The 461373-nt window shown below is 38.9% G+C and carries 409 protein-coding genes, 3 tRNA genes, 4 riboswitches and 2 other annotated features (2 of these 418 only partly in view); of the genes, 245 read left to right on the plus strand and 167 right to left on the minus strand.

Annotated elements, in window-relative coordinates; all coding sequences use genetic code 11:
• The 15 genes from F8M42_RS04330 to F8M42_RS04400 form a co-directional block, all read right to left on the minus strand.
• Positions 1 to 304, minus strand: partial view of a TadE/TadG family type IV pilus assembly protein gene (locus F8M42_RS04330; protein WP_182188127.1) — the 5' portion only. 122 nt of this gene lie to the left of the window's left edge; the window shows 304 of its 426 coding nt (coding positions 1-304); it begins with the start codon at positions 302 to 304; the stop codon falls past the left edge of the window.
• 71 nt (positions 305 to 375) lie between these two features.
• The gene (locus F8M42_RS04335) at positions 376 to 555 is read right to left on the minus strand and encodes a Flp family type IVb pilin (protein WP_182188128.1); all 180 of its coding nucleotides are present in this window, start codon (positions 553 to 555) and stop codon (positions 376 to 378) included.
• 47 nt (positions 556 to 602) lie between these two features.
• Positions 603 to 1559, minus strand: coding sequence for a type II secretion system F family protein (locus F8M42_RS04340; protein ID WP_182188129.1), 957 nt, complete (start codon positions 1557 to 1559; stop codon positions 603 to 605).
• On the minus strand, positions 1556 to 2689 hold the full coding sequence (locus F8M42_RS04345; protein ID WP_182188130.1) for an AAA family ATPase: 1134 nt from the start codon (positions 2687 to 2689) through the stop codon (positions 1556 to 1558). The genes F8M42_RS04340 and F8M42_RS04345 overlap by 4 nt, the downstream gene beginning before the upstream one ends.
• Before the next feature lie 11 nt (positions 2690 to 2700).
• The gene (locus F8M42_RS04350) at positions 2701 to 3525 is read right to left on the minus strand and encodes an AAA family ATPase (RefSeq protein WP_182188131.1); all 825 of its coding nucleotides are present in this window, start codon (positions 3523 to 3525) and stop codon (positions 2701 to 2703) included.
• 44 nt (positions 3526 to 3569) lie between these two features.
• Positions 3570 to 5000: a type II and III secretion system protein family protein gene (locus F8M42_RS04355; RefSeq protein ID WP_182188132.1), complete on the minus strand. Its 1431-nt coding sequence runs from the start codon at positions 4998 to 5000 to the stop codon at positions 3570 to 3572.
• A 2-nt stretch (positions 5001 to 5002) separates the two neighbouring features.
• Entirely contained in the window at positions 5003 to 5983 is a 981-nt protein-coding gene (gene cpaB, locus F8M42_RS04360) for a Flp pilus assembly protein CpaB (protein ID WP_182188133.1), read from the minus strand.
• Positions 5984 to 6341: 358 nt separating this feature from the next.
• Positions 6342 to 7919, minus strand: a complete 1578-nt coding sequence (locus F8M42_RS04365; RefSeq protein WP_182188134.1) for an NAD(P)/FAD-dependent oxidoreductase — start codon at positions 7917 to 7919, stop codon at positions 6342 to 6344.
• 1 nt (position 7920) lies between these two features.
• Positions 7921 to 8352, minus strand: a complete 432-nt coding sequence (locus F8M42_RS04370; protein ID WP_182188135.1) for a GtrA family protein — start codon at positions 8350 to 8352, stop codon at positions 7921 to 7923.
• A gap of 32 nt (positions 8353 to 8384) precedes the next feature.
• Positions 8385 to 10076, minus strand: coding sequence for a hypothetical protein (locus tag F8M42_RS04375; protein WP_182188136.1), 1692 nt, complete (start codon positions 10074 to 10076; stop codon positions 8385 to 8387).
• Positions 10077 to 10410: 334 nt separating this feature from the next.
• Positions 10411 to 11538, minus strand: coding sequence for a DUF362 domain-containing protein (locus F8M42_RS04380; RefSeq protein WP_182188137.1), 1128 nt, complete (start codon positions 11536 to 11538; stop codon positions 10411 to 10413).
• A gap of 124 nt (positions 11539 to 11662) precedes the next feature.
• A complete protein-coding gene (gene nirJ2, locus F8M42_RS04385) occupies positions 11663 to 12661 on the minus strand; it encodes a putative heme d1 biosynthesis radical SAM protein NirJ2 (protein ID WP_182188138.1) in 999 nt (332 codons plus the stop codon).
• A gap of 51 nt (positions 12662 to 12712) precedes the next feature.
• Positions 12713 to 13891, minus strand: coding sequence for a putative heme d1 biosynthesis radical SAM protein NirJ1 (nirJ1, locus tag F8M42_RS04390; RefSeq protein ID WP_182188139.1), 1179 nt, complete (start codon positions 13889 to 13891; stop codon positions 12713 to 12715).
• 115 nt (positions 13892 to 14006) lie between these two features.
• On the minus strand, positions 14007 to 15023 hold the full coding sequence (gene tsaD / locus F8M42_RS04395) for a tRNA (adenosine(37)-N6)-threonylcarbamoyltransferase complex transferase subunit TsaD (protein ID WP_229711458.1): 1017 nt from the start codon (positions 15021 to 15023) through the stop codon (positions 14007 to 14009).
• Positions 15024 to 15172: 149 nt separating this feature from the next.
• Entirely contained in the window at positions 15173 to 16111 is a 939-nt protein-coding gene (locus F8M42_RS04400) for a 2-hydroxyacid dehydrogenase (protein ID WP_182188140.1), read from the minus strand.
• A gap of 205 nt (positions 16112 to 16316) precedes the next feature.
• On the opposite strand from F8M42_RS04400, the gene F8M42_RS04405 reads away from it, so the two are divergent.
• On the plus strand, positions 16317 to 18161 hold the full coding sequence (locus tag F8M42_RS04405; protein WP_182188141.1) for a carbon starvation CstA family protein: 1845 nt from the start codon (positions 16317 to 16319) through the stop codon (positions 18159 to 18161).
• Positions 18162 to 18270: 109 nt separating this feature from the next.
• Here F8M42_RS04405 and gpmA read toward each other — a convergent pair whose 3' ends face one another.
• Entirely contained in the window at positions 18271 to 19011 is a 741-nt protein-coding gene (gene gpmA / locus F8M42_RS04410) for a 2,3-diphosphoglycerate-dependent phosphoglycerate mutase (protein WP_182188142.1), read from the minus strand.
• 358 nt (positions 19012 to 19369) lie between these two features.
• On the opposite strand from gpmA, the gene larA reads away from it, so the two are divergent.
• Positions 19370 to 20647 carry a nickel-dependent lactate racemase gene (gene larA, locus F8M42_RS04415; RefSeq protein ID WP_229711460.1) on the plus strand — a complete coding sequence of 426 codons (1278 nt, stop codon included), beginning with the start codon at positions 19370 to 19372 and terminating at the stop codon, positions 20645 to 20647.
• An 89-nt stretch (positions 20648 to 20736) separates the two neighbouring features.
• Here larA and namA read toward each other — a convergent pair whose 3' ends face one another.
• Both namA and F8M42_RS04425 read right to left on the minus strand, forming a co-directional pair.
• A complete protein-coding gene (gene namA / locus F8M42_RS04420) occupies positions 20737 to 21753 on the minus strand; it encodes an NADPH dehydrogenase NamA (protein ID WP_182188144.1) in 1017 nt (338 codons plus the stop codon).
• 182 nt (positions 21754 to 21935) lie between these two features.
• Complete coding sequence (locus F8M42_RS04425; protein WP_182188145.1) at positions 21936 to 22598, minus strand: flavodoxin family protein; 663 nt, start codon at positions 22596 to 22598, stop codon at positions 21936 to 21938.
• Positions 22599 to 22726: 128 nt separating this feature from the next.
• Here F8M42_RS04425 and F8M42_RS04430 point away from each other — a divergent pair, with 128 nt between their 5' ends.
• Positions 22727 to 23071 (plus strand): winged helix-turn-helix transcriptional regulator, encoded by a 345-nt coding sequence (locus F8M42_RS04430; protein ID WP_182188146.1) that lies wholly within the window; start codon positions 22727 to 22729, stop codon positions 23069 to 23071.
• A gap of 94 nt (positions 23072 to 23165) precedes the next feature.
• On the opposite strand, the gene F8M42_RS04435 is transcribed toward F8M42_RS04430, so the two are convergent.
• Both F8M42_RS04435 and F8M42_RS04440 read right to left on the minus strand, forming a co-directional pair.
• Positions 23166 to 24017, minus strand: coding sequence for a PHP domain-containing protein (locus F8M42_RS04435; protein WP_182188147.1), 852 nt, complete (start codon positions 24015 to 24017; stop codon positions 23166 to 23168).
• Positions 24018 to 24033: 16 nt separating this feature from the next.
• Positions 24034 to 24828, minus strand: coding sequence for an HAD family hydrolase (locus tag F8M42_RS04440; protein ID WP_182188148.1), 795 nt, complete (start codon positions 24826 to 24828; stop codon positions 24034 to 24036).
• A 207-nt stretch (positions 24829 to 25035) separates the two neighbouring features.
• On the opposite strand from F8M42_RS04440, the gene clpX reads away from it, so the two are divergent.
• The 3 genes from clpX to F8M42_RS04455 all read left to right on the plus strand — a co-directional run bounded on the left by clpX (position 25036) and on the right by F8M42_RS04455 (position 29594).
• Entirely contained in the window at positions 25036 to 26364 is a 1329-nt protein-coding gene (gene clpX / locus F8M42_RS04445) for an ATP-dependent Clp protease ATP-binding subunit ClpX (RefSeq protein ID WP_182188149.1), read from the plus strand.
• 4 nt (positions 26365 to 26368) lie between these two features.
• The gene (locus F8M42_RS04450; protein ID WP_182188150.1) at positions 26369 to 26851 is read left to right on the plus strand and encodes a peptide deformylase; all 483 of its coding nucleotides are present in this window, start codon (positions 26369 to 26371) and stop codon (positions 26849 to 26851) included.
• 256 nt (positions 26852 to 27107) lie between these two features.
• Positions 27108 to 29594 (plus strand): FAD-dependent oxidoreductase, encoded by a 2487-nt coding sequence (locus tag F8M42_RS04455; RefSeq protein WP_182188151.1) that lies wholly within the window; start codon positions 27108 to 27110, stop codon positions 29592 to 29594.
• Here F8M42_RS04455 and F8M42_RS04460 read toward each other — a convergent pair.
• Together F8M42_RS04460 and F8M42_RS04465 are read right to left on the minus strand one after the other, a co-directional pair.
• On the minus strand, positions 29591 to 30259 hold the full coding sequence (locus F8M42_RS04460) for a Crp/Fnr family transcriptional regulator (RefSeq protein ID WP_182188152.1): 669 nt from the start codon (positions 30257 to 30259) through the stop codon (positions 29591 to 29593). The genes F8M42_RS04455 and F8M42_RS04460 overlap by 4 nt on opposite strands.
• Positions 30260 to 30287: 28 nt before the next feature.
• A complete protein-coding gene (locus F8M42_RS04465; RefSeq protein ID WP_229711463.1) occupies positions 30288 to 32003 on the minus strand; it encodes a phosphoethanolamine transferase in 1716 nt (571 codons plus the stop codon).
• 450 nt (positions 32004 to 32453) lie between these two features.
• Here F8M42_RS04465 and F8M42_RS04470 point away from each other — a divergent pair, with 450 nt between their 5' ends.
• From F8M42_RS04470 to F8M42_RS04535, 14 genes are all read left to right on the plus strand, one after another.
• On the plus strand, positions 32454 to 35108 hold the full coding sequence (locus F8M42_RS04470) for a valine--tRNA ligase (protein ID WP_182188153.1): 2655 nt from the start codon (positions 32454 to 32456) through the stop codon (positions 35106 to 35108).
• 8 nt (positions 35109 to 35116) lie between these two features.
• Entirely contained in the window at positions 35117 to 36439 is a 1323-nt protein-coding gene (locus F8M42_RS04475) for a bifunctional folylpolyglutamate synthase/dihydrofolate synthase (RefSeq protein ID WP_182188154.1), read from the plus strand.
• Between the two features lie 103 nt (positions 36440 to 36542).
• Positions 36543 to 37871 carry an O-antigen ligase family protein gene (locus F8M42_RS04480; protein ID WP_182188155.1) on the plus strand — a complete coding sequence of 443 codons (1329 nt, stop codon included), beginning with the start codon at positions 36543 to 36545 and terminating at the stop codon, positions 37869 to 37871.
• A gap of 80 nt (positions 37872 to 37951) precedes the next feature.
• Complete coding sequence (locus F8M42_RS04485; RefSeq protein WP_182188156.1) at positions 37952 to 38578, plus strand: redox-sensing transcriptional repressor Rex; 627 nt, start codon at positions 37952 to 37954, stop codon at positions 38576 to 38578.
• A gap of 293 nt (positions 38579 to 38871) precedes the next feature.
• Positions 38872 to 40374, plus strand: coding sequence for an acetyl-CoA hydrolase/transferase family protein (locus tag F8M42_RS04490; RefSeq protein ID WP_182188157.1), 1503 nt, complete (start codon positions 38872 to 38874; stop codon positions 40372 to 40374).
• Positions 40375 to 40487: 113 nt separating this feature from the next.
• Complete coding sequence (locus F8M42_RS04495; protein ID WP_182188158.1) at positions 40488 to 42140, plus strand: acyl-CoA mutase large subunit family protein; 1653 nt, start codon at positions 40488 to 40490, stop codon at positions 42138 to 42140.
• Positions 42141 to 42166: 26 nt separating this feature from the next.
• The gene (locus tag F8M42_RS04500) at positions 42167 to 42562 is read left to right on the plus strand and encodes a cobalamin B12-binding domain-containing protein (RefSeq protein WP_182188633.1); all 396 of its coding nucleotides are present in this window, start codon (positions 42167 to 42169) and stop codon (positions 42560 to 42562) included.
• Between the two features lie 69 nt (positions 42563 to 42631).
• Positions 42632 to 43573 (plus strand): methylmalonyl Co-A mutase-associated GTPase MeaB, encoded by a 942-nt coding sequence (meaB, locus tag F8M42_RS04505; protein ID WP_182188634.1) that lies wholly within the window; start codon positions 42632 to 42634, stop codon positions 43571 to 43573.
• 25 nt (positions 43574 to 43598) lie between these two features.
• Positions 43599 to 44012: a methylmalonyl-CoA epimerase gene (mce, locus tag F8M42_RS04510; RefSeq protein WP_182188159.1), complete on the plus strand. Its 414-nt coding sequence runs from the start codon at positions 43599 to 43601 to the stop codon at positions 44010 to 44012.
• A gap of 90 nt (positions 44013 to 44102) precedes the next feature.
• Entirely contained in the window at positions 44103 to 45632 is a 1530-nt protein-coding gene (gene mmdA, locus F8M42_RS04515) for a methylmalonyl-CoA decarboxylase subunit alpha (RefSeq protein WP_182188160.1), read from the plus strand.
• Between the two features lie 18 nt (positions 45633 to 45650).
• On the plus strand, positions 45651 to 45794 hold the full coding sequence (locus tag F8M42_RS04520; RefSeq protein WP_182188161.1) for a hypothetical protein: 144 nt from the start codon (positions 45651 to 45653) through the stop codon (positions 45792 to 45794).
• Between the two features lie 49 nt (positions 45795 to 45843).
• Positions 45844 to 46224, plus strand: coding sequence for a biotin/lipoyl-containing protein (locus F8M42_RS04525; protein WP_182188162.1), 381 nt, complete (start codon positions 45844 to 45846; stop codon positions 46222 to 46224).
• 195 nt (positions 46225 to 46419) lie between these two features.
• Complete coding sequence (locus F8M42_RS04530) at positions 46420 to 46608, plus strand: hypothetical protein (protein ID WP_182188163.1); 189 nt, start codon at positions 46420 to 46422, stop codon at positions 46606 to 46608.
• On the plus strand, positions 46601 to 47173 hold the full coding sequence (locus F8M42_RS04535) for a zeta toxin family protein (protein WP_196591180.1): 573 nt from the start codon (positions 46601 to 46603) through the stop codon (positions 47171 to 47173). Before F8M42_RS04530 ends, F8M42_RS04535 begins: the two co-directional genes overlap by 8 nt.
• A gap of 20 nt (positions 47174 to 47193) precedes the next feature.
• Here F8M42_RS04535 and F8M42_RS04540 read toward each other — a convergent pair whose 3' ends face one another.
• Together F8M42_RS04540 and F8M42_RS04545 are read right to left on the minus strand one after the other, a co-directional pair.
• Positions 47194 to 47811: a phospholipase D family nuclease gene (locus tag F8M42_RS04540; RefSeq protein ID WP_182188165.1), complete on the minus strand. Its 618-nt coding sequence runs from the start codon at positions 47809 to 47811 to the stop codon at positions 47194 to 47196.
• A gap of 308 nt (positions 47812 to 48119) precedes the next feature.
• A complete protein-coding gene (locus F8M42_RS04545) occupies positions 48120 to 49226 on the minus strand; it encodes a tyrosine-type recombinase/integrase (RefSeq protein ID WP_182188166.1) in 1107 nt (368 codons plus the stop codon).
• 766 nt (positions 49227 to 49992) lie between these two features.
• Between F8M42_RS04545 and F8M42_RS04550 the strand changes: the two genes are divergently transcribed.
• The 5 genes from F8M42_RS04550 to F8M42_RS04570 all read left to right on the plus strand — a co-directional run bounded on the left by F8M42_RS04550 (position 49993) and on the right by F8M42_RS04570 (position 53155).
• Complete coding sequence (locus tag F8M42_RS04550; protein ID WP_182188167.1) at positions 49993 to 50727, plus strand: hypothetical protein; 735 nt, start codon at positions 49993 to 49995, stop codon at positions 50725 to 50727.
• Between the two features lie 222 nt (positions 50728 to 50949).
• A complete protein-coding gene (locus tag F8M42_RS04555; protein ID WP_182188168.1) occupies positions 50950 to 51150 on the plus strand; it encodes a hypothetical protein in 201 nt (66 codons plus the stop codon).
• A 154-nt stretch (positions 51151 to 51304) separates the two neighbouring features.
• Positions 51305 to 51484 (plus strand): type II toxin-antitoxin system HicA family toxin, encoded by a 180-nt coding sequence (locus F8M42_RS04560; protein WP_182188169.1) that lies wholly within the window; start codon positions 51305 to 51307, stop codon positions 51482 to 51484.
• A gap of 23 nt (positions 51485 to 51507) precedes the next feature.
• Positions 51508 to 51885, plus strand: coding sequence for a type II toxin-antitoxin system HicB family antitoxin (locus F8M42_RS04565; RefSeq protein ID WP_182188170.1), 378 nt, complete (start codon positions 51508 to 51510; stop codon positions 51883 to 51885).
• Between the two features lie 70 nt (positions 51886 to 51955).
• Positions 51956 to 53155 (plus strand): terminase small subunit, encoded by a 1200-nt coding sequence (locus tag F8M42_RS04570; RefSeq protein WP_182188171.1) that lies wholly within the window; start codon positions 51956 to 51958, stop codon positions 53153 to 53155.
• A 253-nt stretch (positions 53156 to 53408) separates the two neighbouring features.
• Here F8M42_RS04570 and F8M42_RS04575 read toward each other — a convergent pair whose 3' ends face one another.
• Positions 53409 to 53882, minus strand: coding sequence for a DUF7014 domain-containing protein (locus F8M42_RS04575; RefSeq protein WP_182188172.1), 474 nt, complete (start codon positions 53880 to 53882; stop codon positions 53409 to 53411).
• An 840-nt stretch (positions 53883 to 54722) separates the two neighbouring features.
• Between F8M42_RS04575 and F8M42_RS04580 the strand changes: the two genes are divergently transcribed.
• Both F8M42_RS04580 and F8M42_RS13830 read left to right on the plus strand, forming a co-directional pair.
• Positions 54723 to 55211 carry a DUF2798 domain-containing protein gene (locus F8M42_RS04580; RefSeq protein WP_182188173.1) on the plus strand — a complete coding sequence of 163 codons (489 nt, stop codon included), beginning with the start codon at positions 54723 to 54725 and terminating at the stop codon, positions 55209 to 55211.
• 108 nt (positions 55212 to 55319) lie between these two features.
• Positions 55320 to 55523, plus strand: coding sequence for a DUF4405 domain-containing protein (locus F8M42_RS13830; protein ID WP_182188174.1), 204 nt, complete (start codon positions 55320 to 55322; stop codon positions 55521 to 55523).
• Positions 55524 to 55715: 192 nt separating this feature from the next.
• Here F8M42_RS13830 and F8M42_RS04590 read toward each other — a convergent pair.
• The 4 genes from F8M42_RS04590 to F8M42_RS04605 form a co-directional block, all read right to left on the minus strand.
• Positions 55716 to 55790 (minus strand) — tRNA-Val (locus F8M42_RS04590).
• A 397-nt stretch (positions 55791 to 56187) separates the two neighbouring features.
• Positions 56188 to 56264, minus strand: a tRNA-Arg gene (locus F8M42_RS04595).
• Positions 56265 to 56348: 84 nt separating this feature from the next.
• Positions 56349 to 57107, minus strand: coding sequence for a TIGR03915 family putative DNA repair protein (locus F8M42_RS04600; RefSeq protein WP_182188175.1), 759 nt, complete (start codon positions 57105 to 57107; stop codon positions 56349 to 56351).
• Between the two features lie 2 nt (positions 57108 to 57109).
• Positions 57110 to 58357: a putative DNA modification/repair radical SAM protein gene (locus tag F8M42_RS04605; protein WP_182188176.1), complete on the minus strand. Its 1248-nt coding sequence runs from the start codon at positions 58355 to 58357 to the stop codon at positions 57110 to 57112.
• 198 nt (positions 58358 to 58555) lie between these two features.
• Here F8M42_RS04605 and F8M42_RS04610 point away from each other — a divergent pair, with 198 nt between their 5' ends.
• Positions 58556 to 58903: a DsrE family protein gene (locus F8M42_RS04610; protein ID WP_182188177.1), complete on the plus strand. Its 348-nt coding sequence runs from the start codon at positions 58556 to 58558 to the stop codon at positions 58901 to 58903.
• A 271-nt stretch (positions 58904 to 59174) separates the two neighbouring features.
• On the opposite strand, the gene F8M42_RS04615 is transcribed toward F8M42_RS04610, so the two are convergent.
• Positions 59175 to 60128 (minus strand): AEC family transporter, encoded by a 954-nt coding sequence (locus tag F8M42_RS04615; protein ID WP_182188178.1) that lies wholly within the window; start codon positions 60126 to 60128, stop codon positions 59175 to 59177.
• 307 nt (positions 60129 to 60435) lie between these two features.
• On the opposite strand from F8M42_RS04615, the gene F8M42_RS04620 reads away from it, so the two are divergent.
• Positions 60436 to 63186: a sigma-54-dependent transcriptional regulator gene (locus tag F8M42_RS04620; RefSeq protein WP_182188179.1), complete on the plus strand. Its 2751-nt coding sequence runs from the start codon at positions 60436 to 60438 to the stop codon at positions 63184 to 63186.
• A 169-nt stretch (positions 63187 to 63355) separates the two neighbouring features.
• Here F8M42_RS04620 and F8M42_RS04625 read toward each other — a convergent pair whose 3' ends face one another.
• From F8M42_RS04625 to obgE, 19 genes are all read right to left on the minus strand, one after another.
• A complete protein-coding gene (locus F8M42_RS04625; protein ID WP_182188180.1) occupies positions 63356 to 65533 on the minus strand; it encodes a glycosyltransferase family 4 protein in 2178 nt (725 codons plus the stop codon).
• A gap of 184 nt (positions 65534 to 65717) precedes the next feature.
• Positions 65718 to 66749, minus strand: coding sequence for a sugar phosphate nucleotidyltransferase (locus tag F8M42_RS04630; RefSeq protein WP_182188181.1), 1032 nt, complete (start codon positions 66747 to 66749; stop codon positions 65718 to 65720).
• A 99-nt stretch (positions 66750 to 66848) separates the two neighbouring features.
• Positions 66849 to 67826, minus strand: a complete 978-nt coding sequence (locus tag F8M42_RS04635; RefSeq protein WP_182188182.1) for a glycoside hydrolase family 130 protein — start codon at positions 67824 to 67826, stop codon at positions 66849 to 66851.
• A gap of 452 nt (positions 67827 to 68278) precedes the next feature.
• On the minus strand, positions 68279 to 68833 hold the full coding sequence (pyrR, locus tag F8M42_RS04640) for a bifunctional pyr operon transcriptional regulator/uracil phosphoribosyltransferase PyrR (RefSeq protein ID WP_182188635.1): 555 nt from the start codon (positions 68831 to 68833) through the stop codon (positions 68279 to 68281).
• Positions 68817 to 69761 (minus strand): RluA family pseudouridine synthase, encoded by a 945-nt coding sequence (locus tag F8M42_RS04645; RefSeq protein WP_182188183.1) that lies wholly within the window; start codon positions 69759 to 69761, stop codon positions 68817 to 68819. The genes pyrR and F8M42_RS04645 overlap by 17 nt, the downstream gene beginning before the upstream one ends.
• Positions 69761 to 70198, minus strand: a complete 438-nt coding sequence (gene lspA / locus F8M42_RS04650) for a signal peptidase II (RefSeq protein WP_182188184.1) — start codon at positions 70196 to 70198, stop codon at positions 69761 to 69763. The genes F8M42_RS04645 and lspA overlap by 1 nt, the downstream gene beginning before the upstream one ends.
• 17 nt (positions 70199 to 70215) lie before the next feature.
• A complete protein-coding gene (locus tag F8M42_RS04655; RefSeq protein ID WP_182188185.1) occupies positions 70216 to 71001 on the minus strand; it encodes a YlmH family RNA-binding protein in 786 nt (261 codons plus the stop codon).
• A complete protein-coding gene (gene proC, locus F8M42_RS04660; RefSeq protein WP_182188186.1) occupies positions 71001 to 71801 on the minus strand; it encodes a pyrroline-5-carboxylate reductase in 801 nt (266 codons plus the stop codon). The genes F8M42_RS04655 and proC overlap by 1 nt, the downstream gene beginning before the upstream one ends.
• Positions 71802 to 71831: 30 nt before the next feature.
• Entirely contained in the window at positions 71832 to 72314 is a 483-nt protein-coding gene (locus F8M42_RS04665) for a cell division protein SepF (protein ID WP_182188187.1), read from the minus strand.
• A gap of 11 nt (positions 72315 to 72325) precedes the next feature.
• The gene (locus F8M42_RS04670) at positions 72326 to 73015 is read right to left on the minus strand and encodes a YggS family pyridoxal phosphate-dependent enzyme (protein WP_182188188.1); all 690 of its coding nucleotides are present in this window, start codon (positions 73013 to 73015) and stop codon (positions 72326 to 72328) included.
• Positions 73016 to 73159: 144 nt separating this feature from the next.
• Positions 73160 to 73984, minus strand: coding sequence for a peptidoglycan editing factor PgeF (gene pgeF, locus F8M42_RS04675; protein ID WP_182188189.1), 825 nt, complete (start codon positions 73982 to 73984; stop codon positions 73160 to 73162).
• A 12-nt stretch (positions 73985 to 73996) separates the two neighbouring features.
• Entirely contained in the window at positions 73997 to 75718 is a 1722-nt protein-coding gene (locus tag F8M42_RS04680) for a TIGR03960 family B12-binding radical SAM protein (RefSeq protein WP_182188190.1), read from the minus strand.
• A gap of 126 nt (positions 75719 to 75844) precedes the next feature.
• Positions 75845 to 76309: a transcriptional regulator NrdR gene (nrdR, locus tag F8M42_RS04685; protein ID WP_182188191.1), complete on the minus strand. Its 465-nt coding sequence runs from the start codon at positions 76307 to 76309 to the stop codon at positions 75845 to 75847.
• 13 nt (positions 76310 to 76322) lie between these two features.
• Positions 76323 to 77114 carry a helix-turn-helix domain-containing protein gene (locus tag F8M42_RS04690; protein WP_182188192.1) on the minus strand — a complete coding sequence of 264 codons (792 nt, stop codon included), beginning with the start codon at positions 77112 to 77114 and terminating at the stop codon, positions 76323 to 76325.
• A 79-nt stretch (positions 77115 to 77193) separates the two neighbouring features.
• On the minus strand, positions 77194 to 77799 hold the full coding sequence (nadD, locus tag F8M42_RS04695; protein ID WP_182188193.1) for a nicotinate-nucleotide adenylyltransferase: 606 nt from the start codon (positions 77797 to 77799) through the stop codon (positions 77194 to 77196).
• Between the two features lie 157 nt (positions 77800 to 77956).
• Positions 77957 to 79210 (minus strand): glutamate-5-semialdehyde dehydrogenase, encoded by a 1254-nt coding sequence (locus tag F8M42_RS04700; RefSeq protein WP_182188194.1) that lies wholly within the window; start codon positions 79208 to 79210, stop codon positions 77957 to 77959.
• A 31-nt stretch (positions 79211 to 79241) separates the two neighbouring features.
• On the minus strand, positions 79242 to 80369 hold the full coding sequence (gene proB / locus F8M42_RS04705; RefSeq protein WP_182188195.1) for a glutamate 5-kinase: 1128 nt from the start codon (positions 80367 to 80369) through the stop codon (positions 79242 to 79244).
• Positions 80370 to 80469: 100 nt separating this feature from the next.
• Positions 80470 to 80775 (minus strand): ribosome assembly RNA-binding protein YhbY, encoded by a 306-nt coding sequence (gene yhbY / locus F8M42_RS04710; RefSeq protein ID WP_182188196.1) that lies wholly within the window; start codon positions 80773 to 80775, stop codon positions 80470 to 80472.
• 19 nt (positions 80776 to 80794) lie between these two features.
• On the minus strand, positions 80795 to 82075 hold the full coding sequence (obgE, locus tag F8M42_RS04715; protein ID WP_182188197.1) for a GTPase ObgE: 1281 nt from the start codon (positions 82073 to 82075) through the stop codon (positions 80795 to 80797).
• Between the two features lie 243 nt (positions 82076 to 82318).
• Here obgE and F8M42_RS04720 point away from each other — a divergent pair, with 243 nt between their 5' ends.
• The 15 genes from F8M42_RS04720 to F8M42_RS04790 all read left to right on the plus strand — a co-directional run bounded on the left by F8M42_RS04720 (position 82319) and on the right by F8M42_RS04790 (position 96589).
• Entirely contained in the window at positions 82319 to 83056 is a 738-nt protein-coding gene (locus F8M42_RS04720) for a WecB/TagA/CpsF family glycosyltransferase (RefSeq protein WP_229711465.1), read from the plus strand.
• Between the two features lie 151 nt (positions 83057 to 83207).
• Positions 83208 to 83837 carry a phosphatidylserine decarboxylase family protein gene (locus F8M42_RS04725; RefSeq protein ID WP_196591153.1) on the plus strand — a complete coding sequence of 210 codons (630 nt, stop codon included), beginning with the start codon at positions 83208 to 83210 and terminating at the stop codon, positions 83835 to 83837.
• The gene (locus F8M42_RS04730) at positions 83834 to 84601 is read left to right on the plus strand and encodes a CDP-alcohol phosphatidyltransferase family protein (RefSeq protein WP_182188637.1); all 768 of its coding nucleotides are present in this window, start codon (positions 83834 to 83836) and stop codon (positions 84599 to 84601) included. The genes F8M42_RS04725 and F8M42_RS04730 overlap by 4 nt, the downstream gene beginning before the upstream one ends.
• 63 nt (positions 84602 to 84664) lie before the next feature.
• Entirely contained in the window at positions 84665 to 85897 is a 1233-nt protein-coding gene (locus F8M42_RS04735; protein ID WP_182188199.1) for a glycosyltransferase family 2 protein, read from the plus strand.
• Between the two features lie 81 nt (positions 85898 to 85978).
• Positions 85979 to 86911: a sugar-binding transcriptional regulator gene (locus F8M42_RS04740; protein WP_182188200.1), complete on the plus strand. Its 933-nt coding sequence runs from the start codon at positions 85979 to 85981 to the stop codon at positions 86909 to 86911.
• Between the two features lie 269 nt (positions 86912 to 87180).
• Positions 87181 to 87825, plus strand: coding sequence for a deoxyribose-phosphate aldolase (gene deoC, locus F8M42_RS04745; protein WP_182188201.1), 645 nt, complete (start codon positions 87181 to 87183; stop codon positions 87823 to 87825).
• 69 nt (positions 87826 to 87894) lie between these two features.
• Positions 87895 to 89202 (plus strand): L-fucose:H+ symporter permease, encoded by a 1308-nt coding sequence (gene fucP / locus F8M42_RS04750; protein WP_182188202.1) that lies wholly within the window; start codon positions 87895 to 87897, stop codon positions 89200 to 89202.
• Between the two features lie 21 nt (positions 89203 to 89223).
• Entirely contained in the window at positions 89224 to 90246 is a 1023-nt protein-coding gene (locus tag F8M42_RS04755) for an aldose 1-epimerase family protein (protein WP_182188203.1), read from the plus strand.
• 11 nt (positions 90247 to 90257) lie between these two features.
• Complete coding sequence (gene rbsK / locus F8M42_RS04760) at positions 90258 to 91172, plus strand: ribokinase (RefSeq protein WP_182188204.1); 915 nt, start codon at positions 90258 to 90260, stop codon at positions 91170 to 91172.
• Positions 91173 to 91434: 262 nt separating this feature from the next.
• A complete protein-coding gene (gene queD, locus F8M42_RS04765; RefSeq protein WP_182188205.1) occupies positions 91435 to 91818 on the plus strand; it encodes a 6-carboxytetrahydropterin synthase QueD in 384 nt (127 codons plus the stop codon).
• Positions 91815 to 92522 (plus strand): 7-carboxy-7-deazaguanine synthase QueE, encoded by a 708-nt coding sequence (locus F8M42_RS04770; protein WP_182188206.1) that lies wholly within the window; start codon positions 91815 to 91817, stop codon positions 92520 to 92522. Before queD ends, F8M42_RS04770 begins: the two co-directional genes overlap by 4 nt.
• Positions 92523 to 92526: 4 nt before the next feature.
• Entirely contained in the window at positions 92527 to 93273 is a 747-nt protein-coding gene (gene surE / locus F8M42_RS04775) for a 5'/3'-nucleotidase SurE (RefSeq protein ID WP_182188207.1), read from the plus strand.
• A 122-nt stretch (positions 93274 to 93395) separates the two neighbouring features.
• Positions 93396 to 94637, plus strand: a complete 1242-nt coding sequence (locus F8M42_RS04780; protein WP_182188208.1) for an adenosylhomocysteinase — start codon at positions 93396 to 93398, stop codon at positions 94635 to 94637.
• A 36-nt stretch (positions 94638 to 94673) separates the two neighbouring features.
• Positions 94674 to 95963, plus strand: a complete 1290-nt coding sequence (locus tag F8M42_RS04785) for an amidohydrolase (RefSeq protein WP_182188209.1) — start codon at positions 94674 to 94676, stop codon at positions 95961 to 95963.
• Between the two features lie 35 nt (positions 95964 to 95998).
• On the plus strand, positions 95999 to 96589 hold the full coding sequence (locus tag F8M42_RS04790; RefSeq protein WP_182188210.1) for a ribonuclease H1 domain-containing protein: 591 nt from the start codon (positions 95999 to 96001) through the stop codon (positions 96587 to 96589).
• Positions 96590 to 96755: 166 nt separating this feature from the next.
• Here the strand turns inward: F8M42_RS04790 and F8M42_RS04795 are convergent, their stop codons facing one another.
• Positions 96756 to 97685, minus strand: a complete 930-nt coding sequence (locus tag F8M42_RS04795; RefSeq protein ID WP_182188211.1) for a hypothetical protein — start codon at positions 97683 to 97685, stop codon at positions 96756 to 96758.
• Positions 97686 to 97714: 29 nt separating this feature from the next.
• Positions 97715 to 98740: a hypothetical protein gene (locus F8M42_RS04800; protein WP_182188212.1), complete on the minus strand. Its 1026-nt coding sequence runs from the start codon at positions 98738 to 98740 to the stop codon at positions 97715 to 97717.
• A 266-nt stretch (positions 98741 to 99006) separates the two neighbouring features.
• Between F8M42_RS04800 and F8M42_RS04805 the strand changes: the two genes are divergently transcribed.
• The 3 genes from F8M42_RS04805 to F8M42_RS04815 all read left to right on the plus strand — a co-directional run bounded on the left by F8M42_RS04805 (position 99007) and on the right by F8M42_RS04815 (position 102971).
• Positions 99007 to 101037 carry an LTA synthase family protein gene (locus F8M42_RS04805; protein WP_182188213.1) on the plus strand — a complete coding sequence of 677 codons (2031 nt, stop codon included), beginning with the start codon at positions 99007 to 99009 and terminating at the stop codon, positions 101035 to 101037.
• A gap of 83 nt (positions 101038 to 101120) precedes the next feature.
• Complete coding sequence (gene ychF / locus F8M42_RS04810; protein ID WP_182188214.1) at positions 101121 to 102227, plus strand: redox-regulated ATPase YchF; 1107 nt, start codon at positions 101121 to 101123, stop codon at positions 102225 to 102227.
• A gap of 36 nt (positions 102228 to 102263) precedes the next feature.
• Entirely contained in the window at positions 102264 to 102971 is a 708-nt protein-coding gene (locus F8M42_RS04815; protein WP_182188215.1) for an SIMPL domain-containing protein, read from the plus strand.
• A 52-nt stretch (positions 102972 to 103023) separates the two neighbouring features.
• Here the strand turns inward: F8M42_RS04815 and F8M42_RS04820 are convergent, their stop codons facing one another.
• From F8M42_RS04820 to F8M42_RS04830, 3 genes are all read right to left on the minus strand, one after another.
• Positions 103024 to 104103 (minus strand): iron-containing alcohol dehydrogenase family protein, encoded by a 1080-nt coding sequence (locus F8M42_RS04820; protein ID WP_182188216.1) that lies wholly within the window; start codon positions 104101 to 104103, stop codon positions 103024 to 103026.
• A 6-nt stretch (positions 104104 to 104109) separates the two neighbouring features.
• Positions 104110 to 104949 (minus strand): 2-amino-4-hydroxy-6-hydroxymethyldihydropteridine diphosphokinase, encoded by an 840-nt coding sequence (gene folK, locus F8M42_RS04825; protein ID WP_182188217.1) that lies wholly within the window; start codon positions 104947 to 104949, stop codon positions 104110 to 104112.
• 78 nt (positions 104950 to 105027) lie between these two features.
• Complete coding sequence (locus F8M42_RS04830) at positions 105028 to 105525, minus strand: HD domain-containing protein (RefSeq protein WP_182188218.1); 498 nt, start codon at positions 105523 to 105525, stop codon at positions 105028 to 105030.
• A gap of 287 nt (positions 105526 to 105812) precedes the next feature.
• Here F8M42_RS04830 and F8M42_RS04835 point away from each other — a divergent pair, with 287 nt between their 5' ends.
• The 12 genes from F8M42_RS04835 to F8M42_RS04890 all read left to right on the plus strand — a co-directional run bounded on the left by F8M42_RS04835 (position 105813) and on the right by F8M42_RS04890 (position 125329).
• Positions 105813 to 107501: a tetratricopeptide repeat protein gene (locus F8M42_RS04835; RefSeq protein WP_229711467.1), complete on the plus strand. Its 1689-nt coding sequence runs from the start codon at positions 105813 to 105815 to the stop codon at positions 107499 to 107501.
• Positions 107502 to 107537: 36 nt separating this feature from the next.
• On the plus strand, positions 107538 to 109253 hold the full coding sequence (locus F8M42_RS04840) for a diguanylate cyclase (RefSeq protein ID WP_182188220.1): 1716 nt from the start codon (positions 107538 to 107540) through the stop codon (positions 109251 to 109253).
• A gap of 367 nt (positions 109254 to 109620) precedes the next feature.
• Positions 109621 to 109803, plus strand: a riboswitch (cobalamin riboswitch).
• Positions 109804 to 110052: 249 nt separating this feature from the next.
• Positions 110053 to 111753, plus strand: coding sequence for a ShlB/FhaC/HecB family hemolysin secretion/activation protein (locus tag F8M42_RS04845; RefSeq protein ID WP_182188221.1), 1701 nt, complete (start codon positions 110053 to 110055; stop codon positions 111751 to 111753).
• 11 nt (positions 111754 to 111764) lie between these two features.
• Positions 111765 to 119444, plus strand: a complete 7680-nt coding sequence (locus F8M42_RS04850; protein WP_182188222.1) for a two-partner secretion domain-containing protein — start codon at positions 111765 to 111767, stop codon at positions 119442 to 119444.
• A gap of 11 nt (positions 119445 to 119455) precedes the next feature.
• Positions 119456 to 119986 carry a hypothetical protein gene (locus tag F8M42_RS04855; RefSeq protein ID WP_182188223.1) on the plus strand — a complete coding sequence of 177 codons (531 nt, stop codon included), beginning with the start codon at positions 119456 to 119458 and terminating at the stop codon, positions 119984 to 119986.
• Between the two features lie 149 nt (positions 119987 to 120135).
• On the plus strand, positions 120136 to 121419 hold the full coding sequence (locus F8M42_RS04860) for a hypothetical protein (RefSeq protein ID WP_182188224.1): 1284 nt from the start codon (positions 120136 to 120138) through the stop codon (positions 121417 to 121419).
• Complete coding sequence (locus tag F8M42_RS04865; RefSeq protein ID WP_182188225.1) at positions 121416 to 121808, plus strand: hypothetical protein; 393 nt, start codon at positions 121416 to 121418, stop codon at positions 121806 to 121808. Before F8M42_RS04860 ends, F8M42_RS04865 begins: the two co-directional genes overlap by 4 nt.
• Positions 121809 to 121938: 130 nt before the next feature.
• Positions 121939 to 122460, plus strand: a complete 522-nt coding sequence (locus tag F8M42_RS04870) for a DUF6883 domain-containing protein (RefSeq protein WP_182188226.1) — start codon at positions 121939 to 121941, stop codon at positions 122458 to 122460.
• A 16-nt stretch (positions 122461 to 122476) separates the two neighbouring features.
• On the plus strand, positions 122477 to 122671 hold the full coding sequence (locus F8M42_RS04875) for a DUF4926 domain-containing protein (protein ID WP_182188227.1): 195 nt from the start codon (positions 122477 to 122479) through the stop codon (positions 122669 to 122671).
• Between the two features lie 339 nt (positions 122672 to 123010).
• Positions 123011 to 123199: a hypothetical protein gene (locus tag F8M42_RS04880; RefSeq protein WP_182188228.1), complete on the plus strand. Its 189-nt coding sequence runs from the start codon at positions 123011 to 123013 to the stop codon at positions 123197 to 123199.
• Positions 123200 to 123686: 487 nt separating this feature from the next.
• A complete protein-coding gene (locus tag F8M42_RS04885; protein WP_182188229.1) occupies positions 123687 to 123905 on the plus strand; it encodes a hypothetical protein in 219 nt (72 codons plus the stop codon).
• A gap of 182 nt (positions 123906 to 124087) precedes the next feature.
• The gene (locus F8M42_RS04890; protein WP_182185656.1) at positions 124088 to 125329 is read left to right on the plus strand and encodes an IS256 family transposase; all 1242 of its coding nucleotides are present in this window, start codon (positions 124088 to 124090) and stop codon (positions 125327 to 125329) included.
• A gap of 104 nt (positions 125330 to 125433) precedes the next feature.
• Here the strand turns inward: F8M42_RS04890 and F8M42_RS04895 are convergent, their stop codons facing one another.
• Positions 125434 to 126654: an IS256 family transposase gene (locus F8M42_RS04895; RefSeq protein ID WP_182188230.1), complete on the minus strand. Its 1221-nt coding sequence runs from the start codon at positions 126652 to 126654 to the stop codon at positions 125434 to 125436.
• A 388-nt stretch (positions 126655 to 127042) separates the two neighbouring features.
• Between F8M42_RS04895 and F8M42_RS04900 the strand changes: the two genes are divergently transcribed.
• The 11 genes from F8M42_RS04900 to F8M42_RS04950 all read left to right on the plus strand — a co-directional run bounded on the left by F8M42_RS04900 (position 127043) and on the right by F8M42_RS04950 (position 140939).
• On the plus strand, positions 127043 to 128488 hold the full coding sequence (locus F8M42_RS04900; RefSeq protein WP_182188231.1) for a sigma-54 interaction domain-containing protein: 1446 nt from the start codon (positions 127043 to 127045) through the stop codon (positions 128486 to 128488).
• Between the two features lie 516 nt (positions 128489 to 129004).
• The gene (gene caiB, locus F8M42_RS04905) at positions 129005 to 130219 is read left to right on the plus strand and encodes an L-carnitine CoA-transferase (RefSeq protein ID WP_196595191.1); all 1215 of its coding nucleotides are present in this window, start codon (positions 129005 to 129007) and stop codon (positions 130217 to 130219) included.
• A 90-nt stretch (positions 130220 to 130309) separates the two neighbouring features.
• The gene (locus tag F8M42_RS04910) at positions 130310 to 131872 is read left to right on the plus strand and encodes an AMP-binding protein (protein ID WP_182188232.1); all 1563 of its coding nucleotides are present in this window, start codon (positions 130310 to 130312) and stop codon (positions 131870 to 131872) included.
• An 85-nt stretch (positions 131873 to 131957) separates the two neighbouring features.
• Positions 131958 to 133511, plus strand: a complete 1554-nt coding sequence (gene caiT / locus F8M42_RS04915; protein WP_182188233.1) for an L-carnitine/gamma-butyrobetaine antiporter — start codon at positions 131958 to 131960, stop codon at positions 133509 to 133511.
• Between the two features lie 99 nt (positions 133512 to 133610).
• The gene (locus F8M42_RS04920; protein ID WP_182188234.1) at positions 133611 to 134600 is read left to right on the plus strand and encodes an MBL fold metallo-hydrolase; all 990 of its coding nucleotides are present in this window, start codon (positions 133611 to 133613) and stop codon (positions 134598 to 134600) included.
• A gap of 18 nt (positions 134601 to 134618) precedes the next feature.
• Complete coding sequence (locus tag F8M42_RS04925; protein WP_182188235.1) at positions 134619 to 135908, plus strand: FAD-dependent oxidoreductase; 1290 nt, start codon at positions 134619 to 134621, stop codon at positions 135906 to 135908.
• Complete coding sequence (locus F8M42_RS04930) at positions 135905 to 136189, plus strand: ferredoxin family protein (protein ID WP_268233960.1); 285 nt, start codon at positions 135905 to 135907, stop codon at positions 136187 to 136189. Before F8M42_RS04925 ends, F8M42_RS04930 begins: the two co-directional genes overlap by 4 nt.
• Before the next feature lie 223 nt (positions 136190 to 136412).
• A complete protein-coding gene (locus tag F8M42_RS04935; protein WP_182188236.1) occupies positions 136413 to 137555 on the plus strand; it encodes an acyl-CoA dehydrogenase family protein in 1143 nt (380 codons plus the stop codon).
• A gap of 107 nt (positions 137556 to 137662) precedes the next feature.
• Complete coding sequence (fixA, locus tag F8M42_RS04940; protein WP_196598289.1) at positions 137663 to 138442, plus strand: putative electron transfer flavoprotein FixA; 780 nt, start codon at positions 137663 to 137665, stop codon at positions 138440 to 138442.
• A gap of 17 nt (positions 138443 to 138459) precedes the next feature.
• Positions 138460 to 139386 (plus strand): FAD-binding protein, encoded by a 927-nt coding sequence (locus F8M42_RS04945; RefSeq protein WP_182188237.1) that lies wholly within the window; start codon positions 138460 to 138462, stop codon positions 139384 to 139386.
• Positions 139387 to 139607: 221 nt separating this feature from the next.
• Positions 139608 to 140939 (plus strand): MFS transporter, encoded by a 1332-nt coding sequence (locus F8M42_RS04950; protein ID WP_182188238.1) that lies wholly within the window; start codon positions 139608 to 139610, stop codon positions 140937 to 140939.
• Between the two features lie 483 nt (positions 140940 to 141422).
• On the opposite strand, the gene F8M42_RS04955 is transcribed toward F8M42_RS04950, so the two are convergent.
• On the minus strand, positions 141423 to 142628 hold the full coding sequence (locus F8M42_RS04955; protein ID WP_182188239.1) for an alpha/beta hydrolase family protein: 1206 nt from the start codon (positions 142626 to 142628) through the stop codon (positions 141423 to 141425).
• Between the two features lie 142 nt (positions 142629 to 142770).
• On the opposite strand from F8M42_RS04955, the gene F8M42_RS04960 reads away from it, so the two are divergent.
• Complete coding sequence (locus tag F8M42_RS04960; RefSeq protein WP_182188240.1) at positions 142771 to 143319, plus strand: TetR/AcrR family transcriptional regulator; 549 nt, start codon at positions 142771 to 142773, stop codon at positions 143317 to 143319.
• Positions 143320 to 143485: 166 nt separating this feature from the next.
• On the opposite strand, the gene cobT is transcribed toward F8M42_RS04960, so the two are convergent.
• From cobT to brnQ, 7 genes are all read right to left on the minus strand, one after another.
• Positions 143486 to 144919 carry a nicotinate-nucleotide--dimethylbenzimidazole phosphoribosyltransferase gene (gene cobT, locus F8M42_RS04965; RefSeq protein ID WP_182188241.1) on the minus strand — a complete coding sequence of 478 codons (1434 nt, stop codon included), beginning with the start codon at positions 144917 to 144919 and terminating at the stop codon, positions 143486 to 143488.
• The gene (locus F8M42_RS04970; RefSeq protein ID WP_182188242.1) at positions 144919 to 147102 is read right to left on the minus strand and encodes a Tex family protein; all 2184 of its coding nucleotides are present in this window, start codon (positions 147100 to 147102) and stop codon (positions 144919 to 144921) included. The genes cobT and F8M42_RS04970 overlap by 1 nt, the downstream gene beginning before the upstream one ends.
• Positions 147103 to 147181: 79 nt before the next feature.
• Positions 147182 to 148255 (minus strand): DUF871 domain-containing protein, encoded by a 1074-nt coding sequence (locus tag F8M42_RS04975; protein WP_182188243.1) that lies wholly within the window; start codon positions 148253 to 148255, stop codon positions 147182 to 147184.
• Positions 148256 to 148347: 92 nt separating this feature from the next.
• Complete coding sequence (locus tag F8M42_RS04980; RefSeq protein ID WP_182188244.1) at positions 148348 to 149682, minus strand: PTS transporter subunit EIIC; 1335 nt, start codon at positions 149680 to 149682, stop codon at positions 148348 to 148350.
• A complete protein-coding gene (gene murQ / locus F8M42_RS04985) occupies positions 149670 to 150593 on the minus strand; it encodes an N-acetylmuramic acid 6-phosphate etherase (RefSeq protein ID WP_182188245.1) in 924 nt (307 codons plus the stop codon). The genes F8M42_RS04980 and murQ overlap by 13 nt, the downstream gene beginning before the upstream one ends.
• A gap of 177 nt (positions 150594 to 150770) precedes the next feature.
• Positions 150771 to 151331, minus strand: coding sequence for a hypothetical protein (locus tag F8M42_RS04990; RefSeq protein ID WP_182188246.1), 561 nt, complete (start codon positions 151329 to 151331; stop codon positions 150771 to 150773).
• Positions 151332 to 151438: 107 nt separating this feature from the next.
• A complete protein-coding gene (gene brnQ / locus F8M42_RS04995) occupies positions 151439 to 152803 on the minus strand; it encodes a branched-chain amino acid transport system II carrier protein (RefSeq protein WP_229711473.1) in 1365 nt (454 codons plus the stop codon).
• A 367-nt stretch (positions 152804 to 153170) separates the two neighbouring features.
• Between brnQ and F8M42_RS05000 the strand changes: the two genes are divergently transcribed.
• On the plus strand, positions 153171 to 154445 hold the full coding sequence (locus F8M42_RS05000) for a dicarboxylate/amino acid:cation symporter (protein ID WP_182188642.1): 1275 nt from the start codon (positions 153171 to 153173) through the stop codon (positions 154443 to 154445).
• Between the two features lie 151 nt (positions 154446 to 154596).
• Here F8M42_RS05000 and F8M42_RS05005 read toward each other — a convergent pair whose 3' ends face one another.
• Complete coding sequence (locus F8M42_RS05005; RefSeq protein ID WP_182188247.1) at positions 154597 to 156330, minus strand: ABC transporter substrate binding protein; 1734 nt, start codon at positions 156328 to 156330, stop codon at positions 154597 to 154599.
• Between the two features lie 284 nt (positions 156331 to 156614).
• On the opposite strand from F8M42_RS05005, the gene rfbD reads away from it, so the two are divergent.
• Genes rfbD through ygiD form a run of 3 tightly spaced genes read left to right on the plus strand, consistent with a single transcriptional unit; the run spans position 156615 to position 159691 of the window.
• Positions 156615 to 157472 carry a dTDP-4-dehydrorhamnose reductase gene (rfbD, locus tag F8M42_RS05010; RefSeq protein ID WP_182188248.1) on the plus strand — a complete coding sequence of 286 codons (858 nt, stop codon included), beginning with the start codon at positions 156615 to 156617 and terminating at the stop codon, positions 157470 to 157472.
• A gap of 26 nt (positions 157473 to 157498) precedes the next feature.
• On the plus strand, positions 157499 to 158890 hold the full coding sequence (locus tag F8M42_RS05015; protein WP_182188249.1) for a mannose-1-phosphate guanylyltransferase/mannose-6-phosphate isomerase: 1392 nt from the start codon (positions 157499 to 157501) through the stop codon (positions 158888 to 158890).
• A 21-nt stretch (positions 158891 to 158911) separates the two neighbouring features.
• On the plus strand, positions 158912 to 159691 hold the full coding sequence (gene ygiD / locus F8M42_RS05020) for a 4,5-DOPA-extradiol-dioxygenase (protein ID WP_182188250.1): 780 nt from the start codon (positions 158912 to 158914) through the stop codon (positions 159689 to 159691).
• 22 nt (positions 159692 to 159713) lie between these two features.
• Here ygiD and F8M42_RS05025 read toward each other — a convergent pair whose 3' ends face one another.
• Positions 159714 to 160472 (minus strand): YdcF family protein, encoded by a 759-nt coding sequence (locus F8M42_RS05025; protein ID WP_182188251.1) that lies wholly within the window; start codon positions 160470 to 160472, stop codon positions 159714 to 159716.
• A gap of 209 nt (positions 160473 to 160681) precedes the next feature.
• On the opposite strand from F8M42_RS05025, the gene F8M42_RS05030 reads away from it, so the two are divergent.
• On the plus strand, positions 160682 to 161023 hold the full coding sequence (locus tag F8M42_RS05030; protein WP_196591680.1) for a cupin domain-containing protein: 342 nt from the start codon (positions 160682 to 160684) through the stop codon (positions 161021 to 161023).
• Between the two features lie 106 nt (positions 161024 to 161129).
• Here F8M42_RS05030 and F8M42_RS05035 read toward each other — a convergent pair whose 3' ends face one another.
• Positions 161130 to 162320, minus strand: a complete 1191-nt coding sequence (locus tag F8M42_RS05035) for an MFS transporter (RefSeq protein ID WP_182188253.1) — start codon at positions 162318 to 162320, stop codon at positions 161130 to 161132.
• A gap of 208 nt (positions 162321 to 162528) precedes the next feature.
• Between F8M42_RS05035 and F8M42_RS05040 the strand changes: the two genes are divergently transcribed.
• The 4 genes from F8M42_RS05040 to F8M42_RS05055 all read left to right on the plus strand — a co-directional run bounded on the left by F8M42_RS05040 (position 162529) and on the right by F8M42_RS05055 (position 167855).
• A complete protein-coding gene (locus tag F8M42_RS05040) occupies positions 162529 to 163875 on the plus strand; it encodes an MATE family efflux transporter (RefSeq protein ID WP_182188254.1) in 1347 nt (448 codons plus the stop codon).
• Positions 163876 to 164090: 215 nt separating this feature from the next.
• Entirely contained in the window at positions 164091 to 165443 is a 1353-nt protein-coding gene (locus F8M42_RS05045; protein ID WP_182188255.1) for a phosphohexomutase domain-containing protein, read from the plus strand.
• A 43-nt stretch (positions 165444 to 165486) separates the two neighbouring features.
• A complete protein-coding gene (gene galU / locus F8M42_RS05050) occupies positions 165487 to 166377 on the plus strand; it encodes a UTP--glucose-1-phosphate uridylyltransferase GalU (protein ID WP_407672853.1) in 891 nt (296 codons plus the stop codon).
• Between the two features lie 14 nt (positions 166378 to 166391).
• Complete coding sequence (locus F8M42_RS05055; RefSeq protein ID WP_182188256.1) at positions 166392 to 167855, plus strand: glucose-6-phosphate isomerase; 1464 nt, start codon at positions 166392 to 166394, stop codon at positions 167853 to 167855.
• Positions 167856 to 168057: 202 nt separating this feature from the next.
• Here F8M42_RS05055 and pckA read toward each other — a convergent pair whose 3' ends face one another.
• On the minus strand, positions 168058 to 169629 hold the full coding sequence (pckA, locus tag F8M42_RS05060) for a phosphoenolpyruvate carboxykinase (ATP) (protein ID WP_182188257.1): 1572 nt from the start codon (positions 169627 to 169629) through the stop codon (positions 168058 to 168060).
• Between the two features lie 291 nt (positions 169630 to 169920).
• Between pckA and alaS the strand changes: the two genes are divergently transcribed.
• From alaS to ruvX, 3 genes are read left to right on the plus strand one after another with little or no spacing between them, the layout of a single operon-like run.
• The gene (alaS, locus tag F8M42_RS05065; protein WP_182188258.1) at positions 169921 to 172542 is read left to right on the plus strand and encodes an alanine--tRNA ligase; all 2622 of its coding nucleotides are present in this window, start codon (positions 169921 to 169923) and stop codon (positions 172540 to 172542) included.
• A 31-nt stretch (positions 172543 to 172573) separates the two neighbouring features.
• Positions 172574 to 172831 carry an IreB family regulatory phosphoprotein gene (locus tag F8M42_RS05070; protein WP_182188259.1) on the plus strand — a complete coding sequence of 86 codons (258 nt, stop codon included), beginning with the start codon at positions 172574 to 172576 and terminating at the stop codon, positions 172829 to 172831.
• Between the two features lie 15 nt (positions 172832 to 172846).
• Positions 172847 to 173263, plus strand: coding sequence for a Holliday junction resolvase RuvX (gene ruvX, locus F8M42_RS05075; RefSeq protein ID WP_182188260.1), 417 nt, complete (start codon positions 172847 to 172849; stop codon positions 173261 to 173263).
• 422 nt (positions 173264 to 173685) lie between these two features.
• On the opposite strand, the gene F8M42_RS05080 is transcribed toward ruvX, so the two are convergent.
• From F8M42_RS05080 to F8M42_RS05090, 3 genes are read right to left on the minus strand one after another with little or no spacing between them, the layout of a single operon-like run.
• Entirely contained in the window at positions 173686 to 174120 is a 435-nt protein-coding gene (locus F8M42_RS05080) for a Fur family transcriptional regulator (protein WP_182188261.1), read from the minus strand.
• Positions 174121 to 174161: 41 nt separating this feature from the next.
• Positions 174162 to 174968: a metal ABC transporter permease gene (locus F8M42_RS05085; RefSeq protein ID WP_182188262.1), complete on the minus strand. Its 807-nt coding sequence runs from the start codon at positions 174966 to 174968 to the stop codon at positions 174162 to 174164.
• On the minus strand, positions 174968 to 175636 hold the full coding sequence (locus F8M42_RS05090; protein ID WP_182188263.1) for a metal ABC transporter ATP-binding protein: 669 nt from the start codon (positions 175634 to 175636) through the stop codon (positions 174968 to 174970). Before F8M42_RS05090 ends, F8M42_RS05085 begins: the two co-directional genes overlap by 1 nt.
• 125 nt (positions 175637 to 175761) lie before the next feature.
• Here F8M42_RS05090 and F8M42_RS05095 point away from each other — a divergent pair, with 125 nt between their 5' ends.
• Positions 175762 to 176676, plus strand: coding sequence for a metal ABC transporter solute-binding protein, Zn/Mn family (locus tag F8M42_RS05095; RefSeq protein WP_182188264.1), 915 nt, complete (start codon positions 175762 to 175764; stop codon positions 176674 to 176676).
• 89 nt (positions 176677 to 176765) lie between these two features.
• On the opposite strand, the gene rpoC is transcribed toward F8M42_RS05095, so the two are convergent.
• The 9 genes from rpoC to F8M42_RS05140 all read right to left on the minus strand — a co-directional run bounded on the left by rpoC (position 176766) and on the right by F8M42_RS05140 (position 190633).
• A complete protein-coding gene (gene rpoC, locus F8M42_RS05100; protein ID WP_182188265.1) occupies positions 176766 to 180731 on the minus strand; it encodes a DNA-directed RNA polymerase subunit beta' in 3966 nt (1321 codons plus the stop codon).
• Positions 180732 to 180749: 18 nt separating this feature from the next.
• Positions 180750 to 184478 (minus strand): DNA-directed RNA polymerase subunit beta, encoded by a 3729-nt coding sequence (gene rpoB / locus F8M42_RS05105; RefSeq protein ID WP_182188266.1) that lies wholly within the window; start codon positions 184476 to 184478, stop codon positions 180750 to 180752.
• Between the two features lie 311 nt (positions 184479 to 184789).
• On the minus strand, positions 184790 to 186331 hold the full coding sequence (locus F8M42_RS05110) for an NAD(P)H-hydrate dehydratase (RefSeq protein WP_182188267.1): 1542 nt from the start codon (positions 186329 to 186331) through the stop codon (positions 184790 to 184792).
• A gap of 65 nt (positions 186332 to 186396) precedes the next feature.
• Entirely contained in the window at positions 186397 to 187167 is a 771-nt protein-coding gene (locus tag F8M42_RS05115) for a flagellar motor protein MotB (RefSeq protein WP_182188268.1), read from the minus strand.
• A 1-nt stretch (position 187168) separates the two neighbouring features.
• Positions 187169 to 187954: a flagellar motor stator protein MotA gene (gene motA, locus F8M42_RS05120; protein ID WP_182188269.1), complete on the minus strand. Its 786-nt coding sequence runs from the start codon at positions 187952 to 187954 to the stop codon at positions 187169 to 187171.
• 188 nt (positions 187955 to 188142) lie between these two features.
• A complete protein-coding gene (locus tag F8M42_RS05125; protein WP_182188270.1) occupies positions 188143 to 189087 on the minus strand; it encodes a nitronate monooxygenase in 945 nt (314 codons plus the stop codon).
• 52 nt (positions 189088 to 189139) lie between these two features.
• Positions 189140 to 189406 carry a GIY-YIG nuclease family protein gene (locus F8M42_RS05130; RefSeq protein ID WP_182188271.1) on the minus strand — a complete coding sequence of 89 codons (267 nt, stop codon included), beginning with the start codon at positions 189404 to 189406 and terminating at the stop codon, positions 189140 to 189142.
• 3 nt (positions 189407 to 189409) lie between these two features.
• A complete protein-coding gene (locus F8M42_RS05135; protein ID WP_182188272.1) occupies positions 189410 to 189880 on the minus strand; it encodes a peptidylprolyl isomerase in 471 nt (156 codons plus the stop codon).
• A 39-nt stretch (positions 189881 to 189919) separates the two neighbouring features.
• Positions 189920 to 190633, minus strand: coding sequence for an MBL fold metallo-hydrolase (locus F8M42_RS05140; protein WP_182188273.1), 714 nt, complete (start codon positions 190631 to 190633; stop codon positions 189920 to 189922).
• 300 nt (positions 190634 to 190933) lie between these two features.
• Here F8M42_RS05140 and cdaA point away from each other — a divergent pair, with 300 nt between their 5' ends.
• The 4 genes from cdaA to glmM are packed head-to-tail and all read left to right on the plus strand — an operon-like array spanning position 190934 to position 195698.
• Positions 190934 to 191758, plus strand: coding sequence for a diadenylate cyclase CdaA (cdaA, locus tag F8M42_RS05145; RefSeq protein WP_182188274.1), 825 nt, complete (start codon positions 190934 to 190936; stop codon positions 191756 to 191758).
• Positions 191755 to 192687, plus strand: a complete 933-nt coding sequence (locus F8M42_RS05150) for a CdaR family protein (RefSeq protein ID WP_182188275.1) — start codon at positions 191755 to 191757, stop codon at positions 192685 to 192687. Before cdaA ends, F8M42_RS05150 begins: the two co-directional genes overlap by 4 nt.
• Before the next feature lie 13 nt (positions 192688 to 192700).
• The gene (locus F8M42_RS05155) at positions 192701 to 194329 is read left to right on the plus strand and encodes an NAD(P)/FAD-dependent oxidoreductase (RefSeq protein ID WP_182188276.1); all 1629 of its coding nucleotides are present in this window, start codon (positions 192701 to 192703) and stop codon (positions 194327 to 194329) included.
• A 22-nt stretch (positions 194330 to 194351) separates the two neighbouring features.
• Positions 194352 to 195698, plus strand: coding sequence for a phosphoglucosamine mutase (glmM, locus tag F8M42_RS05160; protein WP_182188277.1), 1347 nt, complete (start codon positions 194352 to 194354; stop codon positions 195696 to 195698).
• A 54-nt stretch (positions 195699 to 195752) separates the two neighbouring features.
• Here the strand turns inward: glmM and F8M42_RS05165 are convergent, their stop codons facing one another.
• From F8M42_RS05165 to F8M42_RS05250, 18 genes are all read right to left on the minus strand, one after another.
• Entirely contained in the window at positions 195753 to 197339 is a 1587-nt protein-coding gene (locus F8M42_RS05165; RefSeq protein WP_182188644.1) for a DEAD/DEAH box helicase, read from the minus strand.
• 74 nt (positions 197340 to 197413) lie between these two features.
• On the minus strand, positions 197414 to 198664 hold the full coding sequence (locus tag F8M42_RS05170; RefSeq protein ID WP_182188278.1) for a competence/damage-inducible protein A: 1251 nt from the start codon (positions 198662 to 198664) through the stop codon (positions 197414 to 197416).
• 13 nt (positions 198665 to 198677) lie between these two features.
• Positions 198678 to 200006: a 30S ribosomal protein S12 methylthiotransferase RimO gene (gene rimO, locus F8M42_RS05175; protein WP_182188279.1), complete on the minus strand. Its 1329-nt coding sequence runs from the start codon at positions 200004 to 200006 to the stop codon at positions 198678 to 198680.
• A gap of 40 nt (positions 200007 to 200046) precedes the next feature.
• Entirely contained in the window at positions 200047 to 201090 is a 1044-nt protein-coding gene (locus tag F8M42_RS05180) for an extracellular solute-binding protein (protein ID WP_182188280.1), read from the minus strand.
• Positions 201091 to 201223: 133 nt separating this feature from the next.
• A complete protein-coding gene (gene ftsZ / locus F8M42_RS05185) occupies positions 201224 to 202303 on the minus strand; it encodes a cell division protein FtsZ (protein ID WP_182188281.1) in 1080 nt (359 codons plus the stop codon).
• Positions 202304 to 202422: 119 nt separating this feature from the next.
• Positions 202423 to 202752, minus strand: coding sequence for a small basic family protein (locus F8M42_RS05190; protein ID WP_182188282.1), 330 nt, complete (start codon positions 202750 to 202752; stop codon positions 202423 to 202425).
• On the minus strand, positions 202749 to 203435 hold the full coding sequence (locus F8M42_RS05195) for a DUF881 domain-containing protein (RefSeq protein ID WP_182188283.1): 687 nt from the start codon (positions 203433 to 203435) through the stop codon (positions 202749 to 202751). The genes F8M42_RS05190 and F8M42_RS05195 overlap by 4 nt, the downstream gene beginning before the upstream one ends.
• Positions 203436 to 203450: 15 nt before the next feature.
• A complete protein-coding gene (locus F8M42_RS05200; RefSeq protein ID WP_182188284.1) occupies positions 203451 to 204173 on the minus strand; it encodes a cell division protein FtsQ/DivIB in 723 nt (240 codons plus the stop codon).
• A 48-nt stretch (positions 204174 to 204221) separates the two neighbouring features.
• Entirely contained in the window at positions 204222 to 205151 is a 930-nt protein-coding gene (locus F8M42_RS05205; RefSeq protein ID WP_182188285.1) for a D-alanine--D-alanine ligase family protein, read from the minus strand.
• Positions 205152 to 205175: 24 nt separating this feature from the next.
• A complete protein-coding gene (murC, locus tag F8M42_RS05210) occupies positions 205176 to 206540 on the minus strand; it encodes a UDP-N-acetylmuramate--L-alanine ligase (RefSeq protein ID WP_182188286.1) in 1365 nt (454 codons plus the stop codon).
• Between the two features lie 21 nt (positions 206541 to 206561).
• Positions 206562 to 207677 (minus strand): undecaprenyldiphospho-muramoylpentapeptide beta-N-acetylglucosaminyltransferase, encoded by a 1116-nt coding sequence (gene murG / locus F8M42_RS05215; RefSeq protein WP_182188287.1) that lies wholly within the window; start codon positions 207675 to 207677, stop codon positions 206562 to 206564.
• Between the two features lie 24 nt (positions 207678 to 207701).
• Positions 207702 to 209063, minus strand: coding sequence for a UDP-N-acetylmuramoyl-L-alanine--D-glutamate ligase (gene murD, locus F8M42_RS05220; protein WP_182188288.1), 1362 nt, complete (start codon positions 209061 to 209063; stop codon positions 207702 to 207704).
• Between the two features lie 16 nt (positions 209064 to 209079).
• On the minus strand, positions 209080 to 210051 hold the full coding sequence (gene mraY / locus F8M42_RS05225) for a phospho-N-acetylmuramoyl-pentapeptide-transferase (protein ID WP_182188289.1): 972 nt from the start codon (positions 210049 to 210051) through the stop codon (positions 209080 to 209082).
• Between the two features lie 3 nt (positions 210052 to 210054).
• Positions 210055 to 211428, minus strand: a complete 1374-nt coding sequence (locus F8M42_RS05230) for a UDP-N-acetylmuramoyl-tripeptide--D-alanyl-D-alanine ligase (protein ID WP_182188290.1) — start codon at positions 211426 to 211428, stop codon at positions 210055 to 210057.
• A complete protein-coding gene (locus tag F8M42_RS05235) occupies positions 211429 to 212937 on the minus strand; it encodes a UDP-N-acetylmuramoyl-L-alanyl-D-glutamate--2,6-diaminopimelate ligase (protein ID WP_182188291.1) in 1509 nt (502 codons plus the stop codon). It abuts the gene before it with no gap.
• Positions 212938 to 213033: 96 nt separating this feature from the next.
• Entirely contained in the window at positions 213034 to 213417 is a 384-nt protein-coding gene (gene ftsL, locus F8M42_RS05240) for a cell division protein FtsL (protein ID WP_182188292.1), read from the minus strand.
• Positions 213418 to 213507: 90 nt separating this feature from the next.
• Positions 213508 to 214443, minus strand: a complete 936-nt coding sequence (gene rsmH / locus F8M42_RS05245) for a 16S rRNA (cytosine(1402)-N(4))-methyltransferase RsmH (protein WP_182188293.1) — start codon at positions 214441 to 214443, stop codon at positions 213508 to 213510.
• Between the two features lie 152 nt (positions 214444 to 214595).
• Positions 214596 to 215255, minus strand: coding sequence for a hypothetical protein (locus tag F8M42_RS05250; protein ID WP_182188294.1), 660 nt, complete (start codon positions 215253 to 215255; stop codon positions 214596 to 214598).
• Between the two features lie 105 nt (positions 215256 to 215360).
• Between F8M42_RS05250 and F8M42_RS05255 the strand changes: the two genes are divergently transcribed.
• The 10 genes from F8M42_RS05255 (at position 215361) to rbr (ending at position 230866) form a co-directional block, all read left to right on the plus strand.
• Positions 215361 to 217082: an ABC transporter ATP-binding protein/permease gene (locus F8M42_RS05255; protein ID WP_407672854.1), complete on the plus strand. Its 1722-nt coding sequence runs from the start codon at positions 215361 to 215363 to the stop codon at positions 217080 to 217082.
• 14 nt (positions 217083 to 217096) lie between these two features.
• Positions 217097 to 217441 carry a hypothetical protein gene (locus F8M42_RS05260; protein ID WP_182188295.1) on the plus strand — a complete coding sequence of 115 codons (345 nt, stop codon included), beginning with the start codon at positions 217097 to 217099 and terminating at the stop codon, positions 217439 to 217441.
• A gap of 92 nt (positions 217442 to 217533) precedes the next feature.
• Positions 217534 to 218163, plus strand: coding sequence for a CYTH domain-containing protein (locus F8M42_RS05265; RefSeq protein ID WP_182188296.1), 630 nt, complete (start codon positions 217534 to 217536; stop codon positions 218161 to 218163).
• A gap of 149 nt (positions 218164 to 218312) precedes the next feature.
• Positions 218313 to 219470 carry a glucose-1-phosphate adenylyltransferase gene (locus F8M42_RS05270; RefSeq protein WP_182188297.1) on the plus strand — a complete coding sequence of 386 codons (1158 nt, stop codon included), beginning with the start codon at positions 218313 to 218315 and terminating at the stop codon, positions 219468 to 219470.
• Between the two features lie 19 nt (positions 219471 to 219489).
• A complete protein-coding gene (gene glgD, locus F8M42_RS05275) occupies positions 219490 to 220596 on the plus strand; it encodes a glucose-1-phosphate adenylyltransferase subunit GlgD (protein ID WP_182188298.1) in 1107 nt (368 codons plus the stop codon).
• A 74-nt stretch (positions 220597 to 220670) separates the two neighbouring features.
• The gene (locus F8M42_RS05280) at positions 220671 to 223121 is read left to right on the plus strand and encodes a glycogen/starch/alpha-glucan phosphorylase (protein WP_182188299.1); all 2451 of its coding nucleotides are present in this window, start codon (positions 220671 to 220673) and stop codon (positions 223119 to 223121) included.
• A gap of 30 nt (positions 223122 to 223151) precedes the next feature.
• The gene (gene glgB, locus F8M42_RS05285; protein WP_182188300.1) at positions 223152 to 225245 is read left to right on the plus strand and encodes a 1,4-alpha-glucan branching protein GlgB; all 2094 of its coding nucleotides are present in this window, start codon (positions 223152 to 223154) and stop codon (positions 225243 to 225245) included.
• Positions 225239 to 226687: a glycogen synthase GlgA gene (gene glgA / locus F8M42_RS05290; protein ID WP_182188301.1), complete on the plus strand. Its 1449-nt coding sequence runs from the start codon at positions 225239 to 225241 to the stop codon at positions 226685 to 226687. Before glgB ends, glgA begins: the two co-directional genes overlap by 7 nt.
• 92 nt (positions 226688 to 226779) lie before the next feature.
• Positions 226780 to 230202: a 4-alpha-glucanotransferase gene (malQ, locus tag F8M42_RS05295; RefSeq protein ID WP_182188302.1), complete on the plus strand. Its 3423-nt coding sequence runs from the start codon at positions 226780 to 226782 to the stop codon at positions 230200 to 230202.
• Positions 230203 to 230329: 127 nt separating this feature from the next.
• Complete coding sequence (rbr, locus tag F8M42_RS05300) at positions 230330 to 230866, plus strand: rubrerythrin (protein ID WP_182188303.1); 537 nt, start codon at positions 230330 to 230332, stop codon at positions 230864 to 230866.
• 248 nt (positions 230867 to 231114) lie between these two features.
• Here the strand turns inward: rbr and F8M42_RS05305 are convergent, their stop codons facing one another.
• From F8M42_RS05305 to F8M42_RS05360, 12 genes are all read right to left on the minus strand, one after another.
• Entirely contained in the window at positions 231115 to 232101 is a 987-nt protein-coding gene (locus F8M42_RS05305; protein ID WP_182188304.1) for a bile acid:sodium symporter family protein, read from the minus strand.
• 41 nt (positions 232102 to 232142) lie between these two features.
• Positions 232143 to 232379, minus strand: a binding site (T-box leader).
• Between the two features lie 82 nt (positions 232380 to 232461).
• Positions 232462 to 233361 (minus strand): GGDEF domain-containing protein, encoded by a 900-nt coding sequence (locus F8M42_RS05310; RefSeq protein ID WP_182188305.1) that lies wholly within the window; start codon positions 233359 to 233361, stop codon positions 232462 to 232464.
• Positions 233362 to 233432: 71 nt separating this feature from the next.
• Entirely contained in the window at positions 233433 to 234482 is a 1050-nt protein-coding gene (rlmN, locus tag F8M42_RS05315; protein WP_182188306.1) for a 23S rRNA (adenine(2503)-C(2))-methyltransferase RlmN, read from the minus strand.
• Between the two features lie 51 nt (positions 234483 to 234533).
• Positions 234534 to 235868, minus strand: a complete 1335-nt coding sequence (rsmB, locus tag F8M42_RS05320) for a 16S rRNA (cytosine(967)-C(5))-methyltransferase RsmB (protein WP_182188307.1) — start codon at positions 235866 to 235868, stop codon at positions 234534 to 234536.
• Positions 235865 to 236635, minus strand: a complete 771-nt coding sequence (locus F8M42_RS05325; protein WP_182188308.1) for a DUF116 domain-containing protein — start codon at positions 236633 to 236635, stop codon at positions 235865 to 235867. The genes rsmB and F8M42_RS05325 overlap by 4 nt, the downstream gene beginning before the upstream one ends.
• 95 nt (positions 236636 to 236730) lie before the next feature.
• Complete coding sequence (locus F8M42_RS05330; RefSeq protein WP_182188309.1) at positions 236731 to 238479, minus strand: ABC transporter ATP-binding protein; 1749 nt, start codon at positions 238477 to 238479, stop codon at positions 236731 to 236733.
• Between the two features lie 19 nt (positions 238480 to 238498).
• Positions 238499 to 239176, minus strand: a complete 678-nt coding sequence (locus F8M42_RS05335) for a 3'-5' exonuclease (protein WP_182188310.1) — start codon at positions 239174 to 239176, stop codon at positions 238499 to 238501.
• Between the two features lie 215 nt (positions 239177 to 239391).
• A complete protein-coding gene (locus F8M42_RS05340; RefSeq protein ID WP_182188311.1) occupies positions 239392 to 240516 on the minus strand; it encodes a sodium ion-translocating decarboxylase subunit beta in 1125 nt (374 codons plus the stop codon).
• Positions 240517 to 240537: 21 nt separating this feature from the next.
• Positions 240538 to 240687, minus strand: coding sequence for a hypothetical protein (locus tag F8M42_RS05345; protein WP_182188312.1), 150 nt, complete (start codon positions 240685 to 240687; stop codon positions 240538 to 240540).
• Positions 240688 to 240692: 5 nt separating this feature from the next.
• A complete protein-coding gene (locus F8M42_RS05350) occupies positions 240693 to 241136 on the minus strand; it encodes a thioesterase family protein (RefSeq protein ID WP_182188313.1) in 444 nt (147 codons plus the stop codon).
• A 362-nt stretch (positions 241137 to 241498) separates the two neighbouring features.
• Positions 241499 to 242113 carry an energy-coupled thiamine transporter ThiT gene (thiT, locus tag F8M42_RS05355; RefSeq protein ID WP_182188314.1) on the minus strand — a complete coding sequence of 205 codons (615 nt, stop codon included), beginning with the start codon at positions 242111 to 242113 and terminating at the stop codon, positions 241499 to 241501.
• A 50-nt stretch (positions 242114 to 242163) separates the two neighbouring features.
• A riboswitch (TPP riboswitch) is annotated at positions 242164 to 242258 on the minus strand.
• A 64-nt stretch (positions 242259 to 242322) separates the two neighbouring features.
• Entirely contained in the window at positions 242323 to 244284 is a 1962-nt protein-coding gene (locus tag F8M42_RS05360) for a methyl-accepting chemotaxis protein (protein WP_182188315.1), read from the minus strand.
• Between the two features lie 473 nt (positions 244285 to 244757).
• On the opposite strand from F8M42_RS05360, the gene F8M42_RS05365 reads away from it, so the two are divergent.
• From F8M42_RS05365 to F8M42_RS13835, 6 genes are all read left to right on the plus strand, one after another.
• Positions 244758 to 244832 (plus strand) — tRNA-Cys (locus tag F8M42_RS05365).
• Positions 244833 to 245165: 333 nt separating this feature from the next.
• Entirely contained in the window at positions 245166 to 245888 is a 723-nt protein-coding gene (locus F8M42_RS05370) for an amino acid ABC transporter ATP-binding protein (protein ID WP_182188316.1), read from the plus strand.
• Between the two features lie 38 nt (positions 245889 to 245926).
• Positions 245927 to 246760, plus strand: a complete 834-nt coding sequence (locus F8M42_RS05375) for a transporter substrate-binding domain-containing protein (protein WP_182188317.1) — start codon at positions 245927 to 245929, stop codon at positions 246758 to 246760.
• Positions 246760 to 247431 (plus strand): amino acid ABC transporter permease, encoded by a 672-nt coding sequence (locus tag F8M42_RS05380; protein WP_182188318.1) that lies wholly within the window; start codon positions 246760 to 246762, stop codon positions 247429 to 247431. Before F8M42_RS05375 ends, F8M42_RS05380 begins: the two co-directional genes overlap by 1 nt.
• Positions 247432 to 247434: 3 nt before the next feature.
• Positions 247435 to 248082: an amino acid ABC transporter permease gene (locus F8M42_RS05385; protein ID WP_182188319.1), complete on the plus strand. Its 648-nt coding sequence runs from the start codon at positions 247435 to 247437 to the stop codon at positions 248080 to 248082.
• Positions 248083 to 248384: 302 nt separating this feature from the next.
• The gene (locus F8M42_RS13835; protein WP_407672855.1) at positions 248385 to 248495 is read left to right on the plus strand and encodes a hypothetical protein; all 111 of its coding nucleotides are present in this window, start codon (positions 248385 to 248387) and stop codon (positions 248493 to 248495) included.
• A 121-nt stretch (positions 248496 to 248616) separates the two neighbouring features.
• Here F8M42_RS13835 and smpB read toward each other — a convergent pair whose 3' ends face one another.
• The 6 genes from smpB to secG all read right to left on the minus strand — a co-directional run bounded on the left by smpB (position 248617) and on the right by secG (position 254469).
• Entirely contained in the window at positions 248617 to 249090 is a 474-nt protein-coding gene (gene smpB / locus F8M42_RS05390) for an SsrA-binding protein SmpB (RefSeq protein WP_182188320.1), read from the minus strand.
• 87 nt (positions 249091 to 249177) lie between these two features.
• Entirely contained in the window at positions 249178 to 251526 is a 2349-nt protein-coding gene (gene rnr / locus F8M42_RS05395) for a ribonuclease R (protein WP_182188321.1), read from the minus strand.
• Between the two features lie 41 nt (positions 251527 to 251567).
• Positions 251568 to 252305, minus strand: a complete 738-nt coding sequence (locus tag F8M42_RS05400) for an alpha/beta hydrolase (RefSeq protein WP_182188322.1) — start codon at positions 252303 to 252305, stop codon at positions 251568 to 251570.
• Positions 252306 to 252563: 258 nt separating this feature from the next.
• The gene (locus tag F8M42_RS05405) at positions 252564 to 253763 is read right to left on the minus strand and encodes a transposase (protein ID WP_229711477.1); all 1200 of its coding nucleotides are present in this window, start codon (positions 253761 to 253763) and stop codon (positions 252564 to 252566) included.
• Entirely contained in the window at positions 253679 to 254074 is a 396-nt protein-coding gene (gene tnpA / locus F8M42_RS05410; RefSeq protein ID WP_182188323.1) for an IS200/IS605 family transposase, read from the minus strand. Before tnpA ends, F8M42_RS05405 begins: the two co-directional genes overlap by 85 nt.
• Positions 254075 to 254256: 182 nt before the next feature.
• A complete protein-coding gene (secG, locus tag F8M42_RS05415; protein WP_182188647.1) occupies positions 254257 to 254469 on the minus strand; it encodes a preprotein translocase subunit SecG in 213 nt (70 codons plus the stop codon).
• A 189-nt stretch (positions 254470 to 254658) separates the two neighbouring features.
• Here secG and F8M42_RS05420 point away from each other — a divergent pair, with 189 nt between their 5' ends.
• The 6 genes from F8M42_RS05420 to F8M42_RS05445 all read left to right on the plus strand — a co-directional run bounded on the left by F8M42_RS05420 (position 254659) and on the right by F8M42_RS05445 (position 260801).
• Positions 254659 to 255894, plus strand: a complete 1236-nt coding sequence (locus F8M42_RS05420; protein WP_182188324.1) for a DUF445 domain-containing protein — start codon at positions 254659 to 254661, stop codon at positions 255892 to 255894.
• The gene (locus tag F8M42_RS05425; protein ID WP_182188325.1) at positions 255894 to 257153 is read left to right on the plus strand and encodes a DUF445 family protein; all 1260 of its coding nucleotides are present in this window, start codon (positions 255894 to 255896) and stop codon (positions 257151 to 257153) included. The genes F8M42_RS05420 and F8M42_RS05425 overlap by 1 nt, the downstream gene beginning before the upstream one ends.
• A gap of 112 nt (positions 257154 to 257265) precedes the next feature.
• Positions 257266 to 258465 carry a saccharopine dehydrogenase family protein gene (locus F8M42_RS05430; protein ID WP_182188326.1) on the plus strand — a complete coding sequence of 400 codons (1200 nt, stop codon included), beginning with the start codon at positions 257266 to 257268 and terminating at the stop codon, positions 258463 to 258465.
• 102 nt (positions 258466 to 258567) lie between these two features.
• Positions 258568 to 259710, plus strand: coding sequence for a carboxynorspermidine decarboxylase (gene nspC, locus F8M42_RS05435; RefSeq protein WP_182188327.1), 1143 nt, complete (start codon positions 258568 to 258570; stop codon positions 259708 to 259710).
• Positions 259682 to 260494 carry a hypothetical protein gene (locus F8M42_RS05440; protein ID WP_182188328.1) on the plus strand — a complete coding sequence of 271 codons (813 nt, stop codon included), beginning with the start codon at positions 259682 to 259684 and terminating at the stop codon, positions 260492 to 260494. Before nspC ends, F8M42_RS05440 begins: the two co-directional genes overlap by 29 nt.
• Position 260495: 1 nt before the next feature.
• On the plus strand, positions 260496 to 260801 hold the full coding sequence (locus tag F8M42_RS05445; protein ID WP_182188329.1) for a hypothetical protein: 306 nt from the start codon (positions 260496 to 260498) through the stop codon (positions 260799 to 260801).
• A gap of 4 nt (positions 260802 to 260805) precedes the next feature.
• On the opposite strand, the gene F8M42_RS05450 is transcribed toward F8M42_RS05445, so the two are convergent.
• Positions 260806 to 260949: a hypothetical protein gene (locus F8M42_RS05450; protein WP_182188330.1), complete on the minus strand. Its 144-nt coding sequence runs from the start codon at positions 260947 to 260949 to the stop codon at positions 260806 to 260808.
• Between the two features lie 192 nt (positions 260950 to 261141).
• On the opposite strand from F8M42_RS05450, the gene lexA reads away from it, so the two are divergent.
• The 3 genes from lexA to F8M42_RS05465 all read left to right on the plus strand — a co-directional run bounded on the left by lexA (position 261142) and on the right by F8M42_RS05465 (position 262938).
• Positions 261142 to 261756, plus strand: a complete 615-nt coding sequence (gene lexA / locus F8M42_RS05455) for a transcriptional repressor LexA (RefSeq protein ID WP_182188331.1) — start codon at positions 261142 to 261144, stop codon at positions 261754 to 261756.
• A 157-nt stretch (positions 261757 to 261913) separates the two neighbouring features.
• Positions 261914 to 262258: a hypothetical protein gene (locus F8M42_RS05460; RefSeq protein WP_182188332.1), complete on the plus strand. Its 345-nt coding sequence runs from the start codon at positions 261914 to 261916 to the stop codon at positions 262256 to 262258.
• A gap of 71 nt (positions 262259 to 262329) precedes the next feature.
• Entirely contained in the window at positions 262330 to 262938 is a 609-nt protein-coding gene (locus tag F8M42_RS05465; RefSeq protein WP_182188333.1) for a TetR/AcrR family transcriptional regulator, read from the plus strand.
• A 309-nt stretch (positions 262939 to 263247) separates the two neighbouring features.
• On the opposite strand, the gene F8M42_RS05470 is transcribed toward F8M42_RS05465, so the two are convergent.
• Genes F8M42_RS05470 through F8M42_RS05490 form a run of 5 tightly spaced genes read right to left on the minus strand, consistent with a single transcriptional unit; the run spans position 263248 to position 268223 of the window.
• Positions 263248 to 265122 carry a PTS fructose transporter subunit IIABC gene (locus F8M42_RS05470; RefSeq protein ID WP_182188334.1) on the minus strand — a complete coding sequence of 625 codons (1875 nt, stop codon included), beginning with the start codon at positions 265120 to 265122 and terminating at the stop codon, positions 263248 to 263250.
• 18 nt (positions 265123 to 265140) lie between these two features.
• Entirely contained in the window at positions 265141 to 266052 is a 912-nt protein-coding gene (pfkB, locus tag F8M42_RS05475) for a 1-phosphofructokinase (protein ID WP_182188335.1), read from the minus strand.
• A gap of 57 nt (positions 266053 to 266109) precedes the next feature.
• A complete protein-coding gene (locus F8M42_RS05480) occupies positions 266110 to 266601 on the minus strand; it encodes a DeoR/GlpR family DNA-binding transcription regulator (protein ID WP_182188336.1) in 492 nt (163 codons plus the stop codon).
• A complete protein-coding gene (locus F8M42_RS05485; RefSeq protein ID WP_182185656.1) occupies positions 266552 to 267793 on the minus strand; it encodes an IS256 family transposase in 1242 nt (413 codons plus the stop codon). The genes F8M42_RS05480 and F8M42_RS05485 overlap by 50 nt, the downstream gene beginning before the upstream one ends.
• 49 nt (positions 267794 to 267842) lie before the next feature.
• Positions 267843 to 268223, minus strand: a complete 381-nt coding sequence (locus F8M42_RS05490) for a DeoR family transcriptional regulator (protein WP_182188337.1) — start codon at positions 268221 to 268223, stop codon at positions 267843 to 267845.
• 343 nt (positions 268224 to 268566) lie between these two features.
• On the opposite strand from F8M42_RS05490, the gene F8M42_RS05495 reads away from it, so the two are divergent.
• The 3 genes from F8M42_RS05495 to F8M42_RS05505 all read left to right on the plus strand — a co-directional run bounded on the left by F8M42_RS05495 (position 268567) and on the right by F8M42_RS05505 (position 271544).
• Positions 268567 to 268806, plus strand: coding sequence for a hypothetical protein (locus tag F8M42_RS05495; protein ID WP_182188338.1), 240 nt, complete (start codon positions 268567 to 268569; stop codon positions 268804 to 268806).
• A 122-nt stretch (positions 268807 to 268928) separates the two neighbouring features.
• A complete protein-coding gene (locus tag F8M42_RS05500; protein WP_229711480.1) occupies positions 268929 to 269738 on the plus strand; it encodes an HD domain-containing protein in 810 nt (269 codons plus the stop codon).
• Positions 269739 to 269873: 135 nt separating this feature from the next.
• Complete coding sequence (locus tag F8M42_RS05505; RefSeq protein ID WP_182188339.1) at positions 269874 to 271544, plus strand: glutamine--tRNA ligase/YqeY domain fusion protein; 1671 nt, start codon at positions 269874 to 269876, stop codon at positions 271542 to 271544.
• A 67-nt stretch (positions 271545 to 271611) separates the two neighbouring features.
• On the opposite strand, the gene F8M42_RS05510 is transcribed toward F8M42_RS05505, so the two are convergent.
• The 4 genes from F8M42_RS05510 to cobU form a co-directional block, all read right to left on the minus strand.
• Positions 271612 to 275370, minus strand: a complete 3759-nt coding sequence (locus tag F8M42_RS05510; RefSeq protein ID WP_182188340.1) for a PolC-type DNA polymerase III — start codon at positions 275368 to 275370, stop codon at positions 271612 to 271614.
• Between the two features lie 88 nt (positions 275371 to 275458).
• Complete coding sequence (locus F8M42_RS05515) at positions 275459 to 276073, minus strand: histidine phosphatase family protein (protein ID WP_182188341.1); 615 nt, start codon at positions 276071 to 276073, stop codon at positions 275459 to 275461.
• Positions 276074 to 276114: 41 nt separating this feature from the next.
• Entirely contained in the window at positions 276115 to 276900 is a 786-nt protein-coding gene (gene cobS / locus F8M42_RS05520; protein WP_182188342.1) for an adenosylcobinamide-GDP ribazoletransferase, read from the minus strand.
• A 27-nt stretch (positions 276901 to 276927) separates the two neighbouring features.
• Positions 276928 to 277467: a bifunctional adenosylcobinamide kinase/adenosylcobinamide-phosphate guanylyltransferase gene (cobU, locus tag F8M42_RS05525; RefSeq protein WP_182188343.1), complete on the minus strand. Its 540-nt coding sequence runs from the start codon at positions 277465 to 277467 to the stop codon at positions 276928 to 276930.
• Between the two features lie 94 nt (positions 277468 to 277561).
• On the opposite strand from cobU, the gene F8M42_RS05530 reads away from it, so the two are divergent.
• Positions 277562 to 278503, plus strand: a complete 942-nt coding sequence (locus F8M42_RS05530; protein WP_182188344.1) for a bifunctional riboflavin kinase/FAD synthetase — start codon at positions 277562 to 277564, stop codon at positions 278501 to 278503.
• Between the two features lie 92 nt (positions 278504 to 278595).
• Here the strand turns inward: F8M42_RS05530 and F8M42_RS05535 are convergent, their stop codons facing one another.
• Positions 278596 to 279216, minus strand: a complete 621-nt coding sequence (locus F8M42_RS05535) for a hypothetical protein (RefSeq protein WP_182188345.1) — start codon at positions 279214 to 279216, stop codon at positions 278596 to 278598.
• Positions 279217 to 279314: 98 nt separating this feature from the next.
• Between F8M42_RS05535 and F8M42_RS05540 the strand changes: the two genes are divergently transcribed.
• From F8M42_RS05540 to F8M42_RS05595, 12 genes are all read left to right on the plus strand, one after another.
• Complete coding sequence (locus tag F8M42_RS05540; RefSeq protein ID WP_182188346.1) at positions 279315 to 280283, plus strand: glycosyltransferase; 969 nt, start codon at positions 279315 to 279317, stop codon at positions 280281 to 280283.
• A gap of 63 nt (positions 280284 to 280346) precedes the next feature.
• Positions 280347 to 281549: an HD-GYP domain-containing protein gene (locus tag F8M42_RS05545; protein WP_182188347.1), complete on the plus strand. Its 1203-nt coding sequence runs from the start codon at positions 280347 to 280349 to the stop codon at positions 281547 to 281549.
• Between the two features lie 36 nt (positions 281550 to 281585).
• The gene (locus tag F8M42_RS05550; RefSeq protein ID WP_229711482.1) at positions 281586 to 284180 is read left to right on the plus strand and encodes a 3'-5' exonuclease; all 2595 of its coding nucleotides are present in this window, start codon (positions 281586 to 281588) and stop codon (positions 284178 to 284180) included.
• A gap of 78 nt (positions 284181 to 284258) precedes the next feature.
• Positions 284259 to 284759, plus strand: a complete 501-nt coding sequence (locus tag F8M42_RS05555) for a hypothetical protein (protein WP_182188348.1) — start codon at positions 284259 to 284261, stop codon at positions 284757 to 284759.
• A gap of 187 nt (positions 284760 to 284946) precedes the next feature.
• On the plus strand, positions 284947 to 286011 hold the full coding sequence (mltG, locus tag F8M42_RS05560; protein ID WP_182188349.1) for an endolytic transglycosylase MltG: 1065 nt from the start codon (positions 284947 to 284949) through the stop codon (positions 286009 to 286011).
• Complete coding sequence (locus F8M42_RS05565) at positions 286001 to 286624, plus strand: O-methyltransferase (protein WP_229711484.1); 624 nt, start codon at positions 286001 to 286003, stop codon at positions 286622 to 286624. Before mltG ends, F8M42_RS05565 begins: the two co-directional genes overlap by 11 nt.
• Positions 286625 to 286626: 2 nt before the next feature.
• Complete coding sequence (locus F8M42_RS05570; RefSeq protein WP_182188651.1) at positions 286627 to 287853, plus strand: peptidase U32 family protein; 1227 nt, start codon at positions 286627 to 286629, stop codon at positions 287851 to 287853.
• Between the two features lie 37 nt (positions 287854 to 287890).
• Entirely contained in the window at positions 287891 to 288163 is a 273-nt protein-coding gene (locus tag F8M42_RS05575; RefSeq protein WP_229711486.1) for an acylphosphatase, read from the plus strand.
• Between the two features lie 33 nt (positions 288164 to 288196).
• The gene (gene aroQ, locus F8M42_RS05580; RefSeq protein WP_182188351.1) at positions 288197 to 288649 is read left to right on the plus strand and encodes a type II 3-dehydroquinate dehydratase; all 453 of its coding nucleotides are present in this window, start codon (positions 288197 to 288199) and stop codon (positions 288647 to 288649) included.
• The gene (locus F8M42_RS05585) at positions 288639 to 289703 is read left to right on the plus strand and encodes a M24 family metallopeptidase (protein WP_182188352.1); all 1065 of its coding nucleotides are present in this window, start codon (positions 288639 to 288641) and stop codon (positions 289701 to 289703) included. The genes aroQ and F8M42_RS05585 overlap by 11 nt, the downstream gene beginning before the upstream one ends.
• 88 nt (positions 289704 to 289791) lie before the next feature.
• On the plus strand, positions 289792 to 290349 hold the full coding sequence (gene efp, locus F8M42_RS05590; protein WP_182188353.1) for an elongation factor P: 558 nt from the start codon (positions 289792 to 289794) through the stop codon (positions 290347 to 290349).
• 234 nt (positions 290350 to 290583) lie between these two features.
• Positions 290584 to 291654 (plus strand): branched-chain amino acid aminotransferase, encoded by a 1071-nt coding sequence (locus F8M42_RS05595; RefSeq protein ID WP_182188354.1) that lies wholly within the window; start codon positions 290584 to 290586, stop codon positions 291652 to 291654.
• Between the two features lie 98 nt (positions 291655 to 291752).
• Here F8M42_RS05595 and rpmA read toward each other — a convergent pair whose 3' ends face one another.
• From rpmA to F8M42_RS05625, 6 genes are all read right to left on the minus strand, one after another.
• Positions 291753 to 292034, minus strand: coding sequence for a 50S ribosomal protein L27 (gene rpmA / locus F8M42_RS05600; RefSeq protein WP_182188355.1), 282 nt, complete (start codon positions 292032 to 292034; stop codon positions 291753 to 291755).
• A 5-nt stretch (positions 292035 to 292039) separates the two neighbouring features.
• Complete coding sequence (locus F8M42_RS05605; protein WP_182188356.1) at positions 292040 to 292357, minus strand: ribosomal-processing cysteine protease Prp; 318 nt, start codon at positions 292355 to 292357, stop codon at positions 292040 to 292042.
• Positions 292357 to 292668, minus strand: coding sequence for a 50S ribosomal protein L21 (gene rplU / locus F8M42_RS05610; protein WP_182188357.1), 312 nt, complete (start codon positions 292666 to 292668; stop codon positions 292357 to 292359). The genes F8M42_RS05605 and rplU overlap by 1 nt, the downstream gene beginning before the upstream one ends.
• Before the next feature lie 135 nt (positions 292669 to 292803).
• A complete protein-coding gene (locus tag F8M42_RS05615) occupies positions 292804 to 293703 on the minus strand; it encodes a YitT family protein (RefSeq protein ID WP_182188358.1) in 900 nt (299 codons plus the stop codon).
• 149 nt (positions 293704 to 293852) lie between these two features.
• Positions 293853 to 295262 carry an MFS transporter gene (locus tag F8M42_RS05620; RefSeq protein WP_182188359.1) on the minus strand — a complete coding sequence of 470 codons (1410 nt, stop codon included), beginning with the start codon at positions 295260 to 295262 and terminating at the stop codon, positions 293853 to 293855.
• A gap of 47 nt (positions 295263 to 295309) precedes the next feature.
• Positions 295310 to 296107 (minus strand): YdcF family protein, encoded by a 798-nt coding sequence (locus tag F8M42_RS05625; RefSeq protein ID WP_182188360.1) that lies wholly within the window; start codon positions 296105 to 296107, stop codon positions 295310 to 295312.
• A gap of 548 nt (positions 296108 to 296655) precedes the next feature.
• Here F8M42_RS05625 and F8M42_RS05630 point away from each other — a divergent pair.
• The 3 genes from F8M42_RS05630 to F8M42_RS05640 all read left to right on the plus strand — a co-directional run bounded on the left by F8M42_RS05630 (position 296656) and on the right by F8M42_RS05640 (position 299934).
• Positions 296656 to 298026, plus strand: a complete 1371-nt coding sequence (locus F8M42_RS05630) for an ammonium transporter (protein ID WP_182188361.1) — start codon at positions 296656 to 296658, stop codon at positions 298024 to 298026.
• A gap of 81 nt (positions 298027 to 298107) precedes the next feature.
• Positions 298108 to 298470 carry a P-II family nitrogen regulator gene (locus tag F8M42_RS05635; protein ID WP_182188362.1) on the plus strand — a complete coding sequence of 121 codons (363 nt, stop codon included), beginning with the start codon at positions 298108 to 298110 and terminating at the stop codon, positions 298468 to 298470.
• Positions 298471 to 298644: 174 nt separating this feature from the next.
• Positions 298645 to 299934, plus strand: coding sequence for a globin-coupled sensor protein (locus F8M42_RS05640; protein WP_182188363.1), 1290 nt, complete (start codon positions 298645 to 298647; stop codon positions 299932 to 299934).
• Positions 299935 to 300000: 66 nt separating this feature from the next.
• On the opposite strand, the gene ftsY is transcribed toward F8M42_RS05640, so the two are convergent.
• From ftsY to F8M42_RS05680, 8 genes are all read right to left on the minus strand, one after another.
• Positions 300001 to 300915 (minus strand): signal recognition particle-docking protein FtsY, encoded by a 915-nt coding sequence (gene ftsY, locus F8M42_RS05645; RefSeq protein ID WP_182188364.1) that lies wholly within the window; start codon positions 300913 to 300915, stop codon positions 300001 to 300003.
• A 2-nt stretch (positions 300916 to 300917) separates the two neighbouring features.
• Entirely contained in the window at positions 300918 to 304469 is a 3552-nt protein-coding gene (gene smc / locus F8M42_RS05650; protein ID WP_182188365.1) for a chromosome segregation protein SMC, read from the minus strand.
• Positions 304470 to 304517: 48 nt separating this feature from the next.
• Complete coding sequence (locus F8M42_RS05655) at positions 304518 to 305528, minus strand: HlyD family secretion protein (protein WP_182188366.1); 1011 nt, start codon at positions 305526 to 305528, stop codon at positions 304518 to 304520.
• A 36-nt stretch (positions 305529 to 305564) separates the two neighbouring features.
• Positions 305565 to 307187 carry a nucleoside kinase gene (locus tag F8M42_RS05660; protein ID WP_182188367.1) on the minus strand — a complete coding sequence of 541 codons (1623 nt, stop codon included), beginning with the start codon at positions 307185 to 307187 and terminating at the stop codon, positions 305565 to 305567.
• Positions 307188 to 307274: 87 nt separating this feature from the next.
• Positions 307275 to 308270, minus strand: coding sequence for an inorganic phosphate transporter (locus tag F8M42_RS05665; protein ID WP_182188368.1), 996 nt, complete (start codon positions 308268 to 308270; stop codon positions 307275 to 307277).
• Positions 308263 to 308886, minus strand: a complete 624-nt coding sequence (locus F8M42_RS05670) for a DUF47 domain-containing protein (RefSeq protein WP_182188369.1) — start codon at positions 308884 to 308886, stop codon at positions 308263 to 308265. Before F8M42_RS05670 ends, F8M42_RS05665 begins: the two co-directional genes overlap by 8 nt.
• Before the next feature lie 138 nt (positions 308887 to 309024).
• Positions 309025 to 310512, minus strand: a complete 1488-nt coding sequence (gene thrC, locus F8M42_RS05675; RefSeq protein ID WP_182188370.1) for a threonine synthase — start codon at positions 310510 to 310512, stop codon at positions 309025 to 309027.
• 102 nt (positions 310513 to 310614) lie between these two features.
• Positions 310615 to 311844 (minus strand): aspartate kinase, encoded by a 1230-nt coding sequence (locus tag F8M42_RS05680; RefSeq protein ID WP_182188371.1) that lies wholly within the window; start codon positions 311842 to 311844, stop codon positions 310615 to 310617.
• 322 nt (positions 311845 to 312166) lie between these two features.
• On the opposite strand from F8M42_RS05680, the gene purE reads away from it, so the two are divergent.
• The 7 genes from purE to purD all read left to right on the plus strand — a co-directional run bounded on the left by purE (position 312167) and on the right by purD (position 318637).
• Positions 312167 to 312655, plus strand: a complete 489-nt coding sequence (purE, locus tag F8M42_RS05685) for a 5-(carboxyamino)imidazole ribonucleotide mutase (protein ID WP_182188372.1) — start codon at positions 312167 to 312169, stop codon at positions 312653 to 312655.
• A 29-nt stretch (positions 312656 to 312684) separates the two neighbouring features.
• A complete protein-coding gene (purC, locus tag F8M42_RS05690) occupies positions 312685 to 313395 on the plus strand; it encodes a phosphoribosylaminoimidazolesuccinocarboxamide synthase (RefSeq protein ID WP_231035404.1) in 711 nt (236 codons plus the stop codon).
• Positions 313396 to 313436: 41 nt separating this feature from the next.
• Entirely contained in the window at positions 313437 to 314873 is a 1437-nt protein-coding gene (gene purF / locus F8M42_RS05695; protein ID WP_182188373.1) for an amidophosphoribosyltransferase, read from the plus strand.
• A gap of 30 nt (positions 314874 to 314903) precedes the next feature.
• Positions 314904 to 315965, plus strand: a complete 1062-nt coding sequence (gene purM, locus F8M42_RS05700) for a phosphoribosylformylglycinamidine cyclo-ligase (RefSeq protein ID WP_182188374.1) — start codon at positions 314904 to 314906, stop codon at positions 315963 to 315965.
• Positions 315958 to 316590, plus strand: a complete 633-nt coding sequence (gene purN, locus F8M42_RS05705; RefSeq protein ID WP_182188375.1) for a phosphoribosylglycinamide formyltransferase — start codon at positions 315958 to 315960, stop codon at positions 316588 to 316590. The genes purM and purN overlap by 8 nt, the downstream gene beginning before the upstream one ends.
• Positions 316587 to 317180 carry an IMP cyclohydrolase gene (locus F8M42_RS05710; protein ID WP_182188376.1) on the plus strand — a complete coding sequence of 198 codons (594 nt, stop codon included), beginning with the start codon at positions 316587 to 316589 and terminating at the stop codon, positions 317178 to 317180. Before purN ends, F8M42_RS05710 begins: the two co-directional genes overlap by 4 nt.
• A 173-nt stretch (positions 317181 to 317353) precedes the next feature.
• Positions 317354 to 318637, plus strand: coding sequence for a phosphoribosylamine--glycine ligase (purD, locus tag F8M42_RS05715; protein WP_182188377.1), 1284 nt, complete (start codon positions 317354 to 317356; stop codon positions 318635 to 318637).
• 65 nt (positions 318638 to 318702) lie between these two features.
• On the opposite strand, the gene F8M42_RS05720 is transcribed toward purD, so the two are convergent.
• Positions 318703 to 319680: a YeiH family protein gene (locus F8M42_RS05720; protein ID WP_182188378.1), complete on the minus strand. Its 978-nt coding sequence runs from the start codon at positions 319678 to 319680 to the stop codon at positions 318703 to 318705.
• A gap of 254 nt (positions 319681 to 319934) precedes the next feature.
• Between F8M42_RS05720 and F8M42_RS05725 the strand changes: the two genes are divergently transcribed.
• Complete coding sequence (locus tag F8M42_RS05725; protein ID WP_182188379.1) at positions 319935 to 320138, plus strand: hypothetical protein; 204 nt, start codon at positions 319935 to 319937, stop codon at positions 320136 to 320138.
• A gap of 212 nt (positions 320139 to 320350) precedes the next feature.
• Here the strand turns inward: F8M42_RS05725 and F8M42_RS05730 are convergent, their stop codons facing one another.
• Positions 320351 to 321223 (minus strand): LysR family transcriptional regulator, encoded by an 873-nt coding sequence (locus tag F8M42_RS05730; RefSeq protein ID WP_182188380.1) that lies wholly within the window; start codon positions 321221 to 321223, stop codon positions 320351 to 320353.
• A 444-nt stretch (positions 321224 to 321667) separates the two neighbouring features.
• On the opposite strand from F8M42_RS05730, the gene infC reads away from it, so the two are divergent.
• The 8 genes from infC to F8M42_RS05770 all read left to right on the plus strand — a co-directional run bounded on the left by infC (position 321668) and on the right by F8M42_RS05770 (position 329469).
• Positions 321668 to 322180: a translation initiation factor IF-3 gene (gene infC / locus F8M42_RS05735; protein ID WP_182188381.1), complete on the plus strand. Its 513-nt coding sequence runs from the start codon at positions 321668 to 321670 to the stop codon at positions 322178 to 322180.
• 2 nt (positions 322181 to 322182) lie between these two features.
• Positions 322183 to 322380, plus strand: coding sequence for a 50S ribosomal protein L35 (gene rpmI, locus F8M42_RS05740; RefSeq protein ID WP_182188382.1), 198 nt, complete (start codon positions 322183 to 322185; stop codon positions 322378 to 322380).
• Positions 322381 to 322405: 25 nt separating this feature from the next.
• The gene (gene rplT / locus F8M42_RS05745) at positions 322406 to 322759 is read left to right on the plus strand and encodes a 50S ribosomal protein L20 (RefSeq protein ID WP_182188383.1); all 354 of its coding nucleotides are present in this window, start codon (positions 322406 to 322408) and stop codon (positions 322757 to 322759) included.
• A 93-nt stretch (positions 322760 to 322852) separates the two neighbouring features.
• Positions 322853 to 324091, plus strand: coding sequence for an LL-diaminopimelate aminotransferase (locus tag F8M42_RS05750; RefSeq protein ID WP_182188384.1), 1239 nt, complete (start codon positions 322853 to 322855; stop codon positions 324089 to 324091).
• A 142-nt stretch (positions 324092 to 324233) separates the two neighbouring features.
• Positions 324234 to 324402: riboswitch (M-box (ykoK) riboswitch) on the plus strand.
• Between the two features lie 146 nt (positions 324403 to 324548).
• Positions 324549 to 326291, plus strand: coding sequence for an ABC transporter permease (locus F8M42_RS05755; protein WP_182188385.1), 1743 nt, complete (start codon positions 324549 to 324551; stop codon positions 326289 to 326291).
• 16 nt (positions 326292 to 326307) lie between these two features.
• Positions 326308 to 327582, plus strand: coding sequence for an ABC transporter ATP-binding protein (locus tag F8M42_RS05760; RefSeq protein ID WP_182188386.1), 1275 nt, complete (start codon positions 326308 to 326310; stop codon positions 327580 to 327582).
• Between the two features lie 87 nt (positions 327583 to 327669).
• Positions 327670 to 328650, plus strand: a complete 981-nt coding sequence (locus F8M42_RS05765) for an asparaginase (protein WP_182188387.1) — start codon at positions 327670 to 327672, stop codon at positions 328648 to 328650.
• 81 nt (positions 328651 to 328731) lie between these two features.
• Positions 328732 to 329469: a GNAT family N-acetyltransferase gene (locus F8M42_RS05770; protein ID WP_182188388.1), complete on the plus strand. Its 738-nt coding sequence runs from the start codon at positions 328732 to 328734 to the stop codon at positions 329467 to 329469.
• A gap of 78 nt (positions 329470 to 329547) precedes the next feature.
• Here F8M42_RS05770 and leuS read toward each other — a convergent pair whose 3' ends face one another.
• Complete coding sequence (gene leuS / locus F8M42_RS05775) at positions 329548 to 332016, minus strand: leucine--tRNA ligase (protein WP_182188389.1); 2469 nt, start codon at positions 332014 to 332016, stop codon at positions 329548 to 329550.
• A 38-nt stretch (positions 332017 to 332054) separates the two neighbouring features.
• Positions 332055 to 332244: a binding site (T-box leader), on the minus strand.
• A gap of 159 nt (positions 332245 to 332403) precedes the next feature.
• Here leuS and F8M42_RS05780 point away from each other — a divergent pair.
• The 3 genes from F8M42_RS05780 to F8M42_RS05790 all read left to right on the plus strand — a co-directional run bounded on the left by F8M42_RS05780 (position 332404) and on the right by F8M42_RS05790 (position 337857).
• The gene (locus F8M42_RS05780; RefSeq protein ID WP_182188390.1) at positions 332404 to 335820 is read left to right on the plus strand and encodes a DNA polymerase III subunit alpha; all 3417 of its coding nucleotides are present in this window, start codon (positions 332404 to 332406) and stop codon (positions 335818 to 335820) included.
• A gap of 72 nt (positions 335821 to 335892) precedes the next feature.
• On the plus strand, positions 335893 to 337509 hold the full coding sequence (locus F8M42_RS05785; protein WP_182188391.1) for an MBL fold metallo-hydrolase RNA specificity domain-containing protein: 1617 nt from the start codon (positions 335893 to 335895) through the stop codon (positions 337507 to 337509).
• Between the two features lie 12 nt (positions 337510 to 337521).
• The gene (locus F8M42_RS05790) at positions 337522 to 337857 is read left to right on the plus strand and encodes a DUF1292 domain-containing protein (RefSeq protein WP_182188392.1); all 336 of its coding nucleotides are present in this window, start codon (positions 337522 to 337524) and stop codon (positions 337855 to 337857) included.
• Positions 337858 to 337922: 65 nt separating this feature from the next.
• Here F8M42_RS05790 and F8M42_RS05795 read toward each other — a convergent pair whose 3' ends face one another.
• Positions 337923 to 339161, minus strand: a complete 1239-nt coding sequence (locus tag F8M42_RS05795) for a nucleotidyltransferase (protein WP_182188393.1) — start codon at positions 339159 to 339161, stop codon at positions 337923 to 337925.
• Positions 339162 to 339324: 163 nt separating this feature from the next.
• Between F8M42_RS05795 and F8M42_RS05800 the strand changes: the two genes are divergently transcribed.
• The 11 genes from F8M42_RS05800 (at position 339325) to rnc (ending at position 348366) form a co-directional block, all read left to right on the plus strand.
• Positions 339325 to 339834, plus strand: a complete 510-nt coding sequence (locus tag F8M42_RS05800) for a YceD family protein (protein ID WP_182188394.1) — start codon at positions 339325 to 339327, stop codon at positions 339832 to 339834.
• A gap of 27 nt (positions 339835 to 339861) precedes the next feature.
• Positions 339862 to 340038, plus strand: coding sequence for a 50S ribosomal protein L32 (rpmF, locus tag F8M42_RS05805; protein WP_182188395.1), 177 nt, complete (start codon positions 339862 to 339864; stop codon positions 340036 to 340038).
• 339 nt (positions 340039 to 340377) lie between these two features.
• Positions 340378 to 341403, plus strand: a complete 1026-nt coding sequence (plsX, locus tag F8M42_RS05810) for a phosphate acyltransferase PlsX (RefSeq protein WP_182188396.1) — start codon at positions 340378 to 340380, stop codon at positions 341401 to 341403.
• On the plus strand, positions 341390 to 342388 hold the full coding sequence (locus tag F8M42_RS05815) for a beta-ketoacyl-ACP synthase III (RefSeq protein WP_326832821.1): 999 nt from the start codon (positions 341390 to 341392) through the stop codon (positions 342386 to 342388). Before plsX ends, F8M42_RS05815 begins: the two co-directional genes overlap by 14 nt.
• A gap of 1 nt (position 342389) precedes the next feature.
• Positions 342390 to 343337, plus strand: coding sequence for an enoyl-[acyl-carrier-protein] reductase FabK (gene fabK, locus F8M42_RS05820; protein WP_182188398.1), 948 nt, complete (start codon positions 342390 to 342392; stop codon positions 343335 to 343337).
• Between the two features lie 54 nt (positions 343338 to 343391).
• Positions 343392 to 344336 carry an ACP S-malonyltransferase gene (gene fabD / locus F8M42_RS05825; RefSeq protein WP_182188399.1) on the plus strand — a complete coding sequence of 315 codons (945 nt, stop codon included), beginning with the start codon at positions 343392 to 343394 and terminating at the stop codon, positions 344334 to 344336.
• 1 nt (position 344337) lies between these two features.
• Complete coding sequence (gene fabG, locus F8M42_RS05830; protein ID WP_182188400.1) at positions 344338 to 345081, plus strand: 3-oxoacyl-[acyl-carrier-protein] reductase; 744 nt, start codon at positions 344338 to 344340, stop codon at positions 345079 to 345081.
• 50 nt (positions 345082 to 345131) lie between these two features.
• A complete protein-coding gene (locus tag F8M42_RS05835; protein ID WP_182188401.1) occupies positions 345132 to 345362 on the plus strand; it encodes an acyl carrier protein in 231 nt (76 codons plus the stop codon).
• 76 nt (positions 345363 to 345438) lie between these two features.
• The gene (locus F8M42_RS05840) at positions 345439 to 346383 is read left to right on the plus strand and encodes an NAD(P)H-dependent flavin oxidoreductase (RefSeq protein ID WP_182188402.1); all 945 of its coding nucleotides are present in this window, start codon (positions 345439 to 345441) and stop codon (positions 346381 to 346383) included.
• A gap of 20 nt (positions 346384 to 346403) precedes the next feature.
• Complete coding sequence (gene fabF / locus F8M42_RS05845; protein ID WP_182188403.1) at positions 346404 to 347645, plus strand: beta-ketoacyl-ACP synthase II; 1242 nt, start codon at positions 346404 to 346406, stop codon at positions 347643 to 347645.
• A 13-nt stretch (positions 347646 to 347658) separates the two neighbouring features.
• Entirely contained in the window at positions 347659 to 348366 is a 708-nt protein-coding gene (gene rnc, locus F8M42_RS05850) for a ribonuclease III (protein WP_182188404.1), read from the plus strand.
• Positions 348367 to 348835: 469 nt separating this feature from the next.
• On the opposite strand, the gene nifJ is transcribed toward rnc, so the two are convergent.
• From nifJ to F8M42_RS05865, 3 genes are all read right to left on the minus strand, one after another.
• Positions 348836 to 352360, minus strand: coding sequence for a pyruvate:ferredoxin (flavodoxin) oxidoreductase (gene nifJ, locus F8M42_RS05855; protein WP_182188405.1), 3525 nt, complete (start codon positions 352358 to 352360; stop codon positions 348836 to 348838).
• A 94-nt stretch (positions 352361 to 352454) separates the two neighbouring features.
• Complete coding sequence (locus tag F8M42_RS05860) at positions 352455 to 353408, minus strand: TIGR01212 family radical SAM protein (RefSeq protein WP_182188406.1); 954 nt, start codon at positions 353406 to 353408, stop codon at positions 352455 to 352457.
• A 1-nt stretch (position 353409) separates the two neighbouring features.
• Positions 353410 to 355149 carry a B12-binding domain-containing radical SAM protein gene (locus tag F8M42_RS05865; RefSeq protein WP_182188407.1) on the minus strand — a complete coding sequence of 580 codons (1740 nt, stop codon included), beginning with the start codon at positions 355147 to 355149 and terminating at the stop codon, positions 353410 to 353412.
• A 233-nt stretch (positions 355150 to 355382) separates the two neighbouring features.
• Here F8M42_RS05865 and F8M42_RS05870 point away from each other — a divergent pair, with 233 nt between their 5' ends.
• Complete coding sequence (locus tag F8M42_RS05870) at positions 355383 to 357047, plus strand: DUF4127 family protein (RefSeq protein ID WP_182188408.1); 1665 nt, start codon at positions 355383 to 355385, stop codon at positions 357045 to 357047.
• 174 nt (positions 357048 to 357221) lie between these two features.
• Here the strand turns inward: F8M42_RS05870 and arsA are convergent, their stop codons facing one another.
• The 3 genes from arsA to F8M42_RS05885 all read right to left on the minus strand — a co-directional run bounded on the left by arsA (position 357222) and on the right by F8M42_RS05885 (position 359724).
• Positions 357222 to 358958 carry an arsenical pump-driving ATPase gene (arsA, locus tag F8M42_RS05875; protein ID WP_182188409.1) on the minus strand — a complete coding sequence of 579 codons (1737 nt, stop codon included), beginning with the start codon at positions 358956 to 358958 and terminating at the stop codon, positions 357222 to 357224.
• A gap of 1 nt (position 358959) precedes the next feature.
• Positions 358960 to 359331: an arsenite efflux transporter metallochaperone ArsD gene (gene arsD, locus F8M42_RS05880; RefSeq protein ID WP_182188410.1), complete on the minus strand. Its 372-nt coding sequence runs from the start codon at positions 359329 to 359331 to the stop codon at positions 358960 to 358962.
• A gap of 63 nt (positions 359332 to 359394) precedes the next feature.
• Complete coding sequence (locus F8M42_RS05885) at positions 359395 to 359724, minus strand: ArsR/SmtB family transcription factor (protein WP_182188411.1); 330 nt, start codon at positions 359722 to 359724, stop codon at positions 359395 to 359397.
• 331 nt (positions 359725 to 360055) lie between these two features.
• On the opposite strand from F8M42_RS05885, the gene F8M42_RS05890 reads away from it, so the two are divergent.
• From F8M42_RS05890 to speB, 20 genes are all read left to right on the plus strand, one after another.
• Positions 360056 to 362326, plus strand: a complete 2271-nt coding sequence (locus tag F8M42_RS05890) for a DNA topoisomerase 3 (RefSeq protein ID WP_182188412.1) — start codon at positions 360056 to 360058, stop codon at positions 362324 to 362326.
• Positions 362327 to 362473: 147 nt separating this feature from the next.
• Entirely contained in the window at positions 362474 to 363823 is a 1350-nt protein-coding gene (locus F8M42_RS05895; RefSeq protein ID WP_182188413.1) for a hemolysin family protein, read from the plus strand.
• A gap of 136 nt (positions 363824 to 363959) precedes the next feature.
• On the plus strand, positions 363960 to 364925 hold the full coding sequence (gene pfkA / locus F8M42_RS05900) for a 6-phosphofructokinase (RefSeq protein ID WP_182188414.1): 966 nt from the start codon (positions 363960 to 363962) through the stop codon (positions 364923 to 364925).
• A 200-nt stretch (positions 364926 to 365125) separates the two neighbouring features.
• Positions 365126 to 365533, plus strand: a complete 408-nt coding sequence (locus F8M42_RS05905) for an acyl-CoA thioesterase (RefSeq protein WP_182188415.1) — start codon at positions 365126 to 365128, stop codon at positions 365531 to 365533.
• A 29-nt stretch (positions 365534 to 365562) separates the two neighbouring features.
• Entirely contained in the window at positions 365563 to 366372 is an 810-nt protein-coding gene (gene murI, locus F8M42_RS05910) for a glutamate racemase (protein ID WP_182188416.1), read from the plus strand.
• A 16-nt stretch (positions 366373 to 366388) separates the two neighbouring features.
• Entirely contained in the window at positions 366389 to 366907 is a 519-nt protein-coding gene (locus F8M42_RS05915) for a hypothetical protein (RefSeq protein ID WP_182188417.1), read from the plus strand.
• A 21-nt stretch (positions 366908 to 366928) separates the two neighbouring features.
• On the plus strand, positions 366929 to 367585 hold the full coding sequence (locus tag F8M42_RS05920; RefSeq protein ID WP_182188418.1) for a coenzyme F420-0:L-glutamate ligase: 657 nt from the start codon (positions 366929 to 366931) through the stop codon (positions 367583 to 367585).
• A gap of 97 nt (positions 367586 to 367682) precedes the next feature.
• Positions 367683 to 368825, plus strand: coding sequence for a metallophosphoesterase (locus F8M42_RS05925; RefSeq protein ID WP_182188419.1), 1143 nt, complete (start codon positions 367683 to 367685; stop codon positions 368823 to 368825).
• Between the two features lie 36 nt (positions 368826 to 368861).
• A complete protein-coding gene (gene rph / locus F8M42_RS05930) occupies positions 368862 to 369608 on the plus strand; it encodes a ribonuclease PH (protein ID WP_231035406.1) in 747 nt (248 codons plus the stop codon).
• 1 nt (position 369609) lies between these two features.
• Positions 369610 to 370206 (plus strand): RdgB/HAM1 family non-canonical purine NTP pyrophosphatase, encoded by a 597-nt coding sequence (gene rdgB / locus F8M42_RS05935; RefSeq protein ID WP_326832819.1) that lies wholly within the window; start codon positions 369610 to 369612, stop codon positions 370204 to 370206.
• On the plus strand, positions 370203 to 370685 hold the full coding sequence (locus F8M42_RS05940) for a metallophosphoesterase family protein (protein WP_182188420.1): 483 nt from the start codon (positions 370203 to 370205) through the stop codon (positions 370683 to 370685). The genes rdgB and F8M42_RS05940 overlap by 4 nt, the downstream gene beginning before the upstream one ends.
• Before the next feature lie 172 nt (positions 370686 to 370857).
• Positions 370858 to 371700 carry a fumarate hydratase gene (locus F8M42_RS05945; RefSeq protein WP_182188421.1) on the plus strand — a complete coding sequence of 281 codons (843 nt, stop codon included), beginning with the start codon at positions 370858 to 370860 and terminating at the stop codon, positions 371698 to 371700.
• 21 nt (positions 371701 to 371721) lie between these two features.
• A complete protein-coding gene (locus tag F8M42_RS05950; protein WP_182188422.1) occupies positions 371722 to 372279 on the plus strand; it encodes a Fe-S-containing hydro-lyase in 558 nt (185 codons plus the stop codon).
• Between the two features lie 84 nt (positions 372280 to 372363).
• Positions 372364 to 372984, plus strand: coding sequence for a succinate dehydrogenase (locus tag F8M42_RS05955; RefSeq protein ID WP_182188423.1), 621 nt, complete (start codon positions 372364 to 372366; stop codon positions 372982 to 372984).
• Positions 372985 to 373066: 82 nt separating this feature from the next.
• Positions 373067 to 374776, plus strand: a complete 1710-nt coding sequence (sdhA, locus tag F8M42_RS05960) for a succinate dehydrogenase flavoprotein subunit (protein WP_229711530.1) — start codon at positions 373067 to 373069, stop codon at positions 374774 to 374776.
• A gap of 5 nt (positions 374777 to 374781) precedes the next feature.
• Complete coding sequence (gene sdhB / locus F8M42_RS05965; protein ID WP_182188425.1) at positions 374782 to 375534, plus strand: succinate dehydrogenase iron-sulfur subunit; 753 nt, start codon at positions 374782 to 374784, stop codon at positions 375532 to 375534.
• A 470-nt stretch (positions 375535 to 376004) separates the two neighbouring features.
• Positions 376005 to 376796: an adenosylmethionine decarboxylase gene (gene speD / locus F8M42_RS05970; protein ID WP_182188426.1), complete on the plus strand. Its 792-nt coding sequence runs from the start codon at positions 376005 to 376007 to the stop codon at positions 376794 to 376796.
• 73 nt (positions 376797 to 376869) lie between these two features.
• The gene (locus F8M42_RS05975) at positions 376870 to 378270 is read left to right on the plus strand and encodes an aminotransferase class I/II-fold pyridoxal phosphate-dependent enzyme (protein WP_182188655.1); all 1401 of its coding nucleotides are present in this window, start codon (positions 376870 to 376872) and stop codon (positions 378268 to 378270) included.
• Between the two features lie 6 nt (positions 378271 to 378276).
• Entirely contained in the window at positions 378277 to 379128 is an 852-nt protein-coding gene (speE, locus tag F8M42_RS05980) for a polyamine aminopropyltransferase (RefSeq protein WP_182188427.1), read from the plus strand.
• Entirely contained in the window at positions 379115 to 379990 is an 876-nt protein-coding gene (speB, locus tag F8M42_RS05985; protein ID WP_229711488.1) for an agmatinase, read from the plus strand. Before speE ends, speB begins: the two co-directional genes overlap by 14 nt.
• A gap of 164 nt (positions 379991 to 380154) precedes the next feature.
• Here the strand turns inward: speB and F8M42_RS05990 are convergent, their stop codons facing one another.
• Positions 380155 to 380802 (minus strand): TetR family transcriptional regulator, encoded by a 648-nt coding sequence (locus tag F8M42_RS05990; protein WP_182188428.1) that lies wholly within the window; start codon positions 380800 to 380802, stop codon positions 380155 to 380157.
• A 152-nt stretch (positions 380803 to 380954) separates the two neighbouring features.
• Between F8M42_RS05990 and F8M42_RS05995 the strand changes: the two genes are divergently transcribed.
• The gene (locus F8M42_RS05995) at positions 380955 to 382436 is read left to right on the plus strand and encodes an aldehyde dehydrogenase family protein (RefSeq protein WP_182188429.1); all 1482 of its coding nucleotides are present in this window, start codon (positions 380955 to 380957) and stop codon (positions 382434 to 382436) included.
• Between the two features lie 169 nt (positions 382437 to 382605).
• On the opposite strand, the gene F8M42_RS06000 is transcribed toward F8M42_RS05995, so the two are convergent.
• A complete protein-coding gene (locus F8M42_RS06000; protein ID WP_182188430.1) occupies positions 382606 to 383544 on the minus strand; it encodes a GGDEF domain-containing protein in 939 nt (312 codons plus the stop codon).
• Positions 383545 to 383768: 224 nt separating this feature from the next.
• Here F8M42_RS06000 and F8M42_RS06005 point away from each other — a divergent pair, with 224 nt between their 5' ends.
• Positions 383769 to 384503: a Bax inhibitor-1/YccA family protein gene (locus F8M42_RS06005; RefSeq protein WP_182188431.1), complete on the plus strand. Its 735-nt coding sequence runs from the start codon at positions 383769 to 383771 to the stop codon at positions 384501 to 384503.
• 480 nt (positions 384504 to 384983) lie between these two features.
• Here F8M42_RS06005 and fmt read toward each other — a convergent pair whose 3' ends face one another.
• From fmt to hisD, 11 genes are all read right to left on the minus strand, one after another.
• Complete coding sequence (gene fmt / locus F8M42_RS06010; RefSeq protein WP_182188657.1) at positions 384984 to 385922, minus strand: methionyl-tRNA formyltransferase; 939 nt, start codon at positions 385920 to 385922, stop codon at positions 384984 to 384986.
• The gene (gene def, locus F8M42_RS06015; protein WP_182188432.1) at positions 385915 to 386385 is read right to left on the minus strand and encodes a peptide deformylase; all 471 of its coding nucleotides are present in this window, start codon (positions 386383 to 386385) and stop codon (positions 385915 to 385917) included. Before def ends, fmt begins: the two co-directional genes overlap by 8 nt.
• Before the next feature lie 98 nt (positions 386386 to 386483).
• Entirely contained in the window at positions 386484 to 388883 is a 2400-nt protein-coding gene (gene priA, locus F8M42_RS06020; protein ID WP_182188433.1) for a primosomal protein N', read from the minus strand.
• A gap of 239 nt (positions 388884 to 389122) precedes the next feature.
• The gene (gene metK, locus F8M42_RS06025; RefSeq protein WP_182188434.1) at positions 389123 to 390313 is read right to left on the minus strand and encodes a methionine adenosyltransferase; all 1191 of its coding nucleotides are present in this window, start codon (positions 390311 to 390313) and stop codon (positions 389123 to 389125) included.
• Between the two features lie 68 nt (positions 390314 to 390381).
• Positions 390382 to 390484: riboswitch (SAM riboswitch) on the minus strand.
• A 56-nt stretch (positions 390485 to 390540) separates the two neighbouring features.
• Positions 390541 to 391740 carry a bifunctional phosphopantothenoylcysteine decarboxylase/phosphopantothenate--cysteine ligase CoaBC gene (gene coaBC, locus F8M42_RS06030; RefSeq protein WP_182188659.1) on the minus strand — a complete coding sequence of 400 codons (1200 nt, stop codon included), beginning with the start codon at positions 391738 to 391740 and terminating at the stop codon, positions 390541 to 390543.
• The gene (rpoZ, locus tag F8M42_RS06035; protein WP_231038328.1) at positions 391740 to 391952 is read right to left on the minus strand and encodes a DNA-directed RNA polymerase subunit omega; all 213 of its coding nucleotides are present in this window, start codon (positions 391950 to 391952) and stop codon (positions 391740 to 391742) included. The genes coaBC and rpoZ overlap by 1 nt, the downstream gene beginning before the upstream one ends.
• A gap of 2 nt (positions 391953 to 391954) precedes the next feature.
• Positions 391955 to 392569: a guanylate kinase gene (gene gmk, locus F8M42_RS06040; protein WP_182188435.1), complete on the minus strand. Its 615-nt coding sequence runs from the start codon at positions 392567 to 392569 to the stop codon at positions 391955 to 391957.
• Between the two features lies 1 nt (position 392570).
• The gene (gene remA, locus F8M42_RS06045) at positions 392571 to 392843 is read right to left on the minus strand and encodes an extracellular matrix/biofilm regulator RemA (RefSeq protein ID WP_182188436.1); all 273 of its coding nucleotides are present in this window, start codon (positions 392841 to 392843) and stop codon (positions 392571 to 392573) included.
• Between the two features lie 49 nt (positions 392844 to 392892).
• Complete coding sequence (locus F8M42_RS06050; RefSeq protein WP_182188437.1) at positions 392893 to 393813, minus strand: YicC/YloC family endoribonuclease; 921 nt, start codon at positions 393811 to 393813, stop codon at positions 392893 to 392895.
• The gene (dapF, locus tag F8M42_RS06055) at positions 393806 to 394651 is read right to left on the minus strand and encodes a diaminopimelate epimerase (RefSeq protein WP_182188438.1); all 846 of its coding nucleotides are present in this window, start codon (positions 394649 to 394651) and stop codon (positions 393806 to 393808) included. The genes F8M42_RS06050 and dapF overlap by 8 nt, the downstream gene beginning before the upstream one ends.
• Positions 394652 to 394747: 96 nt before the next feature.
• On the minus strand, positions 394748 to 396010 hold the full coding sequence (gene hisD / locus F8M42_RS06060; RefSeq protein ID WP_182188439.1) for a histidinol dehydrogenase: 1263 nt from the start codon (positions 396008 to 396010) through the stop codon (positions 394748 to 394750).
• 175 nt (positions 396011 to 396185) lie between these two features.
• On the opposite strand from hisD, the gene F8M42_RS06065 reads away from it, so the two are divergent.
• Positions 396186 to 397937 (plus strand): Rqc2 family fibronectin-binding protein, encoded by a 1752-nt coding sequence (locus tag F8M42_RS06065; protein WP_182188440.1) that lies wholly within the window; start codon positions 396186 to 396188, stop codon positions 397935 to 397937.
• Here F8M42_RS06065 and F8M42_RS06070 read toward each other — a convergent pair.
• Entirely contained in the window at positions 397924 to 398700 is a 777-nt protein-coding gene (locus tag F8M42_RS06070) for a tRNA 2-thiocytidine biosynthesis TtcA family protein (RefSeq protein WP_182188441.1), read from the minus strand. The two genes, F8M42_RS06065 and F8M42_RS06070, sit on opposite strands and share 14 nt — an antisense overlap.
• Before the next feature lie 281 nt (positions 398701 to 398981).
• On the opposite strand from F8M42_RS06070, the gene F8M42_RS06075 reads away from it, so the two are divergent.
• From F8M42_RS06075 to plsY, 59 genes are all read left to right on the plus strand, one after another.
• Positions 398982 to 400631, plus strand: coding sequence for a putative manganese-dependent inorganic diphosphatase (locus tag F8M42_RS06075; RefSeq protein WP_182188442.1), 1650 nt, complete (start codon positions 398982 to 398984; stop codon positions 400629 to 400631).
• Positions 400632 to 400715: 84 nt separating this feature from the next.
• A complete protein-coding gene (gene pcrA / locus F8M42_RS06080) occupies positions 400716 to 402935 on the plus strand; it encodes a DNA helicase PcrA (RefSeq protein WP_182188443.1) in 2220 nt (739 codons plus the stop codon).
• Positions 402936 to 402968: 33 nt separating this feature from the next.
• The gene (gene ligA / locus F8M42_RS06085) at positions 402969 to 404969 is read left to right on the plus strand and encodes an NAD-dependent DNA ligase LigA (RefSeq protein ID WP_182188444.1); all 2001 of its coding nucleotides are present in this window, start codon (positions 402969 to 402971) and stop codon (positions 404967 to 404969) included.
• Between the two features lie 82 nt (positions 404970 to 405051).
• Entirely contained in the window at positions 405052 to 405339 is a 288-nt protein-coding gene (gatC, locus tag F8M42_RS06090) for an Asp-tRNA(Asn)/Glu-tRNA(Gln) amidotransferase subunit GatC (protein ID WP_182188445.1), read from the plus strand.
• Positions 405340 to 405365: 26 nt separating this feature from the next.
• On the plus strand, positions 405366 to 406829 hold the full coding sequence (gene gatA / locus F8M42_RS06095; protein WP_182188446.1) for an Asp-tRNA(Asn)/Glu-tRNA(Gln) amidotransferase subunit GatA: 1464 nt from the start codon (positions 405366 to 405368) through the stop codon (positions 406827 to 406829).
• Positions 406829 to 408271, plus strand: coding sequence for an Asp-tRNA(Asn)/Glu-tRNA(Gln) amidotransferase subunit GatB (gatB, locus tag F8M42_RS06100; protein WP_182188447.1), 1443 nt, complete (start codon positions 406829 to 406831; stop codon positions 408269 to 408271). The genes gatA and gatB overlap by 1 nt, the downstream gene beginning before the upstream one ends.
• 191 nt (positions 408272 to 408462) lie before the next feature.
• Positions 408463 to 409548 (plus strand): DNA-processing protein DprA, encoded by a 1086-nt coding sequence (dprA, locus tag F8M42_RS06105; RefSeq protein ID WP_182188448.1) that lies wholly within the window; start codon positions 408463 to 408465, stop codon positions 409546 to 409548.
• Positions 409548 to 411758 carry a type I DNA topoisomerase gene (gene topA, locus F8M42_RS06110; protein ID WP_182188449.1) on the plus strand — a complete coding sequence of 737 codons (2211 nt, stop codon included), beginning with the start codon at positions 409548 to 409550 and terminating at the stop codon, positions 411756 to 411758. Before dprA ends, topA begins: the two co-directional genes overlap by 1 nt.
• A gap of 37 nt (positions 411759 to 411795) precedes the next feature.
• Complete coding sequence (trmFO, locus tag F8M42_RS06115; RefSeq protein ID WP_182188450.1) at positions 411796 to 413136, plus strand: methylenetetrahydrofolate--tRNA-(uracil(54)-C(5))-methyltransferase (FADH(2)-oxidizing) TrmFO; 1341 nt, start codon at positions 411796 to 411798, stop codon at positions 413134 to 413136.
• Positions 413129 to 413662: an ATP-dependent protease subunit HslV gene (hslV, locus tag F8M42_RS06120; RefSeq protein WP_182188451.1), complete on the plus strand. Its 534-nt coding sequence runs from the start codon at positions 413129 to 413131 to the stop codon at positions 413660 to 413662. The genes trmFO and hslV overlap by 8 nt, the downstream gene beginning before the upstream one ends.
• Positions 413663 to 413674: 12 nt before the next feature.
• Positions 413675 to 415066: an ATP-dependent protease ATPase subunit HslU gene (gene hslU / locus F8M42_RS06125; RefSeq protein ID WP_182188452.1), complete on the plus strand. Its 1392-nt coding sequence runs from the start codon at positions 413675 to 413677 to the stop codon at positions 415064 to 415066.
• 245 nt (positions 415067 to 415311) lie between these two features.
• Positions 415312 to 416088 (plus strand): GTP-sensing pleiotropic transcriptional regulator CodY, encoded by a 777-nt coding sequence (gene codY, locus F8M42_RS06130; RefSeq protein ID WP_182188453.1) that lies wholly within the window; start codon positions 415312 to 415314, stop codon positions 416086 to 416088.
• Between the two features lie 307 nt (positions 416089 to 416395).
• Positions 416396 to 416815, plus strand: coding sequence for a flagellar basal body rod protein FlgB (flgB, locus tag F8M42_RS06135; RefSeq protein ID WP_182188454.1), 420 nt, complete (start codon positions 416396 to 416398; stop codon positions 416813 to 416815).
• 15 nt (positions 416816 to 416830) lie between these two features.
• Positions 416831 to 417277, plus strand: a complete 447-nt coding sequence (gene flgC / locus F8M42_RS06140) for a flagellar basal body rod protein FlgC (protein WP_182188455.1) — start codon at positions 416831 to 416833, stop codon at positions 417275 to 417277.
• 15 nt (positions 417278 to 417292) lie between these two features.
• Positions 417293 to 417604, plus strand: coding sequence for a flagellar hook-basal body complex protein FliE (gene fliE / locus F8M42_RS06145; RefSeq protein WP_182188456.1), 312 nt, complete (start codon positions 417293 to 417295; stop codon positions 417602 to 417604).
• Between the two features lie 54 nt (positions 417605 to 417658).
• Positions 417659 to 419245 (plus strand): flagellar basal-body MS-ring/collar protein FliF, encoded by a 1587-nt coding sequence (gene fliF, locus F8M42_RS06150; RefSeq protein WP_182188457.1) that lies wholly within the window; start codon positions 417659 to 417661, stop codon positions 419243 to 419245.
• Positions 419246 to 419268: 23 nt separating this feature from the next.
• On the plus strand, positions 419269 to 420285 hold the full coding sequence (gene fliG / locus F8M42_RS06155) for a flagellar motor switch protein FliG (RefSeq protein WP_182188458.1): 1017 nt from the start codon (positions 419269 to 419271) through the stop codon (positions 420283 to 420285).
• Positions 420278 to 421183, plus strand: a complete 906-nt coding sequence (locus tag F8M42_RS06160) for a FliH/SctL family protein (protein WP_182188459.1) — start codon at positions 420278 to 420280, stop codon at positions 421181 to 421183. Before fliG ends, F8M42_RS06160 begins: the two co-directional genes overlap by 8 nt.
• Positions 421164 to 422498, plus strand: a complete 1335-nt coding sequence (gene fliI / locus F8M42_RS06165; RefSeq protein ID WP_182188460.1) for a flagellar protein export ATPase FliI — start codon at positions 421164 to 421166, stop codon at positions 422496 to 422498. The genes F8M42_RS06160 and fliI overlap by 20 nt, the downstream gene beginning before the upstream one ends.
• Before the next feature lie 13 nt (positions 422499 to 422511).
• Complete coding sequence (locus F8M42_RS06170) at positions 422512 to 422958, plus strand: flagellar export protein FliJ (RefSeq protein WP_182188461.1); 447 nt, start codon at positions 422512 to 422514, stop codon at positions 422956 to 422958.
• 16 nt (positions 422959 to 422974) lie between these two features.
• The gene (locus tag F8M42_RS06175; protein ID WP_182188462.1) at positions 422975 to 423604 is read left to right on the plus strand and encodes a lytic transglycosylase domain-containing protein; all 630 of its coding nucleotides are present in this window, start codon (positions 422975 to 422977) and stop codon (positions 423602 to 423604) included.
• Positions 423605 to 423685: 81 nt separating this feature from the next.
• The gene (locus F8M42_RS06180; protein ID WP_182188463.1) at positions 423686 to 424384 is read left to right on the plus strand and encodes a MotE family protein; all 699 of its coding nucleotides are present in this window, start codon (positions 423686 to 423688) and stop codon (positions 424382 to 424384) included.
• Between the two features lie 55 nt (positions 424385 to 424439).
• Entirely contained in the window at positions 424440 to 425996 is a 1557-nt protein-coding gene (locus F8M42_RS06185) for a flagellar hook-length control protein FliK (RefSeq protein ID WP_182188464.1), read from the plus strand.
• Between the two features lie 16 nt (positions 425997 to 426012).
• Positions 426013 to 426522, plus strand: coding sequence for a flagellar hook assembly protein FlgD (locus tag F8M42_RS06190; protein WP_182188465.1), 510 nt, complete (start codon positions 426013 to 426015; stop codon positions 426520 to 426522).
• 26 nt (positions 426523 to 426548) lie between these two features.
• Positions 426549 to 426932 carry a TIGR02530 family flagellar biosynthesis protein gene (locus F8M42_RS06195; protein ID WP_182188466.1) on the plus strand — a complete coding sequence of 128 codons (384 nt, stop codon included), beginning with the start codon at positions 426549 to 426551 and terminating at the stop codon, positions 426930 to 426932.
• A gap of 76 nt (positions 426933 to 427008) precedes the next feature.
• Entirely contained in the window at positions 427009 to 429006 is a 1998-nt protein-coding gene (locus F8M42_RS06200; protein ID WP_182188467.1) for a flagellar hook protein FlgE, read from the plus strand.
• A 98-nt stretch (positions 429007 to 429104) separates the two neighbouring features.
• A complete protein-coding gene (locus F8M42_RS06205) occupies positions 429105 to 429305 on the plus strand; it encodes a flagellar FlbD family protein (protein WP_182188468.1) in 201 nt (66 codons plus the stop codon).
• A gap of 77 nt (positions 429306 to 429382) precedes the next feature.
• Complete coding sequence (locus F8M42_RS06210; RefSeq protein ID WP_182188469.1) at positions 429383 to 429895, plus strand: flagellar basal body-associated FliL family protein; 513 nt, start codon at positions 429383 to 429385, stop codon at positions 429893 to 429895.
• Between the two features lie 80 nt (positions 429896 to 429975).
• Entirely contained in the window at positions 429976 to 430986 is a 1011-nt protein-coding gene (gene fliM / locus F8M42_RS06215; RefSeq protein WP_182188470.1) for a flagellar motor switch protein FliM, read from the plus strand.
• A complete protein-coding gene (gene fliY / locus F8M42_RS06220; protein ID WP_182188471.1) occupies positions 430979 to 432205 on the plus strand; it encodes a flagellar motor switch phosphatase FliY in 1227 nt (408 codons plus the stop codon). Before fliM ends, fliY begins: the two co-directional genes overlap by 8 nt.
• Positions 432206 to 432247: 42 nt before the next feature.
• Positions 432248 to 432610, plus strand: coding sequence for a response regulator (locus F8M42_RS06225; RefSeq protein WP_182188472.1), 363 nt, complete (start codon positions 432248 to 432250; stop codon positions 432608 to 432610).
• Complete coding sequence (locus F8M42_RS06230) at positions 432610 to 433161, plus strand: FliO/MopB family protein (protein WP_182188473.1); 552 nt, start codon at positions 432610 to 432612, stop codon at positions 433159 to 433161. The genes F8M42_RS06225 and F8M42_RS06230 overlap by 1 nt, the downstream gene beginning before the upstream one ends.
• A 41-nt stretch (positions 433162 to 433202) precedes the next feature.
• Entirely contained in the window at positions 433203 to 433934 is a 732-nt protein-coding gene (fliP, locus tag F8M42_RS06235) for a flagellar type III secretion system pore protein FliP (RefSeq protein ID WP_229711532.1), read from the plus strand.
• Between the two features lie 8 nt (positions 433935 to 433942).
• A complete protein-coding gene (fliQ, locus tag F8M42_RS06240; protein WP_182188474.1) occupies positions 433943 to 434212 on the plus strand; it encodes a flagellar biosynthesis protein FliQ in 270 nt (89 codons plus the stop codon).
• A 54-nt stretch (positions 434213 to 434266) separates the two neighbouring features.
• Positions 434267 to 435049 (plus strand): flagellar biosynthetic protein FliR, encoded by a 783-nt coding sequence (gene fliR, locus F8M42_RS06245; RefSeq protein WP_182188475.1) that lies wholly within the window; start codon positions 434267 to 434269, stop codon positions 435047 to 435049.
• Entirely contained in the window at positions 435003 to 436136 is a 1134-nt protein-coding gene (gene flhB, locus F8M42_RS06250; protein WP_182188476.1) for a flagellar biosynthesis protein FlhB, read from the plus strand. The genes fliR and flhB overlap by 47 nt, the downstream gene beginning before the upstream one ends.
• Positions 436137 to 436173: 37 nt before the next feature.
• Positions 436174 to 438240 (plus strand): flagellar biosynthesis protein FlhA, encoded by a 2067-nt coding sequence (flhA, locus tag F8M42_RS06255; RefSeq protein ID WP_182188477.1) that lies wholly within the window; start codon positions 436174 to 436176, stop codon positions 438238 to 438240.
• Entirely contained in the window at positions 438241 to 439551 is a 1311-nt protein-coding gene (gene flhF / locus F8M42_RS06260; RefSeq protein ID WP_182188478.1) for a flagellar biosynthesis protein FlhF, read from the plus strand. It abuts the gene before it with no gap.
• Positions 439552 to 439558: 7 nt separating this feature from the next.
• Positions 439559 to 440458, plus strand: a complete 900-nt coding sequence (locus F8M42_RS06265; RefSeq protein WP_182188479.1) for a MinD/ParA family protein — start codon at positions 439559 to 439561, stop codon at positions 440456 to 440458.
• 19 nt (positions 440459 to 440477) lie between these two features.
• Entirely contained in the window at positions 440478 to 441158 is a 681-nt protein-coding gene (locus tag F8M42_RS06270; protein WP_182188480.1) for a flagellar brake protein, read from the plus strand.
• Positions 441159 to 441221: 63 nt separating this feature from the next.
• Entirely contained in the window at positions 441222 to 442238 is a 1017-nt protein-coding gene (locus F8M42_RS06275) for a protein-glutamate methylesterase/protein-glutamine glutaminase (RefSeq protein ID WP_407672858.1), read from the plus strand.
• Between the two features lie 19 nt (positions 442239 to 442257).
• Positions 442258 to 444309: a chemotaxis protein CheA gene (locus F8M42_RS06280; RefSeq protein ID WP_182188482.1), complete on the plus strand. Its 2052-nt coding sequence runs from the start codon at positions 442258 to 442260 to the stop codon at positions 444307 to 444309.
• 19 nt (positions 444310 to 444328) lie between these two features.
• Complete coding sequence (locus F8M42_RS06285) at positions 444329 to 444805, plus strand: chemotaxis protein CheW (RefSeq protein ID WP_182188483.1); 477 nt, start codon at positions 444329 to 444331, stop codon at positions 444803 to 444805.
• Positions 444806 to 444814: 9 nt separating this feature from the next.
• Positions 444815 to 445432, plus strand: a complete 618-nt coding sequence (locus F8M42_RS06290; RefSeq protein ID WP_182188484.1) for a chemotaxis protein CheC — start codon at positions 444815 to 444817, stop codon at positions 445430 to 445432.
• A 1-nt stretch (position 445433) separates the two neighbouring features.
• Positions 445434 to 445919: a chemotaxis protein CheD gene (locus tag F8M42_RS06295; protein WP_182188485.1), complete on the plus strand. Its 486-nt coding sequence runs from the start codon at positions 445434 to 445436 to the stop codon at positions 445917 to 445919.
• Positions 445920 to 446022: 103 nt separating this feature from the next.
• Positions 446023 to 446784 (plus strand): FliA/WhiG family RNA polymerase sigma factor, encoded by a 762-nt coding sequence (locus F8M42_RS06300; protein WP_182188486.1) that lies wholly within the window; start codon positions 446023 to 446025, stop codon positions 446782 to 446784.
• A 198-nt stretch (positions 446785 to 446982) separates the two neighbouring features.
• Complete coding sequence (locus F8M42_RS06305; RefSeq protein WP_182188487.1) at positions 446983 to 448590, plus strand: DUF342 domain-containing protein; 1608 nt, start codon at positions 446983 to 446985, stop codon at positions 448588 to 448590.
• Positions 448591 to 448606: 16 nt separating this feature from the next.
• The gene (locus tag F8M42_RS06310) at positions 448607 to 448939 is read left to right on the plus strand and encodes a hypothetical protein (RefSeq protein WP_182188488.1); all 333 of its coding nucleotides are present in this window, start codon (positions 448607 to 448609) and stop codon (positions 448937 to 448939) included.
• Between the two features lie 19 nt (positions 448940 to 448958).
• Positions 448959 to 449540, plus strand: coding sequence for a hypothetical protein (locus F8M42_RS06315; RefSeq protein ID WP_182188489.1), 582 nt, complete (start codon positions 448959 to 448961; stop codon positions 449538 to 449540).
• A 115-nt stretch (positions 449541 to 449655) separates the two neighbouring features.
• Entirely contained in the window at positions 449656 to 450387 is a 732-nt protein-coding gene (locus F8M42_RS06320; RefSeq protein WP_326832822.1) for a pseudouridine synthase, read from the plus strand.
• 5 nt (positions 450388 to 450392) lie between these two features.
• Positions 450393 to 451634, plus strand: coding sequence for a BaiN/RdsA family NAD(P)/FAD-dependent oxidoreductase (locus tag F8M42_RS06325; protein WP_182188491.1), 1242 nt, complete (start codon positions 450393 to 450395; stop codon positions 451632 to 451634).
• Positions 451635 to 451732: 98 nt separating this feature from the next.
• Positions 451733 to 453025, plus strand: a complete 1293-nt coding sequence (gene aroA / locus F8M42_RS06330) for a 3-phosphoshikimate 1-carboxyvinyltransferase (RefSeq protein ID WP_407672859.1) — start codon at positions 451733 to 451735, stop codon at positions 453023 to 453025.
• 24 nt (positions 453026 to 453049) lie between these two features.
• Positions 453050 to 453712 (plus strand): (d)CMP kinase, encoded by a 663-nt coding sequence (gene cmk, locus F8M42_RS06335; protein WP_182188493.1) that lies wholly within the window; start codon positions 453050 to 453052, stop codon positions 453710 to 453712.
• Positions 453713 to 453816: 104 nt separating this feature from the next.
• Positions 453817 to 454335 carry a lysophospholipid acyltransferase family protein gene (locus tag F8M42_RS06340; protein ID WP_229711534.1) on the plus strand — a complete coding sequence of 173 codons (519 nt, stop codon included), beginning with the start codon at positions 453817 to 453819 and terminating at the stop codon, positions 454333 to 454335.
• Between the two features lie 51 nt (positions 454336 to 454386).
• Positions 454387 to 455217: a 4-hydroxy-3-methylbut-2-enyl diphosphate reductase gene (locus F8M42_RS06345; RefSeq protein ID WP_182188495.1), complete on the plus strand. Its 831-nt coding sequence runs from the start codon at positions 454387 to 454389 to the stop codon at positions 455215 to 455217.
• Complete coding sequence (gene rpsA / locus F8M42_RS06350) at positions 455214 to 456350, plus strand: 30S ribosomal protein S1 (protein ID WP_182188661.1); 1137 nt, start codon at positions 455214 to 455216, stop codon at positions 456348 to 456350. Before F8M42_RS06345 ends, rpsA begins: the two co-directional genes overlap by 4 nt.
• Before the next feature lie 125 nt (positions 456351 to 456475).
• Positions 456476 to 457858 carry a DUF512 domain-containing protein gene (locus tag F8M42_RS06355; RefSeq protein ID WP_182188496.1) on the plus strand — a complete coding sequence of 461 codons (1383 nt, stop codon included), beginning with the start codon at positions 456476 to 456478 and terminating at the stop codon, positions 457856 to 457858.
• Between the two features lie 14 nt (positions 457859 to 457872).
• Entirely contained in the window at positions 457873 to 459201 is a 1329-nt protein-coding gene (der, locus tag F8M42_RS06360) for a ribosome biogenesis GTPase Der (RefSeq protein ID WP_182188497.1), read from the plus strand.
• Positions 459198 to 459800, plus strand: coding sequence for a glycerol-3-phosphate 1-O-acyltransferase PlsY (plsY, locus tag F8M42_RS06365; RefSeq protein ID WP_182188498.1), 603 nt, complete (start codon positions 459198 to 459200; stop codon positions 459798 to 459800). The genes der and plsY overlap by 4 nt, the downstream gene beginning before the upstream one ends.
• An 86-nt stretch (positions 459801 to 459886) precedes the next feature.
• Here plsY and hfq read toward each other — a convergent pair whose 3' ends face one another.
• The 3 genes in view from hfq to F8M42_RS06380 are tightly spaced (at most 52 nt apart) and all read right to left on the minus strand, a layout consistent with a single transcriptional unit that may run on beyond the window.
• Positions 459887 to 460141 carry an RNA chaperone Hfq gene (gene hfq, locus F8M42_RS06370; RefSeq protein WP_229711492.1) on the minus strand — a complete coding sequence of 85 codons (255 nt, stop codon included), beginning with the start codon at positions 460139 to 460141 and terminating at the stop codon, positions 459887 to 459889.
• Positions 460142 to 460193: 52 nt separating this feature from the next.
• A complete protein-coding gene (gene miaA, locus F8M42_RS06375) occupies positions 460194 to 461147 on the minus strand; it encodes a tRNA (adenosine(37)-N6)-dimethylallyltransferase MiaA (protein ID WP_182188499.1) in 954 nt (317 codons plus the stop codon).
• Positions 461141 to 461373 carry the final stretch of a metal-dependent hydrolase gene (locus F8M42_RS06380; RefSeq protein WP_182188500.1) on the minus strand. Its footprint extends 445 nt past the window's final position, so only the last 233 of its 678 coding nucleotides appear in the window; its start codon lies beyond the right edge, outside the window; its stop codon occupies positions 461141 to 461143. The genes miaA and F8M42_RS06380 overlap by 7 nt, the downstream gene beginning before the upstream one ends.

The raw sequence follows: 461373 nt of genomic DNA on the forward strand, positions 1-461373 counted from the left end.
GATCACCGTCAGACTGGTTGACGGCAATATTGAAATCATTGGCATCGTTCTGGTTCCATGTATAAATGGATGATATCAATGAAGGGTTATTGTTTTGATTGTATTTAGTGCGTATCTGTTCGCCGGTAGTAGTGCTGTCGGCTGCGACCGCGGCATAGCGGGCACTGTCACGGGCGATGGAAGATAAGGTAAGATAATCGGCAAATACCATACTGAGATAGATTATTGCCAGCAATAACATGGTTAATATGGGCAATACTAAGGCAAATTCGACGATTGCCTGACCTGTCTGCTGTCGTTTCATAATGTTATTCTCCTAAAAAGTACATAAAAGGTCTTCATTAGAAGACCTTTTATGTAAACTAAGCTAGATGATTACTTTAAAGCGCCAATGACGTTATTAAATGTTTCTTGTACAGCTTGGCCAAGTGCCCCTTTTGAACCTAAAAATCCGGCCAATACTACAACAGCTGCCAGAATTAAGGCATATTCGACGATCCCCTGGCCTTTTTCGTTTGAATAATGAAACTTTAAGTAATTGATTATTGCTAGCATATAAACTCCTCCTTAAGAATATAAATATATATGTGAAAGCATATAGCTTAAACATCGATATCAACAAGCCGCTGGATGATTATAAAACCGATTATTTCCATTATGACGGCGGCACCAATAGCCATTCGGCCGGTGGGATCGGTAATGAGTGGTTCCAGATAATTGGGATTGATAATGGAAAGAAGCAAAGATAAGGCAATGGGCAGTGCGGCAAGTATCCAGCCCGACAAGCGGCCTTGTGCCGTTAAAGTTTTAACTTCCCGTTTCATACGAATACGGGCATTGATAGTGCCGCTGATAGTATCAAAAATATAGGCTAAATTGCCGCCAACCTGTCTTTGAATCAAAACGGCGGCAACTATCAGGTCGAAGTCGCGGCTGTCGACGCGTCGGGCCATCGATTGGAGAGCTTGTTCCATGGAAGACCCCATGCGGGTTTCTGCCATTAACCGGGTGAATTCATCGCCAATCGGTGCACCCATTTCCCGGGCGGCCAGATCTATTGACTGAATAAAACTGAACCCGGCCCGCATTGAGTCGGCGACCATCGACAGCATATCACCAAGCTGGTTGGTAAAAGCTTGTTTTCTGCGAGCGATGATTATGTTTATGTATAAACGGCAAAAGATAGCCGTCAGCAGCGCTGTCAGTAAAGCTGCTGTTCCTTTTAAAATCAGGCTGAAGGCAATAATGCCGGCAATCAAACTTAATAGAACCGTTATTACTATAAATTCAGATCCCAGTATAGGGAGTCCGGCCTGCTGCATTTTGCGGTCAAGATCCGCATAGTGGCGAATTTGTTCTAGCAGTTTAGCAATGGCGCGGATGAAGGCCAAAAAACTCTGACGCCATGTTTGGTCTTGCCGGACATCTGGCTGTGGTGCACTGCCGGCAACATAATTAAGTAAATGCCGGGAGACTTTGGTTCGTTTGTAAAACAGGCAGATAATTAAAATATATAATAGAAAAAACAGTAAAAAACCACATAATAAAGCTATCATCATAATGTTTCCCACCTGAGATCCGACTGACCGCGCATGACATCGGCAAGCCGGTCGATGCTGGCGGCAAATTCCGAGTCGGGAGCAAGGTCAACGGCCATACGTCCGTTGTTGGCGGCAGCCGATACTAACGCATATTCATTGGGAATAGCGGCATCGAGCGGTCGGTGCAGAACATTTTCAATATATCCCTTGACACTGGAAGTAATCGGCAGCCGGGTAAAAGCAATATGGAGCCGTTTTTGGAAATTATCCGGCCAGGCATCGTGAAATATCGTCAAGGCGCGCTGCATATGCTGCAGTTCGGTGCCGCCGTTATTCATAGCGACTATATAAGTCTTGTCGGCTGATTCGGCGGCAGTTATGGAAATGGGGTTGAAGGCCGGCGGTAAGTCTATAAGTATGTAACGGAAAAGATGGCGGGCCATGCGTATCATTTCAGAAAAAGGCTGCATGGTAACATGTTCGGCAAATTCGGGGCGTTTGGTACCGCATAATAAGGAAATATTTTTATTAATGGGTATGAAATAGGAATTCAATGTACTCGGTGATAAAAATTTGATGTCACGGACTGCTTCCACAATCGTGCTTTGCGGTTTAAGGTTGAAGAAAACGGCCATATCGCCAAACTGCAGATCGGCGTCGATGATGCCCACTTTTTCATTGGTTTTACGGGCCAGACTTAGTGCCAGATTGGCAATCAGTGTTGTTTTGCCGCTTTTGCCTTTAGGACTGAAAAAGGCTGTTACTTCAGAGTAGGCTCCAACGTTATTTACATTAAAACTTTCAACAGCTTTAGTGAGCTCGCTGCCGGAAAAAGGTTTGATAATATATCCAATGGCACCGGCATGAACCATTTGGCTGGCATCCTGGGCATTCCAATGGGCACCGCAGCACAATAGGGAGGCGGCAGGAAATTGTTTGCGGATAATGGGGATATAGGATATATTTCCATCGGCATCAGTGTCTAAAATGATCAAACTGGGATCAAATACGGCAGACTGATCCAATGCTTCCTGGGGGGATGTATAACGTGCCATCAGATCAAAGTTCCTGGCATTGCGTACGACACTGGAAAGACGTTCAAGCATCAGAGATTTTTCTTCAATTAAAATGACACGGTACGAAATCATGTTGACTCCTTTCAGTTAAATAAGTGTTTCATCCAACCGTGCAGGCTGCTGTCGTTTTTAGTAGGAGATGGCCGCTGGTCGGTGCATTTATTAATCAGCTGACGGATACTCTTGCCAAGATCACTGCTTTTATCGGATGCCAGAAGCGGAATACCGCTGCGTAATGAGTTTTGTGCCTGCTGGAAATTATTTGGGATGATATGATAAAAATCATCTTTCAGAAGCTGCCGGACGTCATTGAGCTCAATATTGGTTTTGGAGTCGCTGCGGTTCAGTATCAGATGTATTTTCTGGTTGTCATAACCGATGCTGTGCATGGTATCATAGCCGATTTTCATATTTTTTATTGTCGGTATGAAATCAACGATGCCGATGAAAGCTATGATGGTGCTCATATCCATTACTGACAGATTTATTTCACTGAATGCCGAAGTTGTATCGACTATAAGGTAGTCAAAACATGTTTGCAATTCATTAAGGCAGCGATTGATGCCGGCAGTGAAAATATTGCAGGCTTGTTCCAGTTTGTCGGGCGGCAGCAGTGTAAAAAATTGCAGATCATCGTGTATGTAGGGAGTTAAATAATCGAAGAGGTTAATATCTGAAGGTACAGCCGTTTTTTGCAGTTGTGTTACCAGATCAAACAGGTTGTGCCTGGGTTTAAGATGGAGATAATAAGCAACATCACCAAACTGAAGATCAAGGTCGATAAGGCATACTTTATAACCGGAAGCGGCAAGACCTGCTGCCATGTTAACGGCTAAGAAGGTTTTGCCGACAGCCGAGGCTGTGCTGAATAATGTTATTATCTTGCCGTTTGGCTGGTCATTTTCCATTTATGCTGTGCCTCCTTTAGCTTGCAGCCGTCAATAAACCAAGTTCATTTTATTTGTGCGGTAACCGGTTTATTGAGTATTCCTGATAGCTTGATATTTGCAGGTTTATCCGAAGCTTTGGGTTGAACAGAGGAGGGTTCGTCTGTTTCCGACGTATGGGACTGTCCAGACAGAGCATCGTCGGTGTGCTTATTTATCGCAGAGCCTTCGGTTATGACTGTTTCCCGGCGCTGGTCAATTTGTTTATCTTTGTAGAGATTTTCTAAATCCTGGGTCATATTTACCGGGGTATTTTGGTCGACCAGCACAGGTGTTATTAAAATGATAAGCTCGCGTTTATCACGTGTTTTGGCCGAGTGTTTAAAGAATTCACCGATTATGGGAATATCTCCCAAAAGCGGTACTTTAGTAATGGTTTTGCTTTCCTCAGAGTTTAATAATCCGCCTATCGCCATAGTGCCGCCGGACTTCACGGTGACATCGGTGGAGGCTTCACGTGATGCCAGGGCAGGAATGAGAAAATTATTGTTCTTTAATTGGTGGGCATAATCAAGTGTACTGACTTCGGCTTTTATTTTAGCGGTGATATTATTGCTATTGTCTACAATAGGGTCAATATCGAGTTTGATACCATAGTCGCGCCATTCAATACTGATATCTCCATTATTGTTACTGGTAGGTATTGGAATTTTACCACCAATCAGGATACTGGCTTTTTCACCGCTCAAAGTTGTAATATTGGGTTTTGAAAGTATCTTGGCAAGGCCTTTTTGTTCCAAGGCCTGCAAAGTGGCATTCAGGTCGGCATAGCTGCGGTTGAAAGATTGACCGATGGAAAAACTACCGGTAGTGCCCATGGTAACAGTGGTGCTGCCATTACTGTTGACAGTTATCGAAGAAGGGTTGGAATAGAGAAAACCGAGATCCCGTTCATTATTGGCAGAAATTTCTACGATTTGGGCTTCAATACGGACCTGGGAGGGAGCGGACATCTGTATCATGTTTACGACTTTGCTGCCGTACAGATTGGCAATTTTTTCGGCAGTGTCCCGCTCATATTGGTTCTTGACCGTGCCGCGCAGCAAAATGTTATCACCGGATTTTTGTGCATATATATTAACGTCACTGCCCAGTACATTTTTTATGGCAGTTACCAGGGCGGAATTATTGGCTGTTACATTTACGGAAAAGTTTTGCTGCATACCGTCTGATGTTTTTATTAATAAGGTTGTCGATCCGACTTTTTTTGCGACGATGACAATTTTGTTTGAGGTTATTATTGCTATATCGGCAATTGCAGGATCGGCAATTGCTACTTTGGTTATGGTGCCTCCGGTATCAAGCGGATAATATTGGCTGATTTCAACAGTCAGTGGTGTCGGAGGTGCATCAGCGAAAACACGGACATTAATAAAAGTAGTGAAAAGTAAACAAATTATTGCTGTTTTTTTCCAAAAAGAAAGTTGTATTTGCATTATTATTGCCCCTCTTCATCTTGCTTGGTACCGCGGATGACGGTAATTGTGCTACTGTTGGATAAGCTTCCTGATGACTGTTGTACGGCAGTTGATGCGGATGCCTGCTGCGGTATTGGCGGTGAATAAGCAGGTAAAGGCAAATTAGCCGGCGCACCGGCAGTTGGCATATTATTGGCGGCAGGTTCGCTGTATTGGAAAACGGTATAGTCGATGTCAGGAACGAAATAATCACGTGGATTGAGCGGCCGTAATTCTAAGAAAACGGTACCTTCAGATTGGGCGACGGCAAGCTTTAAGGCATCGGCCGGCTGTACAGCTAAGGTAGCGGTAGCAGGTGATTCCTTGGCTTTAGTATCGGCTGCTTTGGCGGGTGTTTTGTCATCATTTCCATTAGTAGAATCGGCTTGTTCAAATGATTTATTGATACCCAGAAGTAAAATATTCTGCAGCAGTATCCTGCCGGTTAATTCATTTTTATTATTTTTTCCGGAAACCAAGATCACATCAACATAATCACCTGGCTTAGCAAATCCGGATATGCCGGTTACATCGGATATTTTTAACGAAATTGCCCGACAATCAGCCGGGATAGTTCCGGTGAATCCCGATGATCTTATATCTGAAAATAATTTGGGTACGGTGATCATGTCTCCAGCCATTATGGGTACTTGTGAAACTTTACCGATGACGTCATGTGTATCATTTATGAACTGCACGGGCAGAACATCTTTGGGGACCGTGATGACTTTCACCATGTCATCAGCTATTGCCGTACGGGCGGGGATGTCTTTGACGGCAACGACAACGGAAGTCATATTGTCTGATTTTTGCTTGGCGGTATTACGGGAAGCTGTGGACAGGTAAACATACAATATTACGGTAAACAATATGCTAATGGCCAAAGCTGCAATGATAAGCTGACGTTGTGACAGTTTTTCCATCTTTGATGTAAGACCATCAAATAATTTAAAAAATCGCAATAAAATCATTCCTTAATTGTTTTATGATAGACACTCCGGATTTCTATGTAAATGTAAATACATAATAATTATTTTTGCGTACTAAAAAAGGGCGCAGGGATGCAATAAAAATATATTAAAAAAATACATTATTGCATCCCTACCACCCACCATAATTTATTAAGTTTTAAAATATCGGATAATCGACCATTTAATATAATGACCTGTTTAATTAAATAAAAATAATATCTTATTTATATTTAAAACATTATTTATTTTAAATATAACATATCTTTTTGTGATAGGCAATATTTTTACAGAAAAAAAACAATTTTATAAAAAAGCAATTTTTGTTTGATTTTGTGTATTTTATGAATGCCTAACTTTGGTCCTCTTGATAACACTGGTCGGCATTTATTGACCAAATATTGGTCTTGTCAGAAATATTATGGGTAATATTTTTAACGGCAGCCATGGCGGTTAACATTGAATGGTCCATATTGTTATAGCGATGCATACCGTTTCTGCCTATTAAATACAGGTTATTGAATTTGTCAATAAATTCACGGATTATCGGTAATTTATCATAAGTTCCAAAATATGCCGGATAAGCTTTGGGAACTTTGACCACGATGCTGTCTAATATGTCATCGCTATTTACTATGGCAATTTTTTCTAATTCTTTGATGGCAAAAGTGGTAAAATCTGTTTTTGTTTTTGACCATAGTTCATCACCTTCAGTGCAAAAGTATTCCAACCCCAGCCAAATATTGGTGTCATCATTCACCAAATAGGGACTCCAATTATTAAATATTTGCAATCGACCGAGTTTTACTGATTTTTCCTGGATATAAATCCAATTGTCAGGAATAAGACCGTGTCGGGTTTTAAGTTTGGTTTTATTTTTTAGTTTTATTTTTTTGCACAGTAAACCTACTGTTATAAAGTCGCGGTATATAAGACCGGCAGCAACAGCGGTGACTATCGGGGGAACAGCTGGCGGCATTGCTTTGATAAGATCACGGATGGGCATGGATGACAAGAAAAAATCAGCTGAATAAAAAGTAGTTTTATGTTCAATAGTATTTTTTATCCAGACGCCATTAATTTTATTAGAATTCCAAGATAATTTTTTTACTGGGCAGCGCAGTTTTATTATACCGCCGTGCTGGGTAATTTTTGCAGCGACTTCTTCCCACAGCTGGCCGGGACCGTATTTAGGATACATGAATTGTTCGATGAGAGAGGTTTCAATATTTTTTTGTGTCAGGGAATAGTTGTTGACGAAAAGATTCTGCAGGGCATGTTTAATGAGTTTCCAAATGGATAGTCCCTTTACACGCTGTACCCCCCAGTCCGGGCGTATTTTACAGCAGGGTAGACCCCAGACTTTTTCTGTGTAGTCTTTGAAAAAAGTATTGTATAATTCCCGACCAAAGTGATTGATAAAAAAATCTTCCAGGGTTTTTACCGATTTAATGGGGAACAGCGAAATATATAAATAACTTAAAATGATTTTTATGGTACGTGATAGTCCCAGATTGGCAAAGGTACGCCATTTAATACTCAATGGATAATCAAAGAATTTTTTTAAAAAGAAGATGCGGGATAGGCGAGAGCGCACAAGCATGACATTATCGGTTTGTTCTGGGTCAACAGGAAAGTTTTGATTATCAGGCAATTCGGCAGATTGTCCGGTAAAATTATAACCACGGTTTTTTTTTGTCTGCAGCGGTAGTATGTCTGTCCACCATTTATTAATTATTTCGGATTTGGAAAAAAAGCGGTGTCCGCCGATATCCATGCGGTTGCCTTTGTAATTTATTGTTCGGGAAAGTCCACCGACACTGTCGGAAGATTCGAATATTATGGGAGTGATGTCGGTATTTTTCAATAATTCATAAGCTGCAGTTAATCCGGCCGGACCGGCACCAATAATGATAGCAGTTTTTTTCATCCTAATTGTCTCCAGTTTTTTTTCGGAATAATAATAGTTTTCTGCTGCCAAAGTTCCAAAAAAATACTATTATGGCTGTGTAAATTTTAGAAATAAGATAATAATTATTACAGACAGCAGTGAAAAACCAAATGAAAAGTTCATTAAATCCCAGTCCGACTATTCCAATTAAAGTAAAAATAGAAAATTCGGCAGGGCGGTTGTTTAAAATATGATCGGTGAAAATAAAGTGCACACTAAGCATATAGTTTAAAATCAAACCGGCTATAAAAGCAAAAACGGCAGAAATCCAATAGTAAAAATTGAAAAAGGTAGTAAGAATATAAAGCAGGGAAAAATCCAGTAAAAAGGAAATACCACCTGCTAAGATGTAATAAATTAATTCATGGATGACAGAAGATTTTTTTGCCAAATCAGCAGTCGATACCGCCATAAGTTTCACCACCAAATAAAATGTAATGAGTATCAAGGTGTGACTGATTTATAGAGGCGGTAGTTTTTGTCAGAATAAATCAGTTTATAGGCAGGGTCATTGTATAGGTCAGTGTACAATGCGTCATCGTGATAAGTTAGAAAATGCGTGAAGTGATAGTGCTTGATAAAATCTTTATAATATATATGGGAAGTTTCGAGTTGGAAATATTCGTGCAGGATATCCGTTTGCCAGTTGTTGCGCGGCAGGAAAACATCGGCACGGGTATCCAGATAGCAGCGTATACCCTTGTACTCAGCATAATTGCCGGTGTTATAGTTGGTCCAAAGTCTGATATCATCAGTAGATGCATCCTGCAGCAAACAGTTTACAGCAGGTTCGGTTTCAGAGACAAAATCCGGATTTTGGTAATGATCATTTTCATGGATGATAAATATCGTGAAAACAAGTAATAAGATAAAATAAGCGATTTGTCTGGTAATCAGTTCAAAGGAAAGCTGCCGATGAGACTTTTTTAGGAAACGGAAAAATTCAATGGAAAAAAGTAAGCCGGCAGTAAGCAGTATAATATCGGCTGCCATGGGTAAAGCAAACAGCTTTGACAGCAATATAGTCCATTGCTTATAGAAAATAAAAGACATGGTGAACAGCAGTAAGGTAATCAGTCCGCAGCGCAGTCGATAAGATGCTTTATAAGCAGGAGTAATATAAGGTGTATCAAAAGTTAACAGTTTGTAATTTTTGAAAACATACGCAAGGGGAAAAACACCCAGTAAAAATAACAGGAATACACTGCGATTTGCCGATAAGGCCATGCAGGCGGTTCCGCCTGTCAGCAGAATATAGCGCAGTGGTGGTATTTTTCGTGCATAAACTATTGTGATATATAACAACATTGGGAAGAGAAGTTTACCCAATAAACTGGTGATAACAACGGGATGCATTTCGCTTACCAATAAGTTGATTTCAGAGTAGCCGTAGGAACGTGACAGGTAACTCATACTTTCCCAGCCATATGGATTGCAAAAACCGACTGCAAAAGAGACACATAGGCAGATCAGCAGCGGACTGAGCGGGAAGTGCATGGTAGAATGGGGAAAATGCTGTTTTAATCTGCGTAATTTTCCTAATAAAGCATCGGCAATAAATGGCAGCATCAATACAAAAAGCATTGGCCATAAGGCTGCATGCAGATTAATTAACAGTACAGAGAGAAAAGGCAATATCAATAGGTACTTTTTTTGCTGGGTGAGGCTATATTTTTCCAAGAAAAATATTTCAATTAACAATAGTAAACCAGAAAAAATCTGCGGTCGGGTACGGATGAATAAAGGAATGAATATGACTCCTATAACAGTGGTGATAATAGTGGCAATCTGCCAGTTCCTGCTGCTTACAAGCATACACAGGCGAAACAATATGTAAGTTATGAATATATCGACTATATGTAACAGAATTATCAAACCGTAAGGACCAAATGAAGCATAAACTTTCCAGAAAATAACGGCACTAAGCCATTGCTGCATAACAAAATGAAAATCCTGGTGGATAGTAAATGGCTCCATGTGTGGAATACCGTGTATTAATATATAACGGCCGCTGTTGAGAAGAAACCAGATATCATTATCCAGAGTGTAAGGAATAAATAACAGTCCGATAAATATGGAAGAGCAAAAAAGTAATTTTTTAAATTCTTTTTTTTCAGTCAGACACTTTTTCAGCAAAGAGTTCATTCCTTATATAAAGAATAATGATAAATATTATCATTTGATAGATAAAAAAGCATAAAAGGTAATTAATTGAAGCCTTTTCGGTTAATATTTATGCCTAAATAAAATATAATTTAATAAAATAAATGATATTACTTATTTAAAATATAACATATTTTTTATTTAAGGGCAATATTTTGCTCTTGATAAAATAAAAAAGGCTACCGCATGCAAACATTTTTATTCATAATATGCAATATTCTTATCCACTTATCGTATAGCAGCAGTGGTGTAGATTGCACATTATGAGGTCAATGTTGTTTATGCGGCAGCCTCGTTAATATTGTAATTAAATTTTTATCAATTCATATTGGCGTGTTCCCATGCCAAGTTTGGCACAATGGTCAAGGCAGGACTGCCATTCCGTGTCGGGATGGTTATTATGGAAATGGTCATGTTTTTGTGCCTCATTAGGATCTTTTGTGACATTTTCACCTAATATGGAATTAGTGATGACCGGAGCTTGATTGACAAGATCGGCACAGGCCTGATCGATAGCAACCGGGTCGAAAGAAGCCAGCATGCCAATATTGGGCACGATAGCGGCATCATTTTCAGCATGGCAGTCACAGTTTGGTGATACATCAACAATGAGACTGACATGGAATTGCGGGCGATCATGTAAAATAGCGCAGGCATATTCAGCCATTTTCAGATTAACCATTTTGCCGGCATTCCAATTGGTGGGAATGATGGCATTGGTCGGACATACACCGATACAACGGCCGCAGCCAACACATTTGTCTTCATCAATATGACATTTTTTATTTTCGATCAACGGAGCGGCATAAGCACATGTTTTTCTGCACATACCACAGCCAATACATTTATCTTCTTCTACCTTAGGTTTGCCATCGCAGTGCATTTCCATTTTACCGGCACGCGAGCCGCCACCCATGCCAATGTTTTTTATGGCACCACCGAAACCAGTCATTTCATGGCCTTTGAAATGGGTAAGTGTGATTACGACATCGGCATCCATCAAGGCATGGCCGATTTTGGCTTCTTTTACATATTCACCGTCAGGTACAGGTACGTAGGTTTCATCAGTACCTTTAAGGCCATCGGCAATAATATTCTGGCAGCCGGTTGACAGGGGGCTGAACCCATTGATATTTGCGGTATCAAGGTGTTCAAGAGCATCTTTCCTTGTACCAACATAAAGTGTATTGCAGTCGGTAAGAAATGGTTTGCCACCACATTTTTTTACAGCATCGGCAACTACTTTAGCGTAATTGGGGCGAAGAAATGATAAATTACCAAGCTCACCAAAATGAATTTTTATAGCGGCAAATTTATTTTGGAAATCAATGTTCTGGATACCTGCTTTAGTCAGCAGTTTATCCAGTTTTTGTAATAAATTGGGTTTACCCGGATAAACACGCATGTCGGTGAAATAAACTTTTGATTTTTCCATAAAATACTCCTTTTAAACGCCAATAATCATGTTAGTAATATATATTTATTACTTTTTCTCTATGTTTTATATTATAACAATAAAATAATTATGTTTACAAGTGAGATTTCAGATATTGACAATATTAATATTGTCCTTCGCGGCCGTGGTATAGGCACCATGGTTCTTCGGCCATATAATCGCCATCGTGGTAGTAAGCGGCTCTTGCCCGACAACCACCGCAGGATTTTTTATATTCACATTTGCCGCAGCCGCCTTTGAAATTAAATGTTCGGAGTTTATTCAAGACGGGACTGTTTTTCCATATTTCATCAAAAGGGGTTTTTCGTACATCGCCTAATTCCATATTCAAATAAGCACAAGGTTGGACTTTACCACGCGGACTTATTATACAGTAAGAGTTTCCTGCCAGACAGCCACGGCGGAAGCGTGTTTTTACGCCCATTTGGGCAGCAATACGGACAAATTGCGGAGCACAGGTCGGCTTAAGTTCAATGTCCACTTCCTGCTGCTTTTTCATGATACGTGTCAGTACATCTTCATAAGAACGGGCCCTTAATGATTCGATTTCAATTGTTTTAGCGCGTCCCGTTGGTACGAGAAAGAAGAAGTGGTGTGCCACAGCTCCTTCCGCCACAGCAAAATCAGTTATAGCTTCGATTTCATGTTGATTCCAATCCATGATGGTAGTATGGATTTGAAAGGGCAGACCAACTTTGCGGCAGTTGCGCATGCCGCGGACGGCACCGTCCCAGCCGCCGGGGAATCTACGGAATTTATCATGTTTTTCTTTATTCATAGAATCGAGTGAGATACCCATTCCCATGGCGCCGGCATCTTTTAATTTTTGAGCTAGTTGTTCAGTTAGAAGTGTTCCGTTAGTACCAAAGACTGAGCGTAAGCCGACATGGGTGGCATGAGCTACAAGCTCGACAATATCGGGGCGCAATAACGGCTCTCCCCCGGAGAATATCATTATTTTAAAACTGGCTTTGGCTATTTGATCGAGCAGTGTTTTGGCTTCGCTGGTGTTTAGTTCTTCATCGGCCTTGCAGCCGGCATCACGATAACAATGTTCGCAATACATATTGCAGGCATTGGTGGTATTCCAGGAAATTATCATTTATGTTCTCCTTACAGATTTTATACGATATTAAAAGCAATTATTGCCTGGCTAATCGGCGGTAATTTCTTCATCAGTCAGGTAACAGGATGGATCGTCACCCCAGAAATCATTATTGCGGGCTTCTGCTCTGGTGCGGAAATTACCGTTGCAGACATCGAGAAATTGACAATGACGGCAGCGTCCTTTAAGTAAAGGTTTGCGATTTTTGAGACCGGCCATTATCGGATGGGAAGTGTCCTGCCAGATATCACCAAATTTTCTTTCCCGTACATTACCAAAAGTGTAATATTGGGTAAATTGATCGGGATGTACATAGCCCATTGGGTCAACTTCACCAAAGGCAATGCCGGAGCGGTTGCCGCCATTGTAGAAAGCGTATTTCTTTATCTGGGCAGCGAGCTGTTCGTTGCCCTCCCGCAGTGCTGTCAAGTACATATAAACACTGTCACAGTGGTTGTCTACAGTAAGGATCTCTTTTTTTAGCCCACGGCGTTCAAAGTCACGAGTACGTTTGATTATGATATCCATTGCCTGACGTGATTGCTCCGGCAGCACATCTTCGTCCATCATCTGGGTACCGCGACCGGAGTACACAAGATGATAAAAACAAACCCGGTTGATATTTTCCCGTTCAATGAAGTCAAAAATATTTTCCAGTTCTTGCAGATTATGCTGATTTATGGTAAATCGCAATCCAACACGCTGGCCGACGGCAACACAATTTTCTATTCCCTGCATAGCAGCAGCAAAAGCGCCATCCTTGCCGCGAAATTTATCATTCACATCTTTTAGCCCGTCAAGTGAAATGCCGACATAACCAACGCCGATATCTTTGATACGCCGGGCATATTCACGGGTTATAAGTGTGCCATTGGTAGAAAGTGTCGGTCGGATATCTTTTTTTGCAGCGTAGTCCGCCAGCTGCAAAAAATCAGGACGAATCAGTGGTTCTCCACCAGAAAAAAGTAAGACGGGTACTTTGAAATCAGCTAAGTCATCAATGAATTTTAATGCTTCAGTGGTATTTAATTCATTTTTGTATTTTTCTGCATTGGAATCCATATAACAATGACGGCATTTTAAGTTGCAGGTGCGGGTGCAGTTCCAGACTACTACCGGTCCGGCTCCTTCGTGAACACCATTTTTGGCATCACGGGCATTTTTGGTGTAACGCAGGCTGTCGCCAAAGTAATCAGTGGCAAATAATAATTTTGTAACGCTAATCATAAAGTATAATCTCCTATATATTATCATCATAAATATGAATTGTATTCATATTTATGATAGCAGTAAGAGCCGTAAAAATCAATCCTGAAAAATAAATCATGGTATATAAATACTACTAAGTATTTATATCGGTTAGTTCAAGATATGGAACGGCATTGAGTCTCATATCGGCGTATTTACCATGTAATGATTGATAATAACCACGACAGGCAATCATAGCTGCATTGTCGGTGCAAAGAATTTTGTCGGGGAAATAAAATTTGCAGTCGTGTTCACGGCAGCCTGCTGTGAGTTTTTGTTCCAACAGGCTGTTAGCAGCTACTCCACCGGCTAACACGATGGATTTCATATGTGCGGCGTGCGCTGCTGCAATTGTTTTATATACTAGTACGTCAATGACTGCCTGTTGGAAAGAAGCAGCAACATCGGCTTTATTTATTGATTGTTTTTTTTGTTCGGCATTATGAATATAGTTGATGACTGCTGATTTTAGTCCGCTGAAACTGAATTCATAGTTTTGTTTGTCCATTAATGCATGAGGAAAGTTAATAGCAGAGGGATTACCGGTCTTGGCAAGTTTGTCGATTTGCGGACCGCCCGGATAGGGAAGCCCTAATAGCCGGGCAACTTTGTCAAATGCTTCACCGGCAGCGTCATCACGTGTTTGTCCAATTAAAGAAAAAGAATTAAAATCTTTCATGTTTACGAGTGCTGTGTGTCCACCGGATACTACAAGAGCTATGAAGGGCGGCTGCAGTTCAGGGTGTGACAAAAAATTAGCAAATATATGACCTTCCAGATGATTTACGGCAAGCAGAGGAATGCCAAGAGAAAAGGCCAATGCTTTAGCCGCCGATACACCGACAAGGAGAGCTCCGACCAGCCCCGGGCCATAGGCAACGGCTATTTGATCAATGTCGGATAATTGCACTTGGGCTTTTTTTAAAGCTTCATCGAGTACCGGCATGATATTTATGATATGTTTGCGTGATGCTATTTCTGGTACGACACCGCCAAACTTTTGATGTATTGGAATCTGAGTGGAAATGATATTGGATAAAATTTTGCGGCCATCTTCAAGTATGGCTATAGATGTTTCATCACAGCTTGATTCTATTCCTAAAGTGAGCATAATTCCTCCTAAAACAAATGAAGGATCGCCGCACGTAATCATTTCCATTCATAAATATGCAATATTCGGCTCTTGGAAGGGTGGCTGATTGCAGCTTTATGAGGTCAATGCCGTTCGTGTGACAGACCCAACAAAAAGTATTTCATTAATTATAATATATCTGTGCAATTTTGTATAATTTTTTCAAAACAGATATGATAAACATTACGCATGGCATCCTGAGTACCGGCGCCAATATGCGGTGTGGCAATGACGTTGGGCAGTTCAAGAAGTTGGTTGGCGGCATCAAAAGGTTCTTTTGACCAGACATCAATTCCGGCACCCAGAAAACGACCGTTTTTCATTTCGGTATACAGAGCGGTTTCGTTGATGACCCCGCCTCTGCCGACATTCACCAGGACAGCAGTATCTTTCATTAATTTTAATTGGTCGGTGTCTATGAAATTTGTTGTCTGTTCAGTCAGCGGCAGATGGATGCTGACAATGTCAGACGTTTGCAGCAACTTGTTTAATGGTGCGTATGTGACAGCGTATGTATTTTCAATGTCATCGGTCTGACGGGTACGATTGTAGTAAATGACATTGGCACCAAAGGCATTGGCAAGTTGTGCGGTACGTTTGCCAATGTTGCCAAAACCGATAATGCCATAGGTTTTACCCTTGATATCAAATGAAGTATCACGGTACTGCCACATACCCCATTGTCTTGTTTGGCTCATAGTTTCCAGTGGTATAATATGACGATAAATATCCAGGATAAAAGCAATAGTCAGTTCAGCAACACTTTCAGCATTGCCACCGGGAACATTATCTACTATTATTCCCAGTTTTTTAGCGGCAGCTTTATCAATATTATCGGTACCGACACCTGTTTTTTGCACTGTCTTCAACTTGATCGCTTGTTTCATTAAAGCAGCGTCGACAATATAAGTAGCAGTCAACAGGGCATCTGCACGTTTTATATACTCTTCCTGCTGCATGGCAGATAATTTGCTCCAAAAAAATATTTGTATATTTTTAGGTGCTGCGGCACGAATAAGATTTTCTGTATTGGAATCGATTTTATCTAAAAAAATACAGGTAAGCACACAAATCCCCCCCATTTAATTCTACATTATTATATAATTCTTTATTTATTAGGTAAATACTTTTTTATTTATAAATTGTCATAATTTACCGTAAAATAATAATTATTAATTATCCTATAATAACCGACATAATATTTACATTATTATTGATAATTTAGAATTTTTGTGATAAATTAATAGTATCTTATCAAGGGAGGGTGTTTTAATGAATGGTGTCTATCTTGTTATTATTACAGCTTGTTTTCTTATGCTGGCATATCGTTTTTATGGAGCATTTATTGCAGCAAAGGTCTTAACTCTTAATGAGTTTAGGACACCGCCGTCAATTCGTCTTGAAGATGGTCATGATTATGTTCCTACTAATAAATGGGTGGTGTTTGGTCATCATTTTGCGGCCATCGCCGGTGCAGGACCATTAGTTGGTCCGGTTATAGCTGCTCAATTTGGTTATCTGCCGGGAGCATTGTGGATTTTGCTCGGGTCAGTTTTTGCCGGAGCTGTTCATGATATGGTAATATTACTGGCTTCAGTGCGGCATAATGGAAAATCTATAGCTGAAATAGCTAAGGCGGAAATCAGTAAATTGGCTGGAACCAGCGCTTTGTGGGCTACGCTGTTTTTGTTGATCATTACCGAGGCCGGAATGGCTGTTGTTGTTGCTAACTCTTTATTTAATAGTCCATGGGGAACATTTACTGTAGGATCTACTATTCCCATTGCTATTTTTATTGGAATTTATATTAAATATTTACGTCCTGGTAAAATAAAAGAAGCGACGATCCTGGGGGTAACTTTGATACTGCTGGCTGTTGGATTAGGCCCATATATACGGGATTCGGCAACATTGGCACCATTTTTTACCTTTAGTGTCGTACAGATAGAAATTGGGATTGCAATTTATGGTTTTTTTGCGTCAGTACTGCCGGTGTGGTTGTTATTGGCACCGCGTGATTATCTTAGCACTTATATGAAAATAGGTACAATAGCTGCACTGGCTATTGGTATCCTTATAGTGGCACCGGCTATTCGGATGCCGGCTACATCACCGTTTCTTTGGGGCGGTGGTCCTGTGATAAAAGGATCGGTTATTCCCTTTGTCTTTATTACGATTGCCTGTGGTGCATTATCGGGTTTCCACAGTATCATAGCCACTGGTACGACGCCAAAAATGCTGACTAATGAACGGCAGATACTGCCGATTGGCTATGGGGCAATGCTTACTGAAGCTTTCATTTCAATGATGGCTTTGATTGCAGCCACCAGTCTGCATCCATCAGATTATTTTGCGATAAATTCCACGCAGCAGGCATTTAATGCCTTGGGGATACATGTACAGGATCTGCCGATGCTGTCGAATATGGTCGGTGAAAATCTCATGCACAGACCAGGTGGGGCAGTATCATTGGCTGTAGGGATGGCTGATGTTTTTTCTAAGATTCCCTTTATGGATCAGTTTATGGGTTTTTGGTATCATTTTTGTATTATGTTTGAAGCTTTATTCATATTAACCTTAATTGATGCCGGCTCGCGTGTCGGCCGTTATCTGCTGCAGGAACTTTTAGGCAGAGTGTATAAACCGTTTGGTAATACCGAATGGTGGCCGGGTATTATTATCTGCAGTGCAACGATAAGTTTATGCTGGGGTTATTTGGTATTGCAGGGTAATATCGGGGAAATATGGCCGTTGTTTGGTGTATCAAATCAGCTTTTAGGTACAATTACTCTGGCTATTGGTACGTCATATATATATCGTACCGGACGGGGCCGTTACGTATGGGTGACGATGATACCATGTTTATTTATGGCAGTGATTACTTATTATGCCGACTATCTCAATATTTTTGATAGTTATATTCCCAGTGGTAAATGGCTGCTTGTAGCAATAAGTGCTATTATGTTTGTGCTTGTGACGTTGGTTATGATTGAATCGGTCCGCAGCTGGCTGCGTTATGCCAAGACTGTACCGCAGGACTATAGGACAAGAGAAGAGATAGAGGCTGAAACAAAAGCTGAATTAGAAAAAGAAGGCCGGCCTTTGCCGGTAGAATAAAAGCTTATATTAAAAAATGGGGTTTTGGTTAAACTGGCTAATATTTAACTGAAACAAAAAACCGGCTGATCAGCCGGTTTTTTGTTTCAAAAATAAGCAAGATTGCAGATTATGCCTTTCCCTGCGAGGCAACGCTGTTGATTTTTGCCTGAATGGCAGCAGCATCACCAAGATAATATTTATTGGTGACACTCCAATTGTCATCAAATTCGTATACTAAGGGAACACCAGTTGGTATATTTACATTGACAATTTCCTCGGAAGAAAGTCCGTCGAGCATTTTCACCAGGGCACGCAATGAATTGCCGTGAGCAGCAATAATGACGCGTTTACCGGCTTTCATATCTTGCAGTATATGTTCTTGATAATAAGGTACGACGCGGGCAATGGTATCTTTTAAACTTTCACTGAGGGGAAGCTCATTTTTTATAACATTTTTGTAGGCAGGCAGTAAGGCAGGATTGCGTTTGTCGGTTTGGGATAAAAGCGGTGGGCAGACATCAAAGGAACGGCGCCATATTTTAACTTGTTCTTCACCATATTTTACAGCAGTTTCTGATTTGTTGAGACCCTGTAAAGCTCCATAGTGGCGCTCATTGAGTTTCCAGGTTTTTATCACGGGCAGCCATACTCTGTCAAGTTCACTTAAAATGATGTCAAGTGTGTGGATAGCACGCTTAAGATAGGAGGTATAGCATATGTCAAAATCAAAGCCTTTTTCTTTAAGAGCATTTCCGGCCGTGTGTGCTTCATTTCTACCTTTTTCTGTCAGATCGACATCTGTCCAACCGGTAAATAGATTTTTTTGATTCCATTCACTTTCACCATGTCTTATTAATACTAATTTCATTTGATACACCTCTTTTAAAAATATCGTAAGTCGCGAATAACAGGCAGTAAAATATGAAAAAAGCCGACTGTGACCGAGCCGACTTTCTTTATAGCAATCATTGATGAGGAAAGCCAAGCGAGCGGGCATCAACTATCCTTTTTCTAAAATTCATTATAGCATAAGAATAATAATCTGCAATAGGGTGTTATAAATGGATAAAAAATTAAAGGTGAGTGTTTCCAAAAAATCTATTTAGTAGTAATATATATAATATAATATTAATAAAATTTGCAATTCAGAAATTTATCTATAAATCAGTTTTGGCGTTTTATGCTAAAAATATGTAATAACATTATATTGTCAGGAGATGAACGGATTGGTAAAATGTATTGATCTTCCTTATCATAAGGGAGTCGTAACGGCAAAAATACCGCAGGATAATCTGGCAGGTATTCTTGTCTCCAAAGCAGCTGCATTTCATACGGATTTGACAGAAAAACAGATAGTTGAAAATTCACTTAACTGTCCTATTGCATCATCGAAATTGGAGGAACTGGTCAAGGGTAAAAAAAATATTGTTCTAATAAGTTCTGATCATACAAGACCTGTTCCTTCTAAAATAATAACACCTATTATATTGAAACACATACGAGATGCCGAGCCGGAAGCCAATATTACTATATTAGTGGCCACCGGATTTCACCGCCCTTCCACCAGGCAGGAATTGATTGATAAATATGGTGAAGAGATTGTTCGTAATGAAAAAATAGTGATACATGCAGCCAGTGATGATTCGGCTATGGTTAAAATCGGTACATTGCCTTCCGGCGGACCATGTATTATTAATAAAATTGCTATGGAAGCCGATTTGCTGCTGGCAGAAGGGTTTATTGAATCACATTTTTTTGCAGGTTTTTCTGGCGGACGTAAAGCTGTTTTACCGGGGATTGCTTCTTACAAAACAATAATGGCCAATCATTGTGGTGAATTTATTGATTCTGACAGGGCTCGTACCGGTAACATGCAGCATAATCCGATTCATGAGGATATGATTTATGCTGCTAAAGCTGCTGGTTTAAAATTTATTTTGAATGTGGTTCTTGATGAAGATAAAAAAATTATTGCCTCTTTTGCCGGTGATTCTGAAAAGGCACATTTAAAGGGCTGTGAGTTTGTAAAACAGCTGGCTGAAGTAAAAAAAATTCCTTGTGATATAGCAATTACGAGTAATGGCGGTTATCCGCTTGATCAAAATATTTATCAGGCAGTAAAGGGAATGACCGCAGCGGAAGCAACAAATAAAGAGGGTGGTGTAATAATAATTGCTGCGGGTTGTTGCGACGGCCATGGCGGGGTTGGTTTTTATAATAATATCGCTGATGTTCGAACACCTGAAGAATTTTTGGAAAGGGCGATTAAGACACCACGGCAGGAAACTGTTCCAGAACAATGGACGTCACAGATCCTTGCCAGAATATTGGTGCACCATCATGTGATATTGGTATCGGATTTAGTTGATAAAAAATTTGTCCATGGTCTGCATATGGAGGCTGCTGACAGTATCGAGCAGGCTCTGGAAAGAGCATTTCAGTTAAAGGGAGAAAAGGCAACGGTTACGGTTATTCCTGATGGATTATCGGTCATTGTAAAATAAAAAATAATAATGCACCTTACTAAAAAGTTTATCTTTTTAGTAAGGTGCATTTGTGTAAATAGGTAAATTATAAAATTTACAGTCGGCAGTCAATCATAAGCACGTTCGTATTGCTTAGGTATATAGCCGACAACGCCGTATTTTTGGGCGGCCTGTATTGCAAAATAAGGATGGCGCAGTAATTCCCGTCCAAATGCAGTAAGGTCTGCCCGTTCGGTCTGTAAAAGGGCTTCAGCAATTTCCGGGTTAGTTAAAAGTCCTACAGCAATGACAGGAATATGACATTTACGGCGGATGGCATCAGCTAATGGCGCCTGATATCCGGGATAAGAGTTTACTGGTGTAGGTAATAAACCGCCTGAACTTACGTGTACCATATCTATCAATGACCGCACATCGTTAATTATCTCTACCATCATGGCAGCATCAATTCCGACGGAATCATAGTCAGAGGCTGATACACGTATCCAAACCGGTTTATCGGCAGGCCATACAGTATGTACTTGCTGCAGGACCTGTTCTAAAAAGCGGGTGCGGTTTTTTAGGCTGCCACCATATTCGTCGGTTCGTTTATTAGTTAATGGTGATAAAAATTCATGTAATAGATAACCGTGGGCAGCGTGAATTTCCAAGGCATCGAAACCGGCTGCATCGGCCCGACTGGCCGCCTGTTTAAAGGCATCAATTATTTCATTGATTTCAGGTCTGGTCAGTTCGGCAGGCGTGCGATATTTATCACTAAATGTAAGAGCACTGGGGGCGACAGGATGACCTGAAGCTGATTGACTTTTACGACCGGCATGGTTTATTTGCAGTGCTGTTTTCGAACCATAACGATGGCAGGCATCGACTATTTTTTTTAATCCAGGGATTTGTTCGTCTTCCCATAGACCTAAATCATTGTCCGATATTCTGCCTATCGGTTTAATACCGGTCGCTTCAACTATTATGAGTCCAACACCGCCGACAGCCCTGGAAGCATAATGGGTTAAGTGAAAATCATTGGCTTGGCCGTCATCGGCTGCTGAATACATACACATAGGTGGCATTACTATGCGGTTTCGTAAAGTCATATTTTTTATAGTGAACTTTTCAAATAGTTTCATTAATAATCACCACTTTCATATTGTTAAGATTAAATATATTTCATAACAATCTTTGATTTTGAAAAGCAATATCAACATCATTTATTATATAAGTACTATGAAAAAAATTCAATGTTTGCCAATATTATTTAGAATAATAGAAAACAGACAAATTTTATCTATGCTGTTTTTGGCAGATAATGTCAGTCATCGAGATTTTTCCTGGTGAGAAGTTCTAATTTTTTTTCAATTTCTTCATTTTTAATAAAATTGGTCATTATTCTTTTTTCTAATAACGGCGAAAAGTTTTTGGTCATGTTTTTAAGTAACCAGACCATGTTATGTCCTAAAAGACGCATTGTTTGGAGTCCTTCAAGATCTTTTCTCACATCATCAGGGGTAAAACCATGTACAGAGTTCCAGTATTGGGAGGTTACTAATGGCATTTGATTGATGGTGAAATATTTGTTTAATCGGTCGAAAGAAGCACTAGCACCGCCACGTCGGCAACTAAGCACTGCGGCTGATGGTTTGCCGATAAGAAAATTACTGCCGGAACAAAAAATGCGATCCAGAAGAGCACATAATGCACCATTGGGACCGGCATAATATACTGGTGAACCGACAATTATACCATCAGCCGTTTTCATTTTTTCCAAGATGACATTAGCGGTATCATCATCAAATACGCATTTTTTCAGTGAGCTGCAGCGCCCACAGGCAATACAGCCATGAACCGCGCGGTTACCAATATGAAATATTTTTGTTTCTACATCTTCTTTATTTAGTTGTGCAGCAACTTCAGTCAAGGCTGTATAGACACAGCCTTCTTTGTGCGGACTCCCATTGAGCATGAAAACTTTCATAATAAAACTCTCCTTTTAATATGGTATTGTATATTTAAATAGTGTATATTAATATAATATATAGTAATTTTCTTTTTATCAAGAATACACTTTTTTGTAACATACTATCTAAAAAGGAAGTAATAATATTGAGAACAGCAAAAAGTTTTAGTTGTCCGGTTGAAGCTGTAGTAAATTTAATCGGCGGTAAATATAAGACGGTAATCCTTTGGCATCTGATAAATAACACTTTGCGGTTCAATCAGTTGCAAAAACAAATACCGCAGGCTACTCCTAAAATGCTGACACAGCAATTGCGCGAACTTGAGCACGACGGAATAGTGAATCGTAAAGTTTATCCGGTAGTACCGCCCAAGACTGAATACAGCCTTTCCCAGTTTGGCCTTAGTCTTATTCCCGTGTTAGATTCTATGCGTAAATGGGGTGTCGAATATATAAAAAGTGCAGGGAAACAGATATTAAGTGAAAAATAGTCATTATGAAATAAAAAATTGTTTAGTAAAACCCCTGGGGATAGATGGTAAATCTAACCCCCAGGGGTAAGTTTATAATGTAAGATAGTTAATATTAATCAATAGGAATAAATTCACGGTTTCTGTTGGTAAATTTGACGCGTTGGGTATATCCGAAGGATTTGGCATAGGCGACAGCTTCATCAATGTAAGCACCGCAGTCTTCTGGTTTGTGGGCATCAGAGGAAGTAATGACAGGAAGTTTGTATTTAGCAGCGATTTTCATGAATGCGGGGAAAGGAGATATTTCTTTTATCGGATAGCGATAGCGTGTTCCGGTGTTAATATCAACGACCATGTTGGCTTTTTTCATAGCTTCGGCCACACGGATAAGATAGGGTGTTACATCAAAATCAGGTAAAAATTTAAACAGACGGATATTAAAAGGATGTCCTAATATATCATAGATTTTTGCAGTGCATAATTTTTCGACCTCTTGAGTATACCATTCATAAATTTCTTTTAAATCATGGTTTTTCCATTCAGCACGTATTTGTGATGAGTCATAGGCCCAGCCATGGAGAAAATGAACTGACCCGATTATATAATCAAATGGTTGTCGGTCTAAAATTTGTTTTACTGTGGTCTGATCTTGAAAATTGCATACTTCAATACCGGTTTTTACCGGGGAACCCTTAGCTTTGAGCATATCCATGAATTTTATATAGTCAGACAAGGGGCATTTAAATTTGTTGGTTTGCAGCCATTTTTTCTGAAACTTTCCGATGAAGGAATCATCGTGGATAACATCTTTATAATACAGTGTTTTGAAATCAGTGAAACCATGTGTATGTTCAGAAATGCCTATTTCACCGATATGGCGCTTGGCAGCACTGTCAAAAAAGCCCTGTACCCATGAAAGATCATAAGAACCGTATTCAAAATGCATATGATAGTCTATTTTCATAGGAAATGTCTCCTCACTAGTTTTTTTGCAAATATTCGCGGATAACTTTTATTACACCGCCTTGGGAATTGGTCGGGGCGATATGTTTGGCCACTGCTTTAAGTTCGGGAATAGCATTTTCCATAGCGTAGCTTTCACCGACTGATTCAAGCATTTCCAGGTCGTTGTAAAAATCACCGAAAGCCATACATTCTTCTGGTTTTATATGGAGTTTTTTTTGCATTTTTTGGATAGCTATTCCTTTGTTCATACCTTTTGGCATAATGTCAAGCCAGATGTGAGTGGCCATTACTAACTGGACTTTGTCCTGATAAGCAGCCAGCTGGGCATGGGCTGTATCAAGCATATTACGGTTATCACAATCACAGATGGAAATTTTTATGATAGGATCTTTTATAGAGTAAAAATCGTTAATTATTTTATAATTGGTATAATATTTACCCATTTCAGCAAAAAAGGCAGCATTTTCGCTGATGACATAACTGCCGCTGCAAGTGCAGACAACAACATAGACGCCCTTGAGTGAAGTAGCTGTTGCAATAAGTTTGGCAGTCAAATTATCAGGAAGGCTGGTATAGGATAAAAGTTCATTACCATGGACAACCATGGTTCCGTTTTCAGCAATAAATAACCAATCATCTTTGTAGCGGGAAAACTGTCTGGTAAGTGCATAATACTGTCGGCCGCTGGCAGGTGAAAATATTATGCCGCGCTTTTTTAATTCAATAATGGTATCATCAAAATTGACCGGTAGTTGTCCGTTGTCATCAAGCAGTGTGCCATCCATATCGGAAATAATCCATTTTATCATATGCTTTGCCCCTTTATTGATATTGATTTTATTATAACATATGAAAAGCAATTTATCAGTACGAAAGGAAGCGTATATATATTTGACAAATGATGTTTACATGATTATATTTATTTTGGTATACTATATGTTAGGATATTTATATTATAGTGTATTTATGTTCTGATCATAGCTATAATAGTCCTGCCATAGAAAGAAGGAATATATATGCCTCAAAACGACTTACACCATGTATGTAGTTTTTGCAAGCGTGACATAAAAATAACCAGTCAATATGATCTGCCGATATTTGATCCACAGACGGGGTTTGCTATTTGTAAAAACTGCATAAAAGAGATATATCAATTAATAGCTGAAAATGAAGAGGAAACAGCAAAGATTGTGCGGCGTAAATTTATTAATAATTTAGATTCTGTGCTGGATAAAAACAGACCGCATATTATAAAAAAATATTTAGACGAATATATCATCAATCAGGATAGGGCTAAAAAGATTCTGTCAGTGGCTGTTTATAATCATTATAAACGTATGAAATGTATGGAGGGCCATGATGATGTGGAAATTGAAAAATCGAATGTGATAATGATGGGGCCATCCGGCTGCGGTAAGACGGCAATGTTGTCACATCTTGCCAAATTACTTGATATACCATTTGCAGTGACTGATGCATCAAGTCTTACTGAGGCAGGTTTTGTCGGCGCCGATGTTGAAGTTGCTGTGCGTAATCTTTATTATGCCGCTGACAAAAATGTGGAAAAAACAGAACATGGCATAATTTATCTGGATGAATTTGATAAAATTGCCAGAAAGTCTGGTGAAAATAATTCTATAACAGCCGACCCAGGTCACGAAGGGGTGCAGCAGGCTCTTTTAAAAATGCTGGAAGGCAGTGTAGTGGAATTCACTGCACGGGGACAAAGAAAACATCCGGAAGCACCGACTACCAAGATAGATACAACGAATATATTGTTTATTGTCGGTGGAGCTTTTGTCGGCATAGAGAAAATAGTGGAAAGACGATTGAAAAAAAATACGGCCGCTATTGGATTTGGTGTTGATGTAAAGGATAATAATAAAGATACAAAATATGATGAATTGATACGTCAGGTCAGACCAGAGGACCTTATGAAGTTTGGTATTATTCCCGAAATTATTGGCCGGCTGCCAATAATCTGTACTTTGGAAACATTAGATGAGAATGCGTTACTGCGTATATTGACTGAGCCGAAAAATGCTCCGGTGAAGCAGTATAAAAAATTGATGGCAGTGGATAACATAGAACTGGAATTCACTGATGAGGCGCTTCGTGCAGTGGCCCGGAAAGCAATAGAAAGAAAAACCGGCGCACGCAGTCTGAAAGGAATATTGGAAGATGCCATGCTTGACACGATGTATGAACTGCCAAAATCGAAAAAACCGCGTAAAGTCATTATTACACAGGAATGTATCGAAAAAGATGCTGAGCCTGAGATACAGATATTAGATAATACTGAAACAGATGAGTCAAAAGAGGCGGCAAGTAATTTTGCCGGATGAATAAATGATAAAAAAGCTTTTATTATTGGGAAATACTGACTTATATGAAGTTAGCCAGCCAGTGATGGCAAGTGAAGATATTACCGGGATAGTAACTGATTTACATGATACATTATTTGACTGGCGGGAAAAACATCATGCCGGCAGGGCAATAGCAGCACCGCAAATTGGTGTGCGAAAACGTATTATTTATATGTATATTGATGAACCGGTGGTATTTATTAATCCCCGGCTGGAGTTTCCTACCCCTGAAATGATAGAGCTGTGGGACGATTGTATGTCACTGCCCGGGCTTTATGTAAAAGTGAGACGTTATGTGCAGTGCCGTGTATATTTTACCGATATGCAAGGAGAGGCAAAGGTCTTTTATCTGCAGGGAAGTATGTCTGAATTGCTGCAGCATGAATATGATCATTTGGAGGGCGTCCTTGCCACTATGCGGGCAATAGATAACAAGTCTTTTAGTTTGTGCAAAGATAATGTTTAGTGTATATGATGAAACGGCCGGATGCATGATTTTTCTCCGGAGATGCTGATGCGGTGGTTTAAAGGGCAGATTAATGCGTTTATTAATGGATCCTTATAAAAAGTTTGCTAGCTAAAAGTATGTTTTGGACAAAAACCGGACTATGCGGATCAATCGCATTAGTCCGGTTTTTTCATAAGTTTTGTGACTAACTCACAGATAAAAAATTATATATGTTATATAATTGATTTATCAAATGTAAGGGAGGCTGTCCATAATGAAGACAGTTATTATTGGCGGGGTTGCCGGGGGCGCCACCACGGCAGCACGGCTTAGAAGAAGAGACGAATCAATGGAAATTGTAGTTTTGGAAAAAGGTGGTTATATATCTTATGCTAACTGCGGTTTGCCTTATTATATCGGAAATGTGATAAAAGAACGGGAAAAACTTTTAGTACAGACACCGGAAGGAATGAAAAATAAATTTAATGTGGATGTCCGTATTTTTAATGAAGCGGAAAAGATTTTACCGGATAAAAGATGTGTTTTGGTGAAAGATCTTCAGACTGGTGCAAAATACGAAGAAAGTTATGATAAACTGGTAATTGCCACCGGATCATCACCACTCAGACCACCTATCAAGGGTATCGATGCAAAAAAAATTATGACTTTATGGTCGGTCGATGATACTGACAAAATCAAAAAAACTATTGATGAGCTGCAGCCCAAGCGGGCAGTAGTGGTTGGTGGCGGATTTATTGGGTTGGAAATGGCAGAAAATCTTCATAAAAAAGGTATACATGTAACTATAATTGAAGCATTAGATCAGGTAATGGCACCGCTTGATAAAGAAATGGCCCAGCTGCTGCATGAAAATATAATCGATAATGATGTCGAATTATTTTTAGGCGATAAGGTAACTGAATTTGAAGAAAAGAATGAAACAGTGCTGATTCATTTAAGCAGTGGTAAAAAAGTCCCGGCTGATGTGGTTATATTATCCATAGGCGTCAGACCAAACAGTTTTTTGGCGCGGGATGCAGGATTAAAACTGAATCAGCGCGGCGGGATAGTTGTGAATAATAAATTGCAGACTTCTGATGAGAATATTTATGCTGTCGGTGATGTTATTGAAGTAGAAAATCCGTTGACTGGTGATAAGACGATGATACCATTGGCAGGACCGGCTAATAAGCAAGCCCGTATTTGTGCGGACAATATCGTCGGAGATGATAAAATTTATCAGGGAACCTATGGAACGGCAATAGCACAGGTTTTTGACCTTGATGCTGCTTCTGTGGGGCTTAATGAAAAAACTTTAAAATTTAATGGGAAAAAGAAAAACAGTGATTATTATACTGTAGTAATAAATCAGAAATCGCACGCCGGTTATTATCCTGATGCAGCAGATTTATATATGAAATTGATTTTTACGGCGGAAGGAAAGATTTTGGGTGCACAGATTGTCGGACAGTCTGGTGTGGACAAACGGATTGATACACTTGCTGCCGTTATGCAGATGAATGGTGATATTTATGATTTACAGCGGATGGAATTTGCTTATGCCCCACCGTTTTCTGCAGCTAAGGATCCAATCAATATGATGGGATTTGTGGCAGAAAATATACTTACGGGATTGGTTAGTTTTATCAGTGTCGAAGAATTTGATAACAGTCAGAATGATAATATAACGATTCTTGATATCAGAGAAGACATAGAATTTATGGTTTATCATCTGCCTGATGCATATCATATCCCGTTGGGCCAGCTGCGCAGTCGTTTTACAGAACTGGATAAACACAAAACAATTATTGTATATTGCGCAGTCGGCGTACGTTCGTATAATGCCGCAAGAATATTGATGCAAAATGGTTTTGAACATGTCATGGTATTGGAGGGTGGTACTAATTTTTATAAGGCTGTACACTTTCAAGATAAACAAAAGGATGATTTAAAGCCGACTGCTTCAGAGCAGCCGGCTGCAACAGACAAATCTGCAAATATGAAAATAGTGGATGAATTTAACATTCAGGCACTTGACTGCAATGGATTACAATGCCCGGGTCCGATACTAAAGGTTAATCAGGCTGTGCGGAAAATGAATGACGGTGAAGTAATAAAAGTATCGGCGACAGATATGGGATTTATTCGTGATATCAGAGCATGGTGTGAAAAAACAGGAAATACCCTGGTTAAAACTGATAAAACCGGGCATCAATACATCGCCTATGTCGGAAAAGGTGTCAATAGCGCTGCCATACAGTCGTCTCATGTATCAAAAGACAGCAGTATGGCTGTGGGTAAAACGATGGTAGTTTTCAGCGATGATCTTGACAGAGCTATGGCATCGTTGGTAATTGCCAATGGGGCAGCTGCTATGGGAAGGCCGGTTACGATGTTCTTTACTTTCTGGGGGTTGAATATTCTGCGTAAAAATAATGCACCGGCGGTAAAGAAATCATTTATAGCTAAAATGTTTGGTTCAATGATGCCGCGCGGTACGGAAAATCTCACGATATCCAAAATGAATATGGGAGGCATAGGTACTAAAATGATGAAAAAAATCATGAAGGATAAAAATGTGGCATCTTTAGACGAACTTTTAAAATCAGCGCGGGAAAATGGTGTAAAAATGATTGCCTGCACTATGTCGATGGATGTCATGGGGATAACTAAAGAGGAATTGATCGATGGTATTGATTTTGGCGGTGTAACGTCATATCTTGGGGCGGCAGAAGAAGCCAATGTAAATTTATTCATTTAACGGGTCAATTTTTCCAAACCTTTGAGGCTGGTTATATTCACTTTACCGCGAGACAGTGTAACCAGCCCTTCCGTTGAAAAATATTTAAGCATTCTGGTAACTACTTCGCGGGCGCTGCCAAGAAAACGGGCAATTTGTTCATGTGTCATATTGATCGTAAGTGAATTGGATGTCTTACTTTCGTGCAGCAAAAATAATGCCAGACGCTTGTCAAAACTCAGAAATAATATTTGTTGCAATGCCCATACGGCATCAGAAAAACGATCGACAGCTTCCCGATAAGTGAACGCTTCGAGATAGACATTTTTCTTCATAACGGAAGAAAAGGCAGAGGCATTTGTTCTCACTATTTCACAATCGGTTACTGCATCTATATAAACGTCAAAAGTGATACTTTTAAGTATGCAGGTAGCTGCCAGCAGACATATATTACCAGTTTGCAAGCGGTATAATGTTACTTCCCGTCCGTCCGGGGAATTGATATATATACGTAATGTTCCGGACAATACGATTAGTACACCAAAGCAATCCATCGCGACATTGTGAATTGATTCTTTACGATGGTAATGAATTGCGGCAGTATTTTCAATGAGCGTTTCCTGTTGGGCCTCGGTTAACTTATCCCAACAAGCAATATTGTCCTTTAGGGCAGCTTTAATTTTCATGATGATATCTCTTTAAAATAAATTATTATTAATGGGCCGGTTCAAAACGTATATCAGTGTCGTAATTGCGTCCCTGGACCATACGGGGACGGCTGGCGTCAAAGGCTGGATTGATGACGCTTTTGGCCGGGTCATATTCAGTCGTTTTTATATCGGCAATATCAAGGACAGTATGAATCATATCATCAGTCATATAAGGGCGGTTTACTGCCGCATTGATAGCTGACCATTTTTGTGGATACATCTGCTTGAACTGTTCTGATGCCCAAATGATCATCGGGACTTCGAGCATGTAATGGTTGGGATTTTCTTCTACATGCCCGGCAAAATTACTGCCATCATCATAAACTGTTTCACCATGGTCCGGTAGGTATATGACAATGGTATTTGAGTCCCTGAATCTGTCAATGATGCCGCTTACGATATAGTCATTGTAATAAATGGCATTAGCATATTGTGCCAGTACAATTTTTTTATCATCGGTGACATTTCGGATAATATCATTTTGAGTGAATTTGGAAAAAGCATAAGGGAAACGTTTGTAATAAAGACTATGACCACCCATTAGATGAAGTACATAAAAATTTTTGGCAGCGGCATTTTGTCGGGCACTGTCTAAAAGCGGGAATAAGGCTTCATCTAAGGTGCCAAAATCCTCGTGCGACTCTCTCATGCTGGTAAATTCGTGGACGGTACTGCGATTGGCAAATAATAAGGCAACGTTGCCCCAGATGCCGGAACTTTCCTGGTTGGATAACCAGTGCGTTTTGTAGCCGGCGTCATTCATGACGTCAATTAAATTGTTATAAGTATACCAAGGTTGATCTGATTCATAATCGCAGAATGTAAATAAAACGCGTAATACCGATACAGTTGTTGAATGGGGACTGATGCAGTCGTTGAACACGGCAATCTCGCCTTTTTGTTTTAAACGGTCAAGGTTGGGAGTATTATCCAGATGATAGCCATAAAGATGCATATGATTACGATTAGTAGCCTCACCCAAGATAAAAACGATATTGGGAATGGTGCTGTTATTTTGTGTAATGTCATCGGTAGCAGCCATTTCTTTATCAAGATCCTGGTAGGATTTCATATTGCGCACAGCCATTTGTGCAGCGGCGTATACACGTATGGCGGGTATATCGAGAGAATCACTTAAAATAAATGATTTATAATTGGAAAGTAAAGTAGTTCCGGCAATGATACCGGCAAGCAGCATTAATGGAGCGGCGTAGCGTATGATACGATTGGAAAGATGATTTTCCTGCCGCAGACTTTTATTGAGAAATAGATTCTTTTTTAAAGTTACAGCAGCGGCAAGGAATAAGAGTATAGCTGCAATCCAACTCCATCCCACATACATCTTGAAAAATTCGTCGGCTTCATTGCTGTTTGTTTCCAGGAGAGCAGTAATGATACCTGCGCCCATGACAGCATTGTAGTTATAAATAGAGAACAGTTCCATTAAACATAACAGTGCACTGATATAAAATAATAAATTAAAAAGGATTTTTCTGATGGTTCGTATAGGAATGGCTGTTAATAAAATTGTGCATAGACAAACAGCAGCGAATAAAAATATGGCATCAATAACCATCACGGTTAGCTGACCGGTAGTCCATAAGGTCCAGGCAATAGACAAATAGTTGAATATGAATAATCCAATAGTGAATCCCAAGTGCCTTTTTATCGTTTGACCGACAAATTCAGTTAGCCGGAAGAATAAATTTTTTTTCTGCACGATTATAATACCTCAATAGCTACATTATTTATTGAAATTTTTTAATATAAATTATAGTAAAAAAATTTCTTTACATATTATACCACAATAAATATTCTATAAAAATGTTATTGTGTATTATTGTGATAGAAAAATGCCGAAAGTCTGTCTATGTTGTATTTTGTATTATTTTATGATAATATAATGCGTGAAACATGACAATAGTGATGATGAAGAGGGCACAGATAAATCCGGTGCAGAGATAAAATCCTTTGGCTGAAAGATTTTTCCGTAGAGATCTGCTGCTGTAGCTTCAGAACTTTTTCAGTGAATTAAGTAGCTGTGAACGCAGACGCAGCGTTATGCGATTGGAGCCCTGCCGGGGAGCAGGGAAAATTAGGTGGTACCACGAAAGCATACTCTTTCGTCCTATTAAGGACGGAGGAGTTTTTATTTTTAGGAGGAAAAGATTTGCAAGATACTAATATACCGAAGGTTTATGACCCTCAAAGTTTTGAAAAAAAATGGTATGAGTTTTGGGAACAAAATAAGTTGTTTCATGCCGAGGTGGAAAAAGGTAAGAAACCTTACAGCATAGTTATACCACCGCCGAATGTTACCGGACAGCTGCATATGGGACATGCTATGGATAATACCTTGCAGGATATATTAATAAGATTTCGCCGCATGCAGGGTTATAATACTTTGTGGATGCCGGGATGCGATCATGCCGGTATTGCCACACAGGCCAAGGTCGATGCAGCATTGCGTGAAGAAGGAACATCGCGTTATGAAATAGGCCGTGAAAAATTTATTGAACGAGCTTGGGCATGGAAGGAAAAGTTTGGCAGTCGGATAATGTATCAGCTGCGTTCACTGGGGTCTTCTTGTGATTGGGACAGGGAAAGATTTACAATGGATGAAGGATGCTCGAAGGCTGTCAGGGAAGTTTTTGTCAGCTTATATGAAGAAGGACTTATATATCAGGGAACGCGCATTACTAATTGGTGTCCACAATGTAATACGGCACTTAGTGACATTGAAGTAGAACATGAAAATGAAATGGGGCATTTGTACCATATCCGTTATCAGGTAAAGGATACTGACCAATATGTGGAAATTGCCACTACCCGACCGGAAACGATGTTCGGCGATACCGGTGTGGCTGTTCATCCTGATGATATCCGGTACAAGGCTTTAGTGGGGAAAACATTGATTTTGCCGATAGTTGGTCGACAGATTCCAGTGTTCGCTGATAGTTATGTTGATCCGCAGTTTGGTACGGGCGCTGTGAAAGTGACACCGGCGCATGATCCCAATGATTTTGATATGGGACAGCGGCATGGACTGGAACAAATACTCATTATGGATAATGATGGGACTATGGCTGAAAATACCGGTAAATATTCTGGCATGGATCGTTATGAATGCCGCCGTAAATTGGTTGAAGAATTAAGGGAAAAAGGGTTTTTACTTAGTATTGAAGAACATGAACATGCTGTAGGCCATTGCTCACGCTGTGGAACTACAGTTGAGCCGATGGTTTCTAAGCAATGGTTCGTAAAAATGCAGTCTTTGGCTGAACCAGCTATTGAAGCGGTAAAAAGTGGTAAAATAAAATTTGTGCCGGAAAGATTTACAAAAATTTATTGCAACTGGCTGGAAAATATACGTGACTGGTGTATTTCGCGGCAATTATGGTGGGGACATCAAATACCGGCATGGTATTGTGAAGAATGCGGAGCCACGATTGTCTCCCGTGAAGACGTTGTCATTTGTCCGAAATGTGGCAGTCATAATCTAAAAAGAGATGAAGATGTACTTGATACGTGGTTTAGCTCGGCATTATGGCCTTTTGAAACGATGGGCTGGCCGGAGCAGACTGCAGAATTGAGGCAATTTTATCCGACAAGTGTTCTTGTAACAGGTTATGATATTATCTTTTTCTGGGTTGCCCGTATGGTGATGATGGGACTGAAGTTTGGTAAAGATATTCCATTTAAACATGTCTTTATTCATGGATTGGTACGGGATTCGCAGGGAAGGAAGATGAGCAAATCACTTGGCAACGGTATTGATCCTGTTGATGTTATAGAAAAATATGGAGCCGATACATTAAGATTTATGTTGATAACAGGAAATACTCCGGGTAATGATATGCGGTTTTACTGGGAACGTGTTGAAAGTGCGCGCAACTTTGCTAATAAACTTTGGAATGCATCACGATTTATGCTAATGAATCTGGAAGGATTTGATGCGAAATTTGTACCGGCTGAGGCAGATTACACGTTGGCTGATAAATGGATTTTGAGTCGTTATGCCCATACGGTTCAAAATGTGACGCAGAATCTGGAAAATTTTGAACTGGGAGAAGCGGCTCGTTCCATTTACGAATTTATTTGGAATGAATTGTGTGATTGGTATATTGAACTAAGTAAGGCCAGGCTTTATGATAAGGAAAACAGTACAGCAAGAAAAGTAGCCCAATATGTGCTGGGATATGTGCTGGAACATACTTTGCGGCTGCTGCATCCATTTATGCCTTTTATCACGGAAGAAATATGGCAGCATATACCGCATGACGGCAAAAGTATAATGCTTAGTCCGTGGCCAGACAATGAGTCGGCTAAATTAGATGCAGACTCTGAAAAAGTCATGACTGCAATTATGGATGCAATAAAGGCTATTCGTAATATACGTGCACAAGTAAATGCTGTTCCCGGGAAAAAGAGTGAAGTTATACTGCATTTTAGTGATGCTGGACTTATCGGTGAATTTGAAAAAAATCAAAGTTATTTGACAACTCTTGCAGCTGCTGAACCGGTAACTATTTGGAAAAATTCTGCTGATAAACCAGGAAATGCAATGACCGCCGTTGTTGACGGTGTTGAAATATATCTGCCGATGGCAGGGCTGATCGATGTGCAAAAAGAAACGGCACGGCTTAATAAGGAGATTGAACATCTCAATAAAGAGATTGAACGATTGTCAAAAAAATTGTCTAATAGGGGTTTTTTGGCTAAAGCACCAGCTGAAATTGTAGAAAAGGAGCGGGAAAAACAAAAAGGCTATACGGAAAAAAAGAACGCTGTTGAAGAACGGCTGTCTTATTTAGCGGATTTGTGATAAAAACTATGAATTATCAAGAAGCATTGGAATATCTCAATGAACTTAATAAGTTTGGCACAAAACTGGGGTTGGACAGGATTAAACGATTAGTTGAACTTCTGGATGAACCGCAGTTGAAATATAAAACTGTTCATGTGACTGGTACAAATGGTAAGGGTTCGGTATGTGCTATGGTCAGTGAAATCCTGCATCAATCAGGAATAAGGACAGGATTGTATATTTCACCGCACTTGGTATCGTATACTGAACGTATTCAAATAGACGGTGTAGCTATATCTGAAGAAGAATTTGCCAGCTGTATCGGGGCTGTTAAGACCTTTGCTGATCAAATGGTTGATGAAGGGATGGAATCACCAACGCAGTTCGAAGTACTCACCGCAACAGCATTCTTATATTTTGCATTTAAAAATGTGGAATATGCAGTAATAGAGGTGGGCGTAGGAGGTCTTTTAGATTCCACGAATGTCATTGTACCGGAAGTGTCAGTGATAACCAATGTGGCGTTTGAACATGCTGATTTATGCGGTGGAACACTTGAAGGAATCGCTCACCATAAGGCCGGCATAATAAAAGACGGTGTTCCTGTGGTTACTGATGCCAAGGGAACACCACTGGAAATTTTGCAGCAGGAGGCAGTGGAAAAAAATACGGATCTGTTTATTGAGGATACTGATTTTGAGGCAAAATTTGTCAGCTGCGATGGGAAAAGGCAGGTACTTTTATTTTCGTCGGAAATAGTTGGTGTATCGCTGGAATTTTCATTAAGTCTTTTGGGTGATCATCAGATTAGAAATTGCGCATTGGCTTTGATGACGATATATTTATTGTCAAGTGATGAAAAACGAATAAATTTCGAGGCGACAAAAGCTGCGTTGGCGAATGTTAAATGGCCGGGGCGATTTGAACGTTTCGATACCGCGGGGAAAATGATAATTATTGACGGTGCCCATAACCCGGCGGGAATGCTTGTATTGCGGCAAAATCTTGATAAATATTTTCATGATAATCAACGTATATTTTTACTGGGAATGTTAAGGGATAAGGCCATTGATGTAATGAGAAATACATTGCTGCGGCCGGATGACATTGTCATTGCTACTGAACCTGATTCAAAACGTATGGCAGAACCAGCCTCATGGGCAGGTAAACTGAATGTAAAATATGTTGAGATTGAGCCAAATCGAAAAATGGCTTTGGACAGGGCTATGCGTCTTACTTCGGGAGAAAGTTTGCTGTGTATCACCGGATCGCTCTATTTGATCGGAGAAATAAGGGAAATGCTTCGCCATATTCGTAATGGTGAAGCGGAGATATTAAACGATAACTGATAAATTTGTTATAAGTTTTATAATGTATTATGGCAAAAGGCATAATTGCAGAATATGCATCTAATGTCCATTAATTATTTATATAATATTGTTTAGGAGCTATATGAATATTTTTACAAGAAAAAAATATGCCCGTGATTGTTCTGCAATGATGTTTTATGCATTGTTGGCGGTGATATTTTTCCTGCCATTCAGCAATGACGCGGCAACGTATGCATTATTGCTGGGATGGTTTTTTTATTTATTAAGGACACGTTTTACCGGTTGGACATGGAAACGGACTAAACTTGATTTCCCTTTAGCAGTTTTCATTGTAATGAGTTTCTTGTCGATTTTCAATTCACCGGAAAAGGTATTTAGTTTTTATAACTGCTACCATCTTGTCGGTAAATATGTGCTGGTATATTATTTGGCAATACAAAGTGTTGAAGATGAACAACAGATAAAAAAAATAGTATTTGTCCTGGGCAGCGCGGCATTGATAGTCATATTATATGGTTTTGTACAATATATTGCCGGTATTAATACGACAGCAATGGATTGGACAGACAATAGTGCTTTTCCAGGAATGACAACAAGGGTTTTTTCAACTTGGAAAAATCCTAATCTTTTGGCAGGATATTTGGACATAATATTGTCTTTGGCTTTTGGATTGTTTTTTTACACTAAAAATAGAAAATTTAGAATTATTATTGGAGGGTTATTCCTTCTGGCATTAATCTGCATGGGAATGACATATGCACGTGGTGCGTTATTCAGTATTGCCATTGTTATAATATTATATGCACTTTGTTATAATAAAAGAATAATATTGCCATTTATTGTTTTGGCCTTTGTCCTGCTTTATGCAGATCCGATTCTTATTGACAGAATGATGTCTGTTTTTACGTCGATGGATACCTCCTCCGAATTACGAATTGCATTATGGGAAAGTACCATAGAAATGATACTGGATCATCCTTTACTGGGGATAGGATGGGGAGCATATTATTTTGTTTATCCATCGTATGATTTTTATATGCAGGGGAATTTTATAAAAATTGTCCATGCTCATAATATGTATTTAAATATTGCTGCAGAAGTTGGTTTAATTGGTTTTGCCGGATTTATCAGCTGCTTTATCGGCAGCCTTTGGCGTTCACTGAAAAATTTTAAATTCATGCCGTCGTTTTTTTTGCAGGGGACGTTGCTTGGTTGTGGTTTGGCTCTTGTAACGGTAATGCTCAATGGTTTTACTGATTATGTATTATTTAATACAAATATGTCAATGTTGTTTTGGTTTATAATGGCATTGAGTACCATTTTACTGAGTAATAAATCTTTGCAGAAGGCAAAGAAAATATTAAAAAGCAAGTACCCTGGGCTCACTTCTATTCCAGAATTATCTGATGAAGAGATTAAAAAAAATAAAGAGTTTAATTTTCCTATTTAAGATGTTATAAATTTGGCAGTGTTTTGATGGACAGGGTATTACGATAACAGTTTATCAATTGGCGAAGGGAGGTGAAAATAATGAAGGATATATCAAAAGCCACTATTGATAGGTTACCGTTGTATTTGCGGACTTTGCGCGTTGCACAAGATGAAGGCCGTGATGTTATTTCATCGGAAGAACTTGGCCGCAGACTGGAAATTACCCCTGAACAAATTCGTAAGGATTTAGCTTCATTTGGTCAGTTTGGTAAAAAAGGTGTCGGTTATTATGTAAATGAATTGAAACACAGTGTTAATAATATATTGGGATTAGATAATCACTGGAATATAGCTATCATTGGCATAGGACATCTGGGATCGGCCTTGGCCAACTATCATAATTTCGTTTCTTTGGGATTTAATTTAGTAGCTCTTTTTGATAGTGATCCGACAGTGGTAGGGCGGACAGTTAATCATGTTAAAATAATGGATATCGATACATTGGAAGAAACTATAAAAGAACTGGATATTCATATTGGCATAATTACTGTACCTGGGCAATTTGCCCAGGAAATAGCCAATCGCCTTGTAAAAGCAAAAATCAAGGGTATTTGGAATTTTGCCCCAATAAAAATGAAAGTGCCCGATGGGATGCATATCGTGAATGAAGATTTATCGATAGGTTTATCCTGCTTATCATATCATATAACAAGAAAACCGCGTTGAAGGTGGTTATGGAATTTTTAGGGAGCTGTCAGCTATTATGTAAAATTTTTCACAAATATACACAATAGAGGCTGTTTTTTGTCCAAATTGCTTGACGCCTTTGACAACAGGTGGTATTCTAACAGTTGTAGAAATGTGGTCGTTTTGTTGTGCAAATAGCTATAAATGAAGTACATCGTTACCATTTAGTTTAATTATAGTTATAAACGGCTATCAGACCATATACAGCGCTGTCAGTAGTTGATTTTCAACAGTGTAATTTGAGTTTTGATTTACGGGGAGGAGAATAATTAATGATTGACATTCTCGATCGAGTACGCAACAAGGATTTGCGGTCTAGGATCGTTAGTGCCGAGGAAGCTGCTGAGTATATTAAGCCAGGTATGAACGTGGCTACTAGTGGATTTACATCAGCAGGCTATACAAAGGCAGTTACTACAGCTTTAGCTAAGCGCATGGAAAAGGACCCTTTCAAGATTAATTTATGGACTGGTGCTTCAACTGGTTTGGAAGAAGATGGTGTTTTAGCCAAGGTGGATGGCATTGATAAACGTATGCCGTATCAGACTGATAAAGCACTGAGAAATCGTATTAATAGTGGAGATGTAGACTATCTTGATATGCATTTGAGTGAATCTGCTCAATTCGCCCGTTATGGTTATATGGGCGGAGGCATTGATGTGGCAATTGTCGAAGCTTGCGCGATAACTAAAGAGGGAAATCTTATTCCCACGACTTCATTAGGCAATACGGCTTCTTACGTACAACAGGCCGATGTTGTAATAGTTGAGCTTAATGTAACTCAGCCTTTGGAACTTGAAGGAATGCATGATGTGTATGTACCGCTTGACCCACCACATCGTTTACCTATTCCTATTGTAAAATGTGATGATCGTATAGGAACAACATATATACCGTGTAATCCCGCTAAAATAAAATATATAGTTCCTTGTGAAACCAAAGACCATACTCGTCCTTTGGGACAGATAGATGAAAATTCACAAGTAATGTCGCGTCATATTCTTGATTTATTTGATAAGGAAATAAAGGCCGGGCGCATGCCTAAAAATTTATTACCGCTGCAATCAGGCGTTGGTAAAGTAGCTAATGCGGTAATACATGGTTTTGTGAAATCCAATTTGGAAAATTTATCTGTTTATACTGAAGTGGTTCAAGATGGAATGTTTGACCTGATTGATGCCGGAAAACTGCTCATTGCCTCTGGTACTGCATTAGCACCATCACCAGAAGGTTTGGACCGTTTTTATAAAAATATCAAGGAATATAGAAAACATATTATATTCCGTCCTGAAGAAATATCCAATAGTCCTGAAGTTGCTCGTCGCCTTGGCGTTATTGCAATGAATACAGCTATTGAATGTGATATTTACGGTAATGTAAATTCAACTCATATCATGGGCTCAAAAATGATGAATGGGATCGGCGGTTCAGGCGATTTTGCCCGTAATGCTTATCTGACTATTTTCTGTACTGGTTCTACTGCTAAAGATGGTAAGATATCGTCAATAGTTCCATTCTGTTCACATGTGGATCATACTGAACATGATGTTGATATAATAGTGACTGAACAAGGTTTAGCTGACTTACGCGGTCTTTCACCACGCAAACGGGCCAGAGAAATTATTGAAAAATGTGCGCATCCTGATTTCAAACCAATGCTGCTTGATTATTTTGAAAGAGCTGATGCGTCTACTAAGCATGCCCAAACGCCTCATTTGCTGAATGAAGCTTTGTCATGGCACCAAAAATTTCTTGAAACAGGATCAATGAAATAACAGTCTTTAGATAAATATATAAAAACTGATGATTTTAGTTTATAAATCGGATAACAGAAAAGTTTTTATAAATATATATCCGAATAAATAAAAATCCAGGAGGAAAAATAACTATGAGTACTGAAAAAGAAAAGATTCAAGCTGAATTAGACGCCTATAATGCCAGCGTAGAAAAAGCAACTGCAAAATTTCCGGAACGCGCGCATTTACCTGAACAACGCCTTTACACACCACTTGATATAAAAGATACTGATTACGCTGATGATATCAGCTTTCCTGGTGTATATCCTTATACTCGTGGTGTTCAGCCGACGATGTATCGCGGTCGTTTCTGGACTATGCGTATGTATGCCGGATTTTCTACTGCTGAAGAATCAAATAAACGCTATCGCTATTTGATTGAATCAGGTGCTTCGGGACTTTCATGCGCATTTGATTTACCTACACAGATAGGTTATGATTCCGATGATCCTATTTCTGAAGGTGAAGTAGGTAAAGTCGGTGTTGCTATCGACTCTTTGGCTGATATGGAAGTTTTGTTTGATAAAATTGACCTTGGTAAAGTGTCAACATCAATGACAATTAATGCACCAGCATCAGTACTTTTGGCTATGTACATTGCTGTTGGTGAAAAACAAGGTGTAAGTCCTGATCAACTCAAAGGTACAATCCAAAATGATATATTAAAAGAATATTCGGCCCGTGGAACATATATTTTCCCACCACGTCCTTCCATGCGTCTTATTACTAATATTTTTGAATATTGCTCGAAAAATGTACCGAAATGGAATACAATTTCTATTTCCGGTTACCATATTCGTGAAGCAGGTTCAACAGCATCCCAGGAAATTGCTTTTACTATCAGCGATGGCATAGCTTATGTTGAAGCTGCCATAAAAGCAGGTCTTGATGTTGACGCTTTTGCCGGTCGTTTGTCCTTCTTCTGGAATGCCCATAATAATCTTCTTGAAGAAGTTGCTAAATTCCGTGCTTCGCGCCGCATTTGGGCAAAAGTCATGAAAGAACGTTTCCATGCAAAAAAAGAAAAATCAATGAAATTGCGTTTCCATACACAGACAGCAGGATCCATGCTCACTGCACAACAGCCAAACAATAACATTGTCCGTGTTGCTTTGCAGACAGCTGCTGCCGTGATGGGTGGTACACAATCATTGCATACCAATTCCCGTGATGAAGCATTGGCACTGCCAACGGAAGAATCAGTTATGGTTGCTCTTCGTACGCAGCAGATTGTTGCATATGAAAGTGGTTTAGCTGATGTTATTGATCCGTTAGCTGGTTCATATTATGTTGAAGCAATGACTAATAAAATTGAAGCAGAAGCGTGGGATTACATCAAGAAAATTGATGAAATCGGCGGTGCTGTTTCGGCTATCGAACAAGGTTATATTCAAAAAGAAATCCAGGACAGCGCTTACAAATGGCAGATGGATGTTGAATCTGGTGCCAAAACTATCGTCGGAGTCAATAAATTCCAGGTTGAAGAAAAACCTGTTGAAGGTCTCTTAAGAGTAGATGCTTCTGTAGGTGAAAAGCAAAAAGGCAAATTGGCTGCAATGAAAGCAAAACGTGATAATGATGCTGTTAAAAAGGCACTTGCTGATTTGGAAGCTGCTTGTGACGATACGAATGAAAATCTTATGCCTCATATTCTCAATGCAGTTCGAGTTTACGCTACTTTAGGTGAAATCTGCGGCGTAATGCGTAAAGTATTCGGTGAATACGAAGCACATACAAACTTATAATATAGAGATTGTCGGAGGGAATAATGATGGAAAAACATATAAGAGTATTAGTTGCAAAACCTGGACTTGACGGACATGATCGTGGTGCAAAAGTAGTAGCACGGGCGCTGCGTGATGCCGGTTTTGAAGTTATTTATACAGGACTTCGCCAGACACCTGAACAAATTGCTGAAGCTGCTCTGCAGGAAGACGTCGATGTTGTTGCTATGAGTATTTTGTCAGGCGCACATCCGCATCTTTTCCCAAAAGTAGTTGAACTTGTCCGTGCTAACGGCATGAAAGATACACTGATTATCGGCGGTGGTGTAATTCCTGAAGGTGATATACCGGCTTTGAAAAAGGCTGGCATCGCTGAAGTATTTACCCCTGGCACGCCGACCGGAGATATTGTAGAGTTTATTAAAACACACGTGAAAAAATAATAGTGTGCCGTCTTGCCCTCTTGCCCATTAGGAGAGGGCAAGATGTTTATATCAAAGGTGGTGTTAGGTATAGATACGGTAAAGGAACTTTTAACCGGGTCGCGCTTGGCGTTATCTCGGACAATAACGGCGATAGAAAATGAATATGAAGAAGCTTCGGCAATTATGAGAGAGCTTTATCCTCATACAGGACATGCATTTGTTCTTGGTATTACAGGTCCTCCCGGTGCTGGAAAATCGACCTTGACTGACAAGCTTGCCCGTGAATATAGAAAAATGGGGAAAACAGTTGGCATTATTGCGGTTGATCCGACAAGCCCGTTTTCCGGTGGTGCTATATTGGGTGATCGAATCAGAATGAATGGGCTCACTTTGGATAAGGGGGTTTTCATTCGCAGTATGGGAACTCGTGGCAGCCTGGGTGGTTTATCTCATAAAACCGCTGATGCTGTGAAAGCTCTTGATGCTTTTGGTAAAGATATTATTTTTGTGGAAACAGTTGGAGTAGGACAATCAGAAGTCGATATTGTAAAGGCTGCTGATACTACGATGGTAGTACTCATACCAGGCATGGGAGATGATATCCAGGCGATAAAAGCGGGCATACTGGAAATTGGAGATGTATTTGCCATCAATAAGGCTGATCATGAAGGTGCTGATAAGCTGCAGGCTGAACTTAATATGATGCTTGATCTTGATGGCAGCATGCTTGAATGGCGTCCACCAATTCAAAAAGTAATTGCTAATCAAGGTGAAGGCATCAATGAACTGATAGCGTTAATTGATAAGCATTATACACATATAAAAGAAACAGGATTGTTAGTGCGGCGGCGTCATGAAAGAATCAGAACAGAGCTTTTGGAGCTTCTTAAATCATCCATTGGCAGCTATATAACTAAAAATATAGTAGATAGCGGCAGACTGGATAATTACTTAAATGATATCGAATTGCGAAAAAACGATCCGTATACCATCGTTCGTGAATTACTGAACGAGTTGTTAAAAAAATGAGTTAAGTTTACTGGAGGTCATTTTAATGTTTAAAGTTGAATGCGTTGATCATATTGGTATAGCTGTGCCAAACTTAGAAACAGCAAAGAAATTTTATACTGATGTGCTTGGTTTGAAATGCACCGGTGAAGAAGAAGTAGCTGAACAAAAAGTAAAAACTGCATTTATTCCAACAGGAGAAGCTGAAATAGAACTTTTGGAATCTACAGCTCCAGATGGCCCAATTGCTAAGTTTATAGAAAAAAATGGTGGCCGTCAGGGTATTCAGCATATTGCGCTTCGTGTAGATAATATTGAAAAGGCTATTGCCGACCTCAAAGCTAAAGGTGTTCGCATGATTGATGAAAAACCCCGCTATGGTGCAGGTGGTTCATCTATCGCTTTTATTCATCCTAAGGCCAGTGGCGTTTTACTTGAACTTTGTCAGCGCAAAGGTTGATTTTATTATAGCAATACACACTATTTTGTGATTAATATAAGTAAGTGCCTGATAATATGGCATAATTGAGTAATTAAAGGAGGTATAATTTTGGCCACAGTTCAAGAAAGAATCGACCTCATGAATGCTAAAAAAGAACATATCATGCAGGGTGGCGGTCCAAAACGTATTGAAAAGCAGCATGCTAAAGGCAAAATGACAGCCCGCGAACGTATAAATCTTTTGTTCGATGAAGGGACTTTTGTCGAATTGGATCAGTTTGTAAAACATCGCTGCACTAATTTCGGGCAGGAAAAGAAAGATCTGCCGGGTGAAGGTGTTGTTACAGGGTATGGTACTATTGATGGGCGCTTAGTATATGCTTTTGCTGAAGATTTTACCGTTGAAGGTGGATCACTTGGTGAAATGCATGCAAAGAAGATTTGGAAAGTACAAGATCTTGCTATAAAAATGGGTGCACCATTTATTGGTATTAATGACTCGGGTGGTGCACGTATACAAGAAGCCGTGGATGCTTTAAGCGGATATGGTGGAATCTTCCTCAGAAATACAATGGCTTCAGGTGTAATCCCACAGATTTCTGTAATCATGGGACCATGTGCCGGTGGTGCTGTATATTCACCAGCGTTGACTGATTTTGTCTTTATGGTAAAAAAGACCAGTCAAATGTTTATAACCGGTCCTGCCGTAATAAAGTCGGTAACTGCTGAAGAAGTAACTGCTGAACAGCTCGGCGGGGCTATGACTCATAATACCACATCTGGTGTAGCTCATTTTGCTGCTGAAAATGAACAGGACTGTATAAACCAGATTCGTTATCTGCTCAGTTTTCTGCCGAGTAATAATATGGATGATGCTCCGACGGTTGATACGGGAGATGATCCATCCCGCATGGATGAATCTTTAGATACAGTTGTTCCGGATAATCCTAATATGCCATATGATATGAAGGATGTAATCCGCTCATTGGTGGATAATGGTGAATTCTATGAATCACAGGCACATTATGCAAAAAATATTATAACCTGTTTTGCTCATTTTGATGGGCGCAGCGTTGGCATAATAGCCAATCAGCCAAATGTTATGGCAGGATGTCTTGATATTAATGCATCAGATAAATCAGCAAGATTTATTCGTTTTTGTGATGCGTTCAATCTTCCTATTGTAAACTTAGTTGATGTACCGGGCTTTTTACCGGGAACTGACCAAGAATACGGCGGAATCATTCGCCATGGTGCAAAAATGCTTTATGCATACAGCGAAGCCACAGTTCCAAAGGTAACCGTCATTACACGTAAAGCATATGGTGGATCTTACCTCGCCATGTGTTCACGTGACTTAGGTGCAGATCAGGTAATGGCATGGCCAACAGCTGAAATAGCTGTTATGGGACCGGCTGGTGCTGCTAATATCATTTTCCGCAGAGATCCTGACGTCAAGCAGAAAACAGCTGAATATATTGAAGAATTTGCTACACCATATAAGGCAGCTGAACGTGGTTATGTCGATATGGTTATTGAACCATCAGAAACGAGACCGCGCATTATTACTGCGTTAAACATGCTTGCTAGCAAATGTGAAAGCCGTCCGGCTAAAAAACATGGCAATGTACCATTATAATAAAAGGATGTGCGATTGATGGAAAAGAATAGTAAGGTAAGTGAAGAAATCGTTGCGGTAATAACCGCAGCAATTGAAGCAGCTACTGGACAGAAAGTCAGAGCGATAAGTATTAAGCGCAGTGACATCTGGACTATGGCAGGGCGTCGGGCAGCTGTCTGACTGCTTAATATTATAAAAAAGAAATCTACATTTTATGGGGGAATATCTTGTGAAAAAGTTTAATATTACTGTAAATGGCGCTTCTTATGAAGTTGAAGTTGAAGAAGTTAAAAATACAGCAGCATCTGCTCCTAAAGCAGCTGCTGCACCGGCAGCTCCAGCGGCAGCACCTGCTCCTAAAGCAGCAGCTCCGGCTCCGACAGCAGCTCCGGCAGGTGGAACTACAATAGCAGCTCCAATGCCAGGTAAAATCGTTAAAGTTATGGCTTCGGTAGGTCAGACTGTAAAAGCCGGCGATGTTATTCTCATTCTCGAAGCTATGAAAATGCAGAATGAAATAACTGCACCGTCTGCAGGTACAGTGAAAGCTGTAAATGTTGAATCAGGACAAAGTGTAAAAGTTGGCGAACCAATGGTAGTACTTGGCTGATTAGGTTAAATTACCAGATATGATAGGAACTTTTGTACCGGGGAAATTTCCTTGGGTACAGAAGTTCCTATTTTTTATAATTAGAAGTTATGATAAATATATAATACATTTTAAGACAATCAGACGTATCCGTGACGAAATTTTATGTAAAAAAATCAGTAAATGATATATAATAATAAAAGGGAGGATATTATTATGGAAAATACAAATGAACTTGATTTTACCTGTGGTTTATCTGATGATGAACTTACGGTCAGATTTCGGGAAGCAGTACGTATTGGTAATGAAATAAAGAAAATAAAAGGTCAACCCATTGCAAAATATGACCATGAAAAGAATGTACCTTATATCGAGTACCCTGATGGAAGAAAAGAATATGCTTAAAAAACCTGAAATAATAGTAGTGGCAGGGCCTAATGGCAGTGGTAAGAGCACTGTTATACAAATGGTCAATATAATACAGCCTTATATAAATGCTGATGATATAAAAGCGGCTTTGCAGTGTACTGCACTGCAGGCAGCGCAAAAAGCTGAAAAATTGAGGAATACATTAATAAACCGTCAGATGAGTTTCACCTTTGAAACGGTATTATCAACGTCAAGAAATATAGAACTTTTAAAACGGGCAAGAAAAGCAGGATTTTTTATACGCTGCATATATGTGCTTACTATCGACCCCCAAATTAATATCATACGGGTACGTGTGCGTAAGGCAGCCGGTGGACATGATGTTCCGCAGGATAAAATCATCAGCCGTTACAAAAAGGCATTAGCACAAATACCGCAGTTACTAGAGGTATGCGATATTTGTCATATTTATGATAATTCTGATGAAATTCCGTTTCGTATTTTCAAAAAACGAAAAGATGAATATTTTTATTGGGAAGATTCATTTTGGAATAAAAATAAAATAGAAAAATTAATCAATAATAAATCCTGCTGCAACTGATATCAGCCGCAGCAGGATTTTTATTGATAACTTTGCGTATTTTCCCAGCGCCATTGCCAATTTTCATTATAATAATCAGCTAACTTTTTATTGCCGCGAATTATTAAAACGTTTTCGGCATTGTTCTTTTCGGCAGCCTTAGTAAAATTAAACGATCCTGTGATAATCGTACTGTCATCTATTATCATAACTTTGCTATGAGCTATAGCAAAATCGTGATCAATTTTGACAGGGATTTTATTATCAATAAAAAATTTGGCAGCAGAATATTTTTCTGTTTCATTACTTTTATCCAAAATTATTTTTACAATGACACCACGCTTTTGAGCATTCAACAGAGCTTTTGCGATAGGTGTGGAAGTAAAAAGATAAGCCTGTACCTTAATAGTGCTATGGGCTTCATTTATTGCTTTTATTACGGTATCTGTCGCACCGCCATTGGGACTAAAGGCAAATTCGATTGTTCCGGCAGCATTTACGATATTGGGATGGTCTATTTCACCCGGCAGGACTGCTTGTGCAGAGGCTGTTTTGTTTACAAGGGCATTTTCATGCGAAATTGTCTTATTACTGCAGCCAAGTAAAAATCCGGCGAAAAATATTGAGAGAACAACAATAGCAGATACTAATTTTTTCAAATATTACATCTCCTTAAAAATTTGTAATAAAATAACCGGCGAAAAAACTCTGCCGGTTTACATCAAATTCCTAATTTCGTGTTTCGATTATGCTGATACCTTTATAAATAGTGATTTTACTGGTAGGGCATGGTGGTTTCGAACCACCGGCCTCTTGAATGTGAATCTCATGTATTTAAGTACCTTGCGCCCTTTATTTATATAGGTTATAGCCTTGAATTATCTGATTTAAACCGATTTTCATGTTGTTGATATTAAAGGATTTTTAGTGTTTATATAACACTAATTGTTGCCAGTTTGTTGCCGCTTTATAAGTTATAAATCTTACTAATTTTATCACTGATTTTTTCATCATAGCCTTTTATGGACTGCCCATACAAATCCAATGTATGAGCTATTTTGCTATGCCCTAACCTTCTGGACACTTCAACTATAGGTATACCTTCGGCTAAAAGCGTTGTAGCGTGCGTATGGCGTAGTGCATGAAATTTTCTATAAGGTACTTTAGCATTATATAAAATACGTTCCCATGAACGTTCAAGAGTGCGCCTATCTATCAGAGTATCATTGCGTGTCTTGAAAATAAAAGTTTCCTGTTTGATATCCATATTTGCTACATTGTTTTTTAATTTTCTTAACACATTCGCCATTTCCAGCGGAATAGATATTTTACGGATAGATGCTTTTGTTTTTGGCGTGGTAAGCTGTTTGCCAAGCATTGATTTAGATAATGTGTGCCGGATAAATATTTCATTTTTTGATAGATCAACATCACACCATCTTAAGCCTAAAATCTCTCCCATTCTCATACCTGTTGTTACATCGAGCAGAACAATAGGATACCTGTTAGGAAATTTAGCTTTTGCAGTTTCCAGTATAGATTTTATCTCTTCCTTATCAAATATTTCAACCGGTTTTTTCTCAAATTTAGGGGCCGGTATCAATTCCATAATGTCTTTTTGAACCATATCCATGCTGTAAGCTGTCTTATATGTTGAACGTAAAAATGCATGGACTTTATGAACAGTCGTTTTTGATAAGCCTCTTTTTAAAAGGCCATTATATAATTTTTGTATTTTGTAAGGCTGCAAGTCCTGAAGCTTTATGTCACCAATAGGCGCTATATATTTGCTGATATAAACATAATACTCATAAGTAGTTCGTTTAACTGAATTTTTCTTATAAGTTTCTATCCATTCTATAACCCATTGCCCAACAGTTAATTCAGATGGAGCAACAAAGCAGCCATGGTTGATATTGTTGAGCTGTTCTATTAGGTATGCGTTGGCAACACCTTCATCATCAAAACGTTTGTAATGTCTTTTGCCATCACTGCCGTAAAAAGCCACCTGCCATTTTTGGCGAGTGTTATCGTACGATACAGAGCCTTCGCCATGTTTACGATTCTTAGGCATATTGATCACTTCTTTATGTTGTAACTTAAAGAGACCTTGCATCTATAAAAGATACAAGGCCTCAATTGTAATGTGGGTTAACCACTGAGTCTTAATTGTAGTGCGGGTAAACCGCTTTGTTTTCTTGTATCATTATTGTATCACACTATGACTAATTGTCAATATAGGCGTCACTTATAAATGTAAAATTCCTTTAGCTTATTATCAATACTAGTCTTTAGGATGTTGTGTTCTCATATGAGTTATATTGCTGTCACCTAAATAAATTGGTGTATTTTCTTGACAATTTAAGGATAAAATATTAATGATTTTTTGTGTTATAACTGCAACTTGTCTTTTACTCATTATTTTTTTCCTTACTGCTAATCTATTCTATCGCTTTTTGCATGACCATGATTTATATCATTAGCATTATCATATTTATTGCATTGTTAAAGGCTTGAATTGTAGATGCTTAATTATTTCCATATTCTTTTTGTTTTTCGCATGTATTCATTTACTTTTGCTTTGTAATGATACCGAAATAATAAAGCAGCCAGAAAAATGGCTGCAAGTTATTGAAGCTACATATAATCATTATTCGGAAGGAATTGTGATAGATTTGTTGAAACATAGATATAGTAATGAACCATACCAGCAAACCTGCATGGATTTGCATATAAGCAGCAGTACATACTATCAAATGATTACAGAGGTGCAACAGTACGCTTTGGCTTGCGCTTGCCAGGTGGGATTGGTGAAAGTATTTTAGGGAGGATTGAGAGACATGAATGGAAATGATAATAATGAGCTTAGTACAGTTGAAAAGATACTTGGAGATATATCAGAAAGTAAGATAGGCAAAGTTTTTAAATTGTTTTTAGAAGGTACGCCATATGTAAATACTGTATGTAATGGAATTATTGGAAACATAGAAAAGAAAAAACTAATAGTATATTTTCAAGAATGGACCAATAAAAAACTTGATGATAAATTACAGGAAAGTAATGAAAGACAGATAGAAGTAGTTACACATTCAATTTTAAAATCAATTCGCTGTAGTAGAGACGGTCAGGTCAGGCAAATTATTGCTATTTTAAAGGGAACATTTGATGGTAATATAAATTCATTTGATGAAGCTGAAGATTTGATAAATATAGTTAGCGAACTCAGCCAAAATGAAGCAATAGTATTAAAAAAAATTTATGAATTAGTCCCTAAGGGAAAATTAGTTGATTATATGGAACCAGCAGAAAATAGCATAAATACATCACAGATGGATAAAAATGGTCAAATTAATTGTGACATGCCATGTTTTGTAACTTTGCAACCTCAAACAATTAGTATAAAACAAATTTTAAAGGTTCTTTCAGAATTTAGCAGTTCTCTTGCTTTTTATTTAGGACGATTAGTTGGTAAAGGACTTTTAAGGGAAGCATCTATAGAAACATTTGATGATATAGGAGATAAAAAATATCAGTATACATATATGGGGAAAAAGCTTTTTGAATCGATATATTAAAAATAATTTTTATTCCAGGAATAACTACCCTATCATATATGCTATACTATAGAAAAGTGAAGAGTAACACAAAGCCGCTGCCGAAAGGTGAGCGGCTTTTACTCGATTATGTATATATCGTTTGGCTTAATTAATAATTATTTTCTAAAAATAAATATTTTATATACTTTTTATTCAGTTCATGGTATGCTAAGGAAGTAGTACAGAAAGGAATAATATCACATGAATGAAAAATATAATAAAGATACTAGTGAAATTTTAGAAGAATTATATAAAAAGGGATTTAAGGGAAATCTTTGCTCTGCTTGCAATGATAATTATATATTAGCAACTAAAGTTAATAAAAATCTTAAGCTTACATGCAGAAAATGTGGAAATACTAAGCTATTGAATATTAAAAAGATATTCAGCACTAAAGCTTAATTAAACAACACAAGAAATTATTTTATATAATGGAACCGCTACCGAAAGGTGAGCGGTTTTTTAATGCCTTTATTTCGATGTTTTTTTATAAATTCTCTTTACTAATACGTAAAATGCGTATATAATAAAATTAATGAGAGAGGATGAGTACTAAATGACGGGGAAAGATATGCTGAAATTACTGAAACAGAATGGCTGGGAACTTGATAGAATAGCTGGGAGCCATCATGTTATGATAAAAAGCAGCCAGACAATAGTTGTCCCAGTACATGCTAACAGGGATTTGAGCAAAGGTACTCAGGAAAAGATATTGAAAGATGCAGGACTGAAATAGGTCATGCGAGGAGGCAAAAGATTATGAAAAATATTTTTCCAGCAATTTTCAGAGTTGATGAAGATAATATTTATACTGTAGAATTTCCAGACTTAAAAGGTTGTGTTTCTGATGGTGAAAATTTACAGGATGCGATGGATATGGCAGCAGAAGCATTAAGTGGATATTTAGCAAGCTTACTTGACCGTGGTATTGATATTCCTGAACCGTCAGATATTAAAGCAGTTAAAGCCACAAATGGTTTTTGCAGTTATATCAAAGGGAATCCAGAGCAATACCAAAGAAGGAATAGAGCAGTAAAAAAGACTCTTTCAATTCCTGAATGGTTGAATGACGCAGCAGAAAAAAAACATGTCAACTTTTCGTCAGTGCTTAAAGAAGCGTTGATTGAAAAAATCTAAATTTATCAAAGCATCCTTCGGGGTGCTTTTTTAATACCCAAATTTAAAAACAAAGGTTGGTGGTGATTATGTGAAACATGAAGATGCATATCAAGATTATTGTGCAGGTATGAAATATAAAGAGATTGCCGAGAAATATAATATAAAATCTGTGTCCACTGTTAAGAGTTGGGCAACCAGATATTGGAAAGTTGCAACCACCAATAAAGAAGTTGCAACCGAGCGTAAGAGTTGCAACCATAAAAAAGTGATCAAAAAGAAGCTGTTGGATTCGGTAAATAATAACAATGATCTTACCGAAAAGCAACGGCTTTTTTGCGTATTCTATGCTACTTCCAATAATGCGACTCAATCATATTTAAAAGCATATCAGTGTAATAAGACAACTGCAATGGTAGAAGGTTGCAACCACCTAAAAAATATTAAGATTAAAGCAGAGATACAGCGGCTTAAAGAGATACTGCGGGCTACTCTTAATATTGATGTGTCAGATATGATTCAGTATTGTCTGAAAGTCGTTGGAGCTGATATTGGTGAGTATGTAACTTTTGGTCGCAGAAAAGTACCTGTAATGGGCGCATTTGGCCCAATCATTGATAAGAAAACAAAGAAACCTATTATGCATGAGATCAACTATATTGATGCCAATGAAAGTTGCAAACTGGATACGTCATTACTGCAAGAGATTAAGCAGGGGCGTGACGGTATTTCCATTAAGATGGCTGATATTTATAATGCGGCCCTTTCAAATGACTCTCAAAAAGCTATTAACTTAAGTATGCTCGAAGATGCTGACGATATTACCAAAGGTCGTGCATTTATACGAGTCAATGGCGACATAGACAAAGCAATCAAAGCATTTCCAGTATCACCAATCCAAAGCTGGACTTTTAACCTGATAACCTATCTTGACAGTGAAAAAGAAAATCGTACAGGAATTACAAAATATAACCAAGGCTTAGATTCTAACACGTTAAACAAGACAGCCACAGGCATAAATATAATCACTCAGCAGGCTAATCAGCGTTTAGAACTAATAGCTCGTATATTTGCCGAAACAGGATTATATGATATGTTTCGCTATCTTATCAAGATGAATCAGTTATTCATTAATGAACCGACAGTAATAAGGCTTACAAGCGGTCCCATAACAATAGATCCAACTGACTTAGACGGTGAGTTTGACCTTGTTGTCAACGCCGGTATGGGTGCAGGTGCAAAACAAACTAATCTACAAAATTTACAAATGCTGCAACGCTCCAGACTTTAACAGCTACTAATCAGGCAGTAACTTATACTGTATCTGAAAAAGTCAGTAAGAGCGGGCATTATATAGGCGTGACTACTGGTTATAATTATAAGGATCATGATTGCGTGGCAGGGATTTCCTATACCTGGTAAAAATAAATATAGTTATAAATCAAGCCCCGGTATTGGTATAAAACTACCGGGGCTTTTTGTTATGTCCTATGTTGTTGGCATATTTTTGTTATTTTTGAATTTCCAACATTAATTTATGAAGTTTACACAGAATGGGTTACACTCTCAGCATAATATTTGTTGCTGTCTTCAAAAGCATTCATTAAAAAAATAATATTTGTAATTGTTGACTGTAATGCAAAAGCAGCAAAATATTCAGGAATATCACTTGAAGGTTTCAATTCTCCATTTTTTCTTAATGAAGTAAGATCTATTTTCAATATATTAGATAAAGATGTGTATTGAGTTTGTAGGTACCCTGGAATTAATTTACTGTTACAAATTATATTAATAAGTCTCGTTGATGAATTTAAGCTAACAATCCATTTTTTACTTACACAAATATACCTCATTGTATCATTAATAGCCAATAATGAATTGCTAATAGTTTTCTGATAATTTTTGCCATAATAATCTTCTTGTGCTTTGAGAAGACTGGTTATTACATCATTAAATTTATGTTTTGTTAAAATTTTAATGGCTGTAGCCATAAAAGTGTATTGTAAGTCATTTGTCATTATGTTCACCTGTAATTTTTAATAATGTTATAATCACTTATCCATTAAATAATTATTTAAGTGGTTTATAGCATAAAAAAAAGACCCCTTAACAAAAAAGGGCTCTCACGCATTTTTCTATATAATAAGATTACTTTTAATGTAAATTAAGCATAACATCACATCTCAATAATGTCAAACGTTTTATTAAATTAAATATTACAAGGTTTAAACAATTTTATTTTTTTCATTTTTGACGATAAAGCTACAATGGTAAAATTAGAATTATATATAGTAAGGAAAAATCCTCAACATTAGCATAAAACCAGTGTCAAGCTTTTTTATTATGAAGCTTTAGTCTGTTGAGTACGTTTTATGTACGGAATGAAAAACCACCTGCTATGCGTCTGGGCAGTAAAAAGTTATACCCAAAATCACCTTTCGTAAGATAATAATAGTGTTCAGGTCGCCGTTAAAGAAAGGAAAGATAATCATATGATAAATCAAACGTACAACGTAATTATAAAAAAAGCTAACATTCAATTAATTTGACAATGAGATTATTCTTTATTATAATAGAAAATATTAATAAGATTTGTTTGAGTTAATATATAATTTAAACTTATTATAATTTGCCGAGTAGCTAAGTGCGTAAATCCAGGTAATGGATTTACGCATTTTTTTGTATAAAAAAACCACGAAGGATAGCGTGGTTTAAAAAAGCGTAAGCAATTAGTCTTGTCGAAACAATAAAATAATAACATATATATTCTAGCATACAAAAAAATGAAATCATATCTATAATATATTATATCAAATACAATTCATATTATTAATTATCTACGTAGGAGAAATTCAATTATGCCAAAAACTATGTCACAAAAAATTATTTTCAGTATATTAATGGCTATTTTCATGGTATATGGTATGGAAACTTATAATAAGTTTATTTCTGATCAAATAGTATCATATACACTTTTTATAATTCCATGGCGAGAATTGTTCGGTTTATCACTATGTGTAATGGTATTGCAGACTTTTATCGGCGAGCCGCTTGCTACTCGTTTGGTTTTTTATATTGTTAATCATAAAAAAAATGTTCCTGGTTTGATGATAAATTTATTTCCATTTGCTATGGTAGCTTGCATGTGCCCAATGATGAGTCTTGTTGCTACATTACTGTTCAAATCTTACAGTAATAACAGTATACAATTTTTAACAATATGGTTTGAAACAATTATAATAAATCTACCTATGGCTTTAATATGGCAAATTTTTGTCGCTGGGCCTGGAGTTCGTTTCATATTTAAAAAAATTTTTGTAAATATTTCTGTCCAACATAAAATATAATAGTTGCTATATTCAGTCAGATATATTATAACGTATTCAATAAAAAACCAGAATTAATTGCTTAGTTTGCAGGGTACCATTAATAATTAATTTATGAAAGGATTTTTTATGAGAAAATTAGTTTTATGTATTTTATTTGGTTCATTTGTAATTGTTTCAGTGACTGGAGTTTTTCTTTCACTAAGGTTTCCACGATTTTTTAATTATAAAGCGATTCATGAGATGTTTAGTTATATTTTTCTTATTAGTAGTTTTATGCATATCTATTTTAATAGAAAAGCTATAACACATTATTTAATGCGCAGACGTTAATAAATGTATTGAATATTTTCCATCAAAAAGTGGAATATTTCTTAAGTAAAAATCAAAACGTAAATATTTACTTACAATAAAAAACCGGCAGAAAATTCTACCGGTTATCATTTAATTTCTAAATTTGTTGCCAATTTGTTGCCAAAGACCACTTGACAAATTATTATAAAACCTCAAACGTGCTGATTTTATTGGTAGGGCATGGTGGTTTCGAACCACCGACCTCTTGAATGTGAATCAAGCGCTCTCCCCCTGAGCTAATACCCCGAATACCCTATAAATATCACAACGTGTATTATTATAGCATAAATTGTTATTTAATTCTATATATGGAAAAATAAAATATTTGGTCAGATATATTTCTTTTCCTAAAATCTAAAAATCAAGGAAGAATAATGATACTAAAACCAGCTATGAAGTCAATAATCAGGTAAAACAGGGTCGCTTATTAATTAACTTTTCTACAATGACCATGTCCAAGTCTAAGAAATTCAATATATTCGACTATTGATCGATATTTTTAAAGGTAAAACATTGCAGCATATCCATTCTACATGGCATGTTGATTGAGAAAAAGGTTTTTGTTTTGATAGTATCAGGAGTGAAAAATATTCGAGTGAGACATAACAAAAAGCCCTCTGAGAAATCAGAAGGCTTATTTAGCTGGTGCGATTGGCCAGAGTCGAACTGGCTACCTGCCGCTTAGGAGGCGGCCGCTCTATCCATGTGAGCTACAACCGCAATTAACATGCCTATCTATTATAACAACTCTCTTTTATATCTGCAAGCACAAAACCAACTTTTTCTACTGAAGGGTAAATAAATTTAATTTTGCAGTGTCTGATCAGCAGTCATTTCTGTCAAATAAGGCCAATATTTTTCCGGCATGAATGAACGGCGCAGCCTGGGATTTTCTCTTTCTTTGATGGCAATACTGCGGTAATATTGGCACCACATTTGACGAAATTTTTGTTCGTCCTTACTGTAGTCAAGATTATGTTTAGGTTCGGTAATCTCAGTTATGAGTAAAGTTTTTTTATCATAATAAGCCGCTATATGGCGGTGAATATCATGAATGGCCCATTCCTCTGCGGGTAAACGATTGGTAAAGTGTCCGGCGATGAGTGGGACAATATTGTAATCTGGTTTGATGATGGCATAAAGCATTCCGGCGGCAAGTTCGTTAAAGCGGAGTAATCCCAGTATACGCTGGCATTCATTACTGGTTTTCAGCGACCATTTTTCGACCTGTTGTATCCAGGGATCACGTCGGCAGACTGATAGTGTTCCGATATGACGGAAGGCTGTACAAATATAATAAAATAAAATCATTTCCCGTTCCGGCTGTTCTGCCATAAAAGCATAGTATAGTGTATGGGCGGCTATTGAACCACATTTTTGGTGAAAGGAATTAATCACTGAACTGGCATGATCTATATTGCTGGTTATTATTTTTTCATTACCGAATAAAGAAGAACCGGCGCGTTTATTTTCTATTTTTTCCACATGGCTGGTTCCATCATGATATGCTTGATAAACAACGGATAAAAAACCGGGAAAGGAGCCATCGTATTGATAATACATGTTTACACCTGACCTTCGAAAAGACTAAACTGTTTAAATATTATCTGGCTTTTTTGTGAGAGCAGTATTTTTTTTATGAGCAGCGGGTCATCACGGCGAAGTCCGTAATATTTCCCTGAGCAGGTAATAAAGTGCCGGGCCCGTTTCCAGACGATACCGATATGGCGTAATTCATCATAAGAAAGATTGCCAAAACGACGCAATGTGCGTATGCGCATTGCTGAACGAACTCCTATCCCCGGAACACGCAGCAGCATCTCATAAGGAGCCCGGTTTATTTCAACCGGAAATATATGCCAGTTTTGTAAAGCCCAATTTGTTTTTGGATCGACAGATAAATCGAAATTAGGCCTGTCAGCAGTTAAAATTTCATCTGCAGAGAAATGATAGTAACGCAGCAGCCAATCAGCCTGGTAAAGACGATTTTCCCGCAGCAGCGGCGGAACTTGCAGTGCCGGCAGGTTTTTACCAGTCATTACCGGTACATAAGCGGAATAATAAACTCGCTTTAATGAAACTTTTTTATATAAAGCTTCACTGAGTTTTAAAATATGGCGGTCATTTTCACCACTGGCGCCGATTATCATTTGTGTAGTTTGGCCGGCGGGAATAAAGCTGGGAACATATTTTACCAAATGTTTTTCTTCTTGGCGTTCGGTCAGTTTATTTTTTATAAATTGCATGGGAGTTATGATTGCTGATCTGGTTTTTTGCGGAGCCAGCAACTTTAATGAACTTTCCGAAGGCAATTCCATGTTTATACTCATGCGGTCAACATATTTACCCAGTTCATAAATTAACATGGAATCAGTTCCGGGAATACCTTTCATGTGTATGTAACCATTAAAATTTTCTTTTAAACGGAGTGTCTTGGCTATTTTTATTAGTAATTCGGTTGTATAATCCGGAGATTTTATTATACCTGAGCTTAAAAACAGTCCTTCAATATAATTGCGGCGGTAAAATTGTACGGTCAGTCCGACAACTTCCTCCGGGGAAAGATGGGTGCGCACTATGTCATTGCTATGACGGTTGACGCAGTATTCACAATCATAGATGCAGTAATTGGTCATGAGTATTTTAAGTAAAGAAATGCACCGCCCATCAGCTGCCCAGCTGTGACAAATGCCGCTGGGAGCCGCATTACCAAGGCCATTGATTCTGTTTTTTCGTTTTGAGCCGCTGGAGGAGCAAGAAACATCATATTTGGCAGCATCAGATAAAATTTTTAATTTTTCCATGATTTCCATGGCAGTTATCTCCACAATACAAAATTAAATTTATAAAATAATTGAATTGCTTAGAGTATAACATTATAATTAAGTAAAGTAAATAATAAAATTAAGTAAACTGAATGAGAAGGAGATGCTAAAATATTATTGAATATAGAAATTAAGGTGGTATCTGTTGTATTGTAGAGACATATATAAAGATTAAGGGAGAATAAGATGGATGTATTAAAAGTCGTATTTCATATTGATGAAATGGCAAAATGGCAGATGGTCATTGGCAATGTAAAAAATTTTATAGCCGATGTCGGAATGGACAGATATGATATTAAAATAGTGGTCAATGGTGATGCTGTGAATTTATTTAACACAGCGGATAATTCTGCTGTCTTGCATGATATGGAATGTTTGACGCATGAAAGCGTTGAAGTTTTTGTCTGCCGCAATGCTTTGCGCGGTAATGAAATAAACGAGTCTGAACTGCCACCGTACATATTTATTGCTTCTGCAGGAGTGACTAAATTAGTAAAGCTGCAATTGGCAGGGTATGCATATATAAAACCATAGCGAAGTTGTTAAATATATTATCGGTCATTTTCAGGCAGCCGTTTATCTGGTTGTATTGATAAAATTTCAGGACAGCTTTTAGATAGAAATATCACAGTTTACCATTTGCATTCATGAATACGCAATATGTACCACTGACCTTATTTTGTATGGCAGATGTGTACCTTTATGGTCAAATACTAATTGTGTGACAGTCTATTGTTTTCCTGATTATAATGGTATATTTTTGGGGTTATAATTGTTAATCGTAGCAAGGATGCCAGGCTTTGTTTTATAGATAAATAAATATATAATAGACAGGAAATACAATGATGAAGAAGATGGCTGTGGTTATCATAAAAATAGCTGTAGCCATGTTTGTATTTAATTTGTAAAGCTGACTTATTGCAATAGAATTTATAGCAGCAGGTGCAGCACCTATTAAAGTCATTGTGTTGATGAAAAGTGAATCAGTACTTATCAAGGAAAAAACTGTATAAGTCAGTAATGGCAGGATAATGAATTTTATTGGCAGCATCATTAAAGATTCCCGCAGATAAAATTTTAAAGCTGAAAATTTTAATAGAAAACCAATTGGCAGCATGCCTATCCATGCACCAATATGGACGAATGAATCGAATATCACAGGAAATATTGTTGGTCTGGGTACATGATTTATAGATAATAGAAAACCCGCCAGTACACCGATGAGAGCCAATTGATTCCAGCTGATGAATATATCGCGCCATTGCGGTTTAAAAGAAGCTTTGAAAGAACGAGCCTGGGATAACTGTTTATAATAACCGGCTAAAGGAATGCAAAACAGCAATGTAAATATATTTTGAAATATAGCAACTGCCTGTACATACGCAAAGCCAATCTCACCATATAAAACGAAGCAGCATAAGCCGACGAGAGTGCCGATGTTTGAAAGATATCCGGTTAGTAAAAAAGAACCTTCAGCGCGTGGATTTTTAAGATGCCTGCTTAAAGGATATGAAAGAAGTCCAGGGATAATGCATACCAAAATCCCATAAAGTAGTATACTTAGGAATTTACTGTTGATATCCATCAGCCAAAAACTGCCCAAGGCCAATACTGTGGCAATAAATCTTATATTCAACTTCAGCAGCAGATTACAGGTCGTAATGCCCATCCATTTCTTTTTATGCAGTATATACCCAATAATGAGTGGTAAAATCAAGTCAATAAAAATGTAAATTATGCGTGTGTTTGATTGTTCCATTTGACATACCCTTCGAAATTTTACTTTTCTTCTATTACCATAGATAAAGATAATGTTAATGTCAACAGTTTGCATGTATTTTTTGTTATCCGGATAAAATCAAGCGATAAAAACGGGTTTAGATTCGGCCCCTTGTAAACCTGCCGTATATCTGCGATAATATATATTATAAAATAATATGTGTCGGCATTTATCTATTGTTGCAATATGAAATGTAAAAAAATTTAGAAGTTTTAATCAACATATTTGCAAAAATAGATTGGAACTAATAGGACAAGCTGATTATATTTACTGGGAGTTTTATTTTATGAAACGTATTGACCGTATATATGCATATATAAAAGGAATATATAACGATAGCAAAGTAAGAGAAAAGGGTGTCACGGCTGCGGCAATAGCTCAGCAGCTGGATATACTGCGCAGTAATGTCAGCCGTGAGCTCAATGAGCTTTATCGTCAAAAGAAGATATGTAAATCAACCGGGCGACCTGTATTATATTTTTATGATGATGGCAAAGTTAAGAATACCGTCAGGCAGAAAAAGACTGATAATTTGTCGGATAATATTCATGATACGCACTCTAATACAGCTTTTTGCAAGTTCGTTGGATCTAGTTTAAAACCGCAAATTGATCAGGCGAAAGCAGCAATAATTTACCCGCCTGATGGTCTTCATACGCTTATTTTGGGTCAAACCGGTGTCGGAAAGACGCTGTTTGCCCATATGATGTTTGATTATGGTTGTGAAGTAGGACGATTTAAAAAAGATGCGCCGTTTATAACATTCAACTGCGCTGATTATTATAATAATCCACAGCTTTTGATATCACATATATTTGGGCATATGCGCGGTGCTTTCACCGGAGCTGACACAAATTCAATCGGATTGATCGAATCAGCTGATGAGGGAGTCTTATTCCTTGATGAAGTTCATCGCCTGCCGCCGGAAGGCCAGGAAATGATTTTTTACTTTATGGATACCGGAACTTTTAATCGCTTGGGAGAAACCAAACGGGAACGAAAAGCACGTGTTTTGATCATCTGCGCTACTACCGAAGATCCTGAATCTGTTTTGACAAAAACATTTCAGCGACGTATTCCCAATATTATTCAAATTCCACCATTGACAGAGCGCCCAATCGAGGAAAAGCTGGAGATAACGAAATTATTATTTTTAAAGGAAGCCCATTTTATCAAACGTCCGATAAAAGTCAGCGGTGATGCCATAAAGGCACTTATTGGCAGCATCGGGCCGGGAAATGTAGGTCAATTAGAGTCTAATATACGATTGCTGTGTGCCCAGGGATTGCTGAATATAAAAAATCGTAAATATATAGAAATAGACTATCATATATTGCCCCAGCAGATAAAATCAGGAATCTTGGCAATGAGCACTAAACGGCAGGACATGGCGGCCATTTCTGCTACGATTGGCAATGAATTTTATGTTACGCCAAATAGTAAGGGAAAACTGCCTAAAGAAGTTGAAGATGAAAAATTTAATCTTTACCAAATGGTTGAAAATAAAGTAAAAATTTTGCGAAGTGAAGGCATTGCTGATGATGTTATCCAGCAAGTGATGATTGCCGATGTGAATGCATATTTAAAAGATTTTTACATAAAACAAAAGCAAAATGTTAAATTATCGGTTCATGATAGATTGTTAAAAATTATTGATGCCGATATGGTAGATTTTACTCAACAAGTGGCCGATGTTGTGGCCCGGCGGATTAATCTGGTGTCCAAGGAAAGATTTTTATATGCTTTTGGATTGCATTTAAGCTCGCTATTTGCCAGAATAAAAGAAAAAAAACAGCTGCGCAGTTCTTCTTTATCCGGTATGGTGGATACAACTACCATTGAGTTTGAACTGGCGCAGGAAATAAAAAAAATTATTGAGCAGCATTATGACCTGGTTATTGCAGATTCTGAAACCGAATATTTTGCCATGCTGCTACAGTCATTAAAGGAAGAAGATATCACTGATAAAATAGTGATAGCGGTCGCTATGCATGGTAATTATACGGCAAGTTCGGTTTGTGATGTTGCCCGCAAACTTTTTAGCGCGACAAAAGTACAGCTGATACCATTTGATATGCCACTGGAATGTAAACCTAATGAAATGCTGGGAAAAATAACCGATAAATTAAGGACGATAAATTGCAGCCAGGGCGTTCTGCTAATGGCTGATATGGGATCGTTATGTAATTTTGGGGCGCTTATTGAGGAACAGCTTAATATTCCGGTCATGACAATAAATATGGTTACGACACCATTGGTTTTAGAGGCAATGCGCAAGGTGGATATGGCGGGAATAACTCTGCCGGCAGTATATGATTCATTAAAAAGTTTTGGCGGATATGATGACAGTACGATCTTACCTGATACTAAAAAAGCAGAAAAAAGTGATGCAATTATCACTATCTGTAGTTCGGGTGAAGGTACAGCTGAAAAACTGAAACAGATAATTTTTGATATTTTAATCAATGCGGGGATACTTAATATAAAAATTATTCCGTTGAGCCTTTATGATATGAAGGAAAATATAAAAAAATTATCGGAAAAATATAACATCGTAGCTTCAGTAGGTGTTGTCAATCCCCAGATAGATGCTCCGTTTATACCACTGGAAACCTTGTTGGGCGGCAGAGAAAATGCTTTGTTGTGTCATCTGCCAATGGTAGGAAATCATGTTGCAGCGGGTAAAAAGGATAATAATGTTGTACTGCGACATTTATGCAGGGATGCGCTGCATGACATGCTGTTGTATCTTAATCCTGATAAAGTAATTAATTTATTGTTAGAGTTTACGGAAAGATTAGAAAAACTTTTTGACAGTGATTTTTCCAATGCGCAGAAGTTAAAAATAATAGTCCATACCGGCTGTGCCTTGGAACGTCAGGTAATACATAATACCATAAAATATAATAGCAAATTAGCCGGAAAAATTGATGCCGACAAATTGTCTAAAGTCGCCGAAGCTGCCAGTGTGTTTGAAAAAATTTTGCAGTTAAAACTGAATAAAGATGAATTGTGCTATATTGCCGCAATGGTTTGATTATAACGATATTGAGAACATAAAGGACTGTCACACATAGACATTTAATTCATAAATATGCAACTTCCGTTTATCCGTTTTTAGAAGGGAAAACGGCCGTGTAACAACGGTAGCATCTTTATGAGGTCAATGCTGTTCGTGCGTCAGTCCTTTATATTGGTTATTTTATTTAATTACTGCCGCTTGTCATGATGGTTGCAGCCAGTATCCATGCTATAAGGCTTTCTGAGCCTTCATTTTTGTTTAGCCCAGTGGAAGTGATTCCATCAATGCAGCCGCCGGAATGGGTGTCAATGGTAGAACGGCCGGCAATATTTTTACCAAGATACCATTGATAGCAACTATGGGCACGCTGCAGATAGATCGGTTCATGAGTTATTTTATAGGCTTTTACACATGCTAATAAAGTTGAACATGCTTCGACGGGCTGCTCATCATATATAGCAGGGGATTGTCCTTTCATTAACCAACCCTTGCATCCGATCGGATGAAAAATATCATCGATAAAAGTTTTTTTCAATAAAAAATCCAGACTTTTTATACCGATTGATTTATACGTATCTTTAGTGGTCACTGAATAAGCATGGAGCATTGCCGCCGGTAAAACAGCATTGCAATAGGTAATCTGTGTGTCAAACCAATGCCAGTCCGGTTCGTCATACTTATCATAAGCTAGAGCAAGTTCGGAAGCTAATTTATTAACAATTGTGAAATTTTCCGGGTCGTGCAGCAAAGAAAGGCCAACAATCGAGTAAGCTTTGGCCCGTATAAATGAAAGTGATTTATAATGGGGCAATGTATTTTGCAATAATTTGGCCGCAGTATTGCGAATATCGGCAGGTAAACAATTAAGTGATGCCGTAAAACCAAGTGACCAAACACATCGGCCAAAACAGTCTTCAGATCCTTTTTCTTCTATAAAACGGCGGCTGTAATCCATAAAATTACGAAACCAGCCGTTGGACTGAGCGTAAATTAAAAAACGCAGATAAATTACAAGCAGCTCAAGATATTTATCATTTCTGGTGGTTTTAAATAACCAGCCGGCCATTATCATTGCACGGGCATTATCATCACTTGTGTAGCCCTCAGAAGGATCAGGAACGGAATTTAGGGCATGCTGAAATATACCAGTATCATCGGTCAGGCGAAATATATAAGTGTCATCAGGCAATTCACTTTTAATGATAATATTTGAAGTATGGCAAACCGTCTGAAATATTTTAGCATAATGCTGGGCGACCGACTGCCAGCGTAAATCTTTGCCTAACAATAATGTCTTTTCTTCCATTAATTTTTTTTCATCAGGATGTTCAATTATATAATTTATACAATTGCTTAAAGACATGCTGTCCTCAAATTTTGCCAGAAGGCCGCGGCCTTCTGCAAGCATTTCCTGTGCGTAAGGATAAGGCGTGGAGACGATTACCCGACCGCAGCCGGTGGCGTAAGCTAAAGTGCCACTTACAGCTTGTTCTTGTCCGAGATATGGGGTCATATAAATATCGGAAAGCTTGAGCCAGCGCACTATCTCTTGCTTAGTAAGATATTTGTTGACAAAGGAAACATTGTTTTGCAAATCGTAATCGCGAACTAATTTTTTTAATAAATTACGATAACTTTCCCCATATGATTTACGAATGACCGGATGTGTCTGACCTAAAATTAAATAAAGAATATCAGGATGTTTTTGTGTTGATTGTCTGATGGCATCAATGCCATAATCTATTCCTTTGCTTGGACTTAAAAGACCAAATGTGGATATAATTGTGCGCGATTCGAACCCAAACTCTTGTTTTAGTGTCTCACGGCTGGGAAAATTAAAATAAGGAACACCATGATGTATTTTTTCTATTTTTTCAGGAACAGCTCCATATATTTCCTGTAATAATTTACGGGAATTTTCGGCCATAATGATTATTTTTTTACTTTTTTCGCATAAACATGCCAAAATTTTTTGTTGAATTTTTTCAGGTTTTGGTAAAACAGTATGCAGGGTTGTTAATAATGGCTTTTGTAATTTATTCACAAAATCCAGCAGATATTCACCACTGTCACCACCAAAAATACCATACTCGTGTTCAATTACTACGGCATCTATATCAGACAGATTTATTTTGTCAGCAATAACGGTATAGCTTTGTCGGTCCTGCTGAGGAATACTGAATATAACATCGGAGTCATATTTATAATAATCATCTCGTACCGCTATGACTACAGGGGTTATTTGAGGAAGTTTTTTCAGCTCACGGATAAGATCCTGGGTAAAGGTGGCAATACCGCATTTTTGTGGGGGATAGGTACTTAAAAAAGCAATTTTGAAAGTAGAATTATTAATGATAAACACTTCCTTACAATATGCAATAATGTTTAATAATTCAATAAATTAGATTGAATTTTTTGGAAATAATATTGGAAATATTAAAAAAATATTTGTCGAAAAATCGGTATTACTAACTGGCAAATGGGATTAGTACTTATTCACTGGTGTGGGTATGTCTGATATTATGTCATATTCTATCAAAAAATTTTTATATAAATTTTTTTAATCTGGGTGTTATTATATTTTTTTGAAATGTATCGCTTATGATGCTTTTGTCAGTGATAATGCAGCGATCTATCCGGGCGTGGTTTTTCACAGTAATTTTATTCCATAAAATACTGTTGGCAATAACACTTCTTTCTCCAATTATACTGTTGTTGCCGATTATTACGCGCGGGCCGACTACCGCACCAGCTTTGATCTGGACATTTTTTCCAATGTATATTGGTCCACGCAGTATGGCAGACCGGCTTATTTGAGTATTAACATCACTATAGACAGCGCGATGATGAAAATCGGTTTCTGCCAGACAGAATTTCCCTTCGAAGCTGTCGCGATTAGCCCGGACATATTTTTCCGGTGTACCAATATCAAGCCAGTAATTGCAGCCCCTGTATACAGCAATTTTTTTGCCATCCTGTAGAAGCTGTGGGAATATTTCCTTTTCAACAGAAACAGCGTGACCGGTTGGTATGTGCTCCAAAACCTCCGGTTCAAAGATATACACACCGGCATTTATAAAATGGGAGACTATTTCATTAGGATCCGGTTTTTCGCAGAAGGATAATGCATAACCATTCTTGTCATATTCAATGACACCGTAAGCAGAGGGATCTTCTACACGCGTTACGGCAATAGTCACAGCGGCATGCTGACGCTTGTGATAACGCAGCATTTCGCTGAAATTTATATTGCTCAGGATATCAGCATTAAAGACAAAAAAAGTATCATTAAGTAATTTTGCACAGTTTTTTATAGCACCGCCGGTTCCCAGTGGGGAGTTTTCCGATATATAGCGGATATTTAATCCGAAAGCTGAGCCATTGCCAAAATATTGCTCGATACACTCAGGTTTATAGCAAATACTTAAAATAATATCGTGTATACCATGTAATTTTAAAAGATTCATGTTATGTTCAAGTAATGGTTTGCCCATAATCGGAACCATTGGTTTGGGAATTTCATAGGTCAGAGGATAAAGACGAGTACCCTTACCACCAGCTAAAAATAATGCCTGCATGTTCAATTCCTTCTTTCATTTCATGCACAACAAGCGAAATATAAACTGCTATTGATAAGATTGAGATTAATTTACGGCAATTACGAGATATAAACCTGATTATGAATTTTCTGGTGTGGGACAACTTTCGATATAAGATAGAATTTCATCTAATGAAGCTGTAGCAAGGGCGATACAAGTATCAGCGGCACCGTAATACATTTTAATTTTATTGTCATTCGGATTTAGCAGCCAGCCGCACGGAAATACGATATCCCGGACATCGCCTTCTTTTTCATAATATTCCTGTGGTCCAAATACCCATTCGTCACTGCGATGTAAAACTTTTAATGGGTTTTCGAGATCAAGCAGAGCAAACCCAAGACGATAAATTGCTCCTGAAGCAGTTTCACGTACGCCATGGTACAATATTAACCAGCCGCGGTCTGTTTTTAAAGGTTGGGCACTTATGCCGACTTTGCTGCCATCCCACCAGCTGCCGCCGCGAGCATTGATGAGGACTTTATGATTGCCCCAGTATTTTAAATTTTCTGAGCAGGAAACCCAGATATGGGCACCGTGTTCTATAGGACGATGAATCAGTATCCAGTGTGAATTAAACCGGCAGGGAAATAATACGGCATCCTTGTCTTCCGGTGGCATAATTGGCCCCATGCGTTCAAAATCAACAAAATCATCAGTAAGCGCCAGGCTGACTACCGGTCCGCACGATGAGTATGCAGTATATGTAACAGCATATTTTTTTAATTCATCAATATAGGTGATACGTGGATCTTCAATACCCCAGGCTTCTTCAGGATGTTCATTACTGGAAGAAAGAGTAGGAGTTCTGTCAATTGTCCAATTGCTTATTCCATCATCACTGATTGCTTTAGTAAGATGGGAAAAACCCCGCCGATCTTCTACTCGGGCTAATAATAAAACTTTATTGTCAAAAAAAGTAGCAGCTGGGTTAAGAACTACATTTACCGGGTATGGCCAATCCTTTGCTGTAAGAATTGGGTTATACGGATAACGATGAAAAAGTTCCTTAAAAGTATTATCACCGGCGTTTAAACGTGTTTCAAAATAATTCAATTTATCGTGCTCCCTTATGAAAAAATGCTGGCATCAGAAGATTTCTGATGCCAGCACTAAGAATATTGGTATTATGTCAACACTTTAGCCCATATATTAATACAATTTATTGCTGTATTAAATTATCAAGAATAGACAGCTGAAGTGTTATTTATTTGATATCGTGCAATTAAGGCAAATAAATGAAATCTCCTGTGTTTGTTAAATATAGTTGCTGCAATAATAGTAAAAAAACACCCATATTACTAAAACAGTAATCGTCCATAACTCTAATTTATACCTTTATGACATCAATGTCAACTTTTTAAATAATGCAAAAATTTTGTTATTTGGTGATTTCCAGGAAATATCATAAGAAAAACAGGCTCTAATCTTATTTTTATACAAGTTAGAGCCTGTTTTAATACGTCAATAATAGTATTTGTTTACAATGGATATAATTATATCAGAAATTAAGTAGTTTTTGATTCCCTGATAATTACTTGTTCATTATTATCAATGCTATCAAGCTGGACACTGATTATTTCAGCAGCCGCTGTAGGGACGTTTTTTCCGACGTAATCGGCCCGTATAGGCAGTTCACGATGTCCTCGATCTATTAAGACAGCCAGCTGAATAGCATGTGGCCGACCCAGATCAGTAAGTGCATTTAATGCGGCTCGAATAGTGCGTCCGGTATAAAGAACATCATCAACAAGAATGATGGTTTTTTTTGTGATATCACAAGGCAGCTTTGTTTCTTTGACTAACGGCTGATAAGCAAGTGTTGATAAGTCATCACGGTATAATGTTATATCCAATGTACCTACCGGTACTGTTGCCGGTTCAATATTGGCAATTTCGTCAGATAATCGTTTGGCTAAGGGAACACCTCTGGTGCGTATACCAACGAGAATCAAATTTTGTACGCCCTTATTTTTTTCAATTATCTCATGGGCAATACGAGTTAAAGCACGATGGATGCCCTGTTTATCCATTAAAACTGTTTTATCAATAAGCTGAGTCATTTTTGCCACATCCAATCTCGTTGTGTAATATATTGATTAAATGGTTCATATCGTCCGGAATAGGAGCGGTGAAAAGCATTTCCCGACCGGTGACAGGATGGTGCAGCTGCAGAGTGTAGGAATGCAGTGCCTGTCCCATTATGAGTTTATCAAGCGGTTTTTTACATTTTGAATAAGTCGGATCACCAAGCAGCGGGTGGCCGATATATGCCATATGTACACGAATTTGATGAGTACGACCTGTTAACAGCCGGCATTTTACCAGTGTATACTGGCGAAAATGTTCCAGAGTTTTAAATAAAGTTGTGGCAGGTTTACCTTTATCGATTAATACAGCCATTTTCTTTCTGTCCACCGGGTGGCGGCCGATATTGCCATTTATTTGTCCGGCAGCTTCACTGATATTACCGTTGACTATAGCGAGATAGCAGCGTGTTGCAGTTTTACTGCTGATTTGTTTGGCAAGGCTTAAATGAGCTGCATCAGTTTTTGCAGCAACCATGACTCCGGATGTATCCTTGTCAAGTCGATGCACAATTCCGGGTCTGATAATGCCGTTTATACCCGATAGATCATGGCAGTGATATAAAAGAGCATTGACTAGTGTTCCGCTGTATACACCCGGTGCGGGATGAACAATCATGCCCCGGCATTTATTTATAACGATGATATCAGAATCCTCATATAATATATCGAGCGGAATATTTTCTGGGTTGATGGTAAGTGGCTGCGGAGCAGGGATGCTGACGCGGATCAAGTCACTGTACTTTATGCAGTGATTGGCCTTGACATTTTTCCCATTGACAGATACATTTCCTGTTGCAATCAATTTTTGGATATTGGAGCGGGACAATTTATCAAGTTGTGCAGCCACAAATAAATCAAGCCGCTGTCCGTCCTGTTCAGAGCGATATTCATATGTTTTCATTACTCGGGCAATCCTTTTGTTAAAATATAATACATTATTATTATAACGCCGCTGACGATTGCTATATCAGCTATATTAAAAATCGGCCAGATATGAAAATCAAAAAAATCTACAACAATACCTAACCGTATGCGGTCAATCAGGTTTCCGACAGCACCGCCAAGCAATAATGCACAGCCCAGTCGGATAGATGACGGTTGTTTTTTGAGATAAGGATAAAAATAAACACTACCAAAAAGTATGAACAGTGTGGCGACAATAAAGAAGAAGCGTTGATGTTCGAGAATGCCGAAAGCAGCGCCGGCATTTTGGATGTAAGTGATGCTGAATATATTTTTAATAACGGGAAATGACATTCCCGGCAGCATTGTTGCCTGCACATAAAATTTAACCAACTGGTCAACAATAATTATAGCTGCGATACATGCTATAAACATAATAATATCTCCAAGTTTTATATATATCGTTTCAGTAATATACCGGTACGGCCCTTTTTAGTTTTTCCCTTTATCGCGGTGACTTCCAGTCTGCCGCGACCACGCATAGAAATAATGTCACCCGCTTTTACAGTGCGTGAAGGACTTGTTACCGGCTGCCAGTTTAATTTCAATTTGTCCGATTCGATATCCGCAGCCATTTTGCTGCGGGAAGCACCGTAACCGGCAGCAGCAATGGAATCAATGCGCAGTGAAGCGACTGTAGCTGAAATTTCCTTGCAGCGTTCTTCTCTGGCCGGGATGGTCATCAGGCTGCCAGAAGAGCAGGATACAGCAGCGGCACCTATTTGTGTAAGATTGTTGATAATAAAGTCACCTATTTGAGCGGTGCAGATTATTTTAGCACTGCCGGCGGTAATGAGCAGGTCACCGATATGGCGCCGGTCTATACCCAGACCAAGCAAAGCGCCAAGTACATCACGATGGGAAAGATGATAAAATTTATCATTCCAGGCAGCCTCAATTACTTTAAGGTCAACGTTTATTTTTCCGGGAAAGTCTGAATGAATAAAAATAGCACATTGACGTTCAGCACCATCATAACCACCATTGAATTCAACGCGGATGTCAGGATAATTTGCCGCAATAGTCTCAGCGATTTCCTGTCCGTAAGGATCTAAAAAATCACTTGTGCGGAATTTTTGTGTTTTTTTTACAGCTTCAGCATTGTCGAGGAGATGAACAGCATAAATTTCACCCTCGGTACCTTTATAAAAACGGATTATTTTTTCACGATCAGCCATTAGATTTTCCCCATTGATCTGGATTTGGCAACAGCTGCTGTTACAGTGTCGATTAAAGCACCGCGAACACCATGTTCTTCCATTACCTGGACACCTTCGATGGTTGTTCCGCCGGGAGATGTTACTTGATCACGCAATTGCGCAGGATGAAGTCCTGTTTCAAGCACCATTTTTGCTGAACCGAGAACGGTCTGGGCAGCGAGTTTTATTGCGGCATCACGTTTTAGCCCGGCTTTTACACCAGCGTCTGATAAGGCATCAATAATAATAAATATAAAAGCAGGACCGCTTCCGGATAAACCGGCAACAGCATCCATCAGTTTTTCCTCAACAATTATTGCGGCACCTGCAGCAGCAAATATTTTTTCAGCAGTAACACTGTTGGTTTCATTTACATGCGAGCCAAGTGAAATAGCTGACATGCCGGCTCCCACAGCCATTGGTGTATTGGGCATAACCCGAACAACCGGATTTTGCGGGAATGATTTTTCTAAGACGGACAAAGTTAATCCGGTTACAATTGAAATTATCATTGTGGTCGGATTGACAGTATTTTTTATCTCATCAATTGCTTTTTTTGCCGTTTGCGGTTTTATGGCCAATATAAGAACATCAACGTTTTTAATAAAATTGTCGGAACCAACATAAGCATTTATATTATATTTATTTTTTAAGTATTCACAGCGGGAGGCTTTGTGATCGGAAACAAAGACGTTTTTTTCCGGCAGTAAATTTTGGGAGGTAATGCCGCATACTATGGCCTCAGCCATGGCGCCGCCACCGATAAATCCTATTTTCATTAAAATCACTCCAGTATTATTAATATAAAATTATTCCCAGGGAAGTTTATCATCCTGAGATGGTTGCGAACGACGGGATGGCGGATCGGAAAAAGTCACATTTACATTGTTAGGGGCACATAAAAATATATGTTGACCTACTTTTTTTATATCGCCGGCTAAAGCATATGTGGCACCGCTAATAAAATCGATGATCCTTTTAGTAGTATCATCATTGGTATTTTCAAAATTCAGAACTACCGGTTTACGTGCCTTAATATGGTCGGCAATTTGCTGGGCGTCATCGAAGGAAACCGGTTCGATAATAATAACTTTCATTTGTCGATTTGTTCCGGCTGAACCACTGTTGGCAGAATAGGCTGCTGACTGAAAATCCACAATATTATCCTGATTATTCATGTCATTGTATTCGGACGGATCACCGTCAAAATCTCTGTCTTGCATATTATCGGAATTCTTGTTTTTATCGTCGTTAAGGCCTATTTTGCTGCCAAACTTATCGAACAAACTCATAATAATCCTCCTTAATATTGGCGTGGGCCAAATATTGCGGTGCCTACACGCACAATGTTGGCTCCTTCTTCTACAGCAATTTTATAATCATGTGTCATTCCCATAGAAAGATAACGGATATCGGCATTATGGAAATGCAAATGTTTTACTTTTTCAAATAATGTGTACATCTTTTTAAACATTGGCCGGACTTGCTCCAAATTATCCAAATTTGGAGCAATAAACATAAGACCCTGCAGTTTTAATGATGACAGATTATCTACATCCTGAAGCAATGCATTTAAATCTTCTATATATATTCCAGTCTTGCTCAATTCTTTTGCTAAATTGACTTGGATCAGTATATTTTGTATCTTATTCAGTTTAGCAGCTTCTTTATTTATGGTTTCAGCAAGTTTAATACTGTCGACCGATTCAATGAAATCAAATATTTTTACAGCATGCTTTACCTTATTAGTTTGCAAATGTCCGATTAAATGCCAGGCAACCTGACGGTCAAGCTGTCCGTATTTTTCCCAAGCTTCCTGAACACGATTTTCACCGATTGTATCAGCTCCGGCATCAATAGCTTCACGCATTTCAGCAACGGTATGATTTTTGGTTACCGCAATTAACTTGACTTTTTTTGACATTGCCGCCTGACGTTTTTTAGCAGCTTCAATAATGCATTGTTCCACGGATAATAGATTTTCTTTAATCATCAATATATACTCCTTTAAAGACAGAATAATTCGCCTGTACGATAAGATTACGGCCAATAATCATCGTCTTTAATGTTAACTATAATAAATTCCCCTTAAACAAAAGGTTTTCCTGCAATAATTATACCCTTTTAACAATAAAATTTAAATGTTATTTAAACAAATTACAGCAGCATGACGGCCAGTTTTTCCCTTATCGGCTCTATATGAATAAAAAAGTGAGGAATTACAGCTGGTGCATGGACTTTCAGCAGCAATGTTGCAAGATAAAAGGCCATGTATTGTGAGCAGTGCCTTATTGGCTTCATAAAGTGAAAGATGATAACGGTCATTTTGTTTAACTAGTATGTGGTCAAGGGTAAAATGAGTGGAATCATTAAATAAAGCAGCAAACTTGTCAGCAACTTCATCACCTATTTCGTAACAACACTGTCCGATGCAAGGACCAATACCGGCAATACAGTCTTGTGGATTGGTTTTATAAGCCCTGTGCATTGTGTGCAATGTACTGGCGGCGATATCGCCAACAGTCCCGCGCCAGCCAGCGTGAGAAAGACCAACTGCTTTATGTACCGGATCATATATCAAAAGTGGTGCACAATCGGCAAAAAAAAGCATTAATGGAGTATTGGGAACATCGGTTACTAATCCGTCGGTATCGGCAATAGTGTCATTAAGACTAAGTGTACCCTTGCCGCGATCAGCCTTGGTCACAATATGGACATGAGTACCATGTATTTGTTCGCAACACACAGTATTTTGTAGGGAAAGATTCAGCTGTGAACAAAAAATATGCCTGTTTTCAATTACCTTATCAGGAACATCAGCAACATGCAGACCCAGATTTAATGATTTGTAATAAGAGTCGCTGACCCCGCCAATGCGGGTAGAGATGCCATGAATAAAATTTTTTCGATATTTGTTAAGTAAATCAATTGTATATACAGATGGAAAACTATTATTGTACATTTGCAGCTCCTTTCAGCAAACACCGCAGCGCCAGCAATTTTCAAAACATTTCAAGGTAGGTTTTTCTTGTTTTGCCATTTCTAATTCATGAATAAAATAGGATTTTTTTACTCCCATATCCAAAGTGTCCCATGGAAGAATTTCATCAGTGCAGCGCTGCCGATAAAGATAAAAATCTTCATCGATATGGTGCTGTTTCATTACTTTAGGCAATAATTTCAAACTGCCGGATCTATATGTCTCAAGCAGAATTTGTGAAATGCGCCGGTCACCACGGGCCAGAATGCCTTGCAGGCATGATTCTCTCGAAGATTCTGTCAGTACTTCAATACGTCGATCTTTTTTCAAAGTATTTTTGATATGTTTTAATATGATAGAGGTCGATTTGATATCAGCCATTGGCAGCCATTGGAAAGGAGTGAATGGCTTTGGCACAAAAGGATTTATACTCAAAGTCAATTTACCATGGGCATTGTGATCGTCCATATAAGTTCGCAGTTTATATGCCATAGTAATTATTGCTTCTGTGTCTTCAAAGGTTTCTTCCGGCAGTCCCACCATTATATACAAACGGAAATTTTTAATACCGGCTTTTATTCCCATATCCATTGCACTATATAAGTGTTTATCTTCAATGCCTTTGTTGATAATGCGGCGAATCTTATCACTACCGGCTTCAGGAGCTAAAGTCAAGGTTTTTTGACCACTGGCTGCAAGAGAGTCAACTAACAGCTGCGTGACTGAATCGGCACGAAAAGAAGCTACGGACATAGGATGGTGGGTTTCATTGATAAATTGACAAATAGTATCTATTTGGGGATGATCTGAAACCGCCGCACCCATCAGGCCAATTTTTTTTTGTGACGGGACGGCTAAAATCATTTTTTTAATAGAAGCTATGCTTCTGTTGCGAGGTTTCCTGAAACAATAACCTGCCATACAAAAGCGACAGTGGCGGCCGCAGCCACGTGCTGTTTCGATAAGATAAAAATTGAACTCAGTGTTATTACTGCTGATTACAGTATGTGCCGGATATGCATCAATATTTTTTATCCACTGCCGCGAAACTTTGCATGGAACATTATTTTGTGGTTCGATAGCCGATAATAAACCGGATTCACTGTAAAAGTGGTGATAAAAACATGGAACATATACGCCGGGAATATGGGCAAGTTTCAGCAAAATATCATGACGTGAAATATTTTTACTGCGGCAGTCAAGATAGGCATCAAGAAGATTATTTATTGTTTCTTCTCCCTCACCAATGATAAAGGCATCGATAAATAATGACAATGGTTCGGGATTGAAAGTGGAACAGGGACCGCCGGCAATAACCAGTGGATCATGATCTTTCCGTTCACTGGATAAAAGCGAGACTTTTCCCAACTCCAGCATAGACAAAACATTGAAATAATCAAGTTCAAATGATATGGCAAAGCCGATAATGGCAAATTCATATAAAGCAGTCTGTGATTCAAGACTTAAAAGAGGGGTATTAGTCTGATCATACTGTTTTTGCAGATGTTTATCGGGCACGAAAAAACGTTCAGCGGCAGTATCAGGGCGGGAATTGATTTGATTGTAAATTATATGCATACCCAAATTGGACATACCAACGTTGTATTGATTGGGATAACATAATGCAAAACGTGTGCGGATACCGGTGGGAAAGATGCTGTATCCGGTTTCATCACGCAATATACTTTGCAGGTAACTTTTAATTTTCCATGACAAAATTTATGCCTCCAGCGATAAAATATAAACAATTAAAAATAAAAAAGACCATTGCCAGAACTTTAAGTATCAATAGCATAATATCTATTATGCCGATTAACAACAGTTTTGGCAACAGTCTTTTTATTATTTATTTCCCTTGGCAGCACGCAATTCTTTTAATTCTTGGGCAAAGTTATCGATATCAGTAAATTTGCGATAGACTGATGCAAAACGTATATATGCGACTTCATCAAAGCCTTTGAGACGCGCCATTACTAATTCACCAATTTTTTTGCTGGGAATTTCTGTTGACATCATATTGCGCAATTCTTTTTCAATATTGTCAGCAAAACGAATGATTGTTTCAGTTGGAATGTCCCTTTTATAGCAGGAACTGATAATTCCGTTGCGCAGCTTGTTGCGGTCGAATACAGCCCGGCGCCCGTCATTTTTTATTACGAACAGTGGAATGGTTTCTACTGTCTCATATGTAGTAAAACGCTTGCCGCATGCAGAACATTCTCGGCGGCGGCGTATTGATTTTCCGTCATCGACAGAGCGTGAATCAATTACGCGGCTGTCAATAGTTCCGCAAAATGGACACTTCATGGATACACCTGCTTTATTTTTTGATATCTTCCACTTTATTATCGGCAAATTTTTTAGTTACGACAGCACCGACAGCACCAAGGTTATCAATAGATTTGCCGTTGAAGGTAACTTTTGCTGCACCGGCATTGCCTAAAGTCATAGTAATATCTTTTTGTCCGTCCCAGTTAAATGAACTACCCTTATCGACTGTCTTGCTGAAGACAGTTTTTCCATCTATAGTCACGTCTACCCAGCATTTATCATTAAAGACGGCATTTATATGCACACCGCTTGGTTTTTCAACAGGAGGTGCAGTCGGTGGAGCAGCTGTGGTCTGTGAAGATGGATTGGCAGGTGCCGGATTAGGTGATGTTGGCGTGGAAAATGAGGAGAAAATAAAATAAGCTGCACAGGCAATTATTATTATTATGATGATTCCGCCAAAGACGATGTTGGAAAAGTTTCTTTTTTTCCGACGATATTTTATACGCTGATCAAGAGAGACAGCAGGTTTTTGCGAAACTGTCTCAGTGGTGGTTGCCTGAGGTGTTCTATCAGGAGCAGCGTTAGGTACACCAGCTGCCGGTTGTTCGGCAGGCTGCCTTTCAGCATAATACTTGTTTAGCATTTCATCTTGATCAAGCCCTAAATACTTAGCATATGTTCTGATAAATCCCTTGAGGTATACTTCACCTCGAATTGTTTTGTAGTTACCCTTTTCTATGGCATCTAAATATAAAGTTCGTATATTTGTTTCACTTTCGACGTCCTTCAAAGTGAGCTGCTTTTTTTCTCGTTCTTGTCGAAAAATATCGCCAATCATGCCATTTTCTCCCTTCATAAAAGTACATTGTATTAATTATAGCGTATATCAGATTTTTTGACAAACTATAGAATTACAACTAGGTAAGGTATAAATGTTCCTTGCGAATGTATTGCTCAACAGTTTCGGGCAATATATACTTTATAGAATAGCCCTTTCGCAGACGATTGCGTATGTCGGTGGAAGATATTTCCAGTTCAGGTGTGGCGAGCTTGTGAATACGCTTTTCGCCCAATTCACCAAAATGTTTTTTTATGGCATCAACATCAGGTATACAGCCTTGTCGCGTAGCTGCAATAAACTGACACATATCCAGTAATTCTTCAATACGATCCCATGTGGGCAGTTCCTGGACAGCGTCAGCACCGGTAATAAAATAAAATTCGGTGTCCTGTGGATATGTTTTGATCAATTCCCCAACAGTATCAATAGTATAGGATGGGCCCGAACGACGCATTTCAATATCAGAAACTTCGAAATAAGGATTGGAACATGTTGCAAGTAAAGTCATATTAAAACGATGAATAGCAGGAGTGATAGTAAGACCTGCCTTGTGGGGTGGATTGGCTGCCGGTATAAAAATAACCTGTTCCATTTTATATTCATCACGTACTGCCTCGGCAGTCATTAAGTGACCGTAGTGTATGGGATCAAAAGTACCGCCCATAATACCAATTTTTCTCATTGAAATGCTCCTGCTAAAGATTTTAGTAAAAAATATATTACCAGCATGATAATAAGCATAAATAAGATTGCCCTCAAGTAATCAAGACAATCATGTTGTCCCTTTGGTGTATGAAGATATTGCTGTATAGTGCGCAGATAGCCGCATAGTTTATTCATCAGCGGATCTGCCCGTTCCCATCAATCAAATATTTCATAGTAGTTAAAGCGTTGAGACCCATAGGACCTCTGGCGTGCAGTTTTTGCGTGCTGATGCCTATTTCAGCGCCAAAACCAAATTCAAAGCCATCAGTAAAACGGGTGGAAGCATTTACATAAACGGCAGCGGCATCAACGGCTTTTTGGAATAAACGGGCATTATTATAATTGTTGGTGATTATGACTTCCGAGTGGCCAGTATTATATTTATTAATGTGTTCTATAGCGGCATCGACATTATCGACGACTTTTATTGATAATATCAAATCGTGATATTCAGTGGACCAATCTTCTTGTGAGGCGGCAGTCATACCAGGATAAATAGCCTGCGTACGGGGACAACCTCTCAGTTCAACTTTATATTCGGCAAGTTTACCGGCGATAATGGGAATGAATTTGTCAGCAATATTTTTATGAACCAATAGTGTTTCTATAGTATTGCAGACAGCCGGCCGGGAAGTTTTAGCATTTATTATGATGTTTTGAGCCATATTGAAGTCAGCATCCTCATCAACAAAAGCATGGCAGATACCGGCGCCGGTTTCAATTACCGGAACGGTACTGTTTTTAACAACATAATTTATCAGGCCGTTACCGCCACGGGGAATTATTACATCAATATGTTCGCGCAAATGAAGCATTTGGTTTACGATACTTCGGTCAGTTGAATCAATGAACTGAATGGCACCTTCCGGAATACCGGCTTGGTAGGCAGCCAATGCTAACATAGAACTTATTATCCTATTGGAATTTATTGCTTCGGAGCCACCGCGCAATATAATAGCATTGCCGGATTTTATGCATAGTCCGATAACATCGGCAGTAACATTAGGTCTGGCTTCATAAATTACGCCGACAACTCCGAGAGGTACACGCACTGCTCTTATGTCCAATCCGTTAGGACGGCGCATTTCCATTATGCCGCCGCCGATAGGATCGGGCAATGCCGCTATTTGACGCAGACCATCGGCAATTTGGTGAAGTCGTTCTTCATTGAGCATGAGACGGTCAAGTAAAGCTGGACTGAGATTTTCATTACGTCCGGCTGATAAATCTAATTGATTTTCCGTTAAAATAAGTTTTTGTCGATGTTCGAGGCAATCGGCCATAGCTGACAAGGCATTATTTTTTTCCCGTGTTGACAAAGCTGCTAATTTGTGCGACGCATCATCGGCAGCTGCAGCCTGTTTGTTTAAAGCTGCCATCATTTCCATAAAGAAAACCCCCTTCTATAAAATAAATACTCTAAGTCATTAAAACCATATTATCACGATGGATAACTTCATCATACATTTTTCCTGTAATCAAGGAGGAAAATTCACCCGTGTTATGGCCCTTGATTTTAGCTAATACAGCAGAATCATAATTTATTATACCACGGGCGATTTCCCGTGAGTCCGGTGTCAATACCCGTACAGTGTTTCCTGCTGCAAATTCACCATCAAAATCTGTTATACCGGCTGCCAGAATACTTGAACCGTTGTTGACCAGGGCAAGTTCACAACCATGATCGACAGTAATACTGCCGGCAATATTTTTACCAAATGCCAGCCAGCTTTTCCGGCGTTTTAGATGTATTTCACGAGCCGGGAAAATCGTTCCAACATTCCTTCCGGCAATTATATCAGTTAAGATATTTTCACGACTGCCATTGGCAATGACCATAGTGACACCGGAACTGGTAGCAATTTTTGCTGCCTGTATTTTAGTGTACATTCCGCCTGTGCCGAGTTTTGTACCGGCGCCACCGGCAGCCCGTTCAATTTTCGGAGTTATATTAGTTATTTTTTCAATGAATTTGGCATCCGGATATAGCTGAGGATTCTTATCATAAAGACCATCAATATCGGTCAGCAATATTAGTGCATCAGCATCGACTATACTGGCAACAATTGCTGATAAAGTATCATTGTCACCAATTTTTAGCTGGTCAACAGCTACAACGTCATTTTCATTGATTATGGGGATGACCTGCATTTGCAATAAAGCTAAAAGTGCATTGCGGGAATTTATATATTGAGAATAGCGCACAGAATTTTCTTTTGTTAAAAGTACCTGGGCAACGGTTTGACCATATTCATTGAATAATTTTTCATAAATATGCATTAAAATGCCCTGACCGATTGCAGCCAATGCCTGTTTTTCCGGGACATTGTCAGGTTTATGTTTTTTATTCATCCGTGCCAAACCGGCACCGACGGCACCGGACGTGACCAATAGTATTTCTTTGCCCCTATTGTTCAAATCTGCCAATTGCCGTACAAGACATTCAATGCGTTGAATATTGAGTTTGCCTGTGGGATAATTCAGGGTGCTGGTCCCAATTTTAACGATGATGCGGCCGGCATTTTTAAGCCCGATTCTATCCGTCATAATACTTACCTTCATTCATTAGTGACTGTCAGTCTTTTTAAACAGGCGGACAGCCTGATTCAATAAATCATTCCGTAATAATGCTGATGTAATAGTTTATTTACTTAGGCAGTTCTACTTTGGGCTTTTTGAAATTCCTGCGGAATAAAAGTGCATTGCGGCCAATTATCTGCACCAGATCACAATTAGTTCGTTCAGCCAGCAGTTTTATAGAATCATCAGGTTCCTGCGGACAATTCTGCAAAACGCGTATTTTTATTATTTCACGTTTAGTTATGGCATCGTCGGTGCTTTTTACTACTGCAGGTGTAATACCTTCTTTGCCTACTTGTACGACCGGTTCAAGTTTTGTTCCCATAGCGCGCAAAAATCTTTTTTGTTTTCCTGTTAATGTGTTGCGAATCAAAATATATCCTCCAAATAGGTTATTCCTTAAATTCAAATTCCATGGCACCGATGTGGACCGTATCGCCCTCTTTTATACCTTTTTGTTTAAGTTTGTTATCAATTTGCTTCATTCTCCAGATATATTGAAAACGGCGTAGTGCCTCATCATTAGCAAAATTAGTCATAGCGACAAGCTTCTCTATTGCTTTGCCGGAAACAACAAAATCACCGGTCATATCACGGGAAATTTTTACTTCATCGGCTGTATCTTTGGTGACATCGTACAATTTGACTGAGTCTTCTGTTTCCGGTACAGCGGTATAATTAAGCAGCATCGTATAAACATGCTTGATAAGATCAGACAAACCTTGCTTAGTAGCAGCTGAAATAGGGAACAATGCCATTTTTTCCTGTTTCGCAAGAGCTATAAGGCGCGGCAGATTTTCCTGCGCCTGAGGCAGGTCGATTTTGTTAGCTGCGATAACCTGGGGCATTTTTGTTAATTTATCAGCGTACAAGCCAAGTTCTTTATTTATTTTATGAAAATCATCCACAGGATCACGGCCTTCAATACCAGAAGCATCAATTACATGAATTAATATTTTGGTACGTTCAATATGGCGCAGAAAATCGTGCCCAAGGCCGACACCTTCGGCAGCGCCGTCAATCAGACCGGGAATGTCAGCCATAACAAAACTTTGCTCTGGACCAACATTTACGACGCCAAGAATAGGTGATAACGTGGTAAAATGATATTCGGCAATTTCAGGGCGGGCTGCTGATACTGCAGCAATCAGACTGGATTTACCGACGCTGGGGTAACCAATAAGCCCTACGTCTGCTAAAACCTTCAATTCTAAAAGTAAATTTTTGCTTTCGCCGGGTTCACCGAGCTCGGCAAAAGTAGGTGCACGATTGGCACTGTTGGAAAAACGGGCATTACCGCGTCCACCACGTCCACCAGAGCAGATGAGAGCAGTTTCATTTTCAGCTGTCAGATCAGCAAGAACAGCACCAGTATCCTCATCTTTAATAATAGTTCCTGCTGGTACTTTTATCAATAAATCGGGAGCATTTTTACCAAACTGATTTTTTATATCACCATTGCCGCCATTTTTACCGACAAACTTGCGATTATAGCGAAAATCGAGTAAAGTATTTATATTGCGGTCAACGATAAATACAATGTTGGCACCTTTACCGCCGTCACCACCGCTGGGACCGCCTTTAGGAACAAATTTTTCGCGGCGGAAGGCAGATTTACCGTTGCCACCGTCACCGGCTTTTACTGTGACTTTAGTTCTATCTATGAATTTCATTTTTAATCTCCTGGTTGTAATGGTTTATAATGAGTTGACCAAATGAATAATTGTAAAAAAAGGCCTATCTATCAAACAATATCAGAAAATACTATATTTGTAAAGACAGCAGAAAAAACATAGATACTTTTTGAATTATTTCCTAATAAATAGTTTACCATACTTTGACTAATATGATAAAATATTTTACTAGCCCGTGTGGGACTAAGAAAAATAAAAGATTTAACTAAAAGGAGAAATACATTGTTTACAACAGTCAATATATTAGGAGTGACGGTGGCATCGCTGACGATGCAGGAAGCTGTGCAGACAGCAGGGCACTTTATTGAAGGAAACAGTAAAGCAATGATAGCCACAGCTAATGCAGAAATGATCATGCGGGCAGCACATGATGAAAAACTGAAAGAAATACTCAATAAAGCTGATTTAGTAGTACCGGATGGAGCAGGTACGGTATGGGCTTCTAATTATTTGGGCGTGTCTATGCCAGAACGTGTTGCAGGGTTTGATTTAGTGCAGAATTTATTAAAGATGGCCCCAGAAAAAAACTGGCGGATTTTTTTCTTCGGTTCGGCACCGGGAGTCGCCGAAAAAGCTAAGGCTAAGGCAGAACAGGATTATCCGGGAATAAATATTGTCGGGACCAGAAATGGTTTCTTTACTGATGCCGATACCGCTGCTATAATCAATCGGATAAATGACACTGCTCCGCATATATTATTGGCGGCATTGGGGGTTCCAAAACAAGAAAAATGGCTGTATGCAAATTTGGGAAAATTAAACTGCCCGCTTTCCATTGGAGTGGGGGGAACTCTTGATGTGATGGCTGGAGTGATGAAACGGGCGCCATTATGGATGCAAAAGGCAAAGTTAGAATGGTTGTTTCGCGGAATAATGCAGCCGCAGCGGGCTGGCCGCTTATTGGCACTGCCTAAATTTGTCGGAGCCGTTCATTTATGGAAAAAGCACCATAATCAGTAGACAAAAAAACCTTATTATACTATAATTAGTGTGTTATAGAGGAATAGTAACTATACATGAATAATTATTTAGTTTTTAGGAAAGCGCTGGTTAATAAGTCTGTGAATTGGTCAGTTAAATGCTTTCTCAAATATATAAAGAGGTAATAAAAATGAATATTGTCAAGGAAGGATATAAATTCATCGGCGCTGCCACGGTTTTGGCAGCAGCTGCATATGTGTTTGTAAGTCCTTATGCAGCAATAGTTCCAGGTGTTTTGGCTGCTTTTTTTACATTCTTCTTTAGAAATCCGAAAAGAATAATACCTGACGATGACACCGCTATCGTTTCACCGGCGGACGGCAAGGTCATGAGTGTATCGGATGTAGAAGATGACGATTTTGTTAAAGGCCGCTGCAAGAAAGTAGTAATATTCTTATCGGTTTTTAACGTACATGTGAACCGCAGTCCTATGAGAGGCGAAATCAAACTACAACAATATACCTGCGGTCGTTTTCGTCCGGCATATAAAAATAGTGTCGGATTTGAAAATGAACGTCATATGATTGGTATAGATAACGGCAAAATGCGGATAACTGTCACGCAGATTGCCGGCATTTTAGCCCGGCGCATTGTATCATGGGTTACATTGAACGATACATTGACAAGGGGTGAATTATACGGCCTGATAAAATTTGGTTCCTGTACAGAGGTCGTAGTGCCGAACAATGTCGATATCACTGTAAAAAAGGGTGATAAAGTCGTTGGCGGAGAAACAATAATTGGGAGGATAAAAAAATAATGAGTAAAGCATGGATACCGAATATCTGTACATCGTTAAATTTGGTATTTGGTATACTGGCCATATTTATGATGATTATGGGGGGCGTCAAATTTGGACCTTTGATCGATGGCCCTATATGTATTCTGCTGGCGCTGGCAGCAGACGGACTTGACGGACGTTTAGCCCGTTATCTGGGAACGGCAAATGAACTTGGAAAGGAAATGGATTCACTGTGTGATGTAGTTTCATTTGGCACAGCACCTGGCGTTATGTCGGTACTGTTTACATTGTCGGTTGTTAGTATGGCGGCAATGAAAGCAGGAATACCACCGGCAAATCTGCAATACTTTTTGTATTTCAGTATAGCTGCCGGTGTTATTTATGCTGTCTGTGGTATGTGGCGTCTGGCACGGTTCAATATTAATGCTGCCGTCGTTCATGGTTATTTTATGGGTCTGCCTATTCCGGCAGGTGGCTGCATAATAGCAACAGCAACTATGTTGATTGCCAATTTACCGTTTATACCGCCAATGGCGGTTGGTTATGCTGCACCGGTAGTTGTCATTATTCTTGGTTTGTTGATGGTCAGCCGTATACATTACCCTGATTTTAAGGGAACCGGTGAACGAATAAATGTTATAGCACTTATTATATCTTTACTGTTTGCATTGGGTGTTATCTATTTGTGCCGCTCTGCGTTTCCGTTTGCAGTGTTGTTTGCTATCTTTTCCACATATGCCGTATTGGGTATTTTAAATACTATCTTCAATAAAATCGCATGAGGCGGCTTTATTTATTAGCGGCAAAATATATTTTAAGATATACGGCCAAAGGGGAAACTGCTGATGACATACGTTCTTGATGGCATTATGCTGCCAATTCAAGTGATTATCTTCTTGTTCACTATATACTATTTTTTTATCGGCTTTTTTGGATTGTGGCGGCGCAAAGAGGTTAAAATTCTTACACCACAAAAAACATTTGCGGTAATTGTGGCGGCACATAATGAAAAAGCTGTTATCGGTCAGCTGATTGATAATTTAAGAGAACTGGATTATCCTAAAAATTTATATGACATTTTTGTTATTGCGGATAACTGTACCGATAATACGGCACAAATAGCAAGAGATCATGGCGCAACTGTACATGAACGTGTTGATAAGGAAAAACACGGCAAGGGTTTTGCTTTGGAATGGATGTTTGACCGTTTATTCAAAATGAAACGAGAATACGATGCAGTTACTATTTTTGATGCGGATAATCTGGTACATAAACGATTCCTTTTAGAAATGAATAATCGGTTATGTAAAGGCGACAGAGTTATACAAGGTTATCTTGACTCTAAAAATCCTTATGATACATGGGTATCAGGAACATTTTCAATTGCATTCTGGGTTATTGACCATATTTGGCATCTGGCTAAGACTAATATAGGATTATCTTCTGTATTAGGCGGTACGGGAATGTGCATTTCGACTGATGTACTGCACAAATATGGCTGGGGGGCTACCTGTCTTACGGAAGATATGGAATTTACGATGAAAGCTCTGGTGGAAGGAATAAAAACTACCTGGGCACATGATGCCATCGTTTACGATGAAAAACCGCTTACCTTTATGCAGTCATGGCGTCAGCGCAAGCGTTGGGCACAAGGTCAGTTTGATGTGGCACATCGTTTTATCCCCAAAATGATTAAAGCGGGAATAAAAAAGCATGATATACGCATATTGGATGGCTGTCTGCATTTATTGCAGCCTCATTTTCTGCTTATTTCCACGTTCTTTGTCATAATGAGCTATATTCAGATGGGAATCGGTCACCCGATATTCACGAATATGTATCAGTTTTTGCCGTCGGCTCTATTGACAGTGATTACCCTTGGACAATATATATTGCCGATCATTATATTACTTAAAATACATGTGAAACCAAAAGCATGGCTGTACCTTATTTTGTATCCGGTATTCATATACAGTTGGATACCAATTGTATTTTTAGGATTTTTACATCGCAACGAACATGAATGGAGTCATACACAGCATACACGTGCTGTGTCTTATGATGATATTATGCATTGAGTATAGGAAAAAGCTATTGCGGCATTTTGCTGCAATAGTTTTTTTAAAACAAAAAATATGGTTATTATGTTGGTGGAGAATATGGAAAATAATAAAGAAAAATTGAGTATAGACATAGCAAAATTGTATTATAAATCTAATTATAGCCAGCAACAGATAGCAACTGAATTGAATATTTCCCGACCAACAGTTTCACGGCTTTTGCAATATGCCAGAGATAAAAAATTCGTTCAAATAAATATTATTGATCCGGTGGAAGACAGTGGTAATTTAGAGCGGCTGATAGCGGATAAATATGATTTGGAGGATGTTAAGATAGCTTATGCACCTATTAATACTCGTGATGAAATCAAAAAAACGATTGGCGCAAAAGGTGCGGATTATCTGTATGATATAACTAAAGATGGAGATATAATAGGCGTAAGCTGGGGGTTGACAATTTATAATGTTGCCCTTAATTTGCGGCCTAAGACGTTAAAAGGAATACAGATAGTACAGCTGAAGGGTGGTGTCAGCCATTCACAAAGTAATACCTATGCATATGAGGTAGTAGGATTGTTTTCGGAAGCGTTTGCCACGGTAGGACAGTACCTTCCATTGCCGCTTATGTTTGACAATGTGAAAGTAAAGGAATTAGTAGAAAGTGACTGCCATATAAAAAGAATTTTGGAATTGGGACGACAGGCAAATATAGCAGTATTTACAGTTGGTACAGTGATGGATGATGCATTATTATTTCGCCTTGGATATATAGGGGAGAAAGATAAAAAAATGTTAAAACAAAAAGCTGTAGGTGATATATGTTCCCGTTTTTTTGATGCAGACGGGAACTTATGTGATGAGTCACTTGATAAACGAACTGTGGGAATAAAATTAGAAGAATTGAAAAATAAGGAAAAGAGAATACTTGTCGCTGGCAGTCAGCGTAAGATACCGGCCATTAAGGCAGCATTAATAGGGAAATTCGCAAATGTTTTGATAACTGATCAGTATACGGCATGCGAATTGATTTGATTAGATTTTATATAATCCTGTATTGAAATTAGATGGATACTATTTTGCATAATTTCAATACAGGATTTATTTTTATTTTTGATATAATCATTTGTTCTTATTAAAATAATAATATGATTATATAATTATTCCTTTATTTACAATGGTTTGTTAATTAAATATATTCAATAATTTAAATATGAAATTAATTGCAAAATTCTATTTACATAAGTTCACAAAAGTGTTAGTATTAAAGCGTAATTTAAATAGATAATATTTTGGAGGTAAATATGGATTACTCGAAAATTATTGACCACACTTTGTTAAAAACAGATGCGACCAAAAAAGATTTGGATAAACTGCTGAAAGAAGCAAAAGAATACAAGTTCGCGTCAGTATGTGTCAGCCCGATTTGGGTAAATTATTGCTCTGCACAGTTAAAAGGCAGCGGTGTGAATGTATGCACAGTGATCGGTTTTCCCCAAGGTGCCACGCCCACTGCCGTTAAGGTTTTTGAAACAAATCAGGCGATAAGCGACGGGGCAGCGGAAGTAGACATGGTAATTTCAGTGGGCAAGTTAAAAGATGCTGATAATGAATATGTAAAGAATGATATAAAAGCGGTAGTGGATGCAGCACGGGGAAAAGCATTAACAAAGGTTATCATTGAAGCATGCCTGTTGACCGACGAAGAAAAAGTACGTGCTTGTAAACTGGCCGTGGCAGCCGGAGCTGACTTTGTGAAAACATCTACAGGCTTTTCCACGGGCGGGGCAACAAAGCAAGATGTAGCACTTATGAAGAAAACAGTCGGCAACAATGCCAGGATAAAAGCGGCTGGTGGAATCCGTAGTAGAAAAGAAGCCGATGAAATGATAGCTGCCGGAGCACAACGGTTGGGAACCAGCCACGGTGTGGATATTGTAAAAGGATAAAATCGACTGGGTATATTGGGCAATTTAAAGCATTGTTCCGGTATACCCGCAATTACAGGGGGAAATTTGATGGGCATTAATGATACAAAATTATTGCAATGCGATGATGGATATTTAAATAAAACACCGATTTTTCAATTTATTTTATTATCGTGCCTGTTCCCATTATGGGGAGCGGCTGCTAGTCTGAATGACATACTGATAACGCAATTTAAAAGTGTGTTTGTTTTAAGTGATTTTGCTAGTGCATTGGTACAAAGTGCTTTTTATGGCGGATATTTTTTAATATCCATTCCGGCGTCAATGGTTATAAAAAAGACTACTTATAAAACAGCAATTTTATGCGGACTGATATTTTATATTGTCGGATGTAGTTTATTTTTTCCAGCGTCTACTATGGCCACTTATACAATGTTTTTGTTTGCTGTTTTTTCTATTGCAATAGGATTGGGATTTTTGGAAACAGCATCAAATACTTACAGCACTATGCTGGGACCACGTCGATATGCAACATTACGGCTTAATATAAGCCAGACTTTTTATCCTATAGGTGCAGCTGCGGGGATACTATTAGGAAAATATCTGATATTTCAAAACGGAGCTAGTTTAACCACACAAATGGCTGGACTGAGTGCGGATCAGCTTCATTTGTTTAAACTGCAAATGTTGCAGCACACATTGGAACCGTACCGAATAATGATATTTATTTTATTGGCGGTATTTGTCTTATTCCTTTTTACTAAATATCCTAAATGTAAAACTGTCGAAAAAAATGATAGCATTAATAATAATGTGGGAATTATTGAAACTTTAAAATATCTTGTAAAAAATAGTAAATTCAAAAAAGGCATTGCCGCACAATTTTTGTATGTCGGAATGCAGGTCGCAGTCTGGTCATTCACGATAAGGCTGGCGTTGGTACTTGATAAAAGTATAAACGAACGAATGGCTGCTGACTTTATGGTAATCAGTTATGCATGTTTTTTTGCAGGAAAATTTATAGCTAATTTCTTAATAGCAAAATTTTCTGCAAATAAAGTTTTATTGGCCTATTCAGTAATCGGATGTTTATTGATTTTGTATGTTTCCTTTATACCAAGTTTCACTGCCGTGTATGCAGCTGTTGCCATAAGCATCCTGATGGGACCCTGCTGGGCTACTATTTATGCAGAAACATTAGATTCTGTTGAAAAAAAATATACTGAAACAGCTGGTGCTATTTTGGTGATGTCGATAATAGGTGCAGCCTGTGTTCCTGCTGTACAGGGGTTGGTATCTGATATAACGGGGTCAATGCAGTTTTCTTTTATCGTCAATTTTTTCTGTTTTGCTTATGTCGGTTATTATTTTTATAAAAAGATGCATAATGAAGCGTGATTAAAAAAGGAGTGTTTGAAAATGAGAAATAAGATATTCTTAAAACGCAGCTTTTTTACCTCAAAAACTACGGGAATTTTTAAAAATGAGGAATTTACGGTAGAAATATTTATTTATTCGTCTGGTGTAGAAGCTATAAAAATAAATAACAGCCGCGGGTATGTGATAGTTTTACCCTATATGGGACAGATTATATGGGACGTTAATTTTGATGGGATAGACCTGCGAATGAAGAATATGTTTTCTCAGCCTAAACCAGCCGGATGCATAATAGACACTTATGGTTGTTTTGCTTTTCACTCTGGATTGCTGTCTAACGGTTGTCCGTCACCGGAAGATACTCACATCATGCATGGAGAAATGTCCTGTGCAGTAATAGATGAAGCATGGCTGGAAATAGACGAAGCAGGTATCACTGTAACAGGAAAATATGAATACTGTCAGGGATTTGGTTATCACTATATTGCCAATCCATCTGTTGAACTGAATACAAACAGTACGAAGATAAAAATTGGCATGAAGGTAAAAAATCTTACAAGCATAATGATGCCGCTTCAATATATGTGTCATATGAATTATGCATATGTTGATAATGCCGTAATTACATCTAATATACCCGAGAAAGCTTTTAAACTGCGCGAATCAATCCCCGCTCATGTTAAGCCCACTCCTAAGTGGATTAAATATAATGAAGATATAAAACAGATGCAAAAAACGGGAAAAACACTGACTAAACTTGAACAGTCCGATATGTATGATCCTGAAATAGTATTTATGGCAGACGATGTCAAAAAATATGCGGCAAGGGCTGTTTTTGAAATGGATTCTCCTAAGGGATATGGATTCGCTACGGAATTTTCAACAAGTGATTTTCCTTGTGCGACAAGATGGATCATGTATAATGGGGATTTGCAGGTGGCGGCTTTTGTACTGCCGGCTACCTGTAGGCCGGAGGGATTTTTAGCCGCGAAGAAAGCGGGTACATTGGTAATGCTTGAACCTAACGAAGAAAAGACTTTTTCAGTGCTCACCGGAAAAAAATAGGAGGCAGTATTTTGAAAATAGCAGTAATTGGTTCCAATATGGTCGACCTGATATCTTATATTGACAGAATGCCGGCAGATGGAGAAACCCTGGAAGCACCGGAATTTTCTCTGGGATGTGGGGGGAAAGGTGCCAACCAAGCTGTGGCAGCAGCAAAATATGGCAGTAATGTTATGATGCTGACAAAGGTTGGTAATGATATATTTGCTGATAATACAATTAATAACTTAAAGAAATATAATATAGATACTACGTATGTTGAGCGAGTTAATAATGTTTCGAGTGGAGTTGCACCAATATTTGTCGATGCGTCGGGACAAAACAGAATTTTAATAATTAAGGGAGCCAATAAATGTTTATTACCGGCTGATATTGATAAAGCTGCAGAAAGTTTAAAAAAATGCAGCATTTTGATATTGCAATTGGAAATCAATTTAGAAACGGTATACCATGCAATCGAATTTGGCAGTAAAAATAATATTCCGGTTCTGCTAAATCCTGCTCCGGGAAATGCCGAGCTGGATATAAAAAAAATTTGCAAATGTGATTTTTTTGTTCCTAATGAAACAGAGCTTTCCATTATTACAGGAATGCCCACAAATACAGAAGAAAATATAAAAAAGGCGGCACTGACATTAATAGAAAAAGGTATAAAAAATGTCATTGTTACGATGGGTGCCAGAGGTTCCATGTGGGTTACAGAGGGGAAAATACAATGCCTGAAAGCGTTTAAAGTAGATGCAGTAGATACTTCCGGTGCTGGTGATGCTTTTATCGGATGTTTTGCCAGTTGCTATGTAAAAAATCATGACGTACTAAAATCAATGCGGGAAGCCAGTGCTTTTTCTGCGCTGAGTGTAATGAAAAAGGGAACACAGATATCATATCCGGAAAAAGAAGCTGTGCAGGACTTATTGACTGAATAATAGTAATTGTGGATTTTAATAAAGGGGACTGTCGCACGAACGGCATTGACCTCATAAAAATGCAGCCTACCACCGCTATGCGGTTCTCGTCCTTCTAAAGAAGGATAAGGAGAATGGAAGATTGTATATTTATGAGCGAAAATGCTCACATGCGGCAGTCTTTTTTGCTGTACCGGTATAATTAATAAATATTGCGTATTTTAGTAAAATATTTTAATTATATGTTATAATTTTAAATAGCGAGGTTGTGAGGAGGTAAAAAATGTTTGAATTATCAATTAGAGATAGTTTTGGCGCAGCCCATCGCATTGTAGGTTATCCGGGGAAATGTGATAATCTGCACGGTCATAACTGGATAGTAGAAGTAGTTGTATATGGGAATAAGTTGGATAAACTCGGAATGCTGGTTGACTTTAAAAAACTAAAAAAAGCATTAAGAGAGGTAATAGACTGCCTTGACCATCATTATTTAAATGAACTGGAACCTTTTGCTGCGGTGAATCCATCAGCGGAAAATATATCGGCTTATATATATCATAGTTTAGCGATAAATGAAATGATTAAGGATAAGTGCCGGGTAAAATTTGTCAAGGTATGGGAAACAGAAAAATCAGCAGCAACCTATTACGGGGAAATGGCAAAATGAAGGTACCTATAAGTGAAGTATTTTCTTCGGTGCAGGGTGAGGGTAAGTATATCGGCTGCCGTCAGTTGTTCATCAGATTTGTCGGCTGCAATTTAGATTGCGGCTACTGTGATACAGAAGATATGCTGGCCGTTAATAAATGCAATTTGGAAGATGCTGATTGTCTGGCTAATCCTGTTGAACTCAGAACGATTTTGCCGTATATTAAAAAAAGACTGCAAAAAAAACATCATTCGATCAGTCTGACAGGTGGAGAACCATTGTTATACCCGGACTTTATCAACGCATTGGCGGAACAAACCGCAGTACCTTTATTTTTAGAAACAAATGGTACTTTATCTGAACAATTGACGAAAGTAATTGACAATATTGATATTGTCAGTATGGATTTTAAACTCCCAGATGCTGTTGGTGTTGATTTGTGGGCACAGCATGAAAAATTTTTGTACATAGCCAGACAAAAGGATGTTTATGTCAAGATTGTGGTGGCAAAGGAAACGGCAGATAATGATTTTGCTGCGGCAATAGATTTATTGGGCAGAGTTGACAAAAAAATTTTGCTTATACTGCAGCCGGTAACGCCTTGCGATGGATATACGGCACCGTCACCGAAAAAACTGTTGATATGGCAGGAAAAGGCTTTGGAAAAATTATGTGATGTGCGGATAATCGGACAGACTCATAAATTGATAGGATTGAGGTGATATTGTGAAAAAAATTTTATTAGTGAATGATGATGGTATAAATGCACCGGGGATCCTTACCATGGCCAAGGTATTAAGTGATGATTATGATGTGCGTGTTGTAGCACCGGCTGCCCAGCAAAGTGGAATGTCGCAGGCTATATCGGCGCATAGGAAGATAAAGGTAAAGAAAGCTGATATTGGCCTGCCGGTCGAAGCTTTCAGGGTATTTGGCACACCGACAGACTGTACTAAGCTGGCGATTGAAGTCCTTTATGAGCATGACCTGCCGGATATTGTATTATCCGGCATAAATGACGGCGGAAACCTGGGTACTGACATATTGTATTCAGGAACGGTCGGCGCGGCTATGGAGGGGCATTTACATGGGATATTGTCAATAGCTGTGTCACGTGTAGTCGGTTCGCAGTTAAGCTTTGCTGAAGCTGCAGCAATATTCAAGAAAAAATTACCTGAATTTAAACAGGAAAGACCATATATGTATAATGTTAATTTTCCTAAAAAAATACAAGATCCTTTTAATGTTTTTTATTACACTAAACAAGGTTACCGCAAATACCATAATGAATATGGCAGGGAAATAGATGCAGATGGTGACATCTGCTATTTTATGAATGGCACACCAAATGATGAGGGCAATCTGGCCGGCAGTGATGTATGGGCTGTGCAAAATGGGTTCGTTTCTATAACTCCGCTGAAGGTAGGACGAACAAATAAAAAATTGTTGGACAAGCTGTCAGCCGATAATTAAATTGGCCTGTAATCGTCAGAAACTGTTAAAATTTGTTTTATTTTGAAACACTCATATGCTTTTACAGATTGATAGCAATGCAGCATAAATTAATGATTTATTATATACAGGGGGCATTTTTAATGGAATCAATGATTCGCGATATTAAACTGGCACCATCAGGACATGACAAAATTGAATGGGTAAAAAATTTTATGCCGGTATTGAACCATATCGATGCAGAATATTCAAAAACCAAGCCGTTCGCCGGTAAAAAAATGGTCATAACAATGCACTTGGAAGCAAAGACGGCTTATCTGGGAATTGTATTGATGCATGCCGGGGCTGAACTTACAGTGACCGGCAGCAATCCATTGTCAACGCAGGATGATGTGGCAGCAGCCTTAGCAGAAGAAGGCGCTACGGTATTAGCTTGGCACGATTGCACCGAGACTGAATATGATATGTTTATTAATAAGGCGCTCGATACACAGCCGGACATGATTATTGACGATGGTGGCGATTTAGTTGCTCATCTGCACGGTGACCGTAAGGAACTGGCTAAAAAAATCATCGGCGGCAGTGAAGAAACCACTACAGGTGTAATCCGTCTGCATGCTCTGGCTGATGCCGGCAAGCTCAATTTTCCAATGGTCGCGGCTAATGATGCCTATTGCAAATACTTATTTGACAATCGTTATGGAACAGGCCAATCGACATGGGATGGCATTATGCGTACGACTAATCTGGTAATAGCCGGTAAAAATGTGGTAATAGCTGGTTATGGCTGGTGTGGCAAAGGGGCAGCAATGCGAGCTAAGGGACTTGGCGCTAAAGTTATAATTACCGAGGTAGATCCGATAAAAGCAATTGAAGCTGTATTTGACGGTTTCCGGGTGATGCCGATGCAGGAAGCTGCAAAAATCGGCGATATATTCCTTACTTTGACCGGCTGCAAAGACGTAATACGTAAAGAGCATTTTGCCGTCATGAAAAATGGGGCGGTGCTGGCCAATTCTGGTCATTTCGATGTGGAAATAAATAAAATTGATTTAATGCAAGGGGCAGTTTCAAAGCGGCCTGTACGCAAAAATATCGAAGAATATAAACAAAAAGATGGCAGGAAATTGTATCTTTTGGCAGAAGGACGTTTAGTAAACTTAGCGGCCGGAGACGGACATCCTGCTGAAATAATGGATTTATCCTTTGGCGTACAGTTTTTCTCGGCACTGTATATTTTGAAAAACCATCAGAATATGGAAAATAAAGTATATCTGATGCCTAATGAAATCAATATAAAACTTGCCAATATAAAGCTTGCTTCACTTAATACGGATATTGATAAACTAACTCAGGAACAACACGATTATCTGCATAAAGCCTGAGACCGGATATTATCATAAGGGGGTTGTAAGGCAGTAATGAATACATTAATAAAGAATATTTTGACAGTTTTACCTGACGGTACGATAAAAAAAACAGCTATAGCGATAAAGAATGACGTCATTTCATCTGTGGGGGATGTGCCGCCTGATTTCGTTGCCGACAGTATAATAGAAGGACAAGGCAAGCTGGCCATTCCCGGTTTTGTCAATGCACATACCCATGTATCGATGACTTTGCTTAGAAGTTATGCTGATGACATGAAGCTGATGGATTGGCTGAATAACAAAATCTGGCCGGTGGAAGCCAAAATGAATAAAGACGACATTTATTGGGGTGCCATGCTGGGCATAGCGGAGATGATTAAAACAGGAACGACTACATTTGCTGATATGTACGGTGACATGGAAAAAGTAGCTGAAGCAGTCGAAACTACCGGTATAAGGGCAGTATTATCACGCGGCATGATTGGCACGGCACCTAATGGCATGACAGCTCTGCAGGATAATTGCATTTTGTTTGAAAATTATAACGGTGCGGCTGATGGCAGGATAAGCGTGATGTTCGGACCACATGCGCCATATACCTGTCCGCCGGATTTTCTTGAAAAAGTCATTGATAAGGCGCAGCGGTATAAAGCGGAAATTCATATCCACCTGGCAGAAACTATTGGTGAGGTCAATGACTGTATAAAGCAATATGGAAAGACACCGATGGCTTTGATGGAATCGGTCGGCCTTTTGGATTGTGGTGTTCTGGCAGCACACTGTGTTCATGTAAATGATGAAGATATCGCTATAATGAAAAAACATCATGTGCGTGTTGCCCATAATCCCGGCAGTAATCTTAAACTGGCCAGCGGCATAGCACCGGTCGATAAATTATTAAAAGCCGGTATTTGTGTCGGATTGGGAACGGATGGCGCATCCAGCAATAATAATCTTGATATGCTGGAAGAGATAAATCTGGCAGCACTTATTCACAAAGCGGCTGTTCTTGATCCGCTTGTTGTCCCGGCATTTACTGCGCTGCAGATGGGAACAAGCTATGGCGCTGCGGCAGTGGGTCTTAACAACACCGGTAAACTGCAGACAGGAATGAAGGCTGATATAACACTTATCTCTATGCAAGGAACACAATGGACACCTTGTTATGATGCAGTATCACTACTAGTATATTCGGCTAATGCCGGGATGGTCGATACCGTTTTGGTAAATGGGAAATTACTTTTGGACAAGGGACGGCTTATTACCATTGATGAAGAAAAAGTGTTATATGAAGTGAATAAAAGTGCACAGAGACTGACCGGCAAGACCTTATTGGCATGAATAGTATAAAAAGCTGACAGTAAAAGGAGAATAACTTGGCTGCAAAGAAAAATTTTTATGCTGTTAAAAATGGCCGTAGAATTGGTATATATAAAACATGGCATCAATGTAAAGAACAGATAGACCATTTTACCGGAGCTCTTTATAAAGGGTTTGTCACGCTGCAGGAAGCTGAGGATTACTTAGGTGATGTGTCTGACGGGCAATCGGATAATAATGCGGACTGTTATTGTATCTATGTTGATGGATCCTATGCAGCAGGCAGATATAGCTGGGCGATAGCGGTATTTTATAATGCCGAACTCATACATAGTGACAGCGGTGTCGGACGATCGGCGGAAAATGCCCAGATGAATAATGTGGCCGGTGAGATAGAGGCTGCCATGCAGGCAGTAAGCTGGGCTGAGAAAAACAATATAGGTAAAATAGTCATTTACCATGATTATATTGGAATATCGGAGTGGGCTGAAGGCCGTTGGAAAGCCAACATGCCTGGAACACAGCAATATGCAGCTTTTATGTCCAGCCGCCGTAAATGGGTCAGTTTTAAAAAGGTTACCGGACATACTGGAGTAAAAGGTAATGAACTTGTGGATAGATTAGCTAAAAAAGCATTGGGAATATAAAAATAAAAAAGGCTGTCACGCATAGACATTTTCATCCATAAAATATGCAATGTACCACTATTGTGTATGCCTTAAAACGGCATACACAATAGTGTACACGTATTTGTATGAAGTCAATGTCATCTGAGTGGCAGCCTTTTTGTGGTATGGTGTAAATGTAGAAAACTTATAGTGTATTTGCATTGTTTGAAACTGAAGCGGCAGATTGCGAAGCAGTACCGATCTGATAGCGATCTACCCAATTGGGCTGATTGTCCGTATATTGCTTCAGCATACGAAATTCCATATCTTCCTTACTATCTGGTATTATTGACATATAATTCCCGGATAAAGAAGCATTATTGGATTTCCAGCCGTCAGCCGGAGTCCATTCGGAATAAGAAGTAATTTTATAGCTGTAAGAAGATAGATTAAAAACTTTTTTATAAAATTTTATATCAATAATTGAACCACCGCTGTTATTGCGGTTTTCCTGCCATATCCAAACAAAAACATCGTTGCCGGTTTTTCGTATAGTCGTGGTATCAGCCGTTGCCGATGTGGCAGCTGCTGCATCAACCTTGCGCCAAAGTGTAATCCAGCGGTCAGCGGCTTTAGCTCTGGCGGTTTCACCTTGATTGAAAACCTGATCGACGATAGCATCATAAAAATTCTCATCGAATGATTGGGAATTGATTTCTTTCAAACGAGGTTTATCATACCAATGTGATGCTAAAACGGTACCGTTTTTGTTATAGAATATTTCTTCCAAATATTCAAGAGTACGTCCCTGAGGGTTTATTCGTATAAGAGCCAGACTGTAGTTTAAATCACTACTGTTGGGGATTTCCTTGCTAAGCCCCATGGACGGGATCGTTTCAGCGGCACCAGCAGCTGTGTAGGCAGTCTTTATCCAAGCTTCGATACAGGTCGGTGCGCCGTTTTGTCTTGCGACGACACGGACTCTTTCCGGAGCATAAAATTTCCCATATCGGTCATCTGACGTTATCCAGGACCAATTAGTTTCGGCATCAGCCGCTTGAGCATACACCGGGCCGATGCTGGTAATAAATAAAGCCAATAAAGAAAAGATTGCAAACATAATATATTTTTTCATATAGGGTACCTCATTCATATCTTAAATCATTATAGAAAAAAAGAAAAAACGACAACAAGAATAATAATCAGGAACACCATTATACTAAGACAGCCGGTTTTACCCAAAGATTTTTTTCCGCTGGTATTTGTATATTGTAATTCCCGCAGTGGTTTTTTTGTTGTGGGAGTGGGCTGGTAAACAGGCAGATCGGCAGCGGCTTTTTTGTCCAAATCAGGTATTTTTACAATTTTATTCTTTAATTCCAGAGCCTTTGAAGGAACAAAAATATCATTTTTCGATATTATAAACACAGATGGTTTTTGATCGGAGACGGCTTGGGAGACAGAATGTATTTCATCGGATATCGCGATTTTGTCAGTATCTTTATTGCCCGATGACACAACAGTGGGATTTTCCAGAGAAGATTCATTGATAACTTTTGCCGTAAGCGGCAGGAACTTTTCATCAAAGTGATTTTTGAGAAAAGCAGTCGCTGATTTGTAAGCAATTGTCCTCACTCCGCCGGCTTTATAACCGTCAGGCAATCCCTCGGCAGTACCAAAGGTGCAAAGATGTTCACCCTTATAGTTGCTGATTGAACGCATCAGACGTTTGTCAGCAATTGCAGCCGTGGCATATTTATAGAATATATCTTTGTAAGGGTGTGAATCCAGATTGGATTTTTTATCGCCGGACAAAAATTTGTATACGGTGAAAACAAAAAAAGCCGCTTTGTTTTCGGATAAAAGATTTTTGAATATCGTGTTATATAAAGCACGATTGCCAATATACTGTGAAAAATATATATCCCATCTTTCAGCAAAAGCAGTCAGGCCGGCAGGCGGAGCAATATCGTCTTTGCCCTGAATGAGGCATGCCACATCATCACTGCTGGCCCCGTCAGGGATAGTAAGACCGGCAGCCGACGCCTGTTCAAGCAGAATCGCACTTGGGGGATCAAAAGGAATTTCTTCACAGATGAACGGCGGTAAAAGTTTTTTGATTATTGCTTTTTGTTTGGCGATAACGTCAGAACGCGCTATAATATCGAGAGTCCGTATACGTTTTGTCATATAGTGTTTGCCTTTTACTTTATATCTATGCCAGGCCATGAATAATAACTTCCTTTTCCACAAGTTTAACTTTTTACTATCAGAGTTCTTAAAAATTAATATTAACTCTATTTTATCATAAAGCGAGTTCTTTCGATATATTTTAGCTGATTAATTAAAAAAATATCTGTCAGAAGTTTATTCTTTACAAATTCATTATCTTGATTAGTATAGAATGATATGTTAATATGTCACATATTAATTCCAGTAGGAAAGGCCGCGTATATATGCTGAAGAAATTTTCGGGACTGAGTGTTGATAATGCTTGGAACAGCATTTTTATTTTTTTGGTCAACGGATTAAAATGCTACTTATTTTTTTGGGTGATTTTGTCAATTTTTCGGATAGTATTTATTGCTGATATGCACAGTTACATGTCGCTGCAGATAAATGCTGACGATATCAAAAAAGCTCTGGTTCTGGGAATGCAGATGAGCATGCAGACAGTGGGGGTATTGACGATTTTTGATTTATTGTTTTTGGGAATCGGCAATATATTTTCACATCACCGGGGCAGACAGTTTTTAAACATTATCATGCTGCTGCAGCTCATGGCGGTTTCAATACTTTTTGTTGCCAGATTTCCCTTTTATCGTACTTATCACAGCGGATTCAATCAAATGCTGTTCACCGGTATGCACGAAGACTGGGTGGCATTGTTTTGGACTATGGTGGATCAGTTTGATTTGCCGGTTCGCTTATTGGGGGCAATGGTTCTTGCCATAGTGCTGTTTTATTTATGGCAAAAATTTTTGGATTGGAATGTTACGGCATATTTACCGGTTAAATGGCTGCCGCTGCGTTGGAAAGGCCGGATAGTATTTTTGCTGCTGGTGTATTTTATTGCACGTTTGTCATTATTCAGCGGCAGTTGGAGTTGGCAGACACAGATAGACTGGGAAAATTCGGCAATTACAAAAGATGATTTTTTAAATGAGGCAATACTTGACGATGGGCAGGCGATATACAGGGCCTATCGGTTAAAACAGCGCAGTGCTGCCAGCAATGGGCTTAGTTATACAGCTGATGATATAAGAGATTTTGCCAGATATTTGAGTGGGAAAAATATACAAAGCGATAATCTTAATGATTATTTGTCTAAACAAGCGCAGGGACCTGTAATAACAAAACCCAGACATATTTTCCTGTTGATTTCAGAAAGCTATGCCAATTGGCCCTTGCTGCCGGAGTATGACAATCTGCATATAGCCGATGGAATGAAATCGGTTATCGGTGAAAATGATACAGCTTATTGTAAGGCCTTTCTGCCCAATGGTTCAAGCACTGTCAATGCTCTTATGGGGGTCGTGACAGGATTTGCCGATGCCAATCTTTATTTGACAACAATGGTAGATAAAATGCAGCAACCGTACTCTACAGCTATTGCGCCGCAATTAAAAAAACTTGGCTATACAACAAAATTTTATTATGCCGGACCATCTTCCTGGGAAAATATCGGCCGGTTTACCAAAGCTCAGGGATTCGACAACTTTTATAGCCGCAGTGATATTACAGAAACCTCCAAGGGAAGTGTATGGGGGGCAGATGACAAAGATCTTTACAATTTGGTTCTTGATGATACGGATGGGCGCAGTTCTTTCAATGTTATACTGAATGTATCTAATCATTCTCCATTCGAGGTTGATTTAAAAGCCAATGGTTTTGATTCGGCAGGGGTCAAAAATGCACTGGAACCGCAATATCAAAACGATGATGAACTGTTGAAAGAATTGGGGCATTTTTGGTATGCCGATAAGATGATGAGTGATTTCATTGCGGCAATGCGGCAAAAATATCCCGATAGTTTGTTTTTGATTGTCGGTGACCATGCCGACCGCTATAATATAGAAAAAACACCTACGATGTATAAACGTTATGTGATACCATTTATAGTGACCGGTGATGGTGTCAATAAAAAGCTGTTTTCTAAGGATGATGTCGGCAGCCAGATCGATATATTCCCAACTTTAATGGAGCTTATAGCGCCAAAAGGATTCACCTATTATTCTGTGGGAAGAAGCCTGACACTCGGTAATAAAATAGCTGCCAATTACGCTTTCGCAATAACAGACGGTTATATCGGCCGTACTGATGAAGCCGGGTATACACCGGAAGGATTTCTCCCTGATAAACCATCTCCTGATGCGGCAGCAGTAATGAAATATACTGATGCCATAAGGGGAATTTCATGGTGGGCGGCAAAATACGGCAGCCATATTGCAGTAAATCAGGTGCAGACTGCGGCTGTATCACCATAAGGGTCACTTTAAATTTTTGCCGGAGCAATGTATAATAATATATTAATAGCAGTTAAATATACTATGACGAAGGAGAATTCATATTGAGTAACTTGGAAGTTGGAATTATTGGTCTGCCAAATGTTGGAAAAAGTACATTATTTAATGCGATAACAAAGGCAGGCGCCGAAGCGGCCAATTATCCTTTTTGCACTATAGAACCCAACGTGGGGGTTGTTGATGTTCCTGACAAAAGATTGCAAGTGCTGCATGGAATGTATAATTCAAAAAAAACAACACCGGCATCAATTCGTTTTGTCGATATTGCCGGATTGGTTAAAGGAGCGGCACAAGGGGAAGGATTGGGCAATAAGTTTTTGTCGCATATACGTCAGGTGGATGCTGTGGCGCATGTGGTGCGTTGCTTTAACGACGGGAATATAACTCATGTAGAGGGTTCTATCGATCCATTGCGCGACATAGATATAATCAATACGGAATTGTGTCTGGCTGATATGGAAACAGTAGAAAAACGTCTTGAAAAAGCCAGCCGGGCCGCAAAAAGCGGTGCAAAGGAAGCCAAGGCGGAAGAAATAATGCTCAAAAAAGTGTATGAACTTCTTTCTGACGGACAGCCGGCTCGTCGGGCCGAACTTTCTGATGATGAAATAATAATGATCGGTGAACTTAATCTGCTGACACGCAAGCCAACGTTGTTTATTGCTAATGTGGCAGAAGATGAGGCGGGTACGGCTGAGCAGAAAAATCCTTATGTACAAAAGGTCAAAGAGTATGCCGCACAGGAAAAGGCAGAAGTAGTCGTGATTTCGGCTAAAGTGGAAGCGGAAATTGCTGAACTTGATGATACCGAAGCCGGTGAGTTCCTTAAAGAAATGGGTTTGTCGGAATCGGGACTTAATCGTTTAATAAAAGCCGCTTTTAAATTACTGGGACTTTTGACATTTTTGACGGCAGGACCTGATGAATGCCGGGCCTGGACAATAACCAAGGGGACGAAAGCACCACAGGCCGCCGGTAAGATTCACACTGATATTGAACGTGGTTTTATTCGTGCCGAAATAGTTAATTATGATGATTTAGTTGCTGCAGGGAGTACCAATGCAGCTAAGGAAAAAGGTCAGGTTCGTCTTGAAGGTAAGGATTATGTCATGCAGGATGGCGATGTGACTTATTTTAGATTCAATGTGTAAATCCGATTTGATTTTTATGAAAAGGAGACGGAGTATATGAAGAAAATCCAGATGATGTTATTGATGATGCTGTTCGTACTGCCCTTTGCGGTCAGTCCATCAATAGCCGGTGCGGAGGCTGCACCACGGATAATAAGTGTCGAAGGAGAATCAAGTTTTTATGTGACACCTGACCAGGTATCGGTTGAAATTGGCATAGAAACGACCGGAACAACGGCCGCTGATGCTTCACGCAAAAATGCCGCAGTTATGACTGATATCCAAAATGCATTATATAGTCTGGGACTGACGCAAAAAGATATCAAGACAGCTTCGTATGATTTCTATCCGGTGTATGATAAGGATAATTCGCAGCATATAACGGGATATAAGGCTGAAAATACTGTCGTTGTCACGACCGACGATATCAATAGTGTCGGCAGTATAATTGATACAGCCGTAAAAAATGGTGCCAGTAATGTCAACTCGGTGAAATTCAGTCTGAAAGATGTACAAAAATATAAAGACTCGGCATTAAAGGCGGCCGTGATCGATGCCAAGCAAAAATCCAAGGCAATAGCCGGAGAACTTGGCAAGAGCATTGTCAATGTAGTAAGTGCCAGCGAAAGTAATATCTATGTGGAAAATCGGGCTGCAGGAGTTTCTTTTAAAGCAATGAATGCCGATATGGCGGCACCTACACCTATAAGCGCCAAGGACTTGCAGGTTTCAGCCAGAGTAAGTGTGACTTTTGAAATAAATTAAATATATTACAATAAACAGCCCTCCGTATGGGGGCTGTTTTTTATAATATATTTTAATAAATCTGCAATTGATGATATTTTTCTAAAGCATCAATCGATGTTCTGATTTTTGCGATATCTATGGGGTATGGTGCATAAGGAATATATTTATCCTGGCCAATCAATGTGGTGAATTTTTCTTTATAACCGGTATCTACAGTAATATCCGACAGACACAGCGGCAATCCGACTTGTTTATTAAAGTCATATACCTTATTGCGCTCAGTGATCTGTTCGTCCATGGTCAACAAAAATAACACACCATAGGCGACTATTTCACCATGCATATGTTTTTCACATCCGGGCAGCTGGGTACGAGCAATGTAAACGGCATGAGCCATGCTGCTGTTGTAACGATTATCAACTAACACCGATACCAGACCGGTATTGATGATGATTGTAAGAACAACTTGTTCAAAATCAGCTGATATGGTGTGAGACATAGCTGCTTTTAGGGCAGGCAGACCGTATTTTAGTAATAATTGCGAGCAATTACGGCTGATCTGGATTCCCAGTTCATTTTCATGATGGAGCTGATCATTGCGTGAATTGAAACCAGCTTCATACTGCTTAGATAAAGCATCACCAATACCTGCCCGCAGGTACATCAAAGGTGCTTCGGCAATTATTTTGGTGTTGATAAAAGCATGTATGGCTGGTTGACGGCCGAAGTAAAACTCACCGAAAGTACCGTCATCATTATAAAGTATACATAAAGATGTCACGGCAGCGCAATTGGAAGCAATTGTGGGAAAGGTGAATACCGGCTTATGCAATTTATCGGCAGTGGCCTTGGCTGTATCGACGGCCCGGCCACCGCCGACGGCAAATATCATATCAGCATCATACACCGATGGATCACGGATTAGTTTATCAATGTTTTTATGAGTGGCATTGCCGCCAAACCAAATAAAGCCGGTTATTTTCAATTGAGAATCGGTCAGCGCATCTGAAAGATCATTTTTTGCCTTTTGCAAAGCGGTTTTTCCGCCGATCACTACAGCTGTTCTGCCATAGGCGAGGCATATGGAGTCAATCTTTGTATAGGCATCGATACCGGCAGTGTAACTGGGAAGAAAAGTTGTGGAACTCATATAGATTCACTCCTTTATTATATGTAAGTCGTCTTGGGGAAAAGTATTGCATAATTCACATATGGCTTTATTAGAAACCGGATGAATCTTGTAAGGAGCAATTTGGTTCAACGGTATCATCACAAAATCTCGGTTTAGCATATCCTTGTGCGGAATTGTAAGATTTTCATCATCCATTATGATATTGTCATACAAGAGTATATCAAGATCCAAAGTACGCGGTCCCCAGTGCAGTGTTCGTTTTCGACCGGCGGCCTGTTCAATTTTATGCAGTGTATCCAGTAATTCATATGGTGATAATAAAGTCTGTAAACCCAATACTCCATTGAGAAAATCAGCTTGTTGAACATTACCGTAAGGCGTTGATTCATATAGATCTGAAATGGTTTCCAGCCGTATCTGGGGAAAAAGTTTTAGTGCTTTTACGGCATGATCGATATATGCTGCCCGATCACCGATATTTGAACCAAAAGCAATAAAAACTTCATGCCAAGAACGGCTGATAGTCACTGCTACTTCTTTTAACGGCAAGCCAATTGGCGCACCAGGTTTTCTGATAGACAGAATAATTTTCTTTATTAAAGGAAATTTTAGTAATATTTGTTCGGCTAATTGTTCAGCAGCGGTTTCGATCAGTTTTACGGTATGCGACTTAGTATAGTCATTGATAAAATGACAAACATCGGCATAATTGACAGTAGCGGATAAATCATCCTTTATACCTGCCTCGCGAGTGGAAAGAACAAGCTGCGCCGTTATAAAAAAATTCTGGCCCAGCTTATTTTCTTCCGGTAAAATACCATGAAATGCATAAACCGATAAATCATTTATTGTTATTATATCCATATAGGTTCCTTTCTGCTGTCGAATAAAAAAATGAAATCAGGAATGCGGCAGACAGTAATTAATTGCCGCATAAAAAAACTAATAGATCAATGTACTGCGCCGCTTTTCTTTCGGCCAGTTACATTGATCAGAAACCATACAGCAAAAACAGTTGCGGCTCATTTTATCGGCACGATAGATGAGACCGGACAAATTTTGCTCGGCTTTAACGGCAGGGTCACGATGACTTTTTATTGCATTGCTGATAATACTTGTTTCTTCGACGGAAAATTTGCAATCCATGAGAATGACTTGTGCTATAGGTACACTGGCGGCAGAGTGATCAACCTCAGTTTCGTATTGTACGCAGCGACCGATATCGTGTAAAAGTGCTGCGGCATAAATAATTTCTTCATCAATGTGGTAATGCTCTTTATTGTTGATTATCACAGCAATACGTGCTACGGCAAGAAAGTGGGCAATGTCATGGTGACAAAAATGCCGGTTTTTTTCCCATAATAGAATTTGTTTATAATGTTTATGAAATAATGGGTGCTGTAAAATGAGATTATACCTAGGAATATAAATTTGTTTCATATTGACCGATATCCTTATTGCCTGATATTATAGAACAATATTGTATTCTGTGCGGCAAGGCAGATTCCCTGCAATATAATAGACTTTTATAAGGCACATTTGTATATAAAAAGACTTCAATAAGCTTATTACATCAGCTAATGATTGACTTTAATTGTAAGTATAATATAATGAATAATGCAGTCTTGATTATTATTTTAGTATAAAAAGCAAATAATGTAGTCAGATTGCTGTATATGCAACTGATTTTAGGAAACAACATGTGATAAACTTACTATGAAAACAGTATGAATTTGAAAGGATGGTCATTGGCGGATATGCATAATGAACAGGATACTACAAAAATACATCAGATGGAAACTATGTTTTTACACTGCGAATATGAGAAAGCTTTTGCTTTGGCAGACGGACTGAAAGAAGCAGGTTGTGCCAGAGCATTTTATATATTGGGGAAAATTTACAACGGTCATTTTGACAAAAAATATAATGATAAAATAAAGCAGAAAAAATACTATCGTCGTGGCCATGAATTAGGTGACAAGCTATGTTCTCTTTGGTATTGCATATTAGAAAATCCCGGTTATGGACAGCCGCGTTTGATCAAAGAAGTAAAACGATTGGCAGATAATAATGATGTTTTTGCCCAGTATGAGTTAAGCTTTCTATATTACTCCGGAATGATGGTAGTAGTAGATGCGAAAGAAGCTGTTCATTGGTGTGAAATGGCAGCACGGCAGGGCTATGCACTGGCTCAGCATGACATGGCCGGTTTCTACACGAATGGCTGGGGAGTGCCTAAAAATGCCGGACTATCGGTTGAATGGGATAAAAAAGCTGCTCAAAATGGTCACGTAGAGGCACAATGCCGTATTGGTGATTTGTATTTTGAAGGCAGCAGTGACAATAATATTCCACAAGATTACGCTGAAGCAGTTAAATGGTATGAACGGGCAGCTGCAAAAGACAACGCACTGTCACAATGCAACTTGGGATTTATGTATGATAATGGTTATGGTGTACCGGAAGATAAAGGTAAGGCATTTTTTTATTACGAACAGTCAGCACTGCAGGGACATGCCCCTGCACAATGCAACCTGGGAATAATGTATGATACGGGTTGTTCTGTTGCAGAAGATGCTCAGCAGGCCGTTAAATGGTATGAATTGGCAGCCAAACAGAATTTTGCTCCTGCTGAGTTTTATTTAGGTAAAATGTATGATACCGGCCGGGGCATCAAGCAGAATTATAAACTGGCTGCCAAATGGTATGAACGCGCTGCCAAACAAAATTATGCCGTTGCTCAGTGTATGCTGGCATCTTTATATGATGAAGGACTGGGTGTAGAAAAAAACTTTACTGAAGCTGCAACGTGGTATACGGCCGCAGCAAAGCAAGGATATGCTCCGGCACAATTCGAGCTTGCCGCTATGTATAAAAGTGGTGACGGTGTGGGAAAAAACCTGGAAAAAGCCTATGAATGGTTTATGCAGGCTGCTGAACGAAATGATCCTTATTCAGCATATCAACTGGGAATTATGCAGCAAAATGGGGAAGGCGTTCCGCAAAGCTACACTGAAGCCGTTAAATGGTATAAAAAAGCTTCGGAAAAAGGATTAGGTGTTGCCGATTACCAGATAGCGTGCATGTATCTTTATGGTGAAGGAATAAAAAAGGACTATAAGCAAGCTTTGCAGTATTTTATAGCAGCTGCCAAAAAAGGTGATCCCAAGGGACAATGCAGTCTTGGAGTAATGTATGAAAACGGTTATGGTATGCCGGCAGCAGACTGTGATATTGCCCGGAAATGGTATCAAAAAGCTGCTGAAGCAGGTGAGATAACCGCCCAATACAATCTTGGTGCATTGTATGCATCGGGTAAAATCGGTGAAGACAAGAAAATGGCAGAAAAATGGATGAAAGAAGCTGCTGGCAATGGGGATACGGCAGCACAAAAATGGCTTAAAGATAATATTTGATAGGTAATGACAATAGATGCGGATAGGGTGGAGCCAATGCGGGTATTGCATATTGAAACTGATAAAGTCCTTTCTCCGGTAATAAGAAGAATAGTCGAAAAAAATGGATTTTCCTATATGAAAGTCCATCTTGAAAACATAACGGATAAAGCAATAGACTATATTTTGCAGCGTGATGAATACAGTGCTGTCATCTTAGACCAATGTGTTTTAGGATTGGTAGAAAAACTGATAAATATAATGAATACAAGAGGCATGATTCATCCCTCAATCATCACCATTTCTTCACAACAGGACTTTAATCTTAAAAAACGTTATTTTGAACTTGGCGTCATGGCACATTTCGATAGAGAAAATTTTGCCGAACATCGTCTGGAACAATATTTGCAGACAATAAAAAATGAGCTGGAAACAGTTGAATTTTTTAAGGAATTTCATGTGGCGGTTATTGATGACAGTGAACTTTCACTTGATACCATCAGAAAATTTTTTATAAATGCAGGTACCCATAACGTTGATTATTATCAAGAATCGGCTGAATTTTTAAACAGCAAGAGAAGATATGACCTGTTTTTGATCGATTTAGTAATGCCAGTGTATGATGGCGAGGCATTAACCAGTTATATCCGCAAAACAGACAGTGAGGCTATTATAATATTGATGACAGCCTATAATAATGGTCAGATAATACCACATTGCCTGAGTCTAGGAGCCAATGATTTTATGACTAAACCATTGGAGTATAATTCCTTTATGCTTAGAATACAGTCATGTATAAGCCGTTATAAGATGCAAAAAGAAATTATTTACAAAAACAATGAATTATTTGAGATGGCAATAAGGGACAATCTGACGGGAATTTATAACAGAACATATTTCAGTCAGATTTATGAGGAAAAATTAGCGGCAGCAAAGACCGGGAATCAGGTATTTTGGTTGATTATGGTTGATATTGATAATTTTAAGAATATTAATGATGAATATGGACATCTTGAAGGAGATAAGGTACTAAGAAACTTTGCCGTGGCCTTGTCAGACAGCCTGCCTGACAAAGATACACTTTACCGCTGGGGCGGTGAGGAATTCATTGCTTTGCTGCAGCCGTATGATGATAAGAAAACCGTATATCAGATCGCTGAAAAAATGCGCGTAAACGTGAAGAAAAATAATTTCCACCACAAATGGAATATAACCGGCAGTTTTGGAATGGCCAAATGGCATCCTGCCGATACGGGTGAAAAATTATTTCGCCGTCTGGATAATTCTCTCTATCTGGCAAAATTGACAGGCAAGGATAAAATTGTCTGCGAAGAATATTTAAACATAATGGAAAATGGCCGATTTATCAGGATAACATGGGGTTCATTTTTTACCAGCGGCAATGCCATCATTGATGAAGACCATCAAGCTATGATAAACGCTGCCAACAACATAATAGACAGTTATGAATACCGTGCTGAGCAAATGATTATCAATAAAGAATTGAATAATGCTTATAAACATATAATGCTGCACTTTAACAAAGAGGAAGACATTATCAAAAACCTAAATTACGAACATTACGAAGAACACACAAAGGAACACCGTAAACTCATGGCGGAACTGCTGCGATTATACGATTCCTATTCAAGAGAAAAAAGTAACGCCATAGATGTGATAAAATTTTTGGTTCAGGACGTTATAGTTGGTCATATTGTGCAAAAAGACTTTGATTTTTATCCGCTCTTTGGACATGAAATTCTAAAACAATAGAATATATCATTATGTATAGAAAAACTAATCATTTACAAAATAATAATATAGTATTATTTTAAATAATAGATTTATTTATTGATATTCGTGGTCTAATAAAGATAATTCCTCAGCCGGCTGTGCCGACAGCGCTCCCGGAGGGGAGCCTTTGATCAGTGATTTTTATAATATATATAGGAAAACACTTATCACATGCCGATACTTCAAAAGGTGTCATTTAGTCAGTGACTCCTTTTAACATATTAGAAAAATATTTATCATATTCCGATGCTTCGAAGAAAACTTCTGGTAGGTATCCCTATAAATTTTGAATATATCTTACTCTTTATCTGCATAAAAGGGCAGAGAACTGTGGCTGTGTTAAAAACTTAATAAAATCGGAACAGGTGCCCTTCGGGGCTTAATAGGGAAGTTTGGTGTAAGACCAACACGGTCCCGCCACTGTAACGGAGAGCGAACCCGCAGAAAATGTCACTAGAGCAATGCTTTGGGAAGGCGCGGATGAGCAATGACCCGGAGTCAGGAGAACTGCCTGTTGTACAATCACCACTTGACCTGCGAGGTATGGGAAGGGGATTACATAATTGGTCTATTTGTGCAATTACTCCCGTGAGGGAGTTTTTTTATTGCCTTTTAGGTTTTTTCATTGAATACATAGCCTTTGTTTTATCAGCAGTCATTGTAACGAATCAGCCAACCCGCTGTCCGTCCTTAAAAAAGCGGGCAGTCAAGTATAAAATAGCGGCAGACTGCATAATAAAATCTAATGGAATAATAAAGTACCATGGAAGGAATCATTATGAAAAAATATTATATAATAAGTATGATTTGCATATTTGTCATACTTATTTTCAGTATCGGCACAGCAGCTGCCGACAGTAACATCAATTCGCAGGAAACCATTTTACAGCACCAGCAGCAAAGACTCGCCGAGCAAAATGCCCAAGAGCAAAATCAGCGCAGAACTCAGGAAAAATTTATCTCGAACGGTAAAAGTGCACAACACTTGGAAAAGATAAAACTGCCTAAAGAAAACGTTAGCTTTCTGATAAAAACTTTTACAGTAAATGGTCCATATGCACAAACCAAATTCAAATGGATTAAAAAATACCTCGAACAATATGCAAACGAAAAAATAGGAGCAGCTGGGATAGACCTGCTTCTCAATAGCATAAATGAAGAAATAATTGCCCGCGGTTATGTCACGACAAAAGCATATGTCACGGCACAAGACCTCACATCGGGTGTGCTGACGATAAATATTCAAGCTGGAACCATTGATAATATCTATTTTACCGGCAAAACATGGGGAACATGGAAAAATGCTTTTCCGATACGTCATGGAGACCTTCTCAATGTTCACGATCTTGACCAGGGATTGGAACAAATGCAGCGCGTTTCCTCGCAAAACGTAGCCGTTAACATTCTGCCGGCCCAAAAACCTGGACAAAGTGATATCGAGATTACCGTAAAGAGAACCAAACCATGGAAAGCAGTGTTTTCTGCTGATGACTCAGGACTCAGCAGTACCGGAAAACTGCAGCTGTCCACAGGATTGGAAATGGATAATTTGTTTTCTGTCAATGATATACTCAACATTTCCTTTAATGAAGATGGTGAGAAAGATGGTCAAAATAAGGGGACGAGAGCAAACAGCATCTATTATGCTGTACCATTGGGCAGGCAGACATTGTCCTTCAGTGCTTATACCTATGATTATCATCAAAAAGTGAGAACTGCCATTAATCCTTTTATGTCTTCAGGTGCAATTACCGCCTATGATCTGGGCATCACTCGTCTCTTGGACAGGGACCAGAAGCAAAAAACAAATCTGGAGCTGCATCTTTTGCGCAATAGACGACACAGCTATATAAACAATACGGAAATCGGTGTCCAGAGGCAAAACACCACAGCAGTACAAATCGGTGTAACTCATAAAAAATATATAGGTAAGAGTGTCCTGGATGCAGCATTGTTTTATCAAAGAGGTGTCGGCTGGCTGGGAGCGCAGCCGGGAGCCAGTGATAATATTTCCGGTGGACCGACTACAAAATACAATATGTATCTGTTCAACCTGAACTGGAATGCACCACTGAAAATCGGCCGCACAATGTGGCAGTACAATCTTGAAGCCAAGGCGCAATATACAAAGAATCTGCTTTATGGATCAGACTTTTTCGGCATCGGCGGAAGATATAGTGTGCGTGGGTTCGATGGAGAACAGACGTTATCAGCAGAAAATGGGCTGGTGCTCAGGAATGAATTGCGGCTGCCGATATATAAAGATCAACAGCTATATGCGGCACTCGATTACGGCAAAGTTTCAGGACCATCGGCGGCTTATCTGCTGGGCAGGGAACTAGTGGGAACGGCACTGGGGATAAGAGGCACAGTAAAAAACGTTCAATATGACATATTTATCGGCTGGCCGCTTAGTAAACCAAAAGGATTTGACACACCGGCCAGGACAGGTGGTTTTTCAGTTTCAGTACATTTTTAAAGGAGTAAAAAATGAAAAAAACAAGGATGAAAATAAGAAAAAGCATAGCTGCCCTGCTTCTGGCTGCAATGACACTGCAAAGTCCCCTGGCCGCGGCAGCTGCTATAGCCGATGCTTCGGCAGATACTGCACATCAACCGATGGTAAATCCCGGTACGGTCCCGGTCATCGACATTGCTACGGCAAATGACAAAGGAATATCACATAATCTGTACAGTGATTTCAGTGTGGATAAAAATGGCATTATTTTGAACAATTCCCTGCAACCGATCAATACGGTACTTGCCGGACAAATAGCAGGCAACGCCAGGCTTAAAGCTCCGGCGACTATAATTATCAACGAAGTGACTGGAACAAATCGCACCAACCTGAACGGACTCATTGAAGTGGCAGGGACGCGGGCCGATGTCATTATCGCCAATCCCAACGGCATCAGCGGCAGCGGCTTTGGTTTTATCAATACCGGCAGGGCAGTGCTTACGACGGGACGTCCACAGCTGGATAAGGATGGCAGTCTGTCGGGCATTCAGGTCACAGGCGGTGACATTGCTGTCGACGGTGACGGACTAAAAAGTGAAAACGCACCGGATAAACTTGATATCCTGACCGGTGCGGCCAAAATAAATGCGCAGCTGTGGGCAAAAAACGATCTGAACGTCGTGACCGGCAGCAATCTTATAGACTATAACACATTGCAGACGAGAACACTGCCTGGTGCAGCAGACTCCGGTGTATCACTGGATATCAGTGCCGTCGGCGGAATGTATGCCGGACGCATAATGCTGCAAGGGACAAGTAAAGGTCTTGGTGTCAATGTAGACGGCCAGCTGTACTCAAAAGGTGACCTGTCCATATCAAGCAGCGGCATGCTGTCTGTGCAGGGCGATGTGGCAGCTGCCGGCAAAGTAAGTACCACTGCCGCAGATGATGTGACCAACGCCGGGCAGATAAGCGCCGGAGGCGATGTCACTGTCACATCCGGCGGCATGACAAAAAACACCGGCTATATTGCTGCCGGACAGGCACAAGATGATGATGACGAGACCGACAGCCCGGCGGCACTTCCGGCCGACATATCAGTAAAGGCCGGGGCCAATATCAACTCGGACGGTATCCTTAAAGCATCCCGGAATATAACCCTGGCGGGAAAAAAGATAAAATATAACATACAAAACACGGATGCAGCACAAGTAACAGTAAATGAAACCGATCCGGATCCCGTGCAACCGCCGGAAAAACCGGTACCGCAAGCTCCGGTGCAGACCGAAGCACCAGAAAAGAAGATTGTCAACGACATCACCCCTGGAGCACCGGGAACAGCAGATATTCCTGATTATGCCAATGTTACCACGACAAAAAAACAAGATAAGCAGGATGTTTTACCGCTGGTGGCTGACCAGGACGCTCCGGAACAGTATAAACCTATAGCAGACAAAGCTGCCGATGGAATAGACCTTATACAGATAGCAACAGCCGACGGCAGCGGAGTATCAAGAAATCTTTATACCGATTTCAATGTCGGATCGCGCGGCTTGATCTTCAATAACGCGATCGGTTATACTGCCACTCGGCTGGGTGGATATATCGACCGCAACTTTCGACTCGGAACTGTTGCGGCCCGGACAATACTAAATGAAGTGACAGGTACTCGACCGACCCGATTAAACGGTTATATGGAAATAGCCGGACAAAAAGCCGATCTGGTCATTGCCAATCCTAACGGTATTGCCATAAATGGCGGCGGTTATATCAATACGGCCAGCGCTGTACTGGCGGCAGCACCTGTGCAAAACCGTGCCGGGCACGTAGACTTCGCAGCACCTTCGGCTGATATTCTTATCCAAGGTGAAGGGCTTGATGCCGATACTACGAATAAACTTATCATACAGACAAAAAACTTTACCAATGATGCCTCAGAATTATGGTCAAACAGTCTGGAACTGACTGCCGGTGGAATTTTGTACAATAGCGGTAAACTGGCCGCCGATCAAGACATGCAGCTGCATGCCGACAACCTGACCAACGAAAAATCAGCCGTCATAACCGGTGGTGGCACCTTGTCAATAACTGCTGCCGAAAGTATAAAAAACAACTCGGCTGTCATTCATGGCGGTGCCGATAGCACAATGACCGCACAAACTATTGATAATACCGATAAAGCGGCTATATACAGCGATGAAAATCTCCTTTTGACTGCCGGAAAAAGTCTGGTAAATGATGATTCGGTAGTAAAGGCCGGTAAAGATGCAGACCTTCAGGCCGCCTCACTGACCGGCACCGGTGCCGAGATAACAGCTGGCGGCAGATTGACAGCATCAGCCGGAGTCATCAACAACACCAATACCAATCTGGCAGCAAAAGAATCCGTGTCCCTCACGGCTCTTGGCAGTATCAAAAATCAAAATACAGCCATATACGCTGATAAAGACCTGACAATAAAAGCTGCGGCACTGCTGAATAAAACATCGTTGCTGGCCGCCGGCGGACAGACAGGACTTAGTACCGGCATACTGGAAAATACCGACAGCTCGGTGATCTACGGCAGCAGCGACATGAACATAGCTGCATCCGATTATCTTTTAAACAGCTCATCAGATATCGAAAGCGGACAAAACCTGTATATAACAGCCGGCAGACTTACCAATGAAAAAACAGCATTCGATACTGACTGGACGATTACCCATCAGGATATCTCTTACGGCATTGCCCATTGGAATGGCAACTATTACAGCGCCTCACGCCGCTTTGATCGGGAAATAAAAACCGGTACAATAGAAAAAGAAACACCGACTGCCCATATAACGGCGGATAAAAATGTGGCTGTCACAGTAAATAAACTTGTCAACCATTACAGCGAAATAACGGCAGGCACCGATCTTGCCGTCAATGCTGCTGATTCTCTGGAAAACCTCGGTTATCAGGGCACCATTATCGCAACTGACACAGGAAATGACTACCAGAACTGGAAATACAAAAAGAAAGGCCGCTGGTGGAAGCACAGCCACTGGGTTTATGGAACTACTGTCGTTCCTTACTATGACCAGAATATAACCGATGAAACCACCCAGCGTGCCGGAATACTGAGTGGCGGTGCCAGGGTAAATATAACTGCGCCGCAAATAAAAAATATAACCTATGACGCCGGTAAAAATGAGATAACGCAAAGGCCGGCCGCTGCCACTGCCAGTGCTGACCGCACCCTTATTGATGCACGCCTGATCCAGTATGCCGGAACCGACAGTTACAGATTCTGTATCAATAAAGATCCCTCAGCCAAATACCTCATTGAAACCAATCCCCGGTTTGCCGACTATCACAGCTTTTTATCGAGCGATTACCTATTGCAAAGAATCAAAAATGACCCCGAAAAGGTAATGAAAAGACTCGGCGATGGCTACTATGAACAAAAACTTGTTACAGATCAGATAACCGGACTTACCGGACGCAGATATCTGGACAACTACAGCTCGGCTCTCGACCAATATAAGGCTCTCATGGATAACGGTGCCGCCTTCGCCCAAAAATATGACCTTACCACCGGGGTAGCTCTCAGCAAGGAACAAATGGCAGAACTGACCTGTGACATCGTCTGGCTGGTAAAAGAAAACATCAACGGACAAGATGTGCTGGTGCCGAAGGTATACCTCTCCTCACTGAAAAACGGTGACCTCAGACAAAGCGGTGCCCTCATAACCGGTACAGATGTGACACTGATAAGTCCCAAAGACCTTCAAAATATCGGCACGATCAAGGCTGATAAAGATCTCACCATAAAAAGCGGCAGCCTTGAAAATAAAAATGCCGTGGTCGTCGGTGGCGATATAGCTATCAAAGCCGATGGTGATGTTGAAAACAGCGGTGCCGTAATAAATGGACAGAATGTATCCATAGCGGCACAAAACATAATAAATAACACCCGTACAGTAACTACTCAGTACAGACAGCTCAGCCAGACTGTGCTCGGCAGTACTGCCTCGATAAACGCTGCCAAAGACCTGAACCTTTCCGCTGCGGCATCCATAGAGGATAAAGGCGGCACGCTTGCAGCCGGACAAGGGCTGGTACTCACTGCCCAAAAGGATATCAACATAGAAAATATATCCCAAAAGCAGCATGTAGCAGTGGCTTACGGCTCATCAAGTGCCGAACTCAGCAGCGTTGAAAGCTTTGGCAGCAATATAGCTGCCGGCGGAGATATCAGCATAACAGGCACCAAAGTGACGCTAAAAGCATCCTCGCTTGATGCCGGCGGCAAAGCTGCTGTGACTGCCAAAAAGGATATCGATATAACCGATGCCAAAGATGACAATGAATCCGACATAGCCGTAGGCAGCAGAGGGGGAAGCTACTTTGCCCGCCAAAAGCACGACGATGAAACCGTTGTCGGTGCAGCTGTCAGTGCGGCAGGCGACATTGCAATAAAGTCGGGCGGCAGTGTGGATATCAAAGGCTCGGCTATTACCAGCGATAAAGGTGCTGTGAGCCTTGCCGCACAGGGAAATATCAATCTGGTAAATGATACCGGGCACCATGAAAGCATTTATGAACTGCACAAAAAAGATAAAGGCTTTCTAGCATCGAAAACGACAGATATATATGATTACAAATCATCGGATGATGTAGTAAAAAGCAGTATTGAAGGTAAGGATATAGCCGGTCTGGCCGACAAAGACATCAATATAACAGGTTCCAGTGCTGTTGCCGATAATGATGTCAGCTTAAAGGCAGGCGGAGATATCAATATTATCTCTGCTGAAGAACAAAGCGGCAGTACCTACTACCGATCCGTCAAAAAATCCGGTCTGCTCTCAGGCGGCGGGCTGGGCTTTACCATCGGTAAAGAAAGTGCCAAGGACAAACTGCAAAACACTGACACCGAGCAGATAGCAGCCACTGTGGGCAGTATCGGCGGCAGTGTTGATATAGCGGCTGGCAGTAAGGCAGCCGTAAAAGGCAGTGACATCATGGCCGGTAAAGACATCAATATAACAGCCGGACAGGTGGATATACAAAACACCGATAACGTATATAAAAGTAAAGAAGACCACGAATACAAAAAAAGCGGACTGACCGTATCTATTGGCGGACAGGCAGTAAAAACTGCAGACGATATCACCGCACCGGTGCAGCGCATCGGACAGGTAGAAGATGACCGCCTGAAAGCCCTGTATGCTAAAAAGGCCTATGACCAGATCAAAGATGCCAAAGATACAATAAAGGACATAAACAAAAAAGGCATAAAGTCAGCCATCAGCATTGACGTAAGCCTTGGTACAGCCAAGAGCGAAAGCCACAGCACCAGTACGGACATAGAAGCCAAGGGCAGTAGTATCAGCGCGGCCAAAGACGTCAGCATAACGGCCAATAAGACTGATATCAATATAAAAGGCAGCACCGTAGCAGGAAACAACATTACCCTGGATGCGAAACGGGATATCAATCTGACAGCAGCCCAAAACAGCAATAAGACAGACAGCACAGCAAGCTCTGCTTCGAGCAGTATAGGAGCCTCTATCGGACTTGCCGGCGGCGTCAGCTACAATGCCCGGCTGGAAAAAAACAGCTCGGCAACACGGGAAAATACCACTGCCTACACCAATACCGAAGTGACGGCAGGAGATACCCTGAAAACGAACTCGGGTGAGGATACCACCATCACCGGCGCCAAAGCCAGCGGTGGCAAAGTAGAGATGAATGTCGGCCGTGACCTTGCTATAAAATCACTGCAGGATGCGGATGACTATAATGAGCACAACAGCTCCTCAGGTATAGCTATAGCAACGGGCGGTACTAATGCCTCGGCAGACAAAGGCAAAATAGACTCCGATTACCAAAGCACTGCAGACCAGTCCGGTATCTATGCCGGAAAAGACGGCTTCGATATTACTGTTGGCAAGAATACCGACCTTAAGGGTGCGGTCATCGACAGCGATGCGGTGCCGGACAAAAACAAGCTGAGCACCGATACCCTGACCTATTCGGACATAGATAATAAAGCAAGCTATGACTCGAAGAACACCGGAGTGAACTATAACACCGGAAAAGATGTCAGGACAAAGGACAAGGGCCTTACCCCGGATATAGGAGTAGAAGCAAAGGGCAATGCCGCTGGCACGACCAAGTCGGACATAGCACCAGGAACTATAGATATAAGAAGCAACCCCGGACAGGACATATCCGGCCTCAGCCGTGATACAAAAGACGCTTTAAACAAGCTGGGCAAAATCTTTGACAAAGATAAAATTCTGGAAAAACAAGAACTGGCAAAACTCTTTGGTGAAGAAATATTTAAGACAATAGGCGACCTTGGATTAAAAGACGGCAGTCCGGAAAAGACAGCACTTGATGCTTTTGCCGGCGGTATAATGAGTAAGCTCGGTGGCAGCAGTTTTGTCGCAGGAGCGGCAGGAGCCGGCATCAATGAAGTGATTATCAAAGAACTGGGGAAAATAAAAGACCCGGCTGTTATGCAATGGGCAAGCGCAGCTGTAGGAGCCGCAGCTGCGAAGGTAACTGGTGGCAGTGCAGCGGCGGGAGCGGGTGCAGCAGCCAGTGAAACAAAAAATAACTGGCTCAGCCATGAGGATGTCCAAAGATTAAATAAAAAATTGGATGATATTTTGCATTCATCTGCACCCGAGAAAGATAAAGAACGACAAATAGCTGCCTTATTAAAAAGTTATATTGAACTTGATATAAAGCAAAATACAAAAGATTTTTTTAATAGATATAAAGATAGCAACAACGAATGTTTTAGTTTTGCTTTCGCATCATATAATTGGAAAGACTATATGACTATAGGCATTTTAAAATATTCATATAACGGAAGCTATTATTATGGACATAACCCGCTTGATATGAATTACACAGTAAATAAATATTTATATGAATATAGGGGAGGCGAATACCAGAATAATTATCCAGCTGAATATCCGGGAACACTCATCAATATGGGGTTAACAACGGATCAGATAGCTGGTTTAATATATAAAGACGGCAATATATTAAGTAATATATCTGATAGGAGATTAATACCGCAGCAGGAAAATAGTATAATAAAAACCTTTGTCTATGATTCAAAAGCCAGCATGGCTGATAATGTTCACAAGGCACTGGATATAGCAGGTTTTATCCCGGGTATAGGATCATTTTCTGAAGGCGCCAATTCATTATTATATGCTTTTCAAGGAGAAAAAGGCGAAGCGGCACTGGCAGCATTATCGGCAATACCGGGCATCAAGGCAGTAAAAGTTTTAAAAGACGGCATACAATATCTTAAAATAATACCCGAATCAGGGGAAGCTGGTAAGGCATTAAAAGAATTATATGATGTTGAAAAAACAGCCGGAAATACCGGGCATGTTATTGAGGGGTCGGGTAAAGCTGAATTAGGAAGAAAACTTGATTACATTTTTGGAAATGCAACAGGGTCAAAGCATAATATTGATCGTTCAATAGCAATGGAAAGGCAATTAAATAGTATTGGAATTTTTAACAATGCAGAGGGCAGACAACTGGTGGAAAAGAATTTAATAGAGGCTTTTAATAATCCAGCAAGTATTCTTAAGACTCAAGAAAATGGAAGGGTCGTTAGAGAATCATTGCTTTCTGGACCCAACGGGGTAATCAAAGTAGAATCTGTTTGGGATGGATCAAAATTGATCACAGCTACTTTATTTGGAGGTAAATAATGAGAGTCATTATGGATAAGGCTGAACTAAAATTATATGAAATAGATTCAGAATCGGGATTAAAAGAATATATCGGGGCTAATAACGGCATTATTGTGGGAAATAATGTTCAGGTGAAGAATAATTTTTACATAATTGAATGCATAGCGAATAATGTAAAAAGAATGATAGGTATATTAAATGAAGGACACGGAATAATACCAACAGTGGCTAAATTAAAGAAATCAGATATATTAATCGTAGCATCAGATAAATCGCTCTATATTTTGGATTTAAAGGTGAACGCTGAATTTAAAAATATAATAAGTGATTCCTTGATTTTTGATCTAATAGTCAGGGAAAATGAAGAAAAAATAGTTGTTATTTGCGAGTTAGGTATACAATGTATGACTATTACAGGTGATAAAGTTTGGAATTATGATAGCGATATAATAAGTGATTTTTCCTTGTATGAAGATTATGTAAAAGTGACTATTGAGGGAGTAGATTATGATATTTCTCTAGTAAATGGTGAAGTAATAAGTAGTCAATTGCAAATATAATATTGCTGAAACATGGTGAAATGTACTTTTATCGCAATATCAAAGAGAGAGGCCAGCGGACGTAAAAATTCGCTGACCTATGATCATACGCTACTCTGACTTACTCGAACATAGATAATAAAGCAAGCTACGACTCGAAAAACACCGGAGTGAACTATAGCGCCGGAAAAGATGTCAAGACAAAAGACAAAGGATTGACCCCGGATATAGGAGTAGAAGCAAAGGGCAATGCCGCTGGCACGACCAAGTCGGCCATAGCACCGGGAACCATAGACATAAGAAGCAACCCCGGACAGGACATATCCGGCCTCAGCCGTGATACAAAAGACGCTTTAAACAAGCTGGACAAAATCTTTGACAAAGATAAAATTCTGGAAAAACAAGAACTGGCAAAACTCTTTGGTGAAGAAATATTTAAGACAATAGGCGACCTTGGATTAAAAGACGGCAGTCCGGAAAAGACAGCACTTGATGCTTTTGCCGGCGGTATAATGAGTAAGCTCGGTGGCAGCAGTTTTGTCGCAGGAGCGGCAGGAGCCGGCATCAATGAAGTGATTATCAAAGAACTGGGGGAAATAAGAGACCCGGCTGTTATGCAATGGGCAAGCGCAGCTGTAGGAGCCGCAGCTGCGAAGGTAACTGGTGGCAGTGCAGCGGCGGGAGCGGGTGCAGCAGCCAGTGAAACAAAAAATAACTGGCTCAGCCATGGAATGGCAAAATTATATGTAGATTTAAGAAAATTAATAAAAAATGATAAAACTTTGACAGATGACGAAAAAAATAAAAAATTACAGATATTGCAAGAAAATTGGCAGGAAATAGATAATAAACTAGGAACTGGTGCAGATCATGATGCATTTACTCAGTACGGTGTCGCATATTATATTGATCCCGAAGGAAGAATAGTAGGTTTTATGGATGATGCAAAAACCCATGTCATGACAATAATAATGTCGAAAAATGATGACACAGTGCCAGGTATAGGTTTAACACAAGCCTACTCAGACAGCTTTAATTCTAATATAAAATCATTTGATTATGGAGAATCAATTAGAAATAATATAATTGAAGAAGGCATAACAGATATGGCAACATTACCTTATGCAATGTATGGTAACATGGTTGAGAAAAATGGAAAATTTGTATTAGGAAAAGTGTTTGGTTCAGTAGGTACGCCTATTCAACTTTTCTATGATGCGTTTGCTGATTCGAACACCTATAGTGGTAATGATTTTAAAAAGGCGAAAGCAGCGGATCTAATTGGAGCTGCTTTATCAACTGGTAGTGACTTATTAATAAGTGGTTCAGGTGGAATATCTTTTACATTTAGTACAGCAATTGATGTTGCAATATCAACTGGAGTGGACAAATACAAGAACGACGAATTAAAGACTGATACTCAGAAAAAGCAGAAAATGGAGAATAATAAATGATAATAAATTATATACTTTGGGCAATTATGTTATGGGGAGTTTATGACTGTATTTTTCATAAACTGGATAAACAGTATAAGAATAATAAAGCATATGTGATTTGTCATGTTGGTGGTTATTTCTTTTGTTATTTAGCAGCTTCTTTAGTACCTATTTTTATTGATACTGTTGGGCGTGGTGATATTTTCACATTATTATTTTTCCTCATTTACGGTATGGGTCTGTTAATGGTTGGTATTTCCCGGGTTATTTATGCCAGATTACAGCATATGGAAGGTGGTATTTCTGCTGATAAACTTTTTATTTACCGTCATCAAAAATTAGTCATAGCATGTTCTTTGATATGTGTATTATGCGCAGTTCAGCTGGGCTTAATGATATATTATTGATCATTTTGAACGTGGTGATAGCGCCTAATATTGTTATTTCTTTTTCTTGATAGTACAGGCATACTAATGGGTGGTATTTCCTATGTTATATAGTATTTTAGGTAGTTAATGTTTAATAATTTCATATATAATGGCATTATCGGCAATACCGGGCATCAAGGCAGTAAAAGTTTTAAAAGGCGGCATACAATATCTTAAAATAATACCTGAATCAGGGGAAGCTGGTAAGGCATTAAAAGAATTATATGATGTTGAAAAAACAGCCGGAAATACCGGGCATGTTATTGAGGTAACTGCGGAGTCGAGTAATATTGTTTCAAATGTAAGCACAGACATAAGAAAATTTACTGAGTATATATTTAAAGACGGCGCGGCACCTGGAAAGGATGTAGTATTTAAAAATTTAGGATATGAGATAAAGGATTCTGAAACGTTAGTAAAAATATATAATGAGCAAGCTGCAGCTAAATTTGCAAAAGGTGAGTATACACTTGGGAAAGCAGATTCCTTTGGGCAGAGAATCAATATAGAAATTGAATTACCAGGAATTGGTGATGCAGCGGGTGAAACTAGCTATTTTAAATCTGGTTGGATGATAAGGCCAGATGGCTCATTAACATTAAATACACCATTTTCCGGTTTTACCAAGTAAAAGGATGTGGAAACATATGAAACCATTTCAAAAAGTAAGACTTTTAGCTGACAAATATATTGATGAAGGTATAAAAACTGGAGATATTGGGGTTATTCTTGAAGATTATGATGGGGAAAATTTTGAAGTTGAGTTTTCAGATAGTAGCGGTAACACCATAGCATTGTTTGCAATACCTGGAAAAGAATTAGAACTTGTCGATGGTGAGTAGTTTTTTGGGAAAGTAAGAATGAGAATCTTACTGCTAAACAATAGATTCGGAAGGATAAATTCCAAAAACTAAAAAAGCATATAGTTTTTTGTCAAGTACATCATTAATAATCTAACTGCATAATCATAATTCTGCAGTCGGTCACCTAAAATACTCTTAGCGTGACGGCAGTACCGTCGTAGCATCAATGACGCAATTATCTCTACAGATCTACTCGTGGGAAACAAACTAAATAGTATTAATAAGGCTAAACTATTCAGTGACATTGTATAATCCAGGGGTGAATTTCCGCAGGGAAATAGTATAATAAAAACCTTTGTCTATGATTCAAAAGCCAGCGTGGCTGATAATGTTCACAAGGCATTGGATATAGCAGGTTTTATCCCGGGTATAGGATCATTTTCTGAAGGCGCCAATTCATTATTATATGCTTTTCAAGGAGAAAAAGGCGAAGCGGCACTGGCAGCATTATCGGCAATACCGGGCATCAAGGCAGTAAAAGTTTTAAAAGACGGCATACAATATTAATAATACCCGAATCAGGGGAAGCTGGTAAAGCATTAAAAGAATTATATGATGTTGAAAAAACAGCCGAAAATATCGGGCATGTTATTGATGTAACTGCGGAGTCGAGTAAAGCTGGAAATGCTATTGCTCATGAGACAAATAATTTTGTAAAATTAAACCGAGTTGATGATGTAATTGGCGAGACACTTGAAGGAGCTAGCAAAAATGCTGGGAATATTACTAGTAAGTTTGGGGTAACAGTTGATGAGGCGCTAGTTTTAGTAGACAAGCTCTTAGAACAGGGATATAAAGAAGTTGGAAAAGCTGGAAGCGGGGTTTTTGAAAAACAAGTTGGTAATCAGACTTACAGATTTAGAATTGATAATAGTTCGCTGGCAGGAAATCATGCTTCTAATGTGCCTCATGTTTATGTGGAGATACTAGATGAAGCAAGAAATATTCTGGTTAATAACCATATTCCGTTGGTTGAATAAGGGGGTAGGTATTGATGGCGTTAGCTAATTCTAAAGGAAGAATAGTAAATGGAAAAAACAAGGGTTGGTATATTTGGATTAAAGATGATCAAGAAAATACGGGCGGATATTTAGTAATTCAATCACAGAAACCTGATTTTGGTGGAGATGGTTTTGATAATTGGTTTGAGACAATGGAGGAGATAGAGCGGTTTTTCCAGTATAAAAGCTGGTATATTGATTGGTTTGAGTAATATCAGTCACTACAAAAGTCTAATTACATTGACTACATAACTGCGCACAATCTATTCTTAGGAGACCATATGGAAATAATTTAAAAATAGGGAGTGTATAATAAACTGTGTAAATAGGAAAGAAACAGTTTAGATATACACCCCAGTTGGGGAAGTCAAACACATGCGGAGGTAATAAATTTATGTCAAAGAAACAACCCACACGTGGCGAATCCCTGGCTAAAGCGATTATCAGTGAATATAAGCCAAAAAACGTCGAAGATATGCAAAATGCGCTTAAAGATGTTTTTGGGCCTATGTTCGAGGCCATGCTGCATGGTGAAATGGAAAATCATCTCGGCTATGACAACAATGAACGTGGTGAAAAGGAAACCGCCAATCGCCGCAACGGCTACAACCATAAAACTCTCAAAACATCCGCAGGTGAAGTCCCGATTAATGTCCCTCGTGATCGTGACGGTTCTTTTGAGCCGCAGGTTGTGCAGAAGCGGCAGACCGATGTTTCCTCGATTGAGGGCAAGGTGCTTGCTATGTATGCTCGTGGCATGAGCCAGCGTGACATTTCATCGACGATCGACGACATCTATGGATTCAAGCTATCAGCTGGACAAATTTCCAACATCACAGATTGTGTCTTAGATGAATTGAATGAGTGGCAGAATCGACCGCTGAAAGCTTTTTATCCCTTTATCTTTGTGGATTGCATATACGTTTCTATGCGTACGGAGCAGGGCGTTTCTGACCAGGCTGTCTACGTTATTCTGGGGTATGATCTAAACGGCGGGAAAGATGTACTGGGCTTATGGACGGGCGATACAGAAAGCAAGCATCGCTGGATGCAGGTGTTCGATGAAATAAAATCCCGGGGTGTTCAGGACATAGGCTTTATTTCTATGGACGGTGTAAGTGGTCTTGAAGATGGCGCTAAAGCGATCTTCAAAAATGTTGTGGTGCAGCGCTGCATTGTACACCTCATCCGCAACTCTCTGAAATACGTACCCAGTAAGGATTACAAAGCCTTTACAGCGCAGCTAAGGAAAATCTATGGTGCCATCAACCTGAAAGGAGCACAAGCTGCATTTGAACAGTTCTGTGACGCGTGGAGCAAATATCCTGGTGCCATCCGCGTGTGGAAGGATAATTTTCGGCACGTGGAACAGCTTTTTAACTATGGTAGTGATGTGCGTCGGGTTATGTACACGACCAATGCCATAGAAAGCGTTAACTCGAGCTTCCGCAAGGTTACGAAACAGGGCGCTTTCAGCAATGAAACAGCTATTTTTAAAGTGTTTTATTTACGGATTAAGGAACTTTACCAAAAATGGCGCGGTCACTCCATTCGCAATTGGGCCATGGTGATGAATCAGCTGGTTATTGACGAACGGATCGGCACCATGGTACAAAAATATCAGGCTTCAACTTAAAATCATTTACACACTTTACTTGACAATCCCTAAAAATATAGCTATGACGTTATTTCTTTAGATGATTTGATGGGTCTGTAAATAGTTTTGTGCTTTTTTCCTAATTAAGATAAAGCAGATTTTACTTTATCGGGGAAAAAAACGGATAATTGCAGCAGAATTTGTCCCCAATTTTGAACCCGGCCCGTCCATTTTCTTAGAACGTCCATAGTAGCTAGATAGAGCATCTTCTGCAGTGATTCGTCATTAGGGAAAATGCTTTTTCCCTTCGTTACTTTCCGAAGCTGCCGATGGTAGCTTTCAATCATATTAGTTGTATAAATAATTTTCCGAATCTCCGGTGGGTACTTGAAAAAGGTCGATAGTTCTGACCAGTTAGCTCGCCAAGAATTGACGATCAAGGGGTATTTATTGCCCCATATCGTTTCAAAGCTTTCCAAGAATTCTAGTGCCAGCGGCTCCGACGCCGCCGTATAGACCGGCTTTAAATCGGCCAGTACTTTCTTCACATCCTTGTAGGATACATAGCGAATGGAATTACGAATTTGATGAACAATGCATTTTTGAATTTCGGCCTCAGGGAAACAAGCTCCAATAGCTTCGTTAAATCCCTTCAGATTGTCAACGCAGCAAATGAGAACATCCTGTACGCCGCGGTTTTTCAACTCATTTAATACGACTAGCCAAAACTTTGAGGTTTCATGTTCGCCAATCCACATTCCCAAAACGTCTTTACGTCCGTCTAAATCAATGCCAATAACCATGTAGGAGGCCTTGTTTACAATGGCGCCTTCCTGACGCACTTTATAATGAATCGCATCCAAAAAAACGACAGCATAGGTCTTCTCCAGTGACCGACTTTGCCATTCCTTGATCAAGGGCATGAGCTTATTGGTTACGTTGGAAATCAAAGTTGGCGATACGGTAATGCCATATAGTTGATTTAGGTGATCTTGAACATCTCTGACTGTCATTCCCTTGCTGTATAAGGCAATGATCTGTTCTTCAATGCCGGTCAAATTTTTCTGATGTTTTCTTACGATTAAAGGTTCATGTTCGCCTTCGCGATCGCGAGGAATAAGCAATTCGGTATCACCATATTCACTAACCACAGTCTTCTTGCTATGACCGTTGCGGCGATTGTCGGTTTGTTTGGCAGAGTTTTCATTTTTACCATAGCCCAGAGTCGTATCCATTTCAGTTTCCAGCATTTCCTGCATCGTTTCACTAAATAAATCCTTGAGCATTGCCGAAATATCGCTAGTTGTCTTTATGTTTCGTTCTTTAATGAGTTCCCGAATTTGTTCTTTCGTTAATAGTCCCATGCTTTTGACCTCCATATCTTCATTCTACAGATTTTTTTCAAAAGCACAAACTATTTTACACTACCGATTTGATAGTTCCCTGTCAATTCATGAGAGGATACATTTCTCGTTTTAATAAGGCTAATGGCGATCATGCAAATTTCTGAAACCCTCGAAGACGTCTACGTTTTAGGCATCTAAAGGCTTCATATCGGATGTCACGATACATTACTCATGTTTGAATGATGTTTTATAATTACTACTTAATTTTTTATTACCATTGATATATTTAGATCATATATATTATAATAGACTCATCAAAAATCTAGAATAATTATTTTGAATTTTATAAATAATTGTTAATATTAATAGTTTAGTTTTATTGTTAGATGAATAAGAGGGGAAAAAAGTGATTGATGTAACAAATTTTGATACAAAGATATTAGATTATTTAGCATCAACGGGATATCTTATAGAGATAATAGATAAAAATGGAGTTTATGTCTATGCTTCAGGAACTTATGAGGCCATATCTCCTAAAGATATAATCGGTAAAAAAGTAAATGAAGTTTATAATTACAATAGGGATCATAATAAAAGTGTGTTATTGAAGACACTTTTTCTGGCTCGTCCAATAAAAAATGCGCTTTATGAATATAAATCAAGTACGGGAAAGCAATATTATGATGTCATGGATTCTACATCCATTATATCTAATGGGGAAGTATGGGGAGTAATTTCTATTGCAAAACCTTTTAAAAGTATAAGAGGTGCTATAGATAGAATCAGCCGTATACATCAAGCAGATATTTCTGTTATAAATACAAATAAACAAAGTAACAATGCACATTATGTTTTTGAAGATATACTTTGTGGTAGTCCCAGAATGCAATTGATTATTAATGAAGCAAAGAAAATTGCTATCAGACCGGCTTCAGTATTAATATATGGTGAAACTGGAACTGGTAAGGAATTGTTTGCGCAGAGCATACACAATTATAGTTCATATGCTGATGGCCCATTTGTGGCGGTTAACTGCAGTGCTATTCCGGATACTTTGCTTGAGGGAACTCTTTTCGGTACCAGTAAAGGATCTTTTACTGATGCTGTTGAAAAAAAAGGACTTTTAGAAGATGCACAAAATGGAACTATATTCTTGGATGAAATTAATTCTATGAATTTTGCATTACAATCAAAGCTGTTACGAGCTTTAGATGAAAAAAAAATACGCAGGGTTGGTTCTAATAATGAAATAAATATAAATGCAAGAATAATTAGTGCAATGAATATTACTCCAACTGAGTGTTTCAAAAATAAAATAATGCGCCCGGATTTATTTTATCGTTTAGCTGTTACTACAATTGAAATACCACCTCTGAGAGAACGGAAAGAGGATATTCCGGTGTTATGCGATTCATTCATTAATAATAATAATTTAGCTTATAATAAAAATATCAATAAAATTAGTACTGATGTTTTAACTCTTTTTAATCAATATGAATGGACAGGTAATGTTCGGGAATTGCAACATATTATTGAACATTCTATGAATATGGTTGATGATGATGAATATGTCATCACTAAAGCACATTTGCCAAATTATTTTCTTAATCAAACTAATAGTGCTAGTGATATATCGAACAAAAAAGATACTGGTCTGGGAAAAAATTTTAAAGAGGTGCGTGCAATAGCACTTAAGGAATATGAGATGAAATTTACTAAATATGTTGTTTCATCCGCTTTGGTAACTTGTAATGGTAATATTAAAAAAACTGCTGATTATTTGGGGATTTCTCGTCAATACTTGTATCAGCTCATTGCTGATAAAAATATTTCAGTCGGTTCTTTTAAATAATAAATTTGTAGAGCGTAATAATAGTAGGGTTGATATATTTATATTAGCAACATCATTTTTTATATAGTCACAAAGATATGATAATTGATGATTACAAAAATTAGTGAAGAAAACCGATTATGTAAGGTGCTAGCTTACACGTACGTAAGTTAATACTTTACATAATCGGTTTTTTATAATGTGCAGTTTAAAAATAACTAATCCTTTTAAGTACCTAAAAATATAGGTAAAACAAAGAAAATATATAAATTGTATGAATGATAAAATAAATTGGCATGAAAATTGCATAATAATTTATATAATTAGTTTTATACATAAAATAAATTGAATCAACTGAAAAGGGGAAATTGTTATGAATAATAAAAATTTATTAATGATAAGGGTGATAAATAATGTAGCCATTAAAATTTATTGTTAATAAATATGGTAATTTGGATTCTAAGAGTTACATAAAATTTTTGTGGTGCGGTAATGATGTTTTATATGAAAATGCATATTTTTTAGGAGAAGATAAAATTGAATAATATTGATATTCCAAAATTTGGGAATTTGCAAGGTCTCAAGGTGGTATATTCGGCTATTGAGACAGCTGTGCCGTTTGCGGCTCATATTATGGCTCAATGGGGAGCTAATGTTATTTGGATAGAAAACACCTTTGGGGGAGATTCAGCGAGATCAGGGCTTTATTCGGAACAAGAACGTGTTAATCAACGTAGTATAGCGTTGAACATTTTTTCTGAAGAAGGTAAAAAAGTATTATTGGATTTAATTAAAGATGCAGATATTTTTATTGAATCAGGTAAGGGAAATGGATTTACCAACCATGGAATTTCTGATGATGATTTATGGGAGGCAAATAAGTCATTAGTAATCGTTCATGTTTCCGGTTTTGGACGATATGGTGAAGATAACATGATTGGACGCGGCGCATATGATGGTGTAATTCAAGCATTTAGCGGATATCTTCATCAAAATGGTTTTGCTGATCGGCCTCCGGTAGCTGCTTTTCCTTATACCGGTGATTATTTTACATCATTTTTTGTTCTAGGGTCTAGTCTGGCTGGGGTGTACAATGCCCAGAAAACAGGTAAAGGTGAAAGTATTGACCTAGCTATGTATGAGGCTTTGCTGGCTACTATGTCATGTAACATTCTCGATTATTTAAATTATGGAAAGGTATATCCAAGAGCAGGGAATCGTGATCCTTTGTTCATTGGATATGGGGTATATCAGTGCAAAGAAGGATATGTTTATATGGCATTATGGGGAAAGAGGGCTGTAGCGAATCTTTTTGAATTGATAGGCCTAAGTCATTTGATTGGGACAGAGGACTATCCTGAAGGTATAGGAATAATAAAAAAGGACAGTGTGTCTGCAAAGTTGATTGAGGAAAAAATAAATAAATATTTTGCAGGAAAAACAGCTAAAGAATCGGAAATGGAGCTCAATGACAGAGGCATTTCTTGTAGCCGTGTTATGGATTTTAAACAGATTGCAAATCATCCCCATTATAAGCTTCGTGAGGATTTTATCAAGTGGGATACTGATGATCGTGGAAAATTTACGGGTATTAATGTAGTCCCCAAATTTGCAAATAATCCTGGACTGATTTGGCGGGGTAAACCGGGATATGGTTCGGATAATGAATCTATTTTACGTGATGCAGGTTATTCAGATGAAAAAATTAGAAGGTTGTATGAGAAAGGAACGATAACGAACGGTAATGAATAATTAAGATTATTTCATTAGAAATCACAATTATAGAACTAAGATTTAGAAAAATATGAAAAAGATTATGAACAAGATAAAGAGGTTTTTCATATGATTGATCTTATGGGCGACAGAAATCTCAGAGATGTATGGCTTGAACGGGTGCAGCTTACTCCTAAACGGACGTTTTTTATTTATGAGGATGAATTAAATAGAAAGCATACCAGGACCTTTCAAGAATTTTATATGGAAATTAATAAAACGGCCAATTCATTTATTGACTTGGGAATCAAAAAAGGAGACAGAGTTGCTCTGCAGATGGGCAATTGTCCGGAAGCATTGATGTGCATTTTCGGTTTGGCTGTTATTGGGGCTGTGGCAGTTATGATTAATTGTGCATATGGGATGGAAGATACAGCTTATTCAGTAAATAAATCTGGTACAAGTGTTTTTATATCTAATGGGGAAAATTTAGATAGGGTGGTTGATAATCCGTTATGTTTTTCCGGTATTAGAATATTTATTAATACCGATAAGAGAGAAAATCGGTCGAATATTGTTAATCTTAGAAAAATGAATATAAACCAAATAACGACTTTAAAAAAAATTAGAAATATTAGTGCAGAAGATGATTTTGAGATTGTACTTACATCAGGTACAACATCACGGCCTAAAAGTGTGCTAATGACTCATGCCAATGCCATTTTTGCAGGAATGGTAGCCACTTATGAGTTTGCTATACGATCAAATGATCATATGATGATAACATTGCCTATATTTCATGTTGATTTTTTTTATGTAGGCGTTATGAGTGCCTTGATTAATGGTTCTATGCTCATTATGCCGTGCAGATTCAGTGCAAGAAATTATTGGAGACAGGTTCGGGAGTATCATGTCACAGTAGCAATGGTTGTGGCGTCAATTATAAAAATATTACTTAATACATCCCCATTCCCCTTGGAAGAAGAAAATGATCTTCAAATTATGGGGTACTTTATGGATCTGTCCCTTGAAGAAAAGAGTACATTTCAAAATAGGTTTAATATACCTTATCTGTTAAGTATGTATGGATTAAGTGAAGCATTAGGTTCTATAACTTGTGAGCCTATTTTTGGAGAAAAACGATGGCCATCTATTGGTAAACCCTTTTTTGCATGGCAATTAAAAATAGTTGACTGTGATGGGAAGGAAGTGCCAACAGGTAAAAAAGGTGAAATATGTGTAAAAGGAATCAAAGGCAGGAGCTTGATGAAATGTTATGATGGTGATCCGAAATCGACTAATGCTGTTATTACATCGGAAGGATGGCTGAAGACTGGAGATATAGGGTTCTATGATAAAGATGGTTATGTTTATTTCTCAGGACGCATTAAGGATATTATTAAACGGAGAGGAGAAAATGTTGCGGCAGCTGAGGTAGAACATGTCATACTTAGTTATCCTGATGTACAAAATGTGGCGGTTATTGGAGTTCCAGATGAAATCAGCGGTGAAGAAATTAAGGCATTTGTAGTTATGAAGAAAGGTTGTCTTTCGACAAAGCAGGATATCATCGACTGGTGTTGTAAAAGAATGACTTATTTTAAGGTGCCTAAGATAATAGAACTGTGTGATGATTTGCCAATGACATCAATGGGAAAAATAAATAAAAATGCGTTAAAAAATGTTAAATAGCGGTGTAGTAGTATTTACATGATATATTTAAAATCAAAAATGAATATAAAAAGCAATAAAATACTTTAAAGGGGGAAAAAATATAATGACTACTTCTAAGACAGAAAACAACATCGATCGATTTTTATTGTGGGTTCCATTGGTGCTTATAGCTATATTAACGGGATTACTAGTCTCTAATAAAGATGTGGGAAATGCTATATTAAATACAATATTTTCTACTGTGACCGGTGGATTCGGTTGGTTATATCAATTGTACACATTTGGTTTTTTTATTCTTTTTTTATACTTTGCGTTTGGTAAATATTCTTCAAAGAGGATGGGGAGTAGCAAACCAGAATATAAAACTTTTACGTGGTGGGCATTGATGACTACTTCTACTACAAGTGCAGGTTTGCTTTATTGGTCCTCAATAGAATTTTATTATTACATTAGTGCGCCACCATTTGGTGCTGTTCCTTTTTCTGTTCAAGCATATGATTGGTCAGGAGCCTATGTTCTATTGCATTGGGGTGTCACACCGCTGGCTATGTATACTGTTCTGGGTGTGGTTTTTGGCTATTATTTTTTTGTTTTGAAAAAGGATGTCGTCCGGCCGAGTACAATTTGTGATGGTGTAGTCGGTGATAGAGTAAATGGTTGGTTGGGCAAAACTATAGATGTGTTTTTTATTTTTAGCATTGTATGTGGTGTCGGTACTTCTTTGGGATTGGGCACACCTTTGGTAGCAGAATGTATTCATGCATTATTTGGTATTCCTCATACGATTATGTTAGATATTATATTGGTATTATGCTGGACTATATTTTTTGCTACTACGCTTTATTTGGGATTGGAAAAAGGAGTTTCACGGTTAAGTGATATACGTATGTGGATATCAATATTTGTTATTGCTTATCTTATTATTGTTGGGCCAAGAGCATTCATGTTCAATCAAATGACAGACAGTATTGGAATGTTTTTGCAGAATATTTTTAGAATGAGTTTTTATACCGATCCTTATGCAGCAACAGGATTTCCACAAGAATGGACTATTTTTTATTGGGCTTGGTTTATTGCATATGCTATTACTTACGGAATGTTTCTTGCCAGACTGTCTAAGGGAAGAACGGTGCGTGAATTTGTAACTGCAAGTATGGTTGGTGGTTCTCTTGGCTCATTTATCTTTTTTTGGGTTCTTGGTAATTTCAATATGGTTCTTAATAAAACTGGTGTAGTTGACATTGGAGCTATTATGCAGTCAGGCGGAGCACCTGCTGCAATTGTTGCTTGCTGGCAGCATTATCCGGGGGCAATTATATTATTCCCTATTCTAGGAATTTTAACATTTATTTGTGCAGCTACGTCTCTTAATGGTGCTGCTTTTACCCTTGCTATGGTTACTACTAAAAATAATACTGAAAATCCGGCTAAATGGACAAGGGTTATATGGGCTTTACTGTTAGGTTTTGTGGCAATAACGCTGACGTTTTTGGGTACGTTGAAGGCAGTCAAAACAGCGAGCGTTCTTGGCTCATTTCCATTAATATTTATTACCATTATTATGATGGTTTCTTTCTTTAAAGTATTGCAGAAAATGGGATGGGAAGATCACGAGCAAGTGAATACAGATGATTTGTTAAAAAATAAAAAGATGTAAACATAAGATTTTATTGGCATGATTTATTGAATTAAATGTAGTGAAATATTTAAATATTTAATTTGTCATCTGATTTTAAGTAATGAGGAGTTTCTCAAAATGGTGGAACAAATAAATAAAGACTTATATCGTATCGGAGTCCCGCTACCGGGAAATCCTTTAAAAGAGCTTAACTCTTATGTATTACTTGGCAAAAAACGAAATCTGATTGTAGATACTGGTTTTAATATGCCTACGTGCAAAGAAGCAATGAATAAGGGAATAATGGAAATTGGAATTCCCCAAAACAGTTTTGACTTATTTATTACGCATGTGCATAGTGATCATTGTGGTCTGGTGAAGTATTTATCAGGGGTAAATAATAAGGTATACTGCAGTAATTATACTTCATATGCATTTAATGGTTCATATGGAAATAAAGTGTTGTATGGATATTTTAATGATATGGTAGTTCAAAGTGGCCTACCAATGATGGAGCTGGACATTCATCCTGGGATACAATATGCTCCAGAAACAATAGGTGAAGATAATATAATAATCATACGTGATAAGGATGTAATTAATCTCGGCGATTGGAAACTGCAGTTTATAATGACTACCGGACATGCTCCAGAACATGTTTGTTTATATGATAAGAAGAGAAAAATTCTATTTTCTGGAGATCATATATTAGATGGTATTACTCCTAATAACACTGTGTGGAGTTCTCCGTGGAGGAGTAAAAAGGATTTATTAGGAGAATATCTTGCTAATTTGGATAAAATAGATAAATTGGAAATTGATGTGACTTACCCGGCACATAGAAATAAAATTATTGACACTCATGGTAGGATAGGCGAACTTAAGGATCATCATGCAAAGAGACTAAATAGTATTCTGGCAATTTTAGGTAAAAGCAAAATGAACGGTGTGGAAGTGGCAAGTAAGATGCAGTGGGATTTGCGCGGGCAAACATGGGGAAATTTTAATATTATCCATAAGTTGTTTGCGACAGGTGAAGCGTTGTCTCATTTGGTTCACTTGGTTTGTTTGGGAGTATTGAAGGAAGAGCTATATGATGGAATTGTATACTACAGCAAGCTGAATTAGTCTGAAGGGGAAGAGAAAATGAGTGAAGAAAAATTTGATGCAATAATTGTTGGTGGAGGTGTGGCGGGTTCAACTGCCGCATACGTCTTGGCTAAAGAAGGCTTGAACGTTTTGATTATAGAACGTGGAAATTACAGTGGGTCGAAAAATGTAACAGGAGGACGGCTTTATACACATAGTTTAGAAAAAATAATTCCTGGATTTGCAGAAGAGGCTCCGGTTGAGAGAAAAGTCGCTAAGGAACGAATTAGTATGATGACAAACGACAGTGCCATGACTGTTGAGTATGCTTCTTCGTGTTTGGGAAAACAGGGGCATGATTCATATGTCGTTTTGCGTGGAAAATTTGACCGTTGGTTATTTGGTAAGGCAGAGGAAGCAGGTGCTATGGCAGCCTCTGGAATTAGGGTAGATGAATTGATTGTGAAGGATGGCCGTATAAGCGGGATAAGGTGCGGTGACGATGAAATGGAGGCAGATGTGGTAATTTTAGCCGATGGAGTTAATTCATTATTAGCTGAAAATACAGGACTAAAAAAGCGGATCATCCCTTCGCAGGTTTCTATCGGAGTGAAAGAGACATATGCATTATCTTCTCAGGTAATTGAAGAACGTTTCGGTTTAACAGGAAATGAAGGTTTGTCGTGGTTATTCGCAGGGGCACCGACTGATGGTATAGCAGGTGGTGGTTTCCTTTATACGAACATGGATAGTATATCAATTGGGATAGTTGTTGGATTGGGGCACATTGGAGAAAATAATAAAACTGTCACGGAAATGATTAATGCTTTTGAATCACATCCATTAGTGGCTCCACTAATAAGAGACGGAAAACTTGTTGAATATAGCGGGCATGTGGTGCCAGAAGCTGGACTTTCTATGGTTCCCCAATTAAGTGGTAACGGATATTTGATTTGCGGCGATGCTGCGGGGCTTTGTATAAATGTTGGCTATATGGTACGAGGTATGGATTTGGCAATTACCTCTGGTGCATTAGCTGCAAAAACCGTTATTGACGCAAAGAATACGGGAGATTATTTTGAAACAAAATTAAAGTATTATGATCAATTATTGGCTGATAGTTATGTTATGAAAGATCTCAAAACATATAAAGGAATTCCTGACTTTATGGAAAATCCACGTATTTTTAATGACTATCCTAAAATGATTACGGATATTATGGGAGAAATGTTTGTTGTCGATGGAAATCCATCAAAACCAATGCACAAAATAGTAAAAAATAATTTAAAATCAGTAGGATTTATGAATTTGATCAAAGATGCCTTGAAAGGAGCTGTGTCGTTATGAATATGTCGATAGAAGAAAAACTTGGTGTTGATAAATATTTAGTGGATGAAAATAATGCACATATTGAAATTGACAACGCCCATTCTGACATACAGGAAAAGATGAAGTTAGTTAATGCTTGTCCCGCTGGTTTATATAAGTTAAGCGATGACGGAACATTGTCCTTTGATTATGCTGGTTGCTTGGAATGTGGTACTTGTCGTATTTTATCTATGGGAAAGGTTGTTTCTAAATGGGAATTTCCATTGGGAACTATGGGGATAGAGTATAGACTGGGTTGATGTACGTATACATGGTAGAGATATTTTTGATTTCCTTTGCTATAACAATAAAAGTTTTGGCAGTTGTAGCATTTTGAATGGTAAATCTGATATGATTTTGCCATGAAGACTCGTTCCTTTTAGGGAGGTGTGGTGTTTGTGGTAAAACTATTGTACCGAAAGAGTTGATGGATTTCCAACATTTAACTTTACAATACGTTTAGAATTTTTAGGAGGAAAAATAATGGATTACAAATTTACTGAAGAACAAGAATTGTTGATGGCAAGTATGACTGAAATTATGCAAAGTGAAAATTGGGAACCGTATTTTGCAGAGTGTGATGCGAATAATGTATTCCCTGATAAATTTTATAGAGTATTGAGAGATGCAGGACTTTTTCATCTTTTATTGCCTGAAAGTTGTGGAGGTATGGGTGGTGAAATGGTGACTTTTGCAGCTGCATGGGAAGCCTTATTGAGAAATGGTGGTTGTGCCGCACCAATTTGGACAGTGGAATATATGCTTGAAGCTTTACGTGATGGTACACAGGAGCAAAGAAAAATTTTATGGGATGTTTTTGAAAAAGGAGATAATGTTCCTTTGTGCGCAGCTTATACGGAGCCTTCTGGTGGTTCGGACTTAGGAAGCTTGCAAACATCATATACCAGAAAAAATGGTAAGATTTATATAAATGGACAGAAAACATTCATTACAGATGCTAGAGAAGCTTCTTATGCTCTTTTATTGACTAGAGATGCGGAAACAGGAGAAAAGTACACAATGTGGCTTGCACCGTTAAAAAATAAAAGCGGTATAAAAATTGTACCAATGCATGGAAAATTGGGATTGAGAACAAATAGCTGTTGCGAAATGTTTTTTGATGACTATGAATTGGAAGAAAAAGATATGCTGGGAACGGAAGGAAAGGGGTTTGACCAATTAAAAATTGATTTTAATTTGGAAAGATTGATTCAGCCGATTTATCATTACGGACTTGCCTTTTGTGCATATGAAGATGCCGTTAAATATGCTAATCAAAGAGAAGCATTTGGTAAAACAATAGGCAGATTCCAGTTGATGCAGTTGAAAATTGCTAATATGTCATCTAAACTTGCGGCCATGAGAAGTTTGGTTTATGAAAGCTGTTGGAAGTTCGATAAAAATCTTCTTGGAAGAGAAGACGCTGGTATATGCAAATTTTTTTGTCTGGATGCAGCTTTCAGCATAATTGATGATGCTATGCAGATTATGGGGGGGATTGCCGTTGCCAGTGAAAATAGAATAGCAAGAGCTTGGAGAGATGTTCGTTGTGATAGAATGGCTGGAGGCAGTACTGAAATGATGGTTATTGCAATTGCCAAAAGTGTTTTGAAGAGATATAAATAAAATTTTACTAATAAGGTTGTTATATTAAAAAAGTAATTACATGAATTATTAGTTAAAATATTTCAAATTAAATTTTATTAGTTTTTTATAAATTGATATGAGCAGATATGATTGAAAATTTTGAGGTGATTGAATTGAAAATTGTCATTTGTTATAAAGCTGTTCCTGAAGAACAGGATATTTTGGTAAATTCTGACCATACATTATCTTTTGAACGAGCAGAATACAAAATAGGTATATATGATTTGAATGCTATTGAAGCAGGCGTAAAGCTAGGTGGTACTGTGATTGGATTGACTGCCGGTGGAGAAATTGTTAATAATTCAAAAATGAAGAAATCCATTTTATCTAGAGGCGTGACTGAAATGTATGGTGTAATGGATGATTCGTTGGTGGGGATTGATAGTTATTCTACTGCAAATGTGTTGAAAGCAGCAATAGAGAAAATTGGTGATGTTGATTTGGTACTGTGTGGAGAAGGTTCAGGCGATATTTATTCTCAACAAGTTGGGCCTATCCTAGGGCAATTATTAGGTTGGGTTGGTCTAAATGCAGTCAGTAAAATTACAGAGGATTCTGATGGATTAGTTGTGGAGCGGAGTTTGGAATCTGAAATTGAGGTTTTAAAGGTGAAATTACCGGCGGTACTATCGGTAACTACAGATATTAATATCCCTCGCATTCCTGGGTTAAGAGACATTATGAGTGCTGGGAAAAAATCCTCTAAAGTGTGGAAGTTGGATGAAGTAGGAGTAAAGGTTGAAAATAGGGTGGAAACTTTAAGTGTATTGGCGGCAAAACAGATCGATCGTAAGAAAGTTATTATCGAGGGCGATAGTACTGAGAAAATTGCTGAATTATATGAACATCTTCGTAAAATTTTATAGCTTGTAGGAGGACCATTATGACTAAACTAAAAAATATATGGGTTTTTGCAGAAAAACAACAAAACTTAAATGAGTTGTGTGCCGGAGCAGCTCAATTTGGAGAAAAAGTATCTGTAATTTGGGCAGGTAGTAAAGAATTAGCTTGTAGCGCTGATGTTGTGTATTATCTAGGAGAATTAGATAATAAAAAAGTGTTCGAAAATTATATACCGACAATTATCCGACTGATTAAAGATAATGAACCAGATATGTTCTTAGTAGATACCAGCAAAAATGGTAGGTTAATTGCAGGCGCTGTTGCAGCGGTATCTAAAACCAGTGTTTTGACTGATATTAATGAAATTGAGTTATTTGATGATGGTGTGCAAACCAAACGTATGGTATATGGTGGGGCAGCTTTTAAAACAGAAAAAATTACACATGGATTGGTTATTGTGTGTATTCCTGTTGGAGTATTTAAGCCTAATATTATAGACATTGCGGGAAATGCTAAAATAATTAGTGTGGATTTTGTACCACCAGCCGTGTCCGTTGAATGTATTGAAAAACGTCCGAAAATTGGTGAAACTGTAGATTTAAGGTTAGCTAAAAGGGTTGTTGGTGTGGGCAGAGGATTTCCAAATGAGAAATCATTGTCACTTGCATATGATTTTGCTGATGCAGTTAACGCGGAAGTTGGGTGTACTCGACCTGTTGCAGAAGAAGAAAAATGGTTTGCTAAAGAACGTTATCTTGGAATATCTGGCACAATGATAAAACCAGATATTTATTTCGGTATTGGTGTTTCTGGACAGGTGCAGCATATGGTTGGGGTAAACCAAGCTCATACGATTGTGGCAGTTAATAAGGATAAAAATGCACCTATATTTAAACAGGCGGACTATGGTATAGTGGGGGACTTAAAAAATGTGATACCGGAATTACTAGCGTTAATCAAACGATAAGCTTTTGATGCTAGAGTATAATTAAGGATTGTCGTATAAATGGCATTGAACATTACAAAATACAACGAATCATAGCTGTGTAATTTCCTTTTCTTTTAAGGGAAAATTAGAAAAATAAAATGTTGCATGCTTATGAATGAAAATGTCTAAATGCGACAGTCCTTTAAATTAAGTTGTCAAAATTTAATTATACTGCATTTTTCTAAGAGAGGATGAAAGCTATGAACTCTGCTAAAACTCTTGATGATTTTGAGTTGACTCCTTACCTAAAAAAGATGATATTATTTTCTAGTGGAGGACCTTTCATAGATGGTTATGTATTGGTAATTATAGGCATCGCTCTCACTCAAATAGCACCTTATATGAATATGGATGCATATCAGATGGCATTGGCAGGAGTTGCGGCATTGGCGGGGACTCTTTTTGGAGCAGCCATATTTGGATATTTGACTGATTTAATTGGGCGTAAATTTATGTTTACATTTGATATAGTAGCAATAGCTGTTATTTCTATTTTGTGCATGTTTATTGATACGGCGATTCAATTGATTGTTTTGAGGTTTTTTATAGGTATAGTGATTGGAGCAGATTATCCGATAGCTACGTCTTTGATTGTGGAATTTACTCCGCGTAGTCATAGGGCATCAGCAATGGGGTTCATCACCGCGGCATGGTTTGTAGGAGCAGTTTGTGCAGATATTGCTGGATATTTTTTACTTGAGACAGCTGAGGGGTGGCGTTACATGTTGGGAAGCGCTGTTATTCCATGTATAGTCCTTATCCTAGGAAGATGGAATACTCCAGAATCACCTCGATGGCTTTTAAGTAAGAATCGTATTGATGAGGCGCGGACTGTAGTGACAAATTATTTTGGTGCTGATTTCATATTAGAACCAGAAATACATGAAAAAATTATGTATTATGAATTATTTAAAAATAAATATTTTAAAAAAGTTATATTTATTGGTGTTATGTGGGCGTGTCAAATTGCACCAATGTTCATTTTGTATACATTTGGTCCTCAGATTATAGGTGCATTTGGCTTTGATGAGGAAAAGTCAGTTGTTTTTGGAGATATTGTTATTAGTTTTTTCTTTTTGGCTGGGACAATTCTGGCAATGTGTTGCTTGGACTCAATTGGTCGTCGCCCAATGATCATTGGGAGTTATGTTGGCATGACAGTATCTTTGGGGGTTTTAAGTGTTGTCCAAAAATCAAATATATGGATTATTGTGGGAGCTTTTGCCTGTTATGCGTTTTTTTCTGGTGCCCCTGGTATTTTAGAATGGCTATATCCAAATGAACTTTTTCCTACCAATATCCGTGCCTCTGCCGTAGGGGTAACAATGGCTTTTAGCCGAGTGGGAGCAATTGTTTCTTCATATGTTCTACCAATTATCCTTACAACTCATGGAATCAGGGTAACTATGCTGGCAGGGACATTGATAACAATTTTGGGATTATCCATTTGTATTACAATGGCTCCTGAAACCAAAGATTTAAAATTAAGTGAATCTTGCACTGCTGAACTTAAGCAACAGATAAAAAAATAAATATACAAATATACAAATTATTTTATCTTACAGAGTAGGAAAATCTGCGTAGTATTTATGTAGTAAAAGGGTAGCAGTGTTTTTTAGGGAATAAAATTTTCCTGTTTCATATATTATTTAATAAGTTTGTATACGAAAATGACAATAGATTTTACATTAATTTATGCTATAATTAACACAGAAAAAGTAAAACTTATGTTTAGTTTAGCTTGCCTTATATAATATTTGATTGAAAGAAGCCGGGCTGGTTGCAAAGTCATGGCTTTTTTCAATATAGACATTATATGAGATAATAATATTTGATTAAAAGGGATAGCAATAAAGTTCACCCTAAAAACTAATGATTTAAAATAAAAATAGGACTGAGTTTTAAATTTACAAATATATTTTGATTTCAATGTGCTATTTGGATTTGGATATACTGGTGTTTCTTGTGAACCTATTTAGTGAGCAGGCTAATAATTAAAAAATATAGTTATGACGTTATTCCTTTAGATGATTTGATAGTTCGCTGTCAATCCATGAGAGGATACGTTCATTGGCGAGCAGCTTGGCACCGCACTGTCCATGCTCACCGGCACCTTCTTCTGCGGTAAATAGCATGAAGTCTTTTTTACAGGTAAGGGCATCATAAAGCAGCCTTGCCTGACCGGGCATCATTTTGTCTTTTTCAGAATCTACGATGAGAGTGGGACATTGAATTTTTTCCGCACAATTTTTCATAGTAAAATTTTTTATTTCCAGAATAAATTGAGCAGGGGTATCACTGCCAAAGACGAACATGCCGTGTTCAAGTGCCCATTTGAGCACGGCATTGTTTGCTGATGTTTTGTCAATGATTTTGTTAAATTTGTCTGGATCAGTGCCGGCCATGTCAAAAAGACTGCTGTCGGAAAATGAATTTTTAACGGCAGCTGAAAAACTGTATACACCGCCATTAGCTACACAGGCTGCAAGACGATGTTCATAAGCAGCCGCCCGGGGGGCTAAATATCCACCAAGGCTTACACCCATTAAAATAATTTTATCAGGATCGACGCCATCGAGTGAGAGAACAAAATCTACGACTGGTGTCACGACGGCCTCATAGTCATAACGAAAGTGCAGATGCTGTCGATGCAAGGCTTCACCTTGACCGGGTCCTTCGAATATGAGACAGTTCATACCGTGTTCCAGAGCGGCCATGGCCATTCCGTATAGTTCTTCTTTTGTACCATCAAAACCGGTCATTAAAATCAGTGTAGGGACTTTTGATATATGAGGGCACTTGTAATAATGCCCGGGCAGGGTTGTCATTTCATAGGGAATTTTTACCGGTTCAATTACGGGATTGTTTAAATTCATTACTTTGCTAAAACATGTCAAACCGGCTTCAGTCAGTTTAATGATTCTTTGATCATTTATATTTCCGTGCAGATAAAATTCTGCTGAACGGTAATAATTGTAGGCTCGCAGGTAGGTTTTTCGGGCGCTTATCAAATGGCCGTTTTTTAAATAGGTATCTGCATTATGATGAAGTCTTTTGGCCGTGATGGTCCATTCTTTACACCAGCTGTTTTTATCACCTTCTATTATTTTTTCAGCAGTGGTGAGGACCTCGCCAATATCAGCCATACCATATGCTGTTTCGCTGAGTAGTCTTAAAGTTTCAAATGCAAACGAGTCATTTTTAAATATTATATTTTTCATAAATTATTTCCTTTGACTTTTATTTTTGTGTTCAATTATCCAACAACATGTTGTATAAATGTATTATAAATTTAACTATGGCTGTCATCAACCGTCAATTGTTGTCAAAGTGTCGGATTTTTATGGGAGGAAATAAAATCGGATGAGACATAATCATGAAATTGCTATGCGAACTAAGAAAAATTTACTGGATGCATTTTGGATACTGTACAGCAAAGGGGGGATAAAAAAAACATCGGCCAGGGAGATAGTCAGTACGGCAGGATATAATAGAAGTACATTTTATGAATATTTTACTGATGTTTATGATGTATTGGAACAGGTAGAAAAAGCTATTGTACCGGATATAGAAAAGCATCAGAAGATCATAAGGGAAAAAGGTATCCGTTTACCGATAGAACATCTTGTGGACGTGTATAGAAAAAATAAAAAATATTTTGCCGTATTGTTGGGGGAAAATGGCGACCCCGGTTTTCGGGAAAAAATTAAGGATGTATACAAGGCATTATTACGTCCTTATTTTCAATCTTTTGGGATGGATAATTTTGCATTGGAATGTACGCTGGAATATTCAATATCAGGATTTCTCGGAGTGATGACATATTGTTTTACAAAAGAGGAAACCCCGGATATTGAAAAGATGGTACGGCTGCTGTGGGAATTTATGGATAACGGTGTAATGAGAGATTGATTTCTATAAATAAAAAAAGAACTGCCGTATGCAGCCATTTTCATTCATAATGCAATATGCCACTTTCTTTATCCGTATTCAAAAAGGTGGGGGACAGTACAGCGGTAGTGGTTTATATCTTTATGAATTCAATGAGTTGTTTCATGCGACAGTTCTTTTTTGTAAGTCAAATTTCTTTTTGCCTGCCGGCACCAGGACCGTCATTAGCTACGGCAACTGCAGCTTCAGCAAAAGTTTTCATGTCATTGAGCATATGGAGGGCTCCTTCTATCAGTATAAGACCGATTCTTTCGGCGGCGCAGCTGTTGGTCACCGGTCTCTTTAAGCAACGGCTGGTTTGGATGATATAGGGAAGCAATTTATTTTTATTGGCAATGATATCGGCCATTAAAGGTCGTTCTTTTTGTAAGGCACCTGCCAGATATACAGCAATTTCTTCGAATTTTCCCAGGCAATGTATTGGTTTGGTCAGATTGTCTATACGTTCCTGGCATTTGTGCATTATTGAATCATTTAGCTGCAGGGCGGTGCTTATTGGCGGTGTGGTAAAAACCGTAAAAGCAGGTACGCAATTAGTTCGAGCCATATCGTATAATTCCACAGCCAATTCAATAAAACGGCAGATAACAGCAGATCCGGCTGTTTCACTTAACTGTAGGTGCAGGTCTATATAAGGTGACAATCCCAATTTTTTCAAGGCGGCCCGATGTGCCGGTTCACCGGCCAAATGGGAAGGCATGAGATGTGTCGCTGATGCCGGGCAGATGGCCTGGGCAATAAGGGCAGCCGCTGCGGTGTTGAAACCGTCAAGGATTATCAGACAATTGTTGGCCGCAGCGCCGAGAATAATTCCGGCAAGGCAGCCAAACTCAAACCCGCCGATTTTTGTCAATACATCTATTCCGTCATTGGACCGGGGGACATTAATGGCAAGAGCTTTTTTTACGACAGCAATTTTGGTTTGAAGTCTGCTGTCGGATATATTGGTACCCCTGCCGGTTGCTTCTTCCGGGCTCAGTCCGCATATAGCCGCGGCAATGGCAGCACTGGAAGTGGTGTTGGCAATACCCATTTCTCCGAGTAAAAAGCAGTTATATTTTTTTTGGACCAGTTCATTGGCGATATTTATTCCTGTAATCAGAGCTTTTTTTGCATTTTTTTCGGACATGGCCGGTCCGACAGCAAAATTATTTGTACCTAATGCGACTTTTTTATTGATCAGTCCGGGCAGATTACTAAGATCGGCAGCAATTCCCATGTCAACGACCAGCATATCCGCACCAGAAAAGTTAGTCATGGCGTTGGCTACAGCGCCTTTATTGATTAAATAATTACGAGTCATATCGATGGTGGTTTTTTGTGGATAGGCACTGACCTTCATAGCACAAACACCGTGGTCAGCGCAGGCTATTACTGCAGCTTTTTTCGGTTTGCGCGGATTGATCTGCCCGGTTATGGCAGCATAGCTCAAAAATATATCATATAATCCGCCTAAACCGGAAATGTTGTGCAGTGTTGCGGCAGGGCCGGTTTTTACTGAAGTGATAAATGCATCATCTACAGGAGTTATTTTATTTATAGTTGTTGTGATTATTCCCATTAAGCTTTTAATTCCTTTGGTACTTGTTTCAGGCTGAGCCCGATCCTGTTTCTGGCGGCATCGACGTTTATCACCATAACATCAAGGATATCACCAACTGAGACAACATCTAAAGGATGCTTGACTCGTTTATAGCTGAGTTCTGAGATGTGGATAAGTCCCGCTGTTTTAATGCCAATATCGACAAATACACCGAAGTCAGTGATGTTTCTCACAGTACCGCGCATAATCGTACCTACTTTGATATCATCAAGTTTGACAATAGCTTTTCTGGTGAGTGGAGCCGGTAAGTCTTCGCGAGGATCACGGCCAGGTTTTGCCAGGGCATCGATGATGTCGCGTACAGTTGGAACACCGGCTTTGAGGGAAACGGCCATTTCGTCCGGGTTTACCAGTTTCAGTTTGGCTTTTAGTATTTCCAGCTGCTTTTTGTCATTGATATCATCTAGTGTGAATCCGAGTTTATTGAGCAGTTGTTCGGCAATTTTATATGATTCGGGGTGTACAGGTGTATTATCGAGCGGCATTGTTCCATCGTTGATGCGGAGAAAGCCGGCACATTGGGTAAAGGCTGCCTGGCCTAAGCGGGTCACTTTCAAAAGCTCTTTGCGATTTTCAAAGCTGCCATTGGTGTCGCGGTATTTTACGATATTCTTGGCAACGGCTGCATTTATGCCGGCAATGTGCTTCAGCAAGGCGGCAGAAGCTGTGTTTAAAGCTACACCGACATGGTTGACGGCCGATTCGATTACTGTATCCAGTGTAGAGCTCAGTTCTTTTTGATTTACATCATGTTGGTACTGTCCTACGCCAATAGCTTTGGGATCAATTTTTACCAGTTCGGCCAGTGGATCTTGGATACGGCGGGCGATGGAGACGGCACCTCTGATGGTTACATCATAGTCGGGCAGCTCTTCTACAGCAAGTTTGGAAGCTGAGTATACAGAAGCGCCGGCTTCACTCGTGATAAGATAATGTACATTTAGATTGTTGTCGGCAATCAGTTTTGCGGTAAATTCTTCTGTTTCAAAGGAAGCAGTGCCGTTACCAATAGAAATTAGCGTTACATTATATTTTTTTATAAGCTGCAATACTTTTTGTGCAGATTTTTCTTTGGCGTCTTCGCTCATGGTTATATACAAAACACCGTGGGCAAGAATCTGCCCGGTGGCATCAACAATGGCCATTTTGCAGCCTGTACGATAGCCGGGATCAAGGCCCATTACGACATGTCCGGCCAGAGGAGCCTGTAATAACAGTTGTTTGAGGTTGGCACCAAAGATGTTTATAGCCTGTTTTTCGGCATTTTCAGTTAATAATGAACGGATTTCGCGTTCCAAAGCAGGAAACAGCAGCCTTTTATAGCCATCGGATAAGGCAGTCTGCAGCGTTTGTGTGAAAATTGATGGACGGGTAATGAGTTTATCATAAAACCGTTGGATATTTTTGTCGTGGTCGGCGGTGAGTTTTACTTTAAGTGCACCTTTTTTTTCACCGCGGTTTATTGCCAGAATGCGGTGTGAAGGGAGAGTCCGTATTGGTTCACTATAGTCTTCATACATGAGGAAAGCCTGTTCCGGGTCTTTTTCGGTATCGCGGATTGTTTCAATCAGACCTTCCTGCCATAAAACTTTGCGCAGCCAGGCACGAATAACTGCGGTCTCAGTTGTGCTTTCAGCTATTATATCCATGGCACCGGCAACAGCATCATCAGCAGAAATCACTTCTTTTTCGGGATTGATGTATTTGGCAGCCAGATCGTTTATTGTGCCGACTGTAATTTTTTGTTCTAACATGAGCTGCGCTAGTGGTTCCAAGCCTTTTTCCCGGGCAATCATAGCACGGGTGCGCTTTTTTTGTTTATACGGAAGATAAATGTCTTCCAATTCCTGAAGTTTTATGGTTTTATTGATGGCTGCTTTTAGTTCGTCAGTGAGCTTACCTTGTTCGTCAATATTGTTTAGTATTTCAGTTTGACGTTTTACCAGATTACGCAGATAAGTTAATCGTTCCGACAAATCACGCAGTTGTTCTTCTTTCAATTCACCCGTAGCTTCCTTACGATAACGGGCAATGAAGGGAATGGTATTTCCCTCATCAATGAGTTTCACAGCGGCCGTAATTTGTTTTGGCGCTATATTTAATTCTTTGGCAATAGAAGCATTGATATTTTGTTCTAACAAAAAGTTCCCTCATTTCATTTAGTACTGATATGTTATTATAGCATGAAATATTGTGCTGATATATGAATTGAAACAGTTATCAGGAAAAGTCCAGCCGGAATTTTCTGCCGGGAGTTATATATTGCAGTAAAAATATTTCATTGGCAGGAATCTGACCGACAACGTTTGTTTTTTCATCGGCAGGCTGGGGATTTTTTATAATTTGCAGTTCACCCTTGTAGCGTCCGTATAAATCATTATCTAACGTTATCATGCCAATCTGACGGTCTATGGAATTTGCTTGTGTGATAGAAAGATCATTGAATAATTGGCGGCTTTCTTGTGTTCTTATAACATCGCGGGCTTCATCAAGACGTGCAGTGAAAGTGCGTTGCAATAATTGTCCAACAGCAGGATTTTTATTGTAAAGACGGGCCTTTATAGTGACAATATTTTCCTGCAGACGGGCCAGAGTTTGAATTTCATCAATTGTAGGAAGACTGTCGCCAATGAAAATTGAATTGATACCGAGAGCACATAGATGGCGGGCTGCCAGGCCAAAGGGCAGACGGCGGTGATCTTCTAAGGTTGGCAGTCCTTTTTTTAAAGGAGGCCTGGGTCGGTTATGGCTAGGTAGAAAAGCACCTACTTTTATACCGTTTCCCTGCAGCATCTGTGTTTTGTCGATCAGTAATTTTTCCGATATACCGGTACCGGGACGCGGATAGAAATTATGCAAGGCATCAATGTGTGAAAAATCGGCGTTATGCAGTGACAGTTCATTGAGGATTTGCCTGGTAACAGTAGATGCGTTGAGCTGGAGATTTATATCACAGGAATTACGGCTGAGATCGCTGATCGTTGCATTTTCGTAACCGTAATCGATGCGAAGGCGTTTGATGCCTTTTAATTTAAATAAAGAAACGTTGAATTTTTTGCTGCCGAGTAATGTCAAAGTATCAGGAGAAATGTCAGCGATGATTTCCATATTATTTTGTGATGCTGCTTTCATAAGCTCATCAAATTGGCTGCGGAAGTCAGTAAAATTGGTCTCAGGGATGTGAAAGGAGGTAAATATTCGTTTGATATGGTAGTCAGCAGCAATATTTATCAGTTGTAGATTTTCTTCAAAAGAATTTTCCAGACCGGGATAAAGAGAAATGCCGTTGTTCATCAAGTCACCTCATTAAAATAGCTTAATTGATACATTCTGGGAAGGCGGTTTGTCCGCACAATAAGTAATTTTGTGATATCGAGCATACAGGATTATTCATCAGGATCTTCAAAACCGACAAGGTAGGTAACAATGAATCCTGTAAGATAGGCAGTAAAAAGGCCAAATAGATAGGCAGGCATGTTGTCGGTAGCAGCTGTCAGGGGCAGACCAGATATACCTATAGCAGAAGCACCTACGTTATTCATTGCCTGGATACCGCCGCCTAATGCACCACCAATGCAGGCTGTAAAAAATGGTTTTCCCAAAGGCAGGGTGACGCCGTAGATGAGTGGTTCACCAATGCCCATTATGCCGACAGGCAGTGCGGAAATAATGATTTTTTTTAGTCGTTGGTTTTTGGTTTTGCAATATACGGCAAAAGAAGCACCGACTTGTCCTGCTCCGGCCATTGCCAAAATAGGCAAAAGTACGGTTACACCGTATTTGGCTAATAGTTGTGCGTGAATAGGCGTCAGACCTTGGTGCAATCCGGTGATGACGAGAGGTAAGAATGTGCCGCCGAGGATAAATCCAGTCAGCATACCACCGGAACTGATAGCGGTGGTTACTGTCTGTCCGATAAAGTCGGCAATTATACCGCCGACAGGCTGTAAGATAAATATTGCTGGGAAAGTAGCAAGTAAAATGACCAGCAATGGTGTGAGAAATAGATCAAACATCTGAGGAATGATGTTGTGTAGTTTTTTTTCCAGCCAGGAAGAAAAAGCTACAACCAGTAAAACCGCTATGATACCGCCGCGCCCGGCAGAAAGTTTTTCATCAAACAGCATTATATCGGATAATGCCGGGTGAGTTATGATCACGGCCATTGTTCCACCCAGCATAGGGGAAGCACCAAATTCTTTTGCCGCGTTGATACCGACAAAGATGTTGATACCCCAAAAGACACTGGTGCCAGCTATTTTTAATATTTGGATTATTGGATTCAGGCTGAGTGAAGCATCTGTTTTCAAGATGATATTTAATAATCCGGTTATAAGGCCGCAGGCAATAAAAGCGGGAATCAATGGCAAAAAGATGCCACTGATTTTTTTTAACAGTAATTTAAATGGGGTAGCATTTTTTTTGCGGATGGCAGTGTGTAATTGCTCAGCTGCAGTAAAATCAGGATTTGAAATGGTTTTGTTATTTATAAATTGCTGCATGATTTCGGCAGCTGCCGTGGCTTTACCGGGACCTAAAATTATCTGCAGTTCATTGCCGTCCAGGACAACTCCCATTACACCGTCGAGTTTTTTTATTTCGCCAAGCGGCAGATTGTCGGTAATGGTTAATTGCAGCCTCAGTCTGGTCATACAATTGTAAACTTTATTTATTTTATAATTGTGCAGCAAAAGATAAATATGTTTTATTAATTGCTGCATTGTTTATCCTTTCCAATATCAGTTTGTATTTGTCTGATGGAATCGTTGCTGCAGGCAAGTAATTTTTGTGCCTGTGGCAGGTCAGCACCAGTCAGGTGCATAACAATGGCCAATTTTACCCTGCCGTTGGTTTTTTTTAATAATTCGACAGCTGATTCATAAGAAACATCGGTGGCAGCCATAATTATGCGCACGGCCCTTTCCTGAAGTTTTAAGTTGGAGACATGCACATCAACCATTAGGTTTTGATATACTTTGCCGAGCTTTATCATGACTGCAGTGGAGAGCATGTTTAAAAGCATTTTTTGAGCAGTACCGGCTTTCATTCGGGTGCTGCCGGTTATGACCTCCGGTCCGGTTATCATTTCAAGTGGAAAGTCGGCATAGCGGGCAATGGCTGAATTGCTACAGCAGGCTGCGCTGATGGTTGTGGCACCAATTCCCCGGGCATATTTCAATCCACCAATAACATAAGGAGTACGGCCGCTGGCGGCAAGACCGACGAGTACATCATCGGATGAAAAGGCTTTGGCTTTTAAATCGTCTTCAGCAGATTTTTTGTTGTCTTCAGCACCTTCTTGTGCTTTGAATACAGCTTCTTTTCCTCCGGCGATTATTCCTTGTACAAGCTGTGGAGAGATGCTGTAGGTCGGCGGACATTCAGCTGCATCTAAAATACCGAGACGTCCGGAAGTACCGGCTCCAAGATAAAAAAGCCGCCCCCCTTTTTTTAATTTATCAACGATATTGTCAATAGCGGCAGCAATTGCTGGCAGGATTTTTTCAACGGCATCAGCGACTTTTTTGTCTTCGTTGTTAATAATACGGCATATAGTAAAGGTATCTTTTGTATCTATATTCATAGTAAAAAAATTGCGATTTTCTGTGTTAAGTTTTTTTAAATCAATCATAAATTATGTCACCTGTCTATAGTTAAATTATAGATATTATTATAGCAAATATAATTGCTAAAAACATGGATTCGCGGTCTTATTTTTTGTTTCCAAATGGATTTGAGACCATGAATAATAAAAACGACAGTATTTTTACTGTCGTTTTTATTATTCATGGTCTCAATGATGCTGCTATTAATCAATGTTGAGTGGTTCGGCCTTTACAGCAAATGCTTGAGCCGGGTTGCTAAGAGCAACCGTGGCATACCATACCAGCACACAGTCACCATTTTGTACATTTTGCAGCTCAGCAGAGACGTTTTGAGGAATTGTTACATAAGTATTGGTGCTTTCATCGAGAAAACGAACACCATTCGCAGTTTTTTGCGGGTCAGATACGATAGCATACATTGCGCCGGTTTTGTTCTTGGGAGTCATGACCAGTGCATAGCCATGTGACTGTGGTGGCAGACTGCGAGTCATTATATGGCTATAATATGCCATAACATCATCACCGACATTGAGACGGTCAAGTGGCACATCTTTGCCGGATTCACCGGATAAAATCAATGTGTCCCATCCAACCAATATCACTACACTGTTTTTATTATTATTATCAACAACGGTGATGTAATGATTATTGATGCCGGATATGTGTCCGCGCAAAATAAGTGGTGATTCGGGTTTAACAGGGGCAGCCAGAACTGTGGCATTGAACAAAAGGAGAGCAGCGAGCATGAAGAAAATCTTTTTCATTAAATCCTCCTAATATGTATACTGTTAATATACATTATTATACGATAAAACAATAATGTGGTCAAATGTATGACTATAACGTTAACTATTTAAAAAAAATAGATACATTAATGCTGATTAAACGTATTGAAATTACTTTTCAGGCAAAATAGACAGCCGATTATAAAACCGATAACGGCTGGTAATATCCATCCCATGCCGATATTAAAGAAGGGCAGTAATGAATTATAGATATTTAAAATAGATTGAATAAACTCGGTATTTTTTATTAAGAGAGGCAGATTGTTGCAGGCATCACCCAAAGCAGCAAATATAGTAAAAATTGTTGTTGTAACATATACTATTTGCTGGTTGCCAAATAGTGGTGATAACAAGGCCAGCAATATTAAAGTTATCGATAATGGATAAAGAAACATCAATACGGGAACAGCCAGATTAATTATTTGTGTTAAACCTACGTTGCTGATGATGAAAGAAATTATTGTAAAGACAAATACATAATTTTTATAAGATAAGGAGTTTGGAAACATTTTATGAAAGATATCTGAGCAGGCGGTTATGAGGCCGATGGCTGTCTTTAAACAAGCCAATGTGACTATGATGGCAAGCAGAACATCACCAATCATTCCTAGATAATAGTCGGCTATTTGGGCTAAAGCAATACCGCCATTACTGGATACGGCAAATTGGTTGACACTGAATACACCAATATAAGCTAAACAAGCGTAAATTATGCTCATCAGTATTAAGGTCACAATACCGGCTTTTATTGTACCAACGGCTATATCACTGGGCTGATTCAATCCTAAGCCGCGTAATGTATCAATTACGATAACTCCGAATACAAGTGATGCCAGAGCATCCATTGTGTTGTAACCTTCCGTAAAACCATGAAAAAATGGTGCGGTTTTAAAGGCATCGTGGGCAGGGGGAATAATACCGCCGCCCATCGGCTGATAAAAGGCGATGATGATGAGAATAGCTAAAAATAATAAAAATAGAGGATTTAGCACTTTTCCTACCCACAGCAATATTTTATTGGGCTTGAGAGAAAATATGAGAGCAATAAGAAAAAATAGTAAAGTAAAAATGAATAAGGACAATGTTTGATTTTGCGGGGCAATATACGGTGCCAGACCAATTTCATATGATACTGAACCAGTCCTTGGCAAGGCAAAAATTGGTCCAATGGTGAGATTAAGGGCAACTGTAAGAAAAACAGCATAATAAGGATGAATGCGGCTGGATAGATCATACAGACTGGAACTTCCGGATATGCCGATTGCTAAGACACCAAGAAATGGAAGTCCTACCCCGGTGAGGAGAAAACCCAAAATTGTCGGTATGATATTATTGCCGGCTTCCTGCCCCATATGCACTGGAAAAATCAGATTTCCCGCACCAAAAAACAGGCCGAACAGCATTGAACCGACAAATACATAAGATGACAAAGAAAGTTTCTTGTGAATCATGAAAACGGACACCTCTTTAGATTGTTTTATGACGATAAATTTAAACTTTGAAGATAAAATTTAATATATACTAAATCCATAATAATTTATAAGTGCAAAATTCAAATTAATATACATTTTAGCATATTGTAAAGGTAAGGGCAAAATTATTATACAGCAATCTTTTGGGTCAAATAAATAATTTTTGGATAATGAATCAGTAATGTATACTGTACACTTTTTAATAATATGGAAAATTTTTCAGATTTAGAGTATAATAACAAAATGTAATCATTCTTATGACAAAATGTAATTAATAGTTAGAGAGCAAGGTTGAAAAAGATATTGCTGCTAGTGTATTACAAAGGGAGGTTGTATTGTTTTGAGTATGAAATTTTTTAAATCATTGCATTTTCAGGTTTTTGCATCAATAATAATTGGTATTGTATTTGGTTATTTATACCCTACCCTTGGTACTGAAATGAAACCGTTGGGTGACGCCTTTATAAAATTAATTAAGATGATTATAGGTCCGATTATATTTTGTACTATAGTATGCGGTATTGCCGGTATGGGTGATATGAAGAAAGTTGGCCGGGTCGGTGGTAAAGCCTTGCTGTATTTTGAAGCAGTGACTACGTTTTCCCTGTTTTTTGGTATATTGCTCGTAGAAGTTTTGAAACCCGGTCAAGGAATGAATATCGATCCATCGACACTTGATGCGTCGTCAGTGGCTGCATATGCACAGGCGGCACAGACACATACTGTCGGACAGTTTTTTATGAATATAATTCCTAATACAGTAATAGATGCTTTTGCAAAAGGAGAAATTTTGCAAATATTACTATTTTCAATTATATTTGGCTGGGCGTTATCGAAGATGGGAGAAAAAGGCAGGCCGCTTTTGCAGATTATCAATGATGTTTCACAGACATTTTTCAAGATTGTTGATATAATTATGAAATTGGCACCGGTGGGGACCTTTGGTGCAATGGCATTTACCATTGGTGCTTACGGGATTGGATCATTAAGCAATTTACTGAAATTACTCGGAACTTTTTATCTGGCATGCTTTTTGTTCTTGATGATCATTATTGGACCTATTGCCAAGTGGGCCGGGATAAATTTTTTTCATTACCTCAATTATTTTAAGGAAGAACTTTTGGTTGTATTTGGTACGGCATCATCAGAAAGTGTTTTACCGCGTATGATGGAGAAACTGGAAAAATTGGGCTGTTCTAAATCTATTGTTGGATTGGTCATACCCACGGGGTATTCTTTTAATCTTGATGGGACGTCGATTTATTTGACGATTGCAGCTATATTTTTGGCACAGGCAACAAATACTGATCTGACTTTTACGCAGGAAGCAACGATAATTGCAGTGCTGCTGCTGACTTCTAAGGGAGCATCCGGAGTTACCGGCAGCGGTTTTATTGTGCTTGCCGCTACACTATCAAGCATGCCGTCAATACCAGTAGGAGCATTGGCACTTATTTTCGGTGTAGATCGTTTTATGACACAAGGCCGGGCTTTAACAAATCTGGTTGGTAATGGTATTGCAACTTTTGTTGTAGCACGTTGGGAAAATGAGTTGGACTATGATAAAATGCAGGTAATCGCCAGCAATGGTAAAAGAAGTACTAAACATGAATTAGTCTGAATGAAATTATAAAAAGAGGCTGTCGTACCGATGGTATTGACATCATAAAAATGTAATTCGCCGTGTTATCCTCCTGCTTTTTTGAGGGCGGATAAGAAAACTGGGATATTGCATGTTTATGAATGAAAATGCACACGTACAGCAGCCTTTTTTATTGTTCTGTTATAGTGACGTTGCGTCCGGAATTTTTACCGTTATAAAGAGCCAGGTCGGCTCTTTTTATAATATCTTCTTCGACGGCATCGTCAATATGAATTGTTGAAACTCCCAGGGTAATAGTAACATGTAATACGTTGTCATTGTGTATCCAGATTTTTTTATCAATTAACTGCCGGATATTTTCAAGTTTATTTTTAGCTTGTTCCAAGTTGGTTTTGGGCATTAGTAAAATAAATTCTTCCCCTCCCCAACGTGATACTATATCAACTCCGGATAAGTTTTTTTTCATGATTTTAGATACTTCGATTAAAATGAAATCACCGGCGTCATGTCCATACTTATCATTTACTTTTTTGAAAAAATCTATATCAGCCATGCCTAAAGACCAAATTTCTCCGCTGATTTTAAATTTTTGAATCATTTCTTTAATTTTTTTTGCTGTGTAACGGCGATTATTTAATCCGGTTAATTCATCTGTTATTGAAATTTCATGTAATTTTTTATTTAAGGTAGTAAGATAATTATTTGTATTTTCTTGCAAGATTTTTGTACTTGTCAATTCAGCTATAGTTTTTTCCAATTCCGAAGTTCTTTCACGGATGATTTTTTCAAGATTAATGTTTAGCTGGGTTACTTTATTTTCAGCTTTTTTTCTTTTTCTGTATGTTATGAACAAAAAAATAGTCAGTGATGTTTCAAGCAAAATAACAATGCTGCCGTAAATTATCCAGTTTTTATAGTGTGTCCATAGAGAAGGCGGTTTATTTTCTATTTGCGTATTTTCCGGTAGTAAGTTTTCATTTATTCCCCAGCGGGTAAGTTCGTGCCAATCAAAAATATATTGGTTTACGCAGTTAGGTGTATTGATGACAGGAGAAAGCTTTTTTCTCGCTAAAATGTCAATACAGGCTTTTGCTGCATATTGGCCGACTTGTTTCCAGTTATGTATATAGCCTCCTGTTGCTCCTTTACCTATATAGTAAGAATTTATCGTATATATGGGTACTTTGGCTGAATGGTATATTTTTTGGAAAATTTGCAGAGGAAGGAGTTTTTTGTTATCATCATATCTATTCCAAAATAAATATAATATTGCTGTATCATTTTTAAAAGTATTTATATTATTGTATATTTCTTCATAATCCATTTTATTGGAAAATACGAATTGAATATTTGGATATTTATCTTTATTGGCGAGAATAGATTTTATTGCACTGTGCCCAAGTGGTGAGTCATTGACGATTATGAAGATTTTTTGTGTATTTGGCCGGGTGGTAAGGATCAACTGAATAATCTTTTCTTTGTCATCGTTGTCACTGGAAATAATTGTGAGATTGTCAAATAATTGTCTGTTTATCGGTATGGGATCATTGACTTGAATGGCTGCAATAGGGACGTTGGGGAATATTTTCTGCGAATAAGTTTGCAAAAATGGCAGCATGAAACTATCGCAGATGATAAGATCCGGCGGCGCGTTTTTAAATTTTGCTGCGAGGTGGCGGGCCATTTCCGGCAGGTAATCATCTTGTGATGCAAAATGGATTAAGTCGAAGTAACTATAAGAATATGTAAAGTTATAGGTATCGTCTTTATTAAATTGTTCTTTTATTCCATCTATCCAAGCATTAACGGAAGGATAATCCGGGTTATACCCGCTGATAAAAAGAATATGTTTATCATTTTCTACTGTCTGGCATTCAGCTGTTTTGCTCAAAGCTGTTATCATAATAATTATCATAAATATAAAAAAGTAATGTTTAAAATAAAATCGTTGCATGAAAAATATATACCCTTTGTAAAAAATTAAATTTTATAATCTGATTAAACAATAATATATATTCATTATACACAATTATTTAGATAAGTACATGAAAATGTACTTTTTATGATGAAAAATGGCAGAAGCTATTACTTAAAGGGTATTTCTGATAAACAGAAATATATAATAAAGGGAAATTTATTAGTAAAGGCGAATTATTGTTTACGATGATAAATGTATAGAGGGATATAATGAAGATTTTGGTGACAGGTTGTTCGGGGCAATTGGGGTTTGATGTATGCCGAGAGTTGACGAAAAGAAGAATTGATTATTATGGAGCGGTAAGAAAAGATTTTGATTTGATTGATGGTAAAGCTGCTGCAGCTTTTGTCGCGGCCTATGCTCCTGATGCAGTAATACATTGTGCAGCTTACACAGATGTTGATAGGGCGGAAGATGAAGTAAATGTTTGCCGGAAAATCAATGTTGATGCAGCGCGGGTAATGGCTCGGGTTTGCAAAACTATAGGGGCTAAGATGATATATGTCAGTACGGACTATGTATTTGATGGAATCGGTGAGGAATTTTATCCGGTGAATGGATCAAAAGCGCCGTTGAATGTTTATGGACAGTCTAAATCAGACGGAGAAGAGGCTGTCCGCGGTTTGCTTAACGAGTGTTTTATTGTGAGAACATCGTGGGTGTTCGGAATAAATGGTAATAATTTCGTCAGAACAATGCTGCGCCTTGCTGAGTCGCATGATGTACTCAAGGTAGTTGATGATCAAGTCGGTTCGCCGACATATACAGTAGATTTGGCAGTATTGCTATGTGATATGGTGATGAGTGATAAATATGGTATCTATCATGCAACAAATGAAGGAATCTGCTCGTGGGCAGAATATGCCAGGGAGATATTCCGGCAGACCAAAATATCTGTACAAGTAGTTGGGCAGTCTGCGGTGTCATATCCAACAAAAGCCAAAAGACCGCTGAATTCTCGTTTGAGTAAGAAGTCATTGGAGGATGCCGGCTTTACCAGATTACCAGATTGGCATGATGCATTACAGCGGTATATCCAGGAGCTGCGGGATAAAGGATCAGTGTAAGTTATTTAGAAAAAGGAGGCAGTGTTTTGAAAGTTATAATTTTGGCAGGCGGTGGCGGTACGAGATTATTCCCACTTTCACGTAAAAGAAGGCCTAAGCAGTTTTTACATATAAATAAAAATAAATCACTTCTGGCTGAAACGGTAGAAAGATTTCGTCAGTTGGTAAAGGCAGAGGATATCGTTATTGTTACCGGCAGGGACTATCTGTTTTCGGTACAAAGTGAGCTGGCTGAATGCGATGCATCAGCTGTTCATATAGTATTGGAAAGCGCGGCCAGAAATACGGCACCGGCAATAGCTCTGGCTGCGCAGTACTGCTGTGATGTATTGGGCGGCAGTGAAGATGAAGCATTGTTTGTAGCGCCATCAGATCATATTGTGCGGCCAATAAGTGTATATGGCGATATGGTACAGAAAGCGGCTGGGAAAGCCCGGGAGGGACAGTTTGTCGTGTTTGGGGCTGAGGCGGTGCGTCCTGAAACAGGGTTTGGTTATATCGAGGCAGGAGAAAAGCAGTCAGATAAGACATATAAAATAAAAGCCTTTAAGGAAAAACCCGATAAGGCAACAGCCGTTGAGTATATAAAAAAGGGAAATTATTTCTGGAATGCAGGTATGTTTTGTTTTACATGGCACACATATCGTGAGGAACTGCGCAGATATGCAGCACCGGTGTATCGCTGTATATTGGAAACTTATGCGCAGACAGCAGCAGCCTTTTCCAATATGCCGGGTATTTCCATTGATTATGCTGTAGCCGAAAAAACGCAGCGCGGAGTGATGGTGCCGCTGGATTTATATTGGAATGATGTTGGGTCATGGGATGCTCTTTATGAAGTATTGGATAAAGATTCCTCCGGAAATGCTATCAAGGGTGACTGCATCAGTGTAAATTGCTCGGATAGTCTGCTTTGGGGACAAAGCAGACTGATAGCGGGAATTGGACTTAAAGATATAATGGTGGTGGAAACGGACGATGTGATTTTAGTTGCGCAAAAAGGTGAATCCCAGCATGTCCGTGAGATTGTAAACAGACTCAAGGCTCGCGGCAGACGTGAAGTAGATGAACATACAACTATCTATTATAAATGGGGTTATGCGACGCTGTTAAATGAAGGAACGGGTTATCGTATGAAAAAACTGACGATAAATCCAGGCGGTGTGTTGCCGGAAAAGATGCATTATCATCGTGCAGTGCATTGGATAGTGACACGCGGTGCCGCATTGGTCGGTATAAACGGGCAAGTACGTATGATGCATAGTAATGAAAGTGTATTTATCCCGATGACTACGCCATATAAAATAGAAAACCCCGGTAAGGTGCCATTGATAATAATCGAAGTGGCCAGTGGTGAGTATTTGGGGGAAGATGATGAGAAGTTTATCGGTTCGGAAAAGGATGTTATAAAGGGATAGCAGATGAAAGAAGGTGGGAAAATGGCAAAAATGCCTGTTTTATTTATTGGACATGGTTCACCAATGAACGCTGTGGAGAACAATGTTTTTTCGGCAAAATGGATTTCTTTGGCCGATATATTGCCACGGCCGCGGGCAATATTGGCAATATCAGCACATTGGTATACTGACGGAACAAGAATAGCAACGTCTATATCACCCAATATGATTTATGACATGTATGGTTTTCCCCAGGAGCTTTATGCAGTGCAGTATCCAGTAAAAGGATCACCTCAATTAGCCGAATGTACACAAGCAATGATAACAAAAAACGTCAGTATTGATAATACTTGGGGTATTGACCATGGAACATGGTCTGTGTTGTGCAGAATGTATCCAAAGGCAGATATCCCGGTATATCAGCTCAGTATTGACAAAAATGCCAGTGGGGCAGAACAGTTGCAAATAGGCAGGGATATTGCCGGATTGCGCAGCCGCGGTGTATTAATCTTTGCCAGTGGCAACGTCGTGCATAATTTGGGAATGGTGAATTGGAACATGTCTGATGGTTATGCTTGGGCTGATGAATTTGATGGTTATATTAAGGAAAAAACTGCTGCAAAAGATTATGCGGCAGTCGTTGATTATAAAAAAGCAGGTCAATGCGCTGAGAATGTGTTTTTGACACCGGATCATTTTTATCCGTTATTGGTAGCCATCGGGGCTGTGGAAAAGACGGACAGCCTTACTGTATTTAATAATGCGTGCACTCTGGGATCATTGTCAATGACCAGTTATTTGTGGGAAGATACTGTTGGATAAACAGTAAAAGCTGACCTTATTTTTAGTATTTTAGATATTTTGTCACCAAAAATCGCAGATTTTCCTGCAGAGCCATTTCCGTGTCGGCCAATGCACCGGCTGAAGGAGCCAGTTTGTTGTAATGAAAGACTTGTTCCTTGTTTTCAATATAATCAGCAGGATAGGCAGTTACGGTCACACCTTCTTGTTCGAAATTTAAAACGGCTCTTTTCATATGGAATGCAGAAGTCACTAAAATTGGCTCATAAAGTTCATGATCACGTAATATTTGCGCAGAAAAACGGGCATTTTGTTTAGTGTTAAGACTTTTATCCTCTACTAGTATTTTAGATTCCGGGACTCCTAAATCGAGTAATACACGTTTGGCAATGACAGCTTCTTTCCCGCTGTCTTCATATACCTGGCCACCGGAAACGAGAATGGGGACATTGAGAAGTTTTTGCAGACGTACCGCCGTTAAAAGACGATTTGCCGGAATGCTGCGTAATTCACCTGTTCCGCTTACATCAGGAGTATCTAAAGTAGCTCCGCCACCCAGCATTATTATGGCATCACCTGTCGGAAACACTGGTGGGTTATATTCATTTTCCAGATTGCTGACAAGTTTTTGCGACATCCAGCTTGTTGACAGTAAATATAAACTCATCGTTAGAATTAATATTATAATGGCAACGTATTTTTTTGTATATTTCCAGCAATATATAGCTAGCAGTAAAAATAATACAAAAAAAATGCCGGGGGGTAAAATAAGACTGGCACCAAATTTCAATAGGTAAATCATTAACTGGAATCCTCCCAATGTGTATTATGGCATATATAAATATCATATTATATAGTAACATAAAATTAATAGGTATGGTGATTTTATTGTTTGACTGACTTGTTTAAGAAGAATGTTAGAAAAGAGAGCTGTATTTACAAAAAGGATATTTTTTCACTACAGCGAACTGATTAATATAATAAATTTTTTGATAAGAGGAGCGTTTTATGATGTTGATGGAAAAACAAAAAGTTATACGGACTGAAAAAAAAGCCGGTGGTAAGGGACATGTCTTAATAGAACATCTTATAACTGCCGCTGAAATGAAGGATAAGTGCCAAATGTTTGCTAAAGTGACCTTGGAACCGGGATGCTCACTGGGATTTCATAAGCACGAAGGTAATAATGAAACATATCATATAATTACCGGAACAGGTTTATATAATGATAATGGCAATGAAATTACTGTGAAAAAAGGTGATACGACTTTTTGTCCTGTCGGTGAAAGCCATGGTATTGAAAATAGATCTGCTGAAAATCTTGTTTTTATGGCATTGATCATGAATGAATAAACTATATATTTTTATTTTAGAGATTATGTGTTATCGGCTGTTACACCGATGGGCTTATAGATGTAAAATCCAATTAAAAAGGGCTTTGCCTTTGGCAGAGTCCTTTTTAATTGGATCTTTTAGGGTGGTATATCATCACACGGCACCATACGGCATTAAGCAATAATAAAAGCGCTGTTATAAAAAAAACATTTTTGATACCAATAAGTGCCGCAAGATGCCCACCAAGGAACGAACCGGCAAACATCCCCAAAAACTGTGCGGATTGATTAAATCCGTAGATGCGTCCCAGACAGGCTGAAGGGGTATATTGGCGGATAAGATTGTTTACTGAAGGGAGAAGGCCGGCTGTTGCGATACCGAGGATAAAACGAAGTGCGCCGAGTTCAGCAGGAGTTCGCACGAACCCCTGCAGGATAAAAGAGCAGCCACTTAATAACAGTGAGATAAAGAGTATTTTTTGTGAACCAATGGTATCGGCCAGCCGTCCAATGCGTGATGCCGAAAGCATGCTGGCAAAACCGGCACAGGAAAAAACAATTCCGGCTATGAGTGCCAGATGTTCGGGTGAGGCAGCTAATTGCGCTATATATACGGTAATGATTGGTTGAATGGACATTAGTGCGAACTGCATAATAAGTGTTGTGACAAAAAGGCCGATAATTAATTTTTTATCTGGAAGTGCATTAAAGGTGCGGCTTAATGTCAAGGCAGCGATTTGTGGCTGCGGATGGAAATTTTCCTTGAGAAGAAAAAGTAGCAAAAAGCCGACAAAACAACAGGCACCGATTATAAAAAAATTTTCCCGATAACCGACTGTTTCAGATAATAGGCCGCCAAATAACGGTCCCAGCAGTGCACCACTTACCTGTGATGTAAAAAATATACCCAAAGCCCAGCCAGAATGTTCTTTCGGAGTGGATTGAGCAATAAGAGGGATTATTGCTGCCTGAAAACCACTCATAGCTCCTTGGGCGAGACGCAGCCCGGCAAGCTGGTATACATTTTGGGCAAGTCCCATTCCCACCATGATGATACCAAGCCATAAACTGGCACGCAGGGTCATAGGTTTGCGTCCGTATTTATCTGATAGGCGTCCCCATATAGGAGAAAAAATTGCCAGGCTGATGAAATTGCAGCTGAAGATGATTCCTGACCAGCGTTCTATTTCCTGAAAATTGTTGATACCTAGTGATTCAATATAAAGTGGTAAAATAGGTGCCATTTGGCTCATGCCAACAGATACAATAAAACTTGCACAACAGCAAATCGCAAGATTTCGTTTCCAGATTTCCATTATAATACGCCTGCCATTTTTAAATTGGTTTAATAATAACTCATATCGTGCAGGTTTATTACATTACGGCTGTATTTGAGGAATAATACATTGCTTGAAATGAGCTTTAAATTTATGTTATGATTGCGATAGTAAATATATATTTACTATATAATATGCAGGGGAAAAAGTAAATATATATAAATTAATTTAGAACTGGGGAATTTTAATGACTAAAGATTTAACATCAGGCGGGCCGGCAGGCTTGATATTTTCTTTTGCTGTGCCACTTATTGCCGGCAATGTTTTTCAACAGATGTACCTGTTAGTAGACACGCTTATTGTCGGCCGGTTTTTAGGCGTCAGCGCTTTAGCGGCAGTGGGTTGCTGTGGTTGTCTGATGTTTTTACTGGTGGGGTTTGTTATGGGGTTTACGAGTGGGTTATCCATTTATACCGGACAGTGTTTCGGGGCAGGTAATTTTACCGGAGTGAGACAAAGTGCGGCAGCTTGTTTATTGATAAGTTTAGCTGCCACGCTTATATTAACATTGCTGGGAATATTATCGGCCAGACCAATGCTGGTTTTTATTCAGACACCACCGGATGTAATTGATATGGCATATTCATTTATCAGTATTATTTATGCCGGAGCTGGTGCATTAATAATGGTTAATATGATGATGAATTTTATCAGGGCATTGGGTGACAGTAAAACGCCTTTATATTTTTTAATTTTTGGCACGGTGGCTAATATAGTTTTGGAGATAATATTTATTCCGATACTGGGGCTGGGAGTTGCTGGGGCCGCAGAAGCAACAGTGATCTGTCAAGTAATTTCGGCTGCTCTATGTTTTTGGTACATTGCTAAAAAAATGCCATTGTTATGGATAAGACGTGAGGACTGGCATCTGTCATGGAATTTTATTTGGCAGCATTTGCGGATAGGGCTGCCAATGGGGTTTCAAGCTTCGGTAATAGCATTAGGGGCAATAATATTACAGATATCTTTAAATAATCTGGGTGAAACAGCGATTGCTGCTTATGCCGCTGCACAAAAGATCGACTCTATAGCAGTCATGCCGATGATGTCTTTCGGTATGGCGATGGCCGCTTATACAGCGCAAAATTACGGCGCTAAAAAAATTTCCCGTATTGATGAGGGCGTACGAAAATGCATGCTGATGTCGGGCGGATTTGCTGTTGGTATTGCGATTATATTGATAACACTCAGCCCATTGATGCTGGAGCAGTTTGTCGGACCGGGTCAGACGAAAGTTATTGAGTATGGGCATTTATATTTAATAATTGATGGGATAAATTATATTATTTTGTCATTGCTGTTTATTTATCGATTTACATTGCAGGGGCTGGGCCAAAGTATTGTTCCCACTATTGCCGGCATTATGGAGCTGGTCATGCGTGGCATAGCAGCGGTGTTCCTTGTCAATGCATGGGGTTATATCGGAGCCTGCCTGGCTAATCCGTTAGCATGGATAGGATCATGTCTGCCGCTGGCAGTGATGTATTATTATACGCGCCGCAGTCTGTGCAGATCTTATAAAGCAGCTCATTGAATAATGATTTTAATAATATATAATTTAGCTTTGTTTTTTAAAGGGAAAATTTATCTTTATAACGAATAAATAATAGCAGCATAAATGATGGTTTTATTTGACAGTTGCTTAAAATGGTTTGTGAGATAATAATGTGACAATGGTAAAATACAATGTTCCGGTAACTGCCAGATATAGTATAGTCAGGCATAATTGGTAGAAGGGAATGATAAAGCATGGAATTAAAACGTACAGCATTTAAGGCTTATGATATTCGCGGAAAATATCCAAGTGAGGTAAATGAGGAACTAGCTTATCGAATAGGTCGGGTGTTTGTTGATATTTTTAATAGCAAAAGGGTAGTAGTGGGCAATGACATCAGATTGTCAGGACCTAAAATCAAGGCAGCATTGATACGCGGTTTGACGGAAATGGGCTGTGATGTTGTTGACATCGGAGAATGTGGCACGGAAATGATTTATTTTGCCACATATTTTTTGCAGCTCGATGGTGGAATAATGATTACTGCCAGCCATAATCCAAAAGATTATAATGGAATGAAGCTGGTCAGACAAGGTGCCCGCCCAATAAGTTCTGATACAGGACTTAAAAGAATAGAAGAAAAAGTTATCAATGGTGAACTGGGTCGTCTGGCACTCAGACACGGCCTTGTAAGTCAGAAAAATATTATGAATGAATATGTTGAACATATTTTAGGCTATGTCGATAAAAAGGTATTGAAACCGTTGACGGTAGTTGTTAATGCCGGTAATGGCGCCGCCGGTCCGGTACTTGATGTCATGGAAAAATTTTTACCATTTAAGTTTATAAAAATTTATAATGAACCGGATGGCAATTTTCCTAATGGGGTTCCCAATCCGCTGCTTCCGGAAAATCGCGCGGCTACAGCACAGGCTGTACGCGAAAATAAAGCTGATATTGGTGTGGCTTGGGATGGAGATTTTGACAGGTGCTTTATTTTTGATGAAAAAGGCAGTATGATCGAAGGATACTATATTGTTGGTTTTTTGGCAAAAGCATTTTTGGAAAAGACACCGGGAGCGAAGATAATATATGATCCGCGTCTGATTTGGAATACAATCGAAATTGTTAAGGAAGCCGGTGGTATACCGGTTATGTGCAAGAGTGGGCATGCGTTTATCAAAGAAAAAATGCGTCGGGAAAATGCGGTTTATGGCGGCGAGATGTCAGCACATAATTATTTTCGGGAGTTTACATTTTGCGACAGCGGTATGATAACGTGGCTTTTAGTGGCAGAATTATTGTCAAAAGCAGACAGACCGCTTTCGGCGTTGCTGGCTGAACGTATGCAGCGATATCCGATAAGCGGTGAAATTAACAGTACGGTAAAAGATGCCGAAGCTGTAATGAGAAAAATTGAGGAATTATACGGCAGGACTGGTAAGGTTGATAAAACAGATGGACTGAGCGTAGCTTATGATAATTGGCGCTTTAATTTGCGTATTTCGAATACTGAACCGGTGATTCGCCTTAATGTAGAATCGCGTGGTGACAAGAAATTGCTTGAAGTTAAAACTAATGAACTGCTTAATATTATAAGAGCATAAATACGGATACTTGGATAAAATAAAATGATGGCAGGTAATTTTTGTGCAGAAAAAAATAAGAAAAGCAATAATTCCGGCAGCCGGTCTGGGAACGAGGTTCCTTCCGGCGACAAAGGCCCAGCCTAAGGAAATGCTGCCAATAGTTGATAAACCGGCAATACAATTTATTATCGAGGAAGCTATTGCATCGGGTATTGAAGAAATCCTGGTAATAACCGGGCGTAATAAACGCTCGATTGAAGATCATTTTGATCGATCTTTGGAATTAGAAATGCAGCTTAAGGCCAAGGGGAAATATGAAATGCTCAAGATGATCGAAGAAATTTCAAGTATATCGCTGCATTTTATTAGGCAAAAAGAGGCACGGGGATTGGGACATGCTGTTTTGTGTGCCAAACAATTTGTCGGAAATGAACCATTTGCTGTATTATTGGGCGATGATTTGGTGGATTCTGAGGTACCGTGTCTGTTGCAATTGATAAAGGCTTATGATGATTTAGGCGGCAGTATTCTGGGAGTCCAGGAAGTCCCTCATTCGCAGGTCTGTAACTATGGTATTGTTGATCCTGTGCGGGTGAAGGATAATGTATGGCAGGCAAAAACCCTGGTGGAAAAACCGGCAATAGATAGGGCTCCGTCAAATCTGGCTGTTTTGGGACGTTATATTTTGCAACCGCAGATTTTTGAAATATTGGAGCATACGGCACCGGGTAGTGGTAATGAGATACAGTTAACAGATGCTATTCGTGAACTGGGCAGTAAACAAAAAGTATTTGCCCTCAATTTTTCCGGACGACGCTATGACATTGGTGATAAAGAGGGCTTTTTGGAGGCAACTGTGGAGTATGCATTAAAACGTCCGGAATTACGGGATAGATTTATGGCTTATATGATGCATACTATTGGGCCATTATTGTTAAAAGAAGAACAGTGAAAGGGTGTTGGTAAATGAGCTTAAAATTGAAATCGGGTTTTGAATTTGATTATGAAAATCTTGTTGGTGAGGGACGTGTGACCAGGGATGATGTAGAGCAACTGGCACCACAATTAGGTAAGGCTCATAAGGCAATGGACACTATGCGTAAAACTGGTGTAATCAAAGCACATTTATCAAAAGATGGTACACCGGAAAAGGTATTGTTCAGTCAGTTGCCATATGTTGAAAAGGGAAACCTTAATTCCCCGGAATCGATTGATCGTCTTAAAAAATTTGGACAGTCACTGCGAAATCGTATTGATACGGTTATTTCATTAGGAATAGGCGGTTCTTTTTTAGGTAATAAGGTTTTGTTTGATGTGCAATGTGGCAGCTTTTGGAATATGAAAACACGGGAAGAACGCGATGGTTATCCTCGGGTATTTTTTAGTGGTAATAACATTGATCCGCGCAGCACAAAGGATTTAATTGACTATATAAACCATGCTGCTGATATGGCAATGCATCACGATAAAAAAAATCCGCACAAATATAAGGTTATGCTGATTTGTATTTCTAAATCAGGTGGCACACTTGATACGATGTCTAATTTTATGGTTATTTATGATGCATTAATGAATAATCCAAACGTTGAGGTCGAAGTAACTGCTGTTACTGATCCCAATACAGAAAAACCAACATTGCTAAAAAAAATGGCCATGGAAAATAAGTGGGAAAGTTTCGCTGTACCGGATGGTGTTGGCGGACGTTTTACTATTTTTTGTGAGGTAGGATTGGTTTTGGGAGCAGCAGTAGGTTTTGATATTGAGTCTTTTTTGGCTGGTGCGAAACAGATGGATATTGATTGTCAAAATGATGATATATGGCAGAATCCGGCTATGCTTAATGCTGCACTGAAATTTATCGCATCGGAAAAATATGGACGTAATGAAGAAGTTATGATGCCATATGGGGATTATCTTGAATCTGTTTCGATGTGGTATATTCAGCTGCTGGCTGAATCACTTGGGAAACAATTCAATAAAGAAGGAAAAGAAGTCTGCTATGGACGGACTCCGATTGTGGCCTTGGGAACACGTGATATGCATTCACAAACGCAGCAGCATCAAGAAGGTCGTCTTAATAAGATAGTACAGTTTATCCGTATTGAAAAATGGCCAAATGATTTAACCATTCCCAATGTCTTTCCGCAGGCCCATAAACTTGCCGATATAGCAGGAGTGACTATGAGACAGGCATTGGAAGTGGCACGACAGTCAAATGCTGATGCACTTGCGTCAAATGGTCGTTTTAATGCATTGTTTAGTCTGCCGGAATTGAATGCTTATTATCTTGGTCAGCTTTTGTATATGTTGGCTTTATCTGTTGCGTATGAAGGAGAACTGGCCGATGTCGATGCATTTAATCAGCCGGGTGTTGAAGCCTATAAACGTATTATGGGTCCGAAGCTTCAACAGGTAAAAAGCAGGGGATAATTATAAAACATTTGTTTTAAGATGAAACTAATGCAGTAAGTTTTTTTGTCAGCTGTCCTGGTAGTTTTATTTGATGGTATTTGTGTATAGAAGAAATTCGAAAAATAACCCCACATCATCCGGCTATATTATGGAAAGGATAATGTGGGGTATTTTAGTTATTATTATACAAAAACAGCGGTAAGATGAAATATTTTGTTAATTAAATGCTTGGCCCCATGCTGAGAATGTCTTCATCAATTTCACCTTTAAATTTTTTAACATTTTTATTGAATAGGCCGACTAACTTAGCAGACTGGCGTTTATAAGCTGCCTTGTCAGCCCAGGTATTGGCCGGTTTCAGAATGTCACTGGGTACATCCGGACAATAGTCCGGTACTTCTATCTTGAAGATAGGGTCCGGTGTCCAGCCTACACTGTCAAGTTTACCGTCTAGTGCTGCTGAAAGCATTGCCCTGGTGAATTTTAATTTCATTCTTGACCCTATTCCGTAAGGACCACCTGTCCAGCCGGTATTGACCAGGTAAACCTTAGTATTATGTTCCTTTATTTTTTGTTCAAGCAGACGGGCGTACTTTAATGGTGGCAGCGGTAAAAATGGTTCACCAAAACCGATAGAAAAAGTTGCCTGCGGTTCAACAATACCGCGTTCAGTACCGGCTACCTTACTGGTGTAACCGGATAGAAAATGATACATGGCCTGCTTAGGATTGAGTCTTGAAATCGGCGGTAATACACCAAAAGCATCTGCTGTTAAGAAAATGACAGCTGTCGGATGTCCGGCCATACTTGGATGGATTGCATTGGGAATATATTCCAAAGGATAAGCCACACGGGTATTTTCCGTATATTTGGCATCATCATAGTCTTCCTGGCGGGTACGGGGATTAAGAACGACATTTTCCAATACAGAACCATATTTAATTGCCCTGTATATTTCCGGTTCGCTGTCTTCTGTCAAATGAATACATTTGGCATAGCAGCCACCTTCAATATTAAAGATGCCATGTTCGCTCCAGCCATGTTCATCATCACCAATCAGACTGCGGTGTGGATCGGCCGATAGTGTAGTTTTACCGGTGCCGCTTAAACCAAAGAAGATAGCTGTTTTACCATCCTTACCTACATTAGCAGAGCAATGCATTGATAAAATACCTTTTTGCGGCAGGAGATAGTTCATCACTGAAAAGATAGATTTTTTCATTTCACCGCAATATTTGGTTCCACCGATTAAAACCATTCTGTAATCAAAGTTTATTATTACAAATGCTTCGGAATGTACTGAATCTTCCATTGGATTTGCCTTTACACTAGGAAAACATACGAGGGTAAAACCTTCCGGGGTAGTTGGCGGAGTTTCTGGTTTTATGAATAATTCCTTTAGAAAAAGATGCTGTGCCGCGGTTTCTGTTATGCATTTTACCTGTAAACGATGGTCAGGATCAGCACCGACATAATTATCACTGACGTAAAGCCGATGATTTTTGGCAAAAATTTTCATTTTTGCATATAATCGTTCAAAGGTCCGTTCGGTACATGGTGCATTGTTAGTCCAGCTTATAATATTGTGTACAGCAGGGGTATCAACAATAAATTTATCCTTGGGGGAGCGGCCGGTATATTTGCCGGTGTATATGCAGATCGCTCCGCGTTTGGAAAGTACGGCCTCTTTGTTTATTATAGCTTCTTCAAATAATTCCGATACGCTTAAATCACGCGATACCATACGTGCAACAGATAAAATATCAGCAGCTGAAAACTTTTTATTTTCCATCTTGATCAACTTCCTTCATTAAAGATATCAGATATCATTTTTATTTCGTCTGATTTAATATACTATACTTCTATTTTTTCAATACAAACCCTTCTAAATTTTTCAATAATTAAGATTAATTTATATAAACTATTATAAAATAATCTTAAACTATTTATAATGACGGTTTGCATTTATGCGATAAATGATACTTTCTTATAATGCACTGTTTATGTAAAATCATGAATAATTGACTTTATAGGGGGATTTTTATATAATTAGATATATTTGTAACCTTGGAGGTAGAAAATTTTGAAATATATGAGTGGCAATGAACTGCGGGAAAAGTTTCTGCAATACTTTGCACAAAGAGGTCATTTGCGTCTGCCAAGTTTTTCTTTGATACCGGAAAATGATCCGTCTTTATTGATGATCGGTGCGGGGATGGCACCTTTCAAACCTTTTTTTACTGGGAAGATGAAGCCACCATGTACGCGTATAACTACCAGTCAGCGCTGTGTTCGTACCGGTGATATTGAAAATGTTGGCAGGACGGCTCGTCATCAGACGTATTTCGAAATGCTGGGTAATTTTTCTTTTGGTGATTATTTTAAGGAAGAAGTGATACCCTGGGCTTGGGACTTTTTAACAAAAGAATTAGAACTTCCTGCGGATAAATTATGGGTCAGTATTTATCCTAAGGATGATGAAGCTTATAAAATATGGACGGAAAAAACCACGGTTGATCCACGGCAGATCATTAAGCTTGAGGATAATTTTTGGGAAATAGGTACGGGACCGTGTGGGCCTGATTCAGAAATATATATTGATCTTGGTGAGGAACGCGGTTGCGGTAAGCCGGATTGTGCACCAGGCTGCGATTGTGATCGCTATTTGGAGATATGGAATCTTGTATTTACCCAATATGATCATACTGAAAACGGTGACTATATTCCTTTGGCTAAGAAAAATATTGATACTGGTGCAGGTTTGGAACGATTGGCATCAGTGGTTCAAGGTAAACCAACTAATTTTGAAACCGATTTATTGTATCCGATTATAGAGTATGCTTCCCGTGTTTCCGGTGTAGCTTATAATGCAGGTGAACAATCAGACATTTCTTTAAAAGTCATTGCCGATCATGCCCGCAGTATAGCAATAATGGTAATGGATGGAATTTTGCCTTCTAACGAAGGCCGGGGATATGTATTACGCCGTATTTTGCGCCGAGCAGTACGACATGGGCGTATGCTGGGAATCGAAAAGGCATTTTTGGCAGATGCAGTTGATGTCGTAGCTGATATTTACAAGGATGTTTATGATGAACTTATTGTGCGTAAAGATTATATTAAAAAAGTTATCAGCGTTGAGGAAGAACGTTTTCATCTTACCTTATCACAAGGAATATCGCTATTAAATGAGGAAATAGAAGAACTTACTGCACAGGGAAAAACTGTTCTTAATGGGGAAATAGGCTTTAAATTATATGATACTTACGGGTTCCCTTGTGAACTGACCAGTGAGATACTTCATGAAAATCAATTAGTGCTTGATATGGATGGATTCAATAAAGCTATGCAGGCACAAAGGGAACGTGCCAGAAAGGCCCGCCAGGAAAATAAACGCATTGATATTCCGGATTTACGCAATCTTGATGTTGATAAACTCAGCAGTAATGCCGCAGCTAAGTCAGCAAAGATAGTTTGTATATGGAAAGATGCACAGATTACAGACGCATTGCATGACGGTGATGAAGCAGGAATAATACTCGATGTAACGCCCTTTTATGCTGAAGGCGGCGGACAGGTCGGCGATTGCGGTCAATTGATCGGAGAAATGGGACGTGTTGCTATTTCTAATACTAAAAAGCTGCCTAATGGAACGGTCTATCATATCGGTTATGTCACAGAAGGTGTTATTCATACCGGAGATGATATGAAAATTGAGATAGATGTTGAAAAGAAACTGGCTTCAGCGCGTAATCATACTGCTACGCATTTATTGCAGGCCGCTTTGAAGAAAGTTGTCGGGGTTCATGTAAATCAGGCCGGTTCGTCAGTAACACCTGAACATTTGCGGTTTGACTTTTCTAATTTTGAACCGATGACGAAAGAACAATTATCACAAACAGAGCAGATGGTAAATGATGAAATTATTAAGGCTCTGCCGGTAAAAATAAGTCATATGCCTCAGGATGAGGCTAAAAAACAAGGCGCAATGGCATTGTTTGGCGAGAAATATGGTGATATTGTAAGAGTCGTTACTGTACCGGGATTCAGTATGGAATTATGCGGCGGCAGCCATGTTGAAAATATCGGGCAGATAGGTTTATTTAAGATAATCAGTGAAAGTGGTGTCGCGGCCGGAGTTCGTCGAATCGAAGCATTGACCGGCAAGGCTGCTTATGAATATACTAAAAAGCAGGAGGCAGTTATTACCGGAGCGGCGGAATCATTAAAAACAGATGTTTTTGATTTAAATGCGAAAATAGTTGGATTGTTGCAGGAAAATAAGGAATTTAAACATCGTTTGAATGATGTAAGGGAAACAGTTGCTAAGGCCAATTCGCAAAAATTATTGTCTGATGCAAAACAATATGGTGATTTGAACGTAGTGTCTGGTAAAGTCGATGCTGCGGATATGGACGAACTGCGCAGTATTGCTGATACAATCTGTAGTCAGTTGAAAAATGGTGTTGTAATATTAGCAGCTGCAGTTGCAGCGGATAAAGTTAATTTAGTGGTAAAGGTCTCGACAGATGCTGTTAAGAAGGGTGTTCATGCCGGCAAAATAATTAAGGTTGCCGCTCAGGTGACCGGCGGCAACGGTGGTGGCCGTCCTAATATGGCTCAGGCCGGTGGTAAAATGCCTGGTAAGATACCTGAGGCTTTTGAAAAGGCAATAGAAATTTTGGAATCACAGATAGATAATTAGATATTTTTTCCGTGAAAGGAATGTGATTTATATGTCCAATATGGAAGAAACAATGATGTTTAAGTTTGGTGCCGATAAAAAACGGGCTGAAACGGTAATTAAGGAAGTATGTGCGGCGATGCAGGAAAAAGGATATAATCCGATAAACCAGTTGGTAGGTTATTTGTTATCAGGTGATCCTGCATATATAACCAGTTATAAAGATGCCCGCAGCAAAATTCGCAGTATGGATCGTGATGAATTGCTGGTAGAATTGGTGCAATTTTATTTGAATCAAAATAAGCTGTAAGAGCAGGAGAATGTAATGCGTGTCATAGGCCTTGATGTAGGAGATAAAACAATAGGTGTGGCGGTTAGCGATGCCCTTATGTTTACAGCTCAGGGGATCGAGACAATAAGGCGCACAGTATGGGAGAATGATTTACGTCGTCTGAAAGAGCTGTTTGATGAATATGATGTTGATAAGATAGTTGTTGGACTACCACGAAACATGAATGGCACTGAGGGCGAGCGCTGCGACATTGTCAGAGATTTTGCCAAACGGTTGCAGGACGTTGTTGATAATGAAATAATTTTTTGGGATGAACGATTGTCGACAGTAGCAGCGGAGAAATATTTGGTGGCTGCGGATGTCAGCAGGGCAAAACGGCGTAAGGTGATAGATAAAATGGCGGCAGTTTTTATTCTGCAGGGGTATCTTGACAGCAGTCCGCGATTTTAACTGAAAAATTCAGTGAAAGTAATATTTTTGTAGTAACTGTCAAGTGAAATGGTATTAAAAACTGAATAGTGAACGTAAAGCAGGGTACTATGTGAATGGTACCCTGCTTTACGTTGTTCAACTGTGTCTCATACAGGCAGCTGTTGTGAAATCTCGGTGATAAAAGATGCTTAGCTATGCAATAATCGTTATTTAACGCTAAAAATATTGCTGTCAACTGATAATTGCGAGATGTTCGAAGTGGGAAAATGGAACCCCGGATTCCAACGTATCCAATATTGATTTTGGGAGGACCATTGAGAAATCTAAATAAACCGTAAAATAGGAAAATCGGTATAGCCTTAAGCTATGCCGATTTTCCTATTTTACAGTTTTGTTCAATCCCCCTGGTAGACGTGAGTTTTCTGGCTTAAGATAATTGGTTAGTTTGCGGCAATTATTTTTTGGCAGTCACGACAATAGCCATATAATTCCAAACGATGATTAACGATGGAAAAATCGGTCTGCTTTTCTACTGCTTTTTCAAATTCTTTTAAAGGACAGCCACCAATTAAAATGACTTTTTTACAGCGCAGACAGATTAATTGATGTTGATGAGTGGTGGGAAATAATGAATATACACACTTTTCGTCCATAAAAGAAGTCCGCAGGGTTATTTTTTTTTCGGTGAATTTTTCTAATATTCGATAGACCGTTGATAGATTTACTAATGCGTCGCTTTTTCTGGCCTTAAGATAAATTTGTTCAGCTGTGTGCGGTATTTTGATATTCTTCAATATATTAAGCAGTAAATTGCGTTGTTTTGTACTTTTCATGCCATATTTATTGAGATATTCTTTATAATTTAATTCTTCCATCTTCATCCTTCCTCGTCTATAGGATTTATGCTGCAAAAATATTATTGTAGCAGTTTAGTTTTTATTTTATATTTATAAAATAGTACACATAACAATAATAATACTGAATTCAATGCTATTATACCACCAGGAGCCGCATTGACCCAATAGGAAGTGATAATGCCGGAAAAAATATCAATATAACTAAACAAGATGCCATAGCAAAGTGTTTTTTTAAAACTCATTTCTAATTGTAAGGCAGCCGCAATCGGTAAAGCTATTAGTGCACTGATAACTAAAATACCGACGATACGTATTGATATTGATATGGTAGCAGCTACTAGAATAGCAAATAGATAATTGATTAATTTTACATTCAGTCCGGCTATTGTAGCACCTTCCTCATCAAAGACAATAAAGACCAATGCTGAATAAAAGCGATAGACGAGAAAAAGAGAAATGGCACTGAAAAATAGAACCCAATAAAAATCTGCCCGGGTAACAGTTAAAATACTGCCGAACATCAGTGAATCGATATTAGCATGCACCAGACCGGAACTGAGTAAAGTGATTGCTATACCGATAGACAATGATAGTATGATAACCAGAATTAATTCGGCATAGGTGCGAAAGTGTTTTCTCAGCCATTCTATGATGACACTAAAAACCGACACAGCTAAAAAAGCGCTTAATACCGGATTTTCTTGAAAAAGCATGCCTAATGCTATACCAGCCAGTGATGCATGTGATAATGTGTCGCCAATCATGGAATAACGCCTGAGCACGAGAAAAATGCCGATGACAGGACATAATACGGCGATAAATATAGAAATTAAAAAAGCATTCTGCATAAAACTATAAGTAAGCATTAATAATTTTCTCCTATGTCATTTTCCAGATGTTCTTTGATATATTGCTGCGGCAGACAAATATGGCCGTGACCCTTTTCAATATGATAAAGGGCTGTAGAATTTTTTACAGCAGCCTGAAGATTGTGTTCTACACAAATGATCGTTGTTTTGTCCTGTCGGTTGAGAGTGTGCAAAAAATCGTATATTTCAATTTGGCTTTGCCGGTCAATACCGTTAGAAGGTTCATCGAGTATCAACAGTTTGGGATTTCCCAGAAGTGCTCTGGCAATGAATAATTTTTGGCATTGTCCACCGGACAGCTGGCCAATGAGAGTATTTTCCTTTCCGTTTAAGTGTAATAATTTAAGGACGTCGGGTATTTTTACGGTGAGAGATTTTTTTTGGACTTTTTTGTAGCAATTAAGAACTTCATTAACTGTTATAGGGAAATGAGTGTTTAACTGATTGAAACGTTGCGGCACATATGCCGTGGTAGGATAAGTGTTTTCTATTGTTCCGGAATCAGGTGTAAGCAGACCTAAAATCAGACGTATTAAAGTGCTTTTGCCTGAACCGTTGGAACCGATTATTGATATGTAATCGCCATGGTTGACGGTGAGGTTTATATTAATAAGCAAATTACGTTGATTGTTATATGAAAAATACAGATTATTAATTTTTAACATGAAAATCCTTTCTGGTTAACCTTGACTTTTTTCTTTTTATATTATATCTTTATATTATTGCAAATGCAAATTATTTGCAATAATATAAAGATATAATATATACTAGGAAAGGTGGAATTATTTTAATGAAAAAGAATCTAATTATTGGTTTTTTACTTGTAATGTTCTTAATTGTTGTTTCGGGATGCGGGAAAACAAATCCTTCTTCATCGCAGGAGCAAAATAATGATAAGCTGCCTGTAGCAGTGTCCTTTCAGGCCATGAAAGAGATAACAGAGGCTGTGGGAAAGGATCATGTTGAAGTAAATTGTGTCATACCAGACGGTACAGAACCGCATGATTTTCAACCGACAGCTAAAGATCTGACGATAATCAGTAAATCAAAATTGTTTATTTATAACGGTTTGGGATTGGAAAAATCGTGGCTGGATAAAGTTACGGCAGCTGATGATAATAAGGGTCTTACATTGGTTGAAGCGTCAAAGGGGGCTACGCCAATGATGGTGGCGGAAGATAACAGTGACAGTAAGGTAACTGATCCACATTTTTGGTTGAGTGTTGAAGGAGCTAAACTCGAGGCTAAGAATATAAGGGACGCCCTGATTGCGGCAGATGGTAAAAATAAAGCTGATTATGAAAAAAATTATCAGGAATTTGCTGGTAAATTAGATGACTTGAAGAAGGAATATACCGAGAAGTTTCAAAACTCAAAACGTCATGATTTTGTGACAGGACATGCCGCATTTGGTTATTTGGCCAGAGATTTTAATTTGAAACAAAATAGTGTATCAGATGCTTTGCTTTCCGGTGAACCAAGTGCCAAGAAATTAAAAGAATTGACGGACTACTGTCGTCAAAATAATGTCACAACTATTTTTGTAGAAGATATGGTAAATCCGAAAATTTCTGAAACACTGGCTACGGAAGTCAATGCCAAGACTGTTAAAATCTATACATTGGAAAGTAGTCCGGACAATTTGGATTATATCAGTGCGTTGCGCTATGATTTAGATAAAATTTATGAAAGCTTGAATTCGTAAAAAATCTATACGTTTAATAAAAAATTAATCCCTCCGTATTGTGGAGGGATTAATTTTTGCTTAATTGCTAAAGGAAAGTGGCATGAAAATTATTGGGCCTTATTTTCAACTGTTTTTTCCGGTTCATCCAAGTCTTTTATTTGGATATTGCGATAACGACTCATGCCGGTACCAGCAGGAATTAGTTTACCAATTATGACATTTTCTTTTAGGCCGATAAGTGGATCAACCTTACCCTTTATTGCAGCATCAGTAAGTACCCGGGTCGTTTCCTGGAATGAAGCTGCAGATAAGAATGAATCTGTTGCCAATGATGCTTTGGTAATACCAAGCAGGATTGGATGGGCAACTGCCGGCATTCCGTCGGCTTCAATGATTTTTGCGTTGGCAGATTCGAAGGTATTGATATCAATATATTCTCCCGGTAAGAATTCCGTGTCACCGGAGTCTTCGATTTTCACTTTATGAAGCATTTGGCGGACCATTACTTCAATATGCTTATCATTTATTTCAACACCTTGGGATTTATATACTTTTTGTACTTCATAGACAAGGTATTTTTGTGTTTCTTTCAAACCGCAGACGCGCAGGATGTCATGTGGATTGATAGAGCCTTCAGTGATTTTATCACCGGGTTTAACAGTCAATTTATCGCGGACCAACATTCTTGCGCCATAAGGTATTGGATATTCACGGGCATCACCTTCTGGTGGAGTTACCACGACCACACGCATGCCTTTTTCTTCAGTAATGCTTACTTCGCCAGCAATTTCAGAAATGATGGCATGGTGTTTTGGTTTGCGTGCTTCAAATAGTTCTTCGACACGCGGCAGGCCCTGGGTGATATCTTCTCCGGCTACACCACCGGTATGGAAGGTACGCATAGTCAGCTGCGTGCCCGGTTCTCCGATCGATTGTGCGGCAATGATACCGACAGCTTCACCAATATCAACTTCGGTGGCATTAGCTAGATCACGACCATAGCATTTTATGCATACACCAAATTGCGATTTACATGTCAATACACTTCTTATCGTTACTTTTTCGCGTACAGTACATATTTTATCAGCAAGTTCATCAGTAATACTGTCATTAATAGAAGCAATTTTTTCATTTGTTGAAGGATCAAGGATATCTTCTGCCAGAACACGTCCGACGATTCTTTCCTTTAATGATTCAATTACACCGTTACCTTCTTTTATTGCTTCAACTTCAATACCACGGATACTGTTGTTGCGGACCTTAACTTCTTTGGCGTCACTATTTAATATATTTTCAATGCTTTTTTCTGTCAGTGGTTCACCACCGGCAATTAAAATATCACCGGCACAATCACGAACATCTTCGGTAACTTTTTTGCCCAGCATTTCATGCATCATTGCTTTTTTGATGGAATGGCGCACATTTTCTTCCGGGGCGCCAAGTGCTATTGTTTCTGTAGATACGGTACTGCCAGTGCAAATATCGGCATTTGACAGACCTTTTAGAGTAATTTCAGCAACACCGTGTTCGCCGATAGATTTTAATGATGTTTCATCAAGAGCTGTATCCGCCGAGAATAGGATATCAGCCGTCTTAGGATCAGTTACATTCTGAGCCAGTATACGGCCAATTAAGGTAGGAGCCAGCATGGAAACGGCGCTGGATGCTGAGGTAGCTAGTTTTGCCCGTTCACGAACGAGGTTGATACCTACAATATCACAGTCTTCTTCACGCACTATTACATCTTGGGCAACGTCGACGAGGCGGCGGGTAAGATAACCGGAATCTGCTGTACGCAGGGCAGTATCGGCAAGACCTTTACGGGCACCATGCGATGATATAAAGTAATCGGATACAGTCAAGCCTTCACGGAAATTGGCTTTGATAGGCAGTTCAATAATATTTCCGGATGGATCAGCCATTAAGCCGCGCATGCCGGCAAGCTGGCGCATTTGCTGTTTATTACCGCGGGCACCGGAATCGGCCATCATGAATATTGGATTAAAAGGATCCATATTATTCATCATTGCATCGGTTATATCATCGGTGGCCTTGGTCCAAAGATCGCAAACCATTTTATGGCGTTCTTCTTCGGTTATCAGACCACGATTGAATTTTTGTTCAACCTTATTGACTTTTTCTTCTGAAGCGGCTAAGATTTCTTTCTTTTCCGGCGGAACGATGATATCGGAAATAGCAACGGTCATACCAGCGATACAAGCGTAATGATAGCCCAAGTTTTTAACACTGTCAATTACAACAGAAGTCTGGCTGCCACCTAGTTTTTCATAGCATTTAGCAACAAGTTTGCCAAGTTCTTTTTTATCCATGCGGATACCTAAACACCATTCGCCGGCTTTTTTATCTTTATAGTAGTAACGTATTGGTTCCGGTAAAATTTCATTGAAGATCATGCGACCTAATGAAGTGTTGACTAAACCATATTTACCGATACGTACCTTAATTTTTGCCTGCAAGTCCAATTCTTTATGCTGATGAGCCAGGATGGCTTCATTTATTCCTGTAAATATTTTGTTTTCACCATGTGCACCGGGTCTTAATATTGTTAAATAATAAGAACCCAAAACCATATCCTGGGTAGGTACAATGATCGGACGGCCATCCTTAGGTGCCAGTATATGATTGGCTGCCAGCATCAATATGCGGGCTTCAGCCTGAGCTTCAGTTGAAAGTGGCAAATGGATAGCCATTTGGTCACCATCAAAATCGGCGTTGTAAGCAGTGCAGGCAAGTGGATGGAGTTTTAATGCTCTGCCTTCAGTCAATACAGGTTCAAATGCCTGAATACCTAAACGATGCAGTGTCGGTGCACGGTTAAGCAGGACAGGATGTTCTTTGATAACTTCTTCAAGAACATCCCATACTTCGGGACGCACACGTTCAACCATGCGTTTAGCTGATTTTATGTTGTGTGCTATTCCTGCATTGACTAATTTTTTCATTACAAATGGTTTGAATAATTCCAAAGCCATTTCTTTTGGTAAACCGCATTGATGTAATTTTAATTCAGGTCCTACAACAATAACGGAACGGCCGGAATAGTCAACACGTTTACCAAGCAGATTTTGGCGGAAACGGCCTTGTTTGCCCTTTAACATGTCACTTAATGATTTCAGTGGGCGATTTCCCGGACCAGTTACCGGACGACCGCGACGACCATTATCAATCAATGAATCCACGGCTTCTTGAAGCATACGCTTTTCATTCCTGACAATGATGTCTGGTGCACCTAGATCAAGCAAGCGTTTTAAACGATTATTGCGGTTTATTACACGGCGATATAAATCATTTAAATCAGAAGTAGCAAATCTGCCACCATCCAATTGTACCATCGGACGAAGTTCCGGTGGGATGACCGGAACCACATCCAATATCATCCATGATGGTTTATTACCTGATTTGCGAAAAGCTTCGACCACTTCCAGACGACGTATGGCACGAACCTTTCTTTGTCCGCTGGAGGAAGTGAGCTCAGCTCGTAAACTGGTACTCATTTTGTCCAGATCTATTTCTTCTAATAACTGTTTTACCGCTTCAGCGCCCATACCAACTTTGAAGCTATTGCCATATTTTGCATTGTATTCGCGATACTCATTTTCTGTGAGTAATTGTTTTTTCATCAATGGTGTATCGCCCGCATCTAATACTATATATGATGCGAAATACAGGACTTTTTCCAAAGAACGTGGTGATACATCGAGTATAAGTCCCATGCGGCTGGGAATACCTTTAAAATACCAAATATGTGAAACCGGTGCTGCAAGCTCAATGTGTCCCATGCGTTCACGTCGAACCTTTGCCCGGGTTACTTCGACACCGCAGCGATCACATATTACACCCTTATAACGAATGCGTTTGTATTTACCACAATGGCATTCCCAGTCACGTGTCGGACCAAATATCCGTTCACAAAACAACCCGTCACGTTCAGGTTTTAATGTACGATAATTTATAGTTTCCGGTTTTTTGACTTCACCATAAGACCATTCTCTGATTTTTTCTGGTGAAGCAATCCCTATACGCATGGAATCGAAATTATTCACATCCAGCAAAGGGTAATCACTCCCCTCTTATTCATCATAATCGTCATCATCGGCCGGCTTGCCGTCTGACGAAGTATTTCTTCCATCAGTGGTATCTTCTTCATTGGTCATATTGCCTAATTCAGCAATGATATCATCATCGCTGATGGAGTCTTTTTCTGCGGTATCGGGCTTGTCGGCAGGAGCATCAACGGGATCGTTTTGAGAATTTTCCCGCGGTGCAGATTTTATATTATCAGCATGTGGTTCAACAATATCGTCATCTGGATCGTGAATCATTATTTCCTGAGCATCTTCCGAAAGAACTTTGATATCCAGTCCGATGCTTTGTAATTCCTTAATAAGAACTTTAAATGATTCAGGAACACCCGGTTCAGGAATGTTTTCTCCCTTGACAATGGCTTCATAGGTTTTTACACGACCTACAACATCATCGGATTTTACTGTTAAGATTTCTTGTAAAGTATATGCTGCGCCATAAGCTTCCAGTGCCCATACTTCCATTTCACCGAAACGCTGTCCGCCAAACTGGGCTTTACCACCTAATGGCTGTTGTGTAACAAGCGAATACGGTCCTGTGGAACGGGCATGGATTTTATCATCAACAAGATGATGTAATTTCAGCATGTAAACGCAGCCGACAGTAACGGGATTTTCAAATGGTTCACCGGTACGGCCGTCATAAAGTATGGTTTTGCCGTCATCGGAGAATTGTGACGCATGTAAGGTCTGGAATACTTCATTTTCCTTGGCACCGTCAAATACCGGAGTAGCTATGTGGATGCCGGCAACATCAGGTTTCGGCATACCATATTTATCATAATCGTAGCCGATATCCCGCAGTCGTTTTTCAACAGTAAGATCACCTGCTTTGATCTGCATACCCAACTCGCGTACTGCCATGCCAAGATGTGTTTCCAGTACCTGCCCAATATTCATACGTGAAGGAACACCTAATGGATTTAAAACAATTTGTACTGGGGTCCCATCCGGTAAAAATGGCATATCTTCTTCACGCATTACACGAGAGACAACGCCTTTGTTCCCATGACGACCGGCCATCTTATCACCCACAGCAATTTTACGCTTCTGAGCAATGTAAACACGTACCAGCTGGTTCACGCCTGGTGGCAGTTCATCATTATTTTCACGGCTGAATATCTTAACATCTACAATCTTACCTGATTCACCATGCGGGACACGCAGTGATGTATCACGCACTTCCCGGGCTTTTTCGCCAAAGATGGCTCTCAATAATCTTTCTTCGGCAGTAAGTTCGGTTTCACCCTTAGGGGTAACCTTGCCGACCAGTATATCTCCTGGACGAACTTCAGCACCAATGCGGATGATACCTTTTTCATCAAGATCTTTTAGAGCATCTTCCGCAACATTTGGCATATCACGGGTTATTTCTTCAGCACCCAATTTTGTATCACGGGCGTCACATTCGTATTCTTCAATATGAATAGAGGTATATATATCTTCTTTTACTAATTTTTCGCTTAATAAGACGGCATCTTCATAGTTATAGCCTTCCCATGGCATAAATGCAACGATTATGTTATAGCCAAGCGCTAATTCGCCGTGATCTGTGGCCGGACCGTCCGCAATTGGCTGACCTTTATAAATATTGTCGCCTTTGTAGACTATCGGAACCTGATTTATACAGGTCCCTTGATTGGAACGCAGGTATTTTTGTAATTTATAGTTGTCATAGTCGCCGTTTTCCTTGCGGATTATAATTCGATCAGCGGTGACCTTACTTATTGTTCCGGCATTTTTGGCTAAAATCATTACACCGGAATCACAGGCAGCCTTATATTCCATACCGGTACCGACAAGTGGTGCCTGTGTACGTAATAAGGGAACAGCCTGCCGCTGCATGTTTGCCCCCATCAGAGCACGGTTGGCATCATCGTTTTCCAAAAATGGAATCATTGCTGTTGCAATAGAAACTACTTGTTTTGGTGATACATCCATGTAATCTACAGAGTCAGCGGGCATTAAGCTGGTTTCTTCGTGGAAACGTGCTGTTACACGATTGTTGGCAAACCAATCATTATCATTTAATTTTTCGTTAGCCTGGGCGATTACGATATCTTCTTCTTCATCGGCAGTCAGATAGAAAACGTCACTGGTGACTTTTTTATGGATACGGTCAACTTTGCGATAGGGAGTTTCGATGAAACCAAAGCGATTTACCCGGGCATAAGTGGATAGTGAACCAATGAGACCGATATTAGGACCTTCCGGAGTTTCAATAGGGCACATGCGTCCATAATGAGAATTATGGACATCGCGTACTTCGAAACCGGCCCGTTCACGTGATAACCCACCAGGGCCAAGGGCGCTCAGACGACGCTTATGAGTAAGTTCACTCAATGGATTATGCTGATCCATAAACTGGGACAATTGGCTTGAACCAAAAAATTCTTTTATTGACGCAACTACCGGACGGATATTAATAAGCGCTTGTGGCGTAATGGCTTCATTGTCCTGAATTGTCATGCGTTCTCTAACGACACGTTCCATGCGCGATAATCCAATGCGAAACTGGTTTTGCAGTAATTCACCAACGGAGCGCACACGGCGATTGCCTAAATGGTCAATGTCATCTGTAGAACCTATGCCATCCATCAAGTTCAAAAGATAATTAATTGCGGCCATTATGTCTTCAATGGTTATTGTACGATGATGATATTCCAGAGTGGATGAACAAATCATCTTCATCGGTTTATCTTTTTTATTTTTGACGTAGAAAGAAATTATTTCCCCGTCACCAAAAATATTTTTTTCCTGTTCGACTGTAATGGGATTAAGCATTGTCATATTAATCGGGGTATTTGCAGGAATTACTATTTCACCCGTGGTGTGGTCAACTAACGGTTCAATCAGTTCATGACCTGATAAACGTCTTTTCCAGCCGAGTTTTTTTGTTATTTTATAGCGGCCTACTGTAGCTAAATCATAACGTTTCGGATCAAAAAACAATCCGTCCAGGAGGGCTTGTGAATTTTCAACTGTAGGTGGTTCACCGGGACGCAGACGTTTGTAAATTTCAACTAATGCTTCCTCTTTAGAGGTGGCACTGTCACGTTCCATTGTATTGACAATACGCGGATCATTATCAAATAATTCGGCGATTGCCTGATTGGAACTTACTCCTAAGGCACGAATGAGAATTGTAACCGGTAGTTTGCGTGTACGATCTATTCGGACTGAAACAACATCATTAGCATCATTTTCTAATTCTATCCACGCACCACGGTTTGGAATAAGTGTAGAATTATACAATTGTTTACCAGTGGCATCAGTGGCAACACCATAATATGCACCTGGTGAACGCACTAACTGACTGACGATGACACGTTCGGCTCCATTTATAATAAATGTACCTGTTTCTGTCATCAACGGGAAGTCACCCATAAAGACTTCCTGCTCTTTTATTTCTCCAGTTTCATTGTTTATAAGACGGACATTGACTCTTAATGGTGCTGCGTAAGTAGTATCTCGTTCTTTGCATTCATCTATGGAATATTTCGGATCACCTAAAGAAAAATTTTCAAAGGATAAAACGAGATTCCCCGTAAAATCCTGAATAGGTGAGATATCATGGAAAATTTCTTTGAGGCCATCTTTCATGAACCATTCGTATGAACTTCTTTGGATATCCAGCAAATGCGGCATATCCATAACTTCTTTAATTTTGGCGTAGCTATACCTTGTTCTTTTTCCTACCGGAACAGGTTTAAACAAAATTTTCACCCCTCAGCACATTTACACAATAATAAAGTAATGAACATTAAAAAGGCAAGGCCATTATTGCTGTTCACACCTTGCTTTTTTAATTTCGTGATATTTCATTGTACACCCCGCCTGATATATTTTATCCGTAGGCAATGCACTTCCTTTTACGGATAATTAGCCATTCTGTAATAACCAATTATAGCACAACATAACTCAAAGGTCAACCAAAACATGAAATAATTTTAGTTGACCTTTGAGTTATGTTATACCAGATATTATGATAAGAGTCAAATATTGTTTGTTCAGCAGCTAGTGTACGATCATAGATTGGCACGGGCCGTTTGAATATTATTCATTATGTCGCTGGCGATAAGACCGATCATGCCGTGCTGAGCTGCTATATCGCCGGCTTTACCATGTAAATAAACAGCAGCTATGGCAGCTTTTTTTGCATCTGTTTCCGCACGTATTGCCGCAGTTATTCCAGCCAGAACATCTCCACAGCCTGCAGTTGCCATTCCCTGGTTACCGACTGTTGTCAGGAATATATTACCATCAGGACAGGCGACAATAGTCTTTTCACTTTTTAGGATAAAGATACTGTTGTATTTTATAGATGCTCTGCGGGCATATGACCATAAATCTGCCTTGAGTTCTTTTACTTTGATTTGCAATAAATTGGCCATTTCACCGAGATGCGGAGTCAATATCGGCGGGGTGAAGCATTTAGCCAACTCATCGATGTGCCCGGAAAATGCAAAGATAGCATCAGCGTCTAATATAACTGGTTTTTTTATTTTATTGACCAGTTCACGTACGAATTGTAAAGTAGCAGTATCTCTGCCTAAACCGGGACCGATTAATATGCTGTCATAGCTTTCTTCTCGTGGCAATATTAAATTAATGGCTGAGATTCCCAGTATTCCGGGTTTTTCTTCTGGCAGAGGTTTTACGATCACTTCTGTCATTTTGCCAGCGAATATAGGGTATAAACTCTCAGCAGTTCCCAAAGTTACGAGTCCTGCGCCTGCACGCAAAGCTGCCTGAGAGCATAATGACGCGGCACCTGTGTAACCGGTTGAACCTGCAATGACCAGTACTCTGCCGCAACTGCCTTTGTAAGCATTCATCGGACGAGGCAGCAGAAATTTTTTTGTCAAATTTTTATCAATAAATCTTTGTTTAATAGTTGTATCATTGAGGACATTGAGAGGAATGCCAATGCTGTCTGTCAATAATTTACCAGTATAGATTACACCTGGATAAAGCAGGTTTCCTATTTTAGGAATACCTAAAGTAACTGTCGTTGTGGCTTTTACTGCCTGTCCATCGCTTACGGTGCCATTGTCGGCGTTTACACCGCTGGGAATATCAATAGCAATGACTGATTTTCCAGCATTGTTTATGTAAGCAATCATTTTTTTGTAGTCATCTTTTAATGGCAAGCGAACGCCAGTGCCGCAGAGTCCGTCAATGACGATATCAGATAAATTTAGGCCTAATCTGACTTTATCCCAGTCGTGAGGTGTTTTGATAAAGTAAAGCTCTGCGCCCATATGTAGTAATATTGCATAATTCGAACGGGCTGACCCGGTAAAATGTTCAATATTGCCTAAAAGAAAAATTTTTACTTTAAGATTAAAATTCAATAAATGCCTTGCTGCAACTAAGGCATCACCGCCGTTATTACCCATTCCGGCAGCCACAAAAACAGTTTTATCAGAATTGTTTTCCAATAAATTGAATGCAGCCCGGGCAACGGCACGGCCGGCATTTTCCATTAAGACGATTTCTTTGATACCATATTCTTCAATAGCTGTTTTGTCAATATTTTTTATTTGTTCAACTGTTGCTATTCGCAATTGAAAAACCTCCCCTGCCAAGTGTTGCTGCAGGCCAGAGACTAATTTTTGACCTGGTTATAACACTATTTGATGTTTTGGATGCCATCAGGTGAGTAGCTGCGCGCAATTAACACTTCTACCCGACGATTCTGGGCGCGATGCTCCGGTGTATCATTGGGCACTATCGGATGGTACTCACTGTTTCCTGTGGCTTGAAAGCGTGCAGGGTTAAGATTGGGATTTTTTTGCAAAATTTCTTTCATGAAATTAAGCGCCCGCTGACTGCTCAAGTCCCAGTTAGAAGGAAAGCGGCTGTTGGAGATGGGGACATTGTCAGTATGTCCGGAAATTATGACACTCTGGCTGATTTCTCCTAATAAAGATGCCACGATAGATGTTACTTTGTTGGAGTCATTTGTCAAATCGGCACTGCCAGAAGCAAACAGGGCTTTTTCCTTGATCCGTATCATCAAACCCGGTTCAGTCATCTGTGTACTGACTTCATTTTCTAAATGATTTTTTTTAATGTATGCTTCAAGCTTTTGCTGTTCCTGTTCTAATTTATCATTTTCTGCCACATAATCGCTCATGGACTTTTGTCTGGTTTGATCTTCGGTAAGATAGGCAGAGTAACCGCTTTGTGTACCCATTTTGTTGAAAAAAGAAATACCGCCTGCATTGAAACCACGCCGAAATGAAGCTGTAGCATCATCAGTGTTTTTGCTGGAAGCGGCACTGACTGCAAAAAGAACGATAAACAGTGCTAATAGAAGTGTCAACAAATCTGAATAAGGTAGAAGCCATGCTTCGCTGGCATGTTCTTCCTTGGGCTTAGATCTTTTTTTTCGTGCCACATCATTCACCCGCTTTTTCAGATTTTATTTTGTCTCTTTCCGACTGAGGAATAAATGTCATTAGCTTTGCTTCAATTGCCATTGGTGAATCACCGGCCTGCAAAGATAAAATACCTTCAATGATCATTCGTTTCTGCGCGATTTCCATTTGAGACAGAATTTTTAGCTTATTGGCTATTGGCAGCCATAATACATAACCGGTGAATATACCTAGTAAAGTAGCAACGAATGCAGCCGAAATAGCATGACCGAGTGCCTCAATATCCGATAGATTTCCCAGCGCTGCAATAAGTCCTACAACGGCACCTAATACACCGAGTGTAGGTGCGTAAGTACCGGCTTGGACAAATATCGACATACCCTCAGAATGACGGTGTTCCATGACCTGTAGTTCTGCTTCCAATACATCACTAACAAATTCAGGATCCATCCCGTCAATTACCATTGATAAACCTGAACGAAAAAACGGGTCTTCAATTTCATTTACTCTGTCTTCCAACGCTAAGATGCCTTCACGTCGGGCAACTTGAGATAAATCAACAAAAAGCTGGAGCATTTCAGTTTTGGGTTTGTTGTCAGGCGGCTGTAGCGTTTTTTTGATTAACTTTGGAAAATTCTTCATCTGCTCTGATGTAAATCCGGTAAACAGACAGGATATAGTACCTCCGATAATAATCAAAAATGCAGCCGGGTTGATCATTACCGTAGGATCTGCTCCTTTTAACACATATCCTATACTCACTGATAAAAAACCAACGGCTAAACCGATAATTGTCGATTTTTCCAAGCTTAAATCCCTCCCTGGATTGCTAAATACATTTATTTAGAATCGAATTCTAAGTTTAATTGTATATTATTCCATATGGTACAGTAAAAATCCTATTAAAAAATTATTTTATTTCATTTTTATCAAAAATTATTATATTTGTATAGTAAAACGGCGAAGAATTCCTTCGCCGCTTCATTATTTGTAGATTATATTTTAATATCGGCCGCCTGTTTGAGCGTTAATTTCGCTTCTGCGATTATCGAAGTGATTATAGTTTTTGCCGGTTCCACTTTATTTAGCAACGTCAATGTTTGCCCGGCCTGAACCATACCATTTTCGATATCACCGTCAACAGCAGCTAATTTATTGGTGCCGGTAGCCATTTTAATGAGTTGTTCCTTGGTTGTGGTACCCAAATTCTCTTTGGTGACAAAATCCTGGGAAAATTTATTTTTTAGACCACGGACAGCAGCCCCAAGTGTATAACCAGTTACAATAGTATCAGTATCAATAGCTTGTAATAGTTTTTCCTTGACATTTTTATGAACCTGACATTCCTCAGCTACTAAAAAACGTGTTCCCATTTGGATGCCTGCAGCCCCCATCAATAATGCTGCGGCTAATCCCCGGCCATCGGCAAAGCCACCGGCCATGATGACAGGAATATTTACGGCTGGTATGACCTGTTCCATCAAAGCCATAGTTGATAATACCCCGATATGACCGCCGGCTTCCATCCCTTCAGCAACCATGGCATCAGCACCTGCGTCTGCTACACGTTTTGCCAACTTAACATTGGGAATGACGGGAATTACTTTTATGCCGGCTGAATGCAGAGCTTTGAAATAAGGCACAGGATTACCCGCACCTAAAGTTACAAATGCCGGTTTTTCTTCGCAGAGTACTTTAAGAATTTCGTCTTTATTTGGCGCCATAAGCATCATGTTTACACCGAATGGTTTATCGGTTAATGTTTTGGTGAGCCTTATTTGATCACGGACGAAGTCGGTCGTTCTGCCGCCACTGGAAATAATACCGGCCCCACCGGCATTTGATACGGCCGCTGTTAATTTTGCTTCAGATACCCAGGCCATGCCGCCTTGTATTATCGGATATTGCACACCAAGGACTTCCGTTATCATTTTTGGCATTAATAATGCCTCCTTTTTTATTATCTGATGAACTGCAATTAATTTTATGGTATCATTTTTTATCGTTTTTGTCATTACTATTAGCTAATAAAGTCATTTTTGCGGCATGTGTCAATTGTTTTATTTCATATTCTCGCTTCATAGCTTCCGATTTAGTGGTAAAAATTTCATAATAAGCAATTGTGACCGGCAGACGTGTCCGTGTATATTTACTGCCAGCCCCGCTGTTATGCGCTGCCAGACGCATGGTAAGGTTATTTGTCCAGCCGGTGTAAAGGCTGCCGTCACTGCAGCGAAGAATGTAAGTGTAAGCGGTCATTTGTTAATTTTCACTGATGGATATTTGCTCAATGATGACATCTTCACAAGGACGATCTTGAAAATCGGTTTTTACCCGACCAATATTTTTGACGATATCCATACCGTCGGTTACTTTGCCAAAAACAGTATGATGTCCATCAAGCCAAGGTGTAGCCGCTAAGGTAATAAAAAATTGAGAACCACCGGTATTCGGTCCGGCATTGGCCATCGATAAAATTCCTTCTGTGTCATGTTTCAAATTATCATCAAACTCATCAGGAATTGTATAACCGGGGCCGCCTGTGCCGTTACCGTCGGGATCACCGCCTTGAATCATAAATCCGTCGATTACCCGATGAAAAATTAAACCGTTATAAAACTTTTTATTGATAAGGTCTAAAAAATTTTTTGTCGTTTTAGGTACTTTATCTTCAAATAGTTCTATTGTAAAATCACCTAATGTAGTTTTAAATTGTATTGTATGATTTATCATTTTATCGCGCTCCAGTTTAGTTTTTTTATATAAAATGCGTCAGTCGGTTTCGGTTATTGTCGTGTTTTGTCCCGGTTGAGCTGGTGACCATATATTTATCGGTCTGTTGTTCCCGGCAAAATTATTTGGAAGCGGCCAGGGACTGCGGCCAGCGTTATGCATAGCAATCAGATTTTTTACATCGGTATTGCGGCAGAATTCTTTGACACCCCAGTCACAGCAGTCTTCAAGCCGGGTATCAATTGGGAAAAAGGTAATATCCGTTTGTAAACCGATCAATTTTTTCATTTGTTTAGCAAATCCGTTTCTGGCGAAAGCATTGTTTTGGGCGGTATCGGCTTTCCAGTGCCACCAGTTAAAATCACCGGCATGAAATATTTTCCAACCGTTTGTTTCAACGAAAAAAGATATTCCGGCATCGGTTGAGCTGTAAGAAATCACTTTGATTTGATTATCGGTGTAATTGTCATATTCATTTAATACCACAGTTTTGTCAATTGGCAGTGTTTTTCTGTCGTGAATATCATAGCTGATAAAGTATTTTGTAACTTTTGCAGAAAATTCTCCTATATCCGGATTCCAGTGATCAAAGTGACTGTGCGAAACAAAAAAATAAATTTTTTGATATTTTGCCAAAATACTTGGCAAACAATTTTTTTTGTCTATATAGTAATCAAAAATCAGCGCACAATCTTTCAATTCAACGATAAAGCCGCTATTATATAAATATGTTATTTTAGCTGTTCTGACCATAATTGTAATGCCTCTTTTCATATCCTGATATAGTAATATTTTATTAATAATGATATGCTGATGTCAACTATAATATTATATATTTATTTTGTTTATTGACGTTTCACATTATGGTACTATAAGATAATATAGAGAATTTAACAGGTTGCTATTGCGGTAATATTATCCGTGAACAACCAGATTTTAGATATAGAATTGTTGGTTTTGCCAATTAATTTTCGCTAATTTATAGGATATACAAGGATTTTTATTATAAAAATAGAATAAATTTATTATACCTTTTTACTAAGGAGAATTCTAATGTTACTAGAAATAAAAGGATTATTATCAACTATCGACATACTTGATATCTGCGATATCATTATTGTCGCCGTCATTTTATATAAATTATATGAACTGCTTAATAATACCAGGGCTATCACATTGGTCAAGGGTATTATGGTATTGCTTGTATTGACTATGGTGAGTGATTGGCTCGGACTGCATGTTATATATTGGCTGCTGCAAAAAACGGTTACACTTTTATTTGTAGCGTTGCCGATAGTATTTCAGCCTGAGCTGCGTCGTGCGCTTGAACATATTGGGCAGGGGCGGTTGTTTGTACGGACATCATTGCTTAATATTCAGGAAGCCCGCAGTTTGGTGAGCGAAATTGAATCAGCGGTTACCCGTATGTCACAAAAAAAGATTGGCGCATTAATTGTCATTGAACGTGAAATGGGATTGGATGATATATCTTCTAATGGTATTTTTATTGACGGCATTGTTTCATCCGAACTGTTAATGAATATTTTTATACCCAATACACCACTGCACGATGGGGCTACAATAATCCGTGGCAAAAAGATTATTGCTTCAGCCTGCCTTCTTCCTTTAACAGATGATCGTACGCTGAGTACTGAGCTTGGTACACGTCATCGTGCTGCCATTGGCTTGTCAGAGCAATGCGACGCCGTTGTTGTGGTGGTCAGCGAGGAAACGGGTACTATATCTGTAGCTGAACACGGCCGCATATACCGCCATCTTGACTCGGAGCAGCTTAAACAGTATTTAATTCCGTTATTTGCACAAAAATCATCGGCAGTCAGAGATTTTATCAGGAACTGGAGGCAGGGAACAAAATGATGAAAATGCTTAGGCAGAATTTGATTTTAAAATGTCTTTGTCTGTTGCTTGCCCTAGGGTTATGGTTATATGTGATGAATGAACAAAATCCCTCAATAACTAATACTGTGACGGTATCATTGAGTGTTATAAATGCTCCGGACGGATATCAGATTCATCATGATGAGGATACTGTTAAATTGAAGGTTAAGGCACCAAGGACTTTGTTTGCATCTATTGATAATTCGGATTTTAAAGCTTATGTCGATTTGAAGAATGTTGAAGAAGGTACACAGACATTGCCGGTTCATATTCAGATGCCGTCAGGGTTTGAACTTTTGTCTACTACACCGGAAAAAATAAATTTTACTATTGACAAAATCATTCAAAAGCAGATTCCTGTTGATTTATTGCTATCGGGTAAACCGGCTGATGATATGGTTGTATCAAATGTAAAGCAGTCAGCTGATACAATAGTTGTAAGGGGGCCGCGTTCTCAGGTTGATACCGTTCGCCGCGCTGTTGGTTATATTGGGCTGGATGGCAATAAGGAAGACTTTACCGTAATTGTTCCTTTGCGTGCTGTAAATGATAATAATAAGGAAGTGGCCGATGTGACACTTCTAAGTCCTACGGTGAACGCCAATATTGCTTTAGCACGCGGTTTAACTAAAAAAGTGGTTTCAATAAAGCCAATTACTGATTCTGATCTGCCGGCCGATTATGTACTTGACTCAGTGAAAACAACTCCTGATAAGATACTGATAACAGGTGATCCGCAGGTTATCAGTACAGTTAATTTCCTTGACACGGAAAAAATAGCTTTAGCTAAAATGACTTCTTCAGGGCAAAAGACGGTTAAATTAGTTATTCCTGATGGAATTACAGTCTCGAAGGATACAGTTGATGTCACTATTACTGTTTCTGCTAAAAAACTTGATAAAAATTGAGAGGTTTGTGTAATTGATTTGCCTGACAAATTTAAATGTAGCCATTGGTGACGTTTTATCGCTGGAAAGTGCAGCGGCTAAGCGGTTGAAAATTTCTTCCGACAGCATAAAGAAAATTAGTATTGCCAGAAAAACATTGGATGCCCGGCGTTATAAAAATGCACCGATTCGTTATGTATATACGTTAAATATCACTTTGGAAAACAGCCTGGAAAAAAAATTATTGCATCGTTTTTTTAAAGATAAGAATGTCAATCAGGTTGTTGAAGTTCCGTTGAAAGTATCACGGCCTATTGTCGATAAGGCAGCAGTCCAACCATTAGTGGTCGGTTTTGGACCGGCGGGAATGTTTTGTGCACTTACCTTGTGCCGTTTTGGTTACAGACCAATTATTTTAGAGCGTGGCCGTGATGTCGACCAGCGGCATCGTGATATTGAAAAATTTTGGAAATCAGGTATACTTGACACAGTCTCAAATGTTCAATTTGGCGAGGGTGGTGCAGGAACTTTTTCCGATGGTAAATTAACGACCAGGATTCATGATACAAAAATAAACCAGGTACTGGAAGATTTTATCAGCGCCGGTGCTCCTGCTGAAATACGTTATTTGCATAAACCGCATATAGGTACGGATATTTTGCGTGTTGTCGTGAAAAATATCCGCAAAAAAATTATCAGCATGGGAGGGACGGTTAAGTTTTCCCATCAATTGACAAATTTAGAGATTATTGATAAAAGGGTGCAGTCTGTTATCGTCAATGGTAAGGATCGTGTGCCGTGCAGTGCATTATTTTTAGGTATAGGTCACAGTGCCCGGGATACATACGAAATGTTGTATAAAAATGGCATAAGTATGGCAGTAAAGTCCTTTGCAATAGGTGTGCGTATTGAACATCCGCAGACGTTGATCGATATGGCACAATATGGGGAGGATGCTGGAAATCCTCAGTTGCCTGTGGCAGATTATGTACTTACGTTTCATGATAAAGCCAGACAATTAACTTGTTATTCATTTTGTATGTGTCCGGGTGGCAGTGTAATTGCCGCGGCTTCGGAAGAAAATCGCCTGACAACTAATGGCATGAGTAATTATGCCAGAAATTCCGGCATTGCCAATAGTGCATTATTGACACCGGTGACACCGGCAGATTTTGGTAATGATGTTTTGTCCGGCATCGAATTTCAACGCCATTATGAAAATCTGGCATTTATGGTTGGTGGTGGAAATTATTCAGCACCGGTTCAAACGGTAGGAGATTTTTTGGAACATAATAGTGGTGACGATAAATTTTTAACTGTTCCAACATATAAGCCGGGAGTTTGCCCAGTAGATCTGCATAATTGTCTACCAGGCAAAGTGGCGGCAGCATTGGAAGCGGCATTGCCGTATTTTGATAAAAAAATACATGGCTTTGCCAACAGGAGAGTTGTAATGACCGGATTGGAAATGCGTTCATCAGCTCCCTGCAAGATTAACCGGTTTAAGGATTCATATCTTTCACTTAATACTAAAGGGTTGTATCCGATCGGTGAGGGGGCCGGTTATGCCGGTGGTATAATGAGCGCCGCTGTTGACGGTATTAATGCAGCTCTCAGCTATATCACGGTTGATAAAAATATGACTCAATCTGCTAAAATATAAATTTCAAGGAGAGATTTTTTTAATGACTAGACTTTTTGGAACAGATGGTGTCCGTGGTGAGGCTAATAAGGGATTAACTGCTGAATTGGCTTATAAATTGGGTCGGGCAGCGGCAATTTATTTTGGTAAAAAGGCTGACACTTTTAGGATCCTTATTGGCCGGGATACACGAATATCGGGAGCCATGTTTGAATCGGCGCTGGCAGCAGGTATCTGTTCGGCCGGTGGGGACGTTATAATAACGGGGATTATTCCAACTCCGGCAGTAGCTTACCTGAGTAAAAAGTATCAGGCTAAAGCCGGGATAGTTATTTCGGCCTCGCATAATCCGTTTCATGATAATGGTATAAAATTTTTTGGCGGTGACGGCTATAAGTTACCGGATGAAGTAGAAGATGAACTGGAAGATATCGTCCGCAAAATTACTGAGCAGGATACTTACACCAGAGCAGTCGGGGCTGATATTGGAACGATAGCTTATCGTCATGATTTGATACATGACTATATTGATTATGTGACGGCAACGTGCAAGGTAAGGTTAGACGGATTGAAAATAGTGCTTGATTGTGCTAACGGTGCCGCCTATGAGGCGATGCCTGCTGTTTTGCGAAATCTTGGTGCTGAGCTGATTGTCATAAATGATAGCCCGGATGGTGTAAATATAAATGCTGATTGTGGTTCTACGCATTTGGCTAATTTACAACAGGAGGTTTTGTCACATAATGCTGCCATTGGCATAGCTCATGATGGTGATGCGGACCGCTGCCTTTGTGTTGATGAAAAAGGGCGGATTATTGATGGTGATCATATAATTGTAGCTTGTGCTCTGGCAATGCAAAAAGCAGGAACATTAAAAAATGATACTGTTGTTTCTACGGTTATGGCTAATATTGGTTTTCATAAAGCATTGGAAGGACATGGCTGTAAAGTTGAAATAACAGCTGTCGGTGATCGGTATGTGTTGGAAAATATGTTGAAAAATGGCTACAATCTTGGTGGTGAACAATCAGGACATGTTATATTCAGTGATTTTGCCACTACAGGTGATGGTTTGATAACAGCTCTGCAGGTACTATCTTATATAGTTGATAATAAATTCAAGGCGTCGTCTATTGTGGATGGGATGATAAGTTATCCGCAACTTTTGGTTAATGTAAGGGTTGCAAGTAAGGATGGCTGGCAGGATAATGCGGCTATAAAGGCGGCCATTGATAAAGGTGAATGGCAGCTTGGCTGCGATGGGCGTATATTGGTGCGGCCATCGGGAACTGAACCACTTATTCGTGTGATGGCTGAAGGGCCTGATCAAAATCAGCTTGAGATGATTTGTCAGGCGATTGCTGCAGTAATAAAAGAACAACAAGGATAAAAAAATAAAAAAAGTATCAAAGCATAAAATGCCTTGATACTTTTTTTCTTACTGTTAATTCCTGCCACGGGCTGGTTCTACGTTTATTTTATAGCCTTTTAAAGTATTCCTATGCATTACTGATATAACTCTTTCAGCAACACTGCCGGGAACTTCAACGAAGGTGAATTTATCATATATGTTTATGACACCGATTATATTACCAGGAATATCAGCTTCTGTGGCAATGAAACGAACAATGTCTTCTGGTCTGATTTTTTGATTCCGGCCAATATTTACAAAAAGCCTGACCATGCCGGGAGCACCGCCGCTGTTGCTGAACTTTTCTTGAGTACTATTGTCATTGTTAGATTGCTCATGTTCTTTTAAGCCTTCTACCGACAATTTAACAGCAGCCGCTGCAATATCTAATGAATCATATTTGTCTGCAACCAGATCAGCGACAATCATATGATAATCGGAATAATTGTTGGCTTGTAATACTTTTATCAATTTTTTCTTTATAGATTCTTTTTGCAGTTCCAGTACATCAGCTGAAGTGGGAAGTTGTCCGCGAATCATACGGTGTTTTATGAGTTTTTCAATAAGTCGGAGCTGGCTGTATTCCCGTGGTTCTATAAAGGTTATGGCAATGCCGCTTCTGCCGGCACGACCAGTTCTGCCGATACGGTGTACATAAGATTCAGGATCCTGCGGTATATCATAGTTTATGACATGTGTTATATCATCGATATCAATACCTCTGGCAGCTACATCAGTGGCAATAAGAATATCAAGTTTGCCGTCACGGAATTTTTTCATTACACGCTGCCGCTGAGCCTGATTCATATCGCCATGTAAGCCACCGGCCATGTATCCTCTTGCTTCTAATGAAGCGATAAGATCATCTACGCCACGTTTGGTTCGGCAAAAAATAATGAATTTGCCTGTGCCTTCTACATCCAGAATACGGCTCAGTCCGTCAAATTTATCACGGGTTTCGTAATATATTTGATCAATAAGCGGTACAGTAAGATGTCCCTTGCTGATCAATACTTTTTTGGGGCTGTTCATATATCCCTGAGCCAGTTTTTCAATTGGTGCAGGCATTGTAGCTGAAAATAATAGAGTTTGCCTGTTTTCTTTAGGGATATGTGACATAATTGATTGAATATCATCAATAAATCCCATGTCGAGCATTTCATCAGCTTCATCAAGTATAAGGGTTTTGATGTGGTCCAGTTTAATTGTTTTGCGATTGATATGATCAAGAAGCCGGCCTGGTGTGCCCACAATTATCTTTATACCGTTTTTTAAAGCGCGGATTTGTCGTTCAATCATCTGTCCGCCGTAAATTGGCAGAGTCTTTATACGTTTGTATTTGCCTATTTTGTTTAATTCTTCTGCGACTTGTATTGCTAATTCCCGTGTGGGAGCTATGACCAATGCCTGAATATGGCGGTTGGTTTCATCTATTTTTTCCACTGTCGGAATACCAAAGGCGGCGGTTTTACCAGTACCTGTCTGTGCCTGGCCCAGCACATCGTCACCTTCCATAACTAGTGGAATAGTTTTACTTTGAATGGGAGAGGGTTCTTCAAAGCCCATATCGTTTAAAGCATCAATAACTTTTTTGCTTAAAGTGATATCACCAAAGGTCATTGTTTCGTTTTTCAAAAATATATCCTCCTGCTTTCTAATTTTCACTTTAAAAAAATAAATCGAGTTATAATATTTTATCTGACAGATTTATTTTCTAAGTATAATCGTACCATATTTAATGCTTTTTGCGTAGCACGATATTTGATTTCATTTCTTTTACCGGACAGTAAATTTTTGGTGGTGAAAGTGCCCCTTTTTCCTGTGACACTGATATACACAAGTCCGACCGGCTTCTTGTCGGTGCCACCGCCGGGACCGGCTATTCCGGTAATGCCCACACCAATATCAGCAGATAAAACTTTAGCAGCACCTTCTGCCATATATTGTGCCGTTTCTTCGCTGACAGCGCCCTTAGCGGCTAATACAGCAGAAGGTACGCCTAAATGGTTAATTTTAACGGCATTGGAATAAGAGACAATGCTTCCTAATAAATATTCAGAGCTGCCGGCAATATCAGTTAGACGACTTGTTAAAAGACCACCGGTGCATGATTCCGCACAACTGATAGTTTGATGACTTGTTTGCAGAAGCTTGCCGACCACATGTTCCATGTTGTCATCATTTTCAGCATAAATATATTCACCGATGCGGGAATATATTGCCTGACGAAGTGGCGTGATCAAAGCCTCAGCATCTGATAAATTATCTGACTTGGCTGTAATGCGGATTATTACACCGCTTGGACGAACTAAAAGTGCTAATGTAGGATTTTTTTGTTTTAGAATTAAGTCCCGGATTTTTGTTTCTAAAAGTGATTCACCAATATCAAAGGTGTTTAAAACTAATGAATGGATTACATTTTTTAAGCCAAATTTTTCTTTTAGAAAAGGACGCAAAGAGCGATCAAACATATCCTTCATTTCACGAGGCGGGCCGGGCAAATTTATAATGTATTTTCCCCGATATACTTGCACTATTCCTGGTGCAATACCATTGTAATTAAGAAAGACGCGAGAGTTTTCCGGAACTAAAACCTGACGAAGATTATTTTGTGTCATTTTGATATTTTTGAGTGTAAAATGACTGTTCATCCGGTTTAGACTTTCTTCATCAGTAATCATAGGGCTGCCGGTTATTTCTGCACAAACATATTTTGTTATATCGCCCTGGGTAGGACCCAGCCCGCCGGTTGTTATTATTATGTCGGCCCTTGTTAGAGCAGTTTCTATGACTGCCTTCATCCGGTCGTGATTATCACCTACGGTAGTTTGATAAAATACATCAAATCCTATATCGTTGAGATGGGCTGCCATATAAGCACTATTTGTATTTACTATCTGACCCAGTAAAAGCTCACTGCCGGTAGTAATAAGTTCAACACGCATTTGTATACCCCTTTTAGATTTTTTGACCTACTAAATCGTAGGCAAAACCCTGCATTATTTTGACCTTGATAATGTCACCAGGTTCACTGGTTTCATCGTTTTCTACATATATTTGTCCGTCTACTTCAGGGGCTTCACGATATGAACGACCGTAAACAACAGATCTTTGCTCTTCATCACGTCCCTCCACCAGAACGTCCATAACCCTGTTTTCTAAGTTTTTATTTATTTCTTCTGAAATTTTACTTTGGACACTCATCAGATCATGATATCTTTCCTGCATTATATCTTCTGATATTTGATTGGGCAAATTGTAAGCCGGGGTGTCTTCTTCTCTGGAATAAGTGAATACTCCTACCTTATCAAACCGATATTTTTCTACAAAATTTCGCAAAGTTTGATATTGAGCATCTGTCTCACCGGGAAAACCAACAATAAATGTCGTGCGTAATGAAACATTGGGAATACGCTGCCGTATTTTTCCAATTATTTCTTCGATATATTCAGTAGTATCGCTGCGGCGCATATTTTTCAGAACAGCATTATGTGCATGTTGCAGCGGGATGTCAACATAGTTGCAAATTTTTTCTTCTGAAGCAATGGTTTCAATGAGTTCATCGGTAAAAGAGTGAGGATAAGTATACTGTACCCTAAGCCAATTTAAATCTTTTATTTTCACCAATTCATGTAATAGTCCTGCCAGGTTGGTACCCTTGGATAAATCAGCACCATAGTTAGTTGTATCCTGAGCAATGAGATTTATTTCCTTTACACCATTTTTTACCATTTGTAAGGCTTCTTGTTTTATATCATCGATACTGCGGCTTCGATAATTGCCGCGAACTAACGGTATCGAACAAAATGCACAGCGATGATTGCAGCCATCGGCTATTTTTATATAGGTGCTGAAAGAAGGCGTTGTTATGATACGAGGCATATCTTTATTGTAAATTGTCTGCATATCATCGATAAATAAAACCCTTTTGCCGTTTAAAACGGCTGTAACAGCGTCCATTATGCGATTCCAGGCACCTGTCCCGATGACGGCATCAGCCTCCGGTATTTCATCAAGTAAAGTTTGTCCGTATCGCTGTCCCAGACAGCCGGCGATAATCAGAGCCTTGCATTTGCCATTGTTTTTGTACTCAACCATATCTAATATGGTTGTTACAGATTCTTCCCGTGCCGATTCAATAAAACTGCAAGTATTAATAATCAATATATCTGCTTTTGTGGGATCGGATGTTATTTCAACATTATTTTTATTTAAAATACCCAGCATAATTTCTGTGTCAACACGATTCTTAGAACATCCAAGACTTACAAATCCGGCTTTTAGCATTTAATTCCTCCAAGTGATGTTAATTTTGATTTAATTTATGTTATTGCAAACGAATATTTTTTACCCATTCATCTAATAAAGATTTCTTTTGGGCATCTGTGAGCGTCGTTGCAAAAGTGTCAAATAATTTTATGTTTTTCCCGGCATATGTTTTATATGCTAAAGTAGAATAATTAGTCGGTATAAAAAAGAAGCCATTACGTTGTAAACATAGTTGAAGATCGTCACCTAAAAGCCATTGGATAAAATAATCGGCCTGCAGTTTATTAGGGGCATTTTTTAATAGAGCAGCTCCGGTAATTTCAGCATATGTACCATCTTCAGGATAAATTATTATCAGCGGATAATTATTATTCAGGTATTTGAGGGCCTCACTTTGCACAGCTATTGATATATTAACTTCTCCCATTCCTGCCATTCTAACTGGAGTTGATAAGTATTTTGAGTATTGAAGTACTTTGGGATGTATTTTTTGCAAAAAAGAGAAAGTGTTTTCAGAGCCATAATGTTCAACGAGCGCGTAGAATAATCCAGATGAGACATCAGATGCCAAAAAATCTGTCAAACCTATGGTTAAATCTTTATCAGTAGTTAAATCTTCCCAAGTCCGGGGAATAAAAGCTGCCGACTGCAGATAATCTTTGTTGGCACAAAAAATAATCGGATCATACCATACTCCTACCCATAAATTATTGGTATCTTTGAATGATTTTGTTACAACATCTTCTTGTTCTGAAGTAGAAGCTGCCAATATACCAGCCGCAGCTGCCTGACGTAAGATGTCATCACTGGCCAGTATAATATCCCCTTGTCCGTTTAGAGGCATTGTTTTATTTTTTATTTTATCTAATAGTTCCTGTTTGGAAAGCGGAACAAAATTTACTTTTACTTTGTTGAGTTTTTCATAATCGGCAGCAATTGGCGCCGCCATTTGTGTTGGTAAAGTAGTGTAAATTGTTATTTTATTTTTGTTTCCAGTGTTTTGTGAGCCGGTTGACGTTTGATAAATCCAATATACGTTTATCGATAGTAAAATCAACAAAATACTGCACGCAATAAAAACTAACGGTATATAGCGCCGCATAAACAGACCCCTTAATAAATAGTCTTTTTAAGTATTTGCAATAATGTAATGATTAATTGATTGAACTTCATATTAGAAGTATAACATTTTATAAAAAATAAGCAACCGTTGGGATTCCAGCGGTTGCTTATTTTTATTTGCTGTTTTTTCTCATCCAAATAGGAATATCCGGTATCTCTTTATCCATTTTAAAATCACTTATTTTATGTGTGACTGTATTTACGTCCATCTTTTTACCATCAAGCTCCACTGTTACAGTGCTGTCATCAAAACCGGTAGCGATAACCGTAACACGCACACTGTCACCAATATTTTCATCTATTGCTGCCCCAAAAATAATGTTGGCATCTTCATGAGCTGCTTCTGAGATAATTGCTGATGCCTCATTGACCTGGAACAGACTCAAATCTGAGCCACCGGTTATATTAAGAAGGACACCTCGTGCACCTTGAATAGATGTTTCTAATAAAGGACTATTGACTGCTGCTCTTGCAGCATCGACAGCTGCATTTTCACCGGATGACTCACCAATTCCCATGAGGGCAGACCCGGCGTTGTTCATTACTGATTTTACATCGGCAAAATCTAAATTGATAAGTCCCGGAATGGCAATTAAATCCGATATTCCCTGAACACCTTGCCGCAAAACATCATCAGCAATGCGAAAAGCATCCATCATAGAAGTTTTTTTGTCCACTACATCAAGCAGCCGGTCATTAGGAATTGTGATTAAAGTATCAACATTTGTCTTTAAATTGACAATGCCTGATTCTGCTTGTTTAAAACGTTTGCGTCCTTCAAAAGTGAATGGCTTGGTTACGACACCTACGGTCAAAGCACCAATCTCCCGGGCACATTCGGCAACTATCGGAGCCGCTCCGGTACCAGTACCGCCGCCCATACCGGCAGTCACGAATATCATATCGGCACCACGCAGTGCCCCAAGTAATTCCTCGCGGCTCTCTTCTGCTGCTTTTTCGCCTATTTCGGGTTTAGCACCTGCACCTAAGCCTCGTGTAAGCTTTTCACCTATTTGGATGCGATTTTGTGCTTTGGCGTTTAGTAATGCCTGTGCGTCAGTGTTAACAGCTATAAAGTCGACGCCCTTAAGTCCCGATTCAATCATACGATTTACAGCATTATTGCCGCCACCGCCAACACCGATAACTTTTATTTTGGCAAATTGATCAACGTCCATATCTAATTCAAACACTAGAAGCCCTCCATATATCCCGTATAGAATGTCCCTTAAGACATACAACTCGTCAAATTAATAGTTATATTATATAACATCTGCATTAAATAATCCATCTTAATTTTTATATCAGCATACTATTTTTTTATTAAACAGTGTCGCAGATAAGATAAGTTTTTAAAGATTCTGAGACCGAAAACAAACAGTGCTACATAGTATAAGTCAATGGATAAGTTATCACCGAGATAAACTAAAAGTGCTGCCAGTAATGTATTAGAAAAAAAACCGGTCAAAAAATTCAGGTTGTCAAATGTTTTGAGAAAAATGGCTTTTAGGGCACCGAATACAGCATCAAAACCAGCTAATAAAGCAACTGAAAATAATTTGCTGTATTCTACAGGAATAGTTATATTGCAAAAATAACCCACTAGTGCACCGATAACTAAACTGGCAATAGCATAAATCATTTTTCTTCGCCTTTCTCCACTGATTTTGCATATTTGAAATCATTGGCATGATTGTAAGCCGGAATTGTTAACTGTTCTTTGGTAGAAACATCAATTTTGATTCCCCATACACCCAGGGTTTCAATCACACCGCCGCGCATCTTTAATGAGTTTTCCAATGCCTTGGGGTCACCGATAGCTTTGATTTCAAACGGCGGTGCCGAACGTTCATTATTGACCGATACTGTCGGTCCGGCGCATCTTATTTCAGTGGTAGCTACTACCCGCTGACCATTTATGGAGATAGCCTCCGCACCGGCAGCACGTAGTTCATTGATGATGCGCAGCATATCCTCATCATGGACAACATATAAATTAACATTATCATCACCCATTGTTTTTTTACTGCTGTCAGCGACTGTCACTATTATGCCGGGGCCTTCCACAGCTGATATGCCCGCTTCAACAATTGCTGAGTCAGTCAGATTAGTTGTCTGAACAGCTGTGCCGTTTTTTATCTGTTCTTTTAATGCGTCACGTTCCCTCTCTGTTTGCAGCAGACGTTGTGACAACTCTTCGGTACGTTGATACTGAGTCAAATATTTTAAACTGTTTTGTGTGGAGTGAAACTGAACGGCAATCATGAAACCTAGTATAAAACAAGCTAAAACAATGGATAGGCGGGTGTGTTTTAATGACAACATAATATTCTCCTAATATCAAGGCTTGAATTTTAACACAGGAGCTCCATAACTAAAATCGACATAGTCAACAGGTCTGTTCATTCCATTTAAATCATGCAGGAATACGGTTGTTTCTTTAATTTCCTGTTCCAGGAGAGACAAATCTCCCAATTTTATTTTTACACCACCGGAAGTGTAGGCTATGATGTTTTGCGGGTCTGCTATATTGAGTTCGGCTATCTGTGCTAAAGTATCATTATCCAAGCCTGATAAATAATGTACGGTTTTGGTGATGGTTTCATCAGTAACAATATCACCAATGTAAACATCGGGCAGGACTGTACCGGTCAGCAGCGGAATTTTTACAGTGTGTAGATTTTTATAAGCATGTATTATAATATCATTTTGGGCTATATCTACATAGCCATAACTGCATTGTAGTGTAGCCACCGGGTGACGTTCTCGAATTTCTATGGATAAGGCAGTATTGGGGAAATTTCTTCGCACAGTGGCTTTTTCAATGCGTAGATCATTTTCCAGACGATTTTGCAGATTATCCGTACTGATTGCAAATATGTTTACCGGATCTTTTATCCCGGCGATAGAGCAGATTTCGTCTTTATTCAAAGTTTCGTTGCCGCTGACGGATATATGTCCCACGGCTAACAATGGTGAACGAAGCAATATAATGATAACAGTAATGCATAAAAGTAATAAAATACTTTTTCCAATATAACGTTTAAAAATATTTTTCTTCATGCTCGACTTAAAGGCATCTGCCTGCTCCTTCCGCCCTAAATTAATGATTTATTCAATCATATCCAGCATCATTTCACATAAATCAGGAAATTCTATTCCGGCATGACGGGCTGTATCAGGGACAAGCGAAGTCTCCGTCAATCCCGGCACTGTGTTTATTTCTAATACATATGGTATGTTATCTTCGCTTAGAATCAAATCCACCCTGGCTACACCGCTGCAGTCGGTTATATTGCAGGCCTCAATGGAAATGTCATTAATTTTTTCTGTCAGTTCTTTTGAAATAGGGGCCGGTATGATATGTTTTGAGCAGCCTTTGGTATATTTATTATGATAATCATAAATGCCATTTTGTGCAACTATTTCGATTATCGGCATGGCTTTTTTTTGTTTGTTGCCGTATACGGCTACAGTAAGTTCCCGTCCTCTTATGAATTCTTCAACGATTATTTCATGGCTGTATTTGAACGCTTCATTTAATCCTTTTGTCAGTTCATTTTTATCCTTTACAGTAAAAACACCAATACTGGATCCCTGATCCACGGCTTTTACTACCATAGGAAAATCAAATTCATCCATAATATGGGTTTTTATATCGATATCATCTGCGACGGTATCTTTAAAAAATAAAGTTCGCGGTGTATTTATTCCTGCTGATAAGAAGATTCTTTTACTGGCTGCCTTATTCATTGTCAAAGCGCTTGCTAAGACGCCTGAACCGGTGCAGGGCATGTCGATCATCTGCATGGTTGCATATAGCAGGCCATCTTCACCGTACTTGCCATGTACGGCATTAAATACGACATCACAACCACTGGATTTTACATCATTTACCAATGTATGCGGACATAATTCTAATGCAGTTACCTCATAACCTTTACTGCGCAAAGCTTCTGTAACAGCCTGGCCCGTAAGACGGGATATTTGTGCTTCTGAAGATGGGCCGCCCATGACAACGGCAATTTTATTATATTTCACTTTGTATTCTCCTTGCATTCGGCATTATTGTAAATTACGGGCCAAAGTTTCACCGCATTTGAAGATATTTCCTGCCCCCATGGTTATTATAAGGTCACCAGACTGCATTATGTTTTGTACATAGGGAGCTATTTTGTCCATATCCGGGATATAAACTGCTTTTTTTCCGGTTTTTTCTACTTCAGTGACTATTGTTTTACCACTGATGCCGGGTATTGGCGATTCACCCGCAGAGTAAATATCAGTAAAGATTAAAATGTCTGCAGGTGAAAAACAATGGCCAAATTCAGCTGCTAAAAGCTTAGTACGGCTGTAACGGTGTGGTTGAAATATACAGATAAGCCGTTTGGGCTGAGTCTGCCTGGCAGCTTCCAATGTAGTTTTTATTTCTGTCGGATGATGGGCGTAGTCATCAACAATCCAATAAGAAGCCGTTCTTTTTTTAGTTTGAAAACGACGCTTGGCACCGTGAAATAATTTGAAGCCATCGGCTATCTTTTCAACTGGTATGTCCAAAAATCTGCACACGGCTATCGCGGCCAAAGCATTTAATATATTGTGGCGTCCCGGAATATTAAGCTCAATATGGCCAATTAAATTTTCTTTGTAAGTTACATCAAATGAAGTTGTCGTTTTGGACATTTTTATATTGGCGGCTCTATAATCGGCGGGGGTATCTATGGCATACGAAATATATGGTTTTGTGGTATCACTAATTATTTTGCGGACATTTTTATGATCCAGGCAAAGAACGGCTGTGCCCTTTTCACTTATATTGCCAATAAATTGTTTGAAGGCATTTATAATGTTTTCCATGTTGCCATAATGGTCCATATGGTCATCTTCAATGTTTGTTACGACTGCAATATAGGGATCAAATTTGAGGAAAGAACCGTCGCTTTCATCGGCTTCGGCAATTACATAGTCACTTTTGCCAAGACGGGCGTTGCCATGAAAATAGTCTACCACGCCACCAATTAAAACGGTAGGATCTATTCCAGCATTGTCCAGGATAACACTAAGCATTGATGAAGTGGTAGTTTTACCATGCGAACCGGCCACCGCAATACCTTTTGCTGAATTCAGCAAGGCTGCCAATACATCTGAGCGATGGTACACCGTTATATTCTTTTGCCGCGCCGCCAACAATTCCGGGTTGTCTTTTGCTATTGCCGACGATATAACCACAGCATCACAATCTTTTATATTATCGGCGCAATGATTATGGTATATTTGTGCGCCCTTTTGTTTTAAATTAACTATTATATCAGAATTATTTAAATCGGAACCGGTTATTTTATAGCCTTTTTCAAGCAATATTTCTGCAATTGCACTCATTCCTACTCCACCGATACCGATAAAATGAAATTTTTTCATTTTTTTAAGCAACGAAATAGCCCCCTGAAATTCTCATTTTTTATTTTTTATGATTGAAAATATTATGTCCACAATAGTTTTAGCTGCTTCGGGATGTCCCATGGCCTTACTGTTCACCGACATTGCAGTAAGGTGTTTTGGTGATGCCAGAAGTTTTTGCAGTTCATTAAGCAGCCGTTTTCCGGTCAATTCAGAATTAAGTATCATTACGGCAGCATTATGCTTTACCAATGCCCGTGCATTAAATTCCTGATGATTTTCAGCTGCATAAGGATAGGGAATTAATATAGATGGAATGCCACAGGCTGTTATTTCTGACAGGCCGATTGCACCGGCGCGAGAAACTGCTATGTCGGCTGCAGCCAATGCTTTGGGCATATTATATAGATATGGTTTTATAAAAATATTATTTGCCGTTTTTATGTCAATATTATTTTTCTTTAAATTTTGGATGACTCTGTCATATTCAGTTTTACCAGTTATATGAAGAAATTGTACAGACGGATCATTAATAAAGTATTTGTACACAGATACCATGGTCTCGTTGATACGCCGGGCTCCTCTGCTGCCACCTGTGACTAAAATGGTTTTTTTATTTTCGTCGAGTTGCAGAGCTTTTGCTGCTGCGCAGCGGGAATATTCAAGAACAGAGTGTCTGATAGGATTGCCGGTCAAAACGGTTTTAGCAGTGGGAAAATGCTGGCAGGCCGATTCATAACCACAAGCTATTTTGGTAACAAATTTGGCTAATATTTTGTTGGTAATACCAGGAATAGCATTTTGGTCCTGTACTAATGTAGGAATTTTCAGTAAAGCTGCAGTCAGTAAAATCGGACCGCTGACATAACCGCCGGTGCCAATAACGGCATCCGGATTAAATTTTTTTATGATGCGGTAAGCTTTGCATAAACTCCATAATGCTTTGGCAGCAACTGCCAAATTTTTGATTGTGGCTCTGCGGGCAAAACCTTCTATGTTTATTGTGACAAAGGGAATGTCTTCTTTGGGAATAATATCTGCTTCCAGTCCATTTTTAGTGCCGACATATAGAATTTGGGCAGACGGGTGCCGTTGCTTGATGTTGTCAATCAAAGTTATAGCCGGGTAAATATGTCCGCCGGTACCACCACCGGAAAAAATAAATCTCATAATTATACTACCTGCTTTTAATTATTACAGTGCTTTTACAATTTTTTTAAAATCTTTGCCGCGTGCCTCATAGCCGTCATACATATCAAAACTTGCGCAGGCCGGAGAGAGTAATACTGTCTGGGGAATGTGGGCAAGGCTGTGGGCTGTTTTAACCGCCTCAGACATAGAATAACCAACCATTGAGATGTTTTCTGCAGCAAATCCATTGGCTATAGCCGCTGCTTTGAAACGATCGGCGGCATCTCCCAGCAGTATTAACTTATCCACACGTTCTGCTACTAATTTCATAAAGTCAGTTAAATCAGTTTGCTTATCACGTCCGCCGGCAATCAATATTATGTGATTGGGAAAAGATTCCAGGGCTTTTACAGCAGCGTCTGTATTAGTCGCTTTGGAATCATTATAATAATGAATCCCATTAAGAATTCTGACAGGTTCGATACGATGCTCAACACCAGGAAAGGTTTTCAGCACTTGTGCAATTTGTTCAATGCCGACACCCGCCAAAAAAGCCATTGCAGTGGCAGCCAACGCATTTTCAATATTATGGCTGCCTTTTATTTTTATTTCATCAAGCTGACATACATCATACACTTTATTTTGCCATTTTACTACTAAGCTGCCATTTATAGCAACAGCTCCTTCGGATAAATTGGTTTTGCGACTGAAAAACATAACAGTGCTGTCAGCTCGTTCAGCCATGTCCCGGGTACGTAAATCATCAAAATTAAGTACGAGAAAATCATTTTTTGTCTGGTCTGCAAAAATTTTTTCCTTGGTTTTTTGATAGGTTTCCATGGAACCATGGCGAACTATGTGATCAGGTGTGACATTGAGGACAGCTGCTATATGTGGATGAAAAGCACTTGTACTTTCCAGCTGATAGCTTGATATTTCAGCTACTGTGCAGCCATCGGCGCCAACACGTAATACTTCATCACACAGCGGTACGCCAATATTGCCGCCGACACCGACATTATGGCAATGTTTTTTCATCAGAAGCCCTAATAGAGTAGTTGTCGTAGTTTTACCATTTGTTCCCGTTATTGCATAAATTGGTGCTTTAGCCAAATGCCATGCAAATTCAATCTCACTCATTATTTTTATACCCATATCCATTGCTTGCTTAAATAAAGGTGTATATAACGGCACGGCTGGTGATAAAAGTACATAATCGGCAGATTTTAGCAGATCTATAGTCTGTTTCCCCAGCACAACACGGATATCGAGATTTTTTAGTTCAGATAAATCATATCTTATTTTATCAGCAGTGTTGGTGTCACTTATGATTACAGATGCACCTGACTTTTTTGCTATCTTAGCTGCGGCAATTCCGCTTATACCGGCGCCTATTATAACAATTTTTTTATCTTTTAAGTCCATATAATTATCTTCTTTCTCAACTTAGTAACAATATGATCAAACCTGAAAAACCACACAGTGCGCTGATCAGCCAAAAGTTTCTTACCACTTTGACTTCCGGCCAACCTTTTAATTCAAAGTGGTGATGCAATGGACTCATTAAAAAGACTCTTTTTCCATGACGGCAGTGGAAGGAAACAACCTGGATTATAACTGATAATGCCTCAATGACAAATAAACCGCCAATTAATATTAATAGGATTTCTGTATGTGTCAGGATAGCGACTGATGAGATAACTCCACCGAGGGCGAGTGAACCGGTATCACCCATAAAAATTTGGGCAGGGTGCTTATTAAATTTTAGAAATGCGACTAAGGCTCCGGTACAGGATAAACAAAGTATGGCTAAATCAAATTTTACAAAATATAGACAAATAAGTGCATAGACAAACGAGGTTATTGCTACTGAACCGGCAGCCAGACCATCCAAACCATCGGTCAAATTTACGGCATTAGTGGTTCCGACTAATACAAGCCATATTAGGATATAGTAGAAGAAACCCAGATTTATATTAATATTCAGTAATGGCAACCATAGTTTCATATCCAGCACACCGTAATGGATGCCAAGATATGTTGCCAATAGAGCAATTATCAGTTGACCAAGAAATTTTTGCCGTGCCGTCAGGCCTAAATTTCGTTTTAATACGACTTTTATATAATCGTCAATAAAACCGATTATAAAATACCCTAAAGTTATCAATAAGGCTAATAAAATTTCCACAGTCAAGTGGGCAAAAGTCAATGTACCAACCAGTATGCCGAGGACAATTATAATTCCGCCCATAGTGGGTGTGCCTGATTTTATCTGATGGCTTTTAGGCCCTTCCTGCCGGATACTTTGACCAAATTTTAATTTATGCAGTTCAGGGATCAATTTTGGTCCGCATAAAAGAACTACTGCAGCTGATAATATTGCTGCCCAAACAGGATAAATTATTACCATCATTTATTACGTCTCCAATAAATTTATTATTTTTTCCATTTGCATGCTGTGTGAACCTTTAAATAAAACTACATCACCGGCAGTTAGTATAGCTTTTAATTTTGTTGCTGCATCGGCATGCGAACTGCAGTTATAGACCGCTTTAAGGCCATAGTGCGCAGCTGTTTCAGCAGTATAGCGGGCTAATGGACCTAAAGTTAATAGGACATTAACTTTCTTTTGGACACATAAAAGTCCGATTTGTTCATGGGCGGTACGTTCAATTTCACCAAGTTCCTTCATATCGCCAAAAACCACTATATGTCTTTGTGCAGTCATTGACATTAAACTATCTAAAGCGGCAGCCATCGATGCCGGACTGGCATTATACGCATCATTGACAACAGTATAACCATGCATGGCTATTATTTCGAAACGCATCCCTGATGGTCGAAATTTTTGCAGACCTGCCTTTATTTCCAGTGGTGTCATTCCCATGGCGCAGCCAGCCGCAATTGCGGCCAATGAATCATAGACATTATGTTCTCCAATAAGCGGTATTGTTAACTGGAGATTTTCATTAAGCAGCTTACAAGTGAAAGTCGTTTTATTATTGGAATGAACGGTTATATTTTCTGCCATGATATCAGCTGAATTTTTTATACCAAATGTTATTATATGTGCGGTTGTCATAGAGGCCATTGCTGCGGTGTATGTATTATCAACATTTAAAATTACGGTACCCTGTGGTTTTATTGCTTCGACTAATTCTCCCTTTGCCCGGGCAATATTTTCCTGTGAACCTAATAGTTCAAGATGGGTATTACCAACGTTAAGTATAATTCCTATATCCGGCTTGGCAGTTTTTGCCAAACGTCTTATTTGACCGAGACCGCGCATGCCCATTTCAACCACCGCCATATCATAAGAAGGTGTAATGGAAAGCAGTGTCAAAGCTATGCCTACTTCAGAATTGAAATTTTTAAATGTTTTTAAGACAGAATATTTTTCGGATAAAACAGCCGCTGTCAAATCTTTAGTGGTTGTTTTGCCGTTCGAACCGGTTATGGCGATTACAGGTAGAGAGAACTGGTCGCGCCAGCCTCCGGCTATGTCTAAATAAGCGTCAAGTGTGTTATTAACAAGTAAAATAGTAGACTTTTTGGTAACATTGGCAGGCAATTTGGTTTTATCTGAAATGATAAGACCGATGGCTCCTTTTTCACAAGCCTGGGCAAGAAAATCATGACCGTCAAAATTTTCTCCCTTTAGTGCCAAAAACAGCATACCGGGAGTGATGCTGCGTGTATCAGTACTTATATCGGTAAATTTGGTGCAGGTTTGTTGCAAGATTTTACAGTCAGTGTATTTTTTTAGTTGTGCTAATGTAAATGCCGGCAATTATAATTCCCCCGCAAGCTTTGATTTTATGGCTGTTATGGCGATTTCTTTGTCATCGAAATGAATCGTTTTATCTTTTAAGATTTGGTAGTTTTCATGGCCTTTACCGGCTATCATAACGATGTCACCTGCTTTGGCAAGTTCTATAGCCCGATATATAGCTTTTTTACGATCAGTTATTTTTTCATGAAAATTACCGTGTAAAGCGGGTATAACGCCATTTTCAACTTCTGATAAAATGAATTCCGGATCTTCACTGCGCGGATTGTCGGATGTTGCAATTACAATGTCGGATTTTTCAGCGGCAATCTTTCCCATAATGGGTCTTTTAGTACGGTCACGATCACCACCGCAGCCAAATACTGTTATCAAACGCTTGGTGGTAATTTGTCGGGCTGTATTTAAAACATTTTCCAAACCATCCGGAGTATGTGCATAATCGACAATGACAGAGAAATCTTGTCCTGCCCTAATCAATTCAAACCGTCCCGGAACGCTGTGAAATTTTTCAAGAGCTGCAGTGATGAACCGCAGCTCAATATTTTCAGCTAAAGCGGCACCTATTGCACCCATTACATTGTATACATTGAACATACCGGTTATATTTAAGTGCAAAGTTATATCTGTCAGGCTGCCCCGCAGAGAAAATTCCATTCCATTAGCGTGGATATTAATATTACAAGCTTTTAATGAGGCGTCCTTATGTATGGCATAAGTGAATAAACGGCATTTGGTATGCTCACACATGATGTTGCTGGAGGGGTCATCAATATTTATTATGGCTGTTTTATTTTGTTTTATGTTGCTTTTTGCTGTCAAAGAAGAAAAAAGTTTAGCTTTTGCCAAGGCATAATTTTCAAATGTTTTATGAAAATCCAAGTGATCGCGTGTCAGATTAGTAAATACAGCCGTGTCATATTCGCAGCCAGCTACACGATTTAGAGCCAGCGCATGAGAGGAAACTTCCATAACTACATAATCCATGCCGGCTTTTTGCATGTGATATAAAACATGCTGCAAATCAATGATATCCGGTGTTGTATTGTGTATCGGCAATATTTCATCTTCAACCATTATTTTTATTGTACCGATAAGGCCTGTTTTGTAACCGGCTTTACGCAAAATAGAGCGTATTATATAAGTGATGGTTGTTTTTCCATTTGTTCCGGTCACACCAATCAGACGCATTTTTTTACTGGGATAATCATAAAAGTATGGTACTATTTCTTCCATGGACCTATGTGTGTCAGGAACGATAATTTTTACTATGCTGTCTGGTACAGCAACATCATGTTCAGCTATTATGGCTGATGCGCCGTTTTTTATGGCCTGTTCGACAAAGTCATGACCGTCTACGGTTGCACCTTTTATACAGAAAAAAAGTGAATCTTTTTGTACCTTACGGGAGTCACATTCCAGTGAGCTTATATCTATGCCTGTTATGTCTGTGGTATTTATAGTTGTAGCGTTGCTGAGTTTTTTTATTAAGTCAGTTACAGCCTTATGCATGGTAATACCTCCTATTTTTACAAAACAAATATATTATAGCAGATTATCAAAGAACTAAAAAGGAGCTGTAAAAAAACAGCTCCACAAATTTATAAATCAGCGCTTTTTGTCGGCAAAATATACCTGCGGCGGCAGGATCATTCCTAACTTGCCAACAGCTATCGACCTTATTCGTTCCGGTGATTTTAAACTGGCAATATCTAAATGCAAACGGGCATTTTCTTTTTCCAATGTGGCAACGGATTGTTTTGCTTTGACAAGGTCATAGCCTTGCCGTGCAGCCAGACCGTTACGGAAAGTGATGAACATGCCCATGGCTGAAATCAAAATGACTAAAAACAAGCAGCGCGCCCGCCATTTTGTGTTCAGTTGAATTTTTTCTTTTTTGCGTCGGCGGCTGTGAAAGGCAGAATCTGTTGGTGAGGAATGTTTTGCCTCAGATGATTTTTCTGCCAAATTGCCGTAAGTATATTTTACCATTGTCCGTGCCCCCAAATAATTTATTGGACAGTGTGAAAGAACATTGTTAGGATGCTGAGTGCCTTATTGATGTTAGTTTTAAGTAATGTTTTATAATTTCTCTGCGATGCGTAGTTTTGCACTTTTGGAGCGTGGATTATCGATCAATTCCGTTTCGGAAGGTGTCAGGGCTTTACCGCATAAACGTATCTGCCTTTTATGTCCACAGATACAAATTGGTAAATCCGGTGGACAGATGCAGCCTGTTGCCATGAGTTTCAGGGTCTGTTTGGTAATGCGGTCTTCCAATGAATGGAAGGTAATTACAGTTAACCGGCCATGCTGAGTTAAATGTTCAACGGCACATTCAAACGATTTTTTCAGTATACCAAGCTCATTATTGACTTCAATGCGAATGGCCTGGAATATTCTTTTTGCCGGGTGACCGGGATTGTTTCTGCGGACTGCTGCCGGAATGGCCCGACAGATTATATCAACTAATTGGGCAGTCGTTTTTATAGGTGTTTCCTGCCGATATAGTATAATAAATTTGGCAATTCTTTTAGACCAGCGTTCCTCACCGTATTTTTTGAAAATATCGGTAAGATGCAGTTCACTGTAATTGTTTACTACATCGTATGCCGTGAGCGATTCATGCTGATCCATGCGCATATCGAGCGGAGCATCATGCATATAGGAAAATCCCCGTTCAGCATCATCAATTTGTGGAGAGGATACGCCCAGATCAAATAAAAAACCATCGACTCCGGTTATATTTTCCCGAGCTAATATGGCAGTCAGATTTTTGAAATTGTCATGTACTACTATTGTATGACAGATACAGCAGGCTAATTTTTCTTTAGCTGCCGCCACGGCTGTCTCATCTTGGTCAATTCCCAGTAAAGTTCCATTTTTGCCCAGAAGCGATGCAATGCGTGAAGCATGACCGGCACCGCCAAGTGTGCAATCTACGTAAATTCCGTCTGATTTTATATTCAATCCCCTAATGACTTCATCAGCCATGACACTTATATGATGAAATTCCACTAAGTGAATTCCTCCGTTCGTTTGTAATACAATAATGAAATTTGGTGCATCTTGATTTATATTCTATGACAGATAATAATAATCCTGTATGAATAAAAAAAATCTCATAAATAATTGTGTTTTTTATTTATATGACTATAAGACAGCAATACTCAGGATAAATCAGGCAAAATGAGATTATCTCTTATGCTGGATATATCCGGGGAAATATTCAAATTAACCGGAGATTTTAATATGCGGATGTTGTCAAGCTGCTTGTACTGGATATCGCGTGGTTGATTTAAAAATTCGGGCGACTGAAGCAGTTGCACAGATGCGGTTATAGTTTCACTTTGTGCTGCTAAATATGATCTGGTTTTTTCCAAAACATCATAACTGAGTTTATAATTTGTATCGGATAATTCCTGGGGTGGCAGTGCTGTTGCAAGCTTTTTTTGCAAACTGATGATATCAGCCTGATTTTTAATCAAGTTTTCTGTTAAAACCCTCAATGATACATCATCTTGGGAGAATCTGTTGAGGTTGTTGTTGTATCGGCTCCAAACACGGTCAATGTCATCAATATTCTGCTTATATGATTCATACCATGTCACAAAAAAAGGCTGTTCACTTAAAATCTGCATCTTTTGAGAATCGGTTACTTTGCTTTGCTGTGGATATCGGCTGCTGAACCAAATAATGGAAGATACACAAACTAATACAATAGCTGCAAATATACAAAATATGCGCTTTTGTGGTAAATAGCGGTAACCGGCATACAAAAGGACTATAATCAATAAGAAAGTCACTGCAAGTAAAAAAATGTAGTTCATCGATATATCTACCCCTGTTTTTACTGATGATAACACGTTGCAATAAGTTTATTTTTTTATTATACTTTTAACCATATTTTATTTCAAGCCATCGGAGGCTATACTGTGAAAATATATGATAAATATGGTATAAAAAAATCAGCCTGGATTTTTTATTTTTTGTTCAAAGATTATTGGCAGTCAAAGGAAAAATGGAAGGCTCGTGGTTTATTGAGTGCAGTAATCGTAATGAATTTGGTTTCAGTTTATATTTTATTACTGTTGACCAGCTGGTATAATGAATTTTATACTATATTACAAAATTATTCTTACCAAAACTTTTGGCAGTCTATAGGTAAATTTAGCTTTTTAGCATTCCTGTTCATATTATTGGCAGTATATGCACTTTATCTGCAGCAAATGCTTCAGATAAAATGGCGTACCTGGATGACTGCGCATTATTTGGATGCGTGGCTGGAGAACCAGACCTATTATCGTTTGCAATCTGCAATAAGGGATACAGATAATCCAGACCAGCGTATACAAGAAGATATTAATCTTTTTGTCAATTTGACATTGAATTTGGGAATAGGATTGTTTAAACAATTAGTGACGTTAATTGCATTTATTGCAATGCTTTGGCAGTTGTCAGGATCATTTTCATTTTCTTTTAATGGACAAACGGTGCAGATATACGGCTTTATGGTATGGGTAACAATTATTTATTCAATAATTGGCACTTTATTGACTCATAAGGTGGGGCATCAATTGATTGGCTTGAATTTTAATCAGCAAAAATATGAAGCCGATTTTCGTTTTTCTTTGATGCGTATCAGGGAAAACAGCGAATGTGTTGCTTTTTATAAGGGGGAACAACCAGAAAAAGTTAATTTTAAAAATCGATTTATTTTTGTGATTAATAATTTTCGGCAGATAATGAATCGGCAAAAAATATTGACCGGTATGACGGTGAGTTATTCACAACTGGCTATTATTTTACCAATATTAATTGCCGCACCGCGCTATTTTGGTGAAATGATGCCAATCGGCTGGCTTATTCAGACGCTGACTGCTTTTGGTAAGGTTCAGGATGCATTGTCCTATTTAGTGAATTCTTATACTGATATTGCACAATGGTCTTCAGTTATTCGTCGGTTGGGTAGCTTTACTGAGCATATGTGTGAAATTAAAAAAATTGAATCACCCGTGGAAAAAAGCACAGCGGCCAATTTGGAGATAAGTGGGTTGACAGTTAATTTGCCGCAAGGGAAATCTCTTATTAGTGATTTGAATATAAGACTGCCGGCAGGAGAAAGCTTGATAATAACCGGAGCTTCCGGCTGCGGTAAGAGTACTTTGCTGCGCACTTTAGCCGGAATCTGGCCGTTTGCTGCCGGTAAGATAGGCCTGCCGCAGCAAAACAAGATATTGTTTTTACCGCAGAAACCTTATTTACCGCTTGGCACACTGCGGCAGGCTCTTTATTATCCGCAAACGCAGTCGGCTGCGTCAGCAGTTTATGAAGAGCATGTGCTAAGTTTGTGTGAACTTGAGAAATTTATCAGTCAGTTAGATAAGTCTGATGATTGGAGTTGTATTTTATCGCTGGGTGAACAGCAGCGCTTGGCTTTTGCCCGGATACTTTTGAAAAAACCGGAGTGGGTATTTTTAGATGAGGCAACATCAGCTTTGGATGAAATTACAGAAGCCCGTCTGTATAAAATGTTGAAAACTGAGTTGCCAAATATTACAATTATAAGTGTTGGGCATCATTCTACACTTTTGCAATATCACAGATACCAGCTTAAACTGACCGGTTCGGGCCGTTATGAATTATTTTGTCTATAAAATGAGGCATGATGATGATTTATAAAAAAATTACACAAAAAGATTTTGATGAAGCAGAAAAAGCATATAATGATTGTGATCGGGCAGAGCGGACGTGTAAAATCAAACAGGTCGGACCTGAGAGAAAACATTTTACCAAAGGACAGTCAACAGCTTCATTGCTGGCGATACTATTGCTTTTATATAGTATTTTATTTACTGATATCCCCGCTTTTTTCCTTAGTGCATCTTTTCTGGTCTGGATAATACAATATTTTATCTGTCCACTGGCAAAAAATAATGCTGAAACTATACGTTCAGCCCTTAAATCATTAAGTTTAACATTGTTTGTCGGTTCAATTATTCTCATATTTCTATAAGAAAGTTTTTAAACATCAGGCTAAAACGTTTTATATATTTACAATAAAGCGATTTAGCCTGATAAATTTTATACAAGGGTGAAGAAAATAATATGAAAAACGCCAAAAAGAATGAGGAAATAGAAATAAAACTGCAAATTCAAGATAAGTATGAAATTGATGAGCTCAATAAATTTACGGCAGGGCTTTACCGACCAGGGAAAATATTTAATTTTCATATGTCAGCATATTATTATGATACTGATAACCTGCTGCTAACCAGAAATAAGATTGTTTACCGGGTGAGAAAAGAAAATAATTTATGTGTTGCTACCATAAAAGGAACAGACACCGGTAGTGAAATGCTGCACCGCCGCTTTGAAATCAATCGAGTGGTGCAAACTATACAACCCAATCTAAATACATTTGCCGATATGGCAATATTTCACAATATTATTCCTGATATAAAAAATATGACACTTTCGCCTATTGTCACCAATAATTTTTTACGGCACCAATCAATTATATTTTATAATACATCAAAAATAGAATTGGTAATAGATCAGGGATTTATTTATGCCGGTGTAAAAAATACACCTATTTGTGAAATGGAATTGGAATTGAAGTATGGTCGGGAATCAGATGCTGTTGAATTGGCTGAAAAATTTATTAATAAATTTCGTTTATCATCAAATGTGTCAAGTAAATTTTCCCGTGGGTTGAAATTGATTAAATTTCAGTAAAAACATTTTTTATCAGGCAGGATTTATCAGCTTAATCCAGAATTGTATAAATATACTAATATAATGTTTTTTCTCATAAATCACAATTACCATACTTAATTAAACAATGCAATTAAAAGAGAATTATTATCTACTGAGGAGGAATTATTATGAAAAGAGTCGAATGTCTAGCAATGATTTTGGCAGGTGGACAAGGCAGCCGTCTGGGAGAACTGACGAAAAAAATTGCCAAACCTGCCGTACCATTTGGTGGAAAATATCGTATTATTGACTTTCCGCTCAGTAACTGTTCCAACTCCGGTATAGAAACAGTGGGAGTATTGACACAATATAAACCACTCGAGCTGCATACATATCTGGGTACAGGCGAAGCTTGGAATTTAGATAGAAAAAATGGCGGAGTATATATATTACCACCGTACACAAGAGAAAAAGGGGCGGATTGGTACAAGGGTACGGCAGATGCAATCTATCAGAATATAAATTTTATTGAAACCTGCGATCCGCAATATGTATTGGTTTTGTCGGGTGATCACATTTATACAATGGATTACTCATGGATGCTGGAAGAACATAAGATGAATAAAGCTGATGCAACAATTGGTGTAATTAAAGTCCCGATGAAGGAAGCTACGCGTTTTGGCATAATGAGTACGAATAAAACAGGACGAATAACAGCCTTTGAAGAAAAACCTAAAAAACCACAAAGTAATCTGGCATCAATGGGTATATACATTTTCAGCTGGAAAATATTAAAAGAGTACTTGGAAAAGGATTCTGCCGATAATTTATCAGAGCATGATTTCGGTAAAAATATTATTCCAAAAATGTTGGCAGATAACGCCCGCTTATTCTCCTATGCCTTTGATGGATATTGGAAAGATGTGGGTACTATTGAAAGTTTGTGGCAAGCCAATATGGATCTTTTGAAAGAAAAACCATCTCTTGATCTGGGTGGAACATGGCGCATTTATTCGGCTAATCCGTCGCTGCCACCGCATTTTGTTGCTCCCGGAGCTAAAATAAAAAATTCGTTGATAAGCGGCGGAGCTTTTATCGAGGGAAATGTTGAAAATTCGGTGATTTTTCCCGGAGTACATGTTGGCAAGGGAACTAAAATAATAAATTCGATAATAATGCCGTTTAGCAGTATAGGTGAAAATTCTGTGGTGGAAAAGGCTATCATTGCCCAGAATTGTGAAATAACCGATAATTGTCATATTTGTTCTGAAGATGGTTCTATTGTAGTTATTGCAGAAGGAAAGCTTGTCATGGCACCGGATGAAGAAAATAAACAAGTTGGTTGATTTACTGGAGGAATTATAAATGAATCATGTTACGGGCTTAATAAATTTGCATGAAGATAATGACCTCATAAAAGAAGTTACTAAAATACGTCCCATAGCCACAATACCTTTTGCCGGCAGGTACAGAATTATTGATTTCATTTTATCCAGTATGGTGAATTCAGGAATAGTATCGGTAGGGATAATTTTACCCAATAAATCAGCATCGGTTCTCGATCATTTACGCTCGGGAAAGGATTGGGACTTGGCTCGTCGACATGAAGGACTTTATTATATGACACCACTCGATACAAATAGCAGGACACATCCATCTGAACTGCGTACACTTTATCAGAATTTGGATGCTATGCATCGTAATGTTTATGATTATGTACTGTTATCAGGCAGCCGGAGTGTATTCAATATGGATTTTAATAATGTGCTGCGTTTTCATCAAAATACCAAGGCTGATATAACAATGCTTTATTATAAAAATTCACAGAAAAAATTTTCCCCATGTACTGTTTTGCAGACACAAGAAACAGGATTGGTGACTGATATAGCTAATCAACCAGTGGCCGATGATAATGCAAGTGTATTTATGGATATATATTTAATGTCACAAAAAATTTTTATGGATATAGTTAAATATACTTATGAACGCGGTGGTTCGGACTTTTTGCTTGATGGCATAATGCGGACTCAAAAAAAATATAATATTTACGGCTATTGTCATAATGGTTATGTGTCTATCGTTAATTCTACACTCAATTATTATCACACTAGCATGGATTTACTTAATCCGCAGATTTGGCATGAATTATTTCTCAACAAATTTCCTATTTACACACGAATAAAAGATGATGTGCCGGCCCGATACAAGGCAGATGCACATGTGAGCAATTCTTTGATATCAAACGGGTGCGTGTTGAAAGGTCAAGTTGAAAACAGTATTCTTTTTCGTAATGTAAAAGTGGACGCGGGTGCCCGGATAAAAAATAGTATTATCATGCAGGGTTGCCGGATCAAAGAAAATGCGTTTATTGAAAATGTCATCTGTGATAAAAATGTTATGGTAGACGTAAAAAAGGTGCTTAAGGGGGCAGATGACTATCCATTCATAATAGAAAAAAACACAGTGATTTGATCTGGAAATTTATTCTTATACGTTGCAGTGCTGGCGGATAATAATAATAATCCTATATGAGAGGTGTTAATGACATGTTGCCAAATAAGGCATTAGAAGAAAAAAATCAATTTGAGCATTTGTTTTTACAAACGGCCACAATATTGTTCGGACGTGATATAAAAGAGCTGCCTAAAGTTAATTTATATCAGGCATTAGTAAATACTATCCGTCAGTATATAAGTGAAAATTGGATAAAAAGCAATAGATATTATACAGAACATCAGGAAAAACAAGTATACTATTTTTCTATTGAATTTCTTTTAGGACGTTTGCTGAATTGTAATATAATGAATCTTGACATCGGTGATATATGTTATTCAGCGATGAAGGACCTTGGGATTGATCTTAATGAATTGTTTGAAGAAGAACCGGATGCCGGATTAGGCAATGGTGGTCTTGGTCGTTTAGCGGCATGTTTTATTGACTCCATGGCATCTTTGGGAATAGCAGGTCACGGCTGCAGTATTCGTTATCAGTATGGTTTGTTTGAACAACGGATAATCAATAGAAATCAGGTTGAAATTCCTGATAATTGGCTAAAAAACGGTTTTGCCTGGGAATATCGTAAGGCGGAAAAAGAAATAAATATCCATTTTGGCGGCAATGCATATATGAAGAATATGCCGGACGGCAGTCTAAAGCTGGTTCATGAAAAATATACTGTAGTATCCGCAGTACCTTATGATGTTCCAATTGTCGGCTATCATAATGATGTTGTCAATACGCTGCGTTTATGGAACGCGGAATTCAGTCAAAACTTTTCGGAAAGCGGTGCTCTTACACATGAACAGCTGCAGGAAAAGTTAAAATTCCAGTATCAGCTTAAAGCAATAACGAGCTGTCTGTATCCTGATGACAGTTCTAACGAAGGCAAATTGCTGCGGCTTACTCAAGAATATTTTTTGGTTTCTGCGGGAGTGCAGAGCATTATTCGTTCCTATAAAAAATTACATTTGCCTATAACCATGTTCTCACAAAAAGTTGCCATACATATAAATGATACTCATCCGGCTATGGCTATCGCTGAATTGATGCGTATACTGGTTGATGATGAAAATATACCATGGGAAAGTGCCTGGGATATAACGGTCAGGACAATGTCGTATACAAATCACACAATTATGCCGGAAGCGTTGGAAACGTGGTCAATTGATATGTTCAGACCATTGCTGCCGCGTATTTATATGATTATTGAAGAGATCAACCGACGGTTTTTGCAGGATGTTCGCCAGCGTTATCCTAATATAGATAACATGCTGTTTAAATACTCTATTTTACAAGATGGGTTGGTTCATATGGCCCGATTGGCAATAGTTGGCAGTCATAGTGTGAATGGCGTGGCCAAGATTCATTCTGATATATTAAAAAATTACAGTATGAAACAATTTAGCGATTATTATCCGCATAAATTTAATAATAAGACTAATGGCATTACACATCGTCGTTGGCTTATGGCAGCTAATCCGGAATTGACAGCGTTGATTGATGAATTAATAACACCGGAATGGAAGACTCATCCCAGCCAGTTGATTAAATTACTCGAGTTTAAAAATGATATGGCGGCACTGGATAAATTACAGCAGATTAAACAGTTGCATAAAAGCAGGCTGGCTGCCTTTATAAAAAATAAGTACGACATTGCTATAGATCCTTTTTCTATATATGACATTCAAATAAAAAGGATTCATTCTTATAAACGGCAGATAATGAATATTTTTCATTTAATGTACATATATAATCAATTATGTGATAATCCGCAGATGGATGTATTTCCTCATACGTTCATTTTTGGCGGGAAGGCAGCTCCCGGTTATCATATAGCTAAGGAGACAATCAGACTTATTAATACCGTTGCTGAAATAGTCAATGCGGATGAACGAACTAACCAAAAGCTGAAAATAATTTTTTTGGAAAACTATGGCATATCTTTAGCTGAAAAATTATTTCCGGCAGCTGATGTAAGCGAACAAATTTCTACAGCCGGTAAGGAGGCATCCGGTACAAGCAATATGAAGTTTATGATGAATGGTGCAATTACCTTAGGGACACTTGATGGAGCCAATGTAGAGATACTCGATGCCGTCGGTGCTGATAATTGTGTTATTTTTGGCCTTAATGCGGATGAAATACTGTCTTATTATAAAAATGGCCGCTATTCGGCTTGGGAGGAATATAATCATACTCCGGCTATACGTACAGTAATTGATCAATTATTGGCGGGGAAATTTACCGATAATGGTAGTTTTCGTGACATTTATAATTATTTATTTAATAGTAATGATGAATATTTTGTGTTTAAGGATTTTCCGGCATATTGCAATGCCCATAAAACAATTGATGAAAAATACCGTGATACGAAAGGGTGGCTTGAGTCCAGTTTAATGAATATCGCCCATTCAGGTATTTTTTCCAGTGATAGAACAATAATGGAATATGCCAGGGACATTTGGGATGTACAGCCTATAAAGTTGCCTGCACAATAAATCTTATTAATAAGGAGGCAGGAATAGAATATGATAATTTCAGAATTAAAACCATATGACATTTATTTATATCATCAAGGGGCGAATTATTATTCATATGGATTATTTGGAGCTCATTTTACGCAGCAAAATAATATTCCCGGCGTCCGATTTGTGGTGTGGGCTCCGCATGCGGCAGCAGTCAGTGTCGTCGGTGATTTTAATAATTGGGATAAGTCAGCTAATCCCATGGTAAAATTAGAAGACGGTGAAATTTGGTATACGTTTATTCCTGACCTGCCGGATGATAGTATATATAAATATGCTATTGTGCCTGATACCGGAGCCGAAGTATTGTATAAAGCTGATCCTTATGCCTTTTATGCCGAAAAACCACCTCACACGGCTTCACGCTTATATGATATGGATAAATACCAATGGCAGGATGCAAAGTGGGAGAAAGATAAACCGGTGAACCCTTCTTATGATGCTCCAATGCTTATTTATGAAGTACATCTGGGTTCATGGCGGCGGACATTGGATGGCAATTATATTTCCTATCGTGATGCAGCGATTAGTTTGATTGATTACGTTAAAAACATGCATTACACACATATTGAATTTTTACCATTATATGAACATCCTTTTGATGGTTCATGGGGATATCAGGCAACTGGTTATTATGCGGCTACCAGCCGCTTCGGAACACCTGATGATCTGAGATTCCTAATAGATACGGCACATCAAAATGGCATTGGCATAATAATGGATTGGGCACCGGGTCATTTTTGCAATGATGCACATGGCCTTAAAAATTTTGATGGACGTAATTTATATGAATCTGATAATACACAGCGCAGTGAAAATCGTCAGTGGGGTACTACTAATTTCGATTATGGACGAACTGAAGTGCAGAGTTTTTTAATTTCTAATGCATTGTTTTGGTTTACTGAATATCATATTGACGGGCTTAGGATAGACGCTGTCGCTAATATGCTGTATCTTGATTATGAGCGACAGGACGGGGAATGGTTTCCTAATAAATATGGCAGTAATGGTAACCTTGAGGCAATAGATTTTGTTAAAAAACTTAATCAAACAGTTTTTAAATATTATCCTGATGCTTTAATGATCGCTGAAGAATCTACTTCGTGGCCGCTGATTAGTAAACCTGTATATATGGGAGGAATGGGATTTAATTATAAGTGGAATATGGGGTGGATGAATGATATTCTTGCTTATATCAGTCTCGACCCTTTATATCGAAAGTGGCATCATTCTAAAATTACATTTTCTTTGATGTATGCTTTTTCGGAAAATTTTGTTCTACCGTTGTCGCATGATGAAGTAGTGCATGGAAAATGTTCCTTGATAGAAAAAATGCCAGGAGATTATTGGCAGAAATTTGCCGGATTGCGTGTGCTTTTTGCTTATTGGATTGCCCATCCCGGGAAAAAATTGTTGTTCATGGGCGGTGAATTTGGTCAGTTCATTGAATGGAATTATAATGACAGTCTCGATTGGCATCTGACTGAAAAATATCCAATGCATAAAAAAATGTTGCATTATTCACAGAGCTTGAATAAACTTTATACACAATCACCGGCATTATGGCAGGTCGATTTTGATTGGAATGGCTTTTTATGGCTTAATTGTGATGATAGTAAAAACAGTATTGTTGCATTCATGCGAAAGTCACGGGATTGCAACGATTTTATATTTGTTATTTGTAATTTTACGCCAGAAGTCAGATATAATTATCGTGTTGGTGTGCCTGTCGCAGGAGTCTATGAAGAGATATTCAACAGTGATTGTGTTGATTTCGGCGGATCGGGAGTAATGAACAGCCAGAAAATCGTGACTGAGAATACAGCATGGAACGGTTTTGATAAATCACTTGTTTTGACAATTCCTCCTTTAGCAGCTGTTTATCTTCATTTGAATGAAATTGACTATGAAGAATTCATAAGCCGGAAAAATCTGACGATGAAATATGAGACAGGTGATAAACCGCAGCGGGAAAAAGTAAAAAAACTGCATGGCGTTCCTAAACGGAAAATAGCTAAATTAAAGGCTCGGTTATATAAGCGTGTCAAGGATAAAATGCACCAACCTAATATTAAAGGAGGCTCTTTATCATGCTGAAACTTCTTTATGTTGCATCGGAGGCAGCACCGTTTGTAAAAACAGGTGGATTGGGTGACGTGGCTGGTTCGCTTCCGAAAGAATTAAAAAAGCAGAACATTGATGTTCGCGTTATACTGCCTAAATATAATACAATTCCTGATCAATACAGCAGTAAGATGAAACATATATATGATGGCAGTATCAATGTTGCATGGCGGGAAAAATACCTTGGTATAGAAAAGCTAAAGCATAATGGCATTACTTTCTATTTTATTGATAATGAGTATTATTTTAAGCGCGGGCAGTGTTATGGTTATGATGATGATGCTGAACGGTTTACTTTTTTTTGCCGGGCTGTGTTGGCAGTATTGCCCGTTATTGATTTTTGGCCGGATGTAATACATTTAAATGACTGGCAGACAGGCCTCATCAGTGTATTTTTAAAATTAAATTATATGAATGATAAGCTATATAAAAATATAAGGACTGTTTTTACGATTCATAATTTAAAATATCAGGGGATTTTTCCGGCGTATATGCTAGAAGACGTCTTGGGATTAGACTACAAATATTTTTCCAATGGTGATTTGGAATTTTACGATGCTATTAATTTTATGAAGGGAGGATTGATTTATTCTGATGAGTTGACAACAGTGAGCAAATCATATGCAAAGGAGATACAAAATGCCTATTTCGGTGAACAAATGGACGGTATTTTGCGCAGCCGCAGCGATACTCTCACCGGTATTGTCAATGGAATAGATTACGAGGAATATAATCCGGTAACTGATGAATATATATATGCACCGTACAATATCAATAATGTGCTGGAAAGAAAGATGGCCAACAGAGTATTATTGCAAAAAAGGTTGGGGCTGCCGATAAACCGGCGGACACCGATTATCGCTTTTATTTCCCGTTTGGTTGAGGCAAAGGGAATAGACTTGCTAATGCGGATATTAGATGAATTGCTACAGTATGAAAATGTTCAGTTTATTTTATTGGGAACCGGTGATTATAAATATGAAGAGTGGTTTCATGGACTGCAATGGAGATTTCCCAAAAAGGTATCTATCACTACTACTTTTGATAATCAACTGGCGCATCAAATATATGCTGCTTCTTCGTTTTTTTTAATGCCGTCACGCTATGAACCCTGCGGCATTGGACAGATGATTGCCTTGCGGTATGGCAGTATACCAATTGTACATTCAGTGGGGGGGCTGCGTGATACAGTTATCCCTTATAATAGCTATAAAAATACCGGTAATGGATTTGTCTTCAAAAGTTATAATGCCCATGAACTTTTGTTTTCTATAAAACGGGCGCTGGAAAAATATGGTGATATCACTTTACGGCGCCGTATAATAGCTAACGGGATGACAGCCGATTTCAGTTGGGCAAATTCTGCTAAGCAGTATGTAAGAATATATCAGGCACTGTCAGTTGAAAATTCTTAACGGTTCCTGTCAGCTGATATAGTATGAAAATCAGTTTATTAAAATCGTTCCGCAACATTGTTGGTCAATAATGTATATAAGATGGTGATTACTTGTCAGAAAAAAATTTAGTACGGCATGATTCGCACAGTCCCTATTATCGCCTGCCTCTGGGAGCCTGTCCGACAGACAAGACTATTTATCTGGCGGTAGATGTTGTAACGGAAGAACCACCCGTCAGCGTTGTTTTAAGATTATGGCGGAATAAAGAGGGGGAACAGCTGATTCCTCTTAAGCAAACACCACGGGACAGTAATCATTATTTTGTGGAAATTACCGCACCCGACAGGGGATGTCTCATCTGGTATTATTTTGTGATAACGACACAAGATAAAATACTGTATTATGGTAATAATCAAGAAAATATGGGCGGCATTGGGCAGCTTTACAGTCAGCAGCCGCCTTCTTTTCAGGTAACTGTATATCAGTATGATGTAGGAACACCGGCATGGTTCAGGCAGGCGATAATTTATCAAATTTTTCCCGACAGATTTTATCGGCACGGCAACACACTTATTGCCAGAAAAAATGCAGTATATCATGCTGACTGGCATGATGTACCATGTTATTATAAAGACGCTGACAGTGGGAAAATTATTTCCTATGATTTTTTTGGCGGGAACTTGAAGGGAATAATAGACAAACTCCCTTATTTGCAAAAACTGGGTATTTCAGTAATATATTTGAATCCTGTTTTTGAATCTTCCAGCAATCATCATTATGACACGGGTAATTACCATAAAATTGATCCTACATTGGGAACAAATGAGGATTTTAAGGTTTTATGTGCAGCGGCACAGGATAATAATATAAAAATAATACTTGATGGAGTATTCAGTCATACGGGCAGCGATAGTATTTACTTTAATCGTGAGGGTAATTATCATTCACTTGGTGCTTTTCAATCAAAATACTCACCTTATTATGGGTGGTATAGATTTACTGATTATCCAGATAAATATGATAGTTGGTGGGGCTTTGAAACACTTCCAAATGTCACGGAAACCACACCGTCATATATGGATTTTATATTGAATGAAAAAAACGGCGTAATAAGGCATTGGATGGAAAATGGAGCCAGTGGCTGGCGTCTTGATGTAATTGATGAGTTGCCGCAGCAGTTTTCCCGTAGTTTATATGCTGCAGTAAAAAAAATTGATGCAGATGCCGTAGTTATTGGCGAGGTCTGGGAAGATGCTTCCAATAAAATCAGTTATGACGTATCCAGAGAATATCTTTGCGGTTATGATATGGATGCAGCAATGAATTATCCATTTCGTACGATTGTTATTGAATTTTTGCTCAACCGTATTTCAGTGCAAAAGACAGAAGCACTCTTAAACAGTCAAAAAGAAAATTATCCCATACAAAATTATTATGCTATGATGAATTTGCTTGGCAGCCATGATGTAGAACGTATTATAACTATTTTGGGGGAAGCACCATCAGCAGATAATATGACTGCTATGGCGCAGGCACATTATAGATTGGATGCCGAACATTATAAACTGGGACAGCAAAGAAGTATGCTGGCTGCTTTGTGGCAATTTACTTTTCCTGGTGTACCGTCAATTTATTACGGTGATGAAATAGGCATGCAGGGATTTCGTGATCCGCATAACCGGGCTCCGTATGATTGGGATAACCCGGATCGTATTATGCAAAAATGGCTGGAACAATTGATTAAATTACGCAATAATTACCCTGCGCTGCAGGCCGGTGAACTGCTGTTTTTACATGTTTCAGACGATATATTGGCCTATGCCCGCCGTATTCGAGATAAGCAGGATGTTTTTGGGCAGCCATGTGCTGATGATATTTTTGTTATTATAATAAACCGCAGTAATGAAATTGTTCCTATACAATTGGATTTAAATGGACTGTGTCACGATAGACTGGAAAATATGCTGGACCCCGAAAATAAAGTTGTGCTGAATAATAATGTTCTTTCAATGAATGTGGGAAAATTGTCAGGAAATGTATTGCGGCAAATACATATCACTGATAAATACCGGCATTCCTGTGGTATCTTATTACATCCTACTTCACTGTACACACCCTATGGTATAGGTGATTTTGGACAGTCGGCATATGAGTTTGTTGACTGGTTGCAGTCTGCCGGGCAAGAATATTGGCAGATTCTGCCGCTTAACCCGACTGGGTATGGTGAATCACCATACCAAACATCTTCTGTTTTTGCCGGCAATCCACTGTTGATCTCACTTGATAAATTGGTTGTCGAGGGGTTATTGACTAATTTTGATATCAATGCGGTATTTACCGTAGAAAACAGGGATATCAGTATCACTAAAATGGCGAAAGAAAAGTTATTGCGGCAGGCTTTTAAAAACTTTTCACCAACTCCTGCATATGAGCAATTTTGTGATGAACAAAAATATTGGCTGGATGATTATGCATTATACAGTGCTTTAAAAAAATATTATAAAAATACCGCATGGATAAAGTGGCCGGATGATATAAAGCAATATAATACAGTTGCCGTACAGCAAGCATTTGAAGTACATATCAGTGAGATAAATTACATTAAATTTATTCAATATTTATTTTTTACGCAATGGCTTCAATTAAAACATTATGCTAATGTACGGGGCATAAAAATAATTGGTGACCTGCCGATATTTCCTTCACATGATTGTGCAGATGTCTGGGCACATCAGGATTTGTTTAATCTTAATATTGATGGAACGGCGGCAACAATTGCTGGTGTACCTCCGGATTACTTCAGCATAAATGGGCAGTTATGGGGTAATCCGCATTATCGCTGGGACGTAATGGCAGATGACGGTTATACATGGTGGGTACAGCGTTTTTATACATTAGAACAACTAGTCGATGCCGTGAGAATAGATCACTTTCGCGGGTTTGCAGCTTATTGGGCAATTGATGGTAAAGCTGTTACAGCAAAGACCGGTAAATGGATAAAAGGGCCTGGCAGGTCGTTTTTTGAAGCGATAAAAAAGCGATTAGGTAATATCCCGATTATTGCCGAAGATCTTGGTATTATAACTACTGATGTAGAAAAATTAAAAAATGAATGTGGCTTTCCTGGCATGAAAGTGCTGCAATTTGAGTTATGTCCTGATGGTCGGAAAAATATAGGCTTTAGCTGCAGTGAAAATACAGTTATCTATACAGGTACACATGATAATGATACGACACTGGGCTGGCTGAGAAATACTCTTTCACCAGAGCAAAAAGCGGTTTTAGCGGAATATTTAAAACTTTATCGACCAGATGATAAAAAAATATGCTGCAAATTAATGGAATATGCCTATGCAAGTGCGGCCCGGCTTGCTATATTACCACTTCAAGATGTACTTGGTCTTGATTCGTCGGCCAGAATGAATACACCAGGTACATTGAATAAAAATTGGGCATGGCAGCTGGAAAAAAATCAGCTTACAGTTGAAAGAGCTTCATTTTTAGCACAGCTTTGTCATAAATATGATCGCTGAATATAGGAATGTAAAGACAGAGCTGACAAATATAATTGCAGCATTGACAAATTTATGTAATGATATATAATATTCATTGATAATTGTTTTCCACATTTATTAAAATTTTATGACAGGAGAGATTTAAATGGAATTAAAAGGATCACAAACAGAAAAAAATTTACTGGCTGCATTTGCAGGTGAATCACAGGCTCGCAATAAATATACTTTCTATGCTTCTAAAGCCCAAAAAGATGGATATCATCAAATATCTCAGATTTTTACAGAAACAGCTGACAATGAAAAAGCACATGCTAAAATCTGGTTCAAACTTGTCCATGGTATTGGTGATACGGCAGAAAATCTGAAGGATGCGGCTGCCGGAGAAAATTATGAATGGACAAGCATGTATCCTGGATTTGCTAAGACAGCCCATGAAGAAGGATTTGAAAAGATTGCCAAATTATTCGAATTCGTTGCCAGTATCGAAAAGACACATGATGAAAGATATCAACTTCTTTTAAGTAATGTAAAGGAAGATAAGATTTTCAAAAAGAATGAAAAAGTAATTTGGATGTGTGCAAATTGTGGTTATATTTGTGAAGCAAAAAACGCTCCGCAGGTTTGTCCTGTATGTGATCATCCACAGTCTTTTTTCCAGGTTCGTGCTAATAATTATAAATAATTTTCGGACAATCAAAACAAGCCGGTTATACTGAGTCAGCTCAGTATAACCGGCTTGTTTTGATTAGTGCACCGGGCAAGGATACAGCCTAATTTTAAAATCTGAAACTACCAGTATTGAATAAAGACAAAACATGGAAATAAATCAATACAAGATCGGAATATTGGTATATTGACAGATAAATATCTTTAATCTTGTTAGTCATGCAAATACAGCCAGGAAATATGAGACCTTTTATTCATGTTAAATTATTTTGATATTTGTCCGGCAATAATAGTGTTGTCAACGGTGCTTTTTGCATCTTTTTTAGCAAAATAATCGGCTAATAAAGTGCCTGATATTGAATGCCATACACAAGCTACAGCGGCGACTAATGCGGCTTCGGGGATAGCAGCAAAATGTGCCATAGCCAGACCGGTGGCAAGACCGGCATTTTGCATTCCCACTTCCAATGTGATTGTACGTTTTTTGGCGGTGTTCATATGTACGGCATGTCCAACAATATATCCCAAAGCATAGCCACCGCAATTGTGAAGTATAACGGCACCAAGAATTATAAGCCCGGATACGAAAAAATTTGAACCTTGTAGTGCGACTACACCACCTACAATAAATGCAAAACCAATAACAGAAATACCAGGCATCATTTTTTGCACAGCATGAAATTTAGAATTGTGCTGATAAAAATAATTAATTATCAGGCCTAATATAACGGGGGAAATGACGGTCTCAATAATTGTAATGAACATTGCTTGAGCAGGGATATTTACAATGGCTCCGGCCAGATATAGTACAAGTATAGGTGTCAAAAACGGAGAAAATAAGGTGGAAATTGTTGTCGTACCTACAGCAAATGGTACATCACCATGACAAAGAAAGGCCATTATGTCTGAAGCCAGTCCGCTGGGACAGCAGCCAACAAGAATCAATCCTAATGCAATGGGGTCAGGTAAATGAAAAATTTTAGTCACAGAAAATGCCAGCAGCGGCATGATTGTATAGTGAGCAACAGCTCCTATGCATACATCAGTTGGATTTTCGGCCAGTTTTTTAAATTCCTGGATAGTCATTGTCAATCCCATAGTAAACATTATCATGAATAGAATGAATAATTGTGTATTTCCTCTGACCCATTTAAATGTGCTGGGGAAAAAGAAAGTGAAAATAGCAATACATATAATTATAATTGAAGTATTACCTGAGAGAAATAAACTGATTTTTTTACATTTTTCCATAAGAATGCCTCCTAAATATAATAAAAAAAACTCCATCCCTATAAAGGGACGGAGTTTTCCGCGATACCACCCAAAATTATTTATCATTACTGGTAAATACACTCACAACGTACTAACATACGCGTTTCTTATAACGCAGAACTAACGTCTTCACTTACTTAATTCGGTGTCGCTTCTCAGAGATGATTTTCTGTATACCATTATTTACCGAATTTCAGCCCTGCTTCGGTTCTCTGTAAAATAATTCAATACATACTCTTTCTCGTCATCAAATGTATTAACATATATTATATTGTAATCGTCTAAGAATTTATTTTAAATCAGCTGATAGTGTTTGTCAAGTTGTAAATAATAAATAGTTTAATTAGAAGTAATAAAAGGAGGAGGAGAAGATTTGGTCAAATTTTTTGCTGCATACATTCTTTTATCAGCTGAACGAAGTATTTCCTCAGCAGTAAGTGATGAATGTGATGTTGTTTGTATGCCATAAGAAATAGCAACATGATTATTTTGTACAGGAATGTTTAATTCCAGAATATTTTTGCGAATTTTCTCAGCAGTTTGCCGGGCTTTTTTATTATCGGTATTGGTAAGACAAATAACAAATTCATCACCACCATAACGGGCAACCCAATCCAAATCTTCACGAATAGATTTTTTCATTATATCGGCCACACTCTTTAAGGTCATATCTCCTGCTAAATGGCCATATGTATCGTTTATAAGTTTCATATTGTTTATATCGATAAAAATAATTGATATAAGCTGATGCTGTGCAGCAGCTTTGACAATGTCGACAGGTAAGCGATCATCAACAAAACGACGGTTATATACTTTAGTTAAGTGGTCCATTATTATCATATTTGTCAGATTATGAACAATTAGTCCCATTTTTTGTCCGATATTATAATCGCCATGCCCCAGCAGCATACTGTCAGTAGCATTTTTTAATAGTTCTAAAATTATCGGTCCATCTTCACTGTCAATAGGCAAGGCCGTAACCAACATTATTATACTGGTGCTTTGTTCAAGTTTTATATAGGTGCGGTTTTCATGAAAAGCCCTAACAGAAATACAGTTATCACAGATTTTTCCATTTTGCCAATAGGCATAACAAATCTTGTTGCTCTCGTTTACTTTGTGACCGCTGTATTCAAGGACGCGTTTTTTTACTGGATCGACTAGGCGTACGATATCGTACATTTTATGAAAAAATGGTAAATTCTTTTCCAAAGTATCAAAATTTATTGGCTTAGGCATATTATTCACCTCAAATTGACTGTAAACATAAAGGGTTGAATCATTTTATTAAAAAAATGCCGAAATTAAAGTTATTTATTAGTTTTATCCAAATGTTTATTTCTGAGCTGACCACAGGCGGCATCAATGTCTGTGCCCATTTCTTTACGTAAAGTAACATTTATATGATGATTTTGCAAAAAGTCAGTAAAAGTCTTAATGCGCTTTGAGGATGGACGTCTAAAGCCGCGCTCCACAACGGAATTTAATGGTATAAGGTTAACGTTAGCCAGCTTATGTGATAATAAATTGACCAATTGTTTGGCTTGTAATAAGTTGTCATTAATATGATCGATCAATATGTATTCATAAGTAATCCGTCGTTTTGTTTTTTCGGCATAAAAATCAGCGGCCTGTATGACTGATTGTAGTGGATATTGATTGTTTATTGGCATTAAGTGCGAACGCAGGACATCATCCGGAGCGTGCAAGGATATTGATAATGTCAGCGGTAAATTTTCTTCGGCTAATTTTTTTATCATGGGAACTATACCTGATGTGGATATAGTGATATTGCGGTAACCGATATTCATGCAATATTTTTCATGTACCAGATGAATGAACTGGATAACATTATTATAGTTAAGAAGTGGTTCACCGCTGCCCATAATTACAATATTATTTATATGCTGCCCTTCTTTGGCAACAATGGCCTGGCTTTTCATAGCTTGTGCCAGCATTTCACCGCTTGTTAAATCACGTTGAAAACCATGCAGCGTCGAGGCACAAAAACCACAGCCTAATTTACAGCCGGCCTGTGAAGAAATGCAAATGCTATTACCGTAGCTTTGCCGCATTAATACAGTTTCCACTGCTGTTTTATCAGCGAATTCAACTAAAAATTTGCTGGTTTGTTTATCAATAGAATTCTTTTGAATAATTATTTTACCACAATCAATAGAGAATATTTTTGGTAATTCTTCTCGCAGCTTTAATGACAGATTAGTCATCAAAGAAAAATCGTAGATATTTTTCTGATACAGCCATTCTAAGATTTGTCCGGCACGAAAGGCCGGCATACCAAGTTGTTTTACTTCGTCCTGCAAACTTGTTAAATCAAGGCCAAAGATATTTTTTGTCAATTTTATCCTGCTTTCTTTTTATTGTGCAGCTTATCAATAAATAATAAGTAATTATTTTATTCGTTTTAATCTGGCGATAAAAAAGCCATCAGTATCGTCGTATGGTGGAAGTAGCTGTAGCATATTACCGCGTCCGCGCAGCTGCTGTGGTAAAAACGCATCTATTGGATCAATGCTGAAATCATCATGGGCAGTTAAAAAGCGTTCGATAACAGCTGTATTTTCCCGTTTCAGTATGGTACAAGTACTGTATATAAGTATGCCGCCGTGTTTAACTGCCTTAGCGGCACTTTCTAATATTTCATACTGCAATTGCGGTAATTTTTCTATATCGGCGGCTGTTTTATTCCAACGGGCATCAGCTTTACGGCGCAATACGCCCAGTCCTGAGCAGGGAACATCCGCCAGCACTTTGTCAGCTGCATATTTGTAATCATTGCCCAGCAGCCGGGCGTCGGCAATATTGGTTTTGATATTGTGAAGATTAAGCCGTGAGGCATTGTCTGTAATTAACTTTATTTTATGTTCATATATATCATTTGCCAGAACTGTGCCGGTATTTTCTAATAATGTTGCTATATGAGTGGTTTTTCCACCCGGTGCACTGCACATATCAATGATAAAATCATTTTTCTGTGGATCGAGAACATGTGCCACCAGCATGGAACTTACATCTTGTATTATAGCCTGGCCTGTTTGAAGTTCCATTAAATTTACCAAAGAAGGATGTTTTGTGCAGATAATCCCTTCCTGACATAACGCAGACTGATAACAAGTAAAACCTTTCTGCGTAAGCTGTTCCAGCAATTCAGCCGGATTATTTTTTAAAGTATTGCATCTGAAAGAAAGCGGTGGATCGGTATTATTAAATTGACAAAAGTTTTCAGTTTGTTCTATACCAAATTCATTTATGAGAAGTTTTACCAGCCAGCGCGGGTGCCAGTATTTTAAAGCCAGATAGGAGATTTTGTCATTGGATACTTTATTAAAATCGCATTTATCGCTGTTGCGTGTGATAGCACGTAAAATAGCATTTACAAATTTAACTGTTCCTGGGTGGCCATATTTTTTTGCCAGTTTTACCGATTCATTACAGGCGGCCGATGCAGGAATTTTATCCATGAAAACAAGCTGATAAATTCCCATGCGTAATATTGACCTGATAATTGGATGTATTTTTTTAATGGGTATTTTACTATATTGCTGCAGTATCCATAAAAGTGTGTCACCAGCCTTGATTGTTCCATATACCAATTCGGTGATAAATCGTCTGTCGGTTTCTTTTAGTTCGTGCCGGACAAGATATTTATTTAGAGCAATATTGGCATATGCACCATCATCATATACGGCACATAAAATTTGCAAGGCTGTTTGTCTGGCATTCATTGTGTGGTATCCTCATTTTTTATTATAAATTTTTCAATCATTGTACGTACTTGTGTAAGATCAACAGTAGTGTTGAAACAAGGTCCGTTAGGTCGTATGTTTAAAACTCCCACTGCCGGCAGCGGATATACATCTTGTATGCCGCTTGTCAGATCTCGCTCACAGGCAATTGCCAAAACAAGCTTGGGATGCATTTCTCTAACTAATTTTCTTGCTAAAGTACCACCGGTCACAACTTCAAAATTAAATCCGATTTCGCGTGCCATTTTCAACATAGCACCTATTGTGCAGCGTCCGCATTGATGACAATTATTGATATCATAGGTTATCTTGTATTGACATGCTGCCAGTTGGAGGCAATGGGGTGATATGACAAGTAGTTCATTAGGATGTACACGTAAGGAACGATATTTCATCAAAGTATTATTGAGGGTTATAAAAGATTTTTCTATATTGCGTCGTGAAATTTTTAAAATACGTCCCCATAAAAGTATAAAAGGAAATAATAAGTTAACAGACTGATAAATATACTTATGTCCAAAACTAAATTTGGCTAAGGGAGATACAATTAAAATAAGATCCAGCAATATGATTATTAATATGGTGAAAACTATTATGCAGATGCCTAAAAAGAATGTCGGCAGTCCGACAGAAATTTCACGTAAACCTAAATAACTTATTTTTCCGATGCCTGCTATGATGATAATCAGGAATAATATACTCAGAAACATCAATAGAGGTAATAAGAAATTTGTATTTTTTTTCATGATGTGCTCCAAGCTGAATAATATTTGTCTAAATGAATTCTACCATATTATAGTCATATAACACAAATTATTATCGGTAAGCAGATAATACAGGTTTATTTCATTTCGTGAAGATTCTTATGAAACTGCATACGATAATATCGTGCATATAGTCCGTTGCGATTCATCAAATCGTTGTGATTACCGCGCTCTGAAATCTGATGATCACGAATGACAAGAATCTCATCAGCGTTTTGAATTGTGCTTAAACGGTGAGCAACAACAATTGTAGTACGATTTTCGGCTAAAAGATCTAATGATTTTTGAATATAGCGCTCGCTTTCATTATCAAGAGCACTGGTTGCTTCGTCTAATACCAAAATTTGCGGATTCTTTAAAAAGACTCTTGCGATTGATAAGCGTTGTTTTTGTCCACCAGATAATCGTGTACCACGTTCACCGACTAAGCTGTTATAGTTATCCGGCAGACCCATGATGAAATCATGTATATTAGCACGTTTTGCCGCTTCGACTATTTCATCATCGGAAGCCTCGGGTTTTCCGTAAGCAATATTGGTTTTTATTGTGCCATTAAACATATAGACATCTTGCTGGACAATACCAATATTGTTGCGCAGAGATGTTAATGATACATCGCGTATGTCATATCCGTCAATGTAAATGGCCCCACCTGTTACATCATAAAAGCGAGGCAGAAGTGAGCATATTGTCGTTTTCCCGCCACCGGACGGACCGACAAGAGCAATTGTTTTACCAGCAGTTACCTTAAAATTAATATGCTCTAAAATTTTTTGTTTTTTTTCGTAATAAAACGATACATCATCGTAAACAATATCACCTTTAACACGGCTTAAATCCTTGGCATCAAGTTTATCTTTTATGGTAATCGGGGCATCCATTATTTCAATGAAACGACAAAAACCAGTGTATCCTTTTTGAAATTGTTCTGTAAAATTAATCAGCATGTTTATAGGATTGAGAAAGATACCGATATACAGGGCAAAAACAGCTAAATCGGCCGGCTGTAAAGATCCAACGGCAATTAAATAACCACCTACAGTGAGAACTGCCATATAACTTAATCCAACAAAAATTCCGCCGCCGGCGACAAAGCGTCCCATCGCCATATAACTGGCTGTTTTAGAGCGTAGAAATTCATTATTGCTATGTTGGAATTTGTCATGTTCAATTTTTTCGTTGCCAAATGATTTTACTACCCGGATTCCAGCTAAACTGTCTTGTAGAGCTGAGTTGACATCAGCAATTTTTTTTCGGTTATCCAAAAAGATAGTTTTCATTTTACGATTTTGTTTTATGCCAAAAAATAGCATCAATATCATTATAATAAATAAGATTCCGGCAAGCTGGAAATTTATTATAGCCATGAGGATAAATGCTCCGGTTATTTCTAATAATGCTAAAAATATATTTTCCGGACCATGATGAGCCAGTTCTGATATATCAAATAGATCGGAAACTAATTTGCTCATCATAACTCCCGTATTATTTTTATCATAGTACGAAAATGATAATTCCTGGTATTTTTTAAATAATAAGCGGCGCATCTCACTTTCCATCCGGGCCCCCATTATATGTCCCCAGGTAGTAATATAATGCTGGCAAAAATATCTGATTATATATAAAATAAGCATTGTAACAGCTATTAATAGACAGCTTTCCAGTATTCTACCCTGATTGTTGACAAATAAAACATGTGTTGATAAATAGAGCAGCTGTGGAAATGATAAATCCACAGCTGCAACTAAAGTGGCACAAATCAAATCATAAAAAAATAACCGCTTATGCGGTTTGTAAAACTCGATAAAGCGTTGAAAAATTTCCATAATTACCTCTGATATAAATTTATTCTACTTTTAAACCTTTAAGCTTATCACCAAATAAATCACCCAATGAGTAGGTCATTGGCTGACTGGGTTGTAGTACATCGAGGACAGGCTTCATAATCTGTTTGAATTTAGTTTCATTGCGTGATAATACAAAGATTCGTGCTGTGTTTTCTGCATCCCATAATGCGTCATGCATTCGTCCAACGAATGCTTCTCCCATGGCACCAACGGCAGCATGCAACGTTATCATGCGTTGTAGTCCAAGCATTGAGCAATATTCTTTTTGCAGGTCATACCACGAACACTGCAGGACAGAATACTTTTCCTTAGGTAATTGTTTGAGCTGCATTTCCTGATCAAGCTGCCGGCGGTCATTTTCACTCCATGCATATACAGCTATGGGTTCGGCCAAGTTACAGCAATTTTCCTGCCAATGGCAGAAATTCTGCATGGCTTCTTTAAAAGCTGGAGCATTTTGAACTAATTTATTAGTTACACCTGTCAGTTCCTCATATCGCCGGCCGATAGCATTATATTCAGGTTTTACGTACTGCTGGTATCGGGCTACTTTATTATATTTTTCATCAATGAGAACAGCGCCTATCTCAACAATTTCATTTTTGCAGATACGACGTTCTTTTTTAAACTTGTTTATTATCGGATTCATTTCTAAATCTATGACAATGTATTTCATAACATGACCCTTTCGGTACATTTGCTGTTAGAATAATGAGTTTGTCTGATGCAAATGATTACTTTATATTTTACATCATCTTGTAAAATATGTATATAAATATATGTTTTGATTGGTTAATTACAGTCATATATGAAAAATAAAAAGCTTCGGTTTGGCTGTATATATATTATTTGACAGCCGAATCGAAGCTTAGAATAGATGTTTTTTATAATTTAATGACCTAGTAATGCCAGCATGATACCACCGGAAATGGCTGTACCGAATACACCGGCAAGATTTGGCCCCATCGCATGCATAATCAGGAAATTATTTCTGTTTTCTTCTTGGCCAACTTTATGTGATACTCGTGCAGCAATAGGTACGGATGCTATTCCAGCCGAACCTATTAATGGATTTATCTTTCCCCCGCTGATTTTATTCATGATACGGGCGCAGATGACACCGGAAGCCGTACCAAAGACAAAGGCTGCCAACCCCAATACTATTATAATTAATGTTTGGGCTGTAAGAAAGTTGTCAGCCTTCATTGTGGAGCCTATTGCTATGGTTAAAGTTAAGGTTATGACGTTAAGCAAAGAGTTGGATACTGTTTCCGCCATACGATCCAATAATAAACATTCACGTATTAAATTCCCCAGCATTAACATGGTGATAAGCGGTGCAACCGGTGGCAAGAATAAATTAACAATGATAATGATTACTACAGGGAACACTATTTTTTCTAAACGGGAAACATAACGCGGTTGTTTCATGATTATACGGCGTTCTGATTTTGTGGTTAAAAGGCGCATGACTGGTGGTTGAATGAGTGGCATTAAGGCCATATATGAATAAGCCGCCACTGATATCTGCGGCAATAAATGGGGCGCCAGCTGTACGGTGGTATAAATAGCCATTGGCCCATCAGCTCCACCAATTATACCGATAGAACAAGCTTCGGCTAGTGAAAAACCTAATATTTTAGCACCAATTAATGCAACAAAGATACCAAGATGAGCGGCCGCACCCAAGATGACTAGTGATGGATTGGCAATCATTGGACCAAAATCGGTCATTGCACCAATACCCAAGAAAATCAATGGCGGCAGAATTAATAATTCGACACCTTTATAAGCGTAATAAAACAACCCGCCGGGCTCAGCTAATCCCGAACCAGGTATATTTGTTACTATGCAGGCCAGACCGATTCCCACCAGTAAAAACGGTTCATATTTTTTGCCAATGCCAAGATATAGCATAACGGCGCCAATGAGTATCATTACTATATTCCCCAGTGATATCGATATCAGTCCTGTCTGGGACAGCAGGGCGTTCATAAGCGCACCAAAATCAATCATAAAATCACTTCCTCATATAAGTCAGTACTTGCTTTCTTTTACTTCACCTAATTTATTTATGTATGGGAACAAGTACAATATCCCACCTATTCCGGCAATGAATACAAAACTTAATATAAAATCTATTATGCTTAGTGATAATGCTCCTGTTATATCATCAGACAACATCATATTAATCACCCCTGTTTAGATTCTTCTATGCGTTGATTTGCCAGAAAACGAGTCCGGCGATCTGCATGGTCATATAAATGTTGTTTACTTACGATGCTTCTTTTATGGGTCCCATAGCCAATTTCTCCTTGTTCATCCCATACATCTATATGAAGATCAATTTCATGACCTTCAATAGCCACTATACTGGCTTTGACAGTTACTGTCATACCAAGACTGGTAGCGGCTGTATGAGTAAACTTTATATCGAATCCGATGCTGATAAAATTATCCGGCAGATATTTATCAATCGTCTCCATTGATGCCCGGATTGCCATATCAATTACTGCCGTCGTTGACAAAAATCTGTTAAGATCTTTTGAATAACTGGCAGCTGTGTCGGAACGTTGGACTACTTTTCTCATTATCGAATTTTGTCCAACGGTCAGTAAAGTTTTAGCATCAAACATTTTACTTCCTCCCCTGAAAATACAGTAACATTCCTCTTATACCATGGTTTGTGAGGTTTATTCAGTGCACTTGTTTGGATAATTACCTTTAACTGTAGGTTTATAATAGCATCACTGTCCGATACTGTCGAATACCATAATGTTATGTTGGATATTACTTTTACGCATGACAAAAGCCTGATTTTAAAAGTGTATACAGAACACGTAGATTAATTATTCCTATTATTCTTAAAAATACAATTAATCATAGCAGCTATAACAATTAATCATAATGAATATTTTATATTAGCAGAATGAAAATGCTGCAGTTTTGTAATATAACGAAAACTACAGCATTATGACAGTGAAATATTTGACCAGGTTTACATTTTATGCAGTAATTGTCTTATTGGCAGTACGCGAATAATTAGCAGGCATATGATCAACTCTGGTAATAAATATGAAGCATTAAAAATCAGTGAATACCAGTATGGTGACATACCGGCCGGAGCATAGCTGCCAAAAAAGGCAACTCCAGATATAAAATGACATAAGAAACGGGCAGTGATACCAATCAACACACCTAAGTATATCCTATTTTTAAAATAACCCGCCAGACCAAGTGCCATATAAGGAAGCGGGTAATCAAACAATACTTGTACTGGTTGTAAGATGAAAGGATCTTGTAATAGATTGATCATGCCATAGGCAAAGCCGGCTAAATATCCTCCTCCCGGTCCATAGCGAAATGCTATCAGTAAAAGCGGTATCATACCGCCCAAAGTTACACTGCCGCCTTGCGGCATGTGATAAAGACGCAATAGATGTAATATAAAGGCCAAGGCAAGCATTAGTGCAATATTAATCAGCATTTTTAAATCTATTTTAAGTTTTTTGATATACAAGAATGCCAAGATTAACAGCAATAATCCCAATAAGGAGAAGACACTGGATGGTGAGGCTGCAATAACTGTCAATTTTCCCGATATTTCCGTCATATAAAAATCTCCATTCATAAAATAAAGCAGCGCTTCCTATTCATGGAAAACACTGCTTGGATACGCTTCCCTCCGCTGGTATTATCCAGATCAGGTAAAGGGTTGCAATATTGCTCTCAGCCGCTGGGCACCCCTAGCATTACATTTATTTTTTAAGACTATTTTACTGCAAAAAGGAAACTTTTTCCAGTGCCGGATTATTGAGATGATTATATTGAAAATTTATTTATAGTTTCACTTAATGATACGGCCATCTGTGCCAGTGAGTTAGATGCAGTTTTTATTTCCTGCATAGAGTTTGCCTGGGAGGTTCCGGAAGCTGCCATGCTTTCCAAATTTTTCATATTATCTTCAAAGAAATGTCCCAGTTCCTGTATAGAATCATTGACCTTTTTGCTGCTGTTTTTTTGTTCTTCTGATATAGTCAGTATTTTTTGTAATTGAGTGTTTAATTCTTCAATTACTTCATATATCTTTTTAAATACAGTTACTGTTTTTTGCACTGATTCTACACCGGTCTGAACTGTATGGCGGTTTTTCTCCATGGTGTTGACAGCATTGGCTGTATCGGATTTTACTTCACTGACAATACCGGCTATTTCTTTTGCTGCTTCTTCTGATTGTGAGGCTAATTTAGAAACTTCTTCGGCTACCACGGAAAAACCTCTGCCGTGTTCACCGGCTCTGGCGGCTTCTATGGCAGCATTTAATGCCAGGAGATTGGTTTGTCCTGCAATTCCGGTTATTGTGTCAACAATTTGTTCAATTTGTTGTGATTTTTCACCTAACACGGTTATTACCTCGGTAGTTTTGTCCACATCTGCCTGTATGTCGGTAATTTTTCGCACAACATCATCTGACTGTTTAGAGCCGGTATCAATGATGGTTTTACTATTTTCTACTGATTTAGCTATAGTATCGGCAAATTGAGCTGTTTTTTCAACATTTTCTACCATATTAGTCACCATGTTGATGGAGTTTTTTGACACAGCCATCTTATCTTTTGTACTGTTGACAGTATTATCCACAGTATTTCTGATATTATTGGTTAAAGTTCCCACGGAATCTATTGAAGATGATAATTCTTCTGATGCGGCGGAAACGGTTTCACTGGCAGTAGCCGTTTCGGTGATAACTTGTTTCAGACTGGACAACATTGTATTAAAATGATGGCCTAATTCTTTTATTTCTGAAGTTCCTTCGATCTGTATCTGCTGTCGTAAATCTCCCTGAGCAGTCTTTTGTGCTGCTGTCATCAATTTTTTTAATGGTTTGATGATACTGTCGGCTATTTTGAAAGCTATAATTATACTTATGGCTGTAAAAATCAGAATTAAGATTATTGTAATTATTATATTGTAAAAAAGTGTGTGATAAAAATCGGATACAGGTTGATAAGTAATGACTCCCCAGTTGTAACCTTTTACAGGAGCATAGGTGATCAGACTGTTTTGCTGATCGGAGGATAAGGCAGTAGTGCTGCCGGAATTTCCTTTGAGTAAATCAGCTACATATGATATTTTAGATAAATTTATTTTTTGTTCTATGGCACTTTTATCAGGATGAGCCAGTATGTTGCCTGTTTCATCAACAATATCTACATATCCGGAGGTACCAAAATGAATATTATCTGCAATGTCCCATAAAGCTTTCAGGGAAATATCCGATGATACCACGCCTACAATATCGCCGGCTGTATTTTTTATTGGTGTGGAAATAGTTACACAAAGTGATTTTGTTGTTGCTGAGGTGTAGACCGGGGTTATAAAAGTTTTTCCCAACATTGCATTTTTAAAATAGTCACGGTCGGCTCTATTGCCAACTTTGCCGCTGGAACGGGCAATTTGTTGTCCACTGGTATCTAAAACGGCAATTAATTCTATCTGTGGATGTTTTTTATTAATATCTATTAAAGCTTGCTGCATATTTGCCGGGTTCATGGACTGCAGCGTTGGTATTACGGCGAAACTTTCGTTAATACCCTTATTTACATCAAGAATACGCTGTATTTCGGAAGCCACTTCGGTATTTAACTGTGTATCTGACAGCAGTGCATTCTTTTTTATGGTATTTATTGCGGTAATATTGTTTATTATAGATAATACTATTAAAGGTATACACGCAAATAAGGCCATCAAAACAATCAATTTTTTCTTCAAACTACTTTCCATAAAAATGTCTCCCTTATAATTTTTTATCAGATTAAATTTTAAAATTTATCTAATTAACATAAACAATAACAATTAATGAATATATACTGTATACATTATTGATGTTAGATAAATAATTAATATTAATAGTAACGAATTCATTAATTATCATTTTACTACGCAAACCCCTTCTTTACCAGTATGTAAGAGCAATAATAGATGACAATGAAATGTTTGCTCTGCAATAATACATAGTTATTGATATAAATGTATTTTATATTAGAAAATTTATTAAATACTTATGAATTTACGATATATTAAATCTCTTAAGATAAAATTGAATATATTTATGACTTTTAAGAAAAGAAAAATAATATGAATATATTTTTGTGATATTTTTAATATTTGCAGCCAATTCTTGTTTTATTTAGAATGTTTTCCTGAAAATTGTTGACAAGTCCATTTAAAGTATATATAATAATATACGTTCCAGCGGCGACATAGCCAAGTGGTAAGGCAGAGGTCTGCAAAACCTTTATTCCCCAGTTCGAGTCTGGGTGTCGCCTCCATAAAGAATTCGGAGAGAGAAGTTTTACTTCTCTCTTTTTTTTGAAATATTTTTAGCAGTATGGACAGAAAGTGGTTGTTAATTATGATGTTTATTGCAGATACTGATAAAATTTTTACTGATGAAACATTTAAGCAAAAAATATTAACTGTAAAATTTTTTTATAATGCTTTTTCTATATTAAAAATATTAATTTATTAATATTTTTAATATAGATTAACATGTTGACAAAATTTATTTAATGCTTTATACTTAATTCATTCATAAGCAATGGCGCTGTGACCTTTTGTCGGTCTGGGCGCTTTTTTTATACTTAAAAAGGAGGCGGTAGAATATGATACACCTAAGTGGTGTAAATAAGTACTTTGGTGATAATCATGTGCTCAAGGATATAAATCTGCACGTAAATGCCGGCGAAAAAGTTGTAATTATCGGACCCAGCGGGTCCGGAAAAAGCACGATGATTCGCTGTATAAATCAATTGGAAAAACCGGATAGCGGTGAAGTAGTCGTTGACGGTATCAATTTGACAAAATCTAAAGGACAGCTGAAAAAAATCCGGCAGGAAGCTGCTATGGTTTTTCAACAGTTTAATTTATATCCTCATAAAACTGTCTTGGAAAATTTAACGATAGCTCCCATTCTGGTGCAGGGTAAAAAAAGAACTGAAGCAGAAAAAACCGGATTGGAATTTTTAGAAAGAGTGGGTTTAAAGGATAAGGCTTATGCATATCCGACACAGCTTTCCGGTGGTCAGCAGCAGCGTGTGGCGATAGCCAGGGCGCTGAATATGCATCCTAAAATAATGTTATTTGATGAGCCTACATCGGCATTAGATCCTGAGATGATTAAAGAAGTACTTGATGTAATGGTGGATTTAGCGCACAGTGGCATTACTATGGTATGTGTTACACATGAAATGGGATTCGCCCGTGAAGTGGCCGATCATGTTATTTTTATGGCTGACGGACAGATATTGGAAACGGGAACGCCGAAGGCTTTTTTTGAAAATCCTCAGAATGAACGGACTCAGCAATTTTTGAGCAAAATTCTTTAATTTAATTAGTTTATAATATAAATCAGGAGGTTACAGCTATGTTATTATCAAAGAAAAAATTAACTGTATTGGCATTAACTGCAATGACTACATTCTCCTTATTAGCCGCTGGATGCGGCGGAGAAAGCGCGTCTAATTCGAGTTCTTCTTCCTCAGCTTCAGGCGATATAATGCAGACGATTAAGGATCGCGGTTACATTAAAATTGGGACTAAAGTTGATGTGCCGTTGTTTGGTTATAAAAATCCTGATACTGGTGAATTGGAAGGATTTGAAGTTGACCTGGCTCATGCCGTAGCCAAAAAGATTTTTAACGATCCGTCAAAAGTTGAGTTTACTCCCGTAGTTGCCAAAACCCGTGGCCCATTGCTTGACAGCGGTGAATTGGATGCGGTTATCGCAACATATACGATTAATGATGAACGGAAGAAACAGTATAATTTCAGTGATCCATATTATACTGATCCTGTGGGTTTGTTAGTTAAGCAATCTGACAATATAAATTCTTTAAAGGATTTAAATGGCAAGACTATTGCAGTTCCACAGGGGGCTACAACAAGGAAGGCTGTTGAAGATGCAGCAAAGGCTGCCGGTATTGAAGTGAAATTTGCTGAATTTCCCACTTATCCTGAATGCAAGGCTGCTTTAATGTCGGGCCGGGCAGCAGCATATGCTATGGATACGTCTAATTTGGCAGGTTATGTTGATGATCAAACGAAAATTCTGCCGGATAAGTTTGCTCCGCAGGAATATGGTGCGGCGACTAAAAAAGGTAATGAAGCCTTAGCTAAGATAATAAATGACACTTTTCAAGAAATGAAAGACTCCGGCGAAATGGATAAACTTTTGGCGAAATGGAAGCTTAACAAGTAATGGATGTCAATAATCCGTTTGCAATTTATAAATGGCAGGCGTTGTTTGACGCACGTGATATATTTATTGACGGACTGACTACTACATTGGAAGTAGTAATTGGTGCGCTTATTCTATCAATTATATTAGGAATAATTTTTGGTGTTGCCGGTGTCTTTCCTAATAAGATAGTCAAAGTAATAAATCGCGTATACGTTGAATTTTTTCAAAATACACCACTAGTAATACAAGTAATATTTATTTATAACGCATTGCCGCATATTCATGTGATGATGCCGGTTTTACTTATCGGCATCATCGGTGTGGGACTTTATACCGGTGCCTACATGGCCGAAGCTGTGCGCGGGGCGATCTTGTCGGTTCCCAGAGGGCAGGTTGAGGCAGCTGTGTCACAGGGATTTAATTACTGGCAGGCTATGTGGTATATAGTGTTACCGCAATCAAAAAAAATAATGCTTCCCGCTATGGCGAACCAGGCAATAAATCTTGTAAAAAATACATCTGTACTGGCAATGATCGCTGGTGGAGATTTGATGTATCAGGCTGACTCGTGGTCCGGCAGCAATATGTATTATGGTCCGGCATACGTTGTAACAGGTGCCTGTTATTGGATAATCTGTTTCGCTCTCAGCAAATATATAGGTAAACTTGAAAAGGAAACTGAGGTGTAACGAATGGCAGATTTATTCGAAATGAACAACTTTCTATTTTTAATGGGCGGATTCAAGGTTACCTTGGAAATAGGTTTTTTCTCAATAATATTCAGTGTTGTTCTGGGAACTTTGATTGGCATAGTACGTTATCTAAAACTGCCTTTGCTGGCACAATTAGGCGGTTTGTATGTGGATATAGTGCGTAATATACCGTGTCTGCTGTGCGTATTGATAGCACGGTTTATGACACCTCTGCCGCCAACTATGTCGGGGATACTGGCAATGTCTGTTTTTACCGGAGCTATCATGGCTGAGATTGTTCGTGGCGGAATTAACTCTGTTCCTAAGGGGCAATTTGAAGCTGCACTTTCTCAGGGGATGAACAAGTGGCAAATCGTATACCATATAATTTTGCCGCAGGCATATCGTAATATTATTCCACCTATGGTATCACAATTCACTACTGTAATAAAAGATTCTTCTTTTGTTTGGGCAGTGGGTACTGAAGAACTTACAGGCCGCAGTATGATCTTGATCGGGCGTTATAGTGATACCAGTCATTTGTTTGTTATAATGGGATGTGTGGCTTTGATATATTTCATGTTAAACTACAGCTTATCACTTATCGCCAGATGGGAACACCGCCGGTTGATTGCTAAAAGTTATTAAAAAAGTAATATATTTTTGTTGTATATAAAAATAAGGTCGTTGCATTATGTCACCACCCCCTTATAGGATACTGAATATAACAGGCCTGTAAGGGGGTATTTCTATATCTGAAAAAAGCAGTGTAAATATTCAATAGAAAAATAAATTATCAATATACAAAACCCCAATTTTATACCTGTTAGATTATCATATGAATAAATATATGCCCACTGCATCAACAATGGACTAATGAAATAATTTTTGAAAATTTTGAAGCATGAAATATATCATAACAATCACATTCTACTACTAGAAATAATTTAATGGATATTATAGCTGATTATATAAATTACTACAATAATCGACATCTGCAATGCAGGTCAAATATAATAACACCAATGGTACACCATGATCATTATAGATTGGCATCATAAAAAATATCGCCAACCGATGTCAGGCTGGCGATAGAAAAAATCATTGTTTTTAATTGTTCTCTTAATGGGGAGCATGTCAAAAATTGTAATAATTCTATTTTACATAATATGTCATTAGATGTTAATATTTTTGTCTTTCTCTCAAAGCCCGGTCGATTTCACGTTTAGCTGTTTTTTCGGCAATTACCCGGCGTTTGTCATAGTTCTTTTTACCAGATGCCAGTGCTATTTCTACTTTGGCGCGGCCTTTGGTAAAATATATTTTTAAGGGTACTAAAGTTAATCCTTTTTCTTGTGTTTTGCTGAACAATCTGGTTATTTCAGTTTTGTGCAATAAAAGTTTCCTGGCTCGCAGGGGATCATGATTAAAAATATTACCATGTTCGTAAGGACTGATATGAACATTTTCCAAAATTGCCTCGCCGTTTTTTATTATGACAAAACTATCCTTTAAATTAGCTTTCCCTTCACGCAGTGATTTTACTTCTGTACCGACAAGAGCAATTCCTGCTTCATATTTTTCCAGGATAAAATAATCATGCCATGCTTTTCTATTTTCGCAGACTATTTTCAACTTGCTATTTTTTGTTCCCATTATTCAGTGTCCTCCATTATGTCATTTGCCTGAGACTTTGTCAGATATTTTATTGTATGCAGCCTCAATTGCCAGAAAGAACTGAAATTAATGTTTGCCAACCTGTTTTTTGGCAACGGCTGGATTTTTTCGTTTATCTTTTTTCCGTCTGTTCCTTTTGGCGTGCTGTAACGGTGTATTGTGTGAATGTTTTGATGATGGATTTGCAATCGTTGGCTGCTGTTTTTTATTTTTAGTGGTATTTTTCTTTGGATTTTTTTGATGGTTTTTCTGTTTGATATTAAGTTGATTGTATATGCCGTTATCTTTTAAAATAAAATCTATTATGCGTTCTTTTATATCAGCCCGCATTAGTATTACTGTAACCTGATCACCAATGCGGTAGACTTTGTTAGTGCGCTGTCCAATCAAGGCGTATTGGTTTTCCGCGTATTCATAATAATCATTGGCCATGCTTGATACATGAACGAGTCCTTCTACGCCATTATCGAGCTCGACGAATAAACCGAAAGCAGTGACACCGCTTATGACGCCGGTAAATTCAGCATTAACGAATTGAGCCATATATTCAATTTTTTTCATGTCTACTGTGTCTCGTTCCGCATCAGCAGCGACACGTTCCCGTGTCGATGCGTTTAAGGCAATTTCTGGCAATACCTTTTTTAATTGTTCGGTTCGTGCAGTGCTTATTTTTCCTGTTGGTAAGAGTTCAGATAACAGACGATGCACGATAAGATCAGGATAGCGACGAATCGGTGACGTGAAATGAGTGTAGAATTTTGCGGCTAAGCCAAAATGACCGGCATTATCAGCCGAATAGCGGGCTTGCTGCATTGTTCTCAGTGCTATTGCTGAGATTATCCGTTCTTCTGGTTTACCGGCAACTTCATTTAGGACATGCTGGATCGACTTGGGTTCAATCAGTCCCGTTTTGCTGTTTTTGTTTATATAAAGGTTAAAGGTGCTGAGTAACTCATTTAAGGCCTTTATCTTTTCACTATCTGGCTGTTCGTGGATACGGTAAATAAAGGGAGTTTTTTTCATTGCCATGTGTTCGGCAACAGTTTCATTGGCGACAAGCATGCATTCTTCAATTATTGACTCCCCTAATGAGCCGCTGCGTTTTAATAAGGAGATTGGAAGGCCTTTTTTGTTAAGGACTACTTTTATTTCAGGAATATTAAAATCAATTGATCCGCGTTTGACGCGTCGCTGGCGTAAAATACCGCGCAATTCCCGCAAGGTATGCAGCAAAGGCAGAATGTCGCCATTGTCGGCAATGAAATGGTCATCTTTATCGACAAGGATTTTGTTGACAATATTATATGTCAGACGTCTGGCTACATGGATTACAGTGGGAAAAATTTCATATGAGATTACTGTGCCCTCGGTGTTTATTTCCATTTCGGCGGCCATCGATAAGCGATCTTCGCCGGCATTAAGACTGCATATACCATTAGATAGACGTGTCGGCAGCATCGGAATAACACGGTCAACAAGGTAAACACTGGTGCCGCGTCTACGTGCTTCCAGATCCAGCGGAGAATTTTCTTGTACATAATGACTTACATCAGCAATATATACACCCAACAAAAAATTACCGCTTGTTTTTTTTGTTGCATATACGCCGTCATCCAAGTCTTTGGCATCGTCACCATCAATGGTGACGATTGGGAAATTACGACGATCGCGACGGTTTTTGCAGTCACTTTCTTTGATCGTCAGTGGAATTTTTGCCGAAGCTGTTTTGACAGTTTCAGGAAAATCGAGCGGCAGGTCATATTGATAAATCACTGATAATATATCTATGCCGGGATCATCTGTTTTACCTAATACTTTTATTATTTTACCTTCGGGATTATGGCCTTTGTGAGCCCATTTAGTTATTTCCACTATAACTTTTGTACCCACTGCGGCACCATTAAAATTACGTCTGTGGACAAATATGTCTTGTTTTAATTTACTGTCATCAGGAGTGACGAAACCAAATGAAACACTTTTTTCAAAAGTTCCGACGATTTGTCTGTTGGCATGCTCGAGAATGCGGACAATTTCACCTTCACGGGAACGTCCGTCGGCAGCTGTATCGTTTAACCGGACGATGACCCGGTCGTTATTCATAGCTGAATTTAGTTGTGGTGCGGGAACAAATACATCACCTTGTTCTTGTTCAGCGGCGTCACTTGGGATGATAAAGCCAAATCCCTTGCTGTTCATTGCCAAACGACCAATTACTAAATTCATGAGTCTGGGCAGGCCATATAAATCATTGCGATTGCGTACAATGCAGCCTTCCTGTTCCAATTCATCCAGAATAGTAAATAGTTGGATTAGTTCTTCATTATTAAGCTGTAATCCTTCAGCAATATCTTCTTCACTTACCGGTCGGGAAGCCTTGTTTTCCATATAATCTAAAATGCGTTTGCGTAGTTCCATGTTTACCCCTCATCTTCAGCAATGCTAAAGATTTATTAAATTTATTTTGCCAGAAATTGTTTTATCCGTTCAAAAACAATTTTTCTTTCCGTATCCAATATAACCAAGTGCCCTGATTTGCTTAATTGCAAAAATTGTTTATCCTGACTTTCTATTTTGTTATATATATATCGACCGCTTTTGTTGTCAACAGTGTGATCATTACTGCTTTGAACTACTAAAACGGGTACTTTCACGCGTTTTAGGTTTTTTTTCAGATATTGGATGCAATCAAGCAGTTCGTGTACGCATATCAGCGGCATTTTTTTGTAGCCGACGTTACATACAGCCGGTATATTGTTTGGCAGATGCCGTATCTTGGGGATATAAATATCATTGGATAAATGTCGTGGCGGCAGCATATCAAGACCACGTTGTGCGGCGATGAAAATAGGAGTGCTCAAAGATGCTGCTTTCTTTACAGGAAAATCAATGCTTAAAAGAAGTGACAACGCTCCTCCCATAGATAAACCTATAATATAAATATCTTTACAGTAGTTTTTAAGTAAATGATAACCATCACAGACAGAAGCATACCAATCGCGCCATTTCATGCGAGCCATATCCTCAGGGTTTGTACCGTGTCCGCAAAGTCGGACAGCCATTACAGTGTAACCAATGTAATTGAGATATTTTCCCAATAAAAGCATTTCTGAAGGTGAACCTGTAAAACCGTGCACTAAAAGGATTCCTTTTTTGCTGCCGGCTAAAAAAAACGGCTCCGCTCCATGCAGGATCATTGTCGACACCTCTTCAAAAATATGATAGTTGAATTTGATTACAGCAAATCTTGCTATTTATTATTGATAGTGCATTGCTTAAATGGTAAAAAACTTATCAGGCAGTGATACTATCATAGTGAACGTACTTCCGCCTATAGAGGCGGGAGCTTCCTGCTTCTCCGAGAACAGCACTGCAATTCTGAAGAACTGTGGCGGCTTACACTCTTTCCACAGGCGTAGATTCCCGTGCGACCCACGGTATTTTTACGAGTTTCATCAGGCAGATATTCGTCTGGCTTCTTCTCGAATATTTATGGCAGCGTTCTTATCCCGGTTATGGTGACTGCCACATTTTGGACAATTCCATTCCCGTACAGATAAGTCCTTCGTTTTATTGTTCTGATACCCGCAAACATGGCACAGTTGGCTGCTGGGATACCATTTATATATCTTGATAAGCATTTTCCCCTGCCAGGCAAGTTTGTATTCTAAGATATTCACAAACTTATTCCAGCCATTATCAGCTATAGATTTTCCAAAGCTGAATTTACCGCCTTTCTTGTGCTTAGCCATAGCCTTGACGCTAATATCTTCGATGCCAATAGCATCATAGTGGTCTACGAGACAGCGGGCTTTCTTATGCAGAAAGTCGCGGCGTTGGTTCGCTGTTTTCTCATGAAGAATCGCTACACGAAGTCTTTGCTTATCTCGATTATGACTTCCTTTTCGCCTTTTGGATAGTTTCCTTTGTGCTTTAGCTAATCTTTTCTCGGCTCTGCGTAAGAAATTTGGATAATCCGCATCGTCTTCATCGGAAGCAACATACAGACCATGCATAGCAAAATCTAATCCGAGAAATCTCTTCGGTATGATGGGGAGTATTTGGTTTTCGTATTCCACCAAGATACTGATATAGAATTTTCCTGACGGCGTTTTGCTGATGGTAACCGTTTTTATGATGCCGTTCTCCATAAGCGGACGATGTAGACATAGTTTTACCCAGCCAATCTTAGGCAATTTGACTTTGTTTTCCTCCACTCGGACAGAACCTTTCTGATTATTCGTAGAGTAAGAACAATGTCCGGTTTTCTTAGATTTGAAACGAGGTTTACCAAAATTCTTACAATGATTCCAAAAATTATTGTAAGACTTATTCAGATTCATCTGGGCGTTCGCAAGAGCTAGGCTGTCAACTTCCTTTAGCCAGGGAAATTCAGATTTGTACCGTGCCGGTGTATTATTCAGTTTCTTACCTGCTTCTTTGTAATGGTTAAGGCGGTCACCAAGCATCTTGTTATAGATGAATCTGGCACAGCCGAAGGTCTTAGCAAACATGATTTTTTGTTCAGCGGTTGGATAGAGTCTGTATCGGTATGCCTTATTCACTATAATCACCTGCCCTGATTTTCTATATATTTCCGAATCGTCTCGATAGGAGCACCGCCTGTTGTCAGCAAACAATAGCTTCTCGACCAAAACATCTCTTTCCACAGCTTACGCCTAACCTCGGGAAAATCCTTTTTGATTAGCCTGGAACTGGCACTTTTGTAAGCATTGATGAATTTCGACATCTCCGTATTAGGCTGGGCACGGAACATGATATGTACATGGTCTTGGTCGTGATTCCACTCTTCTAGTGTGATGTTGTATGACGAGCTTATACGAACAAATATATCTTTAGCATATTGGCTCATTTGGTCAGAGAATACTTTGCGGCGGTATTTTATCACCAAGACAAGATGGTAATAGAGCAAGAACACTGAATGGTTGTTATTGTCTAATCCCATAGTATAATAAGTCCTTTCTCTTTTACGACTGATTGTACTACCAAACAAGACAAAAAACAATTGTATGGCTCAATTACTTGTGTAAATTCGCCACACCTACCTTCATCCCCCACCTAAGAGGTGGCGGACTTCTCGCGGATTAGGTTAAAAAAATATTCTCTATCATATGATAGAGAATATTTTCAGGCAGTCATTTTTGCTATCACTAAAGTAATGACTCCAAATAAAATGGCGAAGAAGACAGTTGCCTTTGCTAATAAGGCATCAAGACCGCGGGCTTTTCTGCTGAATACTGTATCTGTTTCACCGGAAAGTCCACCAAGACCGGCACTTTTGCCTTCCTGCATCAAAACTGAAACGATCAGACAGACAGCAATAATGGCATCTATTATCATTAAAATAGCTAATTTCAAGCAATAACCCTCCTAATGAACAATATTTAATCTATCATATATATGGTATATTTTAGCATGACACAGCTTATTTGTCTATGAAATGTGCTAAGAATATCTGTTGTGCCGCACACATGAATTTAAATATGTGCTAAAATAAATATCATACTATCGATAATGTGGGGAGAGTTTATGAAAAGGAAATCACAAGCTACAATTGTGTTGATAATTATGGCGATCGGTGCATTGGTTACAATGAATGAAAGCAGTTTTATCCTTAGTCTGCTGCATAACGGTTTTTTAGCGGCAACAATCGGTGGTCTTGCCGATTGGTTTGCAGTCACGGCTATTTTTAAAAAGCCTTTGGGTATTTCATGGCGTACAGCTATTTTACCACGCAACAGGCAGCGGATAATGGATGAAATAATCAGTTTTATCGGGTTGGATCTTTTAAGCATAGATAATATAATGAAGGATATTGTACGCTATGATATGGCAAAAATGGTTATAGAATATTTTGATAAATTAGGCGGTAAAAAACGCTTGGAAGATACAATAAATGCTTTGGTTAATGAGATTATCCAAAATACCGGTTATGATGCATGGACTGATAAGTTTGCCTGTATTTTATCCAAATATAAGAATACTCATTTATTTAAACCGGCGCTCGTTGAATTAATAAAAATTTCCGCCAATGATGGACAAATAAATAGATTTATTGCTGTACTGGATATATTTGCCAGAAAATTGACAAGCGACACGGAAGTTAAAAGTATTTTGCAGCCGATATTGCATGATATTATTGAAAATTATAAACAAGGATCGACATTACGTGAAATGGCCATTGCCATGTTTGATATAAATGATGTTACATTAATGCAAAATATTGATAGAAAATTTCTTTCGAACTGTGCCGAATTGAAAAATGAAAAAAGTCCGCAGCGGCAAAAATTACAGCAGTGGCTGAAAATCACACTGCCTCAAAATATATCATCCGGTAAATATGATAAAATTTTATCTGAAATGGAAAAAAAATTAGTGCAAAAATCGGCTGTAGAAGTTATTTTAAAAAAATTGCAGCATTATTGTCGCCAAAGTGGAAATGTCGGCAGGGACGTTGCCAGGGAAATTACTGAGTATGCTGATGCTGTACTGACGGGTTTTAGTGCAGATTATAAGGCACAAAAACATTTTGATACTTGGCTGAAGGAAAGATTAAGCAATTTTATCAAAGCCCATTCATCTGTTATTTTACAAATGATAAAAGACAAGCTTAATAGTTATTCAACAGAAAGTTTTATTATATTGGTGGAAAACCATGTTGGCAATGACTTGCAGATGATTCGCATAAATGGATCGTTGGTTGGTGGTATTGCCGGGATGGTTTTATATATGGCGGCTTATTTGGCAGAAAGGATTTACAGTTAATGAAAAAATTTAATCGTGCCGATAAGACTTTAATTACAGTTGCCGGTATGTTTATTATTGTCTTAGTGATAAAGACCCATTATGAAAATGTATTTACACGTGGATTGCTTTTTTGCCTGGAAGCGGCTTTAGTCGGTGGCATTGCTGACTGGTTTGCGGTTACGGCACTTTTCAGAAAACCGCTTGGTATTCCCTGGCATACGGCTATATTGCCGAGACGGCGGGAGGCTTTTACCAAGGCAACCATTCAGTTAGCGCAGGAACAGTTTTTTTCCCGCAAAAATATTTTTAATCATTTGAAACAATTCAATGCCTCAGAGCAGCTGATCTTATTTATGAATGATGAACGTTGTAATATGGCGGCTGTGAGAGGAGCAGACTGGTTACAACAAAAATTACTGTTGCTTGATGCAAATCAAACGGCAGAAAAGCTGATTGTTTTTATTCATAAAAATAAGGACTTTGTTAAAATAATAGATATTGACAGTCTGGGTAGAAAATATCTGAGACAGGATATGTGGAAAAATATATTGTTGGAAAAGCTTTCCGCACTGATTTATGATAAGTTGTCCGGAGAGGATGGGCTGGTTTATTTGGAAGCCCAACTGAAAAAACTTGCCGATAAAAAATTTAAATCTGGGATGTCATCGTTTTTGTTTTCGTTGGGAGGCGTATTGGATGTTATCAATAATAGAGAATGCGCTGCTTTAATACAAAACAAAATATTGCCGCTTATTGGGCAGATTCCAGATAACGGCAGCAGGATTCACAAAAGACTGTTGTCAATCATGAATGCTACAGTAGATGACGTTTTAGCGCAGAACATTTGGTCGGATGCAGCTGCCGAAGTGAAAGCAGCTGCATTGTCTCCAATGGTTTTGAATTCTTTAATCACAGCCGGCATAAAAAACATTCAAGGACAGTTCAGTCAGATAGACAGCCCGCTAAAAAAAGACGTAGTAGAGTTGTTGTCACAGGCAGTCAATTTGTTTTTGCGTGACCTGCATGATAATTTTCTGGTAAAAAAACTCATTAATAATTTTATTAATGACATTGTTGGTCGTTCTGCACTTCAGGCTCAAGGAATGATCGGTAATATCGTTCGCCGCGCAATTGCCAATATGAGTGATGCACAGCTCAATGAGTTGGTATATGCCAAAACAAAGACAGACCTTATCTGGATTCGCATGAATGGTTCAATTGTTGGTGGGGGAATAGGATTACTGCTGTTTATTGGGATAACAGTATTTAACAAATAATATAATATCTGTGTGGTAATGTAAATATTATCAGTACATACATACAAGCAAAGTTTTTTTTGTTATACTATATAGCATATGACGAAGTAATAAGAAAAAGGAGGTTCTTTTCGTGGGAAAAGCAATGATTATCGGTTGTGGCGGAGTAGCCAATGTAGCCATTCATAAATGTTGTCAAAATAGTGCTGCTTTTGATGAAATTATGATTGCCAGTCGGACAAAAAGTAAATGTGATGCGTTGCAGCAAAAACTTTCCGGTGGAAAGACTAAAATTTTAACCGCGCAGGTGAATGCTGATTCGACTGAGCAGTTAATAAATTTAATAACTGAATATAAACCTGATGTGGTTTTGAACTTGGCACTTCCATATCAGGATTTAACGATAATGGATGCATGTTTGGCGACAAAGACACATTATGTTGATACGGCAAACTATGAACCGCTGGAAACGGCTAAGTTTGAATATAAATGGCAATGGGCATATCGTGATAAATTTAAAAATGCTGGAATAACGGCTTTACTGGGCAGTGGTTTCGACCCTGGAGTTACCGGCGTATTCAGCGCTTATGCGCTGAAACATCAATTTGATGAAATAAATTATATTGATATATTGGATTGCAATGGTGGTGACCACGGGTATCCGTTTGCGACCAATTTTAATCCGGAAATAAACATCCGTGAAGTAACAGCCAATGGCAGTTATTGGGAAGATGGTAAATGGATTGAAACAAAACCGATGCAGATAAAAAAAGTATATAATTTTACTGAAATCGGTGATAAGGATATGTACTTGCTGCATCATGAAGAACTGGAATCATTAGGACAAAATATTAAGGGAATAAAGCGAATACGTTTTTTTATGACCTTTGGAAAAAGTTATTTGACACACTTGCAATGTTTGCAGGATGTAGGCATGACTTCGATTAAACCCATTGATTTTGAAGGCAGACAGATTGTGCCATTACAATTTTTAAAAGCAGTATTACCTGATCCGGCAAGTCTCGGTCCACGTACAGTGGGAAAAACTAACATAGGTTGTATTTTTACTGGTAAAAAAGCCGGCAAAGAAAAGCATTATTATTTATATAATATTTGTGATCATCAGGAATGTTATAGAGAGGTCGGATCACAGGCAGTATCATATACAACGGGTGTGCCAGCGATGATAGGCACTATGCTGGTAATGAATGGTACTTGGCAGCGTCCCGGTGTCTATAATGTTGAGGAATTTGATCCGGATCCCTTTATGGCGGCACTTAACAAATGGGGACTACCGTGGAGGGAAGATTTTAATCCGGTTCTTGTAGATTAAGTATATAGTCAGATATGTGATGGTATCGCTGCCGCAGATTTGACAGTGGTACCACCTTACAGTTTATAAAATAATTAAAGAATACAATAATGGGTGATTATTTTGAATGAACAAGTATTGGCAAAAATTCAACAGCTGCCTTCACCCTGCTATGTAGTTTGCGAAGATTTATTGGAAAAAAATTTGAAATTACTGGCAAAATTACAACAGAAGGCCGATTGTAAGATTCTTTTAGCACAAAAGGCATTTTCCATGTTCTATTGTTATCCACTTATTGATAGATATTTGGCGGGTTCTACTTCCAGCGGCCTTTATGAAGCTAAGCTGGCACATGAATATCTAACAGGGGAAAACCATATTTTTTCTCCTGCATATAATGAAAAAGATTTTCCTGAAATAGCAGCCATCTGCGGCCATATTGTTTTTAATTCTTTTTCTCAGTGGGACAAATTTAAGCAGATTGCTTTGGCAGCTGGTTGTGAGTGTGGTTTGCGCATTAATCCCGAATATTCAACACAGAAACATGCCATCTATGATCCTTGTGCTGAAGGTTCACGATTGGGGATAACACTGGATAATTTTGCAGCCGATGACATCGCCGGTATCAGTGGATTACACTTTCATACGTTATGCGAACAAGGCTCAGAAGATTTAGCTGCAACCTTATCAGTGGTAGAAGAAAAATTCGGTGCTTATTTACACAAGATGAAATGGCTTAATTTAGGCGGCGGACAATTACTTACCCGCAGGGGGTATGATATGGATTTGTTGGTAAAATTGATTCGTCATTTGCAGCAAAAATATAATTTGTCAATTTATCTCGAACCGGGCGAGGCTGTGGCATTGAATACCGGTTTTCTGACTGCCGAAGTGTTGGAACTAATCCATAATAAACGTGATATTGCCATCCTTGATGCATCAGCAGCCTGCCATATGCCGGATGTAATTGAAATGCCATATCGGCCGGATGTAGTTGGTGCGGCATTGCCGAATAAAAAAGCTTATACTTACACATTAGGAGGAGCTACCTGTCTTGCCGGGGATATTATCGGTTCATATTCCTTCGATAAACCATTATCGGTCGGAGATAAAGTTGTCTTTTGTGACATGGCTATTTATTCAATGGTAAAAAATAATACTTTTAATGGCATTCCCTTACCGACGATAGCTGTGCTAAAAAAGGATGGACAAATAAAAATTGTAAAGCGTTTTGGCTATGATGATTTTAAAAACCGTCTTTCGTGAAAAAAATATAGTTGGTTTTGTGGAAAAAATAATTTGGTATGGGAGTGTTTTATTGGTCGGCGCCATATTATCAAATAGTGCTCAGGCAGAAGTGCGCTTGCCTGAAATGAATCCACCCGATATTCAGATTCCACAGCCTCCTGCCGTTCCGGCACCGCAGCTGCCGGAAATAAAGGGTATTGATACAGATAAAATATCAGCTGAAATTAATGATCATGCAAGATCAGCAAAAGACAATGACAAAAAATCCGCTGATAATGCGGCATCGGCAGATAAAAATAATTCTTCAGATGATAAAACTGGTTCTGACAAAATAAAAAATAATAAATATATTAAACATGATGATACTGACAAACAGACGGATAATGACGCAACGGCAGCGGCAGAAGAAACTGGAAAGGACCAGGCTTCTGATCAGGCAAATAAAAATATTGATGCGAAGACACTTTTGTCCACTGATTTTATCGGAACGATGTTTTATATTTTTGAAAAAACAGCGTTTATCGCTGTTGTAATGTGGTTGCTGCTTTTATTTATCTTTAGAAATTTGCCAATATGGGGTGAACTTTTTCTTTTTACAGCACTCAATATTATCGCCGGTGCCATATATTTTCCTTTAGTAGAAGGTTTGGATAATGGACAGTTGAATTTTTATGGGAAGATTATAACCGATAAAGATTTTTTCATTATTATAGGAACATTTGCAGCCTGCAGTCTGCTGATAACCGCTGTAATTGGACTTCTTATTGTAATGTGGGAAAAATTTTTGAAAAGGGATGATTGAAATGACAAAAATACCTAAGGGGTTATCAGACACTGATATGCTTAAAGATTGTAAAGAGCATAAGTCAACCAGATCATTATTTGATTTAGCTGATGAATTTGATGATAATAATATTCAAAAAAGAAAACGAGTGACAGAAACTAAAGCTACTTATATTGATGACGAGCTTACAACTGCGTTGAATAAAGAACTTTTAAAACTAAAAATTGATCTTTACAAAAAGGGAATTATTGAATATCAAGTTAAATTGAAACGTGATGGTGATAATATAATACTTTATCCACAGCAGAAAAAACATAAAAATTAGTAGATCAGGCTGATTTTATCTTATACCAGTCCACATGTATCTTTGTATCTTTTATGTAGGGTTTGATGCAGGCAGCAATTGCTGCATAGCGTGCCAATACCCGTAAATCTTTTGCTTTGATGATACGGCTGTAACCTAGATGTTTCATTACAAAATCCTCCTCGTTATATTGACGTTTAGTTTTGTTAAATAAAATGTTCGGAAATCTTTATAGACAATAATACAATATAAGGTAAATTTTGGCAAGTCTTTTTTCATCTTTATGAATTTTTTATTGCTGTTTATTGTTGATTTTTCCGAACATATTAAGTATACTAAATAAAAACTGGAGGTTTAAACTATGACTGATTTTTCCGAAAAACTGCATGAGTATATGATTGCTGCAGGAATAAACCAAACTAAATTATCACGTGTTACAGGGATAAACAAATCTTCAATATGTGAATACTTGTCAGGCAGTTATGAACCCAAACAAAAAAATGTCTTAAAAATCGCTGCTGCTTTGAATATTCCACCGGAACATTTTTGGGGAATGCAGTTATCATCGCAGGTTAAGAATGCTGATAATGACTCAGTGAGAAAAATTCCGTTGATAGGGCGTATAGCTGCCGGGAGGCCTATTTTAGCGGTGCAGGACTTTGATGAATATATTCCGTGCTGTGATAATATAAAGGCTGATTTTTGTCTGCGTATTTCAGGTGACAGTATGATAAACGCCAGAATATATGATGGAGATATTGTTTTTATTCGCGAACAGGCAGAAGTGAATGACGGAGAGATTGCTGCCGTACTGATAGATGACAGCACTACTTTGAAGCGGGTGTATAAATATGGCAGCATGATTCAACTACGTTCAGAGAATCCTAAGTATAAGCCAATGGAGTTTAACAGAAATAATTGCAGCGATATACGTATTCTTGGCAAGGCTGTTGCTTTGCTGGGAAGTGTAATATAAGTAATATAATATGGAGATAGCAATAACTATTAAAAATTTATTTGCAGTAAAAATAAAAAGGCAACTGTTTTGTTAAACTGGTTATACAATTTAGTATGCCGGAGGACGAAGTGGCAATAAGGTTAGCTGCCGGGATTTAATAAGAGGTATTAGTTAGATGGATAAATCATTAATAAAAGATCAAGTTAAATTATTTAGGAAATTTACTAATTCATGTGTCTGCAATGTCAAAGCTGCCATGAATATATACGGAATTAAAAATGAACCAGCTGATTCTTTGGTTTTAGCATATATTTGTCAGGCGCATGCTTGCGCAAAGCAGATTCAATTGATGGCGGCAATATTGGACACTAAAGAATATGATGTATTCTATAATGCGTTTATTGTGTTTAATACGACTTTTATGCGAGTGGCGGTAACTGGACAAGACGCAGATAAAATAGATAACAAATATAATCTTTTTTTGGAAGCTTTTAGTAAGTTGACGTTCATTGATGATTGACGGCGAATATTTGATATAAAGTGCATTATTAAAGAGAGTATTTATCTGGTGAGAATAAATGAGGAATAAAAATGCAGGAAAAATTGACTAAACGGGAAAGCAAAAAAATTCAATCTAAAAAGACCATAATTGAGTCAGCAACGCGATTATTTGCTGAAAATGGACTGGCTGAAACATCTATTGCAGATATAATGAAAGAAGCCAAACTTGGGTTGGGGACTTTTTATAATTATTTTGACTCCAAGGAAAGCTTGCTGAAAGATTTATTAAACCAGTTGGCAGAAGATATTCGCAGTTCATTTTCTTCGATTTCCCGCACACAAAAAACCTATGCCGGTATTCTTGAGACTGTTGTCACGGAAACGGCAGCATTGCTTGATAAAAATCGTTTTGTTCTGCCATTATTTATGAAAGCGGCCGATAAAAGTGCACTGCCGCGTGATTTTGAACACGAAAGCGGTGCAGCGCCATTGTTTAAATACATATTTGACGGTATTATAAAAAAGGGACAGGAAACCGGTGAATTCCGCAGGGATATTCCGGCTGAAGTAATTACGGAAATGTTTCATTCTATATTCCAGGCAGCATCGTTTAGCAGTCTACCGGTTCCATTTTGTGAGAATGTCCATTATAAAGTACTGATAATACTTGATGGTTTAAAAATAAAGCAGGAGAAATGAGTAATTCTCATTTCTCCTGCTTTATTTTTAAATTGAGTGCGCCCAGCATGGGCGCATTAATGGGTGAAAGTTCCGAGTGCAGGTTAATAGTGCTAAGCATATAACTGTCCATTGCAAGGCGGAATTTAAAATAAGCCAAGGGCAAATCTTCGGTCCGATAAACAAAGCCTACGTATAAGGCAGGAAGAATAGGGTAGGTTGTCCATCAAACCAAATTGATATTGCATAGTACCTAGACCCGGTAAATATTGATTTATTGAAAAAAAGTATAATAAACATTTATTTTTTGCTGTCTGAATTGTGATAAGTTCAGTTTTTAAGAGGTTTTTTTAATGCGGCTAAAATTGCCATTCCAACTATAGAACCAATTAATATAGATAAAATATACATTAGTGGATTACCGATAGTGGGTACTACGAAGATTCCTCCATGCGGTGCGCGCAGAGTGCAGGAAAAAGCCATTGATAAAGCGCCGGCTGTTGCTGAACCGATTATACAAGATGGCAGTACGCGCAGCGGATCACTGGCGGCAAAAGGAATAGCTCCTTCGGTGATAAAGGATAGGCCCATTACATAATTACTGACAGCGGATTTACGTTCGTTTTCCGTAAAACGATTTTTAAAGAATGTGCTGCACAGAGCAATGGCTAAGGGCGGTACCATTCCACCGGCCATGACTGAAGCCATTATACCGTATTCACCGCTGGCCAGCATGCCGGTGCCGATAACATAAGCGGCTTTATTGACAGGACCTCCCATATCAACAGACATCATGCCGCCTAATATGGCACCAATCAATATGCGACTGCTCATGTCCATGTTTTTTAATGTGTCGATGAGCCAGGCATTTAAAGCACTTACAGGTGGATTAATAATAAATTGAATGAGAATGCCCATTAATAATACACCGAATAATGGATAAATAAGAATAGTTTTTATACCTTCTAATGAATCAGGTAATACCGTGCAAATTCTTTTTAGGCCGATAATGATATATCCGGCAGCAAAACCAGCCAATAAAGCACCTAGAAAACCTGAACCGCCTGAGTTGGCCATCGCTCCACCAACGAATCCGGCAACAAGTCCGGGTCTGTCGGCAATGCTCATAGCAATAAATCCAGATAAAACCGGCAGCATAAAACCGAAAGATACGCCGCCAATTCCTTTGAAAAAGGCTGCTAGTGGAGTGTTCGAGCCAAAATTAGCCGGATTGGCCGGATCAAAAGGATCAACTAAAAATGCCAAAGCAATCAAAATACCACCGCCTACGACAAATGGCAGCATGTGTGAAACACCATTCATCAAATGCTTATATATCTGGCGGCCGACTGATTCTGATTCGGAAGAAGGTGTTTCATAGGTGTCTTCGTCATGGTGATAAATTGGTACTTTACCGCTTAATGCTGTATCCAAAAGTTCATCAGCTTTGTTAATTCCATCAGATACTTTGGTTATTAGTACGGGACAACCATTGAATCTCGCCATAGGGACATTTTTATCAGCAGCTATAATGATACATTTAGCTGCCTTTATTTCAGCAGGGCTTAATGTGTCTTTTGTACCGCCAGAGCCTTCTGTTTCTACTTTTATTTTTATATTACGTTTTTGGGCATGTTGTTCGAGGCTTTCTGCTGCCATATAAGTATGGGCAATTCCGGTAGGACATGCCGTTACTGCCAGCACATCGTATGATCCCTTACTGGGTACTGCCGGCTTTACAGCAGTTTTTTGCGATTCTTTTTCATCAATTAGTCTGAGAAATTCATCTGCTGTTTCTGCATGGATCAAAGCTTCTTTAAAATCATTGTCCATAAGCATGGCAGCAAGCATACTGAGCATTTTCAAGTGTTCATCGTCAGCTGATTTTGGTGCGGCGATAAGAAAAAAAAGCCGTGCCGGGCGATTATCCAATGAAGCAAAATCAACACCGCCTTTTACGACCATTGCAGTCAGTCCGGCTGTTTTTACTGCATTACTCTTAGCATGTGGTGTTGCAATCCCGTCACCAAGACCGGTGGTGCCGGAAGCTTCTCTGTCTAATACGGCTTTTTTATAAGCAGCTTTGTCTGTTAATATACCTGTTTTGTCCATGAGTTCGACCAAGATGTCTATTGCTTCATTTTTATTAGATGGTTGGGCATTAAGCAGGATGCCGTCTTTTTTTAATAGATCTGTGATTCTCATTGATGTACCCCCTAAAAATTAAATAATTATATTCTGCATTAAAGCGTTTACTTCAGCTTTTGTAGCTAGATTGTCAGAAAAAGCAGATGCTGAACCAGCAGCTATTCCCATGCGAAAAGCTGTTTTGTAATCACCGGAGTAAATATAACCGGCAAGAAATCCAGCGACCATCGAATCACCGGCACCAACAGAATTGACAAGTTTGCCGATTGGAGCCGGTGCTGTCAGACAATCCCCGTCCTGTGTTAATAAAATTGCTCCCTTGCTGCCGCGGGAGATGAGTATATTACGGGCACCGTGTTGCTGCAGTATAGATGCATGTTTAATTAGTTCATCGGTGGAAGTTAATTCTTTATTAAATATACCGCTCAATTCATGGTTATTAGGCTTAATTAAAAACGGTTTATATTCGAGGACATTGAGCAGTAATTTCCCTTCGGCATCTACAACAAAATTTATTTGCTTATCTGTTAGACGCTGTAGAATTTTTTCGTAAATATTATTAGGTAAAAAGCTGGGGATGCTGCCGGCAAGAACAAGATAATCATTAGACTGTAGGGAATCCAATTTATCAAATAATGCATCGATAGCCTGTGGTGGAATATTTGGACCTTGTCCGTTTATTTCTGTTTCCATATCAGCTTTTATTTTTACGTTTATACGAGAATTACCATGAGTTAAATTTATAAAATCGCAAGTGCAGTGAAAATCGTTTTTTAATTGTCGTTCAATTTCTCTACCGGTAAAACCGGCGGTGAAACCGGAAGTTATACTGGCAACTCCCAGATTTTTTAAAACGATGGATACATTTATTCCCTTACCGCCGCAAAGTATTTTTTCGTATTTTAAACGATTTATTCGACCGGTATTGAAAGAATCAAGGCGGACTATATAGTCAAGGGAAGGATTAAAAGTAACAGTATATATCATGATGACTCCTTTCGATTGGGGAAGCGTAACTGTGGTTACGGGGAATTCGGACAATAATTATCCGGCAACAACAATGTCATAATGCGCATATGTTTCATCAGGTTGTTTATTAGTGATTACCGTGACTTTATCCAGTGAAGAAAAACTAAAAGGAGTAATTTTACCGAATTTGGAATTATCAGCTAATATATAAGCTTTTTTGCAATGGTTTATTGCGGTTTCCTTCATCATAGCTTCTTCGTCAGTAGGAGTGGTGAGACCGGCTTTGATACTTACGCCGTTCGTACCGAAGAAACCGATAGTAAAGTTATAACGGCGGAGATTTTCTACGGCGGAGGCACCAACTGTCGCATAAGTCACAAGTTTCATAGTGCCACCGATTATTGTAGTGGTAAAACCATGACTGATCAGTTGTACGGCATGTGAAACATCATTAGTTATGTAAACGGCATCTTTTTCCTGAAGATATGGGATTGTCAAGTAAAGTGTGTAAATGATTTTAAGTTGAAGCCTGATATTTTTGTACCATGGTGCCGATCCGTTCGTCAATAACCAGCTGATTCATCACCATGGCCCAATTGCGAATGGAGTGACCGCGCCATTTTTGGTAAAGTTCCTTAATCCGTAAATAAAACACTTTAAAAATAGCTGTTTCATTGCTGAAAGCGCCCTGTTTCGTAACCTTGCGGAAGCTCGAGTTAACGCTTTCTATGGCATTGGTCGTGTACATAACCCGACGCACATCACTACCATAGTTAAAAAGCTGTTCCACGTGCCGAAAATTATCCTTCCACACGCGGATGGCACCAGGATATTTGCTCCACGCGTCACAGAACTGTTCAAATGCAGCTTGTGCTCCTTTCAGGTTGATGGCACCATAGATTTTCCTTAGCTGCGCTGTAAAGGCTTTGTAATCCTTACTGGGTACGTATTTCAGAGAGTTGCGGATGAGGTGTACAATGCAGCGCTGCACCACAACATTTTTGAAGATCGCTTTAGCGCCATCTTCAAGACCACTTACACCGTCCATAGAAATAAAGCCTATGTCCTGAACACCCCGGGATTTTATTTCATCGAACACCTGCATCCAGCGATGCTTGCTTTCTGTATCGCCCGTCCATAAGCCCAGTACATCTTTCCCGCCGTTTAGATCATACCCCAGAATAACGTAGACAGCCTGGTCAGAAACGCCCTGCTCCGTACGCATAGAAACGTATATGCAATCCACAAAGATAAAGGGATAAAAAGCTTTCAGCGGTCGATTCTGCCACTCATTCAATTCATCTAAGACACAATCTGTGATGTTGGAAATTTGTCCAGCTGATAGCTTGAATCCATAGATGTCGTCGATCGTCGATGAAATGTCACGCTGGCTCATGCCACGAGCATACATAGCAAGCACCTTGCCCTCAATCGAGGAAACATCGGTCTGCCGCTTCTGCACAACCTGCGGCTCAAAAGAACCGTCACGATCACGAGGGACATTAATCGGGACTTCACCTGCGGATGTTTTGAGAGTTTTATGGTTGTAGCCGTTGCGGCGATTGGCGGTTTCCTTTTCACCACGTTCATTGTTGTCATAGCCGAGATGATTTTCCATTTCACCATGCAGCATGGCCTCGAACATAGGCCCAAAAACATCTTTAAGCGCATTTTGCATATCTTCGACGTTTTTTGGCTTATATTCACTGATAATCGCTTTAGCCAGGGATTCGCCACGTGTGGGTTGTTTCTTTGACATAAATTTATTACCTCCGCATGTGTTTGACTTCCCCAACTGGGGTGTATATCTAAACTGTTTCTTTCCTATTTACACAGTTTATTATACACTCCCGAAGATATTTCAATAATAGTTCCGTGGTAGTTCCTGCATCAATGTAAACGATATCTTTTGCTTTTATAAGTTTGGCAGCGGTAATGGCAATTAATTCTTTTTCACTGACATGGACAGTTTTCCTAATTTCAACTTTATCTTCAGTGGTAGTGTAATCTTCGGCAGACATTGCTCCACCGTATACTTTTATCAGTGAACCTTTGGTATGCAAAACGTTTATATCACGTCGTACAGTTGCCTCTGATGCCTGTAAAAGTTTAGATAATTCTGCAACGCTTACTGACTGCTTATGATTTAATAATTGAATGATTTTGGCGTACCGTTGTGCTGCTAACATTTTTATCCCTCATTTCAAGTAAATTATACAATCAAAGTAACTCATAGTCAATCAAAATAAATCAAATAGTGAAATGATTTATTTTATTAAACTAATTTTTACAATTTACAGCTGTACAATTTTTTAGAAATACTATATAATAAATAATGTAATTTGTTTAGTTATGGCGATTAATATTTCATTTAAAGATAATTGTCATGCTAAAAACCGTGGGACACACGGAGTTAGCTCGTTTCGGCTGACGGCATTAGCTGTATCGAACGAGAAGCCCTGCTTTGATGAACAGTGAGAAGCAGGAGCATGTCACCAGCCTATACCTGCATAACATTAATGGGGTGATTTGATGGCGATAAGGCAAGTTGTAGTAGACCGAAGAGATAGTACAATCTATCGTAATACTTTGAAAAGGGGAGGGTTTATTTCGGCTAGTTATCTATCAATCAATGGATTTGATGCCATGCGGCTAAAGAAATTAGCACTGCAGGGAAAACTTGATGCCATACGATGCGCCATTGGTAAATCGGTGCGGTGGTATTATCAGGAGAATCAGGCTGAATTGGCTCACTTAAAAGGAGAAGTATAAGAGGTTTCATTCTTATTGTATTTATAGATCGGTGTATACCGGTCTTTTTTTTGTTTGTTTCACCATCTGCACAATTATGATATAATAAATGTACCTTTAATCATAAGAGGAGATATTTAAAATTGTCGAATAAAAATCAGCAATTATTCAATGAACAATGGCAGGAAATGCTTAATTGGATGAAAAATTACATGAAATCATTTTACAGTGCTGATCAAAGTATACAAGAGGGAATATTAATTAAAGAAAAGCATACTATGCAGGTAGTAAAGATAGCTGAGCAACTGGCAGACCATTTAAAACTTAACCAGCATGATACACTTTTGGCTAAAATTATTGCATTATTTCATGATGTAGGCCGATTTCATCAGTTCGCAGTGTATAGGACTTTTAATGATGCTGCGTCGGAAAATCATGCACTGCTGGGAATTCAGGTCATGCAGAATCTTGCCTGTATTCAGGCGTTGAGTGAGCAGGAGCGCCGGTTGATAAAATTTGCTGTAAAAAATCATAATGCCAAACAGATCGAGATAACTGATGATAAAAAAGCGCTGTATTTTGCTAAATTTATTCGTGATGCTGACAAGCTTGATATTTTTCGTGTTTTGCGTCCATATTTGACCCAAAATGATCTGGAACCGTGCAGTGATGAGTTTATCAGACAATTTCAAACAGGCGGGCAATGTGATTACCGTAAAATGCGTACGCAAAATGATCGTAAGCTGGTTCGGTTATTATGGTTATATGATATAAACTTCACTTGGACGCTGCAAAAAATAGTCAATCATGGATATGTTGATGAAATTATCAATAGTCTGCCGCAGACTGATGATATGCAAAAGGGATTTACCGTTTTACATAATTATATAGAAACAAAGCTAATGCAAAGCGATAGTTCACTTGCAGATTATTGCGGTTTTTGCGGTTCATGATAATCAATACAATAGCCAGCTCATTTAATGCGGCAATTGCCGTGCCTTAATGTTCTGCTGAGGAAGATAATGAGAAAAAGTACAATGTAGTATGACAGTTATTGCTTTAAATAAATTTGTAATGAGGGATATTTAATGCCGGAAAATGTAAATCTTTTGCCAAATTTTATTCATAATATTATTGATGAAGATTTAAAGGATGGTAAATATGCTGATGGGATACATACAAGGTTTCCACCGGAACCGAACGGATATCTGCATATTGGTCATGCTAAATCGATCTGTATAAATTTTGGAACAGCGCAAAAATATAAGGGACTGTGTAATCTGCGGTTTGATGATACTAATCCGACTAAAGAAGATATTGAGTATGTGGATTCTATACAGGAAGATGTAAAGTGGCTCGGATTTTCCTGGGATGACAGGATGTTTTATGCTTCAAATTATTTTGATAAATTATATGATTTTGCTGTTGAGTTGATAAAGCGCGGCAAGGCTTATGTCTGTGATTTGAACGCTGAGCAAATCAAAGAATATCGCGGTACATTAACTGAACCTGGTATAAAAAGTCCTTACCGTGATCGCAGTGTCGAAGAGAATATTGATTTATTCGGGCGAATGAAGAATGGTGAATTTGCTGATGGGGCGAAAGTGCTGCGCGCTAAAATCAATATGGCTTCTCCCAATATTACTATGAGAGATCCAATCATTTATCGGATATCACATACACCTCATCATCGTACAGGCGAAAAATGGTGTATTTATCCAATGTATGATTTTGCGCATCCACTTTCTGATGCTATTGAGGGGATAACCCATTCTATATGCACTTTAGAATTTGAAGAACATCGTCCGTTATACAATTGGTTATTGGAAAGCTTGGGGTTTGACATCAACTCCAGGCCGAAACAGATTGAATTTGCCCGTTTAAATTTAACCAATACTGTTATGAGTAAGCGTAAGCTGCGTCAGTTAGTGGAGGGAAATTATGTTTCGGGATGGGATGATCCACGCATGCCGACAATTTCAGGATTTAGGCGCAGAGGCTATACAGCAGCATCCATACGTGATTTTTGTGAGCAGATTGGTGTGGCTAAAAGCAACAGTTTGGTTGATATTGCCATGCTGGAACATTGTGTACGGGAAGACTTGAATAAGAAAGCAAATCGGGTGATGGCAGTGCTTCATCCGTTAAAAGTAGTAATAACAAATTTTCCTGCGGATAAACGAGAGGATTTACTGGCGGAAAATAGACCGGATAGTGATGGAACGCGTTATGTTCCATTCACCAGGGAAATTTATATTGAACAAGCTGATTTTATGGAAAATGCACCCAAAAAGTTTTTCCGTTTAAAACCGGAAGGTGAGGTTCGGTTGAAATATGCTTATATTATAAAATGTAATGAAGTTATAAAAGACACTGATGGTAATGTCGTTGAGCTGCATTGCACCTATGATCCTGAATCAAAACGCGGTGGAGCAACTGCCAGCAGAAAAATAAAGGGGACGCTGCACTGGGTGTCGGTGAAAGAATCGCTGCCGGTGGAGGTTCGCTTGTATGATTATTTATTGAAAGCGGATGCTGATAATCAAAAGGATTTTATTACGGCATTAAATCCGAATTCCTTGACAGTTTTGTCGGAGTGCCGTATTGAACCTTCAGTGGCCTGGGTATCGCAGGGGACTAAATATCAATTTTTGCGAGAAGGTTATTTTTGCGTAGACAAAGATTCACGAAAAGAGCATCTTGTTTTTAATCGGGTGGTCGGATTGCGTGACAGCTGGGCAAAGGCTAAAAGAAAATAGAAATTTTATGAAAAAACGGGGCAAGTTTTATTAAAACTTGCCCCGTTTTTGCAATGATATTTTTTTATCAAACAAATAAAGCTATTTGATCGGTTTCATTCATACCAGTTAAACAGCCGTGCTCACGCAAAATGTCAATGGAAGGTGTCGGCACTCCGGCTCGTTTTTTTAAATCATCAATCGAAGAAAATTCGCCATTCTTCCTGGCTTCTACAATATTATGCGCCGCTGTGTTTCCAACACCGGGGAGAGCCGATAGTGGTGGCAACAGAGATTTTTCATGCATGACAAATTTATCAGCTAAAGACTCATATAGGTTTACTTTTTCTACACTGAAGCCGCGCAGGTACATTTCCCATGCTAATTCTAACACGACCTGCAGACCCTTTTCCTTGACTGATAATTTTTTCATTTTTTCTTCTTGGGCTAATTCATCGAGTCGGGCTTTAATAGCGGTTTTACCCTGTGCTATTAAATGTGCGTCAAATTCATCAGCGCGGATAGAGAAATACGCAGCATAAAATGCCAGTGGGTAATGTACTTTGCAGAAGGCAATACGATAAGCCATCATGACATAAGCAGTGGCATGGGCCCGTGGGAAAAGATACTTTATTTTTTGACAAGAAGCAATAAACCAGTCAGGAATGCCGCCTGATTTCAATTCAGCAACGACATCATCTTTTATACCGCGTCCCTTGCGGACGTTTTCCATTGTTTTGAAAGCCAGTAATGGTTTGATGCCTTTATGCATAAGATACATCATAATATCATCACGTGCCGAAATGGCATCTGAAAGTGTGCATATGCCGTTTTTTATTAAATCCTGAGCATTATTGAGCCAAACATCAGTACCATGGGAAAAACCGCTTATTCGTACAAGGTCACTGAATTTTGTTGGATGGGTGTCATCAATCATCTGTCGTGTGAAAGGAGTGCGAAATTCGGGGATGCCAAAAGTTCCCGAGGTAGCACCCAGTTCTTCTGGTGTTACACCCAGAGCCTCAGTAGAAGAAAACAGGCTCATAGTTGCCGGATCATCGAAGGGAATTGTTTTAGGATCACGATGGGTGACATTTTCCAGCATTTTTATGACAGTCGGATCATCATGACCTAAAATGTCAAGCTTTACCAAACGACTGCTTATCGAATGATAATCAAAATGAGTGGTTATTGTCGCGGTATCCTTATCATCGGCCGGATGTTGGATCGGTGTGAAATGGTGGACATCCATATTGCGTGGTATTACCATGATCCCACCGGGATGCTGTCCGGTGGTGCGTTTTACTCCTGTACATCCGGCAACCAGACTGTTTATATATGCGTCGCGCTTTTTTAGTCCCTTATCATTAAAGTAACCACGTACGTATCCATATGCAGTTTTATCTGCTACAGTTGCTATTGTTCCTGCCCGGTAGACATTATCCTTGCCAAATAATTCTTCTGTATATTTATGGGCAATTGGTTGGTAATCACCGGAAAAATTTAAATCTATATCCGGTACCTTGTCACCATCAAAGCCCATGAATACGGCAAATGGTATATCGTGTCCGTCTTTGATCATTGCGGTACCGCAATATGGGCAGGTTTTGTCAGGCAGGTCAAAACCACAGCCATAGGAACCGTCAGTTATAAATTCACTGCTGCGGCATTTAGGACAACGCCAATGTGGTGGCAGCGGATTGACTTCGGTAATGTCGGTCATTGTGGCTACAAATGATGAACCGACAGATCCTCTTGAACCTACCAAGTAACCATCATCTAAGGATTTTTTAACGAGTTTATGTGCGATTAGATATAATACAGCGAAACCGTGCCCAATAATTGATTTTAGTTCAAGTTTCAAACGTTCGGCAACTATTGGCGGTAAATTTTCACCATAAAGCATTTTGGCGCGGGCATAGCTCATGTCATGTATTTGTTCGTCAGCCCCTGGAATCATTGGTGAATAAAGATCGTCAGGAATTGGTTTTATAACATCAATCATTGCAGCAATTTTACGAGGATTTTCCACAACTGCCCTATAGGCAAGTTCTTTACCAAGATAGTCAAATTCATGCAGCATTTCTTCTGTTGTCCGTAAAAATAGCGGTGGCTGGAGGTCAGCGTCTTTGAAACCTTTTCCGCTCATTAATATTGCCCGGTAGATACTGTCCTGTGGATTGAGGAAATGAACATCGCAGGTTGCAACCAGCATTTTGTTCAGGCGTTTGGCCAATTCGGCAACCTTTAAATTTATTTTTTGCAGATCAGAGTCGGTCTTGATATCAGGAAAATTTTCGCTGCGTACTAAAAATTCGTTATTGCCGATTGGCTGTATTTCCAGATAATCATAATAAGAGGCTATTTGCAACAATTCATCATCGCTTTGTCCGGCAACGATGGCTCGGATCAATTCGCCGGCTTCACAGGCCGAACCGACAATAACACCCTCACGGTATTCTGTTAAGATTTTTTTAGGGATGCGGGGACGTTTTTGCAGGTATTTAAGATGTGATAGCGATACAAGACGATATATATTGCGTAGTCCAATGGCATTTTGAGCCAGAAGGATGATATGGTTTGCTCGTTTTTGCTGTTCATCGTAGATCAAGTATCCTTCCAGACCGTAGATTATTTTTATATTAAGTTTTTTATCAGCAATGGTTTTGGCGGCTTCAGGAAAAGCCTGTACAACACCATGATCGGTGATAGCAATCGCCGGCCAGCCCCATTTGGCTGCCGTACAGATTAAATCCTTGGCGGAGACAACGGCATCCATATTGCTCATATGGGTATGGGCGTGTAATTCCACACGTTTTTGCGCAGCGCTATCCATACGGTTTTTCATTTCTCCCTGGTAAATGCTGTTAGGCATCATAACAAAGTCATTATTAAAACTGTCAAAACGAATGCTGCCTGAAAGTTTTATAATTAATCCGTTTGATAATGCTGTATTGACTCGTTCAAATTCAGCTTTATCCTTGAAAAAAATTTTACAGTCAATACCATTACTTTTATCTGCCAATTCAAAAGTGAGCAGATTATTGCCGGTTTTAAATTCACGATTATTTATGTTGTTTATTTTACCTAGAAGTACAACATTTTTCATTTCCCCATCAATATCGTCGATTGGAATGGCTTCTGCAGTGATTCGTTTGCCAAAAATCCAGCCACGGTCAGTGCTGTTGGTAGGTAAGCCCTGTTTTTTATTGTAATGGCTTCCATAGGAAGCAGCAGTATGCGATTTTTCAGATGTTGATTTATCAATATTTTGATTGATTATTGGTGGCGTATAATCGACCATAACATAATCATTTTCTAATGTTGGCAGGGTATCGTTGTCATCGATGGCGTTAAAAGATATCCGACATTCCAAGTCGAGTATGTCATGAATGCTGTCCTTCAATCGTTTACCGATACTGTGAGCATGTAATATTTCACCGGCCAGTTCACCGTGCAGTTCCAAGGTAAGTATATTTCCGTCGATACTGTAGCGGGCCATGCGCAACAGCGTTTTTATAGTGGGATTATCACCGGCAGCAGCCATGATTATTTTAGACCAATTTTTATCTATTTGAGCGGCAAAGTCAATAATATCTTGATAAAAGACAACTTGTGATACGCTGCAGTTATCGGCAATATAATCAGCTGCCTGTGCGAGCATATCTTCCGGCAGATATCGATATGTGTTTAGTAGAATTTCCCAGGTATTATTCCTGATATCTATTTCGACATGTTTAATTGTGCTGGCTTTTAAAAGAACCATAAATTCATCGGCCAGCGGAATGGAGTCAATCAGCTGGCGAAATTTATCACCTGATTGTGGAACTATACGATATTTACGCATAAATTACCTAATACCTCTTTCAAATTACACTTATATCCGATTACTGACTGTACCATAAATATTATTAATTAATATGTATACGGGTCCATTACATTAAATGAGATGTATTATTTATCGTATGAATGTAGAACTTTTTATATTCATCGTCATATGACAAGATATTATAAGCGGTGTTGCTTTGTCCTACAGACCATATATATTCGAAAGGAATATGTGTCACACAGGAAAGGATTGCTCTGTTTATTGCACCGTGGGCAACGATGGCAACATTGCGGCCTGAATTTTCCTGGATTATTTTACGCAGGACGCGCATGCCACGATTTTGCACCTGCTGAAAGTTTTCTCCATCAGGGATTTTTATTGAGTCAGGATTGTCAAAAAAATGTTTGATAGCACCGGGCCAACGTTCGTTTATTTTATCAAATAAAATTCCTTCCCATTGACCAAAGTTCATTTCCCGTAAGTCTTCAGTCAATTGTAATGACAAGTTAAATTTATCAGCAATCAGCTCAGCGGTGCATTTGGCGCGCTGCAAATCACTGCTGTAAAGAGCATCTAAATTATTTAATGGAAATTTTTCTGCCAGAAGCTTTGCTTGTGCCACTCCTTCTGTTAAAAGTTTTGTGTCAGACTGGCCTTGAAAACGACCTTCGATATTCCAAGCTGTTCGTCCATGACGAATAAGCACAATTTTAGTAACCATAAATTTACTCCCTTTAGTATAATTGATTATTGTAAATATCGCTATATTATTGCAAACGTAATCAACACCAATAATTCGACCAATTCTGTAACTGCACCGTAAACATCACCGGTCAGTCCGCCGATTTTACTGGTAACATGTCGGCAAAAAGCGACTGAAAAAATAATTGTAAGTAACAAGGCCCATAAACTCTGGTATAAATTATGATAATTTATTATGAGAACAATGATGAATATAAAACTAGCTGTCAGAAGTGATTTCTTGCTGGAATGAGCTGAAAAAGCTTTTCCTAAACCTTCCTTACGGGCATAAGGGAACATTGTTATACCTATGACCATAGCCAAACGTCCCAGTGCCGGCATTAAAAATAAAGCACTGTATAGCAAATATAATGCATTTGTATTTTGCAGACTTAATGGATATAGGCAAAGCAATGCGGAATATTTACCCAGCAACAATAAAAACAATGCCGTTACACCGTGGGCACCGACATGACTGTCCTTCATTATTATGAGCATTCTATTTTTGTCACGACCGGATAAAAGGCCATCCATTGTATCAGTATAACCATCGCAATGCAGTGCTCCAGTCAATATGATACTTATGAGTAACAGAAAAAATGCTCCCAGGTACCCAGGTATATAGATATGCAGCAGGGGTAGTAAGACAATAAAAAAATAAGCGGCAGCAACATTTACTGCGCCTAAGACAGCACCAATGAGAGTAAAATATTTTACACTGTCACCGCAGGCTTTTGGAGTCCAATCAGCATTATAATGAACAGGAATACGTGTTAAAAAAAGCAGGCCGGTAAAAAAAGAATTCAAAGATCATCCACACATCCTTTAATAAAATCATTTTAATTGTACGGGTATTCCCGCTACAGCCAAATATACTTCATCAGCCTGTCTGGCTGTGTATTGGTTGCACATGCCGGCGGCATCGCGATATTGTCGGGCTAATTCATTTTCCGGTACAATGCCCGAACCGACTTCATTGGTAACAAAGACCGTAGTTTGTTCATGTTTTTTTGCTGCTTTGATTAATTTATGCAAGGCAGTAAAAATTTCTTGTTCGCGATTTTGATTGCTGGCTTTTTCTAAATGAGGCTGGCAAATAATATTACTGAGATAGACTGTAAGACAATCAAATAAAATAGTGTCATAGTCATGGCACGCATCGATGGCTTTTTCTGCAGCAAATGGTGCTTCAATAGTATGCCAGCTGGCTGGACGGCGTTCCCTATGTTTGTTTATTCGCTGGCGCATTTCGTCGTCGAGAGCCTGCGCTGTGGCAATATAAGCAATTTTCTTGCCGCAGCGGGCTACGTATTTTTCCGCAAAACTGCTTTTTCCGGAACGTGCCCCACCGGTAATCAGAATGATTTTTCCCATGAATACCTCCAATACTTACTGTTTACCTTTTATTAAATTTATGATACAGTAAATACGATTTAATATGATTCTGTTTGGTTAGGAGAACACAACTATGCTGGTCTATTCACATATCGTTGATTTGACATCAAAATTTCAAAATAATGTTGTAGTTTTAGGAACTTTTGATGGAGTGCATATCGGTCATCAAAAAATTATTCGGAGAGCTGTGGAACTTGCTCATAAAATTCATGGGAAAAGTATTGTATTTACCTTTTCCAACCATCCTTTAGAGATAGTTGCACCGCAGCGGGTGCCGCAGCGTATAAGTACTAATGAGCGTAAGGGGAATGAATTGAGTAAATTAGGCATTGATATATTAATGAATATTCCGTTTACGCATGAATTCGCTAACATAACGGCAGATGGCTTTTTAAGACTGCTGAAAAATAATTTGGCACCCAGATATGTTGTAGTCGGGCCAAATTGCACTTTTGGCTATAAGGGCGAAGGTACACCGCAGATATTGCGTGATAAAGCGGTTCAGTTTGGGTATAATGTGGAAATTCCGGCGGCGGCTTATTTTGGTAATAAAATTGTCAGTAGTTCGCGTGTGCGTCATGCTTTGCGCGATGGTGAACTGCATTTAGCCAATGAATTGCTGGGACATCCCTTCACAATAGAAGGTAAAATTGAACACGGTGAAAATCGTGGTCATTTATTGGGTGTACCAACAGCAAATATTTATATATCGGATAAATATATATTACCACCTGATGGTGTATATGTGGCAGCAATAGAATTAAAAGGTGATAAATATCATGGTATTGCCAATGTGGGAACTAATCCGACGTTTAATGTGAAACGACGGGTTGAGGTCAATATATTCGACTTCAATCAAGATATTTATGGCAGCTGGATAAAAATATCATTTTTGGAAAAATTGCGCTCTGAAAAAAAATTTTCCTCCGTGGAAGAATTGCTGGCAAAAATCAATAATGATATCACAGAGGCTAAAGACTATTTTAAACGAAAAAGTTCAATTAGTAAAATTTGATAAATAGTGATCTTTATTTATCTGAAGTCAAATAATACCAGTTTTAAAAGCAGACTTCACCAATCGACGAATGTACAACTGTTGTTTTTTAGTTACCAGGAACGTTTGTAATTGAATCCTAATTTTATATTATGGGCTGTTTTGTCAGCAGCGGTTATGGCACTGGTGTCGATATTGCTTTCTTTGGGGTCAGTACCGGGTTCATCGGAATATGAGTCAGCATCTTCATCATCAAGCGGCAGACTGGTGATACGTATGCCAATCAGATAATCTTCCATTGGGTCAAGTTGCAGTAAAAGACGTTTTCTTTCATTGGTAATGTCGGTATATATATAATATTGATTACCATTTAACAGGCTTTTTTTATTTTTTCCAAAAACAGATTGTATTTTATATGGTGTTGCTCCTATTTTGACATCTTGTGATAAGCTGTATTTTCTGTCGGCAATGATAATATCGACAATTTTTCCTGATTTATGGTCGATTCCTATACATGTTTTGTCACGATACATATAGTAATCAACGGCTATGCCATAAGTAAACCGATTATCGCTATACCATGGTTTTCCAAGAATTTTTTCCATTGCAGTGTAATCATCGCCGATTTTTAAACCGCTGCACGAAAAATCCGCCTGTGTTGGAACAGCTTTCATGCCCATGGTGATGATGGCAGCTCCAATTAGCATTATAATAAACATTAAACGTATTTTCATGATGATCTCCTTGTAGTATAACATTATGGATGAATTCAGTATAATGAAATTTCTCTATATGGTCAATATTGATTGCAATAATGAAAAGGAATGATAATATGGCTGATTCACTAAAAGTGTCTGTAATAACGGCAATGCATAATGCCGATGAATATATAATCCGCGCTGTCGACAGTATTTTGGCACAAAGTCTTGAGGACATAGAAATTATTATAATTGATGATTATTCCACAGACGGCTGCGCTGAAAAAGTAGCCAAGTATTATCAAGGTATTACTAATATACATTTATTCAGCAATACTGGTATCAGTGGGCCAGGATTCTGCCGCAATATAGGACTATCCCATGCTCACGGAGAATATATTGCATTTGTTGATAGTGACGATTTTATTGACAGGGATTTTCTAAAAAAACTTTATGAAATGGCAAATTATCATGCGGCTGATATTGCTGTATGCGGTTATGATAAAATAACTGAAAAATCGCTTATACGTTCTTATCAACCGTCGTGCGGATTGCATAAGGGCGGTATTGGGCTGGCAGATGATTTGTCGAAGATAGAATTTGTCATCTGGAATAAATTATATCGCCGTTCACTCATTGAAAATAATGCAATCAGATTTCAGCTGTCTTGCTATGGAGAAGATTGGCTATTTTGTTTTAAGGCAATGTTTGCAGCTGATTATTATGTTTGCAGTGATGAATCTTTATATTTTTATTATCAACACTATGATTCAGTAAGCCATAAAAAAATCAATCAGGATGCTTTCCGGCAATTTTATGATTTTTTTATTTATCTGGATGAGTACCTGCAGGAACAACCTGATATGCCGGTAAATTTACAGCAGCAGATAGAGCAGACGTTCTTTTTTGCTGTTATTTCCTGCTATATTGTACCATTTTATCGCAGCAGTACAGCTGCTGACCGTTCGTCCATGAAAATAATGCTTTTTCAGCAGTTTGGGCAGGGTGGGCTGCATTTTCAGATAGTGCTGGATGCATTTTTATATTTATATGATTATGTTGTAAAAAATGAAAGAAGTGAAAATTGGCAAAAACACAACTGATGGTATTTATGGTACAATGTCTACATGTACTGTCATAGTGTAAACATTTTGGGAGGCGTGGACATGCAATTCAGTTTAAATGGTTTTTTGTTGTCGATATCTTTTGCCTTGGACTGTATTGAAAGGGATATTCTGGGTGTAAAGTTAAATCACGGTAAACGTGTGGCTTATAACGCATTATTGATTGGGCAGCAGATGGGGATGACTCAGGACGATCTGGTTGACATGGTAGCATTTTCCATTTTACACGATAACGGAATCAGCGGCTGCTTAACAGAACACAAATTAATGGATAGGAAAAAAGTATTTTTATTTGAAAATATAAAAAAACATTGCACCATCGGTGAAAAGAATATCGAAGATTATCCATTGTTGAAGAAAGAGCGAAATATTATTTTATATCATCATGAAAGATTAGATGGCAGTGGTTATTTTCATATGAAGGGTGATGCAATTCCTCTAAAGGCACAAATACTGGGACTGGCTGATTATGTGGATACGCATTTTAAAGTCAATATGATGTATGGTGACTATGAAGAGCGGGTAATTGATCATATAAAAAAACTGCGTAATGTCAAATTTTCGGAAAAAATTTGTGATAGTTTTTTTAAAGTTATTGAACCGGTTTATTATCGGTTAGATCAGGAAGATGCAAATATTGAAGCAGCATTGGATAAACGTGCACCATATAAATTTTTGGATCTTGATTATTTTCAGATTCACGAAATAACCGCAGTTTTTTCCCGTATAATTGACACAAAATCAAAATTTACATGGCGTCATTCAAAGGGACTATCAGAAAAAGCAGGCATTATGGCAGAATTTTATGACTATAGTGCTGAAGAGACTGTCAAACTGCGTATTGCTGCTGATTTACATGATATTGGCAAATTATTGATATCTAATGATATTTTAGAAGCGGAAAGACGGCTTACGGCCGAAGAATTTGCTAAAATCCAATGCCATACCTATTATACACGCAAAGCTTTGAATAAAATCAGCGGATTCGAAGACATAACACAATGGGCTGCCAATCATCATGAAAAATTGAACGGCAAGGGGTATCCTTATTGTAAAACGGCTAAAGAACTGGATTTTAATTCACGGTTATTAGGCTGCCTCGATATTTATCAGGCTCTTACAGAAGACCGGCCTTATCGTGCCGGTATGGAACATAGTCATGTAGTGCATATTATGCGTGACATGGCAGATGGGGGATTTGTTGACCGAACGATTGTAGATGATATTACACAGGTGTTTGGTTGATATCAATAAAGTTTATAGGGTATAATGATGGCTGATATGGAAGAAATAATAAATTTAAATGGCAAGCAGTTGTCAGTGGTAAATGATCTCGTGGATAATATTTTACTTAGTGCTTCGGCTGGTACCGGTAAGACCAATACACTTATTTACCGTATAGCAGAAATTGTAAAAACTCAAAGGGCGCAGCCTGATGAGATACTTTGCCTGACATTTACTAATAAAGCCTGCAATGAAATAAAAGAACGTATTAGTAAACTTATGGGGAAAACCGGCAGACAGGTAAATATTGCTACATTTCATAGCTTTTGTTATTACATAATAAAAGCGGAAGCAAAAAAAAATACAGATGTGTTTGTCGATTTTATTGTATTTGATGAGGATGATTGCAAAGATATTGTGAAACAGCTTAATAAACAGGGATTTTTTACTAAATCATTACAGAATTTTATCAATTTGGTGAAGATAAATCGAGCGGTATATGATATTTATTCAAATGATATAGTGAAGGATTATAGCAGCGTTGTTGAACAATTATTTGCAAAAGACCAGGACAAAATAAATGCGGTCTGTGTTAATATTCATTATGGAACAGATGATAAATTAAAAAGATTTCTGCGCGCTAACGGAGCCGGTTTAGTGGCAGAATATGATAAACAGCTTAAAATGATGCATGGCCTGGACTTTACTGATTTAATAACTATGGTCTATGTATTTTTTAAAGATGTACAGATAAGAACATTTTGGCAAAAAAGGTATAAGTATATAAATATTGATGAAATGCAGGATACCAGTGAGTTAGAATATAAAATAGTGTCACAGTTATTCGTAAAAAACCATATTTTATTATGTGGCGATTATTTTCAGACTATTTATGAATGGCGCGGTTCAAAACCAAACTCAGTCTTAGCATGCTACAAACGGGATTATAGGCCTAAAATTATAGTTTTTGATGAAAATTATCGTGCTACCAGGGTATTGCTGAATGCTTCTTATGACTGTTTGAATAAGCTGTTCGGTAGTAAAGTTCAGGAAATATACCAAAACAAAATAAAAGCGGTGAGCAGTGACGAGGGTGAGCAGATAACTGTAAAAAGGGCTGCTGATGCGGTAGAAGAAGCGGCATGGATATTTGCTCAAATACAAAATCTATCTACAGCTGCCGTTGCCAATATAGGTATACTTACAAGAAGTAATAAATATAACCAGCGGTTGAGCCGACAGTTTGAATTGTATAATAAAAAATTGCCGGATGAGGAGAAAATAAAATTTATCTTGGTAGATGAATTTAAATTTTTCCGTCGAAAGGAAATAAAAGACGTACTGGCATTTTTGAAATTACTGATAAATCATTACGATTTAAATAGTTTAAAGCGTATTTTAAAGAAATTTGCTGTCGGAATAGGGGAGAGAACGATTGCAGCGGTGACCGCAAATGAATTTAAAAAATATGGGATTAGCCTGGCCGATTTTATTGATAAAAAAACGTATGAATTTGCCGGAGAGCCTTTTGAATTATTGAAGCAGGCAGCAGTCAATGAAAATATTGTGATTTTTGATGTCGAAAGCACCGGTATAGATACCAGCAGTGATGAAATAGTGCAGATAGCGGCAGTAAGGCTGGATAAAGACGGCAAAATAAAAAATAAATTTATGAGAATGTTAAAACCTGACAGACGGGTTGGTGATTCGTATCATGTGCATGGTTTTTCTGACGAGTTTTTACAACAAAACGGTGAGAATCCAGTAACGGTATTAACTGATTTTATAAAATTTTCGTCAGATGCAGTGATTGTTGGGCATAATGTGGAATATGATTTGGGTATTTTATATAGTCAGATAAGGCGTTTAGGTCTTAAAATCCAACATTTTTCCGCCTATTACGATACATTGGAAATTTTCAGAAGATTTTATCCCGGTTTGAGTAATTATAAGTTAGGATTTTTAAGTGATTATTTCGCGATAAAGGCAAAACCCACTCATGATGCTTTTGATGATGTCATGGCCACAGCAGGCTTGCTGAATTATGCTATAGAAAAAAATATACGTCCGACATCAGCAGAACGAAAATTATTGGTAAGTAAATATCTTGACCAGTTTCGGTGGTTTTCTGTGCAGATGAATGAATTGATCGATAATAGCTATATATTGCGGCCCTATGAAATTATCGCCAAAGTAATGAGTGTAACCCGACTAAAAGCTTTTTATGAAAAACAGCCGGAATGTATCAACCGCATCAGAGAGCTATATTTAATTGCCAGACAGATGGATGATGGACATGCTGATCCGAGGGATGCATTGACAGAGTTATTAAAAGTCAGTGCGCTGTCTAATAGTGATTTAGACAGAATATTGCTGCAGTTGCCGCGGATTCCGATAATTACTATCCACCAGGCTAAAGGAACAGAATTTGATGATGTTTTTTTGGCAGGTATGCAGGAAGGGTGTTTTCCTGCGTACCTGGCGCTTAAAGAAGGTCGCATTGAAGAGGAAAAAAGATTGTTTTATGTGGCGGTTACCAGGGCTAAGAAACGTTTATACCTGAGTTGGAGCCAGAGGAGTGATCATGGGCGGGAAAATACTGTTAGCAGATTTATCGCAGCTATTCCGGATAAGTTTATTAGTAATAATTAACAATTGCATAAAATTACTTTATATAGCATAATAGATAAATCAAGTATTTTAATAATTGTGTTTTTTGGGAGGTCTATTTTGAAAAAAATTATTTTAGCTTTTGCGATGTTTTTAGCAATGGGAAATGCCGGTGTAATGGCTGCACCAGTTAATACATTGGCAAATAATGAAACGGCTGTTGGTATAGGTTCTAAAGAAAGTTATATTGAACATAAATTTACACCTAAATTGACTGTCGGATATCAATATGCCGATCGTGATGAATATGATCATCAAAATGATTTATATGCACAATATGATTTAATTGGATCCAATTTTAAGGCTGTGGCAGGTTTTCGCAATCATCTGCCAAATGATAAATCCAATGGATATGGCGGAGTAGCTGTAGTGTCACCGAGCTTTTTGGGTTCTCAGCTTTATGCCTCGTATGTTAAGGGGAATGATTTTGGTGAAACACAAGTCGGACTTAATGTAAATGTTGTAGCTAATGTGGACTTGAATATAAATTATCATAATTTTGATCCGGACTCTGGACACCATGAAAATGGTGTAGGTGTGGGCGCGACGATAAAGTTTTAACAAATGATTGTTGTTCTACATTATGAAGCGGTGTCCATCCGGGCACCGCTTCATAACGTAATGAATAAAGCAATTCTTGCTAAAAGAAAGAGCATGCAGTATTATATTAGACAAAGCTGGTAAAAAATAACAACTAAGTTGAAATTATGCTAGTAAAGTAAACTTTATGTATCAACGCGGAGGGATAATGTTGAAGGTCCTGTCGAACATGAAAAATTATGGTAAGAAGACCTTTATGTATATAAAAAATAATGAAATATATGGCCTCCCGCTGCGTTACGTGGCAGGAATAGTATTGTTGTTTTTGGCAGCAGTAATCATTGGATTTTGTTCTACGAAGGATGAATCGGCCCAAGGATTTGTGACTATTGAGGTAAAACCGGGCATGCAGACAGTACAGATAGCGGATCTGTTAAAAGATAAAGATGTTATAAACCATGAGGTATATTTCCGTGTTATTGCTAAATTACGTGGACTTGATAAGCAGTTGAAGATAGGACAGTATACTTTTCGTAAAAACATGAATGACAATGAGGTATTGGAAGAACTTATGGATGGACCCCGAACAGAAATTATAAAGGTAACTGTCCCGGAGGGGTATACCGTAGAGCAGATAGCTGATCTTTTATCAAAAAACGGCATAGTGGATAAGGCCATTTTTTTGCAGACAGTCAAGACTTATATACCATATGATTACATGAAAAGTGATAATCCAGCAGTCAAGTACAAATTAGAAGGCTATCTTTTTCCTGATACATATGAATTCAGAATCAATACGCCGGCTAAAATGGTAATAGATACTATGACCGGGCAATTTGACAAAAAAGTCGACAGTAAAATGAGGGAGCGGGCCCAAAATATGAATTTATCAATGCATGAATTGGTAGTTTTAGCCTCCCTGGTTGAAGCTGAGGCTAAATTTGATGCGGATAGACCAATTATCGCCCAAGTATTTTTTAACAGGCTGAAAATAAATATGCCATTGCAGTCAGATACGACAATCCAATATGCCATGCTTGAACGTAAGGAAAATATTTCGATAAAGGATACTAAAATAGACTCACCGTACAATACTTATAAAAACTATGGATTGCCACCGGGAGCCGTTGATAATCCGGGTATTTCGTCTATAAAAGCTGTGCTTTATCCACAGCAAAATGATTATTTATATTTTGTTGCAGACGGTCAGGGCCATAATCATTATAGTAAAACATATGGAGAACACCTTCAGGAAGTTAATAATGCAGAATAGTCAGCAGGGAAAGAACAATCAAATAAAAGAATTATTGGCTGAAATGGAAGAATATGCTTATTTTAACCATGTACCGATAATAAAAAAACCGGCAGCAATGATTTTAAGTGATATTACCTTGTCGCTTCAGCCGCAAAATGTATTGGAAATTGGAACAGCAATAGGTTATTCAACGCTGTTACTAGCATCAAACAGTAAACCTGATACCAGGATTATTACTTTGGAAATAGATGAGGAACGTGCACGGACAGCAGATATATTTATCAGCAAATCACCCTATCGGGATAATATCAAAATAATAACGGGAGATGCAGCGTCTATATTGGATAAAGTTGGAAAAAATTTTGACTTGGTTTTTATTGATGCGGCAAAAGGGCAATATGTAAAATATTTGAAATTAGTGCAGCCATTGCTCAACAGCAGGGGAATAATTGCGGCCGACAATGTATTATTTCGTGGTTATGTAGAAAGTGCAGAAAAGCCGCCGCGCCGCTACAAAACAATAGTCAGGCGCTTGCGGGAATATATCAGGCTGATAAATGATGAGACACAATTTGTTAGTAAAATTTATTATGAAGGGGATGGATTGGCTGTTTCACAAAAACAGATATAATGATGAAAACTAAAACGGAATTATTAGCACCGGCCGGAAATCTGGAAAAATTGAAAATAGCTATTTTATATGGGGCCGATGCTGTTTATCTGGGGGGCAAACGATTTGGACTGCGTTCCTATGGCGGTAATTTTTCTTTTAAGGATATGCAGACGGGTGTTGAATTTGCCCATGCACGTGGGAGAAAAGTATATGTGACAGTTAATATATTTGCCCATAATGATGATTTGATTGGATTGCCGGAATATTTGCGGCAATTGGATAATTTAAAGGTGGATGGAATATTAGTGTCCGACTTAGGAGTATTTTCAGTGGTCAGACAGACAGTACCAAATATACCGGTGCATATCAGTACACAGGCTAATACGACAAATTGGGCGGCAGTAAAGGCTTGGACAGACATAGGAGCTGCACGGGTGGTTCTGGCAAGAGAACTGTCCAGGCATGAGATCAAAAAAATTCGCGATAATTGTTCAGTGGAATTAGAAATGTTTGTCCATGGAGCTATGTGCATTTCTTATTCAGGACGTTGTGTTATGAGTAATTACATGACAGGACGTGATTCTAACCGTGGTGCCTGTGCACAAGCCTGTCGCTGGAAATATTCGCTTATGGAGGAGAAGCGTCCAGGTGAATATTTTCCTATCAAGGAAGATGCGCAGGGAACTTATATTTTTAATTCTAAGGATCTGTGTTTGCTGCCATATATAGGTGAAATCATAGAAAACGGTATAAATAGTTTGAAAATCGAAGGAAGAATGAAGAGCATCTATTATGTTGCCGGGGTGATAAAGGTTTATCGGGAAGCTATTGATGCTTATTACAATGGAGTTGATAATTGGGCAGAATTATTGGTAAAGTGGCAGATTGATCTGGCGAAGATATCACATCGCCAATATACCAGTGGCTTTTTCCTTGGGAAACCGGATGAGGAAGGACAGGTTTACGATAGTTCGAAATGTACACAAACTGCAGATTTTGTTGGGTTGGTACGGGAATATGATGCCGCAACCGGATATGCGGTCATTGAACAGCGTAACAATATAAAAGTCGGGCAGAAAGTGGAGATATTTCAGCCTACTAAAGCGTCATATTATCAAGTTATAGAAGATATGCAAGATGAGTGCGGCAACAAGATCACTGCAGCACCGCATCCGCAACAGCTTATAAAAATGAAACTTGAAAATCCGGTGGAACGATATGCGATGCTGCGACGGGATGTAAGATAGATTTATTTAGGCTATGCAATTGAAAGAAGGAATTTTTATGAAACGCTATTTTGGTCAAGCTTATGGACGGGTCCAGGGTGTGGGGTTTCGTTATTTTGTGCAGTCTGCGGCAAAAAAACTGGGTCTGACCGGATGGGTGAAAAATATGGATGATGGTAGTGTGACAATGCAAGTGCAGGGTGAGGAAAAAAACATAAATGGACTTTTTATTAAAATAAAACAGGGTAATATGTTTATAAAAGCCAGTAAATTTACCACTAAAGAAATAAATTGCATAGATGCGGAACAAGATTTTGATATAAAATATTGATGGATGGTAAAATAAAAATGGATAGTGAGAATATTGAAAAAAATTTTAGTTTTGCATGGGCCAAATTTGAATTTGCTGGGAACGCGTGAGCCGGAAATATATGGATCAACTACTTTACAGGACATAAATATGATTTTACGGCAGCAGGCTGAAGCAGCAAATGTCATCATTAATTTTAAACAAAGTAATTTTGAGGGAGAAATTGTCGAGGCTATTCAACATGCTGCTGATTATGATTATGTTATATTAAATGCAGCGGCATTTACTCATTATAGTATAGCTATTCGTGATGCTATTGCGGCCGTGAGAACACCGGTCATTGAAGTGCATTTGTCCAACGTGGATAAACGGGAAGAGTTTCGCCATAAATCAGTGATCGCACCGGTAGTCGTTGGACGGATATGTGGTTTCGGTGTGGATAGCTACAAAGCAGCATTGTATTGTGCAATAAATAAATTATCCGGAGTTGACAGTGATGCAGATTGACAGATTGGGAAAATTAAGGGAATTTTTGACTAATAAAAATGCTGAGGCTGTAATAATCAATAAGAATGAAAATGTCCATTATTTCAGTGGCTTCTATGGTGATGATTCGGCATTGGTAATAACTATGGATAAAGAATATTTGCTGACAGATTCCCGGTATATGGAACAGGCCAGTCAGCAAAGTGATTTTACACTGATTGAACAAAAAAAAGGGTTACTCAGTAAGATAGCTGAAGTGGTTTGCAATAATAATATAGTTAAGCTGGCTTTTGAAGAGAATGCACTTTTGTATGCTTCTTATGCAGCTTTGCAAAAAATGCTGCCACAAGCTGTTTTATCTGTTCCGTTGAATCTGGATTGTCTGCGCGCAAAAAAAGATGAAACTGAGCTGGATTTAGTAAAAAAAGCTGTAGCAATAAGTGATGCAGCTTTTTCACATATTATTAAATTTATAAAACCAGGTATATCAGAAATTGCAGTAGCTGCGGAACTGGAGAACCGCATGCGGCAATTAGGCAGTGAACGGCCGGCATTTACTACAATTGTGGCCTCTGGCAAGCGGGGCAGTCTGCCGCATGGTATTGCCACAGAAAAGTTGATTGTTGACGGAGAATTTGTTACAATGGATTTTGGCGCAGTTTATAAGGGTTATCATTCTGATATTACACGTACGGTTTGTGTCGGTAAGGCATCGAAACGGCAAAGGGATTTATATGAAACAGTGCTTAAAGCGCATTTGATGGGTATTGATAGTGTAAGGCCGGATACTGACGGAAAGACCATTGATGCACCATCACGGCAGTTTATAAAAAGTATGGGATATGGTGATTATGGGCACGGACTGGGACACGGTGTGGGATTGGAAATACATGAACTGCCGCGCCTTTCACCGATGGCAGATAATGTGATACTTCGTACTAACATGCTTGTAACGATAGAACCGGGAATATATGTTCCCGGCTTTGGCGGAGTGAGAATAGAAGATACGGTATTAGTTGGCCAAAGCGGCGCAATTCCTTTAACTAAAAGCCGTAAAGATTTACTTGAATTATAATGTTTTGTAACTAAAGCAGTTATCCAAGAGAATATAATTGTTATTGGATAAGATAAATGTAAATTTATTAATTGGGGGTTTATTTTTAATGATTTCAAGCAGCGATTTTCGCACAGGCCTTACTCTGGAGATTGATAACGGTGTATGGCAGATAATTGATTTCCAGCATGTAAAACCGGGTAAAGGTGCAGCTTTTGTACGCACGAAGATAAAAAATATACAAACAGGTGCTGTTGTTGAACGTACATTCAATCCTAATGAAAAATTACCGGCTGCACACCTTGAAACCAGTCAGAAACAATATTTATATGAAAGTGACGGAATGTACACTTTTATGGACAATGAAACGTATGAACAAGTTGAACTCAGCAAGGAACAGCTTGGTGATGCACTTAACTTTTTGAAGGAAAATATGGATATCAGCATACAAACCTTCAAGGGAAAAATAATCGGAATATCACTTCCTAATTCTGTGGTGCTGGCTGTCGTTGAATGTGAACCGAGTGTTAAAGGTGACACGGCTACAGGGGCAACAAAAATGGCAAAAGTTGAAACAGGTTACGAAGTACGTGTGCCTTTGTTTGTGAATGAAGGCGATAAACTTCGTATTGATACACGTACTGGAAATTATATCGAACGTGCTTAAGTACGATAAAAAGACACTATGCTTTTTTGGCAATAGTGTCTTTTTATTAAAACATGGATATATAGGAGATATTATATATAATGCTGATTTATCAAAAGAACTGCAACAAAAATTAAAAAGAGTCTGCATATAAAACATATTGATAGTAAATGTAATGTTGTAATTTTTTTCTTGCGTTTGAAATTTGAGAGGTGTATAATGTATTCATTCCACAATGATAGGAGATAATTATATATGAGTACTGTTAAATTTGTAAAGGCTGCAAAACTCAAGGAAAAGCCTGACGTAGCTAAAATTGGCTTTGGTACGCATTTTACAGACTACATGTTTGAAATGACTTATACGGAGGGAAAAGGCTGGCATAATGCACAGATTATTCCGTATGATAATATATCTGTAAGCCCGGCAAATGCTACCATTCATTATGGACAGGCTATTTTTGAAGGAATGAAGGCTTTCCGCCAGGGAAACAAAGTGGTCATTTTTCGGCCTATGGATCATATCAAGCGCCTGAACAATTCAGCACGGATTTTAGACATTCCGCAGGTTGATACGGCTTTTGTCCATGATGCGTTAAAGCAGCTTATAACAATTGAAAAAGATTGGGTACCAGCGCAGCGGGGTCAAAGCCTTTACATCAGGCCGTTTATTTTTGCTGATGATGGTTTTCTCGGTGTAAGTGTTGGTAAAACTTATAAAATGTACATAATATTGTCACCGGTGGCGGCTTATTATGTGCACGGTTTTGCTCCTGTCAAAATAATGGTGGAAGATACATATGTAAGAGCTACTAAAGGAGGATTAGGTGAGGCTAAAACTCCGGCTAACTATGCAGCAAGTCTGCATGCAGGGCTTGTAGCTCATCAAAAGGGTTACGATCAAACATTGTGGCTTGACGGTGTAGAACGTAAGTACATTGAGGAAGTTGGCTCAATGAACATATTATTTAAAATTGATGGTGAAATAGTAACACCGGAACTTGATGGCAGCATTTTAAGCGGGATAACACGCCGTACAGTTTTACAGGTTGCCAAAGAATGGGGATATCCGGTGGCAGAACGTCGCATATCAATTGACGAAATCAAAGATGCTTATAAGAAGGGGCATTTGGAAGAAGTGTTTGGCTCGGGTACAGCAGCTGTAATATCACCGGTTGGTGTTTTGGGATATAAGGGTGAAGATATGATTATAAATAACGGTCAAATAGGTCCGTTTGCTCAAAAAATGTTTAATTATGTAACCGGTGTACAATGTGGTGCAGAAAAAGATATCCATGGGTTTACTGAAATTGTAGCAGAAGTTTGAATAAGATATAATAATATTATAGGTTTCATAATAGAGTAAATTGCATTGTTATGGGGCAATAAAAAAGATGGGGAATTTTTCTTCCCCATCTTTTTTATTTATTCAGCGGCATATACGCTGATTTGTCTTTTATAACGTCCGTTGCGTTCAAAGGCAACTTTACCGTTGACCTTAGCAAACAAAGTATCATCTTTACCGATGCCAACATTTTGACCGGGATGGAAATGAGTACCTCTTTGACGGACTAAGATGCTGCCAGCACTGACAAGAGTACCAGCTTGTTCTTTAACACCGAGGCGCTTAGCTTCACTATCACGGCCATTACGAGTACTGCTGACACCTTTTTTATGAGCAAAAAGCTGTAAATCAAAATTAAACATTCAGTTCACCCCCTGGTGGTTGAAATAGCGACGTTGTCAGGATTCTTTTGGGATATCTCCATAAAACCCAATACAGCTACCGAAAATATCGCTTCAGTAAGCTCAGTAGGTGCATCTTGTAAATTTATCCGCAGATATCCTGCTTTAACATCATAGTTGATTTTAAAATGTAAATGTTTCGTCAAGCTCAAAATGACCGATTGCGCCAGTGCCGATACAGCGGCACAAACTATATCCATCCCATATTCACCGGCATTGGCATGGCCTTTTATTAACAGTCCGTTAATTTTACTGCCAGAGTAATGGATAGTTATGTCAATCATTATGCTTCAATGTTTTCAATGGTAATTTTTGTATATGGCTGACGATGCCCCTGACGACGACGATAATTGGATTTAGCCTTATACTTGAAAATCAAGATCTTTTTGGCCTTATCCTGTTTGTCGACTTTAGCGGTAATCTTTGCACCATTAACAACAGGAGTGCCGATTTTTACATCATCATCGTTAACTACTGTTAAAATTTCATCAAATGTAACGGTAGTACCTTCTGCTGCATCAAGTTTTTCAACAGTAATAGTATCTCCCTCAGAAACACGATACTGTTTGCCGCCTGTTTTAAAAATAGCGTACATTATACTTACACCTGCCTCTTAATATACTCGCCAGTTTATGGTTAGCATAAAGCTATTGAACCTCACTGAGCGGTTGATAAGAATGTTTGCAACAAACTTATACTTAAGCAGTTTAGCATAAATTTGTCATATCTGTCAATCTTTATCTTCATCTTCATCATAATAATTCTGCTTTGCCAGTTCAGCAGGATTAATATTTTTAATGGTAAAACCACGTCCGGCAACTTCTGAAGCATCTGATATTATCATGAAGGCCGTCGGATCCAGAGCGTATACGATAGACTTTATTTTACTGATTTGAGTTAAACTGGCTACTACCAGCATTATATTTTTTTGCTGACGGGTAAATGCACCTTCACCATGGAAGAATGTAACGCCGCGGTTCAGGTACTGCATGATCAAGGGAGCAATTTGCTCGGCCTTAGGTGATACGATCATTATGGATTTTTTTCTATTAAAACCGGCTACTACCTTGTTAGTCATTTCTGCTGATATATACATGCCGATTAATGTGTAAAGACCGGTATTGACATTAAAAATAAAAATACCAATGACTATTATTACAAGATTAAGTACAAAAATTGCCGTTCCTACATCGAAGGAGTAAAATTTTTTAATTACTGCACCGACCACATCAAGACCGCCTGTATTTGAATCGGCCCGAAAAATTATTCCAAAACCGATACCAGATAAAACACCGCCAAAAATGGAATTCAACATTCGATTATCAATAGTATTATAGCTGGCAAGAAAGCTGGTAGTATCGATACAAACAGAAAATAATGTCATACCAATGATGGTATCGACAGCATATAATTTGCCGAATACACGATAGGACAGATAAACTATAGGCAAATTGTAAATTATTAGCTGTATACCTATAGGTAAATTGAACAAATAGTATAGAATAATTGCAATACCACTGATACCTCCGGACAGAAGCTGTGCCGGGACCAAGAATATATTCATGGCAGCGCCACTGATCAGGCAGCCGATAAATATTTGAGTGTAACGTCTAAGATGAAACGCAAACATGCTTATTCCTCCGTAAATTTTCTTGTATGTATAAGAATATAACACATTTAAATGACTTTTACATTAATTACCAAGGAATATAATAAATTATGCTGAAAAAGTTGTTGCCGCAAAATGGGTTGGGTTTAGCATGGGTTAATATGAAAAAATTAAACGGCTGCTTTGTACAGCCGGCGGCGTATTGTCAGTATTACGCCAAGTGTGCAGATCACAGCTATAACAATACAGGCTGACTTCATTCCAAATAAAAAAGCAATGTTGTGTCCATTAGTAAAAGTTGTTATATGGTGCCCAATAATAATGCTCATACCAGTGTACAGCAGTGTATTGGCAACGGCAATACCGGCAGCATTGCCAATATAGCGTATCAAGGCATTGACACTACCGGCAATACCTATTTTATTTGATGGGACAGACGACATAACGATGTAATTATTAGGCGGCTGAAAAGCACCATTACCGATTCCCAGCAGGGCAATTAATAAAGCAATGCTTGATAATGATGTATTAACCGTGATAAAACCGACCAGGAAAAGTCCGCACGCCGTTAATGACAAGCCAATTATGGTGAGACGTTCAGCCCCAATGTGATCAGACAAAGCTCCGCACAACGGTGAAACAACGATAAGCAGCAGTGGATATAAAGACATATACAGACCGGCTGATGCTGAATCCAATTGACGAATGTATTCTAAGTAAAAAGGCATAATGAAGGAAAAAGCTGAAATAGCCATATACGATGTAAAGGCGCAAAAAATACTTATTGAAAACAAATTATTTTCAAAAATATGTAAATCAAGTACCGGATATGTAATTTGTCGTTCTAATTTAATAAATAATAAAAAACTAATAACGGATATGCAGCTGCATATTAAAATAAATGGGGTAAAAAAACCATGTATTTGGCTTTCCTGCAAAATATAAAACAAGTTGGACATTGATAAAGCAAATAATAAGGCACCCTTGAAGTCAAGCGGGATATGTTGTTGCCTTTCATGAGGAAAAATTAATAAACCGCCAATAAAAACCAATAGGCCGAATGGGATGTTGATTAAAAACATGCAGGGCCAGCCAGCAAGGGCAATTATAAATCCACCAAGTGATGGTCCGGTAACGAAACCCAGGGCAACAAATGCGCCATTTATTCCCAATGCTTTGCCCCTGTCGGCACCGGGAAAAGCACGAACTATAATGGCTTGGCTATTAGCCATGGTTGCACCGCCACCAATTGCCTGGATAATTCGTGCGGCTATCAAAAGCGGTAATGTTGGGGCAAGACTGCATAATAAAGAACCAATTGTAAAAATTAATATACCAAGTTGGAAAATTTTTGCTTGTCCATATATATCTCCCAGTTTCCCAAAGAGAATTATATCGGCTATCAATGTTATAAAGTAAGCATTTGCTACCCAGGCAACTGCTGCGGAGCTGACATGCAGGGCATTAGCCATAACAGGTAATGCTATGTTGGTCACACTGGTGTCAATTGTTGCCATAAAAGGAGCCAGTACGGTGATAAAAAGAATCAACCGGCTATTGCCGCGTAATTTACTAAACAAAAATATACATCTCCAATTATCAGATTAACTCAAAATTGCCAGGATAATCAGCTTCTATAATGCTCATCGGCAATTCGGACGCTGCCCCAGTTGCTTTGTTGTAAAACTTGGAATGCTTTTTCAACTGTATTCGGTAAATCAATATGTACTAAAAAATTTTTACCCTTGGGACCATAGCCGTTTTTATCATCTCGCAAACGTGAAATTTCTCCCATGAGAAGAGTGATATAATATTTTATATCCCATAGGCCCCAATATATTTGCCGAAAAACCGGTTTCCCGGCATGAACGGTAATTTCGGGAAGATAAGGTGCATAATTGATAAGTGTTACCGTTTCTGGCGGCAGTACTTTTTTAAAAGTTGCATCCATACGCTTTTGCATAGATGCATCCTGCATGATTAGTATTGTTTTAGGTTTATGGCAACTGTATTCACGAAGTTTTGCTAATGCATAGGTTACATTATTTCCGCAATTTGTCGATTTGTTTTCGATCAGGCAGTCATGAATCCCATAATTATGTGACAGATAATCAGCCATAATATCAGCTTCGGCACGTCCTTTTGTCATCATAGCAGGAAATCGTGCGGCAAATGTCTGTTGCAGAAGATGTGTTGTATGGCCGATACCACCAACTAGTAAAAGCTTTTTGACCAGGCCTTTTTGGTATGCCTGTGCTGCAACATCACAGCCAAAGGGGATGCTTCCACCAAATAAAATTAATACATCCACAGCAGCAATACCATATTTAATCTGCAAGGCTGTTGACGTAAGCACAGGAATATCCCGTACGGCAAGGTAAGATGTCAATGTATTTGCTGCAGTTGTTGTTTCTAAAATATTCATAATTAACCTTTCTGTCGAGCAGTATCATCAAAATATTTTTTATAAACAAAATATCTCTTTATTTTAGAAAGAAAAATGGATTTTGTACGTTTGAAAATATATCCTATTCATAGGATATATTTTTTTACAAATTAAGTCAATATTGCCGGCAATATAGGAAAGCAGAGTGTCAGCACGGTGTGATATATTAGATTTTCAAATTATAAATTTTTGTATTTTTATAGTTTAATGCATATTGGTCTGTTGCATTTATTTTTATTGACATATTATTGATAAATGTTCATTTGGTGAAAAAAACAACAATATTTAGTTAAAAAAATAAATAAGGTACTTGACAAAAAAATGTATAAAATATATAATCAATGACATCATATATAAAGGCAACGCAGCCTGTATAGCAGATTATCTGCTGACAGGCTGCGTTTTTTTTATGATGAAGATAAATGCATGTAGGCGCAGTGATGTCATTGTGAAACATAGATATCATAATTACAAATTTTAATATGTACACTGGTGCTGCATGTATAAAAAAGGAAGGAAAGATTTATATGAAAAAACTCTGGTCTGTGTTTTTATCAACATTTATGTTGATGGTGGTAACTACTCCGATAGCTTTTGCCGCAACTGATGCACCAAAGATCGACAGTGGTGACACTGCGTGGGTACTTGTAAGTGCCGCACTGGTTTTTATTATGACACCGGGACTTGGTTTCTTTTATGGCGGCATGGTCAGAAGTAAAAATGTATTGACAACCATTATGCATAGCTTTTTTATTGTAGGCATGATATCGGTAGAATGGTTTATCTTAGGTTATACGATGGCATTTGGTGATGACGCGACTGGAGTTATTCCTGGTATTATAGGTTCCCTGGATAAAATTGGCTTAGCTGGAACAGCCGGCCAGATCTGGACGGGAACATCAATTCCGGAACTCGCTTTTGTAGCTTTTCAATGTATGTTTGCAGTGATTACACCGGCACTTATAACAGGGGCCTTTGCTGAACGTGTCAGATTTAAAGCATACGCATTATTTGTACTATTATGGGCTATTTTCATTTATAATCCGATGGCTCATATGGTATGGGGCGGCGGTAAGTTATTTGAATTAGGTGCATTGGATTTTGCCGGAGGACTAGTAATACATATTCTTTCCGGGGTGTCAGGTTTGGTGATTTGTATTTTGGTAGGTAAAAGAAAAGGTTATGGGAAACTGCCAATATTACCGCATCATTTACCAATGACTGTTTTGGGAGCAGCTCTTTTATGGTTTGGTTGGTTTGGATTTAATGCCGGCAGCGCATTGGGAGCTAATGAATTGGCTGCCAATGCACTTATTACAACGCAAGCTGCGGCGGCTATGGCAACAGTCTCCTGGGTTGTGTGTGAATGGCTGCATAATGGAAAACCAACTATTTTGGGAGCTGCTTCGGGCTGTATTGCCGGATTGGTAGCTATAACACCTGCCGCTGGATTTGTTGCACCGATGCCGGCCGTTATAATTGGTATTATAGGTGGGGCAGTATGTTATTTTGCCGTAGCAATTATGAAAGCAAAGCTTGGTTATGATGATGCATTGGATGCTTTTGGTGTACATGGCATAGGTGGAACATGGGGCGCTATAGCTACTGGTTTATGGGCTTCTACTGCTGTAAATTCAGCCGGAGCCAATGGTTTGTTTTATGGTGACAGTACACTTTTAGTTGCTCAGATAATATCGATTATTGTGGCGTATCTCTTGGGAGGAATAGGTTCATTTGTTCTTTTCAAAGTGGTAAATGCAATTACACCATTTAGAGCAGATGAAGCAGAAGAAATTTCCGGTCTTGATATAGTTGAACATGGTGAACGTGGGTATTCTCAATCAATAATGACGGGTGAATCTCTTGGTATTCAAGAAGATATTACAAAAATAAATTAAGATACGATTTTTGTGAAAAAATTCTAAATTTGTTTTATAATAATAAGCAAATAAGAAGTTATAATTTGGGAGGGAAACCATATGGCCAAAATGACAAAGATAGAAATTATTACCCGCACTAATAAGCTGGAGGAATTGAAAACGGCCCTCAACAGCATTGGCGTTGAGGGAATGACTGTCAGCCAGGTATACGGTTGTGGCCTGCAAAAAGGACATAAGGAAGTATATCGTGGACGTGAATATTCAATAAATCTTGTGCCTAAGATAAAATTGGAAACAGTGGTTTGTGATGTACCTGTTGAACAGCTTCTGTCGGTAGCGCAGAAAGTCTTATGCACCGGACAGGTCGGCGATGGAAAGATTTTTGTTTATGATGTAGAAAATGCAATGCGCATACGTACGGGAACACAAGGAACAAAAGCTATAACAGATGATGAGGCTTAATCTTAATATTTAAAATAAGGAACTTTCCAGGGAAATTTCTGGAGAGTTCCTTATTATTTTACATAAATTAGAGAAAATATTAACACTTAGTTAAGAAAATTCAGAGGAGTTTTTAAATGAATATAGAATCTTATTAACATTCTATATTGTGATTATTTCAAGGAGGGAATAAAAATGTTTTTTTCAAAAAAAAGTAAATTGGAAGTACCTGTTGGAAATTATGAGGTTACTGATACCGTGATCAAAGAACTTTTGACAATGAGCAATACTAATATAGGGTATTTAAAAGGGCTGGAAGGAGTAATTAAAGATAATTTAGATGAAATAACTGAAAAGTTTTATTTGAAAATAACATCAGTAAATGATATGAAAAAGTTTATCGAACAGATATCTTCGTTAGATGCATTGAAAAAAACATTTAAAGTATTTTTAAGTTTATTATATGAGACCAATGTGAATTCCCAATGCATGGACAGAATTTATAAAATTGGCAAAATACATCATAAAATAAAATTACCACTGGAATGGTTTCTAATGTCTGTTGCAGCGTTAGAAGAAAGTATTTATCCATACATATTTCAAAAATATAAAAATAATACAGAAGATTTATGTAATGTATGTGCAGCTCTTTCCTGGCACATTCAGTTTATTCAAACAATAGTAATACATACTTTTACCGAGGAGTCTGTTTTAGAGTTAAAAAATAAGGCAGAAGAAGAGGCAGAAAAATTAAAGCATGATGCTGAATTATTAGGAATAATAAAAGAATCGGCAGAATCTTTGGCTGCCTTATCGGAAGAAATGTCAGCATCATCAGAAAGCATGGCAGATAATGTAATGAAAATCCAAAAATCGGCGGATACTGTGAAAGTGCAGTCGACTTCGACTAATGATCTGGCGGAAACAGGTAAACAACAGATAGGAGGAGTCATTGATAAAATAAATAATTTGACAGGACAAGTCAAACAAATGAAGAATAATTTGGCAGAGCTGAATCAAAGCACAGCATCGGTAAATAATATAACACAAACGATTACTGAAATTTCTTCGCAGACAAATTTGTTGGCACTTAATGCTGCAATAGAAGCTGCACGAGCTGGTGCAGCTGGTAAAGGGTTTGCTGTGGTGGCTGATGAGGTCCGTAAACTAGCTGAACAAAGCAGTCAGGCTGCCAATAAAATACATGAATTGATTAGTCATAATGCTGTATCGACTAATAATGTCGTAGCTAATATGGAAGAACAAAATGAATTGTTGTTTAAAGTAGTAAATAATGTAAAAGAAAGTGTTGAAGTCATAGAGAAAATAGCCGCAGCTACAAATGAAAATCATACTCAGGTGGAATCTATTGATGTATCCTTGAATACATTGACCACAACGTCCCAAGATATAAAACAAGTTTCACATGATGTTGCCAATTCAGCTACATTATTATTCAACAGGATTGAAGAAAATAAAATTTAAATTGTATGAATATAGTTATGTAACTTTTTATCAGGCAAAAAGTTTTTATAGTTCGGCATGTAATGGTCACATGTCGAACAAGGCGGCAGCAAAATCTTTAGCAACAAAAGGTTGTAAATCATCTTCACCTTCACCGACACCAATTAATTTTACAGGCATTGATAATTGGGCTTTTATGCCGATGACCACACCGCCTTTGGCAGTACCATCCAGCTTAGTCAGTACGACACCTGAAATGGGGGCTGCCTTAGTAAATAATTCTGCTTGGTGGATGGCATTTTGTCCGGTAGTAGCATCTAATACTAATAATGTTTCATGTGGTGCGGCGGGAATTTCTCGTTTTATTACACGATAGATTTTATTAAGTTCATCCATCAAATTCGATTTCGTATGTAACCGGCCAGCCGTGTCAATGAGCAATATGTCGGTATTACGTGCTATGGCAGCTTTTACAGCGTCAAAGACAACTGCTGCCGGGTCGGAACCTTCTTCGTGGGCGATAACATCTACGGCAGCACGTTTGCCCCATATTTGCAGCTGATCAATAGCAGCTGCACGGAAGGTATCGGCAGCTGCTAATAATACAGATTTCCCATTGGCTCTATAATATTTTGCCAACTTACCGATAGTAGTAGTTTTACCGACGCCATTTACACCGATTACTAAAAATACAGTTGGACCGGATGGAGCGATAGTGATGTGATCTTCACCACTTTCTAATATCTGGCTGATTTTCTTTATTAAGAAGGGGTGTAAATCTTGTGGTGAATTTATTTCTTTTTGACGGATACCCAAACGAACATCATCCATTAATTTCATGGTAGTGGACACGCCTACATCTGCTGAAATAAGGATTTCCTCTAATTCGTCAAGACATGATTCGTTTATGTTGGCATAACCAATTATGAGACGTTCAATTTTTTCGGTAAATGAATTCCTTGTTTTGTTTAAGCTGTTCTTTAGTTTGCTGAAAAATTCCATTATTATTCCTCCGCTTCAGTCATTTTTACAGATATTATTTTTGAAATTCCCGCATCAGCCATGGTAATACCATACATTACATCAGCAGCTTCCATGGTTCCCTTACGGTGAGTGACAATTATGAATTGTGTTTTTTGGGCGTAGTCTTTTAGAAAAATACTAAAACGTTTTATGTTTGCTTCATCAAGTGGGGCATCAATTTCGTCGAGAACAGAAAAAGGAGCCGGACGGTATTGTAAAAAAGCGAATAACAACGCAATAACTGTCAAGGTTCTTTCTCCACCTGACAGTAAAGTCATATTTTGGTTTTTTTTACCAGGTGCCTGTACTATTATTTCGACACCGGAAGATAAGATGTTTTCTTGATCTGTTAATATTAACCTAGCCCTGCCGCCGCCAAATAAATGTTTAAATATTTCATTAAAATGATTTTCGATACCACTGAAAGCCTCTTTAAACTGCTTGGTCATAGATAAATTTATTTGTTCGATGATTTGCTGCAAATTATCTTTGGCAGTCAGTAAATCTTGTATTTGCGTTTTTAAAAATTGGCAGCGTTTATTTAAAGTGTCATATTCTATGACAGCATTTGGGTTTACAGAACCAATCGCAGTAAGTTCGGCACGTATCCTTTTTATGTTTTCTAACAAGTTGTCTTCATTAAGGTCTTCTTTATAATTGAGAGCGGCTTGCGGTGAAAGATTATATTGTTCCTGTAGATTTTTTTCGTGTTGTGCTATATCAAAGGAAATTTTTGTGGCTTTTATATTGATTTGATGCAGATCTTCTTGAAGCTTGCTGATATTTTCGGTGAGTTTTTTACGGTCAGCTGCATAGTTTTTGCTTTTGATACGTTTATCCATCAAGGAACTATGAGCTGTATCATAATCGCGCCGGCCATTAGTATAGAGCTGCTGCAAATTTTGGCTGGAGGACTGCAGATCCTTCAATTCGCTTATACTATCATTTATTGAGGTTTGAGCACGGGCTTGTTGATTTTGATTATTGCTGAGGAAAGATTCACAGCGCTCATATTCTGTTTGGATTAAGGTTATTTTTTCGTTTATGCCTGTAATATTTTGCGTTATACCGGCAAAAGCAGAAGATTGCTGTAATAATTGCTGTTGTAATGATTTTTGTTCAGTTTTATAATGAGTAATAGATTTTTCTATATCGCTGTGCTGAGTTACATTACTGGTGTTCGTTGATTTAGTCAGCTGTATTTGCCGGGTATATTTTATCTGTGCTGCTTTTAACGCGCTAAGTTCAGTGTTTATGGCAGTTACAGCATTAAAATCTGCTGATATATCGTTTTTGCGCTTATTGTTTTCTTCTGTTAAATGGATATGCCGGGCATTTTTTTCCGTATAAGAAATGGAATAACGCTGACACGTTGATTCGTTGCTGCTTATAGCTGCCTCCAATTCAGAAATATCGGATAGTAATTGTCCCTGTTGGGTTTTTGCAGCAAGAAGACGGCCAATAGTTTGTTGATTTTTTGCTGAGATTTGTTTTATTTCATTTTCGCGATTAAGAAAATTAAGATTATGTTTCAGGCTGCCCCCAGATACGGCTCCGCCCGGATATAGTATTTCACCGCTTAAGGTTACAATACGTAGTGAATAATTGGCCTTTTTAGCAAGATGCAAAGCATTGTCTATGGTATCAATGACGATGGTACGTCCCAAAAGTGCTTCGATGATTGCTTGATATTTGGCGTCACTGCTAACTAATTTATCGGCATAATTAATAAACCCGTGCCAGGTGCTGTCAAATGGCTGATTTATTGATTTTGGTTTGACAGCAGTAAGTGGCAGGAATGTAACGCGTCCTAAATTTTTCTCTTTTAAAAATTCAATGGCCTGTTTGGCTGTGTCGGTATCAGCAGTGATGATATTTTGCAGGCTGCTGCCCAGAGCAACTTCTATTGCTGTAAGATATTGTTTTGGTACATTTATGATTTCTGCCACAGAACCGCAGATGTTCTGGTGCCAAAAATATTGTGAAGCGGTAAGAACTTTTTTCACTCCATTACCAAAACCTTCGTATGATTTTTGCATATTAGTCAAAATAGTTATTCGTTCTTTTGCCCTGTTGGTTTCCAAAGATAATGAATTACAGGTGTTTTCTATTTCATAGAGCTTTCTTTTTAGTGTGGCTTTTTTTTCCCGAAGATTGATGGTCTCTGTTTGCAAAAGTTTGTTATCAGAAACAATGGTTTGTAGTTCAGCAGCAATCTTGGCAATGTCAGCAGTAATCTTGTCATATTCTCGTTGCCGGATCAGCCGATTGTTTTCTTTTTCCTTGAGTAATCGTTCTTTTTCGATAATATCATGCTGTAAAAGTAAAATCTGGCGTTGTTTAATTTCTTCGGTCCGGCGGTGTTGTTCCGCTTCAGCATTTAATTGCTGCAGAAGAGTTTCCTGAACAATAATTTTTTTTTCGTTGATTTTAATAGCGGTTTTTGTACTTGAAAGATTATCTGCCAAGGTATTTTTTTCTTTTTCAGTATTAAGAATCGTCTGCTGTAATGAAGCCAGATTTTCTTCAGCAGTTTTCTTTTGTGCCAAGGTTGAGGTATGGGCAGTTTTTAAATTATTAATTGTGTGACTGTTTTGTTTGATGCGTTCTTCTAAGACTGTACAATTACTGCGGATACGATTTATTTCTTCTATGATTTTTCGATTGTTTTCGTCTCTGTCGCTTAGATCTTTTTCTGATACAGCTATGCTTTCCTCTGTTGCTGCAATGAGGTTGTCAATAGTGGTCAGAGCAATATTTTGATTAGTGGATTTTTGTTCCAGCTGATTAATTTGATCGGTGTATTTTTTTTGTTCTGCAGAAAGTTTTTCATAATCACATAATATATAAGACAGATTGTACTTATCATATTTATTTTTTAATTCGTTATAGCGGCTGGTTTTTTCAGCTTCTTGCGATAAAGGTAAAAGCTGTTTTTCTATTTCAGCAATGATATCATTAATGCGTAAGATATTTTGTTTGGTGTTTTCCAGTTTTTTTTCGGCTTCTTTTTTTCGATCACGATATTTAGTAATACCGGCACATTCTTCAAATAAAAGACGACGATCTTCCGGCTTTGCGTTGAGAACCTCATCAACTTTATTTTGACTGATGACGCTCATTGAATTTTTACCTAGTCCGGTGTCGGCAAACAATTCATAAATATCTTTTAATCGACAATGTGTTTTGTTAATATAACATTCACTTTCACCAGAGCGGAAAAGACGTCGTGTTATAGTGACTTCCTGATACTCTATGGGCAGCTGCCCATCGGTATTATCAAAAGTCAATGAAACTTCAGCTATACCAAATTGTTTTCTGGTCGAACTGCCGGCAAATATTATATCTTCTGCTTTATTGCCTCGCAGACTGCGAATGTTTTGTTCACCCAATACCCAGCGTATAGCATCTGTTATATTGCTTTTGCCACTGCCGTTGGGACCGACAATTGCAGTAATGCCTTTATTAAATTCTACCTCTATTCTGTCGGCAAAAGATTTAAAACCATATGCTTCCAGTCGTTTTAATAGCAACTAATTCACCTGCTGTCATTATTAATTGGAAAATCATAAATCAAATAACTATTTTCCAATCGATATTTTGGCTGTGGCAATCATATTGGGTTTTATACCGTTCATTTTGTCAGATGGAATGAAAATTTTAACAGTATAATTTTTCTCGTCTGATGCCGGATCAATTATTTGTACAACGGTACCACCGATAATTTTGCCATTTACCTTGCATTCCGCATAGGCACCTTCTTTTAATTTTACGGCTTGTTCTTCAGGTGCCTTGGCTTCTAGCCAGATATAGTTTGATGTGGCGATATCAAGAATATTTTGACCGGCAGAAATGTTATCACCCTCTTTTACGCCAGTGTAATAAACAGTTCCGTCAGCAGAAGCATAAAGTTCGGTCGTATCAGTATTTTTTTGTGCATCTTCTAAAGCCAGTTTAGTTTGGTTGAGCCTTGTAAGTGCCGTTTGTATATCTTCTTGGGTGACACCGCTGGGGACAGCAACGACACTGGTTGTTGCTGAAGGTGTACCTGAACTTGAACTGGGATTCAAAGTGGCCTTGGCCGATTCTACGGCAGCTGCGGCTTGTTCATATTCAGAGCGGCTGACAGCACCAATATCATACAATTGTTTCATTTTACTTTCTTGGGCTAAGGCATTTTGGTACTGACTGTCATCAACTGCGGCGGGCGCTGACGCCTGTGGTGTTGATATTGTTTTTGTGGAGGTTTGTTTGCTTAAAGATACCATATTATCATATTGCTGCTGAGCCTGATCAACCGCTTGCTGCAAATTATCTATATCTTTTTGGGTAATATTGGGATGTATTTGTGCCAAAGGCTGGCCGGCGGTGACAGACTGGCCGTCTGCTACCAGTAATTTTTCCAAAGTTCCATCTGTCAATGTTTTGGTTTGTAAAAAAGAGCCAGTAACTCGTACATCGTAAAACGTGATATAGGCATGATATTGTCCATAAAGCCAAATACAAATGTTTAGAATGACAGCAATCAGGACTATAATGGGCAGCGTAAATTTTATAATAGGAATAACTTTATGACTAATATCGACTTCCAAAATGAGACCTCCTGGTATGACTTATTTTAAGTGTAGTTAAAAAAAACATGAATTTCCGATAAATTCTCGTAAAATGGAATTATTAGGGATAATATCTTCATTATTTATTGTTTCAAAGTAATTTAGGAAATCCAGTAATTGTCGGGATATACTGTATTCTGGAACTTCATTGCTTATTTTTTCCAGTAGTGGATAAGCATATTTTTTTAATACAGCCAGTTCATAAATAAGTGCGGAATTAAACATGATATCGGCATGTTCCTGATAGGGGAAAATATTATTTTCCTCACCGGTACGAACATCGGGCCATTGTTTTATTGTTTTTAGTGCAGAAGAACCGCGAAACTGGTAATCGCGGACTATGCGCCGGATAAGTCGGGCAACAGTGGTCGGGATATTATTGTGTTTATCAATGCCGAGCTGGGTCAAAGCGCTTATATAGATTTTATATATTTTATCCTTAGGCAGTGATTTAGTCAAATTTGGATTAAGTCCGTGTATACCTTCGACAATTATCGGATGATTGGCTGGAAGGTGTATTTTATTGCCGGTCCATTCTTTTTGTCCGGAGAAAAAGTTATAAGTAGGAATTTCAACTTCTTCTCCAGATAAAAGTGATAAAATTTGGTCGATCAAAAGTGTTTTATCAATGGCAGTGAAAGATTCAAAATCATATTCACCCTTTTCATTGAGCGGTGTCTGATCACGATCGAGAAAATAATTATCCATTGATAGGGAAACGGGCTGCATGCCGTTTACTAAAAGCTGCACACGAAGACGTTGAGCAAAGGTTGTTTTACCGGAAGATGATGGCCCTGCTATAAAGATAACTCGTGGATGATTTGGACTGTTGACAATAGTATCGGCAATCTGAGCAATTTTCTTTTCATGCAGTGCCTCGGATATTCTGATAAGGTCGCCGGATTTTCCCGTAGTAATATATTGATTTAAGTTGCTGACATAGTCACAGCGGAGAATATTAGCCCAATCATCGGCTTCAGATAAAAGTGAAGCCAGTTTGTTCTGGTTTTCCTGCGGTGGAACAGCAAGTGGATTTGATAGTGACGGTGTACGTATTATTATCCCAGGTGGATAATGGTCAATTGCAAACAGTCCAAGAGATTTGGTTTCCGGCAACATCGGTCCGTAAAGATAATCATAGTATTCATCACAAAAATAAATGCTTACGATATCTTGTTTTAATGATTCTATTAAGGCAACTTTAGCATATTGCCCATTTTTTTTAAAAAGATTAATAACGTCTTTTTTACACCAGAATTTTTTAATTATAGGAATATTTTCTTTAATAAGTGATTGCATTTGCAAAGTTATTTTTTTTATGTTTTCCGGCGTGACTAATTTTACTGGTAAGATCTTACAATACATACCATTATTGACGGAATGTTCAACAATGACACTGGCATCAGGAAAAAGCTTTTTTACAGAGGTCATCAGAAGAAAAAGTACGCTGCGCCGATATATTTTAACACCATCTGAACTATTCATGTCAATTAATTCCAGTTTTGGATCTCCATCAAAAGGTGTTTGGAGATCTTTTAAATTATTGTTTATTTTTACTGCGGTTATAGGAGCTGTATGACGATCTTTTTCCAAATTAATCAGGTCAACTAATTTAGCGTTAATATTTGCAGTTGTCATTGTTGTCAAATCCTCCTTAATAATAAATAAAAGCCTAAATCAGCCAAAGGCTGTTTTTTTAGACTTTTACGATGAAACTATGCTGGTTTAAAAAAATAATTTTAAAAATTTATAAATAATTGCTGCGGCCAGAGCCGTCGATGGAATTGTGAGGATCCAGGCAATCATCATCTGTTCAGCTACTCCCCAATGAACTGCCCGCACACGTTTTGCAGTACCAACTCCCATTATTGAACCGGATACTACATGGGTGGTACTTACCGGCAGCGATAATAAGGTTGCCGAAAAAATAATAAGCGATGAATTTAAATCGGATGCAAAACCACTTATTGGTTCAAGTTTAAAAATCTTGCCGCCGACAGTACGAATTATACGCCAGCCACCGATACCAGTACCGCAGGCCATAGCAATAGCAGCCATGATCTTTACAAAGGTAGGAACTTCAAATACCTGTATGTACCCTGCACTGAGCAATGCCAAAGTAATTATTCCCATAGATTTTTGGGCATCGTTGGAGCCGTGGGAAAAAGCCATCATTGCTGCTGATAAAATCTGCATTTTTTTGAATTTATTATTAATGGAAGACGGATTGAATCGGCCAAAGGTTATAAACAGCAAAGTCATAATTATGCAGCCTGTGATTCCTGCAATAACTGGTGAAAGAATTAGGGAAAGGATGATTTTGCCGATACCATAAAAATTAAGACCAATCGCTCCGGTAGATACTAGTACGGAACCAATTATACCGCCGACTAATGCATGTGAGGAACTACTTGGCAAAGCCAGCCACCAAGTTAATACATTCCAAAAAATGGCACTGGCCAGTGCTGCGACAATTATCAGTTCATTGACATGACCGGCTGATTTTACAATATCACCGCCGATAGTGTGAGCCACGCCGGTGCTGTACATGGCACCGCAAAAATTTAATACGGCAGCCATTACTATCGCTGCCCGGGGACTTATTGCCCGAGTTGATACAGAAGTGGCAATCGCATTTGCTGTGTCATGAAAACCATTTATAAAATCAAATACCAGTGCAAGTGCTATTATTAAAATAATTAATATTTGGAATTCATGCATATTTCATTACCACGCCTCTTATCATGTCAGCTATAGATTCGCAGTGGTCCAATGTATTTTCCAGATACTCAAGAATGTCTTTCCATTTTATGATTTCAATAGGATCTTTAACCGTCGTGAATAATTGTGCTACTTCCTCACGATATAATTTGTCACCGGCACTTTCTATTTTGCAAATACGTGCAGTGTAATTTAATATTTTTTTCTCATTTTGATGCAATTTATGTAAGAGTTTAAAAATTTCAGTAATGTCAGCAGTAGCCTCAATCAATAATTGTGACATCTTTAATGCAGTGGGACGAATTTCACTGATGTGATACATTATAGCACGTTGTAAAGTACCTTGTAAAAAGTCGACACCGTCATCAAGACCGTTCGCAATAGCATAAATATCCTCCCGGTCTATTGGTGTGATAAAAGTGTGATTGAGTTTGTCAATTATTTTATCATTGATGTTATCGGCAGCATGTTCTAAATCAGTAATTGCTTTCATTTTTTCTTCAGCACCGCGATAATCACTCATCACTTCATTGATTACTAAAGCGCCTTTGTGAAAATAATTGGCACTTTGTGCAAACAGATCATAAAAATCCGTATTCTTTTTTACAAGAAACATAAGCTTCCTCCCAAATTATATCTGTGAATATATTTATTCCCCATAAAATGATTTTAATTTATAATTATTTTACAAGGTGCTAATAATTATTTTACAATATATAAATAGAAATATACAATATATTAATCCGGATATCCTTTAAATTTTTAAATAATTTTTTATTTCTGCTGACATTTTTTCAGTTTTGCAGATATTTTTATGCAGTATTGGAGCAGTCTTCAGGGAGGTCAGACCGATCGGAATGGGAGCTGTATTATATTTTTTTAACACATCAAGCAGTTGAAAATCATTGTTTGATGTGATTTTTACATTCAAAGCAGAAAGTACACTGTCATTGAACTTATACGGGCTAGCTGTTGATAATATCAGCATTGGTGTAGTATCAGCAGTTTTTTCCCGGTAGTTTTGGGCAGTTTGCCAAGCCACGGCTGTATGGGGATCGGCAACATAATGACAGGTGGTATATAGATTTTTTATGGCAGATGCTGTAGCCGTTTCATCAATCCAATCAGCAGCAAATGATTGCTGCAGCTTGGTGAGGAGAAATTTATCAATTTGATAATGGCCGGATAGGTTGAGTTCATTCATCCAGTTGGTTATTTTGGCGGCATTTTTTGTTACATGATACAATAGTCGTTCCAAATTACTGGAAATAAGAATGTCCATTGAAGGGGAAATAGTTTTTATGAAAGGACGATTTTTGTCATAAACTCCCGTTTGGAAAAATTCAGTCAATACATTATTGGAATTTGATGCACAAATTAATTTATTAATAGGCAGTCCCATTCTTTTTGCATAATAACCGGCAAGGATATCACCAAAATTTCCTGTCGGTACGGTGCAGTTAATCTTGTCACCGCAAACTATAGCTTTATTATTCACCATGTCGCAGTAAGCGCTGAAATAATATACTATTTGCGGCAGCAGCCTACCCCAGTTTATTGAATTGGCCGATGATAATTCATAACCATTGTTATTTAAGGTAGTATTAAAATTTTTATCATTAAAAATATTTTTTACACCTGATTGCGCATCATCAAAGTTGCCATCAATGGCGATTACGTCTACATTGGATCCTTTTTGTGTAATCATTTGCCGACGTTGGATGGCACTGACGCCGCTGCCGGGGTAAAAGACAATTATTTTTGTATGGGGAATATCACGAAAACCTTCCAAAGCAGCTTTACCGGTATCTCCGGAAGTAGCAACCAAAATGACGATATCTTTTTTTTCGCTGCTTTTTTTTCGAGCTGTTATTAATAACCGAGGTAAAAGCTGCAAGGCCATATCCTTGAAAGCACTCGTCGGGCCGTGCCATAATTCAAGTAAATATTGACTGTCGCTAATTTTTACAATGGGAGCGATTGCATTGTGGTCGAATTGTTTACCGTAAGCGTTACTTACACAGTTTTTGATTTCTTCGGGAGAGTAGTCGGTAAGATACAAGGAAAGAATCTTACCGGCACGTTCCTGATAGGAAAGCGGCTGCAATCCGCATAAAAAAGCATCATTGATTTGAGGAATATTTTTTGGAACGAACAATCCTCCGTCATCGGCAATCCCCTTTATTATTGTCTGGGCAGCAGTCAAATTTATTTTGTCATTTCTGGTGCTGATATATTGCATAATTTCAATTCCTTTTACATAATTTGACGAAATATTAAGATAAGTGCTTTAGACTGACTAATAGTCTATAAAGCACTTATCCGGGATAGAGCATGGATAAAATTAATTTTGTGGAAAGAATTCATCATGTATTATGTTGACGGCTTCTTTTAATTCGAAACTTTTTATCAAGCAGGAAATACTTATTTCCGATGTACTTATGACATCAATATTTACACCGCCGGTCGCTAATGCTTTAAACATTCTGGCGGCGATTCCCGGATTGCCAAGCATGCCGACACCAACAATAGAGACTTTTGCAACATCTTTTTCAATTAATACACCGATGGCGTTAAGATCACTAGCGGTTTTATCAACGACTTTTTTTGCAATTGATAAATCATCAAGCGCTACTGTGAAAACCATGTCTGTGACATTTTTTTCAACGTTGCGTATACTTTGTACTATCATGTCGACATCAATATTTTTTTCAGCTAAAGCTGAAAAAATAGAATAGGCGATACCGGGATTGTTGGGAACGCCAAGAACCGCAATTTTGGCTACTTTATCATCGTGACTGACGCCTCTTATAACAAAATTTTTATCTTCCATTGTATATTCCTCTCTGATTATTGTACCGGGTTTATTAGTAAAAGTAGATCTGACGTGAATGGGTATATGCAGTGCCTGTCCCACTTCCACGGAGCGCGGCTGCATAACACCGGAGCCTAAGCGCGCCATTTCCAACATTTCACAATAGGTTATTTCCTTCATCTTATGTGCATTTTTGACAATACGCGGATCAGCAGAATATATGCCATCAACATCAGTATATATTTCACAGGTATCAGCATGCAGGGCACCGGCTAGAGCAACGGCCGATGTATCAGAGCCGCCGCGCCCCAGCGTTACGGGATCCCCTAATTGATCGCAACCTTGAAAACCCGCGACGATGACAATGTTTCCGTTTTCCAATTCATTTAACACGCGTTGGGGGTTAATGTCTAATATCTTTCCCTTTGTATGTATGCCATTGGTTTTTATACCGGCCAGGTAACCGGTCAGGGAGACCGCTTTTTGACCCAGGGTTTTAAATGCCATAGTTAAAAGTGAAATGGAAATTTGTTCGCCGGTTGACAACAACATATCCATTTCACGGGTGTACTTATAGGGATCCTTATCTATCTGAGTTGCCAGATTTATCAATTCATCGGTTGTATCTCCCATAGCTGATACGACAACCACAATTTTGTCGTTGTTTTTTCTTTCTTCTATAATGCGTTTAGCAACATTTATAATTCTTTCAGGATTGCTGACGGAACTTCCGCCAAATTTTTTTACAATCAAGGCCATTTTTATCCCCCTAAACTTATCTGGTAAGAGATATTTCTTTATGTATTTTTATTGCTTGGTGCAATAGCTGTTACATTATACAACAAAATGATATATTGTGTACAGCCGTTATAACAAAAAATATTACTATTTGCCCAATTGATGTGGATTGCTTAATAAGGCGAAAAAATATCTTATTGTTATTTTAACATAATATCGTTCATAATTAAAAAAAAAAGTAAAAATATTGGTAAGGTATTATATTGTATTGAAGTTTGTTATGCATTTTGCTATTATTGAGAGGTACAAATATTAATTTTATATTAATTTAGGAGGAGATTTCATGAAAGTGGCTGTTGTAATGGGCAGCGATTCAGATTTACCGGTATTAAAACCGGCGATTGGATTATTACATGATTTTGGTGTTGAAACAGAAGTTATAGTTGCTTCGGCACATCGTACCCCGCTGAGAGTACGGGAAATCGTATCCTCGGCGCAGGAGCGCGGCGTTGGTGCTTTTATTTCAGCAGCAGGTGCGGCAGCTCATTTAGGGGGAGTTATTGCTTCTTATACTACACTTCCTGTAATAGGCGTACCCATCAATGCAACTGCATTAAATGGAATGGATGCTCTTTTAAGTACAGTACAAATGCCTTCGGGTATTCCCGTAGCCACCATGGCTATAAACGGCGCAAAGAACGCTGCAATTTTTGCAGTGGAAATTTTTGCGGTCAGCGATCCGGCATTACAAAAAAAATTGTGTGAATATCGTGCGAAAATGGTCAAAGAAGTGGAAGCTAAAGCTGCAAAAGTAGCTGAAGAACTGAAATAAAATGTTTGTTTACAGGAGGAGTTATTATTATGAGTAAAGAAAAGTTGTATGAAGGCAAGGCTAAAATTATTTATGCGACAGAAAATCCCGAAGAACTTTTGGTTTATTACAAAGATGATGCTACTGCCGGCAATGGTGCTAAAAAAGGTACCATAATGGGAAAAGGCATTTTTAATAACAAAATTTCAGCGTTCTTTTTTAATATGCTGGCGAAAAATGGAATTGAACATCATTATGTAAATATGCCTAGTGATAGGGAAATGATCGTAAAAAAACTTGATATGATTCCTTTGGAAGTTGTTTTGCGCAATGTAGCAGCAGGAAGTTTAGCTAAACGTCTTGGTGTTGAAGAAGGTACAAAATTGTCTTCTCCTGTTCTTGAATATTATTATAAGAGTGATGAATTAGGCGATCCAATGATCAATCAGTTCCATATAAGGGCAATGAAATGGGCTACAGATGAAGAACTGATGCAGATCGAAAAAATGGGATTTAAAATAAATTCAATAATGACAGAATATCTTAAGACTAAAAATATCGATTTGATTGATTTTAAACTAGAATTTGGTCGTTTTAAGGGCAACGTGTTATTGGGCGACGAAATTTCTCCTGATAATTGTCGTTTCTGGGATAGTACTACGCACGAAAAACTTGATAAAGACAGATTCCGCAGAGATTTGGGACATGTAGAAGATGCCTACAAGGAAATTTTGCATCGTTTGACAGGTGAACAAGCATAATAACAGGTGAACAAGCATAATAATAGGAGAGAAAATAATAGATGGCTGATATTTCCACATCAAGTGAATGGCATGAAGAATGCGGCGTATTCGGCGCTTATTCTCATACTGAAGATGTTTCTTTAATGACTTATCTGGGCCTTTATGCATTGCAGCATCGCGGTCAGGAAAGTGCCGGTATAGCTGTGACTGATGGTGCGTGGATGGACGTTTCCCGGGGGATGGGATTGGTGAATGAAGTATTTCGTCATCAAATCCCCCATATGGATAATCAATATATTGCTATCGGGCATGTGCGCTATTCAACTACCGGTTCAAGTCTGTTGGCTAATACTCAGCCGCTGATAGTGAATTATGCCGGCGGTAAAATAAGCTTGGCACACAATGGCAATCTTACCAATGCTGCTCAGATACGTCACGAAATGGAACAGGAAGGGAATGTGTTTCAAACATCTATCGATACGGAAGTCTTTGTTAATCTTATTGCTAAATCCAAAAAGACTTCTATTGAAGATAAAATAATGGAAAGCCTGAAAAAGATTAAGGGTGCCTATTGTTTAACAATCATGACCGAAGATAAATTGATTGGTGTGCGCGATCCGCATGGCTTTAGGCCATTATGTATCGGAAAGTCCAATGATGCATGGGTCTTATCGTCAGAATCATGCGCACTGCCCGTTGCCGGAGTAAAATATATGCGTGATGTTGAACCGGGTGAACTGGTAGTAATTGATAAAAATGGACTCAAATCATATAAGTTTGCTAAGGTAGAAAAAAAAGCCGCCTGCGTTTTTGAGTATATTTATTTTGCTAGACCTGATAGTGTTATTGACGGACAAAGTGTTCATGATGCTCGGTTTATGATGGGACGTATTTTGGCCAAAGAATCAGGTTTTAAGGGTGATGTGGTCATTTCTGTGCCGGATTCAGGTACCACTGCGGCAACCGGATTTTCCTATGAATCAGGTATTCCTTTTGTTGAAGGATTAATCAAAAATCGTTATATTGGCCGTACTTTTATACAACCGACACAAAAAAAACGTGATACTGCTGTCAAGCTAAAACTTAATCCGATAGTTTCGGCTGTGAGGGGAAAAAATGTAATAATGGTCGATGACTCTATTGTACGGGGTACTACCAGCGGCAAGATTGTTCATATGTTGCGCAAGGCTGGAGCCAAATCGATACACATGTGTGTCAGTTCACCGCCAATAGGGTATCCTTGTTATTACGGAATAGACACTTCAATACGTAAGGAACTTATTGCGGCAACTAAAACAGTAGATGAAATACGTAAATATATAGGTGCTGATTCATTGCATTTTCTTTCGTTGGAAGGATTGAAAAAAAGCATTAAGGATGCTGACAGCAATGATATGTGTTATGCTTGCTTCAATAATTATTATCCGGTGGAAGGACCTAAGGGTGATACTGTCGGCAATGATAAATATGTTTTTGAACATGCCAAAAATAGATGAGGTATAATATCTTATTTGATGGGAGATAAAATGTCTGACGTGAAAAGTACAGGATTGACATATCGCGATGCTGGTGTGGATATTGATGCCGGAAATTATTCAGTTTCGCTGATAAAAGATAGTGTAAGAGCAACCTATCGTCCGGAAGTATTGGGAGATTTAGGAGGCTTTGGCGGTTTATTCGCATTAGGCGGTAAGTATAAAGAACCGGTATTGGTATCAGGAACTGACGGTGTCGGTACTAAGCTTAAATTGGCATTTATGTTTGATAAACATGACACGATTGGTCAGGATGCCGTTGCTATGTGTGTTAATGATGTCTTGGTCCAGGGGGCTGAGCCATTGTTTTTTCTTGATTATTTAGCAGTTGGCAAATTAGAACCTGCTAAAGTAGCGGCTATTGTAAAAGGGGTTGCAGCTGCCTGCAAGGAATCAGGCTGTGCACTTATCGGCGGAGAGACAGCAGAAATGGCGGGATTTTATTCTGATGGAGAATATGATATCGCCGGTTTTACTGTCGGTGCAGTGGAAAAATCGAAAATAATAACCGGTGACAAGGTGGCGAATGGAGATGTCCTGTTAGGATTGCCTTCAACAGGCATTCATTCCAATGGCTACTCTTTGGTGCGAAAAATTTGTTTTGAACATAAGAAATTTACCGGTAAGGAATATTTTAATGAACTGGGTACTACTTTAGCGGAAGAATTATTAAAACCGACAAGGCTTTATCCTAAGGTATGTCTGCCGTTGATTGAAAAATTTGATATTCATGCATTGGTGCATATAACCGGCGGCGGTTTCTATGATAATATACCCCGCATTCTGCCATCAGGCTGTGATGCGCTGATAGATGCTGCCGCTTGGCAGATGCCGTCTATTTTTAGGCTGTTGCAAAAATGGGGAAATGTGGACTGGCACGAAATGTACAGGACTTTTAATATGGGGATCGGTATGATCATGGTTGCTGCTCCGGAAGATGTACAGGCGATCACTGAACAACTCCAGGCACAGCAAGAAAAAGTGCATATCATTGGTAAAATAGTTTCCGGCGCCAGGGGGGTAACTATTAAAGGCGGGATATTTGATGAATAAACCCGTTTTAGGAATTTTGGCATCAGGGCGCGGTACTAATCTGCAGTCAATTATAGATGCTGTTGATGAGGGGAAAATTTCAGCCGAGATTGGTTTGGTGATAACTGACAAACCGGCAGTAATGGCATTGCAGCGCGCTGAAAAAAATAATATACCAAATATATGCGTAGACAGAAAAAAATATGCCATGCGTGAGGATTTTGAAGCAAAATTGCTGGAGAAACTGAGAGAATATGAGGTTGAACATATTATTTTGGCAGGATTTATGCGGATTTTAAGTGCTGCATTTATCAGAAATTATAAAAATCATATTTTAAACATTCATCCGGCGTTACTACCTTCCTTTGTGGGAGCACATGCTCATCGTGATGCTTTGGCCTATGGTGTTAAGGTATCGGGCTGTACAGTACATTTTGTTGATGAGGGTATGGATAGTGGTCCGATTATCGCTCAGGCGGCTGTGCCGGTGTTTGATACTGATACAGAAGAAACATTGGCTGCACGTGTGTTGGAACAGGAGCATATTATATATCCAAAAGCAATTGAGTTGTATTTGACCGGTAAACTGCATATTGAAGGGCGCAAGGTATTGATAAAAAATAATACAAGTGGGGGATTATCTTGAAAATGAGGCGGGCGCTGCTTAGTGTTTCTGATAAATCGGGTATTGTTGAATTAGCACGTAAACTTCATGCGGCCGGGATAGAAATTGTATCTACCGGTGGAACGATGCGGGCAATAAAAGAAGCCGGTATACCTGTACTTTATGTAAGTGATGTTACAGGTTTTCCGGAAATTATGGATGGCAGGGTAAAAACACTTAATCCGTATATACATGGTGGAATTTTGGCAGTTCGTGACAATCCCAATCATTTGCAGGCTATGCATGATCATAAAATTACTGCTATTGATTTGGTTGTAGTCAATCTTTATCCGTTTCGTCAGACAATTGCCAAACCTAATGTAACCTTGGCTGAAGCTATTGAAAATATTGATATTGGCGGTCCGGCAATGATCAGGGCGGCTGCCAAGAATTTTAAATATGTAACGGTGATTGTAAATCCGTCAAACTATGGAAAAGTTGCTGATATGATTTTAAAAAATGGTGAGGTTTCTGCAGATTTTCGCATGCAGTTGGCACAGGAGGCGTTTAGACATACGGCACAGTATGATGAATGCATCCAAAAATATTTAGCCGGGCAGTTAAATAAATAGTTTATAAATTAAAGGGGCTGTCGCATGAACAGCATTGACTTCATAAAGATGCAATCCACTACCGCTATACGGTATCCCATCTTTTTCGGGGCGGATAAAAAGAGTGGAATATTGTATATTTATGAACGAAAATGGGCACGTGCGACAACCCCGTTTTAGGAGAGGAGAAAAATTTGGATATTTTAGTAATTGGTTCCGGCGGCCGCGAACACGCGTTAGTATGGAAATTGGCACAAGGATCGAATGTGGACAAAATATATGCTATACCGGGTAATCCGGGAATAAAAAATAACGCTGAATGTATTTCAGACATTGCTATAGATGATAATAAAAAAATTGTTGATTTTGCCAGACGGAAAAATATTGGATTGACGGTTATCGGTCCGGAAGTCCCTTTGATTAATGGATTGGTTGACGATTTACAGGCAGCTGATATAGCGGTGTTTGGTCCGACGAAAGCAGCTGCCCGGTTGGAAGGGTCGAAATCATTTTCAAAAGATATAATGCGAAAATATAAGATACCTACTGCAGCTTATGAGAGTTTTACTGATGCAGCAGCAGCTAAAGAATATATAAAAAAAATGGGTGCACCAATTGTTGTAAAGGCTGACGGACTGGCTGCCGGTAAGGGTGTAATAGTGGCACAAACCGTGGAACAGGCAAATGAAGCAGTCGATGAAATAATGTGTGATAAAGCGTTTGGCAGCGCTGGTGACAGTATTGTAATAGAGGAATGTTTGATTGGTGAAGAAGCCTCAGTATTGGCTTTTACTGATGGGGAAACGATCGTTCCGATGATTCCTTCGCAGGATCACAAATGTATTTTTGATGGAGATAAAGGACCAAACACCGGAGGAATGGGAACATATGCACCAGCTCCAATAGTTGATGGAAAAATGCTGGAACAAATTCAAGCAGAAATATTGGAACCGATAATTGCTGCAATGAACAATGAAGGGAAAAAATATCGAGGCTGCTTATATGCCGGGCTCATGATAACCAGTGACGGACCTAAAGTAATTGAGTTTAATGCCCGTTTTGGTGATCCGGAAACACAGGTCATTTTGCCATTGCTTGAAAGTGATTTAATGGAAATAATGCTGTCATGTGTCAATGGTACTTTGAAGCAGATGTCAATTAAATGGTCTGATGATGCGGCAGTTTGTGTGGTATTGGCAGCAGGAGGTTATCCGCGTAAATATAATAAAGGGGATATCATTGATGGCCTTGCTGAGGCACAGCAGACCGGTGCACTTGTCTTTCATGCCGGAACAAGAGAAAATAATGGAAAGCTTGTTACGGATGGCGGCAGGGTGTTAGGTGTGACAGCTGTTGGAGCAGATATGAAAGCGGCAATAGATAAGGCGTATCAAGACGTAAATTTGATAAAATTCAATAATATGTATTTTCGCAAAGATATAGCGCAAAAAGCTTTTAGACATATAAAAACTAAATGATTTCAGACGAAAAAATTAGTGCAGTACGTTTTTTATTACGTTACTGCACTAATTTTTTACAGGGCTTATATCAATCCAAGAACATGTTGAACAACGAGAGAGACTGCAGCAACTGCAAACCAGCAACACAATCCGAGTAAAATAGGACGAAAGCCATTTTTGACCAATGAATGAAGATTTGTATTTAACCCGATTGCACTCATCGCTAAAATTATGCAAAATTTGCCTGCCGATCCAAGCAAATGAGTTATACTTTCCGGAATAATACCGATGGTATTAATAATTGAAGCAACGATAAACCATAAAATAAACCAGGGAAATATTTTATAAAAATTAAAATTACTGCTTTTTTTGTTACAGCGGGTGGTAAGAACAGCGAAAAACACACAGGCGGGAACAATCATCAATGCCCGGGTCAATTTTACAATAGTGGCATAACTACCAGCAGCAGTACTATAAGAATAACCGGCAGCTACAACAGAGGAAGTATCGTTGATAGCTGTACCGGCCCACATACCGAAACCGGTGTCTGACATACCTATTAAGTGCCCTAGAAAAGGAAAAAGAAATACGGCAATAACATTAAAAAGGAAAATTGTGGAAATCGAAAAAGCAATATCTTTGTCTTCGGCGTTAATGACCGGGGCTAAGGCGGCTATTGCCGAACCGCCGCAGATAGCAGTTCCTGCTCCGATCAATGTGGTGGTGCAGCGATCAAGTGCGAGCAGTTTGCCAATTGACCAGGCAACGACGAAAGACGTAAGTAATGTAAAAATCATTACATAAAAAGAATGAGAACCTATTTTAAGGACATTAAATAAATTCATTTCAAAGCCAAGCAGTATTATGGAATATTGCAGTATTTTTTTCCCCGTGAACTTTATACCCGGTTCAAAAGTTGCAGGCCGTTTAAATCCGGCGGCTAGTATGCCTAATAATATTGCAAAGACAGGTCCGCCGATGATGGGAAATAAATTGCCTAAAAAATAAGCCGGAATGGCAAAAATGAATGTGTAAAGGATACCTCTGATATTATTATGCATAAAAGTAATCACTCCTAAATTGTTATAGGCAATATTCTATCAGCTGAATATATAGATGTAAAATAGTATAATTATATAAAAACATAGTATTTTTACTATATATATTATTAATTTTTAAAATGCTTTTGCCATAATCAATAAATTATAATTATTATATACTAAAAAAAATTATAAAAAATAAGAATTTGAGGAGGATATAGTTTATAACTGTCGAAAATAGTAGAATATAAGCTATCATGAAAGGATGTGTAATTATGGCTAAGCAGACTTTTATTAATGAAAAACCATTTTGTCTGAATTTACAAAAAAACGTGAATGTAGTGCGTTATTACCAAAAAAACAGCGCTCAGAAAATGGTTTGTTACAAACAAGAATGTGAACATCGTTTTGATTGCAAGGAATCCACTAATTGCAAGCATGCATTTCATTCTGTTGGATCCGAGTATCTGCAAGGGTAGTGCAGTACGAATTGGTGGATGAGAAGAAGTTTTGACTTAGGCACCGTTAAATAGGGGGAATATGCCATCGATATTATGATTGGGATAAATTTATCGATGTTGAATAAAAGTTAGAGTAAGAATAAGAGGCAGCAGTAAAAATTTTAATTTTTACTGCTGCCTCTTATTCTTAAAAAAACGGTCATTAAAATCAAAGATGTCTTATAAATAAATTATTTTAATGTATCCTGACAAAATTCAATAAAAGATTGGGCTGCTTTTGATATGTAACGGTCTTTTTTCCATGCCAGGCCAACATCAACGAATATCGGGTTTTCAAATGGAAGGACTTTTATGTTTTTAGCATCTTTTACAACAAAATCCAGTAAAAATGCCATACCCACATTACTGGCTACTAATCCTTTTATTGTTTCTATTTGGTTTGATTCTAAAACAACATTGGCTTTTATATTTTCGCTGGACATTTTCTGCAGCAATAGATTACGCAGATAAGAACCGTCTTTAAGCATAATGATGTTTTGATTTTCAATATCACTTATAGCAATTGATTCTTTTTGAGCTAAGGGGTGGTTTAAAGGCAGACAGGCAACGGACTGGTTACGTGACATGGGTAAAAGCTCTAAACTGGACGAAGCACCGGATAAAATAACTATGCCGAAATCCAGTTCGTCACGGTCTATTTGTTCGCGGATGGTCATTGACCCTTCTTCGTATAAATAAATATCCAGGTTAGAATACTTTTTTTGAAAACTGGAAAAAATCTTAGGAAATAAAAATGCACCAATCATTGAAGGAATGCCAATTTTTATAGTACCTTTTTGCAATTGCTTATAATCATTTACTTCCAGCACTGCATCTTGGATATTACGCAATGCCAAAGATATCCTGTTAAGGAAAACTGCGCCTTCCGGGGTCAGTGATAATTGTTTTTGGCTTCGATCAAAAAGCTGTATACTCAGTTCTGCTTCTAATTTTTTTATGGCCACCGTAATATTGGGCTGAGATACGCGCAGCCGTTTAGCGGCCCGGGTAATGTTTTTTAATCTACTGGTCATTTGAAAATATTCCAGTTGTTTGAGTTCCATTTTGCTCCTCCTAAATCGGTCGCATGATATAAATTTCAAGGTGATTTCTAATTGTATCTAACTGTTATTTAGCGCAGACAGTCTGCTTGGTACTATAAAATAATCCCTTGTCATGGACGTGATAAATATGGTATAGTTTTATAAGTTAAGTATATTTATGTCATTTATTATAGCATAAGTAGATGTTTAAAAACTATAATTATTTTAAATATAGTGTAAATTAGTGAAAAAATTATGAAGAAATTTTATATTATTCGAATATAATTTGACAGTGCATCAGGTATATGATATACTACTATCGTTGTTTAAGCAGGAGCCACCGCTTCTCACCTGATGATGTATAGTCAGTCAGGTTGATATTGACGGATAGAAGGGTGGCTGTGTGCCGCCCTTTTTTTGGTATATATTTTTATAAAGAGGTGATTTGATATTAGTAAAGATAGCTTGAGGATAAATGAAGAAATCCGCGTACGCGAAGTACGTGTAACAGACGTTAGTGGTAATCAGCTGGGGATAATGCCTATAAGAGAGGCGTTAGCACGTGCAGAAGAAGCTCATCTGGATTTGGTAGAGGTGGCTCCTAAGGGAAAGCCACCGGTGTGCCGAATTATGGATTTTGGTAAATATCGTTATGAGCAGCAGAAACGTGAAAAAGAAGCACGTAAAAAACAGAAAATCATAACGATGAAAGAAGTAAAGCTGCGCCCTAACATTGAACAGCATGATTTTGATGTCAAGACGAAAAATGCTTTACGTTTTATAAATGATGGTAATAAAGTAAAAGTCACAATTATGTTTCGTGGCAGGGAACTTTCTCACCCGGAATTAGGCCGTGAACTCTTGCTTAAAGTTGCCGATGCATTGTCGGAGTCCGTTGTTGTTGAGCGTGCTCCTAAGCTGGAAGGCAAAAATATGATAATGATTTTGGTTCCAAAACAGATTAAGGGAGGAAATTAATAATGCCAAAAATGAAAACACGCCGTGCGGCAGCTAAACGTTTTACTGCTACCGGTACAGGTGAATACAAACGCAATAAATCTTTTAAAAGCCATATTTTGGAAAAGAAATCACCCAAACGTAAACGTAATTTGAGAAAAGCTGCTATCATTACAGCTGCTGATCATAATCGCGTCCGCAGAATGCTTCCGTACGCTTAATATAAAATTTCAGGAGGAAAGATAAATGCCAAGAGTTAAAACAGGCGTTACTGCACATGCGCGCCATAAAAAAATATTAAAGCTAGCTAAAGGTTATAAAGGTTCTAAGAGTAAACAGTTTAAAAAGGCCAATGAAACGGTAATGAAGGCGTTGTATTATGCCCGCAGAGATCGCCGCGCTAAAAAAGGTGATTTTCGTAAATTATGGATTGCCCGCATTAATGCAGCAGCCCGTATCAATGGAATGTCTTATAGCCGTTTGATTTATGGATTGACCAAGGCAAATGTTGAAGTAAACCGCAAGATGCTGGCTGATTTGGCAATTAATGATGCTGTCGCTTTTACAAAATTAGTTGCAGTGGCAAAGGAAAATCAGTAAAATAATATTAGATGCAAAGAAGCTGTACATAATTTGGATTATGGACAGCTTTTTTTGCATATTGATAAATTTAAAATAAGGAAGTGCAGGCTGATGACAGTAGTTAATGAAAATTATTTGAAATTGCCGGGCAGTTATTTATTTGCCGAAATAGCTCGTCGTGTAAAAGCTTTTAAAGACAAGAATCCTTCAGCTGATATTATAAGTTTAGGTATCGGCGATGTTACACAACCGCTGGCACCCGTGGTAATTAAAGCCTTACATAAAGCAGTCGATGAAATGGCTGATGCCAGTACATTTCGTGGTTATGGACCGGAACAGGGATATGATTTTTTACGGGAAAAGATTGTTAAAACAGTATATCATGCTCACGGAGCTGATATAGCACCTGATGAAATTTTCGTTAGTGACGGGGCAAAAAGTGACTGCGGCAATATTCAGGAAATATTTGGTACTGATAATATTATTGCGATAACAGATCCGGTTTATCCGGTATATCTTGATACTAATGTTATGGCTGGACGTACGGGCGGCTATGATGAAACTAAGGGAATTTTTTCCAATGTGGTATATATGCCATGCACGGCGGATAATAATTTTGTTCCTAAAATACCGAAACAGCATGTTGATATGATATATATATGTTGCCCTAATAATCCTACAGGGACAACTTTGACCAGAGAACAGCTTGCAAAATGGATAGAATATGCCAGACAAAATGATGCTGTTATTTTATATGATGCTGCTTATGCCTATTATATAACAGAAGCTGATATTCCCAGGACTATCTATGAAATACATGGAGCCAGAGATGTAGCTATAGAGTTCAGATCATTTTCTAAGACCGCTGGTTTTACGGGAATGCGCTGTGGTTATACAGTTATACCGAAAACAGTTTTTGCCCGTACTAAAGCAGGGGAAAAGCAGGCTTTAAATCCATTGTGGAATCGTCGCCATACGACTAAATTCAATGGTACGGCGTATATTGTTCAGCGGGCTGCGGAAGCTGTTGTGACTGAACAAGGGCAAAAGGAAATAATGCAGACCATAAATTATTATATGGATAACGCCAGGATAATTAGAGAGGGATTAGACGGGGCCGGTATAGAATATTTTGGCGGGATCAATGCTCCGTATATCTGGCTTAAGACACCTAATGATATGAAGTCATGGGACTTTTTTGATAAATTATTGTCTGAGGCAAATATTGTCGGGACACCAGGAGCCGGTTTTGGCCCTTCAGGGGAAGGTTATTTTCGGCTTACAGCATTCGGCGATAAGGAAAATACAAAAAGGGCTGTAAAACGTATTAAAACAAAGCTGACTTTATGAACGGAGTAATATAAATTAAACCGCTGTTGATTTTTGCAGCGGTTTTTGCCAGCCATAATAAAATACGTTAAATTTGTGTAAATAGTGAAAAATACATTGCATTTTATTATTCATAGTGCTAAGATAAGCCAGTGGAAAATTAATATAGTTTTGTTAGGTGAGGTTCCTGCAATAAACATAGGCTATTGCCCGGAAACATCGAGAGATGCCAAGGGGTAGGACAGGTGTTATCGAAATAAGGTATTACCCGAGATAGCTGAGTATTTACTCTACGTTATGCAGTGCTAAAGCTTGGACGATTGAAATCTGCAGCGGATGTTTTGGAACCTTCTCATGATTTTTGAGAGGGTTTTTGTATTTAGTTACAAAAATTTATTTTGATAAGGGTGGTGGTAAATATGGACGATGGCTCTGGTGGCGGTAAAAAAATATTTACAATTATCGTAGGAGGTACCTTATGGAAATATTTACCAAATCCCTGTCAAGAAGAAAATTTTCTTTAATGGATGTAGGAATACTTTGCATTATTTTTATTATTTTATATGCTATATTGAAATTAGGAATGGGGATGAATGCCCCTTTTTCTCAGGGAGAGCATCTTGAAATAAGTCTTTCACCGGCGATGCTGCCCTATTATGCCGGTAGATCTTTACTGCGAATGTTCATTGCCTTTATTTTTTCTTTGATTTTTACATTGGTTTATGGTTATATAGCTGCAAAAATTAAATCTGCAGGGGCAATAATGATACCAATTCTTGATATTTTGCAGTCAATACCTGTTTTGGGGTTTTTATCGGTTACGATAGCAGCGCTTATGGCAGCGTTTCCTCATAGTCTGTTCGGTGTGGAATGTGCATCTATTTTAGCAATTTTTACAGGACAGGCATGGAATATGACTTTTAGTTTTTATCATTCGCTGATTACTATACCCAAGGATCTGACAGAAGCGTCGCAAATGTTGCATTTCAACGCCTGGCGGAGATTTATTAATCTTGAATTGCCTATTTCGGCAATAGGATTGATTTGGAATGGCATGATGTCTTTTGGCGGCGGCTGGTTTTTTTTGGCAGCCAGCGAGGCAATAAGTGTATTGGGTGAAGATATTCATCTGCCGGGAATAGGTTCATATTTGGCTGTCGCAGTTGATTCTGGTAATATTCAGGCCATGCTGTATGCGATGGTAACGATGCTGGTCATGATTTTATTAGTGGATCAGTTCTTTTGGCGGCCTTTGGTAGTGTGGGGACAGCGTTTTAAGTTGGAATTATCTGAGTCTGATATTCAACCTACATCGTTCGTTTATAATATTTTGTATAAATCTTTTATTGTACAGTGGCTTTATCATAGATTATTCGTCCCATTGGGCCGGTCGGTTAATAAAATTGCCATGCGGTCGGTAGACAAAATAGATGATGTTTCTGAAATGTACAGAAAAACTCCCGAAGCATTAACCGGGCAAAGGATAGCCAAAGTAATTGTAATTATATTTTTTATTTGGTTATTATACAAGCCCGCGATGGAAGCAGCTGCTATGCTGTATAATATAGGCATGTCTGAAATAAGCGGGGCTTTTATGCTGGGATTATGTACAGCAGGACGTGTTTTTACGGCTTTACTGCTTGGTGCGCTGTGGACAATTCCTGTAGGAGTTAAAATAGGGCTCAATCCTAAATTATCACAAAAAATGCAGCCAATAGTACAAATGGCCGCATCTTTTCCGGCAAACATGCTTTTTCCATTCATTACTATTTTATTTGTCCAGTACAATGTAGATTTTGAATATGGGTCAATTTTGCTGATGATGCTTGGCACTCAGTGGTATATATTATTTAATGTAATTGCCGGAGCAATGAGTATACCAAATGATTTATTGGAAGCAGCTGATGTTTTTGAATTAGCAGGCTGGAAAAAATGGCGCTCATTTATCCTTCCTAGTATATTTCCCAATCTGGTAACTGGTCTTATAACCGCGTCCGGTGGAGCATGGAACGCTAGTATTGTGTCAGAACTGGTCAGCTGGAAGGATATTACTCTGACGGCATCAGGAATCGGTGCTTATATAAACTCATCGACTTCATCGGGCAATTGGAATGAAATTTTGGTGGGACTCACTGTTATGTGTGTGATAGTAGTATTTATAAATCATTTTCTTTGGCATAAATTATATTATTTAGCACAGACCAAATATCATTTAGATTGAATAGGAGAAGTTAAGAATGGATAATTTACTGGAATTAAAAGGAATAAATAAAACGTTTAAAATAAAAGGCAGCGATGATTCTGTTGTTTTGGAAGATATAAATCTCCAAGTGAAAGAGGGAGAATTTTTAGCAGTGCTTGGTCCGTCAGGATCAGGCAAATCAACATTGCTGCGTATAATTGCAGGACTTATTCCCAGTACGAGCGGTACAGTGTCGTATCTTGGCAGGCAGATTCATGGGGTTAATCCCGGTGTGGCAATGGTTTTTCAGTCTTTTGCATTATTCCCCTGGCTTACTGTCGTAGAAAATGTAATGCTTGGCTTGGAACGAAAAAAAATGAGTACGGAAATGAAAAAGGAAAAGTCAATGCAGGTGCTTGACATAGTTGGGTTGGATGGTTTTGAAAATGCCTATCCTAAAGAACTTTCCGGCGGTATGCGGCAGCGTGTAGGTATTGGCCGGGCATTGGTCAGTGAACCGGATATATTGTTGATGGATGAAGCTTTTTCAGCACTTGATGTACTTACGGCAGAAAATCTGCGTCGTGATTTATTGGAATTGTGGCTGGAAAAAAAGATACCTACAAAATCTATTGTATTAATTACGCATGGAATTGAGGAAGCCGTGTATATGGCAGATAGAGCGGTAATTTTATCATCAGGACCGGCGACGATAATTAAAAATATAAATATTGATTTACCGCGTTGGCGGGATAGAAAGTCAGCAGAATTTCTTGCTTATGTGGATGAAATATATTCAATAATGACAAAAAAGAAGGATAGAACTACACCGCTTCAGGTATTGTCAAAAAAAGATATAATTCCTGCTGTTTCGGCTGGTGCTTTAACCGGTTTCCTGGAGTTGCTGGAAGATTTGAATGAAAAAACGGATCTGTATAAATTGGCAGATCGATTTGTAATGGATATGGAAGATTTTCTGCCTTTGATAGAAGCGTCAACCTTATTGCATTTTACTAAGGTTACGGAAGGTGATATTGAGCTGACTGATTATGGAACGGAATTTGCCCGAGCCAGTGTACTGGATAGAAAAAAACTTTTCCGTCGGCAGCTTTTGAAACATGTACCATTTGTAAAAAAAATGTTGACTATTTTGCAGTCTAAATCAAATAAGCAGATGAATATAGAGTTTTTTGAAGAGTTATTAACGCGTACATTTGGTGAAACCGTAGCCCATCAACAATTAGAATGGCTGATTGGTTGGGAACGATATGCTGAACTCATTGAATATGATGATAATCGAGAAATAATTTATTTGGAAGAAAATGTATAATATTATGAAATAAAATCTTGCCGGAAAAAATCATTCGGAACGGGCCCATGTTACAGCAATAGAAAATATTCAAATAAGAAGGTAATTATGGTGAAAAAAGTTATAGCTATTACGACGGGTGGTACCATTGCAATGAAATATGATAAAGCAGCCGGTGGATTAATTCCGGCGGTGAGCGGGGAAGATCTTTTGGAAGCAGTGCCGCCGCTTAAAGATATGGTACAAATTGAGGTGGTGGAATATTCAAATGTGCCTAGTGGACATATTACACCAAGGATGATGCTTGAGCTGGCAAAATTAATAGATATAAAAGCCAGTGACAAGGATGTTGCGGGAATTATTGTTACACATGGTACTGATACTATAGAAGAAACGGCTTATATGCTGGATTTGTCTACACATACAAAAAAACCGATTTGTCTGACGGGAGCAATGAGGGGAGCATCGGATATGAGCTGGGATGGTCCGGGGAATATTTTGGCGGCAGTTAGGACGGCAATAAGCCCGGCTATGATTGGACAAGGGGTAACAGTGGTATTAAATAATCAAATACACGCGGCAAGTGAAGTTACAAAAACCCACTCAGTTAATACCGATACTTTTGCTTCACCATGGTGGGGACCGCTTGGTTACGTTTATGATGATTGTGTTGTAGTGAAACGACATCGGGCAAAACAGCAGAAAATTTATACGGATTCTCTGGAAGAAGATGTATATTTATTGAAGGTAACTGCCGGTATGGATGGTTTTTTGTTTGATTGCCTGGTCAAAAAAGGTGTAAAAGGAATAGTGGTAGAGGGGTTTGGCTGCGGTAATGTACCACCGGCAGTGAAAAGAGGAATTGAATTGGCACGTCGACATGATATTCCGGTGGTCATGGCAACCCGTGTAATTGCAGGACGAGTTGCACCGGTATACAGCTATGAAGGCAGTGCGGGGTCACTGATTCCTGCCGGTGTTATTCTGGCTGGTGAAAGCAGCGGGCAAAAAGCGCGCCTTAAATTAATGCTGGCTTTGAAAGCGGCCGAAAATGATACTGAACTGCGGGCTTATTTTAAAGAAAGATAAACAATATAGCCAGTTAATAACAATATTAAGAGAAAGAAGCTGACAAAAATAAGTGGCGACGTCAGGTTAATTGAAGAATTATTGCTTAATTCTGTTCCGGCATCAAAAACAGTGCTGTTGGATGGCTGGGTAATGCGATTGAACAATAATTATACTTATCGTGCTAATTGCGTTTGTCCTATTCGATATGCAAAAGAAGTAAAAATTGATGATAGGATAAAAATTTGTGAAAAACTTTTTGCTGATAATAAATTACCATCAGTTTTTAAGGTCACACCTGCGTTGCAAGAGGGTTTTGATGATATTTTATTATCACATGATTATCATAATGTAAAGACAGTGCAGGTCATGTATCGTAAGCTGGAATATGAAAAATCAAACAGCTGTGCAGGATTAAGCTGCATGCATCGACCTGATCGTGAATGGTTAAACGCATCGGTCAGACTTTCAGGTATAAATTTGCCAGAATTAATAACTGTTCATTGTCAAAATCTGAAAAATATTGCTATTGAATCTATTTTTGTAAAAGTAACTGTCAATGGGAAAATAATAGGCTGTGGTTATGGGACAGTTGAACGTGGGTATGTTGGTATATACGATTTGCATGTGGACAATGATTATCGTTGCAGGGGAATAGGCAGTGCTATTTGCAAAGCTGTTTTTAGCTATGGTATGACACAAAATGCCAAATCAGCTTATTTGATTGTTCATAGTAAAAATGAAAATGCACTTTCATTATATTCACATATGGGATTTGCTGCACTTTATGAATATAATTTTTATTGCAGGGATTGGTCAAATTATAAAATTATTGACTGAAAAATTCGGTTAAATACAAATGGACTCCTCATCGTCGTTGAATAGATGGGAGTCCATTGTTGTTAAAGTATAAAAAAATTATTTTACAACTATATTTACAAGTTTTTTAGGAATACAGATGGCTTTGATGATAGTTTTACCTTTAGTAAGTTCGTGAATTCGCGGCAGCTGAATAGCAAGTTCCTTGAGTTCATCTGCTCCGGCCTGCGCAGCGACAGTAATTTTGTCACGCACTTTGCCGTTTATCTGGATAACTATTTCTACCTTGTCAGCAAGTGTAGCTTTGATATCGCAGTTTGGCCAGGCAGCTTTATGGATACTGCCCGATTTGCCGATCCTGTGCCATAATTCTTCGGTAATATGCGGGGCAAAAGGTGCCAATAAAAGTAATAGTGAGGTGCTTGTTTCATTTATCAGTCCGGCCTGGACAGGTTTATCCTTTATGGCATAAAAAGCATTAACCAGTTCCATGATAGAGCTGATTGCCGTATTGAAATTGGATCGTTCAGCGATATCTTCAGTGACCTTTTGTATTGTAATATGAAGAATACGGCGCAGTTCTTTTTCATCGTTGTTAAGCGTTGGTGTATCAATGAGTTTGTTTTCTTTGACTATATCAGCATAATGTAAGATAATACGCCAAACGCGGTTTAAGAAACGCCAGGCACCATCGACACCCTGATCACTCCACTCCAGATCACGTTCCGGTGGTGCGGCAAACAATATAAATAGGCGGGCAGTATCAGCACCATATTTACCGATTATTTCTTCTGGGGAGACAACATTGCCAATCGATTTGCTCATTTTTGCACCATCTTTTATTACCATGCCCTGAGTAAGTAAATTGGTAAATGGTTCATCAAAATTTACCATTCCGGCATCTTTTAATACTTTGGTAAAAAAACGAGAATACAAAAGATGTAAGATAGCATGTTCAATGCCGCCGATATATTGATCGACAGGCAGCCATTTATTGACAAGTTCTTTAGAAAAAGGAGCTTGATTGTTCCTGGCATCGGCATAACGCATGTAATACCATGAAGAACAGATAAACGTATCCATGGTATCGGTTTCCCGTTTAGCTGGGCCACCGCAGTGTGGACAGATACAATTTACGAATTTTTCACTGTGGGCCAGTGGAGAGACTACTCCCGGATCAAATTTTACATCTTCCGGTAATTTTACCGGAAGATCTTTTTCAGGAACAAGTACTGTGCCGCATTTTTTGCAGTAGATTACAGGAATCGGAGCGCCCCAATAACGCTGCCGTGATATCAGCCAATCACGCAGGCGATAATTTATCCGCCGTTTGCCGCAATGATTTTTTTCCAGCCAGTCAATCATGGCTGGGATGGCTTTGCGGTTATTCATTCCGGTAAATTCACCCGAATTTATCAATATACCGTCATCGGTATAGGCATCAGTCATATTGTCAATTGCTAAAGTATTGTCATTGTCAGTTATAACAATCTTTTTGCCAAGATTATATTTTCCGGCAAACATCCAGTCACGGCTGTCATGGGTAGGAACGCCCATGACAGCACCAGTCCCGTATTCAAATAGTACATAATTGGCAACCCAGATAGGTACTTTTTCACCATTGAATGGATTAATAGCATAAGCTCCGGTAAATATACCTTCTTTTTCTGATTTATCGGAAGTACGTTCAAGTTCACTTTGGTTGTGGACACGATCGATAAAATTGCGGATTTCAGCTTCATTTTTACGGCCTTTTATGAGTTTACCGACCAATGGGTGTTCTACAGCCAGCACCATATAACTTATGCCGAAAGCTGTATCAGGTCTTGTGGTATAGACCGTCACTTGTTCATCAAAGTCAGGAATGGCAAAATTTATTTCGGCACCTTCACTGCGGCCGATCCAATTATCCTGCATTGTTTTGACCCGATTAGGCCAGCCAGGCAGTTTTTTTAAATCTTTAAGCAGCGTATCGGCATAATCGGTTATTTTGAAAAACCATTGTTCCAGATCCTTTTTTATTACCGGAGAATCACAGCGCCAGCAGCGTCCGTCGATAACCTGTTCATTGGCAAGAACGGTTTTACAGGAATCACACCAGTTAGCAGTGGCTTTTTTCTTGTAGGCAAGGCCTTGTTTATAAAATACTTCGAATAAGTATTGTGTCCAGTGGTAATAGTCGGGAGAACAGGTTTGTACGAGCCGACTCCAATCATAAGAAAGTCCCATACGCTTTTGCTGACGAATCATATTGTCCATATTGGAGTATGTCCAATCAGCAGGTTTAACGCCATGTTTTATAGCGGCATTTTCGGCTGGCATACCGAATGCATCAAATCCCATGGGATGAAGGACATTAAATCCCTGCATTGTTTTAAAACGAGCGATAACATCACCAATTGAATAATTTCTCACATGTCCCATATGGAGATTGCCGGATGGATAAGGAAACATTTCCAATACATAATATTTTTCTTTGGTATTATTATCTTCTGTTTTATAGATGCCCCTTTTTTCCCATTGATCCTGCCATTTTTTTTCTATTTCCTGTGGGCAATATTTGTCCATTTGATTTCCTCCTTAAAATAAAAAAATCCCTGGCAAAAGCCAAGGACGACAATGTCGCGGTACCACCCTGATTGACAGTAAACTGTCCACTTTGTATATTAACGCTATCAACGCCGGTTTTCCGGAAGCCTCAGCAGTGAGTTCAAACTGGATAAATGCCGGTTTGCAGCGTCCAACGGCTCTCTGAAAGATATCGCAGCTTTACTATTCTGTGTCATAAGCAGATTTGTTTGTTAAGTTATAAACTTTTTTTATTATAAAGGCACTGATGCGGAAAGTCAACATAGCAGGAATCTTACCCGCCATTTCCTAAAAATTGGCTATATGATAAAATACTAAATATAAGCTTAGAAATAACAGCAGATAAAATCAGAGGTAAATAAATATATGCAGGAAATTAATAATCAAGAACAGTTTGTACATTTGCATGTGCATACTGAGTACAGCTTGCTTGACGGGGCAAGCCGGATAAAAAAATTAGCGGCGGTTGCCAAACGTATGGGGATGCCGGCTATTGCCATAACAGATCACGGCAATATGTATGGCGTTGTTGAGTTTTATAAAGCAGCGAAATCTGAAGGAATAAAGCCCATTATTGGCTGTGAAGTTTATGTAGCACCAAAAAAGCGTCAGGAAAATTTTGAAGTTAACGGAGTACGCTATTATCATCTTATACTGTTGGCTGAGAATGCAGTAGGTTACAAAAATCTGGTAAAATTGGTTTCTTTGGCTAATATTGAAGGCATGTATTATAAACCGCGTGTCGATAAGGAACTTTTGCGCAGATATCATGAAGGTATAATTGCATTAAGTGCCTGTATAGCCGGTGAAATTCCTCAGGCTATCCTGAATGGCGACAGCATACGGGTGAAAGATGTTTTGAAAGAATACGTAGATATTTTTGGCAGGGATAATTTTTTTCTGGAAATACAAGACCATGGTCTGCCGGAAGAAGCCAAAGTTGACGCTGCTCTAGCCGAATTGGCGGAAGAATACGGACTGAATTTGGTCGCAACTAACGATATTCATTATTTAAATAAGTCTGACAGTGAGTTTCATGACGTGCTATTGTGTATCCAGACTGGTAAAACCTTAGCTGATACAGATAGAATGAGATTTTTTAGTGATGAATATTATTTAAAGTCGCCGCAGGAGATGCAGAAACTTTTTGCTGCTTATCCGTCAGCTATCAGTAATTCATTGAAAATAGCCGAGCGTTGTAATGTTGAATTTGAATTTGGACATTTGCATTTGCCACAGTTTCCCTTACCGGACGGGATGACGGACAAACAATATTTGCGCGATTTGTGTGAAAAAAATCTGCCGGGGCGTTATGCGAAAATAACAGATACTGTAAAAAAAAGGCTTGAGTATGAGCTGGGCATAATAAATCATATGGGTTATGACAGTTATTTTTTGATCGTCTGGGATTTTATCAATTTTGCTCGCAAAAATGGCATTGCTGTGGGCCCGGGCCGCGGCTCGGCCGCCGGCAGTATCGTAGCTTATTTATTGGGGATAACTGATATTGATCCATTAAAATATGATTTGTTGTTTGAAAGGTTTTTGAATCCGGAACGGGTGACAATGCCGGATATCGATATTGATTTTTGTTATATCAGGCGCGAAGAGGTTATTGAGTATGTTAAACAGCGTTATGGTGAAGATCATGTTGCTCAGATAATAACATTTGGAACGATGGCGGCTCGGGGTGCTATTCGCGATGTCGGCAGAGTTATGGATATTCCGTATAATGATGTTGATAAAGTGGCTAAAATGATTCCTGCTGAACTGGGAATGACACTTGATAAAGCACTAAAAGAATCGAAAGATTTGAATAGAATTTATGAGGAAAATACACAAATTCATCGCTTGATCGATTTTGCTAAAGATATTGAAGGAATGCCGCGCCATTCATCGACACATGCTGCCGGTATAGTGATCGCGCGTAATCCGCTTACGGATTATGTACCGGTTCAGATGTCGGAAGGAACGCTGGTAACGCAGTATGATAAAGATTATGTGGAAGAACTCGGACTTTTAAAAATGGACTTTTTGGGACTCAGGACACTTACGGTAATCGGTGATACCATAAAAAACATCAAAATTACTAAAAATATTGATATTGATTTGCACAATATCCCTTTGGATGATAAAAAAACTTCGGAAATGCTTTGCAGGGGCGATACATGCGGTGTGTTTCAAATGGAATCATCTGGTATGACGGCGCTGGTAAAGGATTTACAGCCGGAAGATTTTTCTGACCTGATACCTTTGGTAGCTTTGTATCGTCCAGGACCGCTGGGCAGTGGAATGGTAACAGATTTTATCAATGGGCGGCACGGCAAAAAAAAGGTGACATATATGCATCCGTTGCTTGAACCTATACTGAAAGAAACATTCGGCGTGGTATTATATCAAGAACAGGTAATGCAAATAGTGCAGGTCCTGGCAGGTTTTACCCTGGGGCAGGCTGATATCCTGCGTCGGGCTATGGGTAAAAAAAAGCATGATGTGCTAATGGCACAAAAAGAAAATTTTTTGTCAGGAACTGCCAAAAAAAATATCAATAAAAATTTGGCGGAAAAAATTTTTGATTTATTGGTAAACTTTGCTGATTATGGATTCAATAAGTCGCACAGTGCCGCTTATGCATTGGTGGCATATCAAACGGCTTATTTGAAAGCACATTTTCCATATGAATTTATGGCGGCAATGTTGACTAGTTTTATGGCAAATGCTGATAAAATTAAGAATTATATTGAGCAATGTCAGCATATGGGGATAAAGATTTTGCCGCCAGATATAAATTTAAGCGGTGCGTCATTTACAGCTGATGTTGAAATAGGTGGTATCAGATTTGGTTTGGCAGCTATTAAGAATGTTGGTGAAACCGCAATGCATGACATAATTACCATTCGTGAGAAAGATGGCTTGTTTAAATCCGTAATGGATTTTTGCTGTCGTGTCGACAGCAGAGTCGTCAATAAACGTACTTTGGAGTATTTAATACGATGCGGAGCTTTTGATTCCTTTGGAAATAAACGTTCACAGCTTTTGACAGTTCTTGATCAATTGGTTGATACGGCTTTAATAAAACGCAAAGACGCTGATAGCGGACAATTATCATTATTTGGAGAGACACCGATTGAACAGGAAAAAATAGAACTGCCGGATATGGATGAACTGCCATTGCTGGAAAGGCTGAATTGGGAAAAAGAAATAACGGGATTTTATATTACGGGGCATCCGCTCGACTTATATCGCTCTAAATTAAAGCATATAAAATCAGCAGCTCAGCTGATTGAAGAAAAAGTTTCGGAAAATGCTCATGTGCGTATTGCCGGTATTATAACCGGTATTAAAAAAATGACTACGCGCAAGGGTGATACTATGTGTATAATGCAGGTGGAAGATTTTTCTCAAACTGTTGAAATTGTGGTTTTTCCCAACGTATTCTACGATTCAGTCAATTCAATAATTCAAGAGGAACCTGTAATTGTATCGGGCCGGGTAAATTTATTGGATGAAGGGTTTAAAGTGATTGCCGCTAAAATTATGTCTTTGGAAAAATATGAAGAAACATTTTGGATACAAATAAATGCCATGCAGGAAAATCATGAATCATTACAGAAATTAAAAGATATATTAATGAATCATCATGGAAATCATGTGGTATGTTTTTATTTTTCTTCAAATAATAGGAAGATAAAGACACAGCAACAGTACTGGATTGATGGAAATATTGAAACTATCAGCACTATAGAAGAGCTGCTGGGAAAGGGAACGGTGCGAATAGGCTGAAAAAGTAAATCTTTAACAACATCTGATGATGTGTGTTTATAATGCGTCGTCAGTTATATGGGGGAATATTGAATGAAATTACAGTTTCTTGGGGCGGCACATGTTGTCACAGGCTCGTGTTATTTGTTGGAGGTGGACGGGAAAAAAATCTTGATAGACTGTGGTATGTTTCAAGGCGGTCGGCAGCTGCGGGAACTTAATTATCGGCCCTTTCTTTTTTCACCGGCAGAAATTGATGCTGTACTGCTGACACATGCGCATATAGATCACTGCGGTCTTATTCCGAAACTTTGCCGGGACGGGTTCAAAGGAAATATATATGCAACTAAGGCCACTTGCGATCTGGCAGGAATAATGCTGCCGGATAGCGCACATATTCAGGAAAGTGATACGGAAATAATTAATCGTAAAGGCCTGCGGGTAGGACGGATACCGATAGCACCGCTTTATACGATTGAAGATGCCCAAAAATCACTATTGCAGTTTAAGCCTGTTGAATATCGGGAAAAATTTGCCTTAACTGATGGAATTACTGTAATATTTCGTGATGCCGGGCATATTCTCGGTTCGTCAATTGTTGAGGTATATATTGCGGAAAAAACAGAAAAACCGGTTAAATTAGTATTTTCGGGTGATTTAGGGCAGCCGGACCAGCCAATTATAAAAGATCCTGAACTGATAAGCGATGCTGATTATCTTATTGTCGAATCCACTTATGGTGACAGGCGGCACCAAGTATATGATAAGGAATCCGCTTTAGCAGAAATAATTAATGATACTATGGACCGCGGGGGTAATCTTATCATACCGGCTTTTGCGGTAGGACGTACTCAGACGCTTTTATATTATTTATATCGGCTGTGGAAGGAAAAACGTATCGATGAAATGCCGATTGTTGTTGACAGTCCGCTGGCAATTGCGGCTACTAAAGTTTTTGTAGACAATATGAAAGTATTTGATGAAAAAACTGCTGAGCTGCTACAAAAAAACGGTGAATTGCCTGAGATGCCTCAGGTGAAAATTTGTCGTACGGCTGAAGAATCAAAGGCTTTAAACAGCAGTGAAAGTTCTTCAATTATAATATCGGCCAGTGGTATGTGTGATGCCGGTCGAATCCTGCATCATCTGAAACATAATCTTTGGCGGCCGGAGTCGACAGTATTATTTGTGGGATATCAGGCTGAAGGCTCATTGGGCAGACGTCTTATCGACGGTATTAAACGAGTAAAAATATTGGGTGAGGAAGTAGCGGTACGGGCTCGTATTGCACAATTGGATGGTTTTTCTGCACATGGTGATTATCAGCAGATATTGGATTGGCTGGGACATATTAAGATGAATGCACCACAGCAAATATTTCTGGTACATGGGGAATCATTTTCGATACAATCACTGGCGGAAAAGATAAAAGATGAATATAAATATAATGTTTATGCTCCGTTTTATGCCGATACAGCTCAGATAGAGGGCGCTCAATGCAATATAGTTCCGGCAAATATTCCGGAAGTATCGGTTCAAAAGGAAATGGAAGAATTCTTACAGTTGCTTGATGCTGAGTATCGCAACTGGCGTAAAAAATTATTGCTGACCGTGGTGAAGAATCCGCAGATAATGGAAAGTACAATTCGGCAGGCAGAAAAAGCCTGGCGCTATGTAAAAAGGATGTTTAAAGATTTCGGAGTAAATTAATAGGAGTGCGAAATGAACGATAAATATATAAATCCATTGGCAGGGCAAATTGATGATGATGTCGATGACAATATAATTGAAATGCTTGATGAGACAGGCAGAAAGCATTATTTTTATGAAGAAATGCAATTTTTTGCAGATGGGAATAGATATGCTTTACTGCGTTTCATAAAAACAGACGATGAATCTGAAACAGATGATGAATTTGAAATAGATGATGATGAAAATATCACTATTGCCAAGATAGTGGTAAATCCGGCAGGTGAGGATGAATATTTTTCACCAAGTGATGAGGAATTTGATATTGCGGTTAAAGCCTATGAAGAAATAGCTATTGAAGATGAGTGAAGGATATGAGTAATAATAAAAGACTGTGTTTCCTTGGCAGATTATTTGGAAATACAGTCTTTTTGTTAGGGAATATATATAGGCGAAGTGAAAAAATCACTGCCTGAGGGATGGATATGAGCATAGCTGAGTGCATGAATGTCACAGGATAATATATCATAGGCAAGCATTTTTTGCATAGGTGTCAGCTTAGAACGCTGCCAGAATTGTTTTTGTGAGATAGAATTAGTCGTTTTTAGAATAATTGGAATGGAAGAGGTGTTTTTTAGGTGTCGTAAAATTATGCGGCCGTTATTGTTAAAAGCTAATATGCGTGCATAAGTCGGTCCGGTTTGGTCAAATTCATATAAATCATTTTTGGTAATATTAAGCAGTATGTGTAGCAACGTGCGCTGCAGACGGCTGCGATGGAAATTTTTGCTCTTTATATTATCAATAAGTGTATTCAGGTTGTCGGAATGACTGGCAGCTTGCAATATTTTAAAGTCCAGACCATTATTTACACCACTGAATTGGCGAAGTTCATTTAATGATTCAGAACGAAGTTTACCGATGATGATACGTGACAATTTATCAGTAGAAGAAATACTGTCTGATTGATTGATATTTCTTAGATAATGATAACAGGCAGCCGGTATGGATTGTTTGATTTTGCTGAAATGGTCTTTATCATTTTTCAGCAGTCTGCGCAAGGCGGAAGCACTTGAAAATTCACCGGCAAATGCAGTATCATTATGATGTGTATGTGTTCTTTTAATTATGACCGTATTTAAATTAGCATTTAATTTTTTTATGGCCCGCAGATATTCTATTGTCAAAATCATGTTGGGTTCTTTTAATGAAAAGGTTTTCTGGGGTAATTGTTCAGTGAGTATCTCATCAACGGCAGCTGCATAATTGAGACCTTTTTTTATTTTTTCCCGCAGTACGGATGTTGTTAATGTATTGTTTAAAATATTGGCGGCCGTTGTCAATATTTCGGTATCATTATTTTCACTGCCACAGCAGAGCATATCTGCACAACCAAGCTTATCAAACAAACTGATGGCTCCGTTAGCAAATCCTTCGGCACTGCGCAGAGCGAAAACTGCAGGCAATTCGATAATCAGGTCGACTCCGCCTAAGACAGCCAGTTTTGCCCGCTGCCACTTGTTAAAAATAGCAGTTTCACCGCGCTGCGTGAAACTGCCGCTCATTACTGCGACAAATACGGCGTCGGGGTAGAGCATTCTTACTTTATCCAGTAAATATTTATGGCCATTATGAAATGGATTAAATTCAGCGACGACGGCAAATATTTTCATTTATACAGCTCCTTTTGAGTTTATAATTGATGGATGTGATTTTTTTATGTATATCTATTATAATATAGGCTTAAAGTTGTTAAAATACGCAGTATAAAATTTTTTTAAAAGCAATTTGACAAAATATATAGTGCCAGCTATAATGAGTTGAGGTTATTGTCTTATGATGAAAATAAAATTATCCGATGTAAACAATGCTAATGGGAAAAGATACAAATTTGCTTTTTCTGCAGCTGCTGACAAATTTGATTTTCCTATTGAAGATTATCGTATCAATGGCACATTAAAAGTGAGTGGTACAGTTGAAAACACTGGTATATCCTATTGCTTTAAAGGCACGATAGAATGTGACAAGCATTTTATCTGTGATCGTTGTTTGGAAGAGGTCACAGAAAAACAAGTCCATACTTTTAAAGAGGTTTATAAGGAAAAGATGTCTGTAAATGAACCGGATGTGAATATTTTTTCGGGAGATTTTATTGACATTACAAAATTGGTGCGTGATATTGTAGTTGCAGAGCAACCGATAAATAACCTTTGTAAACCGGATTGTAAAGGCTTGTGTCTCAAATGTGGAACGAATCTGAATAAGAGCGAGTGCAACTGTGATGATGCAGCTGCAGATACTCGTTTAACGGTATTGGGAAAACTATTGGAAAAGAAAATCCATTGATTTGGGATTTTTAAGGAGGTGTTTTTAATGGCAGTACCAAAGCGTAAAATGTCTAAAGCCCGCCGTGATAAGCGCCGTGCTAATTGGAAGTTAGAAGCTCCAACTTTAGTATCATGCCCGCAGTGCCATGAACCTAAAATGCCGCATCATGTTTGTACAGAATGCGGTTATTATGATGGCAAGGAAGTCATTTCTGCGGAATAATAATCTTCATGAGCAAGGTATAACTTTATATCTTGCTCATTATTTTATTTAAGGAATATTTTGTTGTCCTACAGATTTTAACTTGTATACTCGATATCATACAGATGCTGTTTATTAAGTATAAATTTATATACAATAAACAGTCATGCTGCACAAACTTATTATTATCACTGTTGTGCAGATTTTGCCCGAAGGCTTTGTCTATAAGGAATAAAAGGGTATTATCAATCTTTTTATTAAGTTTCTACTTGCTATTTTATTTTAAAGCCAGTATAATAACAAAACGAATGAATAAGAATCATTTATATTATACTTTAGCAAGCCATAGGGAGGCTAAACATGAAAATAGCGCTGGACGCAATGGGCGGAGATTATGCCCCGGAACAAATAATCGCTGGCGCGATTGATGCTGCCCGGAGTTTTGATTGTGAAATAGTGCTTGTCGGAGATCAAAAACAAATATATGAACAATTAAATAAAGTTTCTGATTGGAATCAGTTAAAAATTTCAGTACATCATGCTACTGAAGTAATAGAGATGGGTGAACATCCGGTCGCTGCCGTACGCAAAAAGAAAGATTCGTCTTTGGTGGTAACGGCACAATTGGTAAAAAGCGGTGAGTGTGATGCGGCAATTTCTGCCGGCAGTACAGGAGCTGCTGTTACGTCGGCACTTTTTATATTAGGCCGCATAGTTGGAATTGACAGACCGACAATAGCTACACCAATTCCTACCGGGCACAGTGTGACACTGCTTATGGATTCTGGGGCCAATGTCGACTGCAAACCCAAGCATCTTGTACAAGGCGCAATCATGGGATCAATTTATTCTGAATGTGTTTTTGGGATAAAAAAACCACGGGTTGGACTTTTAAATATTGGTGAAGAGTCGACTAAGGGAAATGAACAGGTTCAAGGCACATACCCATTGCTGCAGAATATGAGGACTATTAATTTTAAGGGTAATGCCGAGGGCCGTGATATTACCAATGGTCGATTTGATGTTGTAGTTTGTGACGGTTTTGTCGGTAATGTGGTTCTTAAGTTTGCTGAGGGATTGGCCAAGACATTATTGAAATTAATGCGTGAAACAATTATAAAGGGCGGAATTATGGCGAAAATAGGGGCGTTATTGCTTTCACCAACGCTGAAAAAGTTCGCTCGTAAAATAGATTATGCCGAATACGGCGGGGCTCCTTTATTGGGAGTCGATGGATGTTATATAATAGCACATGGCAGTTCCAATGCAAAGGCAATTAAAAGTGCGATTGGTGTGGCATGTGAATATGTTAAGCAGGATGTCGTGAACCGCATACGGGAAAACATACAAAAAGAGGAAATGCCGACTGATGATAAAGAAAAATAGAGCTGGTATATTCGGCACAGGATTTTATTTGCCAGATGAAAAGCTGACAAATTTTGATTTGGAAAAAATGGTCGATACAAGTGATGAATGGATAGTTGAAAGAACCGGGATACATGAACGGCGAATAGCTGGGAAAACGATGGCCACATCCGATATGGCATTCAATGCAGCAAAGATGGCCTTGGAGGATGCTGGGATTACTCCGGATGAACTTGATTTGATAATAGTAGCGACCATCTCATCGGATCGGATAATTCCTTCAACGGCTTGTATGCTGCAAAATATGCTTGGTGCTGCGCATGCGGCGGCTTTTGATTTGACAGCGGCTTGTTCCGGATTTATTTATGCCTCATCTGTAGCTGCCCAATTTATTGAAAGCGGCGTATATAAGAAAATATTGGTAATAGGAGCGGAAACATTATCACGTTTTATAAATTGGCAGGACAGGAACACTTGTGTTATATTTGGTGACGGAGCTGGTGCTGCTGTCTATGGCGCTGTGGATGGAGAATACGGTATTTTAGGATTTGATCTCGGTGCAGATGGTGCCGGCGGTGATTATCTGGACATACCTGCCGGTGGCAGTCGTTGCCCGGCTTCAATTGAGACAGTTGAGAATAAACTTCATTATTTAAGAATGAACGGCAGGGAAGTATTCCGCTTTTCAGTAAAGATTTTCGGCGAAACTATTCTGAAGTCTTTGGAAAAGGCGGATTTGCAAAAAAAAGATATAGATTGGCTTGTTCCCCACCAGGCTAATATACGCATTATAAAAACCGGGGCTAAACGTCTGGCAGTACCAATGGAAAAAATCATTGTAAACCTAGATAAATATGGCAATACTTCAGCGGCTTCTGTACCGATAGCATTAGCTGAGGCTGCGCATAATAAAGTATTTAAAAAAGGCGATATATTGGCCTTGGTCGGTTTTGGCGCTGGTCTCACGTGGGCATCATGCATCATGAAATGGTCTAGGGAGGAATAGTATGTTTGAAAATAACCGTTTGTGTAAATTGCTTAATATAAAGTATCCGATATTTCAAGGCGGTATGGCGTGGATTGGTACAGCAGAGCTGGTTTCTGCTGTTTCTAATGCGGGAGGACTGGGCATAATCGGTGCAGGTCACATGCCGCCGGATCTGCTGAGAATTGAAATTCAGAAAACAAAAAAATGGACACAAAAACCGTTTGGTGTTAATATCATGCTGATGTCGCCCTTTGTCAAAGAAGTAATGCAGGTAGTATTGGATGAAAAAGTACCTGTTATTACGACAGGAGCGGGCAATCCTGGAGAATATATACCGGCGTTGAAAGAAATTGGCAGTAAGGTCATTCCGGTCGTGGCATCTGTGGCATTAGCCAAAAGGCTTGTTAGGACAGGCGTGGATGCTGTAGTGGCAGAGGGACTTGAAAGTGGCGGACATATCGGTGAGATAACTACAATGTCGCTGGTTCCGCAGATTGTTGATGCTGTTGACGTACCGGTAATTGCTGCTGGCGGTATAGGAGATGCACGCGGCATGATAGCTGCTTTTGCACTTGGTGCAGTTGGTGTACAGATGGGAACGCGTTTTGTGCTTTCTACTGAATGCATTGCCCATGAAAATTACAAAAAGATGGTTTTAAAGGCAAGAGATAGATCTACAGTAGTAACCGGCAGAAGTACGGGCCATCCGGTACGTGTCTTATCCAATAGGCTTACACGTAAATTCCAAGAATTGGAAAAGGGTGGTGCAAGTGTAGCTGAACTTGAAGAATTAGGTGCTGGCAAATTGAATCTGGCTACACATAAAGGCGATGTCGAAAATGGTTCTGTAATGATTGGGCAAATCAGTGGTATGCTTACTGAGATAAAACCAGTAAAGCAGATACTTGAAGATATAGTTTCACAGGTGGATGCAACGGTAAATCATGTAAAGATAAATTATAAATAATGATTTTATTATGTTTTGAGTAAGATTTAAGTTTGGTAAGGGAGATAATTTGTTATGAGTAAACTTGCGTTTATTTTTCCTGGTCAGGGTTCTCAGACAGTTGGAATGGGAAAAGAATTTTTTGATAACTATGCTATTGCTAAAAAAATGTTTAAGGAAGCCGATGATGCATTAGGTTATTCGATCATGGATATGTGTTTTAATGGGCCGGCGGAAGATTTGAAACTTACGGCTAATACACAACCGGCGATACTCACTATTAGCGTTATTGCTGCAGCTATTTTAAAGGAACATGGTATTATACCGGAAATTACGGGCGGTCATAGTCTGGGAGAGTATTCAGCTTTAGTTGTCGCCGGTGCCATGAAATTTTCTGATGCCGTATATTTGGTAAACAGACGCGGAACTTATATGCAGGAAGCTGTTCCTGTCGGAGAGGGAGGTATGGCTGCTGTTATCGGGTTGGATCGGGATAAAATAATTGCTGTTTGTGATCAAGTTACTAAGAATACATCTTTGGTTCAGGCGGTCAATTTTAATTGCCCAGGGCAGGTGGTAATTGCAGGAACTACCGCAGGGGTTAACACAGCTGTTGAGAAACTTAAGCAGACAGGTGCGAAAAAATGTGTAAACTTACCGGTAAGCGCGCCTTTTCATAGCAAGCTTATGGAACCGGCCGCTAAAAAATTAGCGGTGGAATTGGATAGAATAATGATAAAAGACGCTCAGATACCGGTAGTAACCAACGTCACGGGGAAAGCTTTGATAAAAGCGGACGATATAAAAGAAAGCCTTATTAAACAGGCAGCCAGTCCGGTAAAATGGGAAGATTGTATCCAGACGATGCAAAAGGCCGGTATACAGACTTTTGTTGAAGCAGGTCCAGGAAAAGTTTTATGTGGTTTTAACCGCCGGATTGATAAAACTATAACATCACTTAATGTAGAAAATATGGACTCTCTGCAAAAAACGCTTGATTATTTACAGGAGGTTCGCTAAAATGCTGTTAGATGGCAAGGTGGCATTGATCACAGGCGCATCGCGAGGTATTGGTCGTGCAATAGCTTTATCATTGTCGGCTGCAGGGGCAGCTGTAGCTGTTAATTATGCGGGAAATGATGCCGCGGCAGAAGCCGTGCGCTCTGAAATAATTAAAAATGGCGGCAGGGCGATTATAATTAAAGCTGATGTTTCAGATGCAGCTGCTGTAGATGCGATGATTGAAAAAGTAATTGCTGAGTATGGTACAATTGACATCTTGATAAATAATGCCGGCATTACCAAAGATACAATAGTGGCGCGCATGAAGCAGCAGGATTGGACAGCGGTTGTAAATACTAATCTGTCAGGTGTGTTTAACTGCTGTAAACCGGCAGCTAAACTGATGATGAAGAAACGTGCTGGGAAGATTGTCAATATGGCTTCTGTCGTTGGTTTGACCGGCAATATTGGACAAGCTAATTATGCGGCAGCAAAAGCAGGCGTTATTGGTTTTACAAAGTCATTGGCACGTGAACTGGCTGCACGCGGTATTACAGTGAATGCAGTAGCACCCGGTTTTATTTCTACAGATATGACAGCAGTGCTTTCTGATAAGGCAAGAGAAAATATACTCAATGGAATTCCATTAAAGAAAATGGGTTCGCCTGAGGATGTTGCCGATGCTGTGCTGTTTCTGGTTTCCGGCAGGGCTGATTACATAACAGGACAGGTCATAAATGTTGATGGCGGAATGGTGATGTGAAACTGTGAGAAGGCATAAGTATTGATTTTATGGAGGGAGGTGAACAACACATGTCGACATTTGAAAAAGTTAGAGATATTGTCGTAGAACAATTAGGCGTTGAAGCAAATGATGTTAAAATCGACTCCACGTTCATTGACGATTTAGGCGCTGATTCACTTGATATTGTTGAATTAATCATGGCTTTTGAAGAAGAATTCGGTATCGAAATTCCTGACGAAGCTGCTGAAAAGATTAAAACCGTTCAAGATGTTGTAACCTATATAGATCAGGCTAAATAAGATCATCAGTATGAGTTTAGGAAGCTTTTTAAGCTTCCTAAACTTATATAGGCGAAAATTGATGGGAGGAGTTATTTTGAAGCTTCCGGAATTAAAGATTGGCGATAAGATCGCAAGAGTACCGGTTATTCAAGGCGGTATGGCAATAAGATTGTCTACTGCACGTCTTGCTGCTGCAGTAGCAAATGAAGGCGGTATTGGCTTAATCGCTGCGTCCGGTATGACAAATGACGAATTACGGTATGAAATTCGCTTGGCCCGTTCCTTAACATCGGGTATTATTGGTGTCAATATAATGGTTGCTGCTAAAAAGTTTAGTGAATTAATGAAGACTGCTATTAAGGAAGGTATTGATCTGGTTGTGGCCGGAGCAGGTTTTTCCCGTGATATGTTTGGGATAGGTAAGGAATCGGGCACGCCGATAGTTCCAATTGTATCTTCCGCTAAATTGGCGAAAATTTCTCAAAATCTTGGTGCATCTGCTATTGTAGTAGAAGGTAAAGAAGCCGGTGGGCATTTGGGGACGACAATTTCAATCAAGAAATTGATTCCAGAGATTCGCCAGGCAGTCAGTTTGCCTATAGTTGCAGCCGGTGGAGTGCTTACAGGACAAGATATTGTTAATTTTATAAAGATGGGCGCAAATGGAGTCCAAATGGGGTCTCGGTTTGCTGCAAGTGAAGAGTCAAATGCAGCACCGGCTTTGAAAGAATTTTATTTAAAATCCGAGCCTGATGATATTGTAGTAATTCACAGCCCGGTTGGATTACCAGGCCGTGCTGTACGCAATCCCTTTTCTGAAAGAATAATGCAGGGACCTGTCCCGATAAGAACTTGTGATAATTGCCTAAAAAATTGCCGGCATAATTTTTGTATTATAAAGGCATTGGAAAGAGCTCAACAAGGAGATGTTGAGACAGGATTGGTTTTTGCAGGTGAATATATCCATAAAATACAGGAGATATTACCAGTAAGGGAAATATTTGCGCGGCTGAAACACGAGGCTGCTATGGTAAATTAAAGGTGAGGTGTACTATTATTTTGACGAATAGAGTAGTTGTTACCGGTTTAGGTGCAGTCACACCTATAGGTATCGGCAAAGATGAATTTTGGAAAGGCCTTTTGGCCGGCAAATCGGGTATTGGTAGAATTACCCATTTTGATGCCAGTGATTTTAAAACACAGATTGCTGCAGAAATAAATGATTTTACAGCATCTGATTTTATCGATAAAAAAGAATCAAGACGTATGGATAGATATACACAATTTGCTATTACTGCCACTAAACTGGCGTTTGAAGATGCACAAGTTGATCTGACAAAAGAGGATCGGGAACGTATTGGCGTATTTATTGGAACCGGTATTGGCGGCATTGAAACTATGGATGAACAATACAGGGTCATTTTGGCTAAGGGACCAAACAGGGTAAGTCCTTTCTGCGTGCCAATGATGATTGCCAATATGGCTACAGGCCAGACGTCTATTAATTTTGGACTTAAAGGACCAAGTTCCTGTCCAATTACGGCTTGTGCTACGGGAACCAATGCAATTGGTGATGCAATGCGCACAATACAGCGTGGTGAAGCTGATGTGATGGTTGCCGGTGGCACAGAAGCGTGTATATCACCTTTACCTGTAGCCGGATTTGCCTCGATGAAGGCATTGTGCACCGATATGAACGATAATCCTGCAAAAGCGTCACGGCCTTTTGATAAAAATCGCAGTGGTTTTGTGATGGGTGAAGGTGCGGGCGTTGTTATTTTGGAAAGTTTGGAACATGCAAAAAAACGCGGCGCGTCTATTTATGCTGAAATTGCCGGATACGCATCAACATCTGATGCATATCATATAACCAGTCCGGATCCTGACGCAGTACAACCGGCCAGATGTTTTTCTATGGCTGTAAAAGATGCCGGGCTTAATTTGGAAGATGTGGATTATATAAATGCACATGGTACATCGACACAGCTTAATGAAAAGACAGAAACAAAAGCAATCAAAAAAGCTTTTGGAAAACATGCCTATGAATTGTCTATAAGTTCAATAAAATCGATGATAGGACATCTTTTAGGCGCTGCTGGTGGCATAGAGTGCATTGCTACTGTTTTGACAGTTAAAAACGACATTATGCCGCCGACGATTAATTTAGATACACCCGATGAGGAATTGGATCTGGATTATGTGCCTAATGTAGCCAGAAAAAGAGTAATTAATGCTGCTATTTCAGATTCTTTAGGATTTGGTGGACATAATGCAGCAATTCTTGTAAAGAAATTTAAGTAAGTCAGGGTTTATAATGAATTTTTCCAAAGAACGTGAAGTTGAATTATTAAAATTGGCAAATGAACTAGGTGTTAAATTTACTGATTTAGGATTGCTTAATACCGCATTGACGCATACTTCCTATGCCAATGAAACCAGATCCGGTATTAAACATAACGAACGTCTGGAGTTTTTAGGAGATGCAGTACTTGAGCTGGCATCAAGCACATATCTATTTAAAAGATTTCCTCAAATGGCTGAAGGTGAAATGACCAAAGCCCGTGCTTCGGTTGTTTGTGAGGCTACCTTGTCAAATTTATCGGCACAATTGAATGTAGGTTCTTTTCTTTTATTGGGTAAGGGAGAACGTTTGACTGGCGGTGATAAGCGGCCATCGATTTTGGCTGATGCTTTTGAGTCAATAATCGGTGCCATATATCTGGATCAAGGCTGGCAGATTGCATATGATTATATTATTGACAAATTACACGATGATTTTATAGCTGTTGAACAAGGATATAATCTTAAGGATTATAAAACAATCTTACAAGAAGTTGTTCAAAGTAAGGGGAAGCATATTGAATATAGATTGGTTTCGGAAGATGGGCCGGATCATGCCAAACAATTTTGTTTTGTTGCCATCATAGATGGAAAACAAGAAGAAATTGGCAGAGGCAGCAGTAAAAAGGAAGCTGAACAGCATGCGGCACTGTCGACGTTGAAAAAATATGATTTACTTTAACACTTTAATAGAACAAGATGATCTCACATGATGAACTGCCACCCATAAGTTAATTGTAATTTAACTTATGGGTGGCAGTTTTTATGATAAAATGCAGCTGTAGATAATTATTTTGCCGGCAGGTATCAAATTAAAAATATGTCGGATTTGATTAAATGTGATTTATTATTGATTTAAAAATTCTGTTAAATAAAAAAAAGGGGGTGTCACACATAGCCATTTTCATTCATAAATATGCAATATTTGTTCTTTTGGTCCGCCTTTAGGAGGGTAGGGGACCGCGTAGTGATAGTGTATCGCATCTTTATGAGGTCAATGCTGTTCATGCGACAGCCCCTCAATCAAATTGATATTTCGTATTTTTTATTAATTATATTGTAAAAAATCGGCTGTTGCAGAGGTTGAATCAACTTCTGCAACAGCCGACTGAAAATTATATTCTAAACAAAATAGGTTTGCTGGAAAAAAGTTATTTTCCTGCTAATTTTTTATATATTGCCAAGCGTTCTTTTGCGTCTTTTTCCGTTTTTTCAAATAACAAGTCAGCTGTTTCAGGGAAAGCACGTTTTAAGGAATTGTAACGAACTTCACCCATAAGAAAATCGCGGAAGTTGGCAGTAGGTTCCTTAGAATCTAAACTGAACGGATTTTTTTCAGTATCCCGCATGTTAGGATTGTAACGGTAATTAGCCCAGTAACCTGCTTCAGTTGCACGTTTGGCTTCAATCTGACTCTTACCCATGCCAATTTTGATACCATGGTTTATACATGGTGCATAGGCGATTATAAGAGATGGTCCTTTATAACTTTCAGCTTCAACAATAGCTTTTAGTGTTTGATTTTTGTCGGCGCCCATATTAATTTGAGCCACATAAACATAACCATAGGACATAGCCATCATACCGAGATCCTTTTTCTTTGTCTTTTTCCCGGTTGCGGCAAATTCTGCAACTGCAGCTGCCGGTGTAGCCTTGGAAGATTGTCCGCCGGTGTTTGAGTATACTTCAGTATCCATGACCAGTACGTTGACATCTTCACCGGAAGCCAATACATGGTCAAGTCCGCCATAACCGATATCATAAGCCCAGCCGTCACCGCCAAAAATCCATTGTGAACGTTTGACCAGAAAATCTTTTTGATCAAAGATTTTATTCAAAAGAGCGTCATTGCCCTTTTCATTTTCCAATACACTGATAAGAGAGTCAGCACGATCTCTGCTGCCTTCACCTTCATCAAGTTTGTCAAGCCATGTTTCCATGACTGATTTTAATTCAGTGCTCACACCTTGTTCTATGGCAGATTTAACATCAGACGCTAAAGTGTTTCTTACAGCTTTGGCACCGAGGTACATACCAAAACCATATTCAGCATTATCTTCAAATAAGGAATTAGCCCAAGCAGGACCGTGGCCTTTTTGATTGGTTGTGTATGGCATAGAAGGAGCAGCAGAACCCCAAATTGAGGAACAGCCAGTAGCATTGGCAATCATCATGCGATCACCATACAGCTGTGTAATGAGTTTTACATATGGTGTTTCACCGCAGCCAGCGCAGGCACCGGAGAATTCAAGTAATGGTTTTTCAAATTGGCTTCCTTTAAGAGTATTCTTATTCATTGGATTCTTTTTCGGTGCGACTTTTTTCGGATCGAATGCGTAATCGAAGATTGGTTGTTTAGGTGCCTGAGTATCAAAAGGTTTCATTTCCAAAGCCTTGGCTTTAGGTGCCGGACAAATCTGTGAACAATTACCACAGCCACTGCAATCATAAGGCGAAATAACAATGCTGAAATACATATCCTTAGCACCGATGGCTGGTTTGAACTGCATTCCTGTCGGAGCATTGTTTTTTTCTTCTTCAGTTAATAAGACAGGACGAATGACTGCATGCGGACAGACAAAAGAGCATTGATTACATTGAATACAGTTATCAGCAATCCATTCAGGAACATTTATGGCAATACCGCGTTTTTCGTAAGCAGCTGTTCCAACAGGGAAAGTACCATCCTGCATACCTTTAGTAAATGCGCTTACAGGGAGTTTATCACCTTCCTGACGATTCATGGGAACGAGTATATCCTTAATGAAAGTCGGTACTGATTTTTCTTCTTTGACTTCATCAGGAATATTAGCCCAATTAGCGGGAACATTTATTTTGACAACGGCTTCGATACCCTTATCGACAGCACCGTTGTTCATATCGACAATATTCTGGCCTTTCTTACCATATGATTTTACAATGGAATCTTTTAAATACCCTACGGCTTTTTCGATAGGAATAATGTTGGTAAGTTTAAAGAAAGCTGATTGCATTACCATATTGAAACGACCGCCTAACCCTAATTCCTGGGCAATTTTTACGGCATTAACAACATAAAAATTGATTTTATTTTTTGCTAAATAGCGTTTCATATAAGCCGGTAGATTTTTGGACAGTTCTTCTTCCGTCCAGTGAGTATTCAATAAGAAAGTGCCACCTGGTTTTAAACCTGCAAGAAGGTCATACTTATGCACATAGGATTCTTGTGAGCAGGAAATGAAGTTGGCTTTATTGATTAAATAAGGAGAACGAATAGGCAGTTTGCCAAAGCGCAAATGGGACATCGTGACACCGCCGGATTTTTTGGAATCATAAGCAAAATAAGCCTGTGCATACATGTCGGTATTGTCACCGATAATTTTTACAGCACTTTTATTGGCACCGACAGTACCATCTGAGCCTAATCCCCAGAATTTGCAAGCAGTAGTTCCTTCTGGTGTAAAGTCAAGATCCTGCGGATATTTTGTTAAGGATGTATGGGTTACATCATCATCAATACTTAAAGTAAATCCATTTTTCGGAGAATCTTTTTTCAGTTCTTCGTACACAGAAAGAATATGATCGGGTGTTACGTCTTTACCGCCGAGACCATAACGTCCGCCGACAATTAACGGAGAGATATCACTGTCATAAAGTGCTGTCTTGACATCAAGATATAATGGTTCGCCATATGAACCAGGTTCTTTAGTACGATCAATTACAGCAATTTTCTTTACTGTTTTAGGAAGAGCCGACAGAAAATGCTTTATTGAGAAAGGACGATAAAGATGAACGGTAAGTACGCCGGTTTTTTCGCCCAGTGAATTCAAATAATCAACGGCTTCAGAAGCCGTTTCGCATACTGAACCCATAGCAATTATGATGCGTTCTGCATCGGGAGCACCATGATAATTGAATAAATGATAGTCCCGACCAGTTATTTTGGAGAGCTGCTGCATACTTTCTTCAACTAATTCAGGAATAGCTTCATAATATTTATTTACAGCTTCTCTTTCCTGGAAATATACATCAGGGTTTTGATTAGTGCCGCGAACTACGGGATGATCCGGATTTAAAGCGTGATGACGAAATGCTGCTACTGCATCCCAATCAAGTAATTTTCCTAAATCATTATAATCTATTGTTTCAATTTTTTGAATTTCGTGAGAAGTGCGGAATCCGTCAAAGAAGTTTACGAAAGGTACATGTCCCTTTATAGCCACCAAATGGGCAACAGCACTCAAATCCATAACTTGCTGGACACTGCTTTCAGCGAGCATAGCACAACCCGTTTGGCGTACTGCCATAACGTCTTGATGATCGCCAAATATATTGAGAGATGAAGTGGCCAGTGAACGGGCACTCACATGAAAAACTCCAGGTAAAAGCTCACCGGCAATTTTGTACATATTAGGAATCATCAGCAAAAGCCCCTGTGATGCAGTATATGTTGTTGTTAAAGCCCCTGCCTGTAAGGAACCATGGACAGTTCCTGCAGCACCTGCTTCAGATTGCATTTCGATTACATTAACTTTTTGACCAAAAAGATTTTTAGCACCCTTAGCAGCCATGGCATCAACAGCTTCTGCCATTGGGGATGATGGTGTGATCGGATAGATTGCAGCAACATCAGTAAATGCATATGAGATATATGCAGCAGCTGTATTACCATCCATTGTCTTCATTTTTTTGTTCATTTCATTCTCTCCTTTACAATTGCGATTTTCATATTGTACTAATTATAATACGAATAATAATATACGCTTATAATACACCCTTTTATAATTATTATCAATTATAAGCAATAAATTTTTTTAAAGCCTGTCCGTTGAGATAGTTGTAATGCAAGCCTTGTTGTAAATTTTTATTTTCCATTTCGGCAATTATTTCATCACGAATTTTCCACCAACCGGTATGCCAATTTGAAAATAATGTATTTTCAGCCGGAGCTCGTCCAATTAAACGTTGTAATACAATATCCGGAGACAGATATTCTAAAAAGGTGATAACACGTTGTTTATATTCACTGAGTGAAATAAGTTTTATTTCATTGTTAAGGTATTGTTCGGCCATTACTGTGTTTTTAATTATATAAAGTGCATGCAGCTTCACTTGATCAAGTCGTAAGGCTGACATTATTTTAGCGGTTTCTATTACGTCTGTCATGTCATCCCAGGGAAGATTCAATATAATATGAGCACAAGTCTGTATATTATATTGTTTTATCCGCAGTACGGCATCAATAAATTCTGCCAGTGTATGTCCACGGTTTATTTTGATCAGCGATTTGTAGTTGACTGTCTGCAATCCTAACTCTATACAAATATCGATATGGCGATGCTCTTTTAAATCATTGAGGCGGGCAAGGTAATATTCATTTATACAGTCAGGCCGTGTAGCAATATATAGTGCTACTATATCTTCATCGTGTGTCGCCTCTTCAGCATAACGAATCAAATCGTTTATAGGCAGATAAGTGTTGCTGAAATTTTGTAGATAGGCAATAAATTTTTTAGCTTTATATTTAGGAATGATGTGGGCTTTGTTGGCTGTAATTTGCTGAGTGACCGACATTGAAGATGGCAGGTTTTCATAGCCGGTACCGATAGAGCCGCAAAAAGTACAGCCATTTACCCCACATGTCCCATCTCTGTTGGGGCATGTGAGCGGTAAAGCGATAGGCAGCTTATAGACCTTTTCACCATACCGTTGTTTTAGATAATCAGAAAAAGTATAGTATACCATACTATAAGTCACCTGGATCTATAGAAATTTTTTTTACGGCAGGTCTGGTATAAAGAAACAATACGGGAGACATTTTGCTCTTGATATCACCTGTCTGCTCAAATTGTAAAACGTCGACTGTAAAATATTCTACATGATATTTTGTTTTTATATCACGCCAATTAATGAATTTATAATCAGGAATATATTTTTTGACGGCAACAGAGTTTTTCCAGAAATTTTCCAACGTTTTGTGTAGTTTTTTTTCACTCCAAGGCAAAAATTCAGCCTTGAATCGTCCCCTGTCGGAACATAAAGCATCAAAGCGCAATAATTCATTGATTGTTTTTCGTTGAACCGGCTGCCAGATATTGACAAAATCAGCCAGATAGCTGTACAGCAATTTAGGTGAGTGCGGTGTCTTATCCAATTGCCGTTTGTGCCAAAATCGTGTTAGCGCGGTGAAGAATATAAATGCATCATTTTGTGTAAATTTGCAAAGATATCTTATTGTATATCTAAAACGTCCGGAATTATAAAAAAGATCAAATACCTCAACAAATGTACGTAGAAATCGCATTTCATCAGCAGACAGATAATTGTTTGATAATACCTGATAAGGCGCTGTGGGCATAAATTCATAGTTATGTTCAGTGACCAGGGATTCCATGGCAGAGCCTTTAAGCAACTTTAAGAAACCTACCTGGAGCATATCAGGCTGCAGAGCATAGGCTTCATTAAATGAATTATGCAGTGAGACCATGTTTTCATACGGCAGCCCGATTATCAGATCTGTATGGACGTGTATATTTTTTTGGGAAAGGATAGTGTGAATGTTAGCTGTTATTTTACTCCAATTATTAACGCGGCTGACTTGTTTTAAAGTGTTGGTATTAGTCGATTGAATACCAGCTTCCAATTGTATGCGGCCGGTTGGCATTTGTTTCAGTAAAGCCAATGCATCTTCATCCAGATGATCGATAGCTACTTCAAAATGAAAATTGGTGCGGCAGTTTTGTTTAGATAAAAACTCCCAGATTGGCATAAAATGCTTTTTATCGGCATTAAAAGTCCTGTCAACAAATTTAACTTGTTTTACGTCGTGGGCAATGAAAAAGGAAAGTTCAGCCAATACTTTATCGATTGCGCGGTAGCGTACACCTTTGGTAGCACAGGATAAACAATATTTGCAGGAATATGGACAGCCGCGTGAGCTTTCATAATAGATTATACGTTCACCAAGTTCAGCAATGTCCTTTTCACAGTAGGGAAAAGGCAATTTGTTAAGGTCAGGAAAGACAACAGGAAAACCAATTTTTTCATCAGTTTGGCTGCAGCGATAGGCAAGCCCCGGAATAGTATCGGGAAGCTTATCTTCCAACAGGCTGGACAGTAATGAATGCAATGGCTGTTCACCTTCACCGCGGATAACAAAATCGACCATTGGAAAATTACGCATAAAACTTTTAGTATCATAAGATACTTCCGGACCACCGCAAATTATTTTGGTATCAGGTAAAAGTTTATTGAGTAATAAAAGCAATTTTTTTATCAGCTCAATATTCCAAATATAGCAATCAAAACCGATTATGTCAGGCTTTTTGTCAAAAATCTGGTCAGCTATTTCCAATAAGTGATTATTTATTGTAAATTCACTGATTTCAATACTGCAGGGAAGATCACGGCAATAGTTTCTTAAATAACGTACAGCTAAAGACGAATGGATATATTTGGCATTTACAGCGATAAGCAGCAGTTTCACATAAATCCTCCTGATGATGTCGCCATGAAATAATAAAATCGACATCTCGCTTGCATTATACATAATTGAATTTATATGTCAAGTCAGCATATTATTATTTAATGGGCAAATACCGTGTTAAATATAGGAAATAACGTTATTATTATTTTTATGTTGTATCATGGATATATTTATTTTTATGACATTTTATGATATTCTAATACATTAGAGAATTTAACGTTGAGGTGGATTTTTTGAATATATTTTTGTCAGTGTTGAATCGGTTGGATTGGAAGAAGATACTGGCAGCCATTATGATTGGCTTTTTTTCGGCTAACATACAGGCAGCCACTGTGTCAGCAAAAAAACCAAAGGAGAAAGTCATACTATACGTACCGCATGATAATCGTCCTATTTCTGATAAACAAACAGTGGAGGTAGCCCAAAAGGCTAATGTCATTATTAAAGTACCGCCCGAACAATTGCTGGGGAATCGTACTGAACCGGGAGATCCTGATGGCCTGTTTAAATGGGTAATGGATAATGCTGAAGATGCAGATGCTGCAGTTGTCTCATCTGATTCATTCCTCTATGGCAGCCTGGTGGCATCGCGTAAGCATGACTTTGCTAAAAATACAATTTTACAAAGGACCAATAATTTTATTGAAATACATAAGAAATATCCTAAACTGCCACTATATGTATTTTCTTCAATAATGCGTACTCCTAAAAATGCCGCGGCATCAGGAACTGAAGAACCGGAATATTATCAAACTTATGGGGCGGATATTTTTCAGTATACAGCATTGCTGGATAAAGATATTTCAACAGGACTTTCCGGTGATGAATTAAATAAAATGATGGACCTGCGGCAGCGCATTCCAAGCAGTGTTATTGGCGATTGGCTTGACCGACGGCAAAAAAACTTTCAGGCTAATAGGGTATTGATCGAGCTGGCCCGCAACGATATAGTTTCCTATCTGGCACTAGGGTGTGATGATAACGCACCATATTCCCAAACACATAATGAAAGAGTAATGCTGGAAAAATCTGCCCAGGGTTTGTCAACAGATAGATTTAGCATTGTGGAAGGTGTTGATGAATTAGGGTTATTATTGATTACAAGGGCAATAAATAAGTTTAATAATTATCAGCCGTTGATAGCTATAAGCTATGCCAATGGGTATGGTGGGGCTACAATACCTTCTTATTCTGATGAACCTATTGATAATTCGGTTCGTTCCGAAATATGTCTGGTAGGAGGAATACCAACTGCTTCGATAGAAAAAGCAGCAATGATAGTATTGGTAAATACAAATGTCAGCGGTTGGACTTACGAAGCCGGAGAAGCAGCAAATTCACCGTATCCGCGTGCCAATACAGAATCATTTGTGGATAAGATAGATCAGTATATAAATATGGATATCCCTGTGGCAGTCGGCGATATAGCATATGCCAATGGAGCTGACAACGCTCTTATGCGCTTGTTGGCTAAACGGCATCTGTTGTTTAAATTAAATTCGTATGCTGGTTGGAATACAGCAACCAATAGTACGGGCTGGTCCATCGGTCAGGGAATTTTATCATTGCACATGAAACCGGAGGATAAAAATAAACTGTTGCTGATGCGTTATGTCGATGATTGGCTATATCAGGCTAATGTACGTCAGACAGTAGCCAGAGCACTTAATATTTTCCCTGGTCAGGGAACAAAATTACTATTGGGAGATAAAATAGAACCGGCACAAATAGATGCCCAGCAGATGGCACAAGAGTTTTTTAATGAACAACTGCCATTTTTACAAATACGGGCCGTAAAGGTGGATTTCCCTTGGGATCGCTTGTTTGAGGCCGATATTCAAATATCGCGCAACCCCGATGAATATGAAAAAAGATTTTTTAATAGTTACAAAAAATGAATGTGCAAAGGGGTTGTCACATGCAACCATTTTCATTCATAAATATGCAATATTCCGCCTGCTTTATCTCGCTTTTAAAAGAGCGGGAAACCGTGCAGCGGTGGTAGTTGCATTCTTATGAGGTCAATGATGTTCATGCGACAGCCCCTTTGTTTTTTATAAAGAGTCATTAGTTTAAAGAGTCATTAGCAAGTCACCCTTAAGTTCATCATAGTGCCAGGTGATAAGACTGAATTTACCGGCAGTATGTCTGTTGATGCGGTTAATCCATTCAATTTCATTTTCGGCTTTTGCCGTAAGCATAGGATTGGATGTATTTAGACCTTGCAGGGATTTATTAATGATCCACCATTTTGTCGGGATTCCCGCCCGGTTTAAGTCATCTTCCAGCCGCAGTGCCTCATAGACAGGGGTTACTTCAGGCAGTGTTACGATAAGAACTGCCGTTTCACTTGATTTAAGCCGCGGTAACAGTTGCTTTATTGACTCAGAGGTCTCACCTTTTGTACGTTTGATTTCGTGATCATAATTTTGCGTCGATTGTAATAAAAGTAATGTATGACCACTGGGCGCTGTATCAATGACTATGATTTCGTCGTCGGCTTTTGCTACAATTTCGGCAAAAGCGCGGAACACTGCAATTTCTTGTGTGCAGGGTGATTGTAAATCTTCTTTAATATAAGCCATATCAGCATCGCTTATCCCTGCAGCGTGGGCTTTGTCGATGACTTCGGATTGATATTTTTGTAATTCTCTGATTTCGTCAATATGACTCATGGTAATACCACAAGTCTCATTTAGAACAAATTTTAAATGTGCAGCTGGATCAGTGGTTGTAAGGTGAACTTTTTTACCACGGTTGGCAAGGTTTAAGGCGACAGCGGCAGCAATTGTGGTTTTTCCTACACCACCCTTTCCCATTGTGAAAATAACACGTTTATCAGTTGCGGATAATTCATTAACTATATCATTTAAATTGGGGATTTGTGATATAGTTAATTTTTCTGTGCATTTTGTTATATGGTCACTGTGCAGCATTGCACGCACATTTTCAATACCAGTGACATTATAAGCTCGTAATGGTACTTCGTAGCAAGGTAAAATTTGTAATTCTTTCGGCATAGAGTTAAGTGCTGTTTGCTGTTTTCTATATAAACTGGCAGAAAGTTTATCGTGGTGTTCAGGTAAAATACCGTTAATAATTAGAAGCTGATTACTGATGCCCAGAGAAAAAAGATCAGCATGAGCTCGTGCTGCTTCTGCAAGTGGAGTTATTTCCGGACGTGTGACAAGAATGATAGTGGTCATTTCCCTATTGGATAAGGTTGTAACAGCCTGCCGATATATTGTTTTTTTATTTTCCAGACCAGAAAGCTGACCGAGACAGGAAGCACCGTGGGTGCTTTCACTAATGAAACTGGTCCATGCAGATGGAAGCTGCAGCATCCGTAAGGTATGACCGGTAGGGGCAGTATCAAAAATAATATAGTCATATGTTTTTTGTATCGTATCATCCGTAAGAAAATTGGAAAATTTGTTAAAAGCTGCAATTTCTATAGTACACGAACCGGAAAGTTGTTCTTCCATGTTTACCAAAGCTGCCTGGGGCAGTTTACCGCGGTAAGGGGCGATGACGTTTTCCCGATACTCTGCGGCAGCCTGTACAGGGTCAAGATTTGCTATAAATAAATTTGGAATAGTCGGGACAGATGATACTTCATTTGTAAGTGGTATTGAAAAAACATCCTGTAAGTTTGAAGCAGGATCAGTACTGATCAGTAATACCCGCTTTCCGCTGTCAGCAAGGGATACAGCAGTCGCACAAGCAATGCTGGTTTTTCCTACACCACCCTTGCCGGTATAAAAAAGATATTTTGTCAGCTTAACGTGGTGAGGATCAAAAATGTTCATTTTAACAGCAGCCTCCTGTACAACAATCATTGTTTTGCGGTTTTTCGGCGATTTTATTTAGTAGATCAGCAGGAAGATCCAGCCATTTTATAAATTCTGCATTGGCAGGATATCTGCCGATAAGAATTATTTTGTCATCCAGTAGAACGACTGGCAGACTATCAGGACCCTTATCAAAGAGAAATTTACTAATTATTTTATTGTTTATAAATGCCATTGGTGTACTGGTAAGGTTATAACGTTCAACTGATATGGTATGTTTTTTTAATATATCAAGTACGGTTGAAATACGAAGCAGTTCAGGATCAACTGTGGCACCACATAATCCGGTAGAACAACACATGGCAGGTTCAAATATTTGCATAGTTTTCATAAATGTTACCTCTTTTTATTGAATAAATTTTTAATTTAAGCACTCTGAAAGTGCAAAGATTTTTCAAAGTGTAGAGTGTTTATTGGAAATTTTCGTGTGACAAATGCATTCGGCTGAAGAAGAAAATATCTCACCAAGATTTTTATAAAAATTTTGTAGATTTTTTTTGTTAAGTGAATAGTTTGTCCATTTCCCTTCCTGTCGGGCATTCACTATACCGGCATCTATTAATACTTTCATATCATGGGAAAGTGTCGGCTGGGTGATCTCAAACTCTTCCAATAATTTGCAGGCACAATACTCGCCGCATGAGAGGATGTCAATGATGCGCAGTCGCTTTGGGTCGGCAAGGGCTTTAATAATTTTTGTGTTTTCAATATACTTTTGTTCCATTACAAACCTCACAGTAATTAATTATACATAGAAAAAATTCTATATATAGAATATACTTCATATAGAAAAAAGTCAATATGTTTTAATTTATTTTTATAACACTAACTACAAAACAGCTGGTATACTTGCAAATAAATACAGTTACAATTATAATATAAAATATATATTTATAGATAATTATGCAAATTTTCATGAGAGTTTGGATGATTTTTATAGAAAAATTTAATAATATGATATGAAGGCTGTCGTTGTTATTAAAACGGCAGCCGTCTTTTTAACAGAGGATTGATTGCTGTGCTTTGGCAGTACTTTGGATAGGAGAGCGTTTGATTTGCGGTTATATATTGCGGAAAAACCTAGTATGGGAAATGAAATAGCAAAATGTCTCAACGGTCCAATAAAAAGACATGATGGTTATTTACAGACAACGGACGGAGTGGTTACGTGGGCTTTTGGGCATATACTCCGTCAGGCGGAGCCCAATGAATACGATATTAAATATAAAGTATGGCGGGCGCAGGACCTGCCAATAATACCTGATAAGTGGAAGATGCTTATTGAGGATTCATGTAAAAAACAATTTAATATAATTGAATCATTGATTGCAAAGGCTGATGAAATAGTTAATGCTGGTGATCCGGATCGTGAGGGCCAGTTATTAATTGATGAAATTTTGGATTATGTTAAAAACACGAAACCAGTCAAGAGAATTTTATTAAACGCTTTGGATGAAAAAAGTATAAAAAAAGCTAATTCTGTTTTACAGGACAATAAAAATTTTTTGCCGTTGAAATTGTCGGCTTTAGCTCGTGCACGGGCAGATTGGTTAATTGGAATGAATCTTTCAAGAGCGTATACTCTGGCGGCCAGAAGAGCCGGACATAATAAATTAGTATTGCCGGTAGGCAGGGTAAAAACACCGACATTAGCACTTGTTGTGCGGCGTGAAAGAGAATTGAAGGATTTTAAACCGGTAGATTATTATATAATAAAAGCGGATTTTAAAACCGTGGACAGTACTTTCGGAACCACTTGGAAAGCGCATTCTGCACAATCCGGGCTTGATTCCGAAGGCAGGCTTGTCGATAAATCAATTGCAGATGAATTACTGGCAAAATTTGCGGCAGAAAAAAATCAGGCAACAGTATTAAATTATAGTAAAACGGAAAAGAAAGAATCGCAGTGTCTGCCATTTTCTCTATCCTCATTGCAGGTTTTGGCTGGGCGGCATTTCGGTTATGAACCGCAGCAAGTGCTGGATACGGCTCAACATTTATACGAAAGGAAACTTACGACCTATCCGCGGTCCGATTGTGAATATTTACCTGTCAATCAATTGGGAGATGCAGGGGGAATTTTAAATAATTTACAGGCATGCGGTGAAACTGATTTACAAAGATGGGCAGCGGATGCAGACAGCAAAATAAAAAGCCGGGCTTGGAATGATAAAAAAATCTCGGCCCATCACGCAATTATTCCTACTTCAGTACGGATAAAAACAGCTTCACTTAATGCTATGGAAAGAAATATTTATTTTCTTATTGCCAGGAGTTATATTGCTCAATTTTATCCGCTGCATATTTTTGATCAAATTAAATTGTCATTAAAATTTGCCGGAGAAAATTTTCAGGCAACAGGACGGACAGAAAGACAGCTAGGTTGGAAATCATTGTATATGTCGGAAAAACATCCGTCGGAAAATGAAGAAGATGATACTAAAAACGCAATTCTTCCGGTAATTAATAAGGGTGATTTACTCGAATTCGCTGCAGCAGCTGTCGACAAGCGGGCTACCAAACCGCCGTCACGTTTTACGCCGGCGACTTTACTGGCGGGTATGAAGGAAATACATAAATATGTGAAGGATGAGGCGACTAAAAAGAAACTGAGGGCCATATATGGAATTGGCACGGAAGCTACCAGAGCTTCGATTATTGATGATTTGCTGCGACGTAAGCTGCTAAAGACGGAAGGACGGAAAAAAAGTCTTGTGCCGACGCAAACTGCTTATATGCTGGTTGATGCTTTACCGGATGAACTGCTTTATCCGGATGTCACAGCTGTATGGGAAGATTATCTAAATGAATTAGCAAAAGGGACAGGAACTGTAGAAGACTTTCTGGCAGAACAAATACAATTTACTAAATTACTTTGTAAAAAAGCTTTTGACAGTGCCATGCCCATATTGGGCGAACATATTTGTCCTCTCTGCAAAAAAGGCATAATGGTAAGGCGGACTGGGAAAAAAGGCGTATTTTGGGGTTGTTCCAATTATCCGCGATGTCATATGACGTGCAATGATAAAAATGGCGAACCGGATATGAAAATGGCACTGTCACGTGTGGTGATGAAAAAGGAACAGCCAATTGGTGCAGCTTTTTCGGTGGGAATGGTATCAGCCTTGGACATGGTCAGACGGGCAAGAGAAAAAGATGCTGTACAGCAAAAAGTGAAGCCGGCAGATAAAAAATATTTGTGTCCGCATTGTAAAGAAGGTCTGCTGAAACGGCAAAAGGGGAAAAATGGTTATTTTTGGGCATGCTCCAATTATCCGCATTGTACGGCAAATTTTGATGATGATAATAATAAACCGGAATTGTAACTATTTGGTAAAATGTTGCTATGGGAATAATAATCTACTTTATCGGGAAGGAATTTTTTATCTGATTTTGAATTATAATATACGATGATATAATATATAAAGACGCGATAAATTTTGGAGGTGAATACCTGCTTGCGCAGGTAATTATTGGATATTTTTTCTGTTCTGCTCAAATTTTTGCTGGTTTTGTTCCTGGTATTCATGAATGGTTTTTTTGTTGCCGCCGAATTTGCTGTTGTAAAAATTAGAACAACACGATTGGATATATTGATTGAACAAGGTAATAAAAGGGCTAAGTATGCTAAAATGCTTACAGAGCACATGGATGCATCACTTTCTGTTACACAGCTTGGTATAACGCTGGCTTCTTTGGGTTTAGGCTGGGTCGGTGAACCGGCGGTCTCTGAAGTTATTGAGCCAATTTTAAAAATATTGCAGGTGGATCCGTCGCTAAGCTATTCTATATCTTTGGTGATGGGGTTTTGTATAATTACAGCACTACATATTGTATTGGGGGAACTGGCACCTAAATCGATGGCTATCCAAAAAGTAGAACCGGTGGCATTGGGAATTGCTCTGCCGATGATTATTTTTCATCGCATTATGTATCCGGCGGTGTGGTTTTTGAATCATGTTGCCAATTGGGTAGTAAATAAATTGGGGTTTCGTCCTGCCGGTGAGGAGGAAGCGGCACACACCGAAGATGAGATCCGCATTTTAATGGAAGAAAGTCACAGACATGGCTATATTGATAAGACGGAACTGACCTTTGTTGACAATGTATTTGATTTTTCAGATCGTAACGTGCGTGAAATAATGATACCGCGCACTGATATGGTATGTTTATATTTGGAGGATTCTCCTGATGAAAATATCAAGACGGCCTTGGAAAAACATTTGACCCGTTACCCCATTTGTCGGGAAGATAAGGATAATATCGTGGGTTTTTTGCATATCAAAGATTTACTGCGTTCTTTATACATTGGCAAGAGACCTGATCTGCTGTCATTTATCCGACCAGTACCGTTTGTACCTGAAACAATGCCAATAAGTAATTTACTGCGTACTATGCAGCAGCACCGTGTACAGTTAGCTATAGTGGTGGATGAATATGGCGGTACAGCCGGTATGGTGACTATTGAAGATATCATTGAAGAGATAGTCGGTGAAATACAGGACGAATTTGATGAAGAACGGCCTCTTATTGAAAAGAGGGGCAGGCAGTTGTATTCAGTGGATGGGCGAATGCTGCTTAATGAACTGGATGATATACTGCATATTGAAATTTCGGCAGAAAATGTTGATACTGTCGGTGGCTGGCTGGCAACAAAAGTTGATACACCACCGCGTATAGGGCAAATGACGGTATATGATACAAATAAATTTTTTGTTGAAGAGGTGGAAAATATTCGTATAAAACGAATATTGATCAGGCTGGGCACAGGATTGAGTGAAGAACCCGATGAGATAAAATTTCAGGAGAAAAAATATAAATAAAGGTTATCTTTGGGGGTCTTTTTATAAAAAGACTTTACTTTTAGACTGTAATTATCTAAAATAAAAATAATTATAGTTCATTAGGATTATATAAAGCCTGATTTAGAACTTAGTGAAAACAGGGGAGAGTGGCAAAATGTTAAAATCCATTGCAGTGTTGACTAGCGGCGGTGATAGCCCAGGAATGAATGCAGCTACACGCGCAGTTGTTCGTACCGCAATTTTTGAGGGAGTCAAGGTCTGGGGCATTTATAACGGTTACCAGGGAATGATTGAAGACGATATACATGAGTTGACTTCCCGCAGTGTAAGTGACATTATTCAACGTGGCGGCACTTTTCTGGGAACAGCGCGCAGTGAAGAATTCAAGACGGAAGCAGGCCGTAAAAAAGCACTGGCCAATCTAAAAAAACATGAAATAGAAGGGCTGGTCATTATTGGCGGTGATGGAAGTCTTACCGGTGGATCACTTCTCAGTAAACTCGGTGACGGTATGCCGATAGTAGGCCTGCCAGGAACTATTGACAATGACGTATGGGGAACAGATTATACTATTGGTGCCGATACAGCTGTCAATACAATTTTGGATGCGATAAACAAACTGCGCGATACGGCATCATCACACCGGCGGATAATTGTCATTGAAGTAATGGGAAGAAAATCAGGCTGGCTTGCCATGATGTCGGGCATCGCTGGTGGTGCTGAATATATTTTAGTACCGGAGGCAAAATTTGATTTAGACCAAATATGTCGGGAATTGAAGGATTCTTACACCAGCGGGCGGCGCTATAGTATTATAGTCGTTGCTGAAGGAGCTGGCAGCGGCATTGAAATCAGCAAACAAATAGGGGCAAAAACCGGTATTGATACGAGAGTATCAGTTTTAGGACATATACAAAGAGGCGGCTCTCCTAGTGTGGAAGATCGTTTGAAAGCAAGTATATTGGGAGAACGGGCAGCTTTGGCTGTCATTTCAGGTGTTTCCAATGTGGTCTTTGGGTTTAATGCCGGTAAAGTCGTAAGTATCGATTTATTTGATTCAGTTAACAATACAAAGACGCTTGATCCAGAATTAGTACGTCTGGCACGCGTTTTAACCTGATTGATATTTTTTGTTTACCTGCAGACACATTATAATTATTGGAAAAGCCGATATGACTTTGTCGTATCGGCTTTTCCAATAATTGCTTTATTTTTCATTAGCAATGTGTTATATTTGAATGAGTCTGTTATTTTACTATTGTAGTGGGTTGGCGGCAATTAATGCGGAATTGTTGAAATAATATGGTGGGAGGCATAGCGATGGTCACAATGATAAATTATCGTGTCCATTTTTTTGATACTGATGCAATGGCTGTTGTGCATCATGCTAATTATATAAGATGGTTCGAAATAGCGCGGGTAGATTTTTTGCGTAAAGCGGGTATAATACTCACGGAAATGATGGATGATGGTTATGTATTCCCGATAACTGATGTAAGGGTAAAATACCTGTCGTCAGGATATTATGATGATATTCTGACGATAAAAACCATACCTACTGCATTGACACGCGCAAAAATGGAATTTTCCTATGAAGTATATCGGGAAAAGGATAATACACTTTTGGTGAAAGGTTTTACGCAAAATGTGTTTACTAATAAAAATACGGGTAAAATTGTACGTCTGCCAGCCAAATATTATGATAAAATGCGGCAGGCCTTAAAATAAAATCATACGCTGATTAGGAGAGAATGCAGATGCAGGCTTGTGCACCAATTGGAGTTTTTGATTCTGGATCGGGAGGGCTTACTGTTGCTTATCAATTACATAAAATTTTACCATCGGAAAATATAATCTATGTCGGTGATTTGCAAAGAATGCCTTATGGACCACGTAATCCGGAGGAAATAATAAAATTTATGCAGCAGTTTTTGAATTTTTTTAAGCTAAAAAAAGTAAAAATGGCTGTTTTTGCTTGTAATACAATGACCTCATGGGGATTCGATGCGGCTGCCGGCAGAGAACCGTATTATCTTGTACCAATGAATACGGCTGTAGCGGAAGCTGTTGCAGTTTCGCCACATAAAAAAATAGGGGTAATTGCCACTGAGGCAACGGTAAAGAAAAATTTCCATAGTGATGTAGCTGCGGAGCTTGATAAGGATATTCAAGTTATAGCGCGGGCTTGTCCTGAATTTGTGCCGCTTATTGAGGGCGGGCATATCGATGATATGGCGATTGAAACGGTGGTCAGGCGCTATATGGCAATGTTTTCTGCTGATAAAATCGAAGCGCTCATTTTGGGATGTACACATTATCCAATAATTAAAGATTTGTTGAAAAAATATCTGCCGTCTTATGTTACATTGGTAGATCCGGCATTATCCACAGCTGAAGCGGCAAGGAATATTTTAGAGCAAAACAAACTTATAAATGATGACAGGCAAAAGGGCAGTCTGGAATTCTTTTTTTCGGCAATGCCTGAACATGCCGGAGAAATGGTGAAGATTGTGATGGGAATTGATAATCCGGTTATCAGCGGTATAGATCTGAGTAAGTTTAATTGATTTAGGGGGTAAATCAATGGAAGTATTGATTATAATAGTCATAGGGATAATATATCTGATTTGGCACAATATCGGTGATGCTGATATTAATTTTAAAATAAAGGAACATACGCCTTTTGTACTTGATGAATTAAAAGAAGATAAGGCCGTTTTTTCTACTGAGATTGAAATTAGTAATGATGGAAAGCAATGTGCGACAATAATGGATTGCTTCATACGTTCCCAGCTGCCTTATGAACAATTTGCCGGTGTGAAAGTATATGGTAAAGCTGAACTAAAAAATGTACCGCGTGAAGATGACTATTTTGAAGCGGTACTGATTCAAAAACATGAAAAAATAAATATTGTAATAAAAATAACATTACTTGACCGCAATAAACAAAGCATTAAGGAAACATTACGGCATGTTGTCGATATACCAGTAGATGTGGTTTATCAGCATACTGCGCGCCATAAGGCGGCATTGGACAAGAAACGGCTTGTGCTGCCGGCGGCAGAAATTGCAGCTTTACTCAATATAGAACTTGTAGATTGATATTTTGGGGGTAGAATATTGATGAATGATGTCGAAATAGTTTCAGTGCCGACTAGAATAATTACAGAAAAAGATAATATTGTAGACATTATAGAACGGTATACTAAAGACAAGGTCACTGAAAATGATATCATATCGGTGGCTGAAAGCGTGGTTGCAATAACACAAGGAAGATTTGTGCGGCCGGAAGACTTAAAAATATCCAAAACAGCACTTTTTTGTTGCCGTTTTATTCCGGACTATGGCAGTCTGGCCAGCCCGCACGGTATGCAGTCATTAATGGATGTGGAAGGCAAATGGCGGGTTGCGGCGGCCTTGTTTTTAGGATTTGCAGCTAAATTAATTGGTAAAAACGGATGTTTTTATAAATGGGGCGGCGAGCAGGCAGCACTCATTGATGATGTGACCGGGACAATGCCGCCTTTTGATAAGTGCATTGTTTATGGACCTGATAAACCAAATGAAGTCGTAAAACAAATAAAAGATCGTTTGGGTTGCTTTGGTGCAGTCATTGCAGATGTAAATGATTTGAAACGGTCTCGTATTGTTGGAGTGACTGATGCGGTGGATGGGAATAAGGTTGCTAAACTTTTATTGGATAATCCCTTTGGCAACGCATCGCAAAAAACACCAATTGTTATAATAAAGAATTTTAAGCAGTATCAAGAAGAAAATTAAAAAATGATGCCGGCAGATTCATTCTGCCCGGCATATTTTTTACTTCATATCAGTCAAGTGTCATATAGGTTATTTAAATGTTTGGGTGGGATAAGTTATGTTCGGTATTTTTATAACATCGGTAGCTTTGACCTTTGTGGTATTCTCATTATTATTTGCTTATGCACTGCATGATACCTTTCCCCGCATCGACAGCAAATATATTTACTTGAAAGTGCTTTTATGTAATGCAGCACTATTGGCATGTCTGTATATTAGTAAGATAATACCGACTTTTGTGCCTTTAATATGGCTTTTACAGCAAGTAATAATAGCAGTATTTGTTGGGGAAATTTTTGCAGCATTATTGAAGGCAGTTTGTTGGGCAGCAGTGAAACTATACGGAAAAGTGATTGGCAGTACAAAATCTGTAGCTGTTAACAAATCACGGCGGGTGTTTTTGTATAAGGCAGCTCTTTTACCATTGAGCGGAGCTGTTTTATATGGCAGTTTTATAGAAAAAAATGATATTATTTTAAATCAATATGATATCCCGGTAAAAAATTTCGATGTACTACGTGGTTTTAAAATAGCCCATTTGACAGATGCTCACATGGGCAGCTTTTTCTCTTTAGAAAAGTTGCGATATATACTTGATCGTCTAGTAAAAATATCACCAGATATTTTAGCTGTGACCGGTGATATTTTTGACGATGACCGTATTAACAAAGCGGCTGTAGCATTACTTGGCAGCTATTGCTATCAGTTTAAGTATGGTATATATTTTTGTTGGGGTAATCACGAATATATGCGTGACATGCAGTTAATAAAGGACAGTATAAAAAATACACCAATTAAAGTTTTAACAAATGAAAACGATACATTAAAAATCGCCGATAAAAAATTATCAATAATTGGTGTTGATTATCCGCATAATCGCAGTCATTTTGTTGAATTAAGCGATGAATATATGAAGCAGGCAATGTGTGGCGTACCAATCGATTCTTGCAAAGTATTACTGGCGCATCATTCGGATTTTATTGATAATGGTTTTTCCAATGGTATTGATTTGACTTTGACCGGACACACACATGGCGGACAGTTGGGAGTGTTTGGACATCCGCTGTTTCCGGGATTCAAATATACGCGCGGTATGTATACGCTTGGCAGCATGTATGGCTATGTCAGTACCGGAGCCGGCAGCTGGTTTCCTTTTCGGCTGGGTTGTCCGCCGGAAATAACGTTATTTACATTGGTATGATTAAAATTGTTTTATTATAAAGTTATGGGGGATTTTATGATTAGAAAAGATGGGCGCAGTGATACACAGCTGCGCCAGATCAAAATAACCCGGCATTATTTAAAAAATCCGGCCGGGTCGGTTTTGATTGAGCTTGGTGATACAAAAGTAATTTGTACGGCTACTATTCAATCAACAGTTCCAAAATTTTTACGCGGAACAGGAACAGGCTGGTTGTCGGCCGAATATTCATTATTACCGGGATCCACGCAGACCAGGGTGACAAGAGATGCCGTACGTGGCAGAATCAATGGACGCACACAGGAGATACAGCGTCTCATTGGCAGAAGTCTGCGTAGTGTAATGGATTTAAAAGCCTTGGGGGAACGTAATATAATTATCGATTGTGATGTCATCCAAGCTGATGGAGGAACGAGAACGGCCTCGATAACTGGTTCTTTTGTGGCTCTTATTGATGCAATGGAAACAATTTATGATCCGCAGAAAGTTTTTCCTGTAAAAGATTTTCTGGCGGCAATTAGTGTTGGCGTAATAAATGAAAAAGACGTAGTATTGGATTTAAATTATGAAGAAGATAGCGCAGCAGTGGTCGATATGAACGTTGTGATGGCTGGAATTGGTGATTTTGTGGAAATTCAGGGAACGGGGGAAGGTCATCCCTTTTCTCATCGGCAGCTTAATGATCTGCTGGAAAAAGCTGAAGCGGGAATAAATAAAATAATTTCATATCAAAAAGATATTTTGGGAAATTATCTCGGCTGGCGAATAGGAAGGGAGCCTTGAAATGATGAAAACAGTTGTTATAGCTACAAAAAATAAGGGAAAGATAAAAGAATTGCTGGAGGAATTTACAGGACTGCCAATTAAGGTCAGATCATTAGACGAATTTTCCGATTTACCAACGGCAAAAGAAAATGGAGATAGTTTTGCAGAAAATGCCCTGATAAAAGCAAAATTTTATTCTCAACAGACAGGGATGGCTTGTATTGCGGATGACTCCGGACTGGAAATCGATGCTTTAAATAAGCGCCCGGGAATATATTCGGCGCGTTTTGCGGGAGAACCAAGTGATGATCAGGCCAATAATCATAAAATGATTGATGAATTAAACAATGTACATTGTGTTGAATCAAGTGCCCGATATAAATGCGCCCTGGTGTTTTATGATGTTAACGGTAAAATTTTTCAGACTGAAGGCATATGCGAGGGCACGATAAAAATAGTTCCCAGTGGTGTCAATGGATTTGGTTATGATCCGTATTTTTATTTATCCGATAAAAAAAGTATGGCTCAGTTGTCTATAAGAGAAAAACAAATAATAAGCCATAGGGGTGAAGCCGTATGTAAAATGAAAAAACTATTGGCAGGTTATTTATTATGAAAATAGGAATTATTAGTGACAGTCATGGAAATACACAAACTGTCGATAAGGCAGTTAAAAAAGCTGCTGATGTACAAATGTGGCTGCATGCTGGTGATTATGTCCAAGATGCCGAATATTTATCTGAAATTGTGGCTGTACCAGTAGTAAAAGTGGCTGGTAATGGGGATTGGAATAATATTGATGTCCCTGAAGATGAGTTTATAAATATAGGAAATAAAAAAATCTGGCTTACACACGGACATAAATATCAGATTAAATGGGGAATCGATTGTTTAAGACAAGAAGCAGAAAAAAATAATGCTGATGTAATTATTTTTGGACATAATCATGTTTATTCCAAGCAGTACATTGATAACCGATTATTTATTAATCCAGGAAGTATAGCACTGCCGCGCGATGGAGAAAAAGGTAGTTTTGCAGTTATGAATTTTTTAGAAAACAAAACTGCAATTGACGTCCAAAGGTATACAATATAATATTATTTAACATTTTATTATGATCAAAAATATTCATATAGATTATAAAATAAAAATGAATCGATTTCACCTTTTTGAATCTGAAAATACTTGTTATTAAAGGCTTGAAAGCCTTTTAAAAATGTGATAACATTTATTGCATTGGGATGATTATATTCTTAGGAGGGTTTATATGCGTACTATACAGGTAGAAAAAATAACAGACGCAGTTGCACAGATGTGTAAAGAAGCGGCGTATTACTTGCCTGAAGATGTTTATCAAGCATTGAAAAAAGGGAAAGAAACTGAAGAATCTCCAGTCGGCCGTGATGTTCTTGACCAAATAATAAAGAATGCTGAAATAGCCAAGGCGGAAGACAGACCAATTTGTCAGGATACCGGTATGACAATTATTTTCCTTGAAGTAGGCCAGGATCTTCACATTGAAGGCGGCAGTTTAAATGATGCGGTCAACGCCGGCGTAGCAAAAGGCTATACGGAAGGTTATTTAAGAAAATCAGTGGTTGCTGAACCACTGTTTGATAGAAAAAATACACAAAACAATACTCCCGCTATTATTTATACGGAAATGGTGCCCGGTGATAAGTTAAAAATTGAACTTGAACCAAAAGGCTTTGGCAGTGAAAATAAATCAGGCATAAGAATGCTGGTGCCGGCTGATGGTGTTGAAGGAGTAAAGAAGGCTGTAATGGAAATAATTTTACATGCCAGCTGCAATCCATGTCCGCCTATGGTCGTCGGTGTTGGCATTGGCGGAACTATGGATAAGGCAGCGTATTATTCCAAACGCGCGTTGCTGCGCCCTTTGACCGAACGTAATGCTCATCCGAAGTATGCAAAACTGGAAGGTGAACTTTTAGAATTGATAAATAAGACTGGTATCGGGCCTCAGCTCGGCGGCACAACGTCAGCACTGGCAGTAAATATTGAATGGGGTCCGACACATATTGCCGGTCTGCCTGTTGCAGTGACTATTTGTTGTCATGCTACGCGTCATAGTAAACGTGTATTATAATTTTGAGGAGGAATGTTGATAATGGCTGAAAAAATTCGAATTACGACGCCTTTGACTGAAGAACAATCCCGCAAACTTAGAGCAGGTGACAGTGTTTTGATAAGTGGGGTGATTTATAGTGCCCGTGATGCTGCTCATAAGGTAATGACAGAAGCTTTGGCAAGAGGTGAAAAGCTTCCTATTGACTGGCACAACCAGATTGTCTATTATCTGGGACCTACACCGGCAAAACCAGGTGATCCGATTGGTTCATGCGGACCGACTACTGCCGGACGCATGGATGCATATACCCCGACGATGCTGGAACAAGGCATTAAGGGCATGATCGGCAAAGGATCGCGCTCACCGGAAGTAATTGAATCAATGAAAAAAAATGGTGTCACATACTTTGCTGCTGTAGGCGGCGCGGCTGCTTTTATAGCTAAATCAGTGAAAAAATATGAAGTGATTGCTTATCCTGAATTAGGACCTGAAGCACTTGCTGCACTTACTGTCGAAGATTTCCCTGCTATTGTTGTAATCGACTCGAAGGGGAATAATTTTTATGAAATAGGACAAAAACCCTATCGTAAACTTTAATTTTTAGAAATTCGGAAGGCTCAGACAATTGAGGTATCCTTATTTTAAATTTTCCCAAAGGGGATTAATAATAGGAGGTTCATAATGTTCCATGTAACATTTTACATTCGTCGTCTGCATTCTATTTGCGGGATTGTGCCAATGGGATTATTCCTGTTAGAACATGTATTGACTAACGCAGAGGCTATGGGCGGACCGGCAGCTTTTAATGAAGCTATTGCAAGAATTGCATTAATACCGCATAATATCATGCTTGTGATTGAAATTTTTGGCCTTGCTATTCCGTTTTTGTTTCATATGATTTACGGGCTTTATATTGCCCTGCAGGCAAATAATAATCCTGCTCAATATGGTTATACCCGTAATTGGCAGTTTGCTTTACAGAGATGGACGGCTATATTCCTGTTTGTCTTTTTGATTATCCATGTAGTTGATCTGCGTATTTTCACCAAGGGCGGCGGAACACCTATTTCTTATGCTTTATTGGATGAAATGTTCAATAATATGGGTTGGTTTGTTCTTTATCTTTTGGGGATGCTTGCTGCTATCTTCCATTTCTGCAATGGTATGACTACATTATGCATGACTTGGGGCATTGCTAAGGGACCTCGTGCCCAGTCAGTGGTCGGCAAGTTAATGATGCTTGTCTGTGCAGTGTTGTGTATTGTTACTATTGCATTTATGGCATCATATAAAATGCATTGATTAGTTTTTTATTAAGAATAAGGAGAGAAGCTACGTGAGTAAAAAGAATATAATTGTTGTCGGCGGCGGTTTATCCGGTCTTATGGCAACTATTAAAATTTGCGAAGCAGGCGGCGAAGTAAAATTATTCTCGTATTGCCCTGTAAAACGTTCACACTCGTTGTGCGCACAAGGCGGTATCAATGCGTGCATGAACACCAAAGGACAAAATGATACAACTTGGGAACATTTTGATGATACTGTATACGGCGGTGACTTTTTAGCAGATCAGACGGCTGTCAAAGGGATGTGCGAAGCTGCACCAAAGTTGATAAAAATGTTTGATAGAATGGGAGTTCCTTTTACACGTACGGCAGAAGGTGTATTGGATCTTCGTAATTTTGGCGGACAGAAAAATAAACGTACCGTATTTGCAGGTTCTACAACAGGGCAGCAGCTTTTATATGCTCTTGATGAACAAGTGCGCAAATGGGAAGTAAAAGGCAATGTCAAAAAATATGAATTCTGGGAATTTATTAGGATAATAAAAAATGATAACGGTATTTGCCGCGGCATTGTGGCCCAGAATATGAACTCTATGGAGATTGAAGCATTTCGTGCTGATGCTGTTATTTTGGCTACGGGTGGCCCAGGTGTTATTTTCGGTCGCTGCACGGCATCGACTATTTGCAATGGTTCTGCTGTATCGGCAGTTTACCAGCAAGGTGCTGAAATTGGCAACAGTGAATTTATTCAGATTCATCCGACGGCTATTCCTGGTTCCGATAAAAACCGTCTTATGTCAGAAGCCTGCCGCGGTGAAGGTGGGCGTGTATGGACCTATAAAGATGGTAAACCATGGTATTTTCTGGAAGAAATGTATCCGGCTTATGGGAATCTTGTGCCGCGTGACATTGCTTCCCGGGCAATTTATGATGTCTGCGTAAACCAAAAACTTGGTATAAATGGTGAAAACCGTGTATATTTGGATTTATCACATATCCCGGCTGAGTATTTGGAACGCAAACTCGGCGGTATATTGGAAATGTATTCAGAATTTGTCGGTGATGATCCGCGTAAAGTTCCAATGCAGATTTATCCTTCTGTACATTATTCCATGGGTGGTATCTGGGTAGATACTAAACATAACACTAATATTCCGGCATTGCTGGCTTCCGGTGAATGTGATTACCAGTATCATGGAGCAAATCGTTTAGGTGCAAATTCATTGCTTTCGGCAGCTTATTCAGGAACTATTTCGGGCCCTGAAGCTATCCGGTGGTCTGAAAGTGATGATATCGGAGAAGAACTGACTGATGAACAATTAGCTGCGGCTAAACAAGCCTGTGTAGACGAATTTGAAAACATTATTAATATGAATGGCAAGGAAAATGCACATGAACTTCATCACGAACTGGGTGATATGATGAACAGATATTGTACAATAGTTCGTGTCAATAAAGAACTTGACCTTTGTATGGATGAATTGAAAAAAATCCTCGTTCGGTGGAATGATATCGGTGTAAACGATAAAGGACATTGGGCAAATCAGGAAGCAATGTTTGTTCGTCAGCTGCATAATATGATCATTTATGCTATGGTTATTTGCAAAGCCGCCCGTATGCGTGATGAAAGCCGCGGCGCTCATTATAAACCAGAGTTCCCTAATCGTGATGATGAACATTTCCTTAAAACAACTATTGCTTCATATAATGCTGAAACACATGAACCAAATATTACCTATAGAGAATATGATCACTCCTTGATTAAACCACGTCCGCGTCGTTACGATGTTGCTAAGGGAGGTAAATAATAACAATGTCAGAACAAAAAACAGTACATTTTATTATAGAACGTCAGGATGGGCCTGACAGCAAACCGTATACAGAAGAATTTTTGGTTCCGTACCGCCCGGCACTTAACGTTGTCGCTGCTTTGATGGAAATACAAAAAAAACCTGTTACAAAAGATGGTAAAAAGACAACTCCGGTCGTATGGGAATGTAATTGTTTGGAAAAAGTCTGTGGTGCTTGCATGATGGTAATCAATGGGAAGGCACGTCAGGCTTGTGCTACACTTGTTGACCAAATACCACAGCCGATACGTCTTGCTCCGGCGCGTACTTTTCCTGTGATCCGCGATTTACAGATTGATCGTTCAGTGATGTTTGAAAGTCTTAAGCGCATTCGTGGATGGATTGATGTTGATGGCAGCTGGGAAGTAAACACTGCCCCTATCCAAAACCCATACACAGCTGCTACTGCCTATGAAATAGCACATTGCATGACTTGCGGCTGCTGTCTGGAAGCGTGCCCTAATGTTGGACCGCAATCTGATTTTATAGGACCGGCACCTACTGTTCAGGCTTATCTATTTAACCTTAATCCACTTGGCAGTTTTAATAAGGATAAACGGCTTAATGCATTGATGGAAAAGGGCGGTATCACAAGCTGCGGCAACAGTCAAAACTGTGTGCAGGTATGTCCGAAAAATATTAAGTTAACAACTTATTTGGCTCAATTGAATCGTGATGTCAATAAACAAGCATTGAAAAATATTTTCAATAAATAAGTTTAAAGCGATGCCCGCCTTTGTAAATGAAGGCGGGCATTTTTGCGGTTAAGTTTCTTTGTTTTATCATAATATAAGTTCTTGCTTTTACTGATAAATTCTTTTATAATAGAGCTTACAGTAATAATTAGTATAAAGTCCAGTGTGAGCAGAAATTGTTGACTGCTTTATAAATAAGGCAACACAACGGACAGGGCAGCTGCCCTTTTATTGATTCTGCTATTGCATCATTATAGCAGATAAAACTAGGATTTCAATATCACAGTTTGAAATCGGGGTTCATTTTATAAGAATATTTTGCGTATTGGCGCGTTGCTTGTGAAATGGTCAATAAGAGTATTAAAAGTAATTTTCTGCTATATAGACTCTGGCTCATATAAAGGTATCAGCGACGATATCTTCATAACTCAGGTAAACGGCAGTATGTGCAGTTTTATCTGAGTTTTATTTTGCGGAAAAGAGGTCATTGTATGAATGAAAAATTGAAATTATATGGCTTTAATAATCTTACTAAGGCATTGAGTTTTAATATCTATGATGTTTGTTATGCCAAGACACCGAGGGAACAAAAAGATTATATAAAATATATTGGCGAGGAATACAATTCAGAACGATTGACCAAAATACTAACACATGTAACGGAGATGATCGGAGCAAAAGTGCTGCACATCGCTAAACAGGATTATGATCCGCAGGGAGCCAGCGTAGCGATGCTGATAGGCAATAAAAATATGTCCAGGTCGGCTTATGCTGATGTGGAAGACGAAACTGTGCCGGGCAATACAATTCTTGCCCATTTGGATAAAAGCCATGTAACTGTACATACTTATCCCGAATATCATCCTGATAATTGTATAGCTACTTTTCGTGTTGATATTGATGTATCAACTTGCGGAGAGATAACGCCGCTGAATACGCTTAATTATTTGATAGGCAATTTTGATTCCGACATAATAACCATGGACTATCGTGTGCGTGGCTTCACAAGAGATGTCAGTGGCAAAAAGTTGTTTATGGATCATCGCATAGCTTCAATTCAGGATTTTATTGATCCTAAAACTTTAGAAGAATATGATGCTATTGATATAAATATGTATCAGGCTAATCTCTTTCATACGAAAATGCTGATAAAGGAATGTGATCTGAGCAATTACCTGTTTAAAACTGATATTTATGAAATACCACCCAAAACACGTTTATCAATAATGAACGGTCTGCGTCGGGAAATGATCGAAATTTTTAGTGGTACAAATATCTTTTAAAAAAGGGGAATTGAGTTTAAAGGTGAAAAAACTTACACAGGAAAATGCACCGATATTGGAAGCTTTGGAAAAAATGAAACAAAGACGTATTGTACCATTTGATGTACCGGGACATAAACGGGGCCGCGGTAATAAAGTCCTGACTGAATTTTTAGGGGAAAAATGTATGGCAGTCGATGTGAATTCAATGAAACCTCTGGATAATTTGTGTCATCCTGTTTCCGTTATAAAAGATGCCGAACATTTGGCGGCCGCGGCTTTTGGTGCGGCTCATGCTTTTTTCATGGTGGGAGGAACTACTTCGTCAGTACAGGCTATGATACTCACTGTGTGTAAGCGGGGAGATAAGATAATTTTACCGCGCAACGTACACAGAAGTGTCATTAATGCGATGATTTTATGTGGAGCAGTACCAATATACATAAATCCGCAAATGGACAAAACACTAGGGATTTCTCTTGGCATGAGCATTGCTGATGTTACCGCCGCAATTGAAAATAACCCTGATGCCAAGGCGGTGCTGGTGAATAATCCTACGTATTATGGTATTTGCTCTGATATAAAAACGATAGTTCGGACAGCTCATGCCAATAATATGTTTGTTCTGGCTGATGAAGCACATGGTACCCATTTCTATTTTAGTGACCGGCTGCCGCTTGCTGCAATGCATGCAGGTGCCGATATGGCAGCGGTGAGTCTTCATAAATCAGGAGGCTCTTTGACCCAAAGCTCGATGCTGTTTATAAACGATAAAATTTCCGAGGGTTATGTTCGGCAGATAATCAATCTTACACAAACTACCAGCGGTTCTTATCTTTTAATGTCAAGCCTTGATATTTCCCGGCGGAATTTGGCTCTATGTGGAAAACAAATTATTGATTCGGTGATAGACTTAGTAGAGTATGCCCGTAGTGAAATAAATAATATTGGCGATTATTATGCTTATTCCCGGGAAAAAATAGACGGTGATGCAATTTATGATTTTGACATAACGAAACTGTCTATATATACGCGGTCTATTGGATTAGCCGGCATTGAAGTGTATGACATACTGCGTGATGAATATGATATTCAAACGGAGTTTGGTGATTTGGCAAATTTATTGGCTTACGTATCCATTGGTGATCGTCCGCGCGACATGGAGCGGCTGGTAAGTGCACTATCAGAAATACGACGCATTTATAAAAAAGATTCTACAGGAATGCTGGAAGCGGAGTATATAAATCCGCAGGTGATTTTACCACCTCAGGATGCTTTTTACACTGATAATGAAAAATCATTGCCTTTGGATGAAGCAGTGGGAAAAGTTTGTACGGAATTTGTTATGTGTTATCCGCCGGGAATACCAATATTGGCGCCGGGGGAATTGGTCACCGGACAAGTATTGGAATACATTCATTATGCTAAAGAAAAAGGCTGTCAGATGACTGGCCCTGAAGATATGGAATTAAAACATTTAAATGTGATGGGGTGATGTATTATGGAATTATGGTTCACTGAAAAACATACACCATATGTACGGTTTTCTATAAAAGTAGATAAACAGCTTTATTCGGGGAAAAGTGAATTTCAGCGTATTGATGTTTTTGAATCAAAAGAATTCGGCCGCATTTTAACATTAGATGGTTATTTGATGTTGACAGAAAAAGATGAATTTATTTATCATGAAATGATTACGCACGTACCGATGTCAGTCATGCCGCAGGCACAGAAAATTCTTATTATCGGCGGTGGTGACGGAGGAACTGCCAGGGAAATACTGCGTTATAAAACAGTTAAAAGAATTGACCTCGTCGATATTGATGCAACCGTGGCTGATGTTTGCCGAAAATATATACCTCAGACGGGTGCCAGTCTTGATGATCCGCGTGTACATTGCCACTTTGAAGACGGATTGAAATATATTCGTCATTATGAGAACGATTATGATATTATTATAGTTGATTCCACCGATCCGTTTGGTCCGGGAGAAGGACTGTTTACAAAAGAATTTTATGGAAATTGCTATAAAGCATTGAAAGATGATGGAATAATGGTTAATCAGCATGAAAGCCCGTTTTATACTGAGGATGCCTATGCTATGCAGCGAGCCCATAAAAGAATTTTTGCGTCTTTTCCTATCAGCCGGATATACCAGGCACATATTCCAACATATCCTTCAGGTCATTGGTTGTTTGGTTTTGCCTCTAAAAAATATCATCCTATTGAAGATGCTGATTGGGACAAATGGGAGAAGTTGGGAATAAAGACACGGTATTACAATCCTAAATTACACGCAGGTGCATTTGCCCTGCCCAATTATGTGGAGGAAATAGTTCGTGAGGTTGAATAAAAATATTGAAACAATTATTGGTTGCGAAAAGGAATATGATGCAGCCAATGTAGTTATATTCGGGGCCCCGTTTGATTCGACTGCTTCTTATCGTCCCGGAGCCCGTTTTGCGTCAAAAACGATGCGAACAGAATCATATAATATGGAAACATACAGCCCGTATCTTGACCTTGATTTGGAAAGTGACACCAAGATATTTGATGGAGGAGAACTGCCGGTCTCACTCGGAGATACACAAAAGACGCTTGACATCATTTATGAATTCAGTAAGAACTTATTGATGGACCATAAATTACCATTTATGATCGGTGGAGAGCATTTGGTAACTTTAGGCGCATTCAGGGCTGTCGCTGAAAAATATCCTGACGTTCATATTATTCATTTTGATGCTCATGCTGATTTGCGTGACGAATTTCTGGGAACGCCATTTTCTCATGCCACTGTCTTACGGCGCTGTTATGATAAAATCGGTGATGGTCGTATCTTTCAGTTTGGAATCAGAAGCGGAGAAAAAACAGAAATGCTCTGGGGCAAAAAACATGTTCAGATGCATTTATTTGACTTTGCAGGATTAGACAAAGTCCTTGATAAACTACATGATAAACCAATTTATTTTACTGTTGATCTTGACGTACTGGATCCGGCCGTTTTTCCAGGGACAGGGACGCCTGAAGCCGGTGGTGTCACTTTTGATGAATTACGCCTCGCCATGCAGGCAGTTGCGAAACTGAATATTGTTGGTACTGATATGGTGGAATTGAGTCCGCCATGCGACTTAAGCGGAGTATCAACTACCGTGGCATTAAAATTATTAAGGGAGTTTTTGCTGGCTTTAGTGGGCAATGATCATTTAAATAAATAATAAATGCAGTTATGATGAATTATAAGTGAAAGAGCTGTCGTATGTGAAATTTTCATTCATAATATGCAATTTTGTTTCCTTTGTCTATTTCAGGAGGGGAAAATTGCATTTTATGAGGTCAATGATATTCATACGACAGCTCTTTTATTATTACAGGTATGATTTTAATTATTTTCAACAAGATTGGCAGCCAGTAAATAAATACCATGAAAACAAAGACGGCGAAAACTGATGGTATTAAAAATGACATGAGCTTCTTTCATTGCTGTCTTTTGTTTTTTGCTCAGATGAGTAAACGGATAAATACCGAAAACATAAATAAAGAATTCTGAGCGGAAAGTTTTTTTTGCTTTTTCAGGTGTGGCAGAAAAAAATTTGTCTATTCCCTGTGAAAGTATATCAAATACTACGGCAGAATTTTTTTTAAAAGCAGACAGTTTTTCTGTACGGCAATTATTTTCTATGGCGGTGAGATGAATAGATAGGAGCCTTAGCATTTTTTCTCGTCTGACTAAAGAGTCAGTGAGAAAATGACAAAATTCTTCTTTGCCCATAGTATTGCAGACATGAAATTTTGCTGCAACATCGGCATACCAATCCATATATTCTCTTTGCATGAGATCAAGGAAGATTTCTTCTTTTGTTTTGTAATAATTATAAATAGAAGGCCGAGTGAAAGAAGTAAGTTCGGATATGGCTTTTATTGTAACACTGTTGAAACTAGAATTGCCATAAAGTGTATCGCAAGCATCGATGATTTCCTTTTGACGACGGGTAATTTGTTCTTCAGTGCGGGCTCTTTGAAAATTCATGTCATTCTCCTTAACATATAAATCTATTTTATATTATACCGTACTATTAGTTTTTTTTCTAATTTCTGCTGTGATAATAGTTGACGCATTGTCAATTATTTGCTATATTATAAATAAATAACACAGTGTCAGCAATATAAGGAGGAGATTTAATGGATAAAGTTATTGATGGAAAATATGGTCTGTGGATTGGCGGTAAATGGACAACTGCCGAAGCTGATAAAACATATGAAACAATATGTCCGGCCACTGGTGAAGTATTGGCCAGCTGTGCCGAAGCCTCTAAAAAAGATGTGGACACAGCTGTTCAGGCTGCATGGCAGGCTTTTAATGAATGGAAGAAGACTAGTGTAGGACAGCGTTCAGCGATATTATTGAAAATTGCTGATGTTATTGATACTAATAAAGAGAATTTGGCTAAAATTGAAAGTATGGATAATGGCAAGCCGATTCGTGAAACATTAAATATAGATATACCGGCAGCCAGCGATCATTTTCGTTATTTTGCCGGCGTTTTACGGGCTGAAGAAGGAACAGCATCTTTTATTGATGACAATACGTTAAGTATCGTAACCGATGAACCGATTGGCGTTGTCGGTCAAATAGTTCCCTGGAACTTTCCGTTTTTGATGGCAGCATGGAAACTGGCACCTGCATTGGCAGCAGGAAATTGCATAGTATTTAAACCATCTAGTGAAACATCATTAAGTGTGCTGACTTTAGCTAAATTTATCGATGCAGCTGATATTTTACCGGCCGGGGTGCTTAATGTAGTGACTGGTAAAGGGTCAACAACAGGAAATTATATTCTGGAACATCCCGATATCAAAAAGCTGGCATTTACCGGTTCTACAGAAGTCGGGTATGACGTAGCTAAAGCTGCCGCTGCCAAATTAATTCCGGCGACCTTGGAATTGGGTGGTAAATCAGCCAACATATTCTTTGATGATATGCCTTGGGATAAAGCGGTTGAAGGTGTCTGCATGGGAATATTGTTTAACCAAGGACAGGTTTGCTGCGCCGGTTCGCGCGTTTTTGTGCAGGACACAGTTTATGATAAATTTTTAGCTGCTGTTAAGGAAAAATTTGAAGCGGTTAAAATCGGTTTACCACTGGATAAAGCTACAATGCTGGGGAGTCAGATAAGCCAGCGACAGTTAAAGAAAATTTTATCATATATAGATATAGGACAAAAAGAAGGCGCTGTTGTCGTGACCGGCGGTAAAAAGGCTGTTTTATCGGGTTTGGAAAACGGTGCCTATATGCAGCCGACAATATTGGGAAATGTTACTAATGATATGCGTGTGGCTCGTGAAGAAATTTTTGGACCGGTAGTATGTTTCATTAAATTTCACACTGAAGAAGAAGCGGTGCGCATGGCTAATGATAGTGAATATGGTCTTGGCGGGGCAGTCTGGACAAAAGATATCAACAGGGCTTTTCGTGTGGCACGTGCCGTAGAAACAGGACGGATGTGGGTGAATGATTATAATAATTTACCGGCACATGCACCATTTGGCGGTTATAAAAAATCTGGTATCGGCAGAGAAACGCATAAAATGATTTTGAAAAATTATTCTCAGACAAAAAATATTTTCATCAGTTTGAAGGAAGCCCCTGCTGGTTTATATTGACTTAGCAGGTGATCGTGGATTCACCTCGTATTTTTTCGCTATGTTCATAGACTTCCTTTAGATTCCATCTCACGCTGGACATCCTTACCTTAGGGTATGTACTTGATACTATTAATCCGTACGCGGGACTTTCACCCGTTAGACTGCGCCCAATGCCGGGCGTGCTGTTTTAGCTTATTATTGCATTTTTACCACTTGTTTTAGCCTGGTACAAATTTTTGTCAGCCAGTCGTATGGCAGCCTTCAAAATATCGTAAGCACTGTCAGTTGCTGTAGGAGAAATAATTTTCAACCCAAAACTACTGGTAATATTGAAGATATGATTGTCAGAAGTTTCAATATGGAGCTCTTCTATACCTGCGCGTATCTGCTCAGCAGTCATTTTTAATTCCCGCAAAGAGGTATTGGGCAGACAGATTATGAATTCATCACCGCCGTATCGTCCGACAAAATCGTATTTACGACAATTCTTGGTAATTGTGTCAGCTAGATTTTTTAAAACAATATCACCGACGATATGCCCGTAGTTATCATTTATTCCCTTGAAATTATCCACATCGGATAAGATGATGCCGATGTATGTACCTTGAATTTGAGCTTTTTGAAATTCTTCGGCAAAGCGAGTAAAAAAAATCTGTCGGTTATATACTTGAGTAAGATTATCATAATAAGCTAAAGCCTCAAGATCTTTCCTATGTGTTTCTGCTTCGATAAGTCTTCGTACACGATGCCGGAGAATAGTTTTATTTACCGGTTTAGTTATAAAATCATCAGCACCGGCTAAAAATACATCATCAATATGTTTATCACCATCCAAAGCCGTTATCATTATTATAGGGGTATACTCTGAACGATGTGAATGACGCAATTCGCGGCAGGTAGTAATACCGTCCTTTATCGGCATGACTACATCCAATAAGATCAAATCGGGCAGCACCAAGGGGAAAAGGTCTGTTACCTGTTTTCCGTTGGGAACATCAATAACATTGTAATGCTCATTTATTAAGAAATCAGTTATTATTTTTCGCACCAGTTTATCATCATCAGCAATCATTATTATTGGTTTATGTTCAATATAATCTGATACTTTATTGATCGTTTTGGACATGTTTCAGATCTCCGCTCTAAGTTTTAAGATAAATAACCACAATTAATAATATAACAGTTGTAAGGTAAATAGTAAATGATAAAATGATTGAATTTTTTTAAAAATAGATATAATATTTCTTGATAACAAGTGAAATTGCGGTTTATTAGTTAAAATGTTATAATTAACATATTGCCGATAGTTTGGCAGTCAGATTATTTTACCAGGTGAGGGGAAGAAGAAAAATGGCTAATCCTGTTATTCGGATAATGGAAAAAGAAAATGAAACTGCGGCGGTAAACTTTGGACAGACGGCAACGTTAGCTGGTTCTATACGGAAAAGTATTGGATTAGTGTTATTGACAATAGTAGCAGCGGTTGTTGCAGCCCATTATTTAGCTGATACCGGACTTGCTGCAGCGGGAATTGGGGCAGGTTTCATTGGAGGTTTTATTTTGGCAATGATAACGTGTTTTAAACCGGGAATCGCTGAATATACTGCACCGGGGTATGCTGTTTTTGAAGGAATGGCTTTAGGTGTTATCTCGATGCAGTTTGAACAGATGTATTATGGTGTGTCGGCTATAGCTGTTGGAATTACTTTTGCTATTATGATTTCAATGCTGCTGCTTTGGAAAACGGGGATAATAGCTGTTACGGATAAAACTCGTTCAACTATAATAAGCATGACCGTCGCTGTAGCGTTATTTTATTTTGTCGGATTGGCAGCCTCTTTTTTTGGTGTTGATTTTATGCCGCATTCAGGTATTATGGGAATTGCTGTTTCAGTTATTATTTCAGCAATAGCAGCATTCAATTTATTACTTGACTTTGACAATATAGAAAAATCAGTAGCAAATGGTATGCCCCGATATATGGAATATTTTACGGCGTTTGGATTATTGTTGACCTTAGTATGGATATATGTGGAAATTTTGCGTTTAGTTACAATGGTAATGTCATTATTTGAGGATAACTGATAGTATTAATAAAACGTTTATCAGCGGTAATATGTTGCAAATGTCGTGATAAATAAAACCATCCATAATGTGTACCGGCCCCCATAAGTCAGACTTGGAATTAGTCTGGCTTATGGGGGTATCTTTATAGCTGAATATAATACTGAATTTAAGAAAAAATTGTAGATAAATGTTACATCGTCGCTTCGATACCTGTATTCCTCATCAGAAAGTCACAACAGATACAACTAAATTCAAATATTATGAAATTGACGCAAGGGGAAATCTATCATAGTTTTGAAGAGTTGGAACGTGTCCATCGGTTATATCGAATACTATAATAAACACCGAATAAAGGCTAAGCCCGGCCGGCTTAAGTTCTGGGAATTATCGACTACGTTATGCGCAGCATAATAAAAACCGCAGTAACAATAAATGCTAGTGCGGTTTGGTCTGACTTTATGGAGTCACTACATAGTTTTGTTTGATGGGCGGTTTTATTTATTGAAATTTAGCAGGTAGGTGCAGTTTATGCCCATTAATATAGGCGGCGGCTGTCATGCGTTTTTTGTTGGGAGCCTGCAGTTCAAGAATTTTAATACTGCCATTTCCGGTTGCAATTATAAAGCCGTCATGGGTGATTTTTATTATTTCACCAGGTGATGAATCTTTGATGTCAGTTGAAGATAAGGCTGTACGCCAAATTTTTATTTTCTGTCCGTTAAAAAATGTAAATGCCACTGGCCAGGAATTAAGACCACGAACAAGATTATGAATTTCCTGGGCAGATTTTTGCCAGTCAATTTTACAATTCGCATCATTGAGCATCGGTGAATATGAAGATAAAGAATCATTTTGTTTTTTTCGCGGCACATTATCTTGTTGAACCAACTTTATGGTTTTGGCAAGTAAATCAGCGCCTATTACCATAAGTTTGTCATGCAGCTGATTTGTTGTCATTTCGCTTGATATCTCGGTAGATTGTTTTAATATTATATCACCAGTATCAAGACCGGCATCCATATACATCGTGGTGACACCGGTGAGCGTTTCACCGCGGATAATTGACCAATGTATCGGTGCTGCCCCGCGATAAGCCGGCAGAAGGGAAGCATGGACATTTATGCAGCCTTTGGGAGGTATATCGAGTATTGCCTGAGAGAGAATTTGGCCAAAAGCCACGACGATAATTATATCGGGATTTAATTCTCTTAGTTTTTCAACAAAATTTGTGTCTTTGACCTTAGCCGGCTGCAAGACAGGAAGGCTGTGTTCTAAAGCAAATGTTTTTACCGGTGAGGGTGTAAATTTTTGTCCACGGCCGCGTTTTTTGTCAGGTTGGGTTATAACAGCGATGATAGTACTTAGCTTATTTAATTCAGCAAGACAGGGAACGGCAAAATCCGGAGTACCCATGAAAATTGCACGCAGTTTAGTCATCATTATCCTCCTGCTTAGTTATACTTTTGGCCTTGTCGACAAATAGGATACCTTCTAAATGGTCGAATTCATGCTGGATACAGCGTGATAATAAATCACCTTTTGCCGTTATACGCTGTTGTTTACCGCGGCGGTTGAGAAATTTCACTGATACATTGGCGAAACGTTCTACTTCACCGCTCATGCCGGGAATGCTCAGGCATCCTTCAAATCCGAGCATATTGCCTTCGGTACGTACTATTTCAGGATTTATTAATTCAATTAATCCATCACCAACATCAATTACAATAATACGCTGCGAAACACCGACTTGTGGGGCTGCAAGTCCCACACCTTCAGCATTGTACAAGGTTTCAGCCATGTCATCAAGCAGCCTTCTCGTGCTGCTGTCGATTTTTTCTACGACAGCAGCTTTCTTTTTTAATATAGGGTCACCAATTGTTTTAATGTTCAATAGAGACATAAGTATATCAACTCCAGTGCATTTTAGTGTAATATATATTTAATAATTCAGCTTGTATTCTTTTAATAATTTTAGCATTGTCTGTAATAAAATTCAAATTACATGGTATTCAGCGGGTTTATATCAATTTTTACTTCACTGTCAGTGGACAGATTATTTTGTTGTAAAAAGGTATGCATGATGGTTAGATCAACGGTTTTTATCAACAGATTGAAGCGGTAAACACCGCGAAAATTAGCGATTATTGAAGGCGCCGGGCCGATGATCTGATGATTGGCTGAATTGGAAAAAGTTTTACGAAAAGCAGTACGTAGTTGTAAAGCCTTGTCCATTGCATGATCTTTATTCTCATTTTGTATGGTGAGTTTGATAAGTTTGGCATAAGGCGGATAAAATAATTCCCGGCGCTGAATTAGTTCCTGATCGTAAAACTCGCGGTAGTTTTGTCGGATACCGGATAAGACGGCATAATGCTCCGGATTATATGTCTGGATGATTACCTGTCCCTTGACATTGCCACGGCCGGCTCGCCCGGCCGTTTGTGTGATCAGATCAAAACACCGTTCAGCAGCACGGAAATCAGGCATGTTTAAACTGGCGTCAGCGCTTATTATTCCAACGGCAGTCACATTGGGAATATCGTGGCCTTTAGCAACCATCTGTGTTCCAAGCAGAATATCGTAATTACCGGCGCGAAATTGCTGCAAAATATTTTGGTGAGCCATTTTTTTACCGGTAGTGTCACGATCCAAACGGATAGTCCGCGCTGTTGGAAAAGTTTCATGCAGTTCTTGTTCAAGTTTTTCGGTACCGGAACCAAAAAATTTTATATAACGGCTGTTGCAGGCCGGGCAGACTGTGGGAACCGGTTCTTTTATATCGCAATGGTGACACTGCAGGTAATTTTGCCGATGGTAGACAAGCGGTAAACCGCATTGCGGACATTTTATTACCAGACCGCAGGAGCGACACATAACAAAAGTAGAGTAGCCGCGGCGGTTTAGCATAATAATTATTTGTTGTTTTTTTTGTAAAGTATCATTTATAAGTTTAACTAGCTGGCGTGACATAATATGCCTGTTGCCTAAATGTAACTCTTCACGCATATCTACACAATTTATTTGTGGCAAGGGTTTATTGTCGATGCGATGCGGCATAGTCAGTAATTTATACGTACCGTTGCAGGCTGAAAAATAGCTTTCCATTGATGGAGTGGCACTTCCTAAAATAAGAACGGCATTATATAATTGTGACATTTTACGGGCAATATCGCGCGTGTGATAACGTGGTGATTCATCCTGTTTATATGAAGCGTCATGTTCCTCATCCATGACGATAAGTCCCAGATCAAGAAATGGTGCAAATATAGCTGAACGGGCACCAATTATAATTTTTGCACTATTAGTGCGTATTCGCACAAATGCATCATTGCGTTCATTTACTGTAAGCCGGCTGTGGATTACGACGACAGAGGAAGAAAAATATTTTTTAAGGGAAATAACTAATTGGCCTGTTAGTACGATTTCAGGTACAAGAATTAAGGCCTGTCTATTTTGCAGCAAAACTTTTCGGGCAGTTTCAATGTAGATTTGTGTTTTACCGCTGCCGGTAACTCCATGCAGCAAGAAAGTATGCGGTTGATTTTTATCTATATATGGTATTATTTCTGCCATTGCAGCGTTTTGCTCGGCTGTCAGATGTACAAAAGGATTGTTAGCAGGATTGACATGGTCATAGCTGTCACGAAAAGTACGCTGTTTGGTAATGGTAATATAGTTATTGTCGCTCAGAGTCTTTATAATACTGCGTGAGAAACCCTGCTTGTTAAGTTCATTGATACTGTAAAGATGATCATCAGATAAAAATTCTAACAATTTTTTTTGAGATTTTTTTCGTGTCATATTGTCCAATAAAGTTTGGTTGACTATATTTTTATTTATTCGGACATAAGAGGTATAAATTTTATTTGAGCGGTTTTTGTAAATATAATTTTTGAATATGATTTTATTATCCAATAGTTCTTTTAATAGTGCAGTGCTGTCGAATTTACAAAAATCCTGGATCTGTTTTAAGCTGCAATCTGGATTTTTCAATATAAAATTATAAATAGATTGCTCACTTGCCGATAAAGAGGCTGTTGTGGGTATTGCCTGATAACTACTGTTGATTTTTATACTATTTTTCCCAGGAATAAAAAGACGGAGTGCTTCCCCTAATGAACAAAGATAAAAGTCAGCGATAAAATGGGCCGTTGACATGATTTTATCAGTAAAATATGGTTCAATATCAATAGAATCGATTATTTCTTTTAAAGTGTGGTCAGTTTGGTCAACAGTTGTTATACGGACAATGAATCCTTCCATTTTTCTCGCACCAAATGGTACTATGACACGGCATCCGGTTTTTAGAAAATTTAAGTTTTCCGGGATGATATAAGTATAACTGGTAGCGATGGTTTTTACTGGTATATTTATAAATACATCTGCTAATAATTTCATAAAATCACCATTTTAATTATATCATATAAGCAAAAGAAATTTTACTTCTCAATAAAATATGGAGCTGCCGCGCGAATTACATTGACATTACAAAAATATATTCCGCTGCCGCTGCGCAATCAACCATCTTTTTGAGGACGGATAAGACGGCACGTTGTATATTTATGAATGAAAATATTTACGTGTGACAACCCCATGAATAGAATTTACAATGATTTTAAATAATAAAAAAATCGGATTTATATACCGGCTTCTTGCTTTAAAAGAGCTGCTTTATCGGTGTGTTCCCAAGGTAAATCGATATCAGTGCGGCCAAAATGACCATATGCTGCGGTTTGGGCATAGATTGGACGGCATAGATCAAGCATTTTTATTATGCCGGCAGGCCGCAAGTCAAAATGTTTTTTGATCAATTGAATGATTTTTTCTTCATCGATCTTACCCGTTCCAAAGGTGTCGACCATTATTGATACCGGGTGGGCAACACCGATAGCATAAGCTAGCTGTATTTCGCATTTGTCAGCAAGACCGGCAGCCACAATATTCTTGGCTACATAACGGGCTGCATAGGATGCGGAACGATCAACTTTTGTTGGATCTTTACCTGAAAATGCACCGCCGCCGTGTCGTGCCATACCACCATAAGTGTCAACAATAATTTTCCGGCCGGTTAGTCCGCAGTCTCCCTGCGGTCCACCGATGACAAATTTTCCGGTGGGATTTATATAATATTTGGTGTTTTCATCGACCATATCAGCAGGAATAATGGGAGTAATAACTTTTTCCCTGATATCTTTCTCGATAGTTGACAATGAGACATTGGCATCATGCTGAGTAGATACTACAATAGCTTCTATATGAACTGGTTTACCGTTTTCATAGGCCACAGTTACTTGAGTCTTTCCGTCAGGCCGTAAATAAGGTATTTCATTATTTTTGCGTACTTCGGTCAGACGACGAGACAAACGATGCGCCATAGCAATAGGAAACGGCATATATTCCGGTGTTTCATTACTGGCATAACCAAACATCATACCTTGGTCACCGGCACCGATGGCATCTTCTTCGGACATATCACCATTTTTGGCTTCAAGTGCTTTGTCAACACCTAAAGCAATATCGGGAGATTGTTCATCAATGGACACAGAAATACCGCAGGTAGAAGCATCAAAACCGAACTTAGCTCTGGTATAACCGATACTTTTGATTTTTTCGCGAACGATTTTAGGAATATCGACATAACAATTAGTGGATATTTCACCGGCTACATGAACCTGACCGGTCGTTATTAATGTTTCGCAGGCTACGCGGCCATGTGGATCCTGGGCTAAAATAGCATCCAGAATACTATCGGAAATTTGGTCGGCAATTTTATCCGGGTGGCCTTCAGTAACCGATTCTGAAGTAAAAAGTACACGTTTTTGAGCCATATTTTTCCTCCACATATTAAAAATTAGCAAATAAAAAAGCTCTCAATGGTGAGAGCTGAAAATACATACTCTCATCTCATAGGTAAAACCTAAAGGAATTAGCACCGTTTGATAAAATCAATGGTTGCCGCAGCTTCACAGGGCCAGTCCCTCCACTGCTCTCGATGAGTTCGATATTTATTTGTTAAACTAATAATACATTACCTGATAATAAATGTCAACTGAATTTATTTCTTTAAATTCCGGATCTTGTCGATGATTATTGCGGCCAATGCTTTTTTTGACATAAGTGGAATATCTTCGACAGCAGCATCACGAGTTATTATTTTTACCATATTAGTATCATAATTAAATCCGACATTTTTTTGACTTACATCATTCGCAATAATCATGTCAAGATTTTTACGCTGTAATTTTTCTTTGGCAAAAGTCAGCAGGTTTTGTGTTTCGGCAGCAAAACCCACTAAAATCTGTTCGATGGATTTTCTTTTGCCCAGCGCGGATAAAATATCAGGATTTTTTACCAGATCAAGAGTAAATGCTTCCGTGGTCTTTTTTATTTTTTGGCCGGCAATTTTCCTTACACGGTAATCAGACACGGCTGCAGCCATGATTACAACATCACTGGCCGCAAAAATGGTATCGACATATTCTTGCATTTGACATGCTGTTTCTACTTTTATAAACTCGATTCCCGCAGGCACGTTAAGAGATGTCGGACCACTGACAAGTGTAACTGACGCACCGCGTCTGGCTGCTTCTTCAGCCAGCGCGTAACCCATTTTTCCGCTGGATCGATTGCCAATATAACGCACGGGATCAATTGCTTCCCTAGTTCCGCCGGCAGTAATTAAGATACGTTTTCCTTTTAGATCCTGTACCTGTGCAGTATAATTTGTAATTTCTTCAACGAGTACAGCAGGATCGGGTAATCGGCCAATGCCATTGGTACCGCAGGCCAGATGACCAGTAGCCGGAGTTATTATATGATAACCGCTTAACTGCTGTAGTGTCTGCAGATTACGCTGCAAAATGGGATTAATATACATGTTGCTGTTCATTGCCGGAGCTATGAATACCGGTGCCGTTGTTGCCATAATTGTCGTAGAAAGCATATCATCAGCAATGCCGGATGCCAGTTTGCCGATAATGTCAGCCGTTGCCGGAGCGAGCAATACAACATCAGCCTTTTTGGCTAAAGCAATATGTTCTACATTCCAATTATGCACTTTTTCCCACATATCACTGCTGACAGGATTACCGGTTATTTCTTGAAAAGTCAGCGGTGTGATGAATTTTGTTGCTGCCTGTGTCATGATAACATCAACATTTGCATCGAGTTTACGCAGCCGGCTTGCGATTTCTACTGCCTTATAAGCTGCTATTCCGCCGCAAACACCCAATAAAATATTTTTATTTGCCAACATCATTTTATTCCGTTTTTCGTTCGCTGAAAGGTAATCTTGTTTTCAGCGACTTCTTCAAGTGCATTAGTTACATTTTTGGTTGAAACCTTGGTAGCTCTTACTTTGGAACCATCCAATATTTGACGGGCCCGTTTTGACGCCAGCACAACAAGCGTATATTTACTGTCGACTTTAGGCATTAATTCATCAAGTGACGGATTTACTATATCCATTATTATATCTCCCTGTTTTTAATTTTATTAATGATTTCCAGATTACGTCCAGTACGGCATCGTTCGGCAACGACTATGGCGTTGAGTTGATTGACAGCCCGACTGAGGTTTCTGTTAACAATAACATAATTATAGTGGGTACCCAAAGCTATTTCTTGTGCAGCGGCATCAAGTCGTCTTTTTATTACCGCTTCAGTTTCAGTGCCGCGCCGACGGATTCGTTTTTCCAATTCATCAAGTGACGGTGGTAATAAAAAGATATATATGCCGTCGGCGACCTGCTTCATGACGTTGAGTGCCCCCTGTGTATCTATTTCCAGCAACACATCTTTTCCTTGTAAGCGCAGCTCGTCAATTTTTTCAGACGGAGTTCCATAATAATTACCATATACATTAGCCCATTCCAGAAGTTCATTTTCTTCTATCATTTTTTCAAAATCAACTTTTGATAAAAACCAGTATTCTCGTCCGTTGATCTCGTGTGGACGTGGCCTGCGGGTCGTTGCCGATACAGAATAAAATATATTTTTGTTCATCGTTAAAAGTTTTTTACAGATAGTGCCCTTTCCCGTACCGGACGGTCCCGATATAACTATTAAATTTCCTCTGTTGGGCATCTTATTTATCTTTATCCTTTGCTATTTCATCATTGTCATCGATTATGCGATTGGCGACTGTTTCCGGTTGAATAGCCGATAAAATAACATGGTCACTATCAACTATTATAACAGCCCGTGTACGCCGTCCATATGTAGCATCAATTAACTGACCATTTTCCCGTGCTTCTTGGATAATGCGCTTGATTGGAGCTGATTCGGGACTGACAATGGCAATGACTCGATTAGCGGATACAATATTGCCGAACCCGATATTAATTAATTTAATATTCATATAAAACGCAGCCTTTCTGTAAAATAAGCTGTTGTGCAACGATGCCGGCTTATTCTATATTCTGTATTTGTTCGCGGATTTTTTCGATTTCACCTTTTACGTCTACGACAAGTTGTCCCGCTTGAGCGGAATTGGCTTTTGATGCTATTGTATTTATTTCTCGATTCATTTCCTGGACGATGAAGTCCAGTTTTCTGCCGATGCTGCCGCCAGTGCTTAATGTTTGCTCAAACTGCTGCAAATGGCTTTGTAATCTGGTTGTCTCTTCGGTGTAATTTGTTTTTTCAGCATAAATAGCGGTTTCCTGAATAATACGTGTCTGATCGATATCGTTGGCGTTTAAATATTCACCTAAAGTTGTGACCAGATTTTGCCGGTACTTTTCAATTATTGAAGGAGCCAAATCACACAGCAGTGTGACTTTATCGCGGATGATGGCAAGTCGGTACAATATATCGCTGCAAAGGTTTTTTCCTTCGGTAGTTTTCATTTCGATGAATAAAGTCAATGCTTCACCAAGTGTATTGATAAAGTCATCTTTAATTTCAGCAACAGTCGGTAATATATCCTCCTTTGTTAAAATACCGGGATAAACTGACAATGCAATAAGATCATTAGAAGAAAAATTGTACTGCGTCGGTTGACACAATGTACGGGCAATTTCATCAAGGGCTTTTTTGTAAGCAAGCAGTAAGTTTTTGTCTACTTTTATTATGCTGTTAGTGCCGCTGGTATCAGTGAAATTAACATATACATCAATTTTACCCCGCAGTGAATATTTATTCAGGTAATCGTTGATAATTACTTCTAAAGCCCGCAGGCCGGGGGGCAAATGAGCGGCAACATCCTTATATCGATTATTAACAGATTTTATTTCTACACTTATCGTGTAATTATTTTTATTGCACACAGCTGTACCAAAGCCGGTCATACTTCGTACCGCTGAAATTTTGGCTGTTAGTTTATCCACTGTAATATATACCTTCAAATACTTTTTTTGTCGGACCGGTCATGTAGATATTATTATCATCTTTATTCCACTCGATGGAAAGCAGACCGCCATCGAGTTTAATAGCGGCTTTTCTGTCAGTCAGATCGTTTAATACCGCTGCTGTCAGACTGGCACAGGCGCCGGTGCCACACGCTAAAGTGATGGCAGCGCCGCGTTCCCAAACGCGCATGCGCATGTGTGACCGGTCAATGACCTGAACAAATTCTACATTGGTCTTATTGGGAAAAATTTTATACTTTTCCAGTATCGGTCCCCATTTGCTTATGTTTATCGCACTCATGTCATTGACAAAGATAACACAATGAGGATTGCCCATGGATACACAGGTCATTTTGAACTGATGGTCTTGTATCTTTAATGGCTGCGCGATAACGGCAGAGCCGTCGAAACCATGCACAGGAATTTTTTCACCTTCTAAAACTGGCTGTCCCATATTGACACAGACAGAGTTTTCGTTTTTTTCATCAATGACCAGACGTGGTTTTATTGTACCGGCTTTAGTTTCTACGGTAAATTCCTCTTTATTGGTAAGGCCTGTTTCGTAAACGTAACGGGCAAAACATCTGATACCGTTACCGCACATTTCAGCTTCCGAACCGTCAGAATTAAAAATACGCATACAAAAATCACATTTATCGGAAGGAAGAATAAAAATGACACCGTCTGCACCAATGCCAAAATTTCTGTCACAGATTGTAATAGCGGCAGAACGAATAGTCTGCCAGTCTTCTGTAAAACCATTGACAAGAACAAAGTCATTACCGCAGCCGTGCCATTTAGAAAATTTAAATTGCATAGTAGATCCTCCTACACCTATAGCTATATAAATTAATTGTAATATTTATTTTGACTTAATGCAACCTATACGGGATAAAAGAAAATATAATATGAGTTATTTTAGTCTTATGGCTACGGATTCCTTATGGGCAGCAAGTCCTTCGGTTTCTGCAAGGTTCATGCAGGCTTCTGCAAGATTTTCACAGCCTTGGTGTGTTATATGCTGGTAGAAGGAAGTTTTTATAAAAGTCCCAACGTAGACGCCATTTGAATAACGGGCTGTCCCCATAGTAGGCAGGGTATGATTAGTTCCGGAACAATAATCACCAAAGGCTACCGGTGTATATTCACCAATAAACAGTGAGCCGTAGTTTTTAAGTCGTTCACTGATTTTCAGGCTGTCTCTGGTCTGTACTTCAAGATGTTCCGGGGCAGCCTTATTTGCAGCCGTGACCATTTCCATTTCATCAGTGGCTAATAAAATAGTTCCATTATCCTGCCATGCTTTATAAGCCAGACTGCCTGTAGGTAATTTTTGTGAAAAATCAAGTATTTTTTGAGATACAATAGCTGCGTAATTACGATCAGTGGTTATTAAAGCAGCCTTGGCCCGTGGGTCATGTTCACACTGTGCCAGAATATCCATTGCCGTATAATCCGGATTGGTTGTTCCATCGGAAATTATCAGCACTTCACTGGGCCCAGCTAAACTATCGATGCCGACGTCACCCAAAACCTGCCGTTTAGCCTCGGTGACGTATTGGTTACCAGGGCCCACAATCATATCAACGGGGGGAATACTTTGCGTACCATAGGCTAATGCTGCTATGGCCTGGGCTCCGCCAGCACAATAAATTTCATCGACCCCGGCTATATCCATCGCAACTAATACGGCAGGATGAATTGTTCCGTATTTTTTTGCTGCCGGACTGACAGCGGCGATTCTTTTAACTCCTGCTGTTTTAGCGGGAATGGCTAGCATTAGTGCTGTGCTAGGCAGTGGATAACGGCCGCCCGGTACATATGTACCGCAGGATTCTACGGGTATAAGTCTGTGACCCAGGGTGACGCCTTCAATTTTGCTGGAAACCCTTAATTCCTGCATGCATGACAGTTGCTTTTCAGCATAAAAACGTATTTGTTCAGCTGCAAATTTCAGATACTTTACTGTAGAAGGTGAAACTTTATTATAGGCAGCTTTTATTTGATCGGGAACAATCTTAATGCTTTCTGGTTTTATTCCGTCAAATTTATAGCTCAAATCCTTAAGCGCCGCATCACCGGATAGTTTCACTGATTTTATTATGCTGCCGACATTATTGATAAGTTCTGCTGAGCGTTCATGTGTGTCTTGTTCGGCTGATTTTAATATTTCCATTTTTATCATTCCTCTTTTATATACTTACCTTAGTATTGTAACGTTGACAAGGGATTATTGCAATATCACCTGCAGTAATATAATATTTAATTGGATATGTTTGACCGTGGGACCGGTAGATGATATACTCAGTCTATTATTTTAGCGGTCATTGTTAGAAATGAGGTAATATGACATGGGACTTGATGGTTTTTCCCTTTATGCCGTAATAAATGAATTAAATAATATATTATCAGGAGGGCGTATTGATAAAATTTGCCAGCCGCGCAGATCCGATGTTTATATGACCGTACGTTTGCCTGGTACAACATATATATTGCATATTTCTATTGATCCGCGCTTGGCTTCAATGGCAATTTCGGTTAGGCAGCCAGAAAATCCTTTAGAACCGCCAACGTTCTGTATGCTGCTGCGCAAACAACTTGAAGGTGGCCGTATTGCTAAAATATATCAGCTGGGATTAGATCGCGTGGCAGTGATTGAAGTGGATATTTTAGGCGCAGGTGCACGATTGATAACTAAAAAACTTTATATAGAGCTGATGGGGAAATACAGCAATATAGTCTTAGTAGAGAATCAACGAATTATCGATTCACTGAAAAGAGTAGGCAGTAACAGCAGTCGGGTACGCACTGTCCTGCCGCAGCAGGAATATATACCGCCGCCACCACAGGATAGTATTGATATATTGACAGCAGCGGATAATTTTATAAACAAATTAAAGCTGTCAGCGGGGCAAAGTGTATATAAAGCGGTATTGAAAACAGGTGCGGGATTTGGTCCGGTGACAGCATCAGAAATATTATTTTTAGCAGGACTGCCGGATGATATGGCAATAGAAAAACTCGATGTTGAGGATTTCATCTCTTTGCGGCAGGCCATCGACGAAATTATCACTGTTTATGATACAAAGATGTTTGTGCCGACATTAATAAAAGATGATAATAATAAAATAATGGCAATGGCGGCTTTTCCTCTGCATAAATTTACCGCATACAATACGGTGACTTTTGCTTCGATGAGCTGTCTGCTGGAAACGGCTCATCGACTGGCGGATGATTACGTTTCTCCAGAAAAAAGCCAATTGTTAAAAATAGTAACAAATGAATTAGAAAAACAAAAAAATAAAAATAGGAAACTTGCTGAACAGTTGCAGCAGGCCGAAAATGCTGAAATAGAAAAAATTAAGGCAGACAATATAATGACGTATCAGTACCAGTTTGCAGATCATAAAGACAGCGCGATAACTGTTCCCAATATATATGAGGCAGATAATGCCAAGCTTACAATCAGCATGGACAGGCGGCTTACTATAGTTCAGAATATGCAAAAGTATTATAACAAATATGATAAACTGCGCCGTGGGCAAAAGATATTAGCAGAGCAGCTGCAAGAATGCAGGGAAAATACTGTCTATCTGGAAACAATTGAAATATCACTGGAATCTTCCGATACTTTATCTGAACTGGCTGATATAAAAGCCGAATTGGTAAAAAGCGGTTATCTGCACATTGAAAAACGCAAACGTACTGCAGTTCCCGAGTCAAAACCATTTAAATTTATCTCCTCGGATGGGATGCCAATATTAGTTGGTAAAAATAATGTACAAAATGACAAGCTGACATTTAAGATAGCCGATAATGATGATATTTGGCTTCATGTTAAAAATATACCGGGTTCGCATGTAATAATACGTACGGCGGGAAGTGACCCGGCTGAAACGACGATAGAGCAGGCGGCACTGTTGGCTGCTCATTATTCCAAGGGGAAAAATTCATCTAATGTTCCGGTCGATTATACTTTTTGCCGTTTTGTAAAAAAACCTTCCGGTGCGAAACCGGGTTTTGTTATTTTCACCAATAACAAAACATTATATGTGACACCTGATGAAACAAAACTGAAAATTTTATTTGCTAATTTTTCATAAAAGCATCATATTTTCTCTTTAATTGCTGACGACTGGGCACTGCCGGCCATAATTCACCGACAGCACTTTCCCGCATAGCTGCGGCCAGGTGTTCATAAAAAAGAGGATAGTGGGCAGTTAGCTTTTTAATCAGTTCTTTGGTATCCTGGCGCATTGTAGTTCCATCTATAGGACAAGGAGATGCCACAGGAGCAACACCGTGATATTTAACAGCAGTCCTGGTTTCAGTCTCGCGAAAATAAATTAACGGGCGGATAACCGTGAGTTTCATTCTATCAAGATAAGTAGACGGAGTGAAAGTCTTAAATTGTCCTGAGTACAGCAGATTCATAAAAAGGGTTTCAACGGCATCATCTTGATGATGGGCATAGGCAACTTTGTTGCAGCCTTTTTCTTTGGCAATACGGTTTATCGCTCCGCGGCGAAAATAAGCACAAGTAAAGCAGGGGTTTTTGCCGCTTGATTTTATGGCATTGTTTATATCGACCCGATGGACAAAATAGTCGATCGATAATTCATGACAAAATTTTTTTACGGAATCTGTAGAGAAATTTTTAGTGAACAGCGGATCGATGGTAACAGCCTTTAAAGTAAATGATTTTTTCAAACGACTGCGTAAAACAGCCAGCATATAGGTTAAAAACAGGCTATCCTTTCCTCCTGATAACCCGATTAAAATACTGTCGTTATCTTGAATCAGGTCAAATTCGACAACGGCACGCATGAGTTTGCTAAAATATAACTGTGGTATATTTATATTCATTTTATTCCCTTCAAGATAAATTTTTGATTATTTGATGATTATAGCACACAAACGGACTTAACGGCTGTTTGTGTAAATTTTATTGTATAAATCTTTTGCGAATGGGTTATTTGTTGTATAATATTACCCAATGGCATATCGTTTTGCGTGTTGCGAATACTGCATCGCAAATGGTGTTATTTTATCATGATAGTATTTTTTGCTGGTATATTTAAAAATTAATTTGCCGCAGGCGGAAAAGTTTTTATCATGATTTAAAATATTTTGGAGGTTAAGATTTTATGCGTGAAAAAAAACCGATATATGTTATAGGTCATAGAAACCCGGACACTGATTCGATTTGTGCGGCTATCAGTTATGCAAATTTGAAAAAATCTTTAGGGGAAGAAGTAGTTGCCGCTCGCGCTGGTAAAGTTAATAAAGAAACGCAGTTTGCTTTGAATTATTTTGGGACGGACAGTCCGCAGCTGTTGGTTGATGTTTACCCGCGGGTTAGTGATATAATGGAGCAATGTCACACTATGCTCGGTGAGCATGATAATCTGCGTAAATTGGGCAAAGTAATGCGTGAAACGGGATTGAAATCAATACCGGTAGTGAGGAATGAACGTGATTTAGCCGGTATTGTAACAGTAAGTGATTTGGCTAAACGTTATTTTGATGATTTGGGTATGCAGAGTTTTTCCAATACCAAAATAACAGTTCGCGATATTTTGTCTGTCATTGACGGAGATGTTATAGTTGACGGAGATGAGGACAAATTAGTCAATGGGGATGTTCGGATAGCAGCCGGCAGCTTGCGGATGATCGAATCGATTATTCAGAAAAATGATGTTGTATTAGTCGGCGATCGGGTTTCACCAACGTTACGGGCCTGCCTGGAAAGAGAAATTGCCTGTCTTATTGTCACTGGTAATGGGCATATACCCACGGAAATAATCGAGGAAGCACAAAATCATAAAACGATGATACTGGTAACGCCTTATGATACTTACACAGGAGCCAGGCTTATTAACCAATGTGTACCGGTGTCACGTATTATGCAAAAAGATGTCGCTTCTTTTAAACCGACGGATATGCTGAGTGATATAAAAGGGATAATGGAAAAGAAAAAATTTCGCAGTTATCCGGTAGTAGAAAATAGCAAAGTTGTCGGCATGATAAGCAGCGATAAGCTGATGGTACCGGAAAGGACACGGCTCATTCTGGTCGATCATAATGAACGGACGCAGGCAGTGGAAGGGATAGAAGAGGCACGTATCCTGGAAATAATAGATCATCATCGTCTAGGTGGTCTGCAGACAGGTGAACCGATATTTACCCGTCAGGATCGGGTGGGATGCACTAATACGATTGTGGCTGATTTATACTTTCAGCATAATGTGGCAATTCCGCCCAAGATAGCGGGACTTATGCTGTCGGCAATAATATCGGATACAGTATTGTTCAAATCGCCTACCTGCACATCACATGATAGGGAGATTGCTGACAGCTTGGCCCGGATAGCCGGGGTAGAAATAAATACATATGGCATGGAACTGTTGAAAGCCGGATCTGATGTAGGCAATATGTCAGCCATGGAAATAGTAAAAAATGACATGAAGGAATTCCAAATTGGTGACCGTAAAGTTATTGTGAGTCAGACTTCTGTGATGGACAGCAGTGATGTATTGAAGAGAAAAGACGAGCTGCTGGAAAATATGAGGGAAGTATGCAGCAGGGAAAAATATGACATGTGTCTGGTAATGATCACAGATATTTTAGAAGAGGCAACATCACTTTTATTTGTTGGTGAGCCTAAAACACTTATTGGTGAAGCGTTTAAAAAAACAGCAGCTGATAACATCCTTTATCTGCCGGGTGTAATGTCACGTAAGAAACAGATAATACCGCAGCTCACGGAGGCGGCTAAAAAATATACGGCCAATTGATCTATTAAAGTAATAAAGCTGCTGTGTTATCAATAATACAGCAGCTTTTGCATACTAACTGAGTAAACAAAAACGGAGGACACTTTGGATATATTTGACAGACTTAATCCTGCCCAAAAAAAAGCGGTAGAACACGTTGACGGACCATTGCTCATAATGGCAGGAGCAGGTTCAGGCAAGACGCGGGTATTGACTTGTAAAATAGCGTATTTATTGCAGCAGGGAATTTCACCTTACAATATCCTGGCAATAACCTTTACTAACAAAGCCGCCACGGAAATGCGCGACCGCGCTGATAACATGATAGGAACAGCTGCTAAAAATGTCTGGCTGAGTACATTTCATTCTTTTTGCGCGCGGCTGTTGCGTTATGAAATTGATAACATTAGCAGATACAAAAAAAATTTTACGATATACGACACTGCTGATTCTCATACGTTAATAAAAAATTGTCTCAAAGACTTGAATCTTGATGAAAAGCAATATCCACCATATAATATTCAGTCGGCGATATCCAATGCCAAGAATATAATGCTGACACCAGATGCATTTGCCAAACAGGCAGGAGATTTTTTTGAACAAAAAACGGCCGAAATATATACGGCATATCAGAAGCATTTAGTTGATAATAATGCTTTGGATTTTGATGATTTATTGATGATTTCAGTGGAACTTTTGTCGCAAAGTAAATCTGTCCGGGAAAAGTATCAGGATCGGTTTCATTATATACTGGTCGACGAATATCAAGATACGAATGGCGCTCAATACCAACTGACTAAACTGTTGGCCGCAAAGCACCACAATATCTGTGTGGTCGGTGATGCCGACCAATCCATATATGGCTGGCGTGGTGCCGATATAAGAAATATAATGGATTTTGAAAAAGATTATCCGGAAGCATCAGTGATTAAATTAGAGCAAAATTATCGTTCTACCCAAAATATTTTGGCGGCAGCAAATGCCGTAATTGAAAATAATTTGAACCGTAAGCCAAAGAAACTTTGGACAGAAAATCCGCAAGGCGATAAAATATCATTATATGAAGCGTTTAATGAACGCGATGAAGCTCGTTATATTGCAGATAATATTGTTAAACAGAATACTTTGTTTAATATTTCCTATAATGATATTGCAGTGCTTTACCGTACCAATGCCCAATCGCGTTCATTTGAAGAAGGACTCATGCGTGCAGGAATACCATATACTATGGTGGGTGGGTTGAAATTTTACGACAGAAAAGAAATTAAGGACATACTGGCTTATTTAAAGGTGATTTTTAATCCTGCTGATGCGGTAAGTCTGCTGCGCATCATCAATGTACCCAAAAGAGGTCTGGGAGCAACGACTATAAATAAACTGAGTGAGTTTGCTGCGGCAGGAAATATAAGCATATTTGATGCTGTTTCAAGCACTGATGAAATCCCAGGCTTGACGGCTAAAGCGCGGGGAGCCTTATCAGAATTTGTACAATTTATTTTTAAGATGATGACGGCACAGACAGAGCAGTCTGTTCATGAATTTATTCAACGGGTTATGGATGAGTCGGGTTATATGATGGAGCTGGAAGCCGATAAAAAGGTAGAAAATGAAACACGGATTGAAAATCTAAAAGAACTACTTACAGTAGCAAAAAATTTTGAAAAAGAAAATGAAGATAATCCCACCTTGGAAAATTTCTTAAATTCAGTTTCATTGGTAGCTGATATCGACAATGCCGATTTTACTGATGATAAAGTTACATTAATGACATTGCATGCGGCAAAAGGACTGGAATTCCCTGTTGTATTTATGGCCGGTATGGAAGAAGGGCTGTTCCCGCATTCCCGTACATTGATGAATGAAGCTGAAATTGAAGAAGAACGGCGTACTTGTTACGTTGGAATAACCAGGGCACAACGAAAGTTATATCTGACAAATGCAAAAAGCCGTACTATATATGGACGTACTGTGATGTATCCACCATCGCGGTTTTTACAGGAAATTCCATCAGAATATGTGGAAACCGAACATTCCAAAATAACTTTACATCCGTTCAGTGTACCGAAGATTAATAATGAACGAATAAGAAGCATTAAAGATTATGTAAGACACGATGCGCAAAATAAAGGGGCGGTAAAGACAGGCGTCCGTCCTGATATGGGAATAAAATGGCGGAGCGGAGATAAGGCTAAACATAGTAAGTGGGGAATTGGAACTGTTGTCGCGGTCAAAGGACACGGAGAAGAAACTGAATTGACAATTGCTTTTCCCAATATGGGAATAAAAAAATTAATGCAAAAATATGCCCCTTTAGAAAAAGTATAGATTATATCTATACCGTAATATGGAGAGAGTAAAATGGCAGACAGTGCAAAACAGCAAATCGAAAAATTGCGCATAGAAATAAATTATCACAATAATTTATATTATAATGATGACGCCCCGGAGATAACTGATTACGAATATGATCAATTGATGTTAAAGCTAAAGGCATTGGAAAAGCAATATCCGGAATTAGTAACGCCGGATTCTCCAACGCAGAAGGTAGGCGGTACAGCTAAACGCATAGCTGGTGTGTTAATAAAGCACGATGTACCGATGCTAAGTCTACAGGATGTTTTTTCGAAGACAGAGATAGATGCTTTTGTTGAATCAATGCAGTCAGAATTGACTGCTTGCCGATTTACCGTTGAGGAGAAAATTGATGGATTATCGTTGGCACTGCGTTATTATGACGGTGTATTGAAAATGGCTGTCACGCGCGGTGACGGCATTGTAGAAGGAGAAGATGTCACTGCCAATGCACTTAACCTTACCGGAATAAAAAGGGAACTTGCCGATAAACTGCCGTATCTCGAAGTGCGTGGTGAGGTTTATATGCCGAGGAAAGCTTTTGATGCCGTTAATAAAGCACAGGCGGAACAGGGAAAGAAAATTTTTGCCAATCCGCGTAATTGTGCGGCGGGAACGTTGCGTCAATTGGATAGTCGCATCGTAAAAAGACGTCAATTGGCGATTTTTTTGTTTAATTTGCAAAAAATAGAAGGCCGCAAATTTCTAAGTCATGCAGCCAGTTTAGAGTATTTTAAACAGCAGGGACTACCAATTGTACATGATTATATAATCTGTACAACGAAAGAAGAAGTATGGCAGGCAATAACTGAAATTGGGGCCAGAAGAGGGAAACTGCCTTATGATATAGATGGCGCTGTAGTTAAGGTCGATAACTTGGAACAAAGACAGGCATTGGGAAATACGGCCAAAGTACCGCGCTGGGCTGTCGCTTATAAATATCCACCGGAAGAAAGAGAAACAAAATTGCTGGCGATAAATTTATCGGTGGGACGGACGGGGCGCATCACACCCACAGCGGTCTTTGAGCCAATTCAGTTGTGTGGTACGACAGTGGAACGGGCTACTTTGCATAACCAAGACTTTATTGATAGTCTTGACATACGTATTGGGGATATCATCAGGGTATACAAATCGGGAGAAATTATTCCTAAAATAAGGTGTGTTGAAAAAGAAAAACGTCAGGCAGATTTGCCCAAATTTGTAATAGGTGACAAATGTCCGGTTTGTGGCGCTTTAGCTATACGTGAGGAAAATACGGCCGATATAAAATGCACTAACATAAATTGTCCCGCCCAGTTAGACGGTCGAATAATTAATTTTGTTGGTCGCGGTGCAATGGATATTAAAGGATTCGGTGAAAAATATATTAAATCATTGATTGCGTCAAAATATATAGTTGACATAGCTGATATCTATTATTTAAAACAATATCGCAGGGAGCTTATTGAAAAGGGGATAATTGGTAAGGAAAAAAATACTGATAAATTGTTGGAAAGAATTGAGGCAAGTCGTATCAATGAACCATGGCGTCTGCTGGCCGGCATGGGAATCCCCAATATTGGCAAGGCTGCGGCACAATCTTTATTGGATTATTTTCATTCAATCGACAGATTGGCTGATGCTTCTGTCGAAGAAATTGAAACAGTGAAAGATATTGGCAATATAAGTGCTGAGTCATTATACAGATTTTTCCGCAGTGCTAAGACAAGACAAATGCTCGATAAACTGCGATCTGCCGGTGTCAATATGACCGAACGGGAAAAAGGACAGGCGGCAAGCAGTATTACTGGTAAGACATTTGTATTAACGGGGACGTTGTCAATGAGCAGAACATCAGCTGCCGATAAAATAATTCAATTGGGTGGCAAAGTATCCGGTTCAGTATCTGGTAAAACCGATTATGTGGTAGCCGGCGAAAATGCCGGCAGTAAATTATTTAAGGCACAGCAGCTAAATGTCACTGTGTTGAATGAAACTGAGTTTACAGAACTCATCAATAAATAATAATGCGGGATTAGTATCTGCACGCATTATTCTATGCTATAATTAACAGTATCTGCAAAATAAGAACAGGATGGTGAAAATAATGAAAATAACAAAACAGACTGTTGAAAATGTGGCAATGCTGTCTCGTTTAAATATTGCCGATAATAAGATGGATAAATATATTGAAGAATTTAGTAATTTTTTGGAATATGTAGATGTTTTGCAACAGGTGAATACCGAGAATATAAAACCGACAGCACATGTACTGCCATTGCAGAATGTTTTTCGTGAAGATATAGTAAAATCGTCATTGAGTAGAGAGGCAGCATTAGCTAATGCTCCGGAACAAGAAGATGGCTATTTCAAAGTACCGCGGATCATTGAATGATTTATTACAGCATGAGGAGGATTTAAGTGGAATTATATAAACAGCCGGCACATACTCTGCATGATATGCTGGTAAAAAGGGAAATAACTTCAACAGAACTTACAAGGGCTTTTTTAAATCGTATTGAGCAAACTGATGCTGATATACATTCATACATAACTACAACTGCTGAGAAAGCTTTAAATATGGCTAAATCAGCCGACGAAAAAATATCATCTGGTGAATCAGTCAGCTTTTTGACAGGTTTACCAGGGGCGATAAAGGATAATATATGCACTTTGGGGGTGAAAACTACCTGTGCTTCAAAGATGTTGGAAAATTTCATTCCTCCGTATAATGCTGCTGTCATGGAAAAAATTAATCATATGGACGCGGTGATTTTGGGAAAGACCAATATGGATGAATTTGCTATGGGAGGATCAACAGAAAATTCAGCTTTTTTCCCTACACATAATCCATATGATACGGATTGCGTTCCCGGAGGATCCAGCGGAGGATCAGCTGCCGCAGTAGCCGGTGGTTTAGCCGCATGGGCAATTGGTTCAGATACGGGTGGTTCAATTCGTCAGCCGGCGTCTTTTTGCGGTATAGTAGGATTGAAGCCGACTTATGGCAGGGTATCACGTTACGGCCTTGTTGCCTATGCATCATCACTTGACCAAGTCGGTCCACTGACGCGTGATGTAACGGATTGTGCCAATATACTCAATGTTATTGCCGGTTATGATTCCATGGATTCGACTTCAATAAATGAACCCGTTCCGGATTATACTAAGGCGTTGATTAAAGATGTAAGAGGCTTAAAGATAGGCTTGCCCGCTGAATATTTTGTCGATGGTATGGATGAAGAAGTAATAAGAGCGATTCATGCTGCTGTTGCTGATTTTAAAGCAATGGGTGCCCAGATTGTTGAGATTTCACTGCCATACACTAAATATGCCATTGCAGCTTATTATCTTGTGGCGTCAGCGGAAGCTGCAACTAATTTGTCTCGTTATGATGGTGTAAGTTATGGCAGCCGTGTGTCAGGAGAGGATATTGTGGCAATGATGACCAATACCCGTACGGAGAAATTTGGCAATGAAGTAAAACGCCGTATAATGATTGGTAACTATGCGCTGAGTGCCGGATATTACGATGCTTATTATTTAAAAGCATTGAAACTACGTACATTAGTCAAAGAAGATTATGACAAAGCTTTTGAAAAAGTTGATGTTATTTTGGCACCTACGGCACCGACACCTGCTTTTAAAATCGGTTCGATAATCAATGATCCGTTACAAATGTATTTGCAGGATGCCTGTACAGTTCCCCTGAATTTAGCAGGGCTGCCGGGAATATCACTGCCGTGTGGCTTTAGTAAAGCCGGCCTGCCGATCGGGATGCAGATAATTGGCAAACCGTTGGCGGAAGAAACAATAATAAAAACAGCTTTTACTTACGAGCAAAGCAAGGATTTTCATAAAATGTTTGCGGGAGTGATTGAATAATGTCATATGAAGCAGTAATCGGTCTGGAAATACATAGCGAACTTAAAACAAAAACCAAGATTTTCTGCGGCTGTGCTACTACTTTTGGCGCTGAACAAAATACGCACGTTTGTCCTGTATGTCTCGGCCTGCCCGGCGTGTTGCCGGTAGTTAACAAGAAAGTAGTTGAATTTGCCTTGAAAGCGGGGCTGGCACTTAATTGCACAATAAATAAATTCAGTAAATTCGACAGGAAAAATTATTATTATCCTGATCTGCCCAAAAATTTCCAGACATCACAATTTGATTTACCTATTGCGGAACATGGTTATGTTGATATTGAAGTGAATGATACTACGAAACGCATCAGAATAACACGTATTCATATGGAAGAGGATGCCGGTAAGCTCGTCCATGCCGGTGATACTATTAAAGATTCTGCCAGCTCTAATGTTGATTATAACCGTACTGGTGTACCCTTGATTGAAATCGTTTCCGAACCGGATATGCGCACAGCGGAAGAAGCCCGTGCATATATGGAAAAAGTAAAATCAATATTAGAGTATATTGATGTATCCAATTGCAAAATGGAAGAAGGAAATCTTCGTGCTGATGTAAATGTTTCCTTGCGGCCGACAGGCAGCGAAACGCTGGGGACAAAAGCTGAAATGAAGAATCTTAATTCTTTTAGAATGGTTGAAAATGCCCTCGAATATGAGATCGAACGCCAGGAAGAAATACTCGAAGACGGTGGTCATGTCATACAGGAAACACGGACCTGGGATGATAACAAGGGAATCACATTATCCATGCGCACTAAAGAAAAAGCCCAGGATTATCGTTATATGCCGGAACCGGATCTGGTACCAATAATTACAACGGATGAACAAATTGCTGCGATAAAGAAGACATTACCGGAATTGCCGGATGCCCGCCGAGACCGCTTGATAGATGATTGCGGCCTTTCATCATATGATGCGGGAGTTATTACTAATTCACGGGAAATGGCAGAGTACTTTGATGCAGTTATCAAACAAAATGTGGATGCAAAGCTTGCTGCCAATTGGATTATGGGCGATCTGGCTAAAAATCTTAATGCTGCCGGTAAGACTATTGCGGAATCACCTGTGTCAGCTAAAAATCTGGCAAAAATGATTAAGCTTATTCAAAATAATACTATTTCATCTAAAATAGCAAAAAAAGTTTTTGATGAAATGTGGCAGTCCGATAATGATCCTGAATTAATAGTAAAAGAAAAAGGTCTTGTACAGATAACTGACACTGATGCCATTGAAAAAATAGTTGATGAAGTGTTACTGGGCAACCCTAAACCAGTGGCGGATTATAAGGGCGGAAATACAAAGTCAATTGGTTTTTTAGTGGGACAGGTAATGAAGGCCAGCCGGGGAAAAGCCAATCCGGCTATGGTGAATAAGCTCTTAAAAGAAAAATTGTCTCAATAATTTATTATATATATTAATGAAAGAAACCAGTAAAAAAATCAATTTTTAATCAGATTTTTCTGCTGGTTTTTCTTGTGGATGTAGGATTTTTAGCTTATTGAAAGCCAAATTGTTATTGACGGCAGGAAAAAACTTAACTATAATCATAAGAAGTTTATTTAATTTTCAAAGTTTACTATAGGTGGAACTATATGGAAAAATATTATTTGGCTGCATTACAAATGGTATCAGGTATGGGAATTACAAATATCAGACGATTGCTTGCCTGCTTCGGCTGTGCAAAAAATATCTGGGATGCATCTGAAGATGAAATAACAGCAAGTAAATGCTTGTCAGAAAAATTATCTAGGAGATTATTCAGGCAACGACAACAGTTTGATGTTGATACTGCAGCGTCTGACTGGGATAAAAGAGGAATAAGGCTGATAAGTATTCTGGAAGATGATTATCCAAAACTGCTGACTAATATTTATAATCCGCCGGCAGTACTGTTTTGCCGTGGAAATTCGATCACTGATAAATGTCTGGCCGTGGTGGGAGCACGAAAATTTTCAGTATATGGCAAAAGTATTGCCTATACCATTGCGGCCGATTTAGCAAAGCAAGGATATGCTGTTGTCAGTGGTGCGGCACATGGTATAGATACTTTTGCCCATTGCGGTGCCTTGACTAAAGGACAGACAATTGCTGTGCTCGGATGTGGTGTAGATATGGTATATCCGCGTGAGAATAAAAGGCTTTTGGATGAAATTGCTGAAAAAGGTACGATTATTTCTGAGTACGCACCGAAAACACAGCCATTGGCAGCATTTTTTCCGGCACGTAACCGGATAATAAGTGGACTGTCAATTGGGACGGTTGTAATAGAAGCTGCAGAGCGCAGCGGATCGCTGATCACAGCTGAAATGGCGTTGAGTGAAGGCCGTGATGTTTTTGCCGTACCAGGTAGTATTTATTCTGAGCAAAGCCGTGGCTGCAATCATCTGATTCAGCAGGGGGCTAAATTGATTACTTGTGCACAAGATATTTATGAGGAATATGATGCAGTGAGGAATGTTGCTGTATCAAAGGAACAAATGCCTTCCATGACAGATGGTGAAGCTAAAATTTATAATCTTTTGTCATATGATCAGGCAATCAGCATCGATGAGATAATTTACAAGCTGCGTGCTAACGTTACTAATATAAGTTTTGTGTTATTGCAGATGAAACTTAAAAAAATTATTGATGAAGCGTCACCGGGAATGTATGTACGTTCAGCTAAGGGGAGAATTTAGTGGAAAAAAAGTTAGAAGAATCCAAAAAAACATTAAAAGCAAAACCTAAAAAAAAGAAAACTGCTTCCAAAAAAACGTTGGTGATAGTTGAATCACCTGCTAAGGCCAAGACTATAGAAAAATATCTGGGACATAGAAAATATGAAGTACTGGCCTCCATGGGGCATTTACGGGATTTGCCAAAAAGTCAGTTTGGAATTGACATAGAAAATGATTTTGCCCCCAAATATATAAATATAAGAGGTAAGGGTGATTTAATAAAATCTTTGAAAAAAGAAGCTAAAAACGCTGAAAAAATTTATCTCGCATCTGACCCGGACCGTGAAGGAGAGGCTATTGCATGGCATTTGGCGTATTTATTGGGAATTGATGACAAGGAAAAATGCCGCATTGTATTTAATGAAATAACCAAACCGGCAATCAATGAAGCAGTGAAGGCACCGCGGACGATCAATCTTAACCTAGTAGATGCCCAGCAGGCCAGACGTATGCTGGATAGAATTGTCGGTTACAAACTTAGTCCGCTGCTCTGGCGCAAAATAAAAAAAGGATTGAGTGCCGGGCGTGTGCAATCTGTCACCGTTAAAATAATTTGCGATCGAGAGCGGGAAATCCGTGCTTTTATCCCTGAAGAATACTGGACTATTGATCTCAATTTTAAGTGTGAGGCAAGAAAGTGCACACTTGCTACGGAACTGGCAATGGTTGACGGCAAGAAAATTGCTGTGACATCGGAAGAAAGTGCCGCACGGATCAAAAAAGATTTACAGCACCAACAGTTTGCAGTTGAAGAAGTGAAAAAAAGTGAACGTCGTCGAAAACCACCGGCTCCTTTTACCACCAGTTCCCTGCAACAGGATGCTGCAAGAAAATTGGGATTTACTTCGCGGCGTACAATGATGATTGCTCAGCAGTTATATGAAGGAGTAAATGTCGGGAAAAAAGGTCCGGTCGGTTTAATTACTTATATGCGTACCGACTCTACACGTATAGCTGAATTGGCGCAAAATGAAGCGAGAAACTATATAACGGAAAAATTTGGTACTGCTTATATGCCTGGAAAACCACCTGTGTATACTGCCAAAAAAGATGCTCAAGATGCTCATGAAGCCGTGCGTCCGACTGATATAACGTTGACACCGCCGCTGATAGAAGGATTTTTATCGAAAGAACAATTTAAATTATATCGGCTTATTTGGCAGCGCTTTTTGGCCAGCCAAATGACAGCAGCTGTTTATGACACAATGGGAATTATAATCAAAGGTGGTATTTATACAGCTAAAACAGCCGGTTCTGTATTAAAATTTGCCGGATTTACTGCTGTATATGACGATGCAGATAAAAAGAAGGAAAAGGATATTATTTTACCGGAAGTATTTGCCGGTGACGTCATGAAACTGCAAAAAGTATTACCTGAACAACATTTTACTGAACCACCACCGCGTTATAATGATGCCTCAATAGTAAAAACTCTGGAGGAAAAAGGTATCGGACGGCCTAGTACCTACGCACCGATAATCGAAACAATTCTGGGGCGAGGTTATGTTGTCAGACGCGATAAAAAATTTGAACCTACTGAACTGGGGTTTATTGTTCTTGACATGCTCGAGCAGTATTTTAAAAATATTGTTGATGCCAAATTTACCGCTGAGTTAGAAAACAGCCTCGATAAAATTGCTGACGGTATGATGGATAAAAATAATTTATTAGCAGAATTTTATAGTCCATTCGCAACCACTCTGGAAAAAGCGGAAGAAGAAATCGGACATGTTGATATACCGGAAGAAGTTTCTGATGTACGTTGTGAAAAATGCGGAAGACTTATGGTTGTCAAACAAGGCCGTTTCAGTAAATTTCTGGCTTGCCCAGGATTTCCGGAATGTCGTAATACAAAGCCAATTTTAAAGGATACTGGAGCCAAATGCCCTAAATGCGGTGGACGTGTCGTTGAGCGTCACACTAAGCGCGGCAGAATTTTTTACGGCTGCGAAAACTATCCGAAATGTGATTTTGTGAGCTGGGATGCACCGTTAGCTGATAAAGTCTGTGATGAATGTGGAACCAATATGTTTCAGCACCGTTATAAAAATGGCAGAGTAGTGCTGTACTGCGGCAATGAAAACTGCAAAACACGCAAAGATCATCCAATCAATGAAGAAATAAAAAAAATGAAGGTAAAATCGGCGGATAAGTCTGTAAAAAAGGCTTGAGATATGTATAATAATATATAAACGGAGCGATTCAGCTATGCAGCAAAAAAAAATAATTGTTATTGGAGCAGGATTAGCCGGCAGTGAAGCTGTATGGCAGATTGCCAAAAGAGGGTTAAAGGTAACTCTTTATGAGATGCGCCCGCAAAAATTTACACCGGCCCATAAAACTGCCGAATTTGCCGAATTGGTTTGCAGTAATTCACTGCGTGCTGCAGGACTTGAAAATGCGGTGGGTGTATTGAAAGAAGAAATGCGGTGCATGGATTCACTGATAATGGCATCCGCCGACAGCAATTGTGTACCGGCAGGGGGGGCACTGGCAGTTGATAGACATGGCTTTTCCCGCTATATAACGGAAAAAATAAAAGAACATCCTAATATTGATATAATTAATGCAGAAATTTCGACTATTCCCCGGGATGATGATACAATAGTAATTGTGGCTTCCGGTCCGCTGACGGCAGATGGATTGGCACAAGATACAGCCAGGTTGACAGGTGAAGATTATTTTTACTTTTATGATGCGGCTGCACCGTTGATAACCAGGGAATCAATCAATATGAAAAAAGCTTACCGAGCTTCACGTTATGGTAAGGGAACAGCTGATTATATCAATTGTCCGATGAACGAACAAGAATACAAAACTTTTTGGCAAGAATTAGTCAGTGCAGAAAAAACACCAATCAAAAAATTTGAAAAAGAGATTTTTTTTGAAGGATGTATGCCGGTCGAAGTGATGGCTGAGCGGGGAATCGATACTTTATTATTCGGACCTTTAAAACCGGTTGGACTGGAAAATCCTAAAACGGGGCAAAAACCTTATGCTGTTGTGCAGTTGCGGCAGGATAACAGTGCCGATAGTTTGTATAACATGGTGGGGTTTCAAACACATCTTAAATGGCCGGAGCAAAAAAAAGTATTTTCACTGATACCCGGCTTGCAAAATGCCGAATTTGCCAGATACGGCGTTATGCACAGAAATACTTTCATAAACTCACCGGTGGTATTGCAGGCAACTTTGCAGATGAAGAAATGCGGCAATATTTTGTTTGCCGGACAGATGACCGGAGTTGAAGGTTATGTTGAGTCGGCTTCATCAGGATTGATTGCCGGAATAAATGCGGCTTTTTTAGCAGCGAACCGCTCCCCTGTGATTTTTCCTGAAGAAACAGCTCACGGGGCACTTTGCAAATATATAACAACAGCACCGGTGAAACATTTTCAGCCGATGAATATTAATTTTGGCCTTATGCCGCATCTTTCCGAAAAAATTCGCGATAAAAAAGTAAAAAAACAAATGATAGCTCAGCGGGCATTAAGCAGCATGAATATGTTCAAACAGACTATTTGTGATAGGAGTGAAATAAATGTTTAAAGCTACAACTATTGTGGCAGTACGTAAAAATGGAACTGTAGCCATTGCCGGTGACGGACAGGTTACTTTTGGGCAAAATACGATAATGAAAGGAAATGCACGTAAGGTACGACGCATTTATCATGATAAAGTATTAGCCGGTTTTGCAGGGTCAGTGGCTGATGCGTTTACTCTATTTGAAAAATTTGAAGCCAAGCTGGAAGAATATAATGGCAGTCTGACACGTGCTGCTGTAGAGTTAGCTAAGGAATGGCGCACCGATCGGGTGCTTAGAAAGCTGGAAGCATTATTATTGGTGGCTGACAAAGATACAATGCTGCTTTTATCGGGTAATGGTGAGGTTATTGAACCGGATGGCGCTGTTGCTGCTATTGGTTCAGGTGGATTTTATGCTTTGTCAGCAGCCCGGGCGATGCTGGAACACACGGAAATGCCGGCAGCGCAAATTGTCAGGGAAGCGTTATCTATAGCTGCAGATATTTGTGTATATACAAATCATAATATAATAGTTGAAGAATTAAAGTAGGAGGATTTTATCTTGAGTGAGCAAACACCTCGTCAGATAGTAGATGAACTGGATAAATATATAGTCGGGCAAAATAATGCCAAACGTGCTGTGGCCGTTGCCCTGCGCAACAGATGGCGGGCACACCGCCTGCCGGCAGTGATGAAGGATGAAGTTATACCTAAGAATATTTTGATGATTGGGGCTACCGGTGTCGGGAAAACAGAGATAGCCCGCCGGCTGGCAAAATTGGTTAATGCACCTTTTATTAAAGTGGAAGCTACTAAGTTTACTGAAGTCGGCTATGTTGGCAGAGACGTTGAATCAATGGTACGTGACTTGGTTGAAGTGGCTGTCAGAATGGTTAAGCAAAGAGAAATGGCAGCAGTCGTTGATAAGGCTAAAAAGATGGCTGAAGAACGAATTTTGGATTTATTGGTACCACAGCAGAAAGTTAATTCTGTTAACCCTATCGGGGCTATATTTACAGCCGATAATGATGAAAGTGAAGCAAGCCAGACAACAAAGGAAGAAAAGCCTAAGTATGGAGCAGGCCGCGAATTTTGTCGCAAACGCTTGCTGGCCGGTGAACTGGAAAAAAATTTAGTCGAAATAGACACGGAAGATACCCGTACGCCGATGATTGGCATGCTGGCCGGTGCGGGGATGGAAGATATAACCAATAATCTGCAGGATATGCTGGGCAGCATGTTTCCGAAAAAGCGCAAAAAAACTAAAGTGACCATTGAAACTGCACGTAAAATATTTGAGCAGGAAGAAGCACAAAAACTTGTTGATATGGAGGAAGTGGCTAAAGAGGGCGTGAAAAACGCTGAAAATGACGGTATAATATTCCTCGACGAAATAGATAAGATTGCTGTAAAGGGTGCGACGGCCGGACCTGATGTTTCACGCGAAGGGGTACAAAGAGACATTTTACCAATAGTGGAAGGTTCAACTGTGGTTACTAAATACGGTCCGGTAAAAACAGAACATGTTTTATTTATAGCTGCCGGTGCTTTTCATATGGCGAAACCGTCTGACCTGATTCCTGAGCTGCAGGGCAGGTTTCCTATAAGAGTAGAACTAACTTCTTTGACACACGAAGACTTTAAAAGAATATTGACCGAACCGGCCAATGCATTGATAAAACAATATGCAGCTTTGCTGAAAACTGAGGGTATTGATATTCATTTTACCGATGAGGCCATTGATCATTTAGCTAAAATTGCCTGTGATGTTAATGCTCAGACAGAAAATATCGGAGCACGCCGGCTGCATACAATTATGGAAAAACTATTGGAAGATCTTTCTTTTGACGCACCCGAAATGGCTGCTGGAACAGTAAATATAGATAAAGCTTATATTGATGACAAACTGGGTAATATAATTGCAAATCGTGATTTGAGCAGATTTATTTTGTGATTTACGATGGGAGAATTTAAATTTCAGATGAAATTTATATATTTTATCTGAAATTTAAATTATTTTTTCTGTATTATATTAAATTCACCTAAAGTTCCTAAAACCAGATGGATATTGAATGATGAATTATGTATAATTTAGTTGAAAAATATATTAATTTATAAAATTGAAAAAAAACTGTATTTTTATAGTCATATATGCTACAATAAAAAAGTAATACAATTACGAAAGAAAGGGATTTAATAATGCCAACACTATTAGAAAAAACAAGAAAAATCAATCGTTTATTGCAAAAATCAGATAATGTAGAATATGATGGTATTTCGTGCGTTTTAAGTAATGTCCTTAATGCAAACGTATATATAGTTTCTACAACTGGAAAAATTTATGGTTATGCTTTTATAGATGACTTTGAATGTGATATTATGCTTGATAAAGTAGTAAGTCAGGGTCAATTTCCTAAACACTATGTAAATTGGCTGTTAAAAATGGATGAAACATCAGCAAATATTAAGTCCAAAAGCGGCATGTGTGCATTCACTGAAAAAACAAAATGTCTGTTTGATGGGAAAAATACCACTATTGTTCCGATATACGGTATTGGAGAACGCAAGGGAACATTGATCATTGCAAAGTTTGACGATGAGTTTACTGACGATGACCTGTTATTGGCAGAATATGGTGCTACGGTGGTGGGAATGGAGATAATCCATGATCACACGGAAAAGATGGAAGAGGACATGAGAAAGCAGGCCACAGTAAAAATTGCCTTGTCAACATTGTCATTTTCCGAACAAGAGGCTGCTGTCAATATTTTAGGTGAGCTGAACGGCATGGAGGGACTGCTGGTAGCTTCGAAAATTGCCGATCGTGTGGGAATAACTCGCTCAGTGATAGTCAACGCACTACGCAAATTTGAATCGGCTGGCTTGATCGAGTCGAAGTCACTGGGAATGAAGGGAACATACATACGGGTATTGAACGAACATTTGCTCGATGAGGTTCAGAAGCTGAAAAGATGAGCGTTTAGCGCTCTACACTAATTTTTATAAGTCTAAAGTTTCGGTATAATATATATTGAAATTTTAGACTTATTTTATATATAATATAAAGTAAAGTTAATTACATAAGTTTTCCGGATTGTATATACGGTTTACCGTAAAACTAACCAGGTATTATTGATGTAAAAATGAAATTGATTGTTAAAAAATAAAAGGATAATTTTTATATATAGAGAAATTATAATAATTGTATATAATTATATAAGGCTTTGATTGTATTTTGATATTACAATTAAAAGAATTATTTTTATAAAAGAGGGACACTATAATGTTTGATAATGTAGTTAATACACCGGCAATCAATGTTTTAGAGATGGCAATGCAGGCGGCTAATATGCGGCAGCAGGTCATCAGTAACAATATAGCTAATGTAAACACGCCAAATTTTAAGAGAAAGGAACTTGTTTTTGAAAGTATACTGGCAAAGGAACTTTACCCGAAGCAGGACAGTGGTAATTTACAATTGGCTGTGACTAATCCCGGACATATATCGAATGATGACAGTACTGCAGGTTTTACCGGACCGGTCATAAGAAATGATACATCCACTACAATGCGTACTGACGGCAACAATGTTGATCCGGATATTGAAATGGCTGCTTTGGCAAAAAATACGCTGTATTATGATGCTTTGGCACGAGAAATGAATATGAATGTGACTAATCTTAATAATGTAATTAAAGGATAATAAGGAGGAATGGACTTGAGTATGTTTGGCTCTATTGATACATCGGCGTCGGGAATGACGGCAGAACGTCTGCGTATGGATGTAATCAGTAATAATATTGCAAATGTAAATACGACAAGAACCGCAGAAGGAACGGCATATCGCCGTAAATATGTTGTTTTTGAGCCGCGCAGTGATGCCGGTCAAAATTCTTTTGATAATGTTTTTAGCAGTGAACTTGATGGAAACGCAGGAAATGGCGTACGCGCAGTGAAAATACAAGAAGACGATACTCCGTTTAAACTGAAGTACGATCCGGGTAATCCTGACGCTAACGCACAAGGTTATGTACAGATGCCTAATGTCAATATCGTTGCAGAAATGACAGACATGATAACTGCTTCACGGGCCTATGAAGCCAATGTTACAGCGATTAATTCAGCTAAAAGCATGGCTATGAAAACACTGGATATTGGAAAATAAATGAGGTGATTCGTAATGGATGTTGGAATGCTGCAGATGACACCGGTGAAAGCTGTTGGTCAGATTGCCAATGTACAAGAAAAGACTTCTGATGAATTAAAAGCGCAAAAACCCTTTAGTGAATTTTTAGTTGATTCTTTAAAAGAAACTAATGAATTGCAGAAAAATGCGGAAAAGATGGATTTGGATTTGGCTGCCGGAAAAGTAAACGATATATCACAGGTAGTTATGGCCTCGGAAAAAGCTCAGATCGCGCTTAATTTAACAATGAGCATTCGCAATAAAGCTGTTGAAGCATATCAGGAAATAATGCGGATGCAGGTATGATGATTTACTACTAAATATCGTTTAAAATGATCAATTGGTGAAGGGATTGAGATAATGGCAGGCTGGAAGGAACGATATCTGCAATTTTGGCAAAAGATGACTAAACGGCAAAAATACATTCTGGCCGGTATCGGAGCGCTTCTGCTTTTTGCTGTAATAGGCATCAGTGTCTTATATGCCAGTAAACCTGACATGCAGCCTTTGTTTACTAATATGGAGACGAAAGACGCCGGTGAAGTTGCAGCAAAACTCAAAGAATCAAAAGTAGACTACAAAGTAGAGGAAAATAAAAAGGGAACTACTATCTTAGTCCCGGCTAAAGACGTTCATAAGCTGCGCTTGGATTTAGCAGCACAGGGCTTGCCGCGTGGTACTAAAGGTTTTGAAATATTCGATGACAGTAAATTAGGCGTCACGGATTTCCAAAATAAGATTAATTATTTGCAGGCATTGCAGGGCGAACTGACCAGAACAATTGAGCAGATTGACGCCGTTGAAAGTGCCAGAGTACATATAGTTCTTCCTGAAGACAGCTTATATAAGAAAAATGAAAAACCCGCCACAGCTTCAATATTACTGAAACTGAAACCGGATAAAGAACTGAATAAAAAAGAGATAAAGGGAATCGTAAATTTAACAGCACACAGTGTACAGGGACTTCAGGCGGAAAACGTCACAATTATCGACAGTGACGGGAAAATTTTAAATGATCCCGACAGTCAGGACGATGACAATAAAAATAATCTTGGCAATGTGACACTCACTCAGATTAAAATGACACAAAAGGTCCGTCAGCAGATGCAGGCAGAAGTGCAAACGCTGCTGGATAATGCCTTAGGAGAAGGAAATGCGTTTGCCCGGCTCAATGTGGAATTAGATTTTGACCAAAAACAGACCGATAAACAGACTTTTTCACCGGTCGTCGATGATGCAGGAATATTACGCAGTTCACAAGAATCACAAGAATCATATAACGGAACCTCAACTACACCGGGTGGACCGGCTGGTATTACTTCAAATACGCCGGGATATGTGGCTGCGAACAACACCAATGCCCAGTATTCCAAACAGCAGGCAACTAAAAATTATGAGATCAATGAAGAAAACCAGAAAACTATTGCAGCTCCAGGTACGATAAAACGGCTTAATATAGCTGTTTTAGTAAGTGATAAAATGAGCCGTCAGCAACAAGATGCTATAGCGAGAGCTGTTGCATCAGCTGCAGGAGTGGACCCTGATCGGGGAGACACTGTTTCTGTTGAACCGGTTCCGTTCAGTACAGAAATTTCTGACCGGAAAGCCCGTGAGGAACAGGCAGCCCGTGATGCGGCAAACAGAATGCTTTTATTAGAGATTGCAGCTGTTGTCATACCGTTGCTTTTGCTGGGGTTGGCTTATTATTTATACAGACGGAAAAAACGTCTCGAAGAACAGGCGGCAGAGGAAGAAATGCAACGTCAGGCAGATATGGAACAGCAGCGTTTGGCTGCACAACAGGCAGATGCGGTACCGGCTGAGAAAGAAGAAATTTCAGAAGAAGAACAGACTCATATGACTGAAAAGCAAACTGTCGAAAAACTGATAGATGATAATCCGGAACAAGTAGCAGAATTGATTAGGACATGGCTTGCTGAAGAGTAAAATACAATAGTAGGTGGAAAAAGATGTATGAACCCAGTGTACACGAATTGACAGGACAACAAAAAGCGGCCGTTTTGCTGATCGCATTAGGACCGGAATATTCGGCTAAGCTATTTAAACATCTCAATGATGATGATATTGAAAAACTGACATTAGAAATAGCCAGTCAGCAGCAAGTGACACAGGAACAAAAACAGGAAGTTATCAGTGAATTTTACCAGATAGCAATGGCAAAATCATATATTTCGCATGGCGGCCTTGACTATGCGCAGAAAATCCTGGAAAAAGCACTTGGCTCTGATAAGGCAGCAACTATCATTAATCGTTTAACAGCCAGCCTGCAGGTTCGGCCATTTGATTTTCTGCGCAAAACGGACCCGTCGCAATTGCTTAATTTTATACAAAATGAACATCCACAAACCATTGCAATGATTTTGGCTTATCTGAATCCCGATCAGGCGGCCAGTGTACTTTCGGCACTGCCGGCGGAAAGTCAGGCAGATGTTGCCCAGCGTGTCGCTGTCATGGACAGAACTTCACCTGATGTGCTGCGTGAGGTAGAACGTGTTCTGGAGAAAAAGCTTTCGTCAATGTCTTCGCAAGACTTTACAGCCGCCGGCGGTATTCATGTTGTTGTGGAAATGCTTAACCGTGTTGATCGTGGAACAGAACGGACGATACTGGATAATCTGGAAGTTGAAAATCCGGAACTCACTGAAGAAATTAAACGACTTATGTTTGTCTTTGAAGATATTGTCATGCTTGATGACAGATCATTGCAAATGGTGCTGCGTGAAGTCGATTCCAAGGACTTGTCATTAGCGATGAAGGGAACCTCTGATGAAGTGGCAGCCAAAATATATAAAAACATGTCCAAGCGTGCCGCTACTACCCTCAAGGAAGAACTTGAGTATATGGGTCCCGTACGTATACGTGATGTTGAAGAATCACAACAGAAAGTTGTTAATATAATCAGGAAGCTTGAAGAAAAGGGTGACATAGTTGTGTCACGCGGAAAGGGCGATGAAATGATTGTATAAGGTTATTAAATCTGCTGTAATGAAAACTGAACCGTATGTAGTCAAAACATCTGAATTGATTGCGGCGGCATCACCGGACAATAACGTCGTTGATGTAAATGACAAATCTGCCATCACTGAAAAACCTGATATTACAGACAATGTACAGACAGATATTGACAAATTGCGACAAAAGAAAACAACGCTGCAGACTGAATTAAAGCGGCTCACTGATGCTATAGCTGATAAGCAGACGAGTTTAGCTGATTTGCAAAAAAAAGCTGATTTAATAGTAAAAAATGCACAGGAAAAAAGTGATTCTATATTACAAAAGGCAGAAGCTGATTGTACTGAAAAATTGCAGACTGCCAATAATGAAGTTGAAAAAATAAAACAAACAGCCCGACAATCAGGACATGATGAGGGATATCAAAAAGGGCTGGATGATTCTAAAGTGCAGGCGCAGCAGACGGTAAAAACGGCTGATGATAAAGCAATAAGGGTTGTAAGCAATGCTGAACAGCAGGTTCAGGAGTACTTTGGAACTGTAGAAAATGATTTGGTTGATTTGGTAATGGAAGTAGCCGGGAAGATTATTCCGCAGCAATTCACTGATATGCCGCAGCTTATTTTGCCGATTGTGCAAAGTGCATTGGCTAAAGTGAAAAATCAAACAACAATAGAGATACGTGTATCGGCTAATTCTTATGAATTTGCATCAGCAGCGAAATCAGAGCTGCAAAATATGCTCAGCGGCAACGTTCGGCTCAGTATCAAAACAGATGAAAGCTTGTCAGATGGGGACTGCTGGATAGAAACACCCGATGGGAGTATCGATGCCAGGCTTCTGTCACAGCTGAATGAAATCAAGAAATCTTTAAAGGAAGTTTTAGGCAAACATGAAACTGGCGATAGATGAATTTAAGAAGGCTATACATGATTGTGATCCGATAAAGATGACAGGGAAAGTCACGCAGGTAATAGGTCTTGTTATTGAATCCATCGGACCTAATGTCAGTATGGGAGAACTATGCTATGTGTGTTCAAGATTTTCCCGGACAAAACCAATTCCGGCTGAGGTGGTCGGTTTTCGCGGCGGACATATATTATTGATGCCTATAGGGGAAATGCAGGGAATTGGCCCTGGCTGCGAAGTGCTGGCCGCACAAAAGACTCTTAAGGCAAAGGTCGGCAATGAACTGCTGGGGCGCATATTGAACGGGCTGGGGGTTCCTATTGATAATAAAGGACCGCTGCCGCCGGATATGGAAGAATATCCGCTGCAGGCAGCCCCTCCGCCGCCTTTATCACGGCCGAGAATACATGATTCCTTATATGTTGGAGTACGGGCTATCGACGGATTGATTACGATTGGTTCCGGACAGCGCATCGGTATAATGGCCGGCAGCGGCGTCGGTAAATCAACACTGCTGAGTATGATTGCGCGCAATACCGAAGCAGATATAAATGTCATAGCCCTGATCGGTGAACGAGGCAGAGAGGTTCGCGAATTCATCGAACGGGATCTTGGCGAGGACGGACTGAAAAAATCCATTGTAGTGGTGGCAACATCAGATCAACCGGCACTTGTGAGAATAAAAGGTGCAATGACTGCAACGGCAATTGCCGAATATTTTCGCAATCAGGGCAACAAAGTTGTTTTGATGATGGATTCTGTTACACGTTTTGCAATGGCACAGCGTGAAGTAGGGCTGACAGTTGGAGAACCACCGGCAACACGCGGTTATACACCATCGGTATTTGCACTTTTACCGCGGCTGTTAGAACGGGCCGGTACAAGTGCCGAAGGCAGCATTACCGGTATATATACCGTTTTAGTGGATGGAGATGATATGAATGAACCGATTGCTGACGCTGTCCGCAGTATTTTAGACGGGCATATTGTATTATCCCGCAAAATTGCAGCGCAAAATCATTTTCCGGCCATTGATGTATTGGGCAGTGTCAGCCGTGTAATGATCGATGTAGTATCCAAGGAACATTTTAAAGCAGGCCAGCTGTTGCGTTCTTATCTTGCCACTTATAATGATGCAGCTGATCTTATACATATCGGAGCATATGTCAATGGCTCTGACCCTAATATAGATATGGCAATAGAAAAAATCGATGCGATAAACAAATTCCTTTGTCAGGATATTTTTGAGGTAACCGGCTATGATGAAACAGTTGCCCGCCTGATAAAAATAATAACTGCCAATAATCAGAAAAAGTGATGAGGAAGCTGACGTGAAAAAATTTGTATTTCAGCTGGAGACTTTTTTAAAAATTTCTATTATCGAAAGAGAAAAAACTGAAGTGGCGCTTGCAGCAGCTGTTCAAAACCTGATCAGACAAAAGTCTGTCCAACAGCTTTTGCAGCAGGAACTGGCTGACAACCTGCAGGAATATAATACATTGTTAAAAGGAAAGACAGTCAATGTTGGTATAATGCAGATATATAACAATTTTTTTACTTGGAAACGCAGCCAGATAGATCTCCAGATTACGGCTGTCCATCAGGCTGACAAGAAGAAACAAGACTGTTTTCGGGCTTTGCTAAGTCAGCAAAAACGCGTAAAGAGTCTGGAACAGCTTCGTCAGAAACGATTTGATGAATATAAATATGAAATGCTTGCCGAAGAGCAAAAACAAATAGATGAAATAGGTCTGCAGGTTCATATGCGCAGGGCTTGAAGGGGGAAAGGTTTTTATGCAGATAGACAATATCTCTGCAGTGGGGAACAATGATAATTTATTATCAGACATGAATAAAGTACAGCAGCGGATAACGCAGATTGAAGACAGATTCAACATCAAACATTTTGCGCCGCAGAATGTCGTCGATTTTCAGCAGACACTTACCAAACAGTTGAAAAATGAAACTGATGGAAGCGAAAATATCAATACAAAAAAGAATATCACTGGCAGGGCAGCAAATTCATCAAGTACCCGGGAGGGGTCAGCACCTGGGGCGATAGCTGATTTGATACAAAAATCAGCAGCCAAGTATGGCATAGATGCCAGATTATTGTCTGCGGTGGCCGAAGCCGAATCCAATTATCATCCTGATGCCGTTTCTTCTGCAGGCGCAGTCGGTGTCATGCAGCTTATGCCCGATACGGCAGCAGCTCTTGGCGTTGCGGATCCTTATGATGCCCGGCAAAATATCGACGGCGGGGCGAAATATCTTAAAGAACTGCTCAACGATTTTGGCGGCAATGTCCGTGATGCAGTGGCTGCTTATAATGCCGGGCCACAGGCTGTAAAAGAATACAATGGCGTACCGCCATACGGTGAAACACAAAATTATGTCGACCATGTTTTAGACTTATATCAGTGAAAAATATCTTGCTAGTTTACGAAATAGATTGCATTTATTTTTATTATAGTATATTATTTTTTCAGCAAGGTGGGTGAGTCAATGGCAGGAAATTCAGCAAACTTAACTGCTAAACAATTGGCGAAAGATGCAGCACCAAAAGATGCTGTTCAGCAAGCAAATACACCGGAAAACAAACCGCATAAAACTAAGCGGGCTTTGAAGCGGTTTTTAATAATACTGTTGATCGTGATATTATTGCTGGGCGGTTTTTTACTGGGGATATATCTGCGGGTTTTAAATACTGATAAGCTGAATGACTCGCTGCATCTTTATGATTGGCCAATAATTGGCAAGAGTTTTGTAAAACCGACTGGCGAATCGTCAGGACAGTCCGGTAAAAAAGAAAAAGTGGATGTTGCCGGCAATGATAATCCATCTGGTGCCGAACCGGCAAATGATCAACTGCAGTCCGGACAGCAGTCAAAGCCGGTGGTTTTGACAAAAAAACAGCTGGAACAGCAAAAAAAAGCGCGTGAAGCGGCAATAAACAGTAAAATAGGCAAAGTAGCCCATATATATGAGCAGATGGACCCTGTAAAAGCTGCTAATATTCTTAATACTTTGAGCAGCAATGTAACAGCATCTGTTTTACAGAAAATGGATCCGGCTCGTTCGGCCAAGATACTGGAAAATATGGATTCCAATCAGGCAGCGCAGATAACCCAGGACATTTATAACGGCGTTGCTCCGCCGACCGGAACTCAAATTGATAGTGCAGTGAATGCCGCACAACAGTAAATGATTTTCATTATCATTAATGTATGATACAATTAATGCGAAAGGAGGTGATACTATGGTAACAACGACAGCAGACTTATTTATTAAATCACCTGCCGTTTCTGAATCAGGCAGCAGTCAAAAAACTACCGTGTCGACACAAGACAGTAATAAATCAACTGGATTCAGCAGTGCCTTGGATAGTTCTTCAGCTAAAGCGGAAAATAATACTGCATCTGTTGGTAAAAATACAGTTCCGACTGTCAGTAATGCCACATCGGGCGGCAGCAAAAAGACGGTTGTGTCTGCCAATACGACCGATAGCAGGAAAACTGCCGGTGACAAAGAAGAAGATGAAAGTACGACAATTACTGACAAGCAAGGAAAATTGAATATAGCAAATGTACTTGATATAAATGTCCTGGCGACACTTCTGGCGCAGACCGAAACTAAAAATACTGCCGCGACAGGAACCCTGGATCAGCTGACTGCAGCGGTACTATGGAAAAAACCCAGTAACACAGCTGCAGCTGTAATACCGGCTGAAACCGGGCAGCCGGCAGCAGTGTCCAATAAGGGACAGACTACTGATTTCCCGGCTAGTGTGCTGAAAAATGAACAAACTGTTGTATCGGCGGCAAATCAAGAGACTGTTATTCAGGCTCCGGTGACTAAACAGCAGCAGGCGGCAACTGGTAATTCGCAGCAAAAAACCAACAATATTTTAACACTGCAGGACTTAACGGCATTAATAAAAAATATGCCCAAGGCTGATTCACCCGAAATATCCGGACAGGCAGCAACAGCGGCAACAGCAGCAAATGTTTTGACAAAAACTTCGACAGTCAATGCGCTGCCTGTCGAACAGTCAATACAAAACCTGCCTGTGACAGATAAAAACCAGGCAAATGGCAAGGATGAAAAAAACAGCACCCCGGTGACAATCAATGTTATTGATCTGACGGATAATCAGGCAGTAAAGACAGATGATTCTTCATTGGGAAATCATGCCAATCAGGGCAGCCTGACACAGGGAAATTTGACGGACAGCGCAGATGATAAAACCGGTAAAATGACGGATGCCAATACTAATACAGCTGCTTTGAATTTTGCCCTGCCGGCAAAGGATAATCTAACTGATACGGCAGCTGCTCAACCCAAGGCTGCCCAGCAAAATCAGCAAGCTTACGATATTGCCGGACAGATAGTAAAAAATGCGCAGCTGATCAAGGCCAATGATAACTCACAGATGGTTATCAATCTGCAGCCGGAGCATCTGGGAGAATTATCCCTCAAAATTACCGTGCAGGCGGACGGTGTCGTCAATGCGTCTTTTCACAGCGATAATGCACAGGTACGCAACATTATCCAAGCCTCTGTAGTACAGCTGCGGCAGGATCTGCAGCAGCAGGGCATTAAAGTTGACAACATCAACGTTTACAGCGGTCTCAGCGACTTAATGTCAAATGGACAGAATAACTCCGGACAATTCGCACAGAACAACAAAAAGTCGGCTTACCGGATAAACCAGTTGACAGATGCTGCCAGTCAGATGGAAGACTTTGATACAATAACAAGTGTTATTGGACAGAATTCCTCACAGGAAAGTGAAGGAATCGATTATAAAATTTGAACAGGAGTGAATTAATATGGCAACAAGTGCTATTACACCGACAGCGGCCTCATCGACAGGTACAACAGCAGTTAAGAGTACAGGAACCGACTCGAATACGCTGGCTAATGAAGATACTTTTATGCAGCTTTTAGTGGCTCAGATGAAAAATCAGGATCCGTTGAATCCTATGGATGGAACACAGTACGTTTCACAGCTTTCACAGCTCACTTCGACCGAACAGATTTCCAAGATGGCAACAGCAATGAATACGATGTCTACCGTAGTTGACAACTTGAATACTTCGGTATTGGTGGGACAGTTGAGTTCAATGATGGGAAAAAATGTTACATGGGTCACCAATAAGACAGTCACTGCTGCCGATGGTAGTACATCCACCCAGAAAGTACAGCATTCCGGCGTGGTCCAGGGCGTTACAATAAGTGATGGAACTCCTTCACTGGTTGTCAAAGAAGGCAGCGGAGTTACTACTGTGGGCGTCAGCGATCTGACACTCATTGGTAATACAGGCTTGGAAAATTCTTAAACAGCGCGGCGGGGGGGTAAATATATATGGCAAATCCACAAATATATTTGCAGCCATTTATGCCGGTAAACAATCAAAACAATGTATCAGTTCATGTTGCTAATAATAACAAAAAGTCTGTGCAAAGCTTTGCGGACGTATTAAAGGACACTACCCAGGAGGTCAGTTTTTCCCAGCATGCACTCAAGCGAATGAAAGAAAGAAATATAACATTGACTGACGCAGCAAGGGAAAAGCTAAATGATACGGTAAGCAAAATGGCGCAGAAAGGGGCGCGGGAAGCGCTTATATACTTAAAAGATACAGCTTTTGTTGTAAGTGTGGCAAATAAAACTGTAATTACCGCCATGGATGGTGAAAATGCAAAAGATAATATATTTACTAATATTGACAGTGCAGCTATTTTATAAAACCGGACCTTCGGGAAGTTTTGGCAGTTGAATGACAGAAACAGCCAGCTGCACAACAGAAGGAGCTTGATTAATTATGATGAGATCTTTGTTTACGGCCGTTTCCGGGCTGAAGAACCACCAGACCAGAATGGACGTAATCGGCAATAATATTGCCAATGTAAATACCACCGGCTATAAATCAAGCCGGGTGACTTTCGCCGATACCCTTAGCCAGACCTTATCCGGGGCATCTTCATCCAACGGCAATGTCGGCGGGGTAGATGCCAAGCAGGTTGGCTTGGGAATGTCGGTATCTTCCATAGATACCAATTTTACGCACGGCAGTGCCTCTTCCACCGGTAACAATACGGATATGGCAATCGACACTGATAATGGGCTTTTTGTGGTAAAAGACGGCGACAACACGTACTACACCCGTAATGGTAACTTTACCCTTGATGATGACGGCAGTCTGGTAATGAACGGCAGCGGTCTTCACTTGCAGGGCTGGAATGCAACCGACGGCAGTGTAAATCCCAGCGGTGACACACAAAACCTTAAGATCAATATGAACTCGACAATGCAGCCAAAGCCGACTTCGGCGGTCACTTCAAGCGGTAATTTATCGGCTGACGATACTGCAGAAACAATAAAAAATATAAAACTGACACTGGCTGACGGCACAACAGTATCAGTACCGTCCACTGACACCAGCACGGCATATCGTATAGGCGATACTGTAGATAAGAATAAGGTGGTTTCAATAAATGCAACCTTGGCGGATGGTTCTACTGTTCCATTGACAGGAGGTCCTCACAAAGCAGGTGACATTTATCCTTCTGATAAAACTATTAAGGATGTTCAATTGGTTTTTGCTGATGGTGGACAAACATCTTCTACGGCAGATGGTACGTATGACACAACGTATCCGTCTAATAGTATTACAATAGGAACCTGGGGAACTAATTCTGATGGTACAAAGTCAGTTACTTTAAGTGATGGTACAATTGTTAATAACTTGCCATCATCTGGCACTTACGCAGTAGGTCAGCCATTTGCGGACACTGTTCAAAGCATAATTGTTACACTTAGTGATGGTTCTACAAAAACGATATCAGCAGCGAATGCAGCTGGCATTGGATATAAAAAAAATGCAACTAGTCCTGAAAAGTATCAAAGCAAAATAACAGGAATACTTCCAACCACATTAGGCGGGACTACGGCGACAACTCCTGATACAACTAATTCATATACTATCGGCAGCAGTGATTATCCATATGGCACTCCGGATAATAGTACTATAAGCGGTATGACCCTGACTTTGTCCGATGGTACCAATACCACAACAAGCTCAGGTGTATATGGCAGCAGTTATACCTTGGGGGGGAGTACTTACCCAAGCTATGCGACTACGGCAACGGTATACGACAGCCTGGGTGCCGCACATTCTGTTCCGGTTTCATTCCAGCGTACATCAGGCACCGGCGATACCTGGCTGGCCAGTGTGGCTCCGGGCACCTATGGCACTTTGACGATTCCTTCCGGGGTGACCCAGACGCTGACCTTTGACGGCAGTACAGGAAAGCTGACATCAGGCGGTTCGATGTCAGTCAATATGACGGTGCCGTATCCCAACGGGGCTACACAAAATCAGCAGATATCACTTGATTTCAGTAATCTGACACAATATTCCGGTGAAAATAATGCCAGTGCTACCGGTGACGGCTATGCTGCCGGTTTTTACAAGGATATGTCGATAGGTCAGGACGGGGTCATAACGATAAGCTATACCAATGGACAAAAGCAGACTGGCGGACAGATTGCCATTGCCTCTTTCAATAATCCGGCAGGTTTGGAAAAAGAAGGCGGCAGTCTTTATTCACAGTCAAATAACTCCGGTACAGCCCGTGTGGGTACGTTTACGTCACAGGGCGTGACAGTTACACCTGGGGCGCTGGAAATGTCCAATGTCGATATCTCTAATGAATTCAGCGATATGATTGTCACCCAGCGTGGCTTCCAGGCCAATTCCAAAATTATCACAGTATCCGATGAAATGCTTCAGACTCTTATCAATATGAAACAGTCTTGATTTTTATGAAGGGACGGGGGAGAACGATTCTCCCCTTGCCTTTTATTTTTCAATGTTTTAATATAATGCTTATACATCAATTATAATTGGAGAACGTTATGATAAAATTAACAAAATTTAATTCTGAGTCAAATAAAAAAGGAGAATTCGTTCTCAATGCGGAAATAATTGAAACTATAGAACAAACTCCTGATACGGTCATCACCTTGTTGAACGGCAAAAAAATAATTGTCGATGAAAAAATGGATGAAGTAGTACGGCGGGTAATGCTTTATCGCCGTGCGTTACATAAGTATTAATGAAAATAATACAGTGTTTTTTACAAAATGATACTGTATAATATAAAAAGAACTGCATACAAGGAAGGTGTGGTAACATGGCGAAAGAGGAAGTCGTTAACAATAATAATGGTGAAGACAGCGGCCAGAAAAAAGGAAAACCGACGGTCATGATCATTGTGATAGTTTTGCTGGGGTTGGTTCTGGCCAGCGGGATATCATATTTTGTGACGACTAAAATAGTCAGCAGGACAAACGTTGCATCGCCAATTAAAAAGGAACCAGGGGTATTTGTAAAAGTCGGTGATCCGAAAGACGGCACTGTTATAGTTAATGTCGGTGGTGTTAAATCCGGCCGTTACTTGAAAATTGGCATTGTACTGGAGATGAATCCAGCTGATGAAGTTAATTTCAAGGATAAGAAGTTGACAGATAACGCTCAAGCTAAAGTGCTCGATGCAGTGATGGGAACATTGCGCGGTCAAAGCATGGATCAATTTGAAGCTGCCAATGAAGCTAAACTAAAGGATGCAATCAAGGAACAAGTCAATTCTGCCATAGGTGACGGCAGCGTCTATAATGTTTATATAACCAGCTTTGTCCTGCAGTAATTGCCCCAAATATGGCTTACAGCTAATGAGGATATCTTTTCTTATTTAGTTAATATCACAATAGCAAAGGAGGATGGCGATTGCCTGAAGAAGTCTTATCACAAGCTGAAATTGATAAATTGTTGTCGGCTATTTCAACCGGAGTTGTTTCTGCCGATGAGGTAAAAGCTGAAAAACAGAAAAAAATAAAAGTATATGATTTCAAGCGGCCGGATAAATTTTCCAAGGATCAGATCAGGACATTATTTATGCTGCATGAAAATTTTGCCCGCCTTTTAAATACATATCTATCCACTAATTTGCGTGTATTAGCTAATGTTGAAGTTGCCTCTGTCGACCAATTGACTTACGAAGAATTTATTCGTTCATTACCTAATCCCAGTGTCATAAGTATATTGTCTCTTTCTTCATTGGAGGGAAATATAATTTTTGAAATGGATACCAATATCGTATTTGCTATCATTGACCGTTTGTTTGGCGGTATGGGTGATGAGGGTAAAATGAAATCCAGGACATTGACCGATATAGAAGAAACTGTCATGCGGAAAATGATGGGCAAAATGATGGAAAATCTCCAGGAAGCCTGGTCCAATGTAGAAAATTTCAATGTAAATATTGAAAGCATGGAATCAAATCCGCAATTTACCCAAATTGTACCGTCCGGTGATATGGTGGTTATCATAACACTTCAGATCAAAATAGGTGATGTAGAGGGAATGATAAATATTTGTATCCCCTATATCGTGATTGAACCAATTATTCCGAAATTGACCACTACTTTCTGGGTCGCTTCAGCATCGACCCGACAGGAACATCCTGAAGAGGTTGATGCACTTAAGCGTAAGCTGCGCAGGGCTGTAGTGCCTGTCAGTGTCCAGCTGGGGAAGGTAAGTCTTACAGTAAATGAGTTTTTAAACCTGGGTATGGGTGATATTTTACGATTGGATACTAAAATTGATGGTGAATTACTTTGTATAATCGGTGAAAAACCTAAGTTTTACTGTCGGCCTGGTGTTATGGGGAAAAATTCCGCAGTTCAAATTACAAAAATGATAGAACAAGAAGAGGAGGAGGAGAAAAAGGATGGCTGATGGTATGCTTTCACAAGAGGAAATAGATGCTTTAACTAAGGGCATCACTCCTGACGCTCCACAAACAAGTACTCCAAATACAACAAACACGGATGCAGCGGTTGCCGCCGATGGCAAACCTTCAAATGCAGCACCCCCCCTTACTGAAATTGAAAAGGATACACTGGGGGAAATCGGCAACATTTCTATGGGAAGTGCAGCTACGACATTATCATTGCTGCTGGGACATAAGGTGTCGATTACCACACCGAATGTTACCATGGATACGATGGCGGATATCAAGACACATTATCCTATACCGTATCTCATCGTGGGAGTCAGCTATACGACCGGTATTATCGGCAATAATATTTTAGCTATTCAGGCTCGTGATGCAGCGGTTATTGCTGATTTGATGATGGGTGGCAACGGTACGAATGTAAGTGACGAATTGGATGAAATACGTCAAAGCGCTGTGAGTGAAGCGATGAACCAGATGTTGGGATCTGTGTCAACGTCGCTATCACAGGTATTTGATAAAAAGATTGATATTTCACCGCCTAAGGTTCATATAGTCGATATGGCAACAGCCGATGAGGTAACAGATTTTTGGACGCAGACAGAACCCGTTATAAGGATTTCCTTTAAAATGGAAGTAGAGGGAATAATCGACAGTGAAATAATGCAGATACTGCCTGTTGATGTTTCTCGTGAATTGGTAAGGGGATTGACTGAATCAGCTAAAAAGAGCGCTGAGCAGTCAACACTTCCACAACCGGAGCCGGCAGTACAGCCGGAAAGTACTCCGGCACCGGCAGCTGCAGCTGTTTCCCCATCGCCTTCAAGCGCGCCGGCGCAGCAGACTGCACCAACTTATCAGGTACATACGCAGCCAGGTAATTCACAAAATATCGTATCTAATGTTCCGGTTCAACCGGCACAATTTACACCGCTTACTGTTGGTCCACCGGCAGCGGTAAATAATGCCAACATCGGTTTACTTTTGAATGTGCCGTTGGATATTACTGTAGAACTTGGTTCAGCAAAAAAGAGCATTAAGGACATACTGGATTTATCGAGCGGTTCAATAATTGAACTGGATAAGTTAGCCGGTGAACCTGTTGACGTATTGGTCAATGGTAAGTTATTGGCTAAGGGTGAAGTAGTTGTTATTGATGAAAATTTTGGTGTTCGTATAACTGATATAGCAAGTTCTTTGGAAGTAACCAGAAGTTTATAATATTAAAAATTTATATTTAATAACAATGAAGGAGAATACAATATGGCAACAAAAGTTTTGATAGTTGATGATGCGGCGTTTATGCGCATGATGGTCAAGGATATTTTGTCAAAAAATGGTTATGAGATAGTGGGTGAAGCAGAAAATGGTGCTGTCGCTTTGACAAAATATCAGGAATTAAAACCTGATTTGGTGACAATGGACATTACTATGCCTGAGATGGATGGAATTACCGCAGTAAAGGAAATAAAAAAGAGTGATCCAAATGCCAAAATTATTATGTGCAGTGCTATGGGGCAGCAGGCAATGGTAATTGAAGCTATTCAGGCAGGAGCACGGGATTTTATTGTAAAACCGTTCCAACCTGAAAGGGTTTTGGAAGCTGTCCGCAAAACTATGGGCTGATGAATAAATACAAATGCGTTGCATTTTCTGCGGCCATATCTTTTTTCTTTTTATTCGTCCCCATGGTTTCGATATTTGCCGCCGGTGATTCTTCATCAGGCGGCTATTTATCTCAATATCAAAATGTCGATCCGCATCCGACAAGTGCTTCATGGATATCTACATTTGCCTATTTATTGAGCCTGATCGTTATTTTTGCGTTTGTCATTGGATTGGCTTATTATGTATCGCATTACTTAGGCGGACATTTTGGTAAAAATCTTAAACAGAGCAGTAAAGGTGTATTATTGGCCCATTTCCCCTTGGGCGCTAATCGCGCTGTATGTGTTTTGGAGATAGCCGGCCATATTATGATTTTGGGTGTGACTGATCATAATATAACCCTTTTAAAAGAAATAACGGATATAAAGGAAATAGAAAAGTTGCATTTATCTGATTCTGTTGAGATGAATGAAAAAAATCCATTAGATATTTTTGATAGCCAAATCAGCTCACTGGATGGAATTTCCAAGAAAATAGCCGGCATATTCAAAAATAAATATCGTAAGTAGAGAAAGGTTATTATGAATTGAAAGGGTATCTTAAAACAGGCATATTATTATTGGGACTTGCAGCTATCCCAGCCTATACGGCAGCAGCCGCACCACTGCCGTCGGCTAATATCAGTCTGGGTGTGGGTGCATCCAATAGTCCTCAGGACGTAGCGGTTACACTGCAGATAATGGCGGCGCTGACTATTTTATCAATAGCACCGGCAATTCTGATCATGACTACTGCATTTATTCGTATCGTTGTTGTATTATCTTTTTTACGCAATGCTCTTTCCATTCAAAATGCACCGCCCAGTCAGGTAATTATCGGGTTGTCGTTGTTTTTGACATTTTACATAATGTCTCCATATTGGGGACAGGCTAATCAAAATGGACTGCAGCCTTATTTAAATGGGCAGATTTCACAAAATGAGGCTTTGGAAAATGTAGCGGCACCGATCCGGGAATTCATGTTTAAACAGACGCGTGAGGCAGATATAGCATTATTTGTAAATTTGTCGCAGGAAAAACGCCCTGATACACAAGATGATGTTTCAACCTTTACATTGATCCCGGCCTTTATTATCAGTGAGCTTAAAACAGCTTTTCAGATAGGATTTATGATTTACATACCGTTTATTGTAATTGATATGATAGTTGCCAGTACATTGATGTCCATGGGGATGATGATGCTGCCGCCGACAATGATTTCACTTCCATTTAAAGTGCTTTTGTTTGTCATGGTAGATGGCTGGCATTTGTTGGTGAATTCTTTAATTGTAAGTTTTAAATAGGTGATATTATGTCAGGAGATACAATAATTAATTTGAGTCAGAATGCCTTGCTGATGGTTTTGGTGATTTCCGCTCCAATGCTTGGTTTGGGATTGATTGTCGGACTATTAGTAAGTATTTTCCAGGCTACTACGTCCATTCAGGAACAAACACTGGCTTTTATACCAAAAATAATTGCCGTATTTATTTCTATACTTATTTTTGGACCGTGGATGTTGACAATGATGGTGGATTATATGGCCCGTATTTTTATTAATTTACCGAATTATATTGGGTAAACGATCAATACTAGGAAAGGAAAAGCTGCATATATTCAGGCAGTAGTTCTGCTCTTGGATTTATTTGATTTATTGCAAAACAATATTGGGGTTTATTTATTGGTACTGACAAGAATAAGTGGTATTTTTTTGATTTCGCCCTTTTTTGGCAGTATGAACATACCGGTAAAAATAAGAGCGGGTACAGCTTTTTTTATAAGTCTGGTGGTTTTTCCAATCGTTGATTTGCAGCAGCTGCCGGCTGTTCCCGGTCAATTGGGACAATATGTCATGTTAGTGGTCAGTGAGCTGCTGATTGGCTGGCTGATCGGTTTTGTCGGTTATGTTTTGTTTTCAGCAATTAATGTCAGCGGGCAGTTGATTGATATGCAGATTGGCTTTGCTACAGTGAATTTAATGGATCCTACTTCGGGACAGCAAGTTCCGCTGATAGGAAGTTTTTTATATAATTTGTGTATTTTAATTTTCCTGGCGACCAATGGGCATTACATTGTTCTTTCCGCGTTAACAGAAAGTTTTGCGGTAATTCCGCCGATGACAGCTCACTTTAGCGGCAATATTGCGATGTTTATTGTTGATATGGTCGGCAATGTATTCACTACCGGACTGAAGATAGCACTGCCGGTTTTATTTGCTATATTATTGACTAATGTCGGGCTGGGAGTCCTTGCCAGGACAATGCCGCAGATGAATATATTTGTTGTCGGCATTCCAGCGCAGATTGTTGTGGGTGTATTTGTTATCGGCATGATGCTGCCTTTTTATGCTGTATTTTTAGGTGTGATTTTTAATGAGCTTTACAGCAGTATCACGACAATGCTGCACATTATATATTGATGAAACTCGGTTGCTTGATTTTGATCTGCAATTGTTTGCCGAGGAAAAAACTGAAGATCCGACAGCCAAACGCTTATCTGATGCCCATAAAAAAGGCCAGGTGGCAAAAAGCCAGGATTTGTCGGCGGCTATTGTAATATTGGTGGGTTTTTTTACGTTATGGAACTGTGGCGAATATATTTATAATTCTATTACACAGTTTATGGCACTGATCTTTACCAATCTTACACTTTCTCTGGACGCTGAAAGTGTAACGCATTTATTTCTTGAAACGATGATTATTCTGGGTAAGACGATTTTACCGGTAATGGGGGCAATTTTATTAGCCGGACTGGCGCTTAACTATTACCAGGTCGGGTTCGTTTTCAGCATGGAGCCGCTATCTTTTGATCTTAATCGCTTGAACCCGATAACCGGGTTGGGACGGATTTTTTCCAAGCGCGCAATTATGGAATTATTTAAGTCTATTGCCAAAATATTGGTTGTGGGATATTTTGTTTATTTATATATAGTTGATCAGGTTATCCAGATGCCAAAGCTTATTTTTATGGATCTGCGGATGGCATTGGTGACGATTACCGATATTATTTTCAAATTGGCTTTTGAAATATGCGCGGTGCTGCTAATAATCGGCTTAATAGATTTTATGTATCAAAAATGGCAGCATAGGCAGGAATTAAAAATGAGCAAGCAGGATATTAAGGATGAGTTTAAACAAAGTGAAGGGGATCCTCAGATAAAGGGGAAAATAAAACAAAAGCAAAAGCAGATATCCCTGCAGCGTATGATGCATGAAGTTCCCAAAGCCGATGTCATTATAACTAATCCTACACATTTTGCAATAGCCTTGAAATATGAAAAAGGCATGACTGCTCCGGTTATAATTGCTAAAGGACAGGATCTGGTTGCCCAAAGGATAAAGCAGATTGCTCGTGAGGCAAATGTCGTTATAGTAGAAAATAAACCGTTGGCCCGAACGCTGTATCTTTCTGCTGAAATTGGTGATGTTGTTCCACCGGAATTGTACAAGGCTGTTGCTGAAGTATTGGCATATGTGTATAGATTGAAAAAGAAAAAATTAGCATAATATTTTATTTTAAAGCAGAGTGAGGGGTTATTGCATTATGGCTGCACCATCTACTACAGCAGGAAATTTTATTAATAAGTACAGTGATGTTGTTATCGCTCTAGCTATCGTGACGATAGTCATAATGATGATTATTCCGCTGCCGACGTTTCTTCTGGATTTGTTGTTATGTCTCAATATTACTTTGGCTTTAACCGTGGTAATGGTAACAATTTATAATGTTGAGCCGTTGGATTTTTCGGTTTTTCCGTCGTTATTGCTGGTTGCAACTTTATTTCGTTTGGCGTTGAATGTATCTTCAACCAGATTGATTTTGTTGAATGGTTACGCCGGAGAAGTAATAATGGCATTCGGTAATTTTGTTGTCGGCGGCAATCCGGTAGTAGGATTTATTGTCTTTGTAATTTTGATAATTATACAGTTTGTTGTAATTACTAAAGGGGCAGAACGTGTGGCGGAAGTTTCTGCTCGTTTTACTTTGGATGCTATGCCCGGTAAACAGATGGCTATTGATGCTGATTTGAATCAAGGTATAATAAATGACGCCGAAGCTAAGGCCAGACGTGAAAAAATACAGCATGAAGCTGATTTTTACGGAGCTATGGACGGGGCCAGCAAATTTGTCAAAGGCGATGCTATTGCTGCTATTATAATAATCATTATCAATATCTTTGGCGGATTTATAATTGGTATGGTTCAGCGTAATTTGACTATAGCTCAGTCATTGCAGCAATATACTTTGCTGACTGTCGGTGAAGGTCTGGTAAATCAGATACCGGCACTTTTGATATCAACGGCTACAGGTATCATCGTTACGCGGGCTGCTTCTAATTCCAATTTGGGACATGATCTGATAAGCCAATTATTTAGGAATCCACGGATATTTTTTATAGTTTCCGGTGTTCTGGTTTTCCTATCCTTGATACCGGGGCTGCCTACAATTCCATTTTTGGTGCTGGCGGCATTCGCTTTCATAATTGCTTATAATCTGCGTAAGTCAGAACGGACGTCTTTAGCCAATACTCAGGCTAAACAAAAAGAACAAAGTAAGGAAGCAATAAAAAAACCGGAGAATGTTATATCTTTATTACAGGTGGATCCAATGGAACTGGAAATAGGTTATAGTTTGATTCCATTGGTTGATACAGCACAAGGTGGAGATCTGCTGGAGCGTATTGTGATGATCAGACGGCAATGTGCCTTGGAATTAGGCTTGGTTGTCCCCACTATCAGGATACGTGATAATATTCAGATAAAACCTAACGCTTATATCATAAAATTAAGAGGTATTGAAATAGCCAAGGGAGAATTATTACTTGACCACTATTTAGCAATGAATTCCGGAACAGTGGTAGAAGAAATTGATGGCATAAAAACTACTGAACCAGCTTTTGGATTACCGGCTATATGGGTGACTGAAGCACAGCGTGAACAGGCAGAATTGAATGGATATACGGTGGTTGATGCCGTGTCTGTTTTGGCGACGCATCTTACAGAGGTTATAAAAGCCCATGCTGATGAGATACTGAGTCGTCAGGAAACGCAGAATTTAATTGATAATATTAAGAAAACTAGTCCGTCGGTGGTTGAAGAAGTCGTACCTGATCTGCTCAGTGTCGGTGAGATACAAAAAGTCCTGGCTAATTTACTGCATGAACGAGTGTCTATTCGCGATATGGCTACGATTTTGGAAGTTTTGTCGGATTATGCGAAAATGACCAAGGATACTGATGTTTTAACAGAATATGTACGGCATGCTTTAGCAAGGCAGATAACTAGTCAGTATGTGCAAAACAACACCCTGCCATGTGTGTCACTTGATCCGGGACTGGAAAATAAAATTGCCGGTGCTGTGCAGCGGACGGAGCGGGGATCATATGTAAGTCTTGATCCTAATACGATGAAAAATCTTACAACGGCGATGAATAAGGTCCTGCAGGAACTCACGGATCTGGGTTATCAACCGATTGTGCTTACAGGGCCGGCTATCAGGATATATTTTAAAAAATTGATTGAAAGATCTATTGCTGGTGTAATTGTATTATCACAGGCTGAAATAGATTCAAATGTGGAAATTCAGATTCTTGGGGTGGTGAAAATATAATTGCAGATTAAAGTATTTAAGGAACGTACTGCTAAGGCAGCTATGGATAGAGTCCGTGCGGAATTAGGTGCGGACGCGGTGATTTTGCATACTAAAAAATACACTACAGGGGGGATTTTTGGTTATGGTGGCAAAAAAATGGTTGAAGTAACGGCAGCTGTTGAGGATAAACCGCGCACAGCAATTTTACCGCCGGTTATAAATAGTACCGCACCGGCTCCTGACAGCAAGCCAATATCAAAGCCGGTCCGGCAGCAAGCTGTACCGGAGCAAATGAAACCAATTGTACCTAAGAAAGTATTGCAGAATTATAAAACTGTCAACTATAATGAGCCGGCAGCAGATACACCCGGAGAAGATACTGTATCGGCCGATCATGTACGACAGCCGAAGATTATAAAGGCGTCTGATAATATGCAGGATATGAATACTGGAGAAAATGGACAGGAAGTAAAAATCCGGCAGCTGGAGACAGAACTTGCCCAAATGAAGCTCATGCTTAATGACGTACTAAAAGGACAAGGCAAAAGTGCGGAATCTGATACTGTATCATTACAAGAGGCATTGCAACAGCAGGAAGTTGATGATGCGATAATCGAGGAAATTGTTAATCAGTCGGCCGATAGTAATGCACTATTGGATAAAAACATGCCGGCAGCCCGAAAAATTTTACTGGATTATCTGGCTCAATATATAAAACCACCAACGGGAATAGAACTCACTGCCGGACGGCCTAAGATTGTCGCGTTAATTGGTACTACCGGTGTAGGAAAGACTACGACACTGGCTAAGATAGCTGCCCGTTTTGCTTTAGAACATGGCGTGCGTGCAGCATTAATAACTGCTGACACATATCGAATATCGGCGGTTGACCAGTTAAAGACATACTCGGATATCATTGGATTGCCATTGGAAATTGTTTATTCACCATCTGAGTTAAAAGATACAATCGATAAACATAAAGATAAACAATTGATTTTAATTGACACCGCCGGCCGCAGCCAGCATAATGAATATCAGTTAATGGAATTGCATGATTTACTTGCTGCCAGCAGCGGTATTGAAAAGCATCTTGTTCTAAGTGCTACCACTAAGCCGCGTGATGTAGTGGATATAATTAGAAAGTTTTCTTTATGTGCACCTGATCGGGTTATTTTTACCAAAACTGATGAAACATCTAGTATTGGCATGGTTCTCAATTTACTTAAGCAATATCCGATTACTTTATCATATTTTACCAATGGACAAAGTGTGCCTGATGACATTTTCCCGGCATTGGCAAAAAATTTAGCTGATCTTCTGTTGAGGTAGATATATTATGAAAGACCAAGCTGCCAAATTGCGACAACTAGTCGGGGGAAAAAATTTTGTTGGTGATTTGCAGGAGACAGGTTCTGTAAATGGTGATAAGAAAGATAATCTGCCGTATATCATTGCAATCACGAGTGGCAAGGGCGGTGTCGGCAAAACAAATTTTACCGTTAACCTGGCCATTGCTTTATCACGAATGGGCAAACGTGTTTTGATAATTGATGCGGATTTGGGATTGGCAAATGTTGAGGTGATTTTAGGCTGTTCATCAAAGTATACGATGATGGATTTGTTAAACAGTGATATTTCTTTGGCGCAGATCATATTGGAAGGTCCTGCCGGAATCAAATATATCTCGGGGGGATCTGGAATTGAACAAATGTCGGATCTTTCAGTTACCACCAGGGAACTACTGATACAAAAGCTATACGCGTGTGAGACTGTTGCTGATATAATTTTAGTAGATACTGGTGCCGGCGTCGGTAGAAATGTGTTGGATTTTTTATTATCATCCGATGAGATTATTTTACTCACTACACCCGAACCAACGGCATTGACGGATGCATATGCCGTTATCAAAGCCTGCAGAGCGAAAACAGATTTTCTTAATATAAAATTCGTTATTAATAAGATATATGATGAGTCTGAGGGAATCGATGTCGGTATGAAGCTGATCGAAACCACCAGAAGATTTTTACAAGTTAATGTAAGTTATCTGGGAATGATTTATGATGACCGCAATATGACAAATGCTATAAAAAAGCAGGTTCCTCTGTTATTGTCTTATCCTGATACTATTGCGGCCAAATGCATAAATTTAATAGCAAAGGCAGTTTTGCAGGGAGACAGTATGCGAGTCAAACGGGGTTGGCGCGGTTTTTTGCAGCGTTTGATTTTTTCCCGTTAGTTTTACGGAGGAAACGACAATGAAGCATATTAATGTTTTTAAGACAAAAAAAATTTTAAGGATAGGGCAGCGTATAGAGATTACTAAGATAGGCAACAGTGATGAGGCCGTTGCTTATTCAAGCAGAGTTGAAGATATACAGGAAAATGAAGTTTTTTTGGCCTTGCCGGCAGATTCAAGGCGATGTCCGATAATCCCGGAAACAAATCAGCCTATTAGTGGTAAAATAATTGACAGCACCTGTATTTATATCTTTACCGGTCAGTACAAGCATCTGGCAAAAATCAATGTACCGGTATGGGTATTAAATATTAATGATACAGTCATAAAAGCACAAAACCGGGAATTTGTAAGAATACCGTTGCGGACGGCATTGCGAGTTATAACATTTGATGAAAACGGCGGAATCAATGCACCGCTTAAAACTGAAAGTTTCGACATGAGCGGTAATGGCATATCTTTTTTCTACAATACCAAATTGCTGCCCAATAGTAAAATTATAATTGAGACTGAACTTATTCCTTCCGTAGGCAGAATATATACTTTTGCCAGGATAAAACGTTCTATTTTAAAAGACAGTAATCAATATCTTGTCGGCGCTAAATTTATTGATTTATCGCGGCAGATTCAAAATAAATTGATAAAATATCTTTTTACTAAACAAAGGGAATTTATTAATAAAGGGATAATACAAAAGTAAGAAAGGAAAATAGCATTGATCCGTATTTTAATAGCAGATGATTCAATCTTCATGAGAAAAATATTGTCAGATATATTTGCTACACAAGCAGATTTTACAGTAGTAGGTGTGGCAGTGAATGGAAGGGATGCTATAGAAAAAGTTTTGGAGTTAAAACCTGATATTATGACCCTTGATGTCAATATGCCGATCATGGATGGCTTACATGCCTTAAAAGTGATTATGCGGGAAGCTCCGCTGCCGGTCATAATGGTAAGCAGTCTCACTAAATCAGGTGCTGACGAAACAATAGCGGCATTGGAGGCAGGCGCGGTAGATTTTATTAATAAGGGTAATACCAATATAATTAATTCCAGAGATATAAGTGACAGTATAATAAATAAATGCCGGGCAGCAGTTAAAGTGAAGGGTAAGCTATCCGCATGGCATATAAATTCTAAAAGGGTGAGTCCGTTTTATTCCGTAACCGAAGGACGACCTGCATATAATAGCAGTGCAGCAGGTTGTACCAGATTGGTTGCTATTGGAACATCGACAGGGGGACCTAAGGCACTGCAGGATGTAATTACTAAGCTGCCGGCAGATCTGCCGTGCGGTGTGGTCGTTGTACAACACATGCCGCCCGGTTTCACAAAGTCATTGGCAGACAGATTAAATCAATTGTCTGAGGTGACTGTTAAAGAGGCTGAAAATGGTGACCGTATTGAACCTGCGCATGTCTATATAGCACCGGGAAATTACCATATGGTGGTGCATAAGGATGCTGCCGGAGGTATAATATCACTTAACCAGGAGCCGCCGATCGGTAATCACCGCCCGTCAGTCAATGCATTGTTTAATTCCGCAGTTCCTTTCGGAAAGAACCTTGTAGCGGTTATCATGACTGGTATGGGAAATGACGGGGCAGCAGGTATGCTGCAGATAAAAAAGGCCGGCGGCTATGTAATTGCCGAGAGTGAGCTGACATCAGTCGTTTATGGAATGCCCAAGGCCGTTGTTGATTTGGGAATAGCTGATGAAGTTTTGCCTGTGGATGAAATAGCTAATGCAATAGTTAGTGCCATAAAAAGAAATCAATAATATTCTGGAGGAATGAAAAATGGATACTAGTCAATATATGGAGATGTTTCTGGAAGAATCAAAAGATCATTTGCAGTCACTTAATGAACGTCTCCTGGACCTTGAAAAAGATCCTGAGGATTCCGATGCGATAAATGAGATTTTCAGAAGCGCACATACATTGAAGGGGATGTCGGCTACGATGGGTTTTACAGCCATTGCCGAACTTACTCATGATATGGAAAATGTACTGGATTTGATTCGTAATGAAAAACTGCACGCTGATGAAGACATTGTGGATATATTATTTAAAAGTGTCGATGCCTTGCAGCAGATGGTCGATAATGTAGAAGCCGGTAATCCTGAAGATTCGGTTGACGTAAAAGGTTTGGTAGAAAAGTTGAATGCCATTGCTTCCGGTAATTCAACAGGTTCAATCGCTAAAAGCAGTACAGATAAATCATCAGCTGCGCCTGCGGATGCAGCCGGAACTGATGATAAAAAAGCTGATATGAGCATAGAACTTACCGATATTGACAAAGATCTCATTAATAAGGCTAAAGAATCGGGTCTGCGGGCAATGCATGTGAGGATTATTTTAGCTGAAACATGTGTGCTGAAAGCGGTTCGTTCGTATATGGTAATGTCAGCACTGGATGAATTGGGTGACGTAATAAAATCTGTTCCACCGGCAGAGGATTTAGAACAAGAAAAGTTTGACTTATCATTTGATGTCATTTTACTGACAGGTGAAGAAGAACAGCGGGTAGAATCTACATTATTGGGTATTTCTGAAATAAAGCAAGTAATGATAGAAATAATTAAACTTGATGCACCGGTATCGGTACCGGCTGTCAAGAAAGCAGCTGTTCCGGCAGTGGCCAAATCGAGCGCTCCGGTCAAAAAGAAGCAGGCTATCCAGCATCATGACAACATGAAAGGTGGACAATCTGTACGTGTTGGTATTGAAAAGCTTGATTCTTTGATGAATTTGGTCGGTGAATTAGTTATTAACAAGACACGGCTGGAACAAATTGGCAATACTCATCGTATTACTGAATTAGTGGAAACAGTTGAACAAATGGATCGGGTCACGAGTGACTTACAGTCAATTGTCATGAAGGTGCGGATGGTTCCGGTAGGGCAGGTATTTAACCGGTTTCCCCGTGTTGTACGGGATTTGGCAAAAGAATTGGGTAAGGAAGTCAATTTGACTATTGAAGGTGAAGAAACTGAACTGGACAGAACTGTAATAGATGAAATTGGAGATCCGTTAGTCCATCTTATTCGCAATTCAATGGACCATGGTATAGAACATCCTGATGATCGTGAAGCAAAGGGTAAGCCGCGTGTCGGTAAGGTAGGTCTCATAGCCAGACATGAAGGTAATAATGTAATAATCATGGTCACTGATGACGGCGCTGGTATGGATGCTGCAGTCATTCGGGATAAAGCATTGGAAAAAGGTGTTATTACACAGGAAGATGCCGATAATATGACAGAGTCAGAGGCAGTGCGATTGATCTTTTTACCGGGCTTTTCCACTTCTGATGTAATTACTGATGTATCCGGACGTGGCGTAGGAATGGATGTTGTGCGAACTACGATCGAAGCATTAGGTGGAGTTATTGATGTTGAAACCAAGCGTAATGCCGGCAGTATATTTAAAATAAAGCTGCCGTTGACATTGGCTATTATTCAGGCTTTACTGGTCAATGTACAAAAAGAAATTTACGCTATTCCATTGGCTTCTATTGATAGTACGATAAATATAACGCCAGATGATATAAAAACTATCCAAAACAGGGAAACTATCGTTATTCGTGGTGAAATAATACCAATAGTCCGTTTGAACCAAGCCCTTAATGTACCGCCTGCGGCTGATTTTGACAGTGATGAAATATACATAGTCGTCGTGCATATTGGTGATAAGAAATGCGGCATTATGGTTGACAGATTGATTGGTCAGCAGGAAATCGTAATAAAAACGCTGGGCAAATTGTTATCGGGTATCAAGGTTATTTCCGGTGCAACGGTTTTAGGTAATGGTCAGATTGCCCTGATTTTAGATGTTGCAATTTTAATGCAATAATTTGTAGGAGGAGTATATCATGGAACAGCAAGAAGCTGCATCAAGTGAAGTACAGATAGTCGCATTTAAGTTAAAGCGTGAAGAATACGGCATAAGTATCTTAAATGTTGAAGAAATAAAAAGACTTACTGACATAACCCGGGTACCTTTTACGCCAGAATATATCAAGGGTGTTATAAATCTGCGGGGCAGTGTACTGCCGGTTATTGATCTGAAAAAAAGAATTGGTCTGCCGGATGAAGAGTATAGTGAATCTACCAGAATAATTGTCATAAAATTGGAAGATATAACAGTTGGCATGATCGTGGATGCCGTAACCGAGGTTTTGACTGTTGATACTAACTGTATAACTAATTACAAGCAGATAATATCAACGGAAAATGATCTGCATGCAGAGTCCAATAAATTTATAAGCGGCATAGGCAATTTAAATGACCGACTCGTTATTTTATTAAATTTATATGAAATATTAGGATTAAATAACGAAAATAAATGAGGTGTGCATATGTCAGACAGTATGTTAAATTTATCAGCAATGCAGCTGGACGCAATAAAGGAAATAGGTAATGTAGGTGCCGGAAATTCAGCTACGGCACTTTCACAGCTTATAAATAAAAAAATAGATATGGATGTTCCAAGTGTATCTGTGGTACCATTGGCAGATGTCCCTAATCTTGTGGGTGGTCCGGATACTATGGTTGCTGGTATTTTCTTACGAGTGTATGGGAAAGCACCGGGCAGCGTACTATTCCTGATGCCTAAGGAAAGCGCCTTTTATTTAGTTGAGCATTTATTAGGAGAGCAAAAAAGCACAGAAGGAGAGCTGACTGAAATGGATCAGTCAGCTTTGATGGAAATAGGGAACATATTAGCCGGTTCATATTTGAATGCTTTATCTTACTATACAAAATTGACATTGCTGCCTTCAATACCAGCTATGGCTGTGGATATGGCAGGAGCAATATTAAATGTTGTAATTGTTCAATTGGGACAGATGGGAGATCACGCACTCGTTATTGAAACACAATTCTTATCGGAAGATGATGGTATAAATGGACATTTCTTTTTAATACCCGACTCTGGCTCGCTCCAAATAATTTTAAATGCAGTAGGAGTGAAATAATATGGCTGAAGCATTAAAAGTCGGGATAGCCGATTATAAGGTCGGCAAGGCGCCAGATAAAATTATTAGCTATGGATTGGGTTCCTGCGTTGGTATTACTTTATATGATCCTGTTATAAAAATAGGCGGATTGGTTCATATTATGCTGCCCGACAGTACTCAGGCACGTGCTAATGAAAATCCGGCTAAATTTGCCGATACCGGTATACCGCTTTTACTTGATAAGGTTATTTCGATGGGTGCTGTTAAGACGAGATTGATAGCCAAACTGGCCGGCGGTTCACAAATGTTTCAATTTGCCGGTACATCTGATATAATGGCAATAGGTAAAAGAAATGCTGAATTAGCTAGGAAAACTTTGCAAAATTGTGCAATAAAAATTGCCGGCGAAGATTTAGGCGGAACATACGGACGTACGGTGGAAATTGATTTAGAAACAGGTTTATATAAAATAAGAACAATTAATAAGGGTGAAAAAACAATTTGATATTATCCCGGTCAACAGATAAAATATATATGAAAAATGATATTTGTCTGTTGTTTTGATAATGCTGCAAATTTGTTTGAACATAAATTAAGGAGGCACAAAATTGCAGACAATTAAACCCCTTTCTGCCCCCGATATTATTGATTTATGGGAAACATATAAAAAAAATGATGATTTAGCCGCACGAAACAGTTTGATAGAAAATTATTTGCCGTTAGTGAATATTATTGTAAATAATATAGCGTATAATTTACCGTCACATATTGAACGTGATGATTTGATAAGCAGCGGTTTTTTTGGACTTATGGATGCCATTTCACGGTTTGATATCAATCTGGGGGTAAAGTTTGAGACTTATGCTAAAAATCGCATACGCGGATCAATATTGGATTATTTGAGGTCAAGGGACTGGCTGTCAGTTTCTTTGCGGAAAAAAATTAAAAAATATGAAACTGTGTATATTGGTCTGGAAGAGGATCTGCACCGCACTCCGACCAAACAGGAATTGGCCCAGGCAATGACGATGAAATTGGAAGATTTATATACTTTAGAAACCAATATAAACACGACTTCATTGACATCACTGGAAGAATATATAAATGCGGAATACATGGTCAGTGACAGCAATGATGTGGAAAAAAAAATCAACAGAGATTTCATTAAGCAAAAGCTGGCAGAAGCTATAGACCGGCTGCCGGAAAAAGAAAAGTTGATAATTTCATTGTATTATTCGGAGGAACTGACTTTGAAGGAAATCGGCATGACACTTAATCTATCGGAAGCACGTATAAGTCAGCTGCACAAAAGGGCAGTTCTCAGACTAAGGGGTTATTTATCGCGTTCCAAATCTGATATTTTTAATTAAAAATATATAAAATAAGCGGCGTAGGAGATGAGTGGTGATTTATTTCGGAAAATTACAGCTATAATAAAAATAGATGTAATTTAAGGGCAGTTATTATAAAAATAGGTTTTAGCAACATTGTATCTCGAAAACAGTTTTCGAGGGGAAAGCTGTTAATTGTAAAAAAATTCAAGTGTTCTAATCTCAGGAGGATTTACTATGCCGGATGTTGCTGTTGGCAGTGAAAAAGAAGGATACTTATTAGAGATTTTAGGGGAAGAAGTTTTTTTAACCGTGTATCAACCGGCTGAAGGAATGGCTTCATTCAAAGACCTTACGCTATTATGCGCAATTTTAAAAAAGCATGAAATAAAGGATTATAAGCTGACAGATATAGTAAAAATCGTTAATGAACATGATGGGCAGCGCAAGCAGATAGCAGGAGGAGCAGAGCAGACTGTGGCACGGGAAGTTCCTGTGCCGTTGGTAGAGATAAGTAAGGATAAGATGCAGGCTGTGATCAGCTTTAACGGAGAAGATAAGGAGTTTAATTATGATAAGAATTATATTATGCAGCTGCTCTCAGACAAGAAAATAAGTTATGGTATAAATGAGTCAAATATCGACGAATTTATAAAAACACCTTTTCAAACACAAATAATCGCTGAAGGTAAGGCACCAATTAATGGCGATAATGCTTATATAAAAAGACATATTGATTTTTCTAAGAAGGGGGCACCGGCAACAAAGGAAAACGGTAAGGTGAATTATAAGGATCTTAATTTGTATTTTGTTGTGACAAAGGGAACGGTCCTTGCTGAAAGGATTCCTCAAACCAAGGGGGAATCGGGTATGAATGTCTTGGGGCAGGAAATAGCCTGCCGGGCGGGTAAACCAATACCGCTGATAAAAGGGAAAAATACTGAAATTGTAGATGATAATACACTAGTGGCTGCTATTGACGGACAGGCCATTGAAGAAAATAACCGTATTTCTGTTGATCCCAAACTGGACATAAATGGTGATGTTGATTTATCGACCGGCAATATCAATTTCAATGGCAGTGTCTTTATTAAAGGTAGTGTTCAGGATGGTTTTACGGTCAAAGCCGAGGGAGATGTAAATATTGGCGGTGTTGTCGGCGGCGGGACGGTGATAGCACGTAATATTTATATAGATGGCGGTGTGCTGGGCATGCGGCACGGTAAAATAACTGCCCAGGAAGATGTTCACACTACTTTTGCTGAAAACGCCTATATAACAGCAGAACGTGATATTTATGTGGTTGATGTGGCGATGCATTCGAAATTAAATGCCGGAAGAAGAATTATTGTAAAGGGGCGCCGTGGACAAATAGTCGGTGGTCATGCAATTGCTGGTATTTTGATTGATGCGGGTGTACTGGGAAATATTGCCAATGTATCGACAAAAATTGAGGTGGGAATAAATCCTATAATCAATGAACGGTATACAAGTCTGCTCAAAGAATACGAGACTGACAAAAAACAATTGCGCAATATAACTAATGCATTAAATTCATTTAAGAATAAAACTAATTTATCATTGCTTCAAAAAGAAAAATTAGGGCAACTAAAGCGTGTGAGATTTCCCTTGGCAGGAAAAATTGAAAGAAACAAGGCTATAATAGAAAAATTGGCTGAAACACTTAAAAATATGTCCAATGCTAAAATAAGGGTGGATGCTGCTGTGCATCCGGGTGTAAAGGTGACGATATCACCGTTCCTTTATACTATGCAGACAGATGCGCAGCATTGTTCATTTGTTGCTGATAAGGAACATGAATGTGTAAAGTTGAGTCCTTATTGATAATGGAGGGATAAAGATGTCTGTAAATCCTATTGGTAATCTGCAGGCAATGCTGCCGAACAGTTCCGAGGTTGGTAATATTCAAAATAAAATGAACCAACAGGTAAATGCCGCACAAGACTTTGGCAATACTAAACTGCAGCAGGAATCAGAAGATAAACAATTTCAGGTTTATGCCAAGGATGCCGTTGAGGGGGAAAAAATTCGCAGCGATGATGAACGCAATAAGCAAAATGGTAATGGCTATTCGCGTCCTAATCATAAACATAAAGCTGCAGCACCGCCACAAGAGGATGAGGATAATTTATCTGATGCCATCCGTGGTCATAATATTGATATAAAATTATGAATGGATTGCGGAGGGCAAAATGATCACAGAAGTTTTGGGTATAATAATAATTTTAGGCGTTTTGGTAATATTACTGCTGAAGCGTAATATGAGTTCCGGTATAAAGCATGACGATACCTATGCAAGTGTCGAAAATATCGGGATGTCGGCTGATAATTTAAAAAAAGAGATAATAAATGCCGGAGATAATGTTTTACAACAGATGGACGGACGTATAAACCAACTGGAAACCTTGATTAAGACGGCTGATATGCGGGTCGAAGAGTTAAAAAAATATAGTGCTTTATTGGCAGAGAATGAAAACAGCCGTATTTTTTCACAGACGACAACTACGAAACCATCAACGAATTTTAATACAGCTTTGAAGTCAGCTGATGTTAAGCTCAGGCATATTGATGTTTTATCAGCAGAAGAGTCGGTTGCTGAGCAACAGCAAAGAATAAAGTCTGATACTTATGAGGCATTGCCGGCGGCAACAAAAGTCGTTTTTTCATTATTAGATCAGGGAATGACATCTTCTGAAATTTGCCGCAGGTTGTCAATGAGCGGCGCTGCAGTTGCCATGATTGTTCAAATGTACGAAAAACTTCATAGTAAATAAAATAAATAGGCTGGCGCTGCGGCATCAGTCTATTTATTTTGCGGACTTACGAAGATGGCTTGTCAAACTGTTGAAGAATCAGGTAAAATAATATATCATTACAAGTTGGAGGTTAATTTTGGAACGGTTGCAAAAATATATTGCTGATTGCGGCATAGCATCGCGGCGAACGGCAGAAAAGTTTATTAGTGATGGGCGTGTAAGTGTCAATGATAAAATAGTAACTACTTTGGGTACAAGGGTAAATCCTTTGGTTGATAATGTTAAATTTGACGGGAACGTAATTAAACAAATTGAAGAAAAAATATATATAATGTTGTATAAGCCTAAAGGTTATATTTCCACGGTGAAGGATGACAGAGGCAGAAAAACGGTATTGGATCTGCTTCCCGAAATACAGCAACGTATATTTCCAGTTGGACGATTGGATAATAATACAGAAGGTTTATTATTACTGACTAATGATGGAACATTGACACAAAAGTTATTACATCCTAAATTTAAAATAGAAAAGACCTATCTCGTTTCTATAAGGGGCAGACTCGGCAGTGATGAATTGGGGTCGCTGCGGCATGGAATAAGTTTGTCGGATGGTAAAACAGCTCCGGCCAAAGCAGCCATTATCAACTATAATCGGGAAACTGACTGCAGCAAAATAGAAATGACGATACACGAAGGGCGTAATCGTCAGATAAGGCGAATGTTCGAAGCTGTGCAGCACGATGTTGTTAGTTTGAAACGAGTACAGTTTGCCGGAGTGACTTTAAAAGGACTGAGGAAGGGTGAATATCGTTCTTTGACAAACGATGAATTGTTACAACTCAATTATATAATCAATGGAGAATAATAAATATGAAAAAGATAGTGGTCATCGGTGCCGGCGCAGCCGGTATACTGGCTGCATTACAGGCGGCAAAAAAAGATGACAATAAAGTTATCCTGATGGAACGTAATGACCGGATAGGTAGAAAATTAATGATAACGGGTAAGGGGCGTTGCAACATTACTAATGTTGCCGATCTGCCGACGTTTATAAAAAACATTCCGGGAAATGGTAAATTTTTATATAGTGCTTTCAGGAATTTTTTTAATGATGATGTTATTTCTTTTTTTGAAAAAATTGGGGTGGCTACTAAAGTTGAACGCGGTGGCCGGGTTTTTCCGCAAAGTGATAGGGCTGTAGAAGTAGTAGATACGTTGTGTAAATGTTTATATGATGCTAAAGTAGAGTTACAGTTGAATACTAAGGCAATGAAAATCATTACAGCCGATCATAAGGTAACTGGTGTTAAAACAGCAGTCGGACAGATTACTTCTGCTGACGTTGTAATATTGGCTGCAGGGGGATCTAGCTATCCGGCTACTGGTTCGGATGGGAACGGAGTGCATCTGGCATCGGTCCTGGGGCATACTATAGAAGAACTGCATCCGGCTTTAGTACCATTGGAAACAGATCTTGACTGGGTGAAGAATCTGCAGGGATTGTCATTACGAAATGTGCGTGTGAGTGTTTTTACTGAAGGTAAGAAAAGTGCTGAAATGTTTGGTGAAATGATGTTCACGCATTTTGGCGTTACAGGACCGATAATATTATCTTTAAGCCGTGCTATCGCAATATCTTTGTCTAAGCGGCAAAAAGTTTTTTTGACAATAAATTTAAAACCAGCATTGACACCAGAGCAGCTTGATGCCCGGCTTCAGCGCGATTTTAAAAAGTATGCCCATAAGCAAATGAAAAATGCAATGATTGATCTTTTGCCACATCGTTTAATACCGATTATTTTGGATCTGGCATATATCAACGGTGAAAAACCTGCCGACCAATTGAGTAAAAAAGAGCGGTACAAACTTGTTGCCACATTAAGAAATTTATCTGTTGATATTACAAAATCCCGTCCTTTAGCTGAAGCTATTGTTACCTGCGGCGGTGTAAATGTTAAGGAAATAGATCCAAAGACAATGCAGTCTAAGCTTATCGACGGGTTATATTTTGCCGGTGAAGTGGTGGATGTTGATGGTTATACCGGCGGATTTAATCTGCAGGCTGCTTTTTCTATGGGATACACTGCCGGTAAAAATGCCGCTGATTGTTAATTGGTTGCGATGGGGAGGAAATCTGAGCGAAATCGCGAATTACTATTTATATAATATGAATTGCCAGCTAATACAAAAGTTTGAAAGGTATGGGATGCATGACAAGTAAAATAATTGAGGCGGCGGTTGATGGACTGCATGGTGTGATTACTATTCCTGGTGATAAATCAGTATCACATCGCAGTGTTATGTTTGCCGGGCTTAGTGATACTCCGGTCCGCATAGTTAATTTCCTGCGCGCACAGGATTGCCTAAGTACGGTGAACTGTATGCGGGCTTTAGGTGTCAATATTGCAGATGATGGAGAAGAGCTGACAATATGCGGTAAGGGTTTATATGGTTTAAACGAACCGGAAAATATAATTGATGCCGGTAATTCAGGGACTACACTGCGGCTGATGCTCGGTATACTGTCCGGTCAAAAATTTTTGACTACATTTACTGGTGACGCATCACTGTCCAAAAGACCGATGCAGCGGGTCATTACTCCTTTAACTCGAATGGGAGCATCGATCGTCGGCAGAAAAATAAACACTTTGCTGCCAATTACAGTAATTCCTGCCAAACAAAGATTGACCGGTATTACTTATGAAATGCCGATGGCCAGTGCGCAAGTAAAATCGGCTGTTTTATTGGCCGGATTATATGCGCAGGGAGTTACCACAGTAATCGAAAAATATCCGTCACGCGATCATACAGAAAGAATGCTCAAGGCTTTTGGTGTTGATATAACGACTCAGGATGGCGCGATAAGCATTCGTCCGGCAGACAGGCTGCATGCCCCTGCTGAAATAATTGTACCTGGCGATATCAGTTCTGCTGCGTATTGGCTGGTTGCAGCAACAGTAATTCCCAACAGTGACATAATAATAAAAAATGTTGGTATAAATAAGACACGTACAGGTATATTGGATGTTCTTAATAATATGGGAGCAAACATTGAACTTTGCGGATGTCGGACGGATGGCGGTGAACCAGTGGCTGATCTGCATGTTCGATCGGCCAGGCTGCATGGCATAGATATAGCTGCTGATATTATTCCCCGTCTGGTCGATGAAATTCCAATTATAACGGTAGCAGCGATACTTGCTGACGGCCGTACCACTATAAATGGAGCACAGGAACTGCGTGTAAAGGAAAGTGACCGTATCAAGGCAATCTGCCGCGAATTCGGCAAGCTGACTAATGCTGTGACAGAAAAAGAAGATGGCCTCATTATAGAGGGAAATTCAGCTTTTAAATATGCCCAATGCGATTCACACGATGACCATCGTATTGCCATGGCACTCGCAGTTGCGGGTGCGTCAGGAAAAGGTGTAAAAATCAGCGGTGCAGACTGTGTAAATATATCATATCCGCAGTTTTATACTACACTGGAACATTTAAAATAAGCTTATAAGGTGAATGATAATCAGATGAATAACAGCAAAGTAATAGCTATTGACGGACCGGCTGGTGCAGGGAAAAGTACCGTTGCCCAATTGGTGGCCGCCAGACTCGGCTATACATATATAGATACAGGAGCCATGTATCGTGCGGTGGCGTGGAAAGTGCTTCAAGCTGATGATTTTGATTTCAAGGATGAATTTATTATACAAACAGCACAACATATGAATTTGATTTTACAATATATAGATGGCAGCACACGGGTGTTGGTTGACGGAGAAGATATCTCTGATAAACTGCGTGCGCCAGCGGTGAATAAGATAGTTTCGCAGGTCGCCAAACTGGGACCGGTACGGGAAAAAATGGTGGCTTTGCAGCGGGCAATGGCGCAAAATGGTGCTGTAGTAATGGATGGACGGGATATTGCCAGTAATGTCCTTCCTAATGCCGATATAAAGATATATCTGACAGCTTCAGTAGAAGAGCGGGCCCGGCGCCGCTTTATTGAAATGAAACAAAAAGGATATAATATTGATTTGGAACAGCTGAAATCAGAAATTGCCGCCAGAGATAAGGCCGACAGTGAACGTGCTATATCGCCGCTGATAAAGACTCCGGATGCATTTTTATTGGACAGTACGTCTATGACGATCGAAGCTGTGGTTGATAAAATATTGTCATTGATTTCATGATTTGGAGTGAGTGATTCTTGGAATTAGGCTATAATTTTTTACATTGTTTTTTTTATTTATTCTATAGGGCGTTATTTGCTGCGAGGGCTGTCAACAAGGAAAACGTGCCTAATAAGGGCGGCGTAATAATAGCGGCCAATCACTTAAGTAATTGGGACCCGATGCTGATAAGCTGTTTTATTAAGAGACCTGTTGGCTACATGGCTAAACAGGAATTATTTGATGTTCCTTTGTTAGGCAGTGCTCTGCGTACTTTTCATTCATTTCCGGTGCGGCGCGGCACTGTAGATCGTACTGCCATAAAAACAGCTATTAATAAATTAGTTTCTGGCGAATGTATGGGGGTATTTCCGGAAGGTCATCGCAGTAAAACCGGTGAGCTCCAGCAGGCTGCTACAGGTGTGGCATTGATTGCAGCCAAAGCAGCAGTGCCGGTTATCCCCACAGCAGTGATCAACACAAATAAAATTTTTGGATCAGGCAGCTTTTTTCCAAAGATCTGCGTAGCATACGGGAAGCCGATTTATTATACCAGTGCTTCCACGAATCGGGCTGAATTACAAAAATTTACCGATATGATTATGCATGAGATACAGAATTTGATAAATTCTTGCAAGACATGAGAAAATATTTATGTTATACTAAGAAAGATATTAAGTATAAATGGTGAATAAATGGAAATAGAATTGGCAGATCATATGGGATTTTGCTATGGTGTCAAACGGGCAATAAACTTAGCCCGGCATCAGGCAGGGAAAGACAGCCGGGTCGTGACGCTGGGACCTATCATTCATAATCCTCAAATGGTACAACAACTGGCTGATGAAGGTATTTTGTCAATAGATGATCTTGATGAAATTGACAGCGGTACTGTTATCATCCGTTCTCATAGCGTGGGGCCGGCAGTTTATAAAAAAGCTGCAGCCAAGGGGTTAAATATTATTGATGCTACCTGTCCGCATGTGAAAAAGGCACAAATGGCAGCAAAATCTCTTGTTGATGAAGGTTATGAGGTTGTAATCATCGGCGAAAAGACACATCCGGAAGTAAAAAGTATCTTTGAATGGGCCGGTGAAAATGCTGTTATAATCGAAGATGAAGTTCAGGCTCGGCAGTTTCATTTTGTAAAAAAATTGGGAATTGTTGCCCAGACTACTTTTTCAGGTAATAAATTTAAGCAATTAGTGAATATCTTTATTGATAAATCTAATGATATAAAAGTATTGCGCACTATTTGCACAGCTACGGAACAAAGACAAAGTGCCGCAGAAAAGTTAGCTGCTAACGTTGATATGATGATTGTTATTGGCGGTAAAAATAGTGCTAATACTACGCGTCTGGCTGATTTGTGCTCAAAAAAATGTATAACGCATCATATAGAGACAGCAGATGAGCTGGATGTTGAATGGTTTCATAATATAGCAAAAATTGGTGTGACGGCAGGGGCTTCAACACCTGACTGGCTCATCAGGGAGGTATATATAAAGTGCAAGAACAAGATATGAAAAGCCTGCTGGAGGAAGAATCTATCAGGGACTTTGCTGAGAATGAAATAATAAAGGGAACGGTCATAATGGTTGATCGTGATGCTGCTTATGTAGATGTCGGTTATAAACAGGAAATACCGATTCCTAATAGGGAACTGGCTTATCCTACGCCGGAAACTGCTTCAGATGTGGTGAATGTCGGCGATGTCATTAACGTATATGTTGTATATATGGGCGGTGAAAATGGTATGGTTTTATCAAAACGCCGTGCTGATGAAATGGCGGCATGGAACGATGCCCAAAAGATTTTTGACGAAAAGAAAACTGTTACGATAAGAGTGACAAAGCTCATAAAGGGTGGGTTACTGGTGTCTTATGCCGGATTAAGAGGCTTTTTACCGGCTTCGCAAATTGAGCTTCATTTTATCAAGGATTTGGCCAGCTATGTTAAACAGGAAATGCCGGCGCGCATAATTGAAATAGACAGTAAGAAACAGCGTTTGATTTTTTCACATCGTGTTTTATTGGAAGAAGAACGTGATAAGAAACAAGCAGAACTGATGGCTTCCTTAAAAGAAGGTGAAATCTGCAAGGGTAAAGTTAAACGTGTGGTTGATTATGGTGCTTTTGTTGATTTAGGCGGCATGGATGGATTGGTACATATTTCTGATTTGTCATGGAATCATATAAAACATCCTTCTGATATTGTCACTGCCGGTGATGAAGTTGAAGTACTGATTAAAAATTTTGATCCGAAAACCAAACGCATTTCTTTAAGCATAAAAGATACTGTCCCTGATCCATGGTTTGCAAAAATCGAAAAATATTCAGTCGGTAATTATATTGTCGGCAAAATTGTAAAACTTGCTGATTTTGGTGCATTTATACAATTGGAAGAAGGACTTGACGGGCTGATTCGTATGCGCGAACTGTCAGAAAAGCATATTACTAAGGCTGATGAAGTAGTAAAAATAGGCGATGAAGTAAAAGCAAAAATTATTCATATTGATAAGGATAACAAAAAAATTGCTCTCAGCATTACGAGAGTCAAACAGGATGCTGATAAGGCTGAATTTGAACAATATCAGGAAAATCACGCTGAAGAAGATAAACCAGCAACTGTTGCTGATGCGGTAGAAGAAAAGAAATAATTTCGTTAAATTTACATTTAGCATTAAAAATACTCAGCTGTCATATAAAAAGGAGTAATGCCGTTGACATTACTCCTTTTTATATGATATTTTTGATATGCGAATAATATTAAAGGAGTCAGCTAATGTCTCATAGTGGTAAAATAATAAAAGTAAATAAGGGTGGTTTAGCTGAAGAATTGGGACTGTTGGCCGGTGATTTGGTAATAGCAGTCAATGGGCGTAAACTTTCTGATATAATCGATTTGAGTTTTGCCTTTGCTGATGAAAGTATAGAACTCCTGGTTGAGCATATTGACGGACAGCAAGAAACAATTGCGTTTGATAAAGACTATGATGAAGAATTAGGTGTTGAATTTGAATCGGCTGTATTCAATGGTATCCGTAATTGCGGCAATAAATGTTGTTTTTGTTTTGTTGATCAAATAGCTCCCGACATGCGCAGCAGTCTTTCAATTAAGGATGATGACTATCGGATGTCATTTTTGTATGGCAACTTTATTTCGATGACCAATATGGGACCACGGGATTTTGAACGTATTCATAAGCTTCATTTGTCACCGTTGTATTTGTCTATCCACACTACCAATCCACAATTGCGTGTTAAAATGATGCACAGCAAACGTGCTGCGCAGATTATGCAACAGCTTGACATTTTGGATTCCATGGATATAAAGTATCATACACAGGTTGTTTTGTGCCCTGGTATCAATGATGGAGAGGAGCTGCATAAGACAGTCAGGGATATCAGTGAGCGAATTCCTCATGCTTTGAGTATTGCCGTTGTTCCTGTCGGTCTGACAAAATATCGTGAAGGATGCTATCCGCTTACAATGTTTGATCGGGAAAAAGCATTGGCAGTAATAAAATCAGTTGAAAATTGGCAGGATGAATTCAGGAAGAGGACAAATACTTCTTTTATTTATCTTAGTGATGAATTTTATCTGATGGCTGATTATCCATTTCCTGACAGTAAATATTATGATGGATTTCCTCAGCTTGATAATGGTATCGGTTTAAGTCGCAATTTTATTGATGAATGGAATATGCAATTGGAAAGTAATATGGAGCGGTCTTTTTCATATGATAAGGACTTATACTTGACTATTGTATGTGGTCAGTCTGCCGGGAAAGTTTTTGCCCCCTTGCTGAAAAGACTGGATATAAAAGGACTGCATATTAATCTTTTACCAGTGCAAAACGATTTTTTTGGACATGATGTCACAGTGACCGGGCTTTTGACAGGACAGGATATATTAAAGGCATTACAACAGCAGGCCGGTACCTGTGATGGTGTCATATTGCCTGCATCAGCACTGAGAACGGGTGAAGATGTATTTCTTGATGATTATTCCCTCCAGCAGATAAAAGATAGATATAATAAAGATATAAAAATAGCGACGGGTGCGGTCGTACTTTATCAGCTGCTCACTGATTGGTATGCTGTAAAAGATATACGTGAAAAAAATATTTATACATGGCAGAGTAATGCCGCATATATTAAATAAGGCAGGTGCATAATTTGAATAAACCAATAGTTGCTATAGTAGGGCGTCCGAACGTAGGAAAATCTACTCTGTTTAATCAAATCGGCAAAAGGCGTGTTTCAATAGTTGATGATTTTCCTGGTGTGACTCGTGACAGGATATATATGGATGCCGAATGGCTTAATAAACAATTTACTTTAATCGATACCGGTGGTATTGAACTTGAGGGACAGGATACTTTGTTATCCTCTATGCGGATTCAGGCAAAATTAGCTATTGAAGAAGCTGATGTCATAATCTTTTTGACAGATGGCCGGGCAGGAATTGTCAATGCTGATGAAGATATTGCCGATATATTGCGCAACACCAGAAAACCGGTTATAGTAGCTGTAAATAAAATTGATACACCTAAACAGGAAATGGACGTATATGAGTTTTATAATCTGGGGTTGGGCGAACCAACGCCGATAGGTGCATCAAATGCGCTCAATCTGGGTGATTTATTGGACCGGGTCACAGAGTCATTCGCTGATATAACCGATACTGCGGCTGAAGATCCTGATGAAATTCATATTGCGGTCATTGGCAGACCCAATGTGGGCAAATCATCATTAGTCAATGCTATGCTCGGACAAGACCGCGTAATTGTCAGCGATATACCGGGAACAACACGTGATGCCATTGATACTCATTTCAGTAAGGACGGCATAAAGTACACCCTTATTGATACGGCTGGTATGCGTCGTAAGGCCAGAATAGACGAACCAATCGAAAGATACAGTGTTATCCGTTCACTACGCGCAGTTGATCGCAGTGATGTAGTTCTTATGCTGATAAGTGGGCCGGATGGCGTAACCGAACAGGATAAAAAAATAGCCGGGTATGCCCATGAATCTGGTAAAGGCTGTATTTTGGTGGTTAATAAGTGGGATCTTGTTGAAAAAAATTCTAAGACACCATTGCATTTTACCGAAGATCTGCGTGATGAATTGGGTTTTTTACAGTATGCACCGGTAATTTATGTATCGGCTCTTACTAAGCAAAGGGTACATCGCATACCGGAACTTATAAAGTATGTGGCGGAGCAACAGCATATGCGCATACAGACAAGTGTTTTAAACCAGCTTATAATGGATGCTTTATCAGTTAATCCACCACCGGCTCATAAAGGTAAGCAATTGAAAATTTATTTCATGACTCAGGCAGACGTAAAACCACCTAAATTTATAATTTTTGTTAATGATCCCGAACTTATGCACTTTTCTTATTTGCGATTTATTGAAAATAAACTCAGAGAAAGTTTTGGCTTTGAGGGTACACCATTGAAATTAATTGTGAAGGGGAGAAAGGAAGATGATGAATGAATTATGTCATTATCATATTAGTCGGTTATCTTATTGGTTCAATACCTAGTGGATTATTAATCGGCAGGGCGATGTTTAATACTGATTTACGTCAATATGGCAGTCATAATATCGGCGCGACAAATGCCTGGCGTATATTGGGAAGAAAAGCCGGATTAATTGTTTTTGTTCTTGATTTTTTAAAAGGGGCTGTAAGCGTTTTATTTGCTATGTTTATTGGTTCCGGAGCTGGATTGCCGGCAACACCGTTTGTTTTGATTTTAGGTGGAATAATGGCTATTGTCGGACATTCCTGCTCAATATTTCTTTCATTTAAAGGAGGTAAGGGAGTAGCTACAGGGTTAGGTGTGATAACTATGCTGATGCCTCAGGCTGCTGTGTGTGCGTTTATTTTGTGGCTTATTATTGTACTTATCACCCACTATGTATCACTAGCTTCTATGATAGCTGCCGTATCAGTTCCGCTGCAGGCCTATTATTGGGATAAATCATGGGAATATGTAATTTTTGGTATATTGGCAGCGGCTTTTGTTGTATATAGACATAAAGCCAATATTTTTCGTTTAATGAATGGCAGTGAATCCAAAATACATTTCTAATTATGTTTACGTGGCAGATTGTATAAAATAAAAAACCAGAAAACAGTATTATCGCTGTTCTCTGGTTTTTTATTTTATATAGGTTCTTATTGCGAAATTTCTTCTGAAACCTTTTTTTCCGGTACATAATTCATAGTCAATGTTTTGAAAGGGATAATTGTGGAAATTGCATGCTTATACACTAACTGCTGTTTACCATTGGTATCTAAAATAACCGTAAAATTATCAAATCCGGTCACATTGCCGCGCAGCTGAAACCCATTGACTAAATAAATAGTAACACTTATATTTTCTTTGCGTGCCTGGTTCAAAAAAGCGTCCTGCAGATTAATTGCCTTCACTGAATTTTCCTCCCAAATTTCAACTACAATTATGTCAATTATAATTGAATTTTTATCTATAGTCAAATTTTTCTTGTACTAGAGCATAAGTTTTTCCCAATAATTCGTCTAAGGATAGATTATCGATTTCGAGCCAATTTATATAAGGCATTTTGCGGTACCAGGTAAGCTGCCGTTTGGCAAAATGTCTTGTAGCAGTTTTTATTTGTTCCACAGCAGTTTCCAAGGTGATTTTATTTTGCAGATATTCAGTCAGCTGACGGTAGCCAATGGCCTGCATAGACTGTGCCTGAGGACTGACACCATCTTGGAGCAGTTTTTTTGTTTCAGTCAGCCATCCTTCCGTCATCATTATGTCAACACGTTTATTTATTCGTTTATATAAATCAGCTCTATGGCGATTTAAACCAATTACTAAAGCATTATAAAACAAGTCATCATTGCCTGTGGTAAATTTTTGCCGGGAAATAGTTTCTTTGTTATATTTGTAGACTTCTAAGGCACGTATTATTCGGCGAAAATTATTTATATGCAGGCGGGCAGCTGTTTGAGGAGCTGCGTCACGCAGTAGGGAAAACACATATAACCGCCCGCGCTTTAGTGCTAAATTTTCAAGATAAGCACGGTATTGAGGGTCCTCCGGTGCGGCATTAAATTGGTAACCTTCAATCAATGATTTTATGTAAAGGCCTGTACCGCCGGCAATTATTGGTAATTTATTGACATTGTTCAATTGTTTTATCAAAGCAGCTGATTTATCGCAAAACATTGTGACATTGAATACATCACCGGGATCGAGTATATTTATTAAGTGATGCGGTACCGCAGCTAATTCAGCCGCGGTAGGTTTAGCTGTTCCAATATTAAGACCGCGATAAACCAGCATGGAATCACCGGAAATTATTTCCGTGTTTAATTTTTGTGCCAGTTTTAAACTTAATGCTGTTTTTCCGACGGCTGTCGGACCTAATATAATAATGACTGGTGCTTTACCGGCAGTTACCATTTAGTAAGTTCCAATGATTTTCCCGGTTCTACTATATGGACATCAACAGCAATCAGACTTTCGGCAATTTGTTTGAAAAGTTTGGGATCCTGTCGAATAGCCGGCCATGTGTTATAATGAACAGGAATGACATTATGCGCTTTTAACAATTGTACAGATCGGGCTGCATCTTCTTTGCCCATTGTAAAATTATCACCGATTGGTAAAATAGCATAATCAATTTTCT

The organism is Pectinatus frisingensis (genome assembly GCF_014076555.1).
Classification (GTDB): Bacteria; Bacillota; Negativicutes; order Selenomonadales; family Selenomonadaceae; genus Pectinatus; species Pectinatus frisingensis.

What these genes read in the sequence shown, in the direction of transcription:
- F8M42_RS04335 (WP_182188128.1), bottom strand. Translation starts at nt 555, where the DNA reads ATGCTAGCAATAATCAATTACTTAAAGTTTCATTATTCAAACGAAAAA.
- fmt (WP_182188657.1), bottom strand. Translation starts at nt 385,922, where the DNA reads ATGACTAAACTGCGTGCAATTTTCATGGGTACTCCGGATTTTGCCGTT.
- F8M42_RS06225 (WP_182188472.1), top strand. Translation starts at nt 432,248, where the DNA reads ATGGCAACAAAAGTTTTGATAGTTGATGATGCGGCGTTTATGCGCATG.
- efp (WP_182188353.1), top strand. Translation starts at nt 289,792, where the DNA reads ATGATTTCAAGCAGCGATTTTCGCACAGGCCTTACTCTGGAGATTGAT.
- F8M42_RS04980 (WP_182188244.1), bottom strand. Translation starts at nt 149,682, where the DNA reads ATGCAGCAATTAATAAAACATATTTATCTTTTGCTGCACAATTATAAA.
- murD (WP_182188288.1), bottom strand. Translation starts at nt 209,063, where the DNA reads ATGGACTTAAAAGATAAAAAAATTGTTATAATAGGCGCCGGTATAAGC.
- proB (WP_182188195.1), bottom strand. Translation starts at nt 80,369, where the DNA reads ATGACGGATAGAATCGGGCTTAAAAATGCCGGCCGCATCATCGTTAAA.
- F8M42_RS04550 (WP_182188167.1), top strand. Translation starts at nt 49,993, where the DNA reads ATGAATGGAAATGATAATAATGAGCTTAGTACAGTTGAAAAGATACTT.
- F8M42_RS05265 (WP_182188296.1), top strand. Translation starts at nt 217,534, where the DNA reads ATGAAAAACGCCAAAAAGAATGAGGAAATAGAAATAAAACTGCAAATT.
- F8M42_RS05665 (WP_182188368.1), bottom strand. Translation starts at nt 308,270, where the DNA reads ATGCATGAATTCCAAATATTAATTATTTTAATAATAGCACTTGCACTG.
- rpmF (WP_182188395.1), top strand. Translation starts at nt 339,862, where the DNA reads ATGGCAGTACCAAAGCGTAAAATGTCTAAAGCCCGCCGTGATAAGCGC.
- F8M42_RS05755 (WP_182188385.1), top strand. Translation starts at nt 324,549, where the DNA reads ATGGAAATATTTACCAAATCCCTGTCAAGAAGAAAATTTTCTTTAATG.
- F8M42_RS05045 (WP_182188255.1), top strand. Translation starts at nt 164,091, where the DNA reads ATGGAATTAAAACGTACAGCATTTAAGGCTTATGATATTCGCGGAAAA.
- F8M42_RS04370 (WP_182188135.1), bottom strand. Translation starts at nt 8,352, where the DNA reads ATGGCGGTATCGACTGCTGATTTGGCAAAAAAATCTTCTGTCATCCAT.
- def (WP_182188432.1), bottom strand. Translation starts at nt 386,385, where the DNA reads ATGTCTCTATTGAACATTAAAACAATTGGTGACCCTATATTAAAAAAG.
- F8M42_RS04655 (WP_182188185.1), bottom strand. Translation starts at nt 71,001, where the DNA reads ATGGCTGATCGTGAAAAAATAATCCGTTTTTATAAAGGTACCGAGGGT.
- fliI (WP_182188460.1), top strand. Translation starts at nt 421,164, where the DNA reads ATGAAACTGGCGATAGATGAATTTAAGAAGGCTATACATGATTGTGAT.
- F8M42_RS06270 (WP_182188480.1), top strand. Translation starts at nt 440,478, where the DNA reads ATGAAGCATATTAATGTTTTTAAGACAAAAAAAATTTTAAGGATAGGG.
- F8M42_RS04785 (WP_182188209.1), top strand. Translation starts at nt 94,674, where the DNA reads ATGAATACATTAATAAAGAATATTTTGACAGTTTTACCTGACGGTACG.
- F8M42_RS04960 (WP_182188240.1), top strand. Translation starts at nt 142,771, where the DNA reads ATGAGACATAATCATGAAATTGCTATGCGAACTAAGAAAAATTTACTG.
- F8M42_RS05035 (WP_182188253.1), bottom strand. Translation starts at nt 162,320, where the DNA reads ATGGAAATCTGGAAACGAAATCTTGCGATTTGCTGTTGTGCAAGTTTT.
- murG (WP_182188287.1), bottom strand. Translation starts at nt 207,677, where the DNA reads ATGAGATTTATTTTTTCCGGTGGTGGTACCGGCGGACATATTTACCCG.
- fabK (WP_182188398.1), top strand. Translation starts at nt 342,390, where the DNA reads ATGTTTGAAAATAACCGTTTGTGTAAATTGCTTAATATAAAGTATCCG.
- F8M42_RS05140 (WP_182188273.1), bottom strand. Translation starts at nt 190,633, where the DNA reads ATGGTCAGAACAGCTAAAATAACATATTTATATAATAGCGGCTTTATC.
- F8M42_RS04910 (WP_182188232.1), top strand. Translation starts at nt 130,310, where the DNA reads ATGATTGATCTTATGGGCGACAGAAATCTCAGAGATGTATGGCTTGAA.
- tsaD (WP_229711458.1), bottom strand. Translation starts at nt 15,023, where the DNA reads ATGCTCACTTTAGGAATAGAATCAAGCTGTGATGAAACATCTATAGCC.
- pfkA (WP_182188414.1), top strand. Translation starts at nt 363,960, where the DNA reads ATGTTAAAATCCATTGCAGTGTTGACTAGCGGCGGTGATAGCCCAGGA.
- F8M42_RS05670 (WP_182188369.1), bottom strand. Translation starts at nt 308,886, where the DNA reads ATGTTTCTTGTAAAAAAGAATACGGATTTTTATGATCTGTTTGCACAA.
- speE (WP_182188427.1), top strand. Translation starts at nt 378,277, where the DNA reads ATGGAATTATGGTTCACTGAAAAACATACACCATATGTACGGTTTTCT.
- arsD (WP_182188410.1), bottom strand. Translation starts at nt 359,331, where the DNA reads ATGAAAACTATGCAAATATTTGAACCTGCCATGTGTTGTTCTACCGGA.
- F8M42_RS04610 (WP_182188177.1), top strand. Translation starts at nt 58,556, where the DNA reads ATGGATGTATTAAAAGTCGTATTTCATATTGATGAAATGGCAAAATGG.
- F8M42_RS04365 (WP_182188134.1), bottom strand. Translation starts at nt 7,919, where the DNA reads ATGAAAAAAACTGCTATCATTATTGGTGCCGGTCCGGCCGGATTAACT.
- F8M42_RS05195 (WP_182188283.1), bottom strand. Translation starts at nt 203,435, where the DNA reads ATGTTGTCATTAAAACACACCCGCCTATCCATTGTTTTAGCTTGTTTT.
- F8M42_RS05570 (WP_182188651.1), top strand. Translation starts at nt 286,627, where the DNA reads ATGAAAACTAAAACGGAATTATTAGCACCGGCCGGAAATCTGGAAAAA.
- pgeF (WP_182188189.1), bottom strand. Translation starts at nt 73,984, where the DNA reads ATGTACAATAATAGTTTTCCATCTGTATATACAATTGATTTACTTAAC.
- caiT (WP_182188233.1), top strand. Translation starts at nt 131,958, where the DNA reads ATGACTACTTCTAAGACAGAAAACAACATCGATCGATTTTTATTGTGG.
- F8M42_RS05860 (WP_182188406.1), bottom strand. Translation starts at nt 353,408, where the DNA reads ATGGTATACTATACTTTTTCTGATTATCTAAAACAACGGTATGGTGAA.
- queD (WP_182188205.1), top strand. Translation starts at nt 91,435, where the DNA reads ATGTTTGAATTATCAATTAGAGATAGTTTTGGCGCAGCCCATCGCATT.
- F8M42_RS04460 (WP_182188152.1), bottom strand. Translation starts at nt 30,259, where the DNA reads ATGAAAATTAAAGCTGCCCTAAAGGACAATATTGCTTGTTGGGATAAG.
- F8M42_RS05470 (WP_182188334.1), bottom strand. Translation starts at nt 265,122, where the DNA reads ATGAGAATCACAGATCTATTAAAAAAAGACGGCATCCTGCTTAATGCC.
- pyrR (WP_182188635.1), bottom strand. Translation starts at nt 68,833, where the DNA reads ATGACTCAGCTTATTGATAAAACAGTTTTAATGGATAAACAGGGCATC.
- F8M42_RS05375 (WP_182188317.1), top strand. Translation starts at nt 245,927, where the DNA reads ATGTTATTATCAAAGAAAAAATTAACTGTATTGGCATTAACTGCAATG.
- cmk (WP_182188493.1), top strand. Translation starts at nt 453,050, where the DNA reads ATGAATAACAGCAAAGTAATAGCTATTGACGGACCGGCTGGTGCAGGG.
- secG (WP_182188647.1), bottom strand. Translation starts at nt 254,469, where the DNA reads ATGATAATAGATGCCATTATTGCTGTCTGTCTGATCGTTTCAGTTTTG.
- F8M42_RS06175 (WP_182188462.1), top strand. Translation starts at nt 422,975, where the DNA reads ATGCAGATAGACAATATCTCTGCAGTGGGGAACAATGATAATTTATTA.
- F8M42_RS05425 (WP_182188325.1), top strand. Translation starts at nt 255,894, where the DNA reads ATGAAAAAATTTAATCGTGCCGATAAGACTTTAATTACAGTTGCCGGT.
- rnr (WP_182188321.1), bottom strand. Translation starts at nt 251,526, where the DNA reads ATGGAACTACGCAAACGCATTTTAGATTATATGGAAAACAAGGCTTCC.
- glgD (WP_182188298.1), top strand. Translation starts at nt 219,490, where the DNA reads ATGAATCATGTTACGGGCTTAATAAATTTGCATGAAGATAATGACCTC.
- F8M42_RS06295 (WP_182188485.1), top strand. Translation starts at nt 445,434, where the DNA reads ATGGCTGAAGCATTAAAAGTCGGGATAGCCGATTATAAGGTCGGCAAG.
- F8M42_RS05370 (WP_182188316.1), top strand. Translation starts at nt 245,166, where the DNA reads ATGATACACCTAAGTGGTGTAAATAAGTACTTTGGTGATAATCATGTG.
- F8M42_RS05945 (WP_182188421.1), top strand. Translation starts at nt 370,858, where the DNA reads ATGCGTACTATACAGGTAGAAAAAATAACAGACGCAGTTGCACAGATG.
- murI (WP_182188416.1), top strand. Translation starts at nt 365,563, where the DNA reads ATGCAGGCTTGTGCACCAATTGGAGTTTTTGATTCTGGATCGGGAGGG.
- F8M42_RS06185 (WP_182188464.1), top strand. Translation starts at nt 424,440, where the DNA reads ATGGTAACAACGACAGCAGACTTATTTATTAAATCACCTGCCGTTTCT.
- F8M42_RS05925 (WP_182188419.1), top strand. Translation starts at nt 367,683, where the DNA reads ATGTTCGGTATTTTTATAACATCGGTAGCTTTGACCTTTGTGGTATTC.
- ftsL (WP_182188292.1), bottom strand. Translation starts at nt 213,417, where the DNA reads ATGGTAAAATATACTTACGGCAATTTGGCAGAAAAATCATCTGAGGCA.
- F8M42_RS04535 (WP_196591180.1), top strand. Translation starts at nt 46,601, where the DNA reads ATGCTTAAAAAACCTGAAATAATAGTAGTGGCAGGGCCTAATGGCAGT.
- F8M42_RS05080 (WP_182188261.1), bottom strand. Translation starts at nt 174,120, where the DNA reads ATGGAAGAATTAAATTATAAAGAATATCTCAATAAATATGGCATGAAA.
- glmM (WP_182188277.1), top strand. Translation starts at nt 194,352, where the DNA reads ATGACTAGACTTTTTGGAACAGATGGTGTCCGTGGTGAGGCTAATAAG.
- F8M42_RS05730 (WP_182188380.1), bottom strand. Translation starts at nt 321,223, where the DNA reads ATGGAACTCAAACAACTGGAATATTTTCAAATGACCAGTAGATTAAAA.
- F8M42_RS04990 (WP_182188246.1), bottom strand. Translation starts at nt 151,331, where the DNA reads ATGAAAAAGATTTTCTTCATGCTCGCTGCTCTCCTTTTGTTCAATGCC.
- F8M42_RS05200 (WP_182188284.1), bottom strand. Translation starts at nt 204,173, where the DNA reads ATGAAGAAAAATATTTTTAAACGTTATATTGGAAAAAGTATTTTATTA.
- cdaA (WP_182188274.1), top strand. Translation starts at nt 190,934, where the DNA reads ATGTTACTAGAAATAAAAGGATTATTATCAACTATCGACATACTTGAT.
- F8M42_RS05400 (WP_182188322.1), bottom strand. Translation starts at nt 252,305, where the DNA reads ATGATCCTGCATGGAGCGGAGCCGTTTTTTTTAGCCGGCAGCAAAAAA.
- F8M42_RS05640 (WP_182188363.1), top strand. Translation starts at nt 298,645, where the DNA reads ATGTTTTTTTCAAAAAAAAGTAAATTGGAAGTACCTGTTGGAAATTAT.
- F8M42_RS06325 (WP_182188491.1), top strand. Translation starts at nt 450,393, where the DNA reads ATGAAAAAGATAGTGGTCATCGGTGCCGGCGCAGCCGGTATACTGGCT.
- F8M42_RS04845 (WP_182188221.1), top strand. Translation starts at nt 110,053, where the DNA reads ATGAAAAAATATTATATAATAAGTATGATTTGCATATTTGTCATACTT.
- F8M42_RS04875 (WP_182188227.1), top strand. Translation starts at nt 122,477, where the DNA reads ATGAAACCATTTCAAAAAGTAAGACTTTTAGCTGACAAATATATTGAT.
- F8M42_RS04440 (WP_182188148.1), bottom strand. Translation starts at nt 24,828, where the DNA reads ATGATAAAATGGATTATTTCCGATATGGATGGCACACTGCTTGATGAC.
- brnQ (WP_229711473.1), bottom strand. Translation starts at nt 152,803, where the DNA reads ATGATTCACAAGAAACTTTCTTTGTCATCTTATGTATTTGTCGGTTCA.
- F8M42_RS04480 (WP_182188155.1), top strand. Translation starts at nt 36,543, where the DNA reads ATGAATATTTTTACAAGAAAAAAATATGCCCGTGATTGTTCTGCAATG.
- F8M42_RS05030 (WP_196591680.1), top strand. Translation starts at nt 160,682, where the DNA reads ATGTTGATGGAAAAACAAAAAGTTATACGGACTGAAAAAAAAGCCGGT.
- F8M42_RS05150 (WP_182188275.1), top strand. Translation starts at nt 191,755, where the DNA reads ATGATGAAAATGCTTAGGCAGAATTTGATTTTAAAATGTCTTTGTCTG.
- rfbD (WP_182188248.1), top strand. Translation starts at nt 156,615, where the DNA reads ATGAAGATTTTGGTGACAGGTTGTTCGGGGCAATTGGGGTTTGATGTA.
- fliQ (WP_182188474.1), top strand. Translation starts at nt 433,943, where the DNA reads ATGTCAGGAGATACAATAATTAATTTGAGTCAGAATGCCTTGCTGATG.
- F8M42_RS05530 (WP_182188344.1), top strand. Translation starts at nt 277,562, where the DNA reads ATGCTGGTCTATTCACATATCGTTGATTTGACATCAAAATTTCAAAAT.
- F8M42_RS06290 (WP_182188484.1), top strand. Translation starts at nt 444,815, where the DNA reads ATGTCAGACAGTATGTTAAATTTATCAGCAATGCAGCTGGACGCAATA.
- coaBC (WP_182188659.1), bottom strand. Translation starts at nt 391,740, where the DNA reads ATGTTGGCAAATAAAAATATTTTATTGGGTGTTTGCGGCGGAATAGCA.
- F8M42_RS05505 (WP_182188339.1), top strand. Translation starts at nt 269,874, where the DNA reads ATGCCGGAAAATGTAAATCTTTTGCCAAATTTTATTCATAATATTATT.
- F8M42_RS05780 (WP_182188390.1), top strand. Translation starts at nt 332,404, where the DNA reads ATGCAGGAAATTAATAATCAAGAACAGTTTGTACATTTGCATGTGCAT.
- tnpA (WP_182188323.1), bottom strand. Translation starts at nt 254,074, where the DNA reads ATGGGATTAGACAATAACAACCATTCAGTGTTCTTGCTCTATTACCAT.
- F8M42_RS04600 (WP_182188175.1), bottom strand. Translation starts at nt 57,107, where the DNA reads ATGTATTATCAATACGATGGCTCCTTTCCCGGTTTTTTATCCGTTGTT.
- miaA (WP_182188499.1), bottom strand. Translation starts at nt 461,147, where the DNA reads ATGGTAACTGCCGGTAAAGCACCAGTCATTATTATATTAGGTCCGACA.
- F8M42_RS05915 (WP_182188417.1), top strand. Translation starts at nt 366,389, where the DNA reads ATGGAAGTATTGATTATAATAGTCATAGGGATAATATATCTGATTTGG.
- F8M42_RS04890 (WP_182185656.1), top strand. Translation starts at nt 124,088, where the DNA reads ATGTCAAAGAAACAACCCACACGTGGCGAATCCCTGGCTAAAGCGATT.
- F8M42_RS04455 (WP_182188151.1), top strand. Translation starts at nt 27,108, where the DNA reads ATGAAGACAGTTATTATTGGCGGGGTTGCCGGGGGCGCCACCACGGCA.
- F8M42_RS04955 (WP_182188239.1), bottom strand. Translation starts at nt 142,628, where the DNA reads ATGAAAAATATAATATTTAAAAATGACTCGTTTGCATTTGAAACTTTA.
- F8M42_RS05270 (WP_182188297.1), top strand. Translation starts at nt 218,313, where the DNA reads ATGAAAAGAGTCGAATGTCTAGCAATGATTTTGGCAGGTGGACAAGGC.
- obgE (WP_182188197.1), bottom strand. Translation starts at nt 82,075, where the DNA reads ATGAAATTCATAGATAGAACTAAAGTCACAGTAAAAGCCGGTGACGGT.
- nirJ1 (WP_182188139.1), bottom strand. Translation starts at nt 13,891, where the DNA reads ATGATTAGCGTTACAAAATTATTATTTGCCACTGATTACTTTGGCGAC.
- F8M42_RS05250 (WP_182188294.1), bottom strand. Translation starts at nt 215,255, where the DNA reads ATGAACTACATTTTTTTACTTGCAGTGACTTTCTTATTGATTATAGTC.
- rpsA (WP_182188661.1), top strand. Translation starts at nt 455,214, where the DNA reads ATGAAAAGCCTGCTGGAGGAAGAATCTATCAGGGACTTTGCTGAGAAT.
- F8M42_RS04725 (WP_196591153.1), top strand. Translation starts at nt 83,208, where the DNA reads ATGAATATTGTCAAGGAAGGATATAAATTCATCGGCGCTGCCACGGTT.
- clpX (WP_182188149.1), top strand. Translation starts at nt 25,036, where the DNA reads ATGCCTCAAAACGACTTACACCATGTATGTAGTTTTTGCAAGCGTGAC.
- F8M42_RS05680 (WP_182188371.1), bottom strand. Translation starts at nt 311,844, where the DNA reads ATGGCCTTGATTGTAAAAAAATTTGGCGGAAGTTCCGTCAGCAATCCT.
- fliE (WP_182188456.1), top strand. Translation starts at nt 417,293, where the DNA reads ATGGATGTTGGAATGCTGCAGATGACACCGGTGAAAGCTGTTGGTCAG.
- F8M42_RS05305 (WP_182188304.1), bottom strand. Translation starts at nt 232,101, where the DNA reads ATGGAAAAATGTAAAAAAATCAGTTTATTTCTCTCAGGTAATACTTCA.
- F8M42_RS05750 (WP_182188384.1), top strand. Translation starts at nt 322,853, where the DNA reads ATGACAGTAGTTAATGAAAATTATTTGAAATTGCCGGGCAGTTATTTA.
- F8M42_RS05720 (WP_182188378.1), bottom strand. Translation starts at nt 319,680, where the DNA reads ATGCATAATAATATCAGAGGTATCCTTTACACATTCATTTTTGCCATT.
- F8M42_RS04450 (WP_182188150.1), top strand. Translation starts at nt 26,369, where the DNA reads ATGATAAAAAAGCTTTTATTATTGGGAAATACTGACTTATATGAAGTT.
- F8M42_RS06070 (WP_182188441.1), bottom strand. Translation starts at nt 398,700, where the DNA reads ATGAATATAAATATACCACAGTTATATTTTAGCAAACTCATGCGTGCC.
- F8M42_RS05515 (WP_182188341.1), bottom strand. Translation starts at nt 276,073, where the DNA reads ATGGTTACTAAAATTGTGCTTATTCGTCATGGACGAACAGCTTGGAAT.
- F8M42_RS05595 (WP_182188354.1), top strand. Translation starts at nt 290,584, where the DNA reads ATGAGTACTGTTAAATTTGTAAAGGCTGCAAAACTCAAGGAAAAGCCT.
- F8M42_RS05090 (WP_182188263.1), bottom strand. Translation starts at nt 175,636, where the DNA reads ATGTTAAAAATTAATAATCTGTATTTTTCATATAACAATCAACGTAAT.
- F8M42_RS05330 (WP_182188309.1), bottom strand. Translation starts at nt 238,479, where the DNA reads ATGGAAATTTTTCAACGCTTTATCGAGTTTTACAAACCGCATAAGCGG.
- F8M42_RS04840 (WP_182188220.1), top strand. Translation starts at nt 107,538, where the DNA reads ATGCGGGTATTGCATATTGAAACTGATAAAGTCCTTTCTCCGGTAATA.
- F8M42_RS06265 (WP_182188479.1), top strand. Translation starts at nt 439,559, where the DNA reads ATGAAAGACCAAGCTGCCAAATTGCGACAACTAGTCGGGGGAAAAAAT.
- F8M42_RS04425 (WP_182188145.1), bottom strand. Translation starts at nt 22,598, where the DNA reads ATGAAAGTTTTCATGCTCAATGGGAGTCCGCACAAAGAAGGCTGTGTC.
- F8M42_RS05170 (WP_182188278.1), bottom strand. Translation starts at nt 198,664, where the DNA reads ATGCGTGTTGAACTTATTACTACCGGCAGTGAGCTTTTACTGGGTCAG.
- F8M42_RS04885 (WP_182188229.1), top strand. Translation starts at nt 123,687, where the DNA reads ATGGCGTTAGCTAATTCTAAAGGAAGAATAGTAAATGGAAAAAACAAG.
- F8M42_RS05485 (WP_182185656.1), bottom strand. Translation starts at nt 267,793, where the DNA reads ATGTCAAAGAAACAACCCACACGTGGCGAATCCCTGGCTAAAGCGATT.
- F8M42_RS04935 (WP_182188236.1), top strand. Translation starts at nt 136,413, where the DNA reads ATGGATTACAAATTTACTGAAGAACAAGAATTGTTGATGGCAAGTATG.
- metK (WP_182188434.1), bottom strand. Translation starts at nt 390,313, where the DNA reads ATGGCTCAAAAACGTGTACTTTTTACTTCAGAATCGGTTACTGAAGGC.
- F8M42_RS05920 (WP_182188418.1), top strand. Translation starts at nt 366,929, where the DNA reads ATGAATGATGTCGAAATAGTTTCAGTGCCGACTAGAATAATTACAGAA.
- thrC (WP_182188370.1), bottom strand. Translation starts at nt 310,512, where the DNA reads ATGCAATATATCAGCACCAGAAATGACAAAATAAATTTGACTGCTGCC.
- F8M42_RS05835 (WP_182188401.1), top strand. Translation starts at nt 345,132, where the DNA reads ATGTCGACATTTGAAAAAGTTAGAGATATTGTCGTAGAACAATTAGGC.
- F8M42_RS05955 (WP_182188423.1), top strand. Translation starts at nt 372,364, where the DNA reads ATGTTCCATGTAACATTTTACATTCGTCGTCTGCATTCTATTTGCGGG.
- F8M42_RS05025 (WP_182188251.1), bottom strand. Translation starts at nt 160,472, where the DNA reads ATGATTTACCTATTGAAATTTGGTGCCAGTCTTATTTTACCCCCCGGC.
- F8M42_RS05550 (WP_229711482.1), top strand. Translation starts at nt 281,586, where the DNA reads ATGGAAGAAATAATAAATTTAAATGGCAAGCAGTTGTCAGTGGTAAAT.
- purE (WP_182188372.1), top strand. Translation starts at nt 312,167, where the DNA reads ATGAAAGTGGCTGTTGTAATGGGCAGCGATTCAGATTTACCGGTATTA.
- F8M42_RS05280 (WP_182188299.1), top strand. Translation starts at nt 220,671, where the DNA reads ATGTTGCCAAATAAGGCATTAGAAGAAAAAAATCAATTTGAGCATTTG.
- F8M42_RS05760 (WP_182188386.1), top strand. Translation starts at nt 326,308, where the DNA reads ATGGATAATTTACTGGAATTAAAAGGAATAAATAAAACGTTTAAAATA.
- F8M42_RS05340 (WP_182188311.1), bottom strand. Translation starts at nt 240,516, where the DNA reads ATGATTGATTTTGGTGCGCTTATGAACGCCCTGCTGTCCCAGACAGGA.
- F8M42_RS06065 (WP_182188440.1), top strand. Translation starts at nt 396,186, where the DNA reads ATGGGACTTGATGGTTTTTCCCTTTATGCCGTAATAAATGAATTAAAT.
- F8M42_RS04500 (WP_182188633.1), top strand. Translation starts at nt 42,167, where the DNA reads ATGGAAAAACATATAAGAGTATTAGTTGCAAAACCTGGACTTGACGGA.
- F8M42_RS04670 (WP_182188188.1), bottom strand. Translation starts at nt 73,015, where the DNA reads ATGATTAAAGAAAATCTATTATCCGTGGAACAATGCATTATTGAAGCT.
- F8M42_RS06195 (WP_182188466.1), top strand. Translation starts at nt 426,549, where the DNA reads ATGGCAAATCCACAAATATATTTGCAGCCATTTATGCCGGTAAACAAT.
- nrdR (WP_182188191.1), bottom strand. Translation starts at nt 76,309, where the DNA reads ATGAAGTGTCCATTTTGCGGAACTATTGACAGCCGCGTAATTGATTCA.
- dapF (WP_182188438.1), bottom strand. Translation starts at nt 394,651, where the DNA reads ATGCAATTTAAATTTTCTAAATGGCACGGCTGCGGTAATGACTTTGTT.
- purC (WP_231035404.1), top strand. Translation starts at nt 312,685, where the DNA reads ATGAGTAAAGAAAAGTTGTATGAAGGCAAGGCTAAAATTATTTATGCG.
- mce (WP_182188159.1), top strand. Translation starts at nt 43,599, where the DNA reads ATGTTTAAAGTTGAATGCGTTGATCATATTGGTATAGCTGTGCCAAAC.
- F8M42_RS05990 (WP_182188428.1), bottom strand. Translation starts at nt 380,802, where the DNA reads ATGAATTTTCAAAGAGCCCGCACTGAAGAACAAATTACCCGTCGTCAA.
- hisD (WP_182188439.1), bottom strand. Translation starts at nt 396,010, where the DNA reads ATGGAAATATTAAAATCAGCCGAACAAGACACACATGAACGCTCAGCA.
- F8M42_RS04920 (WP_182188234.1), top strand. Translation starts at nt 133,611, where the DNA reads ATGGTGGAACAAATAAATAAAGACTTATATCGTATCGGAGTCCCGCTA.
- F8M42_RS05445 (WP_182188329.1), top strand. Translation starts at nt 260,496, where the DNA reads ATGACAAAAATACCTAAGGGGTTATCAGACACTGATATGCTTAAAGAT.
- F8M42_RS06190 (WP_182188465.1), top strand. Translation starts at nt 426,013, where the DNA reads ATGGCAACAAGTGCTATTACACCGACAGCGGCCTCATCGACAGGTACA.
- F8M42_RS06180 (WP_182188463.1), top strand. Translation starts at nt 423,686, where the DNA reads ATGGCAGGAAATTCAGCAAACTTAACTGCTAAACAATTGGCGAAAGAT.
- sdhA (WP_229711530.1), top strand. Translation starts at nt 373,067, where the DNA reads ATGGCAACTATTAAAATTTGCGAAGCAGGCGGCGAAGTAAAATTATTC.
- F8M42_RS04735 (WP_182188199.1), top strand. Translation starts at nt 84,665, where the DNA reads ATGACATACGTTCTTGATGGCATTATGCTGCCAATTCAAGTGATTATC.
- F8M42_RS04620 (WP_182188179.1), top strand. Translation starts at nt 60,436, where the DNA reads ATGAAACGTATTGACCGTATATATGCATATATAAAAGGAATATATAAC.
- F8M42_RS04380 (WP_182188137.1), bottom strand. Translation starts at nt 11,538, where the DNA reads ATGGAAAAATCAAAAGTTTATTTCACCGACATGCGTGTTTATCCGGGT.
- F8M42_RS04855 (WP_182188223.1), top strand. Translation starts at nt 119,456, where the DNA reads ATGGATAAGGCTGAACTAAAATTATATGAAATAGATTCAGAATCGGGA.
- glgB (WP_182188300.1), top strand. Translation starts at nt 223,152, where the DNA reads ATGATAATTTCAGAATTAAAACCATATGACATTTATTTATATCATCAA.
- F8M42_RS05660 (WP_182188367.1), bottom strand. Translation starts at nt 307,187, where the DNA reads ATGACAACTGCAAATATTAACGCTAAATTAGTTGACCTGATTAATTTG.
- priA (WP_182188433.1), bottom strand. Translation starts at nt 388,883, where the DNA reads ATGAAATTATTAGCAGATGTATTTATAAATATACCAGTAAAAACCATC.
- flhB (WP_182188476.1), top strand. Translation starts at nt 435,003, where the DNA reads ATGAGCTTTACAGCAGTATCACGACAATGCTGCACATTATATATTGAT.
- ftsY (WP_182188364.1), bottom strand. Translation starts at nt 300,915, where the DNA reads ATGGAATTTTTCAGCAAACTAAAGAACAGCTTAAACAAAACAAGGAAT.
- F8M42_RS04870 (WP_182188226.1), top strand. Translation starts at nt 121,939, where the DNA reads ATGGCATTATCGGCAATACCGGGCATCAAGGCAGTAAAAGTTTTAAAA.
- F8M42_RS05450 (WP_182188330.1), bottom strand. Translation starts at nt 260,949, where the DNA reads ATGAAACATCTAGGTTACAGCCGTATCATCAAAGCAAAAGATTTACGG.
- sdhB (WP_182188425.1), top strand. Translation starts at nt 374,782, where the DNA reads ATGTCAGAACAAAAAACAGTACATTTTATTATAGAACGTCAGGATGGG.
- F8M42_RS04645 (WP_182188183.1), bottom strand. Translation starts at nt 69,761, where the DNA reads ATGAAAACATATGAATATCGCTCTGAACAGGACGGACAGCGGCTTGAT.
- F8M42_RS04835 (WP_229711467.1), top strand. Translation starts at nt 105,813, where the DNA reads ATGAATTTGAAAGGATGGTCATTGGCGGATATGCATAATGAACAGGAT.
- F8M42_RS04700 (WP_182188194.1), bottom strand. Translation starts at nt 79,210, where the DNA reads ATGGAAATGATGGCAGCTTTAAACAAACAGGCTGCAGCTGCCGATGAT.
- F8M42_RS05335 (WP_182188310.1), bottom strand. Translation starts at nt 239,176, where the DNA reads ATGAAATACATTGTCATAGATTTAGAAATGAATCCGATAATAAACAAG.
- F8M42_RS06210 (WP_182188469.1), top strand. Translation starts at nt 429,383, where the DNA reads ATGGCGAAAGAGGAAGTCGTTAACAATAATAATGGTGAAGACAGCGGC.
- F8M42_RS05615 (WP_182188358.1), bottom strand. Translation starts at nt 293,703, where the DNA reads ATGTTTGCGTTTCATCTTAGACGTTACACTCAAATATTTATCGGCTGC.
- fixA (WP_196598289.1), top strand. Translation starts at nt 137,663, where the DNA reads ATGATTGAAAATTTTGAGGTGATTGAATTGAAAATTGTCATTTGTTAT.
- nirJ2 (WP_182188138.1), bottom strand. Translation starts at nt 12,661, where the DNA reads ATGATAATTTCCTGGAATACCACCAATGCCTGCAATATGTATTGCGAA.
- F8M42_RS04945 (WP_182188237.1), top strand. Translation starts at nt 138,460, where the DNA reads ATGACTAAACTAAAAAATATATGGGTTTTTGCAGAAAAACAACAAAAC.
- F8M42_RS04815 (WP_182188215.1), top strand. Translation starts at nt 102,264, where the DNA reads ATGAAGAAAATCCAGATGATGTTATTGATGATGCTGTTCGTACTGCCC.
- purM (WP_182188374.1), top strand. Translation starts at nt 314,904, where the DNA reads ATGTCTGACGTGAAAAGTACAGGATTGACATATCGCGATGCTGGTGTG.
- F8M42_RS05585 (WP_182188352.1), top strand. Translation starts at nt 288,639, where the DNA reads ATGCAGATTGACAGATTGGGAAAATTAAGGGAATTTTTGACTAATAAA.
- F8M42_RS05260 (WP_182188295.1), top strand. Translation starts at nt 217,097, where the DNA reads ATGATTTATAAAAAAATTACACAAAAAGATTTTGATGAAGCAGAAAAA.
- F8M42_RS05950 (WP_182188422.1), top strand. Translation starts at nt 371,722, where the DNA reads ATGGCTGAAAAAATTCGAATTACGACGCCTTTGACTGAAGAACAATCC.
- F8M42_RS04575 (WP_182188172.1), bottom strand. Translation starts at nt 53,882, where the DNA reads ATGACAAATGACTTACAATACACTTTTATGGCTACAGCCATTAAAATT.
- rplU (WP_182188357.1), bottom strand. Translation starts at nt 292,668, where the DNA reads ATGTACGCTATTTTTAAAACAGGCGGCAAACAGTATCGTGTTTCTGAG.
- fabD (WP_182188399.1), top strand. Translation starts at nt 343,392, where the DNA reads ATGAGTAAACTTGCGTTTATTTTTCCTGGTCAGGGTTCTCAGACAGTT.
- F8M42_RS06310 (WP_182188488.1), top strand. Translation starts at nt 448,607, where the DNA reads ATGTCTGTAAATCCTATTGGTAATCTGCAGGCAATGCTGCCGAACAGT.
- F8M42_RS05975 (WP_182188655.1), top strand. Translation starts at nt 376,870, where the DNA reads ATGAAACAAAGACGTATTGTACCATTTGATGTACCGGGACATAAACGG.
- arsA (WP_182188409.1), bottom strand. Translation starts at nt 358,958, where the DNA reads ATGAACATTTTTGATCCTCACCACGTTAAGCTGACAAAATATCTTTTT.
- F8M42_RS04830 (WP_182188218.1), bottom strand. Translation starts at nt 105,525, where the DNA reads ATGAAACAAATTTATATTCCTAGGTATAATCTCATTTTACAGCACCCA.
- fucP (WP_182188202.1), top strand. Translation starts at nt 87,895, where the DNA reads ATGGGCATTAATGATACAAAATTATTGCAATGCGATGATGGATATTTA.
- F8M42_RS05510 (WP_182188340.1), bottom strand. Translation starts at nt 275,370, where the DNA reads ATGCGTAAATATCGTATAGTTCCACAATCAGGTGATAAATTTCGCCAG.
- F8M42_RS05095 (WP_182188264.1), top strand. Translation starts at nt 175,762, where the DNA reads ATGAAAAAGAATCTAATTATTGGTTTTTTACTTGTAATGTTCTTAATT.
- gatC (WP_182188445.1), top strand. Translation starts at nt 405,052, where the DNA reads ATGAAAATAACAAAACAGACTGTTGAAAATGTGGCAATGCTGTCTCGT.
- F8M42_RS04350 (WP_182188131.1), bottom strand. Translation starts at nt 3,525, where the DNA reads ATGGAAAATGACCAGCCAAACGGCAAGATAATAACATTATTCAGCACA.
- F8M42_RS05630 (WP_182188361.1), top strand. Translation starts at nt 296,656, where the DNA reads ATGAAAAAACTCTGGTCTGTGTTTTTATCAACATTTATGTTGATGGTG.
- rdgB (WP_326832819.1), top strand. Translation starts at nt 369,610, where the DNA reads ATGATGAAAACAGTTGTTATAGCTACAAAAAATAAGGGAAAGATAAAA.
- F8M42_RS05420 (WP_182188324.1), top strand. Translation starts at nt 254,659, where the DNA reads ATGAAAAGGAAATCACAAGCTACAATTGTGTTGATAATTATGGCGATC.
- F8M42_RS05465 (WP_182188333.1), top strand. Translation starts at nt 262,330, where the DNA reads ATGCAGGAAAAATTGACTAAACGGGAAAGCAAAAAAATTCAATCTAAA.
- nadD (WP_182188193.1), bottom strand. Translation starts at nt 77,799, where the DNA reads ATGAGAAAAATTGGTATTATGGGCGGTACTTTTGATCCCATACACTAC.
- gatB (WP_182188447.1), top strand. Translation starts at nt 406,829, where the DNA reads ATGTCATATGAAGCAGTAATCGGTCTGGAAATACATAGCGAACTTAAA.
- F8M42_RS04615 (WP_182188178.1), bottom strand. Translation starts at nt 60,128, where the DNA reads ATGGAACAATCAAACACACGCATAATTTACATTTTTATTGACTTGATT.
- purN (WP_182188375.1), top strand. Translation starts at nt 315,958, where the DNA reads ATGAATAAACCCGTTTTAGGAATTTTGGCATCAGGGCGCGGTACTAAT.
- gmk (WP_182188435.1), bottom strand. Translation starts at nt 392,569, where the DNA reads ATGCCCAACAGAGGAAATTTAATAGTTATATCGGGACCGTCCGGTACG.
- F8M42_RS05605 (WP_182188356.1), bottom strand. Translation starts at nt 292,357, where the DNA reads ATGATTGACATAACTATCCATTACTCTGGCAGTAAAATTAACGGACTG.
- F8M42_RS05310 (WP_182188305.1), bottom strand. Translation starts at nt 233,361, where the DNA reads ATGCCTAAGCCAATAAATTTTGATACTTTGGAAAAGAATTTACCATTT.
- rplT (WP_182188383.1), top strand. Translation starts at nt 322,406, where the DNA reads ATGCCAAGAGTTAAAACAGGCGTTACTGCACATGCGCGCCATAAAAAA.
- F8M42_RS05070 (WP_182188259.1), top strand. Translation starts at nt 172,574, where the DNA reads ATGTCCAATATGGAAGAAACAATGATGTTTAAGTTTGGTGCCGATAAA.
- mraY (WP_182188289.1), bottom strand. Translation starts at nt 210,051, where the DNA reads ATGATGGTAATAATTTATCCTGTTTGGGCAGCAATATTATCAGCTGCA.
- plsX (WP_182188396.1), top strand. Translation starts at nt 340,378, where the DNA reads ATGAAAATAGCGCTGGACGCAATGGGCGGAGATTATGCCCCGGAACAA.
- F8M42_RS04800 (WP_182188212.1), bottom strand. Translation starts at nt 98,740, where the DNA reads ATGACAAAACGTATACGGACTCTCGATATTATAGCGCGTTCTGACGTT.
- F8M42_RS04780 (WP_182188208.1), top strand. Translation starts at nt 93,396, where the DNA reads ATGGAATCAATGATTCGCGATATTAAACTGGCACCATCAGGACATGAC.
- cobU (WP_182188343.1), bottom strand. Translation starts at nt 277,467, where the DNA reads ATGGGAAAAATCATTCTGATTACCGGTGGGGCACGTTCCGGAAAAAGC.
- F8M42_RS04580 (WP_182188173.1), top strand. Translation starts at nt 54,723, where the DNA reads ATGCCAAAAACTATGTCACAAAAAATTATTTTCAGTATATTAATGGCT.
- F8M42_RS04560 (WP_182188169.1), top strand. Translation starts at nt 51,305, where the DNA reads ATGACGGGGAAAGATATGCTGAAATTACTGAAACAGAATGGCTGGGAA.
- F8M42_RS04975 (WP_182188243.1), bottom strand. Translation starts at nt 148,255, where the DNA reads ATGAACAACGGCATTTCTCTTTATCCCGGTCTGGAAAATTCTTTTGAA.
- F8M42_RS05180 (WP_182188280.1), bottom strand. Translation starts at nt 201,090, where the DNA reads ATGCGGCGCTATATACCGTTAGTTTTTATTGCGTGCAGTATTTTGTTG.
- F8M42_RS04755 (WP_182188203.1), top strand. Translation starts at nt 89,224, where the DNA reads ATGAGAAATAAGATATTCTTAAAACGCAGCTTTTTTACCTCAAAAACT.
- murQ (WP_182188245.1), bottom strand. Translation starts at nt 150,593, where the DNA reads ATGATTGATTTAAAAAAACTTAACACAGAAAATCGCAATTTTTTTACT.
- F8M42_RS05125 (WP_182188270.1), bottom strand. Translation starts at nt 189,087, where the DNA reads ATGCCAAAAATGATAACGGAAGTCCTTGGTGTGCAATATCCGATAATA.
- speD (WP_182188426.1), top strand. Translation starts at nt 376,005, where the DNA reads ATGAATGAAAAATTGAAATTATATGGCTTTAATAATCTTACTAAGGCA.
- F8M42_RS05725 (WP_182188379.1), top strand. Translation starts at nt 319,935, where the DNA reads ATGGCTAAGCAGACTTTTATTAATGAAAAACCATTTTGTCTGAATTTA.
- F8M42_RS05800 (WP_182188394.1), top strand. Translation starts at nt 339,325, where the DNA reads ATGATGAAAATAAAATTATCCGATGTAAACAATGCTAATGGGAAAAGA.
- lspA (WP_182188184.1), bottom strand. Translation starts at nt 70,198, where the DNA reads ATGTTTATAGCATGTATCGCAGCTATAATTATTGTTGACCAGTTGGTT.
- F8M42_RS05625 (WP_182188360.1), bottom strand. Translation starts at nt 296,107, where the DNA reads ATGAATATTTTAGAAACAACAACTGCAGCAAATACATTGACATCTTAC.
- F8M42_RS04795 (WP_182188211.1), bottom strand. Translation starts at nt 97,685, where the DNA reads ATGAAAAAATATATTATGTTTGCAATCTTTTCTTTATTGGCTTTATTT.
- F8M42_RS06230 (WP_182188473.1), top strand. Translation starts at nt 432,610, where the DNA reads ATGAATAAATACAAATGCGTTGCATTTTCTGCGGCCATATCTTTTTTC.
- F8M42_RS05785 (WP_182188391.1), top strand. Translation starts at nt 335,893, where the DNA reads ATGAAATTACAGTTTCTTGGGGCGGCACATGTTGTCACAGGCTCGTGT.
- F8M42_RS06285 (WP_182188483.1), top strand. Translation starts at nt 444,329, where the DNA reads ATGGAACAGCAAGAAGCTGCATCAAGTGAAGTACAGATAGTCGCATTT.
- F8M42_RS04435 (WP_182188147.1), bottom strand. Translation starts at nt 24,017, where the DNA reads ATGAAAATAGACTATCATATGCATTTTGAATACGGTTCTTATGATCTT.
- F8M42_RS05545 (WP_182188347.1), top strand. Translation starts at nt 280,347, where the DNA reads ATGCAATTCAGTTTAAATGGTTTTTTGTTGTCGATATCTTTTGCCTTG.
- F8M42_RS06005 (WP_182188431.1), top strand. Translation starts at nt 383,769, where the DNA reads ATGGCTAATCCTGTTATTCGGATAATGGAAAAAGAAAATGAAACTGCG.
- smpB (WP_182188320.1), bottom strand. Translation starts at nt 249,090, where the DNA reads ATGGGAACAAAAAATAGCAAGTTGAAAATAGTCTGCGAAAATAGAAAA.
- cobT (WP_182188241.1), bottom strand. Translation starts at nt 144,919, where the DNA reads ATGGGAATAATCACAACAACTATAAATAAAATAACTCCTGTAGATGAT.
- F8M42_RS04545 (WP_182188166.1), bottom strand. Translation starts at nt 49,226, where the DNA reads ATGCCTAAGAATCGTAAACATGGCGAAGGCTCTGTATCGTACGATAAC.
- F8M42_RS05460 (WP_182188332.1), top strand. Translation starts at nt 261,914, where the DNA reads ATGGATAAATCATTAATAAAAGATCAAGTTAAATTATTTAGGAAATTT.
- dprA (WP_182188448.1), top strand. Translation starts at nt 408,463, where the DNA reads ATGGAAAAATATTATTTGGCTGCATTACAAATGGTATCAGGTATGGGA.
- namA (WP_182188144.1), bottom strand. Translation starts at nt 21,753, where the DNA reads ATGAAACTATTTGAAAAGTTCACTATAAAAAATATGACTTTACGAAAC.
- F8M42_RS06075 (WP_182188442.1), top strand. Translation starts at nt 398,982, where the DNA reads ATGCGTGAAAAAAAACCGATATATGTTATAGGTCATAGAAACCCGGAC.
- F8M42_RS05795 (WP_182188393.1), bottom strand. Translation starts at nt 339,161, where the DNA reads ATGAAAATATTTGCCGTCGTCGCTGAATTTAATCCATTTCATAATGGC.
- F8M42_RS05345 (WP_182188312.1), bottom strand. Translation starts at nt 240,687, where the DNA reads ATGATGTTGTCTGATGATATAACAGGAGCATTATCACTAAGCATAATA.
- remA (WP_182188436.1), bottom strand. Translation starts at nt 392,843, where the DNA reads ATGAATATTAAATTAATTAATATCGGGTTCGGCAATATTGTATCCGCT.
- F8M42_RS04345 (WP_182188130.1), bottom strand. Translation starts at nt 2,689, where the DNA reads ATGATTTCGTACCGTGTCATTTTAATTGAAGAAAAATCTCTGATGCTT.
- F8M42_RS13835 (WP_407672855.1), top strand. Translation starts at nt 248,385, where the DNA reads ATGGATATTATAGCTGATTATATAAATTACTACAATAATCGACATCTG.
- F8M42_RS04565 (WP_182188170.1), top strand. Translation starts at nt 51,508, where the DNA reads ATGAAAAATATTTTTCCAGCAATTTTCAGAGTTGATGAAGATAATATT.
- F8M42_RS04820 (WP_182188216.1), bottom strand. Translation starts at nt 104,103, where the DNA reads ATGAGTTCCACAACTTTTCTTCCCAGTTACACTGCCGGTATCGATGCC.
- F8M42_RS04895 (WP_182188230.1), bottom strand. Translation starts at nt 126,654, where the DNA reads ATGGGACTATTAACGAAAGAACAAATTCGGGAACTCATTAAAGAACGA.
- proC (WP_182188186.1), bottom strand. Translation starts at nt 71,801, where the DNA reads ATGAAAATAGGATTTATCGGTGGCGGCGCCATGGCTGAGGCCATAGTA.
- rbr (WP_182188303.1), top strand. Translation starts at nt 230,330, where the DNA reads ATGGAATTAAAAGGATCACAAACAGAAAAAAATTTACTGGCTGCATTT.
- F8M42_RS04520 (WP_182188161.1), top strand. Translation starts at nt 45,651, where the DNA reads ATGGAAAAGAATAGTAAGGTAAGTGAAGAAATCGTTGCGGTAATAACC.
- aroA (WP_407672859.1), top strand. Translation starts at nt 451,733, where the DNA reads ATGACAAGTAAAATAATTGAGGCGGCGGTTGATGGACTGCATGGTGTG.
- F8M42_RS04555 (WP_182188168.1), top strand. Translation starts at nt 50,950, where the DNA reads ATGAATGAAAAATATAATAAAGATACTAGTGAAATTTTAGAAGAATTA.
- F8M42_RS05765 (WP_182188387.1), top strand. Translation starts at nt 327,670, where the DNA reads ATGGTGAAAAAAGTTATAGCTATTACGACGGGTGGTACCATTGCAATG.
- trmFO (WP_182188450.1), top strand. Translation starts at nt 411,796, where the DNA reads ATGCAGCAAAAAAAAATAATTGTTATTGGAGCAGGATTAGCCGGCAGT.
- gpmA (WP_182188142.1), bottom strand. Translation starts at nt 19,011, where the DNA reads ATGAAATTAGTATTAATAAGACATGGTGAAAGTGAATGGAATCAAAAA.
- F8M42_RS05235 (WP_182188291.1), bottom strand. Translation starts at nt 212,937, where the DNA reads ATGCATAAGGCTGTAACTGACTTAATAAAAAAACTCAGCAACGCTACA.
- F8M42_RS06315 (WP_182188489.1), top strand. Translation starts at nt 448,959, where the DNA reads ATGATCACAGAAGTTTTGGGTATAATAATAATTTTAGGCGTTTTGGTA.
- F8M42_RS04850 (WP_182188222.1), top strand. Translation starts at nt 111,765, where the DNA reads ATGAAAAAAACAAGGATGAAAATAAGAAAAAGCATAGCTGCCCTGCTT.
- purF (WP_182188373.1), top strand. Translation starts at nt 313,437, where the DNA reads ATGGCTGATATTTCCACATCAAGTGAATGGCATGAAGAATGCGGCGTA.
- F8M42_RS05165 (WP_182188644.1), bottom strand. Translation starts at nt 197,339, where the DNA reads ATGACCTTTGGTGATATCACTTTAAGCAAAAAAGTTATTGATGCTTTA.
- F8M42_RS05000 (WP_182188642.1), top strand. Translation starts at nt 153,171, where the DNA reads ATGAAATTTTTTAAATCATTGCATTTTCAGGTTTTTGCATCAATAATA.
- F8M42_RS05565 (WP_229711484.1), top strand. Translation starts at nt 286,001, where the DNA reads ATGCAGAATAGTCAGCAGGGAAAGAACAATCAAATAAAAGAATTATTG.
- F8M42_RS04485 (WP_182188156.1), top strand. Translation starts at nt 37,952, where the DNA reads ATGAAGGATATATCAAAAGCCACTATTGATAGGTTACCGTTGTATTTG.
- thiT (WP_182188314.1), bottom strand. Translation starts at nt 242,113, where the DNA reads ATGACGGAAATATCGGGAAAATTGACAGTTATTGCAGCCTCACCATCC.
- lexA (WP_182188331.1), top strand. Translation starts at nt 261,142, where the DNA reads ATGACTGATTTTTCCGAAAAACTGCATGAGTATATGATTGCTGCAGGA.
- F8M42_RS05790 (WP_182188392.1), top strand. Translation starts at nt 337,522, where the DNA reads ATGAACGATAAATATATAAATCCATTGGCAGGGCAAATTGATGATGAT.
- rnc (WP_182188404.1), top strand. Translation starts at nt 347,659, where the DNA reads ATGAATTTTTCCAAAGAACGTGAAGTTGAATTATTAAAATTGGCAAAT.
- F8M42_RS05040 (WP_182188254.1), top strand. Translation starts at nt 162,529, where the DNA reads ATGACTAAAGATTTAACATCAGGCGGGCCGGCAGGCTTGATATTTTCT.
- F8M42_RS05905 (WP_182188415.1), top strand. Translation starts at nt 365,126, where the DNA reads ATGGTCACAATGATAAATTATCGTGTCCATTTTTTTGATACTGATGCA.
- flhA (WP_182188477.1), top strand. Translation starts at nt 436,174, where the DNA reads ATGGCTGCACCATCTACTACAGCAGGAAATTTTATTAATAAGTACAGT.
- fabG (WP_182188400.1), top strand. Translation starts at nt 344,338, where the DNA reads ATGCTGTTAGATGGCAAGGTGGCATTGATCACAGGCGCATCGCGAGGT.
- F8M42_RS05540 (WP_182188346.1), top strand. Translation starts at nt 279,315, where the DNA reads ATGGCTGATTCACTAAAAGTGTCTGTAATAACGGCAATGCATAATGCC.
- F8M42_RS04630 (WP_182188181.1), bottom strand. Translation starts at nt 66,749, where the DNA reads ATGCAGGCATTATTTTTAGCTGGTGGTAAGGGTACTCGTCTTTATCCT.
- plsY (WP_182188498.1), top strand. Translation starts at nt 459,198, where the DNA reads ATGAATTATGTCATTATCATATTAGTCGGTTATCTTATTGGTTCAATA.
- F8M42_RS05885 (WP_182188411.1), bottom strand. Translation starts at nt 359,724, where the DNA reads ATGGAACAAAAGTATATTGAAAACACAAAAATTATTAAAGCCCTTGCC.
- F8M42_RS05440 (WP_182188328.1), top strand. Translation starts at nt 259,682, where the DNA reads ATGATGATTTTAAAAACCGTCTTTCGTGAAAAAAATATAGTTGGTTTT.
- rph (WP_231035406.1), top strand. Translation starts at nt 368,862, where the DNA reads ATGATTAGAAAAGATGGGCGCAGTGATACACAGCTGCGCCAGATCAAA.
- F8M42_RS05360 (WP_182188315.1), bottom strand. Translation starts at nt 244,284, where the DNA reads ATGGAAAGTAGTTTGAAGAAAAAATTGATTGTTTTGATGGCCTTATTT.
- F8M42_RS05495 (WP_182188338.1), top strand. Translation starts at nt 268,567, where the DNA reads ATGGCGATAAGGCAAGTTGTAGTAGACCGAAGAGATAGTACAATCTAT.
- fliF (WP_182188457.1), top strand. Translation starts at nt 417,659, where the DNA reads ATGGCAGGCTGGAAGGAACGATATCTGCAATTTTGGCAAAAGATGACT.
- F8M42_RS04930 (WP_268233960.1), top strand. Translation starts at nt 135,905, where the DNA reads ATGAATATGTCGATAGAAGAAAAACTTGGTGTTGATAAATATTTAGTG.
- F8M42_RS05005 (WP_182188247.1), bottom strand. Translation starts at nt 156,330, where the DNA reads ATGATAACAGCTTTGAGCAAAACAGCTGAATGCCAGACAGTAGAAAAT.
- F8M42_RS05325 (WP_182188308.1), bottom strand. Translation starts at nt 236,635, where the DNA reads ATGAAAAAAAATACAAATTTCTTATTACCTCTATTGATGTTTCTGAGT.
- F8M42_RS04340 (WP_182188129.1), bottom strand. Translation starts at nt 1,559, where the DNA reads ATGATGATAGCTTTATTATGTGGTTTTTTACTGTTTTTTCTATTATAT.
- F8M42_RS04490 (WP_182188157.1), top strand. Translation starts at nt 38,872, where the DNA reads ATGATTGACATTCTCGATCGAGTACGCAACAAGGATTTGCGGTCTAGG.
- ygiD (WP_182188250.1), top strand. Translation starts at nt 158,912, where the DNA reads ATGGCAAAAATGCCTGTTTTATTTATTGGACATGGTTCACCAATGAAC.
- F8M42_RS05575 (WP_229711486.1), top strand. Translation starts at nt 287,891, where the DNA reads ATGAAACGCTATTTTGGTCAAGCTTATGGACGGGTCCAGGGTGTGGGG.
- leuS (WP_182188389.1), bottom strand. Translation starts at nt 332,016, where the DNA reads ATGGACAAATATTGCCCACAGGAAATAGAAAAAAAATGGCAGGATCAA.
- F8M42_RS04475 (WP_182188154.1), top strand. Translation starts at nt 35,117, where the DNA reads ATGAATTATCAAGAAGCATTGGAATATCTCAATGAACTTAATAAGTTT.
- F8M42_RS05055 (WP_182188256.1), top strand. Translation starts at nt 166,392, where the DNA reads ATGAGCTTAAAATTGAAATCGGGTTTTGAATTTGATTATGAAAATCTT.
- F8M42_RS05190 (WP_182188282.1), bottom strand. Translation starts at nt 202,752, where the DNA reads ATGATTTATGCTATTGCCAGTTTAGTTATCGGTGCACTAGTGGGTTAT.
- F8M42_RS04530 (WP_182188163.1), top strand. Translation starts at nt 46,420, where the DNA reads ATGGAAAATACAAATGAACTTGATTTTACCTGTGGTTTATCTGATGAT.
- F8M42_RS05130 (WP_182188271.1), bottom strand. Translation starts at nt 189,406, where the DNA reads ATGACCGCTTACACTTACATTCTTCGCTGCAGTGACGGCAGCCTTTAC.
- F8M42_RS06305 (WP_182188487.1), top strand. Translation starts at nt 446,983, where the DNA reads ATGCCGGATGTTGCTGTTGGCAGTGAAAAAGAAGGATACTTATTAGAG.
- F8M42_RS06345 (WP_182188495.1), top strand. Translation starts at nt 454,387, where the DNA reads ATGGAAATAGAATTGGCAGATCATATGGGATTTTGCTATGGTGTCAAA.
- F8M42_RS05380 (WP_182188318.1), top strand. Translation starts at nt 246,760, where the DNA reads ATGGATGTCAATAATCCGTTTGCAATTTATAAATGGCAGGCGTTGTTT.
- F8M42_RS04740 (WP_182188200.1), top strand. Translation starts at nt 85,979, where the DNA reads ATGGAAAATAATAAAGAAAAATTGAGTATAGACATAGCAAAATTGTAT.
- F8M42_RS04690 (WP_182188192.1), bottom strand. Translation starts at nt 77,114, where the DNA reads ATGATTGGCGATATTTTTCGACAAGAACGAGAAAAAAAGCAGCTCACT.
- codY (WP_182188453.1), top strand. Translation starts at nt 415,312, where the DNA reads ATGCCAACACTATTAGAAAAAACAAGAAAAATCAATCGTTTATTGCAA.
- mltG (WP_182188349.1), top strand. Translation starts at nt 284,947, where the DNA reads ATGTTGAAGGTCCTGTCGAACATGAAAAATTATGGTAAGAAGACCTTT.
- F8M42_RS05535 (WP_182188345.1), bottom strand. Translation starts at nt 279,216, where the DNA reads ATGAAAATACGTTTAATGTTTATTATAATGCTAATTGGAGCTGCCATC.
- rpmI (WP_182188382.1), top strand. Translation starts at nt 322,183, where the DNA reads ATGCCAAAAATGAAAACACGCCGTGCGGCAGCTAAACGTTTTACTGCT.
- F8M42_RS06205 (WP_182188468.1), top strand. Translation starts at nt 429,105, where the DNA reads ATGATAAAATTAACAAAATTTAATTCTGAGTCAAATAAAAAAGGAGAA.
- fliY (WP_182188471.1), top strand. Translation starts at nt 430,979, where the DNA reads ATGGCTGATGGTATGCTTTCACAAGAGGAAATAGATGCTTTAACTAAG.
- ligA (WP_182188444.1), top strand. Translation starts at nt 402,969, where the DNA reads ATGGCAGACAGTGCAAAACAGCAAATCGAAAAATTGCGCATAGAAATA.
- F8M42_RS05350 (WP_182188313.1), bottom strand. Translation starts at nt 241,136, where the DNA reads ATGTTTGATGCTAAAACTTTACTGACCGTTGGACAAAATTCGATAATG.
- F8M42_RS04605 (WP_182188176.1), bottom strand. Translation starts at nt 58,357, where the DNA reads ATGGAAATCATGGAAAAATTAAAAATTTTATCTGATGCTGCCAAATAT.
- F8M42_RS05995 (WP_182188429.1), top strand. Translation starts at nt 380,955, where the DNA reads ATGGATAAAGTTATTGATGGAAAATATGGTCTGTGGATTGGCGGTAAA.
- F8M42_RS04865 (WP_182188225.1), top strand. Translation starts at nt 121,416, where the DNA reads ATGATAATAAATTATATACTTTGGGCAATTATGTTATGGGGAGTTTAT.
- rpmA (WP_182188355.1), bottom strand. Translation starts at nt 292,034, where the DNA reads ATGTTTAATTTTGATTTACAGCTTTTTGCTCATAAAAAAGGTGTCAGC.
- F8M42_RS05635 (WP_182188362.1), top strand. Translation starts at nt 298,108, where the DNA reads ATGGCCAAAATGACAAAGATAGAAATTATTACCCGCACTAATAAGCTG.
- pfkB (WP_182188335.1), bottom strand. Translation starts at nt 266,052, where the DNA reads ATGATATATACTGTTACTTTTAATCCTTCCCTTGACTATATAGTCCGC.
- rpoZ (WP_231038328.1), bottom strand. Translation starts at nt 391,952, where the DNA reads ATGGATATAGTAAATCCGTCACTTGATGAATTAATGCCTAAAGTCGAC.
- glgA (WP_182188301.1), top strand. Translation starts at nt 225,239, where the DNA reads ATGCTGAAACTTCTTTATGTTGCATCGGAGGCAGCACCGTTTGTAAAA.
- F8M42_RS06200 (WP_182188467.1), top strand. Translation starts at nt 427,009, where the DNA reads ATGATGAGATCTTTGTTTACGGCCGTTTCCGGGCTGAAGAACCACCAG.
- ruvX (WP_182188260.1), top strand. Translation starts at nt 172,847, where the DNA reads ATGCGTGTCATAGGCCTTGATGTAGGAGATAAAACAATAGGTGTGGCG.
- F8M42_RS05135 (WP_182188272.1), bottom strand. Translation starts at nt 189,880, where the DNA reads ATGATAAATCATACAATACAATTTAAAACTACATTAGGTGATTTTACA.
- F8M42_RS13830 (WP_182188174.1), top strand. Translation starts at nt 55,320, where the DNA reads ATGAGAAAATTAGTTTTATGTATTTTATTTGGTTCATTTGTAATTGTT.
- pckA (WP_182188257.1), bottom strand. Translation starts at nt 169,629, where the DNA reads ATGGAAAATAAAAAGTTTTCAGCTGCTGATATTTTATCTGTTGCACGT.
- F8M42_RS04405 (WP_182188141.1), top strand. Translation starts at nt 16,317, where the DNA reads ATGAATGGTGTCTATCTTGTTATTATTACAGCTTGTTTTCTTATGCTG.
- flgB (WP_182188454.1), top strand. Translation starts at nt 416,396, where the DNA reads ATGTTTGATAATGTAGTTAATACACCGGCAATCAATGTTTTAGAGATG.
- F8M42_RS05490 (WP_182188337.1), bottom strand. Translation starts at nt 268,223, where the DNA reads ATGTTAGCAGCACAACGGTACGCCAAAATCATTCAATTATTAAATCAT.
- F8M42_RS04770 (WP_182188206.1), top strand. Translation starts at nt 91,815, where the DNA reads ATGAAGGTACCTATAAGTGAAGTATTTTCTTCGGTGCAGGGTGAGGGT.
- F8M42_RS04495 (WP_182188158.1), top strand. Translation starts at nt 40,488, where the DNA reads ATGAGTACTGAAAAAGAAAAGATTCAAGCTGAATTAGACGCCTATAAT.
- fliG (WP_182188458.1), top strand. Translation starts at nt 419,269, where the DNA reads ATGTATGAACCCAGTGTACACGAATTGACAGGACAACAAAAAGCGGCC.
- F8M42_RS06280 (WP_182188482.1), top strand. Translation starts at nt 442,258, where the DNA reads ATGGATACTAGTCAATATATGGAGATGTTTCTGGAAGAATCAAAAGAT.
- folK (WP_182188217.1), bottom strand. Translation starts at nt 104,949, where the DNA reads ATGGATATAATAACAATAAATGATTTATCGGTTTATGCATTTCATGGT.
- nifJ (WP_182188405.1), bottom strand. Translation starts at nt 352,360, where the DNA reads ATGAACAAAAAAATGAAGACAATGGATGGTAATACAGCTGCTGCATAT.
- F8M42_RS04805 (WP_182188213.1), top strand. Translation starts at nt 99,007, where the DNA reads ATGCTGAAGAAATTTTCGGGACTGAGTGTTGATAATGCTTGGAACAGC.
- F8M42_RS06355 (WP_182188496.1), top strand. Translation starts at nt 456,476, where the DNA reads ATGTCTCATAGTGGTAAAATAATAAAAGTAAATAAGGGTGGTTTAGCT.
- F8M42_RS04355 (WP_182188132.1), bottom strand. Translation starts at nt 5,000, where the DNA reads ATGCAAATACAACTTTCTTTTTGGAAAAAAACAGCAATAATTTGTTTA.
- F8M42_RS05940 (WP_182188420.1), top strand. Translation starts at nt 370,203, where the DNA reads ATGAAAATAGGAATTATTAGTGACAGTCATGGAAATACACAAACTGTC.
- F8M42_RS04665 (WP_182188187.1), bottom strand. Translation starts at nt 72,314, where the DNA reads ATGAGTTTGTTCGATAAGTTTGGCAGCAAAATAGGCCTTAACGACGAT.
- rimO (WP_182188279.1), bottom strand. Translation starts at nt 200,006, where the DNA reads ATGCTAAAAGCCGGATTTGTAAGTCTTGGATGTTCTAAGAATCGTGTT.
- F8M42_RS04950 (WP_182188238.1), top strand. Translation starts at nt 139,608, where the DNA reads ATGAACTCTGCTAAAACTCTTGATGATTTTGAGTTGACTCCTTACCTA.
- rsmB (WP_182188307.1), bottom strand. Translation starts at nt 235,868, where the DNA reads ATGAATGCCAGACAAACAGCCTTGCAAATTTTATGTGCCGTATATGAT.
- F8M42_RS05085 (WP_182188262.1), bottom strand. Translation starts at nt 174,968, where the DNA reads ATGCTTACTTATAGTTTTATGCAGAATGCTTTTTTAATTTCTATATTT.
- hslV (WP_182188451.1), top strand. Translation starts at nt 413,129, where the DNA reads ATGTTTAAAGCTACAACTATTGTGGCAGTACGTAAAAATGGAACTGTA.
- F8M42_RS04925 (WP_182188235.1), top strand. Translation starts at nt 134,619, where the DNA reads ATGAGTGAAGAAAAATTTGATGCAATAATTGTTGGTGGAGGTGTGGCG.
- deoC (WP_182188201.1), top strand. Translation starts at nt 87,181, where the DNA reads ATGGATTACTCGAAAATTATTGACCACACTTTGTTAAAAACAGATGCG.
- F8M42_RS05385 (WP_182188319.1), top strand. Translation starts at nt 247,435, where the DNA reads ATGGCAGATTTATTCGAAATGAACAACTTTCTATTTTTAATGGGCGGA.
- F8M42_RS06000 (WP_182188430.1), bottom strand. Translation starts at nt 383,544, where the DNA reads ATGTCCAAAACGATCAATAAAGTATCAGATTATATTGAACATAAACCA.